This is a genomic window from Pseudomonas fluorescens NCIMB 11764, assembly GCF_000293885.2.
Lineage (GTDB): Bacteria > Pseudomonadota > Gammaproteobacteria > Pseudomonadales > Pseudomonadaceae > Aquipseudomonas > Aquipseudomonas fluorescens_B.
Map to the genome: position 1 here is coordinate 5,841,033 of NZ_CP010945.1, position 461,373 is coordinate 6,302,405.

The following is a 461,373-nucleotide window of genomic DNA, read 5'->3' on the forward strand; positions in this document are numbered from 1 at the left end:
GAGCTCGCTCATGGCTTTAAGCAGAGGGAATGTTTCGTGGACGGAGAGTTCGCTATCGTCGGAAGAACGATGGCGAGCAAAGCGGTGAGCTTTGAGAATCGCGATGACAGACTGGTTGATCAGGCTGCGGCCATAGATCGAGCTCACCACGTTGTTATTGCGGTAGAGCTGACCGATAAGCGGAATCATCGCTTCTGCGAGTGCTTCACGGTCGATCCATTCACCAAGACACTGGTCGGGCTTCTGAGTCACGGGAACCTTCCACATGTAGGGGCAGAAAAAAGGGGCTACATTATGCCGCCGAGTGCTCCCCGTAGCAATGCGCGCCTGTCGTGCGAGCCGTAACAAATTTCCGTTCAAAAAAATCACGCATTGCCGCAGCCCTGTAAAACCGCGGCTTTCAGCGCAGTCAATTTTTTGGAGACACCGCTGTCTTATCCGTAACCCTCCGTAACACTCGACCGTTTTGCCACTACATAATCCGTGATTTTCAGGAAAAAACGGGCGTTTTTTGTCTTTACCACTACATTTCGCCAAACCTGCGTAATAGACACAGTCAGCAACTGACAGGCGGCACCCGAGGCCGCTACAATTACCGACTTTGTCGCAACGCTTGGAGCTCAACCTTCCGTGCCCGTTCTGCGTCTACCGCTTCTCCCTGCCGCGGCAGGTAAACAGCACTGGGGCAACCTGCCCGGTGCCGCCCTGAGCCTGGCCATCGCCGAGGCCGCCAGCGCTGCCAAGCGCTTTACCCTGCTGCTGACTGCCGACAGCCAAAGTGCCGAACGGCTGGAACAGGAGCTGAGCTTCTTCGCCCCGGATTTGCCGGTGCTGCATTTCCCGGACTGGGAAACCCTGCCCTACGATCTGTTTTCGCCGCACCAGGACATCATTTCCCAGCGCATCGCGGCTTTATACAGGCTGCCGGAGCTGAGCCATGGCGTACTGGTGGTGCCGATCACCACAGCCCTGCATCGCCTGGCGCCGACCAAATTCCTGCTCGGCAGCAGCCTTGTTCTGGACGTCGGCCAGAAGCTCGATGTCGAGCAGATGCGCACCCGACTCGAGGCCAGCGGCTATCGCTACGTCGACACGGTGTACGAGCACGGTGAATTCACCGTGCGCGGCTCGCTGATCGATCTGTTCCCGATGGGCAGCAAACTGCCCTTCCGGATCGACCTGTTCGACGATGAAATCGAGACGCTGCGCACCTTCGATCCGGAAAACCAGCGTTCCATCGACAAGGTGGACACCGTTCGCCTGTTGCCGGCCCGCGAGTTTCCCCTGCAAAAAGACGCGGTCACCCGTTTCAAGGCGCGCTTCCGTGAGCGCTTCGATGTCGACTTCCGTCGCTGCCCGATCTTCCAGGACCTGAGCAGCGGGATTACACCGGCGGGTATCGAGTATTACCTGCCGTTGTTCTTCGACGAAACGTCCACGCTGTTCGATTACCTGCCCCAGGACACGCAAGTGTTTTCCCTGCCGGGCATTGAACAGGCGGCGGAAAACTTCTGGAACGATGTGCGCAATCGTTATGAAGAGCGCCGCGTCGACCCATCCCGTCCTTTATTACCGCCGGCCGAGTTGTTCCTGCCGGTGGAAGATTGCTTTGCCCGCCTCAAGAGCTGGCCGCGTGTGGTGGCCAGTCAACAGGATGTTGAAACCGGCGTCGGCCGCGAGCGCTTCCCGGCGCGGGAGTTGCCGAACCTGGCCATCGAGGCCAAGGCAACACAACCTCTGGCGGCGCTGGCCGGTTTCCTCGACGAGTTCCCGGGTCGCGTGCTGTTCACCGCCGAATCCGCGGGCCGTCGTGAAGTACTGCTGGAACTGCTCGAACGCCTGAAACTGCGACCGAAAACCGTCGACAGCTGGCCGGACTTTGTCGCGAGCAAGGATCGCCTGGCGATTACCATTGCGCCGCTCGACGAAGGCCTGGTGCTCGACGACCCGGCGCTGGCGCTGGTGGCTGAAAGCCCGTTATTCGGTCAGCGCGTCATGCAGCGCCGTCGCCGCGAAAAACGCGCAGACGCCAATAACGACGCTGTCATCAAAAACCTCACCGAGCTGCGCGAAGGCGCGCCGGTGGTGCACATCGATCACGGTGTAGGCCGCTATCTGGGCCTTGCAACACTGGAAATCGACGATCAGGCCGCCGAGTTCCTGACTCTGCAATACGCTGAAGGCGCCAAGCTTTACGTGCCGGTAGCCAACCTGCACCTGATCGCCCGGTATACCGGCAGCGACGATGCCCTGGCTCCGTTGCATCGCCTGGGTTCGGAAACCTGGCAGAAAGCCAAACGCAAGGCCGCCGAACAGGTGCGAGATGTGGCGGCCGAATTGCTCGACATTTATGCACGCCGCGCTGCTCGTGAAGGCTATGCCTTCGAAGATCCGAAAGCAGACTACGCCACCTTCAGCGCCGGTTTCCCGTTCGAAGAAACCCCGGACCAGCAAACCACCATCGACGCGGTGCGCGCCGACATGCTCGCGCCAAAACCGATGGACCGCCTGGTCTGCGGCGACGTCGGTTTCGGCAAGACCGAAGTGGCGATGCGCGCCGCGTTCATTGCGGTGCATGGTGGTCGCCAGGTCGCAATTCTGGTGCCGACCACCCTGCTCGCCCAGCAGCACTACAACAGTTTCCGCGACCGCTTCGCCGACTGGCCGGTGACTGTGGAAGTGATGAGCCGCTTCAAGTCGACCAAGGAAGTGAATGCCGCCGTGGCGGATCTCGCCGAAGGCAAGATCGACATCGTCATCGGCACGCACAAACTGCTGCAAGACGATGTGAAGATCAAAAACCTCGGGCTGGTGATCATCGACGAAGAGCACCGTTTCGGTGTCCGTCAGAAAGAACAGCTCAAGGCCCTGCGCAGCGAAGTCGACATCCTCACGCTGACTGCCACGCCGATTCCGCGCACGCTGAACATGGCGGTGTCGGGCATGCGCGACCTGTCGATCATCGCCACGCCGCCGGCCCGTCGCCTGTCGGTGCGGACCTTCGTCATGGAGCAGAACAAGAGCACGGTCAAAGAGGCCTTGCTGCGTGAGTTGCTGCGTGGCGGTCAGGTCTACTACCTGCACAACGACGTGAAGACCATCGAGAAATGCGCCGCAGACCTCGCCGAACTGGTGCCGGAAGCGCGTATCGGCATCGGCCACGGGCAGATGCGCGAACGCGAACTCGAACAGGTGATGAGCGACTTCTATCACAAGCGCTTCAACGTGCTGATCGCCTCGACCATCATCGAGACCGGCATCGACGTGCCGAGCGCCAACACCATCATCATCGAGCGTGCCGACAAATTCGGCCTGGCGCAGCTGCACCAGTTGCGCGGCCGCGTCGGTCGCAGTCACCACCAGGCCTACGCGTACCTGCTGACACCACCGCGCCAGCAAATCACCCCGGACGCAGAAAAGCGCCTGGAAGCGATCGCCAATACCCAGGATCTCGGCGCGGGCTTCGTGCTCGCCACCAACGACCTGGAAATCCGTGGCGCCGGTGAACTGCTGGGCGACGGTCAGAGCGGGCAGATCCAGGCCGTCGGTTTCACCCTGTATATGGAGATGCTCGAACGCGCGGTGAAGTCGATCCGCAAGGGTGAACAGCCGAATCTCGATCAGCCGCTGGGCGGTGGTCCGGAAGTCAATTTGCGTGTACCGGCGTTGATTCCCGAAGACTACTTGCCGGACGTGCATGCCCGACTGATTCTGTACAAACGCATTGCTTCGGCCACCGACGAGGAAGGCCTGAAAGACCTGCAAGTGGAGATGATCGATCGCTTCGGCCTGCTGCCGGAACCGACCAAGAACCTGATGCGCATTACGGCGCTGAAGTTGCAGGCCGAACTGTTGGGCATCAAGAAAGTCGACGGCGGCCCGCAAGGCGGTCGAATCGAGTTCGCGGCGCAGACGCCGGTCGACCCGCTGACACTGATCAAACTGATTCAGGGCCAGCCTAAACGCTACAAATTCGAAGGCGCCACGATGTTTAAATTCATGGTCCCGATGGAGCGCCCGGAAGAGCGCTTTAATACTGTAGAGGCACTGCTTGAATGCCTCATTCCGAAAACTGCTTGAAGGACGCCGCATGCGCCTGTTTCGCTCACTGACTTTGCTGATGACCCTGGCCGCCCCCACAGCGTTTGCCGATGACCTGTATCAGATTGAAATGATTCTGGTCCGGCAGAACGCTGTGCCTGCCATTGTCAGCAAAGCCGCGCCGGAAGACTGGGCTGCCGGTGCCCAACCCGTCAGCAAGGACAGCCTGCGCACGCCAAGCCTGAATAGCGAAGTGGGAAAACTCACCGCCAGCAAAGAATACACCGTGTTGCTGCACAAGGCCTGGCAGCAGAACCTCGGCGAAGAAGCCCGCAAAATTGCAATCAGCGATGGCAAGGAACAGTTCGGCCAGTACCCGATCGAGGGCACGCTGAACCTGAAACTGGGACGCTTCACTGATGTTGACGCCGACTTCTGGGTCAACCAGATCGACGCCAATGGCCTGGTCACTGCCAGTGAACGCCTGAAAACAGAAAGCCATACCAAAAACGGACAACTGAATTTCCTCGACGCCGGTCATCTTGGAATGCTGATCAAGATCACCTCACTGACAGCCCCCGCACCTCGGCCAGTCCCCGATGAAATTCCGGACTGATTGAAGTCCTTATGCCCCCGACCCTGAGTAAACCTCTGGCGCCTTCCTGGGTCAGCCGATTCAAGGAACAGAGCCTGGAACGTGGCCGACGCTACGCGCTGGAGAATCGTGTCAGGATCGTCGAGGTCGGAGACGCAACCATTACCGCCGCCTGCGAAGGCTCTGGCGGCAACGTTTATCGTCAGACCATTCGCCTGCGCGAGTCGGCTAAAGCCACCTTGCTGATGGTCGACGCCACTTGCACGTGCCCGGTTCGCAGCAACTGCAAACATTGCGCCGCGGTGCTGCTGAAGGTGCAGGAAACCCTCGCCTACCCCGCCGCCGCGCAAGACGCCGAACTGCTGGAAAAACTTCAGGCCGTACTGGAAAACCGCAGCCCGAAAGCGCCGCCGCAAGTGCTGGTGGACAACGTGCAACCGGTGCCACGCCTGTGGCTGGCGAGCATCGAGTTCAGCGCCTTCGAACCGCGCAACGGCAAGATGCAGCGCTACATTCAGCATCGTGCAGCGCTGTCCTTCAATTACCTGGATGAATACGTCAGCGGACAGAAAAACGCCGATGTCCTGATTCGCCAGGAAACGCAGACGCTGCGGATAAAACGCCACCCGGAAGTCGAACAGACCTACAGGGAACAACTGCGAATCCTCGGCTTCAAGGTCGCCACCCGTCAAAGCAAAGCCCTGCCGGAAAGCGCCGGCGAACTCTACGAGATGGTCAACGACAGCGCCTGGCTGACCTTCACCCTCAATGAGCTGCCGAAGCTGCGCACTCAAGGCTGGGAGTTGCAGATCGACGAGGATTTCGGTTTCGACCTGACCGCCGTGGACGACTGGTACGCCACCGTCGAACAGGCACCGGAGCGTGACTGGTTCGATCTTGAGCTGGGGATCATCGTCAATGGCGAGCGCCTGAGCTTGCTGCCCATCCTGCTGAACCTGATGCGCTCCCACACCGAAATCCTCAACCCGGAACGTCTCGCCCGACGTCGCGATGACGAGTTGATTTTGGTGAACATCCCCAATCGCCCGAATTCCGAACACGGGCCGCTGCAAGTCGCCCTGCCCTTTGGCCGCTTGAAACCGGTACTGGCGACCCTCGGCGAGTTCTACCTGCAAGAACCCGGCGAGACCACGCTGCGCTTGAGCAAGGCCGACGCCACGCGCCTGAATCCTTTGGAAGACTTGCCGCTGCTCTGGGAAGGTGGCGAGCAGATCCGCACGTTTGCCCAGCGCCTGCGGGACATCAAGGATTACACCGCGACTGCACCGGAAGGCTTGAACGCAACATTGCGCCCGTATCAGCTGGAAGGCTTGAGCTGGATGCAATCGCTGCGGCAACTGGAAGTCGGCGGGATTCTCGCGGACGACATGGGACTGGGTAAAACCCTGCAGACCCTGGCGCACGTTCTCAGCGAGAAAAACGCTGGACGCCTCGATCGACCCTGCATGGTGGTGATGCCCACCAGCCTGATCCCGAACTGGCTCGACGAAGCCGCACACTTCACGCCGCAACTCAAAGTGCTGGCGCTGTACGGCGCCAGTCGCAAGAAGCATTTCGACACGCTGGCCGATTACGACCTGATCCTGACCACCTATGCACTGCTGCCCAAAGACGTCGAACGCCTGGCCGCGCAGCCGTTGCACGTCCTGGTGCTGGACGAAGCACAGTACATCAAGAACCCCAACAGCAAGGCCGCCCAGGCTGCGCGCGAACTGAATGCGCGCCAGCGCCTGTGCCTGAGTGGCACGCCGCTGGAAAACCACCTGGGTGAACTGTGGTCGCTGTTTCATTTCTTGCTGCCCGGCTGGCTTGGCGATGTGAAAAGCTTCAACCGCGATTACCGCGTGCCGATTGAAAAGCGCGCCAGCGAGGTCAGGCTTCAGCACCTCAATGGCCGGATCAAACCGTTTCTGTTGCGCAGGACCAAAGAGCAAGTGGCGACGGAGTTGCCGCCGAAGACCGAGATCGTCCACTGGGTCGAACTCAACGAAGCGCAACGCGATGTCTACGAAACCATGCGCCTGGCCATGGACAAGAAAGTCCGCGACGAAATCACCCGCAAGGGCGTGGCGCGCAGCCAGATCATCATTCTTGAGGCGCTGCTGAAGCTGCGTCAGGTGTGCTGCGATTTGCGCCTGGTCAACGACGCTGCGCTGCCGGCTCGCGGAAGTACCTCGGGCAAACTCGATAGCCTCATGGAAATGCTGGAAGAATTGTTCGAGGAAGGTCGACGGATTCTGCTGTTTTCGCAGTTCACTTCGATGCTCGCGTTAATCGAGATCGAGTTGAAAAAACGCGGTGTTGAATATGCGTTGTTGACCGGGCAGACCCGTGACCGACGTTCTCCGGTGAAAGAATTCCAGAGCGGCAAGCGTCAGATCTTTCTGATCAGCTTGAAGGCAGGTGGTGTTGGCCTGAACCTGACCGAAGCGGACACGGTGATTCACTACGACCCGTGGTGGAACCCGGCGACGGAAAACCAGGCGACTGACCGTGCGTACCGCATTGGCCAGGAGAAACCGGTATTCGTCTACAAGATGATTGCCCGAGGCACGGTGGAAGAGAAGATTCAGCACCTGCAGAAAGAAAAATCCGACCTGGCGGCAGGCGTGCTGGATGGGCGCAAGACCGGGGACTGGAAGTTGCAGAGCGATGATATTGAGGCCTTGTTTGCGCCGTTGCCGGAAAAGCTGGAGAAACGCTGAGATGGGCGGCGCCTGGTGGATCGCCTTCCTCGGAACGCCGCCCGGACCAAGCCGGTGTTCCGAGGAAGGGGCCGACACAGCCGGAATGATCAGCTTCGGGCAAACTCCACCGCCTTCTGGAACTGCTCCTCCGTCGGGCGCACCCCGGTATAAAGCACAAACTGCTCCAGCGCCTGGATCGCGATCACTTCCAGCCCGGTAATCACTCGCTTGCCTTCGGCGCGACCGCGCACGATCAGCGGCGTTTCCGAGGGGATCGCCACCACGTCGAAGACAGTCTGCGCAGCCGCAATGACCTCCCCGTCAAAGGCCAGTTGATCGGCCTCAGGCCCGCCCGTCATACCGATCGGCGTCACGTTGATCAGCATCTGCGGGCGTCGGGTGCCCAACTCGGCTTGCCACTCATAACCCAGTGACTCAGCCAGGGCACGCCCGGTGCGTTCGTTACGGGCGACGATCAGGCCGTTCTTGTAACCGCCATCGCGCAAGGCACTGGCCACCGCCTTGGCCATGCCGCCGCTGCCGCGCAGGGCAAAGGTCGATTCCTTGGGCACCTGATGGGTGTCCAGCAATTGAGCGATGGCGATGTAATCGGTGTTGTAAGCCTTGAGGTGGCCATCGGTGTTGACGATGGTGTTGATCGACTGGATGGCGGCGGCGGACGTGTCCAGCTCATCGACCAGCGCAATACACGCTTCCTTGAACGGCATCGATACGCCACAACCGCGAATGCCCAGGGCGCGAATACCCGCGACGGCACCGGTCAGGTCCTGGCTGCGAAAGGCCTTGTAGTAGAAATTCAGACCCAGCTGTTCATACAAGTGATTGTGAAATCGCAGGCCAAAGTTCCCCGGGCGCCCCGACAGGGACATGCACAGCTGAGTGTCTTTGTTGGGGTTCATCTGCATGAAGAATCTCCTTCGGTAGCACTTTCAGATGGACGGGATTAGCCATTCCATCGAGATCTGATCGATCATATCGGCGTGCCTGCTCGTGGCAGCGCACGTGGGTAAGGAAGCCGGTACAGACCTTACACAAAATTTACCCAACGGCTGTGCTGATTTTCAAAAAAACGCTGTCTTAGAAGTATCCCCGCGACAATCCTTGGGTCTATTGCAGACGCAAGCGCCGGGTTGAAGAACCGAGGAATGATCATGATCCGTAAAATTCCCACAGTGGCCTTGCTGATCGGTGCTCTTGCTATCGCAGGGCAGGCAGAGGCTGGCGGCGGTCACGGTTGGCAAGGTCCAGCGGTATTTGGCGCGATCGTTGGCTCGGCCATCGTCGGTTCGGCCATCATCAACAGCAACCGGCCCGTTTATGTCCAGCAGCAACCGGTTTACTACCAGCCGCAACCGGTGTACGTGCAGCAACCGCCACCGGTTTACTACCAGCCGGCGCCGGTCTACGTGCAACAACCGGTCTATTACGCCCCGCCACCGGTCTACTACGGTCCGCCCCGTGGCTATTACGGCCCGCCACGCGGTTATTACGGCCATCCCCATGGTTACGGCCGCTGGTAACAGGCGCACAAGGCCCCGCTTTTATAGCGCAATGTCGTTCACTTAAGAGTGTCTTGAATCAAAGGAAACTTGTGGCGAGGGAGCTTGCTCCCGCTTGAGTGCGTAGCACTCACAAAACTCGGCAATAGTTGTCAGATTTTTGGGGCCGCTACGCAGCCCAGCGCGAGCAAGCTCGCTCGCCACAAAGGTATGCACGATTCAAGAGCGCGCTTAAGTGAACAGCATTGCTTTTATAGCGGGGCTTTTTTATGCCCGTTCGTCGGCGAAGGTCTGAAAAAATCTCGCCAAGGTCGCTATCGGGACAGTCCCGCCGGTTCAAGCGGGCAAGATTGACTCTTGAGCGCCCTTTCCCCGCGCAGGGGAACCGGTCATGTTTATGTCATGTCAGGTCCGCAAGCTTGGATCTGTCCGTCAACAACAGGTTGATAACAACAAGGACGACCTCATGCCCACGCAAAATCCGCACCGCGATATCAGCTTGTGCACTTCCAGCAAGGTGTACAACACCCTGACCGAACTCAAGCACCTGGAAGGCCATCGCAGCGCCAAGTTCTTATCGCTGCTGACCGAAAACCTGGTGCGCAAAGGCCTGCTTAACGAGCACGAAGTGGTCCACATGCTGGATTTGGTGGTCGACTGACGGACAGACGGTCGTTTGGGACCGCTAACGTCAATGACGACTATCGAAAGCGTTGATTTCTCGTTCAAGCGCAAGATCCGTAAGGTAGCTCCATAGATTGATGGAGGTACTTATGTCCCAGGTTCAGATCATGTCCGTTATCGGCAGCGCCGTTCCCGCCCCGCTCAGAGAGCTGGGATTGCTCGCCTGTTGGTATCTGGTGCAGGACGGCGAAGCGATCAGCGGTCCGCTCACCTCGCTTAACGCCGCCAAGGCCCTGTCGCAGAGCCTCGACACCGGTCGACTCAGCGCCTAAGGCAGCTGTACCCGCGGTTTGGTTTCGATGAAAATCGCCCAGCTCGACATGAACAGTGCCGCGATCAGGGGCCCGATGACAAAGCCGTTGAGCCCGAAAATCGCCAGGCCGCCCAAGGTCGAGATGAGAATCAGATAGTCCGGCATCTTGGTGTCCTTGCCCACCAGGATCGGTCGCAGCACATTGTCCACCAGGCCGATCACGAACACGCCGAACAGCCCCAGCACCACGCCCTGCCAGATCGCTCCGGAGAACAGGAAAAACGCCGCCACCGGCGCCCAGACAATCCCCGCGCCCACCGCTGGCAACAGCGATAGAAACGCCATCAACACCGCCCAGAGCAAAGCGCTCGGGATGTCGAGAAACCAGAAAATCAAACCGCCCAAGGCGCCCTGCGTAATGGCCACCAGCAGGTTGCCTTTCACCGTGGCGCGCACCACGCGGTTGAACTTGAGCTGCAAGCGGCGTTTCTGGTGTTCCTCCAGCGGCACGGCAGCGCGAACCTTGCGTGCAAGCTCTGCGCCGTCGCGCAAAAAGAAGAACAGCAAGTAGAGCATGATGAAAAAACCCACCACGAAATCAAACGTACCCTGCCCGAAACTGAACACCTGCGTGGCGACAAACTCGTTGCCCGTCACCGCACTCTTGATGATTTTTTCCCGCAGCCCGTCCAGCTCACCGACCCCGGCCCGATCGAGCAAGTGCTGAAAGTACGGCGGCAGGCTGTGTTTGAAATGCGTCACGTACCCTGCGATGTCCAGCTCGCCGCTTTCGATGCTTTTGTACAGCGTGGCCCCCTCTTGCACCAGCAGGATACTGAGGATGATCACCGGCAGAATAGCGATGATCAGGCAGATGCTCAGGGTGAGCAGCGACGTCACGTTGCGTTGCCAGCCAAACTTCAGTTGCAGGCGACGCTGCAGCGGTGCGAAGAGGATGCCGAGGATCACCGCCCAGAACACCGCGCCGTAGAACGGCAGCAGAATCCAGATAAACGCCGCCGTCACCAGCCCAAGCAGAATCACCAGTGATTTGTTTTTTACCGTCTCTTCGTTCATGTCCGATCCATGTCAGTCCGCAGGGACGCAATGTCGCGTCCTGATGCTTAGTCCGCCACGGTTCGCGCGAGTGCCATCCGCTTGTTCATCAAGCATAGATCCAGATCAATGAAACCTGTGGGCAAGCCGATTACCCTCGCGGTCTTTTGCGATCGACCCGCCCATGACCCTCGCCACGCCTGAACTGCTCGCCCCCGCCGGCACCCTGAAAAACATGCGATACGCCTTCGCCTATGGTGCCGATGCGGTGTACGCCGGCCAGCCGCGCTACAGCCTGCGGGTGCGCAACAACGAATTCGATCACGCCAACCTCGCGCTCGGCATTCGCGAAGCCCAGGCCCAGGGCAAGCGTTTCTACGTGGTGGTGAACATCGCCCCGCACAACGCCAAGCTCAAAACCTTTCTCAAGGACCTCCAACCGGTGATCGCCATGGCACCGGACGCGCTGATCATGTCCGACCCCGGCCTGATCATGCTGGTGCGCCGGCACTTCCCGCAGATGCCGATTCACCTGTCAGTGCAGGCCAACACGGTGAACTGGGCGAGCGTCGAGTTCTGGCAGCAACAAGGCTTGAGCCGGATCATCCTGTCGCGTGAGCTGTCTCTGGAAGAAATCGCCGAAATCCGCCAGCAAGTGCCCGCCATGGAACTCGAAGTGTTCGTTCACGGCGCACTGTGCATGGCCTATTCCGGACGCTGCCTGCTGTCGGGCTACATGAACAAACGCGATGCCAATCAGGGCAGTTGCACCAACGCCTGTCGCTGGAAGTACACCGCGCAAGAAGCCACGGAAAACCAGCTCGGCGAAATCGTGCAGACGTTCCAGCCCGAACCGACGCTGGGGATTGGCGCACCCACCGATCAGGTGTTCCTGTTGCAGGAAGCCAATCGTCCGGACGAACTGATGCCGGCGTTCGAGGACGAACACGGCACCTACATCATGAATGCCAAGGACCTGCGCGCCGTGCAGCATGTCGAGCGTCTGACGCAGATGGGCGTGCACTCATTGAAAATCGAAGGCCGGACCAAATCCCATTTCTATTGCGCGCGGACCACTCAGGTGTATCGCCGGGCAATCGACGATGCGGTGGCCGGTCGTGAGTTTGACCGCGGCCTGATGACCGATCTGGAATCCCTCGCCCAGCGCGGTTACACCGAAGGTTTTCTGCGTCGCCATGTGCATGACGAATACCAGAACTATCAGCATGGCAGCTCGGTGTCGGAACGGCAGCAGTTTGTCGGTGAGCTGACCGGCGAGCGGCGTGACCGCTTGGCGGAGGTCAAGGTGAAGAACCGGTTTGGCCTGGGCGACCACATGGAACTGATGACGCCCAAGGGCAACTTCCACTTCGATCTGCATCAGTTGCAGAACGTCAAAGGCGAGGCCATCGACGTGGCGCCGGGGGACGGGCACACGGTGTACCTGCCAATTCCGGATGCGGTGGATTTGCGGTTCGGGTTGTTGATGCGGGATGTAGGTATGAAGTAGCCCGGTAGTCCTGATAAAACCTGTGGCGAGGGCGCTTGCTCCCGCTCGAGCGCGAAGCGTTCGTCAAGGGTGATCAGTGTTCAACCTGAAGAAATCCATGTTCTGGTTTGGGGGTACTTCGCACCCAGCGGGAGCAAGCGCCCTCGCCACAAAGTCCCCTGTTTCACAATGTCGTCTACGCGAACTCCTCCCGCAACATCGCCACAAATGCCTCTCTCGCCGGGTGCACCCCGGCGTTTTCGTGCCAGTAAAACAGGTTGTCGATGGCCGTCAGCTCAGGGAATTCGTACCCCGCACATCCGGCGCCCTTGGCGTTCTGATCGAACACACCTTTAGGCACCAGCGCGACACCCGCCCCTGCGCTGACGCAACCGACAATCGCGCCATAACTGGCCAGGCTGACAATCGGCAGCGCCTGCCCCTGACGCAACAACCAATGCTCCAGCGCCGCGCGGTATGGGCAGCCCTGCGGCCACATGAACACGGTTTTGTCCTGCAAATCGGCAATGTCACGCACCGGCCCCAGGGACGTCGAGGCGATCAGCAGCAGCTCCTCGCGGTACATCGGCGTGCGTTTGAGGTGCGCACGCTCGACATCCACCGCGACGATCGCGCCGTCGAGCCGGTGGCTGACAGTGTCATCGAGCAATTGGCCCCAGGTGCCGGTGGTCAGTTCCAGCGCCACCGCCGGGTAGCGCTTGTGGAACTTGGCGAGCAAGCGCGGCAAGCGCCCGGTGGCCGAGGATTCGATGGCGCCGATGCGCAGCGGGCCAGAGGGCTCGGCCGCGGGATCGACCGCGCGTTTGGCCTCCGCCGTGAGCGCGAGAATCTTCGAGGCATAGGCCAGAAACGTCTGTCCCGACGGGCTGATGCGCAATCCCCGGCCTTCCCGTAGAAACAGCGCGACGCCCAATTCCGCCTCCAGCGCCTTGATCCGTGCCGTGATGTTCGACGGCACGCAATGCAGCAACTCGGCCGCACGGGCGATGCTGCCGACGTCGGCAACGGTCTTGAACATGCGAATCTGCGCGAGCTCCATACATCACCCAAAGTGAACAGTTTGCGCAGTATAAGTCAGTTGTGGCGAATGGTTGGAGTTCTGATACTCGATGCATCTGTCCACAGGTGCTCGACCATGCAAACGCAAACTCATCCTTCGCCCTTCAAAATCATTCTGGCCATGGCGTTTGTCGTGGCCTGCTGGGGTTATTCCCCGACCGGCATTCACATCGGCCTGCAAGCCTATGACCCAGGGCATCTGGCGCTGCTGCGGTTCCTGGTGGCGTCTGTGTTCATGGCGCTGGTCGCGCTGGTCAACGGCATCAGCCTGCCCAACCTGCGTGATTTGCCGCTGCTGTTCGGCCTCGGTTTTTTTGCCGTGAGCCTGCATCACGTGGCGATCAATTTCGGCCAGCAAGGTGTCAGCGCCGGCGCGTCCAGCGTGCTGGCGCAAACAACGCCACTGTTCAGCACGCTGCTGGCGCGCTTCGTGTTCAAGGACCACGTGAGCGCCTGGCGTTGGGGTTGTGTTTTTCTGGGGCTGGTCGGCGTAGTGATCGTGGTCGCCGGGGATCGCGGGGTGGGCAGCATCGACGCCCACGGCTTGTTGATCCTGCTGGCGGCGGTGTCCTGGAGCTTTTACTTCGCGTTGCAGAAACACCACTCCGGGCGCTACGACGGACTGACGCTGGTTTGCTACACGGTGTGGTCGGGAACGGCGTTGTTGCTGGTGTACCTGCCGGGGTTGGCGGCGCAAGTGGTCAACGCACCGATGCATGTACAACTGGCGGTGATGGCGCTGGGGGTGTTTCCAAGTGCGCTCGCGTACCTGGCCTGGGCGTTTGTGTTGGCTCACGTTGATTTGAGCCGGGCGACGATGACCTTGTATCTGGTGCCGCCGACGGCGATGGCGATGGCCTCGTTTGCGCTGGGCGAGCGGCCGACGTTGATGATTGTCGTGGGGGGCATCGTGGTGTTGGTGAGTGTGTTGGCGTTGAATCTGGAGCGGCGGTGGGTAGTGATTCGGGCGGCGGAGGTTTGATTGGGGATTTGTGGTGATGCGTCTGGCGTCATCGCGAGCAGGCTCGCTCCCACATTGACCTCACCAACACTGAAGATCCCCTGTGGGAGCGAGCCTGCTCGCGATGAACGATGACATGGCCAACCGGCCAGGCACAAAAAACCCGGCACACTGGCCGGGTTCTGTTCAGCGCCTGTCATCGGACAGCGGCGTGGGTTCATCCGGCGGAGGCACGTCCTCCTCCGCGGCGGGGTCCATCCAGTCTTCAGGTCGGTCAGGCTCTGCGGCGGCCGGGTCCCGCGCAGGGTCCATGCCAGGTGGAGCATCGTGATCCATTGGGTTAGCCATGGCGCACCTCATTGGTGAGGTCCAGCAAATCTGGGCCGTATTCGTTGGAAGCAAGCGCGCGAACGGCGTGCTATCGAATAGACAGACGGCTAGTCGCGATCCGCCAAAAACCGGTCCCGACTGTTGGTCAGGTGCAGCCACATGGCCGCCCGCGCCGCGTCCGCGTCCTGGCGTTTGATGGCGTTGAGAATCGCCTCGTGCTCAAGGTTGGCAAGGTGCCCGAGCTTGCTCAAATCCGCCGCGCCACGCTCGGCGGCATTGACCCGGGTCCGGGGAATCATGGCGCTGCCCAGGTGCTGCATGATTTCGGTGAAGCAGACGTTGCCGGTGGCTTCCGCGATCAGCAGGTGAAAACGCTTGTCGGCTTCGACGCAGCTGTCGTTGTTGGCGAGCAGGCTTTGATAGTCATCCAGCGCTTCGCGCATTTGCGCCAGTTGCTGATCCGTGCGACGCATGGCCGCCAACGCGGCGGCCTGGGTTTCGAGGCCCATGCGCAACTCCAGAATGCTGCGCACCCCCAGCGCCGTATCGACATTCAGTCGCAGCCCCTGCTCCGGCGCACGCTCGATCACGAACGTGCCGATGCCGTGCCGGGTTTCCACCAGGCCGGACGCCTGCAATTTCGAGATCGCCTCGCGTACCACCGTGCGACTGACGCCGTGCTCCAGAACGATCGTGTTCTCCGAGGGAAGTTTGTCCCCCGGCAACATCTGGCCCAGCAGAATGCTCTGGGTCAGTTTCGCGACCAGGTCGTGGGCCAGGTTGTGTGTGCGCTTGCGGGCAGGCGCGTCGAGGTCTTCTTGCATGGCGGTCATCCGAGAGCAGAGCTGACGGAATCGTAGCACCGCGATCAAGTGAAAGCCCCAAAAAATACCGCCCTACTTGTATGACAACACTCAACAACGGCAGCAAATCCAGCTCAAAAAGACCGACTCACAACCAGCCACCACCACAAAAATTTCGAGATAACAGCCATTTTATTGGACATTACAGCTTGCAGAATAAAAAAACGCAGTTGTATGATGTCTAGCAACAACGCAGCACCCGCAACACCCCGCATAAAAATAATCAGTGGGAGAAAACCAAGTGAATACATCCATCTCCGGGATGCACGACGGCGCCGATTCGGTCCTGAAATCCGCCATCTCGAAAGTGAAACGCCACGTTCTGCCGCTGTTCGTCATCATGTTCATCGTCAACTACATCGACCGCGTGAACATCGGCTTCGTCCGCGCCCACATGGAACACGACCTGGGCATCGGCGCTGCCGCCTACGGCCTCGGTGCCGGTCTGTTCTTCATCGGTTACGCGCTGTTCGAAGTCCCCTCCAACATCCTCCTGCAAAAAGTCGGCGCGCGAATCTGGCTGACCCGCATCATGCTGACCTGGGGCCTGGTGGCCGCATGCATGGCCTTCATCCAGAACGAAACCCACTTCTATATCCTGCGATTCCTGCTGGGTGTGGCTGAAGCCGGGTTCTTCCCGGGAGTGATTTATTACTTCACGCGCTGGTTGCCGGGGGTGGAACGCGGCAAGGCCATTGCGATTTTCCTTAGCGGCTCGGCGATCGCTTCGCTGATCTCCGGCCCGTTGTCCGGGTTGCTCCTGCAGATCAGCGGGTTCGGGATGCACGGCTGGCAATGGATGTATTTCATTGAAGGCATGTTCTCGGTCGGGCTGTGCGTGTTCGTCTGGTTCTGGCTCGACTCCAAACCCCACGACGCCAAATGGCTCAGCCGCGAAGAACAGGACGCACTGGTCAAGGCCATCGACGACGAACAACTGGCCCGAGAAGCCGCGACGCCGATCAAACCGTCGCTGGGCAAGTTGCTCAAGGATCGCCAGATCATCCTGTTCTGCCTGATCTATTTCTTCATTCAGCTGACCATCTACGCCGCGACCTTCTGGCTGCCAAGCATCATCAAGAAGATGGGCGACCTCAGCGACATTCAGGTCGGGCTGTTCAACTCGATCCCGTGGCTGCTGTCGATCGTCGGCATGTACGCCTTCGCGTCGCTGTCCGCGAAATGGAAACACCAGCAAGCCTGGGTGGCCGCTGCCCTGCTGATCGCGGCGGCCGGCATGTTCATGTCCACCACCGGCGGGCCGGTCTTTGCCTTCGTGGCGATCTGCTTCGCAGCACTGGGCTTCAAATCCGCTTCGTCACTGTTCTGGCCGATTCCCCAGGCGTACCTCGATGCACGGATCGCCGCAGGCGTCATCGCGCTGATCAATTCGGTGGGCAACCTCGGCGGCTTCGTTGCACCGACTACGTTCGGCCTGCTGGAAGAACACACCGGCTCGATTCAGGGCGGGCTGTATGGCCTGGCCGCCACCTCGATCATTGCCGCGATCATCGTCTTCTCCGCACGGAACACACCGAAAACCGTACCTGCCGTTGCCTTGGACGAAACCGCCCCCCACCGCGCCTGAACATTGCTTTTTAAGGACAAGAAAATGAATCCACAAGACACCGCAAAAGCCCCGATCATCACCAGCATGCAAGTGGTTCCGGTGGCGGGTCACGACGGCATGCTGCTCAATCTGAGCGGCGCCCACGGTCCGTTTTTCACCCGCAATATCGTGATCCTCAAGGACAACGCCGGCCACACCGGCGTCGGCGAAGTGCCCGGTGGCGAGCGTATTCGCCAGACACTGGAAGATGCGCGCAGCCTGGTGGTCGGCAGCCCGATCGGCACGTACCAGAAGATCCTCAATCAGGTGCGCCAGACCTTCGCCGATCGCGATGCCGGTGGCCGCGGCTTGCAGACGTTCGACCTGCGCATCACCATCCATGCTGTCACCGGCCTGGAAGCGGCGTTGCTCGACTTGCTCGGTCAGCACCTGGACGTGCCGGTCGCCGCCCTGCTCGGCGAAGGCCAGCAGCGCGATGAAGTGAAGATGCTCGGCTATCTGTTTTATGTCGGTGATCGTCACCAGACTGACCTGGCCTATCGCAGCGAACCGGACGCGGACAACGACTGGTTCCGCGTACGTCACGAAAAAGCCATGACCGCCGACGCCGTAGTGCGCCTGGCCGAAGCCGCCCACGCCCGTTACGGCTTCAAGGATTTCAAACTCAAGGGCGGCGTGCTCAGTGGCGATGAAGAAATCGAAGCGGTCACCGCGCTGGCCGAACGCTTCCCCGAGGCGCGCATCACCCTCGATCCGAATGGCGCCTGGTCGCTGAAAGAAGCCATTCGCTTGTGCCGGGACCAGCATCATGTTCTGGCCTACGCCGAAGACCCGTGCGGTGCGGAAAACGGCTTTTCGGGCCGGGAAGTCATGGCTGAGTTCCGCCGCGCCACCGGCCTGAAAACCGCGACCAACATGATCGCCACCGACTGGCGGGAAATGGGTCACGCGATCCAGTTGCAATCGGTCGACATTCCGCTGGCCGACCCGCACTTCTGGACCATGCAAGGCTCTGTGCGCGTGGCGCAGATGTGCCACGAATGGGGCCTGACCTGGGGCTCGCATTCCAACAACCACTTCGATATTTCCCTGGCGATGTTCACGCATGTCGCGGCCGCCGCACCCGGCGACATCACCGCCATCGACACCCACTGGATCTGGCAGGACGGCCAACGCCTGACCAAAGCCCCGCTGCAAATCGTCGACGGTTGCGTGCAAGTGCCGAAGAAGCCGGGGCTCGGCGTCGAGCTGGACATGGACCAGTTGGCCAAGGCCCATGAACTGTACAAAGGCATGGGGCTGGGTGCGCGGGACGACAGCGTGGCGATGCAGTTCCTGATTCCGGGGTGGACATTTGATAACAAGCGGCCGTGCCTGGTGCGCTAGGCCCTTCGAAACCACCTCATTTTGTGGGGGCTGTGTTCACCCGTTTTGCTGCGCCGTTTGCAACAGCCAGCTCTTGAACGCCGCCATCGCCGACGTCTCGGCCCGCGACTGCAAGCGGGTCAGCCAGTAGCTGCCGGTGGTGATGCCGATGGCGAAGGGTTGCTCGATGGCGCCCGTTGCCAGCAGTCGGGCGAACATCAGCGGTGGTGCCAATGCCACGCCCATTCCTTGCAGTGCCGCCTCCATCATCGCCAGCGAGGAATCGAAGACGATGCTCCGGGGTGGCGCGGCATGGGCCGCAAGGCCGGTGGCCTGAAACCATTCGGGCCACTCATCCGTGCGATAGGAACGCAGCAGCGTTTGCTGCAACAGATCGGCCGGCGTGCGCAGTTGCCGGGCAATCTCGGGCACGCACAACACCGATAACGGCGCCTCGATCAAGCGCACCGCTTCAATCCCGTGCCACGCCCCCGCGCCAAAGCGAATCGCGTAATCCAGCCCTTCCGCCGCCACATCCACCCGATTGTTGTGGGTCGACAGGCGCACATCTATGAACGGATGTTTCGCCTGGAAGTCGGACAATCGCGGCAACAACCAGCCCACCGCAAACGTTCCCACCGCACCCACCGTCAGCACTTCGCGAAAATGCCCGCCCTCGAAGCGCTCGAGGGTTTCAGCGATGCGGTCAAAGGACTCGCGCAGCACCGGCAACAACGTCTCCCCTTCACTGGTCAGCATCAGGCCGCGGGGCAAGCGTTTGAACAGCGTAACGTTGAGCTGGGCTTCCAGGCTTTTGACCTGGTGGCTCACCGCAGCCTGCGTGACGCACAACTCTACCGCCGCCCGTGTGAAACTCAGGTGGCGTGCCGAAGCCTCGAAAGCGCGTAGTGCGTTAAGCGGTAATTGCGGCCGAATCATGCCAACCCCTAATTTTTCTAATGGCTCATCTGAAATAACGTCGTTTGTCGATGGCCGGCAAAGTGACTAGATTTGGCACGCTCATTCGGCGCACCACTGTGCAAACCGCTCGCTGTGTAGCGGGCACACCTCTTGAAAACTCATGGACAGCGGCACACACATGCAGAACTTCAGACTCAGCAAGGTCTTATCCTACAGTGCTTTCAGCCTTTTCCTCGGCGCGAGCTACTGCGTTGCCGCAACCCCCACGGACCCGCAGATCGAAACAGCGGTCAAAAACGCCGTCGTTCCGGTCATGCAGCAACAGCACATTGCGGGGATGGCGATCGCCATCACCGTCAACGGCAGACCGCATTACTTTAACTACGGCGTGGCCTCGAAGGAAACCGGAACGGTTGTCACCCAAGACACCCTGTTCGAGATCGGCTCGGTGAGCAAAACCTTCACCGCCACCCTCGCCGCCTACGCCCAGGCCAGTGGCAAACTGTCCCTGTCCGACAAGGCCAGTCACCTCCTGCCGGCTTTACGTGGCAGTGCGTTCGATAACATCAGCGTGCTGCAACTGGGCACCTACACCGCCGGTGGCCTGCCGCTGCAATTCCCGAGCGATGCCGATGCGCCGGACAAGATGCTCGGCTATTTCAAACAGTGGAAACCGGTCTACGCGGCTGGCAGCCATCGGCAGTATTCGAACCCGAGCCTGGGGCTGTTCGGTTATCTTGCGGCCCACAGCATGGGCCAGCCGTTTGAGGCGCTGATGGAAAAAACCTTGCTGCCGAAACTCGGGTTGCAGCACACCTTCCTGAAGGTGCCGCCCACGCAAATGGCGCTTTACGCCCAGGGCTACAGCAAGGATGACAAGCCTGTGAGGGTTGAACCAGGCGCACTGGACTCAGAGGCGTATGGCGTGAAAACCAGCGCCTCGGACTTGCTCCGATACGTCGAAGCGAACATGAAGCCAACGGGCCTGGAAGCGCCGATGCAGCAGGCAATCGCCGCGACGCATACCGGCTACTACACAGTTGGCGACATGACTCAGGGCCTGGGCTGGGAGCGTTACACCTACCCGATCGCCCTCGACAAACTGCTTGCCGGCAACTCGTCGCAGATGGCGATGGAGGCTCATAAAGTCCAGTGGTTGAACCCGCCGCAACCGCAACCGGCCAATGCGCTGTTCAATAAAACCGGCTCAACCGGTGGCTTCGGTGCCTACGTGGCGTATGTGCCTTCGAAGGACATTGGCATCGTGATTCTGGCCAACAAAAACTACCCGAACCCGGAGCGGATCAAAATCGCCCATTCGATATTGAGCACACTCAGCCAATAACACCCCGGAACGGGCGTAAACAAAATGGGCGACCCCTTGAGGTCGCCCATTTTCGTTGGTGCGTGTCCATTCCTGTGTTCAATCGTCAGGCATCTCAGGTGGCTTGGCGGGCTTCGCCGGCTTGCCCGGTTTCGTTCCTTTCGCACCTTTGGCCGGTTCGGCTTCGGTGACCGGCGGCGTGGGCGTGGGCACCGTGGCTTCTTTTTCGGTCGGCGGCAATTGGTCGACGGTACTGAAGATCGCCTTCAGATCAACCGCATCCGATTGCTCGAGTTTCTTTTCGCCGTCCTTGCCGACCAGAATCACTTTGGTCTTTGCACCAGCGCCCAGCTTGAGCGAACGGATCAGTGCCGCCGTGTCTTGTGGTCCCAGGTCTTTGCCTTCGCGCTGGCCCATCAGGTTGAGCACGGTGTACAGGACCATATTCCGGTCGGTGAATTCTTTGCGATTGGCCGGCTCATCCAGCGACTTTTTCAGGCTGACCCACGTCGGATCGACCGTGCTCGGAGCGATGACAATCAATGGCCGGGACCTGCCCTTGTCAATGTCCAGCGGTGAGTCGCCATCGGCGGCGAGCAAGGGGCCGGCAATCGCCAGCAGGGTTGTCAGGGTCAATGACCTGATGAGCATGCGCATCTCCTTTTGATATCCACGCTCTAATGATTGCGCATCGCGGCGTTCGTTCCGGGTGACGCACCGCAATTGTGTCTCGCCTTGACCCAAGCTTAGGTCAGGGCGGTCATTGCGCAACAGGCTGAGCTAATCTCATGACTCGATACGCACCTGAACCGCCGTGAGGATCACACCATGAGCGCTCAGTTGAATCACACCATCGTCTGGTGCCAGAACAAACACATATCCGCGACGTTTCTCGTCGAGATTCTCGGCTTGCCGCCCCCCGAGCCCTTCGGGCCGATGCTGATCGTGAAACTCGATAACGGCGTGTCGCTGGACTACTACGACAATGATCCGCCGATAGCCTCCCAGCACTATGCGTTCCTGATCGGCGACGACGATTTCGATGCGGCCTTCGCGCGCCTGCAAGCCAGAAAACAACCCTGGTGGGCTGATCCAGGCAAGCAGCGCCCAAAAGAAATCAATGATTTTGCGGGAGGACGGCGCGTGTATTTCGATGACCCGGACGGGCATCTGCTGGAGATTTTCACCCGTGAATGACTGACGCCCGGACAACCATCAGAACGCCAGTTTGTAGCCGATCAACACCAGCATCGTGGCCAGGCAAGGACGCAGCACTTCATCGGAGATGCGGCCCGTCAGGTGACTGCCCAGGTAAATGCCCGGCAGTGAACCGATCAACAAGAAGCCCAGTACATGCCAATCCATGTTGCCCATGCTGGCATGGCCAAGACCGGCGACCAGGGTCAGTGGCACGGCGTGGGCGATTTCCGTGCCGACCAGGCGGCGTGTCGGCAGCAGCGGATAGAGGATGAACAACGCCACGGTACCCAGCGCACCTGCGCCGATGGAGGTCAGGGCCACCATGGTGCCGAGGACGAGGCCGGTAATCACGGTCAGCACATTCAAGCGCTTGCCGCTTGGGTTGTACTCGCCGCCCGCGCGTTTGTGGGCGAAGTCGAGCAAGCGCTTCTTGAAGAAAATCGCCAGCGCCGTGGCAAACAGCACAAAGCCCAGCGCCTGTTTGATGACGGCGTTCATCGCGTCGGGGGAAGTTTGCAAACTGCTGAGGAACCACAGCGTCAGCGCCACCGCCGGCACACTGCCGAGGGTCAGCCAACCGGTAATCGCCCAGTCGATGTTCTTGTTCTTGCGGTGCACCAGCACACCACTGGACTTGGTGATCGCGGCGTACAAAAGGTCCGTGCCCACCGCGGTGGCAGGATTGATCCCGAACCACAGCAGGATCGGCGTCATCAACGAGCCGCCGCCCACGCCGGTCATGCCGACGATGAAGCCCACCACCAAACCTGCAACCACCAACCCGAAGTTAACGAATTCCATTAACACGCCCACTGAAAACGCACGAGAAATCTGGCCCGCAGCATAGCGATTTTTCTTATAACCACTTATATCGATAAGGACTATCGTTATGCCTTCCCCAATGGGTAGCGAGCCTTTGTGGCGAGGGAGCTTGCTCCCGCTGGGCTGCGTAGCGGCCCCTTTTGTGAGTGCTGCGCACTCAAGCGGAAGCAAGCTCCCTCGCCACAAAGGGGTTACACATCAGGATCACTGCACAGGCAGGAAATTGAGGAACAGCAGACTCTGCGCGTAATTCAGGCCGATCCGTCGGTAGCGTTCGTCCAGCATCTGGGTCAGCAGGTCCAGGCGCGCGACGATCTTGCCGAACTCCACGGCGAAACTCAGGTTGCTGCCCTCCTCCGAGATTTCGTTGGAGAACAGCAAGGGTTCGCCGTTTTTGTTCTGCCGCTGACTGAGGATCCAGGTGGCTTTCTCGATGTTACGCGCGGCGTTGTTGACGAAGGTCGGGTTGATCGCATCGGTCATGTAGAACTCCAGCCGGTTGCCGTGCGCGGTGACCAGCATGCTGCCGATGGCATAGATGAAGGCACCGACCCGGTCGCCGAGGAACTCCGGACTCATGGCGTAACTCAGCGCCGCCAGATCCTTCTTGCCCCCCAGGGTCGGCAGCGGCTGTTGTTGCTCAATGGCCATGCGCACCTGTTTGCCGGCGGTGCGGGCGTCGAGGAATCCGGACTTTTTCAGCTCCTGCGGGTTACGCAGGTAGAGCTTGCCCATCAGCAGGTAGAGGCTGTCGAGGTTGTCGCGCATCGCCAGGGTGGCCATGCGGTCGACGCTGGTCTGGAGGAATTCCTGGGGCCGGCCTTCGCGAAACTGGCTGACGATGTCGCGGCCCTGCTGCTGGCTGCAACCGGTCGTGATGAGCATCGACAACACGGCGAGCAGCAGACAATGGCGGCGGATGTGCTCAGCGGTGAGGGGTAAAACTCGGGCCATGGGCGCTTGAACTTGGCATGGGCCGGCGGAGGGGATCGCCGCGGGCTGACCAAAGATAGAGCCGTGGATGTCGAAAAAGTGCAGTGCCTGCAGTCCACAAACATGAGCGACAAGCCAATTAGTCTGACTTTATTCAGACGCGATCGCAAATATCGACTATAAATCCTTCCTGATCGATTTATTGATCAATAACTAGTATGACTACTTCATAAAAAACAAAAACAGGAAGGTCAACCATGCTTCTATCCCGGTACCCACTTTGCGGCCTCGGAGTGTCCCTGATGATCGCCACCCTCACCTCCCAGGCCGCCGGCCTGTCCAGCGAACACAAAGCCTTCGGCAAAACCAATGACGGTACGCCCGTCGAGCAATATGTGCTGCGCAACAGCCACGGCATGCAAGCCACTGTCATCACCTATGGCGCGACGCTGCAGGCGCTCGAGGTGGCGGATAAAAACGGCAAGTTCGAGGACGTGGTGCTCGGCTTCGACGATGTCCAGGGTTATCAGAAAGGCACCGCCTACTTTGGCGCGACCATCGGCCGCTTCGGCAATCGCCTGGCCAACGGCGCGTTCGAACTCGACGGCAAGCGCTTTCAGGTGCCGCTCAATGACGGCACGAATTCGCTGCACGGCGGGCCGCTGGGTTTTGACAAACATGTGTGGAAAGCCGAACCGGCCAAAGGCAAGGACTCGGTTGGCGTGACACTGACGTACCTGTCGGCGGACGGCGAGATGGGTTTCCCCGGCAACCTGAAAACCGAGGTCACTTACAGCCTCAATGACAAAAACGAGCTTCGCATCGAGTACAAGGCATCCACCGACAAACCCACGGTGTTGAACCTGACCAACCACAGCTACTTCAACCTGGCTGGCGCGGGTAATGGCGACGTGTTGCAACAGGTCGCGACGTTGTATGCGAGCCATTACACGCCGGTCAACGGCACGTTGATCCCTACCGGCGAAATCGCGCCAGTGGCTGGCACGCCGATGGACTTCACCCACCCCACTGCAATCGGCAAAAACATCAAGGCCGATCATCCGCAGTTGAAATTCGCTGAACCGAAACACGGTGGCTTTGATTTCAACTGGGTGCTGGACGCCAAGGGTGACCAGGGCAAACTTGCCGCCAACGTCAGCGATCCGCAGTCCGGGCGCCGCTTGCAGCTCTACACCACTGAGCCTGGCGTGCAATTCTATACCAGCAACTTTCTCGACGGTTCAGTCAAGGGCAAAGCCGGCAAGACGTATGCGCACTGGAGTGCATTTACCCTGGAGACCCAGCATTATCCGGATGCGCCGAATCAGCCGAACTTCCCCTCTACGCGGCTGGATCCGGGCAAGACGTATACCCAAAGCACTGTGTTGAAATTTTCAGCTCATTAAAATACCGAACGCCGGTTCAGTCGGGTTTGGTGTCGGAGCGTTTGGGGTATCTGCGTCTCGGCGGTAACGGCTGACAGGGGTTTCCACCCCTGCGGCGGGCTACGTGGAGAAACACAACGCCGCCCGGCACCCGGAAACCGGGTGCACCGGCAATTTTGGCGAACCCGGTGTTCGGGTATGACACCGGTCAACTGGAGCTGGCTTGCCGGCTCCTACAAGGGAAATACGTACGCCCCGCCGCAATTAAGGAGAACGCGGATAGCAAAAGAGCCAGGCCGGCCGGCAGGCCGTCTCGGCAACGAACGGAACCCATGGGCTATTCTGCTGCCAACCTAAGTATCCATCGAATACACAGGAGGTTTGCATGCGGACCCTGGAACTGGCCGGCATCCACGTACCCGTCATCGGCCAAGGCACCTGGCGCACGGGCGAGGATCCCGCTCGATACCGCGAAGAAGTCGCCGCGCTGCGCCTGGGCATCGAGTTGGGCATGACCCTGATCGACACCGCTGAAATGTATGCCGAAGGTGGCGCCGAAGAGGTGGTGGGCGAAGCGATTGCCGGCAGGCGCGACGAGGTGTTTCTCGTCAGCAAGGTCTATCCGCACAACGCCAGCCGCAAAGGCATTCCGCAGGCCTGCGAGCGTAGCCTGCGCCGCTTGAACACTGACTACATCGACTTGTACCTGTTGCACTGGCGCGGCCAGTATCCGCTTGAAGAAACCGTCGAAGCCTTCGAGCGCCTGCGCGAAGACGGCAAGATCGGTCGGTGGGGCGTGTCCAATTTCGATGTGGATGACCTTCAGGAACTGGCCTCCCCGGCGTGCGCCACCAATCAAGTGCTCTACAACCTGGAGGAACGAGGCATAGAATTTGATTTACTGCCGTGGTGTCAGCGGCATCGGCAGCCGTTGATGGCGTACTGCCCCATCGGCCAGGGCGGGAAGCTGCTGACCCACCCGACGCTCAATCAGGTGGCCGCTCGTCACAGTGTGGCGCCGGCACAGATAGCGCTGGCATGGATTCTGCGACAGGAGGGTGTGATCGCCATTCCCAAAGCGGTTCTGCCTGAACACGTGCATTTGAATGCGCAAGCCGCGCAATTACGGCTTGAGGCCGGGGATCTGGAGGCGCTGGACCAAGCGTTTCGCGCGCCACAACGCAAACAGCGACTGGCCATGGTCTGAGCCAGCGCGGTGTTGTCAGAGGGCTTCTCATGAGAAGCACCGATCAGCTCGACGCCTTCAACCTGCAGCGCTTTATCCAGGCGCAGGACCCGGTGTTCGAGCGAGTGAAAAAAGAACTCGGCACAGGACGAAAGCGCAGTCACTGGATGTGGTTCATCTTTCCGCAATTCGCCGGGCTGGGCGGCAGCAAGATGTCTCAGCACTTCGCAATCCGTTCAGGCGCAGAGGCAACGGCCTACCTGAACCATCCCCGGCTGGGTGCCCGCCTCCTTGACTGCACACAAAAGGTGCTGGATATCCCGGACGGCTCCATCAGCGAAATTTTCGGCCATCCGGACGACATTAAATTTCGTTCATCGATGACCCTGTTCGCGCAGTTCGCCCCGGATGACAGCCTGTTCCATCAGGCACTGGACCGCTATTTCCACGGTATTGCGGACGAGTGGACGTTAACCCTGCTGGACTCAAAACAAGCCCAGTTGCCCCCCAATCAGGGTTGAGAAATCGTCGTCCACGAACGGCAGGATCGCATCGGCCACCGGTTGCAGCTGCCGGGTGACGTAATGGTCGTAATCGATCGGCGCACTGCGGATCTCCAGCGGCTCGGGCCCGGCGACGGTGATCACGTAGCTGATCCAGCCGCCGTTCTGGTATTGCCGCGGCCGACCCTGCTGATCGTTGTAATCGTCGGCAGTCCGCGCCGCGCGCACATGCGGGGGGACGTTGCGTTCGTAGTCATCCAGGGTCCGGCGCAGGCGCTTGCGATAGATCAAGCGATCATCGAACTCGCCCGCCAGGGTTTTGCGCACGTACTCACGCACATAATCCTGATAAGGCTGGCGGTGGAAGATCCGCGTGTACAGCTCTTGCTGGAATTGCCGCGCCAGCAGCGACCAGTCGGTGCGTACGGTTTCCAGCCCCTTGTAGACCATCTCGTCAGTGCCGTCGTCACGTGTGATCAGCCCGGCATAACGCTTCTTGCTGCCCTCTTCGGCGCCACGAATGGTCGGCATCAGAAAGCGTTTGTAGTGGGTTTCGAACTGCAACTCCAGTGCGCTTTCCAGCCCGTATTCCTGTTGGACATGCTCGCGCCACCACTGGTTGACGTGGTCCACCAGCGCGCGGCCGATCTGCGCCGCTTCCTGCTGACCGTGGGCTCGGCGCAACCAGACAAATGTCGAGTCGGTGTCACCGTAGATCACCGTGTGCCCCTGGGCTTCGATCAGTTGCCGGGTGCGCAGCATGATTTCGTGGCCGCGTAACGTGATCGACGAGGCCAGACGTGTATCGAAGAAGCGGCAACCACTGGAACCGAGTACGCCGTAGAAGGCGTTCATGATGATCTTCAGCGCCTGGGACAACGGCGCGTTGTGTTCGCGCTTGGCGGTTTCGCGGCCTTCGGCGACCCGGGCGACGATGGCCGGCAGGCAATGCCGGGTCCTGGAAAAACGCGCACCGCGGAAACCGGGCACGGACTCGCTGTCATCGGGATGCTTGAGCCCTTCGATCAGGCCCACCGGGTCGATGAGGAAGGTGCGAATGATCGACGGATAGAGGCTTTTGTAGTCGAGTACCAGCACCGATTCGTACAGGCCCGGCTGCGAGTCCATGACAAACCCGCCGGGGCTGGCCTGCGCCGGTTTGGTTCCGAGGTTGGGCGCGACGAAACCCTGGCGGTGCATCAGCGGCATGTACAGGTGCGTGAAGGCCGCTACCGAACCACCACTGCGATCCGCCGGTAATCCGGTGACGCTGGCTCGCTCAAGCAGGAAAGTGAGCAATTGGGTCTTGGCGAAAATCCGCGTGACCAGTTCGCAGTCCTTGAGGTTGTAGGTGGCCAGGGCCGGTTTGTCCTCGGCGAACATGCGGTTGATTTCGTCCATGCGCTGGTACGGCGTACTGATCGCCTTGCCTTCGCCAAGCAAGGTTTGCGCGACGTTTTCCAGGCTGAACGAGGGGAAACTCCAGGTCGCCGAGCGCAGGGATTCGATGCCATCGATGATCAATCGCCCGGCGGCCGAAGCGAAGTAATGGTTGCGGCTGCCGTGTTCACGCCACTGCATTTCTTCGCCGCCCCGCCCCAGTTTCAGCGGCACCGCGAGCCGTCGTGCGTGTTCGTGCAGCACGCGCAGATCGAACTGCACAACGTTCCAGCCGATGATCGCGTCCGGGTCATGCCGGGCGAACCACTCGTTGAGTTTTTTCAGCAGCAGGGTTCGGGAGTCGCAATATTCGAGCTGGAAATCCACCTCGCTGTCGTCGCCATTCGGCGGGCCGAGCATGTAGACCTGGCGCTCGCCGCAGCCTTCCAGGGCAATGGAATACAGATCGCCTTGCGCGGTGGTTTCGATGTCCAGGGACACCAGCCGGAGCGTTGGCCGATAGTCGGGGTCGGGTTTCATCTGCGCGTCGAGCAGCAGGCCTTCGGCATTCGGTGTGCCACCGAAGATCACCGGCGCCGTGATGAAGCGCTCCATCATGTAGCGTTCCGGCGGGCGCACATCGCCCTCGAACAGCTCGACGCCAGCCCTGCGCAGCGCGGTGTCCAGGCGCATCAACTGACCGTGCTGCCGGCAATACAGGCCGAGCACCGGGCGATGTTCGAAATCCAGCAGAGCCAAGGGTTTGAGCTCGACGTTTTTTTCGTCGCGCAGCACTTGCTCCGCCTGTTCACGCTGCTCGGCCGGGATGAACGCCACCGATGGTTGATGCGGCAGGCGGATGCACCGGGGACCGGTGTCGGTCGCCAGCCAGAACTCGACTTCCGTACCGGCCGGGGTATCGCGCCAATGCCGGGTCAGGACGAAGCCCCGCTGTAAATCCACCACTGCAACCTCAAATCCGATTCAGGTGGCAATTCTACGCGTCATCGCAGGCGATAGCGCTCCTGAAGTGGGTGCCCGCAGTGGGTGCGCGTTTGCGCTTTTTTGAAGAAAAACCGCTGAATGACGTTTTTTGCGCGTTATCTGCCGCTTTCTGCCTTGCCCTCAGCGCTTGCGTCTACGATTCTTCAAGAACAACGACAACACCCGAGAAGCCACCATGAAAACCGTCGCCCAACTGCTCAAGTTGAAAGATCAGAAAAATCAGGAAGTGCATCAGATCAAGCCGGATCACATGGTGCTGGAAGCGCTGATGAAGATGGCCGAGAAGAACGTCGGTGCCTTGCTGGTGGTAGAGAATGAAGAAGTGCTGGGCATCATCAGTGAACGTGACTACGCGCGCAAACTGGTGCTGCATGGCCGTTCTTCGGTGGGCACGCCGGTGCGCGACATCATGGTGTCACCGGTGATCACCGTGGACACCCATCAAACCGTCGATACCTGCCTGGGCATCATGTCCGACAAACGCCTGCGCCACCTGCCGGTGGTGGAGAACGGCAAGCTGATCGGGTTGCTGTCGATCGGCGACCTGGTCAAGGAAGCCATCGCCGAACAGGCTGAACTGATTCGTCAGTTGGAGCAGTACATTCGCGGCGAATAAGTGCAGATCAAAAGATCGCAGCCTTCGGCAGCGCCTACATTGAGAGGGTGTTTACACTCTAGCGATCTTTTCAGGATGGCCAATGCCGCGCAAAGACCGGTGCCAGTGTCGGGTGCCGGTCGATTCGCTCCAGCCAGGCGAAAAACCCCGGTCGGGCGCTGCGCAAATGTTCCCGGCTGCCCGCCCAACGCGTAATTACCGCCGCCAACACATCAAGCGCCCCGGGCGACTCATCGCCCAGATACAACTCGCCCGAGAACTGATCGGCGAACACCTCCCAACTCCAGTGCAGTCGGTCGCGAGCGCCCGCCATGAGGTTGTCTCTGGAGGGCTTGTCCGCCACGGCCAGCCACCGTTCCGGATAGTCGATGATGCCGATCGCCGCATAACAATTGCTGACGATATACACCAGGCCACGGATCGCCTGGTCGCGTTCGACGGCGTTATCCGGCAGCAGGTTCGACTTGGGAAACGTGAGCCCGAGATGAATAAGGATCGCCGCACTTTCCGTGAGAACGCTGCCGTCGGGCAGCTGCAAGGTCGGAATCTGCTTGAGCGGGTTGAGTTTCTCCAGGGCGTGGGCCGCCTCCGTGGAGACCTCGACGTCGATGAAGCGGTAAGGAATCTCGCAGAGTTCCAGCGCGGCTTCGATGGCGGCGGCGCCGGAGTTCTGGTGTCCGTATAGCTGATACATATCGCGCTCCTGGCGAGACGAACAGATAGTCAGTAGACGAGCGGGTACAGGTCACGTTCCCTGCCATTTGGCGGATCGATGCAGGTAAGATGCGCGATCCCGGGGTTCTCTTTCAGTACCCCCGCAGCACTCTTCAAGGAAAGACCATGCGCCAACAGGATGGCCAGCGCGCCTCACTTTTTCGTACCTTCGGGTTCATTCTGGCCTGCCTGGCGATAAGTGCCTGCTCGCCGAGCGACCATTCGTCATCGGCCAGTCTAGCCGGTGAACAAGGGCGTGGCGGGGCCATGCTCGCCTATGAACACGAACTGCAGCTGTTGCTGCCCCAGGCACTCATCGCCCCGCGCTTGCAGGCCACACGTGAGGCGTGCGAAACCGCGCGTTTCGGCGCCTGCAACGTGTTACGCATCGAGCAAGGCGCAGGCCGTGCCGACATCACCTTGCGCATCGCACCGGCCGGCGTCGAACCGCTGGTGGCCATGGCCGCCGAGGGCGGAGAACTGGGTCAGCGGATCACCAGTGCCGAAGACCTGGCCGATGTCGTGGACGACACCCGCCGACGTCAGGAACGACTCAAGGCCCAACAGCAGCGTCTGGATGAACTGGCGACCCGCAAGGACATCAGCGTCACTGACCTGATCACCCTGAGCAAGGAACAGGCCGGGATCGAGAACGATCTGCAAGCCCTGGCGCAGATTGCCGCCGGGCACCAGCGGCGTCTGGACACCAATCGAGTCACGCTGTCGTTCCTGCCAACGGGCGCCAGCAGTCGCTCGTCGCACCTGAGCCAGGCGTTCAGCAATTTGCTCGACAACCTCGCCGACGGCGCCGCCGATGCGCTGGAAAAAACCAGCTACGCACTGCCCTTCCTGATCCTCGCGTTCCCGCTGTTCATGCTGTGGGTCTGGTTGTGGCGCAAATTTGTTCGGCGTCGGACCTGAGTCGGGCTGGCGCCAACGGCATTCAATTATTTTTTTTTGCCACTGCATCCAAATCGCTTTTCGCCGGGTAGTCCTTGTAGCAGCCCTTGTTGCTGCACAGCGGATGACTCATTAACGGAGAGAATGTCATGAACGCCAGACACCTGATTTGCCTTGCTGCTTTGTTCACCGCAGCGCCTGCGGCCTTTGCCCAGACCGGTCTGCCCGACACCATCAAGGTTCCGGACGGGCACAAGGTTGCCATGGAAACCACCGGCGTCGGTGAGATCACCTACGAATGCCGTGACAAGGCCAACATGGCCGGCCAGACAGAGTGGGTGTTTGTCGGGCCAAAGGCGGTGCTCAATGATCGCGCTGGCAAGCAAGTCGGCACCTACTTCGGCCCCCCGGCGACCTGGCAAGCGAAGGATGGCTCGAAAGTCACCGGCACCCAACTGGCCGTCGCACCGTCGAGCCCGGGCAATCTGCCCTATCAACTGGTCAAGGCCAATCCGGCCGAGGGCAAAGGTGCGATGAGCGGCGTCAGTTACATCCAGCGCGTGGCCCTCAAAGGGGGTGTCGCCCCGAGCGCCGAGTGCACGGCGGCTAACAAGGGCAAGCAGGAAGTGGTGAAGTATCAGGCGGATTACATTTTCTGGGCGGCCAGCTAACCCTCGGCCTGACGCAATCCTGTGCAGGAGCCGGCTTGCTGCGAGCGGTTCCTACAGGAATGGGGATTGTTTGCTAGATTGCATTTGGACTGCCCCACATTACGGCTGAGATCTGTGTCCTTGCCCGAACCCATTTTCGACTATGAAGCTCACCTCGCCGCGTGTGGTCGGGGCGAGCGTCAGGCCTTGCGCGATTTGTATGTGCAGGAGAGTCCGCGCCTGCTCGGCGTGGCCAGGCGCCTGGTGCGCGACACCGCGCTGGCCGAAGACATCGTCCACGATGCGTTCCTCAAGATCTGGGCCGGCGCTGCGGGTTTCGACCCGACGCGGGGGTCGGCACGGGGCTGGATGTTCAGCGTGACCCGGCATCTGGCGCTCAACTTCATCCGTGACAACAGCCGCGAAATCCAGGGCGATATCGACGTGCAGAACGACGCTGAAACCTTCGATGCCCAGGTGCACTCCTCGCGCATTCATCTGTGCCTGGAGCAGTTGGACCCTGCGCGGCGCAGCTGCATCCTGCACGCCTACGTCGACGGTTATTCCCATGCACAAATTTCACGCAAACTCGGCACCCCGCTGGGCACTGTCAAAGCGTGGATCAAAAGGAGCCTGACGGCATTGCGGGAGTGCATGGGATGACGATCAGGCCTGTGGATGAGACCCCGGAGCAACTCGACGAACTGGCCAGCGAGTATGTGCTGGGTACGCTCTCGGACGAACGACGCCGCACGGTACAGCGACGCCTGCCCGACGATGCCGAACTGCGCCAGGCGGTCGACACCTGGGAGCGTCGCTTGTTGGGCCTGACTGACTTTGCCCAACCCGAGACGCCCTCGCCCGCGCTGTGGCAGCGCATCGAGCGCAGCGTCACCGCCCTGACCCGAGCGCCAAAGGTCGAACCGTCATCCTGGTGGAATCGGTTACCGCTGTGGCGCGGGCTCGCCGGTGCGGGGCTGGCGGCCACGTTGCTGCTCGGCACGCTGCTGCTCACGCAAACCACGGTCAAGCCGACTTACCTGGTGGTGCTGGTCGCGCCACAGGACAAATCACCGGGCTGGGTGATTTCTGCCAGCAATCCCAGGGAAATCCAGTTGATTCCGCTGGGGGTCGCGCAGGTTCCGGAAGACAAGGCGCTGGAGTTCTGGACCAAGGCCGAAGGCTGGCAAGGGCCGGTGTCGCTGGGCTTGGTCAAACCGGGGCAAACGCTGTCGGTGCCTGTGGATAAACTGCCGCCGCTGCAACCCGACCAATTGTTCGAACTGACCCTGGAAAACCGCACCGGCTCGCCGATCGGCAAGCCTACAGGGCCGATTCAGTTCATCGGGCGGGCGGTGAAGGTGATCTGAACGTCACGCGCCTGCCCCCGTGTAGAAGCGTCGGTCAACTGACCTTAGCCAGCCGACGAATGAACCATCACGCCCACGCACGGGGAGTTACCCGATCCATCATTGCCGTCGATGTTCACCATCACGTCAATGAAGTTCTCTTAAAAATTCTGCGGCGTAACATCGGCTCCATACCAAACAACTACACCCCGGAGCACACACTCATGAAACGCCAAATCCTCCTCAGCATCGCTTTCTCGGTTTTTGCAGTTAACGCTTTCGCCGCTTCTTCTGCTCACCCGGTTGTCGCTGAAGGCGGCTCGGATCGTCTGATTGAAAGCCGTGTGGCTGAGGGTGGTTCGGATCGTCTGATCGAAAACCGCGTCGCCGAAGGTGGCTCTGATCGTCTGATCGAAAACCGCGTTGCCGAAGGTGGCTCTGATCGTCTGATCGAAAACCGCGTCGCCGAAGGTGGTTCCGACCGCCTGATCGAAAACCGCGTCGCCGAAGGTGGTTCTGATCGTCTGATCGAAAACCGCGTCGCCGAAGGTGGTTCCGACCGCCTGATCGAAAACCGTGCGGTGTGAATGAATGACGTTACCGCAAGACTCGACAAAAAACCCGGCCTCATCAGCCGGGTTTTTTTACTCTTTTTTAAAACCGGTCACTTCCCTGCCCGCGCCATGCAGCGCTGATAACGTTCGTCGACCCGCTTGGCAAACCACGCTGTCGTGAGTTTGCGGGTTATTTTCGGGCTCTGCAGCACGATCCCCGGCAACACCGCACGCGGCAATGAACGGCCTTCGGCTTGTTCGGCCAGCTCGAAGACCCGCTGATACAACCGGGTGTCCTCGAATTCAAGGCTTTTGCCCTCCTCCAGTTGATCCCTGATGGTCGTGTTGCGCATGCCCAGGCGCTTGCCGAGGGTACGCACGGCCAGTTCCGTGGTGCCGGGCATGATCGAGTCGTAGCGCACCAGATCGCCGTCCAGCGCCAGAGGGATGCCCGAGGCACGGCTCACAGCATTCTGAAACGCGGCATTGCGGCTCGCGTACCAGCCAGCGTTGAAATCGGCGAAGCGGTACAGCGGCTGTTTGTAGCTCACCGGATAACCGAGCAGGTGAGCGATGCCGAAATACATGCCGCCGCGACGGCTGAACACTTCATGCCGAATCGTGCCGTCCACCGGGTAGGGGTAATTCCGTGCCTGTTGCTCGGCGAAGTCGATGCTGACCTGCATCGGGCCACCGGTGTGCACCGGGTTGAAGCCGCCGAACAGCGTCCGCCCCATGGGCACCATGCCGATGAAGTCATCGAAGATCGCGCTCAGCTCCTTTTCACTGCGCGCGGCATTCAAACGGTCGCTGTAGCTTTTGCCGTTGCTCGAACTCACCTGCAACGCCCCGCTCACCAGCAGGCCGGGAATGTGGACCTTCGCGGCACGCCGGTCGATTTCATCCCGGGCGATCTTGCCCAGGCCCGGCACCGACGGATCAACCTGAAAGGTCGATTCCTGCTCGGTGACGGCCAGAACGGAACACAGGTTTTGTGTGGATGGATAAATGTCCTGCGCGACAAAGGCGGCGTAAATATCCGTGGCCCAGCCTTGGCGGTCCGCGGTTTTGGCTGGCAGCAGGCGCACGATCTCTGCCTTGACTTCGGCAGATGGTCGGGCCGGGGCTTCCTGGCTGCGTTGCGTTCCGCAACCGGCCAGCACCAAGAGCGTCGCGACGCTCGTGATCAATCGATTGGCTTGCATGCTGCTCCATCAAATCCGTTGGGCCGGGGTAACCATACGATCAATCCCATGACGCAGGCTATGACTGTACTGACGACACACTGTTCCCTGCACAGGTTCAACCCTTGGATTCCACTCCACGGCTGTAGGGCCTTTTTCCGTTGGGCAGTCCGTCTGGCGGCCCTCCCCGCCTGAACCATACTTGAGCCAAACGCCCGGGGAGGACAGGCGCATGAACCGTAGCGATGTATTGATCATCGGCGCCGGTCCCACCGGGCTGGTGCTCGCACTGTGGCTGAGCAAACTGGGGATCCGCGTGCGGATTCTCGACAAAACATCGGCACCCGGCACCACATCCCGGGCGCTGGCGGTGCAGGCCCGGACGCTGGAGCTGTACCGCCAGCTCGACCTTGTCGACGCCGTGATACAGGGCGGTCATCGCGTGGCAGCGGCCAACTTCTGGGTCAAGGGCGAACCGGTAGCCCGCTTGCCGTTGAGCCGGGTGGGCGAAGGGTTGACGCCCTACGCGTTCCTCGAAATATTTCCTCAGGACGAGCACGAGCGTTTGCTGATCGAACGCCTGGAAGCCTTTGGTATCCGGGTCGAGCGCAATACCGAGCTGGAGGGTTTCGAGGAAACCGGCGACGGCATCACCGCACGCCTGCGCTTGCCGGATGGCCAACAGGAAACCTGTCAGGCCTGTTACCTCGCCGGATGCGACGGTGCCCGCTCGATCGTGCGCAAAACCCTGGACACCGGATTTCCCGGCGGGACATACCAGCAGATTTTCTATGTGGCCGACGTGCAGGCCCGCGGGCCGACGTTCAATGGCGAACTGCACGTGGATCTCGATGAGGCGGACTTTCTCGCGGTGTTTCCATTGGCCGGCGAAGGCCGCGCGCGGCTCATCGGAACGGTGCGCGACGAACGCGCCGAGCATGCGGAAACCCTGCAATTTGAAGACGTCAGCAGCCGGGCCATCGAGCATCTGAAGGTGCAGATCGAACAGGTGAACTGGTTCTCGACCTACCGCGTGCATCATCGGGTAGCTGACCACTTTCGCAGCGGCCGCGCGTTTCTATTGGGCGACGCGGCGCACGTCCACAGCCCCGCGGGCGGCCAGGGCATGAACACCGGGATTGGCGATGCCATCAACCTCGCGTGGAAACTCGCCGCCGTGTTGAGCGGCGGTGCCGCGCCGCATTTGCTCGACACCTATGAAACCGAACGCATTGCGTTTGCCCGCAAACTGGTTGCCACCACCGACCGGGTGTTCAGCTTCGTCACCGCCGAAGGACGCGTGGCCGATTTGCTGCGCACCCGTCTGGCACCGTTCCTGCTGCCGAAAATGACCGCGTTCGAGACCTCCCGCGAATTCCTGTTCCGCACGGTGTCGCAGATCACCCTCAATTATCGCGGGATGCCATTGAGCACCGGTGTTGCCGGACACGTGCATGGCGGCGACCGCCTGCCTTGGGCGCACGACGGTGAAGGGGATAATTTCAGGCCGCTGAAATGCCTGAGCTGGCAGGTGCATGTGTACGGCGACACCAGCGACGAAATGATCGCCTGGTGCAACGAACATCACTTGCCGTTGCATGTGTTCGACTGGCGGCCGGCGTTTGAAGCGGCAGGCCTGGGGCGTAACGGGTTTTACCTGTTGCGGCCGGATACCTATGTGGCGATTGCCGAGACGTGCTCGGACCCGAAAGTGATCGAGCGGTATTTCCGGGATCGCGGGATACGGCCGTTTTTTGGCCCTCTCTGATTCACACATTGGGTGTTGTGTATTTTTCAGATCCCGGCCAGGGCCAGGTCCATCGCAAAGTAGGTAAAGATCAAATCCGCCCCCGCCCGCTTGATCGCGCCAAGGCTCTCGCGTACCACGCGGTCTTCATCGATCGCCCCGGCCTGTGCGCCGAACTTGATCATCGCGTACTCGCCGCTCACCTGATACGCCGACAGCGGCAGGCGCGAGACTTCGCGGATGTCGCGGATGATGTCCAGGTACGCACCGGCCGGTTTGACCATCAGCGCGTCGGCGCCTTCCTGCTCGTCCATCAGCGACTCACGCACCGCTTCGCGGCGGTTCATCGGGTTCATCTGATAGCTTTTGCGGTCGCCCTTGAGCGCGCTGCCGCCGGCCTCACGGAACGGGCCGTAGAGCGCGGAGGCGAATTTGGTCGAATAGGCCATGATCGCGGTCTGGGTGAAACCGGCGTCGTCCAGCGCCCGGCGAATCGCCTGGACCTGCCCGTCCATGGCCGCCGACGGTGCAATCACATCGGCACCGGCACGGGCCGCCGCAACGGCTTGCCTGCCGAGGTTGATCAGGGTCTGGTCGTTGTCGACTTCGTGGTTGTGCAGCACGCCGCAATGACCGTGATTGGTGTACTCACAAAAGCAGGTGTCGGACATCACGATCATGTCCGGCACTGCGTCCTTGGCGATGCGCGACATGCGCGAGACCAGGCCATTGTCGTTCCAGGTGTCACTGCCGCTGCTGTCCAGGTGATGCGACACGCCGAAGGTCATCACCGACTTGATCCCGGCCCGGGCATAACGCTCGATCTCGCCGGCCAGTTTCGACTCCGGAATTCGCATCACGCCGGGCATGCTCTTGATCGGCACGAAGTCATCGATTTCTTCCTCGACGAAAATCGGCAGCACCAGGTCGTTCAGGGTGAATTCGGTTTCCTGGAACAGGCTGCGCAGGCTCGCATTGCGGCGCAGACGGCGTGGACGTGCTTCGGGGAACTGGCTGGACATGGGGGTTCCTGAAATCGGATGACGAGACGAAAGTCGTAAGGACCGGAAGCTTATGCCCTGTGTGCTATCAGTGACAAACCTCAGCGGAGTAAAAACCCTTACCGCTTCGGCAACAATTCTTGGTCCCACAGGTTTCAGAGGTTCAGCGTGCCGGTAATGCAGGTCACAACGGAACCGCCAATCCAGATCTCATCGCCGATCCGCTCGACCTGAATACGCCCCGCGCGCCCCATGGTCAGGCCCTGGCTGACCACGTAGGACGCCGGCGCCAGCCCCTCGCCGAGCAACCACTGGGCAATCCCGGCATTCAGGCTGCCGGTGGCAGGGTCTTCCGGCATGCCGTCGCCGGAGATGAATGCACGTACTTCGAACTGGGCATCATCGCCGTCACGCTCCGGACGCCACGGCGCGATCACGCCGACCGCGAGGCCAAGCATGTGCGTGTGATCCGGTTGCAGGTCCAGCACCTGCTGGCGATCCTCGACCATCACCGCCAGCCAGCCCGCACCGTTATCAACCCACTGCGCCCGCACAATGGCACCCGGTTGCAGCCTGAGCCCGCGACGGACGCGCTCCATGACATCGGCCTCCACCGGCCCGGTCCTGAGCAGTGGCGGCGCGAGAAAAGCCAGTTCCGCACCTTGTCGACGCACCCGCACCAGGCCGACGCCGCATTCCTGAATGATCTCCTCGCCCCTGGGCACGCCACCGGCTTCGAGCCAGGCATGACAAGTGCCCAGCGTCGGGTGCCCGGCGAACGGCAACTCGCTCTGCGTGGTGAAAATCCTCACCCGGTAATCGGCCCGGGGATCCTGCGGCGCGAGGATGAACGTGGTTTCACTGAGGTTGGTCCACGTGGCGAATGCCGCCATGCGCTCATCGCTGAGCTCGTCCGCGCCGAACACCACGGCCAACGGATTGCCCTTGAGGGCGACGCGACTGAAGACATCTACTTGCTTGAAATCGAATGAATGCATGGCCTGCCCTGGTCCTGATGAAATCGAAACGTCCTATTTGGGAATTTCCAGCCCGCGCATCACTGCTGGACGTGCGAGGAAGCGCTCCAGCACCCGCGTTACGTTCGGGAAATCCTTGATGCCCACCAGATCGCCCGCCTCATAGAAACCGATCAGGTTGCGCACCCACGGGAATGTCGCGATGTCGGCGATGGTGTAGCGCTCGCCCATGATCCAGTCGCGGCCTTGCAGGCGTCCATCAAGAACTTTTAACAAACGTTTACTTTCCTCGACATAGCGATCCCGAGGACGTTTGTCTTCGTAGTCCTTGCCGGCGAATTTGTTGAAAAAACCGAGCTGGCCAAACATCGGTCCGATACCCCCCATCTGAAACATCAGCCACTGGATCGTCTCGTAACGCGCCGCCGATTCCTGGGCCAGCAATTGCCCGCTCTTGTCCGCGAGGTAGATCAGAATCGCCCCGGATTCGAACAGCGGCAGCGGCTTGTCGTCCGGGCCATGGGGGTCGAGGATCGCCGGGATCTTGTTGTTGGGGTTCAGCGAAAGAAACTCGGGAGACAGCTGGTCGTTGGTATCGAAGCCCACACGATGCGGTTCGTAGGGCAGACCGATCTCTTCGAGCATGATCGACACCTTGACGCCGTTGGGGGTCGGCAAGGAGTAGAGCTGAATCCACTCGGGGTACTGGGCCGGCCATTTCCGGGTGATGGGGAACGCAGACAGATCGGTCATGGGAAGGATCCACGATGAGATTGAGGAAGACGATCATAGTGTGAGCAGCCGAAGGGTGCGATGTCTGGGTATCGATATTGATGATTAGCAAGATCAATGCAATGCAGCGCTCTGCGCGGCCATCCCCGTGTACCGTGTCCATAAATCCGCAACATCCTGCCGGTAACCTGTGTTCCAACCCGTTCAAGGTTGTCGGTGGATTGCTGCTTGCTCCGCCGGAATCGAACCAAACGGGCTTCAGTGGACTCTGAGTGTTGCCCTTTCGGAAACGGACCGGCTTAACGACATGGAAAACACCCGACGCTGGGAGCGCGGGGTGTAAAGGTTTGTCAGCCTTAACCGAATGCGCTGAAGACTCCCTATTTCCATGATGAACTTTCTGAAATTCGTCCAACGCTTCAAGCATCGCGCGTATGTCGTGCTGCCCTCCCTGTTGGCGGCCAGTGCGCTCTTCCTGTCACTGGAATCCAGCGAAAGCCGCGCCCAGCCGGTTGACGGGACCCAGACCCTGGTGTTCCTGCGTCACGCCGAGAAACCAGCCGGCGGCCTGGGCCAGCTCAACTGCCAGGGCCTGAACCGCGCCATCGACCTGGCGACCCTGCTCCCGGAAAAATTCGGCAAGGCCAATTACGTGTTTGCGGCCAACCCGACGCGCAATGTCGAGGAAGGCGAACTGGACAATTCCTACAGTTACATTCGCCCCCTGATGACCATCAGCCCCAGTGCGATCAAGCTCGGTTTGCCGGTAAACATCAATTTCTCGGCCAATGACACCAGCGACCTGGCCGATGAGCTGCTCCACGACAAGTACCACAACGCAGTGATCTACACCGCCTGGTCCCACGGCTACCTGCCCGAACTGATCAACAAGGTCGCTGGCGAAGCCGTCGGCAAGAAACAGAAGATCACTGAAGACTGGGAGTCCAGCGATTACGACTCGTTGTTCGTGCTGACCCTGACCTGGCACAACGGCAAGGCCAGTCTGCAGAGCCACAGTTACAAGCAAGGGCTGGATAACGGTCGGGAAACCTGTCCGACTTGAGGCTGATGGTTCAAATCTTGTAGCGGCTGTCAGGGCCCTATCGCGAGCAGGCTCGCTCCCACACTGGATCTTCAGTGGACATGAATTAAGTGTCCGACAGAAATCAAATGTGGGAGCGAGCCTGCTCGCGATGAGGCTGGAAAATCAACACATCACCCCGGGCGATGGCCACGCGCTTGCAGGTATTCGATAACCGCCCCCCGCTCCCCGGCAAACTCGATCCGCGCCCCTTTTTTCTCCCGCTGGAACGCATACATCGGGTCGTAATATTCACGCAGCAACCCTTCGATCCAGCCCCGGTGCAAATCCACCGCCCCGCTGCGCGCCTGCTCCGCCAGCGCATCCTCCATCAGGATCAGCATCCGCCGATGACGCTCGCCGCCCAGCCGCTTCTGTACGTTGTTCAGGCTCGCCAGCAAGCGTTCGGCAAACAGCCCGAAACCTTCCTCGCCATGCATGTCGCTGAACTCGGCACTCAAGTCCACCACGTAATCACGCAGGATCCGTTCGACCCGTCCTTCAAGGCTGTCTTCGAGCCAGACCATCGGAAATTGCTGCATGCCCTGATACAACGGCAACGGCAGCGCGCAACTGCCGATCGCGCGGCTTTCATCTTCCAGCACAAACTGCTCGATACCGCGGCTGCGTTTCTTCAGCACGTCCACGGCCAGGCGGTTTTCAAAATCGATGTTGGACGGCTGGCCCGTGGCGCGTTTGCCGAAACTGGAACCGCGATGGTTGGCATGGCCTTCAAGGTCCAGGCCGTTGCGCAGTTGCGTGAGCACTTCGGTCTTGCCGGTGCCCGTCATGCCGCCCAGCAGGACAAAATCACACTGAGCCATCGCCTGATCGATCGTCTCCAACAGGAAGCTACGCAGGGCCTTGTAGCCGCCGCCGACCCGCGGATAATCGATACCCGCCTCACTCTTCAGCCATTGCTGAACGATCTGCGAGCGCAAGCCACCGCGAAAACAATACAAAAGCCCTTCGGGATGAGCCCGGGCAAAATCGGCCCAGGCCTGAATTCGCGCGGCCTTGATCTCGCCTGACACCAACTGATGCCCCAACGTTATAGCCGCCTGCTGACCCTCTTGCTTGTAGCAGGTGCCGACCCGTTGCCGCTCGTTATCGTTCATCAGCGGCAGGTTGATCACACCGGGGAAGGAACCCTTGATGAATTCGACCGGCGCGCGCGCATCCATCATCGGCCGGTCATTGAGGAAAATGTCGCGGTAATCGGTGAATTCGCTTGCCATCAGAACACCTCGACCGCGTTCGTCTGTCGCTCGACCAGTTCACCGATCGGCGCCAGAGTCAGGCCCAGTTCGGCAGCGACGCTGAGGAATTGATCGTTGCCTTCGGGAGTGACCGCCACCAACAGACCGCCACTGGTTTGCGGATCGCAGAGCACGCGTTTGTGCATTTCCTGCAGTCGCCCGAGTTTGCTGGCGTAGCTGTCGAAGTTGCGCAGCGTCCCGCCCGGCACGCAACCCTGGTCGAGGTAATACTCGACGCCCGGCAGACGCGGCACGCGGTCATATTCGATGCGTGCTGTGAGGTTGCTGCCGTCGGCCATTTCCACCAGGTGCCCGAGCAGGCCGAAACCGGTGACATCGGTCATCGCGGTCACGCCGTCGAGCTTGCCGAAACGGCTGCCGGGCTTGTTGAGGGTGCACATCCAGTCGCGGGCCAGGCCGATGTCGGCGTGGCGCAACTTGCCCTTTTTCTCGGCGGTGGTGAGGATGCCGATGCCCAGGGGTTTGGTGAGATAGAGCAGGCAACCGGCAGTGGCCGTGTCGTTGCGCTTCATGTGGCGCTTTTCCACCAGCCCGGTGACAGCCAGGCCGAAGATCGGCTCCGGCGCATCGATGGAGTGCCCGCCCGCCAACGGGATCCCGGCTTCATCGCACACCGAGCGCCCGCCGCGAATCACTTCCCGGGCAATCTCCGGCGCCAGCACATTCACCGGCCAGCCAAGGATCGCGATGGCCATCAACGGATCGCCGCCCATGGCGTAGATGTCGCTGATGGCATTGGTGGCGGCGATGCGGCCGAAATCGAACGGGTCGTCGACGATGGGCATGAAGAAGTCGGTGGTCGAGACCACGCCGCGTTCTTCATCGATGGCATACACCGCCGCGTCATCGCGCGAGGCATTGCCGACCCAGAGTTTGGGGTCAAGGTTCTGCGCCCCGCTGCCGGCCAGAATCACTTCCAGCACCTGGGGGGAAATTTTGCAGCCACAGCCTGCGCCGTGGCTGTATTGGGTCAGACGAATCGGCTCGCTCATGGGGGCATCTCGTGAAGTCAGTGCCGATGAGTCTACAGCAAGGTTATTTTCAGGGGCTTTAACGAACAACACAAAACCTGTGGGAGCCAGCCTGCTGGCGATGGGGTGTCAGCCGCCATCAATGCAGCTGATACACCATCGCCAGCAGGCTAGCTTCCACAGTGGTCGGGTTACGGCAGCAGGATTACCTTGTCGCCACTGCCCTGATTCACCTCGGCATAGCGCTCCAGCCCCTCTGCCAAAGGCGACTCAAACAACCCTTGCGGCAATGGCAACAGGTCCTGATCGAAGAACCGGCCGAACTGATCGAGCATCGCCGCGCACGCCTGTACCCCGTACAGAAGCGAGTTGATCCCCACCACCGAACCGCCCTTTCGATACAACGCCAGGGCCGGCAATTGCACCAGACCATCCACCGGCGCGGCGATGATCGCGATGCGGCCGAACGGTGCCAACGCGGCGACCGAGGCCGGCAGCCAGAACCCGGTGGTGTCGAAAATCACGTCGGCGCCGCCGGCATAAACTCCGTTCACCTGTGCGCCCAGCTCTTCGGGTTTATCCAGTTGCAGGGTCTGATAACCCTGATCCTGCAAGTCCTTCACCTGCTCCGGCCGTCGCGCCGCCGCCAGCACCTGGGCGCCGCGCACCTTGGCCAGCGCCAGCGCCGCACTGCCGACTGCGCCGCCGCCGATCACCAGCAACCGTGTTTGCGCGGTCACCAGGCTGCGTTCCAGCGCATCCCACGCCGTGGTGTAAGGCACGCCGAGGCTGGCGGCCTGCGCGAAGCTCAAGTGGGTCGGCTTGAGTGCCACGCCGTTGGCCGGCAATTTGACGAACTGTGCATGGGAGCCGTCAGCGAAAAAACCCAGTTCCCGACCGGTGCCCCAGACCTCCTGACCGATCAATGCTTGCGGACCTTCAACCACGACCCCGGCGAAATCACGACCGGGAATCCGCGGCAGCGTGGTGTAGGGAAACCGCCCCAGCACGTTCTTCACATCGCTGGGGTTGAGGCCGGCGGCCTTGATCTGCACCAGCACTTCATCGGCGCCGGGAACGGGGGTCGGCACTTCGACGTAGCGCAGGGCCGAGAGGTCGCCGGTTTTATCGAACTGCAATGCTTTCATGGGAATGTCCATCGAACAGAGGGGAGAAATTCAGGAGATCCAGCCAGTGACCAGTTGTCGGCCCATCGGCCATAATTTTTCACCGGCGAGCATGCCCAGCAGGCCCACCAGCGCGATGGCCGGGGGTGCGGGGGAACGAAAATCCAGTGCGCCGTAGAGCAAACCGACGCCCAGACCGATGACCAGCGAGATGAGGTAGCTCATGGCAGACTCCGTGGGCAATTGAGGTATGCCTGAAGTCTAAAGGTGGGCAACGGCGAGCATCGGCCAAGTGCTTCTGAATTTCGGCCAAAGCACTTGATGTCGCCGCAACGCGAACCTGCGGCAGCGCCTACAGGCTCGCGGCAAATTGCGACGGCGCAACGCCCAGCTCGCGACGGAACATGTCGCTGAAGCTGCTCGGCGAATAGCCCAGTTCCCGGGCAATCGTGCTGACGGCGACGCCCTGTATCAACTCGGCCGCCGCCGTCGCCAGTTGCACTTGCCGTCGCCACTCGGCGAAGCCCATGCCCAGGCCGTCCTTGAACAGCCGCGCCAGGGTGCGCACGCTGGCGCCGGCGTTTTCGGCGTGTTGTTCGAAGGGAATGTCCAGCGACGGCGCGGCCATGACCGCCTGACACAGGTTCATCAGGCGCCGGTCGGAATCGTCCGGCAAGGGGATCTTCAGCAGCGAACGCCGGGCACGTTTGAGTTCCAGCAGCGCCAGCCCCACCAGCGCTTCGTAGTACTCCGGCGCGCCGTCGTCACCCTGTTCCACCAGGCCGATGATCAGCTCTCGCAGCAACCCGCCCACTTCGATCACTTGAACCGTCGCGTCCAGCGTTGCTGCCAGCGAGGGCCGCAGGTAGATGTTGCGCATCTGCAGGTCCGAGACCACTCGAATGCCGTGAGGCACGCCTGGCGGCAGCCACACCGCCCGTTGCGGCGGCACCACCAGCGCTTCGTGGGGCGTTTCGACCCACATCACCCCGCTCATCGCATATAACAACTGGCCCCAGACATGCTCGTGAGGCTCGATATACAACCCGCGCGGGTAAGTGCGCGCCAGCGGTTGCACGGGCACATCGGTGTCACTCAGGTCAGGGGGCGCGGCAAGGGCCATGGGCAGCAATCATTGGGGGTTTCAGGAAATGCATGGTAACCAGCCGCACGCCTTGTCGCCACTGGCGGCCGCCGTCTGACAATCCGACTGAATTTTCCGCAGCCGCGACGATCCCTCTAATACCACAGGGAGGAATACGGGCTTTATGAACAACGCAAAACTTTTCGTCATTGAATACACCCTTCATGGCGCCCCCAAGTCTTTCATTATCCGTCTGGACAAGATGGATAATGCGGAGGCCTGGCATTGGGCGAGCTGTGACGCCGGCGTGGGTCGCATCCCGCGGTTTGGTCGGGAAAAAGTGCAAAAGACCACTAAACCGATGGCAGAGAAGTTCGGTGTGGAAAACGTCACGTGGCGGCCAGCGAACTAACCGAAGGGCAGGATCTGGAGGGATCGGGCGCATGACAGCGACACAACTTACCAGCACGGCACACATCGACTACGGCCTCGATACGCTGTTCGGCCGAGTCACCAAAAGCGCCGAGTGTCAGGTCGGCCTCGAACAGGTCGAGCATGATCCGACCCGCTTCGCACTCCGCGTCCAGCCACCCTTGCCGCCCGATCTGGAGCAGGCGAAAACCCTATTGGTACGGGTGGAGGGACGGCGACTCAATGGCATCGTCCGCCATACCGAACGGCTGGAAGATCAAAGTCTGAAACTGGAAGTGGAGCCCGAATAGGCTCCACTTTTTTGCGCGTGGCTGATCTCAGCCATGGGCGCACTTGCAGCCCTTGCTTGTGCATTCTTCACCGTGTTCGTGGTGCTTGGCGCAGGCTTCGCAACAGTAGTGTTTGCCGTGGCGAGCAATCGGATGCTGGCCCAGTTTGCACGCGCATTTCGGGCAGTCGCATTTACTTTCACTGTCGATCATAAGTCTGACTCCATGGGTGGTGGTCGTCCGGACTCGCGAATACGATCCGTCTCACCAGTGTAGGAGCTGGCGTCAGGCCTGCCGCGTACTGCTGCGATACATGAACACCAAGGCCAACCCGAGCAACACCATCGCCAATACCCGGCTCCCGGACAGCTCGATCGCCGGGTTGCCCAGCCAGCCGAAGTTGTCGATCAGCATCCCCATGCCCAGTTGCCCGACGATCACCGCGACCGTCGCGACCGCCGTGCCAACCCGCGGCACCGCCCCCACCATGACCATCATGTACACCACGCCGAACAACGCGCCGCTGAGTTGCCATTTCGGCACGTCCAGCAGGCTCACGGCATGGGCCGGTTCGAAAAACAGGATCAGCAACCCGGTGCTCACCGCGCCCACCACGAACGTCAGCAAACTGCTGCGCAGCACACCGACCGTTTCGCCCAGACGTCCGTTGATCGCCGCCTGCACACTCAACACCGCACCGGCGGCCACGACCACCGCCAACAAAATAATCAGATTCATCATCAACCCCGAGCAATCAGAACAAGTGCCGCGACAATCAGCAGCAAGGCCAGCCAGCGTTCACCGTTGACCTTTTTGCGGGTGGTGCCGAACCAGCCGAAGTGGTCGATCAGCACGCTTTTGCCGACCTGCCCGGACAGAATCGCGATCATCGTCATCGCAATGCCGATGTGCGGCGTGGCCAGGGTCAGCACCACCACGTACATCGGCCCGAGGAAACCGCCGATCAACTGCCAGCGCGGCAATGCGTTCAAGGCCGGGCCACGTTGCGGGCCGCTGAACAACAGCAGCAGAAACAGAATCGCCGAGCCCACGCCGAAGATGCTCAGCGTCGCCCACAAGTGCCCGACCTGGACGCCGAGGGGGCCAAGCAGACCGGCCTCTACGGAAAGGCCCATGCCGGCGAGGATGACCAGGGGCAACAACAAGAGCCGTAACCCTGGTTTGGTGGTTGGCGTTGTGGCAACGCCCACGTCGATTGAAGAAGATTGCATGAATGAACACCTGCCATTTATCAGAAAAAACACCTTCCCTTGTGGGAGCGAGCCTGCTCGCGATAGCGATTTGTCAGTCACCTTGATGTTGGATGTCTGGCCGCTATCGCGAGCAGGCTCGCTTCCACATGGGTTTTGAGTAGTCAGTGGAACAGGCGCGCATTATCGGCGGGTGCTGCTTTGCGATAAACGGGATCATACTGACAACACTTTTGCGCAACTCGCACAGTAGGAACCGCCATGCACGGCCTCAACGAATTGGGATTCAAGGCGCTTCGGCTATTTGTCGCGGTGCTCGATCACGGCAGCTTTTCCGAGGTAGCCCGCCGCGAAGGCCTGGCGCCCTCCTCGATTTCCCGACAGATCCAGTTGATGGAACAAGCCCTGAGCCAGCAATTGCTCTACCGTCACACCCGCGCCGTCTCGCCCACCGAAGCAGGACGAATGCTCGGCCACCATGCGCGGCTGGTGCTGGTGCAACTGGAAGAAGCCGAACAAGCCCTGCAGGAACAGCAAAGCGAGCCCAGCGGGTTGGTACGGATCAATGCCCCCGTGGTGTTCGGGCAACGGCACCTGACACCGTGGCTCGGGCAGTTGTGCGAGCGCTATCCGAAACTGCAACTGGACATCCAACAGACCGACAGCTACATCGACCCGTTGCAGGAAGGCGCCGACCTGTTGTTCCGCATCGGCCCGCTGCACGATTCGAGCATGCAGGCGCGCATTCTGGCGCCCCACCGCTTTCAGGTCGCGGCAAGCCCGGCCTACCTTGAGCGCCATGGCATCCCGCAACATCCCCAGGACCTGGCGGCGCATCAATGCCTGGCCTACAAAGGTGTAACCGGCCAGCAGCGCTGGTTTTTCCGCCAGGGTCGGCAGGACTGGTCGCCCTATTCGGTGAAGGGACCGCTCACCGGCAACCACGCCGACACACTCACCCAGGCCGCCGAACAGGGCCTGGGGCTGGTGATGTTTCCGTCATGGCTGATTGGTGAGGCCGTGCGCAACGGCACGCTGGTGCCGGTGCTGGGGGACTATCAGGTGTCCAACAGCCTTGAGCCGCAGCAGATCGCCGTGCTCTGGCCCGGCAGCCGACGGTTATCCGTGAAGGTGCGCACGGTGATTGATTTCTTTGTCGAATGCTTTGGGCCGGTGCCGTATTGGGACAGGCCCTAGAACCTGAGTCGAACACGCGAGTGTGGCGAGGGAGCTTGCTCCCGCTTGAGTGCGCAGCGCTCACAAATTTTCAGGGCCGCTGCGCAGCCCGGCGCGAGCAAGCTCGCTCGCTCGCCACAAGAGCATCATCAAATCAGATACGGAACTGTCCGACCAGACTGCCCAGGCGCTGACCCAGATCCGCGAGGCTGCGGGAGGTCTGGGCGCCGAGCTGGGTTTCGTCAGCCACGTTGTCCACAGCCACCGCGATCTGATGCACGCTGCGGTTGATCTCTTCGGCCACGGCGGTCTGCTCTTCGGCGGCGCTGGCGATCTGTGCGTTCATCGAGTTGATGGTGCCGATCAGCTGGGCCATGGTGTCGAGGGACGCGCCCGCTTCGTTCGCCTGTGCGGACGTACCGTCGCCAGCCTCGCTGGAACGGCGCATCGCTTCCACCGCCGATTGAGTACCCGCCTGCAGGCGATCGATCATGCCCTGGATTTCCTGGGTGCTGATTTGCGTGCGGCTGGCCAGCGCGCGGACTTCGTCGGCCACCACCGCAAAACCGCGACCGGCCTCACCGGCACGGGCCGCTTCGATCGCAGCGTTAAGCGCCAACAGGTTGGTCTGTTCGGCAATCGAACGGATCACCCCAAGCACACTGACAATCGACGACACGTCCTTTTGCAGGCTGTCGAGGGACACGCCGCTGCTGCGAATATCGTCGACCAATGCATGAATCTTGACAATGCTGCCCGCCACCACACGCTTGGCGGTCTGGCCTTCTTCGTCGGTCTGTTGCGCGGCGACGGCGGCGTTCTGAGCACTTTTGGCAACTTCCTGCGCGGCGGCCGACATTTCGTTGATCGCCGTGGCGACCTGATCGGTCTCGTGACGCTGACGCTCCATCGCCTGATCCGAGCGCTGAGCCTGATCGGACACCTGATTCACCAGCCCGGTCAGTTGCGAGGTCATCTCAGTGATCTGGCGCACCAGGCCGTGGATCTTGTCGACAAAACGGTTGAACGAACCGGCGAGCTGGCCGAGTTCGTCCTGGCTGGTGATGGTCAGGCGCCGGGTCAGGTCGCCCTCGCCTGCCGCGATGTCATCGAGGTTGGCTTTCATCAGGTTCAGCGGACGCAGGATGGTGTTGGCCAGCAGCATGCCGGCGGCGGCGATCACCAACAGCACCACCACGGCGATGCCGATGATGCTCAGCAACACGCCTTCCATGCGCTCCTGAACCTTGGCCTCGACCACCGCCACCTGCGCTTCGATGCCGTCGAGGTTGACCGAGGTGCCGACGGCCATGTCCCACTTCGGCAGGTATTCGGTGTAGCCGAGTTTCGGCACCAGCACCTTGGTATTGCCGGGCAATGGCGAGCTGTATTGCAGGTAATGCGTACCGTCCTTGGCGACTTTCACCAGGTCGCGGTTGACGTAGACGCCGTTCGGATCACGGTTGTCCTTGAAGCTTTGGCCCACGCCTTCGGGGCTGTTGGCCTTGAACAGGCGCACGGTGTTGGAGTCGTAGCCGAAGAAGTAACCTTCCTTGCCGTAGCTGACGCTCGACAGCAATTTGATCACCTGGGCCCGCGCCGCGTCGTCACCCGGGGCTGCGGCGTCGTAGAGCGGTTTGATCGTAGTCATCGCCACGGCCACGTAACTTTGCAGGGTGGCCTTGGCATCGCTGAGCAGGCGTTGGCGCGTCTCCTCGACTTCCTTGCGGGCCTGCTCCTGCAGCACGAACAACGTGGTCAAACTGATGACCAGCGCAAAGAGCAACACCGGGAGTACGGCAAGGGACAGGACTTTAGCCTTCAGGCTCATGCGCATGACGGTTCACTCTTTTTGATTTTTGTTGGCGTGGTTAAAGGCTTTAACGGCACGCCGGATCAAAAGTTGAATGCTCAAAAAAGATCGCAGCCTTCGGCAGCGCCTACAGGGTGTGTGCCATTCCTTTGTAGGGCTGCCGAAGGCTGCGATCTTTTGATCCTGAATCAGAGCACCATCGCCGCCACCCAACCGAACGCCAGCAGCGGCAGGTTGTAATGCAGGAAGGTCGGCACCACGGTGTCCCAGATGTGGTGATGCTGGCCATCGATGTTCAGGCCGGAGGTCGGGCCCAGTGTCGAGTCCGAAGCCGGCGAACCGGCATCGCCCAACGCGCCGGCGGTGCCAACGATGCACACGATGGCGATCGGGCTGAAACCCAGTTGCACACACAGCGGCACGAAAATCGCCGCCAGAATCGGCACGGTGGAAAACGATGAGCCGATGCCCATGGTCACCAGCAAGCCGACCAGCAACATCAACAGCGCGCCGATGCCCTTGCTGTGGCCGATCCACGACGCCGACGTTTCAACCAGCGTCTGCACCTGGCCGGTGGCTTTCATCACTTCGGCAAACCCCGAGGCGGCGATCATGATGAAGCCGATCATCGCCATCATCTTCATGCCTTCGGTGAACAGGTCGTCGGTGTCGCGCCACTTGACGATGCCCGACACCGAGAAGATCAGGAAACCCGCCAGCGCACCGATAATCATCGAATCCAGCAGTAGCTGAATGATGAACGCCGCCGCGATGGCCACACCCGCGACCATCAGGCTCAACGGGTTGTACTGGACCGCAACCTGTTCGACCTGCTCGATCTTTTCCAGGTTGTAGACGCGTTTCTTGCGGTAGCTGATGAACGCTGCCGCCAGCCCCACGACCATGCCCAGCGCCGGAATGCCCATGGCATGGGTAACGTTGATGCCGCTGATGTCCACGCCACTGCGGGCCACGTTGGCCAGGAGGATTTCATTGAGGAAGATGTTGCCGAAACCCACCGGCAGGAACATGTACGGCGTGATCAGGCCGAAGGTCATGACACAGGCGATCAAGCGGCGATCCAGTTGAAGCTTGGTCAGCACATACAACAGCGGCGGCACCAGCAACGGAATAAACGCGATATGTATCGGCAGAATATTCTGTGAAGCGATGGCCACCACCCAGAGCAAACCGATCAACAGCCACTTGACCGAGCCACCACCGTTGGCGTGCTGGCGATCGACCATGGCCAGGGCCTTGTCCGCCAGCGCATGGGCGAGGCCGGACTTGGCAATCGCCACCGCGAAGGCGCCGAGCAAGGCATAGGACAAGGCCACCGTGGCCCCGCCGCCGAGGCCGCTGTTGAACGCTTTCAGGGTGGCGTCGATGCCCAGGCCACCGGTCAGGCCGCCCACCAGCGCGCCGATAATCAGCGCGATCACAACGTGCACGCGGGACAGGCTGAGCACCAGCATGACGCCGACCGCGGCAATTACAGCATTAATCATCGTTACCTCAAGGCAAGCGAAATGGACCCGGCCGGCAGTCTGCGAAGAGACGCCAGCGGGACAAGGAATGGGTTTTATTAGACGGCGCGCACTGTGCCGCAGAGTGGGGCCGGTGTCAAAGCGAGTGGTGCCAACGAACATGTAACGGCCAGTGATACCCCTGTGGCGAGGGGATTTATCCCCGTTTGGCTGCGCAGCAGCCACAATCGATTCGTCTGGATAATTGCAGGGGCCGCTTCGCGACCCAACGGGGATAAATCCCCTCGCCACACGTCCCACTCCTCACCACAGATATATATCCCTTCTCCAGAGATAAACCTCTTGCCACAAAAGCTCCGCACACCGAATAAAGAAAGCGGATTCGCGGCCGTTACAGTGCAAAGTCTCAGATATTTATCGAATAAGGACGTCTCCATGTCGCTCAGACAACTTTCCATTCAATGGAAAATCACCCTGCTGGCCGGGCTTTGCCTGGCGGGTATCGTGACCTTGCTGGTAGGTCTTTCGCTGTACCGCATGGAGCACAGCTCCGAGCTGGTGAAAGCCTCGAGCATGGAGATGCTCACCGAAGCTGCCCAGGCCCGGATCGAGTCCCAGGGCGAAAACCAGGCGCTGGGGATTCGCCAGCAGTTCATGGACGCCTATCAATATGGCCACGGCTTTTCACGTCAGGTGTTGTTCCTGCGTGATCAGGCCGAAAAGCGCTTTCTCGATGCCTTCGACCTGCGCGAAGACCTGACCCGCCAGGTCAAGTCCGCGCTGCAAGCCAATCCAGAATTGCTCGGCCTGTCCCTCGTGTTCGAGCCCAATGCGCTGGACGGCAAGGACGAACTGTTCGCCGGCCAGTCGGAACTGGGCAGTAACGACAAGGGCCGTTTCGCGCTGTACTGGTCGCAACCGACACCCGGCAAGGTGACGTCGATGGCGCTGCCCGAAACGGACATGGCCGACACCCGCACCGGCCCCAGCGGCGAGCCCGCCAACGCTTGGTTCACCTGCCCGCGCACCTCGCTCAAACCTTGCGTGATCGAACCCTACTTCTACGTGATCGACGGCCAGAACGTGCTGATGACCAGCATCGTGTTCCCGCTGATGCTCAACGGCAAAGTCATCGCTTCGCTGTCGGTGGACATCAACCTCAACAGCCTGCAAGCGGTCAGTCAGGGCGCGAGCAAAAAGCTCTATGACGGCCAGACCCACGTCAGCATCATCAGCCCGGCCGGTTTGCTCGCCGGCTACAGCCCGGACGCCAGCAAACTCAGCCAGCGCCTGGATGCCGTGGATAAAACCAACGGCGCCGAGCTGATCCGCCTGCTCGCCAACAGCAGCAAAACCACCAGCCTGCACAGCGACCAGCAGTTGAAAGTGCTCTCGCCGTTCCAGCCGATCCCCGGTGGCAAGTCGTGGGGCGTGTTGCTCGACGTGCCGGAAAAAGTCCTGATCGGCCCGGCCGAGGCGCTGAAGAAACAACTCGACGACAGCAATACCGCCGGCACGCTGGTCGAACTCGGCCTCGGTGTGCTGGCGGCGTTGATCGGCCTGTTGCTGGTGTGGTTGATGGCGCGCAGCGTGACCAGGCCGATCCTTGGCGTCGCGCACATGCTCGAAGACATCGCCAGCGGTGAAGGCGACCTGACCCGGCGTCTGGCTTACGACAAAAAGGATGAACTGGGCCAACTGGCAGGCTGGTTCAACCGTTTCCTCGACAAGCTGCAACCGATCATCGCCGAAGTGAAACGCTCGGTGCAGGACGCGCGCAGCACGGCGGATCAGTCTTCCGCCATCGCCACGCAAACCAGTGCCGGCATGGAGCAGCAATACCGCCAGGTCGATCAGGTGGCCACCGCCTCCCACGAAATGAGCGCCACCGCCCAGGACGTCGCCCGCAGCGCTGCGCAAGCGGCACAGGCTGCAAAGGACGCGGACCAGGCGACTCGCCGCGGATTGACGGTGATCGACCAGACCACCAGCAGCATCGACAACCTCGCCGCCGACATGAGCGCGGCCATGGTGCAGGTCGAAGGCCTGGCGGCGAACAGCGAGAAGATCGGTTCAGTGCTGGAAGTGATTCGTGCCATCGCCGAGCAGACCAACCTGCTGGCCCTCAACGCAGCCATCGAAGCCGCCCGTGCCGGTGAAGCCGGCCGTGGTTTTGCCGTGGTGGCCGACGAAGTGCGCAACCTGGCGCGACGCACTCAGGAGTCTGTCGAAGAAACCCGTCTGGTGATCGAGCAATTGCAAAGCGGCACCCAGGATGTGGTGGGGTCGATGAACAACAGCCATCGTCAGGCCCAGGGCAGTGTCGAGCAGGTCAGCCAGGCGGTCACGGCGTTGCGGCAGATTGGCGACGCGGTCACGGTGATCAGCGACATGAACCTGCAGATCGCCAGCGCGGCGGAGGAGCAAAGCGCGGTGGCGGAAGAGATCAACAACAACGTGGCGACGATTCGGGACGTGACCGAGTCGTTGTCGGGGCAGGCGAATGAGTCGGCGCGGGTGAGCCAGTCGTTGAATAGCCTGGCGAATCAGCAGCAGAGTCTGATGGATCAGTTCCGGGTTTAACGCCAATCCAATGGGAGCGAGTTGTGGCGAGGGGAGTTATCCCCGTTGGACTGCGAAGCAGGCCCCAGTTTTTGGGGCGGCTGCGCCACCCAACGGGGATAAATCCCCTCGCCACACAAGCCTGCGCCCACAGGGTTATCGGTTGGCTTCGGATCGCTGTCAGCGCTTGGGGAGTTCGATGACAACGCTCAACCCACCCCACTCGCTCTCCTCCAGCCGCAGCCCCCCGCCCCACGTATCGACGATGTCGCGCACAATTCCCAGCCCCAACCCATGCCCATCCGTTTGTTCATCCAGCCGCGTCCCCCGGCTGAACACCTGATCGCGCTGGTCCTCGGGAATCCCCGGCCCATCATCTTCCACACTCAACTGAAATCCTTCAGCCGTCTCGACCACGCTCAACCGCACCTCGGCATCCGCCCATTTGCAGGCGTTGTCGAGCAGGTTGCCCAGCAGTTCCAGCAGGTCTTCGCGATCCCATGGCAACTGCAAACCGGCCGGTGCGCGATAGCTCAGGTCGAGGTGTTCGCCGTGGATCAGGTTCAACGTGGCGAGCAATCCCGGCAGTTCCGCATCGCAATCAAACAGCGCCCCCGGCAGCGCATCGCCGGACAGTCGGGCACGATTGAGTTCGCGGTTGAGTCGCTGCTGAACCTGTTCCAGTTGTGCCTTGAGGATCTTGCGCAGCTCGGGATGGGCGTCGAGTTTTTCGCTGGACGCCAGGCTCAACAACACCGCCAGCGGGGTTTTCAAGGCATGCCCGAGATTGCCCAGCGCATTGCGCGAACGCTTGAGGCTGTCTTCGGTGTGGGCGAGCAAATGGTTGATCTGCGCCACCAGCGGTTCAAGCTCCACCGGCACCTGATCATCCAGTTGCGAACGCTGCCCCTGCTGCAACTGGGCAATCTGCTCGCGAGCCCTTTCCAGTGGGCGCAAGGCGCGGCGCACGGTGATCCGCTGCAACAGCAGAATCAGCAACAGCCCCGCCAATCCCAGGCCCAGCCCCACTTGCTGCATGCGCTTGAAGCTGTCGCGCACCGGGGTGTAGTCCTGGGCGACACTGATGGAAATCGACTGGCCCAAACGGCGATAGTCCGAACGCAAAACCAGCAATTGCTGGCCTTCCGGCCCCAGTTGCAGGTTGCTGTGCAGGCCGGGATGGTCGAGACGCGGCAATTCCTGATCCCACAACGAACGCGAGCGCCAATGGCTGTCGGCAAAATCGATGCGAAAGTAATGCCCGGAAAACGGGCGCTGATAGGCCGGTGACAGGTGCCGCTCATCCAGTTGCAAGCCCTGTGGTCCGCGCACCAGCGCCACCAGCAAGTCTTCGCTGTCGTTGCGCAGCCCCGCCTCGAGGTAACGCTGCAAACCCACTTCGAACAGCCACAGACTGGTTTGCGCCAGCACCAGGCCGACGACCACCATCACGCTGATCAGTCCCAGGCTCAAGCGGCGCTGGATCGACCTCACTGCGCTTGACCGCCAAACAGATAACCCTGGCCGCGACGGGTTTCGATCACGCTGCGCCCAAGCTTGCGCCGCAGGTGATTGACGTGAACTTCCAGCACGTTGGAGTCGCGCTCGGTTTCGCCGTCGTAGAGGTGTTCGGCGAGGTGGCTTTTGGAGAGGATCTGCTCGGGGTGCAACATGAAATAACGCAGCAGGCGGAATTCCGCGGCGGTGAGCTGGATGTCGGCGCCATCGCGGGTCACGCATTGGCGCCCCTCGTCCAGGTGCAAGCCCGCCGATTGCAGCGTCGGTTGATTGACCTTGCCATGGGAGCGGCGCAACAGCGCCTGGATGCGCAGGTGCAGTTCTTCAGGATGGAAAGGTTTGGTCAGGTAATCATCGGCACCGGCCTTGAGGCCTTCGATCCGTTCGGCCCAGGAGCCGCGCGCCGTCAGGATCAGCACCGGCGTGGCGAGCCCGCCCGCGCGCCACTGCGCCAGCACGTCGAGCCCTGGCAAACCCGGCAAACCCAGGTCGAGGATAATCAGGTCATAGGGTTCGCTGCTGCCCTGATACACCGCGTCACGGCCGTCGGCCAGCCAGTCCACGGCGTAACCCTGACGGTTGAGGCCGGCGATCAGTTCGTCGGCCAGGGGCACATGGTCTTCCACCAGCAGCAATCGCATCGGTCAATCTTCCTTGTCTTTCAGTAACTGGCCTGTGATGGCGTCGACGTCCAGCTCACGGACCACGCCTTCGGTGGTCAGCAACTCGACTTCATAAATGTAGACGTCGTGTTTCTCTTCGAGCTCGGCTTCCAGCAGTTTCGACCCGGGATAGCGGTCCATTGCCTGCTTCAACAACTGTTCGAGCGGCATGATCACGCCCTGCTGACGCAGGCGCAGGGCTTCGTCCTGATCCAGGTCGCGGGCCATGACCACCGAGCAAAACGCCAGGAGCACCAGCGCCATGCGTGAAAATGAACACACCTTCATTACGTATCCTGATGATCCTTGAGAACCTGCCCGCTGACAGCGTCCAATTCCAGGTCCCATTCAATGCCTTGTGGGTCGCGCAGCTCCACCTGATAGATGTACTTGCCGTACTCTTCTTCCAGCTCGGTTTCGGTAATTGTCGAGCCAGGGTGTTTGGCCAGTGCCGTGGCGTTGAGCTTCTCGAAAGACACAATGGTACCAGCGTCGCGCAGCCGCAGAGCTTCGTCGGGACCCAGGTCACGGGCATGGGCGAGGCTGGCGGTCATGGCAATGAGGGAGGCGGTGATCAGGGCAGTCAGGGTTTTCATGGGGTGTCTCCGTATTTTTTATGTGTTGCGTACGGCAGTCACCTTAGCGATTCGAACTTAATTGAAACTGAATTGCCATCATCGATGATTGCAGCACGATATCACTGACGCCCCCCTCCTGCCGAAGGCTGCGATCTTTTGATTTTTGGCGGCTTCATAGGCGCCAACAAGCAAGATCAACAGATCGCAGCCTTCGGCAGCGCCTACATTGATTGATTGCGACACGCTTATAATCCCCCGCTTGCCAGACATCGAGACCGGTATGACCGCCATCCACATCAAGTTCCCTTCCCTGACCCTCAAGGCCGGTCCCCGCGCCTTCGCGCGCATCCGTGAACACGGTTTGAACGCCGCCGATGTCGGCACATTGCCGGGCGCTGCTGGCGGGCCCAAGGCGTTGGGAATTCAAGGCCTGGACCTGGCGCTGTTCGGCGAATGGCTGCCCGCCGCGCCACGCGAACGGTCGCTGATCGGCGCATCGGTCGGCTCCTGGCGCTTCGCCAGCGCCTGCCTGCCCGATGCCGCCGAAGGCATCCGCCGTCTCGGTCATCTCTACACCGAGCAGAATTTCGCCAAGGGCGTGACCATGGCGCAGATCAGCCAGAGCTCGCAGCGTATGCTCGATGACCTGCTCGACGGCCACGACGCCTCGATTCTGGACAACGCCCATTACCGACTGAACATCATGGTGGTCAAAAGCCACGGCCTGCTCGCGGATGATCATCGCGGTCGCCTCGGGCTGGGCCTGTCGTCGGTAATCGCCGACAACCTGCGCAGTCGCGCACGGCTATCGCGGCATTTCGAGCGGCTGATCCTCCACGACCCACGCCTGGCGCCACCGGTCGATGCGCTGAACGACTTCCCGTCACGCTTCGTCGCGCTGAATGTCGGCAACCTGCGTCAGGCCCTGCTCGCCTCGGGTTCGATCCCGATGGTGATGGAAGGCGTGCGTGACCTGCCCGGCGCTGGCGCCGGAACCTTCCGCGATGGCGGTCTGCTGGACTATCACCTCGACTTGCCCTACAGCGGCAACGACATCGTGCTGTACCCGCACTTCACCGACCGGGTGATCCCCGGCTGGTTCGACAAAACCCTGCCGTGGCGCCGCGCCTGCACCACGCGTTTGCAGGATGTCCTGTTGCTGGCACCGTCGAAGGAATACCTGGCGCGCCTGCCCTACGGCAAACTGCCGGACCGTAACGACTTCAAGCGTTTCATGGGCGATGCGCCGAGCCGGCAGAAATACTGGCGTGCGACGATGGATGAGAGTCGCAGGCTGGGCGATGAGTTTCTCGAACTGGCCGCCAACGGTCGACTTGGCGAACGCTTGCTGACCCTTTAGTCAGGACAAACTGTTAAACTCGCCGCCTGCCCACATCGCCGCGGCGATCGCCACCTGACAGAGCTGATACCACCTGTGGAAATTTTCAAAGAGTTCACCTTCGAATCCGCCCACCGCCTGCCCCACGTCCCGGAAGGCCACAAGTGCGGCCGCCTGCACGGTCACTCGTTCAAAGTGGCGATTCACTTGAGCGGCGATCTGGATCCGCATACCGGCTGGATTCGTGACTTCTCGGAGATCAAGGCGATCTTCAAGCCGCTGTATGAGCGCTTGGATCACAACTATTTGAATGACATTCCGGGGTTGGAGAATCCGACCAGTGAAGTGCTGGCGAAGTGGATCTGGGGTGAGTTGAAGCCGTTGCTGCCGGAGCTTAGTGCGATTCGGATTCATGAGACGTGCACCAGCGGCTGTATCTATCGCGGCGAGTAAGTGTTGGACTGATAAATGACTATCCAACAGGGTGGTTTTTCATAGCCAATAATTAACTGTGCTCGATTTCAGGACCACCTAATTACGAGTATGCGTCAGCATATGTCTTTTTAGATGGTCCCTACGCGAAAACTCTCGACCACAACCTTCTTGATTGCAGGAATGAAGCTTTTCGCTCATATGTGTTCGTTTATGCCTGGCGGCACTACTCGCATTCGAAAATAAACTTCCACACCCGGACCAATCGCACTTATAAGGACGCTCATCACTATGTGTTTGCCTGTGCACTTGCAAACCTCTCAGTTGAGTAAATTTTTTGTCACACACATCACAAGTGAATAGTTTTTCGTTGTTATGTGTTAACCGATGCTCTGTTAGTTTCTGATTATCAGCAAATTCTTTGCCACAGACAGTGCAACTAAAATGTTTCTCACCAACATGCATTTTCATATGCCGGGCACGATCACCAGAAACAGAAAATCTTTTTTTGCATGAGGGATCAAAGCAGCCGTATGGCTTTTCCTGGGTATGAATACGTACATGCCGAACAAGTGCAATAGAACTCGAAAGCACCTTGTTGCATGTCGGACAGGAAAAATGTTGGGAAGAGGTTTGCTTCGACGATGATCCTGAGGTGTTAACCGCCACCCCCCAATTTTTACGCAGTTCTGCCTCATCTTCAGGCCTCGGATGCGCGAGTATTTTATCCAGGTCCAATGACAGGAATGATGGGGTCCTCCCTGCTTTGGGGGAATCAAGCTCTTTTACCAACTCGTTTACTTTAGCCACCTCATCCGGATTTATTGACCTCGCTAGAATTTCATCTACATCCAGCGCTATAGCGTTTCGATCAACCGAAGTACCCACTCTCCCGTCTCGATCCACCCTCCCCACCGGCGAATTCCCCACAAAGCAATACACATTCAACCCATCCACCGCCCCCGCCGGATCGGGGTTGATCCAGCGACTCAGCCACGGCGCAAAGTACCGATATCCGTAGTAATACAACCCGGTCGCATCGCGTTCCTTGCCTGAATAACGAATGGTTTTGTACGCACCGCTCTGATCGCTGTGATCCTCCCAGGCTGTCCCCCCAAACGGGTAATACACTTCCCGGCTTTGCACCTTGGCCTGTTCACCGAGTTCCAGCGTCCCGGAACCGAGGTGGTCGGTCGGGTGGTAGCGCAACGAATGCTCCGGCACATCGGCGCCGTGCAACCAGTTCACCCGATTGCGTCCGGCCTCCAGGTCGAGCAATTCATGCTGCTTGCCGCCCGGACGATGATGGATCTCCAGCCCCGGCAGGTAGCGCACTTCGGCGATCACGGTGTGGGCGGCGGCCAGTGCGGTGCGGACCTTGCGCAGGCGTTTGCCCCCGCCGCCGTACACATAAATTTCAGTGTCATCGTCTTCGCCTTCGCGCACCACTGGCGATACGCGGGACAACTGGTTGCGCAGGTCCCAGGCCAGGGTTTGGCCACGCTGCAAAAACTGCAGGTTGCCGTTGGCGTCGAAATGACTGACGAAATCCGGTGGCTGATCGCCCTCAAGCAGGCTGCGGTTGCTGTTCGTGGCCACGGCCCATCGGCGGGTAAACGGTTGAGCACCGAGATGCCGCAGTTCGATCATGTTGCCCGTCGCGTCGTAGTCGTATTCTTCGCGGTAGTTGACCACGGCATCAGGGTTGGTCGAGGGGTGGTACGGCGCGAAGGGATAAAAGGATGACTTTTCGGCTTCCCAACCCGTAGCGTGGGTTAGCTGTCCCAGCGTGTCGTAGCCATAGGTGCATTGAGCGTCGATACGCTGGTTTTTGTAGTAACGGATTGGCAGTGCGTGATCGTCGATCTGGACAATGTTGCCACCCGGGTCGACGGTGTAGCGAAGGTCTTGCACTGGAGCGGCGTTCGGCAACCCGGCGCACAAGCGCAGCAGACGGCCATCATCGAGCGCGTACTGCGCCTCGGTGACCACGCCATTGCCAGCGGTTTCCCGCTCGACTTTGCCACCAGGGTTATAACGGATGTCGTGCACCAGGCATTGTCCGGGCGAGGCGGTGTTCGCCGGTTGCAACCAGCCGTCCTTGAGCTGGCCGGCCACGGTGTAGGTGAAGTGGCGACGATGGGCTTTGGCGTCGGTGAGGTTCAGCAGATCGCCGAGCGGATTGTAGGTCCAGCGGCTTTCGAAGCCGGGGGCGGGTTCAAGCAACCCATCGCGTACGGAGCTCTCCTGCGGCCAGTCCGGTGGATCGAGAGCGGCCAGAAAGTGGCTGATTTCATTCAGCGCCAGCCCCAGCAAATCGTACTCCGGCATATGCCGTGTACCGGCCGGGTCATCATGGCGGATCAACCGGCCGCATTGGTTTCCCGGATTCGCTTCGGGACCACAGGTTCCGTACTCGAAGCGCTCCACAACCCGTGCCTGCTCCATCACGACAAGAGGACGCAGCAACGTGTCGTACTCAGTCTCTTGCCGAGTACCCCGACCGTCCCACCCGCTCAACACCTGAGCGGCCTGCCCAAACAAAGCCACCCGCCAACCGGCATCGACACTGTCAGTCGCCACCACCCTGCCGGTCAGGCTGAAACAATGCCTCAATGCCGGTGCGGACAACCGCGCATCCCACTGCTCAACTCCACGCCCCGCCGCATCGAACCCCTGCCGCGTCACCCGCGCCTGCGGCGTTTGCCCGCTCTCCCCACGCCAGTACGTCACGCCGCGCACAGCGAGGCTGCGCGGGTCGATGACCGCCAGCTTCGGTGTTCCGTGATGCAGGCTGAAATTGTCCATGGACTCTGGATAGCATCTGCGCCCAAAAGCCGTCTACTGTCACAAATCACAGGTATTCATCCCGCTGATCCGACAGATCAAAAAAACTGCCGGGACTGGCTGTTTTTTTATGCCTATGCTTTTTGGCTGGTACCCGCCAAGAGGACGCACCCATGACTGACTGGCCGCTCGCTCAGACCTACCGCTTCAACGGGCACTCCGTTCGCTACGCCGTTCGGGGGGACGGCCCGCCGCTGGTGTTTGTGCATGGCACACCCTTCTCTTCGTATGTGTGGCACCGGATTGCGCCGCACTTCATCACGTCACACCGGGTGCATTACTTCGACCTGTTGGGTTATGGCCTGTCCGAGAAGGTCGAGGGTGATGTGTCCCTTGGTGTACAGAACGAGCTATTGGCGCAACTGCTGGAGCACTGGGGCCTGGACTGCCCGGATGTGGTGGCCCACGATTTCGGCGGCGCCACGGTGCTGCGCGCGCATCTGCTGAACGGCAAGAATTACCGCAGCCTGACGCTGATCGACCCGGTGGCGCTGTCGCCCTGGGGTTCGCCGTTTGTGCAGCATGTGCGCCAGCATGAGGCGGCGTTCAGCGGTCTGCCTGATTACATTCAGCGGGCGATCGTGCCGGCCTACATTCGTGGGGCGATCAAGCGGGAAATCCCCGCCGAGGAACTCGCCCATTACGTCCAGCCGTGGCTGGGCGATCCGGGACAAGCGGGGTTTTACCGGCAGATCGCGCAAATGGATGAGCGCTATACCCGCGAAGTTGAGGGACTGTACCCGACCATTCGCTGCCCGGTGCAGATTCTCTGGGGTGAAGATGACCAGTGGATTCCCATCGAGCGGGGGCAGGCGTTGCAGCAGATGATTCCGGGGGCGCAGTTTCACCCGATCCCCAATGCCGGGCATCTGGTTCAGGAGGATGCGCCTGAAGCCATCGTCGCGGCGTTGTTGCGGTTCTTGCCCTCTTTCTGAAAAAACGAATATCCCCCTGTGGGAGCAAGCTCGCTCCTACATGGTTCCTGTGTTCATTCAGCTGCACCGGTTTCGTGCCCTTCCCCCGCCCCAATCCTCTCCGCTCGTCTATACATAACGGCATCCACCCGCTTGGCACGACCACTGCAACCCCTCCGCGTCACCCACTCAGCAAGGAACGCCCCATGACGCAAAATGATCCCGGTAACGACTACCCCCTCAGCGAAGTGCCGATGCACGCCCGCAAAGGCCTGGCCTCCACGGCCATGGTGCTGCTGGGTTTCACCTTCTTCACGGCCACCATGTTTGCCGGCGGCAAGCTCGGTGTGGCGTTCAGTTTCGGCGAAATGATGGCGGTGATCATCGTCGGCAATCTGCTGCTGGGGATCTACGCCGCAGCGCTGGGCTACATCGCCTTCAAGAGCGGGCTCAACTCAGTGCTGATGGGGCGTTTCTGCTTCGGGGAAGTGGGCAGCAAACTCAGCGACCTGATCCTCGGTTTCACCCAGATCGGCTGGTACGCCTGGGGCACCGCCACGGCGGCCGTGGTGCTGGGCAAGTATTTCGAGTTGAGCGAAGGCACCGTGCTGGGTCTGATGGTGCTGTTCGGCCTCGCGTTTTGCGCCACGGCCTATGTCGGTTATCGCGGACTGGAAATCCTTTCATACATCGCAGTGCCGGCCATGATGTTGCTGCTGATGCTGTCGATGTGGGTCGCGACGGTGAAAGTCGGCGGGCTCGATGGTTTGCTGGCCGTCGTTCCGACCAGCACGCTGGACTGGTCCACCGCGATCACCCTGGTGTTTGGCACCTTCGTCAGCGGCGCCACGCAAGCCACCAACTGGACGCGTTTTTCCCGCTCGGCGCGGGTCGCGGTGCTGGCGAGCCTGATCGGTTTCTTCATCGGCAACGGACTGATGGTGCTGATCGGCGCCTACGGGGCCATCGTTTATCAGCAACCCGATGTCGTCGAAGTGTTGCTGTTGCAAGGCTTCGCCATGGCTGCGATGGCAATGTTGCTGCTCAACATCTGGAGCACCCAGGACAACACCATCTACAACTTCGCCGTCGCCGGCTGCAACCTGCTGCGCACCCGCCGTCGCAAGACCGTGACCCTGTCCGGCGCGGTGATCGGCACGCTGCTGGCATTGCTGGGCATGTACGATCTGTTGGTGCCGTACCTGATTCTGCTGGGCACCGTGATTCCGCCGATCGGTGGCGTGATCATGGCGGACTTTTTCTTTCGCTACCGTGGTCAATATCCTCGACTGGCCGATGCTCGGCTACCGGCATTCAACTGGCCGGGTCTGAGTGCTTATGCGGTCGGCACGGTTGCCGCGTTCGGTTCGCCATGGGTCGCGCCGCTGGTAGGGATTGCCGCTGCCGCGCTAACGTATGTGATATTGACTGGCGTACTCGGTGCCCGTGCCGCCAACGCACCACTACAAGATCTCTAAAAGGATTCACCTGATGCACATCATCAACGCCCGCCTGCGCAACCAAGAAGGCCTGCATGAATTGCACCTGGAAAACGGCCTGATCAGCAACATTGCCCGTCAGACCGAAGCGCCGACCCTGGGCCCCGATGACCTGGACGCCGGCGGCAACCTGGTGGTGCCGCCCTTCGTCGAACCGCACATCCACCTCGACGCCACGCTGACTGCCGGCGAACCGCGCTGGAACATGAGTGGCACGCTGTTCGAAGGCATCGAATGCTGGGGCGAGCGCAAGGTCACGATCACCGAAGAGGACACCAAGACCCGGGCCAAGAAAACCATCCAGACCCTCGCCGCCCACGGCATCCAGCATGTGCGCACCCACGTCGACGTGACCGACCCGCAGCTCACCGCGCTGAAGGCGATGCTCGAAGTGCGCGAGGAAAGTCGGCACTTGGTCGACATGCAAATCGTCGCGTTCCCGCAGGAAGGCATCGAGTCGTACCGCAACGGTCGCGAACTGATGGAAGAAGCGATCCGCATGGGCGCGGACGTGGTCGGCGGGATTCCGCATTTCGAATACACCCGCGACCAGGGCGTGAGCTCGGTGAAATTCCTCATGGACCTGGCTGAGCGCACAGGTTGCCTGGTGGATGTGCATTGCGATGAAACCGACGACCCGCATTCGCGCTTCCTCGAAGTGCTGGCAGAGGAAGCCCGCAGCCGCGACATGGGTTCGCGGGTCACGGCCAGCCACACCACGGCCATGGGTTCTTACGACAACGCTTACTGCGCCAAACTGTTTCGCCTGCTCGGGCATTCGGGGATCAGTTTTGTTTCCTGCCCGACCGAAAGCATTCACCTGCAAGGACGCTTCGACAACTTTCCGAAACGCCGCGGCGTGACCCGGGTGAACGAGTTGCTCGAAGCGGGGATGAACGTGTGTTTCGGCCAGGACTCGATCGTCGACCCCTGGTATCCGCTGGGCAACGGCAACATCCTTCGGGTGCTCGAAGCGGGTCTGCACATCTGTCACATGCTGGGGTATCGCAACCTGCAAAGCGCGCTGGACCTGGTGACCGACAACAGCGCCAAGGCCATGGCGTTGGGTGAGCGTTATGGACTGGAGCGCGGACGGCCGGCGAATTTGCTGATTTTATCGGCGGACAGCGATTACGAGGTGATCCGCAGTCAGGGATTGCCGCTGTATTCGGTTCGTGGCGGGAAGGTATTGATGAAGCGGCAGATGCCGGTGGTGGAGTTTTTTGGCGAGCAACCCTGAATTTTGCTTCGACAGTAATGGCGCCTTCGCGAGCAAGCCCGCTCTCACATTTGATCTTCAGTGGACATAAATTATGTGTCGGACAGAGATCTAATGTGTGTGGGCTTGCTCGCGAAGGCGACCCTGAGATCACCGCATCAACCGCGCCGTACCGAACAGGCTGACCCGACTCAATTCACCGCCCATTTCCTCCAGCAAAATCGGCGCCGTACCACCGGGCATCGCCACGCTCACCTCACCCGCCGCCACCCAGCCCACCCGCCACGCCGCACACGCTACTGCGCTCGCACTGGTGCCGGACGACGCGGTCGGGCCTTCCCCGCGTTCAAACACTCGAGCGACAACTCGCCCTTCTGACGCCCGCATCGCCCATTGCAAATTGATGCCCGCCGGGCACGGCCGCCCTGCTCCCGTCGGCATGGCGTAGGCAATTTGCGTCAAGCCTTCGGACAACCTCCCTTCGCGCATCTGCTCATTGGACGGCAATGCCTGCGCGTCCTCCACAAGCGTCACGCAGTGCGGATTGCCGACCCGCACGAACTGGCTGCGGGACCACGCCGGCTCCAGTGCCGACAGCGGTTGAACCTGGCTGAGTTCACGACCGTTCATTGTCACCCCTTCAACCCCGTGCGCACTGACCGCCTCAGGCCCGAACGCCGGTTTGCCCAGGTCCAGCCAGAAACCCTGAACACCCTCGACCTGCGCGGCGCTCACCGACGTTTCACCCGGTGAAGGCGTATCGGCCTTGTCGTGATGAACCCTGAGCACACAGGCTTCGCGGTCCGGAAAAAGCCCTTGGTCGCTGAGCGCCTGAGAGAAAATCGTCAACCCGTTGCCACTGCGCTCAGCCAATGTGCCGTCGGTGTTGACGATCAACAGATCGAACGGCGGCGCTGATTGAAACGGCCCCACCAGTAGCCCATCGCAGCGATGGTCCTTGCTGCCGGCCGGTTGCGTGCCCGGCGCCCAGGCGCAGAATGCCTCGATGGCCGACTTCGCCCATGCCGCGCGGGTTTGCGCCGCCAGACCGGCCTGTTCCGGTAAATCGATCCCTTCGCGACGCACCGCGTCAGGCGCCACTACCGCATAGATGTTGCCTCGAGCATCGTAGAACGGCGTCATGACGCCTCCCGTATAACCATCGCAGGCGTGCAACATATCGCGAAACCGAGACAAGCTGTGCAAGGATGTCACCCTGCCTGAACGCGTAACCGTCCGGACGCTGATCGAACCTCACCGGTGAGTCACTGTCCCTTGGGGACGCGACGTTTTTTGCCAAGGATCGATATGACCAACCTCAACACCCAGACCACCTTCGTGCCCGGACGCCTGGAACAAATGTCCACGCGCGTGGCTTTTTTCATCGCCGGGTTCGGGATTGCCGCGTGGGCGCCGCTGGTGCCTTACGCCAAGGCGCGGGCCGGGCTGGATGAAGGAACCCTCGGCCTGCTGTTGTTGTGCCTGGGGGTGGGCTCGATTCTGGCGATGCCGATGGCCGGGATTCTGGCCACGCGCTTCGGCTGCCGGCGGGTGGCGGTCGGTGGCACCCTGTTGATCTGTGCGGCGCTGCCGCTGCTGGCGACGGTGTCGTCGATTCCGGCGCTGATCGCCGCGTTGTTCATGTTCGGCGCGGGCCTGGGCACGGTGGATTCGACGGTGAACCTGCAAGCGGTGATCGTCGAACGGGCCAGCGGCAAGACCATGATGTCGGGTTTCCATGGGCTGTTCAGCCTGGGCGGGATTGTCGGTGCGGCGGGCGTCAGCGCCTTGCTCGGCTTCGGGGTTTCGCCGCTGGGGGCGATGCTGGTGGTGGTCGTGCTGCTGCTGATCGCGCTGTGCAAAGCCGCGCCGCACATGTTGCCGTATGGCAGTGAACGTTCGGGGCCGGCGTTTGCCGTTCCCCACGGCATCGTGCTGTTCATCGGCGGAATGTGCTTCATCGTGTTCCTCGCCGAAGGCGCGGCGCTCGACTGGAGCGCAGTATTCCTGACGCAGGAACGCGGGATCGACACGGCGTACGCAGGCTTGGGCTACGCCGCATTTGCGTTGACCATGACCGTGGGCCGGTTGACCGGAGACGCGATTGTCCACCGCCTTGGTGCGACACGGGTGATCGTGTTGGGTGGGCTGACGGCCGCCGGCGGCCTGTTTCTCGCGACATTCGCACCGAGCTGGGAGCTGGCGCTGGTGGGTTATGCACTGCTGGGGGCTGGCTGTTCGAACATCGTGCCAGTGCTGTACACCGCCGTGGGCAAACAGACGGTGATGCCGGAAAGCGTGGCCGTGCCGGCCATTACAACACTGGGTTATGCGGGGATTCTGGCAGGGCCTGCGGTGATCGGGTTCATCGCCCACGGCAGCAGCTTGAGTTTTGCCTTCGGGTTGATGGCGCTGTTGCTGGTGGCGGTCGCTATCGGCGGGAAAGTGTTGAAAGTCTGAAAAGCACTGCGATTAATTGTGGCGAGGGAGCTTGCTCCCGCCGGGGTGCGAAGCGGCCCCGAAAAATGGGACTGCTGCGCAGTCCAGCGGGAGCAAGCTCCCTCGCCACAGGTTAATCATCGCTCGTGCATTAAAAGCCGACGCTTGCCTGCACAAAGAACGTGCGTGGCGCGCCGACGTACATGCCCGAGTTGTTGTCGCTGGAGCGGGTGAAGTACTGCTTGTCGAAAATGTTTTTCACCCCGGCACCGACCTTCAGGTTCGACAGTTGCGCGCCAAAGTCATAACCGCCCCGCACGTTCCAGGTGACGTAACCCGGAATGTCGCCGTACTGGCCGTCGGCGGTGCCTTCGGTGATGTAGTTGTTGGTGAAGCTGCCATTGGCATTCACCGCTACGCCCGGCGAGCGCTGTCTGGACTGGGCAAACGCATCGAGGTTATAGGTCCAGCGGTCGATGTCGTAGCGCAGGCCGGCAGTCGCAACCTGACGCGAATAGAACGGCAGGTCGCGGCCCTTGAAGCCGGGAATCTCGCCTTCATAAACGGCGCGGGTGTAGGTGATCCCGGCGTTGGCGGTCAGGCCGTCGAGCCGTGGGTCCAGTGCCGCCATGTCGTAGTGAACCGAAGCCTCGATGCCCTGGTGCGTGGTTGCGCCGAGGTTGGTCCAGCCCGCGTCGTTGCTGATGTACTGCAACTCTTTATCGAAGTCGATGTAGAACAGCGTCACTTCGCCGCCCCACACGTCATCGTTGTAACGCGTGCCGACCTCGTAGGTCTTGGCCTTCTCCGGCTCCAGGCCATTGGCGGGTTCGTCACCCGTGCCGCCCTGGCCGAGCTGGAAATACTGCAGGCTGCCAAACGAGGTTTCGTAGTTGGCGAACAGCTTCCAGGCATCGGAGAGGTGATACATCACGCTCAAGGCCGGCAGCGGCTCGTTGCTTTCGATGCTGCGATTCTTTTCCTGCACGCGCTTGCCGGCGGTGTCGAGCACGGGGCGATCGTGCCAGTCGGTGCTGATGTGTTCGAAACGGATACCGGGCGTGATCGTCCAGTTGCCGACGTCGATTTTGTTATCGATGTACACCGAGTTGGCTTCAGTGCCGCCGGTGCGGTCCTGATAGACATGGCCGTCCGAGGCCTTGGTCACGACCGGCTCGTTGTTGACCAGCGCCAGACGACTGGCCTCTTCGTGCATGGCTTCCTTGAGGTAGCGATAACCGACGCTGACTTCCTGGGTGGTCGGGCCGACGTCGAACACATGGGACACCCGCGGTTCGATGCCGAGGGTGTAGTAAGTGCGCGGGAACGAGCCAAGGGTTTTCTGATCGCGGGCGGCGATGTTGCTGCCACGGAAGCTGTCGGAGTAGTAGGTCAACACTTCGGCCTGGGTGCGGTCATCGATCTGCCGCGTCCACTTGAAGGAAATGTCCTTGCGACGTCCGCTGAAGTTGTCGTTGTTGCGGTCGGACTGAAACGGATTGGCATCGTATTGCGCCTGGGTCAGGCCGCCGGGCATGTCGGCGCTGGCGTCGTAGTAATGCAGGTTGAGGCTGAAATCGTCGACATCGGTCGGTGCCCAATGGGTCTTGAGAATCACGTCGTCGATGTCGTTGCCCTGGTTGCGCTCACGGTAACCGTTGCCGTTCACGCCCGAGTACAACAGCGCCACGCCGATGCCGTTGTCCGCCGTTCCGCCGACGAACGCCGTATCGATGTGTTTCCAGCCACCGTGTCGGGAGGTTTCCAGGGTAGTGCCGATTTCGGCGGAAGCTTTTTCCGGGATGGCGCGGGTCACGAAGTTGATCACACCGCCGACGTTTTGCGGCCCGTAGCGCACGGAACCGGCGCCGCGAACCACGTCGATGCTTTCAAGGTTGCCCGAGGAGATCGGCGCCATGGACAGCTGCGGCTGGCCATAAGGGGCAAACGCTGCCGGCACGCCGTCGATCAGCACCGTGGAGCGTGGCGACAGGCGCGACGTCAGGCCCCGTACACCGACGTTCAGGGAAATGTCGCTGCCGCCGGTGCCGTTGGCTTCCTGCACTTGCACACCGGGCACACGCTTGAGCACGTCACCGACGTTCATCGCACCCTGCTCGACCATGGCTTCGCGGCGGATCACCGTACGCGCGCCGGGGTGGTTTTGCACCACGGCGGCATCGGCGTCGCCGAGCCAGTCGCCGACCACTTTGATGTCGGTCACGCCCAGTTCCAGCGGGCCGTTGGCGGCGGGAGTCGACGCCTGGGTCAGGGTCACCGCCCCCTCGTCGATCTGATACTCGAGGCCGCTGCCTTGCAACAACTGGCGCAAGGCCTGTTCCGGCGAGAGGTTGCCATCCACCGCCGGGGCTTGCTTACCGGCGACCAGTTCAGGACTGAAAAAAACCTGCAACGAGGTTTGCTGGCCGAGTTCACTGAGCGCCTGACCCAAGGGTTGCGCCGGAATGTGAATGGCATCGGCGGCAAAGGCCTGAGGCAGCGCAACGTTGACCGCCAGCGCAAGGGCCAGCGGCAACCAAGGACGTTTGTTGTTTCGAGCAGCGTTGTTTTTAGCGGTGTTTTTTTTCACGTCGAACCTAGCCCTGTGGATCGCAAGAGTATGCGTTTGTTAATGCAAACCAGTTGCAGTTAGGCTAGAAGACGATGAACTCGAAAAAAACCTGAATTTATTGTGAAATTATTTCCTGACTGCCGTCATCGAGGGTGCGCACGGCCACCGGCAGGATGTTCGGCAAGGCCTTGAGCAGCGCATCGGTGTTGTCGGACTTGAACACACTGGTCAGGCGCAGATTGCCGACTTTGTCGTTGCCGACGGTGAGGGGTTTCTCCCGATAGCGCGACACTTCCTCAGCCACTTCGGCAAGGCTGGCGTTGTTGAACACCAGTTTGCCGCTGCGCCAGGCGGTCAGTTCCGCCGGGTTAACGGCATACGCCGCCGCGACGGTGCCCTGGGCGTCGACACGTGTACCGAGGCCGGCAGTGAGGCTGATGAATTCGTTGTCGGGCGCACCGCGCCCCTGAACCTTGACCGTGCCTTGCTCCACCACGACCCGGGTGTCGCTGACGCCGCGACGCACATCGAAGCGGGTCCCGGTGACCGTGACTTTGCCGCTGCCCGCCTCGACCACGAACGGCCGATCGCTGTCGTGCGCGACGCTGAACATCGCCTCGCCTTCCATCAGCTCAATGTCTCGATGGCCTTTTTCATAGCGCACTTGAAGGCGGCTGCGGCTGTTCAGATCGATCACCGAACCGTCCGGCAACGCCACCTGGCGACGTTCGCCCAGGGCCGTCGAAAACTCGGCGGTGTAAGACGTGGGTTGATTCAAGCCGCTGAACAGTCCCAGGCCGAGCGCCACGGCCAGTACACTGGCCGCCACGGCATAACGCACCAGCGGATGACGTTTGCGGCGCACCGGCGGGGTTTCGCACAAGGCTTGCAGTCGCGCACGTGGCACCAGGTCTGCGGCGGTCCACAGGCCCTGAAGCAATTGAAATTCATCGCGGTGCTGAGAGTGCTCGTTCAGCCAAAGCTCAAAACGTCGACGCTCTTCGACGTCGACGGCCGGTTCCTGCAAACGCACAAACCACTGCGCCGCCTCATCGCGAACCGTTGTTTGCCCGCACGCACAATCACGAGTATCCATTATGGAAGTTCCTGTTTGGCTGGGGGTGAGAAGGTGCGGCGCCTTTGTTTCGTGCAGGAGCTGCCGAAGGCTGCGATCTTTTGGCGGTGTTGAAATCGCCGAACATCAAAGGATCGCAGGCTTCGCCAGCTCCTGCAAAAGCCAACGCACATCATGATTGCAGTCCGTCGAGGCGGTCGCGCAGATGCCGCAGGGTGCGGATCATATACTTTTCCACCATGTTCTTGGACAGTCCCAGGCGTTCGGCGATTTCGGCCTGGGTCAGGCCTTCGATCTTCTGCCAGACAAACACCTTGCGACAATTGACCGGCAGCTCGGCCAGCGCCCGTTCGATGCAATCAGCCAATTGGATCGCCTGCATGAAATGCTCCGGGTCGCCGGACGACGACACGCTGTGATCGATCGCCTCCGACTCCATGGCACCCCGCCGATCCTCACGCCGATAACCATCCACCGCGATATTGCGCGCAGTCTGGTGCAAATACGCCCGAGGCTGCGCCACCACCGCCGAATCCGACTCAAGCAACCGCACGAAGGTGTCGTGGGCCAGATCCTCGGCCTGCTGTCGATTTCTCAGGCGACGGGTCCAGGTGCCAACCAACTCTTCGTAATGCTCGAAAAAGCCGTGTCTGCGGGGCAGCTTGGGGGACATTGCGGTGTGCTGTGGAGATGGGGCGTGAATAGTAATGCTTCCTATTAACTGGAAGCAATGGATTCCAATCCGAGGCAGATCAACGGGAAAGTTGATTTAGGCACGGAGCCAAAGGATTCTGGCAGGCATCCAAAAGAAGCCAGTCACTGGCTGTAGCAAAGTGTGCTAATGCCAGTCATCGGCTTTCGTCCAGGAACCCCAGACATGCTCACCTCCTTTGCCTCACTGAAAAGAAAACCCCTCGCCCGCCTCGCGCTGGCCATCAGCCTTGCCACGCTCGGCCTGCCGTGTTGGGTCAACCAGGCCAGTGCCCACGGTGGCGCCGCTGAAATGGTGCCGTTGCAATCGGGTCTTGAAGAGTTTGGCGCAACCGTCAAATGGGACGACTACGCCGATCTGTTCGTGATTGCCAAGGACGGCGTTTATCTCAAGGTCAAGCCGGGCAGCAAAGTGGCGGTGCTCAACGGTAAACGGATGGAGCTGAGCGTGCCGGTGGTGTTCAAGGGCAAGACCGCCTTCATGTCCAAGGACTTTATAAATCAGGTGTTCCAGTCCGGTCTGGACAAGACGTTTGTCGTCGAGACACGCCCCAACCCGCTCAACCCGCTGAGCGCGGACGAGATCAAGACCGCTGTCGAGATCATCAGGCAATCGGAGCACTACAAACCCGGTTTCCGTTTCACCGAAGTCTCGGTCAACGAGCCGCCGAAGGAGCAGGTGTGGAATTTCGTCTACACCGGCGAGGACGTCGCCCAGCCGCGTCAGGCCAACATCGTGGTGCTCGACGGCAAGCATGTGATCGAGGGCCTGGTCGATCTCGACAGCAAGACGCTCAAGTCGTGGAAACCCGTCGAAGGCGCCCACGGCATGGTCCTGCTGGATGACTTCGCGACGGTGCAATCCGCCATCGAAGCGAGCCCCGACTATGCGCAGGCGCTGGCCAAACGCGGGATCACCGACGTGAAAAAGGTCGTGGCGACGCCGTTGACGGTCGGTTACTTCGACGGCAAGGACGGCCTGGCGCAGGACAAGCGGTTGCTGAAAATCGTCAGCTATCTGAATACCGGTGACGGTAACTACTGGGCGCACCCGATCGAGGGTCTGGTGGCGATTGTCGACCTGGAACAGAAGAAGCTGATCAAGATCGAAGACGACGCGGTCATTCCGGCGCCGATGAAACCCACGCCGTATGACGGGCGCGGGCGCAAGGGCACGTCGGTCAAGCCGCTGGAAATTACCGAGCCCGAGGGGAAAAACTACACCATCACCGGCAACAGCATTCACTGGCAGAACTGGGATTTCCACGTTCGCCTCGATTCCCGGGTCGGTCCGATCCTGTCCACGGTCACGTATGACGACAAGGGCAAGAAACGCAAAATCATGTACGAAGGTTCGCTCGGCGGCATGATCGTGCCCTACGGCGACCCCGATGGCGGGTGGTACTTCAAGGCCTATCTCGACTCGGGCGATTACGGCATGGGCACACTGACCTCGCCGATTGCGCGCGGCAAGGACGCGCCGGAAAACGCCGTGCTGCTGGACGCCACGATTGCCGACTACACCGGCGCACCCACCTCGATTCCCCGCGCCATGGCGGTGTTCGAGCGTTACGCCGGCCCGGAATACAAACACCAGGAAATGGGCCAGCCCAACCTCAGCACCGAACGGCGAGAACTGGTGGTGCGCTGGATCAGCACCGTCGGCAACTACGACTACATCTTCGACTGGGTTTTCCAGCAGAACGGCACCATCGGCATCGACGCCGGCGCCACCGGGATCGAAGCGGTCAAGGGTGTTAAATCGAAAACCATGCATGAAGCCACGGCCAAGGAAGACACGCGCTACGGCACGCTGCTGGACCACAACATCGTCGGCACCACGCACCAGCACATCTACAACTTCCGCCTCGACATGGACGTGGACGGTGAAAACAACTCACTGGTGGAAGTGAATCCGGTGGTGGCCCCGAACGACCGTGGCGGACCGCGGACCAGCACCATGCAGACCGAGCAACAAGTGGTCGGCACTGAACAGCAGGCCGCGCAGAAATTCGACCCCTCGACCGTTCGCCTGCTGACCAACTTCAGCAAGGAAAACAAAGTCGGCAACCCGGTTTCCTATCAGTTGATTCCGTATGCGGGCGGCACGCACCCGGTTGCCAAGGGTGCTAACTTCGGCAAGGATGAATGGCTCTATCACCGCCTGAGCTTCATGGACAAACAACTGTGGGTGACCCGCTACAACCCGGAAGAAAAGTACCCGGAAGGCAAATACCCGAACCGTTCGGACAAGGACGCGGGACTTGGGCAGTTCACCCACGACAATCAGTCCATCGAAAACGCCGATGATGTGGTCTGGTTGACCACCGGCACCACGCACATCGCCCGCGCGGAAGAATGGCCGATCATGCCGACCGAGTGGGTGCATGTGCTGTTGAAGCCGTGGAATTTCTTTGATGAGACGCCGACGTTGAACCTCAACGCGCCGAAGTAAGACACACACAACCCTGTGGGGGCGCGCTTGCTCGCTCCCACAGGAGTTAGGTGTTTATTCAATTGGATCTCAGGCGTGTTTTTTGCGGTATTCACCGGGCGAAATGCCGAACCGCGATTTGAACGCCGTGGAAAAGTAGCTCGAATCGGAAAAGCCCCACGAATACCCCAGCACCGACAACTTCTGCTCCGTACGCGATTGGCGCAGGGACTCCGCGCACAAATCCAGCCGACGATTCTTGATGTACCGCGCAACCACCAGGCCCTTCCTGGCGAACATCCGGTACAGCCCACGCGTCGACATGCCCACTTCTCGCGCCAGCCATTCGGGGCAAAGGTCTTCCGAGCGGATGTGCTCATCAATAAAGCCCAGGGTCTTGCGAAAGAGGCGCTCCTGCACATCCGTGCACGCTTCACTGTGGCTGATGGCCGGACGCAGCAGGCTGACAATCGCCTCCAGCGTCGCTTCGCTTTCTGCCCGGCTCAGGCATTGCTGGTGCGTGGCGTCCAGAATCAGACGGTGCGACAGCATCGCGATGGGCGATGTCGCGGCAATCCGGTGGCCGCACTTGACCTGACTGAAGCGCAGGGTTTGCTCGACCAGTTGCGAGGGAAGAATCAAGGACAACTGCCGCGAGTTTTCACTGTAGGTAAAGTCGCTGGGGCGCGAGGCGTCGATCAGCGTGATATCCCCGGCCGACAGCAACACCTTGCTGTCGCCCTGGGCCATACCGGCGGTGCCATCGAGCTGGAACACCGCAAAGTATTTGCCACCCTCGCCCGCCGCGACTTCCTGAGGCGTGCGGTACAGCCGAGCCTGGCGGGCATCGACAAAACTGAGCTTCAGCGCGCCGTCCTGGTGCTCGCGAATGTGTCCGGCAAACTCGTCACCCAGAGGCTGCGCGTTGAAGGCGCCACAGATCTGGTTGATCTGATGAATCCACTGATCGAAGCCATCACGGCGCTGTGCAATTGAAGAAATCATGTCGGGCCTCACGCAGGCTTGTTTTTATTATCTACGCCAATCCACGGGTTCTCCTGAACAGGGACGCTCCTTCGACAACAAGCGGGTTATTTAAGCCCGCCAAAACGCCGATAGAAGCTTTCGCCCACATCCGGCAACGGACCATCGGCGGTCTCCAGTGCGCTGTTCAACCATTCCTCGGCCTTGGCGTAGATCAGCCGGTAAATATTGCGGCACAACTGCCGGGCGGCGCGCCCTTCCCAATCGCCGGGCAACAATTCGTCCGGCAGCTGCGGGTCGCGCAACAGCAGTTTGCGGTACTCATGAATAAGCAGGACCCGTGCCAGGAAGCAGTCGGACGGCTGCAGGTTTTCCTGCTCGCGAAGCGCTTGCCAGAGCGGTCGGAACAGCTGGATGAACTCGCTGTAATGGGCCGCCAGCTCCTCGATGTTCCAGCTCTCGCGTACCTGCAGACGCAGGGCCTTGGAGGCCAGCACGTCTTGCGCGGTGGTTTCGAAAACGATGGTGTCTTCCTGGGCGCCAAGGTCGAGCAAGGTCGCGTTGACATCGGCCCGATCACTGCGCGGACAGGCCAGCACCGCCGGCGAGATCGCACCAAAACCTTGCCACTCCAGTTCTTCGCGCACTTGTTTGCGCTTGTCCTGGGTCAGTTGCGTGAGCATCACCAGGCACCACGAACCGTCCCATGCCGGAACGGTGGAGCTGTAGACGCGCTTGAAGGCCTTGTCGAAACGCCGGCGACCGGTGCCGGTCAGGCTGTAGTAGCTGCGACGCCCGACTTTCTCGGCGGTCAGCCAGCCTTCCTTGGTCAGGCGAAAAATCGAGGTGCGGATCAGCCGTTCGTTGATGCCGATGGGTTCGAGCAACTGAATCAGACTGCCCAGCCACACCGTGCCGCCGTGGGGTTCGATGGCATCCCCGTACAGCGTGATGATCAAGGAGCTGGCGCGGATCGGCGTCTGTTCCTGGAAGCGGGTAATCAGGTGGTTCAAGGGTGTCAGGGACGACATGGGCGTACCGAGCTGAAAAAAGAAAAGGAATATACCGAATGCGCCTCTCCCTGTGGGAGCGAGCCTGCTCGCGATTGCGCTGTGCCAGATAACAATGATGGTGACTGACACTCCGCAATCGCGAGCAGGCTCGCTCCCACAAGGGGATCAGCGTTCAAGAGACGCTGCCCTTGGGCCGCAGGCCGCTGTCGCTTATGCGCGGGCGGTCGGGTTCCGGTTCGGTCAGCGGCTCGCAGACGCGCATCTGCTCAAGGCAACGCCTGGCCAGTTGCTGATATTCGCGAGTACCCGCCTGTTTCCACGACACCTCTTCATCGCTGAGGCTGCGCTTGACACTGGCCGGCGCGCCCATGATCAGCGACTGCTCGGGGCATTCGAATCCCGCCTTGACGAACGCGGCCGCCGAGACGAATGAGCGAGCACCGATGCGCGCATTGTCCATCACCACCGCATTCATCCCCACCAGTGCATCTGCGCCAATCCGGCACCCGTGCAACACCGCGCCGTGACCAATGTGACCGTTGCGTTCGACCACGGTGTCGCTGTCCGGGAAACCGTGCATCACGCAGGTGTCCTGCAGATTGGCGCCCTCCTCCAGCACGATCCGGCCGAAGTCCCCGCGCAGGCTGGCCAGCGGCCCGACGTAGCACTGGGGACCGACAATCACATCACCGATCAAAACGGCTGACGGATGAACGTAAGCAGTGGGATCAACCACCGGGGTCAAGCCATCGAGGCTGTAGCAGGTCATGGGACGTTCCTTTTCATAAAGCGATGCAGATACTGGATCAGTTTGTATCACATCGCTTTTACCTTAACAAAGCACAAAAACCGTATCACTTATTAATCCCGCGATGCGAGGCGCTCCCGCACGCGCAAAAACCAAAGCTGAAGCCAATAAAAACGGCGACTTCAGCGAGTTTAGAATTTAATCAAAACCTTAACTGGCAAATCAAACCACCCCAAACAAGACACATTAATTAGACATTACTATTGCATTTGCGTATCACGTTGCGGGTATACTCGAGCAAAACCGGCCTACCGCGCCGATCCAATAATGAGCCGGCATTACAGCCGAGCGTGCACCGTGAGGGCATCCGCCATGCCTCTAACCCTTGCTGTCGAGATCATCGAGCCGGGCGTTCGCCTGATTACCCTGCTGCGTCCGCAAGCGCTGAATGCCCTGACCACCGAATTGCTCGGTGAACTGGCCGATGAACTGAGCACCGCCCAAGCCGATCCCGACACCCGCGTCGTGGTCCTGACCGGTAGCCGCAAGGCCTTCGCCGCTGGCGCCGACATCAAGGAAATGGCCGAGCGCGATCTGGTCGGCATCCTCGACGACCCGCGCCAGGCGTCGTGGCAAACCATCACCCGTTTCAACAAACCGCTGATCGCTGCCGTCAACGGCTTCGCCCTCGGCGGTGGCTGCGAACTGGCGATGCACGCCGACATCATCATTGCCGGTGAAGACGCCCGCTTCGGCCAGCCGGAAATCAACCTCGGAATCATGCCTGGCGCTGGCGGCACCCAACGCCTGTTGCGCGCCGTGGGCAAATCCATGGCCATGCAGATGGTCCTGACCGGCGAACCGATCGATGCCCGCCAGGCCCAACGCGCCGGTCTGATCAGCGAAGTGACGCAACCGGAATTCACTGTCGAACGCGCCCTGCAGGTCGCCCGCAGCATCGCCGCAAAAGCGCCGCTGGCCGTGCGCCTGGCCAAGGAGGCGTTGCTCAAGGCCATGGACACCGACCTCGCCAGCGGCCTGCGTTTCGAACGCCACGCCTTCACCGTGCTCGCCGGCACCCGTGACCGCGACGAAGGCATTCGGGCCTTTCAGGAAAAACGCACACCGACCTTCACCGGGCAGTAACCCGGTCAGCCAATGAATTCGAACGACCTCTCAGAGAGCGCCAAGACCATGAACTTCGAACACATCCTGTTTTCCATCGAGGCCGGCGTCGCCCTGCTCAGCCTCAATCGGCCGGACCAGCTCAACAGCTTCAATGCGCAGATGCATGGCGAAGTGAAAGAAGCGCTGAAACAGGTCCGGCAGAACCCGGACGTGCGCGTCTTGCTGCTGACCGGTGAAGGTCGCGGCTTCTGCGCCGGCCAAGACCTCAGCGACCGCAATGTCGCGCCGGGCAGTGCCGTGCCGGATCTTGGCGAGTCGATCGAGAAGTTCTACAACCCGCTGATCCGCCAGTTGCGTGACTTGCCGCTGCCGGTGATCTGCGCGGTCAACGGCGTGGCGGCCGGGGCTGGCGCGAACATTCCGCTGGCGTGCGACCTGGTAGTGGCGGCGCGTTCGGCGAGCTTCATCCAGGCTTTCTGCAAGATCGGCTTGATCCCCGATTCCGGCGGTACCTGGACCCTGCCACGCCTGGTCGGCATGGCCCGCGCCAAGGCACTGGCCCTGCTGGGCAATCGCCTGACGGCGGAGCAGGCCGAGCAATGGGGGCTGATCTATCGCGTGGTCGACGATGCCGACCTGCGCCATGAAGCCCTGACGCTTGCCCGCCATCTGGCCACGCAACCGACGTATGGGTTGGCGCTGATCAAGCGCAGCCTGAACGCCAGCCTGAGCAACACGTTCGACGAACAACTGGAGCTGGAAAAAGACCTGCAACGCTTGGCCGGGCGCAGCGAGGATTACCGTGAAGGCGTCAGCGCCTTCATGGAAAAACGCAGCCCAAGCTTCAAGGGGCGCTGAGTCATGACCGCACTGAACACCAACGCGCGCATCGCGGTGATCGGCGCCGGGGCCATGGGCGCAGGCATCGCTCAGGTCGCGGCACAGGCCGGTCATCCGGTGCTGTTGCTCGACAACCTTCCGGGCGCTGCCGCTCAGGCCATCGACGGCATTGACCGGCAACTGGTCAAGCGTGTCGAGAAAGGCAAGCTGTCGGACGAAGCACGGAAGGCAACGGTCTCGCGTTTAGAGGCGGTGGAAGCCATCGAAGCGCTGGCCGATTGCGAGCTGATCATCGAAGCCATCGTCGAAAACCTCGAGGTCAAGCGCGCCCTTTTTCGTCAGCTGGAAGGCATCTGCGGTGAGCACTGCATTCTGGCCAGCAACACTTCTTCGCTGTCGATCACCAGCATCGCTGCGCAGCTGAGTCATCCGCAACGCTTGCTAGGCCTGCACTTCTTCAACCCGGCGCCGGTCATGGCGCTGGTGGAAATTGTCTCGGGTCTGGCCAGCGACCCGGCGCTGGCCGAGTGTCTTTACGACACCGCCAACGCCTGGGGCAAGAAACCGGTACACACCCGCTCGACACCGGGCTTCATCGTCAACCGCGTCGCTCGCCCGTTCTACGCCGAAAGCCTGCGCCTGCTGCAGGAGGGCGTGGCCGATTGCGCGACGCTGGATGCGTTGATGCGCGAAGCCGGGGGCTTTGCGATGGGCGCGTTTGAACTGACTGATCTGATTGGCCATGACGTCAACTATGCCGTGACCTGTTCGGTGTTCGACGCCTATTACGGCGACACGCGATTCCTGCCGTCGTTGATTCAGAAGGAATTGGTGGAGGCCGGGCGTCTCGGTCGCAAAAGCGGTCATGGTTTCTACAACTATGCCGAAGGTGCGGAGCGTCCACTGCCGACATTCATCAGCAGCAAACAGACCGTCGCAACCTGCACGGCCGAAGGTGATCTGGGCATCGCCAACGCACTGATCCAGCGATTGCGCAAACACCGGATCGACGTCATTCAGCGCGATGGACAAGGCTTGCTGCGGGTCGGTGATGCCGTGCTCGCATTGAGCGACGGGCGCATGGCCGGTCAGCGCGCCAAAGAAGACGGCTTGCGCAATCTGATCCTGCTCGACCTCGTAGCCGACTTCGGCCAGTCGACTCGAATAGCGATCAGTTGCTCGGCCGGCATCAGCCCCGATGCGCTCGAACACGGCGTTGCGCTGCTGCAACAGGCCGGATTCACCGTCAGCTTACTCAGTGACAGTCCGGCACTCGCCGTCTTGCGCACCGTCGCGATGCTCGCCAACGAAGCCGCCGACGCCGTGCTGCAAGGCGTGGCCTCGGCCGCCGACATCGATCTGGCGATGCGCGCCGGGGTCAATTACCCGCAAGGCCCGCTGGCCTGGGCCGATGCCATCGGCCCTGCGCACATCCTCAACGTGCTGGAAAACCTGCAAGCCAGTTACGGCGAAGAACGCTATCGACCGTCGCTGCTGTTGCGCCGCCGCGTTGCCGAAGGGAGGACTTTCCATGACTAACCATGAAGCGATGAACCTGGCCAGCACCTGCGCGCAAACGCTGTTCAAGCGCGACACCGCCAGCCAGGCGATGGGCATGCGCCTGCTCTCGACCGCTCCGGGTTGCGCCCGCGTCGGCATGAGCGTGCGCGCCGACATGATTCAAGGCCACGGCACCTGCCACGGCGGCTACCTGTTCGCCCTCGCCGACTCGGCGTTCGCCTTTGCCTGCAACAGCTACAACGAAGCCACGGTGGCCATCGGTTGCAGCATCGACTACATCGCCCCGGCACGCCTGGGCGACACCTTGACCGCCGATTGCACCGAGCAAAGCCGCTCCGGTCGCACCGGCAACTACGACGTGCGCATTGAAAACCAACTGGGCCAGCTGATTGCCCTGTTCCATGGCAAATCCTACAAAGTGCGCGGCACAGTGCTCGCGCAGGAGACCCCGAATGAATGACGCCTTGATCATCGATGCGGTGCGGACCCCGATCGGCCGCTATGCCGGCGCCTTGAGCGGCGTGCGCGCCGACGACCTCGGCGCGGTGCCGTTGCGTGAATTGCTGCGCCGTCACCCGCAGGTCGACTGGAACGCGGTCGACGATGTGATCTACGGCTGCGCCAACCAGGCCGGCGAAGACAACCGCAACGTCGCGCGCATGTCGGCGCTGCTGGCCGGACTGCCGGTCAGCGTGCCGGGCACCACACTCAACCGTTTGTGCGGTTCCGGGCTGGATGCGATCGGCACGGCGGCGCGGGCGATTCGTTGCGGCGAGGCCGGGCTGATGCTGGTCGGCGGCGTCGAATCGATGTCCCGCGCACCGTTGGTGATGGGCAAGGCCGAGCAGGCGTTCTCCCGGGACGCGCAGCTCTACGACACCACCATTGGCTGGCGCTTCGTCAATCCGCTGATGAAAAAAGCCTACGGCATCGACTCGATGCCGGAGACCGCCGAGAACGTCGCCGAGCAGTTCAACATCTCCCGCGCCGACCAGGACGCTTTCGCCCTGCGCAGCCAGCAGCGTGCCAGCGCGGCACAGGCCAGCGGGCGTCTGGCCAGGGAAATCGTCGCAGTCGAGATCCCCCAGCGCAAAGGCCCGGCCAAAGTCGTCGAGCACGACGAACACCCGCGCGGCGACACCACGCTTGAGCAACTGCAGAAGCTCGGCACACCGTTTCGTGAAGGGGGCAGCGTCACTGCCGGCAACGCCTCCGGGGTCAATGACGGCGCCTGTGCACTGTTGCTCGCCAGTCCGGAAATCGCCAAACACCATGGTTTGAAAGCACGTGGCAGGGTCGTCGCCATGGCCACTGCCGGCGTCGAGCCGCGAATCATGGGCATCGGCCCGCTGCCGGCCACGCGCAAGGTGCTGGAACTGGCCAACCTGAGCCTGGCGGACATGGACGTGATCGAACTCAACGAAGCCTTCGCCGCGCAAGGCCTGGCGGTGCTGCGTGAGCTCGGCCTGAGCGACACCGATCCGCGGGTCAACCCGAACGGCGGCGCGATTGCCCTCGGCCATCCGTTGGGCATGAGCGGCGCACGCCTGGTGACCACCGCCCTGCACGAACTGGAAGAACGTCAAGGCCGCTACGCCTTGTGCACCATGTGCATCGGCGTCGGCCAGGGCATCGCGCTGATCATCGAGCGTCTGTCCGACTAAAGAATCGCGATTCCCGGGGAGCCGAGAGGTATCCTTGGGGCATGCACTCAAAGCCCGGCTGAGGCCGGGCTGGAACACAAAAATAATTCGAGTGAAGTTATGAACATGCCAATTGCCAAAGCCGTGCTTGATCCAGTGCTGGACCCGATTGAAACCGCCAGCATCGACGAACTCCGTCAGCTCCAGCTGGATCGCCTGCGCTGGAGCCTGAACCACGCCTACAACAATGTGCCGCTGTATCGGCAACGCTTCGATGCGCTGGGCGTACACCCGGATGACATCAAATGCCTGGAAGATCTGGCGAAGTTTCCGTTCACCACCAAATCCGACCTGCGCGACAACTACCCCTACGGCATGTTCGCCGTGCCGATGCACGACGTGGTGCGCCTGCACGCATCCAGCGGCACCACGGGCAAACCGACCGTCGTCGGTTATACCCAGAACGACATCGACACCTGGGCCAACGTAGTCGCTCGATCGATCCGCGCAGCGGGTGGCCGACGGGGCGACAAAGTGCATATTTCCTATGGCTACGGCCTGTTCACCGGCGGCCTCGGCGCGCACTACGGTGCCGAACGCCTGGGCTGCACGGTGATTCCGATGTCCGGTGGCCAGACTGAAAAGCAAGTGCAACTGATCAAGGATTTCCAGCCGGACATCATCATGGTCACCCCGTCCTACATGCTCAACATCGCCGATGAAATCGAGCGCCAGGGCATCGACCCGCACAAACTGGCCCTGCGCCTGGGCATCTTCGGCGCCGAACCCTGGACCGGCGAACTGCGCAGCGCCATCGAAAACCGTTTGGGCATTACCGCACTGGACATCTACGGCCTCTCGGAAATCATGGGGCCGGGTGTCGCCATGGAGTGCGCGGAATCCAAGGACGGGCCGACGATCTGGGAAGACCACTTCTACCCGGAAATCATCGACCCGGTCACCGGCGAAGTACTGCCGGACGGGCAGATGGGCGAGCTCGTGTTCACGTCGCTGAGCAAAGAAGCCCTGCCGATGATCCGCTATCGCACCCGCGACCTGACGCGCTTGCTGCCGGGGACTGCGCGGCCGATGCGGCGGATCGACAAGATCACCGGGCGCAGCGATGACATGTTGATCATTCGCGGGGTGAACGTGTTCCCGACGCAGATCGAAGAGCAGGTGCTGAAAATCAAACAGCTTTCAGAGTGTTACGAGATTCACCTGTATCGCAATGGGAACCTGGACAGCGTTGATGTGCATGTCGAGCTCAAGGCTGAACACCAGCACCTGAACGATGAACAGCAGAAGGCTGTTTGTGGCGAGTTGAGTCGGCATATCAAGACGTATATCGGGATCAGTTCGCGGATCGTCTTGCAGCCGATGCATTCGATCAAGCGCTCTGAGGGCAAGGCTTGTCACGTGATGGACAAGCGCCCGAAGGCATGACTGCTGCACCCTTTTTGGCCCCGCTTTTGCGGGGCTTTTTTTTGGGTGTACTCGGGCTCTGTGGGAGCTGGCTTGCCAGCGATGACGGCCTGATAGCCGGCCTGCAGCTCTTCAGAATCATCGGCGGTGAACGCCCATGTCATGCCCGCCAACAATCCCTGTGGGAGCTAGCCTGCTAGCGATGGAGGGCCAGACACTGCGTTCATTCAGACAGCACGCGTTTTCGTTGGCGGCCATCGCTAGCAGGCTAGCTGTGTAAACCCACCACGTTGTTCACGGATGCTATTCGGCTAATTGGTGGCAAATAACTCAGGCTGGCATGCGGGCGATGCCAGTTGTACTCGTGCAACCACGACGTCAGGTAGGTCGCACGTTGGTCTGAGCTTTCGTAACTTCTGGCGTAGGCCCATTCGCGCAGAGCGGTTTGGATAAATCGCTCTGCCTTGCCATTCGTTCGTGGTGTGTAAGGTTTGGTATAGATGTGTTTAAGCCCCAGCCGTCGACATAGACGCTTGAAACGTCCGGACTTGTAGCAAGGGCCGTTATCGGTCATTACCCGCTCGAAGCAAACGCCAAGGCTTGCGTAGTAGCGCAGGGCCCGGATCAGCGCGAGGCAGGCGCTACGCCCACTTTGGTCTGCGTACAAACCGCTGTGTGCCACTCGACTGTTATCGTCGATGGCAACATGGGCGTATTCCCAACCGACATGGTAAGAGCGGCCTTTTAGGCGGTCTCGTGTCACTCGATGACCTGGTTTGTTAAAACGCCCCAGCTTCTTGATGTCCAGGTGAAGCAGACCTCCGGGCTGAGAATATTCGTAGCGAATCACTGGCGGTGGCGGTTCCAGGTATGCCAAACGGTTGAGGCCGTTACGGCTCAATAACCTGCCCACAGTGCTGTGTCCCACCTTCAAGTCCTGGCTGATTTGGCGATAGGTTTTTCGCTGGCGACGTAGCTCAAGCACTTGTTCCTGGCGCATCTCAGGAAGCGCGTGCGGACAGAACTTGGGGCGGGACGAACGATCCTGCAGTCCTTCCTCGCCTTCAGCACGATAGCGATTAAGCCACTTGTAGGCAGTGCGAACACTGACTCCTTGAGACTGAGCTACCTCAACAGGTCTCAGGCCTTCCTTAAGGATTCGTTGAACAAGAAGGGCTCGACCGGAAACGGTTAATCGGGCATTTTTATGAACGTTCACTCGGGGCCTCCGGGTGCTTGGTTTGGTTCGCACCTCCAATTTCCCGGAAAAGTCCCGAGTGAACAACCTACAGAGAGATCACAGCTAGCTCCCACAGGGAATGTACACATCCGAAGAGCCTGGCCGGCCGGGAGGCCGCCTCGGTTGCATGGGCGGCGGGCCCACGGAGCAGGACCGGAGCGAGGGCACCTTGAGCCTGGGCGAAGGGCCGAACGAAAGGGGCAAAAGCGCTTGGTTACTTGGCGCTTCTCCAAGTGACTCGCCGTAAGGGCGAAACCAATAGCCGCCGTTACCGAAGAAACGGATATGTACACCCACCCCCTCCCCCCCAAAGCGATACAAAAAACAATACGACACTATATTTTCTGTTTGATATTAAATTCTGTATCGCTTATAAAGTTCTCCATGCCCTCGATTCAGATTCAAGGCGGGAGACCCCCATGTACGCACAGCTCGTAGAAACCGGCGTAAAGCGCATCAAAGACCTCTCGGAGATGTCCGAACAGGAACGTGCCTTCCAGGAAAAAATCGATTCAGAAATCAAGATCGAAGCGAAAAACTGGATGCCTGATGCCTATCGCCAGACCCTGATCCGCCAGATCTCCCAGCACGCCCACTCCGAAATCGTCGGCATGCTGCCCGAAGGCAACTGGGTCACCCGCGCGCCATCGCTCAAACGCAAACTGCAACTGATGGCCAAGATTCAGGACGAAGCGGGCCACGGCCTGTACCTGTACAGCGCCATGGAAACCCTCGGCGCCGACCGTGACGAGGAAATCGCCAAGCTGCACAGCGGCAAGGCCAAGTACTCGAGCATCTTCAACTACCCGACCTTGAACTGGGCCGACATGGGCGCTGTGGGCTGGCTGGTGGATGGCGCAGCGATCGTCAACCAGGTCGTATTGCAGCGCACCTCGTATGGCCCCTACTCCCGGGCCATGGTGCGCATCTGCAAGGAAGAAAGTTTCCACCAGCGCCAGGGCTACGAAATCCTCCTGACCATGATGCGCCACGGCAATCAGGCACAAAAAGACATGGTCCAGGACGCGATCAACCGCCTGTGGTGGCCGTCACTGATGATGTTCGGTCCAAGCGACGAACACTCCCCCAACAGCGCCCAGTCCATGGCCTGGAAAATCAAGCGCCAGAGCAACGACGAACTGCGCCAGCGCTTTATCGACCAGACCATCCCGCAACTCGAATTGCTCGGTTGCACCTGCCCCGACCCGGACCTGAAGTGGAACGCCGAGCGCGGTCACTACGACTTCGGCGAAATTCAGTGGAGCGAGTTCTACGAAGTGCTCAAGGGCAACGGCCCGTGCAACCAGGAACGCGTCGCCACCCGCCGCAAGGCGATCGAAGACGGCGCCTGGGTCCGTGAAGCCGCGGTCGCACACGCTCGCAAAAAACACAACAAGAACGCCGCCTGATTCGGCCACCTGATCTGGAGACACCGCCATGTCCGAATGGACCCTTTTCGAAGTCTTCGTGCGCAGCAAGCACGGCCTCAACCACAAGCATGTGGGCAGCGTGCACGCCGCCGACACCACCATGGCCATCGAAAACGCGCGCGAGTTGTACACCCGTCGCAGCGAAGGCGTGAGCCTGTGGGTGGTGCCATCGGCGCTGATCACCGCCTCATCGCCGGATGAAAAAGACCCGCTGTTCGACCCCTCGGACGACAAGGTCTACCGCCACGCCAGCTTCTACGAGCTGCCGGCCGAAGTCGGGCACATGTGAGGTCGACCATGAACACCAAGACTGATCTGATCGAATACCTGTTGCGCCTCGGCGACAGCGCCCTGATCCAGGGCCAGCGCCTGTGCCAATGGTGCGGCAAGGCCCCGGCGCTTGAAGAAGAACTGGCGCTGATGAATGTCGGCCTCGACCTCGTCGGCCAGGCACGCAACTGGCTCGAATACGCCGCCGAACTGCTGGACGACGGCCGCGATGCCGATCACCTGGCATTCCGCCGCGATGAGCGCGCCTATCGCAATCTGCTGCTGGTGGAACAACCCAACGGCGATTACGCGGTGACTATCCTCAAGCAGTTCCTGTATGACGCCTGGCACCTGCAAGTGCTCAGAGGCCTGAGCCAGTCCAGCGACGAGCGTATCGCCGGGATCGCCGCCAAAGCGGTGAAGGAAGTGACCTATCACCTGCGCCGGTCCGGCGAGTGGGTCGAGCGTCTGGGCGACGGCACCGAGGAAAGCCACCAACGCATGCTCGCGGCGATCCCTGAGGTCTGGCGCTTCACCGTTGAACTGACCAGTGCCGATGACAGCGAACAGCGTTTGCACGCAGCCGGCATTACCCCGGACGCTGCCCAGGTCGCTGCGGCCTGGCAAGCCAAGGTCAACGAGATTTTCGCCAGCGCCACCCTGCCCGTGCCGGCCGCGCCGAACTATTTCTATCTGAATGCACGCAAGGGCCTGCACACCGAACACCTGGGCATTCTGTTGGCCGAGATGCAATTCCTGCCACGAGCGTACCCCGATGCGACCTGGTGACCTGATCGCCAGCGACCTCGGCGCCCGGCCGGCACAACCGACCGACCTGGCCGCCGCGTGGGCGACTCTGGCGCAAGTCATGGACCCGGAAGTGCCGGTGGTCAGCGTCGTAGACCTGGGCATCGTGCGCGACCTCGACTGGCAAGCCGGGCATCTGCATGTGGTGGTCACACCGACCTACTCCGGCTGCCCCGCCACCGAAGTGATCGAAAGCGATATCCGCGATGCGCTGGAGCTCGCCGGTTTTCGGGCGCCGCAGCTGGAACGCAAATTGACCCCGGCCTGGACCACCGACTGGATCACCGACAGCGGCCGCGAACGCCTGCGTGCCTACGGCATTGCACCGCCCGACGGCAGCACCAGCAAGCGCAGCCTGCTCGGTGAAAGCCCGGTGATCGTCTGCCCGCAATGCGGCAGCGCGCACACCGAAGTGCTCAGCGAGTTCGGCTCCACCGCGTGCAAGGCGTTGTACCGCTGCGTCGATTGCCGGGAACCGTTCGACTATTTCAAGTGCATCTGAGCGGCGATCGGCCGTCCCAGCTGGAGAACAATAATGAGTAAATTTCACAGCCTGACCATCAAGGACGTTCGCGCCGAGACCCGTGACGCGGTGTCCATCGCCTTCGAGATTCCGCAGCACCTGCAAGACAGCTTTCACTTCACCCAGGGCCAGCACCTGGTGATGCGTACGCAAATGGACGGCGAAGAAGTGCGTCGTTCGTATTCGATCTGCACCGGCGTCAACGACGGTGAATTGCGCATCGCCATCAAGCGCGTCGCGGGCGGGCGTTTTTCAGCGTTTGCCAACGAACAACTGAAGGCCGGACACAGTCTGGAAGTGATGCCGCCGGCCGGGCATTTTCATGTCGAGCTCGATCCGGCTCGCCATGGCAACTACCTCGCGGTTGCAGCAGGCAGCGGCATCACGCCGATCCTGTCGATCATCAAGACCACCCTGCAAACCGAACCGCACAGCCGCGTCACGCTGCTGTATGGCAACCGTTCAAGTTCCGGCGCGCTGTTTCGCGAACAGCTCGAAGACCTGAAAAACCGCTACTTGCAGCGCCTGAACCTGATCTTCGTCTTCAGCCGCGAACAGCAGGATGTCGACCTGTACAACGGCCGGATCAACGCCGAGAAATGCGAGCAACTGTTCACTCGCTGGCTCGACGTCAAAGCCCTCGACGCGGCGTTCATCTGCGGCCCGCAGGAAATGACCGAAACCGTACGCGACAGCCTGAAAGCCAACGGCATGCCGGCTGAGCGTATCCACTTCGAACTGTTTGCCGCCGCCGGCAGCCAGCAAAAACGCGAAGCGCGGGAAGCCGCACGGCAGGTGGATGCCGCGGTCAGCCAGATCACCGTCATCAGCGACGGCCGCGCCCTCGCCTTCGATCTGCCGCGCAACACCCAGAGCATCCTCGACGCCGGCAACGCCCAAGGCGCCGAACTGCCCTACTCGTGCAAGGCCGGCGTGTGCTCGACCTGCAAATGCAAGGTCATCGAAGGCGAAGTGGAAATGGACAGCAACCACGCCCTGGAAGATTACGAAGTGGCTGCCGGTTATGTGCTGTCGTGCCAGGCCTTTCCGGTCAGCGACAAAGTCGTCCTGGATTTCGATCAGCTCTAAGACGCAACGCAAAACACCTGTGGGAGCGAGCCTGCTCGCGATGAAGGAAGTCCATCCAGCATCAATGGAGGCTGACCCACCGCTATTGCGAGCAGGCTCGCTCCCACAGGGGCCAGTGAACGACCGGAATACACCGTTTCACCCCACAACAAAAACAACAACCGAGAGCGCGCCATGACACCCAAAGACGTAGAACTCATCCGCCAACACCCCGACTTCATCCAGTTGGTCCGCCGCAAACAGAACCTCTACTGGTCGCTGTCGCTGATCATGCTGGTGATCTATTTCGGCTTCGTCCTGCTGGTGGCGTTTTCCCCCGCCACCCTCGGCCAATCCCTGAGCGGTGGCGTGACCTCCGTGGGCATGCTGGTCGGCGTGGTCATTGTGGTGCTGGCCTTCGCGTTGACCGGCTTCTACGTCTATCGCGCCAACAACGTCATTGACCCACTCAACGAAAAACTGAAACAGGAGTGCGCCCGATGAGCCGTCTTCTCGCGTTGTTCCTGCTGCCTCTGGCTTTCATTGCTGACTTTGCGGCAGCCGCCGACGGCGTGTCCCGCCCGCTGAACTGGAACGCCATCGGCATGTTCCTGGTGTTTGTGCTGTTTACCCTTGGCGTCACCCGCTGGGCTGCGTTGCGCACCCGCTCAGCCAGCGATTTCTACACCGCGGGCGGCGGCATGACCGGTTTCCAGAACGGTCTGGCGATTGCCGGCGACATGATTTCCGCGGCGTCCTTCCTCGGCATCTCGGCGATGATGTTTCTCAATGGCTACGACGGCTTGCTCTACGCATTGGGCGTGTTGGCGGGCTGGCCGATCATTCTGTTTCTGATCGCCGAACGCCTGCGCAACCTCGGCAAATACACCTTCGCCGACGTAGTGTCCTATCGCCTCGAACAAACCCCGGTGCGCTTGACCTCGGCGTTCGGCACGCTGACCGTCGCGTTGATGTACCTGGTGGCGCAGATGGTCGGCGCCGGCAAACTGATCGAGTTGCTGTTCGGCATCGACTACCTCTACGCGGTGATGCTGGTCGGTGTGTTGATGGTGTTCTACGTGACCTTCGGCGGCATGCTCGCCACCACCTGGGTGCAGATCATCAAGGCCGTGATGCTGCTGTTCGGCACCACGTTCATGGCGTTCATGGTGCTCAAGCATTTCGGTTTCAGCACCGAGGCGATGTTCGCCGGCGCCACCGCCGTCCATGCCAAGGGCAACGCGATCATGGCCCCGGGCGGTTTGCTGTCGAACCCGATCGATGCGATCTCGCTGGGGCTGGGCATGATGTTCGGCACGGCCGGCCTGCCGCATATCCTGATGCGTTTCTTCACCGTCAGTGATGCCAAGGAAGCGCGTAAAAGTGTGTTCTACGCCACCGGCTTTATCGGCTACTTCTACCTGCTGCTGATCATTGTCGGCTTCGGCGCCATCGTGATGGTCGGCACCGATCCAGCGTTCCGCGATGCCAACGGCGCGATTATCGGCGGCGGCAACATGATCGCTGTGCATCTGGCGCAAGCCGTGGGTGGCAACCTGTTTCTCGGCTTCATCTCGGCAGTTGCCTTCGCCACCATTCTGGCGGTGGTCGCCGGTCTGGCGTTGTCCGGCGCCTCGGCGGTGTCCCACGATTTGTACGCCTGTGTGATGCGCAAAGGGCAGGCTACCGAGCAGCAGGAAATTCGCGTCTCGCGAATCGCCACGCTGTGCATCGGCGTGCTGGCGATCATCCTCGGCTTGCTGTTCGAGTCGCAGAACATTGCCTTCCTCTCCGGCCTGGTGCTCGCCATCGCGGCGTCGGTGAATTTCCCGGTGCTGTTCCTTTCGATGTACTGGAAAGGCCTGACCACTCGCGGCGCGGTCACCGGCAGCCTGACGGGGCTGATCTCGGCGATTGTCCTGCTGGTGCTGAGCCCGGCGGTGTGGGTCAACGTGCTGCATCACGACAAGGCGCTGTTCCCCTACTCCAACCCGGCACTGTTTTCCATGAGCCTGGCGTTCTTCAGTGCCTGGCTGTTTTCGGTCACCGACACCTCGCCGCGAGCGGCCCTTGAGCGCGGCCGTTACCTGGCGCAGTTCATCCGTTCGATGACCGGCATCGGTGCTTCCGGCGCCAGCAAGCACTAACAACGACCGACTGATGGCAGGGAATAAAAACAATGAAGCCCGCACGTTCTACACCTTACGAATCACTGTTTTCACTGGCCGCCGCATTGAGTCTGCCCATGGTCGCCCCCAGCGCCATGGCCGACTTCATCGACGACAGCAAGGCCCGTATTGAAATGCGCAACCACTACATCAATCGCGATTTCCGTCAGGACAACGCGCCTCAATCCAAGGCTGAAGAATGGGCGCAAGGGTTCACCGCGCGCATCGAGTCCGGGTTCACCGATGGTACCTTCGGCTTCGGTCTCGACGCGCTGGGGGAGCTGGGGTTGAAACTCGACTCCAGCCCGGATCGCCGGGGCACCGGTCTGCTGCCCTTCGGCCCGAACAGCCATGAACCGGCGGACGAGTTCAGCGAACTGGGGCTCACCGGCAAGCTGCGGGTATCCAAGAGCGTGTTGAAGCTCGGCACCCTGCAACCCTTGCTGCCGGTGGTGACCTACAACGACACCCGTCTGCTGGGCTCGACCTTTCAGGGCGGTTTGCTGACCAGCCAGGAGATCACCGGCCTGACCGTGAATACCGGGCGCCTCACCAAGGCGAACCTGCGGGATTCCTCCAGCAACGATGACATCGGTTACGGCGCCGCCAGCAGCGATCATTTCGACTTTGCCGGCGGCAGCTACGCGTTCAGTCCTCAACTGAACCTGAGCTACTACTACGGCAAGCTTGAGCAGATTTATCGCCAGCAGTTCGTCGGGCTGGTGCATACCCAGCCGCTGGGCAATGGTTTCAACCTGCGCAGTGACCTGCGCTATTTCGACAGCCGCGGCGACGGCGCCGAGCGCGCCGGGCGTATCGACAACCGTAATTTCAACAGCATGTTCACCGTGTCCCACGGTGCCCACAAAGTCAGTGCCACGTACCAGCAGTTGTCCGGCGACAGTGCCTTTCCGTTCCTCAACGGCGGCGATCCGTACGTGGTCAACCTGGTGACCTACAACACCTACACCCGCGCCGACGAAGACTCCTGGCAGCTGCGTTACGACTATGACTTCGCCGCGCAAGGCATCCCCGGCCTGACCTTCATGACCCGCTACACCGACGGCCGCCAAGTCAAGGCCGGTGCCGTCGACAACGGCCGCGAACGCGAGCGCGACACCGACATCAGTTACGTCATCCAGAGCGGCCCGTTCAAGGACGTCAGCCTGCGCTGGCGCAACGTGACCTTCCGTTCCGGCAATGGCTTGAGCACCGCCCTCGATGAAAACCGGCTGATCGTCGGCTACACCGTGGCGCTTTGGTAATGCCTGAAAGGGCGCGGTCACGGCTGCGCCAGACTTTTTCTTAACCCGGAGGAATCGTGATGCCTCACGCCCCTACCCTGCAAAGTTTCATCGCCGGTCGCTGGATCGGCCAACACGGTGCCCAGGTGCTGCGCAGTGCCATCGACGGCCACGAGATCGCACGCACCCACGAAGAGCGTCCGGACTTCGCCGAAGCCATCGAGCACGGTCGGCGCCAGGGCGTCAGCGGGTTGATGGCGCTGGATTTCCAGCAACGCGCCCAGCGTCTCAAGGCATTGGCCTTGTACCTGAGCGAACGCAAGGAACAGCTTTACGCGATCTCCCACCACAGCGGCGCCACCCGCGCCGACAGCTGGATCGACATCGAAGGCGGCAACAGCACGCTGTTCACCTACGCCAGCCTCGGTTCGCGGGAACTGCCGTCGGGCAACATCGTCCACGAAGGCCCGGCGCTGCAACTCAGCAAACTGGGCACCTTCGCCGGCACGCATATTCTGGTGCCACGTGGCGGCCTGGCGGTGCACATCAATGCCTTCAACTTCCCGATCTGGGGCATGCTGGAAAAGTTCGCGCCGAGTTTTCTCGCCGGCATGCCGTGCATCGTCAAGCCGGCCAGCGCCACCAGCTACCTGACCGAAGCCGTTGTGCGCCTGATGGACGAATCGGGTTTGCTGCCGGCCGGCAGCCTGCAATTGATCATCGGCGGCACCGGTGATCTGCTCGACCGCCTGCAAGGCCAGGACGTGGTGACCTTCACCGGTTCGGCCGACACCGCGGCCAAGCTGCGGGTCAACCCGAACCTGATCCGCAACTCGGTGCCGTTCAACGCCGAAGCCGACTCGCTGAACTGCGCGATCCTCGCCCCGGACGTCACCCCGGACGATGAAGAATTCGAATTGTTCATCAAGGAAGTCGCCCGGGAAATGACCACCAAGGCCGGGCAGAAATGCACCGCCATCCGCCGTGCGATTGTGCCCGCCAGACACATCGATGCAGTCGCCAGCCGTTTGCGCGATCGCCTGAAGAAAGTCGTGGTCGGCGACCCGTCGGTGGAAGGCGTGCGCATGGGTGCGCTGGCCTCTCACGATCAGCAAAAAGACGTCGCCGAACGCCTGGAAAGCTTGCTGCAAAGCAGCGATATGCTGTTCGGCGCCCGCGACGGTTTCGAACCGCGTGGCGAAAACGTCAGCCAGGGCGCGTTCTTCGCACCGACCCTGTTGCAGGCCCGCGATCCGCACGCCGAGGGTGGCGCCCACGACATCGAAGCGTTCGGCCCGGTCAGCACCTTGATGGCCTATGACGATCTGGATGAAGCACTGGTTTTGGCCGCTCGCGGCAAAGGCAGCCTGGTGGCCAGCTTGATCACCAAGGACCCGAAGATTGCCGCCAAAGCCATCCCGGTCGCGGCCGCCTGGCACGGGCGCTTGCTGGTGCTGGATCGCGAATCCGCCGCCGAATCCACCGGCCACGGCTCGCCCCTGCCGCAACTCAAACATGGCGGCCCGGGCCGTGCCGGCGGCGGTGAAGAGCTCGGTGGCCTGCGCGCGGTGAAACACTACTTGCAACGCGCCGCGGTGCAAGGCTCGCCGACCATGCTCGCTGCGGTCACCGGCGAATACGTGCGTGGCGCCAAGGTCATCGAAACCGACGTGCATCCGTTCCGCCGGTTCTTCCAGGATTTGCAGATTGGCGAGTCGCTGCTGACCCACCGCCGTACCGTGACCGAGGCCGATCTGGTGAACTTCGGTTGCCTGTCCGGCGATCATTTCTACATGCACTTCGACGAGATCGCAGCCAAGGAATCGCAATTCGGTAAACGCATCGCTCATGGTTACTTTGTGCTGTCAGCGGCGGCCGGGCTGTTCGTATCGCCGGCGCCGGGGCCGGTATTGGCCAACTATGGTCTGGATACGTTGCGTTTCATCAACCCGGTGGGGATTGGCGACACGATCCAGGCGCGCCTGACGTGCAAGCGCAAAATCGATCAGGGGAAAAAGAGCCCTCAGGGCATTCCGCAGGGTGTGGTGGCGTGGGACGTGGAAGTCACCAACCAACTGGGTGAACTGGTCGCCAGTTACGACATCCTCACCTTGGTCGTCAAGCGCGAGGATTGACGCAACCCTGTAGCTGGCTTGCCGGCGATGACGACCTGAGGATCAATGCAAATCCAAAGGCCGCATCGCCGGCAAGCCCGCTCCAACAGTGGCTTTCAGTGAATGCCCGTTTCACGCGGTACATCGATCAATGACTGTAACCGAACCACTGCGCGCTCAAGCCCAAGCGCTGGAACACGAAAGGACCGAGGTTCTGGTCGCTGAACAGGGCGCTATTGTTCATTGCCTTCTTCACGGACATGCCCGCCCCCTTCCTCGTAAATAAGTACCTGACGGTCGGTATCAAAAATAAATTGCCGCGAAATATTACATACGTCATATTACGAGCATAATTAAACGCCGATTTCCACAGGTAATCCTCCATGACCAGCATGCCCAGCCTTGAACCCGACGTCGCTGTTGCGGTGAACACGCACAAGCCTCCCCTGCTCAAGCGCCTGATCCTGCTGACGCTGGCCATTGCTGTCCTGGTATTTGCAGGCCTTTACGCCGCCCACTGGTGGACCGCCGGGCGTTTCATCGAAGAAACCGACGATGCCTACATTGGCGGCGACGTGACCGTGATCGGGCCGAAGGTCGCGGGTTACATCGAAGAAGTGCTGGTCACCGACAACCAGAAAGTGCAGGCCGGCGACGTGCTGATCCGCCTCGATTCCCGTGACTACCGCGCCCACCTGGCCAAGGCCGAAGGCGCGGTTGCCGCCGAAGAAGCCTTGCTCGCCAACCTCGACGCCACCGAACAACTGCAACAGGCGGTGATCGGCCAGGCCCGCGCCGGGATTGCTGCCACGGGCGCCGAAACGGCCCGCTCCCGGGATGACGACGCGCGCTACAAAAAACTGGTCGGCAGCAACGCTGTCTCGGTAGAAAGCGCCCAACGCGCCAACGCCACCTTCAAGACCGCCCAGGCACTCAGTGCCCGGGCCCAGGCCGAACTTCTGGCCGCGCAACGCCAACTGAATGTAATCGCCACGCAGAAACAACAAGCCCGTGCCGCGCTGATGCAGGCCCGCGCCGAGCGTGACCTGGCGCAGTTGAATGTCGGTTACACCGAACTGCGCGCGCCCATCGACGGCGTGATCGGCAACCGCCGGGCGCGGGTCGGCGCGTATGCACAGGCCGGTTCGCAACAGTTGTCGGTGGTGCCGGCGAGCGGGCTGTGGGTCGATGCCAACTTCAAGGAAGACCAACTGGCACACATGACGCCGGGTCAACGGGTGGTCATTCATGCCGATGTGCTCTCGGGTCAGGTATTCCACGGTCATCTGGACAGTCTCGCGCCAGCCAGTGGCTCGCAATTCAGTGTGTTGCCTCCGGAAAACGCCACCGGCAACTTCACCAAGATCGTGCAACGGGTGCCGGTGCGGATCGTGCTCGACCCGGCCGATGGCGTGCTCGGTCATCTGCGTCCGGGCCTGTCGGTCACTGCTGAAGTGGACACGCGCAAGGAGCCTGAAACCCCTGCCGTGGCCCGCGCACCATGAGCCGCGCCCTCGCCGCCCCTGCGCAACCGTTCAACGCCGCCAGCATGGCGACGGCAACCAAGGTGTTGGCCTTCGCCAGCATGTGCATTGGCATGTTCATTGCGCTGCTGGATATCCAGATCGTCTCCGCGTCATTGCGCGATATCGGCGGCGGACTGTCGGCGGGCACCGACGAAACGGCGTGGGTGCAGACCAGTTACCTGATCGCCGAAATCATCGTGATTCCACTGTCCGGCTGGCTCTCGCGCGTGTTCTCGACACGCTGGCTGTTCTGCGCTTCCGCGGTGGGTTTCACCCTGGCCAGCCTGCTCTGCGGCGCGGCCTGGAATATCCAGAGCATGATCGCCTTCCGCGCGTTGCAAGGTTTTCTGGGCGGCTCGATGATCCCGCTGGTGTTTACCACGGCGTTCTTTTTCTTCACTGGCAAACAACGGGTGATCGCCGCCGCGACCATCGGTGCGGTGGCGTCATTGGCGCCGACATTGGGCCCGGTGATCGGCGGCTGGATCACCGACATTTCGTCCTGGCACTGGCTGTTCTACATCAACCTGGTGCCGGGGATTTTCGTCGCGGTGGCGGTGCCGATGCTGGTGAAGATCGATCAGCCGGAACTGTCGCTGCTCAAGGGCGCCGACTATCTGAGCATGGTGTTCCTGGCGCTGTTCCTTGGTTGCCTTGAATACACCCTCGAAGAAGGCCCGCGCTGGAACTGGTTCAGTGACCGCACGATTCTGACCACCGCATGGATCAGTGGCCTGGCCGGTCTGGCGTTCATTGGTCGAACCTTGCACGTGGCCAATCCGATCGTCGATTTACGCGCCCTCAAAGACCGTAACTTTGCCCTCGGCTGCTTCTTCTCATTCGTCACCGGGATCGGCCTGTTCGCCACGATTTACCTGACGCCGCTGTTTCTCGGCCGGGTGCGTGGCTACGGCGCGCTGGACATTGGTCTGGCGGTTTTCTCCACCGGGGTGTTCCAGATCATGGCGATTCCGCTGTACGCCTTTCTGGCCAACCGCATCGATCTGCGCTGGATCATGATGACCGGCCTCGGGTTGTTTGCGTTATCGATGTGGGACTTCAGCCCGATCACCCATGACTGGGGGGCGAAAGAATTGATGTTGCCGCAAGCCCTGCGCGGGATTGCCCAGCAACTGGCAGTACCGCCCGCAGTCACCCTGACACTCGGTGGACTGGCGCCGGCCCGGCTCAAACACGCTTCAGGACTGTTCAACCTGATGCGCAACCTCGGCGGCGCCATTGGCATCGCCGCGTGTGCAACCATCCTCAATGACCGGACCAACCTGCATTTCACCCGCCTGGCGGAAAACCTCAACAGCACCAACGAGGCACTGAATCAGTGGCTGTCCCAGGTCGGCAACAACTTCGCCACCCTCGGCCAGAACGGTGACGTGGGTGTCACCGCCAGCCTGCACCAGTTATGGCAGCTGACCTACCGCGAAGCGCAGACGCAAACCTACGGCGACGCGTTCCTGATGATCGGCGCTTGCTTCGTCATCGCCACGGCGATGGTGCCCTTGATGCGCAAGGTGCAACCACCGGCCGCGCCGTCAGCGGACGCTCATTGATCAGGCTTGAGGCGTCTTGCGGAAACCGACAGCCAGGCGATTCCAGCTGTTGATGGTGGAAATCGCCACGGTCAGGTCGACCATTTCCTTGGGGCTGAACTGCGACGCAACCACTTCGTAATCTTCGTCCGGGGCGTGGGTCAGGCTCAGTTGGGTCAAGGATTCGGTCCAGAGCAGCGCCGCGCGTTCGCGATCGGTGAAGAACGGCGCCTCGCGCCAGGCCGTCACGGCGAACAGGCGACGTGGGGTTTCCCCGCCCTTGATCGCATCGGCGGTGTGCATGTCGATGCAGAAGGCGCAGCCGTTGATCTGCGACGCACGCAGCTTGACCAGTTCGATCAGGTTCTTTTCCAACGGCAGCTTCGATACAGCGGTTTCCAGGGCAATCATGGCTTTCAGTGCATCAGGGGAAGCGGTGTAGAAATCGGTACGAGCTTTCATGTCGGGCTCCAGGAGCAAGTGAGGGTGGAGCTACGTTAATCCCGCAGGCCGCCTGCTCAAATAGCCAATATTCCAGAAGTCGAGGAGGCCACCGGCCTGGCCACCGCAGGCTGCGCCTACAAATAAGCAGCGTTCGCTCAACTCCCATAAAAAATAAAGTCTGTCAGGCTGATTGCCAGCACTCGGTCCACGCCACTAGAATGCGATCAATTCTTAATTGCAATCAGGCCCGGACGCCCGAAACGAGTATCTGCCCCCCATGTCGTCAGCCGACCAGCCTTCGAACCAGCACATCCACACCCTCTACAGCGAACACCACGGTTGGCTTCAGGGATGGCTGCATCGAAAACTCGGTAACCGCTGCGACGCGGCCGACCTGGCCCACGATACCTTCCTGCGCCTGTTGACCCGACAAGCCGTCAAACCCTTTGGGAGCGAGCCTCGTGCCTTGCTGACGCACATCGCCAAGGGACTGGTGATTGACCGCTGGCGACGCCAGGACATCGAGCGCGCCTATCTGGAAACCATCGCTCAACTGCCGGTTGCCGAAGTGCCGTCGCCGGAAACCCGCCTGCTGATTCTCGAAACCCTGATGCGCATCGAAGCGCTGTTGCGCGAATTGCCGGCGATCACTCGCGAGACCTTTATGCTGTCGCAGATCGAGGGGTTGACCTATGTGCAGATCGCCTCACGCCTGAGTGTGTCGCTGATCACCGTCAAACGGCACATGCGTGCCGCGTTCATTGCCTGCCTGAGTGTCGCCTGATGAATTCGACGATGATCAACCCGCAGATTCTCGGCGAAGCCGCCGACTGGCTGGTGCAGTTGCATTCAGGGACCGCAACGCCGTCCGACCATCAGGCCATTGCCCATTGGCGCAGCCGCAGTGCCGAGCATGCCCAGGCCTGGCTGCGGGCCGAAGCGCTGCTCGGCGAGTTTCGCAACGTTCCGGCCAATCTCGCCATCCAGACCCTGCAACGGGCTTCACGCAAAGAAGGCCTCAGCCGTCGCCAGACCCTCACGCGCGTGGGCTTGTTCCTGATGGCCGGCCCCTTGGGCTTCGCCTCGCAACATATGCCCTGGCAGCAATGGACGGCCGATCAGCGGACCGCCGTGGGCGAACAGAAACGCCTGCAATTGCCTGACGGCAGCGAGGTGCTGCTCAACACGGAAAGTGCCGTCAACATTGCCTTCAACGGGCTTGAGCGGCGCGTCATGTTGCTGGATGGCGAAGCGTTGATCAGCGCCGCGAGGGATTCAGGTGCACGGCCGTTTATCGTGGAAACCCCGCAATGCATAACCCGCGCGTCGGGTGCCCGGTTTTGCGTGCGGATCCATGGTTCGCGCAGCCAGGTGTCCGTGCTCGAAGGGCTCGTGGAGGTCACGCCGCTGTTGGTTTCACAGAGCGCCACCCTCAAGGCTGGTGAACGCCAGAGCTTCAGGCTCGACCGGTTCGACCCGGTGGAACGTTTCGACACCAGCGCCCTGGCCTGGGACAAGGGCATGTTGCTGGCGAACAATATGCGCCTGGATGAATTGCTTGGTGAGTTGAGTCGCTACCGTCCCGGCGTGTTGCGCTGCCATGCGGATGTCGCCGGGCTGCGGGTGTCGGGCGCGTTCTCCCTGCGTGACACTGACGCCAGCCTGCGTCTGCTCAGCGATACGCTGCCGCTGAAAATCAGCAGCCTGACCCACTATTGGTTGTCGGTCGAACCGCGGGTCTGAAGGCACCGCCATTTTCTTTCACTGCTCCCTGATACCTTTCCGCGTTTCGTTCGGTGTGTGGATAGACCCTTTCAATTCCACGCGCTCGACAGGAACGCCGAATGACTTCAACGCCATTGCACCGCCCCGCCGATTTCCCGCTCAAGGCCCTGAGCCTGAGCATTGCCCTGGCCTTTAGCGCGTTGATGCCCGTGTCCAGCCAGGCCGCCGACGCCATCCATGAAAATACCAGCCGCAACGTCAACATCGGACCGGGGTTGCTCAGTCAGACGCTGGCGCAATTCGCCGTGGCGACCGGGGTGCCGCTGTCGTTCGATCCGGCACAACTGGGCGATCGCCAGAGTCCGGGATTGCAGGGCAACTACAGCGTGCAATCGGGCTTCGCGCAATTGCTTGAGGGCAGTGGTTTCGAGCTGATCAGCACGGGCGGGAACGGTTACACCGTGGCGCCGCGAATCGCCATCGACGGCGCGCTGGAACTGGGCGCTACCAACGTCAGCGCCATGAGCGACGACAACGCTGACACCTACGGCGGCGGCCAGGTCGCCAGGGTGGCGCAGGTCGGCATGCTCGGTAATCAGGCCGTGAAAGACTTGCCCTTCAGCGTCACCAGTTACACCGCCAGGACCATCGCCGACCAGCAAGCGCAGACCGTGGGCGATGTGTTGCTCAATGATGCCTCGGTGCGCCAGTCCGCCGGGTTTGGCAACTTCTCCCAGGTGTTCATGATCCGCGGTTTGCCGCTGCTGTCCGATGACATTTCCTATAACGGTCTTTACGGCATCTTGCCCCGGCAGATCATCGCCACCGAAGCCCTTGAACGGGTCGAGTTGTTCAAAGGACCGAATGCTTTCGTGAATGGTGTCACGCCCAGCGGCAGCGGGATTGGCGGTGGCGTCAACCTGCAACCCAAACGCGCCAGCGATGTGCCGACCCGCAGCGTCACCCTCGATTACAGTGACGATGGCCGAGTGGGTGGGCATCTGGACCTGGGCCGGCGCTTTGGCGAAGACAACCGCTTCGGAGCCCGGGTCAACCTGCTGCAACGCGAAGGCGCCACCGCCGTCGATGACGAAGACCGTCGCTCGTCGCTGATCAGCGTCGGCCTGGACTATCGCGGCGATCGCCTGCGTGTGTCCACGGACCTGGGCTACCAGAAACAGGTGATCAATCAAGGTCGTTCGGTGGTGTACGTCGACTCGTCCTTGCAGAAAGCGCCCAAGGTACCGGACGCCAACGCCGGTTATGCGCAGAGCTGGAGCTATTCGCAACTGGAGGACACCTTCGGCATGGCCCGCGCCGAATACGACCTCAGCGACAGCTGGACAGCCTACGTCTCCGGTGGCGCCAAACACACCCGGGAAAACGGCGTGTATTCATCGCTGACCGTCACCGACCTCAACGGCAATGCCCGGGGCGGCATGCTGTACTCGCCACACGACGAGGACAACAAAAGCCTGATGACCGGCCTCAACGGCCACTTGTACACGGGGTCGATCAGTCATCAATTGAACCTGGGCCTCGCGGGTATCTGGGGCCAGCAACGCTCGGCGTTCGAAACCATAGGTGCCGCCAGGCGCTACAGCACCAACCTCTACGACGTCACCGATAAACCGCGCCCAAGCCCCACATCGTTCGCCAGCGACATTCACGATCCGCGCATCGTCGGAAAGAACACCCTGCGCAGCGCGGCGGTGTCCGACACCCTGGGCTTCATCGACGATCGCGTCTTGCTCACCCTAGGCCTACGGCGCCAGACACTGAACGTCGACGGCTGGAACACCACCACCGGCGCGCGCACTTCAAGCTATGAAGAGTCGATCACCACGCCGGTCTATGGGCTGGTGATCAAGCCGTGGGAACACGTTTCGTTTTATGCCAACCGCATCGAAGGCCTGGCCAAGGGCCCGACGCCGCCGACCACCGCACTCAACCGCGACGAAACCTTCGCCCCGGTGCGCAGCAAGCAAATCGAAGCCGGCGTGCGCCTGGACATGGACACTTATGGCGCGAGCCTGGGCGTGTACCGCATCGAACAGCCCTCGAGCTACACCCAGAACGGCCTCTTTCGGGTCGACGGCCAGCAGCAAAACAAAGGCGTGGAATTGAACATATACGGCGAACCGCTCGACGGTCTGCGCCTGCTGAGCGGTGCGACGCTGATGAAGACCGTGATCGAAGGCAGCACCAACGGTATCAACGACGGCAACCGCGCGGTCGGCGTGCCACGCTTTCAACTCAACGTCGGGGCCGACTGGGACGTGCCGGGAATCGAAGGCGCGGCGCTCAGTGCACGGATGTTGCGCACGGGTGGGCAATACCTGAATGCTGCCAACACTCAGAGCATTCCAGCGTGGAACCGCTTTGATGTCGGGTCGCGGTATGCGTTCAGGCTAGATGAGAAGGAAATCACCTTGCGCGCCAACCTGGAGAACGTGGCGAACAAGGCGTATTGGGCGTCGGCAAACGGTGGGTATCTGACGCAGGGGACACCCAGGACGTTGAAGGTGTCGGCGACGGTGGATTTCTGATCTGAGTCAGGCGGTGAACCTGCCGCCGCCATCGCGAGCAGGCTCCCACAGTTGATCTCCAGTGAACCGAAAATTTGCGTTCGACACAGATCCATTGTGGGAGCTGGCTTGTCGGCGATCCGCGCAGCGCGCCATCCAGCACAGATCACTAGGCCCGACTGCGCAACCACTGCAAAAACCCCTTCTTCGCCACCACCTTCGGTGCTTCCTGGGTCAACGTCTGCGCCTTGTGCAAACGGAAATCCAGCAGCGCCTTCATCGCTTCGCCGATGTCATGCCGCGCGTCCAGGCACGGTTTGAGGTAGTCCTTCTCGATCCGGTACAGGCTGCAAGCGGTCTTGGCACTGAAGTCCGCCGGCAGCGCCGTATCCGACAGGATCCCGCCCTCGCCGATCACTTCGCCCGGTCCCATGCGCCCGGATTCGAACTTGACCCCGGCACGGCTCAGCGTCACCGAGACCACGCCGGATTCGATGATGAACAAATGATCGCTGACCTCCCCCGCCGGCAGGATCACCTCCCCCGGACGGAAGGTTTGCAGGGTCATGTGTTGTGCGAAAGTTTCTTTCTCTTCCTGACGCAACGTCGAGAATATCGCCGAGCTTTCCAGCAACGCCCGTGGCCGTGACAGCCCCGCCGGCGCATTCGATTCGACGCTGGACAAAAGGCTCACGCCCGATGCCTGCAAATGCCGGAACGCGAGGTCGAACAGCAGATTGCGCACCATGCGCTTCTGGTCCATCGAGACCACGAAGCCACTGATTTCGTACTCCACGCCGGTGGCGCTCGAGCCTTTGAGGGCCACGCACGGCGCCGGTTTGGCCAGCAGATATCGGCACCCCTCCATCGCCCGTTCCAGCGCATCGATCACTGTTTGCGGCCGCTCATGCGGGCTGAGTTGCAGACTGATCGATACACCGAAAATGTCACTCGGCCGGCTGAAGTTGATGATCTTGGCCTTGGCCGCCAGCGAGTTGGGAATCACCGCCATGCTGCCCTGGGCGGTTTGCAGGCGCGTGGCACGCCAATCGATGTCGGTGACCCGACCTTCGGTGCCGTCGATGGAGATCCAGTCATCCAGTTGATAGGGTTTGGTGGTGTTGAGGACGATCCCCGAGAACACGTCGCTGAGGGTGCTTTGCAACGCCAGGCCGACGATGATCGCCAACGCACCGGAGGTCGCCAGCACGCCTTTGACCGGCAGGTCGAGCACGTAGGCCAGGGCCGCGATGATCGCGATCAGGAAAATCACCGCGCCGAGCAAATCCTGGAGCAAGCGCCCGGTGTGCCCGACGCGCTGCATCATCACCGCGCCAATCAACACCGTCAGGGTGCGCGCGCCGAACAGCCACCAGCCAATCTGCAAACCGGTCGCCGCCAGGTGCAGCGGCACATTGTCAGCCCAGGGCGCTGGCTCCAGCGGATTCAAACCCTCGTTGAACAGCAGCATGCTGAACAACGCGAAAATCACCAGCCGCACCACCAGTTTCCAGTTGCTGCCGCCGGCACTGATCAGGCGCCACAATCCCAGGTCGATCAGGATCAGGATCAGGGCGCTGATCAACGGGTGATTGGTGAGCAGTGACAGCATCAAACGACTCCAGGCATGTACGGATGGGCACAGTGTAGGAGCAAACGCGGGCCAGTGAACAATACAAAAACCTGTGGGAGATTCTATGTTTGGGGGGAACACCCAAACATAGAATTTGGCTTGTATTCGGTTTGGTTTTTCATCAGGGCAAACATCACTCTGGCCAGCTTGCGTGCCAGGATAACCAAGGCCTGAGTGCCTTTTAGACCTCTGGCCAGATAGCGTTCGTAGTACGGCTTCCAGGTCGGCGAACGGCTGGCAGCCATAGCGCTATTGTGAAACAAGCGCCGGAACTCCGAGTCCCCTCGTTTAGAGAGTCGGCGCTTTTGATCCTTTTGTCCTGACTGCCTCACACGCGGATCCATGCCGAGGAAGGCGACGTACTCGTCGCTGTTGGCAAATTCCCCACGCATAAAAGCAGTGGCCGCTGCGGTGGCCGTCAGGAGCCCTACGCCCTCGATGGCCTGGCAACGCTTCACCTGATCATCAATCCCACCTTCCTCAGCAATTTCCTTGAGCGTTTTCTGAATCATCTTTTCGAACTGGGCAATGGCGGCCAGAAGCTGGTTGAAGTGCTCTTTCAGCAAGGATTCGTTTTTCCAGCTCTGCTTGAGTGCAACACAGGCCCGGACCAACTGAGCCCGACGGCGAAGCAGGCTTTTCATTTGTGTGTAAGCCTTCGGTGGCGGATTCCAGATCCTCAATCTGTCGGATTCGCGGCTCAAGTAACGGGCCAGCAGCTCGGCATCCAACGTATCTGTTTTCGCCCTCATGCCTATTCCATCGCGGTATTTGTTGAGGCGACTGCCATCGATGACGTAAACGTCATGGCCCATTTCATGGGCCATTTCCGTTGTATCAAGGTGATAGATATTGGTCGCTTCTAGCGCGATAGCGCTGTGCGCTGGCAGCGTCTTGAGCCATTGCTTCAAGGTTGATCGCTTGTTCGCGATATTTAGGGTCTTTTCCAGGTCGGATCGATAGATAACGATCTCGTCCTTCGCCACATCCACACCGACGACCACCTGCGAATCCAGGATTGTCATGGCACACCCTCCGAGCTAGGGTTTAGATACTTGACGGGGTTCACCGTTGCGCTGGCTTGTTTCTATCGTCGGTCCGAGCCGATGCATTCCTTATCGGCGCATTAGGTGAAGGGGTGGGACGAAGTCTCCCACGGTCTGTACTGGTCAGAGTCAGATGACGAGCTTTAGTCCCACCCACCCCTTCAAGTCTAAACATACAAGCGAGCCTGCTCGCGATGGCGGTTGAACAGACACATTTGCAGTGACTGATCGACCGCTATCGCGAGCAGGCTCGCTCCCACAGGTTATGGGTGTTGCCAGATTTATTTGCTGTTGGTCACCGTGTTGTAGCTGGTCATCAGATTGCGGTAGTCCGGGATGTGGTTGGAGAACAGGGTCGCCAGGCCTTCCACATCGTTACGCCAGTCGCGGTGCAGCTCACACGCCAGGCCGAACCAGGTCATCAGTTGCGCGCCGGAAGACGACATGCGGTCCCAGGCCGATTGGCGGGTCAGCTCGTTGAACGTGCCGGAAGCGTCGGTCACCACGAACACTTCAAAGCCTTCCGCCAGGGCCGACAGCGCCGGGAATGCCACGCACACCTCGGTCACCACGCCGGCGATGATCAGTTGCTTCTTGCCGGTGGCCTTGATCGCCTTGACGAAATCTTCGTTGTCCCAGGCGTTGATCTGGCCAGGACGGGCAATGTACGGCGCATCCGGGAACAGCTCCTTGAGTTCAGGCACCAGCGGACCGTTGGGGCCGGTTTCGAAACTGGTGGTGAGGATGGTCGGCAATTTGAAGTACTTGGCCAGGTCGGCCAGGGCCAGCACGTTGTTCTTGAAACGGTCTGGATCGATGTCCCGCACCAGTGACAGCAGGCCCGCCTGATGATCCACCAACAGAACGGCGGCGTTATCCTTGTCGAGACGTTTGTAAGAAGTAGTCATGGGGTAATCCTCGCTTTTATATCGATGCCGAACGGGCCGGCGACTGGGTTTGGTGATTTCGTTTCAATCTGTTCAACCGCTCATCCGCCCAAACCGACCCGACTGAAAGTCGGCAAAGGCCTGGTGGATCTCCTGCTCGCTGTTCATCACGAACGGGCCATGGCCGACGATCGGTTCGTCGATCGGCTCGCCGCTGAGCAGCAACACCACTGCATCGTTATTGGCTTCCAGACTGATCTGGTTGCCATTGCGTTCGAACAACGCCAACTGTCCTTCGCGCACCAGCTCCAGGCCGTTGACCTGAACCGTGCCGCGCAGCACCACCAACGCGGTGTTGCGGCCTTCATGCAGGTCGAGGGCCAGCAACTTGCCGCCGTTGAGGCGCAGGTCCCAGACGTCGACCGGGGTGAATGTCCGCGCAGGACCGGTGTGGCCGTCGAACTCGCCGGCGATCAGACGCAGGCTGCCGGCCTTGTCCTTGAGCGGGATTCTCGGGATGTCGCCATCGAGAATCGTCTGGTAACCGGCGTCGGCCATTTTGTCCTTGGCCGGCAGGTTGACCCACAGCTGGACCATTTCCAGGGTGCCGCCGGTTTTGGCAAAGCCTTCGGAGTGGAATTCTTCGTGAAGAATTCCCGAGGCGGCGGTCATCCATTGCACATCGCCCGGGCCGATCTTGCCGCCGCTGCCGGTGGAGTCGCGGTGCTCCAGTTCGCCCTTGTAAACGATAGTCACGGTTTCGAAACCGCGGTGCGGATGCTGACCAACGCCACGACGCTCGGTGGTCGGGGTGAATTCAGCGGGACCGGCGTGATCCAGCAGCAAAAACGGGCTGATGTGTTTGCCCAGGTTGTCGTAGGAAAACAGCGTACGAACCGGAAAACCGTCGCCGACCCAATGGGTCCGTGGGCTGGTGTAAATGCCGATGATGTTTTTCATGCTGCCTCCAAATCTGTGGTTTGACGCGATGAACAAAGCTTAAAACCGAACCCTTTGGTGCGCTAGACTGCAAAAATCAGCCTTAGCGTTCTATATGGAGAACGATGGTGGAAGACCTCAACACCCTCTACTACTTCACCCAAGTGGTGGAACATCAGGGTTTCGCCGCGGCAGGGCGGGCGCTGGACATGCCCAAATCGAAGCTCAGCCGGCGCATCGCCGAGCTCGAAGAGCGCCTCGGCGTGCGCCTGTTGCATCGCACCAGCCGGCATTGTTCGCTGACGGAAATCGGCCAGGCCTATTACCAGCGCTGCCTGGCCATGCGCGTAGAAGCGGAAAGCGCCGCCGAACTGATCGAACGCAACCGTTCCGAGCCCCAGGGCCTGGTGCGCATCAGTTGCCCGACCGCGCTGCTCAATTCCTGGGTCGGGCCGATGCTGACCCGCTACATGCTCAAGTACCCGCTGGTGGAGTTGTTCATCGAGAGCACCAACCGCCGGGTCGACCTGATCCACGAGGGCTTCGACATTGCCCTGCGCGTACGTTTTCCGCCGCTGGAAAACACCGACATGGTGATGAAGGTGCTGGGCAACAGCACCCAATGCCTGGTGGGTAGCCCGGCGTTTGCCGAGCGCTTGTCGACGCCCGCCTCCCCGGCCGATCTCAGCGGTTTGCCCAGCGTGCATTGGGGCGCGGCGCAGCGTGAATACCAGTGGGAGTTGTTCGGCGCGGACGGCGCCAGTGCGCTGATTCGGCACGCGCCACGCATGGTCACCGATGACCTGCTGGCGTTGCGTCACGCGGTGCTCGCGGGCATTGGCGTCGCGCACCTGCCTTGCGTGGTGGTGCGCGATGACATCGCCGCCGGACGCCTGGTCGAACTGGTGCCGGGCTGGGCGCCCAAGTGCGGGATTGTCCACGCGATCTTTCCCTCTCGCCGTGGACTGCTGCCGTCGGTGCGGGCGTTGATCGACTTTCTGGGGGAGGAATTCAGTCACAGCGATATTGCGTGAGGGATTCGACACGCGGGGCTGGCGGAGATTTTATTTCGGACATAATATCAGCGCAGATTACAACCATAATATCAGCGCCCGTCCGAGGACATGATCATGCAGAGCCCCAACCGAGAAGCCACCCTCGCCCAATGGATTGCCCAGGAAGACGCCATGCGCGCACGTCTGGCCGCCCCCGGCAGTCTGTCGATGGCCGAGGTCAGCGCGCTGTCGCCCAGCGAATTCTTCGACGGCATCGGCAACGGTGAACTGCCCTCTCCGCCCATTGGCACGCTGATGGATTTCATCCCCATCGAATGGTCGGCCGGGCTGTTCATTTTTCAGGGCACACCGGATTCGCGGCATTACAACCCGCTAGGCAGCGTGCATGGCGGCTATGCGGCAACCTTGCTGGACTCGTGCATGGGCTGCGCCATTCACACGCAGCTGAAAAAGGGCCAGGGGTATACGACGCTGGATCTGCGCATCAGCTATGTTCGTGCGTTGACTGGCGCCAGTGGGCCGGTGCGGGCCGAGGGCAAGATCGTCCATCTGGGACGTTCGACGGCGCTGGCCGAGGGGCGGATTTATGATGTGGATGGGCGGTTGTATGCGACGGGTTCGACGACTTGCATGATTCTTGAGGCGCGGGGGTAGCCTTTAAGATCAAAAGATTCATGACTTGCGGTAAACATTGCTTTGCCCCACCAGCGGTTTTTCTCAAGGATACGCACGCGGATACTCGTGCCCATTCCCACTGCAAACCCTGGAGTCATTGATGTCTATTCCCGCATTCGGTCTTGGTACGTTTCGCTTGCAAGGCCAGGTGGTCATTGATTCGGTGAGCACTGGCCTGGAACTGGGCTACCGCGCCATCGATACCGCGCAGATCTACGAGAACGAAGCCGAAGTCGGCGAGGCCATCGCGGCCAGCGGCGTCGCCCGTGAGGCGCTGTTCATCACCAGCAAGATCTGGGTGGCCAACTTCGCCAAGGAGCGCTTGATCGACAGCCTCAAGGAAAGCCTGCAAAAACTGCAAACCGACTACCTGGACCTGACCCTGATTCACTGGCCTTCGCCGGAAGACCAGGTGCCGGTCGAAGAATTCATGAGTGCCCTGCTCGAAGCCAAAAAACTCGGCCTGACCCGGCAGATTGGCGTCTCCAACTTCACCGTCGACCTGATGAAACAGGCGATTGCCGCCATCGGTGCCGAGCACATCGCCACCAACCAGATCGAGCTGCACCCGTACCTGCAAAACCGCAAGGTCGTCGAGTTCGCGCAGAGCCAGGGCATCCAGATCACTTCCTACATGACCCTGGCGTACGGCGAAGTGCTGAAAGACCCGGTCATCCGGCAAATTGCCGATAGCTTGCAAGCAACGCCTGCGCAAGTGACGCTGGCCTGGGCGATGCAATCGGGTTACGCGGTGATTCCTTCGTCGACTAAACGCGCCAACCTGCAAAGCAATCTGAAAGCCTGCGACCTGACCCTGAGTGACGCCGACATGGCGCTGATCGCCGGTCTTGAGCGCGGCCACCGCCTGACCAGCCCCAAAGGCATCGCGCCGAACTGGGATTAACCCTCAACCCTGCGCCAGGCGTTGGTCCAGCCGTGTCATGGCCTGCTGCAGCAGATCAACCGCGAGGTCAATCTGCGCAGCATGGCCCTCCCTGCAGGCACGCTCCAGCGTCTCGCAACACTCGATCAGACCGACCGCTCGAATCATCAACGCCCCACCCTTGATACGGTGCGCAAGCGTACGAAGCACTTGCTGCTGGCCGCTCGCATGCGCCTCGAGCAGTTCATCCCGATCAGTGCGATTGGTCATGACCACGTCGTGCAGCAATTGCGTGATCAACTCCTGGTCGCCACCGACGTATTGCAGCAAGCCGCTCAGATCGATCTCGGCGTTTGCAGATGCTTCGGTGGTCGACTCCTGCCCGTCGATAAATTTCGAGGCCAGCCAGGCACTCAGTTCCGGCAGGCCGATCGGTTTGAACAGGCAATCGTCCATGCCCGCCTCCAGGCAACGAGCCTTCTCATCAGGCTGAGCATTGGCGGTCAACCCCAGGATCAGCGTTGGCGGCAATCCCTGTGCACGCTCTTCATCGCGTATCGCCCCCGTCAATTCATAACCGTTGCACACCGGCATGTTGCAATCGGTCACGACCACATCAAACTGAAATTCGCGCCACATCTCGAATCCTTTCCGCCCCTCCTCGGCGACCATCACGCTGTGCCCCAGATAGCCCAACTGCCGGGACATCAACAGACGGTTGGCCGGGTAATCATCAACCACCAGAATCGTCAGCGGACGCGTCTGCTCCAACCCTTCGTCTTCGGGCACAGCGCAGGAGGGCAGCGCAAGCAACGCGGGCAGTTCAAGGCAGACATCGATCCGCGTACCCCGTCCAAGCGTGCTGTCTAGGAGCAATCGGCCGCCCATCATTTCGCACAACGTCCGGCTGATTACCAACCCCAGCCCGGAACCTTGCCGGCCTGAATGCGGATTGTTGCCGGCCTGCACGAACGAACTGAACAGTCGCTGCTGATCGAGTGCGCTGATGCCGATGCCGGTGTCTGCAATACGCAGGCTCACCGCTCGACGCCCCGCTACGCCAGGTTCGACCTGCAATGTCAGGCTCACTTCGCCTTCGCGGGTAAACTTGATCGCATTGCTCAGCAGATTGGACAGCACCTGCTTGAAACGCGTGGGATCGATCAACACATCGCAATCGCTTTGATCGCCCAGTTCGACGCGCCAATCCAGATTCTTCTGCCGTGCCAGCCCCTCGAAGACCCGGCACACCGACTCGACCAGCGAGCGCAAATTGGCCCGTTCCGGTGCAAGGGACAAATGCCCGGACTCGATACGCGCGATGTCCAGAATGTCGCCAATCAACGCCAGCAATTGTTGGCCGGCACTGGATGCCACTTCGATGGCCGGACGGTCGATAACGCCTTTATCCGCCTGCTTCAGAGCCAGTTCGAGCATGCCAAGCAACGCATTCATCGGCGTGCGGATTTCATGGCTCATGGTGGCCAGAAACGTGGTTTTCGCACGGTTGGCATCGTCCGCGGCGTCCTTGGCGTCCTGCAACTGACTGAGCAATTGCTGACGCAGTCGAATCTGCCGACGCTGCCAGGCGATCCAGACCAGCGCCAGCAACAACAAGGCGCCGGCGGCGGCAAAGGCCTGGAGAATGTCCTGACGGTGACCCAGCCAGAAACTTGGCTCGACCATCAGGTCATTTCTCCAGTTGCTCGTCATTGCATCGATTTCTTCGAGTGGAATGCTGAGCAGCGCCTTGTCCAGAATCGAATGCAGCACCACCGCCTCGCGACCGGTTGCCAGGGTGCTGCGAGCAGGGTCGGTGCCGACGGTGCTGGTCACTTGCAGCCGGTCCCGATACTGCCGTGAAATCATGACCCTGGCACCGATCAGCGAGTTGATGCCGCCATCCGCGCTGCCTTGGGCAACCATTTCCATCGCTTGCGCCGTTAATGGCGCATTGACCAGTTTGATCTGCGGAAAGTGCTGACGAATGAACTCACCGGTGCTGTTGCCCTGGGTCAGGGCCAATGTTTTACCGGCCATTTCATCCAGTGTCCGGGGACTGCCCGGCGCGATACGCGTCACCAGCACATTGGGACTGGTCAAAAACGGTCGGGTGAAACGCAATTCGGTTTCACGTTCGACGCTGGGGCTGATCCCGGCGACCAGATCGACCTTTCCGGTCCTGATCCACTCCAGCATTTGCGCCACTGACCGGGTCGGTTGAATGTCGAACTTCAAACCTGTGCGCAGGCTGATTTTCGCCAGTACATCAATGCTGATGCCCCGATACTTGCCCTCAGGGTCGATGAAGGAAATCGGCATGAGGTTTTCGTTGATCGCTACTCGGACGCGCGGGTGGTCGTCGAGCCAGCGTTGTTCGATCACGCTGAAGAGCGGGGCCTGAGTGCCTGCGATGGAGGTCCCGCTGCCGCCCCATCGGCGCAGGATGTTCATCCGTTCATTGGTCGGGATAGCAGCCAGCGCCCGGTTGACGATGCGTTGCAGCTGATGATTGTCGTTGCTCATCGCGAAGGCGAAACGACCGGACTCCAGAAGCGCAAAATCGGCCAGTTGAACATTGTTGAGGTAGTTTTTGCTGATCAGGTAGTTGGCGCTGATGGCATCGCTGAGGACAGCATCCGCCTGACGGAACGCTACGGCCCCCACCGCCTCAAGCGTCGAGGGATACAGTTCGACATTCGCCTTGGGATAAAACGCCCGCACTTGCTGCTCGGGCAAATAGTGGTAGAGCATCGCCAGCCGTTTATTGGCGAGATCGGGGTCAAGCGGCGCCGTCGAATCCGTACGGGTCAGCACGACGGGTTGATCGTCAGCATAGGCAGCGGACATCCGCAACTGTGGGTCCTCGACCTCGTAACGATTGGCTGTTCCCAGCAAATCAGCCTTGCCTTCCTTGATCGCCCGCACCGCCTCGTCTCGCGATGCATAGCGACGAACATCGATTTCCACCTGCAATAACTGCTTGAGCAACCCGGCATAGTCAGCCGTCAATCCTTCGTAATCGGTGCCGGTGGTGGTGATGTCGAAGGGTGGATAATCCGGCGCCGAGATGGCCAGCACCAACCGGCCCTTTTGCCGCAGCAACCGCGAATCGGCATCCGCCAGTTTGACGTCGTAGCCGTCGACAGTGGAGCGTCCCAGCAATTTCAGGGTTTGCGGTTGTGCGTCGACGCGGGATATCCATAGACAGCCCAGCAGCGCGAGGAATAGCAGGCAACGCAAACGCCGGAAGGTCTTCATTCAGATCAATTCATGGCGTCTGGCGAAATGACTCAGGTGTACATTGGATTCAACGTTGAGTTTTTCTTTCAGTCGGGTCTTGTAGGTGCTGGTGGTCTTGGGACTCAGGTTCATGAGTTCAGCGATTTCCTTGTTGCCCAATCCCTTGGCCAGGTACACCAGGATTGTCAGTTCGCGGTCGGAAAGCCTGTGGATCATCTCCTTCTCGTTGCATTGCAGCGTGCTCAGCGCCACCGAACTCGACGGCAGCTTGGCGAAATAGGTGTAACCGGCCATCACTGCATGCACTGCCTCGTGCAGATGCTGCAAATCGTTGGACTTGGAAACGTACGCCACGGCACCGGCACGCATGCAACGGTCCTGATAAAACCGAGGGTCCTGGCCGGTGAAAACCAGTACTCGACATCGCTCATCACTGGCCTGGATGCGGGCCAGTACTTCCAGCCCGCCGAGACGGGGCATCATCAGATCCAGCACCACCAGATCAGGTTGATGCTCACGAATCGCCGAAAAGACCTCGTTGCCGCTGGATACCTCGTGAATCGGATGAAACCCTTCCTGTTTAAGCAGTATTTTGACGGCTGCGCGAACCACCGGATGGTCGTCCGCAACCACCGCTGATCTCGCTGGCTTCATGGCAACTCCTGTGCAAAGGCACGACAATTGAGCAATCAATACCCATGGGCCAGGCCCGGGCAGTACGTAGGGCTGCGCGAAGACTCTTGCATGGAAATCCGCGCCAGACTACCTGACAGAAATGACAGTGCCGACGAACGGTAATCGTGGATCAACTGTTGCCATCAACCGCTGAATGCATGCCAGATCAGGCAGCGCGGCGAGGCTCACCTGTACCTTCTGCTGCACGCACGCAGGGATCGACGGCAACTTCACCTGCTCGCCGTCATAGATCAATGCGTGGCGAACCTGTGGGTTATCGAGGACAAAACCAGGCAGGTCGAACGCTTCACCCGCCAGCGAGGCATTGATGACCACCAGATCAAAAGGCTCGCTCCCGTATTCGACCAGCGTCAGCAATTCCGCCAGGTCTCGCACCGGCGCCACGCGGTAGTAATCGAGCCGGTTGAACAGGCGCTCGATTCTCATCCGCTGGAAATGCTGCTCGTCGGCAATCAGGATACGTAACGCTTTGTTAGGCAACCGGGGCCCCCAGGAGGGTTTCAGATTCGTGAGGCCGCAAGGCTACGGAAGAGCCAAGGAGTTTTCTGTAGGACTATTCCTAAATAACGGGCGCCACATCCGGTAGTGGGAAATAAAGTCGGGCTTCAGAACGCCTATTGACGATCGGCGGCAGTAAAATGTTGGCCAGGTTGATGTTGTTGAGTGCTTGGATCAGAAAATCCTTGAGTCACATGGCCCCCCCTGTGGCGAGGGAGCTTGCTCCCGCTCGACTGCGCAGCAGTCGTAAAACCGGTTGCTGCGATCTTTCAGCGCTGCCGGTTTTTTGGGGCCGCTTCGCAGCCCAGCGGGAGCAAGCTCCCTCGCCACAGGGTTTTGTCGTGTTTACTGCCAGCCAAACCGGCGGATATAGAACCCCTTCACCGCCTGGGTCAGCGCCATGTACGCCAGCAGGATCACCGGCAGGAACACGAAGTACAGCGACGGCAGCGCCTGCAATTTGAAGTAGTGCGCCAAAGGCCCCATCGGCAGGAAGATGCCCACGGCCATGATGATCCCGGTCATCACCATCAGCGGCATGGCCGCGCGGCTTTGCAGGAACGGGATCTTCGGCGTGCGGATCATGTGCACGATCAGCGTCTGCGTCAGCAACCCGACCACGAACCAGCCGGACTGGAACAGGGTTTGATGGTCCGGGGTATTGGCGTCGAACACGTACCACATCAAGGCAAACGTGGTGATGTCGAAGATCGAACTGATCGGCCCGAAGAACAACATGAAACGCCCGACATCCGCCGGTTGCCAGCGCTGGGGTTGCTTGAGCATTTCTTCATCGACGTTATCGAACGGGATGGCGATCTGCGAAATGTCGTAGAGCAGGTTTTGCACCAGCAGGTGCATCGGCAGCATCGGCAGGAACGGGATGAACGCGCTGGCCACCAACACCGAGAACACGTTGCCGAAATTCGAGCTCGCCGTCATTTTGATGTACTTGAGCATGTTGGCGAAGGTGCGGCGTCCTTCCAGCACGCCCTCCTCCAGCACCATCAGGCTTTTCTCCAGCAGGATGATGTCGGCCGCTTCCTTGGCGATGTCCACGGCGCTGTCCACCGAGATACCGATGTCGGCGGTGCGCAAGGCCGGCGCGTCATTGATGCCGTCGCCCATGAACCCGACCACATGGCCGTTGCCTTTGAGCAGACGGACGATGCGTTCCTTGTGCGTTGGCGTCAGTTTGGCGAAGACGTTGGTGGTCTCCACCGCCACGGCCAGTTCGGCGTCCGTCATGCGCTCGATGTCGTTGCCCATCAGCAGGCCTTGCTGTTCCAGGCCGACTTCGCGGCAGATCTTCGCGGTGACCAGTTCGTTGTCGCCAGTCAGCACTTTCACCGCCACGCCATGCGCCGCCAATGCTTTCAGGGCCGGCGCGGTGCTTTCCTTCGGTGGGTCGAGAAACGCCACGTAGCCGATCAGCGTCAGGGCCTGCTCATCCGCCAGGCTGTAGGTGTCGCGCCCCTCGATCATTGGCCGCGCGGCGACCGCCACCACCCGCAGTCCTTCGGCGTTGAATGCAGCGGTGACCTGACGAATCCGCGCCAACAGGTCATCGGTCAGCGCTTCATCGACCTCGCCGTGCCGCACTCGGGTGCACACCGCCAGCACCTCTTCCACCGCCCCTTTGCAGATCAGCAGGTGCGATTGATCGCGCTCGGCGACCACCACCGACATGCGCCGGCGGGTGAAGTCGAACGGGATCTCGTCGACCTTGCGAAACGCCGTCCCGACTTTCAGTTCACGGTGGACCTCGACGTGTTCGAGCACCGCCACGTCCAGCAGGTTTTTCAGGCCGGTCTGGTAGTAGCTGTTGAGGTAGGCCATTTCCAGCACGTCATCGGAATCGTTACCCCAGACATCGACGTTGCGCGCCAGAAAAATTTTGTCCTGGGTCAGGGTGCCGGTTTTGTCAGTGCACAACACATCCATGGCGCCGAAGTTCTGGATCGCGTCGAGGCGTTTGACGATGACTTTTTTGCGCGACAGGAATACCGCGCCTTTGGCCAGGGTCGAGGTGACGATCATCGGCAGCATTTCCGGGGTCAGGCCCACGGCAATCGACAGCGCGAACAGCAGCGCTTCGGTCCAGTCGCCCTTGGTGAAACCGTTGATGAACAACACCAGCGGCGCCATGACGAACATGAAGCGGATCAGCAGCCAGCTGACTTTGTTGACCCCGGTCTGGAACGACGTCGGCACGCGGTCGGTGGCACCGACCCGCTGGGCCAGTGCACCGAAATAGGTGCTGTTGCCGGTGGTCAGAATCACCGCCATCGCGGTGCCGGACACCACGTTAGTGCCCATGAACAGGATGTTGTCGAGGTCCAGCGGGTTGCTCGTGTCGCTGTCCTGCTGGCGTGGGAATTTTTCCACCGGCATCGATTCGCCGGTCATGGCCGCCTGGCTGACGAACAGGTCCTTGGCGTTGAGCACGCGGCAATCGGCGGGAATCATGTCGCCGGCCGAGAGTACAATCAGATCCCCCGGCACCAGCAGTTTGATCGGCACTTCGGTGCGCAATGCATCCCGACGCATCACCGTGGCCGTGTTGCTGACCATCGCCTTGAGTGCGTCGGCCGCCTGGTTGGATTTGGTTTCCTGCCAGAAGCGCAGAAAGGTCGAGAGCACCACCATCGAGAAAATCACGACGGCGGCTTTCATGTCCTCGGTCAGCCAGGAGATGACCGCGAGCAATGTCAGCAGCAGGTTGAACGGGTTTTTGTAGCAGTGCCACAGGTGAACCCACCACGGCAGCGGTTGTTCGTGCTCGACTTCGTTGAGGCCGAATTGCACGCGCAGTGCATCGGCCTCGGCTTCGCTCAGGCCGTCGCTGTGGCTGTTGAGGTTGTCCAGCAGTTGCCCGGTGTCGCTGTTGGCGGCGCTCACCAGGGTTTGCGCCAGGGTCGGCGGCATCTCGCGGCTGACCGTGGTGTCGGTGAAATTTTCCAGCAGCGCCAGGCGACGGAAGTGTCGGGCGATGTGGCGGGTGCGCAGGAATCCGGCGAAGAATTCCTTGAGCAGGGTCAGGTTCATGGCAGTTCCCCCAGGGTCAGCCGGGAAACCTTCCAGCAGGCGTGTCGGTGCGCCGCGATGACGACAACAAGTCGAACATCACGCACGGTTCAGCGTCGATGAGAGGACGTCGGGACACGGACCAGGACTGGCCGCGATCGGGATGCCGCTGCTCGCTTTGTCGGCGAGACAACGGCACAAAAAGTGGCGCGTTATCTTGCCGAGGATCTGCCGGTTATTGGAACCGGCCGACTACTGTCACTCGAACAAGTACCCACTGTGGGTCTCCGTTATTGATGAAAACGCGCGAAGCTTACGCCCCGTTTTTTGGAGAGTAAACGAAGGATTGGCCAGTAGTGGGGGGAATTGCGGGGTTCTTCAGGGAGGGTTCAGGATTCAAGATATGTGATGCCTTTGAGGACGCCATCGCGAGCAGGCTCGCTCCCACGGTGGATCTTCAGTGAACACAAAATTTGTGTAAGACAGAGATCAAATGTGGGAGCGAGCCTGCTCGCGATGGCGTCCTCAAAAGCGCCGAAAATCTTAGCTGGCAGTCGCCAATAACAAATCCATCACCGACCGCCCCTGCCCACGGCTCTTGCCATGTTCATACAACGACCCGGCAATCTCATCCGCCCGGATCGGCAGGATCGACAGCAAGGTGTCGCTCAACCCGTGGCTCGCCTGACAGAAGCCCTGCATGTAGATACCGGCCTTGCAGCGCTCGTCGGTGATCAGTTTGTAGTTGCGATCCACTTCGAAATCCCCCAGGTATTCTTCCAGCGGCGCCAGCAGTTTGCGGTGCATCTGACGCTCATACCCGGTGGCCAGAACCACAGCGTCGTAATGACGGACCGTGACTTCGCCGGTCGCGTTGTTACGCACGGCCAGTTCAATGCCGCGCTCGGTGGCGGTGGCTTTTTCGATAGTGGTCAGGGTGCGGAAGGCATGACGGGCAATGCCCGAGACTTTCTGGCGATAGAAGATGCCGTAGATGCGTTCGATCAGGTCGATGTCCACCACCGAATAGTTGGTGTTGTGGTACTCGTTGACCAGCCGCTCACGCTCGCTGCTCGCCTGCTGGAACACCAGGTCGGTGAACTCCGGCGAGAACACTTCGTTGACGAACGGGCTGTCGTCCGCCGGCTTCAGCGCCGAGCCGCGCAGGATCATGTCCACCTGCACCGACGGGAAGCTGTCGTTCAGATCGATGAAGGCTTCCGCCGCGCTCTGCCCGCCGCCGATGATCGCGATGCTCATCGGCTGATTGTTCACGCACGGTTGCCTGGCCATCTGCGCCAGGTACTGCGAGTGATGGAACACCCGACCGTCATCCTTCAACGCCTTGAACGCTTCGGGAATACGCGGTGTGCCACCGGCGCTCACCACCACCGAACGGGTGGTGCGCACGTGTTGCTGACCCTGGGTATCGCGGGAGATCACCCGCAACGCTTCGACCTGCTGGTTGTGCAACACCGGCTCGATGGTCAGCACTTCTTCGCCGTAGCGGCTCTGTTCGGCAAATTGCCCGGCGACCCAGCACAGGTAGTCGTTGTACTCCATGCGGCACGGATAGAAGGTGCCTAGGTTGATGAAGTCCACCAGACGACCGTGGTGCTTGAGGTAGTTGACGAAGGAATAGGGGCTGGTCGGGTTGCGCAGGGTCACCAGGTCCTTGAGGAAGGAAATCTGCAACTCGCTCTGGGTCACCAGGGTATTGCCGTGCCAGCGATAGTCCGCCTGCTTGTCGAGAAACAGAACATCCAGTTCGCCCTGACTCGGCCCGCGCTCTTGCAGAGCGATGGCCAGCGCCAGGTTCGAAGGGCCGAAACCGACGCCGATCAGGTCGTGAACGATGGGCGATGCAATTGCCTGTGTCATTTCCAGTGTCCTCTGGATGAACCCCTCAACACGGGGAGGAAGCCTAAGTGACCTGGCTATCCTTGGGAGCACAGCAGGTCGTCTGTTGAGTAGGAACGAGGACAATGAAATAAAATTTAACAACAAACGCTCAGTGGGCGTCCCATTGCCGCATCCGCACCCGGCAATGCTTCATTGCATTGACGATGTGCTTTTCCACCAACGCGCGGGAAATGCCGAGGTGTTCGGCGATTTCCGGGTGCGACAAGCCATCGATCTTGCGCAGCAGGAAACTCTCGCGGCACAGCCGTGGCAATTCCGCCAACGCACGCTGGAGCATCTCCAGGCGCTGGCCATGATCAAGGCAGTTGTGGGGGGACGGGGTGAAGTAGCGCTCTTCATTGTCGAGCACCTCCAGCGACTCGACCTGACGCAAGGCATTGCGCCGATGGTCGTCGATCACCAGATTGAGCGCGGTGCGATACAGGAATGCCCGGGGCTGCTCGATCGGCGTGTCGCTGGAACGTTCCAGAACCCGCACATAAGCGTCATGCACCACATCTTCGGCCACCTGACGGTTGCCCAGCTTGGCGTTCAGAAAGCACACCAGCTCGCGATAGTAGTTTTCCAACCATGACTCCCGGCCGCATGGGTGCGGTTTCTATCCTTGAGCCACCGCATCGACCGCCGAAAATGGGCAGTGGCACGATAGTGGCAATTCGAGTGTGTAATTTATAGTAATTCTCATATAGATTTAAAGTATTGCTTCAGCTTGCCCGACAAATAGTCTTGGTCTTATGGGAGAGAGCCTGTGTGGCGAGGGGATTTATCCCCGTTGGGCTGCGGAGCGGCCCCGGCATTTCAAAGTTAAAATGCATTAACGACTGCTTCGCAGCCGAACGGGGATAAATCCCCTCGCCACATGCCCTCAATGTGTTTGTGTCGGCTTGTGTCGAGGCCTAAATTCCCCGCCCCTTTTCTCGTTTAACGGACAGCTCCCCGTCTCTGTCGGCCTCCCGACAGCGTTCACCTGTTGCCACATTTCGTGCGCAGGCTGAGCGAAGGGCCTATTTCCATTGCCGGAACCCTGCATGAAACGTCCCCGACAGACCCGACGCGCCCTGCTTGTAGCACTTTGTCTGATCCCCGTTATCGCCGTGGCTGCCTGGCAGGTCATCCCGCCCGGCCGAGACAAATTCGCCACGGTGCAAGTCAGCCGCGGCGACATCGAAAGCAGTGTCACGGCCCTCGGCACCCTGCAACCTCGACGCTACGTCGACGTCGGTGCACAGGCGTCCGGGCAGATCCAGAAGATCCACGTGGAAGTCGGTGACGTGATCAAGGAAGGCCAGCTGCTGGTGGAAATCGACCCGTCCACGCAGCAGGCCAAACTCGACGCCGGGCGTTTCTCGATTGAAAACCTCAAGGCGCAACTCGAGGAACAACGGGCGCAACACGCACTGGCCCGGCAAAAATTCCAGCGCCAGCAGAGCCTCAAGGCCGGCGGTGCCACCCGCGAAGAAGACGTGCAAACCGCCCAGGCTGAACTGCGCGCCACCCAGGCACGCATCGACATGTTCCAGGCGCAGATTCGCCAGGCCCAGGCCAGCTTGCGCAGTGATCAGGCCGAACTCGGCTACACGCGCATTTACGCACCGATGTCCGGCACCGTGGTCGCACTCGATGCCCGTGCAGGTCAGACCCTCAACGCACAACAGCAAACGCCGCTGATTCTGCGCATCGCCAGGTTGTCACCGATGACGGTCTGGGCTGAAGTCTCGGAAGCCGACATCGGTCACGTCAAACCCGGCATGTCCGCCTGGTTCACCACCCTCAGCGGCGGCAAGCGTCGCTGGAGCAGCACCGTGCGGCAGATTCTGCCGGTGCCGCCCAAGCCTCTGGACCAGACCAGCCAGGGCGGCGGCAGCCCGGCCAGTTCGAGCAAAAGCGGCAGCGCTCGCGTGGTGCTGTACACCGTACTGCTCGATGTCGACAACGCCGATAATGCGCTGATGGCGGAAATGACCACCCAGGTATTCTTCGTTTCCAACCAGGCGAAAGACGTGCTCACCGCCCCCATCGCCGCGCTGCAAGGCGGCACGCAGCCGGACCTCCAGACCGCCCGGGTCGTCGCCAAGAACGGCCGCATCGAGCAACGTGACGTGCGCACCGGCATCAGCGATCGCCTGCGGGTGCAAATCCTCGACGGCTTGCAGGAAGGCGATCACCTGTTGATCGGACCGGCCGACGGGAGTGGCGGCTGAATGCAGACGCCCCTGATCGACCTGCAGGACATCCGCAAATCCTACGGCGGCGGCGATTCACCGCAGGTTCACGTGTTGCGCGGCATCGACCTGTCGATCCATGCCGGTGAATTCGTCGCGATTGTCGGCGCGTCCGGCTCCGGCAAGTCGACGCTGATGAACATCCTCGGCTGCCTCGACCGCCCGACTTCGGGCGAATACCGCTTCGCCGGGGAAAACGTCGCCGCACTCGACAGCGACGAACTGGCCTGGTTGCGTCGCGAAGCCTTTGGCTTTGTGTTCCAGGGCTACCACCTGATCCCGTCCGGCTCGGCCCAGGAAAACGTCGAGATGCCAGCGATCTACGCAGGCACCCCGGCCGCCGAACGCCATGCCCGCGCCGCCGCCCTGCTCGACCGCCTCGGCCTCGCCTCGCGTACCGGCAACCGCCCGCATCAACTCTCCGGCGGCCAACAGCAACGCGTCTCCATCGCCCGCGCCTTGATGAACGGCGGGCACATCATCCTCGCCGACGAACCCACCGGCGCCCTCGACAGCCACAGCGGCGCCGAGGTCATGACGCTGCTTGATGAACTGGCGAGCCAGGGCCACGTGGTCATCCTCATCACCCACGACCGCGAAGTCGCGGCCCGGGCCAAACGCATCATCGAAATCCGCGACGGGCTGATCATCAGCGACAGCGCGCACGACAACCCCGACGTACAAACCTCCGCCAACCCCGGCGCCCTGCAAGCGGTCGATCTGCGCAAGCGCCTGAGCGAAGGCGCTGAAGCCACCGGTGCCTGGAAAGGCGAATTGGTGGACGCGGTGCACGCCGCGTGGCGGGTGATGTGGATCAACAGGTTTCGCACCGCCCTGACGCTGCTCGGGATCATCATCGGCGTCGCGTCGGTGGTGGTGATGCTGGCCGTCGGTGAAGGCAGCAAGCGTCAGGTGATGGCGCAAATGGGCGCGTTCGGCTCGAACATCATTTACCTCAGCGGCTCGGCCCCGAACCCGCGAACGCCGCCGGGCATCATCACCCTCGATGACGTCGCGGCGGTGGGCAGCCTGCCGCAGGTGACGCGCATCATGCCGGTCAACGGCGAGGAAGCCGGGGTGCGTTTCGGCAACCTCGATCACTTGAGCTACGTTGGCGGCAACGACACCCACTTTCCGGCGATCTTCAACTGGCCCGTGGTGGAAGGCAGTTATTTCACCCAGGAAGATGAACGCAACGCAGCGGCTGTCGCGGTGATCGGCCACAAGGTGCGGACCAAATTGCTCAAGGACGTGGCCAACCCGATCGGCCAATACATCCTGATCGAAAACGTGCCGTTCCAGGTGGTCGGCGTGCTTGCGGAAAAAGGCGCCAGCTCCGGCGACACCGACAGCGACGACCGCATCGCCATCCCGTATTCCGCCGCCAGCGTCCGGTTGTTCGGCACTCACAATCCGGAATACGTGGCCATCGCGGCAGCTGATGCACGCAAGGTCAACGAAACAGAAATGGCCATCGAGCAGCTGATGTTGCGTCTGCACAACGGCAAAAAGGATTTCGAGCTGACCAACAACGCGGCGATGATCCAGGCCGAAGCACGTACACAAAATACCCTGTCGCTGATGCTCGGTTCGATCGCCGCGATTTCGCTGTTGGTGGGCGGGATTGGCGTGATGAACATCATGCTCATGACCGTGCGCGAACGTACCCGCGAGATCGGCATCCGCATGGCCACCGGCGCCCGGCAACGCGACATCCTGCGGCAGTTCCTCACCGAAGCGGTGATGCTCTCGGTGGTTGGCGGCCTCGCCGGGATTGCCCTGGCGCTGATCGTCGGTGGTGTGCTGATCCTCAGCGAAGTCGCGGTCGCGTTCTCCTTGATAGCGGTACTCGGTGCCTTCGGCTGCGCCCTGGTCACCGGTGTTGTCTTCGGCTTCATGCCGGCCCGCAAAGCTGCCCGGCTCGACCCGGTCACGGCCCTTACCAGTGAATGATCGATCTATGAAAGCGCCACTCAGCCTGTTGACCCTCTGCGTGTTGCTCAGCGCGTGCGCCAGCCCGGACCCGCGTCAGGACAGTGGCCTGCAGGCGCCGCCCGCCTGGCAGTCGGCGCACCGTGAAAACGCTGTGTTGAGCAACGCCCGGTGGTGGACGCACTTTGGCAGCCCGCAGCTCGATCAACTGATCGAACAGGCCCGCGTCGGCAGCTATGACCTGGCGGCGGCACTGGCGCGGGTTCGTCAGGCCCGGGCGACGACGGTGATTGCGGGCGGCTCGCTGCTGCCGGAAGTGAAGGGAGCGATGAACGCCAATCGCCAGAAGCTGATGCGCGGCAACGGCTATAGCCAACTGGATGCCGACGACAGTAACAAGGCGGTGGATTACTTCGACGCCAGCCTCAGCGCCAGTTATGAAATCGATTTCTGGGGCGGCCAGCGCGCCTCCCGCGACAGTGCGCAATTCGGCCTGCGGGCCAGTGAGTTCGATCGCGACACGGTGGAATTGACGCTGCTCAGCGCGGTCGCCAGCACCTATGCGCAAGCCCTGTCGCTGCAAGAGCAGCACCGTATCGCGCAGCTCAATCTGGCGAATGCGCAAAAGGTGTTGAGCCTGGTACAAACCCGCTTCGACTCAGGCTCGGCCACCGCCCTGGAGCTGGCCCAGCAAAAGAGCCTGGTGGCCGCGCAACAACGGCAGTTGCCGCTGGTTCAGCAACAAGCCGACGAAGCGCGGATCACCCTCGCTGCCCTCCTCGGCCGTCCGGTTCAGGAGTTGAAGCTCGACGATCAGCGCTTCGAACAGCTCTGTTGGCCGGCCATCGGCGCGGGCGTGCCCAGCGACTTGCTCAATCGGCGCCCGGACATTGCCCGTGCCGAGGCGCAGTTGGCGGCGGCCCGGGCCGACGTGACCGTGGCCCGGGCGAAAATGCTGCCCACGGTGACATTGAGCGCCCAGATCGGCTCTGGCGCCGACACCTTCAACGATGTGCTGCGCAGCCCGTTCTACAACCTCACCGCCGGATTGGTCGCGCCGATTTTCAACAATGGCCGCCTCGGCGCCGAACGCGACAAAGCCACGGCGCGCCAGGAAGAACTGCTGGAAACCTACCGCGGTGCAATCATCAACGGCTTTGCCGACGTGGAAAAAGCCCTGACCGGTATCCGCGGACTGGATGCCCAGCGCCAATGGCAAAGTGAAGAGTTGAGCCAGGCACAAACGGCGTTCGACATTGCGCAAAGCCGCTATCAGGCCGGGGCCGAGGATTTGCTGACGGTGCTGGAGACGCAGCGCACGTTGTATGCGGCGCAGGATTTGAATGTGCAACTGCGGTTGTCGAGGTTGCAGGCGAGTATTGCGTTGTACAAGGCGCTTGGGGGTGGGTGGCAGGTTTTGTGAATTGCAGCGCCAGTGAGTCCGCCATCGCGAGCAGGCTCGCTCCCACAGGTTATGTGCCATGCCCCAATCATGCGGCACATCGAAATCCTGCGGGAGCGAGCCTGCTCGCGATTGAACGATAACGCGGTATCTCTGGCTTAACTGGTCATCGGCTTGGCCTTCAGGTTTCGCGCATACCACGGCCGTTGCGGCACCTTTCTAAACAGATCCTCCAGCTTCTTCTCGTCTTCGCCAAAGGTAATCCGCAGCGCCAGCTTCATGGTTTCCGGGTCCATTTCCACCGACTTGCCCGCCTGCAACCCCGGCGTGGTGTTGCAACCGTGGGTGCTCGGGCCAAGCCACGGATCGTCGATTTCGACCCAGCGACCGGGGGCGAACCACGCCACACCATTGACCTCCAGCCGACTGACCTCCCCCGGATGAAAGCGCTCATGCGCCCGGAACCAGTCCTCGAGACGGTCGTCGATCCAGCCGTGGAAATGCCAGAACACCGGGTTCACATGGGAGGAAAACGGGTCGCCAAGAAAGTCGTTTTCCGCCGCGAACCAACGGGCGGAAAAGTCTGCGGTGTCCCGCGCGAACGGCACAGGCTGGCCGTTGGACGGGTCGCGAGGCACCGATGCCCAGCGCATGTGCAGCCAGTCATGCAGGCCCAGTTCGACCTCGGAACCGAACTGCCCCAAGGTCAGTTTCGACAAGTAACGCGGGTCACGGTAGCGCGATTCCCAGACCTGAAAATTGCTGTGATAGGTCTCGGCGGTCTTGAGATCGGCGACCCACTGCGAGTATTCATCATCGTCGTCGGCGCGCCAGGCCGGTGGCAGCGCGGTGCCGTCGTGGTTGTCGAAGTAACGGGCAAAACCCTGGCGATCACGCACCAACTCCGGTTGCGGCAACGGAAACTGCTGCCAGGATGGCAGGTCCTGCAAGGAGCGCGCGGTGCCGAGCATATGCCGGTGCATGAAGAAAAAGTCGATGCCCGAGCCATTGCGGTCCTTGCGCGGCCCCCGCGCATCGCGCTCCTTGTCCCGCCGCCCCGGCTGCCAGCCGATACCACGCAAGGCGTTGCGTTTGTCCTCGGGCAAGGTGTGCCATTTGTCTCGCGAAGCGTGCCAGAGCTGGTGAAACAAGCGGTGCTCGGGCGAAATCAGCCACCCCAGCAACGCCGGACCCAGGCCTGTGCGTTCGCGCGCCTCAGGGAACACTTGTTTGACCGCGACGAAGCGATTGTCCTGAGCGGTCAAGGCCAGCGGACGATCCAGACGCAGCACGCGCCCACTCAATGTGCCGCTGCCGGCATTGCCGAACGCGGCCCAGACTTCGTCCAGCGTGAAGGTGAATTCATAGTCCGGCGTCCCCGTCGGGGATCGGCTATCGATCAGGCGCCAGCTCAACTCGGTGGTGTTCGGGCCGGCCAGATCGCCGAGGACGCGATAGCGCGGTGTCGGTTCGCCGCGCAGCGCATCAAAGGTATCGAGAAAGCCATTGAGCCCACGGCCCTTGTGGCCGATATCGAGCAACACCTGCAGCCCCTCGCGAGGCAACCCATCGAGGCCGGCGTCACGGCCTTCGAAACGAATGTTCCAGACACCCTGCAGCGAGTTGGCCAACCGCTGCCCGGCCACATCCGCGACGTCGAATGACGCTTCGCCGGGGGTAATCGTCGGGTCCGGTTTTGTCAGTTCGCGATGCCCGTAATACGCCGCAGGCACGGCGGCGCCGGTCAGTGCCAGACCCGCCAGGAACCATCGTCGAGAAATCGTCATTGCCCTACCTGTGTCAGCCATGGAGCAGGCTTTATCCAAGCTAGAACGTTTGTTGACTCGACAAATTTAGAAGCATCGCGAGCTGCCTCGCTCCCACAGGTGATCTTGCGTTCACTCAATCAGTGTGGGAGCGAGCCTGCTCGCGATGACGCTCGCACAAACGACTAAATTCTGGCCTTGGCCACTCGTTCTTCCCAGATAGCAAAGGCTCCGCGCCTGCACCCTCGACGGCGAACCTGACTGAGATGGCAATGACAAAACCTCGTTCGAAAAAGGCTCTTTTCATTGGCCTGCCCCTGGCGCTGGCCATCGCCGGCGCGGCAGGATTTGCGGCCTGGGACTATTGGCTCAACGACAACCCCGGCTACCCGGTCGCGGTAATGAAACAGGCCGATGAACTGCAAGAGCGCATCCTCTCGTTCGACAGCCACATCACCGTCCCGATGGATTTCGGCACCGCCGAAAACGAGGCCGACAAGGACGGCAGCGGCCAGTTCGACCTGGTCAAGGCCGCACGCGGTCGCCTGTCAGGCGCGGCGCTGACCATTTTCGGCTGGCCGGAAATCTGGAACGGCGATAACGCCCCGCATCGTCCAACGGCCGGGTTCATCGACGAAGCCCGTCACGAGCAGGAAACCCGCTACAAAATCATCAACACCCTGGTGCGCGACTTCCCCAATCAGGTCGCCATCGCCTACACCCCGGACGATTTCCGGCGCCTGCACGGCGAGGGCAAGTTCGCCGTGTTCATCAGCATGCTCAACGCCTACCCGCTGGGTAACGACGTCAACGCGCTGGACAAGTGGGCCGCCCGCGGGATGCGCATGTTCGGCTTCAGTTACGTGGGCAATAACGCCTGGGCCGATTCGTCCCGGCCGCTGCCGTTTTTCAATGATTCCCGTGACGCCCTGGGCGGTTTGTCGGCGCTGGGCAAGCAAGCGGTGCATCGCCTGAACGACCTCGGCGTGATCATTGACGTGTCGCAAATGTCGACCAAAGCGCTTGAGCAAGTCAGTCAATTGAGCCGCGCGCCGATGGTCGCCTCGCACTCGGCGCCACGGGCGCTGGTGGACATCCCGCGCAACCTCAGCGACCAGGAAATGCAGCTGATCAAGAACAGCGGCGGCGTGGTGCAGATCGTCGGCTTCCCGACCTACATCAAGCCGTTGAGCCAAGACACTCAAGACAAACTCAACGCCCTGCGCGCCCGTTTCGACCTGCAACCGCTGCAAGGCCTGGAGATGGCGCTGATGCCGGGCGACCCGGTGATCACCGTGTGGTCGGAACAGCGTTTCGGCGAATACGCCAGTCAGCTCTACGGCATCATCGATGAAGAACCCAAGGCCACGCTCAAGGATTACGGCGACGCCATCGACTATGCGGTAAAGAAAATCGGCATCGATCACGTCGGCATCAGCTCCGACTTCAACGACGGTGGCGGCCTGAACGGCTGGAAAGACGTAAGCGAGGCACGCAACGTGACCGCCGAGTTGATCAGTCGCGGCTACAGCGAGGCCGACATTGCCAAGCTCTGGGGCGGCAATTTCCTGCGGGTCTGGGACCAGGTGCAGAAGTCTTCCCGGCCTGTCGCCAAACACTGACATTCACCTTTGCCAAGCGAACCGAATTCATGACCAACCGTCGTACCTTCCTCAAGCAGGCTGGCGTTATCGCGGCCGGCATCCCCCTGAGCTCCGCCGTCAGCCTGCCCGCGCTGGCCGCCATGCCGGCGCCGCTGCCCAAAGACAAATGGGCGCAGTTCCGTCAGCTGTTCGACCAGGACCCCGATTACCTGCACTTCGCCAACTTTCTGGTGACCTCACACCCCCGGCCGGTGCGCGAGGCGATCGAGATGCACCGCGCCAACCTCGACCGTAACCCGGGCCTGGCGATGGACTGGCATCGCGGCGAGACCGAACGCCGCGAAGAAGAAGTCCGCGTGTGGGCCGGCCGTTACCTGAAAGCCAAGCCGTCGCAGATCGCCCTGACCGGCAGCACCACCGAAGGTCTGGCAATGATTTACGCCGGCATCCATGTGCGCCCGGATCAGGAAATCCTGACCAGCGAACATGAGCACTACGCCGCCAACAGCGTGTTTGAATTCCGCACACAAAAGGACGGCACCCAGGTTCGCAAAATCAAATTGTTCGAAGACCCGTCCAAGGTTTCGACCGACGAAATATTGGCTTCGATTGCCCGCAACATCCGCCCCGAAACCCGCGTGCTCGGCATGACCTGGGTGCACTCCGGCAGCGGTGTGAAGCTGCCCATCGGCGAGATCGGCAAACTGGTCGCCGAGAAAAACCGCGACCGTGAGGAAAAGGATCGCATCCTTTATGTGGTCGATGGCGTCCACGGTTTCGGCGTGGAAAACCTCGACTTCCCGGACATGCATTGCGACTACTTCATCGCCGGCACCCACAAATGGATGTTCGGCCCACGGGGCACCGGGATCATTTGCGCGCGCTCGGACGAGATGAAGGACATCACGCCGACCATTCCGACGTTCTCCGAAGCCACCACGTTTTCGACCGTGATGACCTACGGCGGCTATCACTCGTTTGAACACCGCTGGGCGCTGACCGAAGCGTTCAAATTGCATCTGGACCTGGGCAAGGCCGAGGTTCAGGCGCGCATTCACGAGATCAACAGCTACCTGAAAAGGCGCTTGCAGGAACATTCGTCGGTGGAGCTCGTCACGCCGCTGTCGCCCGAGTATTCCGCCGGCTTCACGTTCTTCCGGATCAAGAACCGCGACTGCGAGGAAGTCGCCAACTTCCTGATGGACCAGCGCGTGGTCTGTGATGCCGTCGACCGCGATGTCGGCCCGATCATTCGTCTGTCCCCAGGTCTGCTCAACACCGAGGCGCACATCGATCGCGTCATGGCGCTGTTGGGCAGCACACTCTGAAACGCAGATTTCCTTTAGCGAGAATGCTCATGAAAAACATCCTGCACAGACTCGGAGCGCCGAACCCGCAATGGCGGGCGCTGACCCTGCTGGCATTGCTCGGCCCCGCGTTGCCCGGCGCAGCCCTGGCTTCCACTGCGCCGCTGCCGGGCACAGTGTTCAAGGACTGCCGCAACTGCCCGGAAATGGTGGTGCTGCCCGCCGGCACCTTCACCATGGGCACGCCGGAAGGTGAAGTCGGTCGCGAGCCCGATGAAGGCCCGATGCACGAAGTGACGTTCGCCAAGCCGTTCGCCATGAGCCGTTACCAGATCACCGCCGGTGAATGGGACCAATACATGAAGGAAACCGGGATCACCCTTCCCGATGGCGACACCCGCCCCGGTCGCGAGTGCATCAACAGCAAGCCACGTTATCCACAGGGCCCGCGTCAGCCGGCGGTGTGCATGAACTTCGCCGAGGTCAGCGCGTATGTCGCGTGGCTGTCGCTCAAGACCGGCCAGCATTACCACATCGTCAGCGAGGCCCAGCGCGAGTACGCCGCCCGCGCCGGTTCAACGGGGCCGTTCCCGTTCCCGTTCGACGAAGGCACCGAGTACAGCATCGCCACCCATGCCAATACTTACGGGCCAACCGACGGCTACAGCTACACCTCCCCGGCCGGCAGCTTCCCACCCAACGCCTTCGGCCTGTACGACATGCACGGCAACGTCTACGAGTGGATCGCCGACTGCGAACACAGCGATTACGTCGGCGCCCCCACCGATGGCAGCGCGTGGGTCGAACCCAACTGCGAAGCCCTGCAGATTCGCGGCAACGACTGGGGCGAAGCGCCGGTGTTCTCGCGTTCCGGCAACCGCAACAACATCTACCCGCAAACCCGTGGCGACTGGATCGGTTTCCGTGTGGTGCGCGAGCTGCCGTCCAAAGGCTGAGCCCCTCCCCCTACGGCCGCCGCCAGTCGGCGGCCGTCTAAATTAAACGCCCGACCACACGTTCTACTGGGTATGCCTCACGACCCAAGGGACCGTCCTCAAATGCATTTCCTCAAGACCCAGCCTGCGCGCGGTGCAATTCATGAATTGTTCACCCTCCTGAAACCGTTCCGGCTGGTGGTCAGCCTGTCGATCATTCTGGGCATGGTGGGCGGTCTGAGCGTGACGGTGCTGCTGGCCACGATCAACAACGCGCTGCATTCGCAAAGCGGCCTGACCCAAGGCGTGGTTGCGCTGTTCGGCGGCCTCTGCCTGTTGGCGCTGGCAAGTTCGATCTGCTCGGACATCGGCACCAACTATGTCGGCCAGCACATCATTGCCAAGCTGCGCAAAGAGCTGGGGGAAAAGGTTCTATCGGCCCCCATCGAACAGATCGAACGCTATCGCAGCCACCGCTTGATCCCGGTGCTGACCCATGACGTCGACACCATCAGCGACTTCGCCTTCGCCTTCGCGCCGCTGGCCATTTCCCTGACCGTAACCCTCGGTTGCATGGGCTACCTTGCGCTGCTGTCGTGGCCGATGTTCCTGATGATGGTGCTGGCGATTGCCATCGGCACCGGCATCCAGTTCTACGCACAGGCCAAGGGCATCAAAGGCTTCATGGCCGCCCGCGACGCCGAAGACGAATTGCAAAAGCACTACAACGCCATCGCCGGCGGCGCCAAGGAACTGCGCATTCACCGTCCGCGCCGCCAGCGCATGTTCACCTCGGGTATCCAGGGCACGGCCGACTTCATCTGCAACACCCAAGTGCGCTCGATCAATACCTTCGTGATCGCCAAGACCCTGGGGTCGATGCTGTTCTTCGTGGTCATCGGCCTGGCGCTGGCCCTGCAATCGTTCTGGCCGAGCGCCGACAAGTCGGTGATGAGCGGCTTCGTACTGGTGCTGCTGTACATGAAAGGCCCGATCGAGCATCTGGTGGGCACCTTGCCGGTGGTCAGCCGGGCGCGGATTGCCTTCCGCCGCATCGCCGAACTGTCGAACCAGTTCTCTTCGCCCGAACCGCACCTGCTGCTCAACGATACCGGCAAGAAACCTGCCGTGGTCAACAGCCTGCAACTGGACAACGTCAGCTATGCCTTCCCCGCCGCACCAGGCAGCGAAGCGTTCCGCCTCGGGCCGGTGAACCTGACCATCGAACAGGGCGACATCATTTTCATCGTCGGCGAAAACGGCTGCGGCAAGACCACGCTGATCAAATTGCTGCTCGGCCTGTATGCGCCGCAACAGGGCGCCATCCTGCTCAACGGCGACAGCATCGACGCGCAGAACCGTGACGACTACCGCCAATTGTTCACCACGATTTTTGCCGACTACTACCTGTTCGATGACGTGGTGCAGGGCGACCAGCACATCCCCGAAGACGCCAACACCTACCTGCAACGCCTGGAAATCGCGCACAAGGTCAGCGTCAAGGACGGCAGTTTCACCACCACCGACCTGTCCACCGGCCAGCGTAAACGCCTGGCGCTGGTGAATGCCTGGCTGGAGGAACGGCCGGTGCTGGTGTTCGACGAATGGGCGGCCGACCAGGACCCGACCTTCCGCCGGATCTTCTACACAGAGCTGCTTCCGGACCTCAAGCGCCTGGGCAAAACCATCATCGTCATCTCCCACGACGATCGCTATTTCGACATGGCCGATCAGCTGGTGCGCATGGAGTCGGGCCGCGTGGTGACGGAGCGGGCAACCGCCTGAGTTCGGCTGAAATCGCATCGCCCGACGATTTTTCGGAGTTTGTTTTCCGGTTTCACCGCGGCGACGCGTCTAATAATAATTATCATTAACTAAAATAACTGCACACCTCAGGAGCGATTTGAGCAATGCAAAGCCCTACCCTGTCCCGCGCGCCGTTGGCAATGGCCATCGCGTCGCAAAAGAAATTCCGAACAGTCGTACCGGGTGCGTTGCTGACCCTGTTGCTGCTGGGCACGTCTGAAGTCCAGGCAGCGCCGGTGAACGTCAACGTTCCTTCGCAGTCGCTGGCCAGCGCCCTGCAGCAACTGGGTCAACAGACCGACCTGCAAATCCTGTACAGCCAGGACATGGTCAACGGCCTCAAATCGACAGCGGTCTCCGGCAATCTGGAGCCGGAACAGGCATTGAACACATTGCTGCTGGGGAGCGGCATTACGTTTCAACTGACTGGCAACACTGTCTCGCTGGTTCCAATTGCGGGAAACTCCAGCGCGCTGCAACTGGGCGCGACCGCGATTTCCGGCGTGGCACCGGGGCCGACGACTGAAGGCACGCATTCCTACACGTCCGATGAAGTCAGCATCGGCAAGGGCAATATCAAGCTCAAGGACATTCCGCAGTCGGTGTCCGTCGTCACGCGCCAGCGCATGGACGACCAGAACATGAACAGCCTGCAAGACGCGATGCGCCAGGTCACCGGTGTCACCATCAAGACGTACAACTCCGGTTCCAGCCTGAACGACGTCTACATGCGCGGCTTCCTCGTCGACCAGGTGCAGGTTGACGGCGTGTCGCAACCGACCGGCCAGGGCGACATGGGCACCAGCTTCGACCTCGCCATGTACGACCGCGTCGAAGTGCTGCGTGGCCCATCGGGCCTGTATCAAGGCGCTGGCGAACCCGGCGGCACCATCAACGTGGTGCGCAAGCGCGCCCTGAACAAATTCGCCCTCGGCGGCGAACTGGGCGCAGGTTCCTATGACCACTACCGCTCCATGGTGGACGTCACCGGCCCGTTGAACGATCAGGGCACCGTGCGCGGTCGCTTCATCACCGCTTACGAGAACAACAAATCCTTCGTCGACTCCGCCCAGAACGAACGCCCGATGGTCTATGGTCGCCTGGAATTCGACCTCGACCCGTCCACTACCCTGTCGGTCGGCGGCGCCTACCAGCAAAACCACTCCACGCCAGCGTTCGGTTTGCCAGCCTTTGCCGACGGCAAGTTGCTGGACGTGTCGCGCTCGACCTTCGTCGATGCCAAGTGGAACACCCTGAACGAGAAAGTCTGGGAATCCTTCGCCGAGGTCGATCACGCGCTGGACAACGGCGGTCAGTTCAAGACCACCGTCACCTACCGCGACGCTGAAACGCCGCAGCGAAACTTCACCTGGGCCGACGGTACGGTCGATCCGGCTACGGGTGATAGCTCGGCCGTGGCGTACGACTACTACACCCACATCAAGACCATCGGCGTCGACAGCTTCGTGACCACGCCATTCGAGTTTGCTGATCGCCAGCACGAGTTCACCGTGGGCGCCGAGTATCAGCACTTGGACAAAGACTTCGAATACGGTGGCGGCGAGTACTTCCCGATCAACGTCTACAACCCGGGCAGTATCGATATTCCCAAGAACGACTATGAGCGGGTCAACGGTAACTGGTCCAAATCCGACCAGTACGGCCTCTACACCCGCGCCAAGTTCAACGTCACCGACTGGCTCGACGTGATCGGTGGCAGCCGCGTGACCTGGTACGAAAGCGACGCCAAGAACGCCAACGCCTTCTTCAACAATTTCGGCGAGGCCCACACCAGCATCAACCGCAAGGTCGTGCCGTACGGCGCCATCATCGCCAAGCTGACCCCGGAACTGTCGGCCTACGCCAGCTACACCGGTGTGTTCAAGCCACAAAGCGAACTCGGCAGCGACAACACGCCCATCGGACCGCGCAAAGGCAAGCAATATGAAATCGGCCTCAAGCGCGAATTCTACGACGGCCGCCTGAACGCCAGCATCGCGATGTTCCGCATCTACGATGAAAACCGCGCCGAGTTCAACGCCGATACAGGTGGAAACGAAGCACAAGGCAAGGCACGCAGCCAGGGCTGGGAAACCGAGTTGAGCGGTAACCTGACCGACAACTGGAGCATCGTCACCGGCTACGCCTTCACCAGCACCAAATTGGTGAAATCTGACGACGCCACCGAAGGCAACACCTTCAGCACCATCACGCCTAAACACAACTTCAACCTGTGGACCAAATACGACTTCACCGATGGCGCGCTCAAAGACTTCAGCGTCGGCGGCGGCGTGCGCGTGGTCAGCAAGACCTGGTACCAGCGTGATGTGCGCTTCGAACAAAGCGGCTACGGCATCGCCACCGCGCAGGTGGGCTACAAGTTCAACGAGAACCTGTCGGCGACACTGACTGGCAACAACCTGTTTGATCGCAAGTACTATGATCGCGTGGATGGGTCGTGGGGGACTAACTTCTATGGGGATCCGCGGAATTTGACGTTGACGTTGCGGGCTCAGTACTGAGTTTCGGGATCGTCAAAAACCTACATACCACCGGGCCGCAAGCGGCCCGGTGGTATTTTCGGGGCTGGTTGATCAAGTCGAATAACGTTCGTCGATTCAGCCTCGCTCACTTCACCGTACTGTCAGGTTGCCTACTTGGTCCTTGAACTTCAGGTACAGCGTTACTCCCCCTAGAACAGCCGTGGCTAACATCCCAATCACACCGATTGCCGCGCCCCTAGAGAGTTGGACTGTTGGCGTCGGGAATCAACACTCAAAGTGTCGGCATCGACAACCGATCCAGAGCACAGCCGTTGGTCATTTGTGATGGCTTGGCCTGAATAACTCGAGCACCGGAAGCCATATCAAAGATGCTGAGTTTGCAGCCGCCGATTTCATCGGGGCCGTCGGCGATGCCGCCCTTGATCACATAGCGGGCACCCGGGGTGAACTCGGTGACGAAATCGACGGTGCAGCGGCGGTTGCCGCTCGCCCAGCCCTGCAGCACCAGGTGGAGCGGTTTGCCCGCTTCGACGGCGCGAAAACCTTCGGGGCTGGTTGCCTTGTTATCGACCGAGAACAGTTGACGACCCGGTGTCACCGCCACCGACCTCCCGAACTTGCAATCCATGGCCGGTGCCACCGTAAGACTCGCGCCGTTACGGCGGTTGTTCGTTACGTCCATCTCACTGCGGATCTGCGCTTGGGGAGCGTTGGCTGGGACGGTGTATTGCGGAGTCTGCGCGCAACCTGCAATCAGCAACAGAAGGGAGCCAGCATAAAGCGCTTTCATGATCGTCCTTGTTCGTTCGGCTTCTATGCACCACTGGGCCGCTTGCAGCCCAGTGGTGTTCTATTGTGGGTGCTTCAGCAGATCTGCTTCAGCTTTCCCCCAAGAAATACTTACAAGCGGAAATAGGATGTGTACGGCAGGAAAGGCGAACGCTTGACTTCAATGGTGTTCATATCAAACACCTCAAACAAGGCTTGTGTTTCGCCCGGAAAGTGCGGGCAATTCAATTCATCAAATACCACGATCGAGCCTTTTGACAATCTTGGCTTGATCGCTTCCAGAACATCCTTTGTCGGTTTGTAAACATCCATATCAAAAATGGCCATTGATATGATTGAGTGAGGATTATCTTCAAGCCATTGTTTCGAAGTCACTGAAGCGTCTCCCTTGATCAGGGAAAATTTCTTCAAGTGATTATTAGGGCTTAATGACTCTTGAGCCAGCAGAAGCCGTTCTAATAGTTTCTCGTAGCCATCGTCTATATGAAAGTCACCCGACTTCACCATTCCGCCATCTTTTTCGTCAACCCCGGCAAACCCGCTGAAGGTATCGAACCCGAAAATGTGCCGGGAGTAGTTGTAGGGTTCCTTGATGGCTCTAAGGTTGAGTAACGTTGCTAGGCTACTGCCGTAATGAACGCCAAACTCGCAGATTGAACCTGCGACTGGCAGCATTTCATCGTAGAGAAAATTAAGGTTCAGGATTCGTGCCAGTGACGGTCTGGTCAGCGTCGCAACCGAAGGCCAATTCCAATATTCCCCTGCAATGTCATGAATTTCGCCATGAATATCCCGCAGTTCTTTATAAGCATCTGCCTGATTGGGAGGGGTGAAAAACAGCTGACCGTCTTGAGTTCTCATTTGCTTTCCATTAAAAAGTTAAGACCGTTCGAATTGAATTTGCTTTGAATCAGATAGGCCAGCTTGGAAACCTTGGCGTGGATGCTCGATATATTGTGATCCGGCCGGTGTATAAGCCCCATGCCGCCAATGATAATGGCTTCCAGCGTCAGCTCGGCATTAAATATCCGCGACCACACCTGTCGCGAAGCTTCATAACCGACGGAACCACTTTCATATTGATTGGAAGAAGTCATCAACTTGACCGGGGTTGGACCGCCAATTGCCTTATTTAAAAATTGCTCAAGTCTCCCCAGCAGAAAATCAAACAGCTCATCGCTTGAGACGTCATAAGGCTGGCTGGTTTTTACGTCGATTCCTGCGGCACATTGAACGAACGGCCCCGGATGTCTGCGCAAAAAATCTTGCGCCATATCATAGAGTGATCCGTTGTCCCAAGAAGCGGGATATTGATACAGCGATTGGTTCGCGTAGTAGTACCCTTTTTCAAGCCCCAGGTGTTTAAGGTTTGCAGTGGTTGCATCCTGATAAGACTTGAAGCGAGATTCGATCATCTCGTTTGCGCTTTGACTATCGAAGGACGGGTAATTAACCGGAAAACAGTCCGCAATACCAAACTGAATAAAAAAGTATCGATTTTCAACAGGGACAACACTCAAGCATTTATTAAGTGCGTCTGTCAGGGCCGCAGGGTATTCATGCCAGTTGTCATTTGCATGAACGACCGCGTCCGTTTCAGAAATAACGGTGACCACCGAATCATATTCGGTAAATTCCGGATTGATGAAGCATCGCAACTCTACCCCATCGACGTAATAAGCTTCATCCGTCAGTTCGACCGGGTAACGCCCTGTGAGCCGCTCAATACGCTTGGACAGTCCATTGGTCTTGAACTTCGGAACATAGAACGTGGCGTCCGCCAAGTGTTGGCGAATGAAAAAATCATCCAGGTGATCGTCGTGACCATGGGAGATAATGACATTAAGCTTGCTCGCAGGGATAGAGAGTAACTTCTCAATCACTTCAGTCTTGGGCGAGGGGTTTTGAATCCAGCCACCGAACGCAGGTGAAACATACCAGGGATCAGTAAGGAAATAACTTTCGTTCTCTTTCAGCAATAATGAGGCGTGATTAACAAATTCTATATCCACCGGCCGGATCCTTCGCACTCATTAATTAAATCAATAAAAACACGCGTAAAACAAACACTACATAATATCTCATTTTTATTTTGCGAGCAATCGCCCATAAAACAAAACAAAAAGAACACTTCACCCGACCAAGTAAACACCTATTAAAATATAAAACCCTTTAGCATCAGACTTTTGCAAAACTTGCTTAACACATACAAAAATCCGCTACATATCAGTTTAAATTTGTTAATTATCTTATAAACACTAATGACACTAACCTGATTAAAATACGCCCAAAATATATATTGTACCCCGATTAACCTCAAAGCCGACGACAGTCTTTCAGATGCGCAATAAGGCGCTATTTCCCCAACTTCAGCTCCATGATGATCGTGCGTTCCGCTCCGTGAAATTCATCTCGGACTTTTCTGAAGCCAAGTGATGCGTAAAAGCCTTCTGCCGTGATTGAGGAAGGGACCCGCAACAGACTGACCCCATCGCTGAGGGCACTTGACCGAATCATCGTCATCAACTGCCGTCCTATGCCCTTCCCTTGTTGGGTCGGGTCGACGAATACGCTTCTGACCACGCCATGATCAAGGCTGGCGGTTGCAACAATATGATGGCCGATCGTCGCGACGTAGACACGACGTTGAGTCAGCAAGCGAAGGATGACTTGGCTGATGGCGGTTGCATCTTCACTTGTGGCGATTCGGATCAGGCAGTCCATTTGAGTGCGTCTTTCCTTGTGGTTGGCTGATCGTAAAGTAAGGCGACTTGTTGGCCCCAGTCTGTCGGCACATTTTCTGAACGACAAATTGCACGACCGCAAGTCGAACCGACATTCAACCCTGATCGTGCTTGTGGCGCTTTGATTCGATCAGCGCTCGCATCTCAGTCATCACCTGTGCGGGGACGTTCAAGCGTGGATCATCGAGCGAAGCTTGCACCCTGGCACGGAACCGACGGTTATAGCTGACGGCTTGCTCTTTGGTTTCGAACGCTGAAACGATGGGGGAAAAGTCGGCGCTAATAGTCACCTCCGGTGAGACGAAGTACACCTCTACCCGCGAATAGGGGAGCCACCACGCTACACGCCGAACTTCCGACCGCCAAGCCTAAAAACATGTCGGAAATTTCCCCGATATTTACGCGATTTACCTTGGGTGTGGGAACCGTGCAGCCGCTTATTAATGCTGTTCGGCATAGTTTGTTTAAGCGGCCTACAGGTTACTTCGTGAAAGCTACATCACCTTGCGTCGTTGCCTACAGGTACGCCAGAATCCGCCGGCTTGTGCGTCATGGGTCCTCTCTATAACTTTATTCCTGTCACTGCCCATCAGTGATCGGGTTTAGTAGCCCGAGGCTTAATCTAAGACGTACAACGCGCTATCAATCAGGTTTACTCCTGCATTTTGATGGTAGCTGTACGCAGGGTGCCCTCGGGCACGCCGGCTTCTTAGATTCCCCGGTCTACTAACCTGCGTACAGCTGCCACCCCTTCTTTTAGTAGAGAAGAGGTTCCGGCCCACAACAGGAATCTAAATATGCCCAAGGTCACACCAAACCCGCCGGAAACCGATCCGGCCTCCCCCAAAGAAAACCTCGACTCACCCACCGCCCCCACTCCTGATTTCCAACCCTCAATCGCCGACATCAAACCCACCCCGCGCACACTCAGCACAATGTTCATCGTCAATCCGGAATTCGATATCGAAACCCTGCTGGGTTATGCGTGTGAATCGCTGGCCTCGGCCGAGGTGATGGCCAATGATCTGGCTGATCATATGACGGGGTCGTCGCGCAATTCACTGCTGGGCATTTCGCAGGTGATCATGCTGGCGGAGTTGACGGTGAATCGGGCATTGGACCATCTGGATCCGATAGAGGACACGCATTAGTCCGGTGACATGATCGTTCCCACCAGAGCGTGGGAACGATTCCTGCCCCTCAACCCAGACTTTCAGTAATCTGCCCCGCCAGTTGCTCCAGCATCCCCGGCACTTCCTGAACCATCTCCCCCATCCGCGCAAAGTCATGGGTCATTCCCGCCTTCACGTCCAGCACCACAGGCTGCCCCGCCGCACGCAATTTTTCGGCCCAGGCCAGGCCTTCGTCGAGCAGCGGGTCGTATTCGGCCAGCCACAACACCGTCGGCGTCAGACCTTGCAAGGTCTCGGCAAACAACGGTGAAAAGCGCCAGTCGCGGCGATCATCGGCGTTGCGTTGATACTGCTGGTAGAACCATTCCAGCGTGGTTGCTTCCAGCAGATAGCCTTCGGCAAAACGTGCGAGGGACGGGCGTTTTTCCACGGCGTCGATCACCGGGTACAACAACGCTTGCAGCCGTGGCGTCAGCGGCCAGGCTTGTGGATTCTGCGCGATGGCGATCGACAATGAGGCCACCAGGCTGCCACCGACGCTGTCCCCCGCCAATGCGATGCGCGTGGCGTCCAGCCCCAAAGCACTGGCGCCGGTAGTCGCAAGCCAGCGTGTCACGTCCTCGGCATCGTGGTAAGCGGTAGGGAAACGGTGTTCCGGGGCCAGTCGATAATCCGCCGACAGCACTGCAAAACCACCCGCCAATGCCAGGCGCCGGCACAGGGTGTCATGGGAATCGAGGCTGCCGACCACGTATCCGCCGCCATGGAAATACAGCAGCACCGGGCGCTCTTGAGTACCCAGCGACGGGCGAGCGTAGAGGCGCGCGTTGAGCAGATGGCCGTCGCGGGCCGGAATGCTCACCGCAGTCACGGTCAGCGCGCCCATCGGTGCAGCATCGAGCAGCTGCGAGGTTTGCTCGAACTGCTGGCGCGCGTCGGTCGGACTCAGCTCGTGCATGGGCAGGCTTTTTCCGGTGAGGCGGCCGAACTCGGCCAGTTCAAGAAACCCTTCGATGTCCGGGTGCAGTGCCATGGGCGGTCGTCTCCAAAAAATAAAAAGCTCGCCCTATAAACGAACGGTGAAGGCCGTTCATTAGGGCACACAAGCGCAATGCTCTTCTGTGGCGAGGGAGCTTGCTCCCGCTGGGCTGCGCAGCAGTCCTTTTTTGGGGCCGCTTCGCGACCCAGCGGGAGCAAGCTCCCTCGCCACATGTTTTTTGCATGCCTCGATATTTTTCTTGAGCGTTACGGCTGTGACACCACCTCCCGATCAAGTACCGCGACCACGGCGCTCAGGCATTCCTCCCGTTGCAGGATATCGAAGTGGCTGGCGGTGACGGTTTGCACCTTGCGCAGCCGCGGTTGCTGACGTTCCAGCGTCGCCTGTTCGGCGGTCGGGTTGCCATCGGCCCACCAGCAGCACAGTTCGGCGTGCGGCAGCGGCAAGCTCTCGACCTGCCGTGACAACGCCTTCAAGCGGGCGCTGACCATGAACGTCTGCGCCAGCTCATCGGCACCGAGCAACGCGTAGCCGCTGGCCTGCTCGCCCTCGGTGTCGATCACGGTGCGAATAATCCGCGCAACCGCGTCCTGATCACCCGCAGTTTCGACACTCAATGCCCGGGCTACGACATCACTGTCCATGTTCAAGGTTGCGCCGAGGAACTCGCTCAGGTCCGCGCGCCACTCATCGACACTGGCGACGGCGTTGGCCTGGGTCGGCACAAAACTGTCCACCAGACCGACGAACGCCACCCGCTGGCCCTGCTGCTCAAGCAAGTTGCCGACCAGCAACGCCAGCGCCCCGCCCAACGACCAGCCCAGCAAGTGATACGGGCCTTGTGCCTGTTTGCGGCGGATTGCTCCGACGTAGTCCGCGGCCATCTGATGCAGCGAGGTGTCGTGCCACTGGCGGTCGAGCAGCATGCGGCATTGCACGCCGTACACCGTGCGCTGGCCTTCGAGTCGACGGGCCAAAGGCTCGTAGTCGAACACCGTGCCGAAACCGGCGTGCAGGCAGAACAGCGCCGGCAAACCTTCCACAGGCTGGTTCAACAGCAACAGCGGTTCAGGGCTCTGTTTGACCGTTTGCTCATCGACACCGGACAACCCGGCGATGGTCGGCTTGGCCATCATGTCGCGCAGTTTCAGCTGGAAGCCCGGCTCATTCAGCGCCCGCACCTTCGAGATCACCTTGAGGGTGCGCAGCGAATCGCCGCCCAACTCAAAGAAATTGTCAGTGATGCCGACTTTGTCGACGCCGAGCACTTGCTGCCAAATTTCGGCCAGCGCCCATTCCAGCGGCGTGCGCGGGGCCACGTAGTCGCGGCCTTCGAAGGTCGGATCGGGCAATGCCTTGCGGTCGAGTTTGCCGTTGGGTGTCAGCGGGAAGCGCGGCAACACCACGATCTGCGTCGGCACCATGTAATCCGGCAGGCTTTCACGCAAGGCTGCCTGGCAGCGCAGGCCCAGACCGTCGTCTTCGGCCGCAACCACATAACCCACCAGTTGCGGACCCAGGCCGCTGTCACGCACCACCACCAGTGCGTCATTGACCCCGACCTGCTCGCGCAGACGGGCTTCGATTTCACCCAGTTCGATACGGAAGCCGCGCACTTTGACCTGATGGTCGATGCGCCCCACGTAATCGAACACGCCATCCTCGCGGCGGCGCACCAGGTCACCGGTGCGATACAGGCGACCACCGTCGCGACTGAACGGGTCGGCGACGAAACGCTCGGCGGTTTGCCACGGGTGACGGTGGTAGCCACGCGCAACGCCACGACCGCCGATGTACAACTCGCCGACCATGCCCGCCGGCAATGGGTTGAGGTCCATGTCCAGCACGTGCAGGCTGCGGGTGCCGACGCGGCGACCAATCGGTGCATACATCGCCTCGCAGTGGCCGTCGGCAGCGATTTTCCACAGCAACGGCGTGACCACGGTTTCCGTCGGGCCGTAGCCGTTTACCAGGAATTGCGGTTTGAGCCTGTGCTTGACCCGCTCGAACGTGGCGTCCGGCACCGCATCGCCACCGAAGCAGTAGATTCGCACCGGCGGCGGATCACCGCCCTGCAACTCGGCGTGTTCGGCCAGTTGCAACAGGTACGCCGGCGGGAAGCAGGCGACGCTGATGCGTTGACGGTGCAACACCGCCAGGGTCTGCTCGGCGGTCCACAGCGTGTTGTCACGGACCACCAGGGTCGAGCCGCTGATCAGCGCGGTGATCCAGCGTTCATGGGCGCCGTCGAAGGCGAACGACATGAAATGCAGTTCGCGATTGTCCGGGTCCATTTCGTACAGTTCGGCAATCGCCTGCACGTGCATGCTCAACGGCCCGTGGGCCACGGCGACGCTTTTCGGTTTCCCGGTGGAGCCCGAGGTGTAAATCAGGTAGGCCAGTTGCTCGGCGTGGACGTTGCTAGGCGGTGCCGACACTTCGACGTCGAGGTTCAAGCGATCCACGGCGACCATCGGCGTGCCCGGATTGAGTTGCGCGGTGTCACGCAAACGCTCCTGGGTCAGCAGTAAACGCATGTCACTGTCGGCCATCATGTAGCGCAGGCGTTCCTGCGGGTATTGCGGGTCCAGCGGCACGTAAGCGGCGCCGCACTTCATCACCGCCAACAGCGACACCACCAATTCCAGCGAGCGTTCCATGAACACGCCGATCACGTCTTCGGCCTGCACGCCCTGCTCCAGCAGGTGCACCGCGAGTGCGTCGGAACGACGATCCAGCTCGGCATAACTCAAGCGTTCAGCGTCGTGGTCGGCGTAGCTGAGCACCAATGCGGTGTGCTCCGGTTGCAGGCGCGCCCGCTCGCGGATCAGTTCGTGCACCGGCCGTTCGTGGTCGTCGGCCAGCGTCGGCAGTTCGCCGTCCAGTTGCCGGCCTTCGTCCAGCGTCAGCAAGCCCAACTCGCCCACTGCGCGCTCGGCGTTGTCGCACAGACGCTGCATCAGGCTTTCCATGTGACTGCGCAAAACCTCCACGGTGGCCAGGTCGAACTGATCGCGCGGGTGCATGTACTCGATGCGCAGCCCTTCATCGAGGCTGACCATCAAGTCCATGGCGAAGCTGGTCAGGCCGAAGTCGGAGACGTCTTCGAAGCGCAGCGAATCGCCGTTCCACTCACGCAACGTGCGGTCCACCGGCTGGTTTTCGAAGACGATGATGCTGTCGAACAGCGACTGCCCGCCCTGCCCGGCCCAGCGTTGAATATCGCTGAGCGGGGTTTGCTGGAAGTCACGGATGTCGAGGTTGTAGGCCTGGATTTCGCGCAGCCAGTCACCGACGCTCGCATCGGTCGGCACGCTGTTGACCACCGGCAAGGTGTTGATGAACAGCCCCAACATGTTCTCCGAACCGTTGAGGGTTTCCGGGCGACCCGACACCGTGGCGCCGAACGTCACCGTGCGTTGACCGGTGTAGCGCTGCAACAGCAGCAGCCACGCGCCTTGCACCAGGGTGTTGAGCGTCACTTGCTGCTGCTGGGCAAACGCCTGCAACCGCGAGGTCTGCTGCGCATTCAGGTGCGTATAGATCGCGTGATAACCCGCTTGCGGCGCCTTCACCGGCAATGCGCGGGCCAGGTGCGTGGCGCCTTCGAGCGCGGTGAGTTTGCCTTTCCAGAACGCCTCGCTGGCCTCGGCCACTTGTTGGCCGAGCCAGTCGATGTAGTCGCGATACGCGGCCACCGGTTCCTGCGCGTCGCCGCTGTAATGCCGCAGCACTTCACCGATCAGGCGCGATACGCTCCAGCCATCCATGAGGATGTGATGGTAGGTCCAGATCAGCCGATAGCGGTCGTCTTCCAGGCGTACCAGCAGCAAACGCAACAACGGCGCACGGTTCAGCGAGAAGCCACGTTCACGTTCATCGCTGGCCAATTGGCGCATACGTTCGACCTGGTTATCCACACCGCGCCAGTCCAGCTCGGTCAGCAGCGCCGGCGCCTGGCGCAGCACCACTTGCAGCGGCTCCTTGTCGCCCTCCCAGAGGAACGCGGTACGCAGGATCGCGTGGCGCTGCGCGGCGTCGGCCCAGGCTTCGCGGAAGCGCGGACCGTCAACGCCACGCACGCCCACTTCGATCTGGTTGACGTACAGCTCCGAATCACCGTCCTGCACCGAGTGGAACAGCATGCCCTGCTGCATCGGCGACAGGGGATAAACGTCGTCCACTTCGTCTGCCGTCAATTCCAGCGCCTGATATTGCGCTTGGCTCAGTTCGAGTTTCAGCGCTGGAGCAACCACCACCAGCGCCGCTTCAACGGCGTCGACAGCCTGGGCAACCGTCGCCAGTTCAGCGATGGTCGGGTGGCTGAACACGTGTTTCGGCGAAATGCTCAGGCCGGCCTTGCGTGCACGGCTGACCGCCTGGATCGATACGATGGAATCGCCGCCCAGTTCGAAGAAGTTGTCCTGAATGCCGACCGGCACTTCGAACAACGCCTGCCACACGTCCTGCAGCGTCGCCTCCACGGCATTGCGCGGCGCGACGTATTCGCGCACCTGCTGATCGGGTTGCGGCAAGGCGCGGCGATCAAGCTTGCCGTTCGGCGTCACCGGCAATTGCTCAAGCATCAGCAGATGACTCGGTTGCATGTGCTCGGGCAACGCGTTGCGCAGGTGCTGCTTCAACGTATCGAGCACCAACGACTGGCCCACCACGTAAGCCACCAGCTGTTTGGATTTACCCACATCCAGCGCGATCACCACCGCCTCGCGCACCTGTGGATGTTCCAGCAGGCAGGCTTCGATTTCGCCCAGTTCGATGCGCAAGCCGCGGATCTTCACTTGATGGTCGATGCGGCCGACGTACTCGATCACGCCGTCCTCGCGATAACGCGCCAGGTCGCCGGTGCGGTACAGGCGCTCGCCCTTTCCGCCGAACGGGCTGGCGACGAAACGCTCGGCCGTCAAGTCCGGACGACGGTGGTAACCCCGCGCCAGGCCGATACCGCCCAAATACAGTTCACCGACACAACCCGGCACTTGCGGTTGCAGGCTGTCGTCGAGGATGTAGGTCACCAGGTTGGCGATCGGGTAACCGATCGGCACGCTGATCGAACCGTCATCGACACACGTCCAGTGAGTCACGTCGATGGCGGCTTCAGTCGGCCCGTACAGGTTGTACAAACCGACGCCGGGCAGCACGCGGAACAGGCTGTTCTGCAAATCCGCCGACAGCGCTTCACCGCTGCACAGGATCTGCCGCAGGCTGGCGCAACGTTCGAAGCCTTCGCCCTGGACAAATGCCTGCAACATCGACGGCACGAAATGCAGGGTGCTGACCTGATACTGCTCGATCAGACGCACCAGTTGCGCCGGGTCGCGATGGGCGCCGGGTTCGGCGACTGCAAGGCGTGCACCGACCATCAGCGGCCAGAAGAACTCCCACACCGACACGTCAAAACTGAACGGCGTCTTTTGCAGCACGGTGTCGCGTCCGTCCAGCGGGTACGCGCCCTGCATCCACTCGATGCGGTTGTACAACGCATCGTGACGGTTGGCCGCGCCCTTGGGTTTGCCGGTGGAGCCGGAGGTGTAAATCATGTACGCCAGCGATTGCAACTCGACCACGCACGGCAGGTTTTCGTCGCTCAAGCCTTCGACCAGTTGGGCACTGTCGTCCAGGCAGATTGCCATGGTGCCGGCCGGAATCGGCAATTGCGCCAGCAGATGACGCTGGGTCAACAGCACGCGCACGCCGCTGTCTTCGAACATGTGCTCCAGGCGCTCGCGCGGATAATCCGGGTCCAGCGGCACATAGGCACCGCCGGCCTTCATGATCGCCAGCAAACCGATCACCAGTTCCAGCGAACGCTCAGCGGCAATCCCCACCAGCACTTCGACGCCGACGCCTTGGGCACGCAGGTAGTGCGCGAGGCGGTTGGCCTGTTGGTTGAGTTCGCCATACGTCAGGGTCTGACCGGCGAACACCAACGCCGCAGCGTCCGGAGTTTTCAGCACCTGGGCCTCGAAGCACTGGTTGACCGGGCGTACGTCGGGCCAGGTCACGGCGGTGTCGTTGAAGCCTTGCACTTGCTGCTCGGTCTGCGTGGCGTCGAGCAGGCTCAGACGGCCCAGGGCTTGTTGCGGCTCACGAACCATCGCATCGAGCAACGCCACCAGACGAGTGCTCAGGCCGTCGATGGCCTCGGCGGTAAACAGTGTGGTGTCGTAATTGAAGCGCAGGTCCAGGCACTCGCCCAGCTCGGCGGCGATGGCCAACGGGAAACTGGTCTGATCGTGATGGCTGATACCCGAGAACTTCAGCGCACTCGGATTTCCGCCCTCCAGCGCCTCGGCGACCGGGTAGTTTTCGAACACCAGCAGCGTGTCGAACAGCGCCTCGCCGGAATGCCCGGCCCAGCGCTGCACATCCGCCAGCGGCGTGTATTCGACATCGCGCAATTTGAGGTTGAGCGCCTGCACCTCGTCCACCCATTGGCTGACCGTGCGCTCGGGGTGCGGCGTGGCGATCACCGGCAAGGTGTTGATGAACAGACCGACTTGCTGCTCGATGCCCTGCAACTCGCTCGGACGCCCCGACACCGTGGCGCCGAACGCCACCGTGCGCTGGCCGGTGTAGCGCTGCAACAGCAATAGCCACGCCGCTTGCAGCAAGGTGTTCGGCGTGACGCGGGCCTGCCGGGCAAACCCGCTCAGGCGCCCGGTGGCTGCCCGGTCCAGGCTCAGGTGAACGGTGCGATGACCGTCCCCCTGCCCTGCGACCGGTCCCGGCATCGCGCCGGCCAATCGCGTCGGTTCGTTGAACGCTTGCAACTGCTCCAGCCAGAACGCTTCGCACGCGGCGCGATCACGCCCGCCCAGCCACGTCATGTAATCGCGATAACGACCGCCACTCGCCACTGGCATCACACCGGAATAACGCTGCAGCACTTCGCCGAACAACTGCGAGGTGCTCCAGCCATCCAGCAGAATGTGGTGGTTGGTGAAGATCAGGTGATGGGTGTCGTTCGCGGTCTGCACCAGGGTCAGGCGCAGCAAAGGTGCCGCCGTCAGGTCGAAACCGCGCAGGCGATCGTCTTCGGCCAGACGTTCCAGGGCCTGCCTCTGATCCGCTTCACTGCGCCAGTCGAGCACGGTCAACGGCAACGTGGCGTGGGCCAGAATCACTTGCAGCGGTCGCGAGCCATTGCTCTCGCTGAAGAACGCGGCGCGCAGCACTTCATGGTTTTCCAGCGTCTGCTGCCAGGCGCTGCGGAACGCCTCGACCTCAATGCCCTGCACATCCACGCGCATTTGCGGAATGTAAGCGTCGGCATCCGGGGCGAACAGACTGTGGAACAGCATGCCTTCCTGCATCGGCGACAGCGGGAAGATGTTTTCGATTTCACGCGTCGCCAGCGGCAGTGCATCGAGCTGTGCCTGATCGACACTGACCAGCGGCACATCACTCGGCGTCAGGCCGCCGGCACCGCTGAGACAGTGTTCGATCAGCTGTTGCAGCTCGGCGGCATAGGCCTCGGCCAGACGCTGCACGGTGTGCTCGGCGAAGACTTCGCGGCTGAAGGTCCAGCTCAGGCGCAGTTGCCCCGCGTAGACCTGACCGTTGATGCTCAGGCCACGGTCCAGCGAGGCGGAAGCACCTTGCTCGGCGCCACCGTGTTCCCGGGCCGGACGCCACGGTGCCTGCTCATCGAAGCTGGCATCGAACTGGCCCATGTAGTTGAAGGTGATTTGCGGCTGCGGCAACGCCTCAAGACCGGCCTGAGCCAGATAGCGCAGGATGCCAAAACCGATGCCTTTGTCCGGCACCGCGCGCAGCTGTTCCTTGACCGCCTTGATGCTCCCGGCCAGATCGCCGGCCGGGGTCAACTTGACCGGGAAGATCGAGGTGAACCAGCCCACGGTGCGGGTCAGGTCGATGTCGTCGAACAGGTCTTCGCGGCCGTGGCCTTCCAGTTTGACCAGGGTTGATGGCTGGCCAGTCCAGGCCCCCAGGACCCGCGACAACGCCGTCAGCAACAGGTCGTTGACCTGCGTGCGATACGCCGCCGGAGCGTCTTGCAGCAGTTGGCGAGTGAAAGTGCTGTCGAGCACGGTTTCCACGCTCACGGCATGTAGGCTGGCCAGGCTGCCCTGTGGATTATCGGCGGGCAGGTCCACCACCACGTCGTGGTATTGGCGCTGCCAGTAAGCCGCTTGGCGCGCCAGCTCGGGACTTTGCGCATGGGTTTGCAAACGCGCCGCCCAGGCCTGATAGGCGCTGGATTTGGCCGGCAGGCGCAGGGGTTGCGCCTGACGCGCCTGGTCGTAGGCTGTTTGCAAATCTTCGAGTAGCAGACGCCAGGACACGCCGTCCACCGCCAGGTGATGCACCACCAACAGCAAGCGTTGACCGTCCGCGGCCATGTCCACCAGCAAGGCGCGCAACAGTGGGCCGTCGTGCAAACTCAGGCTGGCTTGTGCGGCGTTGCAGTGATCAAGCAGCTCATCGGCGTTCGTGGCCTGCCGCTGCCACAACAGTTCGGCGCTGTTCCAGTGCTCGGCCTGGGCCTGCTGCCACACGCCATCCACCTGATGCAAACGCAGGCGCAACGCGTCGTGATGCTCCAGCAGCGCGGTCAATGCCTGTTGCAGGCAGGCGCTGTCCAGAGGCTCGCGAAGCTCCAGCAGCACCGACTGGTTCCAGTGGTCCCGGGTTTCGATGGTCTGCTCGAAAAACCAGTGCTGGATCGGTGTCAGCAGCACATCGCCGCGCACCGGGCCCTGGTCGATGACCAAACCGGCGCTGCGCTGGGCGACCTTCGCCAGACTTTCCACGGTCTGGTGTTGAAACAGATCACGCGGGGTGATGCGGATCCCGGCCTGACGCGCACGACTGACCACCTGAATCGAGATGATCGAGTCGCCACCCAGTTCGAAGAAATTGTCGTCGATGCCCACGCGTTCAAGCTTGAGCACGTCTTGCCAGATCGCCGCCAACGCGGTTTGCATCTCGTCCGCTGGCGCCGTGTAAACCTGCTGCGCCAGCGTGGCGTCAGGCTTGGGCAACGCGTTGCGATCAAGCTTGCCGTTGCTGGTCAGCGGCCAGTGATCGAGCTTGAGCAAATGCGCCGGCACCATGTAATCCGGCAGGCCCGCTTGCAAGTGCTCGCGCAACGCCTGGCGCAAATCGGCGACGTCCTGGGTGACGGTAAACCACGCGACCAATTGCTGGCTGCCATTGATCTCGGGCGCTAGCACCAGCGCTTGCTCGATGGCCGGATGGCTTTGCAGGCGGTCCTGGATTTCTCCCAGTTCGATGCGGAAGCCACGAATCTTCACTTGATGGTCGATGCGTCCGGCGTACTCGATGCTGCCGTCGGTGCAATAGCGCGCCAGATCGCCGGTGCGATACAGGCGCGCCCCCGCCTCGCTGGCAAACAGGTCCGGGACAAACCGCGTGGCGGTCAAATCGGCGCGCTGGTGATAACCCCGCGCCAGGCCGGCACCGCCGACGTAGAGCTCACCGACGCAACCCTTGGCCACCGGGTTCAGGCGCGGATCGAGCACGTACCAGCGCAGGTCGGCAATCGGCTCGCCCAACGGCGAACTGTTGACGCCGTCAAGGTCGGCGCGGGACAACGGCCGGTACGTCACGTGCACGGTGGTTTCGGTGATGCCGTACATGTTGATCAGCAACGTCTTTCGGTCGTCGAACACGTCGTACCACGGACGCAGGCTCGCGACGTCCAGTGCCTCGCCGCCAAACACCACGTAACGCAGGGCCATGCCCTGGGCATTGGCGCAGGCAAATGGCATCAGCTGGCGGAACGCCGACGGTGTCTGGTTGAGCACCGTAACCTGTTCATCGCACAGCAGGCGGGCGAAATCTTCCGGGGATCGGCTGATGGCGTGCGGCACCACCACCAGCTTGCCGCCGTAGAACAGCGCGCCAAAGATTTCCCACACGGAGAAGTCGAAGGCATAGGAATGGAACAGGCTCCAGACATCGTCCGCGTTGAAACCGAACCCGTGTTCGGTGGCGCTGAACAGGCGGGTCAGGTTGCTGTGGGGCAGCAGCGTGCCCTTGGGTTTACCGGTGGAGCCGGAGGTGTAGATGACGTACGCGAGGTTTTCCGGGAGGGTCAGGTTCGGCAGGTTTTCGGCAGATACTTCGTTGAACCAGTCATTGGCGTGATCCAGGCAAATCACCTCGATGCCTTCGGACAACGGCAGTCGCGGCAACAACGCGGAGTCAGTCAGCAACAGGCGCGTGCCGCTGTCGGCCAACATGTAGGCCAGACGGTCCTGCGGGTATTCCGGGTCCAGCGGCACATAAGCGCCACCCGCCTTGAGGATCGCCAGCACGCTGACGATCATCTCCAGCGAGCGCTCCAGCGCGATCCCCACCAACACGTCCGGACCAACACCGCGTTCGCGCAGACGCTGGGCGATGCGGTTGGCCTGTTGGTTCAGTTGCGCGTAGCTGAGGGTCACGCCGTCGCAGGTCACCGCGACGGTGTGGGGATGCGCGGCAGCTTGGGCTTCGATCAGTTGATGCGCGCACAGCGTGTGCGATTGGCCGGCCGCGTTTGCCGGGGCGCTGCGGTTCCAGTCCAGCAAAGTCGCTTGTTGTTCGGTTGGGGCGAGCATGCGCAGGTCGGCCAACGCGACCGAGCCGTCGGCGCAAATCGCTTGCAACAGGTTCAGCCAATGCCGCCCCAGACGCTCGATGGTCGCGGCGTCGAACAATTCGGTGGCATAGACAAACGAGGCGCGGATGCCGTCGTCGCTCTCCACGGTGTCGAGCATCAGGTCGAACTTGGTGGTCTTTTCATCCCAGATCAGCGGTTCGACGCTCAGGCCCGGCAAGTCCCAGCGCTGCTGGCCACCGGCATCGCGCTGGTGGTTGAACATCACCTGGAACAGCGGCGTGTGACTCAGGCTGCGTTCGACATCGAGCCCGTCGACCAGTTGCTCGAAAGGCAGATCCTGATGCGCCTGCGCACCCAGTGCCGCGGTTTTGACCTCGGCCAGCAATTGCAGGAATGGCTGATCGGCATGGGGCTGGGTACGCAGCACTTGGGTGTTGACGAAAAAGCCCAGCAGGTTCTCCACGTCCTGACGGGTACGGTTGGCAATCGGCACGCCGACGCGAATGTCCTGTTCACCGCTGTAGCGATGCAACAGGGTTTGCAACGAAGCCATCAGCACCATGAACAGCGTGCAGCCTTCGCGACGAGCGAGATCCTTCAGGTTGATCGCTAGCTCGGCCGGCACCTCCAGTTCGACGCTCGCGCCCTGCTGGCTCGGGATCGCCGGGCGACGACGGTCCGCCGGCAGGTTCAGCGGCGGATGCTCACGGCCCAGTTGTTCACGCCAGTACGCCAGCTGACGTTCGGCTTCGCCGGCCTCCAGCCACAGGCGCTGCCAACGGGCGAAATCGGCGTATTGAATCCCCTGCTCCGGCAGTTGCGGCGACTGCCCCGCGCTCAGTTGCGCATAGCGTTGAGTGAATTCCTGCAACAGGATTGGCAGCGAACCGCCGTCAGTGACGATGTGATGGAACGTCAGCACCAGCACATGCTGCTGCGCGTCGAGGCGGATCAACCGGCAGCGCATCAACGGACCGTGCTGCAAGTCGAACGGCTGCTCGGCGTTGAGACCGACCTGACGTTGCAGTTCGGTTTCGTCAGCGGCGTTGGCCTCGACCAGCGGTGCGTCCATCTGCGGATGGATTTTTTGCAGCACCTGCTGCTCGTCGAAGACGAAGGTGGTGCGCAACACTTCGTGGCGCTGCACCAGCGCGGCGAGGGTTTGTGCCAGCGCTGCACGGTTCAGCTCACCGTTCAGGCGAAAGGCACCGGTCAGGTTGTACGCGGTCGCCTGCGGCTGCATCTGCCACAGAAACCACAAGCGCTGCTGCGCGTACGACGCCGGTAACGTGTCCACCGCCGGGTCCCTGGGCGGGATCGGCAGCAGTTCCAGGGTCAGGCCCTGGGCGTGCATCTTTTCTTGCAAGGCACGCCGCGCCTCCAGGCTCAAGCCGCAGAAACGCTGGGCCAGGGTCATCATTCTGTCCGGTGCAGCACTCATCGCGTGTGTTCCTCATCCACTTCGTCGAACAACGCTTCCAGCGCGTCTACATCGTTTTCTTTGTGTTCACTGTGCTGACGGAACCGCTCGATTTCCGCCGCCAGGCGCTCCAGCGTGTCGCCCTCGAAGAACAGCTTCAGCGGGATCGCCAGGTTCAGTTCTTCCTGAATCCGCGCGCGAATCCGCGTGGCCAGCAGCGAGTGGCCGCCCAGCTCGAAGAAGCTGTCGTGCACGCCGACCCGCTCCACGTGCAGCGCTTCGGCCCAGATCGCCGCCAGGACTTTTTCCAGGTCGGTGCGCGGGGCTACGAAGGCACTGCGGCGTACGTCGAGGTCGAGTAAGGCCTGGCGATTGAGTTTGCCGTTGGGCATCAGCGGGAAGCGTTCCAGCACCTGCAAGCGAACGGGCTGCATATGCTCGGGCAGTGCTTCGCCGAGATGGCTACGCAATTCGTTGAGGCGGATGTCGGCGGTGTCGGCCGGGGAAATCACGAAGCCCAGCAGTTGCGGGCCGGTCGGCGTTTCACGGGCGATGACCGCGGCGTCTTCGATGCCGGGGGCACTGCGCATGGCGGATTCGATCTCGCCCAGCTCGATGCGGAAACCGCGGATTTTCACTTGATGATCGACCCGCCCCAAATACTCCAACACACCATCGGCGCGGTAGCGTGCGAGGTCGCCGGTGCGGTACAGGCGTTGGCCGGCCTGCTTCGCAAACAGATCGGGGATGAAGCGTTCGGCCGTCAATGTGGCGCGCTTGAGGTAGCCGCGGGCGATGCCGGCGCCGCCGACGTACAGTTCGCCTTCGACGCCCACGGCCACCGGCATCAGGTCCGGGCCGAGCACGTGAATGCGCATGCCCGGAATCGGCTGGCCAATCGGGATGGTGTCGTCATCCTGACCCAGCGGCAGTTCCCACGCCGAACACCAGACCGTGCCTTCCGTCGGGCCGTATTCGTTGACCAGCGCCACCTGCGGCAAGGCCTCGCGATGGCGTGCGACCAAGGCATTGCTGCACGCTTCGCCGGCGACGATCACACAGGCCAGGGCATGGCTGTCGAGGTGCTCCAGAATCTGCGCGTGGTAGGACGGCAAAGTCAGGTAATGGGAAACTTCTTCACGCTGGATCAGCGCCGCCAGCAGCGCCGGATCCTTGTAGCTGTCTTCGTCCGGCAGGCACAGGGTCGCGCCCTGCCCCAACGCCCAGAAAACCCCGGCCACGGAGCTGTCGAACGAGAACGATGAGAGCATCAGGAAGGCGCGCAACGGCTGACGATAGAACGCGCTGCGTGCGAGGGTCGAGGCCACCGCGTTGGCGTGACTGATCATCACGCCCTTGGGTTTGCCGGTGGAACCGGAGGTGTAAATGACGTAGGCCAGATGGGCGCTGTCGCCCAGCGGACATGGCTGCTCTTGTGACGCGGACCAGACCTCGGCCAGCGGCATCAGCGAAATCATCCGCTCGCTGTGCAACGCTTCCGGCAGCGGCTGGCAGGCCAGCACCTGACGCGCAGCGGCGTCCTGCAACATGAACGCCAGACGCTCGATCGGGTAGTTCGGATCGAGCGGCAGGTAAGCGGCGCCGGCCTTGAGCGTGCCGAGCAATGCAATGACGATTTCCAGCGAACGCTGACCGTAGACCGCAACGATTTCGTCCGGCGCCACACCTTGGGCGCGCAAGGTATTGGCCACCTGGTTGGAGCGTGCATCCAGCTCGGCATACGTCAGACGCTGGCCATTGACGCTCACAGCGATACGCTGCGGATGCAGGCGTGCCTGTTCGGTGAACAGGTCTTGCAGGTAGCGGCACGGCAATGCCTGCTCGGCGGACAGCGGGTTGAAGTCCTCGATCAAACGGGTCATTTGCACCGCGTTGACCTGAGTGGCCTGGCCCAGCGTCAGCTCCGGCGAAGTCAGCAACTGGCGGCTGAATTCGACAAACTGCTCCAGCCAGGCGGCGAGCATCGACTCAGGCACCGCGCCGGCCAGGCACGACAGCTGCAATTTCTCACCCTGAACCCGCAGGCGCAGGACTTCCGGGTTGGCGTCGTCCACTTCGATGTTCGTGTTCGCATCGGCCTGAAACACCAGGCCATAACGCAGTGGCGCCGTGCCTTCGGCGCTCAGCTCGAACTCGTTGAGGCAGTCGAGCCAGGACAGCGATTGCTCGACGCTGGCCGCAAACGAGGCCAGCGCTTGCGCCAGGGTCTCGTCGCGGCGGTTGTAGAAGGCCACCGGCAGACGACGGGCGAAACGTCCCAGGGTCGCTTCGGTCTGCTCGTTGCGCCCCGCCACTTCCCAGCCCATCAGCAACTTTTCCTGGTTGCCGATGCGCGCCACGAACGCACTCCACAGCAACAACGCCACGCGCTGCGCTTCGACACCCTGAGCGGCGGCCACGCGCTGCACATCGGCCAGCCATGCCGCGTCGTCGAGCGTGGCCTGATGGCGAGCCAGCGTCACTTCAACAGTTTTTTCAAACGGCAGATGATGGGCCAGCGCGAACTGCTGTTGCAGGTTGCGCCAGAAAGCGGCGCCTTGATGGCCGATGTCTTCTTCGCGCAGTTCTTCCTGCCATGCGGTGTAATCCAGGTACTGCAGATCTTCCTGATTGTCGGCCAGTGTTTCGCCGCGCAACAGGCTCGCCAGCTCCGCCGACAGCACCCGCAGCGATACTTCATCAAGACTGCTGGCCGGCGCCAGCAGTGTGACGAAATGCTGACCTTCTGCGGTTTGTACGGGCGTCACCACCAACACTCGAGCCGGATCGTCAGCCAGGGTTTCACGGCCGCGGCGCAGGGCTTCGGCCACCGAAGACACGCTGCCCGACAACGTCACCGGCAGCTCATCGCACAGGCTTTGCACAGGCCACTTCATGCCCGGCAATCGGCGATAGACCGTGCGCAGGGTTTCATGGCGCTGACCCAGTTCGTCCAGTGCAAGGCGCAAGGCCTGCGCCTCCACAGCCTGGGCGACCGGAACGGTCAGGGCGGCGAACAAGCTCTGTCCGCCCAGCTCCTGAGCGCGCAAATAGAAGGCTTGCTGGGCCGAAGTCTGGAAAACGTCTACCGAAGGTTCGAGGGCGGTGGTGTTCATGTCGAGTGTCCTTATTCCTGATCCAGGTCGGCGCTTTTCTGCGCGATGGCCATGGCCGTGAGGATTTTTCTGTAGCCAGTGAATTCATTGCGCGCATGCACGCTGAGGATGTTGTCCAGCAGGACCACGTCGCCCTTCTCCCAGGCGAACTCGACCATCACGTCGCGATAGATGCCTTGCAGGTGACGGATGACGTCGTCGGGAATGGCCGTGCCGTCACCGAAGAAGGTGTTTTGCGGCAGGTCCAACGGGCCGAATTCACGCAGCAGGTTGTCGCGGATGCTGTCTGGCAGGGTCAGCGCGTTGAAGAAGGTGCCGTGGTTGAACCAGATGCGTTCGCCGGTCAGCGGATGGCGCACGATCGCCGGGCCGTTTTGCCGGGTGCGCAGGCGATTGCCCGACTTCCACTCCGTTTGAATGCCGATTCTGGCGCAGTAGGCTTCGACTTCTGCGCGGTCCTCGCTCTGGAACACGGTCTGCCACGGCAGCCCCATGCCGTCGCCGTAGTTGCGCACGTACATGATGCGTTTACGCTGAAACTCCTCGCGCACGGCCGGGTCGATTCGCGCGAGGATTTCGCGGGTATCGCCGAACGGGGTTTCGCCGCCGGTGGTCGAGGGCGTGTCACAGTAGAAGTACAGGTGACGCGGGAACACCGGCGAATAGGAATGCTCGTTGTGCGGGAAGATTTTCTCTGCTGCCGGGTAGTCGGTGGAGCTGTAGATCTTGAACTGGCCGGTGATCTGGGTCCGTGGCGAAGCGCGAAACAGGTACTCCAGGGCCCCGTCGGAAATCGCCGCCACGCAGCGGTTGAACTCGGCAATGTCGGCCACCTGGAAGCCACGGAAAAGAATTACCGCGTGGGCCAGCAGCTTGCTTTCGATCAGCGCGCGATTCTCCGTCGCCCACTCCACCAGGCTGACGCCGGGCACCGCCGGGCGGCACACCAGGGGCATGCTGGCACCGTCGAACATCGGCGCAAAACTCACCAGCCGGGTCGGGTCGGTGGACAGGCTCTTGCGTGCACCGCGACCGATTTTGGGAATGGACTTGGTGGTTGAAACAGTCATAAACCCCTCCAGAAAATGATGACGGCGGCGCCCGATTGGCGCCGCCGCAATGAATCAGTCCGCCGTGCTTTGCGTTGCCGGCGTGCCGCGACGGCGCTTGATCGCCATGCGCCCGCCCAGCAACGCCTTGCGCTGTTCGTTCAGGCGCGCATCGGCGCGGCGCTGCACATCGGTGGCCAGGTCCAGCAATTGGCTGACCGTCAGCTCGTCGGCGCGCAACAACGCTTGCAGTACCGCCTCGATTTGTTCGAACAGGCTTTGCAGCGTGCTCGGCAAGTACTGCCCGGCGGGTGTTTCGAAACTCAGGTGAATGTGTTCGGCCTCGTTGTAGAACGCAGCGACCATGCCGATCTCGGCGGCTTGCCGGCCCGACGGGAAATCCTCGACCAGCAGGCCGTCCATGGACGGCAATCGACCGACGCCTTCCTGGTAGATCAACTTGATGTCGAACAACGGCGACCGCCCGGCCCGACGCGGCAAACGCAACGCTTCCACCAGTCGCTCGAACGGCAGGTCCTGATGGTCCGAAGCCTCCAGAACCGCGCGGCGACAGGCTTGCAGCAGTTGCCCGGCAGCCTCGTCAGCGTTCACCTCCACTTGCAGCACTAATTGGTTAACGAAGAAGCCGACCATTTGTTCAAGCTCAACTTGATTTCGGTTGGCGATATCGGTGCCGATGCGCACGCGACTGACCTCGGTGCGCTGACGCAACACCAGGGTGAAGCCGGCCAATAGCACCATGAACAGCGACAATCCACGCTGTTGAGCGAAGTCGCGCAACTGCTGACTCAAGGTCGCGTTCAAGGTGAAATGGTGGCTGGCACCTTCCTGCGCCTGACGCTGATCGCCGTCGCCCGGCAACTCCAGCACGGCTTGCGGCTGGCCAAGGCGCGCCTGCCAGTAATCGAGCTGACGCTGCAGCTCGCCGCCCTGCTCCAGCCACTGGCGCTGCCATCTGGAGAAGTCGGCGTATTGCACGACCTGTTCCGGCAACGGCGCGACGCCGCCCCGGTTGAGGGTCGGATACAGCGTCACGAACTCATTGATCAGAATCCGGAACGACCAGTCATCTGCCGCGATGTGGTGCACCGTAAGCAGCAACACATGCTCCTGATCCGCGACCTGCAACACCCGCACCCGCAGCAACGGGCCATGGCGCAAATCGAACGGCCGGGCGACTTCTTCTCGGGCCAGTTGCGCGGCTTCGGCGTCCGGGTCTGGCAAATGCCGCAGGTCGCTGGCAACGAAACTCAACGGCAGATCGGTGTGCACCCGCTGCCAGGCGTGACCGTCTTCCTCATGGAACGTGGTGCGTAACACGGCGTGGCGTTGCACCAGGGTTTCAAAGGTTTGCTGCAACGCCGACAGGTTCAACTCGCCGCGCAACCGCAAGGCGCCGGGCATGTTGTACATCGAACTGTCGGGCTCAAGGTTCCAGAGGAACCACAACCGCTGCTGGGCAAAGGACAACGGCTGGCGTTCGCCGGAAGGCTCCGCCACCAGTGCCGGGCGTTCGCAGACATTGGCGTCGTGCCGCAGGCCTTGCACCTGAGCGGCGAAATCCTGCAGGCGCGGGTGTTCGAACAGGCTGCGCAAACTCACCGACAGGCCCAGGCGCTGGCGAATCTGCGAGACGATCTGCGTGGCCAGCAACGAATGCCCGCCCAGCTCGAAGAAGCTGTTTTCGCGATCGACACGGGTGACGTGCAACACCTGCTGCCAGATCTGCGCCAGCTCGATTTCCAGCTCGCCTTGCGGTGCGGTGCCGGCCACCGTTTCCCAGACCTCAGGCGCAGGGAGCGCGGCGCGGTCGAGTTTGCCGTTGCGGTTGAGCGGCAGTGCGCTCATCACCACCAGTTGCGCCGGCAGCATGTAGTCCGGCAGACGCTCGCCCAAAGCCTGGCGCACGGTTTCGGTGAGCTGACGCGAGTCGGCGTCCGACAACGTTGGCACGACGTAGCCGATCAACTGCTTGCCACCGACGCCTTCCTGCACCAGCACCACCGCTTCGCTGATCATCGGCAAGCCTTGCAGGTGCGCTTCCAGTTCACCGAGCTCGACGCGGAAACCGCGAATTTTCACTTGGTGATCGATGCGCCCCAGGTATTCCAGCGCGCCGTCTTCGCGATACCGCGCCAGATCGCCGCTGCGGTACAAGCGTGCGCCGGGCGTGGTGGAAAACGGATCGGCGATGAAACGCTCGGCACTCAGTCCCGGACGCTGGTGATAGTGCTGGGCAATGCCGGCGTCACCGCCGATGCACAACTCGCCCACGCAACCGGTGGGCAGCAGATGGCCCTCGGTGTCCAGCACGTACAAGGCCCGACCGGGCAACGCGCGGCCAATCGGCACGCCGATCAGGTTTTGCGTGTCGGCCAAGGTGCACAGGTGCGTGCTGGAGACCACGGAGGCCTCGGTCGGCCCGTAGGTGTTGAGCAGGCGCACATCACCAAGACCGGCGGCATGCCAGAGCTTCAGGCCTTCCAGCGACATGGCTTCGCCACCGACGTGGACCTGACGCAGCCGACCTTTGTCGCGCTGAGGCTGCGCCGCCCATTCCTGGGCCAGCAAGTACCAATAGGCTGCAGGCAAGTCCGCCAGGGTCACGCCCTGTTCGATGATTTGCCGGTACAAGGTGTCGGTATCCCACAGTTCATCACCGCGCAACACCAGCGCCGCACCCACGCACAACGGCGGGTAGCACTGTTCGACAAAGCCGTCGAAGCTGAACGTGGCGAATTGCAGCACGCGGTCATCGGCGCTGAGTTGCGAATAGTCCGCCGCAATCACGCAGAATTCGCGCAACGCGGCGTGGGCCAGGCACACACCTTTCGGCCGGCCGGTGGAGCCGGAGGTGTAAATCAGGTACGCGAGGTCTTCGGCGCAGGCGAGGTTGACCGGGTTGCTCGTGGAGTAGCCGGCCAGCGACGCCGCCGTCAGCGCCAGACGCGGCAGGCCTTCGGGCAATGCGACATCCACCAGCAGTTCCGGTTGCGCCAGCAGCAGGTCCATCCCGCTGTCTTCGATCATGTAGGCCAGGCGTTCGGCCGGGTAGTCCGGGTCCAGCGGTACATAACCGGCGCCGGACTTGAGGATCGCCATGAGGCTGACGATCATCTGCGCATTACGCCGCACCGACAGGCCGACCCGCTGCCCCGGCGCCACACCGTGCTCGCGCAGGCGATGGGCAAGCTGGTTGGCCTGAGCGTTGAGCTGTGCATAAGTCAGTCGCTCTTCACCGACGATCACGGCCAATGCGTCGGGGGTGCGTGCGGCTTGTTGCTCGAAGCGTTGATGCGCCAGCAATGGACTGTCCAGCAGCGGCGCGGCGGGACGCGAGCCGAGCAACACCTGGGCTTTTTGCTTGGCATCCAGAAGGCTCACGGCCCCCAGAACCTGTTGCGGCTGTGCGACGAATTGCTCCAGCACCTGCAGCAGGTTCGCGCCCAGCCGCTCGATCTGCACGGCGCTGAACAAGGCCTGATCGAAACTGAATTCCAGGCGCAGGCTGGCGCCGACTTCGATGCCGAGGGTCAGCGGGTAGCTGGTGATTTCGTGATTGCGCAATGCGCCGAAGGTCAGTCCCGCCGGCGCGCCTTGCTTCAGCGCTTCGGCCACCGGGAAGTTTTCAAACACCAGCAGACTGTCGAACAGCGCGCTGCCCTGCTGTCCGGCCCAGCCCTGGATGTCGTAGAGCGGCACATGCTCGAACTCACGCAGGCTCAGGTTCAGGGCTTGCAGCTCGCTGAGCCATTGGCTGACCGGCTGCGTCGAGTACGGCGTAGCAATGATCGGCAAGGTGTTGATGAACAGGCCCAACTGTTGTTCGATGCCCGGCAACGGCGCGGATCGCCCGGCAATCGTCGCGCCGAACGCCACGCACGCTTGACCGCTGTAGCGCTGCAACAGCAGACCCCACGCGCCCTGCAACAAGGTGTTGAGAGTGATCTTCTGCTGCCGGGCAAACTCGGTCAGACGCTGCATGGCGGCGCTTTCGAGCGTCAGGTGATGCTCGCCCATGCCGCGCCCCTCGACCGGCGTCGGCAAGGCTTGCGCCAGCAGCGTCGGCGTCTCGAGGGCAGCCAGCGCCTGCTTCCAGAACTGTTCGCCCGCCGCCAGTGGCTGTTGCTGAATCCAGCCCAGGTAGTCGCGGTATTGCCCCAGGGGTTTGGCCAGTGCCTGCCCGGCGTAATGCTGAATCACTTCGCCGAGCAACTGCGCGTTGCTCCAGCCGTCCATGAGGATGTGATGACTGGTGTAGATCAGGTGCCACGCGTCGCCGCCCTGACGCACCAGCATCAGGCGCAGCAGCGGCGCGGCGCTGAGTTCGAAACCACGGCTACGCTGTTCGGCGGCCAGCGCATCGAGGTCGATATCGGCGGCCTCGATCACCTGCAATTGCAGGTCGATCTGGCGATGAATCACCTGATGCGCAGACTCCAGACCCAACCAATGGAAGCTGCTGCGCAAAATGTCGTGGCGGTTGATCGCCGCTTGCCATGCCCGACCGAACGCCGCCAGGTCCAGCCCCTGAATATCGAGGCGCAGTTGATTGATATAGGCCTCGGCCTGTGGCTCATACACGGTGTGGAACAGCATGCCCTGCTGCATCGGTGTTAGCGGATACATGTCCTCGATGGCCGGGGCCGCGACAGGCAACGCGTCCAGCTGCGCCTGGTTGATCCGTGCCAGCGGGAAGTCCGATGGCGTGACCTGCCCCGTCGGGGTTGCACAGCAATGTTCGATCAGCGCGGTGAGTTCTTCGGTGTAGGCATCGGTCAGTTGCTGAACGGTGCTGTCGGCAAACATGTCGCGACTGAAGCCCCATTGCAACGAGAGTTGACCGCCATAGACCTGGCTTTCCAGGGTCAGCCAGTTGGCCAGCGGCGCGTCGTCACCCTGGGCATGACCGCCGCTTTCCAGCGCCGGTTCAAACAGCGCGTCCTCATCGAACTGACGGTCGAACTGGCCGAGGTAGTTGAAGGTGATCCGTGGTGCCGGCAATCCTTGCAAGGACTGACGCTGAGCCGGCTCGCCGAGGTAGCGCAGCAAGCCGTAGCCGAGACCTTTATCGGGGATCGCGCGCAGTTGTTCCTTGATCGTCTTGATCGCGTTCGCCGTTTCCGCGTGAGGTTGCAGGCGTACCGGGAACAAACTGGTGAACCAGCCTACGGTGCGCGTCAGGTCGAGGGCGTCGAACAGGTCTTCACGGCCATGACCTTCGAGCTGGATCAGCGTCGAGTGATGCCCGGTCCAACGGCAAATCACCCGCGCCAGCGCCGTCAGCAGCAAGTCATTGACCTGGGTGCGATAGACCGCCGGGGCTGTTTGCAGCAGCTGCCGCGTCAACCCGGCGTCGAGCTTCGATTCGATCTTGTGGCCGTGGCGTTGTTGCACGCTACCCAGCGGGTTTTCACAGGGCAGGTCGCGGGCATCGGCGTGTTGTGCCTGCCAGTACGGCAGCTGCTGATCCAGGGTGCTGGCATGCGCTTGCAGGTGTCCGGCCCAGTGTTGATAGGCGCTGGTTTTCTCGGGCAACGTCGCGGCGCTGCCAGCGGCCAATTGGGCGTAGGCCTGCTGGAGGTCTTCGAGCAGCACCCGCCACGACACGCCGTCCACCGCCAAATGGTGGATCGCCAGCAACAAGCGTTGCGTGCCGTCCTCGAGGCTGACCAGCAACGGGCGCAGCAACGGCCCATCGGCCAGATCAAGGCTGCGTTGCGCTTCGTCGCACAGCGCCGACAACGCCTCGCTCGAGGACGCCTGCCGCTGCCACAGTCCCGCCGTTTCGACGGGCGATCCGTGGCACTGCTGCCAGCCATCGACACCCTGGGTGAAACGCAGGCGCAAGGCATCGTGATGGTTGATCACCGCGACCAGCGCGGCTTCAAGGGCTTGAGGGTTCAGCGCCTCGCGCGGCGTCAGCAGCAAGGACTGGTTCCAGTGTTGCGGCTGCGCGATGGCTTGCTCGAAAAAGTAATGTTGCGCCGGGGTCAGCAGCACCTCGCCGCTGACCGGCCCTTGATCGATGGAACTGCGATTGTCGAACGCCGCCACCAGCGCCAGGCTGCGCACGGTCTGGTACTGAAACAGGTCGCGTGGGTTGAGACGGATGCCGGCCTGACGGGCGCGGCTGACCACCTGAATGGAGATGATCGAGTCACCGCCCAGCTCGAAGAAGTTGTCTTCGAGGCCCACGCGTTCCAGACCCAACACGTCCTGCCAGATCTGCGCCAGCGCCGTTTGCATGGCGTCTTGCGGCGCGACGAACACTTGTTGCGGCGCCGCATCCGGTTGCGGCAAGGCCTTGCGGTCCAGTTTGCCGTTGGCGGTCACTGGCAAGGCATCCAATGGCATCAGGTAGGTCGGCACCATGTATTCCGGCAAGCTGCTCAGCAGCCAGGCCTTGAGGGTTTCCGGCCACTGCGCCTCGGCGTTTTCCAGCACCAGGTACGCCACCAGATGCTTGCCGCCCTGCACCAGCACGACGGCTTCGCGCACCAGCGGATGCTGCATCAGGCGGGTTTCGATTTCCCCCAACTCGATACGCAGCCCGCGCAGTTTCACTTGATGGTCGAGACGGCCGAGGTATTCGATCACCCCATCGGCACGCTGGCGTACGCGGTCGCCGGTTCGGTACAGACGCGCACCGTCATGGAACGGGCATGGCACAAAACGCTCGGCCGTCAGGCCCGGCCGGCGGTGATAACTGCGCGCAAGACCCGCGCCGCCCAGGTACAACTCCCCCGCTACACCCGCCGGCACCGGCAGCAACTGTGCGTCCAGAACATGGGTGCGCAGGTTGGCAATCGGCCGGCCGATCGGCACGCTGTCGGCGCCTTCATCAACGCAGGTCCAGTGGGTCACGTCGATGGCCGCTTCGGTCGGTCCGTACAGGTTGTACAACCCGGCGCCTGGCAACTTGGCGAACACCTGAAGTTGAGCGTCCAGTGGCAAGGCTTCACCGCTGCAGGCGATGCGTTTGAGGCTGGCACAGGCTTCAACGCCCGGCTCGTGGATAAACGCCTGAAGCATCGACGGCACAAAGTGCAAGGTGCTGATGCCGAACTCGCCGATGAGGCGGATCAGCCGCGCCGGTTCGCGGTGCGCGCCCGGCGGCGCTACCACCAGACGGGCGCCAGTCATCAGCGGCCAGAAGAACTCCCAGACCGACACGTCGAAACTGAACGGGGTTTTCTGCAACACCGAGTCGCTGCCGTCCAGCCCGTACGCCTGTTGCATCCAGCACAAACGATTGACCAGCGCCGCATGGCTGTTGCCGGCGCCCTTGGGCTTGCCGGTTGAGCCGGAGGTGTAAATCACGTAGGCCAGGTTCAAAGGATGCACCGACCCCGACGGGCAGGTTTCGCGGTAACCGTCCAGCCAAGCCTCGTCCTGATCCAGTGCAATGACCTTGATGCCCTCGGTCGGCAGCGTGTCAACCAGAGCGCTTTGGGTCAGCAACACGCCAATCGCACTGTCTTCGATCATGTAGGCCAGGCGCTCCGCCGGGTATTCCGGATCGAGCGGCACATAGGCGCCGCCGGCCTTGAGAATCGCCAACAGGCCGATGACCATTTCCAGCGAACGCTCGACGGCGATCCCCACCAGCACATCGGGACCGACACCCTGCTCGCGCAGGTAGTGGGCCAATTGATTGGTGCGCGCATTGAGCTGTGCATAAGTCAGCCGGCGATTGCCAAACACCAGCGCGGGCGCCTCGGGCGTGCGCGAGGCCTGGGCGTGGATCAACTCATGAACGCATTGCTCGACGGGATAAGTTTCGGCGGTGCGGTTCCAGTCATGCACCAGCACCTGCTGTTCCTCCGCCGCCAACATCGGCAGCTCGCCGACCCGCTGATTCGAATCGACCACCATCGCCTGCAACAGGCGCGTCCAGTGCTGCGCCATGCGCGCGATGGTCGGTGCGTCGAACAAGTCGCTGGCGTAGGTCAGTGCGGCGTGCAGCTTGCCGCTCTTTTCATAGGTGTCGAGGGTCAGGTCGAACTGCGTGGTGCGCCCTTCCCACTCGATTGCGCCCAACACCAGACCGGAGGCGGTGCTGATGCTGGACATGTCCGCGACTTGCGGCTGGTGGTTGTACATCACCTGGAACAGCGGCGTGTGGCTGAGGCTGCGTTCCAGTTTCAGCGCTTCGACCAGACGCTCGAACGGCAGGTCCTGATGGGCCTGGGCGCCGAGGGCGGTCTCCTTGATGGCGCGCAACAAATCGTCGACGCGGGTCTGGCCGTCAAGCTGTGTGCGCAGCACCTGAGTGTTGACGAAGAAGCCGATCAGGCCTTCGATTTCCGCTCGGTTGCGGTTGGCAATCGGCACGCCGACACGGAGATCGGTTTGCCCGGTGTAGCGATGCAGCAGCACGTTGAACGCACCGAGCAACAGCATGAACAGGGTGATGTTGTGTTTCTGCGCGGTGGCGCGCAGTTGCTCGGCCAGTTGCGGGTCGACAGCGAACTCGTAACGAGTGCCGCGATAGCTCGGCATCGCCGGGCGCGAGTGATCGGTGGGCAGTTCCAGCACCGGGTGTTCGTCGCCGAGTTGCGCCTGCCAGTAATCCAGTTGACGCGCCTGTTCACCCGCCTCCAGCCAGCGGCGTTGCCACAAGGCGTAGTCGCTGTACTGGATCGGCAACGGCGCGAGTTGCGGTTGTGCACCGGCCTCGAAGGCGTCGTAGCAGCGGATGAACTCATCAATCAGCACGTTCATCGACCAACCATCAGAAACGATGTGGTGCAGGGTCAGCAGCAGGACATGTTCCTGTTCGGCGAGTTTGAGCAAGGTCACGCGCAGCAACGGACCGACCGAAAGATCGAAGGGCAACACCGATTGCTGCTCCGCCGCCTGGGCGACGGCACGTTCGCGCTCAGTGGCCGGCAATGCGCTGAAATCCACCTGCTTGATGACCAGCGGCGCGCTGGCCGGCACTTGCAGCAAGGAGTCGTCGGCCTGACGCTGGAACACCGTGCGCAGGGTTTCGTGACGCTCCACAAGACTGGCAAAGGCCTGTTCCAGCGCAGGCAGGTTCAACCGCCCGGTCAGACGCACCGCGCCCGGCAGGTTGTAGGCGCCACTTTGCGCGTCCAGTTGCCAGAGAAACCACATGCGTTGCTGGGCGTACGACAACGCCTGGCGATCCTCGGCCTCGACGCCGGCAGGAATCGGGAACCGGGCGAAATCAATGCCTTCCTTTTGCAAGGCCGCAAGGAACATCTGGCGCTTTTCCAGGGGCAACCCGATAAACCGGCGAGCAAGTTTCAAGGAGTCTTCAGCATTCATTTCTAAGCATCCGGATCAGTGGCGGGAAGCACAAAGGCACGTCGTCCCTATAAAACGAATGCAGACCGGAAAAATTAGCGAATGAGAACAAGTATCAGCGGAGGCGGATCGCGGGATGTCAGGTTGCGGCAAATCAAATGTAGGAGCGGGTTTGCTCGCGAAAGCGTCGGGTCAGCCAACATCAATGTTGAATGATGAACCGCTTTCGCGAGCAAGCCCGCTCCCAAATCTGGCCGTGTCAGGCAGTGGCAGCCATGGCGTGCCGGCGATGGTGAACATCGAGCTGGTCCTTGATCACCCGCAACACCTTGGCTTCGTGCTCATGGATGAAGAAGTGACCACCGGCCAGCATGTCCACGGAGAAGCTGCCGTGGGTTTCCCTGCTCCAGCCGATCAGCTGTTCGGTGGTCGCGCGATCAGCCTTGCCGCCAAGCACGTGCACCGGGCATTTCAGCAACGGACGCTGGATCGGCTCGAAGCGTCCGCACAGCAGGAAGTCTGCACGCAGGATCGGCAGCGTCAGGCTCATCAGCTCTTCATTGGCCAACACTTCTTCACTGGTGCCATTGAGGGTGCGCAGTTGCTCGATCAGCTCGGCATCGGTTTTCGGATCGGCAAAACCCTGGTCGTAGTCGGCCCGCATCGTCGGCGCGGCGGTGCCTGAAGCGAACAGCGCCACCGGCTCAGGGCAACCCAGCGAGCGAAAGGCGTGGGCCATTTCGCAGGCCAGCAAAGCGCCGAGACTGTGGCCGAACAGGGCGTACGGCGCCTTGAGCGTGGCTTTCTGTTCCTGGGCGAGTTGCAGCGCCAGGTGCCGCATGTCGGTGTGCAAGGGCTCGCCGAACCGCGCGCCGCGCCCCGGCAGTTCCACCGGTTGCAGCTTGAGCCACTCCGGCAGTTTGCGCCGCCAGCGGCTGTAGACCATGGCGCTCGCGCCTGAATAGGGCAGGCACAGCAATGTCAGCTGGGTCACCGGGCTTACCTCGAAAAGTTGTCTGTAAAGAGAACGGATGAGCGCCGCGGGGAATTAGGTGGATACTGAATTGTGGCGAGGGAGCTTGCTCCCGCTGGGCTGCGAAGCGGCCCCAGAACCAGCCGCCTCTGTATGTCAGGTAACACTTGGCTGAGGGATTTACGACGGCTTCGCCGCCGAGCGGGAGCAAGCTCCCTCGCCACAGAATGGGTGAATGAATTACTTGAGGTGACGGAAACTTTGGATTGCGGAACCGAGGACGACAGCCCCCGCCACGATTGCCACCCAGAACCCGCTGCGCGCACCGAACGCATCCACCAGCCACCCTGAACTGGCCGCGCCAATCGCCACGCCAATGCTCAACCCGGTGACCAGCCAGGTCAGCCCTTCGGTGAGTTTGGCCGGCGGCACGATGCGCTCCACCAAGGCCATCGCCACAATCAGCGTCGGGGCAAAAAACAGCCCGGAAACGAATACCGCCAGCGACAACCCGAGAATATTGCTCGCCAGCAACAACGGCAACGTAGTCACCGCCGTCGCCACCCCGCCATACAGAAACAATCGCGGCAACGGCACTTTCGAGCGCAACGCCCCGAACGCCAGCCCGGCCAGGCACGAGCCGATGGCATACACCGACAACACAATGCTCGCCGCCGCCGGTTGGCCCTGTTGCTGGGCGAACGCCACGCTGACCACATCGACCACGCCGACAATGGTGCCCATGGCAACCATCAACAGCATCAGCAATTGAATCTCGGCGGAACGAATGATCGAGCCCTGATGGTGTTCTTCATGGGGATGAATCGCCGGCTCCGTGTCCCGTTGCAGGACAAACGCCGTGACGCCAATCGCCAGCATCAGCAACGCCGCCAACGGCCCCGCTTCGGGGAACGCCACCACGCACAGGCCCACTGACAGTGGCGGTCCGACAATGAAGCAGACTTCGTCGAGCACCGATTCCAGGGCGTACGCGGTCTGCAATTGTGGCTGGCCGCGATAGACCTCGGTCCAGCGCGCCCGCACCATCGCCGACATGCTCGGCATGCAACCGGCCAGCGCGGCGAACAAAAACAACGTCCAGTTCGGCGCCTGCAAACGCGTGCACAGCAACACCAGCAGCAATGCCCCGCCACCGATCAGCGCTGACACCGGCAAGATCCGGCGTTGCCCGAAACGGTCCACCAGACGCGAAACCTGTGGCGCGCAAAACGCCGTCGCGAGGGCAAACGTCGCCGCCACCGCACCGGCCAGCCCGTAACCACCTTGCAACTGGGAGAGCATGGTGATCAGGCCGATACCGGTCATGGAAATCGGCATGCGCGCGATCATCCCGGCCAGCACGAAAGCCCGGCTGCCTGGAGCTTTGAACAGTTCGCGGTAGGGGTTGGCCATGGTTCGGCTCTCGATAAGGGCCTGCAAGTTGCCATAAGGCTGAGCGAGGGGAAAGCGGGGAATTGTTGGTTGAATGTGAAGGCCTTGAAGATCAAAAGATCGCAGCCTTCGGCAGCTTCGACAGGAGATCGCATTCCAATGCAGGAGCTGCCGAAGGCTGCGATCTTTTGATCTTGCTGCTGAACTCTCCACCACCCAGACCAGTCTGCTGATTAAGCCCACATCTCAAGGCGCTAACCTTCCGGAGGCATGAGCCTTGATCCGGAGTTTCGCAGCAATGGCTGATCATCATCCCGAACGACAAAGCGCTATCGACGCCCACGGCATCATTGGCGACATGCGCAGCGCGGCATTGGTCAACGAAAAGGGCAGCGTGGATTTTTTCTGCTGGCCGGAATTCGACAGCCCGTCGATCTTCTGCTCGTTGCTGGACACGCCCGAGGCCGGCATTTTCCAACTGGCACCTTACCTGGCCGATGCCCGCCGCGAGCAGATCTACCTGCCCGACACCAACGTGCTGCAAACCCGCTGGCTCAGCGACAGCGCGGTGGTCGAAGTCACTGACCTGCTGCCCATCGGCGATAGCGAAGATGATCTGCCGGTGCTGATGCGCCGGGTTCGGGTGGTCAGCGGCCAGGCGACGTTTTACATGCGCTGCGCCGTGAGGCATGACTATGCTCGCGCCAAAACCCGCGCGCACCTGGACGAAAAGGACGTGGTATTCGAGGCAGCCGATCAACCGTCCATGCGCCTGTCTTCGGATCAGGTGTTGCGTATCGACGGCAACACGGCGGTGGCCGAATTCACGCTGGAACAGGGCCAGGGTGCGCAATTCCTGCTGGGCGGCGTCGACGATCCCCGCTTCAAGGACGGGGCCGCAGACTTGTGCATGGAGCGCACACTGAAGTTCTGGCGCGACTGGGCCGGCCAGTCCAACTACCGCGGTCGCTGGCGGGAAATGGTCAACCGCTCAGCCCTCGCGCTGAAGCTTTTGACCTCACGCAAACACGGCGCAATCCTCGCCGCCGCCACGTTCGGCCTGCCGGAAACGCCGGGCGGTGAACGCAACTGGGATTACCGTTACACCTGGATCCGCGACGCCTCGTTCACGGTCTATGCCTTCATGCGCCTGGGGTTTGTCCAGGAGGCCAACGATTACATGCGCTGGCTGCGCGGGCGGGTCAGCGACTGCCACGGAAAACCGATGAAACTCAACATTCTCTACGCCATCGATGGCCGTCAGGAACTGCCGGAAACCGAACTCTCGCACCTCAGCGGCCATGGCGGGGCCACGCCGGTTCGCATCGGCAATCAGGCTTACGACCAGATCCAGCTCGACATCTTCGGCGAGCTGATGGATGCGGTGTACCTGGTCAACAAGTACGGCGACGCCATCTCCCATGAAGGCTGGAAACACGCGGTGGACGTGGTCGATCAGGTCTGCGAAACCTGGCAGCAAAAAGACGTCGGCATCTGGGAAATGCGCGGCGAGCAGCATCATTTCCTGCACTCTCGATTGATGTGCTGGGTCGCGCTGGACCGGGCGATCCGCCTCGCCTCGAAACGCTCCCTGCCCGCCCCGTTTGCCCGCTGGGACCAGACCCGTCAGGCGATCTACGTCGACATCTGGGAAAATTTCTGGAACGAAGAGCGCGGGCATTTCGTCCAGCACATCGGCGGCACCGCGTTGGATGGTTCGATGTTGCTGATGCCGCTGGTGCGCTTTGTCAGCGCGAAAGATCCGCGTTGGTTATCGACCCTCGAAGCCATCCAGAAAACCCTGGTACGCGACGGCATGGTCTATCGCTACCGCAACGAAGACAGTCAGATCGACGGCCTCACCGGCACCGAAGGCGCCTTCGCTGCGTGTTCGTTCTGGTATGTCGAATGCCTGGCCCGGGCCGGCCAGGTGGAAAAGGCGCACCTGGAGTTTGAACAATTGCTGCGGTACGCCAATCCGCTGGGGTTGTACGCCGAAGAGTTCGACAGCCATGCGCGGCATCTGGGCAATACACCACAAGCGCTGACGCACCTGGCGCTGATCAGCGCGGCGAGTTTTCTGGACCGGAAACTGAGTGGGGAAAAAAACTACTGGCAACCGTGAGACCGAGACGCTTTGCTGATCCCACCCATCATCTGTGGCGAGGGAGCTTGCTCCCGTTGGGCGGCGAAGCAGCCCCAAAACCATCCCACTCGGTACATCAGGTGAAACGTAACCACAGGGTTTACGACAACTTCGTCGCCCCACGGGAGCAAGCTCCCTCGCCACAGGTTTCGTAAAGGGCAAAGTCCTACGCTTCATAAACAAGACCCGCTGCCAACCTCCCGAAATACCTTGTTGCCAGCCGCTACATCCCCACCTACCATCGACCGTCAACGGGCACAGCGGAGCTGTCCAACAAAACCCGAATTCAAGGAACCCGAATGACCCAGCGTATCCACCGCAGCATCGACACCCCACTCCGATCCGGCCTGAACCGCGACGAACTGTGGGAAGGCCCGGACAAAGGCCTGATCAAATGCTGGGAAATCGGCCGCCAACGCGCCGCCCGCTTCCCCGAACTCGCCCAACAATGCCGCGCCGGCGAACTGCCGGTGCTGGGCTGGAAAGGTGGTGTCAGCCGCAGTCTGAAGAAACTCGAAAAGTACGGCTCCCTCAAATACCTTGCTCAATGGCAGGGTTTGCGCGGGGAAGATCTGGAGGTTGACCTGGATGAAGAACGAGCATTGACGTGCTCGCGGACCGGGATGGTGGTGACGTTTACGCCGGATCGGGCGAAATATATCAATCAGGTGGCGGAAGCCGAAACTTGAGCCTCCACTGTGTGGCGAGGGAGCTTGCTCCCGTTCGACTGCGCAGCAGTCGCAAAGATTGGCGCGAAAACGCCAGGCGCAACGATCAGAGCGTCACCGAATCTACTTCAGAACTCACCGAAAACCGCTCGCGATAGGCTTGCGGCGTCACGCCCATGGCGCGCAGAAAACTGCGGCGCAGCGTCTCTTCGCTACCAAACCCGCACTGCACGGCGACCCGTTTTATCGGCACACCGGTATCACTGAGTAACCGCCGCGCCGTCTCGACCCGAATCAGTTCGATGGCCCGCGCAGGCGTCTGGCCGGTGTCGGCGCGGTAGTGGCGGACGAAGCTGCGTTCGCTCATGCCGGCCTGTAGCGCCAGGGTGGGGATGCCCAGATCCATGGTGAGGTGTTCGCTGATCCAGGCGTGAAGGTCGTCGAATCGGCTGCCTTCTTTTTGCAATGACAGGGTCACGCTGAACTGCGACTGACCGCCCGGACGTTTAAGGAAAACCACCAACTGCTGCGCCACTTCCAGCGCCATGTTACGACCCAGGTCTTCTTCGACCATGGCCAGTGCGAGGTCGATGCCAGCCGTGACCCCGGCCGAAGTCCACACCGGGCCGTCATTGATGAAAATCGGATTGGGCTCGACCCGCAGCCGTGGATGCCTCTGCGCCAGCTGATCGCAACGGGTCCAGTGCGTGACCACCCGACGGCCATCGAGCCAGCCACTGGCCGCCAGTAAAAACGCCCCGGTGCACACCGATGCCACCCGACGGCATCTCGCCGCATGCTCATGCACCCAGGCCACCAGTGCCGCATCCTCCGCTGCCGCGTATACGCCCCAGCCGCCGGCAATGATCAAGGTATCGCTGCCTTGTGCGGGCAACGGGTCGGCCAACAACGCCAGCCCCGCCGACGACATCACCGCCCCGCCGCCGCTGGCAATTACTGTCGGTGCATAAGGCGGCGGCAAACCTTTCTGGCGGGCAATATCGTTGGCAGAGGCGAACACCTGCAGTGGCCCGGTAACGTCGAGCAGTTGCACATTGGCGAACGCGAGCACATGAATGGTCTTGGGCATGTTTGGCGTAATTCGTGGGGTAATTGGCGTATGCGCCAAATCCTACGAGCCTAGAGTGAAGCCGTCCACCCACTTCACGAGAAAAACACCATGACGCTGCAGATCGGTTTTCTGTTGTTCCCGCAGGTTCAGCAACTGGACCTGACCGGCCCTTATGACGTGCTGGCCTCGTTGCCGGACGTGAAGGTGCATTTGATCTGGAAGGACTTGATGCCAGTCACCGCCAGCACCGGCCTGGTGCTGAAACCCACCGTCACCTTCGACGATTGCCCGGCACTGGATGTGATCTGCATTCCCGGCGGCAGCGGTGTCGGGCCGTTGATGGAAGATGAAAAAACATTGGCATTCATCAAGGCTCAGGCGGCCCATGCCCGGTATGTCACTTCGGTGTGCACGGGAGCGTTGGTGCTGGGTGCTGCGGGCCTGCTCAAGGGTAAACACGCGACCACTCATTGGGCGTATCACCAATTGCTCGCGCCATTGGGTGCGATTCCGGTGAAGGATCGGGTGGTGCGCGATGGCAATCTGTTGACCGGTGGCGGGATCACCGCGGGCATCGATTTCGCGCTGACATTGGCCGCTGAATTATTCGATAAGGACACGGCGCAGCTGGTGCAGTTGCAGCTGGAATATGCTCCGGCGCCGCCATTTGCTTCGGGCTGTCCTGAGACCGCTCCGGTCAGCGTGCTGGAGGAGGCGCGGAAACGGGCTGCCGGGTCGTTGAAATTGCGCTCGGAAATCACCGAGCGTGTTGCGGCGAAGCTCGATCAGGTGTCAGTACGCTGATCCATTCCTCGGTGCAGCCAGCGTCCGGCTCCACCGAGGACTTTCCATCGCCCACAAAAAAACCCGCCTAAGCGGGTTTCTCAAGACCATTTCGACATCCTGTCAGCAGCCATCCAGGCTTATGGTCGATCATCCGTGATCCTGAGTGCATCCTGCGACTCAGTTGATGGATCCAGATTAACGACATTGTTGAAGCGTAAACAGACGACATACCCGCGCTCTGGTGTAAGCCATTGACCATTCAGGACCCGAGTCCGCACAGTGTGGCGCGGGGGACTGTGTGGCGAGGGAGCTTGCTCCCGCTGGGTCGCGAAGCGAGCCCAAAAGCTTTGCGACTGCTTCGCAGGCGAGCGGGAGCACGCTCCCTCGCCACACAGGCTCGCTCGCACAAAGACATGGTCATCTTTTCAGCAGGCGAAAAAAAACCCGCCGAAGCGGGTTTTTCCCAAGACCATGTCGACTCCCTGTCGATAGCGTTCCTTGCTGATGGCCGATCATCCTTGATCCCGAAGCACTTCCTGTGTTCCGGTTGATGAGGCTAGATTACGCATCGGATCCAATCTGCAACAGGCGACATCGTTGCCACTGCGTGTAAGACATTCGCCATACCGCCCCTTCCGTAAACCCTTAGACGCCTCAGGCGTCGAGCCTGAAAGCCTTGAATTCAGGGGCCCGCGGGCCATTACTCTGGCTGATGCTCGCGAGCCTTGGTGTTGATCTTCAGAAATTCTTCGATGTTGTTCATCTGCTCATCCCAACCACGGCTGTCCATACGGAACGCCTTGAGCCGCCGCGACTGGGGAATGTGATCGAAGCCGGACTCGGTGACCTTGAGCAAGGTGCCGTTATCCATGTCTTCAAGCTCGAAGAGCACCAGGGTGGTGGGCTCCTGGGAGTAGTCGACTTCGGGCTTCACGGCATACGGGTGCCAGCGAAACGAAAACACGCGTTCCGGCTCGACTCGCTCCACCAGGACATTCCACAGCAAATGCTCATAACCGGGGTAGGTAATCTGTCCCTGAGTCCATTCGCCGGCGACAAAACGCTTGCCTTCCAGTGCCACGCCAAACCACTGCCCGAACGCTTCGGCGTTGGCCAGCACGCGCCAGACTTGCGAACGCGGCACTTTAAGCAGGATCTTCCTTTCGATGCGATCTGATGCTGGGTTCATAAGTCACCTCCTGTACTTAACAGTAGGCCTGTAAGACCACAAGACCAACCTTAAAGTTGTATCAATCGGGTTTCTCAATCAACCCTGCCTGAAATATTCAGGCCGCACATCCGCACCAGAGTTCGGGGTTGAGAACGACAGAAGTGATACAGGCGCAAGGACATCCAAGCGTGCGCAGATCACTTACTAAGGGCTCCAGCGCCACCGCAAGCGAATGAGGCTTCGCTACACTGCACCTCACTTTTCCAGTCACAGCGAGAATCCCCATGCACCCACGCTTGCTTCTGGCGCTGACGCCATTGCTGTTCACCACCATTGCCCATGCCGTCGATTGCGACAACGCCACCGACCAGGCCACGATGAATCAATGTGCGGCGCAGCAGAACAAGGCGGCGGACAAGGAGTTGAATGCGCTTTACCGGCAGATCACCGAGCGCTTGAAGGACCATCCCGACAGCAAGAAGCTGTTGGTAGGCGCGCAGCGGGCATGGATCGGGTTTCGGGATGCCGAGTGCAAGTTTTCGGCGTCCGGGGTTGAGGGCGGGAGTGTCTATCCGTTGATTTACAGCAATTGCATCACGGACCTGACCAAGGCGCGGGTTGAGGCTTTCAAGATTTACTTGAAGTGTCAGGAGGGGGATCTGAGTTGTCCGGTGCCTGGGGTTTGAGGATCTGGTGCCTGTCAGGGCCTCATTGCGGACACGTCGGATCGCGATGAAGCCCTGACAGGCGCCGCAATTACCGGACAAATATCTGCGCCGTGGTAATCGCCATATCCCCACCCGGCAACTTGATGCTGCCCACCTGTTTCAGGCTGTCGGCATCAAAAATCGCCACATCGTTAAACGTCCCCGCCAGGTAAATCTTGCTGCCGTCCTTGTTGAAGGAAATGCAGTAGTAGGAATGATCCAGCGTCGCCGCCTGCAGCATTTTCTTTTCCTTGATGTCGTACTTCGCCAGGCGATTGAGCACGCCGAACATCAGGTTCGGGTCCTTCGGCGAGCGCATGCCGCTGAAGTAGATTTCCGTCAGAGGGCCGAAGTCGGTGGTTTCGGTCTTGCCGGTTTTCAGGTCAATGCTGAACAACCCGTAGAGGTACTCGGCGGTAGCGGGATCCTGCTTCTTGTCCTTGAACTTCGCCGCGGTGTAGAGCAGCGAAAAGTCGTGACGATAGGTCTGCTGGTTCCACACGTAGAGCACGTCCGGTGCGCTGTAATTCGCCCGCTTCCAGTGACGGCTGGGGATCAGCACGTCGAACTTGCCGGTTTTCACATCGACCTTGTAGACGTCCGCCCCCGCGACATAAAGCGTGCCGTCGTCGCCACTCTGCATGATGGTCAGCTGCCGTGGTGCCGGGAAGCTGCGCACCGGTTTGGCGTCCATACCGGCGTCGGTGGCGTAGACGTCCAGCCGAGGCTGCTGCACTTCGTAGCGGTCATTGAGCATCAACGTCGGGTTGGCGATGGCGAACAGTTCCTTGCCGTCATGGCTGAGGGTGAAGGCGAACATCGATTTCGCTTTCTCCCCCGGTTTCTGGGTGATGCTGGCGTGGAACACCTGCTTGCAGCTGTCCAGTTCGACGCCGTAGACATCCGCGTAGTGATTGTTCAGCACATAAGCGGTCTTGCGATCCGGCGACAACTGAACCGTGCCCGGGCCGAAGGCGTCCGGCATCTTGCAGGTCTTGAACAGCGTGTCCGTGGCCAGGTCGATCACGTGCAGGTTGTTCGGGTAATTGGTGGTCACCATGTACTCGTGACCGTCTTGTAGAGCGGAGTTTTCATCGGCCAGAACGTTGAACGAACAGACGCTCAGGACGGCAAACGCGGCCAGGCCGCAGGCTTTGATGCTGTGCATGCTGGAATCCTTCTTTTGTCCGATCACTTGTCTTTTGGAAAGACAGTGCCAAGGTTGCGCCAGTTGTCGTTGGACGCCTGGGCATCCTTGTTCCAGTCCGGGTAGGTGCTCATCATGTCGGGCACCTGGGCCGGCCACCAGCAAGGGTCGGAGCAGCCATAAAGGTCGGCTTCCATCGGCTGGCACAACGACGACACACCGCCAAACGCATCGATTTCCCAACCCGGGTCGGTGGTCGACGCACAGCCCGCGACAGAACTCATCGCCACCACTTCTTCGATGCGGTTTTCGGACGCGGCCTCATCGAGTTTCAACGCTTTATTATTGATTGCCTTGAGATGTTTCATATCAGTGAGCCTTGCGCGGAGTGATGTAGCTGCTGATAAACGCAGGGTTGTGGGCCATGATCCGGGTATAGACCTCGATGCCGAAATCGACCCAGTCACGCATCAGTTCGCAGTAGTGATAGGTCGGGTGGGTCGGGTCGCCGTAACGGGCGTAGCTCTCGTGGTAGCAACCGCCGGAGCAGAGATTGCGGATCTGGCAGTCCTCGCAACCGGTGTTGGTACGGTCAAGGCGCTGGGACAGGAAGTCGTTCAGCTCGACCTGTTTCACACCGCTGTGCACGTTGCCGAAGGTCGGCAGCGATGAGCCGGTAAAGCGGTGGCACAGGTTCAGTTCACCCTTGTGATCCACCGCCAGCATCTTCAGGCCCGCGCCGCAGGGCAGGGCTTTTTTGTGGCCTTCGTGGATGTCGGTGATCAACTGGTGCAGGTTGGAGAAGCCGATGTTGCGGTGCTCCAGCGCCGCGTCCAGGTAACGCCGACCGAGGCGTTTCATACTGGCGAAGACCTCGATCAGTTCGTCACTGGTGAGGTTGAAGGTGCTGATGTCGCCGGAGGTCACCGGGGCAAAGCCGACTTCGGCAAACCCCAGTTCATTGAACAGGTGATCCCAGATGGTTTCGACGTCGGTGACGCCGGTGGTCAGGGTTACGCGGGCACCGACCGGACGACTGTTGTAGCGCGACAGCAGCATCTCGGCCTTGCGCCGCACCACGTCGTAAGTGCCCTGCCCGCCCACGGTGATGCGGTTGCGGTCGTGCACGGTTTTCGGCCCGTCGATACTGACTGACAGGCCGAAACGGTGGGCGTTGAGGTAGTCCACGGTGTCTTCGGTGAGCAGCGTCGCGTTGGTGGTCATGACGAACTCGACGAACTTGCCGGCCTCGCGGAAACGCTTCTCGCAATAGTCGACCATGTATTCGATCAGCTTGCGATTGCTCAGCGGCTCACCGCCGAAAAACACCACGGTAAAACGCTCTTCGTCCGGGGATTCACGCAGCAGCATTTCCACTGATGCAATAGCCGTTTCGACGTCCATTTTCTTGCCGGCCGACGGCTTGTCGAGGTCTTCCTTGTAGCAGTAGGTGCAGCTCAGGTTGCAGCCGGTGTTGACGTTGAGCACTACGGTATTGATCGCGGTGCGCTCGACCCGTTTGGTGCCGATGTCCGGGGTCAGCGGCGAGCCGTCGCTGACCAGCTCCAGGGACATCAGCTCACGCAGGGTCTCGGTGATTTCGTCGCCGTTGAAGCGAGAAGACAAACGCTGGATCAGGTCGTCCGACGAACAGCCGGGACCGCGCAACGTATCAATGATGGTGCCCGTCAGCTCGTCGCTGGCGAACAGTGAACTGCTGGGAATGTGAAACAGCATGCGGTCGGCATCGACGTGCACTTCGTGCAGGTTCCGCTCAACCAGATTCAAAATAGCGCCCATTGCAACCTCCTGTGCAAACCCCGTTCTGCGGGGCCTGCGGTCATTCCGAAAAAAGTGTCTGAAGACTTGGGTTTCAGCCAACTCACGGAATGGGTGGATTGTTCCAGCGTTGCACGGTGACGATCATGTGGCCTTCGCCGGTCAGGGATTTCCCTGCGTCGTCGACGGCGGCGATCACCTTGAGGTTGCCGGCATTGTTGGTGGACATTTTGCGTTGCGGGTTCGGCCCGGCATCGCCCGGGGTGAACACGCCGGTGTCGGCTTGCATGGTGCCGGCGAACTTGACGTCTTCGTCTTCCTTGGCGCGGTCGTCGAAGGCTTCGACCGACCACTGCGCCGGGAACACGCCGATGCGATACGGCTTGCCGTCAGCGCCCTTGCCCCACGCTTCAGCATCAAAACGCCCCTGGACTTTCGGCGTCGAACCACCGCCATCGCCGATCCGCGCCACCGAGAACTCGGGCACGACTTTGACTTCGGCAATTTTGCTGTAGACCGACAGGGTCGGGCCTTTCAGCGTGCCGACGGTGACGTTGCGCAGGCCCGGCTGGGCATTGGCGGCGGCTTTGAGTCTGACCTTGATACGATCTGCGTTTTGCTCGACAACCTCGACCACTTCCACGCCTTTGCCGAAGTTCGGTTTGCCGCTAAGACCGCTGCCGATCAGGGTCACTTCGGTCTCGACGCCAGCCTTCAGATAACCCGGCTGCACCGCCAGCAAACGACTGCTGCCCTGCTTGGCCGCGACGAAGTCCAGGCCGCGTTCATCGTGCTCGGCCTCGAACATCCGGCCCTGCATGGCATTGCCCTGGGCGGCGAACACCTGACGCATGGTCACGCCGTCGATGGTCACGTTGCCACGCCATTCATAGCCGGTGTAGAGAATCGCGCTGCCGTCGCCATTGAACGGGGAGCCATCGGCGTATTGGCCTTTGACGCTGACCTTGAACGTGTCGTCGCCATCGGCGCTCACGCTCATCACCCCGGCCAGTTCACCTTTGCCTGGCAAGTGGCCGCTGAAGCTCCAGTCGCCCACCAGCGCCTCGGCTTTCGGCGCCGTGGCCTGCCATTTTTTCCAGGCCGGGTTGTCCAGCGGATAACGCTTGGCCAACAACGGCACCATGTCTTTTCGTGCCAGATCGAACCAGTCGCGGTCGCGAGACAGGGCCTGGTATTCCAGCGACGGCCACTGGCCGAGGTGGAAATTCACCAGACGCTCCCATTCCTGGGCCGGACGCCGTTGCAGGGCGACCCGCGCCCCGGAGTGGCAGCGGCCGCACATCTGGCTGGTCTGGTCGTCGAATTTCTCGACAGTATTGAGTCGCCGCTCCAGCGCATACCGAACGCCATCGGTCTCACTCGGCGCCAGGCCCTGAGTGTCGGCCAGGTACTTGACCAACGTGCGGCGGTCGTCATCGCTGATCTGCAAACCGTGCATGGTCTGCATCCGGGCGATGCTCATCAGCCAGCCTTCCGGCGTTTTGCGCTGGTGACTGATGCGGCTCAGGGCATTATCGGCTTCAGGGGTGTGACAGCCCTGACAGGTTTCCTTGAGGATGGTCTGGGCGTCGCGGGCTGCCAGGCTATAAGGCGAATGCAGCGCCACACAGGCGGCCACGGCCAGCAGACTGACGCTCAGGCCTGATCGGAGTTTTCTCTTCATCAACGTCGAACCTCGCACGGTGCTTTCTTATTTTTGTGGCTTATCGTTTTTATGGTTTCTGCCGCCGGCGGCGCACCGCAGACGGAGGCAAGAGAAACGTCTGCGATGACCAATACACGGAGCGTGCCAGCTTGCCGATTAGCTTTTTAATCAAGCGGTTGCGTGAAGTTGACTGCGGTTGAGCCTGCCTGAGCCTGAGCACTTGCGTCTAATATCGCGACAGGTGTTGCAGTCTGAGACAAGCATAGTTGCCGTGGCGGCAACAGCTCATCGCCCGACGATTGACGGCAATCCCCTGCGGGGGCGAAATAAGTGTTCATCCATTGCCAGTCGGGGGTCCCAACATGGCAAGCGTCACTGTCCTGGCGGGGGACTTTCTGCAGGGTGACGGAGAGTACACAGACGGCGTTTTCACCCTGAGAACGTCGCTCCACCCGTGGCCCGGCATCACCCTGCCACTTTCCTCGTTCAAAAGCGTGGAAGTCGCCAACGAGGATTCGATCAATAACATCAAGGACGCCATCGGTTTCGGCGTCGCCGGCGCCATGCTGCTCGGCCCCATCGGCGCCATTGCCGGTTTCATGCTGGCCGGAAAGGAAACCGAAGTGACGTTCCTGGCCACGCTCAAGGACGACAGGAAATTACTGGTTGCCGTAGATGGCAACACGTTCGACGATATTTTTCGGAGAATCGCCGCCTGATTACTCAGCGCGAGCCGCACCGGTTACACGGTGCGGCTTGTCGCTGGTTCAGATCGAATAGGTGGGATGAATGCTTTTGTGCGCCTCGATTTCCTGACGCATGTCCGCCACCAGTGTGGCGATGGCATGGGGACTGTCCAGTGTCCACACCGGAACGTGGGTGGCGATCAGGTCCACTTTGCCAGTCATGCAGTCACAGACCCGGATCGTCAGGGACTGGTCCGCTTCCATGTTGCAGGTGCAGACGGCGGGCAGAAAGCTGTGTTCGATGATGCTTTGGATTTCCAGGGTTGAAAGGAACATCGCAACCTCCCTTACACCAGATGTGTGCCGGGTAAATGCTCCGTCATTTCACCCACCGAGCCTGAAAATTCTATTCTCCAAAAGTGGGGGGCTCAAGAGCGCAACCCGGTTGCTCGTCGTCTCGGCGTTCAAGCTTTCGCGCTACCCGTCGATAACCTGCTACACCAAACGTTAAGGGAATGACGACATGGCAATTTCTTTAAACTCAGCCTCGATCCAGCCATCGGCCGCTCAGCTCAGCCAGTCCAGCCAACCACTGACAGCGAAAACGCTGAGTGAAGAGCAGCAGAAAACGACGGTAAACATCAATCCCGCGGCGATTTATCATCCAAGCGATGAGGCGCCTGCCACCAGTCTGACCATCGAATCGATCGAGACCTGGATCGGCCGCAGCCAGTCGCCTGATTTCCCGCAGGTTGCCGAGCGGCACCAAAACGCCCATCAATCGCTGAAATCCTCTTTTGAAGAGTTCCAGTCTGCGTTGGCCCACGCCTACCCGGACCTCGCCGACAAAAAATTCGGCTTCACCATTCAAGCGGATGGAAGCCTCAAGGCCCTCAACACTTCTGGCGCGCTCAGTTCTTCCGACATGAATCGGCTGAACAATTTGCTGAATGCATCCAGTTCGCTCAAATCGGCAGCGAGCAGTTACCGCGACGCCTCCATCGAGCTGGTGGCCGCCGACTCCGTCTGGGGGGGCAGCTACGTGGGCGGGTACAACCTGAACAAGGAGAACTTCGCCAACACCATCGATCTGGGCGCCCTGTTCTTGAAGAAAGGCTCGGCGCCAAACGCTGAAACCCTGAACGGCTTCTTCTCCTCTCAGTTGTGGAGCAAAGGCGAGCGGATGACGCAGGAGATGGAAGTGCAGATGCTGACCGAGCGCGACGCCAAGAAGATCGACGAGACGGTCTGATTGCAGACAGCGCAGCGTATCGCCCGAATCAGCCCGGACATTCCATAGGTCTGGGCTGAAAAACCGTCTCTTGAATCTCAGGCACCGTCGCGATTTGCGACAACACGGCAGAACCCGGCGGTCCCGGATCTCATCCAACGCCCGCCGCCAAAGGGCTCTCCGACCCTTGCGGACACTTGGCACAGCCATTGCGAAAGCCTCGTTCTCACGAACAACAAGAGGCCTCGCCATGACGCTCCCCTACCTGCTTCCCGCCACCTCGGCGTTCATCCAGCGCGCCCCGCGCATGCTTATCGGCGGCGACTGGGTCGAGGCCGCCGACGGCCAGACCATGCCCCTGCACAACCCGGCCACCGGCGAGGTGCTGTGCGTGGTGCCGCGGGCCACGCCGGAAGACGTTGACCGGGCTGTGCTCGCGGCGCGTCAGGCGTTCGATGATTCCGCCTGGACCCGTACCCGTCCTCGCGAGCGGCAAAACCTGCTGTGGAAACTCGCCGACCTGATGCAGCGCGACGCCGAATTGCTGGCGCAGCTGGAATGCCTGAACAACGGCAAGAGCGCGGCGGTGGCCCAAGTGATGGACGTGCAACTGTCCATCGACTTTCTGCGTTACATGGCCGGTTGGGCGACCAAGATCGAAGGCTCCAGCGTAGAAGTATCGTTGCCGTTGATGCCCAACGATCAGTTCCACAGTTTCATTCGTCGCGAAGCGGTGGGCGTGGTCGGAGCCATCGTCGCCTGGAACTTCCCGCTGTTGCTGGCCTGCTGGAAACTCGGCCCGGCCCTGGCCACCGGCTGCACCGTGGTGCTCAAGCCCGCCGACGAAACGCCGCTGACCGCACTGAAACTCGCGGAGCTGGTACTGGAAGCCGGTTATCCGCAAGGTGTGTTCAACGTGGTCACCGGCACCGGCATCACCGCTGGTTCAGCCCTCACGCACAACCCGCTGGTGGACAAGCTGACCTTCACCGGTTCCACCGCCGTGGGCAAGCAGATCGGCAAGATCGCCATGGATTCCATGACCCGCGTCACCCTGGAGCTGGGTGGAAAATCGCCGACCATTGTCATGGCCGATGCCGACCTGAAGACCGCCGCTGCGGGCGCCGCCAGTGCGATCTTCTTCAATCAGGGCCAGGTGTGCTGTGCCGGTTCGCGCCTGTATGTGCAGCGCAAGCATTTCGACAATGTGGTGGCGGACATCGCCGACATTGCCAACGCCATGAAGCTCGGCAACGGGCTGGACCCGAGCGTGGAGATGGGGCCGCTGATTTCTGCGCGGCAGCAGGAACGGGTTTACGGGTACATCGAAAAGGGCCGGGAAAGCGGCGCGACCATCGCCTGCGGCGGTGAGCAGTTCGGGCCGGGATTCTTCGTCAAGCCGACGGTAATCGTCGATGTCGATCAGAAGCATTCGCTGGTGCAGGAAGAGATCTTCGGGCCGGTGCTGGTGGCGATTCCGTTCGATGATGAGGCCGATGCGTTGCGCATGGCCAATGACAGTCCCTACGGGCTTGGCGCGAGCATCTGGTCGAATGATCTGGCGGCGGTGCACCGGATGATTCCGCGGATCAAGTCGGGTTCGGTCTGGGTCAATTGCCACAGCGCCCTGGACCCGGCATTGCCGTTTGGCGGGTACAAGATGTCGGGGGTTGGGCGTGAGATGGGGTATGCGGCGATCGAGCATTACACCGAATTGAAGTCGGTGTTGATCAAGCTGTGATCTTCATCGTTCTTTAGGCCGCCTTCGCGGGCAAGCCCGCTCCCTCAGTGATTTGTGTGTGCCGCAGATTGCAGGTTCACCACAAAAACCTGTGGGAGCGGGCCTGCCCGCGAAGAGGCCGGCCCTGGCAACCGAGATTTCAGGGTTTGAATCCCTGCCCCAACAACCAACTGCGAACCATCCTGCCCTGCTCCATCGTCAACCCGGCTAAAGCCTGTTCCGCCGGTTCAGTGCGCAAACGACGCACCAAAGGCGCCAGTTCAACCCCCTGAACATGCCAGATCCCCAACGGCTGATCCGCCGTGATCACCACCTCGGCCTCATCCACAAACCCCTCTTTCAACACCGGCGCTCGCTCGATTTTCAACGAAGAAAAATCAGCCTCGGCATGCGCGACCTGCGCATCCGGCCACTGCCGTCGCGCCTGCCAGAACGGCTGATCCGGCCAACGCTGCTCATCGGCATAAAAATCCCGCCCGATCCGCGCAAACCGCAAAAACAACTGCTCCACCCGTTGCTGATGAAAACGCTGGGCCAACGCCGCCCGCTCCGGTTTTCGCAACAGCGTGTTGATCACCGTTGGCGCCTGCAACGCCGAGGACAAGGACTGAAAGATGCCGTTGCCCGACAGCGGATCCACCGCCATCGCCGCATCGCCGACTCGAATCCAGTTTTCGCCGCACACCTGTGGGCTCAGGATCGCGGTGCTGCTGCGGGCATGCAACTGTAGATCGACCTCAGGCTCGCCACCGAAAAACGCCTGCGCCAACATAGAATCCCGACGCCGCTGGCGACAGTAATCAAGCAACCGCGGCTTGCCTGGCAAGTGCGCGCTGGCCACGTCCACTGTCCACTGCCAATAACACTGACCGTCCGCCCGCCGTGCCATCCACGCCCAGCCGTCCTCAAGGCTTTCCACGGCGCTGGCGGTGTCGCCCGGTGCGGCTTGCCAGCGATTGAGCAAGCTGACCGTCTCCGGGCCGCGCAGGCCTTTGCCGAGCGCCGGCGCCTGGCGTCCACGTGCCTCCACCAGAAAATCGGCGACCAGCGCTTCGCGTCCCTCAATCTCGACCCGATGCCCCGCAGCCCAGGTCTGAACGCTCAGCACTCGACCTTCGACCAACTCGACGCCCGCCAGGCGCAGGTCTTCACGAAGACCTCGATCAAAGTTCGGGCGGTCCAGCAGAAATTCGATGTTTTGCGCATGCTGTTGGCCGTTCCACGACACCTGCCGTTGAGACGGTAACGCCGCATCCGCCAACGCTTGATGCAGACCGGCACCGCGCAGGGCCTCCAGCACCCGGATCGAAACGCCCTCCAGTGCGGCAAACCGTCGCCACTCGCTGACCAGCGTCACGGCGTAACCGAGCCGGCGCAAGCCCAGGGCCACTGCCGCGCCCGCCGGCCCGGCGCCAAGAATCACAATCATGCGCCGAAGCGCCGTTCAGGCCCGCGATACCGCGCGTTTTCCCGCAGCCAGTCGATGACCTGCTCGTTGCTCGCCTCGGGATGCGCAACCAGGAAACCCGCAATGTGCCCGCTCAACGCCGCGCAGCCCAGACTGGCGCCAGACTGACCCGGGTACGTGCCGTGCACGCACGCCGCAAAATCCGCCTGGGCGCTGTTGAGCCACGACCACTCCTGTTCGGCGCAGCGTGCATCGCCGGTGACGCGCAGCACCAGTGGATAATTCGCCGGGAACACACCCTCGCCCTGGGCCGGGCTGGACGCACACAGCAAAATGCCCCGGGCAACCGCCGCTGCACACGCCTCGCGCAACAGGCTGCGATCCTGCCGCAAGCCGAGGCTCAGATTGATCAGCCGCACGTCCTGCGCCACCAGCCAGTCGATGGCCGTGGCAATCTGCAAGGCACTGGTGACGCCACGCTGATCGAACACCTGAGCCACGCAGAACACCGCAGAAGGGGCCCGATGACTGATGGCTTCGATCACCGCGCTGCCGTGACCGAGCGGGTCGTCGCGCAAGTCACTTTCGGCCAGGCCGTCCGCCAGTAACGAGAACCGCCGTCCGGCGATCACCTGCACCCGCTGCGCCGCCGAATGACCGCTGTCGACGACCCCGACTCGCAGTTCAGACTTCATGCTGCACCGTTTTTGAAGTCAGCACGCCGTCGAGCAATTCGAAGCGCAGATCGGCGTCGGCCAGGGTTGAAGGGCGATGGCTGATGAGGATGCGCGTGCGCCCGGCAAACAGACGGTCGATGGCCTCGATCACTTCGCGCTCGGTGGCTTCATCCACCGCCGAGGTCGCTTCGTCCAGCACCAGAATCAACGGGTCCTGCAGCAGCGCCCGGGCAATTGCGATGCGTTGCTTCTGGCCGCCCGACAACTGCTGACCGCGCTCGCCCAGCGGGCTGTCGAGGCCTTCGGGCAATGAGGCGATCAGGCTGTCGAGTTGTGCCAGCCGCGCCACTTCGGCAATCGCTTCGCGGCTGGCGTCAGGCACGGCGTAGGCCAGGTTGTCGGCGAGGCTACCGCGAAACAAAACAATGTCCTGACTGACCACGGCAATCCGCCGGCGCAACTGGAACAGGTCCAGTTCGCGCAGGTCGACCTCGCCCAGCAACACCCGGCCGGACTGTGGATCGTGGTGCCGTTGCAGCAAATCGATCAGCGTCGATTTGCCGACTCCGGAGCCGCCACTCAGGGCCACTTTCAAACCGTAGGGAATCCGCGCTTCGATGCCGCGCAAGGTGGTCGGGCGACCGGGATGGCTGAAGTGCACGTCGTCGAAACGCAGTTCGCCGCAGGTCGGCATCGGCTTGGGTTCAACGGGTGTCAAAACCGTCGGTTGTTCACCGCGCAATTCCATCACGCGCCCGAGACTGACGGTCATCCGCTGAATCGCGACATAGAGCCCGAGCAGGCTTTGAACCGGTCCTACGGCCATCCCCAGATAGGTGGAAAACGCGATCAACGCGCCCAGTTGCCACGTTCCTTGCACCACCCAGTAACCGCCAATCAAAAATGCACAGGCGCGGGACAGTGAGGTCAACGTGCCCGGCACCGCCTGAGTGAAAAACTCGGTGACTTGCAGGCGCAGCAACTGACTCATATAGCCCTGCCCCAGAGCCTCCAGCCGCCGCGACTCACGCTGCTGCTGGCCGGCCGACTGAATGAATTTCATCACCGGCAACGTCTCGACCATGAACGACGACATGTCCGCAGAACGCTCGCGCAACTGGCGGACATCGCGCTCGACCTTGCGCCGCATCCAGCGCAGCCAGAGCACATCGAGCGGAATCAGCACCAACGCCAGCAACGAAAGCTTCCACGACAAGGTCAGCAACATCGCCACCGCGACCACCAGACCGATCACACTCGACACCGCCGAGAACAGAGAGTCCACGGCGAAGCGCTGAATTTCGGCGACATCGCCATCGAGGCGCGACATCAGATCACCGATGCGCCGCTGACCGTAGAAGCTTGGCGACAAGGTTTGCAAATGCCGATAAAGGTCGTCGCGCAGTGAAAACAGAATCCGCCCGGACAACCGTGTATGCAGGTAACGATTGATCCCCGACAGCGCCGTCCCCAGCAACCCGGCGACGATCATCAGCCCGGCGATCAGTACCAGCATGGGGAAGTTGCGCGCCAGCAAGCCATCGTCGATCAACAGCTTGGTCAGCCAGGGTTGCACCAGCACCAGCGACGATGCGCAGACCGACAACCCCAGCAACCCGGCAATCGCCAGACGATGCGGCCGCACAAAGCTGTATAGCCAGCGCAACGCCGCTTGCAGGGCCTCGGGGTTCTGGCTGTCGATCAGCCGAACGATCAGGCGCTGCATCACGAACGCAACTGTTTGAGCTTGCGATACAGAGTCGCGCGGCTGATGCCCAGGGCGTCGGCGGCGGCCGAGACGTTGCCCTGATGGCTGTCCAGGGACTGGCGAATCAGCTCCAGTTCGTTCTCACGAATACTCCCGGACGGAGGGCGCTCGCTGGCATTCAATTCGTCGAGCATGCTGTCGGGCAAGTGGTCGAGGGTAAGCACCGTGTCCCCCGGCTCGCGCATGGCCAGCGCGGTGCGCAAGACCATTTCCAGTTGGCGGATGTTGCCGGGCCAGTGATAGCCCGCCAGCAGGCGGTTCAGGTCGTCATGCAGGACCATGGTCGGTGCGTCAAGTTTTGCCAGCAGGCGACTGACCAACCCGCTGAAATCGTCGCGCTCGCGCAGCGCCGGCAGCATCACGCTGATGCCGTTGACCCGGTAGAACAGGTCTTCGCGGAAGTGTTTTTCTTCGACTAGGCGTTTGAGGTCGCGGTGGGTGGCACAGATCAGGGCGACGTCGATGTCCTGTTCTTCGCCGGCGCCGAGCGGTGCGACTTTACGGTCCTGTAGAACGCGCAGCAGTCGCGCCTGCAGGGCCAGCGGCATGTCGCCGATTTCGTCGAGGAACAGCGTGCCGCCGTGGGCCTGTTGCAATCGACCGACCATGCCACCTCGACGGGAACCGGTGAACGCGCCTTCGCGGTAGCCGAACAGTTCCGACTCGATCAGGCCTTCGGGAATCGCCGCGCAGTTCACCGCGACAAAGGGTTTGTCGCAACGACTGCCGGCCATGTGCAAGGCGCGGGCAATGACTTCCTTGCCGGTGCCGGTTTCGCCGAGCAGCAACACCGGCAATTCGTTGGCCAGCCCTTGGCGTGCCATGCGCAAGGCGCGGGCATAACGGACATTGTTGCCGGCCAGGGCATCTAGATCGGGTTGCGGTTTAGTGGTTTTGGCGGTGCTGCGCGGCGGCGTGCTGACGTTGATCGACCGCTGCGGCGCGCGCAGGGTTTTGTAGAAGAACTCGCCTTTGGCGGTCTGCAGACTGCCGACGCCGCCCTGATGCAAACGCGACAGCAGTTGCAGGCCATCGACGCCGAGAAACTCTTCGCAACGGCGGCCGACCAGCGCCGAGCGTTCGGCGTGGAGCAACTGACAGGCCTGGGCACTGACCGCGAGAATCTGCCCGCCGAGGCTCACCGCCAGCAGGCCTTGCCAAGGGGATTCCAGGTATTGCCGACGGCTGTGGAAGGCCAGGACGATCTGGTCGGGGAAACTGGCGTTGAACACCCGGCTTTCGATCTGGCTGACGGCCATGGCCAGCAACGCGGTGCTGTCGTGAACGCGGCCGAGCGGACCTTCACGGGTCAGGTCGAGGACGCCGAGGATGTCGCCTTGCGGGCAATAAATCGGCACCGAGGTGCAGGAGAAATCGGTCAGGCTATCGAGGTAATGCTCGCCGCAATCGATCATCGTCGGCCGGGCTTCCACCAGTGCGGTGCCCAGCGCGTTGGTGCCGCGAGCGGCTTCGCTCCAGCAGGCGCCGAGGGTGATGTCTTGCAGGCCGCTGCCCTTGAGGCGATCGGCCCGGCCTTCGACGGCAAGGATGGTGGCGTCGGAATTGGCGAGGATGATCAGCCCTTCCTTGCCCTGGCGCTCGGCCAGGTAATCGATGGCCGGCAACGCCGCGTCGATCAGCAGACGATTGCTCGACAACAGCACATCGAGGCTCGCGCTCGATTCCAGTGTCAGTTCATGTTTGCCGTTGAAATGCACGCCATGGCTGAGGCTGCGCCGCCACGATGCATCGATTTCTGCGCGCAACACGCCATCGGGGACTTCGCCCTCGAGGTGGAGTTTTTCCCGGGCCAGCCGGGCTTCGCGGTGCAGCTTGGGGGAAGTTGTTTTTATCAGCGTCATCAAGCGCTCCGGATCGGTCCGCCCTGCGCTCTTTTAAGTTCAGCGCCCTGCCGCAATCTTTACGTTAACGTCAGGGCGATGGCAAGTGCCTTACGGCGTTTGGGATTCATCCGTTGCACCGAGTTATCGTTCTTCGCGAGCAAGCCCGCTTCCACAGGTTCAGCGTCAATCACACATAGGCGGTTCGACTCGAACACTGTGGGAGCGGGCTTGCCCGCGAAAGCGGCCTGTCAGGCACCACCCAACTCAGATCTGCCACACCTCTGGCCCGACAAAAAACGCCCGCGCATTATCCTCAAGACTCTCCAGGTGATACCCCCCTTCCTGCACAATCAGACACGGCAAACCCAGGCTGCGAACCCGCTCACCCAGCCGCTTGAACCCTTCGCGCGTCACCGCCACTTTACTCTGCGGGTCCAGCTCGAAAATATCGAAGCCCAACGACAGCACCAGCACTTGCGCAGCAAAATCCTTCACCGCTGCCAGCGCCACGTCCAGTTGCCCGAGAAAGTCCGCCTCACTCGCACCATGGGCCATCGGCAAGTTGAGGTTGAATCCCTCACCCACCCCGACACCGCGCTCGTCCCCAAACCCGGCAACCCCCGGATAGAAATTGGTCGGATCGCCATGGACCGAAACATACAGCACATCATCGCGGTCGTAGAAAATCTCCTGAATTCCTTGTCCATGGTGCATGTCGGTATCGAGCACCGCGACGCGATCAAACCCGCCGCGCAACACCTGCGCCGCCACCGCCGCGTTGTTCAAATAACAGAAACCACCCGCCGCCTCCGCTCGAGCGTGATGCCCCGGTGGACGGCACACGGCGTACGCCGCCGGCTCGCCATCGAGCAACGCCTGTGCCCCGGCCACTGCGCTTTGCGCCGACCAATAAGCCGAGCGCCAGGTCTGTTCGCCCACCGGGCAACTGCCGTCCGCGAGATACCGGGCAGCCTGAGCCAGAATTCCGCGCAGGGCGTTGGGCTCGCGGACGAAGATGTTTGACATCACTTCGTCGCCCCAATCTTCAGGCACTTCCTTCCAGCGCTGATGCGCTTCCTGCAAAAACGCCAGGTAGGGCGCGCCGTGCACCGCCAGCAGCGGCTCAAGTCCGGCATCGGCCGGTTGCTCGACTTTGAAGCCCAATGAGTGAGACGCCTGCAGCAGGCGCTGCGCACGCTCCGGCACTTCCTGCGGCGTGCGCATCTGCCCACGGGAGTAGTAACTGCGTGGATGATGAAGCAATTGTTCAGGATGAAAAAAACTGCGCATGGGTGAATACCTAATCTTGGGCCTAGACGAATGCCCTGTGGCGAGCGAGCTTGCTCGCGCTGGGCTGCGTAGCGGCCCCGAAACTCAGGCAGGCCTCGCAGTTGATGTGAGTGCTGCGCACTCAAGCGCGAACAAGCTCGCTCGCCACAGGTGTTGTGTTTGCAGCCTGTTTATTAATTTGCAATGCCGGCGCGGGACAACACCGCGTTGAGCAACACATCCGTACCCTGCCGCACATCGTCAGGCAGCACATCTTCCGCTTCGTTATGACTCAAGCCACCCACGCACGGTATAAACACCATCGCCGTCGGACAGAACCGCGCCAGATGAATCGCGTCATGCCCGGCACCGCTGACTATCGATTGCTGAGCGTAGCCCAGCGCATCCACCGCTTGCTGCACCGCCGCCACGCACTCCGCATCGAACGGCGTCGCCGGGCTGATCCAGTGCGGGGTGACCGTCAGCTTCAGACCGCGCCCATCGGCAATCGCCTGAAGCCGCGCGCGCACCTGCTGCTCCATCGCCTCGATGGCTTCGTCGCGATGGTGACGCAGATCGACGGTGAAATTCACCAGCCCCGGAATGGTATTGCGCGACGACTTGTTGATGCTCAATTCACCGACGGTGGTCAGGCCTTCCGGCGCGAAATCGGCCGCCAGACCTTCAATCGCCTGAATCATCCGCGCCACGCCGTACAAGGCGTCCTTGCGCAGTGGCATGGGCGTGGTGCCCGCGTGGGCGGCCATGCCTTCGACCCGTACGTCGAGCCAGCGAATCGCCTGGCCGCCGCTGACCACGCCAATGCTTTTGGCGTTGTCCTCGAGAATCGGGCCCTGTTCGATGTGCGCTTCAAAATACGCATCCACCGCACCACCCAACGGACGCTCCCCGGCGTAACCGGTGCGCTGCAATGCATCGGCGACGCTGACGCCATCAATGTCTTGCACCGCCAGCGCCGCGTCCAGTTGCATGATCCCGGTGAACACCGCCGAACCGAACATCGCCGGGGTGAAGCGCGCGCCTTCTTCATTGGTCCACACCGCCACTTCCAGCGGTTTGCGGGTCTGGATGCCGAGGTCGTTGAGGCAACGCACCACTTCCAGGCCGGCAAGTACGCCGTACACGCCGTCGAAGCGTCCGCCTTCAGGCTGGGTGTCGAGGTGGCTGCCCATCATCACCGGCGCGGCGTCCGGATCAGTGCCGGCGCGGCGGGCGAACAGGTTGCCGATGGCGTCCACGCTCAGGGTCATGCCGGCTTCACGGCACCAGTGGGCAAACAGTTCGCGACCGGCCTTGTCTTCATCGCTCAGGGCCAGACGGCAACTGCCGCCGCGTGCGGTGGCGCCGATTTCGGCCATCGCCATCAGACTCGCCCACAGGCGTTCGCCATTGATTTTCAACATAAGTAACTCCTGGAAAAACGGTGATTAAGCACTGGCCAGCTCAACGTGTTCAGCGCTGGCATGGCGACGGGAAAGGGACTGACGGCCTAGACACGCAACACCTGCGCGACCGGCTCGCCAGCGCGCAAACGTTCGAGCAAACGTGGCTCGGCGTGATCGGACGCCAGCGCCTGTTCGATCACGCTGGCCGCCGTTGACCAGTCGAGAAACAGCACACCGTTGTCGTCCCCCAGCACCAGATCGCCCGGCTGTACCGTGACACCTGCGCACTGAATCGGCTGATTGATTTCGCTGTCGCCCCGGCCATGCAACTTGGTGGTCAGCAGGCTGGTGCCGCGAGCGAAGACGGGTAACCCGCCTTCGCGCAGTTCCAGCAGATCAGTGACCGCGCCGTCCACCACGATTCCTGCCGCACCGGCGCAACTCGCGGCGCAACTGGTGACCGCGCCGACCGGGGCGTGCTGCCAGTCGCCGCCCGTGTCGATCACCAGCACATCACCCGGTTTTATCAGCACCAACGCCTGGTTGACGGCAATGGCGTCGGCGCCCACCAGTTTCAGCGTCAACGCCCGGCCGACCAGTTTCACATTGGGCACCATGGCCCGCAGCTGCGAGTCGGCAAAGCCCTCCTCGAGAAAATGCCCGAGGGTGGGAAAGCTCACCGCTTTGAACTGCTCGATCAGCTGCGACTTATCCACGTGGCGACTCCTTCGTGATCAACTCGGCCACACAATCGATCTCCAGTGACACGCCCCACAGCGCCACACACACCGTGGTTCGCGCCGGAGGCGCATGGCCGAGAAGCTCGCGGTACACCGCGTTGAACGGCTCCAGTTGCGCGGGATCGGTCAGGTACGCGTTGACCTTGATCACATGGCTGAAATCGGAGCCCGCCTCGATCAGGATCGCCTCGAGATTGCGCAAGGTTTGCCGCACTTGCTCGGTGAAATCGACGGGCTGGTCGTCGAGCCCGCTTTGCGCCGGAATCTGCCCGGCGGTGAACACCAGATGGCCGCTGACCACCGCTTGAGAGTAAGGCCCGACCGGGCCGATGAAACCCGGGGCCGACTGGATTCTGCGCATGCTGTTGAACTCCATGGATCAGGCCGCAGCCGATTTGAAAGGTTTGCGAGCGGGTTGGTCGTCGGCAGTCGCCCCCGCCGGAATTTCGCTGATGTCGCGCTTGAAGGTCTCGGTCAGCAGCAACAGCGCCAACAGGGAAATCAGTGCCGCGCCGATCATGTACCAGGCCACCGACGAGCCTTTGCCAGTGGCTGCGAGCAACGCGGTGGTGACGATAGGCGTCGCTGCGCTGCCGAGCAGCCCGGACAACATGTAGCTGATCGACAGCCCCGAATAGCGCACCCGCGTGCCGAACAACTCCGCCAGGAAAGTCGCAATCGGCCCGTAGTTGGCGGCGAAGGCAGTCATCAACAGCAAGTAGCCGAAGATCACCAACGACAGCTCTTTGGTGTCCATCAACCAGAACATCGGGAACGCCACCAACGCCTCGGCAACGATGCCGGCGACGATGATCGGCTTGCGTCCGTAACGGTCCGACAGCGCACCAAATACCGGCAACATGACGATGCACCAGGCGCAGGACAGCAGCACTACACCGAGCATCACGCTGCGACTGAAGCCCAGATTCTGCGTGCCGTACGTCAGGCCGAACGCGACGATGATGTTGAACGACGCGCCGGTCGACATCGTCGCAATACCGCCAAGCACCACTTGTTTCCAGTACTTGCGAAAGACTTCGGCCAACGGCATTTTCACCTGCTCTTCGGCTTCCTTGACCTTGTTGAACGCCGGGGTTTCAGCGATGTTCAGGCGAATGTACAAGCCCACGGCGATCAGCAAAACGCTGGCCAGGAACGGAATGCGCCAGCCCCAGGCCAGCAGGTCCTCAGGCGACAGCCACGCCGCGATCACCAGGAACGCCAGGTTGGCAATCATGGTCCCGGCGGGCACGCCGATCTGCACCCAGGAACCGTACAAGCCGCGCTTGTTGGCCGGCGCATGCTCCACCGCCATCAGCACCGCCCCGCCCCACTCGCCGCCCAGTGCCAGGCCTTGAATGACCCTGAGCAATAACAACAGGATGGGCGCCCAGATACCGATGGCCGCATAGTTGGGCAACAGGCCGATGGCGAATGTGGCGGCGCCCATGGTCAGCAGCGAAATCAACAACATCGACTTCCGCCCCAGCTTGTCGCCGAAGTGCCCGAACAATGCCGCGCCGACGATCCTCGCCAGATAGGCCGAAGCGAACGTGCCGAACGCCAGTAAGGTGCCGATCAACGGCACGAAATCCGGGAAGAACACTTTGTTGAACACCAGCGCTGACGCGGTGGCGAAAACAAACAAGTCGTACCATTCCACGGTGGTGCCGATGACACTGGCCACGGCGACTTTTTTCATGCTGATTGCAACTTCCGGTGGTGCGCCGGACTTTTCTGCGGACGATAGATCGCTCATCACTGACTCCAGGAATTTGTTTAATTGTTTTGACTGGCAGTAAAACGTTCGAGGTGAGGGATTGTTGTTATGTCTCGCCCAACTTGGCGGGCGAGTTAGTCAGTCTCAATAACCGAGTGTTCGGTCGGCGCAATTCAATAGTGGTTCATCGGCGTTTAAACGGCGAAAGTTCTCTGCCACTTGTTCGGCAATGCAATCGTGGGACGCGGCCGAGGCCATGTGTGGCGTGATCGCGACGCCCGGCATGGTCCAGAGGCGATGATGGGGCGGAAGCGGTTCTTGTTCGAAAACATCCAGCAAGGCGCCGCGCAGTTTTCCTGCTTTCAGGGCACGTTCGAGGTCGTCGATGTTGAGGTGACCGCCGCGACCGCAATTAACCAGTGCGGCGCCATTGGCCAGATGTTCGAAGGTTGAATTACCGAGGATGCCGCGCGTCTCGCGGGTCAGTGGAAGCAAGTTGATCAACAGCTCCACGCCCTCAAGAAACGGGTTCAGTTGTTCGGCACCGGCGAAGATCTGGACACCGTTCAGATCCTTGCTACGACGGGCCCAGCCTCGAACGTCATAACCGGCGGCAGCCAGATCCTGAGCAATGGCGCTACCCAACGATCCCAGCCCCATCACACCGACCTTGAATTGCCCCGCCGCCCGTTGCAGCGGTCGCTCCCAGTGTTGATTGCGTTGTTGTTCCAGCACCTGATCAAAGCCACGGTGATAGTGAATCACCGCCCAGCGCACGTACTCGGTCATGCCTTGGCGGTGGCCGGGATCAACCACCCGGCATACCGGCAGATCCGGGCACGACGGGTCATGTTCGAGGTGATCGATGCCGGCCGCCACTGAGTGGAGGACCTGTAGGTTCGGCAACGCGGCCAGGCTGCCCGGCAAAGGAAACCAGCAGGCGGCAATCTGCGCGTGTTCAGCCAGCGGATCATCCGCCAGCACGGTGGTGAGCTGCGGCGCGCTACGGGCAAACGCCGCCTGCAATTGCTGGAGCAGCAAGGTGTCGCGGGACAGCAAAACCACGGTGTTCATGACAGATAGGACTCACGCTGGGATTCGATCAGGGTCAGTGCGGCCTCCCAGGCCAGGTCGATGATGTTGTCCTGTTCATCGCGGTCAAACTGTTCAGCGGTGTGTGCACAGACTTCCGGGGACGGGTAATGCAATTCGCAACCACCGGCCAGCGCGGCGACCTGCGCCTGACAGGCACGCTCAAGGAAGTGAATTTCCTGAAACGCCTGAGCCACGCCCGACCCACCGACCAGCAAGCCGTGGTTACGCAGGATCATCGCCCGGTGCGGCCCCAGGTCGTCGATCAAACGCCCGCGCTCATCCAGCGACAGCGCGATACCTTCGTAGGTGTGGTACGCCAGCTTGCCGTAGAACTTCAGCGCATGCTGACTGATCGGCAGCAAACCTTGCTTCTGCGCGGCAACGGCCATGCCGGCGGCGGTGTGGGTGTGAATCACGCAGTTGAGATCCGGTCGGGCCATGTGGATCGCCGAATGAATGACGAAGCCGGCGGCGTTGACCCGATGACCTTCGTAGGCCGGGTCGACGATGCACCCGTCCTGATCGATACGCACCAGATCCGAGGCGCGCATGCGGTCGAAAATCACCCCGTAGCGGTTGATCAGAAAGTGATGCTCAGGCCCCGGAATCCGCAGGGTGATGTGGGTGTCGATCAAGTCGGTCATGCGAAAGTGCGCGACCAGCCGATACAGCGCCGCCAGCTCGCAACGGGCCTTCCATTCAACCGGGCCGATGTGTTCAAGTTGACTCACGAATACACCTCTTTAGCAGCGTGGGTGACGATCGGGTTGGCGCGCAGGCGGGCCAGCCCGCAAACACCGATCAGGGACAGGGCCGAGAGCAAGGTGAAGAACACCGCCAGCGGCAGCCATTGTCCGGAAAACTTGCTCGCCAGCAGCGTGCCGATCAGCGGCGTGGTGCCCCCGGCCAGCGCGCAACTCAACTGGTAAGCGATGGAAATGCCTGAGTAGCGAAGATGCACCGGGAACGCCTGGGTCATGTAACCGGCGATCACCGCGTACAGCGCCGACAGGATCACCACCGCCAGGGCGATGCCGAGGGTCATCAACAGAATGTTTTGCGTACCCACCAGCACAAACATCGGGTACGGCGTGACCATGCACAGCAGTGCGACGAGCTTGAGGAAGCGCCCCTCGCCGATACGCTCGGCGAGCAACGCGGAAAGCGGTTGCGAAAGCAGCTGAATAACAGTCACCAAAAACAGACAATCGAGAATCGTCGAGCGCGCGATGCCCTGATACTGGGTGACGTAGGTGATCATGAATGTGTTGGTGAAGAAAAACCCGGCGGAGCCAATGGTCACCGCCGCAGCGGCAAACAGGATCTGCCGCCAGCAGGTACGGATCACGTCTTTCACCGGGTATCTGGCGGTTTCGTTGTTGTCTCGGGCCTTGGCGAATTCCGGCGACTCGTGCACGCCGGAACGGATCATCAGGCCGACCATCATCAGCACACCGCTGGCGAGAAACGGCAGACGCCAACCCCAGGACAAGAAGTCTTCTGGCTCAAGGGACGTCACCAGGCGAAAGGCGATCAGGGCCAGCAACAAACCCGCTGGACTGCCGAGCTGGGCAAACGAGGCGTAGAACGTTTTGCGCTTGGCCGGCGCGTGCTCGCTGGCCATCAACACCGCACCGCCCCACTCGCCCCCCACCGAAATGCCCTGGATCAGGCGCAGTACGATGAGACCGACCGGCGCCCAGATGCCGACACTGGCGTAGCTCGGCAGCAGGCCGATCCCGGCAGTCGCCAGGCCCATCAGCGCCATGGTCACCAGCAGCATTTTCTTGCGGCCCAGACGATCGCCCAAGTGACCGAACACCATGCCGGCCATGGGGCGAGCGATGAAGCCAACGGCGAAACTACCGAAGGCGGCCAGGGTGCTCATCACCGGGTCGCTGCTGGGAAAGAACACTTGCCCAAGCACCAGCGCCGCCGCGGTGGCGTAAATGTAAAAGTCGTAGAACTCGATGGTCGTGCCAATGAAGGCGGCGGCCGCGGCTCGTCGCGGTTGTGCGGTGGTGTGCATGCAAGGACCCTGTGTATTTATAGTTTTGGGCAGGTACTGAAGGCTGTTTACGGTTGCGCTCTGTGGCGCTTGTGGGCTTTATCGCTTCCGTGCCAGGATTAGTCAATTTTCATATTCTTATCTTTACTATTAGCACGGCTACTACATGGAATTGTCATGACCTCCACTAACCCTTGGGTGGGCCGACGTTTTCTCAACGATCGCCTGGACTGGAACCTGTTGCGCACCTACCTGGTGATCGGCCAGGAAGGCAGCATGAGCCGCGCTGCAGCGCGGCTGCACATCACGCAGTCGGCGGTCAGCCAAGCGCTAAAACGGCTGGAAGAACAACTGGAATGTGTGCTGATTGCCCGCAGCGGGCGACGGTTCGACCTGACGGAAACCGGGGAAGAAGTCCTGCGCATTGCGGCGGATATCTACGGCGATATCTCGCGATTGGGTACGGTCGTGGAGAGTCGTCACGATGACGTGGTGGGCAAGATCCGTATCCTCACCGTCAGTGGCGTGCAGGCGCGACACTACGATGACTTCCTCGCCGACTTCCATGAAACCCACCCGAAAGTCGAACTGGAAGTCGAGGTCATGGGCAGCTCGAACATCATCAGTTCGTTACTGCAAAAGACCGCGACCATTGGCGTCGGACTGTGTCGTTTACCGCAACCGCGGCTGGAGCAGCGGGTACTGTTTCGCGAGCGCTATGCGTACTTTTGTGGCCAGCGTCATCGACTCTTCGGGCAAGAAAACCTGACGCTGGAACAACTCGCGGCGGAGAACTTCGTCAGCTTCACCAGCGACCAGCTCGGCGGCAACCTTTCGCCGCTGACACTGTTCCGTGACGAGCAAGGCTTCACCGGCAAGATCGTCGCCTCATCGACGAGTTTCGAAGAGATTTACCGCTTGATTTACGCAGGCTACGGAATTGGCTGCTTGCCGACGCACCTGGTGCGAAGGGATGTCGAGCAAGGTTTGCTCTGGCGTTTGCCGCCGGAAGACGGGGTGGTGGATTTCGATATCCAGCTGCTGTGGAATCGCGAGCAGAAGATGAGTCAGGCCGAAACCGTGTTCCTCGAAAGCTTCCAGCACATGCTCAGCATCCGTGAGCCTGTGCTGTGAAGCCTTGAACACTTAAACGTGAGGATCGCCCGGCGCTTTACTCGGCGTGGCGTATTGCGGCTTCAGATGTCCGTCCTGATCCAGTAGCCAGGCGTCCATGATCTGCCGCACCACAGGGCCGGCGACGCGACCGCCGGCCTCGCCGTTCTCGATCATCACCGAAATCACAATCTTCGGATGCTCGGCCGGAGCGAAACCGACAAACAAGGCGTTGTCGCGATTACGCTCCAGGGTTTTCGCCCGGTTGTAGCGCTCACCCTGTTTGATCGCGACCACTTGCGCCGTACCACTCTTGCCGGCGATCCGGTACTGAGCACCCTGCGCCGCCGCTCGGGCAATTCCGCGTGCGTCGTGCATCACCATTTGCATGCCGTGGTTGACCTGCTCCCAGTCTCGTGGGTCCTTCAACAGGATGTTTGGCATCGGATGCTCATCCACTGGCGCAACGCCGTCCACGGTCTTGGCCAGGTGCGGTCGGTTCCAGACACCTTTGTTGGCGATCAGCGCAGTCGCTTGAGCCAGCTGCAGCGGCGTGACCTGCATGTAGCCCTGACCGATGCCGAGAATCACGGTCTCTCCGGGGAACCATGGCTGACGACGCGTGGCACGCTTCCAGGCCTGGGACGGCATCAGGCCGGCAGACTCTTCGAACATGTCCAGCGAGACCTTCTCGCCGAGGCCGAACATCGCCATGTAGTCGTGCAGGCGATCAATGCCCAACTTGTGCGCCAAGTCATAGAAGTAGGTGTCATTGGAGCGCATGATCGCCGTGTCCATGTCCACCCAGCCATCGCCGCTGTGGTTCCAGTTACGGTATTTATGATCAAAGTCGGGAAGTTGGTAGTAACCGGGGTCGAAGACGCGTGTCTGCGGGGTTACCACGCCGGCGTCAAGACCGGCGATGGCCACTTCCGGCTTGATAGTCGAGCCCGGAGCGTAGAGGCCGCGCAGCACACGGTTGAACAGCGGCCGGTCGATGGAATCGTGCAGCGCCGCATATTCCTTGAAGCTGATCCCGGTCACGAACAGATTCGGGTCGAAGCTTGGCTTGCTGACCATGGCCAGCACTTCGCCGGTCGATGGATCGAGCGCGACCACTGAACCACGACGATCACCCAAGGCTTCTTCGGCGGCTTCCTGAAGTTTGACGTCCAGGCTCAGGACGATGTTTTTGCCGGGGATCGGATCGGTGTGTTTGAGCACCCGCAAAACGCGGCCCTGAGCGTTGGTTTCGACTTCTTCGTAACCGACCTGGCCGTGTAATTCCGACTCGTAGAACTTTTCAATCCCGGTCTTGCCGATGGATTGAGTGCCTCGATACTCGACCGTATCCAGGGCTTTGGATTCTTTCTCGTTGATCCGACCGACGTAGCCAATCGAATGCGCGAAGTGTGCGCCCATTGGGTAGTGACGAACGAATTGTGGCTCGACATCGATTCCGGGCAGACGGAATTCGTTGACGGCGAGTACGGCGATTTGCTCTTCGCTGAGTTCATAGAACAGGGTGACGGGCTCGAATGGATGACGCGCCTGCTTCATCGCCTTGTCGAACAGCGTCCGGTCCTCAGCGGGCAGGTGCAAGAGGTTGACCACCTCGTCCAGTTCTTCTTTGACGTCGGAGGCGCGTTCGCGGGTGATGGTCAGGTTGAAGCTGGGACGATTGTCGGCGAGGACCACGCCGTTGCGGTCGTAGATCAACCCGCGCGCCGGGGCAATCGGCAATACGTGGACACGATTGTTCTCGGAGATGGTCGAGTGATAGTCAAACTCGACCACCTGCAGCACGTACATGCGCACCACCAGTGCGCAGGTGATCGAGACGACGAGCAAGGCGCAGGCCATCAATCTTTTGTTGACCAGGCGCGTCTCTTTTTCGTGATCCTTGATCGGTATGGGTTCGGGCATTTCTGTAGCTGCTCTTTGACAAAAATGGAGCGCCGATCCTTAGGCTTGAAATCAGTCCGTTAAAAACGAGCTGCACCATACCAAAAACCGTACGGTCGCTTTAGTGCGATTTTCTCTAATGGTTGTCCTTGAGGGCCAAAACGACAGTTGGTTTATCGTGTGGATTCGTGCGGTTTGCTCAAGATTGATATTCCCATTCGTGCATTTTTCTTGCCGATAGGTCTGTGGATACTGAGTGCATGTCATTCCATTTTGTCTGGGAGTCTTTTCATGCATTCACGATTTAAACGATTACTGGGCTCCAACGGGTTTTCGATTGGCCTGGAGCTGCCGCTGGATAATGATTGGTCCAGTGATGGCCAGCGGCGGCGGATTGCTGAGGAACGGCCCTTCGGTGTTCCAGATCTGAAGCAACATGCGGCGATGGCGCGTCTGGCCGACAAGGCTGGTTTCCGCGCGCTGTGGGTTCGTGATGTACCGGTTTATGATCCGAATTTCGGAGACGCCGCACAGGTCTTCGAAACCTTTTCCTACCTTGGCTATCTCGCCGGAATCACCGACAACATCATGTTGGGTACCGCGGCGGTTGTACTGCCATTGCGTCAGCCCTGGCTCACCCTGAAGGGCGCAAACAGTATTGATGAATTGAGCGACGGACGTTTACTGCTCGGCGTCGCCAGCGGCGACCGCCCGATGGAGTATCCGTTGTTTGGTGTGGATTACGATCAGCGCGCAGAGATCTTCCGCAATACGGTGGAGTTGCTGCGCGACCAGGGTGCAGGCCGCTTGCCTGATGGTGCGCAATTGCTTCCGCAGCGGGACCAAGCAGTGCCATTGCTGGTGGCAGGTCTTGGTCAGCAGTCACCTGCCTGGATTGGCGAACATATGGATGGCTGGCTCGCCTATCCCGGCACGCCGGACGAACATCGTCGTCGGGTGGGGCTGTGGAGGGAAGTAGGTGGGGATAAGCCTTACATCAGCTTCGTCCACCTGGATCTGGCAGCCGATCCTCATGCTCCGATGCGACGTGTACGGTTCGGCGGTATTTGTGGGCGGTTGGCGTTGATTGATGAACTTCAGGCATTGCGTGAAGCCGGTGTGCAGCATGTTGGTCTGCATGTGCGTCGTAGCGAAAGGCCGGTTGCCGACGTTATCGAAGAGATCGCTGAATACGTTCTGCCAAAGTTTCACTAACTGTGCCGATGAGATCAGGGGCAGCCGATGAGGCTGCCCATTTTTTTGCGCCACTTTCCTGCGGGCAAAACAAAACCCCAACTGCTTTCGCAATTGGGGTTTCGGAATTTAATCTTGACGATGACCTACTCTCACATGGGGAAACCCCACACTACCATCGGCGATGCATCGTTTCACTGCTGAGTTCGGGATGGGATCAGGTGGTTCCAATGCTCTATGGTCGTCAAGAAATTCGGTAGCCAGGTCGTGGGCCTTTGCAGGTTCACGCTCCAGCGAATGGGTATGCGATAGTTTGTGTGTTTGTTTTCGAACTTTCGGTTCGTTTCGTCTTCACACACCGCAATCTGGTGCCTTTTCAGGTCAGCAAATTGCTTGGGTGTTATATGGTCAAGCCTCACGGGCAATTAGTATTGGTTAGCTCAACGCCTCACAGCGCTTACACACCCAACCTATCAACGTCGTAGTCTTCGACGGCCCTTCAGGGGACTCAAGGTCCCAGTGAGATCTCATCTTGAGGCTAGTTTCCCGCTTAGATGCTTTCAGCGGTTATCTATTCCGAACATAGCTACCCGGCAATGCCACTGGCGTGACAACCGGAACACCAGAGGTTCGTCCACTCCGGTCCTCTCGTACTAGGAGCAGCCCCTCTCAAATCTCAAACGTCCACGGCAGATAGGGACCGAACTGTCTCACGACGTTCTAAACCCAGCTCGCGTACCACTTTAAATGGCGAACAGCCATACCCTTGGGACCGGCTTCAGCCCCAGGATGTGATGAGCCGACATCGAGGTGCCAAACACCGCCGTCGATATGAACTCTTGGGCGGTATCAGCCTGTTATCCCCGGAGTACCTTTTATCCGTTGAGCGATGGCCCTTCCATACAGAACCACCGGATCACTAAGACCTACTTTCGTACCTGCTCGACGTGTCTGTCTCGCAGTCAAGCGCGCTTTTGCCTTTATACTCTACGACCGATTTCCGACCGGTCTGAGCGCACCTTCGTACTCCTCCGTTACTCTTTAGGAGGAGACCGCCCCAGTCAAACTACCCACCATACACTGTCCTCGATCCGGATAACGGACCTGAGTTAGAACCTCAAAGTTGCCAGGGTGGTATTTCAAGGTTGGCTCCACGCGAACTGGCGTCCACGCTTCAAAGCCTCCCACCTATCCTACACAAGCAAATTCAAAGTCCAGTGCAAAGCTATAGTAAAGGTTCACGGGGTCTTTCCGTCTAGCCGCGGATACACTGCATCTTCACAGCGATTTCAATTTCACTGAGTCTCGGGTGGAGACAGCGCCGCCATCGTTACGCCATTCGTGCAGGTCGGAACTTACCCGACAAGGAATTTCGCTACCTTAGGACCGTTATAGTTACGGCCGCCGTTTACCGGGGCTTCGATCAAGAGCTTCGCGTTAGCTAACCCCATCAATTAACCTTCCGGCACCGGGCAGGCGTCACACCCTATACGTCCACTTTCGTGTTTGCAGAGTGCTGTGTTTTTAATAAACAGTCGCAGCGGCCTGGTATCTTCGACCGGCATGAGCTTACGGAGCAAGTCCTTCACCCTCACCGGCGCACCTTCTCCCGAAGTTACGGTGCCATTTTGCCTAGTTCCTTCACCCGAGTTCTCTCAAGCGCCTTGGTATTCTCTACCCAACCACCTGTGTCGGTTTGGGGTACGGTTCCTGGTTACCTGAAGCTTAGAAGCTTTTCTTGGAAGCATGGCATCAACCACTTCGTGTTCTAAAAGAACACTCGTCATCAGCTCTCGGCCTTAGAATCCCGGATTTACCTAAGATTCCAGCCTACCACCTTAAACTTGGACAACCAACGCCAAGCTGGCCTAGCCTTCTCCGTCCCTCCATCGCAATAACCAGAAGTACAGGAATATTAACCTGTTTTCCATCGACTACGCTTTTCAGCCTCGCCTTAGGGACCGACTAACCCTGCGTCGATTAACGTTGCGCAGGAAACCTTGGTCTTTCGGCGTGGGTGTTTTTCACACCCATTGTCGTTACTCATGTCAGCATTCGCACTTCTGATACCTCCAGCAAGCTTCTCAACTCACCTTCACAGGCTTACAGAACGCTCCTCTACCGCATCACCTAAGTGATACCCGTAGCTTCGGTGTATGGTTTGAGCCCCGTTACATCTTCCGCGCAGGCCGACTCGACTAGTGAGCTATTACGCTTTCTTTAAAGGGTGGCTGCTTCTAAGCCAACCTCCTAGCTGTCTAAGCCTTCCCACATCGTTTCCCACTTAACCATAACTTTGGGACCTTAGCTGACGGTCTGGGTTGTTTCCCTTTTCACGACGGACGTTAGCACCCGCCGTGTGTCTCCCATGCTCGGCACTTGTAGGTATTCGGAGTTTGCATCGGTTTGGTAAGTCGGGATGACCCCCTAGCCGAAACAGTGCTCTACCCCCTACAGTGATACATGAGGCGCTACCTAAATAGCTTTCGAGGAGAACCAGCTATCTCCGAGCTTGATTAGCCTTTCACTCCGATCCACAGGTCATCCGCTAACTTTTCAACGGTAGTCGGTTCGGTCCTCCAGTTAGTGTTACCCAACCTTCAACCTGCCCATGGATAGATCGCCCGGTTTCGGGTCTATTCCCAGCGACTAGACGCCCTATTAAGACTCGCTTTCGCTACGCCTCCCCTATTCGGTTAAGCTCGCCACTGAAAATAAGTCGCTGACCCATTATACAAAAGGTACGCAGTCACCCAACAAAGTGGGCTCCCACTGCTTGTACGCATACGGTTTCAGGATCTATTTCACTCCCCTCTCCGGGGTTCTTTTCGCCTTTCCCTCACGGTACTAGTTCACTATCGGTCAGTCAGTAGTATTTAGCCTTGGAGGATGGTCCCCCCATATTCAGACAAAGTTTCTCGTGCTCCGTCCTACTCGATTTCATGACTAAGAGATTTTCGCGTACAGGGCTATCACCCACTATGGCCGTACTTTCCAGAACGTTCCGCTAATCTCAAAGCCACTTAAGGGCTAGTCCCCGTTCGCTCGCCACTACTAAGGGAATCTCGGTTGATTTCTTTTCCTCAGGGTACTTAGATGTTTCAGTTCCCCTGGTTCGCTTCTTAAGCCTATGTATTCAGCTTAAGATACCTAACTTATGTTAGGTGGGTTCCCCCATTCAGACATCTCCGGATCAAAGTCTGTTTGCCGACTCCCCGAAGCTTTTCGCAGGCTACCACGTCTTTCATCGCCTCTGACTGCCAAGGCATCCACCGTATGCGCTTCTTCACTTGACCATATAACCCCAAGCAATCTGGTTATACTGTGAAGACGACATTCGCCGAAAATTCGCGATTAAACTCACAAATTTTACCTTAGCCTGATCCGTTACCAGTGAAAGTAACGTTCAGTCTATCTTTCTATCACATACCCAAATTTTTAAAGAACGATCTAGCCAAAGACTAGAAATCAACATTCACCACCATCACGATGGAATGCTCATTTCTAAGCTTTATACAATCAGAAGCAGTAGTGGTGGAGCCAAACGGGATCGAACCGTTGACCTCCTGCGTGCAAGGCAGGCGCTCTCCCAGCTGAGCTATGGCCCCGTATTGCTACAGGATCCCACACAAAAATTGGTGGGTCTGGGCAGATTCGAACTGCCGACCTCACCCTTATCAGGGGTGCGCTCTAACCAACTGAGCTACAGACCCAATTTCGGGCTGCTTCTTATCGTCTTCTTCAATGAATCAAGCAATTCGTGTGGGAACTTATGGAGCAGCTGATGTCGTCGATTAAGGAGGTGATCCAGCCGCAGGTTCCCCTACGGCTACCTTGTTACGACTTCACCCCAGTCATGAATCACACCGTGGTAACCGTCCTCCCGAAGGTTAGACTAGCTACTTCTGGTGCAACCCACTCCCATGGTGTGACGGGCGGTGTGTACAAGGCCCGGGAACGTATTCACCGCGACATTCTGATTCGCGATTACTAGCGATTCCGACTTCACGCAGTCGAGTTGCAGACTGCGATCCGGACTACGATCGGTTTTGTGGGATTAGCTCCACCTCGCGGCTTGGCAACCCTCTGTACCGACCATTGTAGCACGTGTGTAGCCCAGGCCGTAAGGGCCATGATGACTTGACGTCATCCCCACCTTCCTCCGGTTTGTCACCGGCAGTCTCCTTAGAGTGCCCACCATAACGTGCTGGTAACTAAGGACAAGGGTTGCGCTCGTTACGGGACTTAACCCAACATCTCACGACACGAGCTGACGACAGCCATGCAGCACCTGTCTCAATGTTCCCGAAGGCACCAATCCATCTCTGGAAAGTTCATTGGATGTCAAGGCCTGGTAAGGTTCTTCGCGTTGCTTCGAATTAAACCACATGCTCCACCGCTTGTGCGGGCCCCCGTCAATTCATTTGAGTTTTAACCTTGCGGCCGTACTCCCCAGGCGGTCAACTTAATGCGTTAGCTGCGCCACTAAGAGCTCAAGGCTCCCAACGGCTAGTTGACATCGTTTACGGCGTGGACTACCAGGGTATCTAATCCTGTTTGCTCCCCACGCTTTCGCACCTCAGTGTCAGTATCAGTCCAGGTGGTCGCCTTCGCCACTGGTGTTCCTTCCTATATCTACGCATTTCACCGCTACACAGGAAATTCCACCACCCTCTACCATACTCTAGCTCGTCAGTTTTGAATGCAGTTCCCAGGTTGAGCCCGGGGATTTCACATCCAACTTAACGAACCACCTACGCGCGCTTTACGCCCAGTAATTCCGATTAACGCTTGCACCCTCTGTATTACCGCGGCTGCTGGCACAGAGTTAGCCGGTGCTTATTCTGTCGGTAACGTCAAGACACCAACGTATTAGGTTAATGCCCTTCCTCCCAACTTAAAGTGCTTTACAATCCGAAGACCTTCTTCACACACGCGGCATGGCTGGATCAGGCTTTCGCCCATTGTCCAATATTCCCCACTGCTGCCTCCCGTAGGAGTCTGGACCGTGTCTCAGTTCCAGTGTGACTGATCATCCTCTCAGACCAGTTACGGATCGTCGCCTTGGTGAGCCATTACCTCACCAACTAGCTAATCCGACCTAGGCTCATCTGATAGCGCAAGGCCCGAAGGTCCCCTGCTTTCTCCCGTAGGACGTATGCGGTATTAGCGTCCGTTTCCGAGCGTTATCCCCCACTACCAGGCAGATTCCTAGGCATTACTCACCCGTCCGCCGCTCTCAAGAGAAGCAAGCTTCTCTCTACCGCTCGACTTGCATGTGTTAGGCCTGCCGCCAGCGTTCAATCTGAGCCATGATCAAACTCTTCAGTTCAAACATCTTTGGGTTTTTAAGAAACCCTAAACTTGGCTCAGCAATCGTTGGTTACATCTTTGATTTCTCGCGGAGTAACTTGTGATGCTGATAATCTTGTTGACTATCAGTCTGACTCCACAAGCACCCACACGAATTGCTTGATTCAGTTGTTAAAGAGCGGTTGGTTAAGATCTTTAGTCTCAACCGAGGCGCGCATTCTACAGCGCCCTCTGTATCTGTCAAGCGGTTATTTTCAGAAGTTTTCAAAGTTTCCTTTGCAACTTCAACCACTTGCGCTTCCGATCTCTCGTTAGCGGGAGGCGAATTCTACAGCGTTGTTCGCTGCTGTCAACACCTCTTTTTCTCCGCTTTCGACCGAGAAGATCGAACCGTCAATCAAGCGACAACACACTGCCTGACCAACTCCTTCTGGGCTTCGATGAACTGAAGCAACTCGCTGTCGAAAATTGCATAACTCTTTGTTTACCAAGGAGTTTTCCGTTTCGACTGCGCCGGAAGTGGGGCGAATTATAGACTTCCAGAATCTGCCGTCAACCCCTGATTTGGCTTTTCTATCACGATGTTCAAAATCACCGCTTATATATAGACGCGGCCGCCTTGAATGCGCAGTATATTGCCCAATACACGATACAACTCTTTCGCTCCCTGCCTTGGACGATGCCACGCAATGAATGACCAGCCTCGCAGCCTTGCCTCGACCCTGTTCTCGGTGGGCCTGCTATTAATAGCAATGGCGTCGATCCAGTCCGGAGCTTCCCTGGCCAAAAGCATGTTCCCTGTTATCGGCGCTCAAGGAACGACTACCCTGCGATTGATCTTCGCCAGCCTGATCATGATCGTGCTTCTGCGTCCGTGGCGAGCGAAGCTCACCACAAAATCCCTGCGTACCGTCATCGTTTACGGAATGGCGCTGGGCGGCATGAACTTCCTCTTCTATATGTCCTTGCGCACCGTTCCTCTGGGCATTGCGGTAGCGCTGGAGTTCACCGGCCCCTTGGCGGTCGCCATCTATGCCTCGCGTCGAGCGATCGACTTTCTGTGGATCGCCTTGGCCGCCGTCGGATTGCTGCTGTTGATACCGACAGGAGCAACCAGTGCCAGTCTTGATCTCCTCGGAGCGGGCTATGCCCTGGGCGCCGGTGTCTGCTGGGCGCTATATATACTCTTCGGCCAGAAGGCCGGTGCCGATAACGGCGTGCAGACTGCTGCACTGGGGGTGATGATCGCCGCGCTGTTCGTCGCGCCTATCGGCATTGTTCATGCGGGTGCCGCGCTGTTGACGCCGTCGTTGATTCCTGTGGCCATCGGCGTTGCCATCCTTTCCACTGCCCTGCCCTATACGCTGGAGATGGTCGCCCTGACCCGAATGCCGGCCCGCACGTTCGGTACGCTGATGAGTATTGAACCTGCGTTCGGCGCATTGTCAGGCTTGCTGTTCCTTCATGAGTTCCTCTCACTGTCACAGTGGATGGCTATTCTGTGCATCATTCTGGCTTCCGTCGGCGCGACCATGACCATGGGAAGCGCCGCCAAGCCCGCCGTCGCGGCGGATTGATACAGGATTTGACGAAACTCTGGTATTTACCGCGCATTTAGGCCATGTTTAGGCCCGCAACCCAATGTCGGACATGGACTTTTCAGGATAGGGATATCAGAAACGCTTCGAACGAAAGCGAGTGCAGCCAGACCCGGGCACAAAGATCCGGGGACGCTTTAAGGACAGCAATGAAACGAATTTTGATACTCATCGCCGTACTTGCAGTTGCGGGCTGCGCGGCGACTTCGGAAACCCATATCAAACGTGGCAAGAAAGGGTTGCATGTCAACTGCTCCGGACTGTCGTCATCCTGGGACAAGTGCTACACCAGCGCCGCCAATTCGTGTGCGCCGAAAGGCTACAAAGTCATCGCCAAGTCAGGGGATGGCGTGGAAGAACCAGGCGACTATCCGTTTGGCCTCAATCCTGCCGGCTATACAAGCCGCAGCATGATCGTGATCTGCAAATAGGTTGATGCCGTCGCTTCAGGTTCGTGGGCCTGCGATCTGACGGCCAATCTCATCGTAACTGGACTTCAACACCGTGCGCTGGATCTCTGGAGTGGCCAACATTCGCGCCACCACCAATGCTCCAATGCATTGCGACAGAATGGCCCAGGCCAGGCTGTCGCTCTCCAGTATCTGTGCCCAACTCTCCTGAAGCCGACAAATCCATTTCTCCGCCTGCTGGCGAATCATCACGTCTGAACGGGCAATTTCCGCGCCCAGTGCCGGTAACGCACAACCGGATTCCGGATGTTCGACATGGGACATGCTCAGGTAGTGCTTCAGGCAGCGTTCGAGCCTGTCACGGTCCTGATCGGCCCCCAGGCGTTCCAGGCTTTGACCCAGCTCCTTCTCGACGATTGAAGCGAACAGTTCATCCTTCGACGAAAAATGGCTGTAGAACGCTCCGCCACTCAAGCCAATAGCTTTCATCAGGGCATCGACGCCGACCGTAGAGAAACCGGACTTCTTCGCCGACACCGCACTGCTTTCCAGCAGCTTCTCCCTGGTTTCCAGTTTATGACTGGCCGAGTAACGCATTGCCTTCCCCTCAGGATTGATCGTCTTGACGCCTGCCCGATCGTAGCATAACGTTCGTTTAGTTAACGATCGTTTAGCAAAGGGAACTACCCATGAATAACAAGAAGGTCGTACTGGTAGTCGGCGCGGGTGATGCCACGGGTGGCGCTATCGCCAAACGTTTTGCGCAAGAAGGTTTTGTCGCGTGCGTTACCCGGCGCAGTGCAGAAAAACTCCAGCCGCTGGTGGACGCCATCAACGCTGTTGGCGGTGAAGCCCATGGTTTTGCCTGCGATGCACGCAAGGAAGAGGACGTGATCGCGCTGGTCGAACAGATTGAAAGCCAGATCGGTCCCATCGAGGCTTTTGTGTTCAATATCGGCGCCAACGTGCCGTGCAGCATTCTCGAAGAAACGGCGCGCAAGTATTTCAAGATCTGGGAAATGGCCTGTTTCTCAGGCTTTCTCAACGCCCGTGAAGTGGCCAAGCGCATGGCCAAGCGTCAACGGGGCACGATCCTGTTCACCGGTGCTACCGCCGGCATGCGTGGCGCGGCAGGTTTCGCGGCGTTCGCCGGCGCCAAGCATGGCATTCGCGCGCTGGCCCAGAGCATGGCCCGCGAACTGGGGCCGATGAACATTCACGTTGCTCACGTCGTCGTCGACGGCGCCATCGATACCGATTTCATTCGCGATGCTTTTCCCGAGAAGTATGCGACCAAGGATCAGGACGGCATCCTCAACCCTGAACACATTGCCGAGAATTACTGGTACCTGCACAGTCAGCCTCGTGACGCCTGGACCTTCGAGCTGGACCTGCGCCCCTGGAACGAACGCTGGTAAGCCCTCCCCTACAACAATAATCAGAGCATCGACCATGAGCAAAACCGTGGAGTTCTATTTCGACCTAGGCAGCCCCGCCACCTACCTGGCTTACACCCAACTGCCGAAAATCTGTGCGCAGACCGACAGTCAGCTGATCTATATTCCGATCCTGCTGGGCGGGGTCTTCAAGGCAACAGGCAACGCCTCACCCGCGACCATTCCGGCCAAGGGCGCCTATATGTTTCAGGACCTTGATCGTTACGCCAGACGCTACGGCGTGCCGCTGAAGTTCAATCCGAACTTTCCCATCAATACACTCATGCTGATGCGCGCAGTCACAGGCATGCAACTGCGCCATCCGGAACGCTTCCAGGCTTTTATCGACTGCCTGTTCCAGGCGATTTGGGTTGAAGGACGCAACCTCGATGACCTGGCGACCGTCGCCACCGTGCTGACGCAAAATGGTTTTGATCCGACCGAAGTGCTGGCTTTGACGGCTGACGAAGAGGTCAAAACCGCGCTCAAGAACAACACCGAGAAAGCCGTGCAACGCGGTGTGTTCGGCGCACCCAGCATGTTTGTCGATAACCAGCTGTTCTTCGGCCAGGATCGACTGGACTTCGTCCTTGAAGCCCTGGCTTAAATCTCGATGACCAACCGCCCCTGAGCCCCTCCCGAGACGAGCAACTCATGGGCGGCCTCGGCCGTTTCCAGTGTGAACGTCCGAGGATCCATCAAGGGCATCAGCTTGCCCGCCTCTATCAACCGCGCCGTTTCTCGAAGAATCTCCCCGTGATGCTCGCACCCGACACCGGTGAGCAAGGGCAACAACGTGAACACGCCAGAGTACGTTGCCCCGCGAAACGAAAGAGGCGCCAGACTGTGCTGCCCCCAGCCAAGGCAGCTCAACACATGACCGTGATAAATCCGCGATGCCTTGAAGGAAGCATCCAGGGTTTCGCCGCCTACCGTGTCATAGACGATATCGAAGCCCTCCCCATCCGTATGCTGCGCTACATATTCCTCAACCGAAGAGCGGCGGTAATCGATAAACGTCGCACCGTAACCTTCGATGATTGCCTGATGCCTTGCAGAACCGGTCGCAAACACCTGAGCACCGAAGGCCCGGGCAATCTGTATCGCAACATGACCTACACCACCCGCCCCGCCGTGAATCAGCACCTTCTGGCCCTCCCGCACCCGCGCCCGATCCACCAGTCCTTCCCACGCAGTGATCAGCACCAGCGGCAACCCCGCCGCCTCACGCATGCTCAAATTGCCTGGCTTGCGCGCCAACAACCGGGCATCGACCGCTGCGTATTCCGCCAAAGAACCCTGCGCACCGCCAATGCCGGTGGCCATGGCATACACCTCATCGCCCGGCTGCCATCCGGTAACACCTGTCCCCACACCTTCAACGATTCCCGCCAGATCAATACCCACTGTCGCCGGCAACGGCTGACGCGCATGAGCCGCCAGGCCTGCACGGATTTTCCCGTCCAGCGGGTTCACCCCGCTGGCTTTGATGCGGACCAGCACCTGCCCCGCTTCGGGCACCGGCCGTTGAATGGAAGCCAAGCGTAGCGGCGCATTAGCCGAGTCGACAATCAGAGCGCGCATTTCAGTTATGTCTGTCATTTCGCATATTCCCGTCAGAGGTGGCAGTGGGATAAATCCTCCTCCATCTCACTCATGCTGATAAGACGCTATATAGCTATAGTGATCATGCCTATTTAGCATCAATGAGAAACCCTGTGGATAAACTCACTGCAATGGCGATCTTCGTCCGGGTCGTCGAACGCGGCAGCTTTTCTGCCGTTGCCCGAGAGATGCAGACCAGCCAGCCCACCATCAGCAAAGTCTTGAAAGCGCTGGAAACCGAACTGGGTGGAAAACTGATTGCCCGCAGCACCCGTCAGCTTTCCCTGACCGATGAAGGTCAGCGTTACTACAACGAATGTCGACAAATCCTCGCGGCCGTCGATGCGGCGGAACACAGCTTCCAGTCCGGCAGAGAGCGCATCGCCGGTCACCTGCGCATCGGTTCCTCGGTGAGTTTCGGGCGCTTGCAGATTGCCCCGCGCCTGGCGGAATTTCTGAAACACCATCCCGGCATCGACATTGACCTGCAACTGAGTGATCAAAACCAGGACCTGGTCCGCGAAGGGCTGGATGTCACGTTCAGAATCGGCGAACTGCACGACAGCGGCCTGATCGCCCGCCACGTCGGCACCACGTATCGAGTGACCGTCGCAGCGCCGGACTACCTCAAGCAGCACGGCGAACCGCGATCACCGGAAGAACTGAGCGGGCACAACTGCCTGCAGTTCAACCTGCTGAACAGCCAGAACCTGTGGGTTTATGAGAAAGATGCCCAGCGCCACGAAGTGCGGATCAAAGGCAACGCACAAAGCAACAACTCGGAGGCTATCCGCGAGATGGTGTTGGGGGGACTGGGGATTGCACTGTCGCCGGTGTGGTTGTTCAGCGAGGATCTGAAAACCGGGCGAGTGACGGCGATTCTGCCGAACTACGTTGCGCAGTCGCTGCCGATCCATGCCGTGTCCCCGGCGAATCGTCGCCAATCCGCCAGGGTCAAAGCCTTTGTCGACTATATGAGTCAAGCGCTGGAAGCAGCGCCTGAACTCAGGCCGATCAGATAGCGGCGGTTCGAGTGTTCAACCACTCAAGCGCTGCGCCGTCGAGCAACGGGCTCAAGCGCTCGCGCACTTCGGCGTGATACGCGTTGAACCATTGTTTTTCGTCCGCCGTCAGCAGCGCCGGCTCGAGGCAACGGGTGTCGATCGGGCACAGGGTCAGGGTTTCGAATTTCAGGAACTCACCGAACTCGCTCTTGCCCGCTTCACGGTTCAACACCAGGTTCTCGATCCGCACACCCCAGCGGCCCGGACGGTAAGTGCCCGGTTCGATGGAGGTGATCATGCCCGGCTGCATCGCGGTTTGCGGTGCCGCCGCAGCTTGATAGGCAATGACTTGCGGGCCTTCGTGAACGTTGAGGAAGTAGCCCACGCCGTGCCCGGTGCCGTGACCGTAATCGACGCTTTCCGCCCAGATCGGCGCACGGGCGATGGAATCCAGCAACGGCGACAAGATACCCCGAGGGAATTGCGCACGGGACAATGCAATCACACCTTTCAACACGCGGGTGCAATCGCGCTTCTGCTCATCCGTCGGCGTACCGACCGGTACCATCCGCGTGATGTCGGTGGTGCCGCCCAGGTATTGGCCGCCGGAGTCGATCAGCAACAGACCGTCGCCTTCGATCACCGCATGCTCTTCTTCGGTTGCGTGGTAATGCGGCATCGCACCATTGGCGTTGAACGCGGCAATGGTGTTGAAACTCAGCGACACATAGTCCGGACGACGGGTACGCGCAGCGGTCAGGTGTTCGTCGATGGTCAGCTCGGTGATGCGCTCGCGGCCCCACGCCGACTCCAGCCAGGCGAAGAATTCGCACAGCGCCGCACCATCCTGTTCCATGGCCTTGCGGATGTGCTCGGCATCGGCCAGGCTTTTCTGCGATTTGGCCAGTGTCGTCGGGTTCAGGCCTTCAACCAGTTTTACACCGCTGTCCAGGTTGTCCAGCAGGCCAGCCGTGACACGCGCCGGATCGACTTGCAGGCTCGCGCCGCTCGGTACCGCGCGCAACGCGTCGGCCACTTCACTGTAGTCGCGCAGGGTTACGCCGTCCTGTTCGAGGATCGCGCGTAGCTCGGCGCTGACTTTGCCCAGCGCCACGAACAGGGTGGCCTGTTGCTGGCTGATCAGCGCAAATGAAACGAATACCGGATTGAACGACACATCGCCGCCGCGCAGGTTGAACAGCCAGGCGATGTCGTCGAGGGTGGCGATGAAATGCCAATCGGCGCCCCGCTCTTTCAACACCTCGCGCAGGTTGGCGAGTTTTTCGCCACGGCTGACCGTCGCCTGAGGCGGCAGGTGCTGATAGATCGGCTCGTTCGGCAGCGTCGGACGATCGCTCCAGACTTGGCTCAACAGATCGATGTCGGTACGCAGTCGGGCGCCGCGCTCTTCGAGTTTGCCCCCCAGCGTACGCGCCGAAGCCACGGCCATCACCGCACCGTCCACCGCGACGACACCGCCTTCAGGGGTTTGCTCGGCCAGCCAGTCCAGCGGGCCTGGTTGCCCCGGTTGCAGCTTGACCAGCTCAATGCCGCTGCCCTTGAGCTCTTTGGTCGCTTGCTCCCAATAACGGCTGTCCGCCCAGACGCCGGCGAAATCCGGCGTCACGATCAGCGTGCCGACCGAGCCGTGAAAACCCGACAACCATTGCCGCCCTTGCCAGTAACCGGGCAGATATTCAGACAGGTGCGGATCGGCCGACGGCACCAGCAGGGCATGGATACCCTCCCGGCTCATCAGCTCGCGGGTGTGCGCCAGGCGCTCGGGCACCGATCCATTGATCGAAGGCTGCGTACTCATCGTGTCTCCTGCTAATCACTTCATCATTATTGTTGAGTGCCGATCTCAGTCGGCGCGTAAAAGCGCTACTGCCAGAATGCCGGAGCACTGGTGCAGGCGGCTGTGATCAGATGTACCGCCTGGTCGATATCCTGTTCGGTGGTAAACCGGCCCAGGCTCAGGCGAATGGTGCGACTTGCCGAACGAGCGTCATGCCCCAGGGCCAGCAGCACGTGGGATGGCGCATTACTGGCGGAGTTGCAGGCCGAAGTCGCGGAAAAGGCGATCGAGGCGCTCAATGCCGCCGGGTTGAAATCGCCTTCGTTGAAGGTCAGGCTCAGGGTATGGGGAATGCGCTGGGTGGCGCTGCCGTTGAGGCGAACGCCGGGAATGGTCAGCAACGGTTCCAGCAGGCGTTCACGCAGACGCGCGATCCTGGTTTTCTCTTCATCGAACAGTTGCGCCGCCAACGCGAAGGCCTCGCCCATGGCGGCAATCTGATGAGTCGCCAACGTACCGGAGCGCAAACCGCCCTCGTGGCCGCCGCCGTGAATCTGCGCCTGTAAACGCGGCTGCGCGCGAGGACCGACATACAACGCGCCGATGCCTTTGGGGCCGTAGATCTTGTGCGCCGAAAACGACATCAGGTCCACCGGCAACCGCGTCAGGTCAATCGCCACTTTCCCTGCGCCCTGAGCGGCGTCGACATGGAACAACGCATCGCGGGCACGCACCACTTCGCCGATCGCCGCGATGTCATTGACCGTGCCCAGCTCGTTGTTGACCAGCATCAGCGACACCAGAAAGGTGTCCTCGCGCATCGCCTCGCTGACGGCTTGCGCGGTGATCAGACCTTCCTCGTCCGGCACCAGATACGTCACTGCGACGCCCGCGTCCTGCAACTGCTTCGCCGTGTCGAGAATCGCCTTGTGTTCAATCTGGCTGGTGATGACATGGCCACCGGATACGCCCCGGGCCTGGGCCACGCCCTTGAGGGCGAGGTTGTTCGATTCGGTGGCGCCGGAGGTCCAGACGATCTGATTTGCTTGCGCGCCGACCAGTTCGGCCACCTGCTGCCGCGCCTGCTCGACCGTTTGCCGGGCCTGCTGGCCGAACGCGTGGGAGCTGGACGCCGGGTTGCCGAAGTTGCCGGAAAAACCCAGACATTCGACCATGACCAGGATGACCCGCTCATCCACCGGCGTGGTGGCGGCGTAGTCGAAATACAACGGACGTTTATTCATAAAAGACTCGCAGAGCTTGTTCCGGGATCAGTGCTGGGAACCAGTCAACCAGCAATACCTGATCGGATGCGTAATAGAAGTACGACTTCATTGAAAAGTGCGTAGGAACGCTCCTGAAGTCGAGCTTAACAGGCATCGGGCAACCGGATGAAGCAATGCGTCAGCTAAAGCTTTCGAGCAACAACGGATACAGCGAAACCACCAGCAGCGCGGCCATGCCCCAGTTGAACAGGCGCAACCAGCGACGGTCCTTGAGCACGTTGCGCAACAACGTGCCGCACGCCGCCCAGACACCGACGCTCGGCAGGTTGATCAGGGCAAAGACCGCTGCAATCACAAGCACATTGGTGAAATAGCCCTGCATCGGCGTGTAGGTGCTGATCGCACCGATGGCCATGATCCACGCCTTGGGATTGACCCACTGGAAAGCTGCGGCGCCGAGGTAACTGATGGGTTTGCTCTCCCCATGCCCGCCGTCGGACACCGGCCCGGAATGCGCGATTTTCCACGCCAGGTACAACAAATACGCGGCTCCAACGTAACGCAAAACGGTATAGAACAACGGATAGGTTTGAAACACTGCGCCCAGGCCGAAACCGACTGCCACGACGAGCACGAAGAAGCCGCAGGTAATCCCAAGCATATGGGGAATGGTGCGGTTAAAGCCGAAGTTCACGCCCGATGCCAGCAACATGGTGTTGTTCGGGCCGGGAGTGATGGAGGTGACGAGGGCAAACAGGGCAAAACCCAGCAGCAGGTCGAGCGAGAGCGTCATGAGCGGCAGTCCATCAGGGTCAGTCAGGTATTGACCCTATCGCACACCCTGAAGGAAACCCATGGACAGTTGGGTGAAACTTCGAGCGGTACAGTCGCTCAGCTTGGACGACCGTGAAGCTGAACGGCACGCTCGGCGTTCATCTCGCCTTGCTTGTCAAAACTGAAGGTCTTCTGCGGTTCGCCGAGCAATTCGGCCTTTTTCGCGTGGTATTCGTCGAAGGACAAACCGCGACGATTCAACGCCTCCAGCGCCAGTTCCCTGCTTTCTTCAGCAGTGTAGGGCCGCAATTCCGGGGAAACATGGCTGGCACATCCGGTGAGAACGGAGACCGCAAGCAGCAAGAAAGTGGTGAGTAGGGTTTTCATGATGTGGCGTCCTGGCATCTGGGTTCGGGTCAATGAACACAGGCTACCCCCGCCTCTCGATGGGCAGAAATCAACGCTTTCGATAGTGGCTATCGACTTTGCCTGATGACCTTCCGTCCAGGCCGAAGTTACCGACGAATTCCTGAAGATCTGGCGCCGCGTGCTGCAAGGCGAAGCCGTGGATTTCGAAGGCAAACACTCGCAAGTGAAGAACGCCAATGCGTTATTCCGTTGTTGCCTGAACCGTACGCCAGCCTGGCGGGCCGCGGTGTCACCAACCTCACCGGCTGTTTGGCGAATCGATCGCCAATGACGTGCTGCCCGCCAAAGCCACGGCCTGAAACGATGTGGCGAGGGAGCTTGCTCCCGCTGGGCTGCGGTGCAGTCCCATAACAGGCCCGCACGTTTTTTCTGAAAGACCGCGTCAACCTGTTTACGACTGCTGCGCAGCCGAGCGGGAGCAAGCTCCCTCGCCACAAAGGCCGCCCCAAGAGGTTTGTGTTGAGTTAACTGAGGAACCCCGCGTGACAGCTTGAGCCGTAACGTGACGCGCATGCGACTGATCAAGATCGGCGAACTGGCGGCGAACAAGCGCCGACCGACCGAAAACGTGCAGGACGAGCGTCTGATGCACTTGTCGATTCAACCCACCAGATTGCAGTGCAACGCGTCATCGTGGCTACGTTCCAGACTGTGCAGCACCTGGAACGAGCCGAAGGTCACGGTTTTCGCCTGATGGGCGCGAATCAGCTGCCAGAAATCCTGCTCGCCGCTTTCAAAACTTTGAAACGCCGCTTCCCCCGCCTCGCGAGATTGCCATTGCAGGTAGTTGAGCACCCGCCGGCCATCGTCGCTGGCCTGGATACTGGCGCTCAGAAATCCGCTGTAGCCTTGGGCCAGACGTTCGGTCTGCTTCGATAACGCCGACACCAATGCAGGTTGCTGATGGGGTTCGATCTCGAATTCGATCAACTGGGTGAAGCTGCGATTTTTCTCTGGCGCTTGCATGAAAAGTCCCCACTGACGTGTAAGACGGATCTTGCGATCCGAAGGCCTGCAGGGTAAAACCTCGAGTTAACTAGAGGTCAAGAGGCATTTTTCAAATGATCACCTCGGAAAACCTGCATAAGGAACTTACCGTCGGCCAATTGGCCGCCCGTAGCGGCGTGGCGGTCACGGCGCTGCATTTCTATGAAGCCAGGGGGCTGATCAAAAGCAATCGCAATCAGGGCAACCAGCGGCGCTATCCACGGGAAGTGTTGCGGCGGGTGGCGTTGATCAAGGTGGCGCAGCGGTTGGGGATTCCGTTGGCAGAGATTGGTGAGGCATTGAAAACCCTGCCGGATAACCGGGCGCCGACGGCGGCGGACTGGAAGGTGTTGTCGGCGCAGTGGAGTCGGGAGCTCGATGAGCGGATCAATCAACTGACCTTGCTGCGGGACAAGCTCAACGGTTGTATCGGCTGTGGGTGTTTATCGATGGAGGCGTGTCCGTTGCGTAATTTTGGGGATGTGCTTGGGGAACAGGGACCGGGGGCGCAGCTGTTGGAATCGGGGGTTGATCCTGAATAGCGGCGCGGCTATCGCGGGCTTGCCCGCGATGGCGATCCGAGCATTCTGTTGCTTCACTGTTGAAGGCTGAACAGTGGCGTTGTTATGCCCTGCACCGGTAGGAGCTGCCGCAGGCTGCGATCTTTTGATCTTGGTGTGGGCGCGACCGACGAAGGGTCAGGATCAAAAGATCGCAGCCTGCGGCAGCTCCTACTATCTTTGTAGGCTCGCGACAGCTTTATCCCATAACGAAATCAGGGAGACTGATCATGAGCGTCAAACCCATTCCAGAGGGTTATCACAGCATCACCCCGTATCTGGGGATCCAGAAAGCGGCGGAAGCCATCGAGTTCTACAAGAAAGCCTTCGGCGCCACTGAAGTCATGCGCCTGTCCATGCCCGATGGCGGCATCGGTCACGCCGAACTGCGCATCGGCGATTGCCCGATCATGCTCGGCACGCCGTGCGATCAGGGGCCGTTGAGCAATCCGGACAAGTCACCGTCCGTGGGCTTGCACCTGTATGTGAACGATGTGGACGCGTCTTACAAACAGGCGATTGCAGCGGGCGGCACGGTGGTGTCCGAGGTCAAGGATCAGTTTTATGGCGACCGTTCGGGGACCTTGAAGGATCCTTATGGGCATCTGTGGTTTCTGGCCACGCGCAAGGAGGATCTGACCCAGGAGCAGATCGAGCAGCGGGCGAAGGAGATGTTTCAGCAGGGTTGAGCGCTTTGGTGCCTGCCCCGGCCTCATCGCGGGCCAGCTCGCTGCCACAGGGTCCTGTGTCGTAGGAAAAAATGGCGAACGACACAACACCGGTGGGAGCGTGGCTCGCCCGCGATGAGGCCATCAGCCACACCACACCTCCCTCGAACACACTTCATGAACAAGCCCACCACGCTTTGCGCCTTGCCCTCCCCGCCCAACACTTTCAGGATGCAGGCAACTACAACAAGGAGCCCTCCATGTTCGCCGGATTCCTCAAAGACCAGCGCCACGTCAACGGTGTCGACATTGCCTACCGCGTCGGCGGCAGCGGGCCGGGCCTGCTGCTGCTGCACGGCCACCCGCAGACTCACGTCATCTGGCACAAGGTCGCCGAACAACTGGCCGAGCACTTCACCGTAGTCGCCGCCGACCTGCGCGGTTACGGCGACAGTGCCAGACCGCCGGCCGACGATCACCATACCCCTTACTCCAAACGCGAGATGGCCAAGGATGCCGTGGCGCTGATGAACGCCATGGGCTTCGATCGGTTTTCGGTCCTGGCCCACGACCGCGGCGCCCGCGTGGCCCATCGCCTGGCGCTGGATCATCCGGACGCGGTGCAACGCATGGTGCTGCTCGACATCGCCCCCACGCTGTCGATGTACACACAAACCAACGAAGCCTTTGCCCGCGCCTACTGGCACTGGTTCTTCCTGATCCGCCCGGCGCCGTTGCCGGAAACCCTGCTTGAAGCAGACCCCGAAGCCTATTTGCGCAGCGTGATGGGCAGACGCAGCGCCGGACTCAAACCCTTCACCGCCGAAGCCTTTGGCGAATACCTGCGTTGCCTGAAACTGCCGGGCTCGGCGCGCGGGATCTGCGAGGATTACCGTGCCAGTGCCAGCATCGACCTGGAGCATGACCGCGCCGACCTCGACGCCGGCCATCATCTGAACCTGCCGTTGCTGGTGTTGTGGGGCGCCGAAGGCACGGTCGGGCGCTGTTTCGAACCGCTCAAGGAATGGCAACTCGTCGCCACCGATGTGCGCGGCAAAGCGCTGCCCGCCGGTCATTACATCGCCGAAGAAGCGCCGGAACTGTTGCTCGCCGAAGTGCTGGGTTTCCTGCGCTGACACCCGCGTCGCGCTGCTATGCTGGCGGCTCATGCCGCCAGTGCCCGTTCTGTCATGACCACCAAGAAAGACACCGTGCCCCTTCCCGAAGACCTGCGTGTATTCCTCACCGTCGTGCGCAAAAGCGGTTTCGCCGCGGCCGCCGATGAGCTGGGCCTGTCGCCCGCCTACGTCAGCAAGCGCATCCAGATTCTCGAAACCACCCTAGGCACGCGCCTGCTGCACCGCACCAGTCGCCGCATTGCCCTGACCGAGGACGGCGAGCGCGTGCAGCGCTGGGCGTTGCGCATTCTCGATGACTTCCAGCAACTGCACGACGAACTCTCCGACGCCCACGACAGCCCTCGCGGGCGTTTGCATCTGTGCAGCAGTTTCGGTTTCGGCCGTCACCACGTGGCGCCGGCCGTGTCGTTGCTGGCCGAGCGATATCCGGACCTGGAGATTCGCCTCGACCTGTTCGACCGGGTAGTGGACATCGTCAGTGAAGGCTTCGATCTGGAGATTCGTGTCGGCGACGACATTCCCGGTCAGCACATCGGCCGGCGCCTGGTGAGCAATCGGCGGGTGGTGTGTGCGGCCCCCGATTATCTGCAGCGCCAGGGTGTACCGCAGACGTTAGGCGAACTGGAGCAGCATCATTGCCTGGTGATCAAGGAGCGCGACAACGCGTTCGGCATCTGGAACCTGGAACGCAACGGGGTGCAAGAAAGCGTGCGGGTCAGCGGACCGTTGTCGTCCAATAACGGCGAGATTGTCTTGCAGTGGGCACTGGACGGGCGCGGCGTGGTGCTGCGGTCATTGTGGGATGTGAAACCCTTGCTGGATCAAGGGAGGTTGGTGCAGTTGCTGCCCGAGTACAGTCAGAGCGCCAACGTCTGGGCGGTGTACCCGACGCGACTGGCATACTCGGGAAAGTTGCGGGCGTGCGTGGAGTTTTTACAGGCGCATTTCGAGGGGTTGTCGGTGTAGCCGAGCCAACACAATTCTAATGTGGGAGCGGGTTTGCCCGCTCCCACATTTTGATCTGCGTTTAGCTTAACCAGGGATTGGCGGCCAGGTGTTTTAGTTCGAAGGCTTTGATCTGCTCGCTGCGCTGCAAGGTGCTGCCGATGGCGTCGAGGCCGAGCAACAGCGCGGTTTTACGCAGAGTGTCGATGTCGAACAGAATGACCTCGCCGTCGTGGAGGCGAATCTCCTGCGCCTGCAGATCAACACTGATCTGCGCCCCCTCAGGCTGACTGACAACCCGGCCGAGCCGCTGCAACACCGACTCATCGAGGGTAATCAACAACACGCCGTTGCGCTGACAGTTGTCATAAAAGATCCCGGCAAAACTGCTGCCGATCAGCGCGCGGATGCCCATCTGCTTCAAGCCCCAGACGGCATGTTCCCGGCTCGACCCACAACCGAAGTTCGGCCCGACCACCATGAAACTCGCGCCCTGCCACGCCGGTTGATTGAGCACGAACTCGGGGTTGGGTTGACCATCCGGCAAAAACCGCAAATCAAAAAACAACCCTCGATCCAGCCCGGCGCGGTCGATGCCCTTGAGAAACTGCTTGGGCATGATTACGTCGGTGTCGATATTGGCCGCCAGCATCGGCGCAGCCTTGCCGCTGACGTGGGTGAACGGTTGCAGGCTCATGCGCGGTCTCCAAAGTGGCGGATGTCGGTCAGGCGGCCGGTAATCGCGGCAGCGGCGACCATCGCCGGGCTCATCAAATGCGTGCGGGCGCCAGCGCCCTGGCGGCCTTCGAAATTGCGGTTGGTGCTGGACGCGCAGCGGTCGCCCGGCGCCAGCACGTCGTCGTTCATGGCCAGGCACATCGAGCAGCCGGACTGACGCCACTCGAACCCGGCCTCGATGAAGATCGCCGCCAGGCCTTCGGCTTCAGCCTGATTACGCACTTCGGTGGAGCCCGGCACGATCATCGCCCGCACATGCCCGGCGACGCGTTTGCCACGCACCACGCTGGCGGCATCGCGCAGGTCTTCGATGCGCGCATTGGTGCAGGAACCGATGAAGGCGTGGCTGATGACAATGTCGCTCAGCGCCATCCCGGCTTCCAGGCCCATGTAATTCAGGGCGCGGCGCATGTCCTGGCGCAGGATCAGGTCGCTGACGTCTTGCGGGTCCGGCACGCGGGCGCCGATCGGTGATGCCTGGTCCGGGCTGGTGCCCCAGGTGACCATCGGCTCCAGCGCGCTGGCGTCGAGAAACACTTCACGGTCGAACTGCGCATCGGCGTCGCTGTGCAGGACGCGCCATTGCTCAACCGCCTGGTCCCACAACGCACCTTTGGGCGCACGGGGTTTGTCCTTGAGGTAAGCGAAGACTTTTTCATCTGGCGCCATGAATGCGCCACGCGCCCCGGCCTCCACCGCCATGTTGCAGATGGTCATGCGCGCCTCGACGCTCAGCGCATCGATGGTCGAACCGCAAAACTCGATGGCATAGCCGGTGGCCCCGGAAGCGCCGATCTGGCCGATCAGCGCCATGATCACGTCCTTGGACGTCAGCCCCGGTGCCAGTTCACCGTCCACCGTCACGCGCAAGCTTTTCAGCCGTTTGTAGACCAGGGTCTGGGACGCCAGCAGGTGTTCGATTTCCGAAGTGCCGATGCCGAAACCGAACGCGCCGAGGGCGCCGTACGTGGAGGTGTGGCTGTCGCCCGCGGCAATCACCATGCCCGGCAGGATGAATCCCTGCTCCGGGGCAATGACGTGTTCGATGCCCTGGCGCTTGTCGAGGATGTCGAGCAATTCGATGCCGAAGTCCCGGCAGTTTTCCGCCAGGTACGACACCTGCCGCGCCCCACCGGCGTCCGGCATGGCGGCCACGCGATTCGGTGCCGTGGGGTTGACGTGATCGACCACCGCCAGCGCGGTGCCGGCACGCCAGACTCCGCGCCTGGCCTCGCGCAGACCGCTGAATGCCTGGGGACTGGTGTATTCGTTGATGACCTGGCGATCGATGTACAGCAGGACATGGCCCTGGTCATCGAGACGACACACCGTGTGGGAATCGATGTGTTTGTCGTAAAGGGTTCTTGCTGAAGTCATGGGATTGTTCGCTCAGGCTCGCGGGTTTCAGGCGTCTGCGCCCCATCTTAGGCAGTCGCCCCGCCCCATCAATGGCCGGAGAGTGATCCCGTGAACCATGTTTCGTGTTGGATCAAGGCAGCACAGCAATCTGAAATGAATGCAACGCCCCTGTGGGTTATGCGTTTTCAGCAATAGGAAACATTTACTTTCATATCCCGCTTCGGGATTTCTGATTCTCATTCGTCTTATATAGATGCAGTCGGTTCGCGTAGGCAAAAGCCACGACCGTACTTTTCATGGACCCCACGCTGGGAAGCCCGCAGCCAAGGCCCTCTCATCACTACAAGACCTTGATCATGTCGAAGAAGTCCCGCTCAAAACTCTGGTTTCTGGTCCATAGCTGGCTGGCACTGCCCATCTGGTTTTTTGTGCTGATCGTCTGTGTGACCGGCACGCTGGCGGTGATCAGCCAGGAAATCGTCTGGCTGGCCAACCCGCAGATGCGCGCCACCCAACCCGAAGGAGATGCGCCGCTGCTGAGCTACGATCAGATCATCGCGGCGATCAAACAGGCCGAGCCGCAGATCCTGGTCGAAAGCATCAGCCGCCCCGACGAATCGCATTTCGCCCTGGACGTGGAAGTCACCTACCCCGACGGCCGTTCGGTGGTGGTTTACGTCAACCCGTACAGCGGCGTGATCCAGGGCACCGCCCCGCAATTCAACTTCAGGGCGTTCACCCGAGCCTTGCATGGCTGGTGGCTGGTGCCCTTCACCAACGGCTACAGCTGGGGCTGGTACCTGGTGTCGTTTCTCAGCCTGCCGCTGCTGGCTTCGCTGATTACCGGGCTGGTGGTCTACAAGCGCTTCTGGAAAGGTTTTCTGCGACCGACCCTGCGCATTCGGCACGGTGCGCGGATTTTCTGGGGCGACTTTCACCGCCTCAGCGGTATCTGGTCGATCTGGTTCATTGCGGTGATTTCCGTGACCAGCACCTGGTTCCTGATCGAAGCGTTCATGTTCGATAACCAGATCACGATTTCCACCGCCCCGGTGGCGCCCGTGGTTCCGCGGGAAAGCGTGCCCCTCACCGCCGATGGTTCGCCGGCACCGATGATCAGCCTGGAAACCGCGATTCGCGAAGCGAAGGAACGCATTCCCGGCCTTGAAGACAGCTTCGTCAGCCTGCCCGCCAATGCCTACAGTTACCTCTCGGTGGGCGGCCGCAGCTGGTATCCGCTGATGTTCCAGACCGCCGAGATCAACCCGTACACCGGCGACGTGGCCGTCACCCGCCTGCTCTCGGACCGCTCGGGGCTGGAGCTGGTGACCGAATCGATGCGTCCGTTGCACACCGGTGATTTCGGCGGGATCTGGATCAAGCTGATCTGGTTCTTCTTCGGTCTGCTCCTGAGCATGATGGTGCTCAGCGGCCTGCTGATCTGGACCAAGCGCACTGCCCTGGCCACCGCCAATGCCCTCAAGCGCAGCAACAGACGTCCTCGCGCAGCAGAGGCCGCTCAAGTGACGAGCCGCGACACCACGGAGGTCAGCCAATGAGCCTGTTCACCGCCGAAAAACCGGGGTCGAAACTGAGTCGCTTCTGGCACAAATGGCGCTTCCACATCAACGTTCTGCTGTTGCTGGTGCCACTGGGCTTCATGCCTAAATACTTCGCCGATGCCGCGCTGCTTCGCGGGGACACGGGCCTGGGTGAGCGGGAAATCGGGGAAGTTCAGGTCGGGCCCTGGAGCCTGCGCCTGGCGGAATTGCGCAACGAAGCACCGCGCCTCGATGGCCCGGCCGGGCACATGAAGAGCTTCAATGCGGCGTTGTGCGACAGCTGCCGCGAGCAGGTCAAGGCGACGTACCTGCGCATTGGCAAACCCCGCAGCCTGCGCGCCGCCGGGGTGATTTTCTTTGGCACGCCTTACCGCATGGGCGCCATGTTGCCGATTCCGGAAAAGACCAAGGCCGACGCCGAGCTGTGGATCACCATGGAAGGCTGGGACGGCGCGATGCATCAAGCGTCCATTCCGCTGAGCCAGGCATCCCCCGCCACCCTTGAGTGGCTGAACAAACAAGGAGGCAAACCATGAGCAACGCCTTTCGCCCTCTCCACGCTGTTTTGCTGATGCTGTGCGCCGGTTTCAGCACCAGCGCCCTGGCCCACAACCCGATGTGCGAGTGCAAGGCCATCGACGCCGAGCAGATCCAGTGCACCGGCGGTTTCTCCGACGGCAGCGGCGCACCGGGGGTGACCCTCGATGTGATCGGCTACGACGAAACCATTCTGGTGCCGGGCAAGCTCGGTGCCGATTCCACAGTGACCTTCAAAAAGCCCAGCGCCGAGTTTTATGTGCTGTTCGACGCCGGCCCCGGCCACGTCGTCGAGATCGACCAAGCGGACATCGAGGCCCCATGAGTACGCCTACTACGCAGGTCGTCCGCCCGGCCGGTGCCGGCCATGAAACCCTCTATGTGCTGCTGTTGTGCCTGATGATCCTGGCGGTCGCCGGCTCGGTGGTCGCCTGGCGCCATGAGTCCCAGGAAACCAGCAACGTCAGCAGCCATCAACTGGATGCCCGCCGCGACCTGAGCGCTTCCGAGCAGGGCATCTACGCCGATTTGCGGGTGACGCTGGACGAGATTCACCTGCTGCGCCAGGAACAGCAAACCCTGCCGACACCCGAAGCGCTTGCCGACGAGGGTTTTGCGCCGTTTGCCCAGGACGCCAGTTCCGTCAGCCGTGGCGCTCATGCCTGGCAATTGCTCGACGCCAAGGCGTATTTCGGTCAGAGCCAGGCGCCCGCCGTGGCCGGTTCATTTCTGATGCGCCTGACCGCTGACGATGAGGCGCCAGACATCTGGCTCAACCGTGCCGCCGACCTCAAGGCCCCGACCGACCTCACCGACGCCGCGCTGGAAAGCGCTGGCTGGCGGCAGATCGTCGCGCAATTCGATGCCGGCGTGACCCGCCAGCACCGGCACTGAACCCTCGCCTTCACCCGAGAGAAGACCGCTTTCCCATGCCTATTTCATCTCAACGTTCATTCCTGCGCCCGCTGCTGGTCGGCCTGCTCGCCTGCCTGCTGATGCCCGTGGCCAGCGCCGACGAAGCCAAGCGCCTGCGCATCGGCATCACCCTGCACCCTTATTACAGCTACGTGGCCAACATCGTCGGCGACAAGGCCGAGGTGGTGCCGCTGATTCCAGCCGGTTTCAACCCCCATGCCTACGAACCCCGCGCCGAAGACATCAAGCGCATCAGCGGGCTGGACGTGGTCGTGCTCAACGGCGTCGGTCATGACGACTTCGCCGACCGCATGATCGCGGCCAGCGAAACGCCGAACGTGCCAGTGATCGAAGCCAACGAAAATGTGCCGCTGCTGGCCGCCACCGGTGTCGCCGCTCGCGGTGCCGGCAAGGTCGTGAACCCGCACACCTTCCTCTCGATCAGCGCGTCCATCGCCCAGGTCAACAACATCGCCCGCGAGCTGGGCAAGCTCGACCCGGACAACGCCAAGACCTACACCCAGAATGCCCGCGCCTACGGCAAACGCCTGCGGCAGATGCGCGCCGACGCCCTGGCGAAACTGACCCAGGCGCCGAACGCCGAGTTGCGGGTGGCCACGGTTCACGCGGCTTACGACTACCTGCTGCGCGAATTCGGCCTGGAAGTGACCGCGGTGGTCGAGCCCGCGCACGGCATCGAACCGAGCCCGAGCCAGTTGAAAAAGACCATTGATCAACTGCGCGAACTGGACGTGAAAGTGATCTTCTCGGAGATGGATTTCCCGTCCACCTACGTCGAGACCATCCAGCGTGAATCCGGGGTGAAGCTGTACCCGCTGTCGCACATTTCCTACGGTGAATACACCGCCGACAAGTATGAAAAGGAAATGACCGGCAACCTCAACACCGTGGTCCGGGCGATTCAGGAGTCTGGCGCATGACGGCTAAAGAAACGCTCAGCGAATCCCCTGTGGGAGCGAGCCTGCTCGCGAAAGCGTCAGGTCAGTCCGCACATTCGTTAAATGACACACCGCTTTCGCTGGCAAGCCAGCTCCCACAGGTTTCGGGACCAACCCTCGACTTTGCGGAAGTCAGCCTGACGCTGGGCCGCACGACGATCCTCGACAAGGTGACCTTCCAGGTCCAGCCCGGCAGCGTGCATGCGCTGGTCGGCCCCAACGGTGGCGGCAAGAGTTCGTTGATCAAGACCCTGCTCGGGCAAATGCCGCATCAGGGCCGCCTGAGCCTGCAGTGGCCGGGCGATCCCGGCACCATCGGCTACGTGCCGCAGGCGCTGGAATTCGATCGCGGGCTGCCGATGACCGTCGACGATTTCATGGCCGCCATGTGTCAGCGGCGCCCGGCGTTTCTCGGGTTGAGCAAGCATTACGCGACGGCGATCGGTGAGGCGTTGGAGCGGGTCGGCATGCAGGACAAACGCAAGCGGCGCATGGGCGCCTTGTCCGGTGGCGAGCGTCAGCGCGTGTTGCTGGCGCAGGGGCTGATCCCGGCACCGCAGTTGCTGGTGCTCGATGAACCGATGTCGGCCCTTGATGAGGCGGGCATTCAGGTGTTTGAACGGTTACTCGGCGACTGGCGCAAGAGCGGGATTACCGTGCTGTGGATCGAGCACGATCTGGAAGCAGTCGGGCGTCTGGCGGATCGCGTCACCGGGCTCAATCGCCGGGTCTTGTTTGATTCCACACCGAAGCAGGCACTGACCCCTGAAACATTGTTGACGCTGTTTTCAACCCATCCACGGAGCGCTGCCTGATGAGTTACGAAGCCTTTCGTTTGATGGTCCAGGGCTGGGCGTCTTCGGGTTATCTGCCTGAAGCGCTGGCCTACGGATTCGTGGTCAACGCCCTGCTCGCCGGTTTGCTGATCGGCCCGGTGCTTGGTGGTTTGGGTACGCTGGTGGTGGTCAAGCGCTTCGCGTTTTTTTCTGAAGCGGTGGGTCACGCCGCACTGACCGGTGTCGCCATCGGCATTCTGCTCGGCGAGCCCTACACCGGGCCTTATGGCAGCCTGTTCGGTTACTGCCTGTTGTTCGGCATTTTGCTCAACTACCTGCGCAACCGTACGGGTCTGGCGCCGGATACCTTGATCGGCGTGTTCCTGTCGGTGTCGTTGGCGCTGGGTGCGAGTCTGCTGCTGATCCTGGCGGGCAAGATCAATGTGCACATTCTGGAAAACGTCTTGTTCGGCTCGGTGCTGACGGTCAACGGCAATGATTTGCTGGTGTTGGCCATCGTCGGTTCGCTGGTCATGGCACTGGCGTTGCCGCTGTACAACCGCATCATGCTCGCCAGTTTCAACCCGCAACTGGCGGCGGTGCGCGGCGTGGCGGTGAAGACCCTGGATTACCTGTTCGTGATTCTGGTGACGCTGATCACCGTGGCGGCGGTGAAAGTCATCGGTGCGATTCTGGTCGGTGCCCTGTTGGTGATTCCAGCAGCGGCGGCGCGGTTGCTCAGCCAGTCGCTGAAGGGGTTCTTTTGGTGCTCGGTCGTGATCGCTACGGTCAGTACGTTGTGCGGGATTCTTGCGCCGATTGTCTTCGACCTGCCTATCCCGTCCGGCGCCGCGATCATTCTGGTAGCCGGTATCGCCTTCGCCCTCGCCGCCATTGCGCGCGGTGTTGTCCCCAGTCTGAAAGGGAACCTTGGATAAATGTCATTTTCTCTGCGTCAACTGACCCTGGCCGTCGCCCTCTGCGGGCTGGTTAACACTTCGTTTGCGGCAGACAGCGCCAGGCCGCTGCATGTGCTGGCGTCCTTGCCGATCACTTACGGACTGGGCGAAGTGCTGCTCAAGGGCACCAACGTCAAGCTTGAACGTGCGGCGCCGGCGAACCTGCCCGGCAGCCGTCAGACCGCTTATTTCACCGGGCGTGGCGCGCCGGCGCTAGCGAAACTGGCGACGGACGCCGATGCAGTGATTGGTCTGCGTTCGTTGTGGGCGGATGACCCGCTGTACCCGATCTCACGGCGCAGCAACATTCGTATCGTCGAAGTCGATGCCGCACGCCCGGTGGACGGCGCCCTCCCCGGCATCGCCGTGCAGCCGGGCAACAAGGTCGATGGCTTGAACAGTCAGCCGTGGTTTTCCAGCAACAATATGGGACGCATGGCGGATGTGATGGCGGCGGATCTGGTGCGCCTGGCGCCGGAGGCCAAGCCGAAAATCGAGGAGAACCTGGCGGCGCTCAAGCAACGCTTGCTCAAGTTCAGTGCCGATAGCGAAGCGCGGCTGGCCAGTGCCGACAACCTGAGTGTGATGTCCCTGAGCGATCATTTTGGCTATCTGATTGGTGGGCTCAACCTGGAGTTGATTGGGCTCGATGCGCGGCCGGATGCTGAGTGGACGCCCGAAGCGCTGAAGCAATTGGGCGAGACGCTGAAGGACAATGAGGTGGCGGTGGTGCTGCATCATCGGCAGCCTTCGGAGGCGGTGAAAGCGGTGATTGATGAGGCCGGCAGCCGGTTGGTGGTGTTGAGTGTGGATGCGGCGGATCCGGTGGGTGAGCTGGAGGGGAATGTGGATTTGGTGATCAGGGCGTTGAGTGGGGTGTAGCCGGCGGTTTGCTAAGGCTCGCCATGCCCTCCTCCCGGTCCTGCCTGTCATTTGAAGCGTATGCGTTCCCCCTGTGGGAGCTAGCCTGCTAGCGATGGACGCTCACGATAACGCGTATTGTCTGAATGAACGCGTTGCCTGGACATCCATCGCTAGCAGGCTGGCTCCCACAGGGGAACGCGTTCTGCTTTGGCTTTGGCTTTTGATCTGGTTTTTGATCTTGATCTGCCCCGTCGGAAGGCCGAGAGCAGGTTCTGCGTAGTGGGCCCACGGAGCAGGACCGGAGCGAGGCAAATCAAGGCTTGCTCACGAAACACACCTCCAGACAACACAAACTCCAAAGCAAAAAAAAGCCCGCTGACCTTACCGGTCCAGCGGGCTTCTCTTTGCGTGAAATCTAGTGAGCCAGAGCCTGTTCTTCCATCTTCTTGCGCAAGCTCAAGGGACGCATGTCCGTCCAGGTTTCTTCGATGTAAGCCAGGCATTCCTTCTTCAGCCCGCTCTTGCCCACGGTGCGCCAGCCTTCAGGCACAGCTTTGTAGTCGGGCCAGATCGAGTACTGCTCTTCGTGGTTGACCACGACCTGAAAGAGGATGTCCTCGCGGTCGAATACTGACGTCATGGTGTCTCTCCATCGCTGTAAGGTGAGCTGCACTGCGTGCGCAGCCGTTATGTAGAAAGAACGTTCCGGGGCCCGGAAAATTTAGAGGCTGGCGGTGGCAGCAGCCATGGCTCGACCAAAAATCTCCGCGACCCGATCGATTTCCGCGGCGGTAATCACCAGTGGCGGCAGGAAACGCACCACGCCGCCATGACGGCCCCCCAGCTCAAGAATCAGCCCGCGCTTGAGGCATTCACGCTGCACCAGCGGCGCCAGACGAGCAAAAATCGGTGGATGCCCCTGACCATCCGGCGCGCCTGTCGGGTCGACCAGTTCGACGCCAAGCATCAGGCCGCGACCGCGAATATCGCCCAATTGCGGAAAGTCCCGCTGAAGAATGCGCAGGTGCTCGCTCAAGCGTTCACCCATGGCCGCAGCGTGTTCGCAGACCTTGTGCTCAACCAGATAACGCATCACCGCAGAGCCCGCGGCCATCGCCATTTGATTGCCACGGAAGGTCCCGGCATGCGCGCCCGGCAACCAGGTGTCGAGCCAGTCGCGATACACCACCACCGCCAGCGGCAGGCTGCCGCCGATGGCCTTGGACATCACCACCACGTCCGGAATGATCCCGGCGTGCTCGAAGGCGAACATCTTGCCGGTACGGGCAAAACCGCTCTGGATTTCGTCGACGATCAGCGCCACGCCCGCCTTCTCGGTGATGCGCCGCACGCCGCGCAACCAGTCGAGGTCGGCCGGGATCACCCCACCTTCGCCCTGGACGACTTCCACAATCACGGCAGCCGGCAATTGCACGCCGGCCTCGGGATCGTTCAGCAAATTATCGAGATAGTTGAGGTTGACCTGCACGCCTTGGGCGCCACCGAGGCCGAACGGGCAACGGTAATCGTAGGGATACGGCATGAACTGCACGCCGCTGCTGAGCAATGCGCCCAAGGGCTTTTTCGGACCCAGGCTGCCCATCAGGCTCAACGCGCCCTGGCTCATGCCGTGATAAGCGCCCTGGAAAGACAACACGGTGCTGCGCCCGGTGGCGGTGCGCACCAGTTTCAGCGCGGCTTCCACCGCGTCGGTTCCGGTCGGGCCGCAGAACTGGATCCTTGCTTCAGCGGCGAGCGCCGGCGGCAGCAGTCCGAACAGGTCCTGGACGAACTGGTCCTTGACCGGCGTGGTCAGGTCGAGGGTGTGCAGCGGCAGTTCATCGGCCAGCACTTGCTGGATCGCTTCGATCACCACCGGGTGGTTATGCCCCAGGGCCAGTGTCCCGGCGCCGGCCAGGCAGTCAATGAAACGGCGGCCTTCAACGTCTTCGACATAAATGCCCTTGGCACGCTTGAGGGCCAGGGGAATGCGTCGCGGATAGCTACGGGCATTCGATTCCTGCTGACTCTGGCGTGCCAGCAACGGCGATTCGTTGAACTGATACAGCGTCTCGGCCGGCGCCGGAGTGATCCGGGCCGACTGATCTTCCATAAGGCTGGTAGCGACTGACATCTCTCGACCCCTCAATAGGTTTTCCTGTTCTGGAAACGCATCAGCGCGCCGAGGATTTAGACCCTTGATCAGCTTTTATGAAGGTGGCGTCAGCGCCTTGTACATGGGGATGGCGTGGAGCCCGGCGACGGTGAAGGTTTCGGCGCAGGGCTGATAACCCAGATGACGGTAAAAGGCTTCGCTGGTTCGGGTGCTGTTGAGTCGGGCCTGGGCCACACCGCGTTCAATCAGCCAGCGTTCGAGGTCGTGGACCAGTGCCTGCCCGGCACCGCGTCGAAACCATTCCGGCTGCACGTAACAGAACGCAACCTTGCCGCTGAACGCCGCCATCGCGGCGCCTACCGGTTTGTCCTGCAACAGGGCGATATTCAGGTACAACCGTTGGTCGGTCAGCCACGTTTGAATGCGTTCAGTGGTTTTGCTGTGAGTCCAGGTGGCGACGGTTCGCGGGTCGTTGCGGTGGTCGAGCGCACAGCCGATGCGGATCGAACGCTCGACGATCCGGCTGATGATGCCGGCGTCGGCGGGGGTTGCCTTGCAGACGTGCAGGGATGCATCCATGGCACTGTGACCTCAATCCATTGAGAAAAAGCCGTCGGGGACGATAGCCCCGCAGGTGCCAGCAATGCCAATGGAGAGAGGTTACATTTGATGTGCACCACAGAATCCTGTGGGAGCGGCGGTGCGACGTGCCCGCTCCCACAGGGTTTTGTGGTGTGTTCAGACCGGTTGCAACGGCATGGTCAACTCAACCCGCAAGCCATCCGGCCGGCTGTCGAAACGCAGCGTGCAGCCACATCGCTGAACAATGGCCTGGACAATCGCCAGCCCCAAGCCACAGCCGGTGCTCTGGCCGTTGCGCCAGAAGCGCTGGGTCAGGTGTTGCAGATCGTCTTCGGCAATGCCCGGGCCATGGTCGCGTACTACGAACTGTACGCGGCTGCCGGTAGTCTCCAGGCTCAGTTCCACCGGTCCGTCATTCGGGGTATGGCGTAGCGCGTTGTCCAGCAGGTTGCGCAGCGCGGCAATCGACAGCACGGCGGGCATTTGCACGGGTGCGTGAGAGATCTTCGGCGGCAACTTGAATGTGATCCGCTGACGATCACCGCTGGCGGCATCCTGAATCGCCAGTTTTGCCACTTGCTCGGCGCTGCATTGCACACCGTCGTCGAACGACAGGCTGCCCTCGACCCGTGCCAGCAACAACAGTTGCTCAAGGGTCCGGTGCAGGCGGTCGGCGCCCTCCTCGGCCCGGGCCAGGGATTGATCCCGCGCCGCGCCGTCGGTCATGCGTGCCACTTGCAGGTGCGTCTTGATCGCCGTCAGCGGGCTGCGCAGTTCATGCGCCGCATCACCGGTCAGGCGGCGTTCGCGCTCGATGGTCTTGCCGATGCGCTGGAACAACTGGTTCTGGGTATCCAGCAACGGTTGCAATTCGCTGGGCAGCGGCTGGATCTGCAAAGGTTCCAGCGAGTCGGCGCTGCGGCGCATCAAGGCATCGCGCATGCGGTTCAACGGCGCCAATCCCTGGCCGATGCCCAGCCAGAGCAGGCACAGGCAACCGAGCAATGCCACGCCCACCGGCACCGAGGCGGCCAGCAGAATCGACATGTTCAGCGCTTCACGCTCGATCTGCCGATCAGCGGTGGTGATGCGCAAATCGCCACGAGCCAGGGTGAAGCTGCGCCACGGTGCGCCGTCGATCATCTGATCGTGGAAGCCCATTTTCTCGGCTTCCAGGGTTTGTTGCGGATCGGTGTGACTGCGGGCCAGGATTTCCCCGCGCAAGGAGCTGACCTGACACGCCATGCCACCCGGGATGTTCAGTTGTTCCGCGCTGAAATGGGTGCCCTCGCCCTTGGTCGGCAAGGCGGGCAATTGCTCCATCAGGCCGGCGACCATGCGCGCCGACGCCACCAGCCGCTGGTCGAGGGAAAACATCATCTGGTTGCGCAGGTCGCTGAGCATCCAGGCTGCCGCCAGGGCCCAGATCAGCGCAAACGCGGCGCCGAGTGTCAGGCTCAGGCGCAAACGCAGGCTCATCACTTTTTCAGTTCCTCTGCACCATCGGCCGGCCCAAGGCGATAGCCCAGGCCGCGCACGGTCTCAACAATGCCGTTACCCAGCTTGCGCCGCAGGTGATGGATATGCACGTTGAGGGCGTTGCTTTCCAGCTCGTCGTTGAAGCCGTAGACGCTGTCCTTCAACTGCTCGGTGGACAGCACCCGGCCACGGTTGTGCAGCAGAGCTTGCAACAGCGACTGTTCGCGACGGGAAAGGTCCACCGGTTGTCCGGCGAGCGTGGTTTCGCGGCTGCTCGGGTCATAGGTCAGGGCGCCGTGCTCGATCAGGTTGACGCTGCGCCCCGCGACCCGCCGCAACAACGTGTGCAGGCGTGCGGCGAGTTCACGCAGGTCGAATGGCTTGAGCAGGTAATCGTCGGCACCGGCCTGCAAACCGTCGACGCGGTCAGTGACCGAATCCCGCGCGGTGAGAATCAGCACCGGGATTTCCAGACCGTTGTGACGCAACTGCTGCAACAGCTTCAGACCGTCCTCGTCGGGCAGGCCGAGGTCGAGCACCATGACGTCGAACTCGGCGACCTTGAGCATGGCGCGCGCAGCCGAGGCCGTCGCCACGTGCTCGACCGTCAGGCCTTGAGCGGTGAGACCGGCGACAATGCCGCTGGCGATCAGCTCGTCGTCTTCGCAAACCAGTACGTGCATGGTCAACCCTGTTGAAAAAAGCTGATTAGGCCGGTGGCCGATTAAGCGGACATTATGCCGCAAGCGCCACGTCCACAAGGTTATCGCGGTTAATCATCGGTTAATCGCCGCCTCCCATTGTGCACCTCACTTGCAAAGGGATAAGGCTTACCCATGCGTCGACTGTTTTTGTTTTTTCTTCTCTTGATCTCGGGTGTGGCCCAGGCAGGGACCAATCCGTTCGAAACCAAACCTGAATTCCTGCCGGTGGAAAAGGCGTTTGTCTTCACCTCCGAGCGCCTCGACTCAGGTGAAACACAGCTCTATTGGCAGGTCTCCGACGGTTACTACCTTTATCAGAAACGCCTGAAGTTCGATGGGTTACCCGCCGAGCTGCATCCTGTGCTACCCGAAGGCGAGTCTCACAGTGATGAATTCTTCGGCGAACAGCCGGTTTATCGCCAGGGCCTGGAACTGAAGATTCCGGCCGGTGCGACGGGCACGATCAAGGTTGGCTTCCAGGGGTGTGCCGATGCCGGTTTGTGTTATCCACCGCAAACCCAGGTGGTGGATCTGGGCGGCAGCGCTGCCACTTCCACGACGACCGAAGCCCCGGATCAAGCCCTGGCCAGCAGCCTGCAACAACGGGCGCTGGGCTGGAGCCTGCTGGTGTTCTTCGGTCTAGGCCTGCTGCTGGCCTTCACCCCTTGCTCACTGCCGATGCTGCCGATTCTGGCCGGTTTGATCGTGGGCAGTGGCGCCACGCCCAAACGTGGTTTTGCGCTGGCGACCAGTTATGTCGTGAGCATGGCGCTGGTGTATGCGGCGATGGGCGTTCTAGCCGCGTCGCTGGGTGCGAACCTTCAGGCGCTGCTGCAAAACCCTTGGCTGCTGGGCAGTTTCGCTGCGGTGTTCGTGTTGCTGGCACTGCCGATGTTCGGGTTCTTCGAACTGCAACTGCCGCTGGCCGTGCGTGATCGGCTGGAAAACGTGTCGCGCAATCAGCGTGGTGGCAGCCTGCTCGGCGCGGGCGTACTGGGCGCGTTGTCCGGTTTGCTGGTCGGCCCGTGCATGACCGCTCCACTGGCGGGCGCCCTGCTCTACATCGCGCAAAGCGGCAATGCGCTGCACGGCGGGTTGATTCTGTTCGCCATGGGCATCGGCATCGGTGTGCCGCTGCTGTTGCTGGTGACGGTCGGCAATCGCTTCCTGCCCAAACCCGGCGCCTGGATGAACCTGCTCAAAGGCGTATTCGGCTTCCTGTTTCTCGCCACCGCGTTGCTGATGCTACGGCCGGTGCTGGATCAATCGTTGTGGGTCGGTCTGTGCGGTGCGCTGTTGCTGATCGCCGCCTACAGTGCCTGGAAACAGTCGGAAGGTTTCGGACGCGTCGCGCATCTGTTCGGTGCCAGCTCATTGTTGCTCGGCGTCTGGGGCAGTCTGTTGATGATCGGTGCGGCGGGCGGCAGTGATGACCTGTTGAAACCGCTACAGGTCTTTAGCACCGCCAATGCGAGCAATGTCACCCGCCCGGTCGGCCACGACGCCTTCACCACGATCAAGGACCCGGCCGTGCTGCAACGGGAACTCGACGCGGCTCAGGCTCAGGGCCAGTGGGTGCTGCTGGACTACTACGCCGACTGGTGCGTGTCGTGCAAAGTCATGGAAAAACAGGTTTTCGGCCAAACCCGCGTCCTCGACGCCTTGAGCGATGTGCGCTTGCTACGGCTGGACGTCACCGCCGACAATGCCGCCAGCCGCGAACTGCTAGGCCGTTATAAAGTGCCGGGGCCGCCGAGTTTTCTGTGGATCGGCGCCGACGGCATCGAGCGTCGCAGCCAGCGCATCACCGGCGAGGTCGATGCCGACACCTTCCTGCAACGCTGGACCACCACCCGAGACGCCCGTTAATGCTGACTTTTACCCTCGGCACCTTTGCCATCGCGCTTAACCACCTGCTGCTGATCAGTGCCCTGGCGCTGGCGACGCTTGTCGGCTGGCGGGCGGCCAAACGTGGCGGCGAGAACCCCGAGTCGGTGCTGTTCAGCCTGTTCCTGATCGGCATGCTGGCCGCCCGGATCAGCTTCGTGGCGCTCTACTGGGCGCACTATCGCAATGATCCGTGGCAAGTCATCGACTTGCGCGACGGCGGTTTTCTCGCGCTGCCCGGGGTGATCGTGCTGTTGCTCGCCGCGTTGTATCGCGGCTGGCGTCGGCCGGGCTTGCGCCGCCCGTTGGGCTTCGGCGTGGCCAGCGGCCTGGCGTTCTGGGTGCTGGCCACCTTCTCGCTGACAATTTACGAACAGGGCACGCGCCTGCCGGACATTACCCTGCGCAATGCCGCCGGTGAAACCGTGCAACTGGCGGACTACAAGGGCGGGCCGCTGGTGATCAATCTCTGGGCCACCTGGTGCCCGCCGTGCCGTCGGGAAATGCCGGTCCTGGAAAATGCCCAGCAACACCGCCCGGACCTGACTTTCCTGTTCGTCAATCAGGCCGAAAGCATGCAAAGCGTCAGCACGTTCCTGGAAACCCAGGGCCTGAGCCTGTCCAACGTGCTGTTCGACGGCAGTGGCCGATTGGGCCAGGCCGTCGGCTCGATGGCGTTGCCGACTACGCTGTTCTATAGCCCTGACGGTCGTCTGTTGGGCAGCCACCTGGGCGAACTGTCGGAAGCCAGCCTGGCTCGCGCCCTGGAAAACTTCGATACCCCGAATCCCGCCGTACCGGCCACCTCTTCAAGGAAACTGCCATGCCCCGCCTCCGCCACCTGTTGACGCTGACCCTGGGCGCCGCCCTGCTGCACTTGCCGTCGGTGCAGGCCGCTGAAGAACTGCCCGAAGCGATCAAGAAGATCGAAGCCAAGGGCGCCAAAATCGTTGGCCAGTTCGACGCACCCGACGGCCTGCGCGGTTATGCCGCGCAGTACCAGAACCGCGGCATGGCGCTGTACCTGACGCCCGATGGCAAACATGTGTTGCTGGGCAGTTTGTACGACGCCGAGGGCAACGACCTGAGCAGCGCGCCCTTGCAGAAGCTGGTTTACGCGCCGATGGCCAAGGAAATCTGGGGCAAGCTGGAAACCAGCAACTGGATCGGTGACGGCAACAAGGACGCACCCCGCGTGGTGTACCTGTTCAGCGACCCGAACTGCCCTTACTGCAACATGTTCTGGGAACAGGCGCGGCCGTGGGTGAAGGCCGGCAAGGTGCAATTGCGGCACATCATGGTCGGCATCATTCGTGAGGACAGTCCGGGCAAATCCGCGGCGCTGCTCGCGGCCAAGGACCCGCAAAAAGCCCTGCAAGACCACGAAGGTGCCGGCAAGGCCAGTTCGCTCAAGGCCCTGAAAGACGTACCGCCGGCGATTCAGGCGAAACTGGCGGCGAACATGCAGTTGATGGAAGACCTGGAGTTGCAGGCGACACCGGCGATTTTCTACATGGACGACAAGGGTGAACTGCAACAACAGCAAGGCGCGCCGTCACCGGACAAGCTGGTGAAGATTCTCGGGCCTAAGTAAGGGCCGTTTGATTCGTGGTGGCAGCAGTAACGTCATCGCGGGCTCGCCCGCGATGACGTCAGTACGATCGACTAATTTCTCTCAGCCAGAAACTTCAGCAAGGCCTCGGTCACAAACGACGGATTCTCCAGATTGGAGATATGCCCCGCCTCCGGTACCAGCACACACGGGCAACCGATCAACTCGGCCATTTCCTTCGCCTCCGACGGCGGTCGCGGCTTGTCCTGATCGCCACACATCACCAGCGTGGCGCCAGCATTCAACTCGCCCAGACGCGGCAACAGATCATCCCGACCAAACGTAATCCGGCCCATCGGCACGATGCTTTGACGCAGGCGCTCCGGCGGCAGCGCAGCCAGTTTCGCGCGAAAATCCTGATACAGCGCCGACTGCGGATCGATACCCGGACGGAAGAAGATCGGCACGACGATGTCGAGCAATTGCGGTGCAATCACCCCGCTGTCTTCGATCTGCTTGAACAGCGAGAAATAGTACTGGCGGGTCGGTTCCGGTTCGACACCGACGTAGGTGTCCATCAGCACCAGGCCGTTGATTCGTTGCGGGGCTGACAGTGCCAGGCGTACGCCCCACATGCCGCCTACCGACAGACCGACCAGCGTGACACGGTCGATGTCCAGATGATCGAGCAACCCCCGTGCCTGACGGGCAATGTCATCCAGCGATTGCGTGCCGTCCGGTAGCGGGCCTGATTCACCGTGACCCCACAGGTCCAGGGCGATGACCCGGTATTGCCGCGACAGCGCGGCGATCTGCGGCGCCCACATGGCCTGGTCCCAGAGGTAGCTGCCAGCGAGCAGCACTGCGGGGCCGGTGCCTTGATCGATGTAGTGAAGGGGTTGTCCGTCAATCGTAACGAAGGGCATTGACTGTTTCCTCTGCCGAAAAGGGAAGAGGCAGACTGCGACGGGTCGGATCTACAGTCAACGCACAAATCGTGTCGAAAATGACCACGCCATCGCTAGCAGGCTAGCTCCCACAGGTCAGCATTGACCCTGTGGGCAGCTAGCCTGCTAGCGATGAGGCCTCACAGACGCTAGAGAATTACAGCCCCTCCAACTCCGCCATCAGATCATTCAACCGATCCACCTTCTCCTCGGTAATATCGCTCGCCGCCAACCCGTCGATGTACTCCGCCAGCTCCTCGACCGTGCTGCACTCGAACATCGCCCGCAGCGGCACATCCCGTTGCAGCGATTTCTGCACCCGCGAGGCAATCTGCGTCGCCAGCAGCGAATGCCCGCCCAGCTCGAAGAAGTTGTCGCGCACACCGACCTTCTCGACCTTCAATACCTCGGCCCAGATGCCCGCCAATGTCTGCTCCAGTTCATTGCGCGGTGCCTGGTAATCCTGGCTCTGCAACTGGCCGATCTCCAGCGCCGGTAGTGCCTTGCGATCCAGTTTGCCATTGGCGTTGAGCGGCATCCGCTCCAGCCACAACCAGTGCAGCGGCACCATGTATTCCGGCAGTTCGGCGCGCAGGCGTTGCTTGATGCGCTCCAGGCGTTCGCCTGGATTGAGCGCCGATTCGGCCGCCACAAGGTAACCGACCAGATGCTTTCCATTGACGCCTTCCTGCACCCCGACCGCCGCTTCGCGCACTTCCGGTTGTTCGTGCAGACGCGCTTCGATTTCACCCAGTTCGATGCGGTAACCGCGAATCTTCACCTGATGATCGATGCGCCCGACGTATTCCAGCACGCCGTCACTGCGACGCCGGGCCAGGTCGCCGGTGCGATACAGACGATCCCCCGGCTCGCCAAACGGGTTCGGCACAAACACCTGCGCCGTGCGCAACGGATCGCTGACATAACCGCGCCCGACACCGGTGCCGGCCACGCACAACTCGCCCACCGCCCCCAGCGGCACCAGGTCCAGTGCGCCGCCGAGCAGGTACAAACGGTTGTTGTCGGTCGGCGTACCGATCGGCAAATAGCTGCCGCGAGTCGAGGCCATGTCGACGCGGAAGAACGCCACGTCGTCGGAGCATTCCGCCGGTCCGTAAGCATTCACCAGACCGATGTCCGGGTAGCGCAGCAACCATTGATGCGCCAGTTCCGGCGGCATCGCTTCGCCCGTCGGCAACATCCAGCGCAGGCCGTCCAGGCGCCTGCGTTCCTGGGCGAGCATGCCCTGAATCAGCGACGGCACGCTTTCAAGCACGGTGATGCCCTGGGCCGACACGTGCGCCAGCAAGCCCTGCGGATCGTGGGCGATGGTGTTCGGCACGATGTCCACCCGCGCGCCAAACAACGGCGCGGCAAGGAACTGCCAGACCGAAATGTCGAAGCTTTGCGAAGCGGTCTGGGCGATCACATCAGTGTCACTGAGATTGAGGTACGGGACCTTGCTCAACTGATTGTTGAGCATGCCGCGCTGTTCGACCATCACACCTTTGGGCAGACCGGTGGAACCCGAGGTGTAGATCACATAAGCGAGGTTGTCCGGACCGCTGTAGAGGCCCGGATTCGCCACCGAAACATCGCTCGCCTGAACCTCTTCCCACACCAGCAACCGTGGCCGATTGGCGCAACCGAATGCCTCCAGCAGCGCGACAGCCTGTTCACGGCAGGCCTGCGTGCAGACCAGCAACGGCGTACGGCTCAGGTCGATGATGCGGCTCAGACGCTGACTCGGCAGCCCCGGGTCCAGCGGCAGATAACCGGCGCCCGCCTTGAAGCTGCCGATGATCATCCCGAGCAGGTCGAGGTTACGTTCGGCCAGCAACGCCACCGGTTGATCCAGCCCGACACCCGCCGCGATCAACCCATGGCCGAGGCGGTTACTGCGCTGGTTCAGCTCAGCGTAAGTGTGTTGCCGGTCGAGGCAACTGGCGGCGATCCGTTGTGGATGCCGCGCGACCTGCGCTTCGAACAACGCGACGTAGCTCTGCTCCAGCGGGTAATCGTGTTCGCTCTGGTTGCAGCCATGGATCAGGAAATCCTGTTCCTCGGCCCCCAGCAGCGGCAAGTCCGCCATGTCGCCATGGAAACCGTCGACCAGCGCCAGCAACAAACGCTTGAACTCACCCAGCATGCGCTCGACGGTCGACTCGTCGAAATAGCGCTGGTCGTAAGACAGGTGCAAGCCCAGGTCATCACCCGGATAACACACAGCCGTCAGCGGGAAGTTGGTGTGGGTGCGGCCCGAATCCGAGGTCGCGTTGAGGCTCTGCGCGCGGTCCAGTACCGAGACGTCCACCGGGGCGTTTTCGAACACGAACAGGCTGTCGAACAGCGGCTGGCCTTTGGGCAACTCGCTGTTTTCCTGAATGCTCACCAACGGCAGGTATTCGTACTCGCGCAGTTGCATGTTGCTGTCGAGCAAGCCGCTGAGCCACTGGCGAACACTGCAACGCTGATCGTCCTCGGGCATTTTCACCCGCAGCGCGATGCTGTTGATGAACAGCCCGACGGTGCGTTGCATCTCGGGCATGTCCACCGGACGGCCGGCCACGGTGACGCCGAACAGCACATCGCGATCACCGCTCAAACGCCGCAGCACCAGGGCCCACGCCGCTTGTGCGAAAGTGTTGATGGTCAGCTGATGGGCCTGCGCCAGTTCACGGAGGTGTGCACCGTCACGGGCATCGAGACGGGTGTAGCGGTCGCCGACGATCATGCCGCCGCTGTCGCCCGCATGTTCACGCAGGAACGGCCGGTCACTCGGGATCGGCGTGGTGCGTTCGAAGCCTTGCAGGTTGGTTTTCCACCACTGCCGCGCTTGCGCCAGGCTCTGCCGTTGCAGCCAGCCGATGTAGTCGCGATAACGTGGCGGCACGGCCAGTTTGGCTTCGCGTCCGTCACCCAGCGCGGTATAGATCTCAAAGAAATCCGCCATCAGCAACGACCGGCACCAGGCATCGATGAGGATGTGGTGGTTGCTCATCATGAACCAGTAGCGTGCTTCGCCAACCTTGATCAAACGCAGGTGGAACGGTGCCTGGTTGAGCAGATCGAAGCCGGCTTCGCGCTCGCTTTTCAGCAAGGCTTGCAGTTTCGGTTCTTGCTCCGCCTCGGCGATGGCGCTCCAGTCGAGGTACTCGATCGGCGTGCTGCCCGGCTTGTGGATAACTTGCAGCATGTCTTCGCCGATGTTCCAGCAGAACGACGCACGCAAGGCTTCGTGCCGGGCGATCACCGCTTGCCAGGCCGCGGCGAAACGTTGCGGATCGAGTTCGCTGTTGATGCGATAACGGTCCTGCATGTAGTAGAGGCCGGTGCCCGGTTCCAGCAAGGTGTGCAGCAACATGCCTTCCTGCATCGGGGTCAGCGGGTAAACGTCTTCGATGGCAGCGGCCGGGATCGGCAGTGCGTCGAGTTGCGCCTGGGTCAGCTTCGCCAGCGGGAAGTCCGACGGCGTCAGGCCGCCCGCCTCGTCACGCAGGCAATGGTCGATCAGGCTCTGCAATTCACCGAGGTAGGCGTCCGCCAGTTCGCAGATGGTTTGCGCGTCGTGGCGTTCGGCACTGAAGGTCCAGCGCAGCACCAACTCACCACCATAGACCTGACTGTCGACGCTCAGCTGGTTGGGTAGCGGTGCTTTCGGATCGTGGGCGGCGCCGACGGCTTCATCGAGCGGACGGAACAACGCGTCCGCGCCGAAGCTCTGGTCGAACTGGCCGAGGTAGTTGAAGGTGACCGGCGCCACTGGCAACGCAGCCATGGCCTCACGGCTCGGTTCATCGGCGAGGTAGCGCAGCACGCCAAAACCCAGTCCTTTGTGCGGTACGCCACGCAGTTGTTCCTTGATCGCCTTGATCGAAGCGCCCTGCCCGGCGGCCTCTTCAATGTTCAGCGGTGTCAGGCGCAACGGATAAGCGCTGGTGAACCAGCCAACGGTACGGGTCAGGTCGATCTCGTCGAACAGCGTCTCGCGACCGTGGCCTTCGAGTTGAATCAACGCCGACTCATGACCGCTCCAGCGGCACAGCACCCGGGCCAGCGCCGTCAGCAACAGGTCGTTGACCTGGGTGCGATAGGCGCTCGGTGCCTGTTGCAACAGTTGCCGGGTGTACTCGCTATCGAGGCGCACGCTGACGGTGTCGGCGTGACGATTCTGCCGGCCGCCTTCAGGCCGGTCGCACGGCAATTCGACGCTCGGCCCGGCCAGTTGCGACTGCCACCAGCTCAGCTCTTCACGCAGGGATTCGCTGCCGGCATACGCCTGCAAACGTGCAGCCCAATCCTTGAAGGCGCTGGTTTTCGCCGGCAGTTTGACCGACTGTTCAGCCGACAGTTGGCGATACACCGTTTGCAGATCGTCGAGCAATACGCGCCAGGAAACGCCGTCCACCACCAAGTGATGGATCGCGAAGAACAGCCGTTGCCGGCCTTCGGGACCATCGACCAGCAGCGCACGCATCAACGGCCCCTGTTCAAGGTCGAGGCTGCGCTGGGCATCGGCGAACAGTGCCGCGCATTCATCCATCGCCGAGACACGCACCTGCCACAGCACCGGCGCGCCGCCCACCTTCTGGTGCGCCGCCGTCCATTCGCCCGCCGTTTCAGTGAAACGCAGGCGCAAGGCATCGTGCTGTTCGATCACCGCCAGCAACGCTTGCTCGAGACGATGAGGTTCCAGCGCAACGGTCGGTTCCAGCAGCAACGCCTGGTTCCAGTGCTGACGCTCGGGCATGTCGGTGTCGAAGAACCAGTGCTGGATCGGCGTCAGACGCGATTCGCCGGCGAGCAAACCTTGCTCGGCCGTGACCTGTTCGGTGCGGCTCGCCACAGCGGCGAGTGTCTGTACGGTCTGGTGCTGGAACAGGTCACGCGGGCTGAAGTGAATGCCCTGCTGCCGTGCACGGCTGACCACCTGGATCGACAGGATCGAGTCGCCGCCCAGTTCGAAGAAGTTGTCGTTGAGACCGACCTGCGCCACGTTCAGCACGTCGCACCAGATCTGCGCCAGCGTCAGCTCCAGTTCATTGCTCGGCGCCACATAGTCCTGACGATTCAGCTCAGGGTCCGGCGCCGGCAATGCACGACGGTCGAGTTTGCCGTTGGCGGTCAGCGGCATGCTGGCCAGCAGGATCAGGTGCGGGGGCACCATGTAGTCCGGCAGTTGCGATTTCAGATGAGCCTTGAGGGCGTCGCGCAGTTCGGTTTGTTGCGCGTCGTCCCGATCGGCGACCTCCGTCACCAGATAGCCAACCAGTTGTTTGCCGCTCGGCGCATCCAGCGCCAGCACCACGGCTTCGCGGATAGATTCATGTTCCAGAAGACGGGTTTCGATTTCGCCCAGCTCGATGCGGAAACCGCGAATTTTCACTTGATGGTCGATGCGCCCAAGGTATTCCACCAGCCCGTCGGCGCGCTGACGCACCAGGTCGCCGGTTCGATAGATCCGCCCGCCATCGGCCACGAACGGGTTGGCCACGAATCGCTCCGCGGTGATGCCCGGACGGTCGTGATAACCCTGCGCCAGGCCGGCACCGCCGACGTACAACTCGCCGGTCGCGCCCTGCGGCACCAACGCCAGATCGGCATCGAGAATGTACGCCACGCGAGCACCGATCACGCTGCCGATCGGCACGCTGCCCATGCCCTCTTCAAGCTGCTCGGGCGCGAGACTGGCCAACGGCATGACCACGGTTTCCGTCGGGCCGTAGGCGTTGAAGAACAGACTCGGCTTGAACGCTGCGCGAATCCGCTGCAGATGTTCGCCGGTCAGCGCTTCACCGCCGGTGATGCACATGCGCACCGGCAGGGTTTCGCCTTGTGTCGCCAGCCACTGCGCCAGTTGGCTGCCGTAGCTCGGGGTGAAACCGAGGATGTTGATGTGATGGCGACGGATCAACCCGCAGATCTCTTCCGCGTCCCACTGACCCTGAGCACGCAAAACCACTTGAGCACCGCTCAGCAACGGCACCAGCAAACGCTCGGTCGCGGCGTCGAAGTTGATCGAATAGAAGTGCAGCTCGCAGTCGTCCGGGCGCATGCCGAAACGCTCGATCACGGCGCGGCAGTGCATGGCGATTTCACCGTGGGACACCACCACGCCTTTGGGCTTGCCGGTGGAGCCCGAGGTGTAAATCAGGTACGCCTGGTGTTGCGGCAGGCTGATGAACGGCAGTTCGGTGGTCGGGTAATTGGCCAGCTCCCCAGCATCGTCCTCCAGGCACCAACGGGCGACGGTGGATGGCAGCTCGCCGAGGGCGTTGAACATCGCCGCATCGCTGAGCAGCAAACCGACGCCGCTGTCTTCGATCATGTAATGCAGGCGATCGAGCGGGTATTCCGGGTCCAGTGGCACATAAGCGCCGCCCGCCTTGAGGATCGCCAGCAGGCCAATGACCATTTCCAGCGACCGCTCAAGTGCAAGCCCGACGCGAACCTGCGGCCCGACACCCCGCTCGCGAAGCATCCAGGCCAGGCGATTGGCGCGGCTGTCGAGTTCGGCGTAACTCAAGGTCTCGCCGGCGAACGTCAGCGCCGGCGCATCCTTGCGCGCCAGGGCCTGCTCGCTGAACAGGTGATGGATGCACTGGTCCAGTCGGTGTTCGCCCGGCTCGACGCCAAGGCTGTCGAGCAGGTTTTGCTGTTCCGTGGCTTCGAGCAACGGCAGCTCACTGAGACGCTGTCGCGGATCGGCCAGCAGCGCTTCCAGCAGATTGCGCCAGTGCCCGGCCATGCGCGCAATGCGTGGTTCATCGAACAAATCAGTGCTGTAGGTCAGGCAGCAACCGAGACGATGATCGAGGTCGGTGACTTCCAGGTTGAGGTCGAACTTGGTCGCCCGCGCATCGTTGGCCAGGTACTCGACGGTCATGCCGGCGAGCGTGCGGCTTTGCTGGAATTCCCAGCGCTGCACGTTGCACATCACCTGGAACAGCGGGTTATACGCAGCGCTGCGCGGTGGCTGCAACGCCTCCACCAGATGATCGAACGGCAGGTCCTGATGGGACTGGCCTTCGATCACGGTATGACGCACCTGCTCGAACAATTCGCCGACCGACATCTGCCCGTCGAGCTGACAACGCAGCACCTGGGTGTTGAGGAACGCACCGATCAACCCTTCGCTTTCGGGGCGAATACGGTTGGCCACCGGCGCGCCGATGCGCAGGTCTGCCTGGCCGCTGTAGCGGTAAAGCAGCACCGCCAGCGCGGCGGTCATGGTCATGAACAGGGTCAGACCGTTTTGCGCATTGAACGCACGAACCCGTGCGGCGAGGTCGTCGCTCAGGTCGAAACGGAACAGCTCGCCCCGATGGCTTTGCACGGCTGGACGCGGGCGGTCGGCGGGCAGTTCCAGCAGTGGATGTTCGCGGCCCAGTTGGGCCATCCAGTAGTCGAGCTGACGCTGACGTTCGCCGGACTCCAGCCACTGACGCTGCCACACGCTGTAATCGAGGTATTGCACCGGCAGCGGCGCCAGGGGCGACTCGCGATCATCGACGAACGCTTCGTAAAGCGCACTGAGTTCCCGGGCAAAAATGTCCATCGCCCAACCTTCGGTGACGATGTGGTGCAGCGTCAGCACCAGGTAATGTTCCTGTTCAGCGGTCTTGACCAGACAGGCGCGCAGCAGCGGCCCGGTTTCCAGATCGAAGGGTTTATGCGCCTCGTCGTCGGCGAGTTGCTGCACCGCCAATTCCCGGCCGTCGGCTTCCAGCGCGGAGAAATCTGTCCAGTCCATGCGCATCCCGGTTTCCCGGTGCACCCGTTGCTGGGCCACGCCGTCAACGCTCGGGAACGTGGTGCGCAAGGTTTCGTGACGCATGATCAGCGCTTGCAACGCCATCTCGAAGCGCCCGACATCCAGCACCCCGCGCAACCGCGCCATGCCACCGACGTTGTAGGCCGGGCTGTCCGGCTCCATCTGCCAGAGGAACCACATGCGCTGCTGAGAATAGGCCAGCGGCACCGGTTGGCTGCGGTCGACTTTCTCGATCGGTGGTTGCTTGTTGGTATTGCCGCTGGCCTGGATCTGTCGGACCTGCCCGGCGAATGCGCCCAGTTCACTGTTTTCGAACAAGGCTCGCAGCGGCAACTCGACGTCGCACGCCTGACGGGTGCGGGAGATGATTTGCGTGGCCAGCAGCGAGTGGCCGCCGAGGGCGAAGAAGTCATCGCGCAGACCGATCTGCTTCAAGCCCAGCACTTCACGCCAGATCGCGGCGATCTGCTGTTCAAGCTCAGTGACCGGCTCAACGTGTTCGCGCACTTGCCACCGGGGTTCGGGCAAGGCGCGACGGTCGAGCTTGCCGCTGGGGCTGAGGGGCATTTCGCCCAGGCGCATCAGTTGCGCCGGGACCATGTATTCCGGCAGCTCGACCGCCAGCGCAGTTTTCAGGCGTGCGGTTTGCGTGTCTTCGGCTTCGCTGTTTGCAGTGGCGGTGTAGTAACCGATCAGTTGAGCCCCGGCCGCTGTTTCGCGCACCAGCACCACCGCTTGGGCGACGCCGTTCTGAGCCAGCAGACGCGCTTCGATTTCTTCCGGCTCAACGCGAAAGCCGCGCACTTTGACCTGCTGGTCGAGACGGCCGAGGTACTCGATCACGCCCTCGGCGGTCCAGCGTGCACGGTCGCCGGTGCGGTACAAACGTGCGCCCTGCTCGCTCAACGGATCGACGACAAAGCGTTCGGCAGTCAGGCCCGGACGGCCCAGATAACCTCGGGCCAGGCCAATGCCGCTGATGCACAGTTCACCCGGCACACCGGCCGGCACCGGGTTGAGGTCGCTGTCGAGCACCCGGCAGATCACGTTGCCCAACGGACGGCCAATCGGCGAGCGCTCACCATCGGCCGCGCTGCATTGCCAATGGGTGACGTTGATCGCGGTTTCGGTCGGGCCATAGCGGTTGTGCAGTTGTACCGCCGGCAGCTGTTCCAAAACGCGGTTGCGCAGTTCCGCCGGCAAGGCTTCACCACCAGAGAACACACGGCGAAGGCTGGTGCATTCGGCGGTGAGCGGCTCGTCGATGAACAACGAAAGCAGTGGCGGCACAAAGTGCAGCGTGGTCACGCCGTATTGCTGAACAAGCTGCGCGATGCGGTGCGGATCGCGGTGTTCACCGGGACCGGCGATCAGCAAGCGTGCACCGGTGATCAGCGGCCAGAAGCATTCCCACACCGACACGTCGAAACTGATCGGCGCTTTTTGCATCAGCACATCGGTATCGTTCAGGCGATAGGTGTTCTGCATCCATTGCAGGCGTTCGGCAAGGGCCGTGTGGGTGTTGCCGACGCCCTTCGGTTGGCCGGTGGAACCGGAGGTGTAAATCACGTAAGCGAGGTTGTCGCCGTGCAGATGCAGACCCGGTGCCTGGCTCGGCCAGTTCTCCAGGTGCAGCGCATCCATGGCAATCACGCTGACGCCATCGGTGGCCGGCAAGCGATCAAGCAATTGGGTTTGCGTCAGCAGCAATTCCACGCCGCTGTCCCTGAGCATGTAGGCCAGGCGTTCGGCGGGGTAATCCGGGTCCAGCGGCACGTAGGCACCGCCGGCCTTGATGATCGCCAGCAGGCCGATCAGCAACTGCGGCGAGCGCTCGGCAGCGATGGCCACGCACACGTCCGGGCCGACGCCTTTGTCGCGCAGGTAATGCGCGAGGCGGTTGGCCTGGGCGTGCAGTTCAGCGAAGTCCAGGCTGCCGCCGTCCCACATCAGCGCGGTACGCTCCGGGGTCAGGCGGGCCTGTTCGCCGAGCAGTTCCGGCAGCCATTGGCTGGCCGGTGTGCACGGTGCGGCGCTCCAGTTTTCCTGCTGATCGTGTTCGCTGGGCGCCAACAATTGCAGGTCGCCGATGGCGGTTTTCGGTTGATCGCAGATGGCGCGCAGCAGGTTGCTGAAATGCTCGGCCAGTCGCTCGATGGTGGTGGCGTCGAACAGTTCGCTGGCGTAGTCGAAGGACAGGCTCAGGCGACCGTTACGGTCTTCTTCGCTGTGCAGTTGCAAGTCGAACTTGGCTTCGCGGCTGTGCCACGGCAGTTCGTCGGCGAGCAGGCCGGGCAAGCGACGCAGTGCGCTCAGGTCCCGTTGCTGGTGGTTGAACATCACCTGGAACAAGCCCTGTTCGCGGGCCTGCGGGAAGGCTTCGAGCAGTTGTTCGAACGGCACGTCCTGATGCGCTTGTGCGCCCAACGCGCTCTGTCGGGTTTGCGCCAGCAACTCAACAAACGGCAACCGTGAATCCACCTCGGCGCGCAGCACCTGGGTGTTGATGAAGAATCCGATCAGGCCCTGGGTTTCCAGGCGTGGACGGTTGCCGTTTGGCACGCCGACGCGGATGTCGGTCTGGCCGCTGTAGCGATGCAGCAGGCTCTGGAACGCCGCGAGCAACAGCATGAATGGGGTGGAATCGTGGGCCTGGGCGGTCTGGCGAATCGCATCGCAGAGGGTCGCGCTCAACCGGACGGTGTGGCGCGCGGCGCTGTGCAGGTGTTGCGCCGAACGCGGGTGATCGGTGGCCAGGCTCAGGGGCGGATGCTCCTCGCCCAACTGCGTTTTCCAGTAGGCCAGTTGCCGCTCGCCCTCACCTTGCGCCAGCCATTGACGCTGCCAACTGCCGTAGTCGGCGTACTGCGTCGGCAATGGCGCGAGCGTTGCCGTTTGCCCTTGGGACGCAGCGGCATACAGGCGCGAGAATTCGTCGATCAGCACGTTCAGCGACCAGCCGTCGGCGATGATGTGATGCAGCGTCACCAGCAACTGGTGATCTTCATCATCGAGGCGCACCAGCGTCACCCACAGCAACGGACCTTTTTCCAGATCGAACCGGGTGCGTGCTTCGTCCTCGCGGATTTGTTGCGCACGGGCTTCACGCTCGGCGACGGGCAAATCGCTGATGTCGATCCGTTGCAGGTTGAATTCGACAGCGGCATCGACCTGCTGCAGCGCCACACCGTCACGCTCGAAGAAACGTGTGCGCAGGGATTCGTGGCGTTCGATCAGTTGCTGGAAACTGGCGCGCAAGGCGTCTTCGTCCAGCTCACCGCGCAAACGCAAGGCGCCGGGAATGTTGTAGGCGCTGCTGTGCGGGTCGAGCTGCCAGGTGATCCACAGACGGTTTTGCGCCAGGGATTGCGGCAGCGCTTCGCTGCGCGACAGCGTGCTGATCACGCCTTGGGCCAGGCCGCCGTCCTGTTGTTGCTGCGCGACCGCGACGGTGAATGCGCCGAGGGTCGGCGCTTCGAACAGCAAGCGCAGGTTCAGCTCCAGACCGAGCGCTTCGCGCAGGCGCGCCACCACTTGAGTGGCGGCGATGGAGTTGCCGCCGAGCAGGAAGAAGTGGTCATCGGCATTGACCTGCTTGACCTGCAATTGCTCGGACCAGATCTGGCCGATCAGGGTTTGCAGCTCGGAATCCGACTCGATTGTGGCCTCGTTTTCAGTGCTCGCCGACGGGAACACCGCGTAGCTGTCGAGGCTGCCCTCCGCCAGGCGATTGCGGCACGCCGAGCGTTGCAGTTTGCCGCTGGAGGTCTTGGGCAAGGCGCCCGGATTGAGCAACACCACCACGCTCGGTGCTTCCTGATACGCCTCGGCCACCGCCTGGCGAATGGCTTTGATCAGCGCTTCGGGCGGGAGGATTTTCTGCACGCTGCGGCTGATTTCCGCAGCGATGCCGATACCTTCCTGACCGTCGATGTTCACCGCGAACGCGGCGACGCGACCTTTACGCACCACTTCCACTTCACGCTCGACGGTCTGCTCGAGGTCTTGCGGGTACAGGTTGTGCCCACGAACGATCAGCATGTCCTTCAGGCGCCCGGTGATGAACAATTCACCGTCGCGCATGAAACCCAGGTCACCGGTGCGCAGCCAGGTTTTTCCGGCAAGCTGGACGAAGGTCTTGGCGCTGGCCTCGGGGTTGCGCCAGTAGCCATGGGCGATGCTCGGCCCGGTGGCCCAGACTTCGCCGATCGCGTTGTCGGCCAGTTCGTTGAGCGCCAATGGCTCGACAATCAGTACCGCGTGATCTGGCTGGCTGCTGCCGCAACTCATGATCGCGCTGCCTTCGCCCGGTTCGGCACGGTTTTGTGCCAACGCCTGATCGTCCACCCGCAGATTGCCGATGCCTTCGCCACGCGCTGTGCCAGCGACGAACAAGGTGGCTTCGGCCAATCCATAGGACGCCATGAAACTGTCCGGGGTGAAACCGCAACTCGCGAACTTCTCGGCGAAACGGTCCAGGGTGTCGAGACGAATCGGCTCGGAACCGGAATACGCCACGCGCCAGCCGCTCAGGTCGAGGCGTTCCAGCGCCGATTCGCTGACCCGCTCGCTGCACAGTCGATAGGCAAAATCCGGCCCGCCGCTGATGGTGCCGCCGTATTCGCTGATCGCTTCCAGCCAGCGCAACGGCCGGCCGAGGAAGTACGCCGGCGACATCAACACACACGGCACGCCACTGAAAACCGGTTGCAACAGACCGCCGATCAAGCCCATGTCGTGGTACAGCGGCAGCCAGCTGACAATCACGTCATCCGGGTTCAGGTCGATGCCGAAACCCTGGCGAATCAGCAATTCATTGGCCACCAGATTGCCGTGACTGACTTGCACACCTTTAGGCAACGCGGTGGAGCCGGAGGTGTATTGCAGGAACGCGATGTGATCGCCGTCAAGGTTCGGCTCGGCCCAACGCTGCGCCAGTGCGACATCAAGGGTGTCGACGCACAGCAGCGGCGGCGCGCCATCGATGTGCTGCAACGCTTGGCGCAGGTCGGCACTGGTCAACAGCAGGCGCGGTTCGGCGTCGCTGATGATCGACAGCAGGCGTTCCTGATGATGACGCTTGGCCGACTCCGGTGGATAAGCCGGCACCGCAATCACACCCGCATACAAGCAACCAAAAAACGCCGCGACGTAATCCGGCCCGCTGGGAAACAACAGTACCGCGCGATCACCGAAATCCGTCTCGGCCTGCAACGCACCGGCAATGGTGCGCGCCCGTTGATCCAGCTCGCGATAACTGAGCACTACGGCCTGATCCGGGGTTTCGGCGAGAAAACGCAAGGCCACCCGATCCGGCGTCAGGGCCGCGCGGCGCTGAAGGGCTTGGACCAGTGTGCCAGGTATTTCGAACGCGTCGGTCATGAGGTTTCCTGCCTGAATTCGGCTTGCAAATGGAATCGGTTTTCTGACGTCACGCCCCTTCAGGGGCATGCAGGACGCGGTCTTCGCCGACCGCGCAAGGCATTGGGAATGCTGTTTTGGCCGGGGCGTACGCCCGGAGCCATTCACCAATGAGAACGGATGGCGTCTTGAAATAATTAGTCCGCAGGTTTGATCGTCAACGGGGGCGCGGCTGCCGCAAGCGGGCACGACACGTGTCGCAGTTCTCACTGTGCACCTTTGAAGAGCATTACTTCTCTTTCTCAATTGACAATCATTATCATTCAGAATAATTTGTCGCTCGATGTGTAGGACGGCTCCGATTCCCTTGCTGTCCCACGACCCTATTTGCAGCAAGGTGATTTCCATGACGGAACAAGTATCCACAAGCAGGTGCGATTCACCGCTACTTCAGGCATTCGTCGACAATCGACTGATTCTGGTCAAGATTGCTGCCCGTATCACCGGCTGCCGGTCACGTGCCGAAGATGTGGTTCAGGATGCGTTCTTCCGCCTGCAATCGGCGCCGCAGATCACCTCCTCGATCAAGGCTCAGCTCAGTTACCTGTTCCAGATCGTGCGCAACCTGGCGATCGATCACTACCGCAAACAGGCGCTGGAACAGAAGTATTCGGGGCCTGAAGAGGAAGGGCTGAACGTGGTGATCCAAGGTGCTTCGCCGGAAACCTCGCACATCAACTTCTCGACCCTGGAAAACATCGCCGACGCGTTGACGGAGCTGCCGAGCCGCACCCGCTACGCCTTCGAGATGTATCGCCTGCACGGCGTGCCGCAAAAGGACATCGCCAAGGAACTCGGCGTGTCGCCGACCCTGGTGAACTTCATGATTCGCGATGCGTTGGTGCATTGCCGCAAGGTGTCGGGCAGTCGCGCGGATACGTTTGCCCGTCGTTGACTGGCAACGTCAGATCAAAAGATCGCAGCCTTCGGCAGCTCCTACATGGAATGCATAACCCTGCAGGAGCTGCCGAAGGCTGCGATCTTTCAGGTTTAACGCTAAATCAGGCCAACACACACCGCTCAAAAAACCACTCCCGCCCCAACACCATCAACGCTGCACGCTTGTGCGGGAAGTCGAACTCTTTCTCGCAGTGAAAACGCTGACCCTGCATATACCCGATCATCTTCGCGTTATCGGCGCGCGGCTCGGCGACCACCCGTTGGGTGCGTGGATCGTCGAGAAACAGGTAATGCGTCAACGCCGATAACCAGCTCGCCACCTTGTGTGGGCCGCGATGATTTTCTTCGCCGACCAGCATGTGAATGCCACGGTCGTAATCACCCGCCTCATAAAACGGCGCGATGCGGTCTTCCTTGGCCCAGTAGGCTTCGAAATAGGCAAACGGCTGGTCATCGAAACAGCCGATCAGCGTCACGGTGTGTGGATCGGCTTCGAGTTTGCCCAGGTACTCGCGATGCTGTTCAAGGCTGCCCTCTTCCTGCCAGAAACTCGCCACCCGCGCACTGTTCTGCCAGCGGTTGAACCGCGCAAGATCCAGGTCGATATCCACCGTTCGCAGGGAAATCCATGCCCCCAGCCGTGCATCGAAACGCCGATAGACCTCACCGCGAGGCTTCACTGGCCGCAACGGATGACGCTTGCCGTCGCTGATCACCATTTGCTGTGGGTAGCTGTTGGTCTGCGAGGTGCACAACCAAGGTTGCGGCAATTGCCAGAAGAGTGTGCGCTCGCAGCGATACTGGCCGGCGATCCCGGTCGGGATCAGCAGTCCAGTGAGCAAGGCTTCAGCGGGGGCTTCATCGAGGTGCCAGGTCAGGTGCTGACACACGGGATCACGGGCAAACAACCAATAACAGGCGGCCCACAATGCCTGAATGTCGGGATGCGCCTCGACTTTCACCTGCAATTCGGGCTCGCGTGCCAGGCGCAAGGTAATCAGCGGTTGCGCGTCCTGACTAAGACTCAGTCGGTTTTCACTTTCTTCAGCGACAAGACGACTGCCCGTCGGCAAGGCCAGGGCAGTCAGATTATTCAGATTGGACATGGGTCGGGCTCACGGTAATCGTCGACAGTTCAACGATGTGACGTCAGCCAGCGGGGAAAATTTAAGCGACTCAGGCAAACACGCGACGGTTGACGCGTATTCAATTGCCCGGAACCGGCACCACCGCGATCTTGTACGGATCGAAAATCTTCAGCATCTGGCCGTTGTCGCGCAATCCTTGCAGCAACTTGCCAAATGCCTCGCCGCTGATGGGCGCTGAAGGACGAAGAATGGCGTAGTGGTGATAGACCTGATCGATGCGCTCGGACACCAGCAACTGATCGGCGACCTTCTCGTTGCGCAGCAGGTAATCGCTCAGGTAAGAGCGCGTCACCAGGGCAACGTCGGCACGCCCACGCAGTACCATCAGCAGGTTGCTGTCGTGGGAATAAGTCAGCGTGGCGTTGTAGTTTTGCGCGAGGACTTTCGGGTCGGCATTGAAGTTGGCGAACTCGTAGTGATAACCGCTGAACAGCGCCAGACGCTTGCCGGCGAGATCGGAAAAGTAGTTCTGCTGACGATTCGGTATTCGTTGCGCGACAAAAATCTCCGCGTCCTCCAGTCCCATGTCGACGCTGGTGTGGGGGATGTCCTTCCAGCCCCAGCCCGGGTTCTCGAAAATCGCCATGTCCACCCGGCCCTGCTTGAAGTCACCGAAGCGTCGCGGAATGGACGTCGGCACCAGCACGAACTGATAGTCGCTTTGTACTGCATTGAGCGCTTCGACCAACTGTGGCAACAGACCGGTGTCGGCACCGGATTCCGGGCGCACGGTATAAGGCGGAAAATGCGCTGCACCGACCCGCACTAGTTGTGCAGCCGGGGACGGCAATACCCACAACGCCGCAAGCGCCGCCAGCAAAAGCCGCGAGGCCGTCCGAATTGGCGAAGACATCAAAACTTCCCACTCCCCAAAAAATACGCATCAATCCATTCAAGCTAGGCGGTTTCGGCCACTTAGCCAGTTTCCTGCGGCCCTGAACGAAATTATTGTTGTTCTTTCAACACCAGTATCAACGCTTCATCGGCCAATTGATCGAGGTTCATGCTGCCACCCGCGCGATACCAGGTCGTGGTCCAGGACAGCGCGCCGGTCAGGAAACGGCGGGTGATGAACACGTCCCCACGGATGAAACCCGCGTTTTTGGCCTCACCCAGCACTTGCAGCCAGAGGTCCTCATAGATGTCACGCAGCGCCAGGACCTTCGCCTGGCCGTCTTCGGACAGCGAACGCCATTCATACACCAACACCGCCATGGCCTCGCCGCTGCCGCCCATGATCGACTGCAATTCGCAGCGAATCAGCGCCAGCACCCGCTCGCGCACGTTGTCGGCTTCAGCGATCGCGGCATGCATCAACGCGGTGTTGTAGCGAATGGTTTCCTCCATCACCGCCCGCAGGATCTCGTCCTTGCTTTTGAAGTGATGAAAAATACTCCCCGACTGAATGCCCACGGCACCGGCCAGATCGCGCACCGTGGTGCGTTCAAAGCCTTTATTGCGGAACAGGTGAGCCGCCACTTGCAGCAGTTTGCCACGGGCGCTGTCCGGGTCGGTCAACTGGCCGCTGTCGACCAGTTCGCGCATGACCCTCAGGGCTTTTTGCTCGTCCACCCGTTCTCTCCTACAGTCGTATTCACCGCTAAAACAGCGGGGTTGCGCGGGCAATTTAAGCTGACGCAGGCAACCAAGCAAGCGCTCGGCCCTAAGATATTTCAGTCGTTTACAAACCAAGCGCTTGCTTGGTAGTCTCGATTCACGATTGTCGGAGGTGGCTATGGAAAGGGCTGTGCCTGAAACGATACGCATCGGTTGCGCCAGCGCCTTCTGGGGCGACACCTCGACCGCCGCCGCGCAACTGGTGGAAGGCGGGCGCCTGGACTATCTGGTGTTCGATTATCTGGCCGAGATCACAATGTCGATCATGGCCGGTGCGCGGATGAAAGATCCACAGGCCGGCTACGCCAGTGACTTCATCGAAGTCCTCAGCCCTCTGCTGGGGCCACTCGCCGAACAGAAAATCCGCGTCATCAGCAACGCCGGCGGCGTCAATCCACACGCCTGCGCGGCTGCGTTGCAAGCGGCCTGCGACAAGGCTGGCGTGGCGCTGAAAATCGCGGTGCTGCTGGGGGATGACCTGCAACCGCAGTTCAAACAGCTGAGCAGCCGCGGCCTCCATGAAATGTTCAGCGGCGCCCCCTTGCCACCGATGTGCGTTTCCACCAACGCCTACCTCGGCGCGCCGGGCATTGTCGAAGCCTTGCGTCTGGGCGCGGACATCGTGATCACCGGGCGTGTGGTCGACAGTGCCGTGGTCAGCGCGGCGCTGGTGCATGAATTCGGCTGGTCCTGGCACGACTACGACAAACTCGCCCAAGCCGCCCTCGCCGGCCACATCATCGAATGCGGCGCCCAGTGCACCGGCGGCAACTTCACCGATTGGCGCGACGTGCCCGATTACGAACACATCGGTTTCCCCATCGTCGAAGTCAGCGCCGACAGCCAGTTCATTGTCAGCAAACCCGAAGGCTCCGGCGGCCTGGTGACGCCCCTTACCGTCGGCGAGCAAATGCTCTATGAAATCGGCAACCCGCAGGCTTATCTCTTGCCCGATGTAGTCTGCGATTTCACCCAGGTCAAACTTCAGCAACAAGGCAAAAATGCGGTTCAGGTGCATGGTGCAAAGGGTTTGCCTCCAACGGACCAATACAAGGTCAGCGCGACGTATCCGGATGGTTTCCGCTGCACTGCCAGTTGCCTGATTGCCGGCATCGATGCAGTGGACAAGGCCCGGCGTGTCAGCGAAGCGATCATCAACAAGACCTCGGAAATCTTCAGCCAGCGCGGCTGGGCGCCCTACAGCGAAGTGAACATCGAGCTCCTGGGCAGCGAAGCGACCTACGGCCCCCATGGCCAGCGACAGGACAGCCGCGAAGTGGTGATCAAACTCGCCGTGCGTCACCCGAGCAAACAGGCGTTGATCGTGTTCTCCCGGGAAATTGCCCAGGCTGCCACCGGCATGGCGCCGGGGCTGACCGGGATTGTCGGCGGGCGGCCGACGGTGTATCCGCTGATCCGGCTGTTCTCGTTCCTCATCGACAAAAGCGCCTGCACGCTGGACATTGATCTCAACGGTCAGCGTCACCCGTGTGCCCTGCCCGCTCTCGACGTGCTCACCACCGCGGACCTGCCGGTGCCGTTCGAACCACCGAAGCCCACGGGTCGCGCCGATGCCAGCGTGGCGCTGATCAAGCTTGCGGTCGCACGTTCCGGCGACAAGGGCAATCACAGCAACATCGGCGTCATGGCCCGCGAGCCGGAATACCTGCCCTGGATTGCCGAAGCCTTGACCCCGGCCGTGATCGTCGACTGGATGAGCCACGTGCTCGACCCGGTTCACGGGCGTGTCGAGCGCTGGTACCTGCCCGCGACCCACAGCCTTAACTTTCTACTGGAGAACGCGTTGGGCGGGGGCGGCGTGGCCAGCCTGCGGATCGATCCCCAAGGCAAAGCCTTCGCCCAACAACTGCTGGACATCCAGATTCCGGTGCCTCAGCGCATCGCCGACCAGGTCAACTAGAGGACTGCCGCCGTGGCCTACGATTCGATTTTCAAAGCCGATCTGTTTGCCGGCCAAAACATCATCGTCACCGGTGGCGGCAGCGGCATCGGCCGCTGCACCGCTCATGAACTGGCGGCGCTCGGTGCCCATGTGCTGTTGATCGGGCGCAATGCCGACAAACTGAAATCCGTGACCGCCGAAATTATCGAGGATGGCGGCAAGGCTGACTGGCAGACCTGCGATATTCGCGAGGAAGAAGCGGTCAAGCATCTGGTCAGCGAACTGATCCGCAAGCACGGGCCGATCCACGGACTGGTCAACAATGCCGGAGGCCAGTTCCCTTCGCCGCTGGCCTCGATCAATCAGAAGGGCTTCGAAACCGTGATGCGCACTAACCTGGTGGGCGGTTTCCTGATGGCCCGGGAAGTGTTCAATCAATCCATGAGCAAACACGGCGGCGCCATCGTCAACATGCTCGCCGACATGTGGGGCGGCATGCCCGGCATGGGCCACTCGGGCGCGGCGCGCTCGGGCATGGACAACCTGACCAAGACCGCTGCGTTCGAATGGGGTTACGCCGGGGTCCGGGTCAACGCGGTGGCGCCGGGCTGGATCGCCTCCAGCGGCATGGACACTTACGAAGGCGCGTTCAAAGCGGTGATTCCGACCTTGCGCGAACACGTGCCGCTGAAACGCATCGGCACCGAATCGGAAGTCAGTGCGGCGATCGTATTCCTGCTCAGCCCGGCCGCGGCGTTCGTCAGTGGCAGCACCTTGCGTATCGACGGCGCCGCGAGCCTGGGCGGCCGGGCGTGGCCGATTCACAAGGCGACCAACAGCAAGTCGTACAACGGTTTCCACCGCGCGTACTTACCAGAAGTGCTCAAGAACAAGGAATAAGTCATGCCGGTGATTCAGTCGCAAATCGACCCGAACAGCGAACAGTTCGCCCGGAACCGTGCCGCGATGCTGGCAGGTATCGAGCAGGTCCGTCAGCTCGAACAAAACCTGCTGAACAAAGCAGCCGAAGCCAAACCGAAGTTCGACAAGCGCGGGCAATTGCTGCCCCGTGAGCGCCTCAACCTGTTGCTCGACCCCGGTGCGCCGTTCCTCGAACTGGCAAGCCTGGCCGGTTACAAGTTGCATGACGACAAGGACGGCAGCTCGGCGGGCGGCGGCTTGATCGCCGGGATCGGCTACGTGTCGGGTGTTCGTGTTTTGGTCGTGGCGAACAACAGCGCGATCAAGGGCGGAACCATCTCCCCCAGCGGTTTGAAAAAATCCCTGCGCCTGCAACAGATCGCCATGGAAAACAAATTGCCGGTGATCACCCTCGCCGAAAGCGGCGGCGCCAACCTTAATTACGCTGCGGAGATTTTCGTCGAAGGCGCGCGCAGCTTTGCCAACCAGGCGCGGATGTCGGCCATGGGGTTGCCGCAGATCACGGTGGTCCATGGCTCCGCCACGGCAGGCGGCGCATATCAGCCGGGGCTGTCGGATTACGTGGTGGTGGTGCGCGGCAAAGCCAAGCTGTTTCTCGCCGGACCGCCCCTGCTCAAGGCGGCCACCGGCGAAGTCGCCACCGATGAAGAGCTGGGCGGCGCCGAGATGCACGCGCAAACCGCCGGCACCGCTGAATACCTGGCCGAGAACGATGCCGATGGCGTACGTCAGGTCCGGGAGATTGTCAGCCTGCTGTCGTGGAACGATCAATTGCAATGGGTCCCCGAACGTCACTACCAGCAACCGCTCTACCCCATCGACGAACTGCTCGGGCTGATCCCCGACGACCCGAAAAAACCCTATGACGTGCGCGAAATCGTCGCGCGAATCGCCGACGGTTCGAACTTCCTCGAGTTCAAGGGTGAGTTCGATCAACAGACCGTCTGCGGTCATCTGCAGATTCAGGGTCGCGCCTGCGGCTTCATCGGCAACAACGGCCCGATCACGCCCAAAGGCGCGAGCAAGGCTGCGCAGTTCATTCAGCTGTGCGATCAGAGCCGCACGCCGCTACTGTTCTTCCACAACACCACCGGGTTCATGGTCGGCACCGAGTCCGAGCAACAAGGCGTGATCAAGCACGGCGCCAAAATGATCCAGGCAGTGGCCAACGCCCGGGTGTCAAAACTGACGATCGTTGTCGGTGGCTCCTATGGCGCTGGCAACTATGCAATGTGCGGCCGCGGCCTCGACCCGCGCTTCATCTTCGCCTGGCCCAACAGCCGCACGGCGGTGATGGGCGGTGCTCAGGCCGGCAAGGTCCTGCGGATCGTCACCGAGGCCAAACAGCTCAAGGACGGTCTGGTGCCTGACCCGAAGATGCTCGACATGCTGGAGCAGGTCACCGCGCAGAAACTCGACAGCCAGTCCACCGCGCTGTACGGCAGTGCCAACCTGTGGGACGACGGGCTGATTGATCCCCGGGATACCCGCACGTTGCTCGGCTATTTGCTGGACATCTGCCATGAGGCCGACCTGCGGCCGCTGCAAACCAACAGTTTTGGCGTCGCCCGGTTCTGAACCGGCCAGAGGAGAACAATAAAAATGATCTTCACCCAGGAACACGAAGCACTGCGCCGCACCGTTCGCCAATTCGTCGAGCACGAAATCAACCCGCACGTCGATGAGTGGGAAAAAGCCGGGCGTTTTCCGATCCACGACATTTTTCGCAAGGCGGGTGAGCTCGGCCTGCTGGGGATTTCCAAACCGGAAAAATTCGGCGGCATGGGGCTCGACTACAGCTATTCGATCGTCGCCGCCGAAGAGTTCGGCACCATCCATTGCGGCGGGATCCCGATGTCCATCGGCGTTCAGACCGACATGTGCACGCCGGCGCTGGCACGCTTCGGCTCCGATGAACTGCGTGAAGAGTTCCTGCGGCCGGCGATTACCGGCGAACAGGTCGGTTGCATTGGCGTGTCGGAAGTCGGTGCCGGCTCCGACGTGGCCGGCTTGAAAACCACCGCTCGCAAAGACAGTGACGACTACGTGATCAACGGCAGCAAGATGTGGATCACCAACTCGCCGAGCGCCGATTTCATTTGCCTGCTGGCCAACACCTCGGACGACAAGCCGCACATCAACAAATCGCTGATCATGGTGCCGATGAACACCCCAGGCATCAGCCTCAGTTCGCACCTGGACAAGCTCGGCATGCGCAGCTCGGAAACCGCCCAGGTGTTTTTCGACAACGTGCGCGTACCGCAACGCAACCGCATCGGGCATGAAGGTGCGGGATTCATGATGCAGATGCTGCAATTCCAGGAGGAACGTCTGTTCGGCGCCGCGAACATGATCAAGGGCCTGGAATACTGCATCGACAGCACCATCGAGTACTGCAAGGAACGCAAAACCTTCGGCAATGCGTTGATCGACAATCAGGTCATCCACTTCCGCCTCGCCGAGCTGCAAACCGAAGTCGAATGCCTGCGCGCGCTGGTCTATCAGGCCACCGAGCAATACATCAAAGGTCAGGACGTCACACGCCTGGCGTCGATGGCCAAACTCAAGGCCGGGCGACTGGGCCGCGAAGTCAGCGACAGTTGCCTGCAATACTGGGGCGGCATGGGCTTCATGTGGGACAACCCGGTGGCCCGCGCCTACCGCGACGTGCGGCTGGTATCGATTGGCGGCGGCGCCGACGAAATCATGCTGGGGATCATCTGCAAACTCATGGGCATCCTGCCGGGGAAAAAGAAATGAGCACCCTGCCGGTTTGCCAGACGTTATTGCTCGAATTGCATAACGGTGTGCTGCACATCACCCTCAACCGCCCGGAAAGCCGCAATGCCATGAGCTTGCTGATGGTCACCGAGTTACGTTCGGTGCTGTCGGCAGTGCGCGATGATCGCGAGATTCGGGCCCTGGTGATCGGCGGTGCCGGCGGGCACTTCTGCGCCGGTGGCGACATCAAGGACATGGCCAATGCCCGTGCTCAGGGACCATCGGCGTACCGCGATTTGAACCGGGCGTTTGGCGCGCTGCTGCAGGAAGTGCAACACGCGCCACAAGTGGTGATCACGGTGCTGCAAGGCGCGGTGCTCGGCGGTGGTCTGGGGCTGGCATGCGTCAGCGATGTCGCCCTGGCGGATCATCAGGCGCAATTCGGTTTGCCGGAAACCAGCCTCGGCTTGCTGCCCGCGCAGATTGCACCGTTCGTGGTGCAGCGTATCGGTTTGACCCAGGCTCGACGGTTGGCACTGACTGCAGCGCGATTTGATGGGACCCACGCCCGCCGCATGGGGCTGGTGCATTTTGTCGAGCATGACGCGCAAGCGCTGGCCGAGCGTCTCGATGAAGTCCTGGCCCATGTGCTGTGCTGCGCGCCGGGGGCGAATGCAACGACCAAAAAGCTGTTGCTGGCGAGTGCCGGACAGCCTTCGGATGCGCTGCTGGATGAAGCGGCTGATTGGTTCAGCGAAGCGGTGACCGGGGCTGAAGGGGTCGAAGGGACCATGGCTTTCGTGCAGAAGCGTAAACCGGGGTGGGCCCTTTAAAAGCATCGCGGGCAAGCTCGCGATAAGGCCATCACATTCACCGCAAAAACAAGAGAACATCCCATGCCCGGACTCAGCAAAATCCTGATCGCCAACCGCGGTGAGATCGCCTGTCGCATCCAGCGCACCGCCCAGGCCCTGGGCTACCGCACCGTCGCCGTATTCAGCGACGCAGATGCAGACGCGCTGCACGTACAGATCGCCGACGAAGCCATTAACATCGGCGCGGCCCCGGTGCAGCAATCCTATCTGAACATCCCGGCCATTCTCGATGCCGCCCGCCGCACCGGCGCCGACGCGATCCACCCCGGCTACGGTTTCCTCTCGGAAAACGCCGGGTTCGCCCGCGCCTGCCGAGACGCAGGCATGACCTTCATCGGCCCCAGCCCCGAAGCCATCGAACTGATGGGTAGCAAGCGCCTGTCGAAACTCGCCATGCTCGACGCCGGTGTGCCGTGTATCAAAGGCTATCAGGGCGCCGAGCAGGATGATGCGACGCTGAGCCGCGAAGCCGAACGCATCGGTTTTCCGTTGATGATCAAGGCCAGTGCAGGGGGTGGCGGGCGGGGCATGCGCCTGGTGCACGAGGCCGGCGAGTTGCTGGCGCAGATCCGCACCGCGCGCTCCGAAGCGCTGCATGGGTTTGGCAGCGACGAGCTGATTCTCGAACAAGCGTTGATCGACCCGCGTCACGTCGAGGTTCAACTGTTCGGCGACCAGCAAGGCAACCTGATCTACCTCGGCGAGCGCGACTGTTCGATCCAGCGTCGCCACCAGAAAGTCATCGAGGAAGCGCCCTGCCCGGTCATGACCGCCGAGCTGCGTCAGGCCATGGGCGAAGCAGCGCTCAAGGCCGGGCGCGCGGTGAATTACGTCGGCGCTGGCACCGTGGAGTTTTTGCTGGATGCGCGCGGACAGTTTTATTTTCTGGAAATGAATACCCGGTTGCAGGTGGAACACCCGGTAACGGAACTGATCACTGGCCTGGATCTGGTGGCCTGGCAACTGCACGTCGCCGAAGGGCTGCCGTTACCGTTGCGCCAGGAGCAGGTGCAACTCAGCGGCCATGCCATCGAAGTGCGCTTGTACGCCGAAGACCCGACCCAGACGTTTCTGCCGCAAACCGGGCGGATCGCCGCCTGGGAACCGGCATCGCAGGGCGGCGTACGGATCGATCATGGTCTGATCGAGGGTCAGCAGGTCAGCCCGTTCTACGACCCGCTGCTGGGCAAAATCATCGCCCACGGCGCTACTCGCGAGGAAGCCCGGCGCAAGTTGCTGCGGGCAGTGCAGGACAGCGTGCTGCTCGGTCTTGCCAGTAATCAGCGCCTGCTTGCCAGCCTGTTGGAACATTCGCAATTCATCAGTGGCGAGTTCAGCACCGGGTTCATCCCGACGTATTTTTCCGATCATCCCTGCCTGCATCCTTATGTGCCCGGCGCCGAAGAACTGGCGATTGCCGCTGCGCTGTTCTATCAGGCTTCAGCCCAGGCTCATCCCGCCGTGCTGGCCGGTTGGCGCAATAACGCCAGTGTGCCGCTGCACTATCGCATCGGTCTGGAGGATCAGGATTGGCCGGTGCAATTGAACGCGGTACCGGGCGAACCCTATCGGATTCAAGCCGCCGGACAGGCCTTCGAACTGAGTGTCATCCAGTGCGACGGGCGCTGGGCCAGCCTGGAACTCGATGGCATCCGCCGGCGTCATGCCTACCGTCTCGACGCCGGGCAACTCTGGCTTTTCACCCGTCCCGGGAGTCTGCGGCTGATGGATTGCACACAGGCGCTGGTCAGTAGCGAGGCCAGCGCCAGCTCCGGCACGCTCAAGGCTCCGATGGACGGCGCCATCGTCGATGTGCTGGTCACTGAAGGCAGCATGGTCAGCAAAGGCCAGCTGCTGGTGGTGCTGGAAGCCATGAAAATGGAGCACCCGTTGAAATCAGGCATCGACGGCGTGCTCAAGCGGCTGCAGGTCAGGGTCGGCGACCAGGTGAAAAATCGTCAGATTTTGTTGGAGGTCGAATAACCCGCTAGGCGGATCCGCCGGGTTTGGCTACGCTCAAATCCTATCAGGATGCGGATACCAGGAACCCTGCAATGCCTCACTGGCTGGTCATTGATCTGGAAGCCACCACCGATGAAGGGGGTTGGCCGGTTACGGAAATGGAAATCATCGAAATCGGTGCCACGCTGGTGGACCGCCAGGGTCGGGAGCTGGATCATTTCCAGCGTTTCGTGCGCCCGTTGCGCCGGCCCCTGCTCACGCCGTTTTGCCGCGAGCTGACCCGCATCACCCAGGCCAGTATCGACAGCGCACAACCGCTGACCGAGGTCTGGCCAGCCTTCGAGCGCTGGCTCGGCCAACATCATTCGCGCCTGGAAGGCTGGGCGAGTTGGGGCGATTACGATCGCAAGCAACTGCTGCAGGAATGGCAGACGCTGCAACTCGACAGCGAACTCAGCCGAGTACCGCACATGAACCTCAAACAGCGCTTTGCCAAGGCCCGACGCCTGGATCGTCCATTGGGGCTCAACGGTGCGCTGCAACTGGCGGGCATGCAGTTCACCGGCCAGCAGCACCGGGCGCTGGAGGATGCGCGCAATACAGCGCGTCTGTTACCGCTGATTCTGCCCCTCTAGAGAGGTGACGCCGCCAAAGGCCTTGTGCATACTGGCCGGCCCTTTTTAGCCCTTTTCGAGGAATCGCCCATGTTTAAAGTCAACGAGTACTTCGACGGCACCGTCAAGTCGATCGCCTTTGGCACCGCTGAAGGTCCTGCGACCATCGGCGTCATGGCTCCGGGCGAATACGAATTCGGCACCAGCCAGCGTGAAATCATGCACGTAGTGACCGGCGCCCTGACCGTCAAACTGCCGGATAGCACCGACTGGGAAACCTTCGAAGCCGGCAGCCAGTTCAACGTGCCAGCCAACAGCAAGTTCCAGCTGAAAGTGGCCGTCGACACCGCTTACCTGTGCGAATACCGCGGCTAACCCCCCAGGTTTTCACCGTACGAAAAAATGCCCGTGTCACTGGACACGGGCATTTTTCATTCAGGGTCGTTTATTCCAGCACCGTGACCGGCATGCCGACTTCGAGCTGGCCATTGCCATCGTTGACCAGATTCTGGCCGAACATCGCGCCCTCTTCCTGAGCACGGTATTTCTGCAAGGTCGCGAGCGGTTCCCGATCATCGCTGCGCAATCCGGTTTGCGGATCGATGGTGGTCAGAATGCAGCGTGAACACGGTTTGACGACGCGGAACTCGACATCGCCGATGCGGATACGCTTCCAGCCATCCTCGGCGTACGCCTCGCTGCCCTCGATGACCAGATTCGGTCGAAAGCGCAGCATTTCCAGGGGGCGGCCGACTTTCTGCGACAAGTCTTCCAACGACGCTTGCCCGATCAGCAACAACGGGAAACCATCGGCGAAAGCCACCTGATCGTCATCCTTGCCGTAACCTGCCTGAGTGGTGCGCGCACGATCAAGAGGGATTTGCACCAGTCGAGTAGGTTTGCCAATGAATTCGCTGACCCAGGCACCCGCCTCATCACCGGCATCAGGCACGCGCAAACTGTCTTTGAAGATGGTCACGCCGCGCAGTTCAGCGTCGCCGGCAGGCAAGGCGATATTGATTGGCATGTGGCCTGGGGCGCTCAGGGTCAAGCCACCTTCAGCATTCCACAACGCCGACAGCTGGCTCATCTGCCCGACGACACGCTGGGTCAGGAAGCGCCCGCTGGCCTCGTCCACCAGCATCCAGCGACGATCCCCGTCCAGTCCCAGTCTGTCGAGGCCGACCTGTTGCAAGGGCTCGGCCTTGCAGGATTTCAACGGATAACGATAAAGCGCGCTCAGACGCAGCATGGCCAGCTCCCTGGTGGGCAAAAAATGCCACCCTATACGAGCTTTCTCATTGAATCAAAGGCTGAACGTTGCCCACCCCACAGGTCGGTTGTTTGCAGCCTTTGACGCAGTATCAGGCAGGCACTTCGTCGAGCATCAGACGCTGGCGCACCACGTCGACCAGTTTGTCCGGCTGGAATTTGGAGAGGAAGTTGTCGCAGCCGACCTTCTTCACCATCGAGTCGTTGAAGCTGCCGGACAGCGACGTGTGCAGCACCACGTAGAGGCCACGCAGGCGCGGGTCGTTACGGATTTCGGTGGTCAGGCGATAGCCGTCCATTTCCGGCATTTCCGCGTCGGTGAAGACCATCAGCAGTTTGTCGGTCATGTTCACGCCCGTATCGGCCCAGCCCTTGAGCATGTTCAGCGCTTTCAAGCCGTCGCTGGCAATGTGCATCTTCACGCCCAACTGGCCAAGGGTGTCGCGCAATTGCGAGAGCGCCACGTTGGAGTCGTCTACCAGCAGCACTTCACGGCCACGGGCGCGTTCCAGGACCGGATCGTCGAGCTTCTCGCGGGACACCTTGGCGTTGTACGGGACGATTTCGGCGAGAACTTTCTCGACGTCAATGATTTCCACCAACTGATCGTCGACCTTGCTGATGGCGGTCAGGTAATGCTGGCGGCCGGCGCTGGTCGGTGGTGGCAGAATGGCTTCCCAGTTCATGTTGACAATGCGGTCCACGCCGCCAACCAGGAACGCCTGCACCGAGCGGTTGTACTCGGTGACGATGATCGTACTGGTCGGACTTGGCACCAGCGGACGCATACCGATGGCCTGGGACAGGTCAATCACCGGCAGCGTCTGGCCACGCAGGTTCACCACACCGCAGACAAACGGATGGCGCTGCGGCATGAGGGTCAGCTTCGGCAGCTGCAACACTTCCTGCACCTTGAAAACGTTGATCGCGAACAATTGTCGCCCAGCCAGCCGGAACATGAGAATTTCCAGGCGATTCTCACCCACCAGTTGCGTGCGTTGGTCTACCGTGTCGAGAATGCCGGCCATCAATGACTCCTGAGCTTGTTCCGATGAATTCACTAAAGAAGGTTATCGGCTGTTTTTGCCGGACCTTGACCCCCATACAAAATGCCACGCCCAGGCATTGATGTCACATTAACATCATGCTTTACTGAGCCCCTCAATTCATCTGCTTCAATCCCGGCGGCGCGACAACAGTTCGCACGTTAGGTTCCCCTGCGTAAGGGATTCCCCTAGTAACAATCAGGCCCAACCTGATATTCGCAATATCCAATAGCCATTAATGTGACGCCATTCTCATTGCATGAACGGAGTCAGGCTTTTGTGTGCGATCGCAGGTCAGTGGCCATCCACCCTCACGAATCCCCCCGCCTGCATCCGCGCCGGCCGGAGCGCGATCTCACAACGGCACTGCAACGCCGGGCCCCTGATGGTCCTGGCCGACACACACGACATTCCCTCATTTGACATGACGTTGTGGAGATAAGCATGCCGAACCGTAAAGAGTGGGCCCAACGGCTTCCGGTGTTTCTGGTCGAGGCTGAAACGCTCCTGGCCAAATCCGAGGAATGTCTGAGTCATTTGCAACTGATCAGTAATGACAAGGATGCCATCGAATGCATGATGAGCACCCTCCTCAAACTGGCCAGCAAGGCCGATGCCCTCGCGTTGGTCGCGGTTTCGGAGTTTTCGCTGCACATTCATGGCCTGCTGAATCATGCCCAGAATCATGTAGACCTGCATGACCAGGCATTGAGCGCGCTGAAAGACTGTTTCACATTGATGGCGTGGCAGCTTGAACTGATCGATCAGAAAACCGGCCAGCTCAGCCTGGATGACAGCGAACAGGCATCGCTGATCGAGGCCTTTGCCTTCCAGGTCGGACAAAGCCAGTTTCAGCCACCCGCTCATTCAAAACCGTTCACGCTCGTTTCTTTCTCGGAACGCCAGGCTTAACTCTCCCGATAACTACGCGATCACACGTATTCTTATTGTCATGCGGCCACTCTGTAACTTGCGCACGCTCATGTCGCAATTGAATACTTCATATCTGTCAACGACAGCTCATTACAAATATCCTTCCCTGCCGGCAAACTTTTTCCATTGTGGAACTCAAGTCCAGACTCTTTATTTCCTGACTGTACGGACATATATACAAACGCGACCAACGGTATCTTAAGTGGTATTATGCCGACCATTAGTTGACGTCAATTAATGGCAGAGTGACTCAGACAGAGACCCGTCAGTCAACATGACCGGTCTGCCCGCAGCGAACATCCATTGGCTCCATCCGCTATGTACGCCAGCCTCAAGTCAATCACCACGTGGCCACCCTCCCGAGAAAACGCGCGCCGGTTCACGCTATTGCTGTGTACCTGCTCGGCGCTCGGCAGTCTGGCGATCTATAGCCTGTCCACTCGCCTGCCACTCAGTCTGCTGCTGCTGAATATGGCGGCGCTGGCTTGCGTCCTGGCGCAGCATTGCCTCTCGCGCAAGTCTATAAAGTTCGAACCACAAGAGCTGGCCGACCGATTATTGAAGGTTCAGGAAAACGAACGGCACCGACTCAGTCGGGAACTGCATGACGATATCGGCCAGTTACTGACTGCGGCAAAACTTCAAAGTGAATGGCTGAAACGTCGAATGCCCGAAGAGCTGCAAGATCAATGCTCAACGCTCTGCGACACGCTGGAAGAAACCCTGACCAAAGTTCGTGACGTGTCGGCCATTCTCAATCCCAGGCAGCTGACCAGCCTTGGGCTGGAAGCCAGTCTGCGTGCACATTTGCTCAAGACACTGGCTAATACGCAGGTGCACTGGAGCCTGGAATGCCACTCACGATTGACCGGCATCCCGGAAGAAATGGCCGTCGCCGCCTTTCGAATCACCCAGGAAGCGGTGACCAATATATTGCGCCACGCCGAAGCGAAAAATCTGTTGGTTCGCCTGCAACGCCAGCCTCAAGGCCTGACGCTGTTGATCAGCGATGACGGCCTGGGTTTCGCGCCGGCGACAGATCCCGGCCGTGAGGGACAACGTGGAATGGCCGGGATGTCGGAACGGATCGACCAGTTGGGCGGTACGCTGTGCGTGACCAGCGAGCCGGGCAAAGGCACTCAAATCGAAGCTCTCTTCCCGTGGGCGCCACGTGCGCTGGAACGGGCCAGTACGAATAAGGTTTTGCATTGACTTGTAACTTACTTTTGGTGGATGACCACTCGCTGATCAGAGCTGGCGTGCGCGCTCTGGTGCTGGATATTCCCGGCTACGCGGTAATCGGCGAGGCCAATGACGGCTCGCAGTTGCTCGAGATGGTCGAGCGACTGTCCCCGGACATCGTGCTGCTGGATATTTCCATGAAGGAAACCGGAGGCCTTGAAGCTTTGCAGCGACTCAAGCGAGTACACCCGCAAAGCAAAGTGTTGATCCTGTCGATGCACACTGACCCGGCGCTCATCATGCAGGCACTGGAATCTGGCGCTCACGGCTACCTGCTCAAGGACACAACGGCCACCGAACTCGAACATGCGCTGGATGCCCTGCGCAACAACGAGCGCTACCTGAGCCCGGCCATTGCCCATACCGTCATCAACCAGGCGCTGACCCGCAACCAGAAACACCAGCCGGAACCCGCCGACTCGCACAACCTGACCGCGCGCCAGCTGGAAATCCTGCGACTGATCGTTCGCGGAAAATCCACCCGGGAAATCGCCAACGGCCTGGGCCTGAGCATCAAGACGGTTGAAACCCATCGCTCGCAGATCATGAAGCGCTTGCAGATCTACGATGTGGCGGGCCTGGTCCTCTTCGCCGTGCGTGAGCAAATCATCAGCCTGGACGATTGATCGCTGCCGGGACACTCAGCAGTGGCGAATGCTCGGGCAAATGCACCCGCAGTGCCGCCGGGCGCGCCGAGAAGCGCAGGCTTTCGCCTTCCAGCGGTTCGCCATCAAGGTTGATGTAGAGGCCCTCCGAGACCTTGATCTCGACCCATGGCAAGCGCGCGCGCACAAACATGTTGTCGATACCGAAACCATCGGCAAGCAAGCTTTTCAATGTTCCGACCACTTCCTGCGGTGCAGGCAGAATGCTGATATCCAGCAGACCGTCGTCTGCCAGTGCGTGCGGGCACAGCATATGACCGCCGCCCGCCTGACGGCCATTGCCGATGCCCAACGCCAGCAACTCGCCACTCCACTGAAAATCCGGGCCATGCAGCTCACCATAGGCCGCATGCAATTCACTGAAGCGTGATAAACCGGTGAACAGATAAGCCGCGCCGCCCAGTACTTTTTTCAAGTCTTCAGAGGTGTTCGCCGTGACCTGGCTACCGAAGCCGCCCGTGGCCATGTTCAGGAACACCTGACCGCCGACCTCGCCCAAATCGATGGCACGGGGTTCAGCGTCCAGAAGTTTCAAGGCTTGATCAGGTTCCAGCGGCACACCCGCGGCGCGGGCGAAATCGTTGGCGGTTCCCAATGGCATCAGCACCAGACTGGCCTGCGTCGAATGCGCGGCCATCGCCTCGGCAATATCGCGCAACGTCCCGTCGCCACCGCCGGCGATGAGCTGCTTGTAGCCCGCCGCCAGCGCTTCGTCTACCAACCGCTGTGCGTCGCCGGCCTCCCAGGTCAGTCGGACAGCCAATTCCCAGCCTTGTGAGCGCTTTTCTTCGACGGCTGCCCGGACCTCCTCGTTGAGCGCCTGCTTGCCGTGCAGAATCAACAGTGCCTTGCGTTCGCCCATTGTGGTCACTCCCATGATTGAATTCCGTATGGGAAATGTGACCTCACTGCGCCCCATAAAAGTCGCAAAAAAATGAATTATTTCAAGTCGAACCGTATTGAGGTCCTACAAGGTGGGATTTTTTCTTACAAAACCTGAGGAATCGGCTCAATTGACCCTCAACCCTGATTGGTACAACTTGGCGGTACGGTTTATCCGTCATCAGCAGGAACTACAGGGACGTATCATGCAAAGCCATGACATCAGGATGCCGGTTACTCCGGTCACACCGCTCGCAGAAAGGCGGGCCAGCTATCAAGCTGAACTCAATAAGTGCGCCAAAACCACTGGAGAAGTTGAAATGGAACCTCGAGTCGTTGAACTGGAAACACACCTCGAATACATCCGCAGAGACATGGAAGAAGTCCGGGGTGACGTCAGGTCCATCAAACACAGGCTCGCCTATTCGGCCGGCGGAACAGCCGTGGTTCTCGGGCTTCTGGGGTGGATCGCCAACAGTCGGTTCGACCAGTTGGTGGCACTTCTAGCTCGATAAGAGGACGCCATGAACGCAAAACCCGGTTCGATGAACCGGGTTTGTATGACAGATGCGGCAGGTATCAGCCCAGGACTTCGCTCAGCGGAATGAAGCCTACGCTGTCACCTTCCACCAATGTGCGATCTTCTCGCACTTCGACCAGACCATCGGCCCACGCTGCGCTGCGCAACACACCCGAACTCTGATTCTTGTAAATGATTGCCCGGCCGTTCTCCAGACGTCCTCGCAAATACTCGCGTCGATTGCCTGCCTTGGGCCATACAAATCCTGCAGGCACCTGCACCTTCAAGGGGTCAACGTCTTTTACACCCTGACGGCGCAAGAGATAGGGCCTCGCCAACAAGGCAAAGGTCACCAGAGTCGACGCTGGGTTACCGGGTAGCCCGATCACCGGAACCCCACGAAAATGCCCGAACGTCAGTGGCTTGCCCGGTTTGATCGCGAGCTTCCACAACGTGAGCTCGCCCTCTTCCCGCAGGGCAATGCCCAGAAAATCGGCTTCACCTACCGATACGCCACCGGTCGACAGTATCAGGTCGACATCCTTCAACTCGCCAAGGCGAGCACGCGTCGTCTCAAGGTTATCCGCAAGAATACCGGCGTCGATCACTTCACAGCCCAAGCGCTGCAACCAGCTGCAGAGCAACACTCGGTTACTGTTGTAGATCTGGCCCGGCCCAAGCGCCTGACCCGGTTCAATCAGTTCATCGCCGGTGGAGAGTACCGCAACGCGGACCTTGCGAATCACATCCAGCTCGGCGCATCCCAGTGATGCAGCGAGCCCCTGCTCGATCGGGCCAAGGCGTGTGCCCGCAGCCAGAATCAACTCACCGACGGTGGTTTCCTGGCCTTTCGGGCGGATGTTTTGTCCTGACGTGAGGACCTCGAGGAAACGTACTCGCTCATCCGCCAGTACCTCGGCGTTTTCCTGCATCTCGACGCAGTCTGCACCCGCAGGAACAGGCGCACCGGTGAAAATTCGTGCGCAGGTGCCGGGCTTCAATGGTTCCGGAGCGTTACCTGCAAAAATCTTCTGGCTGACGGACAACGGCTCTCCCGTCCAGTCGGCCATGCGCAACGCGTATCCGTCCATCGCACTGTTGGGCCACGGCGGCAGATCAAGTGTCGAGACCAGGTCAGCGGCCAACACACGACCTTGAACCTGCGCCAACGGCAAGCGTTCACGCGCGGCAATCGGCGTGGCTTCGGCCATTTCCAGCAAGCGCGCCAGCGCCACCTCGACAGCCATCAGGCTGCCTGTCTTGCCTGGCTTACCCGCGGGATTCACAGGGTGCCGCCTGTTTCAGATGAGCAACGAAATTGCACGGGCGGTGCCGGGAGTCCAGTTGTTCGGCAAGAATGCCATCCCAGCCGGTGCGCACGGCGTTGGTCGAGCCCGGCAAGCAGCACACCAACGTGCCGTTGGCGAGACCGGCCAGGGCACGGGATTGCACAGTGGAGGTGCCAATATCCGCCACCGATATCTGGCGGAACAGCTCACCAAAGCCGTCGACCTGCTTGTCGAGCAGGCAGCTGACCGCTTCGGGGGTGCTGTCTCGCCCCGTGAAGCCAGTGCCGCCGGTGATCAACACGACCTGCACGACATCGTCGGCAATCCAGTTGGCAACTTGCGCGCGAATTTTGTAGAGATCATCTTTGAGCAAAACCCGGAAGGCCAGGTTATGGCCGGCAGCGCTCAAGCGGTCAACAAAGACCTGGCCTGACGTGTCGGTTTCCAGGGTACGGGTGTCGCTGACCGTCAGCACCGCGATGTTGAGCGGCGCGAAAGGTACATCAGCCTTGGCTTTCATAGGCTCGTCCAGTTGTAGGAGAAACAGCCCGGTGTTATATCACAGCGCTCTCTTTTTTTACTGCCCCCATGGAGCCCTGCCATGACCTTGAATACACAGTTGCCATCCTGCTCCATTTTGCTCCTCGCAGGTGGTCGCGGCCAACGTATGGGCGGTCAGGACAAGGGCTTGATCGAGTGGCACGGTGAGCCGCTGATTGCGCATCTTCATCGCAAAACCCGCTCGCTGAGTGACGACCTGATCATCTCCTGCAACAGGAACCTGGAAAAGTACGCGCCCTACGCCGACCAGTTGGTCCATGATGACGAAGGTGATTTTCCCGGGCCCTTGGCCGGTATTCGTGCAGGCCTGAAGGCCGCCCGCCATGAATCTCTGATGGTTTTGCCGTGCGATGTACCACGCATCGATGCCGCCCTGCTCCACAGCATGCGCGAAGCGGCCAGCCAGCATCCGGACACCCCCCTGATGTTGCGTCATGGAGAGCACTGGGAACCCTTGCTGTGCATCATCCCCGTAGCCCTGGGCGAAGCATTCGAAAAGGCCTGGCAGGAAGGCGAACGCAGCCCGGGCCGCCTGATGCGAAAACTGGGCGCGATTGCTCTGCAATGCCCTGAAAACGATCCTCGCCTGGCCAACCTTAATACCCCGGAGTTGCTGAGCGCTCACAACAACGTGTCAGATTGACACTAGCCAAGGAACTTGCACGCGTTGTATACGTCTCACGCTCAGTAACTAAAAGAATTCCTATTCGGAGACACACTCATGACACAACGGACCCTCGCCACTTTCATGCTCGCCTTGGGCCTCGCGACCCTTGCCGGTTGCGCATCGCCTACTGTGATCACCTTGAATGACGGTCGCGAAATCCAGGCCGTCGACACGCCAAAGTATGACGACGAAGCAGGTTTCTACGAGTTCGAACAGTTGGACGGCAAGCAAACCCGCGTGAACAAGGATCAGGTTCGTACCGTTAAAGAGTTGTAATTCTTGCGGCGATACCGGATACAGAAAAGCCCGCTTTAAGCGGGCTTTTTCGTGGCTGAAAAACGGCTATCACCATTGCAGGGTGATGGCACTTTCAAAGTCTCTTCGCTCACCGGTAACCGGGTCCACAAACCGCAAGCCCTGTGCCAGAAGCTTCAACGGGTTGGCATAGTCGTCTACGACATCCTTGAGCACGTGCGGATAGAACGGGTCATTGCAGATGCTGGCGCCCAGCGCCGTCATGTGTACCCGCAGCTGATGCTTCTTGCCCGTCACCGGGTAAAGCCCGTAGCGCCAGAGATCACCGTTCTTCTCCCTGACTTCGACAGCCGTCTCGGTGTTGCTGACGCCCGGTCCTTCCTGCATGCGGAAGAAAGGCTCGCCATCGATGAGCCGACTCTTGTGGACCAGGGGGAAGGCCCGTTCGGGCAATGCCCTGGCAATGGCTTCATAACGTTTTTCGATTTGCCGCGTGGGAAACAACGACTGGTAGGCGGAACGGCTCTGAGGATTGGCTGAAAACAGCACCAGCCCTGCCGTATGCCGGTCAATGCGATGCAAAGGCACGAGGTGCGGGTTATCGAGTCGGCGAATCAGCCTCCGTAGTAGCGTCTGCTCGACGTATTCGCCCGCCGGCGTCACCGGCAAAAAATGTGGCTTGTCTGCCACCACCAGATGCTCGTCGGCATACAGGATCGACTCGATCACAGGGATCGGCTTTTCGTCCGGTACTTCCCGAAAATAGTGAATTCGCAGACCTTCCTTGTAGGCAAGATCGACGGCGATTGGCGCGCCATCCCCGTCAAGGACGCGGCCACGAGCAATTCTGTCCAGCCATCGTTCACGACCGATGGCGCTGAAGTGTTCACTCAGGCAATCGAGCACGGTCTGCCACGGCCCAGGCGGCAAGTAGAGTGTGCTGGCCTGGTTGTGTGCAGCAGAAAAAGATGAAGTGGACATACGAACGCTCTGACTCTCGATACAGGGCGGCATTATCCAGCAGTGGCCGGAACGAACCTAGAAGAGAATCCTCAGGCCGGAATCGACTGCGAGCGTGCCGCCGCTTCAGTGAACTCCTTGAGCCAGCGCAACACATCGACCGCTTCCCAGCGCCCCGGATCATAAAGTGCGTACAACAACCCCTGATAGCCCACGACATCCAGTTGGCGGTGATAACCCGCACGCTGGAAAAGTGCCTCGATTTCGGCGAAACAGGTATTGAAATGCAGCTTGTTGAACGGAGTTTTCCCTTCCGTGACCAGACCATCCAGTTGCAACTCGAGGACGGCTTCACGCACCACGTCCACCGACATCCGGTTCACGCTGTTCTTCAATTGTTCGACATTGACCACGATTCTTCCCTCTGACTTCCGGGATCACCTGCCCAATCCCCAACAGGGCAGACATGACAGGCAATCCGAGCAACTGTATGAACATACAGTAACCGAATAACCTGAATTTCGCCAATGACCGGAACGAAGACCGCGACGGATGGGGCTCGCAAAAGGTGTCCAGCTCAGCGCAGGAATGCCACAACCTGCTCGGAATCAAAGGGCCAGGCAAGTTCGGCGCCGTTATCGCAACGTCGCAGCACCGGAATCCGCAAACTGTAGGCTTCGAACCATGATTCGTCCTCAGCAATATCCACCAGTTCAACCAGCAGACCGTGCTCGACAAATGCCATCAGCATGGCTTCGGCCACTTCACAAAGATGGCACCCAATGGTGCCGAAAAGCTGACATTCAGGAGGCATGAGCACAGGACCCGGCAAAGTAGACGTACATTCTAGGCCTGCGATCAGAAGCAGTCGAGTCACTGCCCAACGCGACCGGAGAAGGTTGAATTCAAAGAATTTCGGCAAACTCCTGACTCAAATCATTCGGACTGGATGTCATTTACGCGACCCTTGCCGCTTTTTTGCCTCTACGCTTGAGTAGCCAGCGCTTGTCATTGGAGTTTTCGTGTTCGCCAACCTTCTGATCATTCTCGCCTCCTCCCTGGTGGTGATTGCACTGTTCCAGCGCCTGCGCCTGCCACCGGTGCTGGGTTACCTGTGCGTGGGGCTGATGATCGGCCCGACGGCATTCAACTGGGTCAATGAAAGCGAAGACCTGCCCGACCTCGCCGAGCTCGGGGTGGTGTTCCTGCTGTTCTCCCTCGGGCTGGAATTTTCCCTGTCGAAAATGCTCGCCTTGCGCAAAGTCGTGTTCAGGCTCGGCAGCCAGCAAGTACTGATAACTGCGGTACTGCTGGGGGGGTTGCTGATGCTGTTCGGCATGTCGGCGACACCTGCGATGCTGCTCGGAGCCGGCCTGTCGCTGTCTTCCACGGCCATTGTCAGCAAGGAACTGGGCAGTCTGGGCGAGATTTTCAGCAGCCACGGACAAAATGCCATCGCCGTATTGCTGTTCCAGGACATCGTGGCAGTGTTGCTGCTGACTCTCGTGCCGGTGTTCGCCGGCAACAGCGATCAGGCCTGGTACTGGGCGTTACCTGTGACGCTCGGCAAGACCGTTTTGCTCTTCGTCGGCCTGCTGATGGCCAGTCGCTGGTTGTTGCCACGGCTGTTTCATGAAGTGGCGGCCGCCCGTTCCGCGGAACTGTTTGTACTGTTGGCACTGGTGATTGTTTTGCTCACGGCCTGGCTCACTCACTTGCTCGGGCTCTCCCCTGCCCTGGGCGCCTTTCTCGCCGGAATGTTGCTCGGAGAAAGCCACTACCGCCATCAGATCGAAGCCGATATCCGGCCGTTCCGCGACATTCTGCTCGGGGTGTTCTTCGTCAGCATTGGCATGCTCATCGATTTGCAGTTGTTTCTCAGTCACGGCTTGCTGATCCTCGGGCTGACCCTGGGGTTGCTGCTGATCAAGGGTTGCGTGGTCGCCTTGCTGGTCAAATGGCGCGGAAACGATGTTGAAACGGCCTGGCGCAGCGGTCTGGCACTGGCCCAGGGTGGCGAGTTCTGCTTCGCATTGATGGCTCAGATGCAACAGAACAAGATGATGCCCGCCGACCTCGGCGGGCTGTTGCTGGCCGCGACCTTCTGCTCGATGCTGCTAACGCCACTGTTGCTGCGCGCGGCGCCTCACATCGCCACACGCCTGCACCGCAAGCCCAACGAAGAAGCCAAACTCGAGGAAATAAGCACGCTTAACGCCGGATTGCACAGCCATGTGGTGATCTGTGGCTACGGTCGCGTAGGCCAGTCCATCGGGCGAGCGCTGCGTAACGCGCTGCAGCCCTATATCGCGCTGGACACCGATCCGGTGCGTGTCCAGGAAGCCGCCGTGGGTGAAACCTGTGTGCACTATGGCGACTCACGGCGCGGTGAACTGCTACTGGCGGTAGGGCTGGCCCGCGCGAGGCTGCTGGTGATAGCCGTGGACCAGGCCGATATCGCGTTGCTGATTCTCAAGGAGGCGCGCCGATTAAACTCGACCGTTCCCATCCTGGTACGTACTCGCGACGACAGCCAACTGGCCGAGTTGAAAGCTGCCGGCGCCAGCGAAGTCGTACCCGAATTACTGGAGTCGAGCCTGATGCTAGCCTCCCACGCGTTGATCATGCTGGGTTTACCCGCGCATCAGGTCCAGGAGCGGGCCGACCAGATACGACATGACCGCTATCGCCTGTTGCACGGTTTGTATCCCGGCGCCAACGATGAAGAGAACTGACTCAATCCTGGCTCACGGCGCCGATCTTGTGCACCGACAGGTCTGCGCCGTAATACTCTTCTTCCTGGCTCAGACGCAGGCCATGAAGCGCCTTGATCACACCATACACCGCGAAGCCACCGGCCAGCGCCACGACCACGCCCAGCGTGGTTCCGATCAACTGGCTGATCAGGCTCACACCGCCCAGACCACCCAATGCACTTTGGCCAAAGATACCGCAAGCGACTCCACCCCAGACCCCGCACAGGCCATGCAACGGCCAGACCCCCAATACGTCATCGATGTGCCATTTGCCTTGGGCAGCAGTAAAGCACCAGACAAAGAGCGCCCCGGCGATGGCGCCTGTGGCCAGCGCCCCTACCGGATGCATCAGATCGGAACCGGCGCAGATTGCCACCAGCCCGGCCAGCGGGCCGTTATGCAGAAAGCCCGGGTCATTGCGCCCGACAATCAGCGCCGCCACGGTGCCGCCGACCATGGCCATCAGCGAGTTCACCGCCACCAGCCCGCTAACCCCTTGCAAGGTTTGCGCGCTCATCACGTTGAAACCGAACCAGCCAACGATCAGGATCCACGACCCCAACGCCAGGAACGGGATGCTCGAGGGTGCAAACGCCACCAGCTTTCCGTCGCGATAGCGACCTTGTCTTGGCCCGAGCAACAACACCGCCGCCAGCGCCAGCCAGCCGCCCATGGCGTGAACCACCACCGAGCCGGCAAAATCGTGGAAACCTGCGCCAAAGCGTTCCAGCAACCAGGCTTGCAGGCCAAAGTTACCGTTCCAGATCATGCCTTCGAAAAACGGATAGATGAACGCCACGATCAGCGCCGTCGCACACAACTGTGGCACGAACCGCGCGCGCTCGGCGATGCCGCCGGAAATGATCGCAGGTATCGCTGCCGCGAACGTCAGCAGAAAGAAAAACTTCACCAGGCCATAACCATGATCGGCATTGATCACTGCCGCCGGTTGCAGAAAGGTCACCCCATAGGAAATCCAATAGCCTATAAAGAAGTAGGCCAGGGTCGAAATGGCGAAGTCGCTGAGGATCTTCGACAACGCGTTGACCTGGTTCTTCTGTCGAACCGTACCGACTTCGAGAAAGGCAAAACCGGCATGCATGGCCAAAACCATGACAGCACCAATCAGGATGAACAACGTGTTGGAGCTATGGACCAGACTGTCCACAGCGCTTTGCAGATTTTCCATGATGTTGGCAGACCTGAAGGCTAAAAAAGCACCAAAGCAGTTCGCGCAGACAATTCATGCACCAAATTGCAACCTTCCAGGATCTACACATTGATCCTGATGTGCCGCTTTGGCGCATAAGGCGGGAAGCTTTGCGCGGGTTTTCATTATTTGAGATAAGGTTTTGCTCGATTCCTGCCCGGCAACAGCGCAGTCACACGGGCCGGCGCACCACGACACAGCAAAAGTTGTACCAGTGATTTGCACTGAACCTTCACCCAAGGCTCATACTCGAACGCAACAGAAGCCACTTACGGAGATCACCAATGGCCAGCATCAAGGCAAAGACTGCTCAAGAAATCCTGATGAACGACTTTCAGACACTGGTCAGCGACACTGAACGGTTGCTCGAACATACCGCGACATTGGCTGGCGATCAGGCTGACGAGCTGCGCGAGCAAATCCACGACAGTCTGCTGCGTGCACGCGAAACCTTGAAACTGACCGAAGACTCCCTGCGCGAACGCAGTAAAGCCGCAGTTACCGCCACCGAAGACTATGTTCAGGCCAACCCATGGCAATCGGTCGGGATCGCGGCCGGTGTGGGCTTCCTGATCGGCCTGCTGGCAACCCGGCGCTGATTATGACGATCGGCGAATCCGGCTCGTCCGCGACGGGCCCAAGCTCTTCACCGCGGCGCCTGGGTGCCGCATTCCTTGGATTGCTGCACAGCCATGTCGAATTGTTCGGCATCGAATTGCAGGAACAAAAAGCCCGCACCGTCAGCCTGTTGCTGTTCGCAGGCCTGGCGCTGGTGTTTGCCTTGCTGTTGCTGGTGGGGTTATCGACGCTGGTGCTGATCCTGTTCTGGGACACTTATCGCCTGCCTGCCATCATCGGGCTCTGCGTGTTCTACACCCTTGCGTGCATCTTCTGCGGGATGCGTCTGAGGGCGGCGATTTTTGATGAATCCTCACCCTTCCACGGCACCCTGGAAGAATTGGCCAATGATAGGGAGCGCCTGCTGCCATGAACCTGCCTGAACTGCCTCACAACAGCTCGCGCACGGAAATGCGCAAGGCGCTGATTCGCCTGCGTATGGAAATGCATCGCCAGGAAATTCGCCACGAATCCGCGCAACTGCTGCAACCCTTGCAGCGGGTGCGCGGATTGACGCAAAACCTGCATGACGGTTTCGGCATCAAGCATGCCCCGCTCTGGGGCGTGGCGGTCGTGACCCTGTTGGGTTTTTTGACCGGCAAGGGCACCAGGAGCGGCGGCGTGAGCAGCCTGACTCGGCTGGTACGCCTGGGCACTACGCTGGGGCCTTTGATCAAGTTGGTCATGCAAGGCTCTGCGCCTAAACACTAGGCCACTATCTGGCTGCATTCTTGCAACATCACCGGGATGAGCCTCTTTATCGAGAGGTTCAGACCTGCGTGCCTACCCAGCCATCGGGTGTCATCCAAAAACAAGACCTACTAAGGAGGCCTCGTGATCGACGGGCAACCGCTTGCCTGCTTTCAACCGTTCATCGATACCGCCACCGGCCGTATCGCCGGCGTAGAGGCATTGGGTCGACTGCGACAGACCGACGGTCAACTGGCCTCCGTGGGGCCGCTGTTTGCCGACCCGCGCACCCCGGCCATCGCACTCCGCCGCCTGGATCGCCAGATCCGTGATAACGCCCTGAGCCGTTTGCACGAAGCGCCCGCCGACTGGTTCCTCAGTCTGAACATGTCGCCTCGCTGGATCAGTCGTTTACGCGCGGACCAGGCGCTGCCCAGCCTCAAGCAATTGAACCGGCATGGCGTCGACCCACAGCGAATCGTTTTCGAAATCACCGAACTGGGCGGCGACATCCAGCGCCTGGCAGACGTGGTTGCGCGATATCGGCAAGTCGGTGCGCGGATCGCCATCGATGATTTCGGTGCCGGTTACTCACAACTCGATCGTGTGCTCGCTCTGCAACCGGACATCCTCAAGCTGGATATGCGGTTGTTCCAGGCCGCTGCGTTGGGCGGACCCAGCAGTGATGTCGTCAAGGCCCTTGCGCAAATGGCGGAAAAAACCGGGTGCTGGATCATTGCCGAAGGCGTTGAAACCGAAGCGCAGCTGAATTTTGCCCTGGAGTGTGGTTCACGCTACGTGCAGGGTTTCCTGTTCGCTCGCGCGCAAGCCGACTTCTTTGCCACCGATGCGTTTGTGGAGCGCTTTGCCCAATTGCGTCAGCGCTATGTCCAACAAAAACTCGCTGAGCGCGGCCGACTGATGATCATGCGTCAGCAACTCTGCGAGCTGATGGCGATTCTGCAAACGTGGGCCCAGGCATGCGCGCCGCTCAGTGCCCTGCCACAGCTGGACGCCTTTCCCTGGCTGCTGCGCTTCTATCAATGCGACCGTCACGGCACGCAACTGACGCCAAACCTTGAATGGCGCAACAATGGCTGGGTAGCCGACGATCGCTACCTGGGACACAACTGGTCATGGCGTCCGTACTTCTATCATTTGTTGGCAGAGGGTTGGGATGAGCGCCGGCTGACGCTTTCCAACACCTACCGTGACGCCACCAGCAACCAGTACTGCCTCACGGCCGGACAGTTTTTCAACAACGGCGAGCGACTGCTGCTCATCGATATCGATGCCGCCGGGCTGTAGTTCCGCTTGCAGGTGTCGGTGTGAAACGGGAAGCTAGGCGCTCAGTCACCTGACGGAGAGAACCAGCCTTGGATTGGCAAACCCTGCTCACCCGCGAACGCCTCGGAAAGCCTCTGCACAGCCCGGAAGAACTCGGCCGCAGCCCTTTCCACAAAGACCACGACCGCATCATTTTCTCGGGCGCCTTTCGCCGCCTCGGGCGCAAGACCCAAGTCCATCCCGTCACGAGCAACGATCATATCCACACGCGCCTGACCCACTCACTGGAGGTCAGCTGCGTTGGCCGTTCGCTGGGTATGCGCGTCGGCGAAACCATCCGCAGCGCGCTGCCTGACTGGTGCGAACCCAGCGACCTGGGCATGGTGGTGCAATCGGCTTGCCTGGCTCACGACATTGGCAATCCACCCTTCGGTCACTCCGGTGAAGACGCGATCCGTCACTGGTTCCAGCAAGCCGCCGGCCGTGGATGGCTGGAGGCAATGAGCGAAGTCGAACGTAATGACTTCCTCAACTTCGAAGGCAATGCCCAGGGCTTCCGGGTGCTCACCCAGCTGGAATATCACCAGTTCGATGGCGGCACCCGGCTGACCTACGCGACGCTGGGCACCTACCTGAAATATCCATGGACGGCCAAGCACGCCGACTCACTGGGTTACAAGAAACACAAGTTCGGCTGTTATCAGAGCGAACTCCCGCTGCTGGAGCAGATCGCTCATAAACTCGGCCTGCCGCAACTTGAAGAACAACGCTGGGCACGCCATCCCCTGGTGTATTTGATGGAGGCCGCGGATGACATCTGCTATGCGCTGATCGACCTCGAAGATGGCCTGGAAATGGAGCTGCTGGAGTACGCCGAAGTCGAGTCCCTGTTGCTGGACCTGGTGGGCGACGATTTGCCGGAGACCTATCGTCAGCTCGGCCCGCGGGATTCACGTCGGCGCAAACTGGCAATCCTGCGGGGCAAAGCCATCGAGCATCTGACCAACGCCGCGGCCCGCGCCTTTGTCGAGCAACAGGACGCGTTGCTGGCCGGCACGCTGCCTGGCGATCTGGTGGAACACATGCACGGTCCCGCCAAACGCTGCGTATTGAATGCCAAAGACATGGCACGCAAAAAGATCTTCCAGGACAAGCGCAAGACCCTGCACGAGATCGGCGCCTATACCACGCTGGAAATCCTGCTGAACGCGTTCTGCGGCGCAGCGCTGGAACAGCACAACGGTCGGACACCGTCCTTCAAGAGCCGTCGCATCCTTGATCTGCTGGGCAACAATGCGCCCGACCCTCACGGCCCGCTACACACTTCGTTCCTGCGCATGATTGATTTCATCGCCGGCATGACCGACAGCTATGCCAGCGACATGGCGCTGGAGATGACTGGCCGTTCGAGCCACTGACGAAACCCGTCTGATCAGCCATTACGCCATCCGGAATGGCTGATCAGCCACTGAAAGCCCAAGTGCGTTCAGCATTCGCCGAATTCCCCTACACCTCACACCGAGCAAACTGATCGATTGCTCGCCCTTCTCGCGAAATAATGAAAGGCCCCTCTGTATGAGAGAGAAAGCGTGAGTAATCCCAAGTTCGAAGACAAATTGCGCATCCTGTTGGTGGAAGATCATCCCTTCCAACTAAGGGCGACTCAGTACCTGCTTGAAAGTTATGGTTTCACCCAACTGACGACCTCCGACAGTGCCCAAGATGCCTTGCAGCAAATGCTGGCGGCGGTGCGACCATTTGACATCCTGTTATGCGACCAATGTTTACCCGATCTTCCCGGGCTGGATCTGGTCAGATTCGCCAGTCATCGCGGGATGATAAAACAGGCAATACTATTAAGCAGCCTGACGCGCACAGAACTTGATGGACTTGAAAAAACCGCCAATGCACACGGACTGCCTCTACTTGGCTACTTGATAAAACCATTGAAACAATTCTAATTCAGAAACCTGTTGAGTTCAATTCAATTATAAAAAATGAATTTCGACACGATCCAGCCAGGCACTACTTGTAACTTACGCTTAAAAACCTTGAAATACCGCCCCCAACAACTCTGCCCGTCCTCATGCGAAACCTAGTTGATTCGTAGCCCCTTTCCTGTTCGTTTGTAGGACTATTCCTATATTGCTGCTTGAGGTCCGTCAGTTCATGCGTCCCATCAACTATCTGAGCTAAGGTGCGCGCTTTATCTGAGCTCGCATGGGATTTGATTATGAACTCCGTTTTTATTGTCGACGATCACCCTGTTATCCGCCTTGCCGTCCGAATGTTACTGGAGCACGAAGGTTACAAAGTTGTCGGCGAATCCGATAATGGGGTCGATGCCATGCAGATGGTGCGTGAATGCATGCCAGACCTGGTCATTCTCGATATCAGCATTCCAAAACTGGATGGCCTTGAAGTTCTCGCGCGTTTCAACGCAATGAGTACACCGCTGAAAACACTGGTATTGACTGCGCAGTGCCCGACACTGTTCGGTATTCGCTGCATGCAATCCGGCGCATCAGGTTATGTCTGCAAACAGGAGGCGGTCATTTTCAAGATAAATTAAAATTTTTCAGGAATATTGAATTGTAAACATCTCGCATCGAGCCAACCCACCGTCCGTTTGGCGGAGCTCCATTTACCGGTTTGCGCGTTGGATGGCTCGTTGGCTGGCCCTCGCACCAACACTACCTATCCTCACCCTATGATCCCCCCGTGCAAACCAGTATAGCTCTCTGCATCCACCAAATGTTTTCAGCCGTTCACTTCAGGTCAAGGTGGCTAGGGGTGCAGGTAAAATCCGTTGTAAATGGCTGGTTAGGTCCATTGCAAATGAGTGGTCAAGTCAGTGCAATTTCCCAGGTGTGAGCGGATGTGGAGAAGTGACTCCAGCCAGCGCCGAGTTAAGCTAGTCTTCCGAAACCAGTTACTCAAGGACGCCCCCCATGCTAGATAACCCTGAAGCTCTCACACTCCTCCTGCACAACCAGCACGCGATATGTGCGGCCATTGAAGAGGTAACCAAGTGGCTCTCTGAGAACGGAGTGGGGAGTGTCGCAGCTAACGCGATGGGGGCGATGGATACGCTGGACAAGAATGCACAAGCGATCACCGATGCAATTATGCGGTTACGCCATTCATAGGCATCATCTAATGCCTAATGCTCCTCTTTCATGAACGAGTCTCGATTTAATGCGAGAAAATGGTTTTTTGGAGAGTAGAGAATTGCATTCCACTTGCGTCCCCACTTGCATTGCCACTGACTAGCCAATTGCATTCGAACTGAGCAACAGGCGCCATCGTGACGACCGACACAGAACGCCCCAATGCAGACCCTCGTCTGCCCATCAATTTTGGAGGCTTACTGTTATCGAACCTTAGCTGAAGGCATTCGATACTCCTGAAGGTTTCCATAAGTGCCACTATAAACTTTTGGTTTGCATAACCCCATCGCAATTACTGCCTGCCTACCTTCAGTGGTCATTAGAAAGTAAAATGAAGTCATTAGATTGTGGAATGGTATATGTGCGAAATTTCGCTTCAATCGGACTTATTTTTTTTCGAACTGACCAGCCACTTGCAATACATCTGACTTTCGAATTCATCAATTTCGACCAGCACTTGAAAGTTTGAAGTCTCGCTCCATACGAGCGAAATATGCCAGGTCACCTTCAGTTTCTCTTGGCGCGACAACGCTCCCATCCCGAATAGGAAACCCTACTTCGTCACGAAATCAGTAATTTAGAACCATCACTGCGAAAATGGTGTGCGCGGCTGTTACGAAAACTCCGAACTCCAATGCACGTTTTCCTTGAACAAGGTCGGCGTGATGGGTATTACGCGGTAGCCAACCTTCAGGCTACAACTAGGCGGTTTTGGGTCTGATAGAGGCCCGTAACAGTACTCGGCATTTGCTACTGGACGATCATTGGATAGAAACCCACTGCTGCAAATGATCCATATGCTGCTTGATTGCGCGGCGCCCTCCTAGAGCACCATCGTGAACTTCGCCGCCGCCGCGGGGCCCGAGATCGCAAGAGTGATTTTGCTCAACGCAATTGCACCGCTCCCTGTTTCGCGTTCAACACGTACTGCGCCATCAGTTTTGACCTGAAACCAAAACTCCGCGCCTTCAAGCTGTGACGAGCGTTCACACTTACTGTGAAATTTGACGTCTTTTTCCGCCTGTGTTACTGCCTTACTCTTTGGTTCAAGCCCTCAGGACACCACTAGGGCCCCACTAACCTAGATGTGGAAACCATAAAAATGAGCACTGCACCGAAGCCTGATGAACTCGCGATCCCCTATCAACTGCCTCAGGTTCCATTCATGTCGCCAGACATGGTGCACCCAGGCGTCCTGACAAACTGGCTGGAAGACGACAAGCTGTGGGTACCTGTCACCGGCTCCGTCTCCTTCAAGCCATTGCTGCTGAGCGTCACTGGCGGTTATTACATCAACCTGCTCCGCGTACGCCAGGCCGGTGTGTTGTCCCGCCATCGCCACACCGGCGGCGTTCATGCCATCGTGCTCAAGGGCCGCTGGTATTACCTGGAGCATGATTGGGTCGCATCCGAAGGCTCCTTTGCGTATGAGCCTCCAGGCGAAACCCATACCCTTTTCGTTCCAGAAGACGTTGAAGAAATGATCACCTGGTTCCACGTCCAAGGCGGATACACCTACGTCGATCCACAAGGCGTGGCGGTCGGCTACGAAGACGTTTTCACCAAGCTTGAAGCAGCCCGCAAGCACTACAAAGAGCTGGGTCTACCTGACGACTACATCGAGCAATTTATTCGCTGATCAGCGATTTGTAGATCAAAAGCGCGCCTATGGCGCGCTTGTTGTTTCAGCCCCAGAAAAGTGGCACGCTAATTTTCGAAAAGCCCGCCGACAAGGTAGATCAATGGATAATTACTCGCAGATGTTGGCCTTCATCTGGGCCACTGAGCACGGAAATTTTTCTGCGGCGGCGCGCTCAAATGGACTGACCCCCTCAGCCATTAGCAAGCTCATCACTCGCCTTGAGGATCGGCTGCAAACTCGCCTGTTTCAGCGAGGCACCCGCAATCTCACACTCACTGAAGAAGGTGCTGCTTACCTGGTCAGCGCGCGGGAAGTGGTCAACGCCATGGCAGAGGCAGACTCCCTGGCTGAAGCGTTCCCTACGCGTGTTAGCGGAACTCTGCGCATCCATACGATGACAACCTTCGCTAAGCATCAAATTTTGCCCTGGCTATCAGAGTTCCTTGCCACATACCCTGCCCTGAGCGTCGACATTCAAGTTGGCCCCCAATACATCGACCAATTTGAACAGGGTCTTGATATAGCCATCCACAGCGGTGTCTTACCCGACTCATCACGGATTGCCAGAAAGGTGGGGGAAAGTGCTTGGGTCATCTGTGCCTCGCCGGAATATATCGAGCGTTGCGGTAGACCCAATCACCCACAAGACCTTGTGAACCATGACTGCTTTAACTTCAGTTTCAAAAGCGCATGGAATAACTGGGAGTTCGAAATCGACCACCACAAAACCTTAATCCCTGTCAGCGCTAAAGCGTCTTTTGCTCAGGGTGACCTGCTGCGTCAGATGGCACTATCGGGTGCAGGTATCGTGAAGCTTGCGCAATTTCATATCGGGGCAGATATCCGAAAAGGGCGACTGATCCCCTTGCTTGAGGAGTACGCCCTGGATGAAAAGGAACCCATTTACATGGTGTACTCAAACCGCAAGCACCTCAGTCCGAGGATCAGGGTTTTTCGAGATTTCCTTGAGAGCAAAATTGCTGAGCAACCTTGGGCCACATAGGCATAGCCTAGAAACAGCGCGCCCCATTTACCATGCAGCCTCACTCGAAAACGCGAGGCGTTTGAACCGCCCCAAGCCACGGTGGGGTAATCAGCGAGGTGACAATTATTACCCGACGATACCCCGAACGACCGCTAATAAAGCCTGTAGAGGATGCAAAATCGTCGCGCCATGCTTGCGTTTAACCTGGCTTCGGCATGAATAGCCATCCGCCAATAGGCGCCCTGATTGATTGAATTTTTCCACCAGCGGCCCCCAAGACTGACTGTAAATAACGTCTGAAGTCTTAGCGTTTTGCGTCTCATGTCCATACGTGCCTGACATGCCACAGCAACCAATTGCTTGTACCTGTAGCTTCAACCCCACTCGCGCATAAATTTGTTGCCAAAGGCCGATGCTGCCGGGCTCATTAGTTTTCTCGGTGCAGTGAGGAAGGAAGTAGTAGGGGTCTGTGTCCTTGATCGCATTCGATGACGGGAGCACATCCGCAAGCCACTCCTGCGGCAACAAGACGGTTGGAATCTGGTCGCTGCCAAGCGTCTTGGCGTACTCTTGCCGATACACCAAACTCATAGCGGGATCCAGGCCAACTAACGGAACCTGATATTGGTGAAGCTTGTTCAGCGATTTGGCATTGAAATGCGCGGCTTTTTCAAATGCCTTGAGGAAACCCTGAACCTGCAGAGGTTTACCGTTCGGAGAGAACGGAGCTATGTACACCTGGAACCCGAGCCTTGAGATCAGCTCAACCCAGTCGGCAAGCACATGCGTTTCGAAGTAACGCGTAAAAGCATCCTGGACGATAATCACACTACGCTTACGCTCCCCCTCCTCCAATGCAGCCAAACGCTCCGGGGTTGCCATCTGCACCTTCCAGCGACGGCGTACTTCATTAAAGTCCATCAAGCTGAGCAATGGGCTATCGACCATTCCGGCGACGTGCTCAAGAAGGACGCGTACAGGACGGGCGCCCATGATGTAGTTGTATAAACGCGGCACGCGCGCAATGTAGGGAATGGTGTACTCAAGCGAGCCGATGAGATAGTCCTTCAAGGGGCGCAGATACCGGCTGTGATACAGCTCCAGGAACCGCGATCGGAACTCCGGCACATTGACCTTCACAGGACACTGACCAGCACAAGATTTACAGGCGAGACACCCCGCCATGGCCTCATAAACCTCATGGGAAAAATCCTGTTGTCCCAACTTTTGCGCGACTGTATTCGCAGCTCGTGTGGCAATACTAAATACGTTGGAAGTCGAGCGCAGCCGATCGCTAGTGGCCAATACATCGATGTCTTGTTGGCCCTGCAATCTCAACCATTCACGGATGAGCGAAGCGCGACCTTTGGGTGAATGGACTCGGCTACGAGTGCCTTTCCAGGAAGGACACATAGCGTCATCAGGATCGAAGTTGTAGCAGGCACCATTGCCGTTGCAGTGGACGGCAGTGTCATAGCTTTTCCAAACCCGCTCATCAATTGTCCGATCTAGCTCGCCCCGCAACTTGACCTCGTCAACGCGCGTCAATCGAGCGCTAGGCACAGTCTTCGGCGTGGCGATTTTGCCGGGGTTGAGTTGGTTGTGTGGATCAAAAGCAGCCTTGAGCTCCTGCAATGCTGGATAAAGCTTCCCGAAATAATCGGGCACATACTGGGATCTCAACCCCTTTCCATGCTCACCCCACAACAAGCCGCCATGCTTTTGCGTCAACACCGCCACGGCATCGGAAATCGGCTGAATCAGAGCAGCCTGAATTGGGTCTTTCATGTCCAGGATCGGACGCACATGGAGGACTCCCGCATCGACGTGCCCGAACATTCCGTACTCTAAGTCATAGCTGTCCAGAAGCGCTCGAAACTCCAGGATGAAGTCAGCCAAATTCTCAGGCGGAACGGCGGTGTCTTCGACAAAGGGTTGTGGCCGGGCCTCTCCTTTGACGTTGCCGAGCAGCCCTACTGCTCGCTTACGCATCGCATAAACGCGTTTGAGAGCGTCCGCACCTATTGCAAGCGTGTGACCCAATCGCAAGACGCTGGTATCACGCTGCAGGTGCAAAACAAACTCATGAACACTCTGCTGAACGGCCTCTTCATCGTCGCCGCTAAATTCAACAAGATTGATTCCGAGTGTCGGTGCACCTGGGTCTTCCGGGAAGTATTCTGCGACGCCGTGCCAAACTATGTCCTTCATGGCCAACATGAGCACTTTGGAATCGACAGTCTCGATGGACAACGGCTTCAACAGCATCAACGCCTTGGCGTCCCTCAGAGCATCCATGAACCCTGCATAACGCACATTCACCAGGATCGAATACTTGGGGATTGGTAACACGTTGAGCTTGGCTTCAACGATGAACCCAAGGGAGCCTTCGGAGCCACACAAAACGCTGTTGAGATTGAATCGATCATTTGGCTCTTGCAGGTGAGCCAGGTCATAGCCTGTCAAGCAACGATTCAGTTTCGGAAACGTACTCTGGATCAGATCAGCATGATTGCGCGCGATGTCCGTGGCACATCGGTAGACCTCACCTACCCGATCTGTGCGACCTGTTTCCGCCCACCAACAATCGCGTTCCAAAACCGAACTGTTGAGTCGATCCCCACCCAGCAAAACGGTAGAAAGTTCCAAGACATGGTCACGGGTTTTGCCATACGTACAGCTTCCCTGACCACTCGCGTCGGTATTAATCATTCCGCCGATGGTGGCGCGGTTTGATGTGGATAGTTCGGGCGCGAAAAATAATCCATGTGGTTTCAATGCAGTGTTGAGCTGATCCTTAACCACACCGCTCTGCACGCGAACCCAACGCTCCTCGACATTGATCTCAAGAATACTGTTCATATGGCGAGACAGATCGACAACAACCCCCTCTGTTAGTGATTGGCCGTTGGTACCGGTTCCACCTCCACGGGGTGTGAGCACAACAGATCTAAACTCGGGACGGGCCACCAGGCGTGCCAAGGTCTCGACATCTCGAGCATGCCGTGGAAACACCGCCGCTTCTGGTAGGCGCTGATAGATTGAGTTGTCGGTTGCCAACACCGTCCTATCGCCATAACTACGCGCGATTTCGCCCTGAAAGCCCTCTTCCTCAAGCCGACTTAAAAATTCTTCGTAGGATACGTTTTGGACATCAGGGGGAGACAGCCGAGCAATCATGGTGGAGTTCCTACGGGTAATGCAGCTAATCTAAACATTCTCGTTATGTATGCTCAGCACCAAGGTGCTAGCAAACCATAAGGGGTTTTACCTTCGATTTTGTCGAGACCCGATGACTCGGACAAACGTAAAACCTGCAGAATTTGCATGAGCTTTATGAATGAACCCAAGAAGACTGACGCCCTCCATGTCCCTGCTGATTGCCTTCGAAGCAGCCGCTCGGCATTGCAGCTTTACCAAAGCTGCAGACGAACTGGCATTGACTCAAAGTGCCGTCAGCCGGCAAGTGCAATCCCTGGAAGCCCAGCTTGAGATCGAGCTCTTTCGCCGTGATGGACGGAAGATCGAATTAACTGCAGCCGGCGCCCTGTACCAACATGAGCTTGCCGCTGCACTGGGTCGAATTCGAAGCGCAACACTGCAGACAATTGCTTACAAGGCTGAGGGTGGGCCGCTAAACCTCGCTGTACTTCCGACGTTGGGATCAAAGTGGCTCCTCCCCAAAATGCATGAGTTTTATGCACTCCACCCGGGTAACCTGGTGCACATCCATTCAAGGATCATTCACGCCGATATCCAGTCCAGCGCGAGCGACATGCAGGCAATCATCTGCGCCGGCAAAGGAGACTGGCCAGGCTACATTTCGCATCTATTACTCAAAGAAAAACTGGTCGTTATAGCGAGCCCTACAGCGCTTGCGGATTTTCGCGCCATGTCACCACCGGACGTCGCTGATCAAGTTTTGTTGAATGTCGTCTCTCGGCCCAATGCGTGGTCTGATTGGTTTGACCGCAACAACCTCGGCCATAGAAGCATGCGTACCGGCCCAAGTTTCGAGCTCACTGCTCACCTCATTCAGGCCGTATCAGCGGGCATTGGAATCGGGCTGGTTCCCGACATTCTGGTGCAGGACGAACTCAAATCCGGAGCGCTGGTAGCACTGTTCGACCCGATGGAAAGCGGTCGCAATTACTACCTTGCGTATGCCACACGTTATCAACATCTGCCCGCGCTAAAGACCTTCAGCACTTGGCTGCTGTCCCTACCATTCCCGGATTAAAGATCCCTGGAGCACAACACCACAGCAATGCTTAGTGTTACTTCAAGCATTGCTGTGGCGAGCCCATTCTCAGTAATGAACGGGAGCGGAGCCAAGTATCAAATCAGCCCCACGCTCAGCAACAGCCATAACCGCACCTTGGATGTTGCCGGAGATCATTGATGGAATGACCGAGGCATCGACGACACGAAGACCACTTAGGCCATGAACTCGCAACTGTGAGTCGACCACGGCCCCCTCGTCCTCGCCCATCCTGCAGGTGCCGATGGGGTGATAAATCGTCTGACCATTGTCTCGTGCAAATTCGAGCCAATCTTCATCGCTCTTGGTTTGGGAGCCCGGACTGGTTTCTGCATCGACGAATGCACTCATCGCCGGCTGCTCCATAATTCTTCGCGCGATTTTCATGCCCTCAATCAGACTCGTGCAGTCTTCATCCTCGGTCAGAAAATTCGGGCGAATCGCCGGCATAACATCAGGATCCTTTGATTGGATGTGGATGCTGCCCTGAGACTTAGGGCGTAGCTGACTGACTCCAATCGTGAAGCCCGGGTGCTTGTCCAAAATTCGCTCGGCGGCATTGGCATAGCTTGCATGTACGACGAAATATTGCACATCCGGCGTAGGCATTTCAGGCTTGGTCTTCAAAAAACCATGAACCAAGCCGGTACCCAGTGTCAGAATTCCCGTGCGCTTGGTGAAGTACTCAGCCACGGCAAGACCAAGTCTCCATCCGCGCGCCAGTTCGTTGAGAGTCACCGTGTTCTTCAGCCGCCAGTTCATACGGGTGGCAAAGTGATCGATGTAATTTTCCCCTACACCATCAAGACGGTGCTTGGTTGGGATGCCAGCCTTGTCGAGCACATCAGGTCGCCCGATTCCCGACAGCTCCAGGATTTGCGGCGATTGAATGGCGCCGGCACACAGAATGACATCCTGTCGGGCACTGACAGTGACCTCGCGACCGCCTTGACGGTAAGTGATACCAGTGCAACGTGAGCCTTCAAGTTCGAGGCGCAACACATGCGCATTGGTCTCGATATGCAGGTTAGCGCGTGCTCTTGCCGGTTTAAGATAGCCGTCCACAACGCTCCAGCGCCGCCCCTTGTGCTGGGCAACCTGGTAGTAACCAAATCCAGTCTGATCATCGCCGTTGTAATCTTTATTGTGCCGGTGCCCATCTTGAATGCTTGCCTCCAAGAAGGCGTCCGACACGGGATAACGCTCTGTGACCTGTTGAATATGCATCGGGCCTTCATGCCCACGGGAGTCGTCACCTTGAGCATAAGACTCAAATTTTTTGAAGTAGGGCTTGAGCGTGGCGAAGTTCCACTGCTTCGCCCCTGTGGACTCCCAAGCGTCATAATCCCCAGGCTGCCCACGCACATAGATCATCCCGTTAATAAGGGTAGATCCACCGAGGCCCTTACCACGGGGTACGGAAATTTCCCTTCCGCGTGTGTTCGCCTCGGCCTGGGTCTTAAATCGCCAGTTGTATCGCTTGTCCACTAGCAGTTTGGTAAAGCCAGCAGGGATAGGAATCCAAAAACCGTTCGGTTCACCCCCGGCTTCCAGCACCAAAACCTTGTATTTTCCGGAAGCAGTGAGTCGATTGGCAAGAATACAACCAGCAGTGCCGCCGCCAACGATGACGTAATCAAATGTACTCATGATTTTGCTCATTCTTATTAGTCGCCATCGCCGCAGCCATCAACTCAATCTGGCAAAGCAGCATTGGCATTCCATCAAGCACTCGGCAACCCTTTTCAGTTGCGGCTGCCAACAGGGGAGTGATCGCAGGTTTCATAATGATTTCTGCGACAATTTGCGATGAGGTAAGCAACGCCACATTCAAGGGCAGAATGTCATCCACAGAGAGCCCAAGGGATGTACTGTTTACTACCAAATCATGGCCAGATGGATCATCTGAGCCGACACACAACTCCACAGCGGGAAAGACAGGGGTGAGTCGCTGGATAAGCGCCTCTGCCTTGCATGTGGTGCGATTGAAAATGGTGATTTTTCTGACACCTGCAGCGGCGAGAGCGAACGCGATTGCCTTTGCTGCCCCCCCTGCACCGGCCAAGTAGACCGACATACCGCTCGGCTCTACATCTCGTTGACGTAGACCTGCCAAGAAACCCGCACCGTCCAGAATGTCGCCATGCAGGCTTCCATCTTCGTTGCGTCTCACTACGTTGACCGCACCTACGAGTCGCGCAGCATCTGACACAGAATCGCAGAGTTCAACGATTGCAGACTTGTGCGGCACCGTAACGATGAATCCATCGAGGCTTTGTATTCCGCGCAGTCCTACAACAACGCTCTGGAGACTTTCCGTGCTGACGTGAAATGGCACCATTACCCGATCATCGCCGCGCTCAGTGAACAAGCGGTTCATCGCACCTGGCGTCTGCACATGATGAATGGGGTCAGCGATGATCGCGTATACCCGGGTGGTGCCACTGATCTTATTTTTATTTTCCATGAGCTCAGGCCAATGTGTATGTGGTTTTGACGGAGGTATAAAATTCCTTTGCGTACCCACCTTGCTCGCGAGACCCGTAGCTTGAGTTTTTGCGACCGCCGAAAGGTGCGTGGTAATCCACTCCTGCCGTCGGGACGTTGACCATCACCATGCCGGCGGTAGATCGCTGCTTAAAGTCCGAGCTGTGCTTGAGAGAAGTGGTGCAAATCCCAGATGACAAACCGAATTCGGTGTCGTTAGCCAGCGTGACGGCCTCTTCGTAATCCTTAACGCGGATGACACTCGCCACCGGGCCGAAAACTTCCTCCCGGTTGATACGCATCTGGTTAGTGGTTTCAGTGATCAGCGCCGGAGAAAGGTAGAAGCCTGGCGTGCCCCTTGTCAGCAGCTCGCCACCGTAAGCGAGTTTCCCACCCTCTTCTTGGGCGCTCTTGATGTAATCGCAATCTTGCTTGAGCTGCGCCTTTGACACTACAGGGCCCATGTCGCAGCCTTCAGACAGCGCGTGATCAACCTTGAGCGAAGAGAGACGCTTGATCACGGCCTCAACAAATTGATCGTGTATTCCATCCTGGACAATCAATCGGCTGGAGGCGGTGCATCGCTGGCCTGTAGAGAAGAAGGAGCCGGAGACCGCTACCTCAACTGCCTGATTGAGATCTGCGTCATCCAAAATAATGAGCGGGTTTTTGCCGCCCATTTCTAGCTGGACTTTGGCACCGCGCTCCATGCAGGTCATACCAATACTACGGCCTGTGCCAGTGGAACCCGTGAACGTCAATGCCCGTACTTTTTTAGACTTCGCAAAGACATCACCCACTTTTGAGCCAGGCCCCATGACCAGATTGAACACTCCGGAGGGAAGCGCTCCTGCTCGAACAATAATTTCCGCCAGTGCCCACGCACTGCTAGGCACCAGATCAGCTGGTTTGAAAACGACTGCGTTACCGAACGCCAGTGCAGGGGCGATCTTCCATGCAGGAATCGCAATAGGGAAGTTCCAGGGAGTGATGATGCCGATCACGCCCTCTGGCTCGCGCCGTACATCCGTCTCCACGCTAGGGCGAATGGATGCCAAGCGTTCGCCTGAAAGGCGCAATGCTTCGCCCGCAAAAAACTTAAAAACCCTGCCGGCGCGAACCACTTCACCAATACCCTCAGGCAGGGTTTTCCCTTCCTCGCGCGCGAGCAAACGGCCCAACTCGTCACGACGCGCCAGAATCTCAGTGCCAATACGGTCGAGCGCGTCACTTCGTACTTCGGCGGTAGATTGAGCCCAGTTCGGAGCCGCTTCAAAAGCCGCATCAACAGCCATCGCAGCTTGAGAAGCATCTGCGCGCGCGTACTCACCGACCACATCATTGGTATCGGAAGGATTGATATTCAGGTTGATATCGGCGCCTTCGAGCCACTCTCCGGCAATGAAATTCTTATTCATGCATTCTCCCAGACACTAATATTTATATAGGCGAACTGAAGGTAAATATGACTTTTCGTCAGCGCAGATTAATCAACAAGCACTTAACAAACTGGGCCGGCCACACATAGCAATAAAACCAAACTACGTTTTGGCGCTATCAGAATGATGCCAATAAACTACATTCGAGCCAGTGAGCACTCACAAATTATTCAGGCTGCCCTGATGATGGCCTTGCATACCTCTCAGGCACTGAATAAAACCTTACCCCCCGCCCCCATTACTGTCTACGGCCCAGCTGTGCCTGCAGTTCATACCAGGTATGAAGAATAAGAACGAAAGGGTGCAGCCTACTCTCCATACAACGAAGGAGAGAACTCGCGCTAAAAAATCGGATTCAATTTAACTTCTTAGATGAAGCTCAAAACGTTTACTCAGACGACGAAATCCCTGCGCTCACGTCGGTGATAAACCATTAATAGAGTAAAAATTTAACAGTGCGATGACTCGAATCGTGCCATCTAACATCCGTACCTATGCGCCTCTGCATCACGGATACCTCAAAGTCATCATCCATATGAATCGCTTTGAATGGCCTCTTCAAGCTCGCTCGCCCACCTATCTGTGACGAGCATTCACACCGAATATGAATCAGGGCGACCTAATCTCCTTGCAGCATACGAAGTAACGTAGGCGGTCATGATCGTCTTGAATCGATCAATACAAGAAAAATTAGTCTTTGTGCCGAGGTACCAGCCGATGCGTCAAAACAAACAGTTAGCTAACGACAAGCTAGGGAGCGGCTTAAAAAGCAAACAGGTCACGATGATCTCTATCGGTGGAGTCATTGGAGCGGGCCTCTTCGTAGGCTCATCCAATGCTATCGCCGCCGCAGGGCCTGCAGTACTGGTTTCCTACCTGATTGCAGCCATCATTGTTGTTCTCGTCATGCAAATGCTCGGAGAGATGGCAACGGCGCGCCCCGATACCGGCTCTTTTTCTTCCTACGCAGATCAGGCAATTGGACGCTGGGCGGGGTTCTCTATCGGCTGGCTCTACTGGTGGTTCTATGTACTCGTTATCAGTATCGAAGCCATCGTTGCTGGCAATATTCTGGGCGACTGGCTGGCAATCCCTCACTGGATGGCTGCTTTCGGAGTTACATTTGCACTAATTGCCTGCAACAGTCTCAGCGTCGGAAATTTTGGCGCGATGGAGTATTGGCTTTCACTCTTCAAAGTGTGCGCAATTGTCAGCTTCATCATTTTGGGTGTGCTGGCAATTCTGGGGTTCCTACCAGGTTCATCTACGAGCGGTATGGAAAACCTGTATGTGAACGGGGGGTTTGCACCTAACGGTGGCGTAGCGATTATCGCTGCATTGCTGACCGCTATGTTCAGCTTCCAGGGAAGTGAAGTCGTCACCATTGCGGCGGCGGAATCCAAGGAACCTAAGGCCAATATCAAGAAAGCAATTCGTGCAGTGGTATGGCGACTGGGCTTGTTCTATCTCGGCTCCATGTTCGTGGTGGTATGCCTGATTCCGTGGAACGCCCCCGGTCTTGCCACTGGGTCATACCAAGCCGTACTGGTAGCCATGAACATCCCTTGGGCGCCTGGCATTATGAGCATCGTAGTGCTCGTCGCGGTAACCAGCTGCTTGAACTCTGCTCTCTACACGGCATCACGAATGGCCTACTCGTTGGCCCATCGAGGCGATGCACCCAAAATACTTTCTCGTACGACTCAAAGCGGCGTTCCCGTTAACGCCATAGCCTTGACTGCAGTGGTATCCCTGATTGCGTTGGGAGCCAACTATTTGCTGCCGAAACAGGTCTTCGAATTCCTCTTGGCCACCAGCGGCGCCATCGCACTGCTGATGTACTTGGTCATCGCTGTCACCCAACTTTGCATGAGGAAGAAGTTGGTGGCGCAAGGGCAAAAACTCGAAGTAAAAATGTGGTTGTTTCCCTATCTCACAGTGCTCACCATCGCCTTCATTCTGGTCGTTTTTGGGATCATGGCAGCCTTCCCTGGCCAGCGCATTGAGCTTCTTTCGACACTCGGCCTCACCGTAGCGCTGGTTTGCATTGGCGTGTACCTACAAAGGTCGCAACCGGAGCTGTCCGCGAAGCGAAGCACCATGTCCCAAAAGGGGCAAGCAAAGATAAACCGCGCATTCGCTTAACTGAGCGCAATCACCGTCTCACCTCAGCTGCTGCCAATCGACATTTTTACTGGCAGCGGCTTTTTTATGCGCTCACCGCTATGGGCTAGGAAGGACGATCGTTTTCAGTGAGAACCCGGTATCCGAGCAAGAGATTATCGAGCAGAAAGCTCCGAGCGGAGTAAGAACACAAGGAAGGATGCTTATGGGATCAAGCCTGGTGTCTGCACGCGCAGCCGATTGGCGTGCGTGCAGCCAAACACCCGACACCTCAAGAAAACAGATCGATCAGAACGTTGGGGGAGAAACCGCGCTCACCACGATACAAACCTCGTCAAAAGGATTGCGCATGCGATGCGGGAGTCTGCTGTCGAAGTAGTAAGCATCACCCACCGAAAGGATTCGCACCTCATCCCCAACGGTCATTTCAAGCTTGCCCTCGATGATGATCCCGCCCTCTTCGGCCTCGTGGGAATAAAGTTCCTCACCCTCTTGCCCAGTGTCAGCGCCAGGCTCGTACCGCTCGTGCAGGATCATCATGGAGCTGTTCGTCAGGTTCGCTCCCACCTGTCGATAGGAAAGTTTCTTGCCATCAGCAAGCTCCACCAATTCATCGGCTTTGTAAAAAACTGCTCGATCTACAACTGCTGAATCGGAAAAAAACACACTAAGGGTGACATTCAGAGGGCGTAGCAAGCGCTTCAAAATACTCACGGACGGGCTGGATTTGTCTCGTTCGATGATCGAAAGCGTGGCATGAGGAACTCCGGCCTGCTCGGCCAACCCTCGAATCGTAAGCCCGCGACTTTGTCGCAAAGCTTTCAGTCTCGCCCCTACCGAAGCAGTCTCCTGGGCCTCTGAAGAGGTTTCAGACGGCTCTTCTGGAGCATGGGGGCTTCGACTTATCGCCGATGTTTCTATCACGGTTAAATCCTCAGATAAACGGCACCCGAGGGGGCCTAACTTCAATTCGATGACTTGAACTGCCCACTCTCTTTGAAGCCAACACGAATCACACGCACAACTTTGGGTTGTTTCGCACCATGCAGTGCACCCAAGGGAAGCAAAGTAACACGATTTTAAGATCGCTCGTCCATGACATAAATCCTTAGCAAACTAACAAATCTCACCAATATCTAGTCACTTAACACTCAAAATCACAAATTTTAGGCGTTAAAAAACAATCGCTTACCGTTTATCCGGGCGATTGAAAGTTTTCTCGACGCGACAAAAAATAAAACTTGCCTAGGTTATTTTTGAGTGGTAAAAATTTTTACCAGAACAACACAACAACCTGCGTCGAGGTTTAAAATGCACAAGCCATGCCACGCTGTAGCAGCACTTGGATTTGCCCTCGTTGGGTTAGCAGCCTCACAAGCTGCCAACGCCCGTGACCTCACGATCGTTTCCTGGGGAGGAAATTTTCAGGATGCACAACGTGAGATATTTTTCGCGCCATTCGGGAAACAGATCGGAAAGAACGTCCTCGACCAGAGCTGGGACGGCGGCGTCGGTGTACTCGACGCAAAAGTAAAGGCAGGAACACCGAACTGGGACGTCGTTGAAGTCGAAGCCGAGGATCTGGCTCTCGGATGCGACTCTGGCCTCTACGAAAAAATTGATTGGGCAAAGATCGGTAACAAATCCGATTTCATCCCCGAAGCCGTGAGCGATTGCGGCGTGGGCGCCATCGTTTGGAACACCGGTTTGGCCTGGGACGGCGACAAACTGAAGGCCACTCCCACTTCTTGGGCCGACTTCTTCGATACCAAGAAATTCCCAGGGAAACGTGGTCTGCGGAAAGGCCCAAAATATTCTCTTGAATTTGCGTTGATTGCAGACGGTGTAAAACCAGCCGAAGTCTACAACGTGCTGCGCACTCCAGAAGGTGTCGACCGAGCCTTCAACAAACTCAACGAGATCAAGTCAAGCATTGTCTGGTGGGAAGCCGGCGCACAGCCGCTGCAAATGCTATCTGCGGGTGACGTTGTCATGAGCTCCGCCTATAACGGTCGCATCACCGGTTTCAACCGCAACGAAGGCAAGCACTTCAAGTTCCTGTGGAATGGCAGCGTTTCGGCCATCGACTCGTGGACTGTCCTCAAAGGTAGCGAGAACAAAGCAGCCGCCATGGATTTCATTGGCTATGCCAGCAAACCTGAAAACCAGGCAAAGCTCCCTAAATTCATCGCTTACGGCCTGACCAACAAAAACGCCAACCAACATGTACCGGCGGAGTTGAAAGCTGACCTTCCAACAACCCCAGAAAACCTTGCTCAATCGGTGCCGCTGGATGTCGAGTTCTGGGTCGAAAACACTGAGCCACTGACCGAGCGCTTCAACGCTTGGATCGCCCAGAAGTAACCGATCCACCGGGGTCGCTCCTGCCACCGGTTACCAGGTGGCAGGTCACGGCCAGTAAGGCCTAGTCCCAATCTGCGACTTGAACAAAAACGATTGCTTCTCTTTTTTTGAATGAATAGGCGGACGAGTAGCGAAGATTATTTCTGCCTACTCCCGAATGAGGGTTGCCACATGAATCACTTGGTCAGCTTCAAAAACATCCAGAAAACCTACGATGGTTTTCGGCCCGTCGTTAAGGATCTGAACCTTGATATCAAAGAGGGCGAATTTGTGACGCTGCTCGGCCCATCGGGCTCCGGTAAGACCACGAGCCTCATGATGTTGGCCGGTTTCGAAACACCGACACACGGCGAGATTTTTCTGAAAGACAAGCCGCTTCACAATCTACCGCCGCACAAGCGCGACATCGGAATGGTGTTTCAGAATTACGCACTGTTCCCTCACATGACGATCGAGCAAAACCTCGCCTTCCCGCTCTCCGTCCGCAAAATGAACAGTGTCGACAGAAAGGAAAAAGTTCGCCGTGCATTGGACATGGTGAAGCTCACCGACTTCGCAAAACGCTACCCAGCTCAAATGTCGGGTGGCCAACAACAACGGGTCGCGTTGGCTCGTGCCCTGGTGTTTGAACCCAAACTTGTATTGATGGATGAACCACTGGGTGCCCTGGACAAGCAGTTGCGCGAACACATGCAACTGGAAATCAAACACCTCCACAAACAGCTCGGACTGACCGTTGTTTATGTGACACACGACCAAAGCGAAGCGCTGACCATGTCCGACCGTGTCGCTGTCTTCAATGATGGTGTGATCCAACAAATCGACACTCCTGCAGCGATTTATGAAGCCCCGACCAAAAGTTTCGTGGCTCAGTTCATCGGTGAAAACAACACCCTGATCGCAACTTTTGTTTCCAGAGATGAAAGCCACACCATCGCACGCCTGGCTGACGGCAGCTTGATCCGGGCGATTTCGGTAGTTGGGGCTAAGCCTGGAGATCAGGTCGCGCTTTGCATTCGACCAGAGCGCGTTGTGGTTGGGCCGGCTGGCAGTACGCCTTTGACCGCTCGCATTCAGGAGTATATCTACCTGGGCGACCACGTTCGAATGATTACTGAAATTGCAGGACAACCGAATTTCATGATCAAGCTTCCTGCCTCGCAAATGGATAGTAGTTGGACTGTAGGTAGCTCGATTTCCATTTCTTGGGCGCCAGAGCACATTCGTGCCCTGGACGTGACCACACACTGAGTCGCAGATCATGAGTCAGTCAGCAGCAATTCTTTCAAGCAAGGCGGAAGCGGTAGATCTTAGAGCCAAGCTCAGAAAAGCCGAACGCTCATACAAACTGAAATCGCTAGCGCTCATCGCGCCGCTGTTTCTGTTCGTACTCGTATGCTTTGCCTTTCCTATCGGCACCATGCTTACTCGAAGCGTGGACAACCCCGACGTGCATAGCGCCATGCCTGCAACAACCCAGGCGCTCGAATCCTGGGACGGTACGTCGCTTCCAAGCGAGGGCACATTCGACGCTTTGGTAAAAGACCTGGCAAGTGCAAAAGAGAGCGGCCAGATCGGAGCACTAACCAAACGCTTGAGTTATGAAATCCCTGCTTACCGAACCGTTATCACCAAGACACTGCGCAAGCTCCCGGACAGCACCGCAACGTCTAAGCGTGAGGCGCTGATCGCTGTGGACAGCGCTTGGGGAGACGTGAACTATTGGAAAGCTCTTAAGCAAGCGTCGTCGAAGCTAACGCCTTATTTCTTGCTTGCCGCCTTGGATCATCGTGTTGACTCCGCCACTGGCAGCATTGTCAAAGCAGAGCCGAACCAATCGATTTATTTGGATATTTTCACACGTACCTTCTACATCGGCGGCGTTGTAACCATCCTCTGCCTGTTGCTCGGTTTTCCAGTCGCTTACTGGTTGGCCACTTTGCCAGAGGGTAAAAGCAATCTGTTGATGATCTGCGTTTTGCTGCCCTTCTGGACGTCTCTGATTGTTCGTACAGCGGCGTGGATCGTACTGTTGCAATCAGATGGTCTGATCAACCGCTCGCTCATGTTCCTAGGCATTGTGGACGCGCCTGTCCAGCTTGTTTTCAACAGGACTGGCGTAATCATCGCGATGACTCATGTACTTCTGCCATTCATGATTCTGCCGCTCTACAGCGTGATGAAAAGTATTCCTTCGAACTATGTTCGCGCCGCCATCTCTCTTGGGGCACACCCTTTCGTTGCTTTCTGGCGAGTGTATGTCCCCCAGACCTTCGCGGGTCTGGCAGCCGGCGGTTTGCTCACCTTCATTCTGGCGATTGGTTACTACGTGACGCCAGCGTTGGTAGGTGGTGCAGCGGATCAAATGGTCAGTTACTTCGTCGCGTTCTACACCAACAAAACCGTCAACTGGGGCATGGCATCAGCGCTTGGTAGCCTGCTGCTGATCGCAACCCTGCTGCTCTATGTGGTGTACGGAAAACTCACCAACCAAACCCAGGCGAGGTAATCGACATGTTGCAGTCTTACGCTTCCTCAGCAGAGAAACTGGCCAGGTTTGGATTGGTCTCTACCTCAATCCTTGTACTGCTGTTTTTGATTGTTCCGATACTGGTGATCATTCCTTTATCGTTCAATTCGTCGTCTTTTCTCACATACCCAATGGATGGATTCTCCTTCCGTTGGTATGAAGAGCTGATGTCGTCTCAAGAATGGCGTCAAGCATTTAAGAACAGCTTTATCATAGCCCCAGGCGCCACCTTGCTGGCGATGGTGTTCGGGACGATGGCATCCGTTGGCTTGTGTCGTGGCGACTTCCCGTTCAAAAACGTGGTTATGGCCTTTCTCATCTCGCCAATGATCGTGCCTCTGATCATCGTCGCAGTAGGTCTGTACTTCTTCTTCGCCAAACTGCAGTTGCTCAATAGCTACGTAGGATTGGTACTGGCACACGCGATGCTGGGTGTCCCTTTCGTAGTTATTACGGTTAACGCAACCTTGCAGGGCTTCAACACCAATCTGAGCAGAGCAGCTGCCAGTCTGGGCGCCCCGCCGCTCACGGTCTTTTTTAAGGTCGTTTTGCCTCTAATTGCCCCAGGGGTGATCTCGGGAGGACTGTTCGCGTTTGCTACGTCTTTCGATGAAGTGGTGGTCACTCTCTTCCTGGCCAGCCCCTCGCAAAGAACGCTTCCGCTTCAGATGTTCTCGGGTATCAGAGAGAACATCAGTCCAAATATCGCGGCTGTCGCCACCATCATGGTCATCCTGTCCGTACTGATGCTACTGACGCTGGAGTTACTCCGCCGCCGCAACGAGAAAATGAAGATAAAACAAGAATAAGAAGGCACGCGCAGCCTATTAGGGCTCGTTGAAAGCTACGTAAAACCCCTCTCGGGCCCAATACCCGGGACGGCTAACTACTGTCAAAATTCAGAGGTTTTTATGCCTAACTTAATTGGTGATGTTTCCAGTGCTGCCCGTATCCTGCCTGACCTGAACGGAGAAAAGCTGTTCATTAGCAAAGGCAAAGGTGCGTACCTTTGGGATGACAAAGGTCGCAAATACATCGATACCGCGCTGGGTTTTGGTGCGGTATTGCTTGGCCACTCAAATGACTCGGTAAATGCTGCAGTCACTGAAGCATTAGGCGACAGTGCAGCACCATCTTGGGCACATGTCCGTGAGCATGGAGCCGCAACTGAACTCGCCAAACATACCGGCGAGCTTACGAAGGTGATCTTCACTAACTCCGGTAGTGAAGCTGTGCATCTCGCCTGCCGTGCAGCTCGGGCTTATACCGGTCGTGGAAAAATTGCCAAGATGGCTGCCGGTTTCGATGGGTGGTTCGATGATGTCAGCTATGGCAACGTCACCACCAAGGAAGCGAGCTTCCAGGACGGTAAGCGTCCGTCTACCGAACGAACCACGCTGATCCGCTACAACGATTTCGCAGATGTAGAGCGGTTATTCGAAGAAGACGATGACATCGCGGCGGTCATTCTTGAGCCGATGCTGGCAAACGCTGGCTGCATCATGCCATTGCCCGGTTACCTCAAACACGTGCAGGACATTGCTCATAAACACGGCGCGCTCGTGATTTGTGACGAGGTTCTAATGGGTTTCCGACTGTATGCCGGCCTGGCCGGGCTGCGTGAAGGTTTGAGCCCTGATATCGCGAGCGTCGGTAAAGCGATTGGTAACGGTGTTCCGGTTTCTGCGATCGTCGGCAAGCCTCACATCTTGGCAGGCTTTGAAGAAGGACGTGTTCTTCGCGGAGGCACATTCAGCGGTAATCCGCTCGCATGTGCAGCCCTGACGAGCACCCTGGCTCAACTGGATAACAGCGACTATGAGCAGCTCATCCAGCGCGGCAACGATCTGCGCGTTGCGATTGAGGCCATTTTCGAATCGCATGGTGTAATTATTTCAACCAGCGGCTACGGGAATGTGTTTGGTGTTTGGTTGGGAGCAAAAACTCCGGTCACGTACGAGCAGGCAGTCGAAATAGCGAACCCAGCTTTCACCAAGGCATTGCACCTTGCGCTGCGCGAAGCTGGAGTGCTGATCATGCCGTCTCCGTATGGCCGCATCTACATTTCATTTGAGCACAACAGCATCGTCATCGAAGAAATGAAGGTTGCCTTTGAGAAGGCCGCTGCGAAGTTAAGCGCTGAATTCGCAAACGCTTGATAGAGAAAGGAGGCCTTCAGGCCTCCTTTTTTTACCTGAAAATAGACCAGCTTCTGAGGGATATCTCTTCGGCCATCCTGGATGTCTGGCGCTACCGATAATGTCGTTCGGACAAGGGATACCGATGAAGTCCAACCTTAGGTTTAGCCATAAGATCTTGCTTGCTGCGTCCCTGGTTGTCGGCACAGCCTTCGCATTGTTCTCCCTTTATAACGATTACCTACAGCGGGTCTCGATCCAATCGAGCATTGAAGGAAACTTACGAGACATCGGCGAAGTAAGCGCAAACAACATTCAGAGCTGGATGGCGGGCCGCGTTCTTTCCATTGAAACCATGCTCCAGGCCATCGAACTCAATCCGCAAGAATCAAATGTCGCGGCAGTACTCTCTGGTGCGGCGGTGAGTCGTACCTTCAGCCTTACGTCACTAGGCACCCAGCAAGGCGCTTTCCTGAGTTTTCCGCCTTCAAGAATGCCTGATGGATATGATCCTAGAATTCGCCCTTGGTACAAAAATGCAGTAGCCGCAGCGAATACAACTATCACCGAACCATACATGGACATGGTTACAAACACCTTGGTGGTCTCGATCATGGCACCGGTTTACCGAGACAAGGTTTTGATCGGTGTAGGAGGTGGAGACTTGAGCCTCGACGCTCTCGTCAAAATAGTTAATTCGCTCAATCTTGGGGGACTAGGGTACGCATTTCTGGTTAATGGAGACGGAAAAATCCTCGTCAGCCCCGATAAGGATCAGGTCACCAAAAAGCTTTCCGACATCTATCCAAATCAGACGCCGGTCATCAATAACCGATTCAACGAAACCAAGCTTGGCGGCAGTGACAGAATTATCAGGTTTATCAAGATCCAAGGGCTTCCCTCAGTAGACTGGTACATCGGCCTGTCCATAGACAAGGACAAGGCGTACCAACCTCTCCGCGATTTTCGATACTCCGCAGTGATCGCGATTGCTGTCTCGATAGTCTTGATCGTTTGTCTTCTGGGACTGCTCATCCGCTTGCTCCTCCAGCCTCTTAGAGAGATCAGCGGCACCATGGAGGATATCGCTGCCGGCGAAGGCGATTTGACCAAGCGGTTAACGGTAAAATCGAAAGACGAATTTGGAGTCTTAGCCCTCGCCTTCAACCGCTTCGTGGAAAGGGTGCACGGATCAATTGTTCAGGTCTCCGCCGCTACTCAGGACGTAGCGCGGGTAACTCGAGAAGTCCTAAGCGCTTCGACCGATTCGATGGCAAATACCGACCAGCAAGCCAATCGTACCCATAGCGTAGCGGCTGCCATCAACGAACTCGGCGCAGCCGCTCATGAGATTGCCGGCAATGCAGCACAAGCATCCAAACATGCGTCTTCAGCACGTTTGCAATCGCAAGAAGGTCGGGAGGTCGTAGAGGAGACGATGAAAGCCATGACCGATCTCTCTGCAACAATACGTACCTCGTGTACAGCGATTGAATCGCTGAATACCAAAACCGTCGGTATTGGCCAGATCCTGGCAGTTATCAAAGGCATTTCCGAGCAAACCAATTTGTTAGCCTTGAACGCCGCTATCGAAGCGGCCAGAGCCGGTGAAGCGGGACGGGGCTTTGCGGTGGTCGCTGACGAAGTGAGGGGATTGGCCCATCGCACCCAGGTATCGACCCAAGAGATCCAGCGCATGATCCAGGAACTACAAATCGAGGCCAAAGGTGCAGTAGAGACGATGACGGACAGCCAGCGCCAGAGCGTAGGTAGTGTCGAAATCGCGAACCAAGCCGGAATTCACCTAGGTAGCGTGACACAAAGGATCGGTGAGATCGACGGCATGAATCAATCAGTCGCTAGTGCAACGGAAGAACAGACAGCGGTTGTTGAATCCTTGAATTTCGACATCAGCCAGATCAACGACCTAAACCAGGCTGGCGTGCAAAACCTTCAGGCCACGCTGCAAGCCTGTACAACTCTCGATGAGCAAGCCCAGAAGCTTCGACGTTTGGTCAGCGGCTTCAAGATTTAACCCTCAAGACTAGACCCACTACTAACAGATACAGCCTGGCACGAAGCATCTCGATGCCAGGTAGATTCTGAAGAACATTCGTGCATCCTGGACTGTAAAACGTGCCTTTGAAATCTACAGGTAGGAGCGGCTTGCTACCTGCCCTTCCGCTCAAAGGTTTACTACATTTCGATGCCAGGAAATGGCATGCCGGCTTAAATGACGATCGACCGAAATCACTTAAGCAAACGGTAAAGTCGTTGGGCTTGGTTTGGCTGGGTACAGGAGCGGCGCCCTTAGGCGCCGCCGAAACCGAATTACTCGGCTTTGAAACTGTATACAGCGAGTTTGTTGCCATCCAGGTCACGAGCGTATGCAGCATACGCATTAGGTGCCCAGTCGCGAGTGCCAGCGGCACCTTCGTCCTTGCCACCAGCAGCAATAGCTGCCTTATGGAACGCGTCGATAGTGGCGCGGTTCGGAGCCTCGAAGCTGACAGTTACGCCGTTACCCACGGTCGCAGGCTGGCCGTTTGCAGGCTTGAGTACGAAGAAGGACGGCTTGTCCACGCCCCAGATAGAGCCGTTATCGCCCAAGTCGGCAATGCGTTTGAAGCCGATCTTGCCGAGCACATCGTCGTAAAACTTACGCGCTCTTTCCAGATCGTTGGTGCCAACAGTTACATGAGTGAAGATCGACATGAATTTCTCCGTCGTAGGCGGGTGGTTGTAGAGTGAAGAAACCGATGTCTACGAAGAGACACCGGAAAAATGTTTAGAAGTGGACGACTGAACGAATGCTCTTGCCTTCGTGCATCAATTCGAAAGCCTCGTTGATCTGCTCCAGGCTCATGGTGTGGGTGATGAACTTGTCCAGCGGGATCTCGCCCCGTTCGGATTTAGCAACGTAACTCGGCAGCTCAGTGCGCCCTTTGACGCCACCGAACGCGGAGCCGCGCCATACGCGACCAGTCACCAATTGGAATGGGCGAGTGCTGATTTCAGCACCGGATGGAGCAACGCCAATGATGATGGATTCGCCCCACCCCTTGTGACAGGACTCAAGAGCAGCACGCATAAGCTGGACATTGCCAATGCACTCGAAGGAGTAATCAACACCGCCTTCGGTCAACTCGACGATAACCTCCTGGATTGGGCGGTCGAATTCCTTCGGGTTGATGAAGTCAGTGGCACCCAGTTCACGCGCGATTGCGAACTTGCCCGGGTTGATATCAATGGCAATGATGCGCGATGCCTTGGCCATCCTGGCGCCAATAATTGCGGCCAAACCGATACCACCCAAGCCAAAGACAGCAACCGTTGCGCCTTCTTCTACCTTGGCGGTGTTCAGCACGGCACCGATGCCAGTAGTCACACCGCACCCCAGCAGGCACACCTTCTCAAGAGGAGCCTCCTTCGGGATCTTCGCCAGGGAGATTTCCGGCAGTACAGTGAACTCAGAAAAGGTGGAACAACCCATATAGTGGTAAACCGGCTGGCCGTTGTGACTGAAGCGAGTGGTGCCATTAGGCATAAGCCCTTTACCTTGAGTAGCTCGGACAGCCTGGCAAAGATTGGTCTTGCCGGAGGAGCAGAATTTGCACTTGCCACATTCTGCGGTGTACAACGGGATCACGTGGTCACCGACCTGCAGAGAGGTCACGCCTTCGCCAACGGCCTCCACGATACCGCCACCTTCATGCCCGAGGATGCATGGGAATACGCCTTCAGAGTCCTGGCCGGAAAGTGTGTAAGCGTCGGTATGGCAAACACCGCTCGCAACGATGCGTACCAAGACCTCGCCAGCTTGAGGTGGCTGAACATCGACTTCAACAATCTTGAGAGGCTCATTGGGGCCGAATGCAACAGCTGCGCGCGACTTGATCATGGGAAGGGGTACCTATTTACTGTAATTCAGGTAACTCAACAATAGAAAAATCTGGCTCAACTTGCTGATGAGAACGACGTGAAATCAGGCCAAATTGGCATGTAATTGAGCCAAGAAATAGATAAGAGAGTCAATGACGAACGAAATGGGAATTTACTGACTGCCAAAAGATTGATATTGCAATTTAACCCGAGCTCAATCATTCGAAGAAACTGCCCTAATGGCAGTATTTACTTATGTAAATAAAGCTTTGCTCCTTGCTGCCGCAGACTTGCTCAATGGCAAAACAGGTAACTACTTACTGGCGGATGGCGGAAGTTCTGTAGCAGAAACATCCCACTGTGCGGATCGACGTCGTTCCCATCGATACATAACTTGAGTATTGGAAACAAAAAACGGAAAAGGCCCTTGAGGGGCCCTTTCTTGTACTCGAACCAAGAACACTTAATCAGCCAGATACTATCCTCTCCAGTCGGCCGACAAGATCGAAAACAGCCTTCGTTTCCCTCCCTCGCCCTCATCATGTCTAGAGAACGCTTCGAACCTATCAAGAAATTGGTAAAGAGTTAGGAACGTTTACGGTAGAGGAAGCGTAAGGCTGCAACCGTAGATCAGGCACCGCGAAGCTTCAGTAAAAAAAGGTTTCAGTTGCAGCGACCTGCGGAATTTACAGAAACAGGCTCTGCATCCGAAGATGCCCAGCCCAGCTTTAATACGACTACTTCTTTAATAAGCTGAGCATGGCGACTTTGGGACACATCATTCATCCAGTTCACAGGCCCATTCAAGACAACCTCACCTGAATAAGGCCTAATCATGAATTTATTTAAGCGCACATCAAGATCGCAAGTGGAGGTCGCAACATACCTAAATATTAATCTGCGCAACGACTCTACACAACGCATGGTGCGCGGGTAGAACGGAGCTCGATTTACCTGCGCCAGGAACTTACATTTTTCAGAATAAGTAGTATAGATATTACCTTCGGGACTATCCGTCAGGGAGAGAAGGACGTCTCGAACATCTTCGCAACTCATAGAGTCCGTGGTAATGGGGAGCAGCAACTCCATCTCGGCAAGCCAAAGGTAATCTGAGTAAAATTTGTCATGGTGATATATCCCCACAGCGCCGTAATCTTTATGAATCCTTGCAACACCATCGACCGCATAAGCTCTCGCTTTAAGTGCGAAATCGTGACTGGCGTTGTCAATGGACAAATGGTAAACAGTATCAGGGTTGCTGCCTTCGAATACCAAGCTGAAACTACCAACTGCTAAAATTCTTTTGTCTCTCAACAAAAATGAATTTCGAACCTTATTGAACACGGGCCCAAAAAAAACATCTTGCTCGACGGTTTGCATATCTACCTCCGAATGCGTCACCGCTAATCTAGACATAGAGGAGCGTAATTTAACCTTGCTCATCAATCAACGCTTTGGCGTGATGCCTAAAGTGATCCTCAATAAAGCTTGCCACAAAATAATAACTATGATCGTAACCGTAATGAATCCTGATATTTATCTCATAGTCAGCTTGTGCAGCTGCAGAAGACAACTTCCCTGGCATCAGCTGAGTATGGATGAACTCATCACTTGCGCCTTGATCAACCAACAGCGGCAATTTGTGAGAAACTTTAGAAATAAGCGAGCACGCATCCCACTCGGCCCAAGCCGCTCTATTATCTCCAAGCATTAATCCAAAAGCTTTTTGACCCCAGGCACTTTCTATGGGGTTGGTGATAGGTGAAAAAGCGGAAACAGAGTGATATCTTTCAGGATTACGAAATGCGCAGATTAACGCTCCATGCCCCCCCATCGAGTGACCACTAATTCCACGTTTATCTGAAACAAAAAAATTCTCCTCAATAAGTGCTGGCAACTCATTAACAACGTACTCATGCATCTGATAGTTTTCAGACCAAGGCTCTTGGGTAGAGTCTATATAGAAACCTGCACCGAGCCCAAAATCCCAATTTTTGGAAGGGTCGTCAGGCACATGCTCACCACGAGGACTGGTGTCCGGAGCGACAATCATTATCCCTAGCTCCGACGCCAAACGGTGAGCCCCGGCTTTTTGCATAAAGTTTTCATCAGTGCAAGTCAAACCCGACAACCAGTAAAGCACGGGGGCGCCTTTCTTGAAATTGATATTGGGTGGAAGATAAACACCGAAAGTCATCTCACAATTAAGAGACGTGGATGGATGCTTAAAGCGCTTATAAAAACCATTAAAGCTTCTCTGCGACGAAATCTCAGTGATAGTCATCAATCATTACCTCTGTCTTTACAAATAGTCTAAAGTTAGGTGGTGCTTGGTCGGATGGTGACCAAGCACCTCTTCAGGGTTATCTATGCACTGACCCGTTGCGAGGAACCTTCATTCATAGGTGAGGTGGGGAATACTCCCGACATTACGGTAAAGCCAGGTAGGCGTTTTACTCTATCTACCCAACGACGTACGGCAGGGAAGTCTTCCAGGGATACGCCCCCCTCATCTGACAAAGCAATGTATGGAAAGCAGGCGATATCTGCGATCGTTGGATGCAGCGAACTGCAAATGTATTGAAGACCTTTAAGATCCCTGAACCAAAGATGTTCATCCAGGATCCTCAACAAATCTCGGGCGCGCAGGCGACATGCATGTACATCGAATTCGTAAAAGAATAAGTCATGCAGTCGCGCGGCAGAAATGGTGCTGGTCAGACTATCAGCAAAGGCCATCCACATGTTGACCTCAGCCATCAGATCCGGGCGAGCGGTCGGGTACCAGTAACCGCTCTTATCGTACTGAGTAGCCAGATAGACGAGAATCGCCTGGGCGTCCCTCAGCACAAGATCTCCATCCTTCAGAGCAGGAAGTTGGCCGAGAGGATTGATTTTCAGAAACTCCTCAGACTTATGCTCGCGCAACGGATAGAACTCTACAGGCTCAGTTTGGTAGCCCAGATTCAGGATCGACAAGAAAAGCCTGACCTTGTAGCAATTCCCGGAAAGCTCGTAGTCATAGAGTGTAATCATGGTTTTAGGCCTCACAGGTCGAGAACGATTTTTTTGGACTTGCAGCGCGAAACACACGGCATGATCCACTTACCGCCTTCTCTTTCTTTCTTAGAAAGGTAAGTGTCATGATGCTCGATCTCGCCAGATACAACAGGAGTCATACAAGTACCGCATACTCCCTGCTCACACGAGGCTTCGATGTGAACATCGTTATCCAAACAAGCTTGCAACAACGTAGAGCCAGCCGAGACGGTGAATGTTTGACCCGACTTTTTAAGCTCAACCTCGTATTCTTCAACAGAAACGGGGGCATCATTCTTTTTACTAAAAAATTCAAACCGGATGGACTCTTCAGCGACTCCATGGGCAAGAGCGACAGCAGATACAGTTTCGATCATTGGTTGCGGGCCGCAAGTGTAAACATCTACGTCCTGGGCGTTATGAGTCTCCATAATATCGGTAAGTTTTGCTCTGGTCTCGTCTGGGCCTAAGCCAAGATGCACATTTAAGCGATCGCCCAATGCAGTCAGCCGATCCTGAAACGGAACATACTCAAATGCACGAGCAAAATAATGTATTTCATACGGTGAGCCTTGCTGATCCAGAGCCTGTGCCATGCACAAAATTGGGGTGATACCGATGCCACCAGCTACGAGAATCGGGTGTTTGCCGGTTTGGACGAGTGGAAAACCGTTTCTCGGAAGTGTGACTTTTAATTGAGTTCCAACCTTTACATCTTCATGCATTGATCTGGAGCCGCCACGGGACTGAATCTCTTTCTTTACACCAATGATGAAGGATTCACGCTCATCAGGCCCATTCACGAGGGAGTATTGCCGAATGCTGCCCTCCGGCGTTGTGATGCTAATGTGCATCCCTGGAGTGAATACTGGAAGTGGATACCCGATAGGCTTTAGCCAGTATGAGTTGATATCACTTGTCTCTTGGGTATGCGTAACCACTTCGCAGATATAGTGGCTAGGAGGAGCTTTAGTCAGGTTTTCGCGAACGACTTCAGGCTCTTCGACAGTCTGATCGCTGATATCAGTTATGCTGATCAAGTCGGTAGCGACAGCTTCTGCTGCCCTACGGATAACGTTCATGGCCTGCGAGTAGTTCTTTTGAAACTCGTATCCCGAACGTCCCGGAGTGAGTACTTGCGCATGTACTACGCATTTGCTAACAGTTGCGCGCTGCATGTACAAATGAATTGCAATGGAACCTGCTTTTGTAACCACAATCGCTCGGTCATTCAGCATGGTTTTTAAATGCAAATCTTCAGCGCTAGCCACACGAAACACTTCGATGAACGCAGAAAGATTATGACGTAGGGTGCTAACCACTCCGTCAATATCTGCAGCTATAACTACGCTATGCAGATTTGTTTTTACAGAATTTACAAGCTGAGCGTCATCGAGGATTGAAATTGGCTCTCCTGCCGGCTGACCTAGAGTCGTCCAGATAAAACCATGCTTTTCACGGGCAGGGAAAGTATTGACCCGCGCGGCACTTGGAGGCGGCGCATCACGATGGGCCGGTACAAAGGTGCAGCCACCAGTTCCGCTTTCATAAGTCCATCCATGATACTGGCAGCGCAACTCGTTACCGGTATTAGCGCCTAGAGTCAACCGCAACCCTCTATGAGGGCAGCGGTTCTCCCAAGCATTCACTGAGCCATTATCATCGCGCCAGATGGCCATTTCTTGCCCCATCAACGTCGCATGAAAGACATGGCGCTTTGGGAGATCTTCAGTGGTAGCAATAGGAAACCACTGGTTGACGTCAAGTTTATTCACGGCACATACCTCTTATCAATTCTTGTTATTAGTCCCGCAGAGCGCCATATTGCACACCTTTCTCACGCAGCCAGCGACGATAAGCTGTTGCAAGAACATCGGCCCGAACTGGGCTTTCTCGACTCGCAGCCAAGGGAAGACGCTTTGGAACTTGGTTAATAAGAATCATCAAGTCCTGGCCAAAAATCGTCTGCTGGAAATGGCGAAGTTGTTGGTCTGTGTTAACGTCGTCCACATAGCACATTATTGTATGTGCAATGCACCAATCTTCGTCTACAGGTTGAATAAACAGGCCAAGGGCATCCCACCTATGTGGTTCGGGTGGACAAGTTTTATATAGAATTGCGGAATATGGTCTAGTCACGCGGTAGATATATTGCATGTCAATTGGCTCGACAGCAGTAGCTGAGCCTTTGGGTTGCGGAAACTTACACTCCGTAGCAAAAATCTCATCGAGACTTTCATCATGGTGGACGTTATATGGTTCAACCTCCGTCAGTGGCTCTGCACCCAAAATGTCGGTATGAACAAATGGAAAATGAGCCATATCTAGAAAGTTCTCGATAGCGCGCAACCCTGAGACATTGACGCGCACAGATCCAGCGCTAACGATTCGGCGATCAGGCTCATGGAACTCTGCGATATCGAACATCTCACTTGGTTTGTCGGCAAAGGAGAGCCACAGGACACCATAGATTTCTTTGGCGCGGATAGGCTTAATCTCGCCCGCACTTGCTTCCCAATAAGCATGAACCGCATCAGCACTTTTCACATAGCTGACTGTACGCCCCAGCAATCGGCAGCGGTATTTTTTATCGAGTGATACATCATCCAAAGCAGCGACTGGATGCCAGTCGTTAAAAATTACTTGGTCAGTAGACATTATAACCCCTCTGGCCTTTCAGTTGATCTATCTGGTATACCAGATAATAGCTTAAGAACTACTGACTCTCAAACCTATTAAGATTGGGTCAGCAATTCTTAAGCAAATTTTTGAATAAAATCTCGTGCCCCCTCTCAGAGGCTACAGATGTTGAAATCCAAAAATTACAGTTGATTACGGTGTTGATTTACAAAATCCGCACCTAGAGACTTCCTAGCTTCATGCACAGCTACTCGCTCCGCATAAAGTTCCCGCACAAACTGGGCCACCAAACAGCTATCAGCAAACATGTCGTACTTCCAACCTGTACCGTATGCAGCGAGGTTGATATTGTCGATCGTCATCAGCCGAAGACTGGATTTTTCTTCCTGGATGTAGCTGTCAATTGCTTTACGAATTAACTCTTTGGTGGGGGCGAGCTTATGTGCATGCCAAAAATCGGTATGCCATTCGCCTGGTTTTGGATTGCTAAATGGATATTGGATTGAACGCCCTGGGCGGTCATACCCTAAGCCATCCCAAGGGCCAGTTTCGCCAGCCCACCAATTACGAGGCCCGTTGGGTGCAGCTGGTCGCACTTGCGCCCAGTGGACAGTGTTACGAGCCAACCATTCGTCCGCGTAGCTGTCGTCATTGAAGGGGTCGAGGCGACGAATACCCTCTTGATCCCCTCGCAATTGGGCGACCGCGATTTCAACTTCGTTTTCGACTTTGAAGATACAATGGCTGTAATCCATGCAAATATTGAATGGGATGCCGTGCCGTTCCACAATATCGGCTACCTTTGAAACACGCCTTGGATCCTCAGACCACATATCAACGTGATTCTCAAAGGTAATAATCACACCTTGCTTTTCCGCATACTCGAAGGCGTTTAAATACGAAATCGCTACCTCTTCATCAGTAATGTAGTGACCATCTGCATGCTTCGCCCACACCATAAGATTGTGGTACTTAGCGCCCACAGCCAAGGTCTGATCAATATTTTCGCGAATACGTTGCTCATCGGCGCCGAGCGTATAAGTCCAACTTCCACTGTAAACTGGTAAAGAGTATCGCTGGCTTGCCTTGATATACTCATCTAACTCTTCGGTGCCCACTGGAATTCGATCAACAAAGTCCCACAATCCCGATTCCCTTTGAAGACGAAACTGCTCCATAATCGGCAGTTCGCGATCAGAGACCGGTTTACCGATGGATGAGGGCTGAACGCCACGACCTGCACAACCAAGCAAAAACATCTTTTTCATTGTTTTTCTCTCTTAGATGGAATTGTGAACTTTCAAACCTCTGCTTCTTTTGCAGCCATCAGCAGTGACTCCTTAGCATCCTCCTTACTTCCAAAGCCATTGAAGAAGACATTCAAAACGACCGCACATATCGCAGTGAGCAATACAGAGCTTTCTAGCAACGGAGCCAAATCCTTTGGCAGTTTTGCGAAGAATTGGGGCGACACGACAGGAATCATTCCTATGGATACACTAATTGCTACAACGTAAAGATTTTTACTATCGGCAAAGCTGACCCTGGATAAAACCTTGATGCCGCTAGCTGCAACCATCCCAAACATTACCAAACCGGCTCCCCCCAAGACGTATGGTGGTATTGAGGCGATGATCATTGCAACTTTTGGAAACAACGCCAATCCTACCAAAAAGAGTCCGGCGAGAGCGCACACCCATCTACTCTTAACACCTGTGATGCTGATAAGACCAATATTCTGAGCATATGACGTGTAGGGGAATGTATTGAACACACCACCTAGCATCGTTCCAAACCCATCCGCTCTAAACCCACGCACAAGGTCTTTTTCGTTTACGGGCTTGTCAACCAACTCGCCCAGCGCTAAGAACATACCTGTGGATTCAATAAAAGTAACCAGCATAACAATGCACATTGCAACAATAGGCCAGAGACTAAATGAAGGCACTCCAAAATGGAAAGGTAAAACCAATCCAAACCAGGGGGCTGCGCTCACATCATCGAAATTAATCTGCCCCGCACTGAAGGCTAAAACGAACCCAAACGCCATGCCCAACAATATGGAAATGTTCGAGATGAAGCCTTTTGCAAATCTTACAATCAATAATATTACGACCAAAACGGAGGCAGCAATAGTAAGATACAGCGGATTACCAAAATCAGGATTGCCGTATCCTCCCGCTGACCAGCTTGCAGCTACTACCATCAGCGATAAACCAACCGCCAAAATTTCCGTACCGGTTACAACAGGAGGAAAAAATCTTATAAGTTTTCCAATGAAGGGGGCGACCAGAAATCCAAAGATCCCGGCAGCAATAGTAGAACCAAAGACTTGAAGCAATCCAGCTTGAGGATCTGTTCCGATCGCAATCAGCGGCCCAATCGCCGTAAAAGTTACGCCCATCATGACGGGTAACCTAATACCTACATTGGCAAACCCAACACACTGAATTAATGTTGCAATCCCACAAGCAAAAAGATCTGCATTGATTAAGAACGCGATTTGATCCTTAGGCAACTTAAGCGCGGCGCCAAGTATCAACGGTACGGCGACAGCACCGGCGTACATCACAAGTACGTGCTGCCACCCCATGAACATTACCTTCCAAATGCTTGTTTTCTTCTGCGAGGCTAGTGATTGCATGAGAAGCACCCAAACTAATAAGTATTAGTGACCGAAATAGTCCGCACCAGACATTTCAAAATACCCGTGCCGTCCTCCTCAGGTCGGCACCGAGCTTCCGCTTAGCAGACTCTTACTGCTCCTCTTCAATAACATTCGTCAAGACGGAATCGCAGAACGCCTCCCGCCCTTCAACCGCTGCCAGAGATAGCTCTTTATGCCATTTGCGGAACTGGATGGAAATTTTATCGGTTGCAACGGAGACTTCCGAGGTCTGTATTTCGAGAGGCCATTGCGATTCGATAACAGGCTGGTCTTCGTCAAGCACCCGCTTCTGGAAAGCCAGGTGCATATGATCAGGTTGATTATCCTTCTCACGCACGATAATCATAAAGTTTCGGCAAGACTTATTATCGACAGGGCTAGCGGTAGTCCAAAGAACGAAGCGAGAATCATCTTTCCACAATTTTATTTCAAGATTTACTGAGTACGGCATTGTGCAACGGTAGTTGAAGTCACCCATCGGTGCTTCTGGCGGGATGCCTTTCATTTCACGCGGCGGAGCGAGTTTAAATTGCAGTTCGCCATCAACACGATTCACGTAAACAGTCGGGTGGCTAGCGAAAAACGGATCATAGAGCGTACCAGGGTGTACGAAGGCAAAGTGCGAAAAGTCTGTGAAGTTTTCCCAGCGCCGCTCAGCCACAGTCTCCCAAATATACGAATCGGCAACGATTACCTGCATGTCGGGATTATCGAAATCGCTGAGGTATGGAATCTGGGTGCAATCGAAGCTGTTATCCAGTCGCACCCACACGATGTCGTATTTCACCTCACAATCGAACGAGGAAATCTTGGCTCGAGGAGAAATGCTTTTGTCAGGGCAAGCAGGGATTAGTTGACATGCTCCAGCCTCATCGTACCGCCAACCGTGATAGGGACATTCGAGATAATCCTTGCCTGCGTTGCTGCAGATGCGGCCGATGGAAAGCTGTGCCGAACGATGAGCACACCGGTCAGCAGCAGCGATGATCTTAGAGTTTAACCTGGCCAACACCAATTTCTCGCCTAGCAAGGTGACGCCCATAGGGCCATGCCCACTGGCGTTGGCGCGTTCGAATTCATTGAGGGTACAAACTGGATGCCAGAAGTGGCGAAGGTAAGTCTTGTCTTCTAGCAACGGCTTGAGCTGATCTTTCACTTGAGTGTCCTCAGGGCTAGGAAATGCTGGTCTTATTGTTCTAAACCAAAAGCGTCTACAAGGTTTACCAGAATCCATATCTGGTATACCAGCATAGTCGGTTTTTTTGACGTGCAGCGAGTTTTCGCTGCACGCCGGAAAGGTCGTGCTGGGTGATTTCAGAGAGCAGATTTCGTGCCAAAATGAAGGCACTACAATCCCTCCGGGATGCTATACCATTGAAAAATCGGCAAATTTTTATTGAAGTAGGACAGAAAGTCTCTTAATCGTGTATACAAGACCAAGAGTATTTGTGCACCGAATTTGTTTCTAACGGTGACACCAGCCACGGCCGTGTTACATTTTGGTGCCGTGTTCGATCACCATGACAGCTCTTAGAGCCGTAAGGCACCAAAGGTAAATCAATGCTGACCCAGACAATCGTTGCAGCCATATCTGATGCGATCTACCACCGCAGGCTTCCACCCGGTACGAAGCTGAATGAGCGAGAGATCGCAGAGCTATTCAACGTTAGCCGCACAGTCGTCCGCCAGGCCCTCATCCGACTATCTCAAGACAAGCTGGTGGAAATCTCACCCAAGCGCTCAACAAGCGTTTGGTGTCCTACATTTGACGATGCCTTCGAGCTCTACCAAATGCTCTTGGTACTCGAAAGCGGTGTGATTGATCAATTAATTCAGTGCATAACTGAACAACAGTTAGAAGAACTAAAAGTTCACACCCAAAAGGAACATACTGCCCATCAATGCGGACTGGATGATGAAGGAGATAAATTAGGAAGAGGCTTTCATTCGCTTCTTATTTCCTTTCTTGGAAATAATACTATCAATCAGATTCACTCCCAACTACGACGCCGTGAAGCGTTGATAAATGCCCTATACCGAGTTGGGTTCGACTACTGCAAGCTCAGGAATGAACATACACAACTCGTGACATGCTTAGAGCGCAAAGATGCTGTGTCAGCCAAAGAGCTTCTGGCGTCACATTACAACCTGGTTATCAAAGGTTACAAGTTTGACGCTGCCCGCTCACCTGAGATAAACCTAAAATTTGCCCTAAGAGTCTGAACAAGAAAAAGGGGGCATAGCCCCCACCCTTGTTCAGAAATAATATTTTACTATTGCACTTGTTACATTCTGATTTGTATCGTATGCACTTGTATTTTCAATCCCATATTTATTAGACCAGTAATCATACTCAATTCCAACGTAAATTTTACTTGGAGTACTCCAAAAAGCTTTACCGATATCGTACTTAATTTGCGGATTGAAATGGAAATTATGCTTCAATCCGTACTTATCCCCTAGAACCCAATCAATATAGCCATCAACTACGATATTACTTTTCCCAACTGGGACCGTATACGACCAAACGGGTGTAACTTGCCAGCCTCCCATACCTTCCCCACCCTCAGGTTTCCGATAGTAGAAATTAAGCATGAAGTAATCGAATCCCGGTAAAGAAAGATCGAACCCTGGCCCGACCAAATAATTCACCTGATCATCACGCCCGCTGCTTCTGTTGTTATCCCACTCAATTGCCGTCGCGACAAGCACATCCTTAACTATACCCCAGCTATAATCATTTCCTGTAATTTTGGACAATGAAAATCTAGGCGAGTATTCAGAATACATCCCATGATGCCCGTCATATGCTGTTTGCGCCCCAGGATACCAATAGTTATCGATAAAAAAGAAGAAATCCCCCCACTCCCATGCGCTCGTATGTTCAAACGTAATGATCTGCATTCGTCTTGGATCAACTTTGAAATCTTTACCATATTGATAGCTAATACTTTCCTGATGCCATAACAGCTTGCCATCGGCTTGGCTTATCGGCGCTACTACTGCAGCGGATAGAAGCAGGCATGCCTTTATTATCTTATCTTTCACTCACTCTCTCCTAATAACCTGACCCAGAAGTCAGGCATTCCACCAGCAAGATGTGAGCCAAAATGAAAACCACAAATTCGTTAGCCATACAATTAATATTGTATACAAATACTCTTTGTTACTTAAATTCTCACGAAATTCTTGTCAGATTAGAGATCCATCAATCTTGTTACATTGGTATGTAACTTATCCCTCCAAAAGTCAGTAAATAATTATTGGCTTTGCTTGAGAAATTTGTATTTTCACTCAAAGATATTATCAAATCTATTGACCCAACTTAAATGCTGTGCACTAAAACCGCACAGGGTGTAGCACTGGATGTAACGAATTGGTGCGCGGTACCCGTTTCTTCTGTTTCTTTTCCACCGATAGCGATCCGACGCGCTCAAAGCTGCTAGCTAGAGCGAATGAGCAAATTACTTAGCTAACACTCTAAAAATCGATGCCTCGTATCTGCGCGTTTTATTGCTGTTCATCCTGACGGCTAACGGTTGACACAGTTCTTAAAAATGGCCTACATTTCTGGTGTACCAGATTAGAAACCTGATGTACCAGCGGTATGATTGGTGTAAATACAAGATGTACCTAGTGTTTACCCTTTCTGTGAGTAGAAGTAGGAGACATAGCAGTCGGGTAATCCAACTGCTTCAAACATAACAACGTCATCCACAAAGGCTACATACATGGAACAGGCAATCATTAATGATGAACGGGAATATCTTCGCCATTTCTGGCATCCCGTGTGTACTGTAACTGAGCTTGAAAAAGCGCACCCTTCCAGCCTCGGCCCTCTGGCCGTTAAGTTGCTAAATGAACAACTCGTTGTCGCCAAGCTAGGCGAAGAGTACGTCGCGATGCGCGATAGGTGCGCTCATCGATCAGCTAAGCTTTCCTTGGGTACAGTAAGTGGAAACCGCCTACAGTGCCCCTATCATGGATGGCAATATGATACGCATGGTGCTTGCAAGCTCGTACCAGCGTGCCCCAACAGCCCAATACCCAACAAGGCTAAGGTTGATCGCTTCGATTGCGAAGAACGTTATGGATTGATTTGGGTTCGATTGGACTCTAGTTTTGACTGCACTGAGATCCCCTACTTTAGTGCAGCCAACGATCCTAGATTGCGTATTGTTATCCAAGAACCTTACTGGTGGGATGCGACCGCTGAGCGTAGATGGGAAAATTTTACAGATTTTTCTCACTTTGCATTCATTCACCCCGGCACACTTTTCGATCCAAACAATGCTGAACCTCCGATTGTTCCTATGGATCGATTCAATGGTCAGTTCCGGTTTATCTACGACACTCCGGAAGATATGGCTGTTCCTAATCAGGCTCCAATTGGGTCATTCTCGTATACTTGCAGCATACCGTTTGCTATTAACCTTGAAGTATCTAAATACTCCAGCAATTCGCTGCATGTATTGTTCAATGTGTCATGTCCAGTAGACGATCACACAACGAAAAACTTCCTGATCTTCGCCAGGGAACAATCGGACGACTCGGATTACCTACACATTGCATTTAATGATCTCGTCTTTGCTGAAGACAAACCGGTAATTGAATCCCAGTGGCCTAAAGATGCGCCAGCAGATGAGGTCTCAGTAATCGCAGACAAAGTTTCGATTCAATATCGAAAATGGCTGCGAGAACTAAAAGAAGCTCACAAAGAAGGGTCGCAAGCCTTCCGAAGTGCTTTGTTAGACCCAGTCATTGAAAGCGATAGGAGCTACACATAACTTAATAAAGCATTAGGTGGCGTTTTCAACGCCACCTTTTTTGAAAGTAAAAAAGACGGCCTCAAAAGAGGCCGTAAACTCGCTGCTATGTGGACTTTTGGGAGGGACTGAATGAGTAAAAATCTAGCATGTTGCCGTCAAGGTCGCGATCGCTATGAATACTTTAACTTTTTGGATGGGTAAGTATTAATAATGAATTACCGTTCGAATGCTCTTACCCTCATGCATCAGATCAAACGCATCATTAATTTGGTCGAGCCCCATCGTATGGGTGATGAATTTGTCGAGTGGAATATCACCCCTCTCCGCTCTTTCCACATAGCTTGGCAGTTCACTCCTGCCTTTAACGCCACCAAATGCGGAACCGCGCCAGACACGGCCAGTAACCAATTGGAATGGTCGAGTGGTAATTTCGGCTCCTGCAGGTGCAACGCCGATGATTACAGACTCTCCCCAACCTTTATGGCAGCACTCGAGCGCAGCCCGCATAAGGTTGACATTTCCGATGCATTCGAAGGAATAGTCAACCCCTCCTTCCGTAAGCTCGACAATAACGTCTTGGATAGGACGATCGTGCTCTTTGGGGTTTATGAAGTCAGTAGCACCCAAATCTCGTGCGATTTCAAACTTAGAGGGATTTATATCAATCGCAATGATACGACTGGCTTCCGCCATCTTCGCACCAATAATAGCCGCGAGTCCGATGCCTCCCAGGCCGAAAACCGCCACAGTAGCACCTTTTTCTACCTTAGCTGTATTGAGTACTGCACCGATCCCCGTCGTTACACCGCAGCCAAGCAAGCAAATTTTTTCAAGTGGTGCTTCTTTAGGAACCTTAGCCAAACTAATTTCAGGCAACACCGTATATTCAGAGAACGTAGAGCAGCCCATGTAATGGAAGATAGGCTCACCTTTGTAGCTAAACCGTGTCGTGCCGTCTGGCATAAGTCCTTTGCCTTGTGTTGACCTCACGGCTTGGCACAAGTTGGTTTTACCTGACTTGCAAAACTTACACTCTCCACATTCTGCGGTATAGAGAGGAATGACATGATCGCCGACCTCAAGAGTAGTGACCCCTTCGCCTACTGCTTCAACGATCCCACCACCTTCATGCCCCAATATGCATGGAAATACGCCTTCAGAGTCTTGCCCAGAAAGCGTGTAAGCATCCGTATGACAAACACCGGTGGCCACCACTCGAACCAATACTTCGCCAGCCTGAGGTGGCTGAACATCAACCTCAACAATCTTCAGGGGCTGATTGGGCGCGAACGCTACTGCAGCGCGTGATTTTATCATTTTAGTTACCGTATTTTATTATGGTTTGGAGACCTCAGTTTATCTTCACAAGAAAGGATTAGGTATTCAAAGGAACGTGAAATACAGACAAAACGACGTTGATATCAGACACCGAGGAGAAACATAAAATGCACGAAGAATTTGGTAAAACAAGAAATATTGATATTGTAATTTACCCTGAATTCAAGTCATTTGAGGCGATTGGCCCAATGACCGTCTTCACTTATGCGAACAAAATCCTGCAGGCAAGTGGATCGCTTGACCGATATCACCTTACTCTTCGCTCAACTACTATCGGCCCGGTAATTTCGGATACAGAAATATCATTCCAAGCGACCGACACCCTCGAGAGCATTGAAGCCTCAAACTCTGTTCTTCTTGTTGGAGCCCATGACATACAACGACTCGCGAATGAAAATAGAGAACTCATACACTGGATTACTCATAACGCCCAGAAGGTTGACCGATTTGCTGCATTATGCTCCGGAGCTTTTTTTCTAGCAGCAACTGGCTTACTAAATGGTCGTCGGGCCACTACTCATTGGCGAATGGCTGGTGAATTCCAATCTAGTTTCCCTAATGTAATCATGGATATAGATTCGATTTTTATTCGCGACGGAAATCTTTGGACTTCCGCCGGCGTCAGTGCATCCATAGATCTGGCTCTAGCGTTCGTAGAAGAGGATCATGGACATAAGCTCGCCCTTGAGGTGGCACAAGACCTTGTTATATATCTCAAACGTCCTGGTGGTCAGTCCCAATTCAGCACAAACCTGATGACTCAAAAAACTCAACTATCAAGTCTTCGACAGACACAAGAATGGGTATTTGACAATTTAGATCAAAAAATTAATGTTTCGATGATGGCAGATCGCGCCTCAATGAGCACACGCCATTTCACTCGATTATTTCAAAAAGAGGTTGGTATGTGCCCTTCCGAGTTCCTGGAGAAATCTCGTATTGACTTCGCAAGGCGCTTGTTAAGCGGAGATGATCTGCCTCTAAAAACTATAGCCTTCAAAGCTGGATTCACCAGCTCTGATCACATGCGACTAACATTCAAGAAGCATCTTTCAGTAACCCCTAAAGAATACCGTAGCCGCTTCGTTAAAAGTTATGGATAAAGCCATCACACAAACGCCTCTAATATAAATAACTTATAGGATCTCCCATATAACTTCTTTGAAATTTTCGATCATCCAGGTCCCATTGCTGCATCGAGGCGATACTTAGCAATTCAAATAGCGCCTTGTGCCCTATGGTAAAACGACCCAGAGGTTCGATAAGCAAGCGGGTACCGTGGATGGGGAGAGAATGTGGCGTGTGGTCCTCATCAGCGGACCGACGCAGCGGATTGCTAATTAGCACGTAACGATTAAGACGTCTGGGGCATTCAATGAAACGTACACCATGGTAACGAGCCCCATTGACTGAACAAAATATCTAATACCGATTGGTGTCACGACGCCAGAGAGACTTTCAAAAGTGTTAAACATAGATCCATTTTTTCCGTGCTTCCCCTTGGCGAGACGTAAGCGACGATGGCCACACCCTATGCACCAACCCTTCACTGAAGGCCCATACCCGCAGTGATGTGAATACCAAAGCGGTGAAGTATTGCGAGGAGTTGAATATAACAGTCGCGGTACCTCGCTTTGCGGTGGGAACCACATCGAATCAATCTTGCTATTGGCAAGTAAATACAGGGCCTCGGCCCCCCCCCCTTCCATGAGCGTCCAGCCAACGCACCTTCTGAACTCCAGCATTCAGGACGATGGTGTCCGCGTATTTATAAGCTGACGTATTACCCCTTTACGTCAGAATTTTAATGCGCCAACGAAACTCATACCCCAAACCGCTCAAAGCCCAATTTGTTTAGGAATGCCTTCAACCCGGTTCGACCATCTCCAGCGTTGCCATCCACCGAACCGATGGGCATGCGCGCAGGTAACAGTATGCGGCGTTGCTGCTGGGCGATCATTGGATAGAAACCCACTTGCTCCAATTGATCCATATGGTGCCTGGTTGCGCGGCGCCCTCCCCGAGCACTACGATGAACTTCGCCGCTGCCGCAGAGTCCAAGATCCTAAATGATTCGCGCTTTGCTCAGATCAATTTCATACTTCTCTGTTATGTATTCAACCCATAGTCTCCCATCAATTTTCAATCCGAAATCCTTACTCCACTCCTTCAAGCTGTGATGAGCATTCACACCGAATATGCCAAACAACAACACAGGTGCTTGTAACTTTGGATGGTACCTCTCTCCGGAGCGAGGGCACTTTCGACGCCTTGTTAGAAGACTTGGTTAGCGCAAAAGAGAGCGATCACATCGAAGCTCTTACCAAGCGCTTAAGTTACGAATTTTCTAATTACCGAAGCTGTTATTCGGTTTTCCAGTCGCTTACTGGCTGGCCACATTGCCAGAGTGTGTATGGACCGGACACTGTGGGCAAAAGTAATCTGTTGATGATCTGCATTTGCTGAGCAGGGTGATACGAGCAACGACGGTCATGGTTGCGTTTCCTGTTATTTATCCGGGCTATCGATGGTCAGTTGTTGCGGCGCGGTGGTGCTGCTGGCCAGGGGCTGGCTGCGACCGATCCACTCGCCCGCGGTCGGTTGACCGGCGCGGGAGATGCGCGCAACCAGTTGGACTTCAAGGAAGTTCGACAGTTTCAACTGCGGCATCATTGCATCGCCATCGCCCAATTCGACGGTGGCCGGCAGATCGGCCACGGTCAGGCGTTTGGCCGCCAATGGCGCCGGTGGGCCAGAGGTGGCGCGGGCGAAAATGAACACGCTGTCACCCGGCTGGACCTTGGCCTTCAGGTCGGCCGCCAGGTCCACCCGGACCTTGAGCAGCGCTGCCGGCTTGGCTGCTGGCGCCTCGGCAACCTTGCCACCGCTGGCCACCAGTTTCTCGCTGGCGCGAGTAATACCGCCCTGCAGCGCGATACGGGATTGGTCGTCTGGCGGCAGTTGCTCCAGCAGGCGATTCCAGTAATCGATGGCTTCCTGATAACGCTGGCCTTCGAAGGCAGCGATGCCCAACAGGCCCAGGCTGGTGACTTCTTTCGGATCGGCCTTGAGTGCTTCGTCCGTCAGCGCCTGGACCTTGTCCGACCACTTCTTGCCATCGGCGAAATACTGCGCCTGGGCCCATTGCCCCAACAGTTCAGGCTGGCGCCCGGCCAGGTTGACGGTGCGCTCGAAGACCTTCGCCGCATCACCCGGACGCTCCTGGGTCATGTAGGTGCGACCGAGAAAGTACAGCGCTTCGGCAGAATCGGGCTGCGCCGCGACCGCACGCTCCAGGCGTCGGGTCATCTCTTCCATCGACTGCGGCGCCTGGGCGAATTCCCGGGTCAGCTCGACTTTATCGCTGGCACCGAAATGAAGGTACAGGCCCAGGCCCAGCACCGGCACCAGGATGGCCGCCAGCAACGGTGCCGCCTTGCCCAGGCGCGTCACCCGCGGCGCGGCAACGCCTTCGGTGTCGGCAAGCAGTTCACGGGCAGCTTCGGCGCGGCCGGCGTCCATTTGCGCGGCATCGAGCACGCCCTCTTGCTGCTGAACCTGCAGTTCAGCCACGCGCTCCTGATACAGCGCCACGTTCAGGGCAGTACGATCCTCTTCGAGCTGGGCGCGACGGCTGCGCAGAACGGGGATCAACAGAAAACTCAGGGCTACCAGGAGCAGCAGACCTGCAGCGAGCCAGAAATCAATCATTCTTGGTTTTTATCCAACAGTTGGTCGAGGCGCTCGCGCTCCTCGGCAGAAAGCGAGCCCGGCGTTTCGGCGCGTTGCACGCGACGACGGCGCACGATCACCGCGATGATCACCACACCACCCAGCAGCAGGCCGGCGGGACCGAACCAGAGCAGCGCGGTCTTGGCGTTCAGGGCCGGTTTGTAGCGGACGAAATCACCGTAGCGATCGACCATGAAGTCGATGATCTGCTGGTTGTCCTTGCCCTCGCCGAGCATGCGGAAAATCTCTTTGCGCAGGTCGGCGGCGATCGGGGCGTTGGAGTCGGCGATGTCCTGGTTCTGGCACTTGGGGCAACGCAGTTCCTTGGTCAACTCGCGAAAACGCTCGCGATCACTTTCCTTGGCGAACTCGTAGGTGTCGATGGCGGCGTTGGCCACGCCGGTCAGGCTCAAGCCCAGGACAACGGAGGCGATCAAGCGCTTCATGGCTTGGCCTCGTCGACCAGCGCCTGGTATTTGGCCGCCAGTTTTTCGCGCCAGACCTGCTCGTCGATCACACCGACGAATTTGTCGCGGATGATGCCCTTGGCGTCGATGAAGAAGGTTTCCGGGGCGCCATACACACCGAGGTTCAAGCCCAGGGTGCCGGCGTCGTCGCGGATGTCCAGTTGATAGGGGTTGTGGAAGTCCGCCAACCACTTCAAGGCGTCGGCGTTGACGTCCTTGTAGTTGATGCCGTAGATCACCACGCCCTTTTCGGCCAGCTTGTTCAACACCGGGTGCTCGACCCGGCAGGAAATGCACCAGGTGCCCCAGACGTTGACCAGCGCCGGCTTGCCGAGAATGTCGGCGCGGGTCAGGGTCTTGTCGCCCTGCACCGCCGGGAGGGAGAACTCCGGAAAGGGTTTGCCGATCATCGCCGAGGGCAACTCGGCCGGGTCCAGGTACAGACCGCGATACAGGAAAACAGCCACCACCAGGAAAATCGCCAGTGGTAACAGCATCAACCAACGCTTCATGCAGTCGCTCCAGACATGCCCAGTGCCTCACGCACACGGGTTTTCACCTTGACCCGATAACGCCCGTCCAGCGCTGCCAGCAAGCCGCCAAGACCTGTGAGCAAACCACCGAACCAGATCCAGCGTACGAACGGCTTGACGTGCACGCGCACCGCCCAGGCACCCTCTCCCAGGGGTTCGCCCAGTGCAACGTAGAGGTCACGGGTGAAACCGGCGTCGATCCCGGCTTCGGTCATCACCGAATTCTGTACGGTGTAGAGGCGTTTTTCCGGGTGCAGGACACTGACTTCCTTGCCGCCCTTGATCACCCGGACAGTGCCCTTGTCGGAGGTGAAGTTCGGGCCTTCGAAGTGTTTGGCGCCTTCGAAGATGAACTGATAACCACCCAGGGCCATGGACTCGCCAGGCGCCAGGCGCAGGTCGCGCTCGGCACTGTTCTGGCTCGACAACACCACGCCCAGGGCGCAAACGGCGATGCCCAGGTGTGCAACCTGCATGCCCCAGTAGCTACGGGTCAGGGTTGGCAGGCCTTTGATCAGGCCTTTGTGCCGGGTCTTGTCGAAGATGTCTCGCACACCGGCCAGCAACACCCAGGCCGCGAGCATGAAGGTCGCCAGCACCGCCCAGTTGAAATCGCCGTAGGCTACGCCGGCCACCACCGCCAGCGCGGCGCTGCCCAGCAGCACCGGGGTCAGCATGCCCAGCAGCCATTTCACCGGGGTGTCTTTCCAGCGCACGATCACGCCGACCGCCATCACCAGCATCAACAAGGCCATCAACGGGATGAACAGCGCGTTGAAGTACGGCGGACCGACCGACAGCTTGGCACCGGTCATGGCATCGAGAATCAACGGATACAAGGTGCCCAGCAGGATCATCGAAGCCGCCACCACCAGCACCAGGTTGTTGCCCAGCAACAGGGTTTCCCGGGACCAGAGGTTGAAGCCGACCTGGCTCTTGACCACCGGAGCGCGCAAGGCGAACAGCGTCAGAGAACCACCGACCACGAACAGCAGGAAGATCAGGATGAACACGCCGCGCTCGGGGTCCGAGGCAAAGGCGTGCACCGAGGTCAGCACGCCGGAACGCACGAGGAAGGTGCCCAGCAGGCTCAATGAAAAGGCGGCGATGGCCAGCAGCACGGTCCAGCTCTTGAACACGCCACGCTTTTCCGTGACCGCCAACGAGTGAATCAACGCGGTGCCCACCAGCCAGGGCATGAACGAGGCGTTTTCCACCGGGTCCCAGAACCACCAGCCGCCCCAGCCGAGTTCGTAGTAGGCCCACCAGGAACCGAGGGTGATACCAATACCGAGGAAAGCCCAGGCAACGATGGTCCACGGCCGCGACCAGCGCGCCCATGCGGCATCCAGACGACCGCCCATCAGCGCTGCGATGGCGAAAGCGAACGCCACCGAGAAACCGACGTAACCCATGTACAGCATCGGTGGGTGAACGATCAGGCCGATATCCTGCAGCAATGGATTGAGGTCGGCGCCATCGCTGGGCATTTGCGGCAGGATGCGCTTGAACGGGTTGGAGGTAAGGATCAGGAACAGCAGGAAGCCGGTGCTGATCATGCCCATCACCGCCAGCACGCGGGCCAGCATCACTTGCGGCAATTGCCGGGAAAACACCGACACGGCGAACGTCCAGCCGCCAAGAATCAACGCCCACAACAGCAACGAACCTTCGTGCGCGCCCCACACGGCGCTGAACTTGTAGTACCACGGCAACGCGCTGTTGGAGTTGTTGGCGACATAAGCCACGGAGAAATCGTCGGCCATGAACGCATAGGTCAGGCAACCGAAGGCGAACAGCAGAAAGGCGAACTGACCCCAGGCGGCCGGCTGGGCCAGGCTCATCCAGAATCGGTCACCGCGCCAGGCACCGACCAATGGCACGACGGCCTGAACCAGCGCAAAACACAGCGCCAGGATCATCGCCAGGTGGCCCAGTTCGGGAATAAAGATGCCGGAAGTCATGGATCAACCCTCCTTAGCGGGTGTTGGGGCGGATTGACCACTGTCTTTCAAGGCCTTGGTCACTTCCGGCGGCATGTACTTTTCATCGTGCTTGGCCAGCACTTCATCGGCCACCACCACGCCTTCGGCATTGAGCTTGCCCAGGGCGACGATGCCCTGCCCTTCACGGAACAGGTCAGGGAGGATGCCGCGATAGGTGATGGTCACGGATTTGTTGAAGTCGGTGACGACGAACTTTACGTCCAGCGAGTCGCTGGAGCGCTGCAGGGAGCCCGCCTCGACCATGCCGCCGGCGCGGATGCGCGTGCCCTGCGGGGCTTCGCCATTGGCGATCTGGGTCGGCGTGTAAAACAGGTTGATGTTCTGCTGCAGGGCGCTCAGGGCCAGGCCCACGGCGGCGCCGACCCCGACCAGGATCGCCAGAATGATGATAAGACGCTTTTTACGCAGCGGATTCACTTGCCGTTCTCCCGGCGCAGACGACGCGCCTCTTGTTGCAGATACCGCTTGCGGGCCAGGATCGGCGTCGCCACGTTGAGGGCCAGCACCGCCAGGCAGATGCCGTAGGCCGACCAGACATACAGGCCGTGATGGCCCATGGCGAGGAAGTCGCCGAATGAAGCAAAACTCATCGAACGACCTCCAGGCTGTTTTCGACTTCAGCTTTCACCCAACTGGCCCGAGCCTCGCGCTTGAGCACTTCGAGGCGCATGCGCAGCAGCAACACCGCGCCGAAGAAACAGTAGAAACCCAGCGCCGTCAGCAGCAACGGCAGCCACATTTCGGCGGGCATCGCCGGTTTTTCCGTGAGGGTGAAGGTCGCGCCCTGGTGCAGGGTGTTCCACCACTCCACCGAGTACTTGATGATCGGGATGTTGATCACGCCGACAATCGCCAGCACCGCGCAGGCCTTGGCCGCGCTGTCACGATTGCTGATGGCGTTGCCCAGCGCAATAAGACCGAAGTACAGGAACAGCAGGATCAACATGGACGTCAGTCGTGCATCCCAGACCCACCACGAGCCCCAGGTCGGCTTGCCCCAGATCGCCCCGGTGACCAGCGCCACGGCAGTCATCCAGGCACCGATGGGTGCCGCGCACTGCAGGGCGACGTCGGCCAGTTTCATCTTCCACACCAGCCCGACGATGCCGCACACCGCCAGCATCACGTAGATGGACTGCGCCAGCATGGCGGCCGGAACGTGGATATAGATGATGCGAAAGCTGTTGCCCTGCTGGTAGTCCGGCGGTGCGAAGGCCAGGCCCCAGACCACGCCGACGCCGATCAGCAGCACGGTTGCAATGCCCAGCCACGGCAGCATTTTGCCGCTGATGCCGTAGAACCACTTGGGTGAGCCGAGCTTGTGAAACCACGTCCAGTTCATACTGTTTCCATCACGGTTGCTGCTCGCTATCGCGAGCATTCAGGATCTGCCCTCTTGCAAAGAGGTGGTCAAATTTAGCTAACCTCTTCATTCACGAACGCTGATCTTCAGGCCAGCGGCTATTGCAAAGGGTGTCAGGGTTATCGCCAGGGCGGTCAGGCTGCCAAGCCATAAGAGATAACCGGTCGCCGGCATGCCCTGCAAGGCTGCCTGCAAGGCGCCACTGCCAAGAATCAATACCGGGATGTACAACGGCAGAATCAGCAACGCCAGCAACAGGCCGCCGCGCTTCAAACCCACCGTCAGTGCCGCGCCCACCGCACCGAGCAGGCACAGCACCGGTGTGCCGAGCAACAGCGAAAGCAGCAACACCAGCAGACAGGCAGCAGGCAAGCCGAGCATCAGCGCCAGCAAGGGGGCGAGCAATACCAATGTGAGGCCGGAAAACATCCAGTGCGCCAGCACCTTGGCCAGAACCAGAAGAGCCAGGGGGTGCGGCGAAAGGACCCACTGTTCCAGCGATCCATCTTCGAAATCACTGCGGAAAAGCCCGTCCAGCGAGAGCAGGACCGATAAAAGGGCCGCCACCCAGACCAGTCCCGGAGACAAGGTTTGCAACAATTGAGACTCGGGACCGACCGCCAGCGGGAACAGCGAAACGACGATGGCGAAGAACACCAGCGGATTGGCCAGTTCGGCCGGGCGGCGGAACAGCAGACGGGCCTCGCGGGCGACCAACAGGCCGAAAACACTCATACGGCCCATTTCCCCAGATCAATGTCGCGATAAGCGGTCGGCAGGCGGCTCAGCGTGTGGTGAGTAGTCAAGACCACCATGCCACCGCGCTCGCAGTGGCCGGCCAAGTGTTCTTCGAGCTGCGCCACGCCTTGCTTGTCGAGGGCGGTGAACGGCTCGTCGAGGATCCACAGCGGCGGGCTGTCCAGATACAGCCGCGCCAATGCCACGCGGCGCTGTTGACCCGCAGACAGCGTGTGGCAAGGAACATCCTCGAAACCGCGCAGCCCGACAGCCGCCAGGGCCTGCCAGATCGCCTCATGGGACGCCGGTTGATGCAGGGCGCACAGCCAGCTGAGGTTCTCTTGCGGGGTCAGTAAGTCCTTGATGCCGGCGGCATGGCCGATCCACAAAAGATTGCGCGCAAGCTCCGCGCGTTGCTCGCTCAACGGTTGACCGTTGAGCAGCACTTGACCCGCGGTCGGGTGCATCAGGCCGGATAACAGGCGCAACAGGCTGGTCTTGCCACTGCCGTTGGGGCCACTGATTTGTACCATTTCGCCACTGGCCATTCTCAAATCGAGATTTTCGAAGAGCAGCCGAAGGTCTCGCTCACAGGCAAGGGCAACGGTTTGCAGGTCAGGACTGGTCAAGGGATCACGAGCCTCCGGGAGGCTATTGGCTTGAAACAGCTTGGAGTGTTATCGCCCTTAGCCGCTCTATAAAAGCATCGAAGGTCGGGACAGAAAGCTCTGGTAGATTGGATAGCCAATGGATGGCTGCGGTGATTTGGTGCGAGTCCGCTTTGACTCGCAATTCCGCTGTTTGCAAGGCGTCCAATGTCCCACGCTCGCAGAGGTGAACAATGAGCTCGGCTAGATCCACCCCGTTAAAAAAACGGACGCCTTGGGGGTGCTGATCGGTAATTACAATGTTTCTCGTCTGGATGAACCCATCCTCTACAACCGGCATAGCCGTAATCAGACCGCTGCTACATTTGCTTGCTAAAAAAGGTTTCCACTGCTCCCAAGTGCTCCTCGCATTCCAGAATCCGTGCTCAGCCCATTCAAGCTCACTTTGGTAATAGGACACTCCAGCTTTTGCACGCTGAGCGAATGTCAGCGCAGCACGATCCTCGTAGTAACGGATCGCTAAACGCTCTTGAGCGGGGTCGTTCAGTATCGTATTGATCACCGGCGCCGCCGCGAACGCCCCGGATATTGCTTCATAGATACCATGACCTGAAAGCGGATCATTGCTATAGGCAGCATCTCCAACACGCAGAGCAAATGGGCTTATCAGGCCACCGCGAAGCACCGCTTGCGCGCCGCGAACGACCGTGTCGCTGCAGGCGACGAGATTGCCCAACTCTCTGGGAATGGCGACTAGTTTGGAGTAGAAATAGTCATGCCTGATATTAAGGTCACCGCTCCTTAACAAGGCGCATGAATCGACAATAAACTGCACACTGCACTTACCGTCCAGATCTGCAGTGCTCCACGCCCAACCATCCTCGAACGATTCTGCAACTGTTCGTCTGGCTCCGCACTTACCACCGAAGAAGTGGCGAGTGAGCGCCACGCTCAAAGGTCCAGACAGAATATTTTGTGTCACCTTGGGTGTCGATTTGCCTCGTGCGTCGACAAGATAATCGGCGAAGAAGGTCATCGGACTGTGGTCGGGACGTCTGGTATAAATTCGATTTTCACCATCAGCGCGGTCGAAGCCCGCTATCGTTACGTCATGAAAGTCGACACCTGCCTCTTCCAGATCGTCAATCAGAGCGCTGTCGAACAGACTGCGCTCAATCACATGCTCTGCATTAGCGATCTGAAACTCCCCTCCCCAGGCCGAAGCGCGCTGCCACAAGGGTCCCATAGTTTCAAGAGCATACATACAACCTGCGCGATGCAATCCCTCCGCAACCCGAGGAGATGCCCCTTCGAGAAGCGGATCCCGGCGGCGACGACCGAGGACTTGTACTGCGAAATTCATACGATTTAGCAACAATGCCGAGACCACCGCTGCAGGTCCGGCACCAAGCACGGTGATCCGTTTCATCTTAAAACCTCACTTGTCCCTTAGGAACCAACAACATTCCTAAGAGCATCAATATAAAACCGCCCCATACGAGCGATACCAACGGATAGTGCCGAACCACAACCAAAGTCTGATTCTCTGCTCCAACAGTGCCGGCCGAATCCATTAGCTTAGGAGAAGCTGGTACCCAGACTTGCATATCACTTGCCCAGCTCCGCACGATGAACGGGTGTAGCAGATAACCCCGGTCTCCAGCATGTCTGGCATATCGATAATCAAGAAGCTCACAGAGTTGTCTCACCGGTCCCTGATAGCCCGGAGGTAAGCTACGTGCATCTTGAAAGAGCGCTCGGCCAGCTAGCACCACTCCGTTTTGTCTAATTTCCACATTCGCCACTGCTTTGTAGCCAGAAAAGTTAGTGGCGTTGCTCTCGGGTGAAACACGCAGTTCCATGCCTTGGCCAACCGTGTGCCACTGCGAGGGGTCATCGGTCGGCGGCACAAGCACAGGTACGTAACTATTGAGCACCGTTGCCGCCAGCCCGCCCACTAACGCAAAAACCGCTCCACCATGGATGAGGGCCAAACTGCCGGTGTAGCGAAGTGCCCCAACTCTTCGGCTGCGCCAAACGCTGGTGACGCACCACAATAGACTGGACAGCAGCAAGAACACTCCAGCAACTAATGCAGCATCTATCAGATGGATTACTGACACGATGGTTTGGGACAGAACACCGCTACCTTCATAAGTGTATGACAGGTAACCACCGCGATATCCCACCAGCGCAACTGCGAACGTTGCGATCAATGTAAAGGTGCGAGAGAGGTTCCTTCCAACAGTTTTGCATATGAACACATGACTCCCAGTCAAGCCTAACGTGAGGATGATTGGTAGCAGGAAGGAGCCTAGGGTATGGCCATCGACATCCCAGCGCGCGAAGGCCTGACGCAGAGAACTCATTTCGGCAGAGCTGGCCCAATTGCTCAGCGTCTCAAAGAAGGGTCTCAAGCTATCAGGCTTTAATGCACCCGCTGCGGCGTAGAAATGAGCCTGTGCGAGGCCGAAGATGGCGAAGAGTGCTGCGAACACGAAGCCATACACAGATAGCCAAATTTCAAACGCCGTACGCCGCTTAGCTTGTGTTCGGGCCTTTTGATCAATGACATTACGAATCACTAATCCAAGTGCGAGGAGGACCAATAGAACGGCCAGAAAGAGATGGCTCATCCAAGAAGTCGTACCAATATACCGGTGCGAACTTGCCAGAACTTCGGAGCGCGTTATGGCCATCGCCAAACAAGCTGAGGCGGCAGCGACAAGGCTGAGAACTGGCAAAGCCTGTGCGAATGAGCCGTCAACCTTCCAAGTGCGGACTCCATGCAGAACGGCTCCCAAGAGCGCCCAAAGAATAAAGGCAGACGTCTGGACTGGGTCCCAGTGCCAGAGTTGACCGAAGGTGAAATCTTCCAAAGCCCAGATCATGCCGAAGCCGATACCGGCCGTGAGCACCAGCCATGCTCGGCGCCCATAGAGAGTCGCTGAGGCGCGAAAGCTCCCGCAGCCGTTAATCAACGCTTGGATCGCACTGGGCGCTGAAGCCAGCGCCCAAGCATAGGCACCGAGTATCAATGGTGCGTGGAGCGCCATCCAAAACGTCTGCAGATGGGCGTTCATGCCTTGGCTGCTCTGGGATGCCTGCCATTCGACAGGTGTAGGGGTGAAAGGGCCAAGCATGGCGGTGGTAAGTATGTACCAGGCCGGAATCAACGGAGAGAAGCGTCCCTCGACACTGTCGGCGTCAGCAAACCGGAGGGCGGCGGGCATGCATAACGTAGCCAGCAACAGAATGGTGCCCTCATCGCCTCCCCATACATTGGCGAGCTTTAGATAAAAAGGTAATCCTTCACTGCTATAAAGCCAGACATAGCGAATTTCAAACCTATCTAAGCCCAACGCTAAGGCAAGTGCGATGCACTCACCTATCAAAACGCCAGTAGCCAGGTTAAGAAGATTCTTACGCCACTTGTAGAGGAAAGTGCTGGCAAAGGTAAGGGTGCCGGTAATCCAGAGCAGAGGGTTTCCTATATCGAAGTTTGCGTGCAACGCTGCCACAGTCAGGACAATGACGGCGCTAACCCATACCCAACGAGGCGAACCTGCAACCTGCAAAATGCTCATGTGCGACGTTGCTCTGCGCCAATGTAAGACGCGCTACTGCGTAGAAAATTAGGAAGCCTGTGCAGTGGGATGTTTTCTGCCCCCATTAGTTGAGCGGCCATTCCGGTTACTCGTGCGCAAGCCAGACTGGCCCCCCCTCCTTGCTCGGGGTCTCTGGGGTCAAGCATCGAACACGCACCGAATTCCGCATGCTTTTGGTTAAGCCATGAAATCTGCTCTACGCCACAACGCACATCTCCAGTCACCGAAAGACAACTCGACCACCCCGCAGGAAAAACAACTCCCCCCGTGGATGGCGCAGAAGCAATTAACAGCACGCCTCGTGCCTTCGCGTATTCACAGGCATAGAGGAGTTCATCCGACGGTGACCTGATGCCGAAGCTCATGTTAATAAGCTGCGCTCCACTTACGACTAACCAGTCGATAGCGCTTACGATCCGACTAATTGGTGCATGCCTAGTCGTGTGGAAAACCTGGGCAATATGAAGTTCAGCCCTATTGCAATGACGCAGGATCATCCGCGCCAGTTGGTCCCCGTGGCCCACTGCATCCGGCTGGGCGGGGTCAGCCCCAGGCAATTCATCAAATCGATTTGATTCGGCAACATGAGGGAACAGCGCCTCTGATACACCGCTATCGATAATGCCGACACGTGGGTTCACTGCGCGCCCTCCAACTTTTGGACATTCAGATCGATCACAACATCGAAATGTTCGCGGAGCGAAGGACGATGGCTAATAAACACACGCGTCTTACCGACAAACAACGTGTCGATTTTTTGATGAATTCGCTCTTCTAGGCCTCTGTCGATACCACTCGTGCTCTCATCTAGGACAAGGATGGTGGGATTCATCAGCACAGCTCGCGCGAGCGCAACACGCTGACGCTGTCCGCCAGACAACGCTGTTCCCCGCTGCCCTATTGAGGTCCTGATGCCTTCAGGAAACTGTTCGATGAGATCATCCAGCCCTGCCAGGCTGGCGGCCTCCAATACTTCGTCATCAGATGCGTTGGGGCGACCGTAGCGAATGTTTTCCATGAGGTTTTTGCTGAATAGTTGAACATCTTGAGAAACCACGACCACCGAACGCCGAAGCCCTCGAATATCGTGTCGTCGAAGATCTAACCCGTCGATTAAGATTTGTCCGGAGTTAGGATCAAAGTGTCGCTGTAGCAAATCCGCGAGAGTTGATTTTCCTACACCGGAGTCTCCACGAATTGCCACTCTGCTTCCGGGCGGAATATGAAAATTGAGATTATTTAGAAGATTTTCCTGCGCTTTGGGATAGTTGAAATACACATTTCTAAACAGGATTTCCCCTCTACTACGGACAACATAGACCGTGTGTGGCGCGGGCTCCGAAACCGCCGGCTCTTGTTGTGCAAGCTCTTGGACCCGACTCAAACAAACTTTGGCTCTCTGATAACCGACATACAGCCCGAGAAGTGACTGCAAGGGACCGCTTGCTTTTTGCATATAGGTGACGAAAGCAATGAGTATCCCAAGTGTCATAGTGTGTTCATTAATGACCCTGTTGCCTCCGACCCAAAATACCGCTGCCACCGACAAGGAAAACACTACGCTAGGAAACGAGCCGGCCAGATAACTATATATCTGTAGTGACAGCGTCTGAGCACGCAGTTCTTTGTGTAAGATCACAAGACAGTCCTTTTCCTGGTCCTGGCCATTGAACATTTGCACGCATTTTGAGGACGAGAGAATCTCAACAATGAACGAAGCGATATTGGCAGCGCTTTCGCGGGTACGCTTGGTCAGTCGCTCAAGAGCTGGCCTGATCAACTTCAGGAAGCTGCCATTAATAACCAGCACAGCAAGCATCAACAGGGTAAGTTCGGTACTCATCCAGGCCAACATGACCATTGACCCTATCAGCATGACGCTGTTATTGATTACACTTAAAATCGCATCCACCGCGAACCGCTGAAGTTCCGCGATATCACCGTCAAGACGTTGTAAAATATCGCCTTGCCGGGTCGTGGAGTAGAAGGCCGGCGACAACTTCAACAAATGAGAGAAGAGAGCTTCTCTTATCGAATGCAGTACTTTTGCTGAAGTGCCTACATATATATAACGAGTGACGCCCCCCAAAAAAGCAGACAAAAGAGCCATCGCAATGATAGCCACAACTACTGAATAAACGACACCTAGCTGTCCTTTCATGATGCCGTCATCAATCAGACGCTGAGTTAAGTAGGGTTGCGCGAGGCCAGCAGCGGCTGCCGTCAGCGATAGTGCGAGAACCAGCGACAGAGCTGCCCTATGAGGCTTAACAAACCCCAATAACCAGTACCACATAGATGAGTTAGATTCTTTCTGTAGTGGGAGCGCGCCTTTAGGCACGCTCCCAGGCACTTGACGGCGAAACATCGAGGCCATGATTTGCGACTAACGCTGTACGATACGGAGTGATGTCAGAACCTGATCTCCACCGCCGGGGATTTTTATTTTCCCTTTGAGATCCAGGGTCTGCGAATCATATACAGCAATATCGTCAATGGTGCCGCCGATGTACAACTCTTTACCGTCACTGGAAACGTTCACGTTGTAATACGTGTGGTCCAGATCAATACGTTTGATTAATTTCCCGGTGTCGACGTCCGTTTTGGTTAGCTGCGTGTAAACCGTGTACGCCTCATTACGGCGAACAGGATTGATCACAGTCGAAAACAGGACGATTTTCGCGTCTTCAAATTCAGAGAAACGAACTTTATCGTGGACCATGTCCAGTGACCAGATACCCGCTCGCTGGGTGATAGACTTATCTTTGTTCTGATAATTTATGTAATACGGAGTTGCAAACTCACTGGCCTGTTCAAACTGCGGCCAAATCGCCAACGTATCTGGCTCGCCAAACTTGCTACGTTTCCAACTGCGCCATGGATGCTGACCTATCTGCTCGCCCGTTTTAGGGTCAAGTACCAGCATGTCCCAGCTGAACGCATAGAGCCGCTTGTAGTCCGGCGAGTACATGAGCGAAGTGACCCTGCGCGGTGATTTCAGCTTTCTTACAGGTTGGGCTGAAAGCCCACTTGCAGTATCGAAGATGGCGATAAATGGATCATTGATTTTGTATTCGCCCGGCAACAGTTCAGTCTGTGTGACATAGACAGCCAGCTCTTTTCCGTCTGGACTTACATCGATGGCATAAGGAGCTTTGCCCCGCACGCCTCCACTGGAGAGATCAGCACGAAAGACTTCCTTACCGCTTTCCAAGTCAATGCCCGAAACGCTTTCCCAGCGATTATGGATCACATAGACAGTTTTCCCATCCTTCGAAACAGCCAAGGCGCCAGGACTGTTACCCATTGAAGTATTGGGAATTTTGAATGTATTAATAACTTTTCGCTGTTCTGCGTCGGCTACTATGATCAAATTTGGACGCGCTGCTGTAACCAGATAATCCTTGGCCAAAGATAATTGACTGTAGAAACCAAGACCAAGAGCAATCGTCGCCGCATACAGGACAGAACGACATGGAAGTTGCTTGTTTTTGTTCATATGACTTCCTATTAACCCATCACGTGGATTGTGAATAGTGACATCTAGTTATTTTGGGAAGACGGCTTGAAGATTAGTCCAATCTTGTGGCGCGGAATCATTACTCACGCTCCACTCTGTGTAGGTGTTCAAGCTGTCAGGTACTTGTGCTGGCCACCAGCAAGGATCTGAACAACCATACAAGTCGGCTTCCATTGGCTGACAAAGTCCCGCCACACCGAGGAACGGATCGACCTCCCAACCCGGGTCGAAGGTCGTAGCACAGCCTGCCACTGCAGACATGGCCAAGACTTCTTCTGTCTCACCTTTCGCGACGGCCACTTCAACTTGATGAGCCTTCTGATTCATGGGTTTCATATGATTCATAATTGGACACTCCTAGTGCTGAGGTGCTTCCGAAAGAAGCTTGGGTTTTTCTCGATAATTTCGGTATAAACACCAATACCAAAATCGACCCACTCACGCATCAGATCGCAATAGTGATAGGTTGGTGAAAGAGGATCGCCAAAATGTGCATATGATTCGTGGTAGCACCCCCCAGCACATAAATTGCGAATCCGACAAGTTGAACATCCTTTGTTAGAGCGGTCGGTTGCTGCTTCTAAAAACTTACCAAGTTTCTCCTTTTCAATGCCATCATCGACATTGCCGAATTTAGGCATATCGGAGCCTGTAAAGCGGTGACAGAGATTCAAGTCACCATTGTTATCAACTGCCAATAGCCCAACACCAGCACCGCACGGCAAAGCTTTCTTACGCCCCTCGTAAAGATCGCTCATCAATTGATGCATGTTTGAGAAGCCATTGTTGCGGCCCGCCAGGGCCTCATCCCGATACGCGCGACCAAGCACCATCATGCTGTCGAAGACTTCTCGGAGCTCTTGGCTGCTTAAGTTAAAAACCGTAACCGGCCCCGAAGTGGCAGGGGCGACCCCCACTTCCGCGAATCCCAAGTCATTCTTCAAATGCTCATGAATACCAACGACATCTGTATGACCGGCAGTTAACGTTACTCGTACTCCGACAGGCTTGGATCGGTATCGGCTGAGAAGCATCCGCGCCTTCGCCGCCACTACCTGATACGTTCCCTGGCCACCCACTGTAATTCGACGCCGGTCATGGACGGCTTGTGGGCCGTCCATACTGATTGATATCCCAAATCTATGACTGTCTAGGTAGTCAACCACCTGCTCATTCAATAACGTGGCATTCGTGGTCATAGAGAAGTCAGCTTTTATCCCCATATCGGCGCAACGCTTCTCGGTATACTCAACGACTTCCTTAATCAGTTTCAAATTCGTCAGCGGCTCACCTCCGAAGAAGATGACATTGAGTTGCTCACGCGAGCCACCTTGCTCCAACAAAAGCTCAATACTTTTCCTGGCTGTATCAAAGTTCATTTTCTGACCCTTCGACGGAATAGCCAGATCTTCTTTGTAACAGTACGTACAACTCAAATTACAACCAGTATTTACGTTAAGGATAATTGTACTCAACGGAAATTCTCGGATTTCCACCTTCATTCCAGCATCCGGCTTTGCGGGCTCATCGCCTAGAATGGAAAGTTCTTGGAAGCTACCGATGGTTTCTACAATTTGATCCGGTGATATGACTCCCCCAAACCTTTCTCGTAAATCCTCAAACGTAACTTTTTCGTGATCTTTCAGGTAATCGATTAACGCTACTCCAACATCATCCAGCTGAAACAACCCGCTAGAGGGAATATGAAACAGCATCCGCCGCCCGTCGACTGCCACATCGTGAAAACTGTAGCGATTTACATAAAACATATTGGTTATAGACATCACTGCGTCTCCAACTTGTTAACGGACGGGTGGATCATTCCAACGCTGGACTGTCACAATCAACGGCTTGGATGCTTTAACTACGCGCCCCGCATCATCAACGCTTGCTGTAACTTCAAGCTCGCCAGCGTTATTGGTGGAGTACTTACGTTTTGGATTTGGACCTGCATCGCCTGGAATAAATAAACCACCTGACCCCAAGTTCCCTGCGAACTCAAGATCTTTCATTTCCTCAGCACCCGGATTGAGATTGGCTACAGTCCATTTCGCTGGCACATAATCTAGCCGCAAATCATCGTCAGTTCCTTTTTTGCCATCTGGACCTGCAGCGTAAGCAACAGCTTCGAATTGCACCGGAACTTTCGGTCTCGAGCCTCCTCCGTCTCCAACACGCGCCATAGCTGAGTCCGGCTCGATGCTGACATAGTCGATCTTGTTGTAGACCGCGATCCCTCGCTCAGCTGTGACATCGCCAACATCTACTCGTCGAATGCCATCTTTCGCGCCAACATCTGCAATAACCTCTACAACAACCTTGTCAGAGGATTCTTCAACTACATGCGTCACGGTCAGGCCCTGACCCAGGTTAACCTTGCCACTCAAGCCGGCACCATAGATGGTCACTTTCTTAGTCGAACCGGCCTTGATGGCCTTTGGCTCGACCGCAAGGACCTGAGCAGTGGCACTTCCATCGATCCGCGCCGCCTTGAATTGTCCCCCGATGGAATCCACACCTACTTCATGCCAGCGTCCGCTTAAGGACTTTCCATCCTTGGAAAGCTGGAAGACTTGAGCAACCTGCAGTTCGCCCTGCTTGATATTGGCGCGCCACTCGTAGCCTGTGTAGACAATCGCCTTACCGTTGCCCTTCTCGGTTTTGCCGTTGGCATAGTTGATTTCCATATCCAACGTGTAGTGATCATTCTCCCCAGTGATAGTCGCAACACCTTCGTATGAACCCCAACCTGGACGATGCCCCACTACACGCCATTTGCCGGCAGCGCTCGATTTCGCTTCAGCAGCCCATTTGCTCCAGACATCCGACTGATACGAATATAGATTGCCAAGAGTTTTTGGCATTTCTTGCGAAGCGATTTGCCACCAATCGCGATCACGACCGCCTTGTTGGATTTCAATTGTTGGGTACTGGCCGACATGGAAGTTAGCGAGCTTTTTCCAGTCCTCTGGCGTCCTGCGCTGCAAAGCAATCCGCGCGTATGAGTGGCAACGTGCGCACGTCTCGGAGACTTTTTTGTCATCCGGATCTTCGATCCGAGTGAAATCCCGCTCGAGGATATAACGACGCTTCTGAGTTTCTTCCGGAGCTAGCCCGTGTGTATCAGCTAGATACTTCACGAGTGTCTGCCTCTCGTCGGCTTCCAAACGGACACCATGCGCAGCGATCATTCGACCTATCGTCATGTCCCAACCTTCAGGAGTCCGACGGGACTGGTCTATACGGTTCAGACCGCCTTCTACAGGTAGGTGACACGCCGCACATTTACTTGACAAAAGCGCTTTAGCGTCGGCGGAGGATTCAGCGTGAACAACCACAGGCATGAGTGCCAGTGAGATAGCAAGCGCAATGGGTTGCAGAGTTACGGCTAATGCACATTTATCGCGCATTGTTGGCTCCCTAGTTTTTTGTTTATGGGGTAGCACGTACTGACATTTAAAGTCAGCTAAGTTTTCACGGTACTTTAAGGTACGTTTGGACAGGTATCAAAAAACGGCAAGAGGTTGATGAGTTACTATCCAGGTTCAACAAAGTAGTTCGAAGCCATATATCCTCTAACCACTTTAATTTCGGGGAAACCGCTACAGAGCGCTACATCTAAAGCCTCTAGACTCGCACCAACCTCACTCAATACTTTAATGATCCGATTCAACCCCTTGTCGTCCGACGGATAGTTTGGCGATTCTTTTTCCATACGCCCCTCACTTATAGAGTTTTGATACAACTGGCTATCAGTAGACATTTAAGCCTCCGAGTCCAAAAGCCAAAGCCAACGCGGTGGCTGTAATCACTGCAACGAGGCTTGCAAGAAAGAAAACGCTAAAGCATAGAGTTGAATGGATCTTATTGTTCATGACTTGCACTTCCCAGATGCGATCTCTAGCGCACCTCTGCCGACTTAGAAGAAACCAAGTGGATTGATGTCGTAGCTCACCAGCAGGTTTTTGGTCTGTTGATAATGGTCGAGCATCATCTTGTGGTTCTCCCGGCCGACGCCGGACTTCTTGTAGCCACCAAACGCCGCATGCGCCGGGTACAGGTGGTAGCAGTTGGTCCACACGCGCCCGGCCTTGATTGCCCGGCCCATGCGGTAGGCGCGGTTGATGTCTCGGGTCCAGAGACCGGCACCGAGGCCGAACTCGCTGTCGTTGGCAATCGCCAGCGCTTCGGCTTCGTCCTTGAAGGTGGTGACGCCCACCACTGGCCCGAAGATCTCTTCCTGGAACACGCGCATTTTGTTGTGGCCCTTGAGCAGCGTCGGCTGGATGTAGTAGCCGCTGGACAGGTCGCCTTCCAGGCGCTCGGCCGCGCCGCCGGTGAGCAGTTCGGCGCCCTCCTCCTGGGCGATGGTCAGGTACGAGAGGATCTTGTCGTATTGCTGTTCGGATGCCTGTGCGCCGACCATGGTCTCGGTGTCCAGCGGGTTACCGCGCTTGATCTTGACGATCTTCTTCATGACTTCGGCCATGAAGGGTTCGTAGATCGACTCCTGCACCAATGCCCGGGACGGACAGGTGCACACTTCACCCTGGTTGAAGAACGCCAGTACCAGGCCCTCAGCGGCTTTTTCGATGAACGCAGGCTCGGCGTTCATGATGTCTTCGAAGAAGATGTTCGGCGACTTGCCGCCCAGTTCGACGGTGCTCGGAATGATGTTCTCGGCGGCGCAATGCATGATGTGCGCACCCACCGGGGTCGAGCCGGTGAAGGCGATCTTGGCGATGCGCTTGCTGGTGGCCAGGGCCTCGCCGGCTTCGCGGCCGAAGCCCTGGACGATGTTCAGCACGCCTGCCGGCAGCAAGTCGGCGATCAACTCGGCGAAGACCATGATCGACAGCGGGGTTTGCTCGGCCGGTTTGAGCACGATGCAGTTACCGGCGGCCAGCGCTGGCGCGAGTTTCCAGGCGGCCATCAGCAACGGGAAGTTCCACGGAATGATCTGCCCGACCACGCCCAGGGGTTCGTGGAAGTGATAGGCCGTGGTCAGCTCGTTGATCTCGGCAGCGCCGCCTTCCTGGGCACGGATGCAACCGGCGAAGTAACGGAAATGGTCGGCCGCCAGTGGCACGTCGGCGTTGAGGGTTTCGCGCACCGCCTTGCCGTTGTCCCAGGTTTCGGTGACGGCGAGGATTTCCAGGTTCTGCTCGATACGGTCGGCGATTTTTAATAACACCAGCGAGCGGTCTTGGGCCGAAGTCTTGCCCCAGGCATCAGCGGCGACATGGGCGGCGTCGAGGGCCTTGTCGATGTCCGCGGCGCTGGAGCGCGGGAATTCGGCGATCACTTCACCGTTGACCGGCGAGGTATTGGTGAAGTACTCGCCATTAACCGGCGCGACGAATTTGCCGCCGATGAAATTGCCGTAGCGAGGTTTGAAAGAAACGACGGAGCCGGGTGTTCCGGGTCGTGCATAGATCATATAAACACCTCATTCGTGCCGGAATGCCGTTGAGCGGCAAATTATTGTTAGTAGGAACGAGCTCATCAGGTTTCATCGCAAGGACAGTCATCAGACCGTACCTATAGAGCCAAATGCCTGCATACCACGCGATCCGGCTATAACTGTACCTGCCAGGGACCAATAGCGTTATCAAGGAACGGCAAGCCCGCTCAACCGACTATCAGAAATCGGCAAGATCTGATCAATACCTCAGCGCAGCGCTTGCGCGCCTGGATTCGATACCAAATACTGATTTCCAAGGCGCGGGCAAAGGAAAATTTCGCCTCTGTGGAATTGGAAGGACCGCGATGGCTCGCGGAGGGAAAAATGGATTGACCGGGATGAAACTGAGCCACTCGTGGTTGGTGAGGCCGTAAATGAACATCTATAGCAGCACCCCAAAAACAAAAAATATCAAACTTACAGACTCGGTTCGATCGGCAGAAATTATTCATCTAGTCACGCGCGATGTCTTTCAACAGGCTGATGCACTGTCGAAGTGGCAGCAAGACTATGTACAAATAAGCGCCGGACAGTTTTCCGGATCGCTCACAGAAATTTCATTAGGCCCCATTCAAATATTTAGGGAGGCTATGAATAAATCGGTTGATCAGCACGGGCGCCCTTGGGAAAACAGCTTTGCTGTCGGTGTACCGTTAGTGGTTGAAGGTGAAGGATTTTGGTGTGGTGATCGCTTAGAGAAAAACTCTATTTTCTTCCTCAAACCTAATTCAGAACTTAAATTTAAGACTCCAATAAACTCCGACATTTGTGTCGCGGTTATTGACTCAAGCGCACTCCAACAGTATGCAGAGGAAATAGAAGAGATCTGCATAGGTCACATCTTGCAACTCAATGGAGCCTCAGAAGTACCTGAGTTGATCTGCAACAGCTTTCGCCATACCTTCCTGAAAGTTATCAACGGCATAAACTCAAACCCTAACGCACTTGCTTGCCCCTCGACTCGTTTAACGTTACTGGACGACGTAATGAGCAGTTTTTTCAGTGGCTTCATTTCGCTCAATAAATTACCTAAAGTAACTCATGCACAACTCGTCCATCGACATATCGTCGAAAAAGCTCGCGAATACATTCTTTCACGTAAGAGCGAACCGCCCTCCGTGCTGGAAATATGTGAAGAATTACGTATAAGTCGTAGGACTTTGCACTACGGCTTCATTAAGGTCTTAGGTATAAACCCGGTTACTTTTCTGCGTTATCTTCGCTTGAATGGTGCTCGCCGTGAGTTGCTAACCGCTGACCCTACGTTATCAATGGTAAGCGACATTGCAGCACGCTGGGGCTTCTGGCACATGGGAATGTTCTCGACCTATTATAAAGAGCTTTTTGGCGAGTTGCCTTCGTGTACACTTCGGATGAACAAATAGCCGATTAATGTCTGCGCCCATCGGTTTGCCACGATACAAGGCCACGCCATACGTCAGACGTTTGCCACAGTAAGTTCTTGGCCGAATGACCACGGATCGTTTACGCAAGCCCCTTACCCGCGAAACCCATCGCGAATGTCACTTCACGCGCACACTTTAGCTCGGCGCTTCTGAAGCGTAATTCATTTTTGAGTACCTGATACCTTAGATCCGCTTAGGCAAGCCCCTCGCGCAAAGTGATCTTCGAAATATACAGTAGGGCTGGCCAGTCTTCGAACGCCGGGTTGCAAGATGACTGACTACCCGATATCGCCACCCCAGCTGGCTGCAGCCCACCTAATCTCCCCTGGTTTTTACTAGCGTATTCAAACACCCTTGCCAGACTATCCTGTTAACCCGAGACAGCAATATCAAAGGACAATGCACAATCGATCATTCAAATAATATTTTCGGCACCAACCACAGATTGCGTACGGCCACACATCCCCGGAGAGCTCATGGCGAACATCCTAGACAAAGGAACCACATCAATCGCACTGGTGCATGAGGCCCTTCACAGCGCCAGGCAACGAGACATAGATCTGGCACCTGTGTTAGCGATTGCAGACATCGACCCTCAATTGCTTGATGCCCCAAGAGCTAGAGTTTCGGCCGCTTCATTTGCTCGGTTGTGGGTAGAGCTGGCAGATTTGCTGGATGACGAGTTTTTCGGCATCGATAGTCATCCGATGCGTCGAGGCAGCTTCAAACTGATGTGTCACGCACTTCTCGATTGCTCAACCTTGGGTCAGGCTTTACCTCGGATGCTCTCGTTCTTGCGGTTGGTACTCGATGACACTCATGGCGAACTACACGTCAAGGAAGATCAGGCGTATATCGTCCTGCGGGATCAGGGAGTCTTGCGACGACTCTTTGCTTACGGCACCTGGTTTATCCTAGTACATGGCCTGTCATGCTGGCTGGTAAACCAACGCATCCCATTACGTGCGCTCAGTTTCCGCCCCCCTAAGCCTGTCGATGAAAGCGACTATCGAATGCGTTTTTGTGAAGACATTCAATATGACGCACCCATGACTGAAGCCCGTTTCGACAAAAAATTCCTGGACATGACAATTGCACAGACGCCTGCCAGTCTCAGCGTATTTTTGAAAGAGTCCCCAGCGAGTCTTTTGGTCAAATACCGCAATGACGACAGTATCAGTGCGCAGATAAGACGACGTTTGCGAGGGTTGAGCCCTGATCAGTGGCCAGAAAGAGACGAGCTGGCACTTTTGCTATGCATGTCCAACTCGACCTTGCAGCGCCGGCTGCAGGCAGAAGGTACACATTACCAAAACCTCAAAGATGATTTACGTCGTGATTTGGCCATTGACCTGCTTTCGCGCGGTGATCTAACAGTTACCGAAGTCGCGGCAGAAACCGGCTTTCAGGAAACCAGCGCTTTTCACCGCGCGTTCAAAAAATGGACGGGAGTCAACCCAGGTGCCTATCGGCGCAACCATCCAGACAAGTAATGCTGCACTACCAGAACGACGCAAAGCTCCCCTTCCCCCGCTCCATAGGCGCTGGCCAGGAACCCGTTTTCCTAGTAACCGCGCGCAGTCTTAAAACATGCCCAAATAGCTCACATAAGTTGGTGCCGCCAGGCATGGGCTGCCCCAAATTGCCTGCCTAGAATCGCCAACAAGCAGCTGTCCTCCGCTAAATAAACGGTAAGAGGTAGACGACATCACGCTGACGTTTCGGCGCCAGTCTTGACGTACGCAAGCAAGTGCACTTCACAAACAAAAATAAAATAGAAGGAGACACGATATGCAACCAGTGAACGTCTATACGCTCGCAGGCGAGTCAAAATTCAACAGCTTTCATCGGCTGATTCTTTTCTGGTGCGTGCTGATATTGGTCATCGATGGCTACGACCTTGCCGTTGTAGGGGCAGCATTGCCCGCCATCATGCAAGACATGGGTATTGACCCCACCAGCGCAGGAATCATGGCCGGTTCGGCCCTGTTGGGAACCATGCTAGGCGCGATTTTTCTGGGGACGTTAGCCGACCGTATCGGGCGCCCCAAAATGATCGCCATCTGCGTCGCCTTGTTTAGCCTGTTCACCGCGGCGGCGGGGCTCACCAGCGACCCGATCAGCTTCAGCATCGCCCGCTTCATCGCTGGGCTGGGAATCGGCGGCGTCCTACCGATCGTGACCGCACAAATGGGTGAGTTTTCGCCGGCGAAGCTTCGTACCCGGCTTGTGACCTTAGTGTTTGCGGGCTACTCCGTGGGCGGCATTCTGGTCGCAGTCACCGGCAAGCAACTGATTGAAAGTCACGGTTGGCAGTCGGTCTTTTACGTCGCCGGCCTCCCTGTGCTGTTGATCCCGCTGATCTTGAAAACCATGCCGGAGTCCATGGCGTTCTTGCTCAAACAAGGACGCCAGCAGGAACTGTCCACCCTCATCAAAAGGATCAGCCCCTCTTATCCAATGGACGGCCAGACGGTGCTGGCCGGGAATCCCGCCGAGAACGACGCCTCGCTCGGCACCCCTATAAAAGGGCTGTTCAGCGAAGGCCGTGGCTTCAGTACTGTGATGATCTGGGCGGCCTTCATGACCGGCCTGTTCATGGTCTACGCGCTCAATTCGTGGTTGACCAAACTGATGGCAATGTCAGGCCATAGCCTGGGTTCTGCACTCAACTTCGTCATCGTTTTTAACGTAGGTGCGATTGTCGGTGCGATCGGAGGCGGATGGCTCAGCGACAAGTTCAACATCAAATATGTCCTGGTTTCATTCTACGTGATAGGTGCGGTGGCGCTGACAGCGATGGGCTTTACACGCTCGACTGAGTTGTTGTTCGTGGTCGTCTTCATTGTCGGCGCCTCCACCCTCGGCACTCAATTGATTGCCTATGCCTATGCCGGCGACTTTTACCCAACCTCAATCCGTTCGACAGGTGTGGGCTTTGCGTCTGGAGTCGGCCGCATCGGCGCAATTATCGCTCCGGTACTTATTGGCTGGCTCGTCTCGCTGGCCTTGCCACTCGAACAGAACTTCATGGTGATCGCACTCGCGGGCCTCATGGGTGCCTTGGCGGTCACATTTGTAAACCAGGCACGGGCGGACTCCACCCAGGTCAGCAAAGCGCCAGCGTTGTCCCGCTGACCGAGTGTCTGCAGTGCAGATCTCCTTGTCCATCTGACTCAATATCAGCTGAAGGATGTGTACCTTGAATCGCTTGTCACTACCGCCGCTGTCAGCGCAAGAACTGAAGCGCACCGTCGACTGGGCAATCGCCTCACGCCGCAGTGTCAGGGCCTTCCTGCCGACTGCCGTATCGCGTGAAGAAATCGAAGCGATTCTGGATGTCGCTCGTTTCAGCGCCTCGGGCGTCAACATGCAACCGTGGCGCGTTCACGTCGTCACCGGCGAAGTGAAGGAACGTTTGTCGATGGCGATCGCCGCCATCGACAACGATCCGCAGCTCAATAGCAATATGCAAGACCCTTACGAATACTACCCCCGCGAGTGGGTCACGCCCTACGTTGATCGCAGGCGCAAAGTGGGTTGGGATCTCTACGGGCTGCTGGGGATTGCCAAGGGCGACAAGCAACGCATGCACCAGCAGCACGGACGCAACTATCGGTTTTTCGATGCCCCGGTAGGTCTGCTGTTTACCCTCGACAAAGTACTTGAGCAGGGCAGCCTGCTGGATTACGGCATGTTCCTGCAAAGCGTGATGGTGGCCGCCCGCGGTAGAGGCTTGCACACCTGCCCGCAGGCCGCCTTTCTCAAATATCACAAAGTCATCTCAGAGGTGCTGAGCATTCCGGCCGAACAAATGCTGGTGTGTGGCATGAGCCTTGGCTACGCCGATCCCGCGTCCATTGAAAATACGCTGGTCACGGCCCGGGAGCCGGTCAGCGCATTCGCCGTTTTTCATCATAATAATAAGGAGACCTGTCCATGACCTACACACGCGGACTCGATCAGAGCCCGGCAAACCATGTCCCGCTGACGCCCCTCGGCTTTTTGGATAGAGCCGCCTTGGTTCACCCTGAACGTATCGCCATCCTCCATGGGGAGCTACAGCGGACTTGGGCGCAAACTCGCGACCGCTGCTACCAGCTCGCTTCGGCGCTGGTGGGAAGAGGCATCCACCCAGGTGATACCGTTTCGATCCTATCGCCCAACACGCCGGCAATGGTCGAAGCACATTTCGGCATTCCGTTATCGGGCGCCATCCTCAACACGATTAACCATCGCTTGGACGCCGACGGCATCGCGTTTATTTTGCATCACAGCGAATGTAAGTTGCTGCTGGTCGACTGCGAATACATGGCGGTCGCCACTGCGGCACTTGAGCGACTCGAGTGCCGCCCAGAATTGATCAACGTTCGCGACCATCTCGCCGCTGTGTGTGCCAACTCGCAGGTACTCGACTACGAAGCACTGCTCGCCGAGGGCGACACGGAATTCGAAGGGATATGGCCGAGCACTGAGTGGCAACCGATTGCCCTCAACTACACATCGGGTACCACAGGAGACCCGAAAGGTGTGGTGGTCAGTCACCGTGGCACCTACTTGATGAGCCTGTTGCAGATGACCAACTGGTCGCTCCCTCAGGCGCCCAGATATCTGTGGACGCTGCCTATGTTCCACGCCAATGGCTGGTGCTTCACATGGGCGATCACCGCTGCGGCTGGTACCCATGTGTGCCTGCGCAAGGTATCGGCAGAATCGGTATTCGATGCGATTGCCCAGCACCAGGTTGATCATTTCTGCGCGGCCCCCACCGTGATGGCCATGATCGCCAATGCATCCAATACCCGCGCCCTACCCCACCCGGTTCGCGTATTGACGGCAGGTTCCCCGCCACCTGCAACTGTACTGGACGCGGTGGTATCCATGGGGTTCCAGGTTGACCATGTGTATGGCATTACTGAAGTAGCGGGCACGCCCATTAGCTGCGTCTGGCAGGACGAATGGGATGCCCTCCCCGACCGAGAGAAAGCGAAAATGCGTGTTCGACAAGGTGCACGCGCTGCAGCATTCGAAGGCTTGATGGTCGCTGATGCGCAATCGCTACAACCCGTCCCCCATGATGGCCAGACCACCGGTGAACTGCTGCTGCGAGGCAATACCGTGATGATGGGGTACCTGAAAAACCCGACAGCCACGCAACAGGCATTCGAGGGCGGCTGGTTTCATACTGGTGACGTTGCGGTGGTTCATGCAGATGGCTACATGCAGATCACCGACCGCTGCAAAGACATCATCATTTCTGGTGGTGAAAACATATCTTCGGTAGAAATCGAAGACATCCTCCATAGTCATACGGCGGTACTTCATGCCGCCGTGGTCGCTCAGCCAGACGATAAATGGGGCGAAGTGCCCTGCGCTTTTATCGAACTGAAAAGCGGAGCCATCTCCCCGACGGAAGCCGAACTCATCGCTTATTGCCAGGCACGCCTGGCCCGCTACAAGTGCCCAAGTCGGGTGATCTTTATGGAACTTCCAAAAACGGCCACCGGAAAAATCCAGAAGTTTATTCTTCGCCAACAAGCGGGAAGTCGTGAAGCGATCATAAGTCTGGCTTCAAGCGGCTGATAACCCGTGACAAGATTTCACATTGCACAAATCTATCAACATGCGGAGCGCGGTCGCGTTACTCCCTCAGGGAGTTGCGCGCGCTGCAACACCAAAAACAACAACAAATGGTGCATTAGAGATGGCAAAAACATGTATGGCGTCGGTCTCGACAATCCTGTTCACTTGCGCGGCTCCCAACGCCTTTGCAGACTTTATCGGGGATACGCAAGCTAGCCTTGAATCGCGTAACTTCTACTACAACCGTGACTTTCGCAACGACGAAGCCAGCCAATCCAAACGTGATGAGTGGGCTCAGGGCTTTATCTTGAACGTACAGTCTGGCTTCACTGAGGGCGCGCTTGGGTTTGGCGTCGACGCGCTCGGTCTTCTGGGGGTAAAACTGGACTCCAGCCCAGACCGAACTGGCTCGGGTCTACTGGCCTTTGATTCACAGCGCAATGTAGATGACGAGTACAGCAAATTTATTCCAACCGCCAAAGCACGCCTACGCCGCAGTGAACTACGCATTGGTGGCCTCAACCCGGTACTCCCGCTGCTATCCAGCAATAACAGCCGCCTGCTCCCGCAAGTATTTCGCGGCGGTATGCTGGTATCAAAAGACTTGGAGTCTCTAAGCTTCAGCGCCTTGCGAGTTAACGCCGTGAAGCAGCGAAATTCGACGGACTTTGAGTCACTGACTGCTTTTGGGTACAAACCAGTCAAGGCCGATCACTACACCTATCTGGCCTTTGACTACAAAGTGATGCCACAACTTTCGCTCAGCTACCATGTGGCCGAGCTGGAAGACCTCTACCGCTCGAATTTTTTCGGTTTGAAGTTCGAACGTGTGCTGGGCGTCGGCTCGGTGATCTCCGACCTTCGATATTTTTCAGCCAGCGAAACCGGGGATGAGAGCTTGGGCGAAGTGGACAACCGCACACTCAGCACACTGCTCTCCTATCGTCAGAGCGGCCATACGTTCGGTGTTGGCTTCCAGAAAGCCTGGGGTGAAACATCGTTCGCCATGGTTAATGGTGCTGATACCTATCTATTTGGCGAGTCGTTGGTCAGTACTTTTACAGCACCCAACGAGCGTGTCTGGATAGCTCGCTATGATTTCGATTTCGCAGCCACCGGTTTGCCGGGGCTCATTGTGGGGCTGAAATATGTTAAAGGTGATGAGGTCGATCCTACACTTTTGAGATCGACCCAGGCTGCTAATCTGCGATCTCAAGGGCAAGATGGTAAAGAGTGGGAGCGCGTTACCGACATCACTTACACCATACAAAGCGGTCTGTTTAAGAACGTGTCAGCCCAGTGGCGCAACTCCACGAATCGCTCCACTTACGCCGATAGCGCCAATGAAAATCGTCTGATTTTTCGATACACGTTCAAATTCTGATGCGGTCGGTCGATGGCTGCACTTAGCGTCTGCGTGCGGTTGAGCCACGATATTTCGGAGTCGCTGTTAATGAGCTAGAACAGATGTGGCAGTGGATAAGTGCCACATCTATGACAAGGCGCAACTCGATGTATCAAACCAGCGTGCTTCTCCTCTTGAGCTCGCTGTTCAGTATGAAATCGTTCTCCGAATAATCTACGGGGCAATCGATTACATGCACGCCTGGCTCGCTGATGCAGCGTTCTAGAAGTGGCAGGAAATCTTCGGCACTTTCCACTCGGTACCCCTTGGCACCGTAGCTCCGTGCGTACATTACGAAGTCAGGATTGCCATAGTCCAAGCCGAAATCGGTAAAGCCCATGTTCGACTGTTTCCAGCGGATCATGCCGTACCCATCGTCGCGGAGAATGATGACCGTGAGATTCATCTTCAGGCGCACGGCGGTTTCCAGTTCCTGGCTGTTCATCATGAAGCCACCGTCACCGCACACTGCAACAACCGGCCGGTCTGGGTAGACCAAGTGCGCAGCCATCGCCGAAGGTAAACCCGCGCCCATGGTCGCCAAAGCGTTGTCCAGTAACACCGTGTTCGGTCTATGGGCCTTGTAGTTACGCGCAAACCATATCTTGTAGATACCATTGTCCAAAGCCACGATGCCCTCGGACGGCAGGGCACGACGCACGTCGGCGACAAAGCGTTGTGGATAGATCGGAAAGCGGTTGTCGTTCTCGCCCTCGATCACCTGAGCCTCGTTGGCTTCACGGATCGCCAGCAGCCGACTGAAATCCCAGTGCGACTGAGGCTGTAGAGCCTCCTCGATCTGCCAGACCGCATTGGCGATATCGCCCACCACTTCGATCTGAGGAAAATACACCGGATCAACTTCGGCCGAGCGGAAGTTGATGTGAATCACCTCAGTTCCGCCACGCACCATAAAAAACGGCGGTTTCTCGATAACGTCATGGCCGACATTGACGATCAGGTCCGCTGCCTCAACAGCACGGTGGACGAAGTCACCGGACGAAAGCGCAGCGTTACCGAGGAACCGCGGGTGACGCTCATCGACCACGCCTTTGCCCATTTGGGTGGTTACGAATGGAATACCAGTCTTGTCGATAAGCTGCTTAAGCACCTTGGCGGTCATCTTACGATTAGCACCAGCACCGATCACCAGAATCGGATTACGAGCAGCCTGGAGCTTTTCAACCGCAGCTTCAATCGCTTTATGCTCCGCCAGCGGACGACGGTGGAGGCTCGGAATAATTGGCGTGGTATCGGTTTGCTCGGCAGCGATGTCTTCCGGAAGTTCCAGATGCACAGCACCAGGTTTCTCTTCCTCAGCCAGACGAAAGGCTTCACGTACACGTGAGGGAATATTGTCGGCGGACGCAAGCTGATGAGTGTACTTGGTCAAAGGTTGCATCATGCCGACTACATCAAGGATCTGGAAGCGCCCCTGCTTAGACTTCTTTATGGGCTTCTGGCCGGTAATCATCAACATCGGCATGCCCCCCAAGAAGGCATAGGCACCTGCTGTGACCAGGTTGGTTGCCCCTGGCCCAAGGGTCGATAGGCTGACACCCGTCTTCCCAGTCAGACGACCGTAGGTGGCAGCCATGAAACCAGCCGACTGTTCGTGACGAGTCAGGATCAGTTTGATGTTGGAACGACGCAACGACTCCAGAAGATCTAGATTTTCCTCTCCCGGAATGCCAAACACGTATTCAACACCCTCGTTTTCCAGGCATTGCACGACGACATCTGCAGCCTTGGCCATTTATCCACCTCGATTTCCGTAAGCGCGTGATCGCGTTTGTACAATTTCTAATTGAATGCGCCGGCCTTTTGATATTCTCGACGCCAAGATAGCTGGCTAGTCGTTATGGGCCGACGCGGCATCAACATTTTTCGTTCTCGATACGAGAAGTGCTCTGAGACATATTGCACTTATCACAAGCTAACAAGATCTACCCCTCTCTAATGGTGATCTAGCCAGATTAAAATTTGATCTGTTTGCAAACATGCCCTTGACTAGACGCGCGCTCTTCAGGCACATGAGTTGGGTATGGCTTTGCGCGACTTTTCTTTAAACTTCCAAAGATAGGCAACAACTAAAAACATAAACCAGAACGGCATCGCAAATAAAGCCTCCCTAGTGTCTGCTTCCAGCGCAAGCAATCCGAGTACAAACATGAGAAACGCTTGAGTGATAATCGCCAGAGGAATGCCCCCTCGGAACTTGAACTCAGATTTCTCGTGCAATTCGGGATTTTTCTTCCTGTATACCACGTAGGAAAGTGTAATCATCGACCAAGTGAAAAGAACGATGATTGCAGACACCGTTGAGACCAGAGTAAAAATAGTCATTACTTCTGGAATGACAAAAAGAAGTGCCAGCCCACCAAGGATAGTGACACCGGTAAACATGATAGCGTTAGCAGGCGTTCCTTGTTTTGTTGCGTGCCCAAGTGAAACAGGAGCATTCATTTTTTTGGACAAGCCAAAAAGCATCCGCGCTCCAGAGTAGATACCACTGTTTGCTGACGAAGCAGCTGACGTGATGACAACGAAGTTGATCATCCCGGCAGCAGCAGGAAACCCTGCGAGAAGAAACAGCTCAACAAATGGACTTTTATTCGCCGGTATCATCCCCCACGAAACCACGCTGATGATACAGGCCAGGGAAAGGACATAAAACAGAACAATCCGAACTGGAATTGTATTTATTGCTTTTTTCAATGTGCGTTCTGGGCTCTTGGCCTCAGCCGCAGTCGTTCCGATTAGCTCGGTTCCGGCGAAAGAGAATATGGCGATTTGAAAACCAGCGAAGAACCCACTAATGCCATGAGGAAGCATGCTGCCTCGTTCAATGAGATGAGACATTGAAGCGGTGACGCCGTTTGGTGAAGTATAAGAAATCGCAATCAATACAAACCCTGTAACAATTAACAGAACGATCGCAACAACCTTTATCAGACCAAACCAGAACTCAACCTCGCCAAACACCTTCACTGCAAGCATATTCAAGCCGACGAGCGTGAACAGTGTCAAAATTGCTGGTGCCCAAGTAGGGGCATCTGGATACCAATATTGAAAAAAACCAGCAACCATGACCATATCTGCAATTGCCGCCACGCACCAGCTTAGCCAATAAGACCAACCAAGCACGAAGCCGACTTCTGCTCCAAGGTACGTCGCGACAATATCTGCGAATGACTTAAAGCGAAGATCGGAAAGTAGCATCTCACCCATCGCTCGCATGACACAGAACACAAAAAAACCGATGATCGCATAAACAAGAATGATAGAGGTTCCAGAAAGTGCAATAACCTTTCCTGCCCCCATGAACAACCCAGTACCGATCGCTCCGCTAATAGATATCAGTTGAACGTGGCGATTTTCAAGCCGACGTTTTAATTCATTACCAACACCAGGCTCTTGCGTTGATTCATCGAGAACACAAGCCATAATAACCTCTTATTATTTTACCAGACAATAAAATGCCGTAGGCACAAATGCGAAACCAAACTGGAAACCCATATGCGCCGTTGTTAAAACCACATAGCCACTGGCATTCAACTATCAAAAGGGATATAGGGCTTTACTCCTACAATCGCCTTATGCGTAACGAAACTGAGAGCGTCTTCCTGAGCTCAATACTCAGCCAAAATGCCAGTTACAGAGAGCGTAAATCTTAGGTACCAAACCTCCAGCCCCTGAGACAAGTCTCCCCCTGCACAAGATCAAGCTCCTTGGAAAACTACCAAACTGCAGAACCATCCAGCCTTGCTTACAACAAAAAAACATTGGATATCCAATGATAGGTAACTCATTGAAACTACCAGAGCCTTCCACTAAAAACCTTTAAGCGGTACACGCCTTATTTTTTGTTAGCGTAGATTGAGGTGTATTTTTCTGAAGAACTGCGTTCAAGAACGCGCCCATAAGTAAATCGAGATCATTTTGTGAGGCCATTGGATCCTCTGGATGCCATTGCACCCCAACAATCCAATTTTTTTTGTTTGCTTCGATAGCTTCTACGACGCCGTCGGCTGCTCGAGCAGTGACTGTTAGCCCTTCACCTACCCGCGAAACGGCCTGGTGATGGCCGGAACGGATCGTGATCTCACAATCCGAGTATATTGACTGCAGCCGCGAACCTAACGTAAGCGTGACGGGGTGAGAAACCATAACCGAGTTATCAACCGTACCACTATGGAGCCCTGCGCCAATATCTTGAATTAGCTCCCCACCAAACGCGATATTGATCAGCTGCATGCCTCTGCAGATCCCAAGGATTGGCAGATTGTCGGTACTTCCTTGTCGAATGAGGTCGAGCTCAAACTGGTCTGCTTTTGGGTTGATCGCATACATCGTTTCGACAATTGGGACTTGACCGTAGCACGCTGGGTCTGCGTCCCCACCTCCTAGAATCAACAGCCCGTCGGCTTGACGGAGCAGCTCTTCTGGTGGCGGATTCGCAGCAGAAGCATCCACAAAAATATACTCAGCTCCACCTCGATGGATCGATGAGAAGACTCCATCCGAAAGCTCGTGCAGCGTTTTTTTGAGCCATTCGCCTGCATCTGGAGGGGTCAACGATCCAACGACAAGAATTTTTGCCGAGGCTACTGAGAGGTTTCTATTGGTCGAACTGGCCATTTCAGGCATGATTTCCTCGTCAACTAGCTGAAAATACGGCCGCACCAGGCCGCGAAAGCATCACGAGATTAACATCTATAGTCTAGAGGTCAAATGAAATTTCTATCCCCTCTTCCTGGATCAGTTCGATCTGCTCCAGACCTCGTGGCGCTGCGCTTACGGGAAGCAATCTTCACGGGCGAGCTTCGCCCAGGGGATCAACTCCCTCCTGAGATCGACCTAGCGCGAGGATTTGGCATTGCCCTAATGACGGTACGTGTGGCTCTCAATGCACTTAAAGATATGGGGCTGCTCGCAACCGTTAGAGGCCGTAATGGTGGCACTTTCGTTACCAATGACGTAGGGGAACGCATTGCCGAAGCAGCGCGCCAGTCGCCTCTCACCAAAGTAGAGCTACGAGACCTGACAGATTGGCGACGAGCCATTTCGGGGGAGGCATGCTTTCTTACCGCAAGTCGAGCTTCTGCCGAAGACCGTGTAGCTATACAAACCGCAGGCGACAACTTTGACCAATTGCTGCCGAAATTTCCTGATGTGCGTTTTGCCGATGCAAGGCTCCATAGCCTAATAGCAGAGACTTCTAAATCAGAGAATCTACTACGTGGTGAAATAGAGATTCAGCGAATACTTACCGAAGTAATTCTCGCCATAGAAAAACCCCGAGGAAGTAAACATCTAACTAGTTTCAGCCACGACCCAATAATCAAAGCCATAGCGCAAGGTAATGGGAACGCCGCTAGAGAGGCCATGCTGAACCATGCTGAAGATACTTTTACCTGGGTTACACTGCTACTATAAATAGAATTAACAGCACATGAATACCATGAACAAATAAGCACATCAAAGCGCATCACTTTCCGTATTTAGAATCAAACTTCGAGCAAGGCCGCAACCACTAACAGAGTCAGTTTTTGATGGCGGCCGACCGGCAATTGAACCACCTTTCTAATAACGATGCGCTTTAAGAAATTACAAAATCCAACTGAATCAGACTCACACCAAAAGCCCCCCATCCAATTTAATGCTGGCCGAATTAACGGTGCGGCGCCGTGTAAGCACTCCTAACTTTGAATGCTATTTAGTAGGAGATACTTCGAAGGGCAAAACGTTAAATTCCAATCTACAAGTGTCGCAGAACACGTGGTGGCTAGAGCAGTGCAAGAGCTTTTTACTTCGCTGACAATATCGGATCAACATGAGCCGTATGGTGATGAGGCGCTCGGGGCCAATCGCTACATGCCGCTGCTTAGAGGTCATGTTCTGGATTGGGTTGAGCAATATGGACTTGGTGAAGATGTTCGATTTAAGACTCAGGATAACGAATAAATAGAATGTGCAGGGCGGTGAGCTTAACCGCTCCGGCACTGAAGCCCTCCCAAAAAAAGCGCGGGGAGTCGCCACTCGTGCTCCCTATAGTGACGGCAATCGTTTCAATTCCTCAGCCATTCGCTTTAGCAACATGCTCCTTTGGTCCAGGCTCACGCTGCCATCGTTGTGCTCAGTCATTGCCTCAGGGAGCTGACCTGACGACTGAGTGTCGCGGTAAGGAGACGGCGCCCTTTACCCTATACCTATCAATGGCTCAGGATCAGCGGCTTTTGGCCGTTCATGGTTAGTCAATGCGGTTAATCGATACTCTAGCTCAGACAGGGCTCGATCAGTCGGTCGACCCTTCGCTCTTCGAACTGCCCTTCCCGCATCTCGTTTGCATTGGGATAATGCCTCAACAGCTGGCGGGCCTGACGTCGAATGGATTCTGACAGCGCGGGGCCTTGCGCAAGCTCGACCAGCAGCTCTCGCGTCTGAATGAGCGCGGGCGTGTGCTCGCTCGGCATCGTCATGATGTCCCCCTACAGCCGCGCGAAGCCTGATGACTGCCAACCAAGGTCCCCACCGTCAATCGCCCCAAGCCTACACCGAAAACCAGATTGCACAGGGCTGCAATCGCCGGGATCAACCCGGTCTGTTCGTGAATCCTCCCTCGCCTCCTCGGCGTACCATCGATCGAGCCGCCGCGCACCAAAAACGCCATGAGGTTTGAGAATCTTGCTTTCTCATACCTGTTGAGTCGCTCACTTCAAGGTGTTTTGGCCATGTCCCCCCCGGCAACGCATGCTTAATCGCCGTCGCTGAGAAGTGCCGCTCGCTTAGGCCCGTTTGAAGATTAGGTGAAGCGCACGGGCTCCACTCAGGGTGTCGCTAAGTCGCTCAACTTCGGCGTCAGAACTATCGCATCGTCGATCACTTCAAGCGTCAGCACGTCACCGAGGCTCAGTCCAACACTGGCGAGTAGCTCAGTCGGTAACTCAATGATGACGTCGCCACTGCCATCCAGAGGATCTTGGCATTTCACTGTCCAGCGTTGGGCTTCGGTCATGATGTTACTCACACTTTTTGTCGTGGCGGGGACGGTTCATTATGCTCGCAGTGTCTTCGCAAGTTGAAGCGTGATGCTGACTGCTGAGCACGTCTACCTGCCGTTCACTGCGGGTTATGTTTGCTAAGCCGGGCGGGTCGAATCCGGGGCAAGAGGCTGGTTAGGTCGAATGCAACTGGGTGATCATGCCCATGCAATAACCCTGGTGTCATCGGGTCTGGAAAAGTGGCTCCAGCCAACGGCGAGTTCAGCTAGTCTTCCTGCTCCGGTTACTCAACGACGACACCCATGCCAGATAACTCTGAAACGAATATAGCCGCAGCAGATGCTCTCACGCTGCTCCTGCACAACCAGCACGCCATAGGTGCGGCCATTGAAGAGGTGACCAAGTGGCTCGCCGAGAATGGAGTGGGGAGTGTTGCCACTAACGCAATGGCGGCCATGGACACGCTGGACAAAAATGCTCAAGGCATCACAGACGCCATCATGCGACTGCGGCAGGCATAGGCATCATCTATAGCACTGCTAGCCACCCTTCACTAGCGTCCCGATGTAATCGGGGGGGAGTGGGAGATTACATTTCACTCGCCCCCCCCCCCATTTGCCTGTCCACTGACCAGCTGTTTGCATTCGACTTGACCAACAGGCACCGCAGCGACGACCGACAGATAGCGGCCGATTCTGTTGAAAAAGTCGCTTCTTCCACACTGCCGCATACTGACCGCTGAAAACGCCTTTTTTTGCGCGCTGCTACGCGAAATCTGGGCCCGGAATACTCTGCTCAATGTAAAGATTTCAGTCTCAAGCGCGTACTTTTCTACCGTGGAAACCATGGCCGACTTTTTCAACAGAATCGGCCAGGAATAGCCATCCAATACGTGTAGGACATCGGGAACGATTTATCGCTGACGATGTGACTTGAAGAGAACGTCCTTTACTCTGAGGAGCTGCTCAGCGTCCCGATCCAAAAGTACAGGGCGTTCATGAGGGCAGCGATCACCCCAAGCATCGCCGCTTTTGTGTTCAACATGGCGGCCGTGGTGGTGATCGCAATAACTTTCGTCTGATCGAGGTTTTGGATCTGGGCCACGTCTTCTTGCCATGCTGCAGAGATGTGCCAAAGCATCGCCGACAGGATCGTGATGATGATGCTGGAGACAACCATGAGCTTCTTCAGGCCAGATATGACCCATGGGTTATCCGCGCAGTAGTTGCGCACCAAACAGATGATGGCGCCAGCAATGTTGGCAGTGGTGCGGAACAGCTTGTACAGCTTCTTCATTCAAGAGCCTTATCAGTGGGTGCGGCGACCGATTTTCAGTCACCTACTTCACTATTCGGCACGTTCCTCGGTTTTATTTACTGCTTTTCTCAATTTTTTTCAGAAATCGCTTCGAGATCGACGTCAGCTATCGCAGATCAATGTCGTAGCTCGCCCTGCTTGGCCATCGAGATAAGGTGGAAAATGGGACATATCGATATATCAAGCAGACTGGCCGACTCTGGCCGAAAGCACCTTGTCGCGACCGGTTGAATCCACAGTCGAAAGCCGTCCTTCGGGATTGACTGCTTATGGCCGATTCTGTTGAAAACAGTCGGCCATGGTATGCGCAACAGAAAAACACGCGTCCGAGATTGAAATCTTTACTTTTGGCAGAGGCTTCCGGACTCGGATTTCACGTGGCAGCGTGCAAAAAAGACGTTTTCACCCGCCAATGAGCAGGCAGTTTGGGCAGACCGACTTTTTCAACAGAATAGGCCGTTTTCAGTCGGACGCGATAGGCGGAATACGGCCAGAAGGGGCCGAACCTACGTGAATCCCCCCTCTGGCAACGCTTTTAAGGTCAGTCACCTTTTTTGTGTTTATGTACTTCCAGATCGGGATGTTTGGGTTTGTTTTCTTCAGTAACACGACGGCGTTGGTCCTTTTTGCCGGTGGATTCAGCGATCGGTTTGGGGCCGGGTTTAATACTCATGTGTTCAACTCCTTCGATTGATAACAGGTCTGTAAGTAAAACCGTACGCATAGAAAGTGAAGCTACGGGGCGACCAACTCGGCAAGCTTGGCCGCGATATCTGCAAACGTATCTTCAGCAGTGCTCAGGCCGCTTCTCGAACCGAGTAGAGGGCTGACTTCTCGCAGCGATTCGTATGTGGTGTCGTGAATGATGGGAACCAGCAGATCCCTTGCGAGGAGCGCGGAAAGCTCTTTGTCAGCGATGCCTTCAGCTGCTAGGCGACGCAGCAAAGCAGGGGTCACCAGCACAATACCTACTCGAGACTTCGCCAATCCCTTATCAATTTCACGGAGTAAGGAAGAGCCTAGAAGGACATCTTTCTCGCTGAACCAAACGGAAACACCGAGCGACTCGAGTACATCATGCAACTCCTTCGCGGATCCTTTCCGGTCGTCCCAGGCATGACAAAGAAAGACGTCACGTAGATCAGGTACTGTCGCACGCCTCTCGACATTTTCGCGTACCGGCGTGAGCGTTCTTACCTCGGCGGAGGTGTAAGCCACAGAGGATCCGGGCTTCGACCAGCGCGGCTTTGCGCTGCTGGATGAACCGCCGCTACTGCGACCACCCCCGCCATGAGACGGGGACGAATAGGATGGTGCGTAGGACGAGGATGAATACGATCGCGATCCGTACCCGCTATATCGGCTGCTACATGCGGGACACGCTGCCCTTGCGCTTGCCGAACGATGACCATGTACCGGTGCTGTACATCTAGACATGTAGTAAACCTTCCGTTTGTAGCTGCTCGCCCAAGAGATGATTAAGCAGCGGTTGTACCGAGCCATCAGCTTTTGAAAACACCGCAGCCCATCCTTATTGGCTCGAAATCAACCTGCACTTCAGATCGTGATTCCAATATGCTGGCACGAACAATAGCCCATAGCGCGAATTCTGCTACCAGGCGTAGCGTGAATGTTTGCTAGCGGCTTCCGATACAAATGCCTCCCTGGTCTAGAGCTATCTATCATAGCGGGTAGCTCTCGACCCAAGTTTCAGGTCTTTGACGTTCAACGGCCCCGCCATCGATGCCGTGGTTCAATCGACGAACGTCTCCTACGGGTCGTTCTCTGGCGGTCATCACTTTGGCATGTGCTGGTTAAGTCGAATGCAAACGGTTGTTCAGCTCAGAATGAAACGATGAAAGCTCATCCATCCGTATCCCGAACTCTCGAATTACTTGCGGTTGACATGAATGCGAATCTGGAGCGAATGCTTCCTCTGGATACGCGTCTTGACGCTCGCATCATTCGCGAGTCGATCAGATTGATGTTGACCTCAATACGCCGCTCTCGGCGGTGGACGAATAAATCAGGGCCACGAACCTTGCCTCGCATGCGCTGGGTTCCCAGACCCTAGATTCAAATTGTGGTTTTTGGTGTATTGTTAGGTGACTAACTACATAGAGAATTAACATGTCAAAGCTCGCAGAATTTCGTCAGCTCGAAAAGCACTTGGCTGAACAGCTCCAAGCTCTCGAAGCCCTGAAAGGTGATGTTGGCCTCAAGAAAGAAATCGAGTTCGAGACCAAACTTCGTGCACTGCTGGCCGAGTACGGCTACAGCCTGCCGAACGTGATCAACCTACTAGATCCGCAAGCGAGCCGTCGTGCTCCTGCCGTCGATTCTAAAGCTGGCACCCGTAAGCCACGCCAGGTGAAGGTTTACAGGAATCCTAAAACCGGCGAAGTCGTCGAAACCAAAGGCGGCAATCACAAAACGTTGAAAGAATGGAAAGCAGAACATGGCTCCGCGACCGTTGAGTCTTGGCTGACCAAGTGATTTTGGTTTGAGTACACAAGGGTCCTCCAAGGGCTCTTTTTTTCATCTCATTCAAGAGCGGCGGTTATGAAGCTTCGTCAGTTTGTCTGCCCGTGAAAGATCGTATCAGTGACGGGCAAAGCGACCCATACGGCGAGCTCCGTCATGGTCTCGCCGCACCGAGATGTTAAAAGCGAATGGCGGATATCAGCGATTCTGTTGAAAAAGTCGGTTCTTCCAGACTGCCCCCATACTGACCGCTGAAAACGTCTTTTTTGCGCGTCGCTACGCGAAATCTGAGCCCCGAATCCCAGGCTCAAAGTAAAGATCTCAATCTCAAGCGCGTACTTTTGTGTCGTGGAAACCATGGCCGACTTTTTCAACAGAATCGACCGATTTCTGCCTCTCGCGATGGGTATAACCAACTCCAAGCTGACGGAGGCGAGAGGCAAAAATCGGCTGAAAGCGCTCGTCCGAAAGTGCAATGAACGTTTTACGCTGCCTTTCTGAAGGTAGGAGGAGAGCAATCGAATGAACAAAAGCGATTGCTGTAACCTACTTTTTTGAGTTGTTAACTTCACTGGCTTACAGATCATAAAAGTGGTTTACAGGCGTTTAAAACACTTGGTGAACGACCGAACTGGTTCACAACCAATACTGCGCCTACCATCTTCACCTAACCAAGCATGGCGGCTTACGGCTTGCCAATCGGCGAAGCAATGCCGCCCATATCGCCCTCTAGGTATCAGTCACGACACTAGACCTCAGCCCCTCCCAACTGGACGAACGTATTGGCCGTCGGAGCGATCAACGAGCCCAATCGCCGAAGAGAGCATCGGCCTCAATGTAGCGCACTGCTGACTGCTCATCGCGCCAATCAACATAATCCATCAACGCCTTGCTGCTCCAGTGATTGCGACTGGCCTAGGTGGCAAACCCGCGGCGCATTGAATGCACGGTATAACCCTCGCCATTTACCGGGCGTGACGTGGGCCTGTAGTCGAGGGTTCCTGGGGAAGAGTACGAGTATCCGAAACGAATGCTTTCGGGTCCATATGGAAGCGCTCGGCCAGGGCGAATGCCATTCTAGGGCTGATCGACCTATTGCCATTGAGAACCTTGGACACCACGAATTTGTCGCCAATTTCGGGCAGATCCGAGCCGGTCAGTTCTAGTGTCTCCATCAAGTCCTTGATCAGTTGCACCGGTGTGATGGTGGCCTTGATCGCAGCGTTAAACGCGTTGAGGTGTTCGCCTTTCTTTTCGAAAGCCAGAATCGCGTCTTCAAGCTCGATAAGGATCCGCTCTTCATACTTGTTGAGTTCATGTCCGTCGGTCAGTTCATCAAGCAGTACAGTGGCCCGAGCGTAATCCTCTGGCCCCTCGATGCCGTTCACGAATTGACCACGCAGCTGCTCCAGAAGCATTTGAAGACTTTCGAGCGCAGCGCGCACGCTCAGCGAATTTTCAAGAACAGCGGTCATGGTTTTGTTCCTCTTTTGTTACTGGCGTACCACGCGGTAGCGGTATCGTAGTCAGCATGGCCGCTGGTTGGGCAGCTACCGTAATTTTGCTGCCGCCGTTTTTTTGGCAACACCCGCAGCGGGGTTGGTGAAATTGGGAGCCGACTGGTTTGCTGCAATCGGCTGCACGGTGAGTTCTACTCCTACTGCCATTAACAGCTTCTTGACAGTCTCAAAGCGAATTTTTGCCCCGCCTTGAAGGGATTTACAAAGGCTCTCTCGATCGACTCCCGCTTCTTGGGCAACCTTGTTCAAGCCTCGGGCTTTAACAACCTCGGCGAGCGCTTTCATGAATATTTGCGGGTCTTGAGCCATCATACTTTCAGCAAGATATGCGCTGATGGTTTCCGGGGTGTCGAGGAAGCACGAAGCTTCGTAGAGGCTGGTACCGGAAGTGTCAAGCTCGAGGATCGACATGTCCTCAGGATCAAATTTCGATTCGTTCATCTCATTTACCTCTCAGGCGACAATCTCTTTTGCCCGCTTGATTCCTCTCATTTGGTCGGATTTTTCACTTCCCCTTAGAATTAGGTAAACAGTCTATTCAGTGACAAATTCTGTAATCCGGGTCGACAAAAACACGCACCTAGCTCACGCGGTCGCCTACCGGCTCGCCATCTCCCAAAAATGGCCTTCCCGGTCTCGGTTCAATCGCGATGAACAGTCGTCTTCCCTGCCCCCCCTCACACCGTCGAGCCAACGGTTTAAATGGGGAGAGTTAAACATGTCGTCAGCGACCGATCCGGGTCCATTACTAACACGGTAGGCCTACCATACTCTGCTCACCGAATAGGGCGGCTTGCCGCTCGACAATCGGCGAAGCGTTACTGCCGAGATCTTCCAGGAGTCAGTGGCGGCAATGCCCCCATACCCTTCCCGCCAGGTCATCCCTTTGGCGTCAGTGCGCTCAACGTGCCCAATCGCCGAAGGGCGCATCGGCCTCAACATAGCGCACCGCCGACTGCACGTCGCGCCAACCGACGTACTCCATCAACGCCTTGCTGCTCCACTGGTTGCGACTGGCCCAGGTGGCAAAACCGCGGCGCAGTGAATGCGCGGTATAACCCTCGCCAGCCACACCGCTGCGCAAAAACGCCAGACGCAAAATTCGCGAGAGACTGTTCGGGTTGACCGGTTCCTCCGCTAAGTGACCCCAGCGATCGATGGCGCGAAATACCGGCCCTTGGTTAATGCCACTGACCGCCAGCCAGTGCTGGTAGGCATCCACTGGGCAGAGCCGCTTCAGCGCCGGCACCACCAGTGTAAGACCGCGATGGTCGCGGTCGGTCTTACTGCTGGCGAGGAAGATGTCCAACGCTTGTCCTTCCCGCAGCTGAATATGCTCGACACGCAGCCGGCACAGTTCGTCACCCCGCAGCGCACGCCAAAAGCCCATTAGCATCAAAGCCTGGTCCCGCGCCGCGCGCAGCCGCACCGCTAATTGATCCGAGGTCAATTGCCCGACCAACCCCTCGACGCACGCTTCCAACCTCTGTAACTGCAGCACTTCGGCTTGCTTGATCGGTTGCGGGTGCAACGCCTGAATGCCGCGCAGCACATCACGCACCCGCGACGCCTTGGTGGGGTCATCGAAGCCGTACTGCTGGTGCCACTGGGCCAAGGCCGCCAGGTGCGTGCGCAGGGTATTGCTAGACAACTGAGCGCCATAGGCCGCCAGATAGCGTACGACGCTCTCACTGGAGGCCGGCAGTACCCCGCCCCACTCCACTTCAAAGTGTTCAACGGCTTGTGCATAGCGGCGCTGCGTACTGTCGCGTCGCGCCGCTTGCAGATACCGCTCGGCTGAATCGCTCATCTCACCTCCCGCATACCGCGATTTCGGGGCCCGGCCTCGAAAAATGCTTGTCACGTTCAAGAATTCAGCATTCTCGAACGCCAGTCCGTCCGAATTCCTGCCGTCCCAAAGGCAGGGTTACAGCTGTAAATGCATACTCCGTAAACCAGTACGAAATCGTCGGAGTCAGGCCATGGCACGCGGAGGCATCAACAAGGCCGTGGTGCAAATCGCCCGCGAAGCGCTGCTCGCCCGCGGCCAGCACCCCAGCATCGACGCGGTGCGCGTGGAGCTGGGCAACACCGGTTCGAAGAGCACCATTCAGCGTTATCTGAAGGAGCTCGGCACCCGAGAGCAGGCGCTGCCGCCCACCCCCGACGAGGAACTGCACAGCTTTGTCGCCGGTTTAAGCGCTCGCCTCACGGTGCTGGCCGAACAGGCGGTCGCCGAGGATCGCCAGCGCCTGCAGCGGGATCGTTCGGCGTATGAGCAGCAGCGCTTGCAGCACCAGGCGCAACTCGATCACCTGCAGAGTGCTTACGCCGGCCTCGATCGTGAGCTGCAGGCCCTGCGCGAGCACGAGCGAACGCTCCAGGAGCAACTGCGCCAAGCGGACGGCGAATGCCAACGCTTGGGCCAGCTGGAACACGACCTGAACCAGCTGTTGCTCGAACGGACGACGTACCTCCAGTCGCTGGAGGACAAGCACCGCCAAGCTCGTGAAGCGCTGAAGCACTTTCGCCTGCAGCATCTGTCCCAGCGGGAGCAGGAAACCCAGCGACACGACGCGCAGGTTCAGCAGTTGCAACACGAGTTGCGGGCACTGCGTATCAGTCTGTCGGACAAGCAGGATGAACTCGCCCGCCTCTTCCAGGACAACGAACGGCTGGTCAGTGAATTGCGCCACCAGGGCCAACAAGATCGGCAACGTGAACGTGCACTGCAGCAGTTACTGCAAAAAAACCAGGATCTGAAAGTCAGCGAGCACAGCGCGCAGGCGCGGATCCAAACGTTGACCACCGAACACGCCAGCCTGCGCGAACGGGTCAAGCGTCATGTACTCACGGAGCGGCAGATCCGCCGCGAGTTAAGACTCCAGCGACAGCAGGTCACGCGCTTGCAGGCTCTGCTCAGCCACAGAACGCCGCCGTCATCGAAGGTTGGAGATTACTAGGTTTCATTCCACCGACCACCTGCCGCCAAAGTCGAAACCCACCGCCATGGGCGTAGGTCAACACAACGACCTCGCGCAAACGTGGGTCCCTACCCCCTATCGCAAACTGGTCACGTCGATGTTGTTTAAGCCTCGCTTCGACTTTCAAAGCAATCTGCGGCGGAAGTCCAATCGGCACCGGTGGACCGACCGGCAGTGAGGCCGTTTGCCGCTGCATTTCTTGGTCGGGCCGGTAAACCTGCAAAAGGGTGCATGCATAAAGGTCCCAACCGGAGATCCACCCCTGATAGCGCATCCAGTTACCGTAGTGGTTGAAGGCCAGGCAGGCCTGCTCAAAGCAGGCGAAGTCTGAAGGCCAGCCATCGATGTCTTTGAGCAAATCGCGCTCATATAATTTGTTCAGTAACTCGTACAGCGGCTCACGGATGAAGCAGCAAGGTTCAGCCATACACACCAGGAGCAGGTAATTCAGAAAATGCGTACGCAACCAATTGCGGTGGGATTTAAATTGTCTGGAGGTCGAGCCCAATAGGGCGAGGACAAATCCCAAGTTGCGCCAGTCAGGGCAGACACAGAGTCGACGCATCAAGACGGGGCCAAGCGCCGGCAGCAGATACCCTTTTTTCAGGTGCAGTGTCTGCGCCAAATGATCGGTATGGCGGCGCTCATCCCAGAGTGTACTCAGGACCATCCATAGCGAATTGCTCCGGACGGACCACAACGCGGGAAAGTCCCTCAGCAACTCCTTCATACACCTGTCGTCGTGAAGCTCACTGCCCGTCAGCAACTGCGGCCACTTGTTGTTACGGGCCAAGTCTACCAACGGATGATGCTGGTGTGCCCAAATGCAGCCACCTCGCGTCAAGGCCGGTCCGTTGTGCGGACATCCAAAATAGCTGCATAGGCTATGAGCAATCACACGGCCCCTCAGCTTATGGACCAACGATGAACAAGCCATGGCACATCATCCCTTTCAGCGTTTAACACCTGCAGTGAAGCACACAGCTGTCCAAAGAAAGCGCGCGCTACAGCGGCAAACGCAACATGCGTTAATAACACGGCGCAAAAAGACAGGCGACATCAACAAGATAGGAACCGCTGTTCAACAACAGTTTGGACGTCGATCTCCGATGAAGAATGGCGTTGAATAATGTTAACAACGCAACAAGATCAGCAAACCGCTGCAACGTGCTGGGAGTGCCACCATCATGAGCACCATACTTGTTCGGTATCGTTTACGAAAAGAAACGACTCGACGTCGCGCCAGTGCAGAATCGGCCTTTAGCTCGCCTCGTCTACGGCCCCCGCTAGCGATCTCTCCACTCTCATCAATCACTCAACCTGAGCGCGACGAAGCGCTTCGGCCCCACGCCTTTCCTTTGCGAACAACGCTGTCGCTGGCCAACCTCCATCACTGCCCCAATCCGTCTCAACAGGCCAATATGCCCCCCAACCTGAATTTGTTGCGCTGGGATAGTTTCGTATTCGCGAGAAAGTTTTCTCGCGAATACGAACATGGCTTTCTCAGCTTCTTGCTAAGCGCGCTCGGGATAAAGGTCAGCGTCGAAATGCTGTCGTCATGTGCACCCGACACTCATGTCCGCGAACCTATGGGTGGGCCTATGCAAATCGTAATACTGTCCGATACACAGACACGCCTTGTACACGGGGCACACATTTGCGCTGGGAATGCGGTGTGCGAGTGGATAATTGGTATGGTCGAAGCCTTGGCGAATCACCCCAATAGCCAGCCTGGCCGAACTCGGCCGTCAACAATTGCCCGCGGAGCAAGCATGCTTCCCCCCCAACGAACCAGCGGTCAAGTGCTGGATTACATGAACTGAAAAGGCTGCGTCGCTTCGCTCCTAAGCATGTCGATGAACCTCTTCGCTATTGCCTGGACAATAGCCCCGAGTTCCCCAATATCAGTTCTTTACTTGAGGGCTTTGGCGGTGAGTGATGTGGACCAACCATCGCTAACACTCTCGGAGCCCAATCCATGGTTACTCCATTTGATCGGAATGAGCCACATTCGGGCTATACGCTCGAACCGAGCAAACCGTTGGCGTTTGGAAAACCCCGCAAGCTGGTGACCTTCGTTGCCTCGCGCAAGAACCAAGTCTCCATAGGCTGCGAGAGCTTACTGGAGGCTGATTTTTGCATTCATCTGGAATATCAAGCAGCTATCGCCGCCTACCAATCGCAGCCCTTCACCATCTGCTTCACCGGGTCGAAATCCCGCTATACCCCTGATTTTCTTGCAACAATGGTGGACGGTGGCCAGGTTGTGTACGAGGTAAAAAGCTGCGCGGGTGCGCGCAATCGAAGATGGCAAACACGGCGTGCCGTACTGGAGCAACTGTTTAGCCGAAACGGCTTGCGGTTCGAATGCGTTGAAGAGCGTCAGTTTTGCCATCCTGTCCAGATCCAAAACCTTCGCACGCTTTACCATTTGGGCTACAACGGCAGCCTCGCCAGGGTGCCGTACATGCTTCGCCTACTGCGCGAACAAACACAAAGGAGTGCGTCGATCACGTTTTTGCTGAAACAGGGAGTTTCGCAGGCTGACATCACCTGTGCACTGTTTCACCAACGGCTGCATTGCAATCTGCAACGCCCGCTGAACTTACTCAGCCGTGTGTGGTGAATGTGATGAACAGTCTGGAGCTCAACGTCGGCGAGCATTACCAATATTGCGGTTCCGATTACCAGGTGGTCGCGGCCCAAGGCAATCGCTATCAGCTGCGCTCTCTGAAATTCAGCAAGCAAATCGTGATTCAGTCGTATGAGCGCCTGGTGAGCGCCTGGCGGAATGGCACCTTGGTCAAAACCCAGGAGGCACCGTTTGCTCCGCGGGTTGACCTGATCGTCGACGCATTGAATGCACGCCAGCAGAACATCATGGCTAAACGGCTGGCTTATGTACTACCCGTGTTGGAGCGCTGGGGCGGCCGCCTGCCTCGCCAGCCGGTGCTTACTTTGCTCTCCGAAATTGCCGAACAGAGGGGCGAAGCGAGGCCGAGCTACGGTGCCCTTTACCTATGGATAAGAGCCTACCTGAGCATGGGCGAAAATAAGCTCGCTCTCGTGCCCCGAACCCGGAGTTCGCCAACCCGGCGTGTTTTCAGGCAGCCAGAGGTTGTGCAAGAACTCATCCAGCTCAACTTGGCTCAATTGTTCTTTAAGCTTACGCCGTGCAAGAAAACCGACCTTATTAGTGCCATCCAATGCTCAATTAACGCCTGCAACGAAAAACGGCCTCCACACGATCAGCTCGCCTGTCCGTCGACCAGTACGCTATACCGAATCATTACAGAATTGGACCGGTACGAGACCGACCGCCATCAGCTCGGTTACCGTCGAGCCATCAGAAGGCAAAAATGGAGCAAAAAATGTAGGCGGCCATTGGAGCTCTTTAACCTCGTCGAAGGCGATACGCATGAGCTCGATGTGGAAACCGTCGATAAGGACGGCCACCTGATCGGACGCCTTTACTTGACTGCACTGATAGAAGTGAGAACTCGGGTAATCACAGGATGGGACATCTCCTACAACCCGCCCAGCACCGAAAAGACGATGCGCGCGCTGAAACATTCACTGTTGAGTAGTAATCCCTATGGAGGACTGGCTCGCCGTTATCGTCTGGACAATGGAAGCGAATTCGCCAATGCCCGCTTGAAAAGCGTACTTCAGGACCTTGGCGGTGACGTGACCTACTGTGAACCGGGTAATCCAGATCAAAAACCGCACATCGAAAGTTTCTTCAAGACCTGGACCACATCCATCGCCCATTGCATGCCCGGTACGACTTTTTCGGGACCAAATCCTTATGACTCCGAAGCCAATGCCACCCTCACCCAGGAGGACGTCATGAAAAATTTCGAAGATTGGATCGTTACTGCCTACCATCCAGGATTCCAGGATGGCTTGGGCAAATCACCTCAGGAAGCCTGGGACGAAGACCAGGCCAATACTCTCGCGTTCGAACAGAAAAGATACAACGAGGAAGACCTTAATCGCCATCTGCTGTGTGTCGCTTACGTCAAACCAAACAATGGCCGGTTGCGCTTCAAAGGGCTCGCCTGGACGGGCCCTGCGGTGAGTTATCTGGCCACCCAGCATTCCGGAAAACCTAGGTCGTTGCGGCTGCTCTATGACATTTCCGAGCTGGGCAAGGCCTGGGTCTGCGACCCTAGTTCGTCAAGCGAACTCTTCGAGGTCATGGCGGTTGATCCCGATTATCAAAAGGGTTTGACCATGCACCTTCATGAAATGATCAAGGCCCGGCTCAGAGCCAGAAAGCAATCACCTAGCTATAGTGCCGCACGCGAGGCGCGGGTTCAGATATTACGAGAACTGGCCAGCGCGAAAACCAAAACCCAAAGGAAAATACGGAAACGCGCGGAGGAGCGTGGCGACTTCAACGCGAGGCCGAGCTTGCCCGCCCCTTCAGTGGCTCTGGAGGATGACAGCAACAGACGTTATCAATTCCATCCTGATACCCCATCGGATTATTCGAGCGTGGTGACCAAACATGATCGATGAATCGAAAGTACAAGCCATGGTCGAATTCAATAAACAGACCGTGTTCTTCCCCAGCTATCAGTTTGCCTACTCCCAGCTTTCCAAAGCCGTGGAAGCCACTGAAATACGTAAAACGGCAAGCTGCGCCTTCATCATAGGGCCGTCCGGCTCCGGAAAATCTCGTCTGTGCGAGCTGTTCACCGGCACCTTTAATCCGCCGTATATAGAGTGCGATAAAGACGGCATATACAAAATTATAACCGCGCTCTACTGCATCGTGCCTGCCCCGGTGACGATCAAGGGGATATGCACTACGTTACTCAAAGCGCTGGGCGTTTACCCTGCTCACGGGGACGTGCATGCGCTTAACGAATTACTCCTAGATCGTCTAAAAAAATGCCGGGTCAGAGTCGTAATTTTGGACGAAATCCAGCGCCTGTTGAAACCGGAAGCGGAGAAATCACGCGGCGTGACCTTGGATTGGCTGGTAACACTACTGAGCAAGAGCGAGATCCCCATCATGCTGGCAGGCACCGAAGAGTGCAAGCTTCTACTTAAGGAACAAAAAAAACAACCTCATTCACCGTTCATCAGAAGATACTGCTACGTCGCGTTCCTAAAGCATTTCAAATTCAGCGAGCTCGAAACATCTGAATACCACATGACGCTTAGGGTTCTGGATCAGCAGCTGTTTAAGCTAATGAAGTTTGTAGGCGATGTTCATCTGCACGAACTGATGATCATGGCGCCGCTCTACGTTGCGAGCGTAGGAAACCTGGAATACCTTCGACAAGTCGTGCACGAAGCGGTTATTAGCGCCTTAACCCGCAACGCAACTACTCTTACTCGCCAGGACTTCTTCGAGGCCTGCCAATGCCTGAATCTACCCGAACAGCTCAGTGAGACAACAAATCCGTTCACTTTGACGCTGAGTGAGTGTCTTGCGTTGATAGCGGCGCACATCGATGAACAAGCTCATCTTCGTACCAATTCCGCTCGCTGAAGAAAGCCCATACAGCTTAATCAGGCGGGCAACGCTATATCATGGATTTCACACGATTGGTCAATTCAGCCGGCGCTGCGTGGGTGAGTCAGCAGTGCAACACATTGCAGTAACCCAGTCGTCAGCGATCGCTCAATTTTTAGCAGAAGAGGCGGGAGACTATGCCCCCGCAGTCCTCAGTGGCTTTTACAAAACTGTCAACCGCGCGCAGACGATGCATTTGTTGGTCAGCGGAATCGAAATACCTAGCTTTTATCTAAGGTTACGTTCCTTTGTGTACTGTGACGACTGTTTCGAAGAGGGCTGGCAGCGCCAAATCCAAGACATAATACTTACAGAATTTTGCCCATACCACCAAAAAAAATACTTGATGCACTGCCCCGCATGCGGTGGAGATATTAAGTGGTGGCAGGCGCTACATGGTAAATGTCACTACTGCGGGGATATCCTTAAGTGTGTTCCATGCACTGCCCAGGACTGTAGGCCTGAAGAGTATCTTGTGCAGAATTTGAAGACCCACAATCAGGCTTACCTTGACAAAATCATGAGAATTGCTCGTCAATTGGGAGATATTAAGAAAAAAAAGTCTACCGCACCCGAGGGCAGTCGCTGCCAGATTAATGAAGCAGCAATGCTCATTGCGAATAATGATGCGTACGGAATTCTGCAACACCTGACAGCGTTACATAGCATATATCCCGATATCGACAAGGCTTGGATAGCCGCCCGTTTCTCAGGTTTCAAGAGCCCTGAAGTCAATGAAGCTATAAATGCCTTCATGAAACGGACAACGTGTTCTCAGAACAGCATCCGCAGCGATACACCTTTTCTATTAACGCCCGGACAAGTCAGACGAAAAATGCAGGCGGAGGGCCTACGCTTCGCCACCATCAGCCAGATATGCCATAGCCTTAACGCAACGAGAAAATCCTGTACCAATGATGACATCCTTGCAATATCTTTGGCGCTTGAAAAATATCACGCTAGGAGTGCTGGACGATTACCCCTCGCACAGTCAGAGATGTGGACTACCAATGAGGTCGCTAGGCGGCTAAATGTCAAATCGAACGTCGTACAAACTTATGCCAGAGATGGCTTATTGCCATTCTATTGCGGCAAAAAGGCCAAGAAATTTTTCCTCCCAGCTGACGTGGACTGCCTACTCGATCGACTCCAACCTCCACACTACATTGCAGCAACCTGTGGCGTTAAAGTCATAAAAATTCGCAAAGCTATTCTCGAATCTCAAGTTAAACCCAGCTACAACGCCGAACTCCACTGGTCGTACTGGTTATTCACGTCAGAAGACATCCAGTCAATCAAGCGAACGTTGGCTCACAAAAAATCACGGGCCACGGAAGCGTTTCCGTTAATTCTCCCAAACCTCCCGGCTGATCCAGTTTTTTTCGCGCAATTTCTAAGCTTTGCGCAGACAGCGAAATCACTTCGAATTACAACAGGAGCCGTTCATGAGCTTATAAAGTGGTGTCACTTGAAAAACTGCTACAGATCTGTGAAGAAAATCTACATCCCTAAAACGGAAGTCAAAAAATTCAGAAAAAAATACTTGAATAGCAAAACCACCAGCAAAATTCTGAAAATCTCTTCAAACCGTCAGGCCGATGTACTGCAGTTTTTTGGCATCAAGCCACTAACCTTTCCCGCTACCACACAATCCCGAATCACTGCCATCTATAGAAAAAGCGAAATTTCAAAGTTTGCCACTCACCTAATCACAGAAAAACCCACGGAAAATCAGAATTACTTACCAATTGTTATCGCCGCCAAACGTGCACAAGTTACCGAACATACCCTTAGAGCCCTGGCCTATCACAATGTGCTCACTCACGTAGCGGGTCAGTTATCGTTTTATTTCCGGCCCAGCGTTCTGGATTTGTTCCGAAAGAAATTTTCGATTATCGAAAAACTGCTTGCCCCACTAGGCTTTCCGTCGCGACCAACCCCTAGACTTATCGAGACGCTGTACAAGTACGACACCAAAGAAATGTCGCCCAGGACCAATACAGCAGAATTCTATCGAAGCAGCACCGACATACTCTCGTATCTAAATTCAGAGACGCCAATTAACTCCCCCATCTTGACCAAAATAAGAAGAACGGCAAATTACTTCTGCCCTAAGGTGCCAACCCTACCGCCGGACTGCATATTGCTCAGCATCGCCCTCGAACAATGTCAAATGAGCTACAACGACTTTTATTGCACGTTTTTAAAGAAAGGATTTGCGTCATTAATCAGACACGAGAGAGAGAAATACCTTAATAGAAAAGATTTTAATAAGTGCCAACGCATCCTCGCCTCGTACATAACCTGCGCAATGGCCGACCGATTGATTTTCAAAAACCCCGGAACTAGCCGATGCTTGATTAGACGGAACATTCTGACAGGAGAACACCTATCCAGTTTTATCGAAAACCCATTGATACAGCGGGACATGATATCGCAGTACCTTATAAATCATCCCGTAAGCTCTCATCTCAAATCCGAATAATCACAAGCTCAATCGACCAGGGCACCACTAACTTTCCAAAGCTCACCTCGTTCTCCAACCATGACGCACCTTCAAGCCAGTCGCACCCGACTTCTGCTCGCCACGCCTCCTGCCACTTTTAAACTTGATCCACATGGATAAACTCCGTTGCTGGACCACACTGCCCCGTGAACCTCCTACGGCCACCCGAAAGCATATTCACTTGTATAAATTTTTGCTCGACAATATTCATCAGTATTATTTTTTTTGAACACATGCAATTCAAGGCTTCATGAATTTTGCAGCAACCTCGGTCAGCCATATCAATTTGAACAGAAATTGATCGGGAGGATCTGAGTGAACTGGTCAGCGCCATAAAAGCGGTATTGTCAGGTTACAACTACTTCCCCAGTGAGGCCTTGAATCCTGTCCGTGGTGATGACGTGCGTTGCGCCGAGCTGGAACTGTTCAAGTCAGTCAATGATAGAGAATTGATGGTACTGCAACTTTTTGCACAAGGCCGTACCAACAAGGAAATTGCCAAAGGCATGTTTCTAAGCAACAAGACTGTCAGCACCTATAAAAAACGACTGATGCAGAAACTCAAAGCCAAATCCCTGGTTGAACTCATCGAGATGGCAAAACGTAACGCATTAGTGTGAGACACAGGATGCCCCGTCGCATTAAGGATTATCTGATTTCAGTGGCTGCAGGTTTATGCCTGAGCACTTCAGTACCTGCCTCGCAGATTGCCAGCGAACACTTCACCCTGCTCAGTCGATCGACCCTCCGGCATCTGGACGTCCAACTGGATCCATCGCAACGGCAATGGATAACGAGTAAGCGCGAACTTATCCTGGGTACGTCGGCCCCGGACTATCCTCCTTTCGACCTGACCGTCAGCGGCAAGGACTACGAAGGCTTCACCGCCGATTACGCTGGCATTCTCGGCAAAACCCTCGGTTTACCAGTCAAGGTCCAACGCTTTGCGTCCCGCGGAGCTGCCATCAAGGCACTTGAAAAAGGCGAGGTCGATCTGCTCGGCACAGCCAATGGGTTCGAGGCTCACAATGCCGATATCGCGCTTTCCACGCCCTACGCCGTGGACCAGCCGGTCCTGGTGACACGGGAAGGAGAAACCCGATCCCTGACCGAAGGCCTCGCCGGCTTGCGGCTGAGCATGGTGTATCACTACTTGCCACTGGAGGAAGTCAGGGCCTTGTATCCCAAGGCAACCATTACGTCCTATCCGTCCTACCAGAATGCGATCAATGCGGTGGCATTCGATCAGGCCGATGTCTTCCTGGGCGACACCATCTCGACCCATTACATGATCAACAAGGGTTACCTGAACAACATCCGCATGGCTAACTTCGGCAAACACGAAGCCCACGGTTTCAGCTTTGCCGTGCACAGGCACAACCCGGAATTGCTCGGGATCATCAATGCCATGCTCATGGCCATCCCCGCCAGCGAACGGCAGAACATCGCCGAGCGCTGGAGTGCCGGCAGTGACATTCTTCTTACCGACCAGAAGTTACAACTCACCGACCCCGAAGAACAGTGGCTGGCGCAACATCCGATCGTGCGCGTGGTGGTCAACGAGGCGCTTGCGCCGCTGTCGTTTTTCGACAGCAATGGCAATTTTCGCGGTGTCACCGCAGACCTGCTTGAACTGATCAGATTGCGCACCGGCCTGCGTTTCGACATCCGTCGAAGCCGAAACGATGACGAGATGATCGAACAGATCAAGGACAATAAAGCCGATGTAATCGCCGCCCTGCTCCCCAGCGCCGAACGTGATACAGCACTGAATTTCACCCGCCCCTATCTGCAAAACTCCTTTGTCCTTCTGACTCGCAAAGCCGCCGACAGCCCGGCAAACCTTGAGCAGCTGGCGGGCAAACGCCTGACCATCGCCCAGGGCAGCCCACTGGTGGATTACCTGCGCCGCGAGTTCCCGCGGATCAGGTTGATTGAAACCCCGGACACGTTCAGCGCGGTGGAATTGCTCGCCGAAGGCAAGGCAGAAGGTGCGGTGAACTCACTGGTCATCGCCAACTACTTCATTTCATCACGGCTTTTCGAGCACACACTTCAGATCCGGACCACCATTGGCACCCGGCAGGCCGCATTTTCCCTGGCGACCGGACGAGAGGCCAAAGAGCTGAACGCCATCCTCAACAAGGCACTCCTGAGCATCGCCCCGGAAGAACTGGGCATCATCAACAGCCGCTGGCGTGGCTATTCGGCGTCCTCGCAAAGCACCTGGCGCAATTACCAGCGATTGTTCTATCAGATCGTGATCGGGGCCGGCGTGCTGCTCCTGCTTTCCGCTGCCTGGAATGCCTATATGCGTCGCCAGATCAAACAGCGTCAGGCGGCCGAGCGCGCGCTGAACGATCAATTGATCGAGCGACGCCAACTGTTCGAGGAGCTGCGCTGCGCGAAGGAGCGCGCCGATGAAGCCAACCGCGCCAAAAGCACATTCCTGGCAACCATGAGCCATGAGATCCGCACGCCGATGAATGCGGTCATCGGCATGCTCGAACTGACGCTGAAGCGCATTGAGAGCAACCATCCAGATCGTCCGGCCATTGACGTGGCCTACAACTCGGCCAGGGACCTGCTGGAACTGATCGGCGACATTCTCGACATTGCCCGGATCGAATCCGGGCGTCTGAGCCTGAGCCCGGAAAGGGTGAATCCGAGTGAAATCGTGGGGTCGGTCGTTCGGATCTTCGAGGGTCTGGCTCGTCAGAAAAACCTTGAACTGCTGCTGGAACTCAACCCGGCCAATCCGGCGATCGATGTCCTGCTGGACCCGATGCGTTTCAAACAGGTGTTGTCGAACCTGGTCAGCAACGCTATCAAATTCACGGAACAGGGCCAGGTCAGGATCACCGTCGAATTGCTTGCGACGCCTGAACCCGAGCAAGTCCGGATGCTGTTGCAGGTTGAGGACAGCGGCATCGGGATCAGCGAACAGGATCAACGGCGACTGTTCGAACCCTTCGCCCAGGCCAATGGCACTGGGCAGTCAGGCAGAGGCGGCGCCGGCCTGGGTCTGGTGATCAGTCGGAGCCTGTGCGAAATGATGGGCGGCAGCCTGCGATTGGATAGCCAACCGGGAGTCGGCACGCAGGTCCAGGTTTCTCTGCTGCTGTCCACCCTGCCACTCGAGCAGATGTCGAAAACCACCGAAACACCGATCCACACGTCCACGGCCCCCTTGAACGTGCTGGTGATTGACGATCACCCGGCCAATCGCTTGTTGATGTGCCAACAGCTGGAGTTTCTGGGGCATCGATTCAGCGTTGCCGAGGATGGCGAAGCAGGGTTCGAAGCGTGGAAATCAGGGCTGTTCGATCTGGTGATCGTCGACTGCAACATGCCGGTCATGAATGGCTATGAACTCACTCACGCCATCCGCGACCATGAACAGCAATCCGATCGTTCCCCGTGCACCGTTCTGGGTTTTACCGCCAACGCACAACCGGAAGAGCGACAGCACTGCAAACAAGCAGGAATGGATGACTGCCTGTTCAAGCCGCTGACGCTGTCCGCGTTGAGTCAATGGATCGCAGAGATCGAACCGACCAATCGCTCTCCCGCTTTCAGCCTGAAAGGGCTGCACTTGTTGACGGGAGGTAACCCGGCAATGGACCTGCGACTGTTGACCGAACTGCTCAGCAGCAACCGTCTGGACCGACAGGCGCTGCAGGCGTTATCCCGGTCAAATGACCCGCAGTCGTTTCTTGATATCGCTCACAAAATCAAGGGCGCAGCCCGAATTGTCCAGGCCACCCGCTTGATCGACCGCTGCGAAGCGCTCGAACGGGTCTGCCATGAAGTTTTTCATCATGACAACGTCGCCGAATGCAGGAAGGCCATCGAAGGCGCGATGCTCGAACTGGAGCAGTCATTACTGCAACAAATTGGTCAAAACGACAAAAGCAGAATGATGGAGCCTTAACTATGCTTTGTCGCTGAGCAGTGTGTTAAACCGCATGGAGTGACCTGCAATGCCCAGCCCACTGCGCCCGGACCAACGCCGGTTTCCGTTGCACGTGCATATCAGTGTGATGTTTACCCTGCTGTTGCTCCTGACCGGCGTGGTGCTGGGCATTTTCAACTATCGGCAAACCACGCAGATCATTCTTTCCAGCAGTGAAAAGCTCTTCGAGCGCATCGAGCAGGACGTCCGGCTGGACCTGCACGCCACCTATGAGCCCATCCATCATCTGTTGAGCCTGCTGGTATACAACCCGGCGGCGCAGGCTACGAGCCTGGAACAACGCCTGGCGCTGCTCGGCCCTTTCAGCCAGTCGCTCAAGGACAACCCTGATCTGGCCTCGCTGTACCTGGGCTACGATAACGGGGATTTCTTCATGGTTCGCCCCTTGCGAACCGCCGCCCTGAAAACCCTGCTCAACGCCCCGGGCAATGCGGTGTATCAAGTGTGGAGCATCGAGCGAAACGGCGGCCCGGTGCATTCCCAGTCACTGTTTTTCGATCAGGACCTGAACCTCGTCAGTCGGCAGGACAACCCCGACGACACCTACGATCCGCGAACACGTAACTGGTTTTCCAATGCCCGCCGCGACAGCGATCAGATCATCACCGAACCCTACCTCTTTTTCTCCACTCATAACGTCGGCACCACCCTGGCCCGCCGCAGCGGTGCTCACGCAATCCTGGGCGCGGACCTGACGCTGGCAGAACTGTCCGCGACGCTGGCCAAACATGTCGTCACCCCCAGTACCGAAATCGTCCTGTTCGATGCCGAAGGCAATGCCATCGCTTACCCCGACAGCAGCAAGCTGATCGTCGACGACCAGACCGCCCGCCTGAGCAAGGCCGCCGACCTGAGCCCCGGCCTCGGCGCATTGCTGAACAATCCGCCAACAGGCAATCGGCTGAAAGCCGCTGGCCGTCAATGGATCGTTGCCCGCAGCCGCATGCAGGAGGGTGGTCCCCAGGGATTGCAACTGGCGCTGCTGGTGCCGGAAGACGAATTGCTCGCCGATGCCTACCGCATGCGCTGGCAAGGGGCGTTGATTACGTTGGCCACATTGCTGTTGTGCCTGCCGCTGGGCTGGCTGACCTCGAGAATCCTGGTCAAACCCCTGCGCAAATTGGTGCAGGAAGCCGATGCCATTCGCAGTTTCAATTTCAATTTTCCGGTCTCCCGTCGCTCGCCGGTGCTCGAAGTCGACCAACTGAGCGTATCGATGACCCGCATGAAAGATACCCTGGCAAGTTTTTTCCAGATCACCGACAGCCTGAGCGCCGAGACCCGGTTTGCGCCCTTGCTGGAGCGGGTTTTGTTCGAAACCGTGAAAATCGGCCAGGCCCAGGCCGGTCTGATCTACCTCCGGGAAAATGACGGTGATCGCATGGAGCCTCACGGCCTGGTAATCGACGATATTTCACAGGCATTGCCGGCGTTCGACATTCGCGGCCACGAGCCTGGCGGCCCGCAAAGCCCCGCTTGGATGCTGCAACTGTCGAATGCCGACAATGTGGTGATCAATCTCGGTTTCGAACAGGCGGGGGATTTGCAGAAAGTGCTGCTGGCGATGGGGTGTCCGCGGGTGCACCTGATCGGTATCCGTCTGCACAATCGTCATAACGAAACCGTGGGCCTGTTGATCCTGTTGCTGGAGGATAGCGGCCACCAAAGCGATCTCGAGAAGCTTCGTCCGGACCGCATTGCGTTCCTTCAGGCCGTGTCCGGCGCGGCTGCCGTGAGTATCGAAAGTCAACGCCTGCAAGCCAAACAGAAACAGTTGCTGGACGCCTTCATTCAACTGCTGGCCGGCGCGATTGATGCCAAAAGCCCCTACACTGGCGGTCACTGCCAGCGCGTCCCGGCGCTGACCTTGATGCTCGCCCAGGCTGCCGCGACCAGTCAGGACCCCGCCTTCAGCGGTTATCAACCCACCGAAGACGAGTGGGAGGCGCTGCACATCGCTGCATGGCTGCATGACTGCGGCAAGGTCACGACGCCGGAATACGTCGTCGATAAAGCCACGAAGCTGGAAACCCTGAACGATCGCATTCACGAAATCCGCACCCGTTTCGAAGTGCTCAAGCGCGATGCCTGGGTCAGTTACTGGCAGGCCATTGCCCTGGGCGGTAACGAGCAGCACCTGGCTGAACTGCGCGACGCAACTCTGGTAGGGCTCGACGATGACTTCGCGTTTATAGCCCGTTGCAATCTGGGCGGCGAGGCGATGGCCGATGCCGATCTGCAACGTCTGCGCAGCCTGGCTCAACGGACCTGGACCCGAACCCTGGATGACCGATTGGGTGTTTCCTGGGAAGAGAATCGGCGCCAGGCGCAAACACCGGCACCGACGCTGCCGGCCAGCGAGCCGTTGCTGGCGGACAAACCCGAGCACCTGTTCGAACGCGCCGAGGCCGAACTGATTCCGGAAGACAATCCGTGGGGTTTCAAACTCGACGTGCCGCGCTACAAGTACAACCGGGGCGAACTCTACAACCTGAGCATTGCCCGGGGCACCTTGACTCGCGAGGAACGTTACATCATAAACCACCACATGGTGCAGACGATCCTGATGCTCAGCCACCTGCCCTTCCCCGCCCACCTCAACAACGTTGCGGAAATCGCTGGCGGCCACCACGAAAAAATGGACGGCACCGGTTATCCCAAGCAGCTGAAGCGTGAAGAAATGAGCCTGCCGGCGCGGATGATGGCGATTGCCGATATCTTCGAAGCGCTGACCGCCGCTGATCGCCCCTACAAGAAAGCCAAATCCTTGAGCGAAGCGCTGGGCATCATGGCCACCATGTGCCGGGATGCCCACATTGACCCTGAATTGTTCGGGCTGTTCATCAACGCCGGGATCTATCAGCAGTACGCCGACCGATTCCTTGATCCACAGCAGATCGACGCCGTGGATCCGGAAGGCCTGCTGGCCAAGGCTGGCCTCAAGGCATGATCAGCAATCGGTCAGGCGCAGGAAAATGGCCGCCAGTTTTTCAATGCCGGCTTGATCGTCAGCGGTAAACCGCGCGAGCTTCGGGCTGTCGAGGTCCAGCACGCCGATCAGGCGACCGTCCTTGACCAGCGGCACGACCAGCTCGCTGTTCGACGCGCTGTCGCAGGCGATATGTCCGGGGAAAGCGTGCACGTCTTCGACCAACTGCGTCTGCAATGTCGCCGCCGCCGTGCCACACACACCGCGACCGAACGGGATGCGCACACAGGCGATTTGCCCCTGGAACGGACCGAGCACCAGCTCTTCGTTGCGATTGAGGTAGAAACCGGCCCAGTTCAGGTCATCCAGTTGGTTATACAGAAACGCGGAAAACTGGGCGGCGTTGGCGATGAAGTCCCGCTCGTCCGCCAGCAAGGATTCCAGCTGAGCGTGCAGCATGCCGTAGCCTTCGAGGCCCTGGCCGCTTTGTTGTAAATCGATCATGCCTTGTGCTCCAACAGCTTGAGCCCGACCCAATAGCGGGCAAATTGATAGGCGCAACGTCCGTTGCGATTGCCCCGGCCGGTAGCCCAACGCACCGCGAGGATGTCCAGCTCTTCGTCACGCTGCCATTTCAGGCCGGCCTTGTCGGCCAACTGACCGATCCAGTGCTCGACCACATTGAGGAAGTGTTCCTGGGTAAACGGATAGAACGACAGCCACAGGCCGAAACGGTCCGACAGGGCGATCTTGTCTTCCACGGCTTCGCTGGGATGCAGCTCGCCGTCGACCCGTTTCCAGTTCTCGTTGTCGCTTTCCTTTTCCGGCACCAGATGGCGACGGTTGGAGGTGGCGTACAACAAAACGTTATCCGGTGCCTGCTCGAGGGAACCGTCGAGCACGCTCTTGAGCACGCGATAATCACCTTCGCCCGATTCGAACGACAGGTCATCGCAGAACAGCACGAAGCGCTGGGGCAACCTGGCAATCTGTTCGACCACCCGTGGCAGGTCCGCCAGGTGGTCGCGCTCGATTTCGATCAGCCGCAAACCGGCCTTGGCATGCTCGGCCAGCAAGGCACGCACCAGCGACGATTTACCGGTGCCACGCGAGCCCCAGAGCAAGGCGTGGTTGGCCGGCATGCCGTCGATGAACTGTTGGGTATTGCGCCCCAGCTGTTCCAGTTGCCGGTCGACGCCGATCAGGTCGGACAAACGCATGTCGAGGCTGACGTGCAGCGGCAACAGAAAACCGCTGCGACCCTCGCGTTGCCAGCGCGCAGCCAGGCATTGCGTCCAGTCGATGGATTGTCGAGGTGCAGGCAGCAACGGTTCGATTCGAGCCAGAACGGCATCGGCGCGTTCAAGAAAAGCATTCAATCGGGAATCCACGTCTTCTCCTCGGGCACGTTCACAGTAATGATGGCGCTACAGCGACGAAACACGGCGGTCGGTGCCCGGGTCATCCCTTGTTGCACAAGGGCTCGCGAGAACATCGGTATCCATGCATGATCGACTATGCTTGAGCAGCGAAGGGAAACGGAAGTGGTTCAACACCCCATGGATATCAAGTTCACCAACCGGCTGTCCTACAAACAAGCCCGGCTTACCGTGCTGGTCGGTTTCATTCTGGGCACGCTGCTCAGCCTGCTGCAAATAGGCATCGATTATGCCAGTGAAGACGCCTCCATCAACCGGGAAATACTGTCTTTACTGGAAATCAGCCATAACCCCGCCTCGCGCATTGCCTACAACATCGACGCCGAACTCGCCCAGGAACTGACCTTGGGCCTGCTGCGCTCACCGGCGATCATCGGCGCGCAACTGACCGACAACAACGGCACCGTGCTGGCCAGCGTCAAGCGGCCTGGCGTGCAGAGCGGCTATCGGGTGATCAGTGACTTCCTGTTCGGAGCCGACCGCGCGTTCGAAGACCGTCTGTATCTGGATCACTTGCCGAGCGAATCCCTCGGCACACTGCGTCTGGATGTCGACACCTATTCATTTGGCAACCGGTTCCTGCGCCGGGCCGAAATCACCCTGCTCAATGGGTTCGCCCGCAGCCTGCTCCTGACCGGCATCCTGCTGGCGTTGTTCTACGTGATGCTGACCAAACCGCTGGTGCGAGTCATCCGCGAACTCAGCAGCCGCGATCCGCGCAGCGTCGAACCGACCTGGCTGGAGTACCCGGCGGGCCATGAAAACGATGAGATCGGTGTGCTGGTCAAAGTTGCAAACCAGCAGTTTGAAAACATCGCTACCGAAATCCAGCAGCGACGTAACGCCGAAAACCGCCTGACCGACTACCTTGGGCAACTGGAAAACATCGTGTCTGCGCGCACCGCAGAACTCAAGGCGATCAACACCCGGCTCAGCCAGTCCAATCAGGAACTGGAAGTCGCACGCAGCACGGCCCTGGACATGGCGGAAGCACGCTCGGTGTTCCTCGCCAACATGAGCCACGAAATCCGCACACCCCTCAATGGATTGCTGGGGATGATCGCCCTTTCCCTCGACGGCCCGCTGAATGCCGAGCAACAGCAACAACTGTCCATCGCCCATGACTCGGGCAAAGTGCTGGTGGAATTGCTCAACGATATTCTCGACCTGTCGAAATTCGATGCCGGCCAGCTCGAGCTCGAACACATTCCGTTCGACCTCGGCTCACTGATCGAGGACACCGCCAACCTGCTGTCGCAGAACGCGGCGCCCAGCGTCGAGCTGACGTGCCTGATCGATCCGGCTTTTCCGGCGCTGGTGCTCGGCGATCCGACTCGCGTGCGGCAGATCGTCAGCAATCTCTTGTCCAACGCGCTCAAGTTCACCCGGTTCGGTCGGGTCGATGTGCGCCTGTCGACCTTCGAAGAAGGCGTCAGAATCGAAGTCTGCGATACCGGCATCGGTATCGCCCAGGACGCTCAGGTCAAGATCTTCCAGCCCTTTACCCAGGCCGGCGCGGGTATTACCCGACAATTCGGCGGCACCGGGCTGGGGCTGGCGTTGACCTACAACCTTTGCGAAGCCATGGAGGGGCGCCTCACCATCAGCTCGGAAGCGGGTTTCGGCAGCCAGTTCTGCGCCGATCTGCCACTGCCTTGCCACACCCGCGCCCTGCCACCGGCGACACTGCGCGGCAAGGTCATCGCGATTACCGCTGCCAGCAGCGGCCTGGCAGAGCTGTTGAAAAGCCTGTTGCCGGGATGGGGACTCGATTACCAGCAACGCTCGATCGATGACTCAATGATTGGTCTGAAGCCCGACATGGTGATCACCGATTGTCCGGAATGCCTGTTTGGCCTGCGCCCCAACTGCACCGCGCCCATTTTGCTGGTGACCGCTTATGGCAGTTTCATGCCCAGCGAACAGGCCAGCGCCCTGGCCCCCCTGCAACAACAGGCGCGGCCGTTGGCACGTAATGCGCTTTACCAGACACTGCGGCGAATCCTGCAACCGGAAGTCAACATCCTCAACGATGCACGCCTGGAAGCCCTCTCACCTCAGCGACGCGGTCGGGTACTGCTCGTGGAGGACAATCCGGTGAATCAGTTGGTGGCCAAGGGCATGCTCGGAAAACTCGGCTGCGAGGTGATTGTCGCGGCTCACGGCGGTGAAGCGCTGGATCAACTGGAACACAGTGAGTTCGATCTGGTGCTGATGGACTGCAACATGCCGGTGATGGATGGCTACGAAGCCAGTCGGCAAATCCGTCGCAGCGGGCGCTGGCCGCAGTTGCCCATCGTCGCCCTGACCGCCAACGCCATGTCCGAGGAGCGCGAACGCTGCCGTGCGGCGGGCATGAGCGATTACCTGGCCAAACCCTTCCGGCGCGAAGAACTGGCTGCGCTACTGGATTTATGGATGCCGACTACGACAACGACCTGATCTGCCCCAGCAGGTGATCGAGGCCATCGCGCAAATCATTGAGCCGGTCCAGATCGACGCCGCTGTCGCACAGCAGGCGAGCCTTGAGCGGTCCGACCTGATCACGCAATGCCTTGCCGGTTGGCGACAGGCTCAGGTGCACCTCGCGCTCATCCCGCGCCGAACGTTGGCGCTGAACCAGTTGCAACTGCTCAAGTCGCTTGAGCAGCGGCGTCAACGTGCCGGAGTCCAGCGCCAAACGCTCGCCCAGCGCCTTTACCGTAGGTTGATCAGGTGCTGCCTCCTGCCATTCCCACAACACCAGCATCGCCAGGTATTGCGGATAGGTCAGGCCGAGCTGATCAAGCATTGGCTTGTAGGCACGGATCACCGCCCGCGAGGCGGCGTACAGTTTGAAGCAGAGTTGGCTGTCGAGCTTCAGGGAATCGACGGACAAGGTGTTCATTTGAGCAGGGCTTCGATCTCGCGGCTCAGGTCCTGCGGCTTGGTCGCCGGAGCGAAACGCTTGACCAGTTGGCCGTCCTTGCCGATCAGGAACTTGGTGAAGTTCCACTTGATGCCTTGGGAACCCAGCACACCCGGCGCACGTTTTTTCAACTGCACGAACAGTGGGTGGGCGTCGGTGCCGTTAACGTCGATCTTTTTGAACAACGGGAAACTGACACCGTAGTTCAGCTCGCAGAACTCGGAAATCGCCCCTTCGTTACCCGGCTCCTGCTTGCCGAACTGGTTGCAGGGAAAACCGAGCACCACCAGGCCCTGGTCCTTGTAGGTCTGCCACAGCTCCTCGAGGCCTTTGTATTGCGGAGTAAAGCCGCATTTGCTCGCGGTGTTGACCACCAGCACCGCTTTGCCGGCGAAGTCAGCCAGGGTCTTTTGCTCACCCTTGATGGTGGTGCACGGGATGCTCAGCAGGTTGTCGCTCATGATGTGCGCTCTGATGTGAAGGAATATGAGGCAAACATAGCGAGCAATTGAATTGTGTGCAATTTAATTAATAGGTATGACGGATCACTGAACGACAGTTGGCGCAGGAGCTGCCGAAGGCTGCGATCTTTTGATCTTGATCTTCGGCAATCGCGAGAAAACCAAGATCAGGAGATCGCAGCCTTCGGCAGCTCCTACAGGGGTCGCATTACGAGCGCGGCACCAGGTCCAGGCACACCGAGTTGATGCAATAACGCAAGCCTGTCGGCGGCGGACCGTCCGGGAATACGTGCCCCAGGTGCGCATCGCATTTGGCGCAGACCACTTCGGTGCGGATCATGCCGTGGCTGACGTCACGGATCTCGACCATGGCGCTGTCGCCGATCGGGGCATAGAAGCTCGGCCAGCCGCAACCGGAATCAAATTTGGTCTTGGAGTCGAAAAGCGGCTCGTTGCAGCAGATGCAGTGGTAAATACCGTCGATCTTGCTGTCATTGTATTTGCCGGAAAACGGGCGTTCGGTGCCCTTGAGGCGGCAAACGTTGTATTGCTCCGGATCGAGCATCGCCCGCCATTCTTCCAGGGTTTTTTCCAACTTTTCCATCATCACACCTCGGCAGCTGAAAAAGCCCGATCTGTACCTTTTCCACGGATCGGGCGGCACGTATGATTGCGCCTCGTCAAACGCCAGTCTGGCAGCCAGACCACGCGCATTCAAACGGATTTATGAGTGCTGCCTCTCAAGGCGTCAGCCTGTGTGAATACGCAGGATTCCCAGTACGGTGGTTCAGACGCCGCCTGGATCGTTCATTTTCGGGAACACATCGCCATGCAGGTCAGCAAATCGAACAAGCTCGCCAACGTCTGCTACGACATTCGCGGCCCAGTGCTCAAGCACGCCAAACGCCTGGAAGAGGAAGGCCATCGCATCCTCAAGCTGAACATCGGCAATCCGGCGCCTTTTGGTTTCGAAGCGCCGGACGAAATCCTCCAGGACGTGATCCGCAACCTGCCGACGGCCCAGGGCTACAGCGACTCCAAGGGCCTGTTCAGTGCGCGTAAAGCCGTCATGCAGTACTACCAGCAGAAGCAGGTAGAAGGCGTCGGCATTGAAGACATCTACCTGGGCAACGGCGTTTCCGAACTGATCGTGATGTCGATGCAGGCCCTGCTCAACAACGGCGACGAAGTGCTGGTGCCGGCTCCCGACTATCCGCTGTGGACTGCCGCCGTGAGCCTGTCCGGCGGCAACCCGGTGCATTACCTGTGTGACGAACAGGCCAACTGGTGGCCGGACCTGGCCGACATCAAGGCCAAGATCACCCCGAATACCAAGGCGCTGGTGATCATCAACCCGAACAACCCGACCGGCGCGGTGTATTCCAAGGAAGTGCTGCTGGGCATGCTGGAGCTGGCCCGTCAGCACAATCTGGTGGTGTTCTCCGATGAGATCTACGACAAGATCCTGTACGACGACGCCGTGCACATCTGCACCGCTTCGCTGGCGCCGGACTTGCTGTGCCTGACCTTCAACGGCCTGTCCAAGTCCTATCGCGTCGCCGGTTTCCGTTCCGGCTGGATTGCCATCTCCGGGCCGAAACACCACGCGCAAAGCTACATCGAAGGCATCGACATGCTGGCGAACATGCGTCTTTGCGCCAACGTGCCGAGCCAGCACGCGATCCAGACCGCCCTCGGCGGCTACCAGAGCATCAATGACCTGGTGCTGCCGCAAGGGCGCCTGCTGGAACAACGCAACCGAACCTGGGAATTGCTCAATGACATTCCCGGCGTGAGCTGCGTCAAGCCGATGGGTGCACTGTATGCGTTCCCGCGCATTGACCCGAAAGTCTGCCCGATCCACAACGACGAAAAATTCGTGCTCGACCTGCTGCTGTCGGAAAAGCTGCTGGTCGTACAAGGCACCGCCTTCAACTGGCCATGGCCGGACCACTTCCGCGTGGTGACCTTGCCGCGCGTCGACGACCTGGACATGGCCATCGGACGGATTGGCAACTTCCTCAAATCCTATCGCCAGTAATCGGACTGGCCGCGTGCGACTTTTTAACGAAAGTCGCACGAGGATCAATTCAGCAACATATCTTTACCCCTTGCCGGGCATCCCCGCTTCAATTGTTCACCGACTTCATGTTTCGTGGCTGCGTCCAACAATGGCGGGGCTTGCGATGCGAATCGGCTGACAATCGCTTCCCGTATCCACGTCGGAAATGTCCTGCAAGCGGCTAGACTCTTGCTGTAGGACACAGTTTGAAATAGTCACCCGGTTGAATAGCCCGGTGCAGCACCTTATATACCCCGCAGTACGCTACATCTTTAGCAAAAGGAGATTTCTACAACCATGATGCGCATCCTGCTGTTTTTGGCCACTAACCTGGCGGTCGTGCTGATTGCCAGCATCACCCTGAGCCTTTTCGGCTTCAACGGGTTCATGGCGGCCAATGGGGTTGATCTCAACCTCAATCAGCTGCTGATTTTCTGTGCGGTCTTTGGTTTCGCCGGTTCGCTGTTCTCGCTGTTCATCTCCAAGTGGATGGCGAAAATGAGTACCAGCACCCAGATCATTACCCAGCCGCGCACACGTCATGAGCAATGGCTGCTGCAAACGGTCGAGCAACTGTCCCGCGAAGCCGGGATCAAGATGCCGGAAGTCGGGATTTTCCCGGCCTACGAGGCGAACGCCTTCGCCACTGGCTGGAACAAGAACGACGCACTGGTCGCGGTCAGCCAGGGCTTGCTCGAACGATTCTCGCCGGATGAGGTGAAAGCCGTTCTGGCCCACGAAATCGGTCACGTGGCCAACGGTGACATGGTCACCCTGGCACTGATCCAGGGCGTGGTGAACACCTTCGTCATGTTCTTCGCACGGATCATCGGCAACTTTGTCGACAAGGTGATCTTCAAGAACGAAGAAGGCCAGGGCATCGCCTACTACGTGGCGACCATTTTCGCCGAACTGGTCCTGGGTATTCTCGCCAGCGCCATCGTCATGTGGTTCTCGCGTAAACGTGAATTCCGTGCGGATGAAGCCGGTGCTCGCCTGGCGGGCACCAACGCGATGATCGGCGCGCTGCAACGCCTGCGCGCTGAACAAGGCCTGCCGGTGCATATGCCGGACACCCTGAGCGCGTTTGGTATCAACGGTGGCATCAAACAAGGGTTGGCTCGCATGTTCATGAGCCACCCGCCGCTTGAAGAGCGTATCGACGCACTGCGTCGTCGGGGCTGAGCGGTTCCGCAATAAAGAAAAGGCCCGCAGTGATGCGGGCCTTTTTTTGTCTGTCTGAATTGTGTGGTGCTGACACTGGCCTCATCGCCGGCAAGCACAATCAACACAACTTAATGACTGGAAACCCGATAAACCCGTTCCTCAAGCCGCGTCACGCCGCTCTCGATGAACTTCCAGCTCTCACCCAGGACATCCTGGTCTTCCAGAATCTTCAGCGACCACACCGCGCCGAACAACCGTTGCACTTCATCATCAGGCACGGCAAACGGCGGCCCGTCTTTTTGCGCCTGGTCGTAATCCAGCGTGATCAAAAGCCCCAAAGTGTCTTTCGGCAGAATCCGGTTCAGATGAGCCGCATATTGCTCTCGCATCTTCGGTGGCAAGGCTATCAACGCTGCGCGGTCGTACAGAGCGCTGCAATCGGCAACATCGCCGGCAGTCAGGGCGAAGAAATCACCACACCAGATCTCGATCGACCCCGCCCGATACACCGTAAAAGGCCCTTGATCGCTGACATCCGGATCAAATTGGTGCTCGTGGAAAAAGTCTTCCACCGCTTTTTCCGACAACTCGACACCCAACACTTCGTGACCGCATTTCGCCAGCCATAGCAAATCCAGGCTTTTCCCACATAACGGCACCAGTACGCGCGTCCCGTCCTCCAGGCCCAACTGAGGCCAGTACCGTTGCAGATATGGATTCACTTCCGGCAGATGAAAGCCGATCTGATTCGACGTCCACCGCTTGTGCCAAAACTCCGGCTGCATAAATATCTCCGAAAATTCGATCAAAACACCCTAAAACTTATATTAGATTTAGATCAATGATCTGACTGAAGATGACGCCCATCTTAACTCTCAGGAGCTCATTCATGTTGCCCAGCCTGTATATATCCCATGGCTCACCCATGCTGGCCCTGGAACCCGGCGCTAGTGGGCCGGCTCTCGCGCGCCTGGCTGGCGAGTTGCCAAAACCCAGGGCCATCGTGATTGTTTCCGCCCACTGGGAAAACAATGAACTGTTGGTCAGCGGCAATCCGCAACCTGAAACCTGGCATGACTTTGGTGGCTTTCCCAAGGCATTGTTCGAGGTGCAATACCCGGCACCCGGCGATCCACAGTTGGCCGCAGAGGTTGTCCAGTTGCTGAAGCGCAGTGACTTGCCCGCCCGCATCGACACCGAACGACCTTTCGACCATGGCGTATGGGTGCCTTTGTCGTTGATGTACCCGCAAGCCGACATTCCGGTGGTGCAAGTCTCGCTGCCTACACGCGGCGGCCCTGCCCTGCAAACCCGCGTCGGGCACGCACTGAGCAGCCTGCGCGAACAGGGCGTTCTGTTGATCGGCTCCGGCAGCATCACCCATAACCTGCGCGAACTGGACTGGCATGCGGGTCCCGAAAGCGTCGAACCGTGGGCCAGGGAATTCCGCGACTGGATGATCGAAAAACTCGAAGCGAACGATGAAGCCGCGTTGCATGACTATCGTCAGCAAGCACCGAACGCTGTGCGCAACCACCCGAGTGATGAGCATTTGTTGCCGCTGTACTTCGCCCGTGGTGCTGGCGGGACTTTCAGCGTCAGCCATAAGGGGTTCACCATGGGTGCCCTGGGCATGGACATTTACCGCTTCGGATAATGAAAGAACCTGCGGCGGCCAGGCTCAGACCACATCAACGCCGACATGAATCGCATCGTGCCGCCAAAACTCCAGGTCACAATCGATCAGCCGCTCATGCTGGTCGTAATTGACCCGGGCGATGCGCAATCCAGGGCTCCCGACCGACACCCGTAGCGCCGCAGCGGCATCCGCCGACAGCGCCGTCGGCACGATCTCGAAACGCACCCGCCCGTAGTGCAAGTCGTAATGCCGCGCGTACAACTCGGTAATCGACTGATTCAAATCAAACTCCAGGATCCCCGGAAAATACTGCGGATTGAGGTAGTGCTCCACATACAGCACCAGCCGCTCATCAATCCGCCGAGCCCGGCAGACCTGAATCACACTCGACAACGCCGGCAACTGCAGCCAGGCACAGACCGCTGCCGACGCCGGTTGCAGCCGTGCCGAAATCACTTCGGTGGACGGCACCCGCCCCTGAGCGCTGACCATCGCGTGAAAGTGACTGCGCTGCATCAGGTTATAAGCCAGGCGCGGCGGCGACACGAACCAGCCCCGACGCTCCTCGCGATAAATCTGCCCTTGGGCTTCCAACTGCAACAATGCTTCGCGCACGGTTATGCGTGTGGTGCCGAATAACTCACTGAGCTTGCGCTCCGCCGGTAACTTGCTGCCGGGCGCCAGCAGCCCGTGATCGAGTTGTTCCTGAAGAACCTGCCCGATAGCTGTCACCGCTTTGGTTGTCTCGATGCGCATCAACGTTACCTATCTGGACTAGACCAGCACTGTTTCGGGGCGAAACCGTCATTGGAAACGGCTCCTTCAACTATCAGCAAGCCTAGGCACTCCAGATGACTGACAGATGACAAAGGCGCTGAACGGTGCTGTCAGGTGCCTGCAATTTCATGGCCAAGTCCTTTCATATCAGCTCTTTAGCCATGGTCTACGCTTATCCCGAAGCCTGAGCGCTGTTGCACAAAAAATAGAGGCGGACCGCTGATCGACATCAAAATGTCATCAGAGGCGCCTAAATTGGCTCAGGTATTGCTGACCTAGACCAACACCACCGCAATCGCAGCGTTGATAACGACCAAAGGAGCTTCGGAATGAAACAGCTTTTCCTGGCATCACTGTTAGGCTCGACCATTGCCCTGTGCAACGCCGCCATGGCGGCTGATACCGATCTGAAAACCCTGGAAGCCGCTGCGAAAGCGGAAGGTGAGGTCAACAGCGTCGGCATGCCCGACAACTGGGCCAACTGGAAAGGCACCTGGGATGACCTGGCCAAGAACTACGGCCTGAAACACATCGACACCGACATGAGCTCGGCCCAGGAAATCGCCAAGTTCGCCGCTGAAAAAGACAACGCCAGCGCCGACATCGGCGACGTCGGTGCAGCATTCGGCCCGATCGCAGTCAAGCAAGGCGTGGTCCAACCGTACAAGCCAAGCACATGGGCTCAGGTTCCTGACTGGGCGAAGGACAAGGATGGTAACTGGGCACTGGCCTACACCGGCACCATCGCCTTCATCATCAACAAAAAATTGTTGCACGGCTCCGATGCGCCAACCAAATGGGCTGACTTGAAAGACGGTAAGTACAAGGTCTCCATCGGCGACGTGAGCACTGCGGCCCAAGCTGCCAACGGTGTGCTGGCTGCTGCTCTGGCCAACGGCGGCGACGAGAAAAACCTCCAGCCCGCACTGTTGCTGTTCGCCGACATCGCCAAGCAAGGTCGTCTGTCCATGTCCAACCCGACCATCGCCACGATGGAAAAGGGCGAAATCGAAGTTGGTGTGGTCTGGGACTTCAACGGTCTGAGCTACAAGGCGAAGATGGCGAATCCGGATGACTACACCGTACTGATTCCATCCGACGGCTCGGTGATTTCCGGTTACACCACCATCATCAACAAATACGCCAAGCACCCGAACGCCGCCAAACTGGCCCGCGAATACATCTTCAGCGACGCCGGCCAGATCAACCTGGCGCGCGGCAACGCTCGTCCGATCCGTGCCGAACACCTGACATTGCCGGCCGATGTTCAGGCTCAGTTGCTGCCTAACGAGCAGTACAAAAAAGTGACTCCGATCAAGGACGCGGACGCGTGGGAGAAGACCTCCAAGGCCCTGCCGCAGAAGTGGAACGAAGAAGTCATCGTCGAGATGAAATAAAGCTGCAGGAGCCGGCTTGCCGGCGATTGCATCACTGCGGTGCTCCGTCAGACCGCGGCGTATGGATCGCCAGCAAGCCGGCTGCTACACATTTTATCGATCCACCTGTTTCGCGGAGTTCCGCCCTATGAAGCACAACGTCATCCTTGTCGTGCTCGACGGCCTCAATTACGAGGTTGCGCGCCACGCCATGGGGCACTTGCAGGCTTACGTTGGCGCAGGACGCGCGGCGCTCTACAAACTGGAGTGCGAACTGCCGGCCCTGTCCCGCCCACTGTATGAATGCATCCTGACCGGCGTCACGCCGATCGACAGTGGCATCGTCCACAACAACGTCTCGCGCCTGTCCAGTCAGCGCAGCATCTATCACTACGCCACCGATGCCGGTCTTAAAACTGCCGCCGCGGCCTATCACTGGGTGAGCGAGCTGTATAACCGTTCGCCCTTCGTAGCCGCCCGGGACCGTCACACCGACGATCCCGAAATGCCGATCCAGCACGGACATTTCTACTGGAACGACCATTACCCGGATTCGCACCTGTTCGCCGACGCGGAAAACCTGCGCCTGCGGCATGCACCGAATTTCCTCCTGGTACACCCCATGAACATCGACGACGCCGGGCACAAGCACGGCCTCGACACCCAGCAATACCGTAACAGTGCCCGTTCGGCGGACATCCTCCTCGCGGACTACCTGCAAGGCTGGCTCGACGCCGGTTACCAGGTGCTGGTCACCGCCGACCACGGCATGAACAACGATCGCTCCCACAACGGCCTGCTGCCCGAAGAACGCGAAGTACCGCTGTTCGTGCTCGGTGATGCGTTCAGTTTCAACACCAGCGCTGCGCCCAGGCAAACCGAGATCTGCGGCACCGTCTGTGAACTGCTGGGTGTGACCCACGACAAACCTGTGTGCCGGGAGCTGCTCAAGTGAACGCCATGACTCGCGGTAAATGGCTGGCAGCCTTGTGCCTGGTGCCTTTCGCACTGTTCTTTATCGTGTTCGAGATCGCCCCGCTCGTCTGGGTGATGATCAACAGCCTTGAGTCGGAAGAGTCCGGCTGGGGCCTGGCCAACTTCACCCGGATCTTCAGCTCGAAGTTCTACTTGCAGGCGATCCAGTACAGCCTCGAGATCAGCTTCTGGTCCAGCGTGTTCGGGATCATCATCGCGGTGCTTGGTGCGTATTCCCTGCGTCGGGTCGACTCGAAACTGCGCAACTTCGTCAACGCCTTCGCCAACATGACCAGTAATTTCTCCGGCGTGCCCCTGGCTTTCGCGTTCATTATCCTGCTGGGTTTCAACGGCAGCATCACCCTCATGCTCAAGCAGGCCGGGATCATTCAGGACTTCAACCTGTACTCGAAAACCGGGCTGATCATTCTTTACACCTACTTCCAGATTCCCCTGGGGGTGCTGCTGCTTTACCCGGCCTTCGACGCCCTGCGTGAAGACTGGCGCGAGTCCGCCGAACTGCTTGGCGCCAACGGCTGGCAATTCTGGCGACACATCGGTTTGCCGGTGCTGACGCCTGCGCTGCTCGGCACGTTCGTGATCCTGCTGGCGAACGCCCTCGGCGCCTACGCCACCGTGTACGCCCTCACCACCGGCAACTTCAACGTGATGACGATCCGTATTGCGGCGATGGTCTCGGGCGACATTTCCCTGGACCCGAACCTGGCCAGCGCCCTGGCCGTGGTACTGGTGGCGTTGATGACGCTGGTGACCGTCGTGCATCAGTTGCTGTTGAAGAGGAGCTACCATGTCTCGCGCTGAATTGGGCCCGGCCGGTGTTTATCACCGCGTCGTGGTGTACCTGCTGTTTGCCATTCTGTTACTGCCGCTGGTCGGCACCTTTATCTACTCGATTTCCAGCAGTTGGTCGGCAACCATTCTGCCCAGCGGTTTCAGCTTCAAATGGTACGTGCAGTTGTGGAGCGATCCGCGTTTCCTGAGTGCTTTCGGTCAATCGCTGCTGGTCTGCGTCGGTTCGCTGATCCTGGCGGTGGTGCTGATTTTGCCGCTGCTATTCGTGGTGCATTACCACTTCCCGAAACTCGACGCGTGGATGAACATCCTGATCCTGCTGCCCTTCGCGGTGCCGCCGGTGGTGTCGTCGGTGGGGTTATTGCAGCTTTACGGGTCGGGGCCGTTCGCGATGGTCGGCACGCCCTGGATTCTGATCGGCTGCTATTTCACTGTGGCGCTGCCGTTCATGTACCGGGCCATTACCAACAACCTGCAAGCCATCAACCTGCACGACCTGATGGACGCTGCCCAACTGCTCGGTGCCAGCACCTGGCAAGCAGCGTTCCTGGTCGTATTGCCGAACCTGCGCAAGGGTTTGATGGTGGCGTTGCTGCTGTCGTTCTCGTTCCTGTTCGGTGAGTTCGTGTTCGCCAACATCCTCGTCGGCACCCGCTACGAAACCCTGCAGGTCTACCTCAACAACATGCGTAACAGCAGCGGCCACTTCACCAGTGCGGTGGTGATTTCCTACTTCTTCTTTGTGCTGGTTCTGACCTGGGCGGCCAATATCTTGAACAAGGACAAAAGCGAATGAGCTATGTCAGCGTCCAACATCTGCAGAAAAACTACGCCGGCACCACGGTGTTCAGCGACATCAACTGCGAAATCCAGAAGGGTGAATTCGTCACCCTCCTCGGCCCGTCCGGTTGTGGCAAATCCACGCTTCTGCGCTGCATTGCCGGCCTGACATCGGTGGATGGCGGCAAGATCCTGCTCGATGGACACGATCTCGTACCACTGAGCCCGCAGAAGCGCGGGATCGGCATGGTATTCCAGAGCTATGCCCTGTTCCCCAATATGACCGTTGAGCAAAACGTCGCCTTCGGTTTGCGCATGCAAAAGGTCAACAGCGACGACAGCCAGAAGCGCGTTGCCGACGTGTTGAAACTGGTGGAGCTGAATGACTTTGCTGCGCGTTATCCCCATCAGTTGTCGGGGGGGCAATGCCAGCGTGTCGCCCTCGCCCGCTCATTGGTGACTCGCCCACGTCTGTTGTTGCTCGATGAACCGCTGTCAGCGCTCGATGCGCGCATTCGCAAGCACTTGCGCGAACAGATCCGTCAGATCCAGCGCGAACTCGGCCTGACCACGATCTTCGTCACACACGATCAGGAAGAAGCGCTGACCATGTCTGACCGGATTTTCCTGATGAATCAGGGAAAGATCGTACAGAGCGGCGACGCCGAAACCCTGTACACCGCGCCCGTGGATGTTTTTGCCGCCGGTTTCATCGGTAACTACAACCTGCTGGACGCCGACAGCGCCACGAAACTGCTGCAACGACCGATCGCGCATCGCATCGCGATTCGCCCGGAAGCCATCGAACTGAGCCTGAACGGCGAACTCGATGCACAAATACGCAGCCACAGCCTGCTGGGGAACGTGATCCGCTACCGGGTCGAGGCCCGTGGCGTGGAACTGGTGGTGGATGTGCTCAACCGCTCGGCGGCCGATCTGCATCCCGATGGTCAGCGTCTGGCGCTTTCCATCGATCCGACGGCCCTGTGTAAGGTAGCCTGATGCCTTTGCTGATGTTGAAGAGAGAACTGCACTGATGGCCCTGGCAATTTTTGATCTGGACGAAACCCTGATCCACGGCGACTGCGCCACCCTCTGGAGCGAGCAAATGGGCCGCCTGGGCTGGGTCGATCCCGAGTCGTTCATGCGGCAGAACAACGAATTGATGGACGCTTACAGCCACGGCAAGCTGCGCATGGAGGAATACATGACCTTCAGCCTCGAGCCGATGATCGGACGCACGCCGGAAGAGATCGACCATCTGGTGGGGCCGTGGGTGGAAGACTTCATCGAACCGATCATCTTCAGCGACGCCACCAAGGCCATCGCTGCGCACCGTAAGGCGGGTGACCGGATTCTGGTGATCTCGGCGTCGGGTACGCACCTGGTCAGGCCGATTGCCGATCGCTTGGGCATCGACGAGATTCTGGGTATCGAACTGGAGGTGCTGCATGGGGTTTACAGCGGCCACACCGTTGGCACGCTGACCTACCGCGAAGGCAAGATCACGCGCTTGCTGGAATGGCTGGATGCGGAAGAGGAAAACCTGGAAGGCGCGAGTTTCTATTCGGATTCACGCAATGATTTGCCGTTGTTGCTGAAAGTAGAATTCCCACACGTGGTGAACCCCGATCCGGTGTTGCTTGAGCACGCTGAAAAGGCTGGCTGGCCGATCCATACCTGGAAATAAAAGCAAAAGATCGCAGCCCGCAGCAGCGCCTACACTTGAATGACGAACATCCTGTAGGAGCTGCCGAAGGCTGCGATCTTTTCAAAGCATCCCCGATCTCAGGTCAGGCTTTCGTCGATCACCAGCACCAACTTCCCCGCCACCTTATTGGTCGCCAACTCGGCAAACGCCGCTTCCGCATCCTTGATCGGAAAAGTCTTCGCCAACTGCGGACTCAACCGCCCTTCGGCAAACAGCGGCCAGACATGCTGGCTCAAATCGCTGAACAGATCCGCCTTGAACTGATCGTCACGACTGCGCAAAGTCGAACCCAGCAGCTGCACACGCTTGGCCAGCACCTGCGCCAGATCCAGCTTCGCTTCACGGCCACCCATCAAGCCGATCAGCACCCAACGGCCATCGCGGGCCAGCAGTTTCAGGTTCAGTGCGGCGTAGTTACCGCCGACCGGGTCGAGAATCACATCGAACGGCCCCAGGTCGCTCAAGCTTTCAAGTTCGTCGGTGCGTACCGCGCCCCCTTGGGCACCCAGCGCTTCACAGTAAGCCAGCCGCTCGGCAGAACCGACGCTGACCCAGCACGGGCTACCGAACGCCTTGCACAACTGAATGGCGGCTGAACCGATTCCACTTGCTCCGGCGTGCAGCAGAACTTTCTCACCGGGCTTGAGCCCCGCCAGATGAAATAAATTTAACCAAACGGTCGCATAGACTTCGGGTAGCGCTGCCGCCTCTACCAAGGACAATCCTTCGGGCACTGCCAGCACATGCCGTCCGTCGACAACCACCTCTTCGGCCATCCCACCCCCGGCCAGCAAGGCGCAGACCCGATCACCCACCTGCCATGACGACCCCGGGCCGACCTCGCTGATCACCCCGGAACACTCCAGACCCAGTACCTGACTGGCCCCCGGCGGTGGCGGGTAAAGTCCCGCCTTCTGTAACAAATCGGCGCGATTGAGGCCCGCTGCCGCCACCCGAATGCGAACTTGCCCTACATCACATGTAGGACTGGGCTCATCAAGCCACTCCACTTGACCTTCCACGCCTTGCAATGCTTTCACAGTGCCTCCATAGTGAGTCTGGACTGAGCCCGAAGCTGTATCGCCGGGCTTTTTGCATTATGCGACCGGCCCTTGTGGAACCGGCGACTTCAAAGACGGCCTAATATGCGTTATCAATTGTCCCCGCGTCGAATCAGCATGAAGCATCTGTTCCCCAGCACCGCCCTCGCCCTATTTATTGGTATCGGCCTGATGCCGATGTCGAGCAATACGTTCGCAGCCAATAGTTGGGACAAGCTTCAGCCTGATCGTGACGAAGTGATCGCCAGCCTGAATGTCGTCGAGTTGCTCAAGCGCCACCACTACAGCAAGCCCCCGCTCGATGACGCACGCTCCGTGATCATCTACGACAGCTACCTCAAGCTGCTGGATCCGTCGCGCAGCTACTTCATGGCCAGCGACATTGCCGAATTCGACAAATGGAAAACCCAGTTTGACGACTTCCTCAAAAGCGGCGACCTCAATGCCGGTTTCACCATCTACAAGCGCTACCTGGACCGCGTAAAAGCGCGTCTGGACTTTGCCCTTGCAGAGCTGAACAAGGGCGTCGACAAGATCGACTTCACCGCCAAGGAAACCTTGCTGATCGACCGCAAGGACGCTCCTTGGCTCAAGTCCACCGCAGAGCTCGACGACCTGTGGCGCAAACGCGTCAAGGACGAGGTTTTGCGGCAGAAGATCGCGGGCAAGGACTCCAAGCAGATCCAGGAAACCCTGACCAAGCGCTACAAGAACCAATTGGCACGTCTGGACCAGACCCGCGCGGAAGACATCTTCCAGGCCTACATCAACACTTTCGCCATGTCCTACGACCCGCACACCAATTATCTGTCGCCGGATAACGCGGAAAACTTCGACATCAACATGAGCCTGTCCCTCGAGGGCATCGGCGCCGTGTTGCAGAGCGACAACGATCAGGTGAAAGTCGTGCGCCTGGTGCCTGCGGGCCCGGCCGACAAGACCAAGCAGGTCGCACCGGCCGACAAGATCATCGGCGTTGCCCAAGGCAACAAAGAGATGGTCGACGTGGTTGGCTGGCGCCTCGACGAAGTGGTCAAGCTGATCCGTGGTCCGAAAGGCACCGTGGTGCGACTGGAAGTCATCCCGGCCAGCAATGCGCCGAACGACCAGACCTCCAAGATCGTGCCGATCACCCGCGAAGCGGTGAAGCTTGAAGACCAGGCTGTCAAGAAGTCGGTCCTCAACCTGAAACAGGACGGCAAGGACTACAAGCTCGGCGTCATCGAGATACCGGCCTTCTACCTGGACTTCAAGGCCTTCCGTGCCGGCGATCCTGACTACAAGAGCACCACGCGCGACGTCAAGAAACTGCTGACCGAGCTGCAGAAGGACAAAGTCGACGGCGTGGTCATCGACCTGCGCAACAACGGCGGCGGTTCCCTGCAGGAAGCCACCGAGCTGACCAGCCTGTTCATCGACAAAGGTCCGACCGTTCTCGTGCGTAACGCCGACGGCCGGGTCGATGTGCTGGAAGATGAAAATCCGGGCGCGTTCTACAAAGGCCCGATGGCGTTGCTGGTCAACCGCTTGTCCGCCTCGGCTTCGGAGATTTTTGCCGGCGCCATGCAGGACTACCACCGCGCGCTGATCATTGGCGGCCAGACCTTCGGCAAAGGCACCGTGCAGACCATTCAGCCGCTGAACCATGGCGAACTGAAACTGACCCTGGCCAAGTTCTATCGGGTTTCCGGTCAGAGCACGCAGCATCAAGGCGTTCTGCCGGACATCGATTACCCGTCGATCATCGACACCAAGGAAATCGGCGAAAGCGCCCTGCCGGAAGCCATGCCGTGGGACACCATCCGCGCGGCGATCAAGCCGGCGAGCGATCCGTTCAAACCGTACATCACCCAGCTCAAATCCGAGCATGACGTGCGCACGGCCAAGGATGCGGAGTTCGTGTTCATCCGCGACAAACTCGCCCTGGCGCAGAAACTGATGGCGGAAAAAACCGTCAGCCTCAATGAAGCCGATCGTCGTGCACAACATACCGATATCGAAGCCAAGCAGCTGGTGATGGAAAATATCCGTCGCAAGGCCAAAGGCGAAGAGCCGCTCAAAGAGCTGAAGAAAGAGGACGAAGACGCACTCGCGGCCGAGCCGGACAAGACCAAGCCAGAAGACGATGCCTACCTGAGCGAGACGGGTCGGATTCTGTTGGACTACCTGAAACTCAATACCGCAGTCGCCAAGCACTGAGTGGTGACAAGCAAGATGATGGCAATTTAATGCTGACGCTCCCGTAGCGTCATCAAACAGTCATCATTCTGTCGTGAAATAAAGGACTGGGAGCCTCTTTTTATCCAAGAGCGCTCCCAGTCCTTTTTTTATCGCCAGAGATCGCCATGACCACTACCGAACAGCTGGGTGCGTTGAGTTCAATACTGACTCAAAGCGGTTTGCACAGCCTGTTCCAGCCAATCATTTCGCTCTCTGAACGACGAATTATCGGCTACGAAGCCCTCAGCCGCGGCCCCTCCAACAGCCCGTTGCACTCGCCTGTCGCCTTGTTCGCCGTCGCCCGCCAGGCCGGCCGTTTGAACGAGCTGGAAATTGCCTGTCGCGAGAGCGCTTGCCGACGGTTCAATGAACAGCAACTGCCCGGCAAACTGTTTCTCAACGTATCGCCGGAATCCCTGCTCGAAGCCGCCCACCAGCCGGGTCGAACCCTGCAACTGCTACAGGATTTCGGCATACCGCCCAGCCAGGTGATTATCGAACTCACCGAACAGACCCCGATCGATGATTTCCAGCTGCTGCAAAACGCGCTGCACCACTATCGGGCAATGGGTTTCTCCATTGCACTGGATGATTTGGGGGCGGGTTATTCGAGCTTGCGCCTGTGGTCCGAGCTGCGGCCTGACTATGTGAAGATCGATCGGCACTTCATCGACGGTATTCATCAGGATGCACTCAAGCGCGAATTTGTCGGATCAATCATGCAAATCGCCAAAGCCTCCCGGGCGCAAGTGATTGCCGAAGGTATCGAACTGCCTGAGGAACTGGCCATATTGACCGATATGGGCGTCGATCTGGTCCAGGGCTATTTGCTCTGTCGGCCCCAGGAACATCCGCCCCGGGATGCTCGAAGCCTGATGCCCAAGCAGGACAGCTCCGCCGTGGCGCTGAATGACGAAGGCAGTGACCTCAGTGCCCTTTTGAAGGATCAGCCAGCGGTCGCGCGGGATACGCCGACCGCGACGGTACTGGAAGCCTTCCGTCGCCAGGCCAACCTGAACTCGCTGGCGGTGCTCGACGAACACGGCCATCCCTGCGGCATCGTTCACAGGCATTCGCTCTCGGACGCCCTGCTCAAACCCTTTGCCACCGACCTGTTCGCCCGCAAGCCCATCAGCCGCTTGATGAACGATGACTTTCTCGCCGTCGAGATGAGCCAGTCGCTGCAACAGGTCAGCCGCCTGATCACCAGCCGCGCCCGACAACGCATTGAAGAAGACTTCATCATTACCCTGAACGGCGGGTATCTGGGGTTGGGTCGGGTGATCGACGTACTGAAGCTGATTACCGAACTGAAGATCCAGCAGGCCCGCTACGCCAATCCGCTGACCCTGCTACCGGGCAACGTACCGATCCAGCAGTGCCTGACGCGCCTGCTGCAACAGCAACGGGAATCGGTGATCTGCTATGTGGACATTGACAGTTTCAAGCCCTTCAACGACATCTACGGCTACGGTCGTGGGGATGAAGTCCTGCTGTGCCTGGCGCAATGCCTGAATGATCGCGTCGACCCTTCCCGCGACTTTGTCGGCCATATCGGCGGCGATGATTTCCTGCTGGTGCTCGGCCCGGAAGACTGGCGTAAACGCTTGAACCAGTTGCTCGACGATTTCCAGAGCCAGTGCCGGCGCTTCTACCGCAGTGAACATCTGGAGGCAGGCTGCTTCATCGCCCCGAACCGCCAGGGTGTGCGGCAGGAATTTGCGCTGCTGTCACTGTCGATCGGCGTGGTGCATTTACATCCACAGGCCTGTGGACAACTCGATGCGAGCCAGTTGGCGGAAATGGCGTCGCAGGCCAAGCATCACGCGAAGAATGTGCCGGGGTACAGCGTGCATGTGATTGACAGTTTGGCGCTGCCTGCGCGAGAGGATGAAGTGCTGATGGGGCAGCGATGACTGGGCGTAAGCCTTCGCGGGCAAGCTCGCTCCCACAGGGTTTGGTGTCGAACGCAACATTCACCATCGACACAAGAACTGTGGGAGCGTGGCTTGCCCGCGAAGGCGTCAGACCGGCCGACTCAGATCAAGAGGTTCACCCTTAACCGCGAGACGCCAACTCTTTCAGCTTCATCTCAGCCAACGGATGCCCGGCCTTCGCGGCCATTTCCCAAAATCGCGCCGCTTCAACCGGATCCGGCGCCTTGCTCGCCGTCCCGGCCAGGCAGATCACGCCCACCTGATACGCCGCCTTGCCATCCCCCGCCAACGCCGCCAGGCGCAGCAAGCGAACGCCTTCCTCACGAGCCCCCAGGCCAACGCCGCGAAAGGCCAGGATGTGGCCATAGAAGCTTTGAGCACTGACGTCACCCAGATTGGCCATGCGTGCGAACTGGCCTTCGAGCCAGCGCCAGCCACGGGGCTGGCGCACGAACCATGTCCAATGAAACAACCTGCGGGCCAACCAGTAACCGGCTCGCGCCTTGAGCTTTAAAAACACTCAGGCTTCCGCCGATTCGGGGTATTCGTATTCGAAGACTCGCACCACTTCCGAGGCATGCCACGAGGCGGCAGCAACACCATCGGACGGCCCGGAGAAACGCCCCAGGCGCTCGACACATTCGAAGAACCCAGTGCGCGGCAGGCGACTGGCGCCCTGACTGATCACCAGCGAGCTGCGCAATGGCTGCTCGGCCTTGGCGTCCAGTGCGGCCAGGTGTTCAAGGGCGGCGGTCAGGGTTTGCATTGCCGGCGTGGGCAATTGCAAACGCTCGAGCAGCGCTCGATAGGTCAATAAATGGCGCTGGCGGCGCGCCTGATCCAGCTCGCCCAGCAACCCGTCCCAATGTTGACGACTGATGCGTACGCTCACGATTCTTCCCTCCACCCTGGCACCGTCAATTCCCAGGCCAGGCTGCGGCGAATCGCAGCGTCGGGTTGACGCTCACCACTTTCGATCAAGGCCAGATAAGACGGGCTGATGCCTACCGTGCGGGCGAGCGCCTCAATGGCGATGCCCTTCCCTTCGCGCAAACTGCGTAGTTGATCCAGACCTGGAAGAATCTGGTCTGGTGCTGCGGCGTGACGCACTGGCGCGTCAGGTGCCGGTTGTTCATTGATGCCTGCTGCTTTCAGTAGAGCCTGATACTGAGCCCACGGCAGAACCGCATATTCGGGCTCGCCTTCGCGTGTGATTATCTGAATATCCATGACTTCCCCGTAGGACAACGACACTTAGCGAGTCGGCGCTTTTCCCTAGAAGTGTAATCCTAACAGCGGCCAAGGTCGCGGGGGTATGAATATAGGGATGATCCTGAATCGGCTCAGTTTTTTTTCGGTCCCTGAAGCTGAAGTTGCTCCGGGGTGTCGGGCAGTCGCTCGACCACCGCGAGTTTTTCCGGCAACTGGCGGTTGCGCCATGCGCGGAAAGCATTGAGCTCGTCATCGAGGACTTTCATCAGCCAGGCGAGCACGGCGATATCATCGAGCATGCCAAACACCGGGATGAAATCCGGAATCGCATCCACCGGGCTCAGGAAGTACATAAGGCCTGCCACCACCGAGATCAGCGCTTTCGGGCTGATGGCGCGGTACTCGCCACGCCAGTACGCCAGGCACAGCGCCTGCAGCAGGCGCAGGTCGTCTTTGAGCTTGCCCAATCGGTTGCCTTGGCTGGCGCCTTTGCTGGCCACCGCGAACAACAGCGTCGGCAATCGTCCGCGAGCGAGCAGGCGGCCGGCCAATGGCAGGAAACGAGCGAAATTCCAGGGTGCTTTCATCATTCCTCCCACTGAAATGTTATCCACACAAATTGTGGATAACCTTGTGAACAGACCTGCATTTCACGGCTGAAAGCCCCGTTTCATAAGGGCTTTGCTCAGATCGGGCGTTTTTTACTCACATAAAAAAACCCAAGATTTCATTGACTTGGCGCTCTGACGCGGTTAGCGCTGGCGTCCTCAATGGCTATGACTCCAGCGTACCGCGTCCGTTCGCTTTGTTTACCCTCACCAACCGCCAGATGCAACAACGCCCCGCATAAGCGAGGCGTTGTTGTCAGAGCAGACGCTGATTACTTCGCGGCGTCGTCTTGCTTGGCTGGATCCTTGATCGCCAGCAGTTCCAGGTCGAATACCAGCACCGAGTTGGCTGGAATCGCCGGGCTTGGGCTTTGGGCGCCGTAAGCCAGTTCGCTAGGGATGTACAGTTTGTACTTCTCGCCAACGTGCATCAGTTGCAGGCCTTCGACCCAACCCGGAATCACGCCGCTAACCGGCAGATCGATCGGACTGCCGCGCTCGACGGAGCTGTCGAAGACGGTGCCGTTGGTCAGGGTGCCGGTGTAGTGAACAGTCACCACGTCAGTCGGCTTAGGCTGTGGGCCATCCGCTTTTTTGATCACTTCGTATTGCAGGCCCGAAGCAGTGGTGGTGACACCGGCTTTCTTGGCGTTGTCTTCGAGGAATTTCTTGCCGGCGGCTGCCGACTCTTCACTCATTTTGGCCATGCGCTCTTCAGCGCGCTTTTGCAGCGCGGCGAAGGCTTCGACGAGTTCTTCGTCCTTCAGCTTCTGTTCTTTCTTGCCGACGGCATCTTCGATGCCCTGGGCTACGGCTTTGGAGTCCAGGTCATCCATGCCTTCCTGAGCCAGGCTCTTGCCCATGTTCAGGCCAATCCCGTAGGAAGCTTTTTGCGCCGGGGTTTTCAGCTCTACGCTGGTCTGCGAATCACAACCCGCAAGTACCAGGCTAACCAGGGCCACCGCCGCCGCCAACCGATGCTGTTTCATGCTATTTCCTTGTTCATGCGCCTAAAGGGCAATCGAGTAAAGCCGCGAGCTTATCAGGCGGCCACGACCAATGGCTACCGGCATGAGAGCAGGAAACTTCTGATAAGTTCAGGTGTTTTAACGCATTTCCGGAATCAGATGATGAAGCCTCTGTCATCTTCGCCTCACAGACACAACTGAGCAGTCCCACAACATCTGACGTAATGGCCACTTGCCGCACGCCTGTAGCTGAGGCATAAGAGAGCGACAAATCGACAAGGATGTTTATCTTGCACCTCTTTTATCGCTTGCTGGTTCTGATCGTTCTGTTGCTGGGCGTGTGCCTGGCCGTGATTCTGTATTACGTCGCCAACCCGAAATTGCCGACCTGGACGCCTGCGCAGCAGGTGCATTATCTCGAGCAGTGGAGCGCGACGGACCGCCAGACCTACTACTTCACGCCTCAAGGCACCCAAGTCAAAGGCTTGCGCTACGACTGGTTCAACGCGCTCGAACTGCCTTTTTCGCAACAGCGCTTTGCCGCTCCGGAATACCTCGCACGCTTCGGTTTTCTGGTCGATCCCGCGCAGAAAGCCACGCCCAATAACCCCGGCAACCTGCCCGTGGGCTTTGCCCGTCATCAAAACCCAGGCAGCCCGGATCAGTTTCTGGACATTACCTGTGCCGCCTGCCACACCGGCGAGTTGCGTTTCAACGGCCAGGCTATCCGCATCGATGGTGGTTCGGCACAGCATGTCTTGCCTTCCAGCGTTCCGACACTGCGCGGTGGCAGTTTCGGACAGGCACTGGTCGCCAGTCTCGCTTCGACATACTACAACCCATGGAAATTCGAACGTTTCGCTCGCAACGTGCTGGGCCAGGACTACGACGCCCGGCATCAACAACTGCGTAAAGACTTCAAGACCTCTCTCGACACCTTCCTGAAAGTCGCCTGGAACGACACCCACCGCGGGCTCTACCCGACCGAGGAAGGCCCTGGCCGTACCGACGCGTTCGGACGCATTGCCAACGCCAGTTTCGGTGACGCGATATCACCCACCAACTATCGGGTAGCCAACGCGCCGGTCGACTATCCACAACTGTGGGACATGTGGACCTTTGACTGGGTCCAGTGGAACGGCTCGGCACAGCAGCCTATGGCGCGCAATATCGGTGAGGCCCTGGGGGTAGGCGCCACGCTGAACTTCTTCGACAGCAACGGGCAGCCCCTCAAGGGCGACAATCGCTACCCGTCCAGCGTCCGGGTGCGCGATTTACACCAGATCGAAGAAACCCTGCAGCGACTCAAGCCGCCGGCCTGGCCGGAAGCCCTGCTGGGTGCCATCGACAAACCGCTGGCGGCCAAGGGGCGTGCGCTGTTTGCAGAGAACTGCGCCGGTTGCCACGTTCCGCGGGCGACCCAGGAAGGCGAACGCTGGGTACAGCATTTGCACATGCTGCCCGTCGACGTCATCGGCACCGATCCGACTGCCGCGAACAACATCGCCAACCACCGTTTCGATCTGACGGCTCTGCAATGGGACCCGGCGGAGCTTGCGCAAATGGACGTCAAGTTGCACCCCGAACCCAAGGAACCGCTGGATCTGAGCCAGCTGTCAGTGGCCAAGGGCCTGGCCTACGTCACTGCGTTCGTAGAAAACCGCGCTTACCGTGAGGCCAAGGTCACAGCGGAGGAGAAAACCAAGCTCGACGGTTTCGGCCTGCCGATCGGCGTTCGAGAAAAAGTGGCCTACAAGGCGCGGCCACTGGCGGGCGTGTGGGCGACGGCGCCGTTTCTGCATAACGGTTCGGTGCCGAGCATTTACCAACTGCTATCGCCCCAGGATGAACGCGCGACCACTTTCTACAAAGGCACGTTCGACTACGACCCGCGACACCTGGGCTATCGCACCGAAGCCTTCACCAACGCATTCCTCTTCGACACGCGCTTGACCGGCAACCACAACAGTGGCCACGAATTCCGCGCCGGTGAGCGTGGCAACGGAGTGATCGGCCGGTTGTTGCAACCCGAGGAGCGCTGGGCGCTGTTGGAGTACCTGAAAGTGTTGGGCGGCCCGCTGGAGGCGCAACTGCCATGATCATGACCACCTTCAAAAAGGATTTGCCGATGCTCGCCCGATTCTGGTTGTGGCTGGGCCGCCTGCTCGGCAAAACCCTGCTGATTCTGCTGTGCGTCGGCCTGCTCGGATGGGCGCTGGTCACTGCCTGGTATGCCTGGCAGCACCGCGGCCCGGTCTCGGCACTGGAGCAGATTCCGGAGGGCGAAGCCGCCATGACCCGGGATGTGATTCAGACTGCCGTGCGCATTGTCGACCAGCACCGTGAAAGCACCCGCTACCTGCGCGACGCCCACGCCAAGGCCCATGGCTGCGTGAAAGCCGAGGTACAGGTGTTGCCGGAACTGGCGCAGGACCTGCGCCGCGGCGTCTTCAGCGAACCGGGCAAGCGCTGGCAGGCGACCATGCGCCTGTCCAACGGCAACGCTTATCCGCAGTTCGACAGCATTCGGGATGCCCGGGGCATGGCGATCAAATTGTTGGATGTGCCGGGCAAGCCACTGCTGGGCGATCGCCAAGGGCAACACGAGCAGGACTTTGTGATGTTCAGCCATCCGAACTTCTTTGTCAGCGATGTCGCCGAGTACCGTCAGAATGTCGCGGCTCAGGCTGACGGAAAAAAGATCATGGCGTTTTTTCCTGGCTGGGATCCGCGCACCTGGCAGGTCCGTCATTTGTTCATCGCCCTGGCGACACTGTCCCCGCCGCCGGAAAGCCCGACACGCACCACTTATTTTTCGGTATCGCCGTATAAATTCGGCGAGGCCAACGCCAAGTTCCGGGTGATGCCGGATTCGGACAACTGCCCGGCCTACACCTTGCCCAAGCAGAACCAGGATCTGCCGAACTTCCTGCGCAGCGCCCTGACTCAACAGTTGTCCACGGACCGGGTGCCGGCGTGTTTTGTCTTGCAGATCCAGCGCCAGGATGCGAACAGGTTCATGCCGATCGAAGACACCAGCATCGAGTGGCGCGAGCAGGATGCGCCGTTCGAAACCGTGGCCCGGATCACCCTGCCCCCTCAGGACTTCGACACCCCGGCGCAAAATCTGCAATGCGACAACCTGTCATTCAATCCATGGTTCGGCCTGGAGGCTCATCGTCCGATTGGCGGTATCAACCGGCTGCGCAAAGCCGTGTACGAAGCGGTCAGCGACTACCGGCACAGTCGAAACGCCGAGCAGTAAGCAGAAACGAAAAAAGCGACCCGCGGGTCGCTTTTTCAATGGAAGCCAGCAAAGCCAAACTCCAGACAGCAAAAAGCCCGCATTGAGCGGGCTTTCCGTGGTGACCTGGCGTTCAGCGTTCCAGATTACCGAATATGGCGCAGCGGACGGGACTCGAACCCGCGACCCCCGGCGTGACAGGCCGGTATTCTAACCGACTGAACTACCGCTGCGCGTAGCGTTGAAAGTAAGTGGTGGGTGATGACGGGATCGAACCGCCGACATTCTGCTTGTAAGGCAGACGCTCTCCCAGCTGAGCTAATCACCCTTTACCTTCGTTGCGGGGCGCATTGTGCCACAGATTTTCATAACGTGTTGATTTAATTGATAAATAACTCAAAAAAATCTGAAAACCGGTGAAACGACGCATCCTGCAGGAACTTCAGGCAGAAAAAAACCCGCGTTAGCGGGCTTTTCCGTGGTGACCTGGCGTTCAGCGTTCCAGGTTACCGAATATGGCGCAGCGGACGGGACTCGAACCCGCGACCCCCGGCGTGACAGGCCGGTATTCTAACCGACTGAACTACCGCTGCGCGTAACACTTGAAGCGAATGGTGGGTGATGACGGGATCGAACCGCCGACATTCTGCTTGTAAGGCAGACGCTCTCCCAGCTGAGCTAATCACCCTTCACTTTCGGTGTGGCGCGCATTCTACGGAGCGACCTCACCTCTGGCAAGCACTTTTTTAAATAATTTTTTCAGGCCTTCCAAAGGCTTAGAGAAGGGTTGGCCTATGGCGCCACGAAGAGAATAATGCCCCACTTTGTATAAAGGAGAGACTCGCCCCATGTGGTTCAAAAACCTGCTTATCTATCGCCTGACCCAAGATCTGCCTTTTGATGCCGAGGCGTTGGAAACTGCACTGGCCACCAAACTGGCGCGTCCTTGTGCAAGCCAGGAGTTGACCACCTACGGTTTCGTCGCGCCATTTGGCAAGGGCGAAGATGCACCTCTGGTGCACGTCAGCGGCGACTTCCTGCTGATCTCCGCGCGTAAAGAAGAGCGCATCCTGCCGGGCAGCGTCGTGCGCGACGCCGTGAAGGAAAAGGTCGAAGAGATCGAAGCCGAACAAATGCGCAAGGTCTACAAAAAGGAACGCGACCAGATCAAGGATGAAATCATCCAGGCCTTCCTGCCTCGCGCCTTTATCCGCCGTTCGTCGACCTTCGCAGCCATCGCACCGAAACAAGGTCTGATTCTGGTCAACTCGGCCAGCCCGAAACGCGCCGAGGACCTGCTGTCCACCCTGCGCGAAGTCATTGGCACACTGCCGGTGCGTCCACTGACCGTGAAAATGTCCCCGACCGCCACCATGACTGAATGGGTCACAACCCAGAAAGCCGCGGACGATTTCTTCGTGCTGGACGAATGCGAACTGCGCGACACCCACGAAGACGGCGGCATCGTGCGCTGCAAGCGTCAGGACCTGACCAGCGAAGAAATCCAGTTGCACTTGAGCACTGGCAAAGTGGTCACCCAGCTGTCGCTGGCGTGGCAAGACAAACTGTCTTTCGTCCTCGACGACAAGATGGTGGTCAAGCGCCTGAAGTTCGAGGATCTGCTGCAGGATCAGGCGGAACAGGACGGCGGCGAAGAAGCCCTCGGCCAACTGGATGCCAGCTTCACCTTGATGATGCTGACCTTTGGTGATTTCCTGCCGGCGCTGGTTGAGGCGTTGGGTGGGGAAGAGACACCTCAAGGCATCTGATTATACAAATCGGCGGCGCCTGTAAAAGATCGCAGCCTGCGGCAGCGCCTACATGGGAATGCGTTTCCCTGTAGGCGCTGCCGCAGGCTGCGATCTTTTTTTGCCAGCGGCGTATGCTTAGCTCCCTAACGCTTTCTTACAATAAGGATCAGGCCATGCGTGCACTGGCTGCATTGAGTCGTTTTGTCGGCAACACCTTCGCTTACTGGGTTCTGATTTTCGCCGTCGTGGCCTTCTTGCAACCGACGTGGTTCATCGGCCTGAAAGGCGCCATCGTCCCGTTGCTGGGGCTGGTGATGTTCGGCATGGGCCTGACCCTCAAACTCGAAGACTTCGCTGAAGTCGCCCGCCATCCGTGGCGTGTGGCCCTGGGCGTCGTTGCACATTTCGTGATCATGCCCGGTGTGGCATGGTTGCTCTGCCAGGTTTTCCACTTGCCGCCGGAAATCGCCGTTGGCGTGATTCTCGTCGGCTGCTGCCCGAGCGGCACCTCGTCGAACGTGATGACCTGGCTGGCGCGTGGAGATCTGGCATTGTCGGTTGCCATCGCCGCCGTGACCACCCTCCTCGCTCCGCTGCTGACCCCTGCATTGATCTGGCTGCTGGCTTCGGCCTGGTTGCCGGTGTCGTTCATGGAGCTGTTCTGGTCGATCCTGCAAGTGGTGTTGTTGCCCATCGTGCTCGGCGTGGTCGCTCAGCGCCTGCTCGGCGCTCGGGTTCGCCACGCGGTGGAAGTGTTGCCGCTGGTTTCCGTGGTCAGCATCGTGATCATCGTCACCGCTGTCGTCGCTGCCAGCCAGGCGAAAATCGCAGAGTCCGGCCTGCTGATCATGGCCGTGGTCATGCTGCACAACAGCTTTGGTTACTTGCTCGGGTACTTCACCGGGCGTCTGTTCAAGCTGCCCTTGGCCCAGCGCAAATCCCTGGCACTGGAGGTCGGCATGCAGAACTCCGGTTTGGGCGCCGCGCTGGCCAGCGCGCATTTCTCACCGCTGGCGGCGGTGCCGAGTGCGTTGTTCAGTGTGTGGCACAACATTTCCGGAGCACTGCTCTCGACGTATTTCCGCCGGATGAGCGAGAAAGAAGATCGAGAGACAGCAGCTCGACAAGCAACCGAATAAGCGACCAGCTTGATCCCCGGTTTAATGATGGGCACTATATTGCGCAACGCGAGGACGACCTCGCGGCTCGATCGAGTCATTAATCTGGGGACGACCCCGTCAATCGATGGAGGTCTCTCATGTCCTGGGTCATTCTGTTTTTCGCCGGACTGTTCGAAGTAGGCTGGGCTGTCGGCCTGAAATACACCGATGGTTTCAGCCGCCCTCTTCCCACCGCATTGACCGTTGCCGCCATGGCCATCAGCCTTGGCCTGCTCGGCCTTGCCATGAAGGAACTGCCGCTGGGCACCGCCTATGCGATCTGGACCGGCGTGGGTGCGGTCGGCACGGTCATCGCCGGGATCATTCTGTTTGGTGAGTCCATGGCGCTGTTCCGGCTCGCCAGTGTGGCGTTGATCATTGCCGGGTTGATTGGATTGAAAGTCAGCACCTAGCCATTGCCGGCTCATACAAAGCCCGCTCCCCCGGTAGTGCCGGGGGAGCGGGCTTTTTCACCGACATGAAAAACCGATCAGCTTTCAGCCAGCGCCCTGCGCTCACGCGCCGCGACCGGAGCCTTCTCCACAGGTTCAAGCTGCATGCAGCGTTCCAGGAACAGGAACATGTAGTCGTAGCTTTTGCACACCGCCTGACGCAACTCAGCCTGCAAGGACTTGCTCGGATTCAATCCTGCCAGCGTGCAGATGATTTCCAGCGCCTCCCATGGATGGGCGTCGTCGTACTGGGCATGCATCTTCAGCCACTTCATGGCCCGCTTGCGATCTTCCTCGGGGAACGCTGCCGCATAGACACCACTGGAGCAGACCAGCGCCGACCACTCACCTGTCGCGCCTTCAATGGCGTAGTTGGTGGCAGCAATGGCAACGATCAGCGAATCTGCCGAACTGGTGTGCCAGCACCAGTGGCTCAAGGCATGAAGTTCCGGGGCAACCTGTTGCGCCTGCAGATCTTCCAGGCTGACACCGTGAGCGCGGCTCCAGTGCACCCAGTAATCGGCGTGGTTCAATTCCACACGGATGTTGCGCATCAACCAGCGGCGCGCCATATCCTCGCCGGGGTGGCGGGCAAAACGGGTCTTGGTCAGGTTCTGGGCCATATATAACGCGAACTGTTCGACCACCGGCCAACCACCAATCAGGTAGTGACGCATGGTTTTGGCGCTGAGTTTATTGTCTCGCATGCGCCTGTACAGTTCGTGTTCGACAACCCGGCGTTTACTCTCGCTGCAATCCTGGATCAGTTGCTGAGCCCAGGCGGGGTAACTTGCAGCTTCCATGAGGGGGCCGGTTCTGTTGAATGTGTCGATCACTGTCGGGTTCCTTTTGATTGTGATTGTAAGGATCAGCAAGAGATTTCAACGGAACGTGCCAGGCGCCTTGAATAACAACGGCTGTCGCCTGGCAGGACGACTTTGCAAACTATCGCAGGTAAACAGATGCGGGCGCTCAATCACATACCCTTGAGCGTAATCCACCCCGATCTCAAGCAATGCCTGCTCGATCTGGGGTGTTTCAACAAACTCGGCAATCGTACGCTTACCCATGACATGCCCGATGTGATTGATCACTTCGACCATGGCGCGGTTAATCGGGTCGTCCAGCATATCCTTTACGAAACTCCCGTCGATCTTCAGGAAGTCTACAGGCAAATGTTTCAAGTAGGCGAATGAGGACATACCGGCGCAAAAGTCGTCCAACGAAAAGAGACAACCTAAGCCTTTGAGTTCATTAATAAATCTAATTGCACTTCCAAGATTGGAAATAGCGCTGGTTTCAGTAATTTCAAAACAAATCATTTCAGGCGGTATGGAGTAAGTAATGAACTGTTGACGCAGGAAGTCCAGGAATGCCTCATCTCCGATAGTTGTGCCTGACAGATTAATCGCACACATCGCCAACGGCCCTTTATGTTTCTCCGCTATACATTGGGCAATGATCTTGAAAACATTCTGCACAACCCAACGATCAAGCGAAGTCATCAGGCCATAACGTTCCGCCGCCGGAATAAAGCTGTCGGGCAATATCATGCGCCCGGCTTCATCATGCAGGCGCAACAGGATTTCGATATGACCGCCACCCTGTTCGACATGACCCAATGTGGCGATTTCCTGGGCATACAGACAAAAGCGGTTCTCTTCCAGCGCCATGTGCAAGCGCTGCACCCAGGCCATTTCGCCAAAGCGCAGGGACAGTTCAGAGTCATCGGCGTGATAGACCTGGACCCGGTTGCGGCCCTTTTCCTTGGCCATGTAGCAGGCCATGTCGGCGGCGCGCAGCGACGTTTCGAGGGTGGTCGGGTGCTGATTGATATGCACCAGCCCGATGCTCACGGTGGTCACGAACGGCCGGCCTTTCCAGACGAAGTGCAGGTTCTGCACGGTCTGGCGCAGGCCCTCGGCGATTTTCTCTGCGGCTTCCGGCGCACAACTCTCCAGCAGGATGCCAAACTCGTCGCCGCCCAGGCGGGCCAGGGTATCGCCTTCGCGCAGCCCCGATTGCAGCAACGCGCAGATATGCCGCAACAACTCGTCTCCCGCCGCGTGGCCGCAGGTGTCGTTGACCAGTTTGAACTGATCCAGGTCGAGGAACATCAGGGCATGGCGCCCCACCTGCCGCGTCAGGTTATGCAGCACCTGCTCCAGCCGATACTCGAATTCGCGGCGGTTGGCGAGACCGGTCAGGGCATCATGGGTCGCCTGCCAGGACAGATTGGCAATGTACTGCCGCTCCTGGGTCATGTCGTGCAAGACCAGCACGGTTCCGCTGACCTTGCCGGCATTACGGATCGGCGCGCCAACCAGCGTGACCGACACTGTGCTGCCATCCAGGCGTTGAATCAGTTTGGAGTGTTCGCTGCCGCCGCTGAGCTGGCCGCTCAGGATGTGTTCGATCAGCGTAAAGCCGTCGGCCTGGGCGTTTTCGTCCAGCAGATTGAACAGCGCTGCCAAGGGCAACCCTGTCGCCTGCTCGGCCTTCCAGTGCGTCAACGCTTCGGCGGCCGGGTTCATGTAGGCAATTGCGCCGTCGACATTGGTGGTGATCACGCCATCGCCAATCGATTGCAGAGTGATCTGCGCGCGTTCTTTTTCCAGCTGCAGCGCGTCGGCGAAGGCATGGCGCTGCTTTAGCAGTTTGTGCGTGCGCATCAGGGCCAGGACAATCAAGCCCAGCGCCGTAGCAAGGTTGGTCACCAGCAACAGCCGCAGGATCATCCGCGAGCCTTCACCCAAGGCATCGCTGAAGGCCTTCGCCGCCGGTGTCACACTTTCGTTGATGACGAATATCTGATCTTTCCAGCGCTTGATATCGGCATCGGTGGCCCGTCCGGTAGTGATGCGCTGATGCATTTCCCGCGCAATGTCATCGAGTTGCACCAGATACGCGTCGCCTACCCTCCAGAGGTCAATGGCTTTCTCGTGGTAACTGAAGTGCCGGAAATTGAGGTACAGCCAGATCACGCTGGACACGTCGTCCGGGTGGTTCCCACCCTTGAGAACCCCCTGGCGTGCCGCTTCAATGTCCGGAGGCTGATGGTCCAGCGCCAGACGCAACTCGTGGCCGCCCTGAGGCACGGCGATGGAGTTCTGGTATTTGAGGAATATCCTCTCGTCGCGGCTGTCCGCGTAGAGGTTCAGGTAATAGATGGCGTCTTTCTGGCCCTTGGACCAGAGGCTTTCGCCAGCGACGTAGCCGCGCACCGCCGAAAGTACATAAAGGCTGACGCCGCCCAGCAAGGCCTGAAACAGCACGACGGCGATAAATGGCCAGACAATGCCCAACAACCGGGGCGTTCCGAGAGTCCGCGTTCGATTCATGAGGTCCCTTGTTTTAGCACTGCCCGATCATCATCCAACGTGATCGCTACAGCTAGACTAGGGTGCGTTTTCGATCCCGGCAAGCGGGCAGCCCTTTCTATGGGCAACTGTCAGTAAATAACTGTTTTCAGTGAGATGCAGACACACCACGCGCACCAGTTCCCCGAAAAAAAACGCCATCACATAACTATGTACCGCTCCCTCTTGCTCATTTTCTCTTGAAATCGGACCACGTCTACATCGCTGTCGAGCGATGCACCGCCCCACTAATAATCAAGAGAAAGCCCACTAATGCCAACAGCCACTCCAAGCGCGACACATCCCTCCTCACCCTCACATGCTCAAATGCATAAAGGCCAGTTAGAAGATTACGAACTCATGCTGACGGCGATGCGTGACGTCAATCTGCACAACTCAATACCGATTCGGCGTTTTTCACCGCTACATAGAGTGAGCGAGGACGGGTACAACGCGTTGTGGCAATTACTGCGCGATAACGACTACATAGCTATGTGTATAAAGCTCAAGCTTCAGCACTCTGATCTTTATGCTAGCTTCAATGATGGCAACTTTATCTATCAAGCCTGGGATACCGATGGCAACCGAGTTTCTTTGGCATTGACGGAGTTTTCAAAATGGCAGGCGCTGAAGGTCCGGATCGAACGGGCCGCGACGTTACTGGGAGGAGCGATACACTCTAACCGCTATATCACTATGGAGAGGATATGCCAGTTTTACGGGCTTACCCCGTGGAGGCGGCTACATCCGCAGGAACATCCCGCTGCTATCGCAGCCCTTGAAGAAAAAATCGCCATCCACCGCTTGAGGCTGGAATACGATTTCGACGCGCTCGATCTAAAGCGCCCGCTCACGGTACAGGATCGGGAAAAATTTCAGCTTCTCCAGCAAGCGTCTCCTGACACTCCACTCGATGTGCAACTACTCCATAACGATCAGGTTCGCGCCGAAATAATTGACGCAGTTAATCTGTTTCTTCCTGAGAACGAACCGTTACTACTGCACTATTTAGCCAAAAGCATTCTTTCCTCGGAAACGATCGGGCAAGTCCGCGCGACACCGACTGTTTATCTGGAAAAAATCCTGCGAAGCCCTGAGGCTGAAAAGCTGGCCGACATCTTACTGAGCACAATGAAGTGGTACGGCGGAGAAGCGGACGAGCAGACCTCTCCATTCATCCGGACCAGACTGGTCGCCAACGCGCTGCAGTATTGGCTTTCTGCACAGACCCAGGACAACCCCGCTTTGATCGCCGGTTATGACCTGCAGTCCCGCGCCAATTGGGGAAAGGGATACAAGGCTATCCGCAACGAATTTGAAACCCATTTGCGCACTGCAAAATTGGCAGCCACGGTAAAAGAAACAATCGTCATGGCCCAACTTTTTTTACCCCGGTTTCCGATCGAGTTTCGCGTCAGGGATATTCCGGAAGATCTTGCATATCGGAGTTCGGCCGTCTGGGTCAACTTCGTCAATGGAGTCAATTTCGTAAACGCCGTCTCACCTGAATTACTGGACAGGCTGAGCTTCCAGCAGTTGGTCAACGTGCCCATGCACCGGACCGAAGTGGCAACGACGGAAGAATTGAATCTCATCAGTCTCACGAGGCTGCCTCCCACGCTGGATTGGGCCACCACCCTCGGTTTCATTGCGCAAAAGCCCCTCAAGGACTACACGCAAGCCGACATCGAACGAGCCTGCTCCGAACTGGAAAAACACTCGAAAGAGGTCAATCAAGCGGTTCTGCGCATCAATGAGGAGCCACCCAAACGCCTGTCCATTGCCAAGGCTGAAATACAAACGCTGTTCGGAAACGAAGCCTTCACTACCGATGGACGCAAACTGGCCAGGTATGACGAGTTGGCTTCGATCGGCTTTCGCGACCCACCGCCACTCAGGGGCAAGGAATACAAATATTACTCGTTCGCCGATGTGTTGGCGTCCGGCATGTTCGACGATCGGCAACGTTGGTTTGTGACTAAGGCCGACGGCGTGACCTTAAGCAAACAATGGATCAGGATGGACGGGGACCGGTATGTAAAAACCGAGGGGCCGTGGCCGGTTCCCGGTCGCAACTGGGAAAACCGCCTTCGGCCAGTTCTGTCACCGTGGAGCAAAATTCCCGATGTTCCTGCGCTGTTTGACGAAGCCTTCAAGCAGCATCTGGAAACAATCACGGCGGCCTATCAAACATTGATTAGAACGCTGTTAACCTCACTTCCATATGCCGACCGCCTGGCCCTGGAGGTGGGCGAAGTGAAGATTTACAGCCTGCGCAAGGAAACCAGGAAAGTCGCCGCCAAGGACGAGACGCCCGAAATAACCTTGCCGCTCAGAGCGCGCAACGGCGTGATACTGCAAGCGACCCAAATAAAAGAACCCATCGGGGACGAAGCCGCGGTTGGCGCGACCACTTTTTACGAGCTTCTCCCAAAAGCCGGTGTGATACGTCGTCTCGAAAACTTTGATGCGACGTTGTTGACTCCCCGGATCGGGGCAATGGCAACCACCTCCAGTGGTGCCTATATGGATGTCATCCGCGACAGGCATTTACCCTTCGACTGGGACGCGCACTCAAACGGCACCCAGCCTAAGGCATCGGCCTTCTGCGAGGCCATAATCGATCAACTGCCACCGGCGCTCAGCGCAGTTTCCGAGGTCACCGAGAATCATCAACGCGCCCCGTTGACCCTGTCTTCCAGCCGCTCAGCGGCAATCAGCCGACATATAGCCACCGAACTCCTGTTCGTTGACCCGCAAGCGTTGCGCACGTTTGCGAAGGGTCAGACCAAGTTTGAACGGGAAGACGCTCAACGCAGAAAGATATTGATGATCGCAAAGATGTTTGTGCCGTTCTGGGGGCCAGTCGAAGACTTGATGTCAGACGATAAGAACCGCATCGCGTTGGGAATAGTCGGCCTGTTTTTCGACGTGATTTCGTTTGTGATCCCCATTGGCAAATTCGCCACGGGATCGATAAGACTGATCAGCAACGCGGGCCAGCTGGCCACTCGAGCAACGCTTCCTTCATTCACCACGCTGACAAAAACGCTGTTGGTATCGACGCTACGAGCGTTGAACCCGCTTGAGATTGTTCCCGCGCTGCTCAAAGGTTTGGGAAAAACGGCGCAGTACACTTACAAAGGCGTCACGTTCAGATTCAACCAACTTGCGGGAAAAATCCGCTACTACGAGTACGTGCGCAGCTTGCCTCAGTTGAGCGACGCCGGACGCTGGATGCCTGCAACGCGGGTTGATCAGTTAGCCAGCATTAAAGGCCTGCACGATGTGCCAATACGCAACATCGGCGCCTCTGGCAAGACGGACATGCGCTTGGTCGATCCATTGTCCTCAAAGCCCTACGGCCCTTCGTTAAACACCCGCGCCAGTGATTTCTCGCCAGGACAATCGCACTACAGCCCCCTGGAAAGCGGCAATCAGCAATCGGTTGTGGAGCTAGCCAACACTCGCCACGTACGCGAAGTACTTGAAGTGGACGGCCGAACCACGCTGTTCATCGATGACGTACCGTATCGACTGAAAGGCGACACGCTGTATCGTGCTGACTTGATTGACCCGAGCGATTGGCTGAAATCGATCCCTTGCCGACCGCGACGCGCCCCGGGAGACGTGTGCACAACCCGTTATGTCATGCGAGACCCGGCCCCGATACCCGCGGAGGGCACGTTCGATGAAACCAGAGGCTGGGCCACCTGGTTCGGCGACAGCATTTACACACCGGGCGCTGCCGACGCGCCCCTGACAAGGGTTTCGTTGGCCACTCACACAACACTCGACGCGACGATGGAATTCCGCAAAGGCATGTACGGACGGGTCAAAGTCAACCTCACTGAAAAGGGTGTGACCGATACCTTCCACTCCGGAGCCGTCATCGCCGACTCGGTCGACGGATCGAAACAGTATGTTTTCACACGTCTCGATGCAGGGGATTTTTACGTTGCCGAGCTGGCGAAAGGGCAAAACCTGCGTGAGGCATTGGTCTTCAAGCAGGCGTCAACCTTGTCCGCCGAACTGCGGCGCGAGTTGATGGTGGTGTACACCGGCTCGTTGAATGCCAACAACATAGCGAATATTTATGGTGTGGATCGGGTTGAGCGCGCGCTAAAAACGATGGAAGAGATCGCCATACCCATAGGCGGCCATGCCAATCCACCCGATACGCTCAGATTGATCAAGGTCGATACCAGCCCAGGCGAGGCGGTCCTGTTCGATCACTCGACGCGAATGATCGTCACCCAGCTGCCCAAAGGTGCAACAAGCTGGTCGCGCAGCAAGGTCGCATCAGAAGCCCTGCGTCAAAGAACAGTGGAAATTTTCGATACATTGTTCCTTGAGCCGAGCATCGTGCTGAAAAATGCCGACAACGCATTGAGGATCGACGGCACGATGAAAAAGCTTCACAAGCTTATCCCTCGTCACCAGCGCTCGTTCAGACCCAGAAACATCGCTTATGCCGAAGTCGTCACCGCCACCGGGACGCGGGAAGTTTATGTAAGCGTTTCGGGAGCACAGGGGACGACGGGATATCTGCCTTTGTTCAGAAGTAATCTTGGCGCCTCTCAGGTCAAGGTGGGTGCAGCGACCTACTTCAATGTTGATATGAACGAAGTTTTTCCCAGCACATCACTCCGAGTATCGGATGAAGGCAAATTACTCGCGGTGCCGGCGACAATAAAAGATATTGAAAGCTATACCCCGATACTGACTCACAAACCCACCTCACTGGACAGTGAAAGCAAGCTGATCAGCGTGATTCGCGAAAAGTACCCCGATCCCGGATCGATCGAAACGGTTAACGTCGCCACGACCATGCCACCCTGCGAATCCTGTTCGGTTGTTATCAAGGAATTCGGTTTCGACGGCGGTGAAAATGCGCTGAACGTGCTGTGGCACTGATCTAATGTTGTTGCAAATGCCCATACAGCTTGGCGTACAAACCACCCTCGGCAATCAGTTGCTGATGGTCGCCATCTTCGGCAATCTGCCCGCCGTCGAACACCAGCACTCGGTCGGCCTGCTTCACGGCTGACAAGCGGTGCGCAATGATCAGGGTGGTGCGGTGGCTGAGGAACCGCGCCAATGCCTGGTGCAGGTTGTATTCGGTGGCGGCATCCAGCGCTGAAGTGGCCTCGTCGAGGATCACCACTTTCGGTTCGGCCAGCACCATCCGTGCAATCGCCAGGCGTTGGCGCTGGCCGCCGGACAAGCGCACGCCGGAACGCCCGACGATACTGTCCAGGCCGTTGGGCAATTCCCGAACCGTGTTGTGCAGTTGTGCAATTTCCAGTGCTTGCCAGCAGGCTTCGTCACTGCGCTCACGGCCCATGGTCAGGTTGGCGCGGATGGTGTCGTTGAACAGCGCCGGATGTTGCAGGACCACCGCGACATTCTCGCGAACCGTTTCCAGTCCGATCTCCTGCTGGGTCGAACCACCGAAGCGGATGGTTCCTGCCTGTGGCGTATAAAGACCCAGCAGCAACTGCACCAACGTACTTTTGCCGCCCCCGCTGGCGCCGACAATCGCGACTTTTTCACCGGGAGCGATGGACAGGTTCATCTGGTTCAGCACCAGCTCGTCGCCGTAACCGAAACTCAATCCCGTGACTTCGATACCCACGGTTTCACGACCGTTGAACGGGTCGACCCCGCCCGGGTATTCCGGCTCATCGGCACGGGCCAACAGTTCGTTGATCCGCGACAACGCGCCACCGGCGGCGTAGTAGGCGTATTGCAGATTCAACAGCTGTTCCACCGGACCGATCATGAACCACAGGTAGCTGAACACCGCGAGCATCTGGCCGATGGACAGGTCGGAAAACAACACCGTAAGCATCGCCGCGGCGCGAAAAATATCGATGCCGAACTGGAACAGCAAACCGCTGGCCCGGTTCGAGGCATCGGTTTTCCACTGCGAAGTCACCGCGTAATCACGTACTTCGCGAGCTCTCTGGCCGAGGCGCCCGAGGAAGAAGCCCTGACGGTTGCCAGCGCGCACTTCCTGGATGGAATCGAGGGTTTCGGTGAGCGCCTGGGTGAAGCGCGAGGTGCTGTCGTTCTCGAGTTTCTTCAGGTGTTTGACCCGCTTGCCCAGTAGCACCGTGGCGTAGATCACCAACGGGTTGAACAGCATGATCAGCAGCGCCAGTTTCCAGTGCATCCAGATCAGGATGCTCGCCGTACCGACCAGGGTCAGCATGGCGACGAGGAAACGGCTGAGGGTTTCACCGACGAATTTGTCCACGGTATCCAGGTCAGTGACCAGGTGCGTGGTGACCGTGCCGCTGCCCAGGCTTTCGTACTCGCCCAGCGAGATGCGCTTGAGCCGTTCGATCAGCCTTATGCGGATGCGGTAGACGATGTCTTTGGCCAGTGCCGCAAACAACTTTGCCTGCACCACGTTGAACAGCAAGGCACCACAGCGCAGCAACAAGGTCACCAGCAGCATCAGGCCGATGTACCCCGCCGCTTTCTGCCAGCCTTCGGGCAGCGCGTGGTTCATGATCTTCAGCGCAGAGTCGCCATGCCCCAGCAGCACTTCATCGACCAGCAACGGCAAGAGCAAGGGAATCGGCACGCTGCACAACGTTGCCAGTACGGCCACGCCGTTGGCGATCCACAGGGCTTTCTTGTGATGCAGGGCCAGTCGGCGGATTTCCGCCCAGCTCAGACGGTCGACACGTGTAGCGGTTGCGGTGTCGTCAGGCTGGTCATGCACAGGCAGCGCGCTCCAGCCAGCGGCCGAGCAGCGGTGACAGAACGCTTAGAGGCTGATAGCCATTGGTCAACAACGCCAATTGACCATCACGCTCCGCCAGCAAGGTGGGGAAACCGGCGATGCCGAGGTCCTGCACCCAAGTGAAATCGGCCGCTGTCGCGGCATGTTGATCGGCGCGGTCGAACGCGGCCGCGAACTCGATGCGTGGCAAACCGGCCTGCTCCGCCAGCTCCACCAGTACACTGGCGTGGGTGACATCGCGGCCTTCTGCATAAAACGCATGCTGGATCAGACCGAGCAGTTTCCATGCGCAATCCGGTGCCAGGCTGCGCGCCGTCACCAACGCCCGACAGGCGGGTTCGGTGTCGTACACAAAGCCTTCGGGCAGCGCGCCTTCGGTCTTGAAGGGTTGGCCGGTGGCCTCGGTGACGGCTTGCCAGTGTTCAAGAATGTAGCGCCGGGTGGTCGGCTCCAGCGCCGAACCACTGCCAGTGCGCAAGCCACCCACCACCAAATGCACGTCCACACCCACCGCCTGCGCCTGTTCGACCAGCGCATTGGCCACTGGCGCAAAACCCCAGCACCAGGAACACATCGGGTCCATCACATAGAGCAGGCGGCGAGCAGACATGGTTCAAGCCTCGGAAGGGGTTTGCTTGTAGTTGTAGCCGATCGGGTGCGGCATGTTGCGAGCCTTGGCCAGTTCGATCTGTTTTTGCCGATCGATGGCGCTGCGACGGGTCTTCTCGCTCAGCTTATCCCAGCAATGCGGACAGCTGATGCCAGCCACGTAGTGCTCGGACGCGCGGTCTTCGACACTCACCGGCGTACGACAGGCGTGGCACTGATCGTAGTCGCCTTCGCTCAGGTCATGGCGCACGGTCACGCGGTTATCGAAGACGAAGCAGTCGCCCTGCCACTTGGTTTCTTCCTGCGGCACCTCTTCGAGGTATTTCAGAATGCCGCCCTTGAGGTGATAGACCTCGTCGAAACCCTGGCTGAGCATGTAGCTCGAGGCCTTTTCGCAGCGAATGCCACCGGTGCAGAACATCGCGACTTTCTTGTGCACGGCCGGGTCGAAATTGGCTTTGATGTAATCGGGGAATTCACGAAAGCTGGTGGTCTTCGGATCGATGGCGCCTTCGAAAGTGCCGATCGAGACTTCGTAGTCGTTACGCGTGTCGATCAACAGCACTTCCGGATCGCTGATCAGCGCGTTCCAGTTCTCTGGATCAACGTAGGTGCCGACCTTTTTGTTCGGGTCCACGCCTTCGACGCCGAGGGTGACGATTTCTTTCTTGAGTTTGACTTTGGTGCGATAGAACGGCTGCTCGTCGCAATACGACTCTTTGTGGTCGATGTCGTCCATGCGCGGGTCGTTCTTGAGCCACGCCATCAGCCCGTCGATGCCTTCGCGGCTGCCGGAGACGGTGCCGTTGATGCCTTCTTCGGCGATCAGCAACGTGCCTTTGATGCCGTTGTCGACCATCGCCTGCAGCAGTGGCTCGCGCAGGTCGACGTAATTTTCCAGGGTGACGAACTTATACAGTGCCGCCACGACAATCTGTTGTGTCATGGGTGATTCTCCAGGTGGCTACCCTCGTAAGGGGTGAACCGGATGCGAAAAAAAACGCGCCGGGTAAGCGGCGCGTTGCGGATTCTAGCAAAAACGGTGTGGTTTTAGGACTGCAAGTTGCCTTTGTGGCGAGGGAACTTGCTCTCGCTGGACTGCGAAGCAGTCCCAAAACCTGCAACAGGGTTCTGTCTGAAAGAGTGGAGTCGCCAGCATTACGACTGCTGCGCAGCCGAACGGGAGCAAGCTCCCTCGCCACAACAGCCCTTCTGCGCTTCTGGCCTTCAGGTTTTCAGCCCATCAACCTTTCACATCAATGTTTGCTACCGCCAGCACAGGTCGGCGAGGCCGGGGCCGCGTCGATCTGCGCCCATTCCTCTGGCGTGTAGGTATGCAGCGCCAACGCATGGAACTCGCCCATCAGCTCACCGAGCGTGCCGTAGACTTTCTGGTGACGCTTGACGCGGTTGAGCCCCTCGAACTGCTGGCTGACCACCACGGCCTTGTAATGGGTTTGCAGCCCACGACTGTGCATATGGCTTTCATCCAGCACTTGCAGGTGCTCGGGCTGTAACAGGCCCAGCGTCGATTCGATGCGTTGTTGCATGGTCATACCGGGCTCCGCTTAAGGCTTTTTCTTGACAGCAGGAGCAGCAGCACCGGCTTTAGGGTCCAGCTCGTTGGTCATGTCAGCCAGCAATTTGTTGACCACAGGCACCGCGCTTTCCAGCTTGGCCTGGGTCATCTGGGCCGATTGCTGGGTCAGCTGCGGCATTTTTTCCAGGACTTTCTTGCCCAGTGGCGACTGGTAGAACGCGACCAGGTCCTTGAGCTCGGATTCGCTGAAGTTGGTGGTGTAGAGCTTGACCATGTCCGGCTTCAGCTTTTTCCAGCCAATGGCTGCGTCCAGGGCGGCGTTGGCCTTGGCCTGGTAGGTTTCCAGCAAGGCTTTTTTCGATTCAGGGGCTTTGGTCTGTTCAAAGCGCTGAGCGAACATTTGCTGCACTTGCATGTACACCGGAGTGCCCAATTTGTCAGCGTGCGCCAGGGTCAGGAAAGCTTCGGCACTGGCGTTGTGGCTGGCGGTATCGGCAAAAACAGGGCCGCTGGCGCAAACCAGTGCAACCGCGGTACAGATGGCACGAAGACGAGTCATCGAGTTTCCTTTTCTAGCAGGCGAGGTCAAACCCCAAGGGCATCCATTCTGCGCCTAAAAAAGTGTGTCGCTCAACCCCAAGCCTTGTCGGGCCTGATTTAGAGGGGTTGAATGGTCATAATCCAGACCGATGGAACCACGGCCGGCGATCACGGCCTAAACTGCGCTATCAGACTGACAGGAGTGTGCATGATGAGCCGTATCGAGACCGACAGCCTTGGCGAGGTGGAAGTGCCGGATGAGGCCTACTGGGGTGCTCAGACGCAACGCTCGCTGATTAACTTCGCCATCGGCAACGAGCGTATGCCGCTGGCGGTGCTGCATGGACTGGCGTTGATCAAGAAGGCCGCGGCGCGGGTCAATGACCGCAATGGGGATCTGCCCGCCGACATCGCCCGTCTGATCGAACAGGCCGCCGACGAAGTGCTCGACGGCAGCCACGATGACCAGTTCCCGTTGGTGGTCTGGCAGACCGGCAGCGGCACCCAGAGCAACATGAACGTCAACGAAGTGATCGCCGGGCGCGCCAACGAACTGGCTGGCAACCCGCGAGGCGGCAAGTTGCCGGTGCATCCCAACGATCACGTCAACCGCTCCCAGAGCTCCAACGACTGCTTCCCCACTGCGATGCACATCGCCGCCGTGCAGGCGGTGCAGCACCATTTGCTACCGGCGATCAGCGAGCTGTCGGGAGGTTTGGCCGAGTTGTCCGCACGTCACATGAAACTGGTGAAGACCGGTCGGACGCACATGATGGATGCCACGCCGATCACCTTCGGTCAGGAACTCTCGGCGTTCATCGCGCAACTGGATTACGCCGAACGGGCGATCCGCAGCGCCCTGCCTGCCGTGTGTGAACTGGCCCAGGGCGGCACCGCGGTCGGCACCGGGCTGAATTCACCGCACGGTTTTGGCGAAGCGATCGCCTCCGAGCTGGCCGCGCTCTCCGGTCTGCCGTTTGTCACCGCCCCCAACAAGTTCGCCGCACTGGCGGGCCATGAACCACTGACCACTTTGTCCGGCGCGCTGAAAACCCTGGCCGTGACCCTGATGAAAATCGCCAACGACCTGCGCCTGCTGGGCTCCGGGCCGCGTGCCGGTTTTGCCGAAGTGAAATTGCCGGCCAACGAACCCGGCAGCTCGATCATGCCCGGCAAGGTCAACCCGACCCAGTGCGAAGCGCTGTCGATGCTGGCGTGTCAGGTGCTGGGCAACGACGTTGCCATCGGTTTCGCCGCCAGTCAGGGGCACTTGCAATTGAATGTGTTTAAACCGGTGATCATCCACAACCTGCTGCAATCAATCCGATTGCTGGCCGACGGCTGCAGCAACTTCCAGCAGCATTGCATCGCCGGACTGGAACCGGATGCCGAGAAGATGGCTGAACATCTGGAGCGTGGTTTGATGCTGGTGACGGCGCTGAACCCGCATATCGGGTATGACAAGTCGGCGGAGATTGCCAAGAAAGCCTACGCCGAGGGCCTGACGTTGCGGGAGGCGGCGTTGCAGCTGGGGTACCTGACGGATGAACAGTTTGATGCGTGGGTAAGGCCGGAGAATATGCTGGAGGCCGGGGCGAAGGGTTAAGATTTTGGGCGGCCTTTAGTCAGTCATCGCGAGCAGGCTCGCTCCCACAGTTGACCGAGTACTCCTGTGGGAGCGAGCCTGCTCGCGAAGAACGATGACGCGGATTACCCTGCCGCCATCCGAACCTTCCGGGCCTTGAGCCCCGCAATCAACGACGGCCCCAACGCCACCAGCGCCGATCCCAGCACCACCAGCACCGCCCCGCCATACCCAAGACCATTGATCGTCTCGGCCTGCACATAGTCCGGCCACAACCACGCCGCCGTCGCCACCGCAGCGAACGTCACCAACGGCGTGATCGCCAGCGTCGCACTCACCCGCGAGGCTTCCCAGTGCGCCAGCGCTTCGGCAAACGCGCCATACGCAATCAGCGTGTTCATGCAGCACGCCAGCAACAGCCAGCCCTGCAGCGGAGTCAGTTGCAACGCTTCCAGTGGATGCACCCACGGCGTCAGCAACAGCCCGCAGAACAGATAGATCACCATCATCACCTGCAATGAATTCCACACCGTCAGCAGTTGTTTCTGCCCCAGGGCGTAGAACGTCCAGACCGTGGACGCCAGCAACACCAGCAGCACACCCGCCGTGTAGTCAGTCAACGAGGTGAGCAACTCGGCCAGGCGCTGATTGAAAAACAGCCCGAAACCAATCAGCAACACCACCAGGCCAATCCCCTGCCCCACGCTGAAGCGTTCCTTGAACACAAACAGGCTGGCGATCAGCAACATGATCGGGCCCATCTGCACCACCAGTTGCGCGGTGCCGGGGCTGAGCAGGTTCAGTCCCATCAAATACAACACGTAGTTGCCGACCAGGCCGAGCACCGCCATCAGCACCAGCCAGCCACCGCGCGGCCCGAGCACTTTGCGGCTCGGCAGGCGCCTGGTGGCGGCCAGGTAAATGAACAGGCATCCGCCGGACACCATCAGCCGAAACCAGGTCACCGTGACCGGGTCCATCACCAGCAGCACTTGCTTGAGTTTGATCGGCAGGATTCCCCACAACAACGCGGTCAACAAGGCCAGGAACAGACCGTAAACCCAGCGACCGGATGAAATGTGCATGCGTACCCCAAGGCCAGATGGCAAGAATCGTCATTCTAGGCTCAGCGGCGTCTGGCACACAGGGACAGTTGGCAAGCAGACGCAAATGAAACTGTGCGGGTCGCAGCAATAAATTGGCGATTTGCCGTCGATCGGTTGGCCAGGCGCGGTAAGCGGTTCATGCATAAGCTCATTGGATCCACCAGCCTTCAGGAGACCGCCATGTATGGCATGCGCGCCCAGGACAACGCCCCCGCCACACACTTTCGCAGCGACCGGATGTGTCGGGTAAACGGGGAATTGTATTTCAGCACCCGGGAAAACACGCAAGAGGGGCCGTTTGAAAACCCGGAGGCGGCGGCGCGGGAGATTGAGGCTTATGTCGCGCGGATGCAGCTTTTGAGCGCCAGCCGATAGACCGAGGCGCCTGCATCGCGGGCAAGTCGGAGCGGCGGTACGACGATCCGACTTGCCCACGATGACTATGTAACTGTCCCTACAAATACCAAGGCAATTACCGCACCGCTTCAAACAACCCCGTGGCCCCCATCCCGCCCCCAACGCACATGGTCACAACGCCGTAACGCAAGTTCCGCCGCTGCAATTCCCGCACGAGATGCCCAACCTGACGCGAGCCCGTCATGCCGAACGGGTGGCCGATGGAAATCGACCCACCATTGACGTTGTACTTCTCGTTATCGATTCCCAGCCGGTTGCGGCTGTACAGGCATTGCGACGCGAACGCTTCGTTGAGCTCCCACAGATCAATGTCGGCCACCTGCAACCCCTTGGCCTTGAGCAACTTTGGCACCGAGAACACCGGGCCGATGCCCATTTCATCCGGTTCACACCCTGCCACGGTGAAACCACGGAAGAACGCTTTCGGTTTCAGCCCCAGTTCCAGCGCTTTTTCCAGACTCATCACCAGCGTCATCGAAGCACCGTCGGACAGCTGCGACGAGTTGCCCGCCGTGACCGACCCGTCTTCGGCAAACACCGGTTTCAACCCCGCCAGGCTTTCCAGCGTAGTGTCCGGACGATTGCAGTCGTCACGATCGACGATACCGTCGAGGATCTGCACCTGCCCGGTGGCCTTGTCTTCAACGCGGTACTTCACCGCCATCGGCACAATTTCATCGTCGAACAAACCGGCGGCCTGCGCCTGAGCGGTACGCTGCTGGCTTTGCAGGGCGTACAGGTCCTGTTCTTCGCGGCTGACGTTGTAACGACGGGCGACGATTTCGGCGGTCTGGCCCATGGGGAAGTAGATGCCCGGCACCTGCTCTTTCAGCAGCGGGTTGATCAGGTTGTCGGTGTTGACGCTTTTCATCGTCAGGCTGATGGACTCGACACCACCGGCGACAATGATGTCGCTGCAACCCGAAGCAATCTGGTTGGCCGCAATGGCAATCGCCTGCAAGCCCGACGAGCAGAAGCGGTTGAGGGTCATTCCGGCGGTGCCGGTGCCCAGGCGCGACAGCACAGCGACGTTACGGCCGATGTTGTAGCCCTGGGCACCTTCGTTGGAGCCGGCGCCGACGATGCAATCCTCGACGCTGGCCGGGTCGATGCCCGATCGTGTCAGCAGTGCATTGACGCAATGAGCCGCCATGTCGTCCGGACGGGTCTGGTTGAACTTGCCGCGAAAGGACTTGGCCAGGCCGGTCCGCACGCTGTCGACGATCACCACTTCACGCATGGCATACCTCATTGTTGTTATCGGTTGAGAAGAGTGGACCGAGCATAAGTCCACCCGTGACCGGTCGCGACAATCATTCACCCCGCGTATGCGCAGCCATCGGCTCAAGTCTTCAGCTTTTTCAGCTTTTTCTCATGCTTGTCGGACTTTTCGAACGCCGCTTCCAGCGCCAGGTTGAGCGTGCGCAAAACCTTGACCCGCGCCCAGCGCTTGTCGTTGGCTTCCACCAGCGTCCAAGGTGAAATTTCAGTGCTGGTACGGTCGACCATGTCGCCGACCGCAGCCCGGTAGGCATCCCACTTTTCGCGATTGCGCCAGTCATCTTCGGTGATCTTGAAGCGTTTGAAAGGAATCTGCTCGCGCTCTTCGAAGCGCTCCATTTGCGTTTCTTTATCGATGGCCAGCCAGAACTTGACCACGATCACCCCGGCATCGGCGATCTGCTCTTCGAAGTCGTTGATCTCACTGTAGGCGCGCAGCCAGTCCGCCGGGCTGCAAAAGCCTTCGATGCGCTCCACCAGCACCCGGCCATACCAGGAGCGGTCGAACACGGTGAATTTCGACCGCGCCGGAATATGCCGCCAGAAACGCCACATGTACGGGTGTGCCCGCTCCTCCTCGGTGGGAGCCGCAATCGGCACGATGCTGTATTGCCGGGGATCGAGTGCTGCGGCTACCCGGCGGATCGCCCCGCCCTTGCCGGCTGCGTCGTTGCCTTCGAATACCGCAATCAAGGCGTGGCGGCGCATGAGCTTGTCGCGCATCAATCCCGATAACCGCGCCTGCTCGGTGATCAGCTGCTCTTCGTAATCGTCCTTGTCCAGATGCAGGGACAGGTCGAGGCTGTCGAGCAGGTTGACGTGATCGACGCTGCTGGCCAAGGGCGCGGCACTGACTTTGTCCGGGTGAATCTTCGGTCTTTTCAAGGCACCTTGCAGGCCCTCGAGCAAAATCTTGCCAACCGCCAGGCTTCGATAGCGCGGGTCCATCCCGGCGATGACATGCCACGGTGCATAATCGCGACTGGTGCGGCGCAGAATGCGTTCGCCATACTTGACGAACCTGTCGTAAGTCTCCGATTGCTGCCAGTCCAGCGGGCTGATGCGCCAGCTGTGCAGCGGGTCGTCGGCGAGGGCCTTGAGGCGGTCTTTCATTTGTTTCTTGGAGAGGTGGAACCAGAACTTGAAGATCAGCGCACCTTCATCGCACAACATCTTTTCCAGGCGTTCAGCACCGTTGATGCTTTGATCGAGCCTGGGACTCCTGATCACCCCGTGAACCCGAGCCTGCAACATCTGGCTGTACCAGTTGCCGAAAAAAACCCCCATGCGGCCCTTGGCCGGGAGCATCCGCCAGTAACGCCAGGCCGGTGGCCTCGCCAGTTCTTCGTCGGTCTGCTGATCGAACGTGCGAACTTCGATCAGCCGCGGGTCCATCCACTCATTGAGCAGTTTCACCGTCTCGCCCTTGCCGGCACCTTCGATGCCGTTGATCAGAATGATCACCGGAAAACGCTTTTGCTGCTGAAGTTCGAACTGCGCATCGAGCAGTGCCTCACGCAGAGCCGGCACTTCGGCATCATAGGTTTCTTTGTCGATAACGTGACCGATTTCAGCAGATTCGAACATGGGACGGCTCCTTCCAGGATTGAACAAGACTAGCGGATTGACCTCTGCTGCGTGGCAGAAATCCATCTTTGTTGGCCGAGATGAAAACTGTGGCGAGGGAGCTTGCTCCCTCTGGACGGCGTAGCCGTCCCGACATCAGTAAACGCACACGCAGATCCAGCTTACAGGCGCTTCGCAGCCGAGCGGGAGCAAGCTCCCTCACCACAAAGCGCCCCTCCCGGCCTGGAAGTTTCGCTGATCCAGATCGGCAAGCCTTGCCATGGATCAAGCACGTCGGCGGCGATCGGCTAGAATGGCCGCCTTGCCGTTACCGAGCCTGCCATGAAACCTGTATTGCCCCACGCCCAGCTCGACTGGGACGACCAAGGGCTCCCGCGTTCGCGGGTGTTCGATGACGTGTATTTTTCCGACCTGTCCGGGCTGGACGAAACCCGTTACGTCTTCCTCGAACAGAACGCGCTGCGTGAACGCTTTGCCGCATTGCCGGTGGGCGGGAGATTGGTGATTGGCGAGACCGGCTTTGGTACCGGGCTGAATTTCCTGTGCGCCTGGCAGTTGTTCGAGCAGCACGCGGTGGCCGGTGCGCGATTGCATTTTGTCAGTGTCGAAAAGTACCCGCTGAGCCTGCCCGATCTGCAGCGGGCGCTGGCCTTGTGGCCAGAGCTCAAACCGTTTGCCGATCAACTGTTGGCGCAATACGTGGCAATCCATCAAGGCTTTCAGCGCCTGATTCTGGACCAGGGACGCATTACCCTGACGCTGTTGATCGGCGATGCGCTGGAACAGTTACCGCAACTGGATGCGCAGATTGATGCCTGGTTTCTCGACGGTTTCGCCCCGGCGAAAAACCCCGACATGTGGACCGCCGAACTGTTTGCCGAGCTGGCCCGACTGGCGGCGCCCGGCTCGACGATCAGCACCTTCACCAGCACCGGGTGGGTGCGTCGTCTGTTGAATGCTGCAGGCTTCAAGATGAAGCGCACGCCCGGCATCGGCCACAAATGGGAAATCCTGCGCGGGGTGTTTCTCGGTTGGCCAGAGGAGGCCGCGAAGCCCGCCATGGCGAAACCGTGGTTTGCCCGTCCGGCCTCCTTGACCAGCGAACGTCGTGCCCTGGTGATCGGTGCCGGTCTCGCCGGTTGCGCGACAGCCGCCAGCCTGGCGGCCCGGGGTTGGCAGGTCAGTCTGCTGGAGCGTCATGCAGCACTGGCGCAGGAAGCCTCGGGCAATCCTCAAGGGGTTTTGTACCTCAAGCTGTCCGCACATGGCACCGCGTTGTCGCAATTGATCGTCAGCGGGTTCGGCCACACCCGACGCTTGCTTGAGCATTTGCATCGAGGTCTCGACTGGGACGATTGTGGCGTGCTGCAACTGGCCTTCAACGCCAAGGAAGCCGAGCGTCAGGCGCAATTGGCCGCGGCGTTTCCCGAGGACTTGCTGCACACGCTCGATCAAACGCAGGCCGAAATCCGTGCCGGCATCGCGCTGCAATCGGGTGGCCTGTTCTACCCCGAAGGCGGCTGGGTGCACCCGCCCGCCCTGTGCCAATGGCAAGCTGCGCACCCGAACATACAGATCCTGCCCCATCACGATGTGCTGGAGTTGCGCCGAGTGCAGGGACACTGGCAAGCCCTGGATGGCGAAACCCTGCTGGCCGAAGCCCCGGTGGTGGTACTGGCCGGCGCTGCCGAGATCAAGCGTTTCTCCTACAGCAGCGAGCTGCCACTCAAACGCATTCGCGGGCAAATCACTCGCCTGCCACAGACCTCTGAAAGCCAGGCGCTGAGCACCGTCGTCTGCGCCGAAGGTTACGTCGCGCCGGCTCGTTTGGGTGAACACACCCTCGGCGCCAGTTTTGATTTCAACTCCGACGACCTGACGCCGACCGCTGCCGAACATGCAGGCAATCTGCAGATGCTCGAAGAAATCTCCGTAGACCTGGTCGCTCGGCTCGGCGCGAATGGATTGCAGCCTGAAGCACTTGAAGGGCGCGTAGCGTTTCGCTGCACCAGCCCGGATTACTTGCCGATTGTCGGTCCATTGGCCGACGGCCAGGCGTTCGTCGACGCCTACAGCGCCTTGAGCAAGGATGCCCGGCAAACCCCGGACATCCCTTGTCCATGGCTTGACGGTTTTTACGTCAACAGCGGCCACGGTTCCCGAGGCTTGATCACCGCTCCGTTGTCAGGCGAGTTGCTGGCGGCGTGGCTGGATAACGAACCGTTGCCAGTGCCCAGAGCCGTGGCCGAGGCGTGCCATCCGAACCGGTTTGCCTTGCGCCGATTGATCCGGGGCAAGGCCTGAGGCGCTCAATCCAGCGCAAAGCAAGTCCTTGACTCGTCAGCCATCAAGGCCGCCTCGGTCAGACGCTTCAGCAAAGCAGTCTCGGCTTGCTTCAACTCATCGGCGATGCCGTCAACCTGCGGACGATAGTCCGAGCCCAGCGTCGCCTCATTTTCGAAGGCTGTTTCCATCCGCACGTGAAAGGGTGCCGTCAGGTCGGTGAACTGTTGGCCATGATGCTGTCGCAAAAAGTCGCTCCAGAAGGTGCGGCCGCTGATGTAAGTCGATAGCTCAGGTGAGATTTCTGCGGTGATAACCTTGTTGTAGGCAACCTCCAGATCATTTGCCTTTACGCCACTCAGCGATGCATAACGCATGTGCCGGGGCTGGCCGGTCAGTTCGAGCCGGTCAGCCAGGCCGGTGCGATAAGCCAGCTCCACTTCCACCGCATCGAGCGCCGGATTGGCCTGAGCCTGTTCCCGAGCAATTCTGCCAAGATAATCCAGACGGAACAGGCTTCGCCCCAGTTTCAACAACCGAGCGGCCTGATCATGGGCATTGGCGGACTGTCGAACCACCCTGCCGATCTCGACGGCAACCTCGAGGTTACTGAAGATCGTCGCCGCATCATCAGCGCAATTGGCTTTCACTGCCATCGACAGCAATTGAGTGCATAACGCCGAGTCCGTCCGTGTCGCCTCAATGACACTCCAGACGCGCCGGGTCATGTCTTCGTTCACAAAACGGCTATCCGCCGAGCTCCCGACTTCCGCCAGCAGTTCAAAGAACTCTTTCGCCCGGGGTTCGTTCTTCAGCGCCAGCCATGCACGATTACGACTGGCATAGGTCTCTTCAACCGGTTTTGGCATCCACAGGTCTCGAGCCCTTTGATCATTGAGCACCGCCGTTTCATTCTGCAGCAGCCCCATCCCGATGCCCGTACGGCTCCGATAGGCCTCCAGCGCAGTTCGACTCGTCTCGGATATGGGGTTATGACGCAGGTTGATCGCCAGAGCGAATCGCTGAGGAAGTTGGAACAGCCATTGCGGCAACTCCCTAATCTGATTTCCTCGCAAGTCCACGAAGTCCAGATACGGCAAGCGGGACAGCCCGACAGGCAGTTCCGTCGCGTAAGTATCGCGCAGTAGCAGTTCTTTCAGATCCCGCATTTTGCTGACATCAATCGTGGCTCCCAAGCGATTGCCGCTCAGCCCCAACGTGCGCAAAGTGCGCATATCAGCCAGTTTGCGCAGGGTGTATTCAGTCAGTTGAAGCTGATTACCCTCCAGCCTCAAGTGCTGGAGGTCGGGCATATGCGACAACGCCTCAGGCAATCGTGTGAGTTGATTGCGGTCCAGCTCCAGAGTGACCAGCCCTTTGAACGGCGCGAGGAAATACGCCAGTTCATCACCGGCCTGCATGTCTCTGATTGAAAGGCTGCGCACATGGGCGACATCCGGTTCGGTCAGCGATGGCAATGGACCGACGGGGTTGCACTCCAGCACGAGCGATGTAGAAGGCTGATTTCGCAGTTCTACCCGGCGCCAGCAGTGTTCGATGGCTTCGGCCACCTGACGACGGCCGGCGCGGATATCGTCGATCTGCCCCGGTAACTTCTTCATTTGCACTTCATCGTCACGCCAGGTGTGCAACACGCCGAGCAGTTTTTTCAGTTGCTGCTGCAGCTCCTTGATTCGATTCACCCGCTGCATCTGGGTGCTGCCGGCGTTGTCGAGAAACGACGAAACCTGGGCATCCGTGAACAGTGGATAGAGCTTTCTGACTTTACGGATCAAGCCTCTGGCATAAGTGCCCGCAGCGGGGGGATCGGCCTGGACACAGGCAAAAAGGTGCTTGGGTGTTTCACTGATTTCCCCCCGTAACACCCGCGCGGTACGTGCCGGATCGCCGGCGGCGGCCCTCAACAGCCGAGATCGTAGCGTCGGGACATCCAGCGTATCGTCGTCGGTGAGACGGGTACGGGCGCTGTCAGGCAAGGCATCCACTATCGATGGAAGCAGCGTCTCGCTCGTCAGCGTGGAAGACACATTGCCGTTGGTTTGGGTGACCTGATACCCGGTGGATGTCTTGACAATCACCCCGCGCGACAGGGCTTCCACTTCGCCCACGCTGTCCAGCAAGGTGCCGGTCACTGAGCCCTGTCGCACTTCCAGTCGGCAGCTGTCATCCCAGCCTTGCACCCTGTCCATCAACCCGAGCGTCAGTCTGTCGGTGTCGGCATTGGCCAGGTGCGGGAGATGCAACCCGGTGAGCGCACGGTCCTGCCTGATCAGCGCCTGTGCCTCACTGACCTGCCGAGCGAGATCCATTCCAAGGATTTTGCGCTCACGCAGAAAACGGCGATCCCTGCCAGAAGCGTTATCCAGCAATTCCTGTCGCACGCGGACAGGAAGGTCCGCGGCGTGTTCGCCCAGCGTCGCAACGTCACCGGTGGCGGTGCCGTCCCACGATTTATAGAGCCACTGAAACAGCGGCTGGCGATTGCTCTTGAGCGTTGTCGCGATCTTCTTTGCCAGCAGCTGCGATTTCGATTCAGTCGTCGTGCGACCAACGATGCGCTCCACTTCTGCCGGATAGAGGCCACTGATGACGGTATCGAGCAATTTCCCCGAGTCCAGATCCGACTGAAGGACGTGCACGCTGCTCACGTCATCATCGTGAGGGGCGGTTTCGGGGAAACGCGAGACGACCTGGTCCGCCCCGTCGTGGACTTCAATGAAGCGATCGGCCGGCCAGCCGGGCAGCCTCGGCAGTGTATGCAGTTGCTCCTGAATGAAGGCCTTGTTCGCGGTCTCTCCCCGTTCCATTGCCGCGACCATCGCGGTGATGCGCCGGTCAATCCTGAAGCGCTCGACACAATCATTCAGTCGCTGCGGTAGCTTGAGGTTGCTTTCATGGAGCAGGTGCAACGTGTCAGGCGTCATGTCGGTGATGCGGGCAATCGCTTCCAGATCAGTGCTGAGATCGCCGAGGCGCGGATCCGTGCGCCCCAGCGCGTAAGCACCGTCGCGCCACTCGTGCGCATGCTCATAGGCATGCCGCCAGCCACCTTCCACACTTCGCTCGACGGCAGGCGCAAACGCGTCAGTGCGCACAGGATGATTGAGGGTCCATGCCGACCCTGCGGCGTTACGGGTGGTGCGATAGGGTGTTCCTGCCATGACGATCGACGTCCGTCCGCCATGTCGGTAAAGCCCTTGCGAATCAGGCTGCATGTCGCCTGGCAACGCTGTGGTCTGTTTATAGGGTTCGAGGTCGGGTTTCCATAACCTTGCTTTGCCATCAGCGCGAGTGATGGCTTCGAAACCGTCGAAAAATGCCTCCTGCTCTTTCGCGCCCTTGCCCATTGCTGTCGCGATGATTTTTCCGCCGACGGCAAACGCTGCCAACTGCGCGACGTTTTCCACAACACTCAGCAAATGGGACAGCGCCTGGGCCCGTTCGCCGTGCGTCCAGTCCTCCACACCTTCATAGACCTCACTGACGATGTCGACGACTGCCGCAGCCAGCATGAATTGGCCGATCACCGGGACGAAAAAAGCAGCTACGTTCAACAGCAGAAGCCCCCCATCGAGCACTGCCTGAATGGTTGTTTCCCGCTGTTGTTCATCGACATCTTCAGTCGGCACGGCAAGCACTCGTGCGTCTTTTTGCGTGGTACTGACAAAAGTACTGAAGAAAAAATCGCCAAGGCAGGTATCGGCCGGAGCGGCAGTGAGCGGGCCCAAGGTCTTGCCCTTGTCAAACTGGCTAAAAAACCCGGTTTTATCGTGTCCGTGCAGGTACTGCTCGGCGAAAGACTTCCGGTAGCGTCTGCTTTGCAAATGGAGGGTCAGGTAGACCTTGAATTCATCCAGCGAGGCGTATTCATACAGCGGTCGTCTGGGCTCGTTCGGCATATAAACCACACACCGGGCCTTCGGCTCGGTATCGATGGAGACTTTGGTAAATACCAGTGCCCCACAGATGCAGGCGTCATGAATCATCAAGCCCTGCCAATGCACCGGCCCGCCATCAAACAGCGCGCCTCTGGTTTGAGCAGCCGGGAGATCCTGATCGATCACACTCAGCAGCATCGTGTAGACCGCGGGCGTGATGTTCTTTTTCAGGGAGGCCATGTGGAGGGCGACTTGCATGTCCAACACCTTCAACCGCCGTATGTCCGCCGCGGAGGCCTGATCATCGACAGGCACACCACGTGCGAGTCTGGGCGGCAATGCCAGGACCTGCTTGATATGGCGCTGATAGCGGGCGCCAAGGTCGAGTTCACGACAGAGTGCAGCGAACTTTTCAGGGGTTGCTTCAGCCCCTGATTGCGCCTGTCTATTGATTCGTACGACCGAGTGCGGAATGCCGCCGCTCGCCGCCTCCGCAGAAGTGAAGTTTTCCATGGCCGCCTGGAGCAGGCTGCGTGAGGTGGTCGTTTCTTTATTCTTGCCACCAAGGACCGGGAGCACACCCGTTGAGGTGTAGATTATTTTGGTGATGTCCAGCGTGTCGCGCTCGACGTCGAAATCGATCGTCCATTTGCCCTTGAGAAACCCGGTCAGTTGCTCTTTGCAGAACTCGTCCAGCGGCTTGAGTTTTTTGAGCACCTCCATGACCTTGCCTTGGGCAGCAAATGACTGCTCGAACGCAGCCTTCAGCGCCTGCACTTCATTCAGATCCGCCGTCGCCAGCCATTGTGGGATAGACGCCTGCAGCACTTGCGCCTTGTCCAGGTCGCCTGTGTGCTCCAACAACGCTTCGAGACGCTGTGCCGATGTCATGGGCACCGCCACGGGGGCGGTTTTGGAAGTCGTAGCCAGCATGAGCAATATCCTTATTGCGTTGAGAGGCCTTCAGTCTATGAAGCTCGACAGGCATTTGATAATTCGAATACCGGGTCGAATGAGCGTGCATCCCAACAGCAACTTCTATGCATCACTTCAATAATTACCACCACAGCAATGCGCATTTCTGCCAGGGCTGTCGTTCCCAGCCACAGATGCTTATTACTTATCGATCTAAAACTCCCACCATCCCAGCGGGTCAGTTTCTGAGTACCCGTCGTTTTGGCCGGGTATCGATTGACCCTCCCCAACGGAAAAACCGGTAAGGACTTTATGTGCGGATTAGCTGGCGAGTTACGCTTTGATCATCAACCTGCGGACCTTGCAGCCGTTGAACGAATCACCCATCACCTGGCACCTCGCGGCCCTGACGCGTGGGGCTTTCACAGCCAGGGGCCGATTGCCCTGGGCCATCGTCGCCTGAAAATCATGGACCTGTCGGACGGCTCGGCGCAGCCGATGGTCGACAATCAACTGGGCCTGTCCCTGGCCTTCAACGGCGCGATCTACAACTTTCCGGAACTGCGCACCGAGCTCGAAAGCCTCGGTTACGCCTTCTACTCCGGCGGCGACACCGAAGTGCTGCTCAAGGGCTATCACGCCTGGGGCGAAGCGCTGTTGCCCAAGCTCAATGGCATGTTCGCCTTCGCCATCTGGGAGCGCGACGCCAAGCGCCTGTTCATCGCCCGTGACCGTCTCGGCGTGAAGCCGCTGTACCTGTCGCGCACCGGCCAACGCCTGCGCTTCGCTTCCGCTTTGCCGGCATTGCTCAAGGGCGGCGACATCAACCCGATCCTCGATCCGGTGGCGCTCAATCATTACCTGAACTTCCACGCGGTGGTCCCGGCGCCGCGCACCTTGCTGGCCGGCATTGAAAAGCTGCCACCGGCCACCTGGATGCGCATCGAAGCGGATGGCCGTACCGAGCAGAAAACCTGGTGGACCCTGCCCTACGGCCCACGCGCCGATGAAATGAACCTGACCCTCGAAGACTGGCGCGACCGTGTCCTCGACAGCACCCGCGACGCCGTGGCGATCCGTCAACGGGCGGCGGTGGATGTCGGCGTGCTGCTGTCGGGCGGTGTCGACTCGAGCATGTTGGTCGGTCTGTTGCGTGAAGTCGGCGTGGAAAACCTCTCGACCTTCTCCATCGGTTTCCAGGATGCCGGCGGCGAACGCGGTGACGAGTTCCAGTATTCGGACCTCATCGCCAAACACTACAACACGCAGCACCATCAACTGCGCATTGACGAAAAAGAGATCATCGAGCAACTGCCGGCGGCATTCCGCGCCATGAGCGAGCCGATGGTCAGCCATGACTGCATTGCGTTTTACCTGCTGTCCCGCGAAGTGGCCAAGCACTGCAAAGTGGTGCAAAGCGGCCAGGGTGCCGACGAACTGTTTGCCGGTTATCACTGGTATCCGCAGGTCGATGGTGCGGCCGATCCGTATGCGGCATACCGCGAGGCGTTTTTCGACCGCAGCTACGAGGACTATGCCGCCACCGTACAGCCGAAATGGCTGACCGCGAATGACGCCGCCGGCGACTTTGTGAAGGAGCATTTCGCACAACCTGGCGCCGATGCGGCGGTGGATAAAGCGTTGCGTCTGGACAGCACGGTGATGCTGGTGGACGACCCGGTCAAACGTGTCGACAACATGACCATGGCCTGGGGCCTGGAGGCGCGCACGCCGTTTCTCGACTATCGCCTGGTGGAGTTGTCAGCGCGGGTGCCGGGCAAATTCAAACTGCCGGACGGCGGCAAGCAAGTGCTGAAAGAAGCCGCACGACTGGTGATTCCAAGCGAAGTCATTGACCGCAAGAAAGGTTACTTCCCGGTGCCGGGCCTCAAGCATCTGCAAGGCGACACGCTGAACTGGGTGCGCGAATTGCTGCTGGATCCAAGCCAGGATCGCGGCCTGTTCAACCCGGCGATGCTGGACCGCCTGCTAACCGATCCACAAGGCCAGTTGACCCCTTTGCGCGGCTCCAAGCTGTGGCAATTGGCGGCACTGAACCTGTGGCTCAGTGAACAAGGAATCTGATCGATGAAACCTCACGCCACGGCGTACAGCCAACGCCTGTTGCGCGGTCAGGCGCCCTCGTACGAACGCTTGCAGGCGCGCCTGGCCGAAGACGGCAGTGAACTGGGCGCCGCACCGATTGCCGTGCATTGCGGCTGGGGCCGGTTGCTGATCGGCCATACATTCCCCGATCCGTCGAGCCTCGCCCAGGAATTGCTCAATGAGCAGCCGGGCGAGCGAGACATCGCCCTGTATGTCGCCGCCCCCCAGCAAGTACTAGGGCTCGAGCCGGCACAGTTGTTTCTTGATCCGTCGGATACCTTGCGCTTGTGGTTCAGCGATTACCGTCAGGCAACCCGCGTGTTCCGCGGTTTTCGCATTCGTCGCGCACAAAGCGATGCGGACTGGCAGGCGATCAATCAGTTGTATCAGGCCCGCGGTATGTTGCCGATCGATGCCAGCCTGCTGACTCCGCGTCATTTGGGCGGCCCGGTGTATTGGCTTGCCGAAGACGAGGACAGCGGCGCGATCATCGGCAGCGTCATGGGCCTCAATCATCACAAGGCATTCAACGATCCGGAAAACGGCAGCAGCCTCTGGTGCCTGGCGGTCGATCCGCACTGTTCGCGACCCGGCGTCGGTGAAGTGTTGGTGCGGCATTTGATCGAACACTTCATGAGCCGTGGACTGAGTTACCTCGATCTCTCAGTGCTGCATGACAACCGCCAGGCGAAAAGTCTTTACGCCAAACTCGGCTTTCGCAACCTGTCGACCTTTGCGATCAAGCGCAAGAACGGGATCAATCAGCCTTTGTTCCTGGGCCCTGGTCCAGAAGCCGCGTTCAATCCTTATGCGCGAATCATCGTTGATGAAGCCCATCGGCGCGGCATCGAAGTCCAGGTCGATGATGCCGAATCGGGCCTGTTCACTCTGATCCATGGCAGTCGGCGGGTCCGTTGCCGTGAGTCACTGAGCGACCTGACCAGCGCCATCAGCATGACGTTGTGCCAGGACAAGAGCCTGACCCACAAGGTCTTGAAAAATGCCGGCCTGAACCTGCCGGCGCAACTGCTTGCAGGCAACGCCGACGACAATCTGGCATTTCTCGACGAGCACGAACGGGTCGTGGTCAAACCGCTGGATGGCGAGCAGGGTCAAGGGGTGGCGGTGGATTTGCGGACCATTGAAGAGGTTCAGCAAGCCATCGAATCCGCCCGCCAGTTCGACAGCCGCGTGTTGCTGGAAAGCTTCCACGAAGGCCTCGACCTGCGGATTCTGGTCATCGGTTTTGAAGTGGTCGCCGCGGCGATTCGCCGGCCGGCGGAAGTGGTGGGCGATGGGCAGCACTCCATCGGCGCGCTGATCGAAGCCCAGAGTCGCAGACGTCAGGCGGCCACCAGCGGTGAAAGCAAAATCCCGCTGGACCACGAAACCGAACGCACTGTGCAGACAGCGGGTTACGACTACACCAGCATTCTGCCGGCGGGCGAACATTTGTTTGTACGGCGTACGGCCAATCTTCATACCGGCGGTGTGCTTGAAGATGTCACGGCGATCCTGCATCCGACACTGGTGGATGCAGCCGTGCGCGCGGCGCGAGCGCTGGACATTCCGATGGTCGGGCTCGACCTGATGGTGCTCGCGGCGGATCAAGCGCAATACGTGTTTATCGAAGCCAATGAACGCGCCGGGCTGGCCAACCATGAGCCGCAGCCGACGGCCGAGCGGTTTGTGGATTTGTTGTTTCCGCACAGTCAGCCAGCCATTTCCTAATCATGTGTTATCTGGGCTGACGCTATCGCGGGCAAGCCCGCTCCCACAGGGGTACGCGGTCAAATGTGGGAGCGAGCCTGCTCGCCAAGGCGTCAGTTCAGTCGACACAAATCTTCCTCATCGAAACCATCGATGCGCTCAACTCATCAGGAGTTTCCATGACTAGCAAAATCCCCGAACCAGATCTCAATTACCTGCAAAAAGTCCTGTTGGAAATGCTCGCCATTCCCAGCCCCACCGGATTCACCGATACCATCGTGCGCTATGTCGCCGAGCGGCTTGAAGAGCTGGGTATTCCGTTCGAGATGACCCGCCGCGGCACGATCCGCGCCACGCTCAAGGGCAAGAAAAACAGCCCGGACCGCGCCGTTTCCGCCCACCTCGACACCATCGGCGCCGCCGTTCGCGCCATCAAAGACAATGGCCGCCTGACGCTGGCGCCGGTCGGCTGCTGGTCCAGCCGTTTCGCCGAGGGCAGCCGCGTCAGCCTGTTTACCGACAACGGCGTCATTCGGGGCAGTGTGTTGCCGCTGATGGCCTCCGGACACGCGTTCAACACTGCGGTGGATGAAATGCCAATCAGTTGGGATCACATCGAACTGCGCCTGGACGCCTATTGCGCCACCCGTGCCGATTGCGATTCCCTGGGGATCAGCGTCGGCGATTTCGTGGCTTTCGACCCCTTGCCGGAATTCACCGAAAGCGGCCACATCAGCGCCCGTCATCTTGACGACAAGGCCGGCGTTGCCGCCTTGCTGGCGGCCTTGAAGGCTATCATCGACAGCGGCGAAGAACTGATGATCGACTGCCATCCGCTGTTCACCATCACCGAGGAAACCGGCAGCGGCGCGGCGGCGGCGTTACCCTGGGACGTCAGCGAATTCGTCGGCATCGACATCGCGCCGGTCGCGCCCGGCCAGCATTCCAGCGAACACGCGGTCAGCGTGGCGATGCAGGATTCCGGCGGGCCTTATGACTATCACTTGTCCCGGCACTTGCTGCGACTGGCCAGCGATAACGAGTTGCCGGTGCGCCGCGATCTGTTCCGCTATTACTTCAGCGACGCGCATTCGGCGGTCACCGCCGGCCATGACATCCGCACCGCCCTGCTCGCCTTCGGCTGCGACGCGACTCACGGCTATGAACGCACGCACATCGACAGCCTCGCGGCACTCAGTCGCCTGCTCGGCGCCTACATTCTCAGCCCGCCAGTGTTCGCCAGCGATGCGCAGCCGGCCAAGGGCTCGTTGGACCGGTTCAGCCATCAAATCGAACATGACACGCAGATGGAAAGCGATACGAGGGTGCCTTCGGTGGACAGTCTGGTGGGGCAGCGGTCCGAGAGCTGATACGGATGGCAGGTCGCCTGGTGGATCGCCAGGCGACGCTATAACCACAGACTAGCCGCAACCGCCCATTCGCCGTAGCATCGCGCCCATTGTTTAGCCGAGGTGCCTATGCTGATTCCCCACGACCAACTTGAAGTCGACACCCTGACCCGCCTGATCGAGGATTTCGTGACCCGTGACGGCACCGACAACGGCGATGACACGCCGCTGGAGACCCGCGTATTGCGGGTTCGTCAGGCGTTGACCAAGGGCCAGGCGCTGATTGTCTTCGACCCGGAAAGCGAGCAGTGCCAGTTGATGCTCAAGCACGACGTGCCCAAACATCTGTTCGATTGATGTTTCATCGTCCTTTGCTTTTTTCCAGTTGGGCCTGGATGCGCTTGTAGACTTCGGCACGGTGCACATTGACGCTCTGCGGCGCTTCGACGCCAAAGCGCACCGTGTTGCCGTTGACGCCGACAATACGCACTGAAATGTCGTCACCGATGGAAATCATTTCGCCTACAACGCGGCTGAGTACAAGCATGGCATTCGTCCTTCAAGGTTATCGAACCCTGAAGATGCCCGGCGCGCCACAGGCCTTCAATGCGACGAGCGCAAAACAGTCCTGCCCTACAGCACAAGACGAACCCCCTTAAGGAAACGTCTTACACACTGTGGGTTTGCGTCAGGTTGCGGAGAAACGCGGACCGAACAGGATGACGCTCGCACCGATCACACACAGCGCCACGCCAATCCAGTCCGAACCCAGCGGACGAATCCGTTCGACCACCGCCAGCCAGCCAATCGACGCAATGATGTAGATGCCACCGTAGGCGGCATAGGCGCGTCCGGCGTAAGTCGCCTCGACACGGGTCAGCAGCAGCGCGAACAATGTCAGGCTCAGCAACGCCGGCACGACCCACCAGACGCTTTTACCCTGGCGCAACCACATCCAGAAGGCAAAGCAGCCGGCGATTTCAAACAGGGCGGCGAGAAAAAACCACAGGTAATTGAGCATGCAAAGCGTCCCGCGAGGATGACCGATGGCGGCCACCCTAGCGATCACGGTGCCAACGGGCAAGTTCAGCCTGCGGTCTGTTTGGCCTTGGCGCGCATTTTATCGGCCATGATGGTCATCTCATCGTAGAGCAGCTGCGGATTCTTCTGCTTGAGCGCCCACGCCATGCGCCCCTGTTCGTGGGGCAGGATCATGAATTCGCCGGCGGCCACATGCTGATAGATGTAGTCGGCAATGTCGGTCGCGGTGATCGGCGAGCTTTCCAGCAATTTGCCGACCTGGGCTTTCATGGCCGGCGTCGGGCCGCGGAAGGAGTCCAGCAGGTTGGTCTGGAAGAAGGACGGACACACCACGTGCACACCGATTTCCTGCTGCGCCAGTTCGATCAGCAGGCTTTCCGACAATGCCACCACGCCGGCCTTGGCCACGTTGTAGTTGCTCATGGCCGGGCCTTGCATCAACGCAGCCATCGACGCGATGTTGATGATCTTGCCTTTGCTTTTTTCCAGCAGCGGCAGGAACGCCTTGCAGCCCTTGACCACGCCCATCAGGTTGATTGCGATCTGCCAGTCCCAGTCCTCCAGGGACAGTTCGCTGAAGAACCCGCCCGAGGCAACGCCAGCGTTGTTGACGATGACATCGATGCCACCGAGTTTGACTTCACAGGCCTGGGCGAAAGCGGTGAGCTGACTGTAATCGCGCACATCGCAGCGCTGGATGAAACCGTCGCCACCGGCTTCGCGAACCAGCTTCAGGGTTTCCTGCAGACCAGGCTCGCTGACATCCGACAAGGCCAGTTGCCAGCCTTCACGCGCCCAGCGCAGCGCGATTTCGCGACCCAGGCCCGAGCCCGCGCCAGTGATCATCATGCGATTTTGCATAGCAAACAGCCTTGTTGTTCCGGGGAAGATGCGTCGAGTGTAGCGAAGGACATCGCCCAACCCACGCTCCATCAGATTGCTGAATGGCCTGAGCAAACCGTGCAAGCGGGCGGATCAACTTAATCTCTCTCAAACGAAATAAGCCTATCTTCGAAAAACATTAAAAAAACTTGGAATTTTCTTTCATCTACGGCAGTCGGACTTTGTAAGCAGCCTGGGTTTATTGCAGTCCAGCTGAACGTTTATAGCCAGGTAATTCCAGAACACTTCCAACAAGGAAATCGACATGGGCACAATTTTAATCATTATTCTGATCCTCCTGCTGGTAGGTGGCCTGCCGGTATTCCCACACTCCAGAAGTTGGGGTTATGGCCCGTCGGGTATCATCGGCGTGGTATTGGTGGTGCTGTTGATCCTGCTGTTACTCGGCAAGATATAAAAAGTTAACAGGCAAAAAAAAGAGGCCCTTCAAGGGCCTCTTTTTTATTGCGCCGAAAACTTAGTCCGGCTTGCCGTCAACCACACCGGCGGTGTTGTCGATCAGGCTTTTGGTCGCCGTCTGGATGAACGACTCGAGTTTCTGTTTAAGGGCCGCTTCGTCAGCGGACGCCGGGATCAATTCGCCTTTCGGATTGGCGCCGAGTTCGTATTGATACAGCTTCGGCGGCATCTCTTTGGGCAGTACCAACACGCGGTCTGCGGTCAACAACGCTACGGTCTGATCGCTACCCGACGGTTTGATCACGCCGAAACCCTTGTCGCCTTCCGGCAGGTTCAGCAAGTCACGGCCCCAGCACTGGTGGATCACGTCGCCACCGATACGGCCCATGATGGTCGGCACGATGTCGATCTGGGTGCCGACGGTGTGGTCGACCTGGCCGAACTTGTCCTGCACGCCCGGCCCGATCAGCAACATCGGCACGTTGAAACGGCCGAGGTCCATTTCCGTGATCTGCTGCTCATTGCCGAAGCCGTGGTCGCCGACGATCACGAACAGGGTTTCCTTGAAATAAGGCTCCTTGCGCGCCTTCTCGAAGAACTGACCGAGCGCCCAGTCGGAGTAACGCATGGCGGTCAAATGTTCATTGAGGCTGCCACGGTCGGTCACGCGCTCGACCGGCAACGGAGTCGGCAAAGCGTATGGCGTGTGGTTGGACAAGGTTTGCAGCAAGGCATAGAACGGCTTTTTGTCCTTGCCGTCGCGGGCCTTCAACTCTTCCAGGCCACGGTTGAACATGTCCTGGTCGGACACGCCCCAGGTCGGGTCGGAGAACACCGGGTTAACGAAGTCGTTACGTCCGATGAAGTTGGTCATGCCCTGGTTGCTGAAAAAGCCCGACTGGTTGTCCCAGGCGAAGTCGCCGTTGTAGACATACACGTCGTCGTAGTCACGGGCACTGAGCAATTGCGGCAGGCCAGACAGCTTGTGGCTGCCTTCCGGCGTTTGCATCAGGTATTCGAAACCCGGCAGGTTCGGGAAGCAGGCCATGGTGGCGAACATACCCTGGTGGGTGTGCGTGCCGTTGGAGAAGAAGCGGTCGAACAACAGGCCTTCTTTCGACAGGTTGTCGAAGTATGGCGTGACGTTGCCCGGACGCCCCAGCGCGCCCACCGAGTGACCGGCGAAGCTTTCCATCAGGATCACGACGACGTTTTTGATCGGCAGGGTCTTGTCGGCATTCGGGGTGTAGTTGCGGCGGACAGCGGCCGTTTCCGGATCGACCAGTTTATCGCTGGGCGTCAGCAACATGTCACGCACAGTCTGCTGGGCCAGTGGCTGCTCCAGTGTGGCTTTCCAGATGTTGTCGCGTTCTTCGGACATCCGGCTCTTGGCTGCCGCAATCAGCGAGAGGGTGCCGTTCAGGCCCAACTGGTTGGCGAAGTTCGAGTCGGTGGTGTAGACGTCACCCCAGCGCAGTGGCGGACCCTGGCGCAGGGTGCCGCGAGCCGCGACCACGCAGACCAGCAAACACACAACAAACACTGTAATGCGCGCGTACCACGGGGCGATCTGGCGAGTGCCGATGCTGCCGCCGCTGAACGGACCGCGAGGACGGGTTGCACGGTCGGCGCCCTTGAACGCCAGGGTCAGGATCAAGGTGCCCACGGCCCAGGCCAGCAGGTAGCGAACTACCGGAAAACCGTACCAGAGCATGCTCATCACGGTTTTCGGGTCTTCCTTCACATACTGGAAGACCAGGCCGTTGAGGCGCTGGTGGAACTCGCGGTAGAAGTCCATCTCCATCAGGCCGAGGAACAATGCGATGCTCGAAGCGATGGTCAGCCAGAAACGGAAGAACCCTCGGGCCGCCATGGCACGGGCGCTGAACAGAGCCAACAACAGCGGGATGCTGAGGTAGACCACCAGGCGCAGGTCGAAGCGCAGACCGTTGGCGAACGCTTCCAAAAAGGTCGAGGCCGGGGTGTCGAGGATCATCTCGCGGTTGTAGAGCAGCAGCGCCACGCGCAGCAGGCTGAACATGACCATCATGACCAGGGCACACAGCAACGTGTAGGCCAGATGCGATTTGACGGTCGGTTGCAGCAGGCGACTAGAAGCTCGCTGCTGACTCAGGGCGTCCGGGATTGCCATTTCGTTTTAGGACCCATTGGAAGTTGAAGTTTCAAAATAAAGCTGCGCCCTGCCCTCTGTCGGCCAGTTATCGGCCCCGGGGTTTGCGCGGTGCGCAAATGTTGCACGATCAATCGCGGCATTGCCATTGATTACTGACCAGCACGACTGGCGCGGGCGAATTGTCTTGGAGGCTTTGTGAAAATTTCGTGCAACGCATATTCGGAAACATAAAAAAGATCAGCGAGTAGCTGTCTTGGGAGGTGTTTTCTACCTTGGGCATATCCGTTTTTTTGGTGACGGCGGAACCAATAGCCGCCGCCGCCGCAGCAATGGATATGTACACCCACCCCCCAAGGCAATTACTTCTCAGCCCGCTCCTTCAGCGCCTTCAAAGTATTGAACGGCGCATCAACCACAAACTTGTTGGCCACCATCGACGGAATGCTCCCACCCGGTTCAGTGTGAACCTGATAAGTCACTTCGACCTGATCCCCCTTGGGCACCAACTTCCAGAACCCCTCAACCTTGGTAACCCGCACAAAACCTTTCTCTTCGGGAATGTACTTCGGCACCCCTTCGAGCTTGCGCGTCAGGCTGCCATCGGGGCCTTCGGTGGTCGTGATATGCAGCACCGAATCACGCGCAGTCACCGGCCATGGGGTATTGAACTGGGTGTAGGTCCAGCTCTGGTCACCTTCGTGCTTGAGCAGCTTCTGCATTTTGCACTCGTGAATCCAGGTACAGGCGCCTGCCACGTCTTCCTGGAGTGCGCGCAGTTTGGCCATGGTGGTTTTCATCAGGGTAACGCCCTGATAAGCCTTGTAGTCGGAGCCGGCCACTTCGCTCAAGGACACCTTGATGCCGTCTTCATTCTTGGCCACCTTCCAGTCTTCGGCCTGTGCGGCGGAAGTCGCCAACACCACCGTCAAACCACACAACACAGCCATACGATGCAGCGAACCCATAGTCTTATTCCTTGTTGTTGAAGTTCCGTTCGTAGAACACATCACGCAGCCGTCATCTGCTCCCACCAGCCCAGCAATCTGATCGCTTCGTCACTGCTGCTTCCGCAGACTTCGACGTCGGCTTCGAACGCCGAACACACGGCAGGACGTTCCGGTTGGCCGAAAATACTGCACAGGTTTTCGACAGAGAGTTGTACGCAACGTTCTCCGGCGGCTTTGCCGTTGGGCATGCCGGGAATCGGCGAACTGATGGAAGGGGCAATGCAACAGGCGCCACAGCCTTCACGGCATTTCATGACGACGAGCTCCTCGCGAAGGGCGATGTGTTAAAGGACGGGGCACAGAGTAACCGCTAAAACAGTTGTTTTAAATTGCCGGAGGCAGGGTTTTTACGCTTGATCGAACGTGACTGACCAGTCTCCGACAAAGCGTCTGGCGAATGGGTCACAGAGCAAAGAAATTATCGTTTGAACTCGAACTCCAGCGCGGCACCATCAACGTCACGACGTTCTTCGTTACGCAGTTGCAACTTCATTTCGTTGCTGATCAGTCGCCCGTTGAGCTGAAAGGGGGAGCTGCCGGCCTTGTCACCGAACATTTGCGGCAACACGGCGTCGTGCCGGGGCAATGGAACTGTACCGATCGGCTTTAACTCTTCGGCCATCTCTTCGGGCAGACTCAAATCCAGGTCAGCCGAAGGCAGTCGGGTTTTCACGACCTCGCTGGCAGCCTTGGACTTGGACGCAATGGGCGGACGCTTCTTCACCTTGGCCACGTTCTTTTTGGCCGGAGCAGCTTTCTTGACGGGTGCGGCTTTTTTCGAAGCCGTGCTTGTGGCGTTTTTTTCCGGAACGGAAGCCGCCATGATGCTTTCCGCTTGGAAGGTCATCAACAGGCAGATCGAAAGCCAGACGGCGGAAAAAATCGGTTTCATGGACCCAACGGAGCGAGCGGCACTATCGGCAGTGCCATATGCTCGCTTGTTGGACGCAACATGACAAGCTCGGGTGGGAAACGCACCCTCAAATGCCGCCCGCCATCTCCTGGCAAAGTTGCGTGGCGAGCATCCCCAGGGTCATCAAGGCACGCTCGGCTTCGCGGTTCCACGGCGTACCGCAATTGAGCCGGATGCAGTGATTGAACTGCTCGGTGTTACTGAAAATCAGCCCCGGCGCAATGCTGATGCCTTGCTGCAAAGCCCGTACATGCAGTTCTTGCGTGTTGACCCGGCCTGGCAGGCTCACCCACAGAATGAAACCGCCGGTCGGCCGGGTCATCTGCGTGCCTTCCGGAAAATACTGCTGCACCGCGAGCTGGAAAGCGCTGAGGTTCTTGCGATATTCCTGCCGGATGTAGCGCAGATGTCGGTCGTAACCACCATTTTCCAGATACGCCGCAATGCCCATCTGCGTGACGCTGCAAGCGGAATGCGTACTGAAGGTCTGCAGGCGCTGGATTTCCTGCTGGTACTTGCCGGCGATCATCCAGCCGATCCGCACGCCTGGCGACAGGGTCTTGGAGAAGCTTGAGCAATAGATCACCCGATCCAGCCGGTCGTAAGCCTTGAGTGACTTGGTGCGGCCCTGTTCGAACATCAGTTCGCCGTAGATATCGTCCTCGACCACCTGGATGTCGAAATCCGAGGCCAGGCGCAGCAGTTGTTTCTGCCGCTCTTCAGGCATGGTGCCGCCGAGCGGGTTGCTCAGGCGTGTGGTCAGCACCAGCGCCTTGATCGACCATTGATTGGCTGCCAGTTGCAGCGCTTCAAGGCTCATGCCAGTGGCCGGATCGCTGGGGATCTCGATGACTTTGAGGCCCAGCAGGTCAGCCAGTTGCAACAAACCGTAATAGGTCGGCGACTCGGCGGCGATCAAGTCGCCCGGCCGGGTCAGCACGCGCAGGGACATCTGCAAGGCATCGACACAGCCGTGGGTGATCACCACTTCGGACGGATCGACCACCACACCGGCGTCGCGCATGCGAATGGCCACCTGGCGGCGCAGCGGCTCGAAACCGGGGCTGAACATGTAGCTGAAAGCGCGCGGGCTATGGAAACGGGTGACCTTGGCCAGTTGCTGATGCAACGCCCGCACCGGCAGGTAATCGACGCTCGGCACGGCCGCGCCCAAGGGGAACACGCCCTCGCGGCGGGACTCGACCAGTACTTGTTGAATGATGCTGCTGCGGGTGACCAGACCGGGGCGCTCTACCCGAGCGATGTCCGGGGTCGGCGCAGTCAGGGCCGGTGTCTGGTGCACGTAGTAACCCGACTGCGGCCGGGCGCGGATCAGCCCCTGATCTTCGAGATTAGCGTAGGCCTGCAACACCGTGGCATGGCTGACGTTGAGCTGCGAGCTCATCTTGCGCACCGATGGCACGCGCTCCCCCGGTTGATAGACACCACGACGGATGTCTTCGGCCAGTTGCTGAGCAATACGTTGGTAGAGCAAGAGATTGGTCATGACGCAGCACTCGATTTCACGGGCATTTTATTCTTGTGTGAAACAATACCGGAACAGTTTAGAAGTGTACGGGGACAGTTGCCACAATAGTCGACGGTACAGTGCAGTGTCAGCAAAAACTGTACTGTTTTTTACTGAAAGCGTGCGGCAATCGGCGCGCAAAAAAACCCGGCGCTGACGGGCAGGCCGGGTTGTAGGTGCTGTCGAGTGAAACGAGGCTGCGATCTTTCCAGGCCCACTTGAGTATCAAGAGCAAGATCAAAAGATCGCAGGGTCTGCCAGCGCCTACCGGGTGGCGCCGAGCTGGCCTTTTTCGTCGGAGAACACAATTTCCACCCGCCGGTTCTGCGCACGGCCCCGTTCGGAGGCGTTCACGTCCACCGGGTATTCGTCACCATACCCTTCGACCTGGATGCGTTTATCGTCGATGCCCAGGTCCATCAGCACATCGGCCACCGATTGCGCGCGGTCACGGGACAACTTGAGGTTTTCCTGCTTGCCACCGGTACTGTCGGCGTAGCCTTCGATGCGTACGACGCGCTTGGGGTTGAGCTGCAGGAACTGCACGATTTTCAACACCACGCGGTTCGCCGAGTTTTTCAACTCCGCTTCGCCGGTATCGAACAGCACGTCGCCCAGGGTCATCACCAGGCCACGGTCGGTCTGGGTCGTGGCGAGCGCGACAATCTGTTCTTCGAGCCACTTGCCCTGTTGCTGCACACTGAGCAACTTGGACTCGCGCAAGGCCAGTTGCAGGCGTTGACGCTCCAGTTCGAGCTTCGCCGCGCGCTCCTCATTGAGCACCTGATTGGTGTGCTCTCGGGCGATTTCGCTGTAGCGCCGGCTCAGGTAAGCGTAATGGACCACGTCCGAACCGCTGCCCCAGTAGCTGGACAGGCGGTCGGCGCGGGCCAGGGACTCTCCGGCGCGAATCACGTCTTTCGGCGCGATTCGCAGCACGTTGGAATCTTCCTTGACCTTCTGGAAGTCGGCACCGGCGTTTTGCAATGCGGTTTCGCTGTGCTGGCCGGCGCAGCCATACAGGCTGGCGCAACCCGCCAGGATCAATCCGCCGATGGCGCGGGACTTGAGGCTCATTGGGCATCTCCCACTTGCTTGCGCAGACGGGTGATACGGGTATTGAGCACGTTCAACTGCTCCTCGCTTTTAAGGGTCAGGACCTTGGCTTCGGCCAAACGCGCATCCAGCTCGGCCTGTTCAGCGCGCATCCGCGCATGCTTGTAGGACTCGTCCGCCATGTCGCCCTGGGCACGGCTGAACTTGTCTTCGGCCAGTTTCAGTTCCGGCACCTCGTCGGCAGTGGCACCCACGGCTTTGGCTTGTATCAAGGCCTGTTCGGTCAGGCGAATTTGTTCATTCGGCGCCGGATCGGCTGCACAACCCGCCAGAGCCAGAACGGCCAGGGCTGCGAAAAGAGGTCGAATACTCACTAAAAATCCCTACTGTTTTGGGGTACTGGCGGGTTGTTGTTGCTGCGCTTTCCAACGCTCGATGTTGCGTTGCAGCGCGGCTTCCGTCAGTCCGGACGCGGGCAATTCTGTCATCTTTTTGGCCAGCTGTCCGCGCAACCACGGATCGTTGCAGGCGGAGTTATGGGAAACCGCGAGGTACAGGCCGGGTTTGTCGACCGGTTGTGGACGCGCCACCAGATCGTTGGCCATGCTCAGTGCCTGCGCGGCCGCCATGCCGGAGTAGCGTCCGGCGAGAACAAATTCCACCTCGCCCAACAGCAGTTTCTGAAGGGCTTGGGTGAGGTTTGGTGTACGGATGAGGGTCAATTGCTGCTCGGCGAACGTCCCAAATGCCGTGGTCATCCGAAACTTTTCCGACACTGCGCCGGGATGACCGTGGAGGTCCTGGGCTTCGTTGTAGACCAGTGGCGAATCCTTTCGGGTCCAGACCAGGTAATCGTTTTCCAGCAACGGCGGATGAATGTAATCCAGGGTTTCCAGTTCGCTGACCGTCAACGGCGCATCCGCCAGCATGTCCATGCGCCCGCTGCGCACTTCATCGAGGGCCTGGGAGCGTTTGCCGGCGTACAGCAACTCGACCTTGATGCCCAACTCCCCTGCCACGTGCTGCAACAAATCGGCACTGGCGCCGATCAGGTGCTTGGGATTTTGCGGGTCTTGCCACAGGTACGGCGGCGCATCCGGGCTGCCGGTGACCACCAGGCGTTCGCACTTGCCCGCGGCGACAGACAGTGTTGGCAACACCGTCAGGCCCAACAGCAATGACCAACCGAACACTCGGCGCAAATCCATGGCGACACTCTCCCACTCAAATCCGGAACAAAAAAAAGCCCGACCAAAAGGTCGGGCTCTTTATAGGTCAAGCCGCAGGATTAGACCAGCTTCTCGAACTCAGGGATGGCTTCGAACAGGTCCGCCACCAGGCCGTAATCGGCCACCTGGAAGATCGGCGCTTCTTCATCCTTGTTGATCGCAACGATCACTTTGGAGTCTTTCATGCCGGCCAGGTGCTGGATCGCGCCGGAGATACCGACGGCGATGTACAGCTGTGGAGCAACGATCTTGCCGGTCTGACCGACCTGCATGTCGTTGGGTACGAAACCTGCGTCGACCGCGGCGCGGGAAGCACCAACGGCAGCGCCCAGCTTGTCGGCCAGAGCGTACAGGTGTTTGAAGTTGTCGCCGTTCTGCATGCCGCGACCGCCGGAAACGACGATTTTGGCAGCGGTCAGCTCCGGACGATCGGACTTGGCCAGTTCTTCACCAACGAAGCTGGAAGTGCCGGCGTTGTGCGCAGCAGCAACCGCTTCAACGGCAGCCGAACCACCTTCAGCCGCGACCGGGTCGAAACCGGTGGCGCGAACGGTGATGACTTTGACCGCAGCGTTCGACTGAACGGTCGCGATGGCGTTACCGGCGTAGATCGGGCGCTTGAAGGTGTCAGCGCTTTCGACCGAGATGATCTCGGAGATCTGGTCAACGTCCAGCTGGGCGGCAACGCGCGGCAGGATGTTTTTGCCGTTGGAAGTCGCGGCAGCCAGGATGTGGCTGTAGCCAGCGCCCAATTCAGCTACCAGCGGCGCAACGTTTTCCGGCAGTTGGTGAGCGTAGGCGGCGTTGTCGGCCACCAGCACTTTTGCCACGCCAGCGATTTTCGCAGCGGCTTCAGCCACGGCGCCAGCGCCTTGACCGGCAACCAGCACGTGGATGTCGCCGCCGATTTTGGCAGCAGCGGCCACGGTGTTCAGCGTGGCCGGGGCCAGCACTTTGTTGTCGTGTTCAGCGATTACCAAGATAGTCATGATTAGATTACCTTCGCTTCGTTTTTCAGTTTCTCGACCAGTTCAGCCACCGACTTGACCTTGATGCCCGCGCTGCGTGCAGCCGGCGCTTCGACTTTCACGGTCTTGTTGGTGGAGGCGGTGGAAACGCCCAAAGCGTCCGGAGTCAGCACTTCCAGAGGCTTCTTCTTGGCTTTCATGATGTTTGGCAGGGACGCGTAGCGCGGCTCGTTCAAACGCAGGTCGGTGGTGACGATGGCCGGCAGTTTCAGGGAAACGGTCTGCGCGCCGCCGTCGATTTCCCGGGTCACGGCAACGCTGTCGCCGGACACTTCGACTTTCGAAGCGAAGGTGCCCTGACCGTAACCGCTCAGTGCAGCGAGCATCTGGCCAGTCTGGTTGTTGTCGCTGTCGATGGCCTGTTTGCCAAGGATCACCAGCTGAGGCTGTTCCTTGTCGACAACCGCTTTCAACAATTTGGCAACGGCCAGGGAAGTCAGATCTTCAGCGGATTCGACGAGGATGGCGCGGTCGGCACCCAGAGCCAGCGCGGTGCGCAGCTGCTCTTGAGCGGTGGACGGGCCGACGGAAACGACGACGATTTCAGTCGCAACACCTTTCTCTTTCAGGCGTACGGCTTCTTCCACGGCGATTTCGCAGAATGGGTTCATCGACATCTTCACGTTAGCGAGGTCGACGCCGGAATTGTCCGCCTTGACGCGAACCTTGACGTTGTAATCCACAACGCGTTTGACAGCTACAAGAACCTTCATGGATTCCTCGTTACTCTCCGGTGAAAAGAAAGTCGCCTAGGCGAACCTGGCGGTTGATGCTCATCGGGCGCAAGGGCACCTCTAAAAACGCCGGCATACGTGTCAAGTGACCATCGCTCATGAAGTTGATGACCGTTCGTCAGTGGTGACCAACAAGTCATTCAATATCGCGGCGTGTAAACTGCGCGCCAACATTGCACCGCGCATCACCTTGTACTGCCATCGCCCTGTCTTTAGAGGTGCTCTTGAAACCAACAGTCAGCCTACGGCGAGCGCAAAACCGACCGTATCTTGACCGGAACGCCTATTCCGGTCAATACGGCAAAATGGCCAGTCATAAGCCGCGTGACTTTGATTTCTCTGGCTTTGAGCCGATTCAAACAAACGTTTGTATTGGACGCTAGGAGTGGTGTAGATATAATGCGCCACCCAAAGAGAAAGGTGGTTCATCGATTGTCCTCTTCCTGCATTACGCAGGAATTCATGGATGCGACACCAAACCTCCAATTAGAAAAAAAACTGTTGAGCCTTGAGTAGGAGATAACCTGTGGAACGCGAATACATGGAATTCGACGTGGTCATCGTCGGTGCCGGCCCCGCTGGTCTTTCCGCCGCCTGCCGCTTGAAGCAGAAGGCTGCTGAAGCCGGTAAGGAAATCAGCGTCTGCGTGGTCGAAAAAGGCTCCGAAGTCGGTGCTCACATCCTGTCCGGTGCCGTGTTCGAACCACGCGCCCTGAACGAATTGTTCCCGGACTGGAAAGAACTCGGCGCCCCGCTGAACACGCCGGTGACACGCGACGACATCTTCGTTCTCAAGAACGCCGACAGTGCGCAGAAAATTCCTGACCTCTTTGTGCCCAAGACCATGCACAACGAAGGCAACTACATCATCTCCCTGGGCAACCTGTGCCGCTGGCTGGCTCAGCAGGCCGAAAACCTGGGCGTGGAAATCTACCCGGGCTTCGCCGCACAAGAAGCGCTGTTCGACGAGCACGGCGTAGTTCGCGGGATCATCACCGGCGACCTGGGCGTTGACCGCGAAGGTCATCCGAAAGAAGGCCTGTACACCCCGGGCATGGAACTGCGTGGCAAGTACACGCTGTTCGCCGAAGGTTGCCGCGGCCACATCGGCAAGCAGTTGATCAAGCGCTTCAACCTCGACAGCGAAGCCGACGCCCAGCACTACGGCATCGGCCTGAAGGAAATCTGGGAAATCGACCCGGCCAAGCATCAGCCAGGCCTGGTGGTGCACACCGCCGGCTGGCCGCTGGACATCATGGGAACCGAGAACACCGGCGGCTCCTTCCTATATCACCTGGAAAACAACCAGGTGGTGGTCGGTCTGATCGTCGATCTTTCCTACAGCAACACCTACCTGTCGCCGTTCGACGAGTTCCAGCGCCTCAAGCATCACCCGGTGCTCAAGCAGTACCTGGAAGGCGGCAAGCGCATCAGCTACGGTGCCCGCGCCATCTGCAAAGGCGGCCTGAATTCGCTGCCGAAAATGGTCTTCAAGGGCGGCGCACTGATCGGTTGCGACCTCGGCACCCTGAACTTCGCCAAGATCAAAGGCAGCCACACCGCGATGAAGTCCGGCATGCTCGCCGCTGAATCCGTCGCCGAGGCACTGTTCGCCGAAAAAGACGGCACCGAAGAGCTGACCACTTACGTCGACGCATTCAAGAAGAGCTGGCTCTACGACGAACTGTTCGCCAGCCGCAACTTCGGCCCGGCGATCCACAAATTCGGCGCCATCGTCGGCGGTGGTTTCAACTGGCTGGACCAGAACATCTTCGGCGGCAAACTGCCGTTCACCTTGCACGACACCAAGCCTGATTACGCTTGCCTGAAGCTGGCGGCCGACTGCAAGAAGATCGACTACCCGAAACCGGACGGCAAGATCAGCTTCGACAAACTCAGCTCGGTGTTCATCTCGGGGACCAACCACGAAGAAGAACAGCCTTGCCACTTGAAGCTGACCGATCCAAGCATCCCGATCAGCAAGAACCTGCCGATGTACGATGAACCTGCCCAGCGCTACTGCCCGGCCGGCGTGTACGAAGTGGTGACCAAGGAAGACGGCGAGAAGCGCTTCCAGATCAACGCCCAGAACTGCGTTCACTGCAAGACCTGCGACATCAAGGACCCTGCACAGAACATCACGTGGGTGGCACCGGAAGGTGCTGGCGGACCGACTTACCCGAACATGTAAGTCGAATCGCTGAACAACAAGGCTCCCTAAATGGGCAATGCTGTTCACTTAAGCGCGCTCTTGGATCGTGCATACCTTTGTGGCGAGCGAGCTTGCTCGCGCTGGGCTGCGTAGCGGCCCCAAAAATCTGACAACTATTGCCGAGTTTTGTGAGTGCTACGCACTCAAGCGGGAGCAAGCTCCCTCGCCACAAGTTTCCTTTGATTCAAGACACTCTTAAGTGAACAACAAGGCTCCCTAAATGGGGGCCTTTTTTGTTGCCCACGATTTATCAGGCGGCGCGCTCATCCCCGGGATTGCGCTCAAAGTAGCGCTTGTACTCACGACTGAACTGCGACGTGCTCTGATACCCGACTCGATGCGCCACCTGCGCCACACCCAACCCTTCGGTGAGCAACAACTGTTGCGCCTTCAGCAAACGCAATCGCTTCAAGTACTGCACCGGCGACAACAAGGTGCTGCGCTTGAAATGCTCATGAAAGGTCGACGCACTCATGTTCGCGCAACTGGCCAGGGTCTCGACGTTCAATGGCTCGGTGTAATGCGCGTGCAGATGACTGAGCGAAGCGGCAACCCGAGCGAATTGGCCCTGTTGTTCCACCAGCGCGCGCAACACATCCGCTTGCGGACCACGCAACGCGACGAACAACAATTCCCGCAACCGCGCCGGCCCCATGATCTGGCATTCCAGCGGATCGTGCAGGCAACGCAACAGCCGTTCCACACAACCACGCATCGCATCGTCGAGCACCGCCGAGGTCATCGACTCGGGTGTCTGCGCAGGAATATTGCGCCCCGGTGCCAGCCCCATGGCCAACACCAACTCACCGAGCAGCACCCGATCGATGGCAATCGAAACCCCAAGCATCGGCCCATCAGGCGCCGAGAAAGTCTCGCATTCAAAAGGCACCGGCAATGCCTGAATCAGGTAATGCCCGGCACCGTATTCCAGCGTACGAGCCCCCAGATACGCCAGTTTGCTGCCCTGGGCGATGATGACCAGACTCGGTTCATAGATCTGCGGACCGCGTGCCACATCACAGCTGGCGCGCAAAACCTGCACGCCCGGTAATGCCGTCGGCGCAAAACCATCGCGAGTGGTCAAAGGCTGGATCAGCGAAACCAGCGTGGCATTGGCATCGAGATGACGGGTCAACAACATGGGAGCTCTTCACAAAAAAGTCGCGGAAATCGGGATGAAAACATCATCGCAGGTCTGATCGCGCATTTGATCCATCGAACGCTGATGCCGGAGGAATAGGCATGACACCCGGAGGAATCGCCATGGCCGGTGACCGGCACCGCGCCCAGAATGCGCCGCCTCACCTGTCACCGCTTTTGCGAGGTCCATCATGTACACCGCCATCGGATACGCCGCTCAATCAGCCACCACTCCCCTCGCCCCCATGAAATTCGAGCGCCGCAGCCCCCGCGCCGACGACGTTGCGATCGACATTCTCTATTGCGGCGTCTGCCATTCCGACATCCACCAGGCACGCAACGAGTGGGGCATTGCCGTTTACCCGCTGATGCCCGGTCACGAGATCGTAGGCAAAGTGACCGCCATCGGTGCGAACGTAACCCGACATCAAGTCGGCGACTTGGTCGGCGTCGGCTGCATGGTCGATTCCTGCCGCAGCTGCGAAGCTTGCCAGGCCAACCTCGAGCAATATTGCCTCGAAGGTCCGACCATGACCTACGCCACACCCGACCGAGTGGATGGCAGCAACACCATGGGCGGCTATTCCGACAGCATCGTCGTCAGTGAACACTTCGTCGTGCGCATTCCGGAAAAGCTCGATCTGGCCAGCGCCGCGCCGATTCTCTGCGCCGGCATCACCACCTACTCGCCGCTCAAACACTACGGCGTCAAGGCCGGCGACAAGGTCGGGATTCTAGGCATGGGCGGCCTCGGCCACATGGGTATCAAGTTTGCCAAGGCGATGGGCGCGGAAGTGACGCTGTTCACCCGTTCGGCAAGCAAGGCTGAAGAAGGTCGTCGCCAGGGTGCGGACCATGTGATCGTGTCCACCGACATCGGGCAGAT

The 461,373-nt window shown here is 58.7% G+C and carries 372 protein-coding genes, 6 tRNA genes, 3 rRNA genes and 8 pseudogenes (2 of these 389 running past the window's edge); 182 read left to right on the top strand and 207 right to left on the bottom strand.

Annotation, left to right across the window (positions count from 1 at the left end; translation table 11 throughout):
- Positions 1-267: the beginning of a glyceraldehyde-3-phosphate dehydrogenase gene (locus B723_RS26695; RefSeq protein WP_017339878.1), read on the bottom strand. Its footprint begins 1,197 nt before the window's first position; the window shows 267 of its 1,464 coding nt (coding positions 1-267); its start codon is at positions 265-267; the stop codon falls past the left edge of the window.
- A gap of 363 nt (positions 268-630) precedes the next feature.
- On the opposite strand from B723_RS26695, the gene mfd reads away from it, so the two are divergent.
- Genes mfd through B723_RS26710 form a run of 3 tightly spaced genes read left to right on the top strand, consistent with a single transcriptional unit; the run spans position 631 to position 7,362 of the window.
- The gene (gene mfd, locus B723_RS26700; protein ID WP_017339879.1) at positions 631-4,080 is read left to right on the top strand and encodes a transcription-repair coupling factor; all 3,450 of its coding nucleotides are present in this window, start codon (positions 631-633) and stop codon (positions 4,078-4,080) included.
- 10 nt (positions 4,081-4,090) lie between these two features.
- Positions 4,091-4,657 carry a CsiV family protein gene (locus tag B723_RS26705; RefSeq protein ID WP_017339880.1) on the top strand — a complete coding sequence of 189 codons (567 nt, stop codon included), beginning with the start codon at positions 4,091-4,093 and terminating at the stop codon, positions 4,655-4,657.
- Between the two features lie 11 nt (positions 4,658-4,668).
- A complete protein-coding gene (locus B723_RS26710; RefSeq protein WP_017339881.1) occupies positions 4,669-7,362 on the top strand; it encodes a DEAD/DEAH box helicase in 2,694 nt (897 codons plus the stop codon).
- An 89-nt stretch (positions 7,363-7,451) separates the two neighbouring features.
- On the opposite strand, the gene B723_RS26715 is transcribed toward B723_RS26710, so the two are convergent.
- Positions 7,452-8,270, bottom strand: a complete 819-nt coding sequence (locus tag B723_RS26715) for a shikimate 5-dehydrogenase (RefSeq protein WP_017339882.1) — start codon at positions 8,268-8,270, stop codon at positions 7,452-7,454.
- Between the two features lie 246 nt (positions 8,271-8,516).
- Here B723_RS26715 and B723_RS26720 point away from each other — a divergent pair, with 246 nt between their 5' ends.
- From B723_RS26720 to B723_RS26730, 3 genes are all read left to right on the top strand, one after another.
- Entirely contained in the window at positions 8,517-8,885 is a 369-nt protein-coding gene (locus B723_RS26720; RefSeq protein ID WP_031319047.1) for a hypothetical protein, read from the top strand.
- Between the two features lie 445 nt (positions 8,886-9,330).
- Positions 9,331-9,525: a hypothetical protein gene (locus B723_RS26725; protein ID WP_017339884.1), complete on the top strand. Its 195-nt coding sequence runs from the start codon at positions 9,331-9,333 to the stop codon at positions 9,523-9,525.
- Positions 9,526-9,637: 112 nt separating this feature from the next.
- The gene (locus B723_RS26730) at positions 9,638-9,820 is read left to right on the top strand and encodes a hypothetical protein (protein WP_017339885.1); all 183 of its coding nucleotides are present in this window, start codon (positions 9,638-9,640) and stop codon (positions 9,818-9,820) included.
- Here B723_RS26730 and B723_RS26735 read toward each other — a convergent pair.
- Positions 9,817-10,878: an AI-2E family transporter gene (locus B723_RS26735; protein ID WP_017339886.1), complete on the bottom strand. Its 1,062-nt coding sequence runs from the start codon at positions 10,876-10,878 to the stop codon at positions 9,817-9,819. The genes B723_RS26730 and B723_RS26735 overlap by 4 nt on opposite strands.
- A gap of 163 nt (positions 10,879-11,041) precedes the next feature.
- On the opposite strand from B723_RS26735, the gene yegQ reads away from it, so the two are divergent.
- Positions 11,042-12,367 (top strand): tRNA 5-hydroxyuridine modification protein YegQ, encoded by a 1,326-nt coding sequence (gene yegQ, locus B723_RS26740; protein ID WP_017339887.1) that lies wholly within the window; start codon positions 11,042-11,044, stop codon positions 12,365-12,367.
- 175 nt (positions 12,368-12,542) lie between these two features.
- Here the strand turns inward: yegQ and B723_RS26745 are convergent, their stop codons facing one another.
- The gene (locus B723_RS26745) at positions 12,543-13,406 is read right to left on the bottom strand and encodes a LysR substrate-binding domain-containing protein (protein ID WP_017339888.1); all 864 of its coding nucleotides are present in this window, start codon (positions 13,404-13,406) and stop codon (positions 12,543-12,545) included.
- 96 nt (positions 13,407-13,502) lie between these two features.
- On the opposite strand from B723_RS26745, the gene B723_RS26750 reads away from it, so the two are divergent.
- The gene (locus B723_RS26750) at positions 13,503-14,408 is read left to right on the top strand and encodes a DMT family transporter (protein ID WP_017339889.1); all 906 of its coding nucleotides are present in this window, start codon (positions 13,503-13,505) and stop codon (positions 14,406-14,408) included.
- A gap of 165 nt (positions 14,409-14,573) precedes the next feature.
- On the opposite strand, the gene B723_RS33375 is transcribed toward B723_RS26750, so the two are convergent.
- Together B723_RS33375 and B723_RS26755 are read right to left on the bottom strand one after the other, a co-directional pair.
- Positions 14,574-14,735: a hypothetical protein gene (locus B723_RS33375; protein WP_017339890.1), complete on the bottom strand. Its 162-nt coding sequence runs from the start codon at positions 14,733-14,735 to the stop codon at positions 14,574-14,576.
- Between the two features lie 89 nt (positions 14,736-14,824).
- Positions 14,825-15,541: a FadR/GntR family transcriptional regulator gene (locus B723_RS26755; protein WP_031319049.1), complete on the bottom strand. Its 717-nt coding sequence runs from the start codon at positions 15,539-15,541 to the stop codon at positions 14,825-14,827.
- 280 nt (positions 15,542-15,821) lie between these two features.
- On the opposite strand from B723_RS26755, the gene B723_RS26760 reads away from it, so the two are divergent.
- On the top strand, positions 15,822-17,168 hold the full coding sequence (locus tag B723_RS26760; protein ID WP_017339892.1) for an MFS transporter: 1,347 nt from the start codon (positions 15,822-15,824) through the stop codon (positions 17,166-17,168).
- A 24-nt stretch (positions 17,169-17,192) separates the two neighbouring features.
- Entirely contained in the window at positions 17,193-18,536 is a 1,344-nt protein-coding gene (gene gudD / locus B723_RS26765) for a glucarate dehydratase (protein ID WP_017339893.1), read from the top strand.
- 36 nt (positions 18,537-18,572) lie between these two features.
- Here the strand turns inward: gudD and B723_RS26770 are convergent, their stop codons facing one another.
- Complete coding sequence (locus B723_RS26770) at positions 18,573-19,454, bottom strand: LysR substrate-binding domain-containing protein (protein WP_017339894.1); 882 nt, start codon at positions 19,452-19,454, stop codon at positions 18,573-18,575.
- Positions 19,455-19,614: 160 nt separating this feature from the next.
- On the opposite strand from B723_RS26770, the gene ampC reads away from it, so the two are divergent.
- The gene (gene ampC / locus B723_RS26775; RefSeq protein ID WP_031319050.1) at positions 19,615-20,781 is read left to right on the top strand and encodes a class C beta-lactamase; all 1,167 of its coding nucleotides are present in this window, start codon (positions 19,615-19,617) and stop codon (positions 20,779-20,781) included.
- Between the two features lie 78 nt (positions 20,782-20,859).
- Here the strand turns inward: ampC and B723_RS26780 are convergent, their stop codons facing one another.
- The gene (locus tag B723_RS26780; RefSeq protein WP_017339896.1) at positions 20,860-21,411 is read right to left on the bottom strand and encodes a DUF4174 domain-containing protein; all 552 of its coding nucleotides are present in this window, start codon (positions 21,409-21,411) and stop codon (positions 20,860-20,862) included.
- A gap of 177 nt (positions 21,412-21,588) precedes the next feature.
- On the opposite strand from B723_RS26780, the gene B723_RS26785 reads away from it, so the two are divergent.
- On the top strand, positions 21,589-21,957 hold the full coding sequence (locus tag B723_RS26785; RefSeq protein WP_017339897.1) for a VOC family protein: 369 nt from the start codon (positions 21,589-21,591) through the stop codon (positions 21,955-21,957).
- Positions 21,958-21,975: 18 nt separating this feature from the next.
- On the opposite strand, the gene B723_RS26790 is transcribed toward B723_RS26785, so the two are convergent.
- Positions 21,976-22,761 carry a sulfite exporter TauE/SafE family protein gene (locus B723_RS26790; RefSeq protein ID WP_017339898.1) on the bottom strand — a complete coding sequence of 262 codons (786 nt, stop codon included), beginning with the start codon at positions 22,759-22,761 and terminating at the stop codon, positions 21,976-21,978.
- Positions 22,762-22,986: 225 nt separating this feature from the next.
- Positions 22,987-23,736: a hypothetical protein gene (locus B723_RS26795; RefSeq protein WP_017339899.1), complete on the bottom strand. Its 750-nt coding sequence runs from the start codon at positions 23,734-23,736 to the stop codon at positions 22,987-22,989.
- Between the two features lie 236 nt (positions 23,737-23,972).
- On the opposite strand from B723_RS26795, the gene B723_RS26800 reads away from it, so the two are divergent.
- From B723_RS26800 to B723_RS26810, 3 genes are all read left to right on the top strand, one after another.
- Positions 23,973-25,121: an aldose epimerase family protein gene (locus B723_RS26800; protein WP_017339900.1), complete on the top strand. Its 1,149-nt coding sequence runs from the start codon at positions 23,973-23,975 to the stop codon at positions 25,119-25,121.
- 364 nt (positions 25,122-25,485) lie between these two features.
- Positions 25,486-26,307, top strand: a complete 822-nt coding sequence (locus B723_RS26805) for an aldo/keto reductase (protein ID WP_017339901.1) — start codon at positions 25,486-25,488, stop codon at positions 26,305-26,307.
- Between the two features lie 29 nt (positions 26,308-26,336).
- Positions 26,337-26,807: a DUF1810 domain-containing protein gene (locus tag B723_RS26810; protein WP_017339902.1), complete on the top strand. Its 471-nt coding sequence runs from the start codon at positions 26,337-26,339 to the stop codon at positions 26,805-26,807.
- On the opposite strand, the gene B723_RS26815 is transcribed toward B723_RS26810, so the two are convergent.
- Positions 26,772-29,132 (bottom strand): DNA polymerase II, encoded by a 2,361-nt coding sequence (locus B723_RS26815; protein ID WP_162491068.1) that lies wholly within the window; start codon positions 29,130-29,132, stop codon positions 26,772-26,774. The genes B723_RS26810 and B723_RS26815 overlap by 36 nt on opposite strands.
- A 217-nt stretch (positions 29,133-29,349) precedes the next feature.
- On the opposite strand from B723_RS26815, the gene B723_RS26820 reads away from it, so the two are divergent.
- Positions 29,350-29,790 (top strand): CBS domain-containing protein, encoded by a 441-nt coding sequence (locus B723_RS26820; protein ID WP_017339904.1) that lies wholly within the window; start codon positions 29,350-29,352, stop codon positions 29,788-29,790.
- 70 nt (positions 29,791-29,860) lie between these two features.
- Here B723_RS26820 and B723_RS26825 read toward each other — a convergent pair whose 3' ends face one another.
- Positions 29,861-30,484 (bottom strand): glutathione S-transferase, encoded by a 624-nt coding sequence (locus tag B723_RS26825; protein WP_017339905.1) that lies wholly within the window; start codon positions 30,482-30,484, stop codon positions 29,861-29,863.
- Between the two features lie 146 nt (positions 30,485-30,630).
- Between B723_RS26825 and B723_RS26830 the strand changes: the two genes are divergently transcribed.
- The 5 genes from B723_RS26830 (at position 30,631) to B723_RS26850 (ending at position 33,990) form a co-directional block, all read left to right on the top strand.
- The gene (locus B723_RS26830) at positions 30,631-31,425 is read left to right on the top strand and encodes a DUF4349 domain-containing protein (RefSeq protein WP_017339906.1); all 795 of its coding nucleotides are present in this window, start codon (positions 30,631-30,633) and stop codon (positions 31,423-31,425) included.
- A 128-nt stretch (positions 31,426-31,553) separates the two neighbouring features.
- Complete coding sequence (locus tag B723_RS26835; protein WP_017339907.1) at positions 31,554-32,075, top strand: DUF3455 domain-containing protein; 522 nt, start codon at positions 31,554-31,556, stop codon at positions 32,073-32,075.
- Positions 32,076-32,189: 114 nt separating this feature from the next.
- Entirely contained in the window at positions 32,190-32,717 is a 528-nt protein-coding gene (locus B723_RS26840) for a sigma-70 family RNA polymerase sigma factor (protein WP_031319051.1), read from the top strand.
- On the top strand, positions 32,714-33,424 hold the full coding sequence (locus B723_RS26845) for an anti-sigma factor (protein WP_017339909.1): 711 nt from the start codon (positions 32,714-32,716) through the stop codon (positions 33,422-33,424). Before B723_RS26840 ends, B723_RS26845 begins: the two co-directional genes overlap by 4 nt.
- Positions 33,425-33,627: 203 nt before the next feature.
- Positions 33,628-33,990 (top strand): hypothetical protein, encoded by a 363-nt coding sequence (locus B723_RS26850; protein WP_052909715.1) that lies wholly within the window; start codon positions 33,628-33,630, stop codon positions 33,988-33,990.
- A gap of 77 nt (positions 33,991-34,067) precedes the next feature.
- Here the strand turns inward: B723_RS26850 and B723_RS26855 are convergent, their stop codons facing one another.
- Positions 34,068-35,162 carry a DUF1615 domain-containing protein gene (locus B723_RS26855; protein WP_017339700.1) on the bottom strand — a complete coding sequence of 365 codons (1,095 nt, stop codon included), beginning with the start codon at positions 35,160-35,162 and terminating at the stop codon, positions 34,068-34,070.
- Positions 35,163-35,373: 211 nt separating this feature from the next.
- Here B723_RS26855 and B723_RS26860 point away from each other — a divergent pair, with 211 nt between their 5' ends.
- Positions 35,374-36,909, top strand: a complete 1,536-nt coding sequence (locus B723_RS26860; RefSeq protein ID WP_017339701.1) for an FAD-dependent oxidoreductase — start codon at positions 35,374-35,376, stop codon at positions 36,907-36,909.
- A 26-nt stretch (positions 36,910-36,935) separates the two neighbouring features.
- Here B723_RS26860 and hemB read toward each other — a convergent pair whose 3' ends face one another.
- The 3 genes from hemB to B723_RS26875 all read right to left on the bottom strand — a co-directional run bounded on the left by hemB (position 36,936) and on the right by B723_RS26875 (position 39,619).
- Entirely contained in the window at positions 36,936-37,910 is a 975-nt protein-coding gene (gene hemB, locus B723_RS26865) for a porphobilinogen synthase (protein WP_017339702.1), read from the bottom strand.
- 134 nt (positions 37,911-38,044) lie between these two features.
- The gene (locus tag B723_RS26870; RefSeq protein ID WP_017339703.1) at positions 38,045-38,887 is read right to left on the bottom strand and encodes a PhzF family phenazine biosynthesis protein; all 843 of its coding nucleotides are present in this window, start codon (positions 38,885-38,887) and stop codon (positions 38,045-38,047) included.
- A 33-nt stretch (positions 38,888-38,920) separates the two neighbouring features.
- On the bottom strand, positions 38,921-39,619 hold the full coding sequence (locus tag B723_RS26875; RefSeq protein WP_017339704.1) for a glutathione binding-like protein: 699 nt from the start codon (positions 39,617-39,619) through the stop codon (positions 38,921-38,923).
- A 367-nt stretch (positions 39,620-39,986) separates the two neighbouring features.
- Here B723_RS26875 and B723_RS26880 point away from each other — a divergent pair, with 367 nt between their 5' ends.
- On the top strand, positions 39,987-40,661 hold the full coding sequence (locus tag B723_RS26880) for a hypothetical protein (RefSeq protein WP_017339705.1): 675 nt from the start codon (positions 39,987-39,989) through the stop codon (positions 40,659-40,661).
- 152 nt (positions 40,662-40,813) lie between these two features.
- Here the strand turns inward: B723_RS26880 and mnmH are convergent, their stop codons facing one another.
- The 5 genes from mnmH to B723_RS26900 all read right to left on the bottom strand — a co-directional run bounded on the left by mnmH (position 40,814) and on the right by B723_RS26900 (position 45,180).
- A complete protein-coding gene (gene mnmH / locus B723_RS26885) occupies positions 40,814-41,917 on the bottom strand; it encodes a tRNA 2-selenouridine(34) synthase MnmH (protein ID WP_017339706.1) in 1,104 nt (367 codons plus the stop codon).
- Complete coding sequence (gene selD, locus B723_RS26890) at positions 41,917-42,951, bottom strand: selenide, water dikinase SelD (RefSeq protein ID WP_017339707.1); 1,035 nt, start codon at positions 42,949-42,951, stop codon at positions 41,917-41,919. The genes mnmH and selD overlap by 1 nt, the downstream gene beginning before the upstream one ends.
- Before the next feature lie 170 nt (positions 42,952-43,121).
- Positions 43,122-44,078 carry a quinone oxidoreductase family protein gene (locus tag B723_RS26895; RefSeq protein WP_017339708.1) on the bottom strand — a complete coding sequence of 319 codons (957 nt, stop codon included), beginning with the start codon at positions 44,076-44,078 and terminating at the stop codon, positions 43,122-43,124.
- A gap of 30 nt (positions 44,079-44,108) precedes the next feature.
- Entirely contained in the window at positions 44,109-44,282 is a 174-nt protein-coding gene (locus tag B723_RS32625) for a DUF1427 family protein (RefSeq protein WP_008035179.1), read from the bottom strand.
- A gap of 127 nt (positions 44,283-44,409) precedes the next feature.
- Entirely contained in the window at positions 44,410-45,180 is a 771-nt protein-coding gene (locus B723_RS26900) for an AraC family transcriptional regulator (protein WP_017339709.1), read from the bottom strand.
- Positions 45,181-45,325: 145 nt separating this feature from the next.
- On the opposite strand from B723_RS26900, the gene B723_RS26905 reads away from it, so the two are divergent.
- Positions 45,326-45,553: a DUF6555 family protein gene (locus tag B723_RS26905; RefSeq protein WP_017339710.1), complete on the top strand. Its 228-nt coding sequence runs from the start codon at positions 45,326-45,328 to the stop codon at positions 45,551-45,553.
- Positions 45,554-45,584: 31 nt separating this feature from the next.
- A complete protein-coding gene (locus tag B723_RS26910; protein WP_017339711.1) occupies positions 45,585-45,863 on the top strand; it encodes a hypothetical protein in 279 nt (92 codons plus the stop codon).
- A gap of 27 nt (positions 45,864-45,890) precedes the next feature.
- On the opposite strand, the gene B723_RS26915 is transcribed toward B723_RS26910, so the two are convergent.
- The 3 genes from B723_RS26915 to B723_RS26925 form a co-directional block, all read right to left on the bottom strand.
- Positions 45,891-46,055, bottom strand: a complete 165-nt coding sequence (locus B723_RS26915) for a metallothionein (RefSeq protein WP_017339712.1) — start codon at positions 46,053-46,055, stop codon at positions 45,891-45,893.
- Positions 46,056-46,127: 72 nt separating this feature from the next.
- Positions 46,128-46,583 carry a DMT family transporter gene (locus B723_RS26920; RefSeq protein ID WP_017339713.1) on the bottom strand — a complete coding sequence of 152 codons (456 nt, stop codon included), beginning with the start codon at positions 46,581-46,583 and terminating at the stop codon, positions 46,128-46,130.
- Entirely contained in the window at positions 46,583-47,074 is a 492-nt protein-coding gene (locus B723_RS26925) for a DMT family transporter (RefSeq protein WP_017339714.1), read from the bottom strand. The genes B723_RS26920 and B723_RS26925 overlap by 1 nt, the downstream gene beginning before the upstream one ends.
- A gap of 240 nt (positions 47,075-47,314) precedes the next feature.
- Between B723_RS26925 and B723_RS26930 the strand changes: the two genes are divergently transcribed.
- Complete coding sequence (locus B723_RS26930) at positions 47,315-48,250, top strand: LysR family transcriptional regulator (RefSeq protein ID WP_017339715.1); 936 nt, start codon at positions 47,315-47,317, stop codon at positions 48,248-48,250.
- A gap of 133 nt (positions 48,251-48,383) precedes the next feature.
- Here B723_RS26930 and B723_RS26935 read toward each other — a convergent pair whose 3' ends face one another.
- Both B723_RS26935 and B723_RS26940 read right to left on the bottom strand, forming a co-directional pair.
- On the bottom strand, positions 48,384-50,066 hold the full coding sequence (locus tag B723_RS26935) for a methyl-accepting chemotaxis protein (protein WP_017339716.1): 1,683 nt from the start codon (positions 50,064-50,066) through the stop codon (positions 48,384-48,386).
- A gap of 164 nt (positions 50,067-50,230) precedes the next feature.
- A complete protein-coding gene (locus B723_RS26940) occupies positions 50,231-51,547 on the bottom strand; it encodes a Na+/H+ antiporter family protein (protein ID WP_162491081.1) in 1,317 nt (438 codons plus the stop codon).
- A 636-nt stretch (positions 51,548-52,183) separates the two neighbouring features.
- Between B723_RS26940 and B723_RS34210 the strand changes: the two are divergent.
- A pseudogene (locus tag B723_RS34210) lies at positions 52,184-53,254 on the top strand (HAMP domain-containing protein); the annotation flags it as partial.
- A 261-nt stretch (positions 53,255-53,515) separates the two neighbouring features.
- Positions 53,516-54,112 (top strand): annotated as a pseudogene (locus B723_RS34215) (methyl-accepting chemotaxis protein); the annotation flags it as partial.
- A 159-nt stretch (positions 54,113-54,271) separates the two neighbouring features.
- Here the strand turns inward: B723_RS34215 and B723_RS26950 are convergent.
- From B723_RS26950 to B723_RS26965, 4 genes are read right to left on the bottom strand one after another with little or no spacing between them, the layout of a single operon-like run.
- Positions 54,272-55,585 (bottom strand): sensor histidine kinase, encoded by a 1,314-nt coding sequence (locus B723_RS26950; protein WP_017339719.1) that lies wholly within the window; start codon positions 55,583-55,585, stop codon positions 54,272-54,274.
- Positions 55,582-56,250 carry a response regulator transcription factor gene (locus B723_RS26955; protein ID WP_017339720.1) on the bottom strand — a complete coding sequence of 223 codons (669 nt, stop codon included), beginning with the start codon at positions 56,248-56,250 and terminating at the stop codon, positions 55,582-55,584. The genes B723_RS26950 and B723_RS26955 overlap by 4 nt, the downstream gene beginning before the upstream one ends.
- 3 nt (positions 56,251-56,253) lie before the next feature.
- Complete coding sequence (locus B723_RS26960) at positions 56,254-56,559, bottom strand: PepSY domain-containing protein (RefSeq protein ID WP_017339721.1); 306 nt, start codon at positions 56,557-56,559, stop codon at positions 56,254-56,256.
- Positions 56,559-56,867, bottom strand: coding sequence for a PepSY domain-containing protein (locus B723_RS26965; protein WP_017339722.1), 309 nt, complete (start codon positions 56,865-56,867; stop codon positions 56,559-56,561). Before B723_RS26965 ends, B723_RS26960 begins: the two co-directional genes overlap by 1 nt.
- Positions 56,868-57,129: 262 nt before the next feature.
- On the opposite strand from B723_RS26965, the gene B723_RS26970 reads away from it, so the two are divergent.
- Together B723_RS26970 and queD are read left to right on the top strand one after the other, a co-directional pair.
- Positions 57,130-58,209 (top strand): patatin-like phospholipase family protein, encoded by a 1,080-nt coding sequence (locus B723_RS26970; protein ID WP_017339723.1) that lies wholly within the window; start codon positions 57,130-57,132, stop codon positions 58,207-58,209.
- Between the two features lie 75 nt (positions 58,210-58,284).
- Complete coding sequence (gene queD, locus B723_RS26975) at positions 58,285-58,641, top strand: 6-carboxytetrahydropterin synthase QueD (RefSeq protein WP_017339724.1); 357 nt, start codon at positions 58,285-58,287, stop codon at positions 58,639-58,641.
- 78 nt (positions 58,642-58,719) lie between these two features.
- On the opposite strand, the gene B723_RS26980 is transcribed toward queD, so the two are convergent.
- Positions 58,720-61,428: a C2H2-type zinc finger protein gene (locus B723_RS26980; RefSeq protein WP_017339725.1), complete on the bottom strand. Its 2,709-nt coding sequence runs from the start codon at positions 61,426-61,428 to the stop codon at positions 58,720-58,722.
- Between the two features lie 152 nt (positions 61,429-61,580).
- Here B723_RS26980 and B723_RS26985 point away from each other — a divergent pair, with 152 nt between their 5' ends.
- The 3 genes from B723_RS26985 to codA all read left to right on the top strand — a co-directional run bounded on the left by B723_RS26985 (position 61,581) and on the right by codA (position 65,120).
- Entirely contained in the window at positions 61,581-62,402 is an 822-nt protein-coding gene (locus B723_RS26985) for an alpha/beta fold hydrolase (protein ID WP_017339726.1), read from the top strand.
- A 185-nt stretch (positions 62,403-62,587) separates the two neighbouring features.
- Positions 62,588-63,859, top strand: a complete 1,272-nt coding sequence (gene codB / locus B723_RS26990; protein ID WP_017339727.1) for a cytosine permease — start codon at positions 62,588-62,590, stop codon at positions 63,857-63,859.
- Positions 63,860-63,872: 13 nt separating this feature from the next.
- The gene (codA, locus tag B723_RS26995; RefSeq protein ID WP_017339728.1) at positions 63,873-65,120 is read left to right on the top strand and encodes a cytosine deaminase; all 1,248 of its coding nucleotides are present in this window, start codon (positions 63,873-63,875) and stop codon (positions 65,118-65,120) included.
- A 129-nt stretch (positions 65,121-65,249) separates the two neighbouring features.
- Here codA and B723_RS27000 read toward each other — a convergent pair whose 3' ends face one another.
- Positions 65,250-66,242, bottom strand: coding sequence for a diaminopimelate epimerase (locus tag B723_RS27000; RefSeq protein ID WP_017339729.1), 993 nt, complete (start codon positions 66,240-66,242; stop codon positions 65,250-65,252).
- A 165-nt stretch (positions 66,243-66,407) separates the two neighbouring features.
- Between B723_RS27000 and B723_RS27005 the strand changes: the two genes are divergently transcribed.
- Complete coding sequence (locus B723_RS27005; RefSeq protein WP_017339730.1) at positions 66,408-67,559, top strand: MFS transporter; 1,152 nt, start codon at positions 66,408-66,410, stop codon at positions 67,557-67,559.
- A gap of 130 nt (positions 67,560-67,689) precedes the next feature.
- On the opposite strand, the gene B723_RS27010 is transcribed toward B723_RS27005, so the two are convergent.
- From B723_RS27010 to B723_RS27020, 3 genes are all read right to left on the bottom strand, one after another.
- Positions 67,690-70,128 (bottom strand): TonB-dependent siderophore receptor, encoded by a 2,439-nt coding sequence (locus B723_RS27010; RefSeq protein ID WP_017339731.1) that lies wholly within the window; start codon positions 70,126-70,128, stop codon positions 67,690-67,692.
- A 97-nt stretch (positions 70,129-70,225) separates the two neighbouring features.
- A complete protein-coding gene (locus tag B723_RS27015) occupies positions 70,226-71,209 on the bottom strand; it encodes a FecR family protein (RefSeq protein ID WP_031319030.1) in 984 nt (327 codons plus the stop codon).
- A 148-nt stretch (positions 71,210-71,357) separates the two neighbouring features.
- Positions 71,358-71,858: a sigma-70 family RNA polymerase sigma factor gene (locus B723_RS27020; RefSeq protein ID WP_017339733.1), complete on the bottom strand. Its 501-nt coding sequence runs from the start codon at positions 71,856-71,858 to the stop codon at positions 71,358-71,360.
- Positions 71,859-72,062: 204 nt separating this feature from the next.
- On the opposite strand from B723_RS27020, the gene tynA reads away from it, so the two are divergent.
- On the top strand, positions 72,063-74,351 hold the full coding sequence (gene tynA, locus B723_RS27025) for a primary-amine oxidase (protein WP_017339734.1): 2,289 nt from the start codon (positions 72,063-72,065) through the stop codon (positions 74,349-74,351).
- Between the two features lie 69 nt (positions 74,352-74,420).
- Here tynA and feaR read toward each other — a convergent pair whose 3' ends face one another.
- The 3 genes from feaR to paaY form a co-directional block, all read right to left on the bottom strand.
- Entirely contained in the window at positions 74,421-75,335 is a 915-nt protein-coding gene (gene feaR, locus B723_RS27030) for a transcriptional regulator FeaR (RefSeq protein WP_017339735.1), read from the bottom strand.
- 86 nt (positions 75,336-75,421) lie between these two features.
- A complete protein-coding gene (paaX, locus tag B723_RS27035) occupies positions 75,422-76,345 on the bottom strand; it encodes a phenylacetic acid degradation operon negative regulatory protein PaaX (RefSeq protein WP_017339736.1) in 924 nt (307 codons plus the stop codon).
- A gap of 154 nt (positions 76,346-76,499) precedes the next feature.
- Entirely contained in the window at positions 76,500-77,096 is a 597-nt protein-coding gene (paaY, locus tag B723_RS27040; protein ID WP_017339737.1) for a phenylacetic acid degradation protein PaaY, read from the bottom strand.
- Positions 77,097-77,447: 351 nt separating this feature from the next.
- Here paaY and paaF point away from each other — a divergent pair, with 351 nt between their 5' ends.
- The 6 genes from paaF to paaK all read left to right on the top strand — a co-directional run bounded on the left by paaF (position 77,448) and on the right by paaK (position 83,653).
- Entirely contained in the window at positions 77,448-78,221 is a 774-nt protein-coding gene (gene paaF, locus B723_RS27045; protein WP_017339738.1) for a 2,3-dehydroadipyl-CoA hydratase PaaF, read from the top strand.
- Between the two features lie 48 nt (positions 78,222-78,269).
- Entirely contained in the window at positions 78,270-79,061 is a 792-nt protein-coding gene (gene paaG / locus B723_RS27050) for a 2-(1,2-epoxy-1,2-dihydrophenyl)acetyl-CoA isomerase PaaG (RefSeq protein ID WP_017339739.1), read from the top strand.
- 3 nt (positions 79,062-79,064) lie between these two features.
- A complete protein-coding gene (gene paaH, locus B723_RS27055) occupies positions 79,065-80,582 on the top strand; it encodes a 3-hydroxyacyl-CoA dehydrogenase PaaH (RefSeq protein WP_017339740.1) in 1,518 nt (505 codons plus the stop codon).
- Positions 80,575-81,024 (top strand): hydroxyphenylacetyl-CoA thioesterase PaaI, encoded by a 450-nt coding sequence (paaI, locus tag B723_RS27060; RefSeq protein WP_017339741.1) that lies wholly within the window; start codon positions 80,575-80,577, stop codon positions 81,022-81,024. The genes paaH and paaI overlap by 8 nt, the downstream gene beginning before the upstream one ends.
- Positions 81,017-82,228, top strand: coding sequence for a 3-oxoadipyl-CoA thiolase (gene pcaF, locus B723_RS27065; RefSeq protein ID WP_017339742.1), 1,212 nt, complete (start codon positions 81,017-81,019; stop codon positions 82,226-82,228). The genes paaI and pcaF overlap by 8 nt, the downstream gene beginning before the upstream one ends.
- Positions 82,229-82,327: 99 nt before the next feature.
- Complete coding sequence (gene paaK / locus B723_RS27070) at positions 82,328-83,653, top strand: phenylacetate--CoA ligase PaaK (RefSeq protein WP_017339743.1); 1,326 nt, start codon at positions 82,328-82,330, stop codon at positions 83,651-83,653.
- A gap of 247 nt (positions 83,654-83,900) precedes the next feature.
- On the opposite strand, the gene B723_RS32630 is transcribed toward paaK, so the two are convergent.
- Positions 83,901-84,851 (bottom strand): IS481 family transposase, encoded by a 951-nt coding sequence (locus B723_RS32630; RefSeq protein WP_080995161.1) that lies wholly within the window; start codon positions 84,849-84,851, stop codon positions 83,901-83,903.
- A 440-nt stretch (positions 84,852-85,291) separates the two neighbouring features.
- On the opposite strand from B723_RS32630, the gene paaA reads away from it, so the two are divergent.
- From paaA to B723_RS27135, 11 genes are all read left to right on the top strand, one after another.
- Positions 85,292-86,281, top strand: coding sequence for a 1,2-phenylacetyl-CoA epoxidase subunit PaaA (paaA, locus tag B723_RS27080; protein ID WP_017339745.1), 990 nt, complete (start codon positions 85,292-85,294; stop codon positions 86,279-86,281).
- A gap of 28 nt (positions 86,282-86,309) precedes the next feature.
- Complete coding sequence (paaB, locus tag B723_RS27085) at positions 86,310-86,591, top strand: 1,2-phenylacetyl-CoA epoxidase subunit PaaB (RefSeq protein ID WP_007943393.1); 282 nt, start codon at positions 86,310-86,312, stop codon at positions 86,589-86,591.
- Between the two features lie 8 nt (positions 86,592-86,599).
- Complete coding sequence (paaC, locus tag B723_RS27090; protein ID WP_017339746.1) at positions 86,600-87,361, top strand: 1,2-phenylacetyl-CoA epoxidase subunit PaaC; 762 nt, start codon at positions 86,600-86,602, stop codon at positions 87,359-87,361.
- Positions 87,348-87,881 carry a 1,2-phenylacetyl-CoA epoxidase subunit PaaD gene (gene paaD, locus B723_RS27095; RefSeq protein ID WP_017339747.1) on the top strand — a complete coding sequence of 178 codons (534 nt, stop codon included), beginning with the start codon at positions 87,348-87,350 and terminating at the stop codon, positions 87,879-87,881. The genes paaC and paaD overlap by 14 nt, the downstream gene beginning before the upstream one ends.
- A 33-nt stretch (positions 87,882-87,914) precedes the next feature.
- Positions 87,915-88,991, top strand: coding sequence for a 1,2-phenylacetyl-CoA epoxidase subunit PaaE (gene paaE / locus B723_RS27100; RefSeq protein ID WP_017339748.1), 1,077 nt, complete (start codon positions 87,915-87,917; stop codon positions 88,989-88,991).
- 174 nt (positions 88,992-89,165) lie between these two features.
- Positions 89,166-89,474 carry a DUF485 domain-containing protein gene (locus tag B723_RS27105; protein WP_017339749.1) on the top strand — a complete coding sequence of 103 codons (309 nt, stop codon included), beginning with the start codon at positions 89,166-89,168 and terminating at the stop codon, positions 89,472-89,474.
- Positions 89,471-91,117 carry a cation acetate symporter gene (locus tag B723_RS27110; RefSeq protein WP_017339750.1) on the top strand — a complete coding sequence of 549 codons (1,647 nt, stop codon included), beginning with the start codon at positions 89,471-89,473 and terminating at the stop codon, positions 91,115-91,117. Before B723_RS27105 ends, B723_RS27110 begins: the two co-directional genes overlap by 4 nt.
- 32 nt (positions 91,118-91,149) lie before the next feature.
- Positions 91,150-92,403 carry an OprD family porin gene (locus B723_RS27115; protein ID WP_017339751.1) on the top strand — a complete coding sequence of 418 codons (1,254 nt, stop codon included), beginning with the start codon at positions 91,150-91,152 and terminating at the stop codon, positions 92,401-92,403.
- A gap of 59 nt (positions 92,404-92,462) precedes the next feature.
- Complete coding sequence (gene paaZ, locus B723_RS27120) at positions 92,463-94,517, top strand: phenylacetic acid degradation bifunctional protein PaaZ (protein WP_017339752.1); 2,055 nt, start codon at positions 92,463-92,465, stop codon at positions 94,515-94,517.
- A 362-nt stretch (positions 94,518-94,879) separates the two neighbouring features.
- The gene (locus B723_RS27130; RefSeq protein ID WP_017339754.1) at positions 94,880-96,001 is read left to right on the top strand and encodes an HlyD family secretion protein; all 1,122 of its coding nucleotides are present in this window, start codon (positions 94,880-94,882) and stop codon (positions 95,999-96,001) included.
- Positions 95,998-97,590 (top strand): DHA2 family efflux MFS transporter permease subunit, encoded by a 1,593-nt coding sequence (locus tag B723_RS27135; RefSeq protein ID WP_017339755.1) that lies wholly within the window; start codon positions 95,998-96,000, stop codon positions 97,588-97,590. The genes B723_RS27130 and B723_RS27135 overlap by 4 nt, the downstream gene beginning before the upstream one ends.
- On the opposite strand, the gene B723_RS27140 is transcribed toward B723_RS27135, so the two are convergent.
- A complete protein-coding gene (locus B723_RS27140; RefSeq protein ID WP_017339756.1) occupies positions 97,591-98,031 on the bottom strand; it encodes a carboxymuconolactone decarboxylase family protein in 441 nt (146 codons plus the stop codon).
- Positions 98,032-98,290: 259 nt separating this feature from the next.
- Here B723_RS27140 and B723_RS27145 point away from each other — a divergent pair, with 259 nt between their 5' ends.
- The 3 genes from B723_RS27145 (at position 98,291) to B723_RS27155 (ending at position 102,287) form a co-directional block, all read left to right on the top strand.
- On the top strand, positions 98,291-98,797 hold the full coding sequence (locus B723_RS27145; RefSeq protein WP_017339757.1) for a sigma-70 family RNA polymerase sigma factor: 507 nt from the start codon (positions 98,291-98,293) through the stop codon (positions 98,795-98,797).
- Positions 98,797-99,756 carry a FecR domain-containing protein gene (locus tag B723_RS27150; protein WP_052909716.1) on the top strand — a complete coding sequence of 320 codons (960 nt, stop codon included), beginning with the start codon at positions 98,797-98,799 and terminating at the stop codon, positions 99,754-99,756. The genes B723_RS27145 and B723_RS27150 overlap by 1 nt, the downstream gene beginning before the upstream one ends.
- Before the next feature lie 101 nt (positions 99,757-99,857).
- On the top strand, positions 99,858-102,287 hold the full coding sequence (locus tag B723_RS27155; RefSeq protein WP_017339759.1) for a TonB-dependent receptor: 2,430 nt from the start codon (positions 99,858-99,860) through the stop codon (positions 102,285-102,287).
- A 148-nt stretch (positions 102,288-102,435) separates the two neighbouring features.
- Here B723_RS27155 and B723_RS27160 read toward each other — a convergent pair whose 3' ends face one another.
- The 4 genes from B723_RS27160 to B723_RS27175 form a co-directional block, all read right to left on the bottom strand.
- On the bottom strand, positions 102,436-103,878 hold the full coding sequence (locus tag B723_RS27160) for a mechanosensitive ion channel domain-containing protein (protein ID WP_017339760.1): 1,443 nt from the start codon (positions 103,876-103,878) through the stop codon (positions 102,436-102,438).
- Between the two features lie 83 nt (positions 103,879-103,961).
- Positions 103,962-104,924: an IS110 family transposase gene (locus B723_RS27165; RefSeq protein ID WP_017341458.1), complete on the bottom strand. Its 963-nt coding sequence runs from the start codon at positions 104,922-104,924 to the stop codon at positions 103,962-103,964.
- Positions 104,925-105,226: 302 nt separating this feature from the next.
- Positions 105,227-105,853, bottom strand: coding sequence for an isochorismate family cysteine hydrolase YcaC (gene ycaC, locus B723_RS27170; RefSeq protein ID WP_017337620.1), 627 nt, complete (start codon positions 105,851-105,853; stop codon positions 105,227-105,229).
- 72 nt (positions 105,854-105,925) lie between these two features.
- Positions 105,926-106,792 (bottom strand): pirin family protein, encoded by an 867-nt coding sequence (locus B723_RS27175; protein ID WP_017337619.1) that lies wholly within the window; start codon positions 106,790-106,792, stop codon positions 105,926-105,928.
- Between the two features lie 104 nt (positions 106,793-106,896).
- Here B723_RS27175 and B723_RS27180 point away from each other — a divergent pair, with 104 nt between their 5' ends.
- The 3 genes from B723_RS27180 to dkgB all read left to right on the top strand — a co-directional run bounded on the left by B723_RS27180 (position 106,897) and on the right by dkgB (position 109,366).
- Positions 106,897-107,805, top strand: a complete 909-nt coding sequence (locus B723_RS27180) for a LysR substrate-binding domain-containing protein (RefSeq protein ID WP_017337618.1) — start codon at positions 106,897-106,899, stop codon at positions 107,803-107,805.
- A 96-nt stretch (positions 107,806-107,901) separates the two neighbouring features.
- Positions 107,902-108,441 (top strand): PaaI family thioesterase, encoded by a 540-nt coding sequence (locus B723_RS27185; RefSeq protein ID WP_017337617.1) that lies wholly within the window; start codon positions 107,902-107,904, stop codon positions 108,439-108,441.
- A 121-nt stretch (positions 108,442-108,562) separates the two neighbouring features.
- Positions 108,563-109,366 (top strand): 2,5-didehydrogluconate reductase DkgB, encoded by an 804-nt coding sequence (dkgB, locus tag B723_RS27190; protein WP_017337616.1) that lies wholly within the window; start codon positions 108,563-108,565, stop codon positions 109,364-109,366.
- 3 nt (positions 109,367-109,369) lie between these two features.
- Here dkgB and B723_RS27195 read toward each other — a convergent pair whose 3' ends face one another.
- The 6 genes from B723_RS27195 to B723_RS27220 all read right to left on the bottom strand — a co-directional run bounded on the left by B723_RS27195 (position 109,370) and on the right by B723_RS27220 (position 119,300).
- The gene (locus tag B723_RS27195) at positions 109,370-112,606 is read right to left on the bottom strand and encodes a transporter substrate-binding domain-containing protein (RefSeq protein WP_017337615.1); all 3,237 of its coding nucleotides are present in this window, start codon (positions 112,604-112,606) and stop codon (positions 109,370-109,372) included.
- On the bottom strand, positions 112,607-113,242 hold the full coding sequence (locus B723_RS27200; protein ID WP_017337614.1) for a response regulator transcription factor: 636 nt from the start codon (positions 113,240-113,242) through the stop codon (positions 112,607-112,609).
- Between the two features lie 108 nt (positions 113,243-113,350).
- The gene (locus tag B723_RS27205; protein ID WP_017337613.1) at positions 113,351-113,764 is read right to left on the bottom strand and encodes a chemotaxis protein CheY; all 414 of its coding nucleotides are present in this window, start codon (positions 113,762-113,764) and stop codon (positions 113,351-113,353) included.
- Between the two features lie 363 nt (positions 113,765-114,127).
- Entirely contained in the window at positions 114,128-116,830 is a 2,703-nt protein-coding gene (mgtA, locus tag B723_RS27210; protein WP_017337612.1) for a magnesium-translocating P-type ATPase, read from the bottom strand.
- A gap of 522 nt (positions 116,831-117,352) precedes the next feature.
- A complete protein-coding gene (locus B723_RS27215; protein ID WP_017337610.1) occupies positions 117,353-118,690 on the bottom strand; it encodes a lysine N(6)-hydroxylase/L-ornithine N(5)-oxygenase family protein in 1,338 nt (445 codons plus the stop codon).
- Positions 118,691-118,820: 130 nt separating this feature from the next.
- Complete coding sequence (locus B723_RS27220; RefSeq protein WP_017337609.1) at positions 118,821-119,300, bottom strand: sigma-70 family RNA polymerase sigma factor; 480 nt, start codon at positions 119,298-119,300, stop codon at positions 118,821-118,823.
- 460 nt (positions 119,301-119,760) lie between these two features.
- On the opposite strand from B723_RS27220, the gene B723_RS27225 reads away from it, so the two are divergent.
- From B723_RS27225 to B723_RS27235, 3 genes are read left to right on the top strand one after another with little or no spacing between them, the layout of a single operon-like run.
- Positions 119,761-120,933 carry an efflux RND transporter periplasmic adaptor subunit gene (locus B723_RS27225; protein ID WP_017337608.1) on the top strand — a complete coding sequence of 391 codons (1,173 nt, stop codon included), beginning with the start codon at positions 119,761-119,763 and terminating at the stop codon, positions 120,931-120,933.
- A complete protein-coding gene (locus tag B723_RS27230) occupies positions 120,934-122,907 on the top strand; it encodes a MacB family efflux pump subunit (protein ID WP_017337607.1) in 1,974 nt (657 codons plus the stop codon). It begins immediately after the preceding gene.
- Between the two features lie 7 nt (positions 122,908-122,914).
- On the top strand, positions 122,915-124,309 hold the full coding sequence (locus tag B723_RS27235) for an efflux transporter outer membrane subunit (RefSeq protein WP_017337606.1): 1,395 nt from the start codon (positions 122,915-122,917) through the stop codon (positions 124,307-124,309).
- 137 nt (positions 124,310-124,446) lie between these two features.
- Here the strand turns inward: B723_RS27235 and B723_RS27240 are convergent, their stop codons facing one another.
- Entirely contained in the window at positions 124,447-126,075 is a 1,629-nt protein-coding gene (locus B723_RS27240; protein ID WP_017337605.1) for a hypothetical protein, read from the bottom strand.
- A 251-nt stretch (positions 126,076-126,326) separates the two neighbouring features.
- Here B723_RS27240 and pvdM point away from each other — a divergent pair, with 251 nt between their 5' ends.
- The 5 genes from pvdM to B723_RS27265 all read left to right on the top strand — a co-directional run bounded on the left by pvdM (position 126,327) and on the right by B723_RS27265 (position 134,228).
- Complete coding sequence (pvdM, locus tag B723_RS27245; protein WP_017337604.1) at positions 126,327-127,676, top strand: pyoverdine-tailoring dipeptidase-like protein PvdM; 1,350 nt, start codon at positions 126,327-126,329, stop codon at positions 127,674-127,676.
- A gap of 29 nt (positions 127,677-127,705) precedes the next feature.
- Positions 127,706-128,986, top strand: a complete 1,281-nt coding sequence (locus tag B723_RS27250; RefSeq protein WP_017337603.1) for an aminotransferase class V-fold PLP-dependent enzyme — start codon at positions 127,706-127,708, stop codon at positions 128,984-128,986.
- Between the two features lie 29 nt (positions 128,987-129,015).
- Positions 129,016-129,921 carry a formylglycine-generating enzyme family protein gene (locus tag B723_RS27255; RefSeq protein WP_017337602.1) on the top strand — a complete coding sequence of 302 codons (906 nt, stop codon included), beginning with the start codon at positions 129,016-129,018 and terminating at the stop codon, positions 129,919-129,921.
- Between the two features lie 102 nt (positions 129,922-130,023).
- The gene (locus tag B723_RS27260) at positions 130,024-131,685 is read left to right on the top strand and encodes a cyclic peptide export ABC transporter (RefSeq protein WP_017337601.1); all 1,662 of its coding nucleotides are present in this window, start codon (positions 130,024-130,026) and stop codon (positions 131,683-131,685) included.
- A 125-nt stretch (positions 131,686-131,810) separates the two neighbouring features.
- Positions 131,811-134,228, top strand: coding sequence for a TonB-dependent siderophore receptor (locus B723_RS27265; RefSeq protein ID WP_017337600.1), 2,418 nt, complete (start codon positions 131,811-131,813; stop codon positions 134,226-134,228).
- Positions 134,229-134,481: 253 nt separating this feature from the next.
- Here B723_RS27265 and B723_RS27270 read toward each other — a convergent pair whose 3' ends face one another.
- The 5 genes from B723_RS27270 to B723_RS33845 all read right to left on the bottom strand — a co-directional run bounded on the left by B723_RS27270 (position 134,482) and on the right by B723_RS33845 (position 138,027).
- Positions 134,482-135,000: a hypothetical protein gene (locus tag B723_RS27270; RefSeq protein ID WP_017337599.1), complete on the bottom strand. Its 519-nt coding sequence runs from the start codon at positions 134,998-135,000 to the stop codon at positions 134,482-134,484.
- 110 nt (positions 135,001-135,110) lie between these two features.
- Positions 135,111-135,860 carry a class I SAM-dependent methyltransferase gene (locus B723_RS27275; protein WP_017337598.1) on the bottom strand — a complete coding sequence of 250 codons (750 nt, stop codon included), beginning with the start codon at positions 135,858-135,860 and terminating at the stop codon, positions 135,111-135,113.
- Positions 135,857-137,011: an MBL fold metallo-hydrolase gene (locus B723_RS27280; protein ID WP_017337597.1), complete on the bottom strand. Its 1,155-nt coding sequence runs from the start codon at positions 137,009-137,011 to the stop codon at positions 135,857-135,859. The genes B723_RS27275 and B723_RS27280 overlap by 4 nt, the downstream gene beginning before the upstream one ends.
- 343 nt (positions 137,012-137,354) lie before the next feature.
- Positions 137,355-137,723, bottom strand: a complete 369-nt coding sequence (locus B723_RS27285; RefSeq protein WP_017337596.1) for a GNAT family N-acetyltransferase — start codon at positions 137,721-137,723, stop codon at positions 137,355-137,357.
- 115 nt (positions 137,724-137,838) lie between these two features.
- Entirely contained in the window at positions 137,839-138,027 is a 189-nt protein-coding gene (locus B723_RS33845) for a hypothetical protein (protein ID WP_052909720.1), read from the bottom strand.
- Between the two features lie 513 nt (positions 138,028-138,540).
- Here B723_RS33845 and B723_RS27295 point away from each other — a divergent pair.
- Positions 138,541-138,894 carry a DUF6124 family protein gene (locus B723_RS27295; RefSeq protein ID WP_017337595.1) on the top strand — a complete coding sequence of 118 codons (354 nt, stop codon included), beginning with the start codon at positions 138,541-138,543 and terminating at the stop codon, positions 138,892-138,894.
- 49 nt (positions 138,895-138,943) lie between these two features.
- Here B723_RS27295 and B723_RS27300 read toward each other — a convergent pair whose 3' ends face one another.
- From B723_RS27300 to B723_RS27330, 7 genes are all read right to left on the bottom strand, one after another.
- Positions 138,944-139,909: an alpha/beta hydrolase gene (locus tag B723_RS27300; protein ID WP_017337594.1), complete on the bottom strand. Its 966-nt coding sequence runs from the start codon at positions 139,907-139,909 to the stop codon at positions 138,944-138,946.
- Positions 139,910-140,121: 212 nt separating this feature from the next.
- Positions 140,122-151,929: an amino acid adenylation domain-containing protein gene (locus tag B723_RS27305; protein WP_017337593.1), complete on the bottom strand. Its 11,808-nt coding sequence runs from the start codon at positions 151,927-151,929 to the stop codon at positions 140,122-140,124.
- The gene (locus tag B723_RS27310; RefSeq protein ID WP_017337592.1) at positions 151,926-155,024 is read right to left on the bottom strand and encodes a non-ribosomal peptide synthetase; all 3,099 of its coding nucleotides are present in this window, start codon (positions 155,022-155,024) and stop codon (positions 151,926-151,928) included. The genes B723_RS27305 and B723_RS27310 overlap by 4 nt, the downstream gene beginning before the upstream one ends.
- 11 nt (positions 155,025-155,035) lie before the next feature.
- Positions 155,036-156,094 carry a TauD/TfdA family dioxygenase gene (locus B723_RS27315; protein ID WP_017337591.1) on the bottom strand — a complete coding sequence of 353 codons (1,059 nt, stop codon included), beginning with the start codon at positions 156,092-156,094 and terminating at the stop codon, positions 155,036-155,038.
- A gap of 54 nt (positions 156,095-156,148) precedes the next feature.
- On the bottom strand, positions 156,149-165,391 hold the full coding sequence (locus B723_RS27320; protein WP_017337590.1) for a non-ribosomal peptide synthetase: 9,243 nt from the start codon (positions 165,389-165,391) through the stop codon (positions 156,149-156,151).
- Between the two features lie 238 nt (positions 165,392-165,629).
- Positions 165,630-166,364 (bottom strand): thioesterase II family protein, encoded by a 735-nt coding sequence (locus B723_RS27325; protein WP_017337589.1) that lies wholly within the window; start codon positions 166,362-166,364, stop codon positions 165,630-165,632.
- Positions 166,365-166,583: 219 nt separating this feature from the next.
- Entirely contained in the window at positions 166,584-167,756 is a 1,173-nt protein-coding gene (locus B723_RS27330) for an MFS transporter (protein ID WP_017337588.1), read from the bottom strand.
- Between the two features lie 277 nt (positions 167,757-168,033).
- Here B723_RS27330 and B723_RS27335 point away from each other — a divergent pair, with 277 nt between their 5' ends.
- On the top strand, positions 168,034-169,860 hold the full coding sequence (locus B723_RS27335; RefSeq protein ID WP_017337587.1) for a glycoside hydrolase family 15 protein: 1,827 nt from the start codon (positions 168,034-168,036) through the stop codon (positions 169,858-169,860).
- A 320-nt stretch (positions 169,861-170,180) separates the two neighbouring features.
- Entirely contained in the window at positions 170,181-170,570 is a 390-nt protein-coding gene (locus tag B723_RS27340; RefSeq protein ID WP_017337586.1) for a hypothetical protein, read from the top strand.
- Between the two features lie 85 nt (positions 170,571-170,655).
- On the opposite strand, the gene B723_RS27345 is transcribed toward B723_RS27340, so the two are convergent.
- Positions 170,656-171,639 carry a GlxA family transcriptional regulator gene (locus B723_RS27345; protein ID WP_017337585.1) on the bottom strand — a complete coding sequence of 328 codons (984 nt, stop codon included), beginning with the start codon at positions 171,637-171,639 and terminating at the stop codon, positions 170,656-170,658.
- 90 nt (positions 171,640-171,729) lie between these two features.
- Between B723_RS27345 and inhA the strand changes: the two genes are divergently transcribed.
- The gene (gene inhA / locus B723_RS27350) at positions 171,730-172,425 is read left to right on the top strand and encodes an isonitrile hydratase (protein ID WP_017337584.1); all 696 of its coding nucleotides are present in this window, start codon (positions 171,730-171,732) and stop codon (positions 172,423-172,425) included.
- A 682-nt stretch (positions 172,426-173,107) separates the two neighbouring features.
- Here the strand turns inward: inhA and B723_RS27355 are convergent.
- Positions 173,108-173,596, bottom strand: coding sequence for an SRPBCC family protein (locus tag B723_RS27355; protein ID WP_017339910.1), 489 nt, complete (start codon positions 173,594-173,596; stop codon positions 173,108-173,110).
- Positions 173,597-173,862: 266 nt separating this feature from the next.
- On the opposite strand from B723_RS27355, the gene B723_RS27360 reads away from it, so the two are divergent.
- Positions 173,863-174,264 carry a lysozyme inhibitor LprI family protein gene (locus B723_RS27360; RefSeq protein WP_017339911.1) on the top strand — a complete coding sequence of 134 codons (402 nt, stop codon included), beginning with the start codon at positions 173,863-173,865 and terminating at the stop codon, positions 174,262-174,264.
- Positions 174,265-174,334: 70 nt separating this feature from the next.
- On the opposite strand, the gene peaD (B723_RS27365) is transcribed toward B723_RS27360, so the two are convergent.
- The 4 genes from peaD (B723_RS27365) to peaA (B723_RS27380) form a co-directional block, all read right to left on the bottom strand.
- Positions 174,335-175,453, bottom strand: a complete 1,119-nt coding sequence (gene peaD / locus B723_RS27365) for a quinohemoprotein amine dehydrogenase subunit beta (protein ID WP_017339912.1) — start codon at positions 175,451-175,453, stop codon at positions 174,335-174,337.
- Positions 175,454-175,476: 23 nt separating this feature from the next.
- On the bottom strand, positions 175,477-175,800 hold the full coding sequence (qhpC, locus tag B723_RS27370; RefSeq protein WP_017339913.1) for a quinohemoprotein amine dehydrogenase subunit gamma: 324 nt from the start codon (positions 175,798-175,800) through the stop codon (positions 175,477-175,479).
- Position 175,801: 1 nt separating this feature from the next.
- Positions 175,802-177,232, bottom strand: coding sequence for a quinohemoprotein amine dehydrogenase maturation protein (gene peaB, locus B723_RS27375; protein WP_017339914.1), 1,431 nt, complete (start codon positions 177,230-177,232; stop codon positions 175,802-175,804).
- Between the two features lie 82 nt (positions 177,233-177,314).
- Positions 177,315-178,895: a quinohemoprotein amine dehydrogenase subunit alpha gene (gene peaA, locus B723_RS27380; protein ID WP_017339915.1), complete on the bottom strand. Its 1,581-nt coding sequence runs from the start codon at positions 178,893-178,895 to the stop codon at positions 177,315-177,317.
- A gap of 344 nt (positions 178,896-179,239) precedes the next feature.
- Between peaA (B723_RS27380) and B723_RS27385 the strand changes: the two genes are divergently transcribed.
- Positions 179,240-179,596, top strand: a complete 357-nt coding sequence (locus B723_RS27385) for a hypothetical protein (protein WP_017339916.1) — start codon at positions 179,240-179,242, stop codon at positions 179,594-179,596.
- A gap of 48 nt (positions 179,597-179,644) precedes the next feature.
- On the opposite strand, the gene B723_RS27390 is transcribed toward B723_RS27385, so the two are convergent.
- Complete coding sequence (locus B723_RS27390; protein ID WP_017339917.1) at positions 179,645-179,899, bottom strand: DUF1652 domain-containing protein; 255 nt, start codon at positions 179,897-179,899, stop codon at positions 179,645-179,647.
- A 187-nt stretch (positions 179,900-180,086) separates the two neighbouring features.
- Between B723_RS27390 and B723_RS27395 the strand changes: the two genes are divergently transcribed.
- Both B723_RS27395 and B723_RS27400 read left to right on the top strand, forming a co-directional pair.
- Positions 180,087-180,815, top strand: coding sequence for a hypothetical protein (locus tag B723_RS27395; RefSeq protein ID WP_017339918.1), 729 nt, complete (start codon positions 180,087-180,089; stop codon positions 180,813-180,815).
- A 229-nt stretch (positions 180,816-181,044) separates the two neighbouring features.
- Positions 181,045-182,535: an aldehyde dehydrogenase family protein gene (locus B723_RS27400; RefSeq protein WP_017339919.1), complete on the top strand. Its 1,491-nt coding sequence runs from the start codon at positions 181,045-181,047 to the stop codon at positions 182,533-182,535.
- A gap of 139 nt (positions 182,536-182,674) precedes the next feature.
- On the opposite strand, the gene qhpG (B723_RS27405) is transcribed toward B723_RS27400, so the two are convergent.
- The 12 genes from qhpG (B723_RS27405) to B723_RS27460 form a co-directional block, all read right to left on the bottom strand.
- The gene (gene qhpG / locus B723_RS27405) at positions 182,675-183,964 is read right to left on the bottom strand and encodes a flavin-dependent monooxygenase QhpG (RefSeq protein WP_017339920.1); all 1,290 of its coding nucleotides are present in this window, start codon (positions 183,962-183,964) and stop codon (positions 182,675-182,677) included.
- Positions 183,961-184,638, bottom strand: coding sequence for a subtilisin-like serine protease QhpE (qhpE, locus tag B723_RS27410; protein ID WP_017339921.1), 678 nt, complete (start codon positions 184,636-184,638; stop codon positions 183,961-183,963). Before qhpE (B723_RS27410) ends, qhpG (B723_RS27405) begins: the two co-directional genes overlap by 4 nt.
- A complete protein-coding gene (locus B723_RS27415; RefSeq protein WP_017339922.1) occupies positions 184,628-186,346 on the bottom strand; it encodes an ABC transporter ATP-binding protein in 1,719 nt (572 codons plus the stop codon). The genes qhpE (B723_RS27410) and B723_RS27415 overlap by 11 nt, the downstream gene beginning before the upstream one ends.
- A complete protein-coding gene (locus tag B723_RS27420; protein ID WP_017339923.1) occupies positions 186,346-188,250 on the bottom strand; it encodes a sigma-54-dependent Fis family transcriptional regulator in 1,905 nt (634 codons plus the stop codon). The genes B723_RS27415 and B723_RS27420 overlap by 1 nt, the downstream gene beginning before the upstream one ends.
- Positions 188,251-188,496: 246 nt before the next feature.
- Positions 188,497-189,522, bottom strand: a complete 1,026-nt coding sequence (locus B723_RS27425; protein WP_017339924.1) for a histone deacetylase family protein — start codon at positions 189,520-189,522, stop codon at positions 188,497-188,499.
- 173 nt (positions 189,523-189,695) lie between these two features.
- Positions 189,696-190,925, bottom strand: coding sequence for a Zn-dependent hydrolase (locus tag B723_RS27430; protein WP_017339925.1), 1,230 nt, complete (start codon positions 190,923-190,925; stop codon positions 189,696-189,698).
- An 86-nt stretch (positions 190,926-191,011) separates the two neighbouring features.
- Positions 191,012-191,623: an RraA family protein gene (locus B723_RS27435; protein ID WP_017339926.1), complete on the bottom strand. Its 612-nt coding sequence runs from the start codon at positions 191,621-191,623 to the stop codon at positions 191,012-191,014.
- Entirely contained in the window at positions 191,616-192,008 is a 393-nt protein-coding gene (locus tag B723_RS27440) for a RidA family protein (RefSeq protein ID WP_017339927.1), read from the bottom strand. The genes B723_RS27435 and B723_RS27440 overlap by 8 nt, the downstream gene beginning before the upstream one ends.
- Before the next feature lie 18 nt (positions 192,009-192,026).
- Positions 192,027-193,406, bottom strand: coding sequence for an MFS transporter (locus B723_RS27445; RefSeq protein WP_017339928.1), 1,380 nt, complete (start codon positions 193,404-193,406; stop codon positions 192,027-192,029).
- A gap of 105 nt (positions 193,407-193,511) precedes the next feature.
- Positions 193,512-194,441, bottom strand: a complete 930-nt coding sequence (locus B723_RS27450; protein ID WP_017339929.1) for a 2-hydroxyacid dehydrogenase — start codon at positions 194,439-194,441, stop codon at positions 193,512-193,514.
- The gene (locus B723_RS27455; RefSeq protein ID WP_017339930.1) at positions 194,438-195,193 is read right to left on the bottom strand and encodes a class II aldolase/adducin family protein; all 756 of its coding nucleotides are present in this window, start codon (positions 195,191-195,193) and stop codon (positions 194,438-194,440) included. The genes B723_RS27450 and B723_RS27455 overlap by 4 nt, the downstream gene beginning before the upstream one ends.
- Positions 195,190-196,491 (bottom strand): MFS transporter, encoded by a 1,302-nt coding sequence (locus B723_RS27460; RefSeq protein WP_017339931.1) that lies wholly within the window; start codon positions 196,489-196,491, stop codon positions 195,190-195,192. Before B723_RS27460 ends, B723_RS27455 begins: the two co-directional genes overlap by 4 nt.
- Before the next feature lie 156 nt (positions 196,492-196,647).
- On the opposite strand from B723_RS27460, the gene B723_RS27465 reads away from it, so the two are divergent.
- Positions 196,648-197,604 (top strand): LysR family transcriptional regulator, encoded by a 957-nt coding sequence (locus tag B723_RS27465; protein WP_017339932.1) that lies wholly within the window; start codon positions 196,648-196,650, stop codon positions 197,602-197,604.
- A gap of 12 nt (positions 197,605-197,616) precedes the next feature.
- On the opposite strand, the gene mrdA is transcribed toward B723_RS27465, so the two are convergent.
- Entirely contained in the window at positions 197,617-199,509 is a 1,893-nt protein-coding gene (mrdA, locus tag B723_RS27470) for a penicillin-binding protein 2 (protein ID WP_017339933.1), read from the bottom strand.
- A 270-nt stretch (positions 199,510-199,779) separates the two neighbouring features.
- Here mrdA and B723_RS27475 point away from each other — a divergent pair, with 270 nt between their 5' ends.
- On the top strand, positions 199,780-200,703 hold the full coding sequence (locus tag B723_RS27475) for a TIGR03571 family LLM class oxidoreductase (protein ID WP_017339934.1): 924 nt from the start codon (positions 199,780-199,782) through the stop codon (positions 200,701-200,703).
- A 112-nt stretch (positions 200,704-200,815) separates the two neighbouring features.
- On the opposite strand, the gene rrf is transcribed toward B723_RS27475, so the two are convergent.
- The 5 genes from rrf to B723_RS27500 all read right to left on the bottom strand — a co-directional run bounded on the left by rrf (position 200,816) and on the right by B723_RS27500 (position 206,014).
- Positions 200,816-200,931, bottom strand: a 5S ribosomal RNA gene (gene rrf, locus B723_RS27480).
- Positions 200,932-201,086: 155 nt separating this feature from the next.
- Positions 201,087-203,978 (bottom strand): 23S ribosomal RNA (locus B723_RS27485).
- A gap of 236 nt (positions 203,979-204,214) precedes the next feature.
- Positions 204,215-204,290 (bottom strand) — tRNA-Ala (locus B723_RS27490).
- 28 nt (positions 204,291-204,318) lie between these two features.
- Positions 204,319-204,395 (bottom strand) — tRNA-Ile (locus B723_RS27495).
- Positions 204,396-204,477: 82 nt separating this feature from the next.
- Positions 204,478-206,014, bottom strand: a 16S ribosomal RNA gene (locus tag B723_RS27500).
- Together the 16S, 23S and 5S rRNA genes with 2 tRNA genes alongside form the textbook arrangement of a ribosomal RNA operon.
- Positions 206,015-206,684: 670 nt before the next feature.
- Here B723_RS27500 and rhtA point away from each other — a divergent pair.
- Complete coding sequence (rhtA, locus tag B723_RS27505; protein WP_017339935.1) at positions 206,685-207,572, top strand: threonine/homoserine exporter RhtA; 888 nt, start codon at positions 206,685-206,687, stop codon at positions 207,570-207,572.
- A 170-nt stretch (positions 207,573-207,742) separates the two neighbouring features.
- Positions 207,743-208,024, top strand: coding sequence for a hypothetical protein (locus B723_RS27510; protein ID WP_017339936.1), 282 nt, complete (start codon positions 207,743-207,745; stop codon positions 208,022-208,024).
- A gap of 15 nt (positions 208,025-208,039) precedes the next feature.
- Here the strand turns inward: B723_RS27510 and B723_RS27515 are convergent, their stop codons facing one another.
- The gene (locus B723_RS27515; RefSeq protein ID WP_017339937.1) at positions 208,040-208,600 is read right to left on the bottom strand and encodes a TetR/AcrR family transcriptional regulator; all 561 of its coding nucleotides are present in this window, start codon (positions 208,598-208,600) and stop codon (positions 208,040-208,042) included.
- A 92-nt stretch (positions 208,601-208,692) separates the two neighbouring features.
- On the opposite strand from B723_RS27515, the gene B723_RS27520 reads away from it, so the two are divergent.
- Positions 208,693-209,421 (top strand): SDR family oxidoreductase, encoded by a 729-nt coding sequence (locus tag B723_RS27520; RefSeq protein ID WP_017339938.1) that lies wholly within the window; start codon positions 208,693-208,695, stop codon positions 209,419-209,421.
- Between the two features lie 34 nt (positions 209,422-209,455).
- Complete coding sequence (locus B723_RS27525; RefSeq protein ID WP_017339939.1) at positions 209,456-210,046, top strand: 2-hydroxychromene-2-carboxylate isomerase; 591 nt, start codon at positions 209,456-209,458, stop codon at positions 210,044-210,046.
- Here B723_RS27525 and B723_RS27530 read toward each other — a convergent pair.
- Positions 210,043-211,041 (bottom strand): zinc-dependent alcohol dehydrogenase family protein, encoded by a 999-nt coding sequence (locus B723_RS27530; RefSeq protein ID WP_031319052.1) that lies wholly within the window; start codon positions 211,039-211,041, stop codon positions 210,043-210,045. The two genes, B723_RS27525 and B723_RS27530, sit on opposite strands and share 4 nt — an antisense overlap.
- A gap of 104 nt (positions 211,042-211,145) precedes the next feature.
- On the opposite strand from B723_RS27530, the gene B723_RS27535 reads away from it, so the two are divergent.
- Complete coding sequence (locus B723_RS27535) at positions 211,146-212,066, top strand: LysR family transcriptional regulator (RefSeq protein WP_031319053.1); 921 nt, start codon at positions 211,146-211,148, stop codon at positions 212,064-212,066.
- Here B723_RS27535 and B723_RS27540 read toward each other — a convergent pair.
- From B723_RS27540 to B723_RS27555, 4 genes are all read right to left on the bottom strand, one after another.
- On the bottom strand, positions 212,059-213,867 hold the full coding sequence (locus B723_RS27540; protein ID WP_017339942.1) for an aminopeptidase P family protein: 1,809 nt from the start codon (positions 213,865-213,867) through the stop codon (positions 212,059-212,061). The two genes, B723_RS27535 and B723_RS27540, sit on opposite strands and share 8 nt — an antisense overlap.
- A 65-nt stretch (positions 213,868-213,932) precedes the next feature.
- The gene (locus tag B723_RS27545) at positions 213,933-215,090 is read right to left on the bottom strand and encodes an aminotransferase class V-fold PLP-dependent enzyme (RefSeq protein ID WP_017339943.1); all 1,158 of its coding nucleotides are present in this window, start codon (positions 215,088-215,090) and stop codon (positions 213,933-213,935) included.
- Between the two features lie 160 nt (positions 215,091-215,250).
- The gene (locus B723_RS27550; RefSeq protein WP_017339945.1) at positions 215,251-215,865 is read right to left on the bottom strand and encodes a LysE family translocator; all 615 of its coding nucleotides are present in this window, start codon (positions 215,863-215,865) and stop codon (positions 215,251-215,253) included.
- A gap of 98 nt (positions 215,866-215,963) precedes the next feature.
- Positions 215,964-216,233 carry a hypothetical protein gene (locus tag B723_RS27555; protein WP_017339946.1) on the bottom strand — a complete coding sequence of 90 codons (270 nt, stop codon included), beginning with the start codon at positions 216,231-216,233 and terminating at the stop codon, positions 215,964-215,966.
- A gap of 112 nt (positions 216,234-216,345) precedes the next feature.
- Here B723_RS27555 and B723_RS33855 point away from each other — a divergent pair.
- From B723_RS33855 to B723_RS33245, 3 pseudogenes are all read left to right on the top strand, one after another.
- Positions 216,346-216,462: pseudogene (locus B723_RS33855) on the top strand (alkanesulfonate monooxygenase); the annotation flags it as partial.
- A pseudogene (locus tag B723_RS33860) lies at positions 216,450-216,574 on the top strand (alkanesulfonate monooxygenase); the annotation flags it as partial. The pseudogenes B723_RS33855 and B723_RS33860, both read left to right, overlap by 13 nt.
- Positions 216,575-216,765: 191 nt before the next feature.
- Positions 216,766-216,876 (top strand): annotated as a pseudogene (locus B723_RS33245) (sigma-54-dependent Fis family transcriptional regulator); the annotation flags it as partial.
- Here the strand turns inward: B723_RS33245 and B723_RS27560 are convergent.
- Positions 216,876-217,241 (bottom strand): antibiotic biosynthesis monooxygenase, encoded by a 366-nt coding sequence (locus B723_RS27560; protein ID WP_017339947.1) that lies wholly within the window; start codon positions 217,239-217,241, stop codon positions 216,876-216,878. The pseudogene B723_RS33245 and the gene B723_RS27560 sit on opposite strands and share 1 nt — an antisense overlap.
- Before the next feature lie 95 nt (positions 217,242-217,336).
- On the opposite strand from B723_RS27560, the gene soxR reads away from it, so the two are divergent.
- The 4 genes from soxR to B723_RS27580 all read left to right on the top strand — a co-directional run bounded on the left by soxR (position 217,337) and on the right by B723_RS27580 (position 220,595).
- Positions 217,337-217,804 carry a redox-sensitive transcriptional activator SoxR gene (gene soxR / locus B723_RS27565; protein ID WP_017339948.1) on the top strand — a complete coding sequence of 156 codons (468 nt, stop codon included), beginning with the start codon at positions 217,337-217,339 and terminating at the stop codon, positions 217,802-217,804.
- A 248-nt stretch (positions 217,805-218,052) separates the two neighbouring features.
- The gene (locus B723_RS27570) at positions 218,053-218,511 is read left to right on the top strand and encodes a VOC family protein (RefSeq protein WP_017339949.1); all 459 of its coding nucleotides are present in this window, start codon (positions 218,053-218,055) and stop codon (positions 218,509-218,511) included.
- A 239-nt stretch (positions 218,512-218,750) separates the two neighbouring features.
- Complete coding sequence (locus B723_RS27575; RefSeq protein WP_017339950.1) at positions 218,751-219,626, top strand: alpha/beta fold hydrolase; 876 nt, start codon at positions 218,751-218,753, stop codon at positions 219,624-219,626.
- A gap of 18 nt (positions 219,627-219,644) precedes the next feature.
- Positions 219,645-220,595, top strand: a complete 951-nt coding sequence (locus B723_RS27580; protein WP_017339951.1) for a LysR substrate-binding domain-containing protein — start codon at positions 219,645-219,647, stop codon at positions 220,593-220,595.
- A 61-nt stretch (positions 220,596-220,656) separates the two neighbouring features.
- Here B723_RS27580 and leuD read toward each other — a convergent pair whose 3' ends face one another.
- Entirely contained in the window at positions 220,657-221,271 is a 615-nt protein-coding gene (leuD, locus tag B723_RS27585; protein WP_017339952.1) for a 3-isopropylmalate dehydratase small subunit, read from the bottom strand.
- Positions 221,268-222,689, bottom strand: a complete 1,422-nt coding sequence (gene leuC, locus B723_RS27590) for a 3-isopropylmalate dehydratase large subunit (RefSeq protein WP_017339953.1) — start codon at positions 222,687-222,689, stop codon at positions 221,268-221,270. The genes leuD and leuC overlap by 4 nt, the downstream gene beginning before the upstream one ends.
- Before the next feature lie 338 nt (positions 222,690-223,027).
- Here leuC and B723_RS27595 point away from each other — a divergent pair, with 338 nt between their 5' ends.
- From B723_RS27595 to B723_RS27630, 8 genes are read left to right on the top strand one after another with little or no spacing between them, the layout of a single operon-like run.
- Positions 223,028-224,230: a PepSY-associated TM helix domain-containing protein gene (locus tag B723_RS27595; RefSeq protein ID WP_017339954.1), complete on the top strand. Its 1,203-nt coding sequence runs from the start codon at positions 223,028-223,030 to the stop codon at positions 224,228-224,230.
- Positions 224,227-224,769, top strand: coding sequence for a hypothetical protein (locus B723_RS27600; protein ID WP_017339955.1), 543 nt, complete (start codon positions 224,227-224,229; stop codon positions 224,767-224,769). Before B723_RS27595 ends, B723_RS27600 begins: the two co-directional genes overlap by 4 nt.
- Entirely contained in the window at positions 224,766-225,095 is a 330-nt protein-coding gene (locus B723_RS27605; protein ID WP_017339956.1) for a hypothetical protein, read from the top strand. Before B723_RS27600 ends, B723_RS27605 begins: the two co-directional genes overlap by 4 nt.
- Entirely contained in the window at positions 225,092-225,664 is a 573-nt protein-coding gene (locus B723_RS27610) for a DUF6162 family protein (RefSeq protein WP_017339957.1), read from the top strand. Before B723_RS27605 ends, B723_RS27610 begins: the two co-directional genes overlap by 4 nt.
- Positions 225,665-225,699: 35 nt before the next feature.
- Positions 225,700-226,626, top strand: a complete 927-nt coding sequence (locus B723_RS27615; protein WP_017339958.1) for a metal ABC transporter substrate-binding protein — start codon at positions 225,700-225,702, stop codon at positions 226,624-226,626.
- Positions 226,623-227,459 carry a metal ABC transporter ATP-binding protein gene (locus B723_RS27620; protein WP_017339959.1) on the top strand — a complete coding sequence of 279 codons (837 nt, stop codon included), beginning with the start codon at positions 226,623-226,625 and terminating at the stop codon, positions 227,457-227,459. Before B723_RS27615 ends, B723_RS27620 begins: the two co-directional genes overlap by 4 nt.
- The gene (locus B723_RS27625) at positions 227,459-228,358 is read left to right on the top strand and encodes a metal ABC transporter permease (protein WP_017339960.1); all 900 of its coding nucleotides are present in this window, start codon (positions 227,459-227,461) and stop codon (positions 228,356-228,358) included. The genes B723_RS27620 and B723_RS27625 overlap by 1 nt, the downstream gene beginning before the upstream one ends.
- Positions 228,359-229,261 (top strand): metal ABC transporter substrate-binding protein, encoded by a 903-nt coding sequence (locus B723_RS27630; RefSeq protein WP_017339961.1) that lies wholly within the window; start codon positions 228,359-228,361, stop codon positions 229,259-229,261.
- A 397-nt stretch (positions 229,262-229,658) separates the two neighbouring features.
- On the opposite strand, the gene B723_RS27635 is transcribed toward B723_RS27630, so the two are convergent.
- The 5 genes from B723_RS27635 to B723_RS27655 all read right to left on the bottom strand — a co-directional run bounded on the left by B723_RS27635 (position 229,659) and on the right by B723_RS27655 (position 234,103).
- Positions 229,659-229,883, bottom strand: a complete 225-nt coding sequence (locus tag B723_RS27635) for an MbtH family protein (protein ID WP_017339962.1) — start codon at positions 229,881-229,883, stop codon at positions 229,659-229,661.
- An 81-nt stretch (positions 229,884-229,964) separates the two neighbouring features.
- Positions 229,965-231,377, bottom strand: coding sequence for an aspartate aminotransferase family protein (locus B723_RS27640; RefSeq protein ID WP_017339963.1), 1,413 nt, complete (start codon positions 231,375-231,377; stop codon positions 229,965-229,967).
- A 75-nt stretch (positions 231,378-231,452) separates the two neighbouring features.
- Positions 231,453-231,938: a GNAT family N-acetyltransferase gene (locus B723_RS27645; RefSeq protein ID WP_017339964.1), complete on the bottom strand. Its 486-nt coding sequence runs from the start codon at positions 231,936-231,938 to the stop codon at positions 231,453-231,455.
- Between the two features lie 159 nt (positions 231,939-232,097).
- Complete coding sequence (locus B723_RS27650; protein WP_017339965.1) at positions 232,098-233,423, bottom strand: ATP-binding protein; 1,326 nt, start codon at positions 233,421-233,423, stop codon at positions 232,098-232,100.
- Positions 233,420-234,103, bottom strand: coding sequence for a response regulator (locus B723_RS27655; RefSeq protein WP_017339966.1), 684 nt, complete (start codon positions 234,101-234,103; stop codon positions 233,420-233,422). Before B723_RS27655 ends, B723_RS27650 begins: the two co-directional genes overlap by 4 nt.
- A gap of 153 nt (positions 234,104-234,256) precedes the next feature.
- Between B723_RS27655 and dsbD the strand changes: the two genes are divergently transcribed.
- The 3 genes from dsbD to dsbG are packed head-to-tail and all read left to right on the top strand — an operon-like array spanning position 234,257 to position 237,605.
- Positions 234,257-235,993 carry a protein-disulfide reductase DsbD gene (dsbD, locus tag B723_RS27660; protein ID WP_017339967.1) on the top strand — a complete coding sequence of 579 codons (1,737 nt, stop codon included), beginning with the start codon at positions 234,257-234,259 and terminating at the stop codon, positions 235,991-235,993.
- Positions 235,993-236,859 carry a TlpA disulfide reductase family protein gene (locus B723_RS27665; RefSeq protein ID WP_017339968.1) on the top strand — a complete coding sequence of 289 codons (867 nt, stop codon included), beginning with the start codon at positions 235,993-235,995 and terminating at the stop codon, positions 236,857-236,859. Before dsbD ends, B723_RS27665 begins: the two co-directional genes overlap by 1 nt.
- The gene (dsbG, locus tag B723_RS27670) at positions 236,835-237,605 is read left to right on the top strand and encodes a thiol:disulfide interchange protein DsbG (protein WP_017339969.1); all 771 of its coding nucleotides are present in this window, start codon (positions 236,835-236,837) and stop codon (positions 237,603-237,605) included. Before B723_RS27665 ends, dsbG begins: the two co-directional genes overlap by 25 nt.
- A 71-nt stretch (positions 237,606-237,676) precedes the next feature.
- On the opposite strand, the gene B723_RS27675 is transcribed toward dsbG, so the two are convergent.
- Together B723_RS27675 and B723_RS27680 are read right to left on the bottom strand one after the other, a co-directional pair.
- A complete protein-coding gene (locus tag B723_RS27675) occupies positions 237,677-238,489 on the bottom strand; it encodes an alpha/beta fold hydrolase (RefSeq protein ID WP_017339970.1) in 813 nt (270 codons plus the stop codon).
- Between the two features lie 178 nt (positions 238,490-238,667).
- Positions 238,668-251,666, bottom strand: coding sequence for a non-ribosomal peptide synthetase (locus B723_RS27680; RefSeq protein ID WP_017339971.1), 12,999 nt, complete (start codon positions 251,664-251,666; stop codon positions 238,668-238,670).
- Positions 251,667-252,051: 385 nt separating this feature from the next.
- Between B723_RS27680 and B723_RS27685 the strand changes: the two genes are divergently transcribed.
- A complete protein-coding gene (locus B723_RS27685; protein ID WP_017339972.1) occupies positions 252,052-252,600 on the top strand; it encodes an RNA polymerase factor sigma-70 in 549 nt (182 codons plus the stop codon).
- Positions 252,601-252,706: 106 nt separating this feature from the next.
- Here B723_RS27685 and B723_RS27690 read toward each other — a convergent pair whose 3' ends face one another.
- The 3 genes from B723_RS27690 to B723_RS27700 all read right to left on the bottom strand — a co-directional run bounded on the left by B723_RS27690 (position 252,707) and on the right by B723_RS27700 (position 255,325).
- A complete protein-coding gene (locus B723_RS27690; protein ID WP_017339973.1) occupies positions 252,707-253,711 on the bottom strand; it encodes a GNAT family N-acetyltransferase in 1,005 nt (334 codons plus the stop codon).
- Positions 253,712-253,811: 100 nt separating this feature from the next.
- Positions 253,812-254,606, bottom strand: coding sequence for a substrate-binding periplasmic protein (locus B723_RS27695; protein WP_017339974.1), 795 nt, complete (start codon positions 254,604-254,606; stop codon positions 253,812-253,814).
- 92 nt (positions 254,607-254,698) lie between these two features.
- The gene (locus B723_RS27700; protein WP_017339975.1) at positions 254,699-255,325 is read right to left on the bottom strand and encodes a TetR/AcrR family transcriptional regulator; all 627 of its coding nucleotides are present in this window, start codon (positions 255,323-255,325) and stop codon (positions 254,699-254,701) included.
- A gap of 175 nt (positions 255,326-255,500) precedes the next feature.
- Between B723_RS27700 and B723_RS27705 the strand changes: the two genes are divergently transcribed.
- The 8 genes from B723_RS27705 to B723_RS27740 all read left to right on the top strand — a co-directional run bounded on the left by B723_RS27705 (position 255,501) and on the right by B723_RS27740 (position 264,762).
- The gene (locus B723_RS27705) at positions 255,501-257,291 is read left to right on the top strand and encodes an acyclic terpene utilization AtuA family protein (RefSeq protein ID WP_162491069.1); all 1,791 of its coding nucleotides are present in this window, start codon (positions 255,501-255,503) and stop codon (positions 257,289-257,291) included.
- A 12-nt stretch (positions 257,292-257,303) separates the two neighbouring features.
- Positions 257,304-258,173 (top strand): SDR family oxidoreductase, encoded by an 870-nt coding sequence (locus tag B723_RS27710; protein ID WP_017339977.1) that lies wholly within the window; start codon positions 257,304-257,306, stop codon positions 258,171-258,173.
- A gap of 3 nt (positions 258,174-258,176) precedes the next feature.
- A complete protein-coding gene (gene atuC, locus B723_RS27715; RefSeq protein WP_017339978.1) occupies positions 258,177-259,793 on the top strand; it encodes a geranyl-CoA carboxylase subunit beta in 1,617 nt (538 codons plus the stop codon).
- Positions 259,794-259,817: 24 nt separating this feature from the next.
- Positions 259,818-260,975: a citronellyl-CoA dehydrogenase gene (atuD, locus tag B723_RS27720; protein WP_017339979.1), complete on the top strand. Its 1,158-nt coding sequence runs from the start codon at positions 259,818-259,820 to the stop codon at positions 260,973-260,975.
- On the top strand, positions 260,972-261,769 hold the full coding sequence (locus B723_RS27725; protein ID WP_017339980.1) for an enoyl-CoA hydratase/isomerase family protein: 798 nt from the start codon (positions 260,972-260,974) through the stop codon (positions 261,767-261,769). The genes atuD and B723_RS27725 overlap by 4 nt, the downstream gene beginning before the upstream one ends.
- 63 nt (positions 261,770-261,832) lie before the next feature.
- Entirely contained in the window at positions 261,833-263,794 is a 1,962-nt protein-coding gene (locus B723_RS27730) for an acetyl/propionyl/methylcrotonyl-CoA carboxylase subunit alpha (protein ID WP_017339981.1), read from the top strand.
- 71 nt (positions 263,795-263,865) lie between these two features.
- Entirely contained in the window at positions 263,866-264,408 is a 543-nt protein-coding gene (locus B723_RS27735) for an exonuclease domain-containing protein (protein WP_017339982.1), read from the top strand.
- A gap of 69 nt (positions 264,409-264,477) precedes the next feature.
- Positions 264,478-264,762: a pyrimidine/purine nucleoside phosphorylase gene (locus B723_RS27740; protein WP_017339983.1), complete on the top strand. Its 285-nt coding sequence runs from the start codon at positions 264,478-264,480 to the stop codon at positions 264,760-264,762.
- A gap of 70 nt (positions 264,763-264,832) precedes the next feature.
- Here B723_RS27740 and B723_RS27745 read toward each other — a convergent pair whose 3' ends face one another.
- Together B723_RS27745 and B723_RS27750 are read right to left on the bottom strand one after the other, a co-directional pair.
- Positions 264,833-265,639 carry an MOSC domain-containing protein gene (locus tag B723_RS27745; protein ID WP_017339984.1) on the bottom strand — a complete coding sequence of 269 codons (807 nt, stop codon included), beginning with the start codon at positions 265,637-265,639 and terminating at the stop codon, positions 264,833-264,835.
- A 112-nt stretch (positions 265,640-265,751) separates the two neighbouring features.
- Positions 265,752-266,687: a chemotaxis protein CheV gene (locus B723_RS27750; protein ID WP_017339985.1), complete on the bottom strand. Its 936-nt coding sequence runs from the start codon at positions 266,685-266,687 to the stop codon at positions 265,752-265,754.
- A 462-nt stretch (positions 266,688-267,149) separates the two neighbouring features.
- Here B723_RS27750 and B723_RS27755 point away from each other — a divergent pair, with 462 nt between their 5' ends.
- From B723_RS27755 to B723_RS27765, 3 genes are all read left to right on the top strand, one after another.
- Positions 267,150-267,617 carry a hypothetical protein gene (locus B723_RS27755; RefSeq protein WP_017339986.1) on the top strand — a complete coding sequence of 156 codons (468 nt, stop codon included), beginning with the start codon at positions 267,150-267,152 and terminating at the stop codon, positions 267,615-267,617.
- 339 nt (positions 267,618-267,956) lie between these two features.
- Complete coding sequence (locus B723_RS27760) at positions 267,957-268,850, top strand: sensor histidine kinase (RefSeq protein ID WP_017339987.1); 894 nt, start codon at positions 267,957-267,959, stop codon at positions 268,848-268,850.
- Positions 268,847-269,506, top strand: coding sequence for a response regulator (locus B723_RS27765; RefSeq protein WP_017339988.1), 660 nt, complete (start codon positions 268,847-268,849; stop codon positions 269,504-269,506). The genes B723_RS27760 and B723_RS27765 overlap by 4 nt, the downstream gene beginning before the upstream one ends.
- Here the strand turns inward: B723_RS27765 and yegS are convergent.
- Entirely contained in the window at positions 269,490-270,407 is a 918-nt protein-coding gene (yegS, locus tag B723_RS27770; RefSeq protein ID WP_017339989.1) for a lipid kinase YegS, read from the bottom strand. The genes B723_RS27765 and yegS overlap by 17 nt on opposite strands.
- A 226-nt stretch (positions 270,408-270,633) precedes the next feature.
- On the opposite strand from yegS, the gene B723_RS27775 reads away from it, so the two are divergent.
- Positions 270,634-270,942, top strand: a complete 309-nt coding sequence (locus B723_RS27775) for a hypothetical protein (protein WP_031319055.1) — start codon at positions 270,634-270,636, stop codon at positions 270,940-270,942.
- A gap of 64 nt (positions 270,943-271,006) precedes the next feature.
- Here the strand turns inward: B723_RS27775 and glp are convergent, their stop codons facing one another.
- Entirely contained in the window at positions 271,007-272,233 is a 1,227-nt protein-coding gene (glp, locus tag B723_RS27780; protein WP_017339991.1) for a gephyrin-like molybdotransferase Glp, read from the bottom strand.
- Positions 272,217-272,756, bottom strand: a complete 540-nt coding sequence (gene moaB, locus B723_RS27785) for a molybdenum cofactor biosynthesis protein B (RefSeq protein WP_017339992.1) — start codon at positions 272,754-272,756, stop codon at positions 272,217-272,219. The genes glp and moaB overlap by 17 nt, the downstream gene beginning before the upstream one ends.
- A gap of 81 nt (positions 272,757-272,837) precedes the next feature.
- On the opposite strand from moaB, the gene mobA reads away from it, so the two are divergent.
- Together mobA and B723_RS27795 are read left to right on the top strand one after the other, a co-directional pair.
- On the top strand, positions 272,838-273,440 hold the full coding sequence (gene mobA, locus B723_RS27790) for a molybdenum cofactor guanylyltransferase MobA (RefSeq protein ID WP_017339993.1): 603 nt from the start codon (positions 272,838-272,840) through the stop codon (positions 273,438-273,440).
- A 78-nt stretch (positions 273,441-273,518) separates the two neighbouring features.
- The gene (locus tag B723_RS27795; RefSeq protein ID WP_017339994.1) at positions 273,519-273,740 is read left to right on the top strand and encodes a YgdI/YgdR family lipoprotein; all 222 of its coding nucleotides are present in this window, start codon (positions 273,519-273,521) and stop codon (positions 273,738-273,740) included.
- A 69-nt stretch (positions 273,741-273,809) separates the two neighbouring features.
- On the opposite strand, the gene B723_RS27800 is transcribed toward B723_RS27795, so the two are convergent.
- The 3 genes from B723_RS27800 to B723_RS27810 form a co-directional block, all read right to left on the bottom strand.
- Entirely contained in the window at positions 273,810-274,700 is an 891-nt protein-coding gene (locus B723_RS27800; protein WP_017339995.1) for a pseudouridine synthase, read from the bottom strand.
- A 71-nt stretch (positions 274,701-274,771) separates the two neighbouring features.
- Positions 274,772-275,092, bottom strand: a complete 321-nt coding sequence (locus B723_RS27805) for a transcriptional regulator (protein ID WP_017339996.1) — start codon at positions 275,090-275,092, stop codon at positions 274,772-274,774.
- A gap of 164 nt (positions 275,093-275,256) precedes the next feature.
- Positions 275,257-275,493, bottom strand: a complete 237-nt coding sequence (locus tag B723_RS27810; RefSeq protein ID WP_017339997.1) for a glutaredoxin family protein — start codon at positions 275,491-275,493, stop codon at positions 275,257-275,259.
- A 208-nt stretch (positions 275,494-275,701) separates the two neighbouring features.
- On the opposite strand from B723_RS27810, the gene B723_RS27815 reads away from it, so the two are divergent.
- Positions 275,702-277,414 carry a cation:proton antiporter gene (locus tag B723_RS27815; RefSeq protein WP_017339998.1) on the top strand — a complete coding sequence of 571 codons (1,713 nt, stop codon included), beginning with the start codon at positions 275,702-275,704 and terminating at the stop codon, positions 277,412-277,414.
- Between the two features lies 1 nt (position 277,415).
- Here B723_RS27815 and B723_RS27820 read toward each other — a convergent pair whose 3' ends face one another.
- Positions 277,416-278,624: an ammonium transporter gene (locus B723_RS27820; RefSeq protein ID WP_017339999.1), complete on the bottom strand. Its 1,209-nt coding sequence runs from the start codon at positions 278,622-278,624 to the stop codon at positions 277,416-277,418.
- 305 nt (positions 278,625-278,929) lie between these two features.
- On the opposite strand from B723_RS27820, the gene B723_RS27825 reads away from it, so the two are divergent.
- From B723_RS27825 to B723_RS27870, 10 genes and pseudogenes are all read left to right on the top strand, one after another.
- Positions 278,930-279,244 (top strand): DUF883 family protein, encoded by a 315-nt coding sequence (locus B723_RS27825; RefSeq protein ID WP_017340000.1) that lies wholly within the window; start codon positions 278,930-278,932, stop codon positions 279,242-279,244.
- A gap of 2 nt (positions 279,245-279,246) precedes the next feature.
- Positions 279,247-279,636 (top strand): phage holin family protein, encoded by a 390-nt coding sequence (locus tag B723_RS27830; RefSeq protein ID WP_017340001.1) that lies wholly within the window; start codon positions 279,247-279,249, stop codon positions 279,634-279,636.
- Positions 279,633-279,974, top strand: coding sequence for a hypothetical protein (locus B723_RS27835; protein WP_017340002.1), 342 nt, complete (start codon positions 279,633-279,635; stop codon positions 279,972-279,974). Before B723_RS27830 ends, B723_RS27835 begins: the two co-directional genes overlap by 4 nt.
- A gap of 123 nt (positions 279,975-280,097) precedes the next feature.
- The gene (locus B723_RS27840) at positions 280,098-281,261 is read left to right on the top strand and encodes an EAL domain-containing protein (protein ID WP_017340003.1); all 1,164 of its coding nucleotides are present in this window, start codon (positions 280,098-280,100) and stop codon (positions 281,259-281,261) included.
- Between the two features lie 68 nt (positions 281,262-281,329).
- The gene (locus B723_RS27845) at positions 281,330-282,658 is read left to right on the top strand and encodes a deoxyguanosinetriphosphate triphosphohydrolase (RefSeq protein ID WP_017340004.1); all 1,329 of its coding nucleotides are present in this window, start codon (positions 281,330-281,332) and stop codon (positions 282,656-282,658) included.
- A gap of 171 nt (positions 282,659-282,829) precedes the next feature.
- Positions 282,830-283,201 (top strand): response regulator, encoded by a 372-nt coding sequence (locus B723_RS27850; RefSeq protein WP_017340005.1) that lies wholly within the window; start codon positions 282,830-282,832, stop codon positions 283,199-283,201.
- Between the two features lie 272 nt (positions 283,202-283,473).
- Positions 283,474-283,788 (top strand): annotated as a pseudogene (locus tag B723_RS27855) (response regulator); the annotation flags it as partial.
- Positions 283,789-284,191: 403 nt separating this feature from the next.
- Positions 284,192-284,389 (top strand): hypothetical protein, encoded by a 198-nt coding sequence (locus B723_RS27860; RefSeq protein ID WP_017340007.1) that lies wholly within the window; start codon positions 284,192-284,194, stop codon positions 284,387-284,389.
- Between the two features lie 1,123 nt (positions 284,390-285,512).
- Positions 285,513-286,049 (top strand): 2,4'-dihydroxyacetophenone dioxygenase family protein, encoded by a 537-nt coding sequence (locus tag B723_RS27865; RefSeq protein ID WP_017340009.1) that lies wholly within the window; start codon positions 285,513-285,515, stop codon positions 286,047-286,049.
- 103 nt (positions 286,050-286,152) lie between these two features.
- The gene (locus tag B723_RS27870) at positions 286,153-287,055 is read left to right on the top strand and encodes a LysR family transcriptional regulator (protein ID WP_017340010.1); all 903 of its coding nucleotides are present in this window, start codon (positions 286,153-286,155) and stop codon (positions 287,053-287,055) included.
- 108 nt (positions 287,056-287,163) lie between these two features.
- Here B723_RS27870 and ydiJ read toward each other — a convergent pair whose 3' ends face one another.
- On the bottom strand, positions 287,164-290,217 hold the full coding sequence (gene ydiJ, locus B723_RS27875; protein WP_017340011.1) for a D-2-hydroxyglutarate dehydrogenase YdiJ: 3,054 nt from the start codon (positions 290,215-290,217) through the stop codon (positions 287,164-287,166).
- Between the two features lie 160 nt (positions 290,218-290,377).
- Between ydiJ and B723_RS27880 the strand changes: the two genes are divergently transcribed.
- Positions 290,378-291,277, top strand: a complete 900-nt coding sequence (locus tag B723_RS27880; protein ID WP_017340012.1) for a LysR substrate-binding domain-containing protein — start codon at positions 290,378-290,380, stop codon at positions 291,275-291,277.
- 69 nt (positions 291,278-291,346) lie between these two features.
- On the opposite strand, the gene B723_RS27885 is transcribed toward B723_RS27880, so the two are convergent.
- From B723_RS27885 to B723_RS27895, 3 genes are read right to left on the bottom strand one after another with little or no spacing between them, the layout of a single operon-like run.
- Positions 291,347-292,948 (bottom strand): GMC family oxidoreductase, encoded by a 1,602-nt coding sequence (locus tag B723_RS27885; RefSeq protein WP_017340013.1) that lies wholly within the window; start codon positions 292,946-292,948, stop codon positions 291,347-291,349.
- Positions 292,935-293,765: a shikimate dehydrogenase family protein gene (locus B723_RS27890; protein ID WP_017340014.1), complete on the bottom strand. Its 831-nt coding sequence runs from the start codon at positions 293,763-293,765 to the stop codon at positions 292,935-292,937. Before B723_RS27890 ends, B723_RS27885 begins: the two co-directional genes overlap by 14 nt.
- Before the next feature lie 4 nt (positions 293,766-293,769).
- The gene (locus B723_RS27895; RefSeq protein WP_017340015.1) at positions 293,770-295,203 is read right to left on the bottom strand and encodes an aldehyde dehydrogenase family protein; all 1,434 of its coding nucleotides are present in this window, start codon (positions 295,201-295,203) and stop codon (positions 293,770-293,772) included.
- A gap of 738 nt (positions 295,204-295,941) precedes the next feature.
- On the opposite strand from B723_RS27895, the gene B723_RS27900 reads away from it, so the two are divergent.
- Positions 295,942-297,369, top strand: coding sequence for an amino acid permease (locus B723_RS27900; protein ID WP_033037638.1), 1,428 nt, complete (start codon positions 295,942-295,944; stop codon positions 297,367-297,369).
- A gap of 267 nt (positions 297,370-297,636) precedes the next feature.
- Here the strand turns inward: B723_RS27900 and B723_RS27905 are convergent, their stop codons facing one another.
- The gene (locus B723_RS27905) at positions 297,637-298,272 is read right to left on the bottom strand and encodes a cupin domain-containing protein (protein ID WP_017340017.1); all 636 of its coding nucleotides are present in this window, start codon (positions 298,270-298,272) and stop codon (positions 297,637-297,639) included.
- Positions 298,273-298,659: 387 nt separating this feature from the next.
- Between B723_RS27905 and B723_RS27910 the strand changes: the two genes are divergently transcribed.
- From B723_RS27910 to B723_RS34225, 7 genes and pseudogenes are all read left to right on the top strand, one after another.
- A complete protein-coding gene (locus B723_RS27910) occupies positions 298,660-299,712 on the top strand; it encodes an ABC transporter substrate-binding protein (protein ID WP_017340018.1) in 1,053 nt (350 codons plus the stop codon).
- A gap of 171 nt (positions 299,713-299,883) precedes the next feature.
- A complete protein-coding gene (locus tag B723_RS27915) occupies positions 299,884-300,963 on the top strand; it encodes an ABC transporter ATP-binding protein (RefSeq protein WP_017340019.1) in 1,080 nt (359 codons plus the stop codon).
- 10 nt (positions 300,964-300,973) lie between these two features.
- Entirely contained in the window at positions 300,974-302,221 is a 1,248-nt protein-coding gene (locus B723_RS27920; RefSeq protein WP_017340020.1) for an ABC transporter permease, read from the top strand.
- 5 nt (positions 302,222-302,226) lie between these two features.
- Complete coding sequence (locus B723_RS27925) at positions 302,227-303,051, top strand: ABC transporter permease (RefSeq protein ID WP_017340021.1); 825 nt, start codon at positions 302,227-302,229, stop codon at positions 303,049-303,051.
- 102 nt (positions 303,052-303,153) lie between these two features.
- On the top strand, positions 303,154-304,401 hold the full coding sequence (locus B723_RS27930) for an aspartate aminotransferase family protein (RefSeq protein WP_017340022.1): 1,248 nt from the start codon (positions 303,154-303,156) through the stop codon (positions 304,399-304,401).
- A gap of 124 nt (positions 304,402-304,525) precedes the next feature.
- Positions 304,526-305,557: pseudogene (locus B723_RS34220) on the top strand (HAMP domain-containing protein); the annotation flags it as partial.
- Positions 305,558-305,650: 93 nt separating this feature from the next.
- Positions 305,651-306,415, top strand: coding sequence for a methyl-accepting chemotaxis protein (locus tag B723_RS34225; RefSeq protein WP_425311829.1), 765 nt, complete (start codon positions 305,651-305,653; stop codon positions 306,413-306,415).
- A 296-nt stretch (positions 306,416-306,711) separates the two neighbouring features.
- Here the strand turns inward: B723_RS34225 and B723_RS27940 are convergent, their stop codons facing one another.
- The 10 genes from B723_RS27940 to B723_RS27985 all read right to left on the bottom strand — a co-directional run bounded on the left by B723_RS27940 (position 306,712) and on the right by B723_RS27985 (position 317,765).
- Positions 306,712-307,095 (bottom strand): VOC family protein, encoded by a 384-nt coding sequence (locus B723_RS27940; protein ID WP_017340024.1) that lies wholly within the window; start codon positions 307,093-307,095, stop codon positions 306,712-306,714.
- A gap of 73 nt (positions 307,096-307,168) precedes the next feature.
- A complete protein-coding gene (locus B723_RS27945; RefSeq protein WP_017340025.1) occupies positions 307,169-308,281 on the bottom strand; it encodes an S-(hydroxymethyl)glutathione dehydrogenase/class III alcohol dehydrogenase in 1,113 nt (370 codons plus the stop codon).
- Between the two features lie 644 nt (positions 308,282-308,925).
- Positions 308,926-309,642: a hypothetical protein gene (locus tag B723_RS27950; RefSeq protein ID WP_017340026.1), complete on the bottom strand. Its 717-nt coding sequence runs from the start codon at positions 309,640-309,642 to the stop codon at positions 308,926-308,928.
- Between the two features lie 49 nt (positions 309,643-309,691).
- Positions 309,692-310,546: an S-formylglutathione hydrolase gene (gene fghA / locus B723_RS27955; protein ID WP_017340027.1), complete on the bottom strand. Its 855-nt coding sequence runs from the start codon at positions 310,544-310,546 to the stop codon at positions 309,692-309,694.
- Positions 310,547-310,629: 83 nt separating this feature from the next.
- Positions 310,630-311,298, bottom strand: a complete 669-nt coding sequence (locus B723_RS27960; protein ID WP_017340028.1) for a glutathione S-transferase family protein — start codon at positions 311,296-311,298, stop codon at positions 310,630-310,632.
- A gap of 11 nt (positions 311,299-311,309) precedes the next feature.
- Positions 311,310-313,076: a Rieske 2Fe-2S domain-containing protein gene (locus B723_RS27965; RefSeq protein ID WP_080995163.1), complete on the bottom strand. Its 1,767-nt coding sequence runs from the start codon at positions 313,074-313,076 to the stop codon at positions 311,310-311,312.
- 28 nt (positions 313,077-313,104) lie between these two features.
- Positions 313,105-313,959 carry an aromatic ring-hydroxylating oxygenase subunit alpha gene (locus tag B723_RS27970; RefSeq protein WP_017340030.1) on the bottom strand — a complete coding sequence of 285 codons (855 nt, stop codon included), beginning with the start codon at positions 313,957-313,959 and terminating at the stop codon, positions 313,105-313,107.
- 164 nt (positions 313,960-314,123) lie between these two features.
- Positions 314,124-315,209, bottom strand: coding sequence for a sugar phosphate isomerase/epimerase family protein (locus tag B723_RS27975; protein WP_017340031.1), 1,086 nt, complete (start codon positions 315,207-315,209; stop codon positions 314,124-314,126).
- 32 nt (positions 315,210-315,241) lie between these two features.
- Complete coding sequence (locus B723_RS27980; protein WP_017340032.1) at positions 315,242-316,585, bottom strand: nucleobase:cation symporter-2 family protein; 1,344 nt, start codon at positions 316,583-316,585, stop codon at positions 315,242-315,244.
- A 112-nt stretch (positions 316,586-316,697) separates the two neighbouring features.
- Positions 316,698-317,765, bottom strand: coding sequence for an aromatic ring-hydroxylating oxygenase subunit alpha (locus B723_RS27985; protein WP_017340033.1), 1,068 nt, complete (start codon positions 317,763-317,765; stop codon positions 316,698-316,700).
- Positions 317,766-318,169: 404 nt separating this feature from the next.
- Here B723_RS27985 and B723_RS27990 point away from each other — a divergent pair, with 404 nt between their 5' ends.
- Entirely contained in the window at positions 318,170-318,832 is a 663-nt protein-coding gene (locus B723_RS27990) for a GntR family transcriptional regulator (protein WP_017340034.1), read from the top strand.
- 33 nt (positions 318,833-318,865) lie between these two features.
- Here B723_RS27990 and B723_RS27995 read toward each other — a convergent pair whose 3' ends face one another.
- Entirely contained in the window at positions 318,866-319,657 is a 792-nt protein-coding gene (locus tag B723_RS27995) for an outer membrane protein OmpK (RefSeq protein ID WP_017340035.1), read from the bottom strand.
- A gap of 683 nt (positions 319,658-320,340) precedes the next feature.
- On the opposite strand from B723_RS27995, the gene B723_RS28000 reads away from it, so the two are divergent.
- Positions 320,341-321,396, top strand: coding sequence for an aromatic ring-hydroxylating oxygenase subunit alpha (locus B723_RS28000; protein ID WP_031319057.1), 1,056 nt, complete (start codon positions 320,341-320,343; stop codon positions 321,394-321,396).
- A gap of 186 nt (positions 321,397-321,582) precedes the next feature.
- On the opposite strand, the gene B723_RS28005 is transcribed toward B723_RS28000, so the two are convergent.
- On the bottom strand, positions 321,583-322,695 hold the full coding sequence (locus B723_RS28005) for an S-(hydroxymethyl)glutathione dehydrogenase/class III alcohol dehydrogenase (RefSeq protein WP_017340037.1): 1,113 nt from the start codon (positions 322,693-322,695) through the stop codon (positions 321,583-321,585).
- A gap of 128 nt (positions 322,696-322,823) precedes the next feature.
- Between B723_RS28005 and B723_RS28010 the strand changes: the two genes are divergently transcribed.
- Positions 322,824-323,819 carry a GlxA family transcriptional regulator gene (locus tag B723_RS28010; RefSeq protein WP_017340038.1) on the top strand — a complete coding sequence of 332 codons (996 nt, stop codon included), beginning with the start codon at positions 322,824-322,826 and terminating at the stop codon, positions 323,817-323,819.
- A 1,405-nt stretch (positions 323,820-325,224) separates the two neighbouring features.
- Here B723_RS28010 and ccmI read toward each other — a convergent pair.
- The 19 genes from ccmI to exaC all read right to left on the bottom strand — a co-directional run bounded on the left by ccmI (position 325,225) and on the right by exaC (position 344,731).
- Positions 325,225-326,427 (bottom strand): c-type cytochrome biogenesis protein CcmI, encoded by a 1,203-nt coding sequence (gene ccmI / locus B723_RS28015; protein WP_017340040.1) that lies wholly within the window; start codon positions 326,425-326,427, stop codon positions 325,225-325,227.
- Complete coding sequence (locus B723_RS28020; RefSeq protein ID WP_017340041.1) at positions 326,424-326,894, bottom strand: cytochrome c-type biogenesis protein; 471 nt, start codon at positions 326,892-326,894, stop codon at positions 326,424-326,426. Before B723_RS28020 ends, ccmI begins: the two co-directional genes overlap by 4 nt.
- Positions 326,891-327,427 (bottom strand): DsbE family thiol:disulfide interchange protein, encoded by a 537-nt coding sequence (locus B723_RS28025; RefSeq protein WP_008055373.1) that lies wholly within the window; start codon positions 327,425-327,427, stop codon positions 326,891-326,893. The genes B723_RS28020 and B723_RS28025 overlap by 4 nt, the downstream gene beginning before the upstream one ends.
- Positions 327,424-329,412, bottom strand: a complete 1,989-nt coding sequence (locus B723_RS28030; protein ID WP_017340042.1) for a heme lyase CcmF/NrfE family subunit — start codon at positions 329,410-329,412, stop codon at positions 327,424-327,426. The genes B723_RS28025 and B723_RS28030 overlap by 4 nt, the downstream gene beginning before the upstream one ends.
- 3 nt (positions 329,413-329,415) lie before the next feature.
- A complete protein-coding gene (gene ccmE / locus B723_RS28035) occupies positions 329,416-329,871 on the bottom strand; it encodes a cytochrome c maturation protein CcmE (RefSeq protein WP_017340043.1) in 456 nt (151 codons plus the stop codon).
- A complete protein-coding gene (gene ccmD, locus B723_RS28040; protein ID WP_017340044.1) occupies positions 329,868-330,044 on the bottom strand; it encodes a heme exporter protein CcmD in 177 nt (58 codons plus the stop codon). The genes ccmE and ccmD overlap by 4 nt, the downstream gene beginning before the upstream one ends.
- Positions 330,041-330,796, bottom strand: a complete 756-nt coding sequence (locus B723_RS28045) for a heme ABC transporter permease (protein ID WP_052909717.1) — start codon at positions 330,794-330,796, stop codon at positions 330,041-330,043. The genes ccmD and B723_RS28045 overlap by 4 nt, the downstream gene beginning before the upstream one ends.
- Before the next feature lie 87 nt (positions 330,797-330,883).
- Positions 330,884-331,552: a heme exporter protein CcmB gene (gene ccmB, locus B723_RS28050; protein ID WP_031318599.1), complete on the bottom strand. Its 669-nt coding sequence runs from the start codon at positions 331,550-331,552 to the stop codon at positions 330,884-330,886.
- Positions 331,549-332,184: a cytochrome c biogenesis heme-transporting ATPase CcmA gene (gene ccmA, locus B723_RS28055; RefSeq protein ID WP_017337431.1), complete on the bottom strand. Its 636-nt coding sequence runs from the start codon at positions 332,182-332,184 to the stop codon at positions 331,549-331,551. The genes ccmB and ccmA overlap by 4 nt, the downstream gene beginning before the upstream one ends.
- Before the next feature lie 22 nt (positions 332,185-332,206).
- Positions 332,207-333,592 carry a flavin-dependent monooxygenase QhpG gene (qhpG, locus tag B723_RS28060; protein WP_050558250.1) on the bottom strand — a complete coding sequence of 462 codons (1,386 nt, stop codon included), beginning with the start codon at positions 333,590-333,592 and terminating at the stop codon, positions 332,207-332,209.
- 1 nt (position 333,593) lies between these two features.
- The gene (gene ccsA, locus B723_RS28065) at positions 333,594-335,750 is read right to left on the bottom strand and encodes a cytochrome c biogenesis protein CcsA (protein ID WP_017337429.1); all 2,157 of its coding nucleotides are present in this window, start codon (positions 335,748-335,750) and stop codon (positions 333,594-333,596) included.
- Entirely contained in the window at positions 335,747-336,412 is a 666-nt protein-coding gene (qhpE, locus tag B723_RS33865; protein WP_017337428.1) for a subtilisin-like serine protease QhpE, read from the bottom strand. The genes ccsA and qhpE (B723_RS33865) overlap by 4 nt, the downstream gene beginning before the upstream one ends.
- The gene (locus B723_RS28070; protein ID WP_017337427.1) at positions 336,409-338,067 is read right to left on the bottom strand and encodes an ABC transporter ATP-binding protein; all 1,659 of its coding nucleotides are present in this window, start codon (positions 338,065-338,067) and stop codon (positions 336,409-336,411) included. The genes qhpE (B723_RS33865) and B723_RS28070 overlap by 4 nt, the downstream gene beginning before the upstream one ends.
- A 90-nt stretch (positions 338,068-338,157) precedes the next feature.
- Positions 338,158-339,270: a quinohemoprotein amine dehydrogenase subunit beta gene (peaD, locus tag B723_RS28075; RefSeq protein ID WP_017337426.1), complete on the bottom strand. Its 1,113-nt coding sequence runs from the start codon at positions 339,268-339,270 to the stop codon at positions 338,158-338,160.
- 48 nt (positions 339,271-339,318) lie between these two features.
- Positions 339,319-339,636 carry a quinohemoprotein amine dehydrogenase subunit gamma gene (gene qhpC, locus B723_RS28080; protein WP_017337425.1) on the bottom strand — a complete coding sequence of 106 codons (318 nt, stop codon included), beginning with the start codon at positions 339,634-339,636 and terminating at the stop codon, positions 339,319-339,321.
- The gene (gene peaB, locus B723_RS28085) at positions 339,633-341,075 is read right to left on the bottom strand and encodes a quinohemoprotein amine dehydrogenase maturation protein (RefSeq protein WP_017337424.1); all 1,443 of its coding nucleotides are present in this window, start codon (positions 341,073-341,075) and stop codon (positions 339,633-339,635) included. Before peaB (B723_RS28085) ends, qhpC (B723_RS28080) begins: the two co-directional genes overlap by 4 nt.
- A gap of 18 nt (positions 341,076-341,093) precedes the next feature.
- A complete protein-coding gene (peaA, locus tag B723_RS28090; protein ID WP_017337423.1) occupies positions 341,094-342,701 on the bottom strand; it encodes a quinohemoprotein amine dehydrogenase subunit alpha in 1,608 nt (535 codons plus the stop codon).
- Between the two features lie 125 nt (positions 342,702-342,826).
- Positions 342,827-343,054 carry a hypothetical protein gene (locus B723_RS33260; protein ID WP_144425284.1) on the bottom strand — a complete coding sequence of 76 codons (228 nt, stop codon included), beginning with the start codon at positions 343,052-343,054 and terminating at the stop codon, positions 342,827-342,829.
- Between the two features lie 156 nt (positions 343,055-343,210).
- On the bottom strand, positions 343,211-344,731 hold the full coding sequence (gene exaC / locus B723_RS28095) for an acetaldehyde dehydrogenase ExaC (RefSeq protein ID WP_017337422.1): 1,521 nt from the start codon (positions 344,729-344,731) through the stop codon (positions 343,211-343,213).
- Positions 344,732-345,129: 398 nt separating this feature from the next.
- On the opposite strand from exaC, the gene B723_RS28100 reads away from it, so the two are divergent.
- The 6 genes from B723_RS28100 to B723_RS28125 all read left to right on the top strand — a co-directional run bounded on the left by B723_RS28100 (position 345,130) and on the right by B723_RS28125 (position 353,128).
- Positions 345,130-346,140: a helix-turn-helix domain-containing protein gene (locus B723_RS28100; protein WP_017337421.1), complete on the top strand. Its 1,011-nt coding sequence runs from the start codon at positions 345,130-345,132 to the stop codon at positions 346,138-346,140.
- A gap of 497 nt (positions 346,141-346,637) precedes the next feature.
- Positions 346,638-347,654: an AraC family transcriptional regulator gene (locus B723_RS28105; protein WP_017337420.1), complete on the top strand. Its 1,017-nt coding sequence runs from the start codon at positions 346,638-346,640 to the stop codon at positions 347,652-347,654.
- Between the two features lie 298 nt (positions 347,655-347,952).
- A complete protein-coding gene (locus B723_RS28110) occupies positions 347,953-349,299 on the top strand; it encodes an MFS transporter (protein ID WP_017337419.1) in 1,347 nt (448 codons plus the stop codon).
- Positions 349,300-349,354: 55 nt separating this feature from the next.
- Entirely contained in the window at positions 349,355-350,104 is a 750-nt protein-coding gene (locus B723_RS28115) for a nitroreductase (protein WP_031318594.1), read from the top strand.
- A complete protein-coding gene (locus B723_RS28120) occupies positions 350,101-351,744 on the top strand; it encodes an AMP-binding protein (protein ID WP_017337417.1) in 1,644 nt (547 codons plus the stop codon). Before B723_RS28115 ends, B723_RS28120 begins: the two co-directional genes overlap by 4 nt.
- A 121-nt stretch (positions 351,745-351,865) precedes the next feature.
- Entirely contained in the window at positions 351,866-353,128 is a 1,263-nt protein-coding gene (locus tag B723_RS28125; protein ID WP_017337416.1) for an OprD family porin, read from the top strand.
- Positions 353,129-353,261: 133 nt separating this feature from the next.
- On the opposite strand, the gene B723_RS28130 is transcribed toward B723_RS28125, so the two are convergent.
- From B723_RS28130 to B723_RS28140, 3 genes are all read right to left on the bottom strand, one after another.
- Positions 353,262-354,905 (bottom strand): acetolactate synthase large subunit, encoded by a 1,644-nt coding sequence (locus B723_RS28130; protein ID WP_017337415.1) that lies wholly within the window; start codon positions 354,903-354,905, stop codon positions 353,262-353,264.
- Positions 354,906-355,174: 269 nt separating this feature from the next.
- Complete coding sequence (locus tag B723_RS28135) at positions 355,175-356,596, bottom strand: amino acid permease (RefSeq protein ID WP_017337414.1); 1,422 nt, start codon at positions 356,594-356,596, stop codon at positions 355,175-355,177.
- 396 nt (positions 356,597-356,992) lie between these two features.
- Complete coding sequence (locus tag B723_RS28140) at positions 356,993-357,799, bottom strand: gamma-glutamyl-gamma-aminobutyrate hydrolase family protein (RefSeq protein WP_017337413.1); 807 nt, start codon at positions 357,797-357,799, stop codon at positions 356,993-356,995.
- An 84-nt stretch (positions 357,800-357,883) separates the two neighbouring features.
- Between B723_RS28140 and B723_RS28145 the strand changes: the two genes are divergently transcribed.
- Positions 357,884-358,588 carry a FadR/GntR family transcriptional regulator gene (locus B723_RS28145; RefSeq protein ID WP_017337412.1) on the top strand — a complete coding sequence of 235 codons (705 nt, stop codon included), beginning with the start codon at positions 357,884-357,886 and terminating at the stop codon, positions 358,586-358,588.
- A gap of 839 nt (positions 358,589-359,427) precedes the next feature.
- Here B723_RS28145 and B723_RS28150 read toward each other — a convergent pair.
- Together B723_RS28150 and B723_RS28155 are read right to left on the bottom strand one after the other, a co-directional pair.
- On the bottom strand, positions 359,428-359,631 hold the full coding sequence (locus tag B723_RS28150) for a BPSL0761 family protein (RefSeq protein WP_017337410.1): 204 nt from the start codon (positions 359,629-359,631) through the stop codon (positions 359,428-359,430).
- Positions 359,632-359,978: 347 nt separating this feature from the next.
- Positions 359,979-360,167, bottom strand: a complete 189-nt coding sequence (locus B723_RS28155) for an AbrB/MazE/SpoVT family DNA-binding domain-containing protein (protein WP_017337409.1) — start codon at positions 360,165-360,167, stop codon at positions 359,979-359,981.
- A gap of 288 nt (positions 360,168-360,455) precedes the next feature.
- On the opposite strand from B723_RS28155, the gene B723_RS28160 reads away from it, so the two are divergent.
- Complete coding sequence (locus tag B723_RS28160) at positions 360,456-360,674, top strand: hypothetical protein (protein WP_017337408.1); 219 nt, start codon at positions 360,456-360,458, stop codon at positions 360,672-360,674.
- Positions 360,675-361,101: 427 nt separating this feature from the next.
- Here the strand turns inward: B723_RS28160 and B723_RS28170 are convergent, their stop codons facing one another.
- From B723_RS28170 to B723_RS28175, 3 genes are all read right to left on the bottom strand, one after another.
- Positions 361,102-361,449: a hypothetical protein gene (locus tag B723_RS28170; RefSeq protein ID WP_017337406.1), complete on the bottom strand. Its 348-nt coding sequence runs from the start codon at positions 361,447-361,449 to the stop codon at positions 361,102-361,104.
- A gap of 562 nt (positions 361,450-362,011) precedes the next feature.
- Positions 362,012-362,143, bottom strand: a complete 132-nt coding sequence (locus B723_RS33955) for a hypothetical protein (RefSeq protein ID WP_017337405.1) — start codon at positions 362,141-362,143, stop codon at positions 362,012-362,014.
- A gap of 62 nt (positions 362,144-362,205) precedes the next feature.
- Complete coding sequence (locus B723_RS28175; protein ID WP_017337404.1) at positions 362,206-362,688, bottom strand: toll/interleukin-1 receptor domain-containing protein; 483 nt, start codon at positions 362,686-362,688, stop codon at positions 362,206-362,208.
- A gap of 912 nt (positions 362,689-363,600) precedes the next feature.
- Between B723_RS28175 and B723_RS28180 the strand changes: the two genes are divergently transcribed.
- Complete coding sequence (locus tag B723_RS28180) at positions 363,601-363,966, top strand: histone-like nucleoid-structuring protein, MvaT/MvaU family (RefSeq protein ID WP_017337402.1); 366 nt, start codon at positions 363,601-363,603, stop codon at positions 363,964-363,966.
- Between the two features lie 953 nt (positions 363,967-364,919).
- Here B723_RS28180 and B723_RS28190 read toward each other — a convergent pair.
- The 3 genes from B723_RS28190 to B723_RS28200 form a co-directional block, all read right to left on the bottom strand.
- A complete protein-coding gene (locus B723_RS28190; RefSeq protein WP_017337400.1) occupies positions 364,920-365,429 on the bottom strand; it encodes a helix-turn-helix domain-containing protein in 510 nt (169 codons plus the stop codon).
- A gap of 75 nt (positions 365,430-365,504) precedes the next feature.
- Positions 365,505-365,915: an addiction module antidote protein gene (locus B723_RS28195; RefSeq protein ID WP_017337399.1), complete on the bottom strand. Its 411-nt coding sequence runs from the start codon at positions 365,913-365,915 to the stop codon at positions 365,505-365,507.
- A 460-nt stretch (positions 365,916-366,375) separates the two neighbouring features.
- Entirely contained in the window at positions 366,376-367,284 is a 909-nt protein-coding gene (locus B723_RS28200) for a site-specific integrase (protein ID WP_017337398.1), read from the bottom strand.
- Positions 367,285-367,456: 172 nt separating this feature from the next.
- On the opposite strand from B723_RS28200, the gene B723_RS28205 reads away from it, so the two are divergent.
- Complete coding sequence (locus tag B723_RS28205) at positions 367,457-368,437, top strand: DNA-binding protein (RefSeq protein ID WP_017337397.1); 981 nt, start codon at positions 367,457-367,459, stop codon at positions 368,435-368,437.
- On the opposite strand, the gene B723_RS28210 is transcribed toward B723_RS28205, so the two are convergent.
- Positions 368,394-369,188 carry a hypothetical protein gene (locus B723_RS28210; protein WP_144425286.1) on the bottom strand — a complete coding sequence of 265 codons (795 nt, stop codon included), beginning with the start codon at positions 369,186-369,188 and terminating at the stop codon, positions 368,394-368,396. The genes B723_RS28205 and B723_RS28210 overlap by 44 nt on opposite strands.
- A gap of 1,248 nt (positions 369,189-370,436) precedes the next feature.
- Here B723_RS28210 and B723_RS28215 point away from each other — a divergent pair.
- The 7 genes and pseudogenes from B723_RS28215 (at position 370,437) to B723_RS28245 (ending at position 383,420) form a co-directional block, all read left to right on the top strand.
- The gene (locus B723_RS28215; protein ID WP_017337395.1) at positions 370,437-371,084 is read left to right on the top strand and encodes a TnsA endonuclease N-terminal domain-containing protein; all 648 of its coding nucleotides are present in this window, start codon (positions 370,437-370,439) and stop codon (positions 371,082-371,084) included.
- Positions 371,085-371,089: 5 nt separating this feature from the next.
- Positions 371,090-372,982: an integrase catalytic domain-containing protein gene (locus B723_RS28220; RefSeq protein ID WP_017337394.1), complete on the top strand. Its 1,893-nt coding sequence runs from the start codon at positions 371,090-371,092 to the stop codon at positions 372,980-372,982.
- Positions 372,972-373,964 carry an ATP-binding protein gene (locus tag B723_RS28225; RefSeq protein WP_017337393.1) on the top strand — a complete coding sequence of 331 codons (993 nt, stop codon included), beginning with the start codon at positions 372,972-372,974 and terminating at the stop codon, positions 373,962-373,964. Before B723_RS28220 ends, B723_RS28225 begins: the two co-directional genes overlap by 11 nt.
- Entirely contained in the window at positions 373,927-376,473 is a 2,547-nt protein-coding gene (locus B723_RS28230; RefSeq protein ID WP_080995165.1) for a hypothetical protein, read from the top strand. Before B723_RS28225 ends, B723_RS28230 begins: the two co-directional genes overlap by 38 nt.
- Before the next feature lie 323 nt (positions 376,474-376,796).
- A pseudogene (locus B723_RS28235) lies at positions 376,797-377,114 on the top strand (LuxR C-terminal-related transcriptional regulator); the annotation flags it as partial.
- Positions 377,115-377,122: 8 nt separating this feature from the next.
- On the top strand, positions 377,123-380,428 hold the full coding sequence (locus B723_RS28240) for a transporter substrate-binding domain-containing protein (protein ID WP_017337390.1): 3,306 nt from the start codon (positions 377,123-377,125) through the stop codon (positions 380,426-380,428).
- A gap of 49 nt (positions 380,429-380,477) precedes the next feature.
- The gene (locus tag B723_RS28245) at positions 380,478-383,420 is read left to right on the top strand and encodes an HD domain-containing phosphohydrolase (RefSeq protein ID WP_017337389.1); all 2,943 of its coding nucleotides are present in this window, start codon (positions 380,478-380,480) and stop codon (positions 383,418-383,420) included.
- Here B723_RS28245 and B723_RS28250 read toward each other — a convergent pair whose 3' ends face one another.
- Both B723_RS28250 and B723_RS28255 read right to left on the bottom strand, forming a co-directional pair.
- Positions 383,421-383,903: a GAF domain-containing protein gene (locus B723_RS28250; RefSeq protein WP_017337388.1), complete on the bottom strand. Its 483-nt coding sequence runs from the start codon at positions 383,901-383,903 to the stop codon at positions 383,421-383,423. It lies immediately after the preceding gene.
- The gene (locus B723_RS28255) at positions 383,900-384,790 is read right to left on the bottom strand and encodes an ATP-binding protein (protein ID WP_017337387.1); all 891 of its coding nucleotides are present in this window, start codon (positions 384,788-384,790) and stop codon (positions 383,900-383,902) included. The genes B723_RS28250 and B723_RS28255 overlap by 4 nt, the downstream gene beginning before the upstream one ends.
- A gap of 168 nt (positions 384,791-384,958) precedes the next feature.
- Between B723_RS28255 and B723_RS28260 the strand changes: the two genes are divergently transcribed.
- Positions 384,959-387,280, top strand: coding sequence for a hybrid sensor histidine kinase/response regulator (locus tag B723_RS28260; RefSeq protein WP_017337386.1), 2,322 nt, complete (start codon positions 384,959-384,961; stop codon positions 387,278-387,280).
- Here B723_RS28260 and B723_RS28265 read toward each other — a convergent pair.
- The 3 genes from B723_RS28265 to msrB all read right to left on the bottom strand — a co-directional run bounded on the left by B723_RS28265 (position 387,264) and on the right by msrB (position 388,811).
- Positions 387,264-387,725, bottom strand: coding sequence for a MarR family winged helix-turn-helix transcriptional regulator (locus B723_RS28265; protein ID WP_017337385.1), 462 nt, complete (start codon positions 387,723-387,725; stop codon positions 387,264-387,266). The two genes, B723_RS28260 and B723_RS28265, sit on opposite strands and share 17 nt — an antisense overlap.
- Positions 387,722-388,207, bottom strand: a complete 486-nt coding sequence (locus tag B723_RS28270) for a glutathione peroxidase (protein WP_017337384.1) — start codon at positions 388,205-388,207, stop codon at positions 387,722-387,724. Before B723_RS28270 ends, B723_RS28265 begins: the two co-directional genes overlap by 4 nt.
- A 208-nt stretch (positions 388,208-388,415) precedes the next feature.
- Positions 388,416-388,811 (bottom strand): peptide-methionine (R)-S-oxide reductase MsrB, encoded by a 396-nt coding sequence (gene msrB, locus B723_RS28275; RefSeq protein WP_031318585.1) that lies wholly within the window; start codon positions 388,809-388,811, stop codon positions 388,416-388,418.
- A gap of 225 nt (positions 388,812-389,036) precedes the next feature.
- On the opposite strand from msrB, the gene B723_RS28280 reads away from it, so the two are divergent.
- The gene (locus tag B723_RS28280) at positions 389,037-390,248 is read left to right on the top strand and encodes a pyridoxal phosphate-dependent aminotransferase (protein WP_008030363.1); all 1,212 of its coding nucleotides are present in this window, start codon (positions 389,037-389,039) and stop codon (positions 390,246-390,248) included.
- A 318-nt stretch (positions 390,249-390,566) separates the two neighbouring features.
- On the top strand, positions 390,567-391,454 hold the full coding sequence (htpX, locus tag B723_RS28285) for a protease HtpX (protein ID WP_017337381.1): 888 nt from the start codon (positions 390,567-390,569) through the stop codon (positions 391,452-391,454).
- A 110-nt stretch (positions 391,455-391,564) separates the two neighbouring features.
- Here htpX and B723_RS28290 read toward each other — a convergent pair whose 3' ends face one another.
- Complete coding sequence (locus B723_RS28290) at positions 391,565-392,221, bottom strand: thiopurine S-methyltransferase (protein ID WP_017337380.1); 657 nt, start codon at positions 392,219-392,221, stop codon at positions 391,565-391,567.
- Between the two features lie 104 nt (positions 392,222-392,325).
- Here B723_RS28290 and B723_RS28295 point away from each other — a divergent pair, with 104 nt between their 5' ends.
- The gene (locus B723_RS28295; RefSeq protein ID WP_017337379.1) at positions 392,326-393,093 is read left to right on the top strand and encodes a DODA-type extradiol aromatic ring-opening family dioxygenase; all 768 of its coding nucleotides are present in this window, start codon (positions 392,326-392,328) and stop codon (positions 393,091-393,093) included.
- A 24-nt stretch (positions 393,094-393,117) separates the two neighbouring features.
- Here the strand turns inward: B723_RS28295 and B723_RS28300 are convergent, their stop codons facing one another.
- Complete coding sequence (locus B723_RS28300) at positions 393,118-393,831, bottom strand: UTRA domain-containing protein (RefSeq protein ID WP_017337378.1); 714 nt, start codon at positions 393,829-393,831, stop codon at positions 393,118-393,120.
- A 350-nt stretch (positions 393,832-394,181) separates the two neighbouring features.
- Here B723_RS28300 and B723_RS28305 point away from each other — a divergent pair, with 350 nt between their 5' ends.
- From B723_RS28305 to B723_RS28330, 6 genes are all read left to right on the top strand, one after another.
- Entirely contained in the window at positions 394,182-395,249 is a 1,068-nt protein-coding gene (locus B723_RS28305; protein WP_017337377.1) for an ABC transporter substrate-binding protein, read from the top strand.
- Between the two features lie 127 nt (positions 395,250-395,376).
- Complete coding sequence (locus B723_RS28310; RefSeq protein WP_017337376.1) at positions 395,377-396,183, top strand: alkaline phosphatase family protein; 807 nt, start codon at positions 395,377-395,379, stop codon at positions 396,181-396,183.
- Between the two features lie 5 nt (positions 396,184-396,188).
- The gene (locus tag B723_RS28315; protein ID WP_162491084.1) at positions 396,189-397,025 is read left to right on the top strand and encodes an ABC transporter permease; all 837 of its coding nucleotides are present in this window, start codon (positions 396,189-396,191) and stop codon (positions 397,023-397,025) included.
- Positions 397,012-397,812, top strand: a complete 801-nt coding sequence (locus tag B723_RS28320) for an ABC transporter permease (protein ID WP_017337374.1) — start codon at positions 397,012-397,014, stop codon at positions 397,810-397,812. The genes B723_RS28315 and B723_RS28320 overlap by 14 nt, the downstream gene beginning before the upstream one ends.
- Positions 397,809-398,798, top strand: coding sequence for an ABC transporter ATP-binding protein (locus B723_RS28325; protein WP_017337373.1), 990 nt, complete (start codon positions 397,809-397,811; stop codon positions 398,796-398,798). Before B723_RS28320 ends, B723_RS28325 begins: the two co-directional genes overlap by 4 nt.
- A gap of 34 nt (positions 398,799-398,832) precedes the next feature.
- Positions 398,833-399,486, top strand: coding sequence for an HAD family hydrolase (locus tag B723_RS28330; protein ID WP_017337372.1), 654 nt, complete (start codon positions 398,833-398,835; stop codon positions 399,484-399,486).
- 98 nt (positions 399,487-399,584) lie between these two features.
- Here B723_RS28330 and B723_RS28335 read toward each other — a convergent pair whose 3' ends face one another.
- A complete protein-coding gene (locus tag B723_RS28335) occupies positions 399,585-400,547 on the bottom strand; it encodes a zinc-binding dehydrogenase (RefSeq protein WP_017337371.1) in 963 nt (320 codons plus the stop codon).
- 138 nt (positions 400,548-400,685) lie between these two features.
- Here B723_RS28335 and B723_RS28340 point away from each other — a divergent pair, with 138 nt between their 5' ends.
- On the top strand, positions 400,686-402,767 hold the full coding sequence (locus tag B723_RS28340) for a carboxy terminal-processing peptidase (RefSeq protein WP_162491070.1): 2,082 nt from the start codon (positions 400,686-400,688) through the stop codon (positions 402,765-402,767).
- A gap of 146 nt (positions 402,768-402,913) precedes the next feature.
- On the top strand, positions 402,914-404,704 hold the full coding sequence (locus B723_RS28345) for a bifunctional diguanylate cyclase/phosphodiesterase (protein WP_017337369.1): 1,791 nt from the start codon (positions 402,914-402,916) through the stop codon (positions 404,702-404,704).
- Positions 404,705-404,846: 142 nt separating this feature from the next.
- On the opposite strand, the gene B723_RS28350 is transcribed toward B723_RS28345, so the two are convergent.
- From B723_RS28350 to B723_RS28370, 5 genes are all read right to left on the bottom strand, one after another.
- Complete coding sequence (locus B723_RS28350) at positions 404,847-405,245, bottom strand: hypothetical protein (protein ID WP_017337368.1); 399 nt, start codon at positions 405,243-405,245, stop codon at positions 404,847-404,849.
- The gene (locus B723_RS28355; protein WP_003223109.1) at positions 405,246-405,617 is read right to left on the bottom strand and encodes a hypothetical protein; all 372 of its coding nucleotides are present in this window, start codon (positions 405,615-405,617) and stop codon (positions 405,246-405,248) included.
- Positions 405,614-405,955, bottom strand: a complete 342-nt coding sequence (locus B723_RS28360) for a helix-turn-helix domain-containing protein (protein ID WP_017337367.1) — start codon at positions 405,953-405,955, stop codon at positions 405,614-405,616. Before B723_RS28360 ends, B723_RS28355 begins: the two co-directional genes overlap by 4 nt.
- Before the next feature lie 113 nt (positions 405,956-406,068).
- Entirely contained in the window at positions 406,069-406,524 is a 456-nt protein-coding gene (locus B723_RS28365) for a YkvA family protein (RefSeq protein WP_017337366.1), read from the bottom strand.
- A 293-nt stretch (positions 406,525-406,817) separates the two neighbouring features.
- Positions 406,818-407,534 (bottom strand): FKBP-type peptidyl-prolyl cis-trans isomerase, encoded by a 717-nt coding sequence (locus tag B723_RS28370; protein ID WP_017337365.1) that lies wholly within the window; start codon positions 407,532-407,534, stop codon positions 406,818-406,820.
- 260 nt (positions 407,535-407,794) lie between these two features.
- On the opposite strand from B723_RS28370, the gene B723_RS28375 reads away from it, so the two are divergent.
- Positions 407,795-409,612: a di-heme-cytochrome C peroxidase gene (locus B723_RS28375; RefSeq protein ID WP_017337364.1), complete on the top strand. Its 1,818-nt coding sequence runs from the start codon at positions 407,795-407,797 to the stop codon at positions 409,610-409,612.
- A 29-nt stretch (positions 409,613-409,641) separates the two neighbouring features.
- Positions 409,642-410,778, top strand: coding sequence for a catalase family protein (locus B723_RS28380; RefSeq protein ID WP_031318580.1), 1,137 nt, complete (start codon positions 409,642-409,644; stop codon positions 410,776-410,778).
- A 135-nt stretch (positions 410,779-410,913) separates the two neighbouring features.
- On the opposite strand, the gene B723_RS28385 is transcribed toward B723_RS28380, so the two are convergent.
- The 4 genes from B723_RS28385 to B723_RS28400 form a co-directional block, all read right to left on the bottom strand.
- Positions 410,914-410,990: transfer RNA gene (locus B723_RS28385), tRNA-Asp, on the bottom strand.
- A gap of 19 nt (positions 410,991-411,009) precedes the next feature.
- Positions 411,010-411,085 (bottom strand) — tRNA-Val (locus B723_RS28390).
- A 188-nt stretch (positions 411,086-411,273) separates the two neighbouring features.
- Positions 411,274-411,350 (bottom strand) — tRNA-Asp (locus tag B723_RS28395).
- 19 nt (positions 411,351-411,369) lie between these two features.
- Positions 411,370-411,445: transfer RNA gene (locus B723_RS28400), tRNA-Val, on the bottom strand.
- Positions 411,446-411,605: 160 nt separating this feature from the next.
- Here B723_RS28400 and rdgC point away from each other — a divergent pair.
- The 3 genes from rdgC (at position 411,606) to sugE (ending at position 414,081) form a co-directional block, all read left to right on the top strand.
- Positions 411,606-412,526 carry a recombination-associated protein RdgC gene (gene rdgC / locus B723_RS28405; RefSeq protein WP_017340046.1) on the top strand — a complete coding sequence of 307 codons (921 nt, stop codon included), beginning with the start codon at positions 411,606-411,608 and terminating at the stop codon, positions 412,524-412,526.
- A 155-nt stretch (positions 412,527-412,681) separates the two neighbouring features.
- Positions 412,682-413,647, top strand: coding sequence for a bile acid:sodium symporter family protein (locus tag B723_RS28410; protein WP_017340047.1), 966 nt, complete (start codon positions 412,682-412,684; stop codon positions 413,645-413,647).
- A gap of 119 nt (positions 413,648-413,766) precedes the next feature.
- Positions 413,767-414,081 (top strand): quaternary ammonium compound efflux SMR transporter SugE, encoded by a 315-nt coding sequence (sugE, locus tag B723_RS28415; RefSeq protein ID WP_017340048.1) that lies wholly within the window; start codon positions 413,767-413,769, stop codon positions 414,079-414,081.
- Positions 414,082-414,158: 77 nt separating this feature from the next.
- Here the strand turns inward: sugE and B723_RS28420 are convergent, their stop codons facing one another.
- The gene (locus tag B723_RS28420; protein WP_416740002.1) at positions 414,159-414,923 is read right to left on the bottom strand and encodes a TenA family transcriptional regulator; all 765 of its coding nucleotides are present in this window, start codon (positions 414,921-414,923) and stop codon (positions 414,159-414,161) included.
- Between the two features lie 78 nt (positions 414,924-415,001).
- Complete coding sequence (locus B723_RS28425; protein WP_017340050.1) at positions 415,002-417,461, bottom strand: EAL domain-containing protein; 2,460 nt, start codon at positions 417,459-417,461, stop codon at positions 415,002-415,004.
- Between the two features lie 345 nt (positions 417,462-417,806).
- Between B723_RS28425 and B723_RS28430 the strand changes: the two genes are divergently transcribed.
- Positions 417,807-422,396, top strand: a complete 4,590-nt coding sequence (locus tag B723_RS28430; protein ID WP_017340051.1) for a hypothetical protein — start codon at positions 417,807-417,809, stop codon at positions 422,394-422,396.
- Position 422,397: 1 nt separating this feature from the next.
- Here the strand turns inward: B723_RS28430 and B723_RS28435 are convergent, their stop codons facing one another.
- The 5 genes from B723_RS28435 to B723_RS28455 all read right to left on the bottom strand — a co-directional run bounded on the left by B723_RS28435 (position 422,398) and on the right by B723_RS28455 (position 426,944).
- Positions 422,398-424,215 carry an ABC transporter ATP-binding protein gene (locus tag B723_RS28435; RefSeq protein WP_017340052.1) on the bottom strand — a complete coding sequence of 606 codons (1,818 nt, stop codon included), beginning with the start codon at positions 424,213-424,215 and terminating at the stop codon, positions 422,398-422,400.
- Entirely contained in the window at positions 424,208-424,846 is a 639-nt protein-coding gene (locus tag B723_RS28440; RefSeq protein WP_017340053.1) for a DsbA family protein, read from the bottom strand. Before B723_RS28440 ends, B723_RS28435 begins: the two co-directional genes overlap by 8 nt.
- A 3-nt stretch (positions 424,847-424,849) precedes the next feature.
- On the bottom strand, positions 424,850-425,791 hold the full coding sequence (locus tag B723_RS28445) for a rhodanese-related sulfurtransferase (RefSeq protein WP_017340054.1): 942 nt from the start codon (positions 425,789-425,791) through the stop codon (positions 424,850-424,852).
- A 310-nt stretch (positions 425,792-426,101) separates the two neighbouring features.
- Positions 426,102-426,401: a BolA family protein gene (locus B723_RS28450; protein WP_017340055.1), complete on the bottom strand. Its 300-nt coding sequence runs from the start codon at positions 426,399-426,401 to the stop codon at positions 426,102-426,104.
- 12 nt (positions 426,402-426,413) lie between these two features.
- A complete protein-coding gene (locus B723_RS28455; RefSeq protein ID WP_017340056.1) occupies positions 426,414-426,944 on the bottom strand; it encodes a DUF2059 domain-containing protein in 531 nt (176 codons plus the stop codon).
- 192 nt (positions 426,945-427,136) lie between these two features.
- Here B723_RS28455 and B723_RS28460 point away from each other — a divergent pair, with 192 nt between their 5' ends.
- Positions 427,137-428,531 (top strand): class II fumarate hydratase, encoded by a 1,395-nt coding sequence (locus B723_RS28460; protein ID WP_031319059.1) that lies wholly within the window; start codon positions 427,137-427,139, stop codon positions 428,529-428,531.
- Between the two features lie 104 nt (positions 428,532-428,635).
- Here the strand turns inward: B723_RS28460 and B723_RS28465 are convergent, their stop codons facing one another.
- Entirely contained in the window at positions 428,636-429,595 is a 960-nt protein-coding gene (locus tag B723_RS28465) for a DMT family transporter (protein WP_017340058.1), read from the bottom strand.
- Between the two features lie 201 nt (positions 429,596-429,796).
- Here B723_RS28465 and B723_RS28470 point away from each other — a divergent pair, with 201 nt between their 5' ends.
- Positions 429,797-429,991: a DUF6316 family protein gene (locus tag B723_RS28470; protein ID WP_017340059.1), complete on the top strand. Its 195-nt coding sequence runs from the start codon at positions 429,797-429,799 to the stop codon at positions 429,989-429,991.
- Positions 429,992-430,088: 97 nt separating this feature from the next.
- Here B723_RS28470 and B723_RS28475 read toward each other — a convergent pair whose 3' ends face one another.
- Together B723_RS28475 and pap are read right to left on the bottom strand one after the other, a co-directional pair.
- On the bottom strand, positions 430,089-431,273 hold the full coding sequence (locus B723_RS28475) for a thiolase family protein (protein WP_017340060.1): 1,185 nt from the start codon (positions 431,271-431,273) through the stop codon (positions 430,089-430,091).
- 104 nt (positions 431,274-431,377) lie between these two features.
- Complete coding sequence (gene pap / locus B723_RS28480) at positions 431,378-432,901, bottom strand: polyphosphate:AMP phosphotransferase (RefSeq protein WP_017340061.1); 1,524 nt, start codon at positions 432,899-432,901, stop codon at positions 431,378-431,380.
- A gap of 321 nt (positions 432,902-433,222) precedes the next feature.
- Between pap and mnmC the strand changes: the two genes are divergently transcribed.
- Positions 433,223-435,205: a bifunctional tRNA (5-methylaminomethyl-2-thiouridine)(34)-methyltransferase MnmD/FAD-dependent 5-carboxymethylaminomethyl-2-thiouridine(34) oxidoreductase MnmC gene (gene mnmC, locus B723_RS28485; RefSeq protein ID WP_017340062.1), complete on the top strand. Its 1,983-nt coding sequence runs from the start codon at positions 433,223-433,225 to the stop codon at positions 435,203-435,205.
- 5 nt (positions 435,206-435,210) lie between these two features.
- Here the strand turns inward: mnmC and B723_RS28490 are convergent, their stop codons facing one another.
- Positions 435,211-439,860, bottom strand: coding sequence for an NEL-type E3 ubiquitin ligase domain-containing protein (locus B723_RS28490; protein WP_238588302.1), 4,650 nt, complete (start codon positions 439,858-439,860; stop codon positions 435,211-435,213).
- A gap of 450 nt (positions 439,861-440,310) precedes the next feature.
- Between B723_RS28490 and B723_RS28495 the strand changes: the two genes are divergently transcribed.
- From B723_RS28495 to B723_RS28510, 4 genes are all read left to right on the top strand, one after another.
- Positions 440,311-442,083 (top strand): N-acetylglutaminylglutamine amidotransferase, encoded by a 1,773-nt coding sequence (locus tag B723_RS28495; RefSeq protein WP_017340064.1) that lies wholly within the window; start codon positions 440,311-440,313, stop codon positions 442,081-442,083.
- A 3-nt stretch (positions 442,084-442,086) separates the two neighbouring features.
- Positions 442,087-443,835 (top strand): N-acetylglutaminylglutamine synthetase, encoded by a 1,749-nt coding sequence (gene ngg, locus B723_RS28500; protein WP_017340065.1) that lies wholly within the window; start codon positions 442,087-442,089, stop codon positions 443,833-443,835.
- A 158-nt stretch (positions 443,836-443,993) separates the two neighbouring features.
- A complete protein-coding gene (locus B723_RS28505) occupies positions 443,994-445,184 on the top strand; it encodes an osmoprotectant NAGGN system M42 family peptidase (RefSeq protein WP_017340066.1) in 1,191 nt (396 codons plus the stop codon).
- A 108-nt stretch (positions 445,185-445,292) separates the two neighbouring features.
- Positions 445,293-445,520: a YheU family protein gene (locus B723_RS28510; protein WP_003199186.1), complete on the top strand. Its 228-nt coding sequence runs from the start codon at positions 445,293-445,295 to the stop codon at positions 445,518-445,520.
- A gap of 4 nt (positions 445,521-445,524) precedes the next feature.
- Here B723_RS28510 and csrA read toward each other — a convergent pair whose 3' ends face one another.
- The 3 genes from csrA to B723_RS28525 form a co-directional block, all read right to left on the bottom strand.
- Positions 445,525-445,710 carry a carbon storage regulator CsrA gene (csrA, locus tag B723_RS28515; RefSeq protein WP_017340067.1) on the bottom strand — a complete coding sequence of 62 codons (186 nt, stop codon included), beginning with the start codon at positions 445,708-445,710 and terminating at the stop codon, positions 445,525-445,527.
- Positions 445,711-445,851: 141 nt separating this feature from the next.
- On the bottom strand, positions 445,852-446,184 hold the full coding sequence (locus tag B723_RS28520) for a YnfA family protein (protein ID WP_017340068.1): 333 nt from the start codon (positions 446,182-446,184) through the stop codon (positions 445,852-445,854).
- Positions 446,185-446,249: 65 nt separating this feature from the next.
- Positions 446,250-447,065: an SDR family oxidoreductase gene (locus B723_RS28525; RefSeq protein ID WP_017340069.1), complete on the bottom strand. Its 816-nt coding sequence runs from the start codon at positions 447,063-447,065 to the stop codon at positions 446,250-446,252.
- A gap of 280 nt (positions 447,066-447,345) precedes the next feature.
- On the opposite strand from B723_RS28525, the gene B723_RS32665 reads away from it, so the two are divergent.
- Positions 447,346-447,504: a DUF3309 family protein gene (locus tag B723_RS32665; protein WP_174602692.1), complete on the top strand. Its 159-nt coding sequence runs from the start codon at positions 447,346-447,348 to the stop codon at positions 447,502-447,504.
- 60 nt (positions 447,505-447,564) lie between these two features.
- On the opposite strand, the gene B723_RS28530 is transcribed toward B723_RS32665, so the two are convergent.
- From B723_RS28530 to B723_RS28580, 11 genes are all read right to left on the bottom strand, one after another.
- Positions 447,565-449,658: an LTA synthase family protein gene (locus B723_RS28530; RefSeq protein WP_017340070.1), complete on the bottom strand. Its 2,094-nt coding sequence runs from the start codon at positions 449,656-449,658 to the stop codon at positions 447,565-447,567.
- Between the two features lie 109 nt (positions 449,659-449,767).
- Positions 449,768-449,983, bottom strand: a complete 216-nt coding sequence (locus B723_RS28535) for a hypothetical protein (protein ID WP_017340071.1) — start codon at positions 449,981-449,983, stop codon at positions 449,768-449,770.
- 16 nt (positions 449,984-449,999) lie between these two features.
- The gene (locus B723_RS28540; protein ID WP_017340072.1) at positions 450,000-450,605 is read right to left on the bottom strand and encodes an START domain-containing protein; all 606 of its coding nucleotides are present in this window, start codon (positions 450,603-450,605) and stop codon (positions 450,000-450,002) included.
- 41 nt (positions 450,606-450,646) lie between these two features.
- Positions 450,647-450,901 (bottom strand): YkgJ family cysteine cluster protein, encoded by a 255-nt coding sequence (locus B723_RS28545; RefSeq protein WP_017340073.1) that lies wholly within the window; start codon positions 450,899-450,901, stop codon positions 450,647-450,649.
- Positions 450,902-451,065: 164 nt separating this feature from the next.
- Positions 451,066-451,539 (bottom strand): hypothetical protein, encoded by a 474-nt coding sequence (locus B723_RS28550; protein WP_017340074.1) that lies wholly within the window; start codon positions 451,537-451,539, stop codon positions 451,066-451,068.
- 88 nt (positions 451,540-451,627) lie between these two features.
- Positions 451,628-453,067: a PLP-dependent aminotransferase family protein gene (locus B723_RS28555; RefSeq protein WP_017340075.1), complete on the bottom strand. Its 1,440-nt coding sequence runs from the start codon at positions 453,065-453,067 to the stop codon at positions 451,628-451,630.
- Between the two features lie 285 nt (positions 453,068-453,352).
- Complete coding sequence (locus tag B723_RS28560) at positions 453,353-454,165, bottom strand: OmpA family protein (RefSeq protein ID WP_052909718.1); 813 nt, start codon at positions 454,163-454,165, stop codon at positions 453,353-453,355.
- Positions 454,162-454,518 carry a DUF4398 domain-containing protein gene (locus B723_RS28565; RefSeq protein WP_017340077.1) on the bottom strand — a complete coding sequence of 119 codons (357 nt, stop codon included), beginning with the start codon at positions 454,516-454,518 and terminating at the stop codon, positions 454,162-454,164. Before B723_RS28565 ends, B723_RS28560 begins: the two co-directional genes overlap by 4 nt.
- 9 nt (positions 454,519-454,527) lie before the next feature.
- On the bottom strand, positions 454,528-455,352 hold the full coding sequence (locus tag B723_RS28570; protein WP_017340078.1) for a substrate-binding periplasmic protein: 825 nt from the start codon (positions 455,350-455,352) through the stop codon (positions 454,528-454,530).
- 80 nt (positions 455,353-455,432) lie between these two features.
- Positions 455,433-456,362 carry an electron transfer flavoprotein subunit alpha/FixB family protein gene (locus tag B723_RS28575; protein ID WP_017340079.1) on the bottom strand — a complete coding sequence of 310 codons (930 nt, stop codon included), beginning with the start codon at positions 456,360-456,362 and terminating at the stop codon, positions 455,433-455,435.
- Positions 456,363-456,364: 2 nt separating this feature from the next.
- Positions 456,365-457,114, bottom strand: coding sequence for an electron transfer flavoprotein subunit beta/FixA family protein (locus B723_RS28580; RefSeq protein WP_017340080.1), 750 nt, complete (start codon positions 457,112-457,114; stop codon positions 456,365-456,367).
- Between the two features lie 547 nt (positions 457,115-457,661).
- Here B723_RS28580 and B723_RS28585 point away from each other — a divergent pair.
- Positions 457,662-459,326: an electron transfer flavoprotein-ubiquinone oxidoreductase gene (locus tag B723_RS28585; RefSeq protein WP_017340081.1), complete on the top strand. Its 1,665-nt coding sequence runs from the start codon at positions 457,662-457,664 to the stop codon at positions 459,324-459,326.
- A 271-nt stretch (positions 459,327-459,597) separates the two neighbouring features.
- Here B723_RS28585 and B723_RS28590 read toward each other — a convergent pair whose 3' ends face one another.
- Positions 459,598-460,488 (bottom strand): AraC family transcriptional regulator, encoded by an 891-nt coding sequence (locus B723_RS28590; protein ID WP_017340082.1) that lies wholly within the window; start codon positions 460,486-460,488, stop codon positions 459,598-459,600.
- Between the two features lie 190 nt (positions 460,489-460,678).
- Between B723_RS28590 and B723_RS28595 the strand changes: the two genes are divergently transcribed.
- On the top strand, positions 460,679-461,373 hold the 5' portion of the coding sequence (locus B723_RS28595) for an NAD(P)-dependent alcohol dehydrogenase (RefSeq protein ID WP_017340083.1). It continues 358 nt past the right edge of the window; 695 of the gene's 1,053 nt are visible here — the first part of the coding sequence; the start codon lies at positions 460,679-460,681; its stop codon lies beyond the right edge, outside the window.

Coding starts and splice junctions, on each gene's coding strand:
- B723_RS26705 (WP_017339880.1), top strand. CDS start 4,091: ATGCGCCTGTTTCGCTCACTGACTTTGCTGATGACCCTGGCCGCCCCC.
- B723_RS26710 (WP_017339881.1), top strand. CDS start 4,669: ATGCCCCCGACCCTGAGTAAACCTCTGGCGCCTTCCTGGGTCAGCCGA.
- B723_RS26715 (WP_017339882.1), bottom strand. CDS start 8,270: ATGCAGATGAACCCCAACAAAGACACTCAGCTGTGCATGTCCCTGTCG.
- B723_RS26720 (WP_031319047.1), top strand. CDS start 8,517: ATGATCCGTAAAATTCCCACAGTGGCCTTGCTGATCGGTGCTCTTGCT.
- B723_RS26725 (WP_017339884.1), top strand. CDS start 9,331: ATGCCCACGCAAAATCCGCACCGCGATATCAGCTTGTGCACTTCCAGC.
- B723_RS26730 (WP_017339885.1), top strand. CDS start 9,638: ATGTCCCAGGTTCAGATCATGTCCGTTATCGGCAGCGCCGTTCCCGCC.
- B723_RS26735 (WP_017339886.1), bottom strand. CDS start 10,878: ATGAACGAAGAGACGGTAAAAAACAAATCACTGGTGATTCTGCTTGGG.
- yegQ (WP_017339887.1), top strand. CDS start 11,042: ATGACCCTCGCCACGCCTGAACTGCTCGCCCCCGCCGGCACCCTGAAA.
- B723_RS26745 (WP_017339888.1), bottom strand. CDS start 13,406: ATGGAGCTCGCGCAGATTCGCATGTTCAAGACCGTTGCCGACGTCGGC.
- B723_RS26750 (WP_017339889.1), top strand. CDS start 13,503: ATGCAAACGCAAACTCATCCTTCGCCCTTCAAAATCATTCTGGCCATG.
- B723_RS33375 (WP_017339890.1), bottom strand. CDS start 14,735: ATGGCTAACCCAATGGATCACGATGCTCCACCTGGCATGGACCCTGCG.
- B723_RS26755 (WP_031319049.1), bottom strand. CDS start 15,541: ATGCAAGAAGACCTCGACGCGCCTGCCCGCAAGCGCACACACAACCTG.
- gudD (WP_017339893.1), top strand. CDS start 17,193: ATGAATCCACAAGACACCGCAAAAGCCCCGATCATCACCAGCATGCAA.
- B723_RS26770 (WP_017339894.1), bottom strand. CDS start 19,454: ATGATTCGGCCGCAATTACCGCTTAACGCACTACGCGCTTTCGAGGCT.
- ampC (WP_031319050.1), top strand. CDS start 19,615: ATGCAGAACTTCAGACTCAGCAAGGTCTTATCCTACAGTGCTTTCAGC.
- B723_RS26780 (WP_017339896.1), bottom strand. CDS start 21,411: ATGCTCATCAGGTCATTGACCCTGACAACCCTGCTGGCGATTGCCGGC.
- B723_RS26785 (WP_017339897.1), top strand. CDS start 21,589: ATGAGCGCTCAGTTGAATCACACCATCGTCTGGTGCCAGAACAAACAC.
- B723_RS26790 (WP_017339898.1), bottom strand. CDS start 22,761: ATGGAATTCGTTAACTTCGGGTTGGTGGTTGCAGGTTTGGTGGTGGGC.
- B723_RS26795 (WP_017339899.1), bottom strand. CDS start 23,736: ATGGCCCGAGTTTTACCCCTCACCGCTGAGCACATCCGCCGCCATTGT.
- B723_RS26800 (WP_017339900.1), top strand. CDS start 23,973: ATGCTTCTATCCCGGTACCCACTTTGCGGCCTCGGAGTGTCCCTGATG.
- B723_RS26805 (WP_017339901.1), top strand. CDS start 25,486: ATGCGGACCCTGGAACTGGCCGGCATCCACGTACCCGTCATCGGCCAA.
- B723_RS26810 (WP_017339902.1), top strand. CDS start 26,337: ATGAGAAGCACCGATCAGCTCGACGCCTTCAACCTGCAGCGCTTTATC.
- B723_RS26820 (WP_017339904.1), top strand. CDS start 29,350: ATGAAAACCGTCGCCCAACTGCTCAAGTTGAAAGATCAGAAAAATCAG.
- B723_RS26825 (WP_017339905.1), bottom strand. CDS start 30,484: ATGTATCAGCTATACGGACACCAGAACTCCGGCGCCGCCGCCATCGAA.
- B723_RS26830 (WP_017339906.1), top strand. CDS start 30,631: ATGCGCCAACAGGATGGCCAGCGCGCCTCACTTTTTCGTACCTTCGGG.
- B723_RS26835 (WP_017339907.1), top strand. CDS start 31,554: ATGAACGCCAGACACCTGATTTGCCTTGCTGCTTTGTTCACCGCAGCG.
- B723_RS26845 (WP_017339909.1), top strand. CDS start 32,714: ATGACGATCAGGCCTGTGGATGAGACCCCGGAGCAACTCGACGAACTG.
- B723_RS26850 (WP_052909715.1), top strand. CDS start 33,628: ATGAAACGCCAAATCCTCCTCAGCATCGCTTTCTCGGTTTTTGCAGTT.
- B723_RS26855 (WP_017339700.1), bottom strand. CDS start 35,162: ATGCAAGCCAATCGATTGATCACGAGCGTCGCGACGCTCTTGGTGCTG.
- B723_RS26860 (WP_017339701.1), top strand. CDS start 35,374: ATGAACCGTAGCGATGTATTGATCATCGGCGCCGGTCCCACCGGGCTG.
- hemB (WP_017339702.1), bottom strand. CDS start 37,910: ATGTCCAGCCAGTTCCCCGAAGCACGTCCACGCCGTCTGCGCCGCAAT.
- B723_RS26870 (WP_017339703.1), bottom strand. CDS start 38,887: ATGCATTCATTCGATTTCAAGCAAGTAGATGTCTTCAGTCGCGTCGCC.
- B723_RS26875 (WP_017339704.1), bottom strand. CDS start 39,619: ATGACCGATCTGTCTGCGTTCCCCATCACCCGGAAATGGCCGGCCCAG.
- B723_RS26880 (WP_017339705.1), top strand. CDS start 39,987: ATGATGAACTTTCTGAAATTCGTCCAACGCTTCAAGCATCGCGCGTAT.
- mnmH (WP_017339706.1), bottom strand. CDS start 41,917: ATGGCAAGCGAATTCACCGATTACCGCGACATTTTCCTCAATGACCGG.
- selD (WP_017339707.1), bottom strand. CDS start 42,951: ATGAGCGAGCCGATTCGTCTGACCCAATACAGCCACGGCGCAGGCTGT.
- B723_RS26895 (WP_017339708.1), bottom strand. CDS start 44,078: ATGAAAGCATTGCAGTTCGATAAAACCGGCGACCTCTCGGCCCTGCGC.
- B723_RS32625 (WP_008035179.1), bottom strand. CDS start 44,282: ATGAGCTACCTCATCTCGCTGGTCATCGGTCTGGGCGTCGGTTTGCTC.
- B723_RS26900 (WP_017339709.1), bottom strand. CDS start 45,180: ATGGCCCTTGCCGCGCCCCCTGACCTGAGTGACACCGATGTGCCCGTG.
- B723_RS26905 (WP_017339710.1), top strand. CDS start 45,326: ATGAACAACGCAAAACTTTTCGTCATTGAATACACCCTTCATGGCGCC.
- B723_RS26910 (WP_017339711.1), top strand. CDS start 45,585: ATGACAGCGACACAACTTACCAGCACGGCACACATCGACTACGGCCTC.
- B723_RS26915 (WP_017339712.1), bottom strand. CDS start 46,055: ATGATCGACAGTGAAAGTAAATGCGACTGCCCGAAATGCGCGTGCAAA.
- B723_RS26920 (WP_017339713.1), bottom strand. CDS start 46,583: ATGATGAATCTGATTATTTTGTTGGCGGTGGTCGTGGCCGCCGGTGCG.
- B723_RS26925 (WP_017339714.1), bottom strand. CDS start 47,074: ATGCAATCTTCTTCAATCGACGTGGGCGTTGCCACAACGCCAACCACC.
- B723_RS26930 (WP_017339715.1), top strand. CDS start 47,315: ATGCACGGCCTCAACGAATTGGGATTCAAGGCGCTTCGGCTATTTGTC.
- B723_RS26935 (WP_017339716.1), bottom strand. CDS start 50,066: ATGCGCATGAGCCTGAAGGCTAAAGTCCTGTCCCTTGCCGTACTCCCG.
- B723_RS26955 (WP_017339720.1), bottom strand. CDS start 56,250: ATGCGATTGCTGCTGGTGGAAGACCATGTGCCCCTGGCCGACGAACTG.
- B723_RS26960 (WP_017339721.1), bottom strand. CDS start 56,559: ATGAAGGTGTGTTCATTTTCACGCATGGCGCTGGTGCTCCTGGCGTTT.
- B723_RS26965 (WP_017339722.1), bottom strand. CDS start 56,867: ATGAAAACCCTGACTGCCCTGATCACCGCCTCCCTCATTGCCATGACC.
- B723_RS26970 (WP_017339723.1), top strand. CDS start 57,130: ATGACCGCCATCCACATCAAGTTCCCTTCCCTGACCCTCAAGGCCGGT.
- B723_RS26980 (WP_017339725.1), bottom strand. CDS start 61,428: ATGGACAATTTCAGCCTGCATCACGGAACACCGAAGCTGGCGGTCATC.
- B723_RS26985 (WP_017339726.1), top strand. CDS start 61,581: ATGACTGACTGGCCGCTCGCTCAGACCTACCGCTTCAACGGGCACTCC.
- codB (WP_017339727.1), top strand. CDS start 62,588: ATGACGCAAAATGATCCCGGTAACGACTACCCCCTCAGCGAAGTGCCG.
- codA (WP_017339728.1), top strand. CDS start 63,873: ATGCACATCATCAACGCCCGCCTGCGCAACCAAGAAGGCCTGCATGAA.
- B723_RS27000 (WP_017339729.1), bottom strand. CDS start 66,242: ATGACGCCGTTCTACGATGCTCGAGGCAACATCTATGCGGTAGTGGCG.
- B723_RS27005 (WP_017339730.1), top strand. CDS start 66,408: ATGACCAACCTCAACACCCAGACCACCTTCGTGCCCGGACGCCTGGAA.
- B723_RS27020 (WP_017339733.1), bottom strand. CDS start 71,858: ATGTCCCCCAAGCTGCCCCGCAGACACGGCTTTTTCGAGCATTACGAA.
- tynA (WP_017339734.1), top strand. CDS start 72,063: ATGCTCACCTCCTTTGCCTCACTGAAAAGAAAACCCCTCGCCCGCCTC.
- feaR (WP_017339735.1), bottom strand. CDS start 75,335: ATGATTTCTTCAATTGCACAGCGCCGTGATGGCTTCGATCAGTGGATT.
- paaX (WP_017339736.1), bottom strand. CDS start 76,345: ATGTCGTCCCTGACACCCTTGAACCACCTGATTACCCGCTTCCAGGAA.
- paaY (WP_017339737.1), bottom strand. CDS start 77,096: ATGACCTGCTACAGCCTCGATGGCTTGACCCCGGTGGTTGATCCCACT.
- paaF (WP_017339738.1), top strand. CDS start 77,448: ATGCCTCTAACCCTTGCTGTCGAGATCATCGAGCCGGGCGTTCGCCTG.
- paaG (WP_017339739.1), top strand. CDS start 78,270: ATGAACTTCGAACACATCCTGTTTTCCATCGAGGCCGGCGTCGCCCTG.
- paaH (WP_017339740.1), top strand. CDS start 79,065: ATGACCGCACTGAACACCAACGCGCGCATCGCGGTGATCGGCGCCGGG.
- paaI (WP_017339741.1), top strand. CDS start 80,575: ATGACTAACCATGAAGCGATGAACCTGGCCAGCACCTGCGCGCAAACG.
- pcaF (WP_017339742.1), top strand. CDS start 81,017: ATGAATGACGCCTTGATCATCGATGCGGTGCGGACCCCGATCGGCCGC.
- paaK (WP_017339743.1), top strand. CDS start 82,328: ATGAACATGCCAATTGCCAAAGCCGTGCTTGATCCAGTGCTGGACCCG.
- paaA (WP_017339745.1), top strand. CDS start 85,292: ATGTACGCACAGCTCGTAGAAACCGGCGTAAAGCGCATCAAAGACCTC.
- paaB (WP_007943393.1), top strand. CDS start 86,310: ATGTCCGAATGGACCCTTTTCGAAGTCTTCGTGCGCAGCAAGCACGGC.
- paaC (WP_017339746.1), top strand. CDS start 86,600: ATGAACACCAAGACTGATCTGATCGAATACCTGTTGCGCCTCGGCGAC.
- paaD (WP_017339747.1), top strand. CDS start 87,348: ATGCGACCTGGTGACCTGATCGCCAGCGACCTCGGCGCCCGGCCGGCA.
- paaE (WP_017339748.1), top strand. CDS start 87,915: ATGAGTAAATTTCACAGCCTGACCATCAAGGACGTTCGCGCCGAGACC.
- B723_RS27105 (WP_017339749.1), top strand. CDS start 89,166: ATGACACCCAAAGACGTAGAACTCATCCGCCAACACCCCGACTTCATC.
- B723_RS27110 (WP_017339750.1), top strand. CDS start 89,471: ATGAGCCGTCTTCTCGCGTTGTTCCTGCTGCCTCTGGCTTTCATTGCT.
- B723_RS27115 (WP_017339751.1), top strand. CDS start 91,150: ATGAAGCCCGCACGTTCTACACCTTACGAATCACTGTTTTCACTGGCC.
- paaZ (WP_017339752.1), top strand. CDS start 92,463: ATGCCTCACGCCCCTACCCTGCAAAGTTTCATCGCCGGTCGCTGGATC.
- B723_RS27130 (WP_017339754.1), top strand. CDS start 94,880: ATGACCAGCATGCCCAGCCTTGAACCCGACGTCGCTGTTGCGGTGAAC.
- B723_RS27135 (WP_017339755.1), top strand. CDS start 95,998: ATGAGCCGCGCCCTCGCCGCCCCTGCGCAACCGTTCAACGCCGCCAGC.
- B723_RS27140 (WP_017339756.1), bottom strand. CDS start 98,031: ATGAAAGCTCGTACCGATTTCTACACCGCTTCCCCTGATGCACTGAAA.
- B723_RS27145 (WP_017339757.1), top strand. CDS start 98,291: ATGTCGTCAGCCGACCAGCCTTCGAACCAGCACATCCACACCCTCTAC.
- B723_RS27150 (WP_052909716.1), top strand. CDS start 98,797: ATGAATTCGACGATGATCAACCCGCAGATTCTCGGCGAAGCCGCCGAC.
- B723_RS27155 (WP_017339759.1), top strand. CDS start 99,858: ATGACTTCAACGCCATTGCACCGCCCCGCCGATTTCCCGCTCAAGGCC.
- B723_RS27160 (WP_017339760.1), bottom strand. CDS start 103,878: ATGCTGTCACTGCTCACCAATCACCCGTTGATCAGCGCCCTGATCCTG.
- B723_RS27165 (WP_017341458.1), bottom strand. CDS start 104,924: ATGACAATCCTGGATTCGCAGGTGGTCGTCGGTGTGGATGTGGCGAAG.
- ycaC (WP_017337620.1), bottom strand. CDS start 105,853: ATGACTACTTCTTACAAACGTCTCGACAAGGATAACGCCGCCGTTCTG.
- B723_RS27175 (WP_017337619.1), bottom strand. CDS start 106,792: ATGAAAAACATCATCGGCATTTACACCAGCCCACGGACCCATTGGGTC.
- B723_RS27180 (WP_017337618.1), top strand. CDS start 106,897: ATGGTGGAAGACCTCAACACCCTCTACTACTTCACCCAAGTGGTGGAA.
- B723_RS27185 (WP_017337617.1), top strand. CDS start 107,902: ATGCAGAGCCCCAACCGAGAAGCCACCCTCGCCCAATGGATTGCCCAG.
- dkgB (WP_017337616.1), top strand. CDS start 108,563: ATGTCTATTCCCGCATTCGGTCTTGGTACGTTTCGCTTGCAAGGCCAG.
- B723_RS27195 (WP_017337615.1), bottom strand. CDS start 112,606: ATGAAGACCTTCCGGCGTTTGCGTTGCCTGCTATTCCTCGCGCTGCTG.
- B723_RS27200 (WP_017337614.1), bottom strand. CDS start 113,242: ATGAAGCCAGCGAGATCAGCGGTGGTTGCGGACGACCATCCGGTGGTT.
- mgtA (WP_017337612.1), bottom strand. CDS start 116,830: ATGAACCTGACCCTGCTCAAGGAATTCTTCGCCGGATTCCTGCGCACC.
- B723_RS27215 (WP_017337610.1), bottom strand. CDS start 118,690: ATGACACAGGCAATTGCATCGCCCATCGTTCACGACCTGATCGGCGTC.
- B723_RS27225 (WP_017337608.1), top strand. CDS start 119,761: ATGAAACGTCCCCGACAGACCCGACGCGCCCTGCTTGTAGCACTTTGT.
- B723_RS27230 (WP_017337607.1), top strand. CDS start 120,934: ATGCAGACGCCCCTGATCGACCTGCAGGACATCCGCAAATCCTACGGC.
- B723_RS27235 (WP_017337606.1), top strand. CDS start 122,915: ATGAAAGCGCCACTCAGCCTGTTGACCCTCTGCGTGTTGCTCAGCGCG.
- B723_RS27240 (WP_017337605.1), bottom strand. CDS start 126,075: ATGACGATTTCTCGACGATGGTTCCTGGCGGGTCTGGCACTGACCGGC.
- pvdM (WP_017337604.1), top strand. CDS start 126,327: ATGACAAAACCTCGTTCGAAAAAGGCTCTTTTCATTGGCCTGCCCCTG.
- B723_RS27250 (WP_017337603.1), top strand. CDS start 127,706: ATGACCAACCGTCGTACCTTCCTCAAGCAGGCTGGCGTTATCGCGGCC.
- B723_RS27255 (WP_017337602.1), top strand. CDS start 129,016: ATGAAAAACATCCTGCACAGACTCGGAGCGCCGAACCCGCAATGGCGG.
- B723_RS27260 (WP_017337601.1), top strand. CDS start 130,024: ATGCATTTCCTCAAGACCCAGCCTGCGCGCGGTGCAATTCATGAATTG.
- B723_RS27265 (WP_017337600.1), top strand. CDS start 131,811: ATGCAAAGCCCTACCCTGTCCCGCGCGCCGTTGGCAATGGCCATCGCG.
- B723_RS27270 (WP_017337599.1), bottom strand. CDS start 135,000: ATGAAAGCGCTTTATGCTGGCTCCCTTCTGTTGCTGATTGCAGGTTGC.
- B723_RS27275 (WP_017337598.1), bottom strand. CDS start 135,860: ATGAGAACTCAAGACGGTCAGCTGTTTTTCACCCCTCCCAATCAGGCA.
- B723_RS27285 (WP_017337596.1), bottom strand. CDS start 137,723: ATGGACTGCCTGATCCGAATCGCCACAAGTGAAGATGCAACCGCCATC.
- B723_RS27295 (WP_017337595.1), top strand. CDS start 138,541: ATGCCCAAGGTCACACCAAACCCGCCGGAAACCGATCCGGCCTCCCCC.
- B723_RS27300 (WP_017337594.1), bottom strand. CDS start 139,909: ATGGCACTGCACCCGGACATCGAAGGGTTTCTTGAACTGGCCGAGTTC.
- B723_RS27305 (WP_017337593.1), bottom strand. CDS start 151,929: ATGAGTGCTGCACCGGACAGAATGATGACCCTGGCCCAGCGTTTCTGC.
- B723_RS27310 (WP_017337592.1), bottom strand. CDS start 155,024: ATGAACACCACCGCCCTCGAACCTTCGGTAGACGTTTTCCAGACTTCG.
- B723_RS27315 (WP_017337591.1), bottom strand. CDS start 156,094: ATGACTGTTTCAACCACCAAGTCCATTCCCAAAATCGGTCGCGGTGCA.
- B723_RS27320 (WP_017337590.1), bottom strand. CDS start 165,391: ATGAATGCTGAAGACTCCTTGAAACTTGCTCGCCGGTTTATCGGGTTG.
- B723_RS27330 (WP_017337588.1), bottom strand. CDS start 167,756: ATGGCCAACCCCTACCGCGAACTGTTCAAAGCTCCAGGCAGCCGGGCT.
- B723_RS27335 (WP_017337587.1), top strand. CDS start 168,034: ATGGCTGATCATCATCCCGAACGACAAAGCGCTATCGACGCCCACGGC.
- B723_RS27340 (WP_017337586.1), top strand. CDS start 170,181: ATGACCCAGCGTATCCACCGCAGCATCGACACCCCACTCCGATCCGGC.
- B723_RS27345 (WP_017337585.1), bottom strand. CDS start 171,639: ATGCCCAAGACCATTCATGTGCTCGCGTTCGCCAATGTGCAACTGCTC.
- inhA (WP_017337584.1), top strand. CDS start 171,730: ATGACGCTGCAGATCGGTTTTCTGTTGTTCCCGCAGGTTCAGCAACTG.
- B723_RS27355 (WP_017339910.1), bottom strand. CDS start 173,596: ATGAACCCAGCATCAGATCGCATCGAAAGGAAGATCCTGCTTAAAGTG.
- B723_RS27360 (WP_017339911.1), top strand. CDS start 173,863: ATGCACCCACGCTTGCTTCTGGCGCTGACGCCATTGCTGTTCACCACC.
- peaD (WP_017339912.1), bottom strand. CDS start 175,453: ATGCACAGCATCAAAGCCTGCGGCCTGGCCGCGTTTGCCGTCCTGAGC.
- qhpC (WP_017339913.1), bottom strand. CDS start 175,800: ATGAAACATCTCAAGGCAATCAATAATAAAGCGTTGAAACTCGATGAG.
- peaB (WP_017339914.1), bottom strand. CDS start 177,232: ATGGGCGCTATTTTGAATCTGGTTGAGCGGAACCTGCACGAAGTGCAC.
- peaA (WP_017339915.1), bottom strand. CDS start 178,895: ATGAAGAGAAAACTCCGATCAGGCCTGAGCGTCAGTCTGCTGGCCGTG.
- B723_RS27385 (WP_017339916.1), top strand. CDS start 179,240: ATGGCAAGCGTCACTGTCCTGGCGGGGGACTTTCTGCAGGGTGACGGA.
- B723_RS27390 (WP_017339917.1), bottom strand. CDS start 179,899: ATGTTCCTTTCAACCCTGGAAATCCAAAGCATCATCGAACACAGCTTT.
- B723_RS27395 (WP_017339918.1), top strand. CDS start 180,087: ATGGCAATTTCTTTAAACTCAGCCTCGATCCAGCCATCGGCCGCTCAG.
- B723_RS27400 (WP_017339919.1), top strand. CDS start 181,045: ATGACGCTCCCCTACCTGCTTCCCGCCACCTCGGCGTTCATCCAGCGC.
- qhpG (WP_017339920.1), bottom strand. CDS start 183,964: ATGATTGTGATTCTTGGCGCCGGGCCGGCGGGCGCGGCAGTGGCCCTG.
- qhpE (WP_017339921.1), bottom strand. CDS start 184,638: ATGAAGTCTGAACTGCGAGTCGGGGTCGTCGACAGCGGTCATTCGGCG.
- B723_RS27415 (WP_017339922.1), bottom strand. CDS start 186,346: ATGCAGCGCCTGATCGTTCGGCTGATCGACAGCCAGAACCCCGAGGCC.
- B723_RS27420 (WP_017339923.1), bottom strand. CDS start 188,250: ATGACGCTGATAAAAACAACTTCCCCCAAGCTGCACCGCGAAGCCCGG.
- B723_RS27425 (WP_017339924.1), bottom strand. CDS start 189,522: ATGCGCAGTTTTTTTCATCCTGAACAATTGCTTCATCATCCACGCAGT.
- B723_RS27430 (WP_017339925.1), bottom strand. CDS start 190,925: ATGTTGAAAATCAATGGCGAACGCCTGTGGGCGAGTCTGATGGCGATG.
- B723_RS27440 (WP_017339927.1), bottom strand. CDS start 192,008: ATGCGCAGAATCCAGTCGGCCCCGGGTTTCATCGGCCCGGTCGGGCCT.
- B723_RS27445 (WP_017339928.1), bottom strand. CDS start 193,406: ATGAGCGATCTATCGTCCGCAGAAAAGTCCGGCGCACCACCGGAAGTT.
- B723_RS27450 (WP_017339929.1), bottom strand. CDS start 194,441: ATGAACACCGTGGTTTTGCTGTCCCGCGACACCTTGCTGCTCCAGCAA.
- B723_RS27460 (WP_017339931.1), bottom strand. CDS start 196,491: ATGCACACCACCGCACAACCGCGACGAGCCGCGGCCGCCGCCTTCATT.
- B723_RS27465 (WP_017339932.1), top strand. CDS start 196,648: ATGACCTCCACTAACCCTTGGGTGGGCCGACGTTTTCTCAACGATCGC.
- mrdA (WP_017339933.1), bottom strand. CDS start 199,509: ATGCCCGAACCCATACCGATCAAGGATCACGAAAAAGAGACGCGCCTG.
- B723_RS27475 (WP_017339934.1), top strand. CDS start 199,780: ATGCATTCACGATTTAAACGATTACTGGGCTCCAACGGGTTTTCGATT.
- rhtA (WP_017339935.1), top strand. CDS start 206,685: ATGAATGACCAGCCTCGCAGCCTTGCCTCGACCCTGTTCTCGGTGGGC.
- B723_RS27510 (WP_017339936.1), top strand. CDS start 207,743: ATGAAACGAATTTTGATACTCATCGCCGTACTTGCAGTTGCGGGCTGC.
- B723_RS27515 (WP_017339937.1), bottom strand. CDS start 208,600: ATGCGTTACTCGGCCAGTCATAAACTGGAAACCAGGGAGAAGCTGCTG.
- B723_RS27520 (WP_017339938.1), top strand. CDS start 208,693: ATGAATAACAAGAAGGTCGTACTGGTAGTCGGCGCGGGTGATGCCACG.
- B723_RS27525 (WP_017339939.1), top strand. CDS start 209,456: ATGAGCAAAACCGTGGAGTTCTATTTCGACCTAGGCAGCCCCGCCACC.
- B723_RS27530 (WP_031319052.1), bottom strand. CDS start 211,041: ATGACAGACATAACTGAAATGCGCGCTCTGATTGTCGACTCGGCTAAT.
- B723_RS27535 (WP_031319053.1), top strand. CDS start 211,146: ATGAGAAACCCTGTGGATAAACTCACTGCAATGGCGATCTTCGTCCGG.
- B723_RS27540 (WP_017339942.1), bottom strand. CDS start 213,867: ATGAGTACGCAGCCTTCGATCAATGGATCGGTGCCCGAGCGCCTGGCG.
- B723_RS27545 (WP_017339943.1), bottom strand. CDS start 215,090: ATGAATAAACGTCCGTTGTATTTCGACTACGCCGCCACCACGCCGGTG.
- B723_RS27550 (WP_017339945.1), bottom strand. CDS start 215,865: ATGACGCTCTCGCTCGACCTGCTGCTGGGTTTTGCCCTGTTTGCCCTC.
- B723_RS27555 (WP_017339946.1), bottom strand. CDS start 216,233: ATGAAAACCCTACTCACCACTTTCTTGCTGCTTGCGGTCTCCGTTCTC.
- B723_RS27560 (WP_017339947.1), bottom strand. CDS start 217,241: ATGCAAGCGCCAGAGAAAAATCGCAGCTTCACCCAGTTGATCGAATTC.
- soxR (WP_017339948.1), top strand. CDS start 217,337: ATGATCACCTCGGAAAACCTGCATAAGGAACTTACCGTCGGCCAATTG.
- B723_RS27570 (WP_017339949.1), top strand. CDS start 218,053: ATGAGCGTCAAACCCATTCCAGAGGGTTATCACAGCATCACCCCGTAT.
- B723_RS27575 (WP_017339950.1), top strand. CDS start 218,751: ATGTTCGCCGGATTCCTCAAAGACCAGCGCCACGTCAACGGTGTCGAC.
- B723_RS27580 (WP_017339951.1), top strand. CDS start 219,645: ATGCTGGCGGCTCATGCCGCCAGTGCCCGTTCTGTCATGACCACCAAG.
- leuD (WP_017339952.1), bottom strand. CDS start 221,271: ATGAGCCTGCAACCGTTCACCCACGTCAGCGGCAAGGCTGCGCCGATG.
- leuC (WP_017339953.1), bottom strand. CDS start 222,689: ATGACTTCAGCAAGAACCCTTTACGACAAACACATCGATTCCCACACG.
- B723_RS27595 (WP_017339954.1), top strand. CDS start 223,028: ATGTCGAAGAAGTCCCGCTCAAAACTCTGGTTTCTGGTCCATAGCTGG.
- B723_RS27600 (WP_017339955.1), top strand. CDS start 224,227: ATGAGCCTGTTCACCGCCGAAAAACCGGGGTCGAAACTGAGTCGCTTC.
- B723_RS27605 (WP_017339956.1), top strand. CDS start 224,766: ATGAGCAACGCCTTTCGCCCTCTCCACGCTGTTTTGCTGATGCTGTGC.
- B723_RS27610 (WP_017339957.1), top strand. CDS start 225,092: ATGAGTACGCCTACTACGCAGGTCGTCCGCCCGGCCGGTGCCGGCCAT.
- B723_RS27615 (WP_017339958.1), top strand. CDS start 225,700: ATGCCTATTTCATCTCAACGTTCATTCCTGCGCCCGCTGCTGGTCGGC.
- B723_RS27620 (WP_017339959.1), top strand. CDS start 226,623: ATGACGGCTAAAGAAACGCTCAGCGAATCCCCTGTGGGAGCGAGCCTG.
- B723_RS27625 (WP_017339960.1), top strand. CDS start 227,459: ATGAGTTACGAAGCCTTTCGTTTGATGGTCCAGGGCTGGGCGTCTTCG.
- B723_RS27630 (WP_017339961.1), top strand. CDS start 228,359: ATGTCATTTTCTCTGCGTCAACTGACCCTGGCCGTCGCCCTCTGCGGG.
- B723_RS27635 (WP_017339962.1), bottom strand. CDS start 229,883: ATGACGTCAGTATTCGACCGCGAGGACATCCTCTTTCAGGTCGTGGTC.
- B723_RS27640 (WP_017339963.1), bottom strand. CDS start 231,377: ATGTCAGTCGCTACCAGCCTTATGGAAGATCAGTCGGCCCGGATCACT.
- B723_RS27645 (WP_017339964.1), bottom strand. CDS start 231,938: ATGGATGCATCCCTGCACGTCTGCAAGGCAACCCCCGCCGACGCCGGC.
- B723_RS27655 (WP_017339966.1), bottom strand. CDS start 234,103: ATGCACGTACTGGTTTGCGAAGACGACGAGCTGATCGCCAGCGGCATT.
- dsbD (WP_017339967.1), top strand. CDS start 234,257: ATGCGTCGACTGTTTTTGTTTTTTCTTCTCTTGATCTCGGGTGTGGCC.
- B723_RS27665 (WP_017339968.1), top strand. CDS start 235,993: ATGCTGACTTTTACCCTCGGCACCTTTGCCATCGCGCTTAACCACCTG.
- dsbG (WP_017339969.1), top strand. CDS start 236,835: ATGCCCCGCCTCCGCCACCTGTTGACGCTGACCCTGGGCGCCGCCCTG.
- B723_RS27675 (WP_017339970.1), bottom strand. CDS start 238,489: ATGCCCTTCGTTACGATTGACGGACAACCCCTTCACTACATCGATCAA.
- B723_RS27680 (WP_017339971.1), bottom strand. CDS start 251,666: ATGACCGACGCGTTCGAAATACCTGGCACACTGGTCCAAGCCCTTCAG.
- B723_RS27685 (WP_017339972.1), top strand. CDS start 252,052: ATGACGGAACAAGTATCCACAAGCAGGTGCGATTCACCGCTACTTCAG.
- B723_RS27690 (WP_017339973.1), bottom strand. CDS start 253,711: ATGTCCAATCTGAATAATCTGACTGCCCTGGCCTTGCCGACGGGCAGT.
- B723_RS27695 (WP_017339974.1), bottom strand. CDS start 254,606: ATGTCTTCGCCAATTCGGACGGCCTCGCGGCTTTTGCTGGCGGCGCTT.
- atuC (WP_017339978.1), top strand. CDS start 258,177: ATGCCGGTGATTCAGTCGCAAATCGACCCGAACAGCGAACAGTTCGCC.
- atuD (WP_017339979.1), top strand. CDS start 259,818: ATGATCTTCACCCAGGAACACGAAGCACTGCGCCGCACCGTTCGCCAA.
- B723_RS27725 (WP_017339980.1), top strand. CDS start 260,972: ATGAGCACCCTGCCGGTTTGCCAGACGTTATTGCTCGAATTGCATAAC.
- B723_RS27730 (WP_017339981.1), top strand. CDS start 261,833: ATGCCCGGACTCAGCAAAATCCTGATCGCCAACCGCGGTGAGATCGCC.
- B723_RS27735 (WP_017339982.1), top strand. CDS start 263,866: ATGCCTCACTGGCTGGTCATTGATCTGGAAGCCACCACCGATGAAGGG.
- B723_RS27740 (WP_017339983.1), top strand. CDS start 264,478: ATGTTTAAAGTCAACGAGTACTTCGACGGCACCGTCAAGTCGATCGCC.
- B723_RS27745 (WP_017339984.1), bottom strand. CDS start 265,639: ATGCTGCGTCTGAGCGCGCTTTATCGTTATCCGTTGAAATCCTGCAAG.
- B723_RS27750 (WP_017339985.1), bottom strand. CDS start 266,687: ATGGCCGGCATTCTCGACACGGTAGACCAACGCACGCAACTGGTGGGT.
- B723_RS27755 (WP_017339986.1), top strand. CDS start 267,150: ATGCCGAACCGTAAAGAGTGGGCCCAACGGCTTCCGGTGTTTCTGGTC.
- B723_RS27760 (WP_017339987.1), top strand. CDS start 267,957: ATGTACGCCAGCCTCAAGTCAATCACCACGTGGCCACCCTCCCGAGAA.
- yegS (WP_017339989.1), bottom strand. CDS start 270,407: ATGGGCGAACGCAAGGCACTGTTGATTCTGCACGGCAAGCAGGCGCTC.
- B723_RS27775 (WP_031319055.1), top strand. CDS start 270,634: ATGCAAAGCCATGACATCAGGATGCCGGTTACTCCGGTCACACCGCTC.
- moaB (WP_017339992.1), bottom strand. CDS start 272,756: ATGAAAGCCAAGGCTGATGTACCTTTCGCGCCGCTCAACATCGCGGTG.
- mobA (WP_017339993.1), top strand. CDS start 272,838: ATGACCTTGAATACACAGTTGCCATCCTGCTCCATTTTGCTCCTCGCA.
- B723_RS27795 (WP_017339994.1), top strand. CDS start 273,519: ATGACACAACGGACCCTCGCCACTTTCATGCTCGCCTTGGGCCTCGCG.
- B723_RS27800 (WP_017339995.1), bottom strand. CDS start 274,700: ATGTCCACTTCATCTTTTTCTGCTGCACACAACCAGGCCAGCACACTC.
- B723_RS27810 (WP_017339997.1), bottom strand. CDS start 275,493: ATGCCTCCTGAATGTCAGCTTTTCGGCACCATTGGGTGCCATCTTTGT.
- B723_RS27820 (WP_017339999.1), bottom strand. CDS start 278,624: ATGGAAAATCTGCAAAGCGCTGTGGACAGTCTGGTCCATAGCTCCAAC.
- B723_RS27825 (WP_017340000.1), top strand. CDS start 278,930: ATGGCCAGCATCAAGGCAAAGACTGCTCAAGAAATCCTGATGAACGAC.
- B723_RS27830 (WP_017340001.1), top strand. CDS start 279,247: ATGACGATCGGCGAATCCGGCTCGTCCGCGACGGGCCCAAGCTCTTCA.
- B723_RS27835 (WP_017340002.1), top strand. CDS start 279,633: ATGAACCTGCCTGAACTGCCTCACAACAGCTCGCGCACGGAAATGCGC.
- B723_RS27860 (WP_017340007.1), top strand. CDS start 284,192: ATGCTAGATAACCCTGAAGCTCTCACACTCCTCCTGCACAACCAGCAC.
- B723_RS27865 (WP_017340009.1), top strand. CDS start 285,513: ATGAGCACTGCACCGAAGCCTGATGAACTCGCGATCCCCTATCAACTG.
- B723_RS27870 (WP_017340010.1), top strand. CDS start 286,153: ATGGATAATTACTCGCAGATGTTGGCCTTCATCTGGGCCACTGAGCAC.
- ydiJ (WP_017340011.1), bottom strand. CDS start 290,217: ATGATTGCTCGGCTGTCTCCCCCTGATGTCCAAAACGTATCCTACGAA.
- B723_RS27880 (WP_017340012.1), top strand. CDS start 290,378: ATGAACCCAAGAAGACTGACGCCCTCCATGTCCCTGCTGATTGCCTTC.
- B723_RS27885 (WP_017340013.1), bottom strand. CDS start 292,948: ATGAGTACATTTGATTACGTCATCGTTGGCGGCGGCACTGCTGGTTGT.
- B723_RS27890 (WP_017340014.1), bottom strand. CDS start 293,765: ATGGAAAATAAAAATAAGATCAGTGGCACCACCCGGGTATACGCGATC.
- B723_RS27895 (WP_017340015.1), bottom strand. CDS start 295,203: ATGAATAAGAATTTCATTGCCGGAGAGTGGCTCGAAGGCGCCGATATC.
- B723_RS27900 (WP_033037638.1), top strand. CDS start 295,942: ATGCGTCAAAACAAACAGTTAGCTAACGACAAGCTAGGGAGCGGCTTA.
- B723_RS27910 (WP_017340018.1), top strand. CDS start 298,660: ATGCACAAGCCATGCCACGCTGTAGCAGCACTTGGATTTGCCCTCGTT.
- B723_RS27915 (WP_017340019.1), top strand. CDS start 299,884: ATGAATCACTTGGTCAGCTTCAAAAACATCCAGAAAACCTACGATGGT.
- B723_RS27920 (WP_017340020.1), top strand. CDS start 300,974: ATGAGTCAGTCAGCAGCAATTCTTTCAAGCAAGGCGGAAGCGGTAGAT.
- B723_RS27925 (WP_017340021.1), top strand. CDS start 302,227: ATGTTGCAGTCTTACGCTTCCTCAGCAGAGAAACTGGCCAGGTTTGGA.
- B723_RS27930 (WP_017340022.1), top strand. CDS start 303,154: ATGCCTAACTTAATTGGTGATGTTTCCAGTGCTGCCCGTATCCTGCCT.
- B723_RS34225 (WP_425311829.1), top strand. CDS start 305,651: ATGGCAAATACCGACCAGCAAGCCAATCGTACCCATAGCGTAGCGGCT.
- B723_RS27940 (WP_017340024.1), bottom strand. CDS start 307,095: ATGTCGATCTTCACTCATGTAACTGTTGGCACCAACGATCTGGAAAGA.
- B723_RS27945 (WP_017340025.1), bottom strand. CDS start 308,281: ATGATCAAGTCGCGCGCAGCTGTTGCATTCGGCCCCAATGAGCCTCTC.
- B723_RS27950 (WP_017340026.1), bottom strand. CDS start 309,642: ATGCAAACCGTCGAGCAAGATGTTTTTTTTGGGCCCGTGTTCAATAAG.
- fghA (WP_017340027.1), bottom strand. CDS start 310,546: ATGACTATCACTGAGATTTCGTCGCAGAGAAGCTTTAATGGTTTTTAT.
- B723_RS27960 (WP_017340028.1), bottom strand. CDS start 311,298: ATGATTACACTCTATGACTACGAGCTTTCCGGGAATTGCTACAAGGTC.
- B723_RS27970 (WP_017340030.1), bottom strand. CDS start 313,959: ATGTCTACTGACCAAGTAATTTTTAACGACTGGCATCCAGTCGCTGCT.
- B723_RS27975 (WP_017340031.1), bottom strand. CDS start 315,209: ATGAAAAAGATGTTTTTGCTTGGTTGTGCAGGTCGTGGCGTTCAGCCC.
- B723_RS27980 (WP_017340032.1), bottom strand. CDS start 316,585: ATGCAATCACTAGCCTCGCAGAAGAAAACAAGCATTTGGAAGGTAATG.
- B723_RS27990 (WP_017340034.1), top strand. CDS start 318,170: ATGCTGACCCAGACAATCGTTGCAGCCATATCTGATGCGATCTACCAC.
- B723_RS28000 (WP_031319057.1), top strand. CDS start 320,341: ATGGAACAGGCAATCATTAATGATGAACGGGAATATCTTCGCCATTTC.
- B723_RS28005 (WP_017340037.1), bottom strand. CDS start 322,695: ATGATAAAATCACGCGCTGCAGTAGCGTTCGCGCCCAATCAGCCCCTG.
- B723_RS28010 (WP_017340038.1), top strand. CDS start 322,824: ATGCACGAAGAATTTGGTAAAACAAGAAATATTGATATTGTAATTTAC.
- ccmI (WP_017340040.1), bottom strand. CDS start 326,427: ATGATTGATTTCTGGCTCGCTGCAGGTCTGCTGCTCCTGGTAGCCCTG.
- B723_RS28020 (WP_017340041.1), bottom strand. CDS start 326,894: ATGAAGCGCTTGATCGCCTCCGTTGTCCTGGGCTTGAGCCTGACCGGC.
- B723_RS28025 (WP_008055373.1), bottom strand. CDS start 327,427: ATGAAGCGTTGGTTGATGCTGTTACCACTGGCGATTTTCCTGGTGGTG.
- B723_RS28030 (WP_017340042.1), bottom strand. CDS start 329,412: ATGACTTCCGGCATCTTTATTCCCGAACTGGGCCACCTGGCGATGATC.
- ccmD (WP_017340044.1), bottom strand. CDS start 330,044: ATGAGTTTTGCTTCATTCGGCGACTTCCTCGCCATGGGCCATCACGGC.
- B723_RS28045 (WP_052909717.1), bottom strand. CDS start 330,796: ATGAACTGGACGTGGTTTCACAAGCTCGGCTCACCCAAGTGGTTCTAC.
- ccmB (WP_031318599.1), bottom strand. CDS start 331,552: ATGAGTGTTTTCGGCCTGTTGGTCGCCCGCGAGGCCCGTCTGCTGTTC.
- qhpG (WP_050558250.1), bottom strand. CDS start 333,592: ATGAAACGGATCACCGTGCTTGGTGCCGGACCTGCAGCGGTGGTCTCG.
- ccsA (WP_017337429.1), bottom strand. CDS start 335,750: ATGAGCATTTTGCAGGTTGCAGGTTCGCCTCGTTGGGTATGGGTTAGC.
- B723_RS28070 (WP_017337427.1), bottom strand. CDS start 338,067: ATGTGGTACTGGTTATTGGGGTTTGTTAAGCCTCATAGGGCAGCTCTG.
- peaD (WP_017337426.1), bottom strand. CDS start 339,270: ATGAACAAAAACAAGCAACTTCCATGTCGTTCTGTCCTGTATGCGGCG.
- qhpC (WP_017337425.1), bottom strand. CDS start 339,636: ATGAATCATATGAAACCCATGAATCAGAAGGCTCATCAAGTTGAAGTG.
- peaB (WP_017337424.1), bottom strand. CDS start 341,075: ATGTCTATAACCAATATGTTTTATGTAAATCGCTACAGTTTTCACGAT.
- peaA (WP_017337423.1), bottom strand. CDS start 342,701: ATGCGCGATAAATGTGCATTAGCCGTAACTCTGCAACCCATTGCGCTT.
- B723_RS33260 (WP_144425284.1), bottom strand. CDS start 343,054: ATGTCTACTGATAGCCAGTTGTATCAAAACTCTATAAGTGAGGGGCGT.
- exaC (WP_017337422.1), bottom strand. CDS start 344,731: ATGATCTATGCACGACCCGGAACACCCGGCTCCGTCGTTTCTTTCAAA.
- B723_RS28100 (WP_017337421.1), top strand. CDS start 345,130: ATGAACATCTATAGCAGCACCCCAAAAACAAAAAATATCAAACTTACA.
- B723_RS28105 (WP_017337420.1), top strand. CDS start 346,638: ATGGCGAACATCCTAGACAAAGGAACCACATCAATCGCACTGGTGCAT.
- B723_RS28110 (WP_017337419.1), top strand. CDS start 347,953: ATGCAACCAGTGAACGTCTATACGCTCGCAGGCGAGTCAAAATTCAAC.
- B723_RS28115 (WP_031318594.1), top strand. CDS start 349,355: ATGTGTACCTTGAATCGCTTGTCACTACCGCCGCTGTCAGCGCAAGAA.
- B723_RS28120 (WP_017337417.1), top strand. CDS start 350,101: ATGACCTACACACGCGGACTCGATCAGAGCCCGGCAAACCATGTCCCG.
- B723_RS28125 (WP_017337416.1), top strand. CDS start 351,866: ATGGCAAAAACATGTATGGCGTCGGTCTCGACAATCCTGTTCACTTGC.
- B723_RS28130 (WP_017337415.1), bottom strand. CDS start 354,905: ATGGCCAAGGCTGCAGATGTCGTCGTGCAATGCCTGGAAAACGAGGGT.
- B723_RS28135 (WP_017337414.1), bottom strand. CDS start 356,596: ATGGCTTGTGTTCTCGATGAATCAACGCAAGAGCCTGGTGTTGGTAAT.
- B723_RS28140 (WP_017337413.1), bottom strand. CDS start 357,799: ATGCCTGAAATGGCCAGTTCGACCAATAGAAACCTCTCAGTAGCCTCG.
- B723_RS28145 (WP_017337412.1), top strand. CDS start 357,884: ATGAAATTTCTATCCCCTCTTCCTGGATCAGTTCGATCTGCTCCAGAC.
- B723_RS28150 (WP_017337410.1), bottom strand. CDS start 359,631: ATGACGATGCCGAGCGAGCACACGCCCGCGCTCATTCAGACGCGAGAG.
- B723_RS28155 (WP_017337409.1), bottom strand. CDS start 360,167: ATGACCGAAGCCCAACGCTGGACAGTGAAATGCCAAGATCCTCTGGAT.
- B723_RS28160 (WP_017337408.1), top strand. CDS start 360,456: ATGCCAGATAACTCTGAAACGAATATAGCCGCAGCAGATGCTCTCACG.
- B723_RS28170 (WP_017337406.1), bottom strand. CDS start 361,449: ATGAAGAAGCTGTACAAGCTGTTCCGCACCACTGCCAACATTGCTGGC.
- B723_RS33955 (WP_017337405.1), bottom strand. CDS start 362,143: ATGAGTATTAAACCCGGCCCCAAACCGATCGCTGAATCCACCGGCAAA.
- B723_RS28180 (WP_017337402.1), top strand. CDS start 363,601: ATGTCAAAGCTCGCAGAATTTCGTCAGCTCGAAAAGCACTTGGCTGAA.
- B723_RS28190 (WP_017337400.1), bottom strand. CDS start 365,429: ATGACCGCTGTTCTTGAAAATTCGCTGAGCGTGCGCGCTGCGCTCGAA.
- B723_RS28195 (WP_017337399.1), bottom strand. CDS start 365,915: ATGAACGAATCGAAATTTGATCCTGAGGACATGTCGATCCTCGAGCTT.
- B723_RS28200 (WP_017337398.1), bottom strand. CDS start 367,284: ATGAGCGATTCAGCCGAGCGGTATCTGCAAGCGGCGCGACGCGACAGT.
- B723_RS28205 (WP_017337397.1), top strand. CDS start 367,457: ATGGCACGCGGAGGCATCAACAAGGCCGTGGTGCAAATCGCCCGCGAA.
- B723_RS28210 (WP_144425286.1), bottom strand. CDS start 369,188: ATGAAGGAGTTGCTGAGGGACTTTCCCGCGTTGTGGTCCGTCCGGAGC.
- B723_RS28215 (WP_017337395.1), top strand. CDS start 370,437: ATGGTTACTCCATTTGATCGGAATGAGCCACATTCGGGCTATACGCTC.
- B723_RS28220 (WP_017337394.1), top strand. CDS start 371,090: ATGAACAGTCTGGAGCTCAACGTCGGCGAGCATTACCAATATTGCGGT.
- B723_RS28225 (WP_017337393.1), top strand. CDS start 372,972: ATGATCGATGAATCGAAAGTACAAGCCATGGTCGAATTCAATAAACAG.
- B723_RS28230 (WP_080995165.1), top strand. CDS start 373,927: ATGAACAAGCTCATCTTCGTACCAATTCCGCTCGCTGAAGAAAGCCCA.
- B723_RS28240 (WP_017337390.1), top strand. CDS start 377,123: ATGCCCCGTCGCATTAAGGATTATCTGATTTCAGTGGCTGCAGGTTTA.
- B723_RS28245 (WP_017337389.1), top strand. CDS start 380,478: ATGCCCAGCCCACTGCGCCCGGACCAACGCCGGTTTCCGTTGCACGTG.
- B723_RS28250 (WP_017337388.1), bottom strand. CDS start 383,903: ATGATCGATTTACAACAAAGCGGCCAGGGCCTCGAAGGCTACGGCATG.
- B723_RS28260 (WP_017337386.1), top strand. CDS start 384,959: ATGGATATCAAGTTCACCAACCGGCTGTCCTACAAACAAGCCCGGCTT.
- B723_RS28265 (WP_017337385.1), bottom strand. CDS start 387,725: ATGAACACCTTGTCCGTCGATTCCCTGAAGCTCGACAGCCAACTCTGC.
- B723_RS28270 (WP_017337384.1), bottom strand. CDS start 388,207: ATGAGCGACAACCTGCTGAGCATCCCGTGCACCACCATCAAGGGTGAG.
- msrB (WP_031318585.1), bottom strand. CDS start 388,811: ATGGAAAAGTTGGAAAAAACCCTGGAAGAATGGCGGGCGATGCTCGAT.
- B723_RS28280 (WP_008030363.1), top strand. CDS start 389,037: ATGCAGGTCAGCAAATCGAACAAGCTCGCCAACGTCTGCTACGACATT.
- htpX (WP_017337381.1), top strand. CDS start 390,567: ATGATGCGCATCCTGCTGTTTTTGGCCACTAACCTGGCGGTCGTGCTG.
- B723_RS28290 (WP_017337380.1), bottom strand. CDS start 392,221: ATGCAGCCGGAGTTTTGGCACAAGCGGTGGACGTCGAATCAGATCGGC.
- B723_RS28295 (WP_017337379.1), top strand. CDS start 392,326: ATGTTGCCCAGCCTGTATATATCCCATGGCTCACCCATGCTGGCCCTG.
- B723_RS28300 (WP_017337378.1), bottom strand. CDS start 393,831: ATGCGCATCGAGACAACCAAAGCGGTGACAGCTATCGGGCAGGTTCTT.
- B723_RS28305 (WP_017337377.1), top strand. CDS start 394,182: ATGAAACAGCTTTTCCTGGCATCACTGTTAGGCTCGACCATTGCCCTG.
- B723_RS28310 (WP_017337376.1), top strand. CDS start 395,377: ATGAAGCACAACGTCATCCTTGTCGTGCTCGACGGCCTCAATTACGAG.
- B723_RS28315 (WP_162491084.1), top strand. CDS start 396,189: ATGACTCGCGGTAAATGGCTGGCAGCCTTGTGCCTGGTGCCTTTCGCA.
- B723_RS28320 (WP_017337374.1), top strand. CDS start 397,012: ATGTCTCGCGCTGAATTGGGCCCGGCCGGTGTTTATCACCGCGTCGTG.
- B723_RS28325 (WP_017337373.1), top strand. CDS start 397,809: ATGAGCTATGTCAGCGTCCAACATCTGCAGAAAAACTACGCCGGCACC.
- B723_RS28330 (WP_017337372.1), top strand. CDS start 398,833: ATGGCCCTGGCAATTTTTGATCTGGACGAAACCCTGATCCACGGCGAC.
- B723_RS28340 (WP_162491070.1), top strand. CDS start 400,686: ATGAAGCATCTGTTCCCCAGCACCGCCCTCGCCCTATTTATTGGTATC.
- B723_RS28345 (WP_017337369.1), top strand. CDS start 402,914: ATGACCACTACCGAACAGCTGGGTGCGTTGAGTTCAATACTGACTCAA.
- B723_RS28360 (WP_017337367.1), bottom strand. CDS start 405,955: ATGGATATTCAGATAATCACACGCGAAGGCGAGCCCGAATATGCGGTT.
- B723_RS28365 (WP_017337366.1), bottom strand. CDS start 406,524: ATGAAAGCACCCTGGAATTTCGCTCGTTTCCTGCCATTGGCCGGCCGC.
- B723_RS28370 (WP_017337365.1), bottom strand. CDS start 407,534: ATGAAACAGCATCGGTTGGCGGCGGCGGTGGCCCTGGTTAGCCTGGTA.
- B723_RS28375 (WP_017337364.1), top strand. CDS start 407,795: ATGTTTATCTTGCACCTCTTTTATCGCTTGCTGGTTCTGATCGTTCTG.
- B723_RS28380 (WP_031318580.1), top strand. CDS start 409,642: ATGCTCGCCCGATTCTGGTTGTGGCTGGGCCGCCTGCTCGGCAAAACC.
- rdgC (WP_017340046.1), top strand. CDS start 411,606: ATGTGGTTCAAAAACCTGCTTATCTATCGCCTGACCCAAGATCTGCCT.
- B723_RS28410 (WP_017340047.1), top strand. CDS start 412,682: ATGCGTGCACTGGCTGCATTGAGTCGTTTTGTCGGCAACACCTTCGCT.
- sugE (WP_017340048.1), top strand. CDS start 413,767: ATGTCCTGGGTCATTCTGTTTTTCGCCGGACTGTTCGAAGTAGGCTGG.
- B723_RS28420 (WP_416740002.1), bottom strand. CDS start 414,923: ATGGAAGCTGCAAGTTACCCCGCCTGGGCTCAGCAACTGATCCAGGAT.
- B723_RS28425 (WP_017340050.1), bottom strand. CDS start 417,461: ATGAATCGAACGCGGACTCTCGGAACGCCCCGGTTGTTGGGCATTGTC.
- B723_RS28430 (WP_017340051.1), top strand. CDS start 417,807: ATGCATAAAGGCCAGTTAGAAGATTACGAACTCATGCTGACGGCGATG.
- B723_RS28440 (WP_017340053.1), bottom strand. CDS start 424,846: ATGTCTGCTCGCCGCCTGCTCTATGTGATGGACCCGATGTGTTCCTGG.
- B723_RS28445 (WP_017340054.1), bottom strand. CDS start 425,791: ATGACACAACAGATTGTCGTGGCGGCACTGTATAAGTTCGTCACCCTG.
- B723_RS28450 (WP_017340055.1), bottom strand. CDS start 426,401: ATGACCATGCAACAACGCATCGAATCGACGCTGGGCCTGTTACAGCCC.
- B723_RS28455 (WP_017340056.1), bottom strand. CDS start 426,944: ATGACTCGTCTTCGTGCCATCTGTACCGCGGTTGCACTGGTTTGCGCC.
- B723_RS28460 (WP_031319059.1), top strand. CDS start 427,137: ATGAGCCGTATCGAGACCGACAGCCTTGGCGAGGTGGAAGTGCCGGAT.
- B723_RS28465 (WP_017340058.1), bottom strand. CDS start 429,595: ATGCACATTTCATCCGGTCGCTGGGTTTACGGTCTGTTCCTGGCCTTG.
- B723_RS28470 (WP_017340059.1), top strand. CDS start 429,797: ATGTATGGCATGCGCGCCCAGGACAACGCCCCCGCCACACACTTTCGC.
- B723_RS28475 (WP_017340060.1), bottom strand. CDS start 431,273: ATGCGTGAAGTGGTGATCGTCGACAGCGTGCGGACCGGCCTGGCCAAG.
- pap (WP_017340061.1), bottom strand. CDS start 432,901: ATGTTCGAATCTGCTGAAATCGGTCACGTTATCGACAAAGAAACCTAT.
- mnmC (WP_017340062.1), top strand. CDS start 433,223: ATGAAACCTGTATTGCCCCACGCCCAGCTCGACTGGGACGACCAAGGG.
- B723_RS28495 (WP_017340064.1), top strand. CDS start 440,311: ATGTGCGGATTAGCTGGCGAGTTACGCTTTGATCATCAACCTGCGGAC.
- ngg (WP_017340065.1), top strand. CDS start 442,087: ATGAAACCTCACGCCACGGCGTACAGCCAACGCCTGTTGCGCGGTCAG.
- B723_RS28505 (WP_017340066.1), top strand. CDS start 443,994: ATGACTAGCAAAATCCCCGAACCAGATCTCAATTACCTGCAAAAAGTC.
- B723_RS28510 (WP_003199186.1), top strand. CDS start 445,293: ATGCTGATTCCCCACGACCAACTTGAAGTCGACACCCTGACCCGCCTG.
- csrA (WP_017340067.1), bottom strand. CDS start 445,710: ATGCTTGTACTCAGCCGCGTTGTAGGCGAAATGATTTCCATCGGTGAC.
- B723_RS28520 (WP_017340068.1), bottom strand. CDS start 446,184: ATGCTCAATTACCTGTGGTTTTTTCTCGCCGCCCTGTTTGAAATCGCC.
- B723_RS28525 (WP_017340069.1), bottom strand. CDS start 447,065: ATGCAAAATCGCATGATGATCACTGGCGCGGGCTCGGGCCTGGGTCGC.
- B723_RS28530 (WP_017340070.1), bottom strand. CDS start 449,658: ATGGCAATCCCGGACGCCCTGAGTCAGCAGCGAGCTTCTAGTCGCCTG.
- B723_RS28540 (WP_017340072.1), bottom strand. CDS start 450,605: ATGGGTTCGCTGCATCGTATGGCTGTGTTGTGTGGTTTGACGGTGGTG.
- B723_RS28545 (WP_017340073.1), bottom strand. CDS start 450,901: ATGAAATGCCGTGAAGGCTGTGGCGCCTGTTGCATTGCCCCTTCCATC.
- B723_RS28550 (WP_017340074.1), bottom strand. CDS start 451,539: ATGAAACCGATTTTTTCCGCCGTCTGGCTTTCGATCTGCCTGTTGATG.
- B723_RS28555 (WP_017340075.1), bottom strand. CDS start 453,067: ATGACCAATCTCTTGCTCTACCAACGTATTGCTCAGCAACTGGCCGAA.
- B723_RS28560 (WP_052909718.1), bottom strand. CDS start 454,165: ATGAGCCTCAAGTCCCGCGCCATCGGCGGATTGATCCTGGCGGGTTGC.
- B723_RS28570 (WP_017340078.1), bottom strand. CDS start 455,352: ATGGATTTGCGCCGAGTGTTCGGTTGGTCATTGCTGTTGGGCCTGACG.
- B723_RS28575 (WP_017340079.1), bottom strand. CDS start 456,362: ATGACTATCTTGGTAATCGCTGAACACGACAACAAAGTGCTGGCCCCG.
- B723_RS28580 (WP_017340080.1), bottom strand. CDS start 457,114: ATGAAGGTTCTTGTAGCTGTCAAACGCGTTGTGGATTACAACGTCAAG.
- B723_RS28590 (WP_017340082.1), bottom strand. CDS start 460,488: ATGTTGTTGACCCGTCATCTCGATGCCAATGCCACGCTGGTTTCGCTG.